Genomic DNA, 461373 nt, shown 5'->3' with positions numbered 1-461373 from the left:
GCCCGTCGCCCGCAGGGCCGAGTCGACCTTGCGGCCGAGGCCGTCGGCGCGCGTCCCGTTGTAGACCTGCACCCGGATCTGCTGCGGGGCGACGTCGACCAGCGGGACCTTCGGCTTCTGCGGGGTCTGCGGTGCGAGCGGCTTGTCCTCGCGGATCATCCGGAACAGCTTCTGCGCCTTCGCGTCGTCCCACGTGACCGTGGAACCGATGTCCTTGGCCGGGCCCATCGCGCCGATGGGTACGGAGGTGAACTCCGAGGACGCCGCCGAGAAGCCCCGCATCGCCCTGCTGAGCGCCAGCATCTCGTCGGGGCCGAAGCCCGCGTCGGCCCGGACGGAGTCGAGCATGGCCGACGTCACCTGGCGGAACTTCATCGGGTTCAGCGTGACGCCGGTGCCGGTGGCCTGCTTGATGAAGGCCGCGACGAAGCGCTGCTGGCGCTGCATCCGGCCCAGGTCGGACGCGCCGTCGACATGGCGCGAGCGCACGTACTGCAGCGCCCGGCCGCCGTCGAGCCGATGGGTGCCGGCGGCGAGATCCAGACCGGTGTACGCGTCCTTCATGGACTGGGCCGTGCAGATCTCCACCCCGCCGACCGCGTCCACGGTCTTCATGAAGCTGGTGAAGTCGACCTCCAGATAGTGGTCGATCTTCACCTTGGTCAGCTGCTCTACGGTGCTGACGGTCAGGCCCGGGCCGCCCTCCGAGTACGCCGCGTTCAGCTTCACCGGGTGGGCCTCGTGGCGCTTGCCCGTGTTCCGGTCGGTGTGCGCGGGGATCTCGACGTAGCTGTCGCGGGGCAGGCTGACCACGCTCGCCCGTTCCCGGTCGCGCGAGATGTGCACCAGCATGATCGTGTCGGTGCAGCGGCAGGGCGCTCCGCCGAGGCGGTACTTCTCCTTCTGCTCGGCGGTGATCTTGTCGCGGCCGTCGGTACCGACGAGGAGCAGATTCATCCCGTGCCCGCCCGCGGGCCGGTTCTTCATGTCGCGGAACGGATCCACCCGGCTGATACCGGTGTCCAGACTGGTCACCACCGCATGCCCGATGGCGCCCGCGCCGAGCACCAGGACCGAGAGGGTCGTCGCCACCCGCAGGCCCCAGCGCGGTCGGGGGACCGGCCGTCCGGTCCGGGGCCTCGGGTTCGGCCGGGGACGGGGGGAGCGGGGCGGTGTGGGCACGGGGGAGGCACCTCCGTGGGTGACGTGGGGGGAATCCTGCACACCGTAGGCCGATACGATCTGCTGCCAGGGGCATGGAACGGCCGCCGCGCCTCCGTGTCCCCCGTTCGCGGTAACGTGGCGCCCGATGAACGCCATGCCCCCTGTCTCCGTGATCATGCCGGTCCTCAATGAGGAGCGGCACCTGCGCAACTCGGTCCGCCACATCCTCGAGCAGGAGTACGGCGGCGAGATGGAAGTGGTGATCGCGCTCGGTCCGTCCACGGACCGTACCGACGAGATCGCCGCCGAACTCGTACGTGAGGACCCCCGCGTCCACACGGTGCCGAACCCCACCGGCCGTACGCCGGCCGCCCTGAACGCCGCCATCAAGGCCTCCAGCCACCCGATCGTGGTGCGCGTCGACGGTCACGGCATGCTGTCGGCGAACTACATCGCCACCGCCGTCCGCCTCCTGGAGGAGACCGGCGCGCAGAACGTCGGCGGCATCATGCACGCCGAGGGCGAGAACGACTGGGAGCACGCGGTCGCCGCCGCGATGACCTCGAAGATCGGTGTCGGCAACGCGGCCTTCCACACCGGCGGTCAGGCCGGTGCCGCCGAGACCGTGTATCTGGGTGTCTTCCGCCGTGAGGCGCTGGAGCAGCAGGGCGGTTACAACGAGGAGTTCATCCGCGCCCAGGACTGGGAGCTGAACTTCCGCATCCGCGAGGCCGGCGGTCTGATCTGGTTCTCGCCGGAGCTGCGGGTGCAGTACCGCCCGCGTCCCTCGGTGCGGGCGCTGGCGAAGCAGTACAAGGACTACGGCCGCTGGCGGCACGTCGTCGCCCGCTACCACCAGGGCTCCATCAACCTGCGCTACCTCGCGCCGCCGGTCGCTCTCTGCGCGATCGCCGCGGGCGTCGTGGTGGGCGCGGTGCTCACCCCCTGGGGCCTGGTGGTCCCCGCCGGCTACCTCGCCGCCATCGCCGCGGGCTCCGTCCCCGCGGGCAAGGGCCTGTCGCTCAAGGCACGGCTCCAGATCCCGGTGGCGCTGGCCACCATGCACATGTCGTGGGGCTTCGGCTTCCTGACGAGCCCGCGCGCGCTGGCGAAGAAGGTCATCGCGAGCCGGCGTCCGGCCGTGCGGAGCGCGTCGGCCTGACGCGTACGAGACGTCTGACGGCGGAGGGCCCCGGGTGCACGCACCCGGGGCCCTCCGCCGTCAGCGGTCCTGCGCCGTCTACCAGGTGAATCCCGGCTGGATCTTCATGCAGGCCTTGGTGTTGCCGTTGAGCGCGCGGGCCGACTCGGGCGTCTTGTTGTCGGCGACCGGCGCCTTCGGGAAGGCCGTGCCCTGACGCCAGTCCGCTCCCACGATCAGCGTGATGCCGGTGACGTCCGTCGACTTCTTCACCGAAGTCAGCGGAATCCCGAGGGACTTGGCGATCGCCTGGGCGTCGCCCTCCAGCTCCGCGTTGGAGTACCGGACGACCGTCTTCGCCTGCGCGTTGGGCGTGGCGTCGGCCACGGCGCGGGTGAAGCCCTTGCCGCTCAGCACCCCGGCGACCTCCGTGGCGCGGCCCTTCTGCGGGATCCGGCCGTCGGCGCCGGTGCCGTTCTGCACGGACACCGAGATCTCGGCCGGTGCGGCCGCCGGGTCCTTGGACACCGCAGGCGCCGCCGGCTTCTTCGGCGGGGTCTTCGCCGCCTTGCCGTCCAGCGGAATGTCCTCGCGGACCATCCGGAACAGCTGCTCGGCGTCGCCCTCCTTGGGCTCGACCTTCCCGGCGTAACCCGGGCGCTGCGAGTAGACGTTCGGCATGGTCGTCATGGTGATCCGGCCGGTGGGCACGCTCTTGAGCTGCCCGCCGAGGTCGTAGAGCTTCTTGACCGAGTCGATGCCGTTGTCGACGGTGAGGGCCCCGATGGCGGCCTCGGCGAGCTTGCGCAGCTTGTTGGGGTCGGTGAGCTTGGTGTTCTCGCGCAGCTCGCGGACCATCGAGTTCATGTACATGTGCTGCGCGTGGGTGCGGGCGAGGTCGGTGCCGTCCTCGAAGCCGTAGCGCGTCCGCAGCCACTGGAGCGCCTGCTCACCCTTGACCGGGTGCGTGCCCGCGGGCAGTTTGAGCCCGGAGCCCTGGCCGGTGCGGTTGCGGGAGTGCACGTTCTGCTGGACGCAGACGGGGACGCCGCCGATGGCGTCGGCCATGGAGACCACGCCCGCGAAGTCGATCATCATGAAGTGGTCGATGGTGATGCCGGTGAGTTCGTACCAGGTCGCCACCGTGCAGCCCGGACCACCGCGTCCCAGCGACTCGTTCGTCGGGGCGAAGCGGGACGCCGGATAGGTCTTCTTGCTGTCCGGGTCCGTGCAATCCGGGATCTTCAGCATGGTGTCGCGCGGCATGCTGATCACCGAGATGTTGGAGCGGTCGGCGGACATGTGCACCAGCATCTGCACATCGGCGAGCGGGGTCGAGCCGAAGGTCTTCTTCGCGCCGCCGAGCTTCTGGTTCGCCGCGTTGTCGCGTGCGTCCGATCCGATGAGCAGGATGTTCAGCGGCGTCTGACCGGCCGCGTTGGCCTTGTGGTCCGGCATGTCGTTGCCGAGGGTCAGATCGTCCTTCTTGAGCTTGCTGTTGAGGTGCTCGTAGTACAGATAGCCGGCACCCGCCGTGGCGAGTATCAGCAGCGAGAGGACGGAGGCGACCCAGCGCAGTATGCGGCGTTTGCCGCGTTTCTGCCGTCGTCGTGCCGCCGGGCCGCGGCGGCCGTGTCCGCCTTTGCCGGCCGTCCCCGCCGCCGGGGCCTCCCGCTCGTCGTCGAGAGCCAGACGTGCACGGCCCTTGGAGCCGTCGCCCTCCGCGTCGTACAGCCCCTCGTCCCACCCCACTTCACGGGCGTGCGGAACGCCCTCGCGCGTCCCCTTTCCCCGCACGCTGTTCTGACCCACCCCTGGTTCCCCCTGTCGTTCAGGCCCGCCGAGCGACCGGGAGTTCCCGTGTCACTTGGCGCACACCTGTTTGTCCGCTTCGACCTTCTGCACACCTTCCGGCGCCTTCGCCGGACCGGTGATGGGCACCCCTGCGCCCTTGTAATCCGCGCCGAGGGTCAGCGTCATCGCCTCGAGTCCCTCGGCGTTCGCCGTTCCCGGCTTCAGCGCCGTCGCGGGCAGACCCATCAGATCCGCGAGCTTGCGGGCCTGGTCCGCCTGGTTCGGCGCGTACGTCAGCGTCGTCTTGGTGAGCTTCTCGGGGGCATTGCCCTCGTTGCTCGACTTCAGGACGCCCTCCTCGTTCTGCAGCCAGGTCAGCGTCGCCAGCGCCGCCCCCTGGGTGTTGCTGCCGTTGTAGACCGCGACCCGCACATCGGCGGCCGCAGCCCTCGGTCCGGTCAGCAGACCCTTCTGCTTGTTCTTGGCGTCCTGCTCCTTCTGCTTCACCTCGGTGAGCGAGGTGTCGTTCTGGATCATCGAGAAGAGGGGCTTGGCCTTCTCCTCACTCAGCAGCACCGTGGCGCCGTCGGTGTTGTCGACGACGGGCACCGTGGCGAAGGTGATGTTCTTCGGATCCACCTTGGACAGTTCCATGCCGAGGTCGCGCAGCCGCGAGATCTTTCCTATGCCCGTGTCGACGGTGAGCGCCTTGGTGGCCGCCTCCGCCAGGTCCCACATCTTCGAGGGGCTCGACAGGGTGTCGCTCGACTTCATCTTGCGGATCAGCGAGCTCAGGAACTGCTGCTGGATCTCGATACGGCTGAGGTCGCCGCCGAAGCCCACCGAGTGCCGCGTACGGACGAACGCCAGGGCGTCCTCCCCGGCGAGGACGTGCTTTCCGGCGGGAAGGTTGAGCTTGGAGTCCTTGTCGTTGATGTCCTTGGCGAGGCACACCTCGACACCACCGACGGCCGTCGTCATGGTCTTGACCGCGTTGAAGTCGGCCATCATGAAGTGGTCGACCGTCACCCCGGTCAGCTCCTTGACCGTGCGCATGGTGCAGCCCGGGTCGCGGCCCGACTGGCCGAGGCTCTCGTTGAACCGGGTCTTCTGCGTACCGGGGATGATCTTCGTCGAGTCCCCGGTCTTGGTCTCGCAGTCCGGGATGTCGGTGATCAGGTCGCGGGGGATGGACACCGCCGTCGCGTTGGTCCGGTCCTTGGAGACGTGGAAGAGGATCGTGGTGTCGGCGTGGCCGACGCTGTCCTTGTCGCCGTAGGACTCGTTGCCCGCGCCGGAGCGCTTGTCGGTGCCGATGACCAGGATGTTGACGGCCTGGTCCTTCTTGAAGCCGCCGCTGCCGGCTCCCGCCACGTCGACCGTGTTCAGGTTGCCGTCGAAGTGGCGGTACACGAGGTATCCGGCGACGGACGTGGCGACGACGAGGAAGGCGACCACGCCGCCCGTCCACATCATCGCCTTCTTCTTGCGGGAGTTGGCCTGCTTGCGCTTGCGCCGGCCCGCGTGGGGCGGGTTCTGGCCCCCCGAGGCGTCGCCGGCGCGGCGGGAGCGCTGCGGGGGCACCTCGCGCCCGGGCGTCTGGGTCCTGCGGCCCTGCGCACTGCGCGGGGGCGGAGTTCGCTGGGCGGAGCCGCTGCCGTCGGTTGCCTTACGGGCGGCACTTCTCGAGGAGGAGCCGCCCGACGGGGCCGACTGCGCTGCGGATTGACCCAGTCGCAGCTCGTAGTTGCCGGTCTGCGGGTTGAGCACCCACTGGTCGGCGGGGTCGATCTCGTCCGCCCGCCCACGGCTTTGCGCATCCACGGTTGCTTGAGTCCTCCGTCGGTGCCACGCGACGCGCCTCCCCCGAAGGGCGCTCGGTCTTTCGATCCAGCAGTGCGCGACACGGGGTCGTAGCACCGGATCGCGTCACACTATCCGCCCAGTTCAACGTGGGGCGACGTCCGTGACAAATTCCACGTCCCTTACAAGTGGGCAATCTGCCTAATAGGCATGGACTCCCCGCCCTGCCTTGGTCATCGCTTTACTCACAGGCGGCGCTGGCCGCGTTCCGTCCGGCGAATGTCGGCGACGGCGACGGGCCCGTGGAACTGTTCGGATCCGGCTCCCCCGGCTGCTTCTGACCGATTCCGCCGGGGACCACGGTGATCGGACTGTCCTGCCGCAGCCGCTTGAAGAGCTCGGCGGCGTCCGGCTGCCTCAGCTCGTCACGGTTCGGATCGGCGGAGTATGCCTGTCGCGGGACCGTGAGGAACTGCACTTTCTCGGTGGGGATGCTGCGGACCGAGCGCGTCAGGTCGTACAGATCCCGCAGCGAGGCCAGGCCGGGGTCCGTGGTCAGCGACTTCGTCGCCGCGTCCAGCACCGGGTAGAGCCGCGCCGGATTCAGCAGCACGCCGTTGCTCTGGACCTTCTTGACCAGCGCGCCGAGGAACTGCTGCTGGCGGTCCATGCGTTCCGTGTCACTGCCGTTGCCGATGGTCTTGCGGGCGCGGACGTAGCCCAGGGCCTGCTCACCGTTGAGGGTCTGCTTGCCGGCGGGCAGCTTCAGATGGGCGTCCGCGTCGTCGATGGGCTCCTTGAGGCAGACCTCGACACCGTCCACGGCGTCGACCATCTCCTTGAAGCCGCTGAAGTCCACCACCATGTGGTGGTCGACGCGGATGCCGGTCATGCGCTCGACGGTACGGATGGTGCAGGCGGCGCCGCCGAACTCGAACGCCCAGTTGAACTGCGCGAACTGCTCCGTCGTACGGGTCCCGTCCGGCTTGCGGCAGCTGGGGATGGACACCATCAGGTCGCGCGGGACGGACATCGCGGTCGCGCTCTGCCGGTCCGCCGCGATGTGCAGCAGGATCGCGGTGTCGGAGCGCTGGGTGCCGCCGTCCTGGCCGTACTTGCCGTTGCCCTTGCCGGAGCGGGTGTCGGAGCCGAGGAGCAGGATGTTCTGCGCGTTGAGCGCGACCGGTGTGGGGCGTTCCTTCTCGTACGTCTCGAGCTCGGCCGCGGCGGAGGTGTCGGTCGTGATGTTGCCGTCGAGCTTCTGGTAGAACCACCAGCCGACCCCGGATGCGGCCACCACGAAGACGGCGGTGCCGAGGGCGACCCAGCGCAGCCAGTGGCGCTTGCGGGCCGGGGTGCCGGGCCCGGCCTCGGGTGCGGCGGGGTCCGCTTCGCCGTCGGCTTCGGCGACGGCGACCTTGGGCTCTACGCCGGCGTCGGTCCCCGCGTGGGTGGTTCGGGCCTTTTGGGCGGATTCGGCGGTGGCGTCGGCGGACTTGTGGGAGGTGGCTTCGGTTTCGTCGTCGCCGGTTTCGGCTTCGGCGGGCCCGTCGGGGGAGTGTTCGTCGGCGGAGCGTTCGTCGGCGGTGGCGTGCGCCGTGTCGTCTGTCGCGTCGTTGTTAGCGTCTTTCGCCGAGTCGCCTGCCGAGTCGTCCGTGCGCTCGTTCCCGGAGCCGTCGGGCGCCCCGGCATCATCTGCCGATTCGCCCTCATTGGCCGCGTGTGTACCGCTCTCGTCCGTGACGTCCTCATGTGTCCCGTCCGCCCGAACCGTCTCGTCCGATGGCGAGTTCTCGCCATCCGCGGACGCGGGCGAAGAGGTGCTGGCCCGGCCCGCACGAGGCGCGGGGGTGTCCGCCGCGGGCGGGTCCGATGCCCGCTCGTCCCCGGCGTGGCCGTCCGGTTCGGCCGGCGTGCCAGCACTGTCCGTCACGTCTGCGTCCATCCTTCATGGCGTCGGCGGCGCGCTGGGTCGCCGATCGCAGGACTAGACGGCTGAACCTCACGCTTGGTTGTGCGTTGAAGCACACGTATCGCCGATCATCCACCGGAGTTGAGGCCGGAGCCCGGGGGCTCGGCCCGTGTGTGCGCCACACGAGTGGCCCTCGGAGGCTTGTCATACCGCGGTGTTGGTGACCCGCTCGCTCTCGATGCGCTTGTCAAGGTTGTCTTGGGACAGTTCCCCGAGATTGCGGCACAACACCACGGAGGCGCCCGCGGCGAGCGGTGCGAACAGCCCGGCGGACAGGCCCTCCCACGTTGCGTAGTCGCGTCCCGTCAGCAGCCGGGACCCGCTCACCAGGCCCAGTTCGGCCGCATCGGTACGCGCCTTCTCCACCAGTTGGACGCCGGTCAGCTCCATTCCGCCGACGGCGAGCGCGGGCGCGGCCGGGTCCACCGGCGCGAACGGCGCGAAGCGGTCGCCCTGCGCCGGCACCTCCACCGCGTAGTCGACGAACCCCGCGGGCGGCTGCGGGAAACGCCCGCCCAGCGGCCGCAGCGCCAGAGCCACCCGCTCTCCGGAGCAGGCGCGCGCCTCCTCCAGCGTGTCCGGACCGCTGACGACGACGTCCGCGTCCGCCGGGTCGCCGCCGACCTCCACCGTCACGCCGACCGACGAACAGGCGAGCAGCCACACCGCGCTCTGCCAGTGCGCGGGCAGCAGCAGCGCGAGCCGGTCGCCGGGCCCGGCGGCAAGATCGCCCTGGAGCAGATTGGCTGTCTTGGCCACCCAATTGGCGAAGGTCGCGACGGACAATTCCACGCGTTCACCGGTGGCGTCGTCGTAGAAAGTGACCAAGGGGCGCGCCGGGTCCGCGGCGAGCGCGGATCGCAGCAGGTCGGCGGGGGTACGGTCGCTGGGGTTCACGCGGCCCAGCGTACGTGCCGGGGTACCCCGGGAGGCCGCCGTACCGGTGACGGGTCCTCCGGTCGGACCGATGCGCCGGCTCTTTTCTCCGGGAAGCGAAGTCGGCGGCTCCGGCACACGATCAGCTGCATGCGTGGATTCCTGGCTTCTTCGATCGGTGTCGCGGCCTCCGCCGCGCTCGTCCTTCCGCTCTCACTGTCCTCAGGCGCCATAGCCGCGCCCCCACGACTCATACAGGCGCCGGACGTACCCGGCTCCACTCAGTCACTGCCCCTGACGGCCGTCGGACCGACGCCGTCCGGCCGTTCGCGCGGACCCGCCGCCGAGCAGCGGCTCCCCGAGCAGGACGTCAGACCCTTCTCCCTCATCGGCGTCGTCTGGGACGACGTGCACGCCGAACTGCACGGCTCGGTCCAGGTGCGCACCCGCGCGGTCGGCACCGGTGCGTGGTCGGCCTGGCAGGACGTCGAGACCCACAACGACGACCACGGCGCCGACCCCGGCACGGCCGAGGGCGAGTCCGGCAAGGTGCGCGGCGCCACGGCCCCCCTGTGGGTGGGTGCTTCGGACGGTGTCGAGGTACGCGTCCGACCCGTGACCGGGGAGCCGGTCGCGCTGCCCGAGGGCATGCGCGTCGAACTCGTCGACCCCGGCGAGGACCCCGCAGCGTCGGACCGGGCGGCCCCGGGCGGCAGCTCGGCGGCCGGCACCGTACTTCCCGCCCTCAGCGCGGAGGAGACAGTGGCTCAGGTGCGGGCCCAGGCGCAGGCCGAGGTGGACGCGGGCACCGGCGCCGCGACCGACGCGGCCGAGGTGGATGCCGCCGGAGCCGCCGCCAAGCCCTTCATCGGCCCGAGGCCGCGCATCATCACCCGCAAGGGATGGGGCGCGAGCGAGTCGCTGCGCGAGAAGACCTTCGTCTACACGAAGACCGTCAAGGCGGCCTTCGTCCACCACAGCGCCACCGGCAACAGCTATACGTGCAAGCAGGCGCCCTCAGTCCTCCGCAGTATCTACCGCTACCACGTCGTGAGCAGCGGCTGGCGCGACTTCGGCTACAACTTCGCCGTCGACAAGTGCGGAAACATCTACGAAGGCCGCGCGGGAGGCGTGACCAGAGCGGTGCTGGGCGCCCACACGCTGGGCTTCAACACGAACAGCATGGGCGTGGCCGTACTCGGCACGTACAGTCGCTCCACCCCGCCGGCCGCCGCGGTGGCCGCGATCGCCCGGCTGACCGCGTGGAAGATCGGGCTGTTCAAGGGCAACCCGAAGGGGAAGGTAACGCTGACGTCCGGGGGCAGCGGCAAGTACAAGAAGGGCAAGAAGGTCAGCTTCAACGTCATCTCCGGGCACCGTGACGGGTTCCTCACCGAATGTCCGGGAGCCCGCCTCTACAGCAAGCTCGGCACCGCCCGGAGCGCCTCGGCCAAGCTGCAGGGACGTGGCTGACGGGGAACGTGCCGCCCACTGCATACACTGGCCGGTCTCGAACGACTGATCACGCCCGGCCCGGACAGGAAGCAGAGACGACACGGTGACAGAAGCGATCCTCCTGGTCGGCGGCAAGGGCACCCGGCTGCGTCCCCTCACCGTCAACACGCCGAAACCGATGGTCCCGGCGGCGGGTGTCCCCTTCCTCACCCACCAGCTGGCGCGGGCGCGGGCGGCAGGTGTCGAGCACATCGTGCTGGCGACCTCCTACCTCGCCGAGGTCTTCGAGCCGTACTTCGGCGACGGGTCCTCGCTCGGCCTCCACCTGGAGTACGTCACCGAGGAGGAACCCCTCGGCACCGGCGGTGCGATCCGCAACGTCGCCGGCCGGCTGCGGTCGGGGCCGGACGAACCGGTCCTCATCTTCAACGGCGACATCCTCACGGGCCTGGACATCGGCGCACTCGTCTCGACGCACCGTTCCTCGGGCGCCGATGTCTCGCTCCATCTGACCCGTGTGGAGGACCCGCGGGCGTTCGGCCTGGTGCCGACGGACCCGAGCGGCCGGGTGACCGCGTTCCTGGAGAAGCCGCAGACGCCGGAGGAGATCGTCACCGACCAGATCAACGCGGGGGCCTATGTCTTCCGGCGTTCGGTCATCGACACGATCCCGTCGGGGCGGCCGGTCTCGGTCGAGCGGGAGACGTTCCCGGATCTGCTGAGCTCCGGTGCGCATCTCCAGGGCATGGTCGACTCCACCTACTGGCTGGACCTCGGCACGCCCCAGGCCTTCGTCCGCGGCTCCACGGACCTGGTCATGGGCCGCGCGCCGTCGCCGGCGGTGCCGGGTCGCTGCGGTGACCGTCTGGTGCTGGAGTCGGCGACGGTTGCCGCGGACGCGAAGCTCACCGGCGGCACCGTGGTCTGCGAGGGAGCGACCGTCCACCCCGGAGCCCGGGTGGACGGCAGTGTGGTCCTGGCGGGCGCCGTGGTGGAGGAGGGCGCTGTGATCTCCGCCTCCCTGATCGGCGAGCGCGCCCGGGTCGGCGCGCGCACCGTCCTGTCCGGCACGGTCGTCGGCGACGGCGCGACGGTGGGCGCGGACAACGAACTGCGCGACGGTGCCCGGGTGTGGTGCGACGCGGTGCTGCCCGCCGGAGCGGTGCGGTTCTCCTCGGACCAGTGACGAGGGCCCGCCACTGCGGCGGGTGAGACCGGCCCGGCATCGGGCTGGGTACGGGCAAGGGCCCGCCGCGTCAGGCGCGGGCCCGTACGCTCATACACCGTGGCAGGACGATTCACCCCGACGACCCCGACGACCCCGACGACCCGCACCACGGTGCGCGGCGGTCATACCGCTGTGCCCGCCGCCGTACCGGCCCAGGTCTCCGCCTCCCGCACCCGTCGCTGGACGCCGCCCTGGCCCCTCGACCTCGGGCTCGTCCTCGGTCCGCTGCGGCGCGGCCCCGGCGACCCCGCGTTCCGTGTCACGCCGGACGGATCGGTGTGGCGTGCGTGCCGGACACCCGCCGGCCCCGGCACACTGCGCGTGGCCCTGCGGGACGGCGCCGCGGAGGCCGAGGCATGGGGCGCCGGCGCGGAGTGGCTGCTGGAAGGCCTGCCCGACCTGCTCGGCGCGCGGGACGACCCGGACCTCTTCGTCCCCCGCCACCGGCTCTTGGCCCACACCCACCGCCGCCGCCCGGGCCTGCGGCTCACCCGCACCGGACTGGTCCTGGAGTCGCTGATCCCCTCGATCCTCGAGCAGAAGGTCACCGTGGAGGAGGCCTACCGTGCCTGGCGGTTGCTCGTACGGAAATACGGCGAGCCCGCGCCGGGTCCCGCGATGCGCCTTTTCGTGACGCCGGAGGCCCGCACCTGGGCGCTCATCCCGTCGTGGGAGTGGCACCGCGCGGGCGTCGACAACAAGCGCGCTTCCACCATCCTGCGCGCGGTCCGGGTGGCCCGCCGGCTGGAGGAGGCAGCGGCCATGGAGCCCGAACAGGCGCGCGCACGGCTGGAGTTGATCCCGGGCGTCGGGCCCTGGACGTCCGCCGAGACCGTGCAGCGCAGCAACGGCGCACCGGACGCGGTCACCACCGGCGATCTGCATCTGCCGCGCATCGTCGGGTACGCGCTCGCGGGCGACCGCGACGCCGACGACGCCGCGATGCTCGAACTCCTCGCCCCCTACGCGGGCCAGCGCCACCGGGCCGCCCGCTTCATCCTGCTGAGCGGCCGTACGCCCCCGCGCCGCACACCGAAGATGCCGCGCACCGACATCGGCAAGCTCTGACCGACGGCCCCGGGGAGCGCCCGTCCCGGGGGAGCGCCTGCTGGGGCCGCTCCCGGCAGGCTTTGCCCGGTAGCGCCGCCCTGCGCGCACTCCCCCGTAGCCCTTCGGGCATGGGAGGTTGCCCCACGCCGCGTTGGCCACAAGCCCTGGTAGCTCCGCTACAAGGACGTCCGGCCGCCTTGCCACGGCACGCACCGGACGACGCTCCTCAACGGGCAAAGACGCCCTAGCGCACCTCGACGAAGGCGGCCGCCTCGCGCGCGGGCCGGTCCTTCGGTGGTGCCGCCGCGTGGCCCACCGCCACCGCGCCCATCGGGTCCCAGTCCGCCGGCAGGTCCAGGACCTTGCGGACGACGTCACGGCAGAACATCGTCGACGACACCCAGGCCGAGCCGAGGCGTTCACCGGCCAGCGCCACCAGGAAGTTCTGCACGCCCGCGCCCGTCGCGACCACGAACATCTCGCGCTCCGCGGCGTCGCGCCGCGGGTCGCCGTAGTGGTGCGAGCCGTCCATGACCAGACACGGCACCACGAGGTACGGCGCCCGGCGCAGCACATCGCCCCGGCGGACCCGCTTCGCGATCGACTCCTCCGACTTGCCGTCCCGCCGCAGGTCCTCGATCCAGGCGTCCTTCATCGCGTCGAGCAATGCGGTGCGCGCGCCGGCCGATTCGAGCAGGACGAAGCGCCACGGTGTCGTGTGGTGCGGCGCCGGCGCGGTAACGGCGGCGGCCACGGCACGGCGCACCGCACCCGGGTCAACCGGCTCGTCGGTGAACTCGCGTACCGTGCGCCGCTGGGCGACCGCTTCCCGTACCGCCTCGGACGTGCCGAGCCGGAACATGTCGTCGGCGGGGGAGCGCACCAGCACGCGGGCGCCGTCGCCCTCACTGTCTCCGTCGCCGACCAGATGGGCGAGTCCGCGCACGACGGCGACCGGCAGCCCCTCCGCCTTCCCCTTCACCAGGTCACCGGCGGAGGCGAGTTCGTCCGCGGTGGCGACGACGGTCGCGCTCAGCGGATTGCCGTGGGCGTCGGTACCGCCGCGCAGATCGTCGAGCACGCGGACACCTGCCGCGCCGATGGCCACATCGGTGAGCCCGTTGCGCCACGGCCGCCCGAAGGTGTCGGTGACGACGACGCCGACGTCCACGCCGAGCGACTCGCGCAGTCCCTCGCGGAGCGCCCGCGCCGAGGCGTCGGGGTCCTCGGGCAGCAGCAGCACCGTGCCGGCAGGGGTGTTGGAGGCATCCACCCCGGCGGCGGCCATCACCAGGCCCTGTCGGTTCTCGACGATGCGCAGCGGGCCGCGCCGGGCCACGACCCGTACCGTCTCCGCGTCGATGGCGGCCTCGCGGTCGGTCGCGGCGAGGATCCGCCCCTCGGCCTTGCTCACGATCTTGGAGGTGACCAGCAGGATGTCGCCGTCCGCGAGATCGGGCGCGGCGGCGGCCACCAGGGCGGCGAGGTCGTCGCCGGGGCGGACCTCCGGCAGCCCGGGCACGGCCCGGACCTCGAACCTCACGCCCGTACCTCCTCGGCCAGGGCCAGCGCCTGCCGCGCCATCTCGGCGGTCGCGTCGGTGTCCGTCATCAGCAGCGGAACGGCACGGCAGCGGATGCCCGCCGCCTCGATCTCGCCGACCGTGCCCGCGTCGACGGTGTCGACGAGCCAGCCGTCCAGCAGACCGGAGCCGTAGTGCGAGGCGACGGCGGCGGCCGTCGCCTCCACGCCCACCGCCGCGAGCACCTTGTCGGCCATCCCGCGCACGGGTGCGTCCCCGATGATGGGGGACAGACCCACCACGGGCACGCCCGCGTCGGCGATGGCCTCGCGGATGCCGGGCACGGCGAGGATGGTGCCGACGCTGACGACCGGGTTCGACGGCGGGAAGAGGATGACGTCCGCTGAGGCGATGGCCTCCAGCACGCCGGGCGCGGGCTTGGCCTGGTCGGCGCCGACGGGCACGACGGCCTCGGCGGGCACGGACGCCCGCAGCTTCACCCAGTACTCCTGGAAGTGGATGACCTTCTTCTCGCCGTCGATCTCGACGGCGACGTGTGTCTCGACGCGGTCGTCCGTCATCGGCAGCAGCCGCACGCCGGGGTTCCAGCGCGCGCACAGCGCTTCGGTGACGGCGCTGAGCGGATAGCCCGCCGCGATCATCTGGGTGCGGACGATGTGGGTCGCGAAGTCGCGGTCGCCGAGGCCGAACCACTCGGGGCCCACGCCGTACGCCGCCAGTTCGCTCTTGACCTGGAACGTCTCGTCCGTACGTCCCCAGCCCTGCTCTTCGTTGATGCCACCGCCGAGGGTGTACATCACGGTGTCGAGGTCGGGGCAGACCTTCAGCCCGAACAGATGGATGTCGTCGCCGGTGTTCCCGATCACCGTGACGTCCGCTTCGGGCGCGGCCTGCAGGAGACCACGGAGGAAACGGGCGCCGCCGATGCCGCCGGCCAGAACCACAATGCGCATGGTCCCAGTCAATCAGGCGCGTACGACGTCCTGGGCCGCCGGGGAGGACTGGCTCGGGTGCATCGGCATTTCGGTCAGACCCGGGTAGTAGACGTGCAGGGAGACGGCCGGCTCGAGCGAGTCGTTGATCACTTCGTGCGCATAGCCGGGCGCGAACACCCGCTGTGCGCCCGCCCCGAGCGAACGGGAGGTGCGCTCGGTGCGCTCGGTCAGTTCGCCCTCCAGGACGGTCAGCACACCGGACGAGGGTCCGTGGTCGTGCATCCCGCTGCCCTGGCCCGGCACCCACGACAGCAGCCACACCTCGTAGCCGGGGCCGGTGCGCAGCAGGTGGTACCAGCGGCTGGCGGCGTCGTACTCGACGAGATGGGCCCACTGCGCGCGGTCGGCGGCGACGGAGCGGGCGAGCCCGACGAAGTCGGCGACGGTGGCCGGGTGCTCACGGGCAGGCTGGAGAAGGTGCTGTACGGCAAGGATGTCGCCGGCGATCTGAAGGTCGCTGTCGCTGTTCATGGTGTGCGGTTTCCTCGGCAGAGAACGGAGCAGTGCTGGGGGATTCGCGAGACACGGGTGACGCGGCATGCGGAAGGAACGGCATGCGGGGAGTCGCTGGAGCGCTAGGGCATCAACAGCTGGAACAGCAACAGCGCGCCTGGACAGCGCTGCGGAACCCACGGAGGGGGGTCACGTAGTGCGCTGAGGTCGCTGGCATGTCACCAAAGGTGCCGGGTCGGCGTCTTTGATGTCAACTCAATGACCGATTTGGCGGCAATCTTTCACCTCATCCGGTTACTGCGCACGGAGAAAGGTTTGTGCACCCAGGGCCTGGGAGACATGGCGCAGCAACCGCGCTCGCAAACGCCGCTGCGGTCCTGTGACCGGACTGTGATCCGGATCGCTTCACCGGCTCGATCGCAACAAGATCGAACCCTGCGGCGTCTTCCCCGGTAAGAGGGGAAGGCGGTGGTTGGAGCAGGCCGCTGGCATGTGTCAGGTTTTTGGTGATTTGAACACTTTCCGCATAGCCTTGGTTCCGCAGAGTGAATACGGGGCCCAATAGCAGATCTCGGCTTGACTGGCCCGGATCCACACACTTGTAATTTCACTCGTGTCGTTCGGCCGACATCGATCAACCGCAACATCACGGGGACGCAAAAGACAGACGAGGGGCGCACATGACCGAGCTGTTCGAACAACTGCTGGTCGAGGACGCGGACGAGGAACTCGGCTGGCAGGAGCGCGCGTTGTGCGCCCAGACCGATCCCGAGTCCTTCTTCCCCGAGAAAGGCGGCTCCACGCGGGAGGCCAAAAAGGTCTGCCTCGCCTGTGAAGTCCGCTCCGAATGCCTTGAGTACGCCCTTGCCAACGACGAGCGATTCGGAATCTGGGGCGGCCTGTCCGAGCGCGAGCGGCGCCGGCTGAAGAAGGCCGCCATCTGAACACCGAGCGAATATCCCGGGTCCGACCAGCCCTCACCCGACGGAACATGCCTCACGGTCCGCCGCCTGCACCCGCATCGCAGCCGGCGGACCGTTCGTGTGTCCGGTGCCGCCCCGGTGTCCGGGTCCGTGCAGGCACTTCGCACCCCTGCGCATTTTCCTACCGTTAGTGTGGGGCCCCGTCCGAGACGCTCCAACGCCCCATCGGGGGCGACCCCCCGGCCGGAGGGCCCGTACCTCAATGTCCGCCACCACAGCCGCGTTCGCCTCAGCACATCCGCCGGAGTTCCCGCGGCACGTCGTCACCGCCGTGCTCGTCTCCCACGACGGCGCGCGCTGGCTCCCCGACGCCCTCGCCGGACTCCTCGGCCAGGAGCGCCCCGTGCAGAACGTCGTCGCCGCCGACACCGGCAGCGCCGACGACTCCGCGCGGCTGCTCACCGAGGCACTCGGCGCCGACCGCGTCCTGCACCTGGCACGCCGCACCGGCTTCGGCACCGCCGTCGACGAGGCCGCCCGCACCGCGGGCGTTCTCACCCCCGACGACCTGCCCTATCTGAAGCGGCCCAGCGGCTGGGACCCGGTCACCAGGACCTGGCGCGACGAGACGTACGACATGCCGGAACTGCCGTACGGCGAACCGGTGCAGTGGCTGTGGCTCCTCCACGACGACGCGGCGCCCGAGCCGGACGCCCTCGCCGAACTGCTGCGCGTCGTCGACTCCGACGAGTACGCGGCCATCGTCGGACCCAAGCTTCGCGGCTGGTACGACCGCAAGCAGCTGCTGGAGACCGGCGTCTCCATCGCCAACAGCGGACGCCGGTGGACCGGACTCGACCGGCGCGAGCAGGACCAGGGCCAGCACGACCAGGTCCGCTCCGTGCTCTCCGTCTCCTCCGCCGGCATGCTCGTCCGCCGCGACGTCTTCGAGGAACTCGGCGGCTTCGACCGCCGGCTGCCCCTCATGCGGGACGACGTCGACCTGTGCTGGCGCGCGCACTCCGCCGGCCATCGCGTCCTCATCGCCCCCGACGCGGTGCTGCGGCATGCCGAGGCCGCCGCCCGCGAACGCCGTACCGTCGACTGCGCGGGCCGCTCCGTCGCGAGCCCCCACCGCGTCGACAAGGCCGGGGCCGTCTACACGCTGCTCACCAACGCCCGTGGCGCGACGCTTCCCTACGTCCTGCTGCGCATCGTCCTCGGCACGCTGCTGCGCACCCTCGCCTATCTCGTCGGCAAGGTGCCCGGCCAGGCCGTCGACGAGGTCATGGGGCTCTTCGGCACCCTGCTGCGGCCCGAGCGCATCATCGCCGGCCGCCGCAGAAGAGCGAACGGCCGAACCGTCGAGGCCGCCGAACTGCGCTCCCTGTTCCCGCCGACCGGTGCCACCGTCCGTGCCACGGTCGAGCAGGTGGCGGGCCACTTCGGCGCCGGCAAGGACTCCGACGCGGGCGGCTCCCGGCACGGCGCCGTCGAGTCCGGCCCCGGCGGCGACGACGCCGACTACCTCGAGATCGAGCAGTTCGCCCGGCTGAAGAAGATCGCGGGCAAGCCCGCGCCGGTGCTGTTCGCCCTTCTGTTGATCGTCTCCGTCGTCGCCTGCCGCGGGCTCTTCGGCGGCGGATCGCTCGCCGGCGGTGCCCTGCTGCCCGCCCCGGCCGACGTCTCCGACCTCTGGTCGCGCTACGCGGACAGCTGGCACCCCCTCGGGACCGGCGGAACCCAGACCGCACCGCCCTATCTGGGCATCCTCGCGGGCCTGTCCACGCTGTTCCTCGGCTCCACCGGATTCGCGCTCACCGTGCTGCTCGTCTGCTCGGTGCCGCTCGCCGGTCTCACCGCGTACTTCGCCTCACGGCCGATCGTCGAGTCCCGGCTGCTGCGCGCATGGGCGGCCATCGCGTACGCCTTCCTGCCCGCGGCCACCGGCGCGCTCGCCACCGGACGGCTCGGCACCGCGGTCCTCGCGATCCTGCTGCCCCTCATGGTCCGTGCGGCCGTCGCGGCGCACGGTCTGCGCGCGGGCGCCGGCTCCGGTGCGCGCGGCAGCTGGCGCGCGACCTGGGCGTACGCCCTGCTGCTCACCGTCACCACGGCGTTCACGCCCGTGGTGTGGCTGATCGCGCTGGTCCTCGGGATCGGCGTCCTCGTTCTGCGCCGCAACGACATCACGGCCTACGCGCTGCGCCTCCTCGCCGCCGTGGGCACCCCGATGCTCGTCCTGGCGCCCTGGTCGCTCACGCTGCTGACCAGCCCCTCGGCCTTCCTCCGCGAAGCCGGACTCGACATCGGCAGCGGCAGCGCGTCGGCGCTCGACCTGCTCGGCCTCAGCCCCGGCGGACCGAAGGCGGGCGGCGGACTCCTGCTGATCGGCATCGTCCTCGCCGCTCTGGCCGCGCTGCTGCGCGATCAGCGGCAGTTCGCGATCCGCACGGCCTGGGCCGCCGCGCTCGTCGGGCTCCTCTTCGCGGCCGTCGCCAACGGCTCCGGCTGGGCCGGACCCGCGACCCTCGTCTACGGCATCGCCCTGCTGTCGGCGGCCGTCCTCGGCGCCGAGGGCGGCCGGACACGCGTCGCCGCCCAGAACTTCGGCTGGCGGCAGCCCGTCGCCGTGCTCATCGCGCTGACCGCGGGCATCGGCCCGGTCGTCGCGGCCGCGGGCTGGATGATCGGCGGCGCCGCCGACCCGCTCACCCGGCGTGACCCGGTCCAGGTGCCCGCGTTCGTCGCCGAGGAGAGCGACACCCGGGACCAGCCGCGCACCCTCGTTCTCGGCGGCACCTCGCCCGCGCAGGTGCCGTACACCCTCGTACGGGGCTCCGGCGGCCGGCTCGGTGACGCCGAACTGGCCGAGTCGGGCGGCAGCGACGCCCGTCTCGACAAGATCGTCGCCAATCTGGTCGCCGGCTCCGGGGCCGACCAGACCAGCCAGCTCAGCGGCTTCGCGATCCGCTACGTCCTCGTCCGCGACGGAGCGCCGCGGCAGACCAGCCGCGTCCTGGACGCCACCCCCGGACTCAGCCGCCTCAGCCAGCTCGACGGCAGCGCGCTGTGGCGCGTGGACCGCCAGGTCGCCCGCGCCACGATCGTCACCGGCAAGGGCGACCCGCTGCCCGTCGCGTCGGACACCGTCGAGGCGCACACCAAGATCCCGTCGGGCGGGGAAGGGCGCGTGCTGCGCATCGCCGACCGGGCCGACGGCGGCTGGCAGGCCACGCTGGACGGCCGCGCCCTGACGAAGACGACCGTCGACGGCTGGGCGCAGGGCTTCGAGCTGCCCGCCGAGGGTGGTCGGCTCGACCTGACGTACGAGGACTCCGCCGCCCACACGGGCTGGATCTGGGCGCAGGCCTTCCTCGCCCTGGTGCTCGTCGTTCTCGCCCTGCCCGGCCGGCGAGTGCAGATCGACGACGACCTGCCCGACGAGACCATCGCCGTACCGGCCCAGCCGGTGGACGGCGAGGGCCGCCGGGCCCGCCGGCTGCGCGCCCAGGCGGAGGCCGAGGCGGAGTCCGAAGGGGAGGAGCCCCCGAACGTCCCGCCCGTCCCGGCCACGGCTCCCGGCACGCCGGAGGACAACGGCCACTACGGCGACCCGTACGCCGAGCCCCCGGCGGACCAGAGCGTCTTCGACCGGCAGCCGTACGCGGCGGTCCCCCAGCAGCAGTACGGCGAGTGGGACGGGCAGCAGACCTACGCGGACCCCGGCTACAGCCCCGCGTACGGCCAGGACCAGTACCCCTACGGCGGCGAGGGCACCTACGGCAACGAGCAGTACCAGCAGCCGTACCAGACCGACCCCTACCAGGCCGATCCGTACCGGAGCGGCGGCTACGGCGAGGGCGGCCAGTACCAGGGCGGCCGGTACGCCGAGGGCCAGTACGTCGAGGGCCAGTACCAGGACGGCCAGTTCACGGACGGGCAGCAGTACCCGGAGGGTCAGTACCCGCAGGGCCAGTATCCGGACGGGCAGTACGACCCCTACCCGTACGAGAACGAGCAGGACCGGCGCCCCGGACCGGACGGCAACCACGGCAACACGACGCGAGGCGAGTCAGAGTGAAGCGCACGACCATCTCCCTGCTCGCCACCGTCACCGCCCTCGCCGCGGTCACCGGATTCGCCTCCCTGAGCGCCCCCGACGGCACCACGGAGCAGGAGACCACGGCCGCGGCCCGGCTCCCGGTGGAGCGCTCCAGCCTGCTCTGCCCCGCGCCGAGCAGCTCCGAGGTGGCCGAGACCGAGTACTCGTCCTTCACGCCGGCAGGGAAGGACGGCGGGGCCAAGAGCGGCTCGGCCGTGCTGAAGCCGTCCAGCGCGGTGCTCGCCGACCCGGAGACCGTGCCCAAGAAGGCGCCCGCGAAGAAGCCGGGGCCCGCCAAACCGCTGCTCACCCTGAAGGAGCCCGGCAAGCCTGTCGGGGCGAAGGTGAGCGGCGGGGACGCGGCGGCGCTCGTCGGTACGGCCACCGGACGCTTCGCGCCCGGCTGGAGCGCCCAGCAGACGACCACGGTCACCGCGGGAGGCGCGCGCGGCCTGCTCGGTGTCGGCTGCACCCCGCCCGACACCGACTTCTGGTTCCCCGGTGCGTCGACCGCCGAGGAGCGCCAGGACTACGTCCACCTGACCAACCCGGACGACACCCCTGCCGTCGCCGACATCGAGCTGTACGGCAAGGACGGAGCGCTCAAGACCACGCTGACCGAGGGCATCCCCGTGCCCGCCGGATCGAGCGTCCCCGTCCTGCTGTCCACGCTGACGTCGCAGCCGTCCCCGGACGTCACGGTCCATGTCACGACCCGCACGGGCCGGGTCGGCGCCGTGGTGCGGGCCGCCGACGAGAAGGCCGGCAGCGACTGGCTGACCGCGTCGGCGGACCCCGCCGGCACCGCGGTGCTGCCCGGGATCCCCGCGGACGCCACCTCCGTGCGGCTGGTGGCCTTCGCCCCCGGTGAGGACGACGCGGACCTGAAGATCCAGCTCGCGGCCCCCGACGGCGCGATCGTGCCGGCGGGCCACGAGACCCTGCATGTGAAGTCCGGGATGACCGCGAGCGTCGACCTGGCCGACGTCACCAAGGGCGAGGCCGGATCGCTGATCCTCAGCCCGTCCCAGAGCGGCCGGGCGACCCCGGTCGTGGCGGCGCTGCGAGTCGTCCGCGGCAAGGGCGACAAGCAGGAGGTCGCCTTCATCCCGGCCACCGCGGCCGTCGGACAGCGGGCGACGGTCTCCGGCAACCCGGCCAAGGGCGCGACGCTCTCGCTGACCGCACCCGGTGCGGCGGGCGAGGTCAAGGTCACCGCGTCGGCGGGCACCGGGGGCGGCAGCCCCGCCGTGAAGACCTACAAGGTCAAAGCGGGGACGACGACGGCGGTCGTGCCGCCGGTGCCGACCGGTCTGAAGGGCACGTACGCACTGACGGTGGAGACGGTCGCGGGCGGCCCGGTGCACGCCTCGCGCATGCTGGCGCTGCCGCAGGACGGTGTCCCGATGTTCACGGTGCAGACGCTGCCGGACGACCGGGGGACGGTGGCGGTGCCGAAGGCCCGGCAGGACCTGTCGGTACTGGACGACTGACGGCGGCGCCTCGACGGCTCAGGGAGGCGCGGGTGCCGGCGACTGACGGAGGTTGACCGCGGTGCGGGGTGCCGGCTCTCAGGAGTCGGGTGAGCGCAGCACCCGCAGATGGCCCCGGCGGGCGACCTCCCGGGGGTCGGCCGTCCGTCGGCCGCCTTGCGCCTCGGCCGCTCTGCCCTGAGGGCGCGCGGCTTCCCGTACGGCGTTGGCGAGCGCTTCGAGATCGTCGCCACTGGGGCGGGACGGGGCGGAGCCATCGGTCAGCCGCACCACCTCCCAGCCGCGCGGGGCGGTCAGCCGCTCGCTGTGTTCCGCACACAGGTCGTAGCAGTGGGGCTCGGCGTAGGTGGCGAGCGGGCCGAGGACCGCAGTCGAATCGGCATAGACGTACGTCAGTGTCGCGACGGCAGGGCGGCCGCACGCGGTGCGCGAACAGCGACGTACAGGGCTCACGACGTTGGACGGTACCGCACTCTTGAGCGGGCTGCGACGACTCTCCACCAGGTCACTCCACCGTGTCGTGGTACGACGCCCGCTGCGGGGGCGTCCCGGGCAACTCGCCTGACCTGCGCGGAAGGAGAAGCGCCCGGACGGCGACCACCCGTGATCCGGTCATGACTTGGCGTAAATGGAGTCAATCACGACGTCGCCGACGATCGCCGGACGGCCCGCAAGCGGGCCGAAGGATCGTCGGAACGCTCACATTGCGACATCGTGCCTCCTCGGCGCGGGCACGCGATCGCCGCCCGCCCCGGAGAGCTACCCTGCGTCAGTGATGGACAGTCCTGTACCGCCCCCACCGATCGAGCCGCGGCCGCGCCGTCGCGACCGCCATGGTCGCGGGATGCGCGGACCCGTCGCCCCGCCCCAGGTGCCGCTCGCGGCGAGCCGGGCCGAATCGTTCCGTGACCTGGTGCAGGACTCGATGGAGCGACTGGAGCGGCGCTGGCCGCAGCTGGCCGAGGTCGACTTTCTGGTGCTGGACGTGCCGGGAGCGCCGGACGAGGCGGTTCCGCTGGGTGCCTCGGCGCCCGCGGACAAGGGACGGCCCGCCCGGATCGTGGTCTACCGGCGCCCGGTGGAGATCCGCACGAAGAACCGCGACGAGCGCGCGCTGCTGGTGCACGAGGTCGTGGTGGAGCAGGTCGCGGAGCTGCTCGGGCTGGCGCCGGAGTCCGTGGACCCGCGGTACGGGCAGGACTGAGCACGCCGCTCGCCGGGAGCGCCGGAGACACCTCTGCGGCTGCCCGCCGACCTGCATCTCTGCCGGGCGCCGGAGGTACCTCCGCGGCTGTCCGCCCGGGGGAACCTGCGCCAGATTCCTTGAAAGCCGAACGAATCCCTGTGCGGACCATTGACCTCCGCTTGTCGGGGACACGACCATTCCTTGGGTCGGTGAGAGATCGCTTTCCGCATCACGGAATCCGGAGGTGGGTCTGTCGTGTTCGTGCAGGACCTGGAACCCGTCGGCAACTCGCTCGCCCTGTCCGCCCTCGTCGCAGCCCTCCCGCTGGTCACCGTCCTGGTGCTCCTCGGTGCCGTGCGCATGAGAGCCCACCTCGCCGGACTGATCGGCCTCGCCGTCGCCGTGCTGGTCGCCTGGGCCGCCTTCACGATGCCGCTGGGCCAGACACTCTCGGCCGGGGCGCAGGGAGTGCTCTTCGGGCTCTTCCCCATCATGTGGATCGTCGTCAACGCCCTGTGGGTGTACCGGATGACGGTCCGCACCCAGCACTTCGACATCCTGCGCCGCTCCTTCGGCCGGCTCTCCGACGATCCGCGCATCCAGGCCTTGGTGATCGCCTTCTGCTTCGGGGCACTGCTCGAAGCGCTCGCCGGATTCGGCGCCCCCGTCGCCATCTGCTCGGTGATGCTCGTCGCGCTCGGCTTCGACCCGGTGAAGGCGGCGGTCGTCTCCCTCGTCGCCAACACCGCTCCCGTGGCCTTCGGCGCCATGGGCACCCCCGTGGTGACGCTCGCCCAGGTCACCGGCCTGCCACTGGACACGGTCGCCGCGGTGGTCGGCCGGCAGACACCGTTGCTCGCCCTCGTCGTGCCGCTGGTGCTGGTCTACCTCGTCGACGGGCGGAGGGGGCTGCGGGAGACCTGGGTGCCCGCCCTCGCCTGCGGAGTCGCCTTTGCCGTGGCCCAGTTCGCGGCGGCCAACTACGTCTCGGCCCAACTCGCGGACATCGCCGCCGCCTTGGCGGGCGCGGCCGCCCTGATCGCCGTACCGGGCGCACGCAGGCCCGCCGAGGAGCCGGTGCGGGCGGCCGTACTGACCGGCGTACGCAGCGAGGAGCTCGACCGCGAGGACCCCCGCCGGGAAGTGGTGCGCGCCTACGCCCCGTACGCGCTCATCGTCGTGATCTTCTCGATCGCCCAGATCCCGCCGGTCAAACGGCTGCTCGCGCAGGCGACGCAGATCTTCGACTGGCCCCTGCTGCAGGTGGCGGACCCGGAGGGGAAGCCGGTCGGAGCCAACGAGTTCACCCTGCCGCTGATCGCCACCGGCGGGACGCTGGTGCTCCTGGCCGGAGCGCTGACCGCCGTCGTCCTCGGCGTACGGGCGGCGGACGCGGCGCGCGAGTGGCTGGCGACCGTGCGCGAGCTGCGGTTCGCGATCCTCACGGTGATCTCCGTCCTGGCCCTCGCGTATGTGATGAACCTGTCCGGGCAGGCCGCCACCATCGGCCAGTTCGTCGCCGCTGCGGGTGCCGGGCTCGCGTTCCTGTCGCCCGTACTGGGCTGGTTCGGCGTCGCCGTCTCGGGCTCGGACACCTCCGCGAACGCGCTCTTCGGCGCACTCCAGGTGTCGGCGGCACGCGAGTCCGGACTGTCGCCGGAACTGCTCGCGGCGGCCAACAGCTCCGGCGGAGTGCTCGGCAAGATGATCTCCCCGCAGAATCTGACGATCGCCTGCGCGGCCGTGGGGCTCGCGGGCAAGGAGGGCGATCTCCTGCGCAAGGTGCTGCCGTGGAGCCTGGGACTGCTCCTGGTCATGTGCCTGATCGTGACCGCGCAGAGCACCGCGGTACTGGGCTGGATGCTGCCTTAGTTTGTGCGGGTAGTTTGATGCGACCGCAGAGACTTTCAGGAGGATGGCCCGTGACCGCTGATCTGTCGCAGATCGTCAAGGCATACGACGTCCGCGGGGTGGTGCCGGACCAGTGGGACGAGGCGCTGGCCGAGCTGTTCGGGGCCGCCTTCGTACAGGTGACGGGCGCGGAAGCGATCGTCGTCGGCCATGACATGCGCCCCACGTCACCCGGGCTGTCGGGCGCCTTCGCCCGCGGCGCGGCGGCCCGCGGCGCCGACGTCACCCTGATCGGGCTCTGCTCGACGGACCAGCTGTACTTCGCGTCCGGGCACTACGACCTGCCCGGGGCCATGTTCACCGCCTCGCACAATCCCGCGCAGTACAACGGCATCAAGATGTGCCGGGCCGGCGCGGCCCCGGTCGGCCAGGACACCGGCCTCGCGGACATCCGCGCGCTGGCCGAGCAGTGGTCGGCGGAGGGCGCCCCGGCCCCGGCGGCCTCGCCCGGCACGGTGACCGAGCGGGACACCCTGACCGACTACGCCGCCCACCTGCTGTCGCTCGTGGACCTCTCCGCGATGCGCCCGCTGAAGGTCGTCGTGGACGCGGGCAACGGGATGGGCGGCCACACCGTCCCCACCGTCTTCGCGTCCCTGCCCCTCACCCTCGTCCCGATGTACTTCGAACTGGACGGCACCTTCCCCAACCACGAGGCGAACCCGCTGGACCCGGCGAACATCGTCGACCTCCAGGAACGCGTCCGGCTCGAAGGCGCCGACCTCGGCATCGCCTTCGACGGGGACGCCGACCGCTGCTTCGTCGTCGACGAGCGCGGCGAGGGCATCTCCCCGTCCGCGATCACGGCACTCGTCGCGGCCCGGGAACTGGCGAAGCACCCCGGCGGCACGGTGATCCACAACCTGATCACGTCCTGGTCGGTCCCCGAGGTCGTCCGCGAGAACGGCGGCAAGCCGGTCCGCACCCGGGTCGGCCACTCCTTCATCAAGCAGGAGATGGCGCACACGGGAGCGATCTTCGGCGGTGAGCACTCGGCGCACTACTACTTCCGGGACTTCTGGAACGCGGACACCGGCATGCTCGCGGCCCTGCACGTCCTGGCCGCGCTCGGCTCCCAGGACGGCCCGCTCTCCGCGCTCGTCGCGCAGTACGACCGCTACCGCGGCTCCGGCGAGATCAACTCCACGGTCGCGGACCAGGCGGGCCGCACCGCGGCGGTGAAGGCGGAATTCACGCAGCGCCCCGGCGTGACGACGGACGAACTGGACGGCCTCACGGTGTCGGCCGACGACTGGTGGTTCAACCTCCGCCCCTCGAACACGGAACCGCTGCTGCGCCTGAATGTGGAGGCACGGGACGAGGCCACGATGGCGAAGGTGCGGGACGAGGTCCTGGGGCTGGTGCGGGAGAGCTGAGGCGGAAGTCCGGGGCGCGGCGTACGCAGGGGTGCGGCGCGCGGTGCCCGGCACGGTCGGGCGGTGCGTGCCGGGTGGGTACGAGACGCGGCGCCCCGCACGGCGGCCGTGAGCCGCCGGCGGCGGCGCCCGTACGCGGCCCGCACCTTCACCCCCAGAACGCGCCGCACCCCGCCCCCCGGCGGTACGCTGACGTGGCCCAATCCGCATGACCGCGACCGCGTGTTCGGCGACCGCCGCACATGGTCCGCCCCCGAAGGGAACCTCACACATGCCGCTCGAAGCCGGTCTCCTGGAGATCCTCGCCTGTCCGGCCTGCCACGCACCGCTCGGCGACAGCACGGCGGAGGAGACCCCCGAGCTGATCTGCACCGGCAAGGATTGCGGCCTGGCCTACCCCGTACGCGACGGCATCCCCGTCCTTCTCGTCGACGAAGCACGCCGCCCCGCCTGACCCATCACCGCACGGCGATCGGAGACCCCATCCCATGCTCGACGAGTCGCTCCTCGACGATCCGGAAGCCCTGGCCCGTGCCGATCGCCGAGGACTGCTCCGTGGCGCCGCCGAGGCCGGGGCGCGGGTCCGCACCGCCGCCCGGCACGCTGCCGAGGCCGGCATCTCCGAGCTGAAGCCCGAGGGCCGGCCCCGTGCCGTCCTCGTGGCAGGACCCGGACATGCCGCCACCGGAGTCGCCGATCTGATCGGCGCACTCGCCGGTGCGTTCGCCCCCGTCACCCGCCTGCATCCCACCGGTGTCGCACCCGCGGCCGGCGCGCTGCGCTGGGCGCTCCCCGGCTGGGCCGGCTCGGTGGACCTGCTGCTCATCGCCACCACCGACGGCAGCGAACCGGGACTCGCGCTCCTCGCGGAACAGGCGTACCGCCGGGGTGCCACCGTCGTCGCCGTCGCCCCGCGCAACTCCCCGCTCGCCGAGGCCGTCGACGGTACGCACGGCATGGTCGTCCCGATGGCCACCGCCCCGCACGAGCTCTACGAGGAGACGCAGGCGGCGAGCCCCGGCGCGCTGTGGGCGCTGTTCACCCCGCTGCTGGCCCTGCTCGACCGGGTCGGACTGCTGGAGGCCCCGGCGGAGATCCTGGAGAAGGTCGCGGAACGTCTGGACCGCACCGCCGAGCGCTGCGGCCCGGCGATCGCCACGTACAGCAATCCGGCCAAGACGCTCGCCGCCGAGCTCGCCGACAGCCTTCCGCTGGTCTGGACGGAAGGCGGGGGAGCGGCGCCGGTGGGCCGTCGGTTCGCCGCCGTACTGGCCGAGCTGGCCGGCTGTCCCGCGCTCGCCGCCGAACTGCCCGAAGCGCTCCCGGCGCACGGCGGGCTCCTCGTCAGCGACTTCGCCGCGGGCGCCGACCCGGACGACTTCTTCCGCGACCGTGTGGACGAGCCGCAGGCGTTGCGCGCCCGGGTCGTCCTGCTGCGCGACCGGCCCGTGGGCGGTCTGACCGCGGCTCCCGCGGCGCGTGAACTGGCGCTCAGCCACGACACCCCCATCAGCGAGCTGGAACCCGAGGAGGGCTCGGAACTCGAATCGATCGCCGAGCTCCTCGCCGTCACCGATTTCGCCGCTGTTTACCTGGCGCTCGCGGCGCTGGGCCACCCTGCGTAGCACGACCGCACGACCGCACGACCGCACGACCGCACGACCGCACGACCGCACGACCGTTTCACCGCACCACCGCACCACCGCACCACCGCAGTACAGCAATGAAGCAGGGAGAAGCCGAAAGATCATGGACCGCCTCGCCAACACCGTGCGCCCCTACGCCTGGGGATCCACGACCGCGATCCCGGAGCTGCTCGGCATCGAACCCACCGGCGAGCCGCAGGCCGAGATGTGGATGGGCGCCCACCCGGGAGCTCCGTCCCGTCTCGCCAGGGAGGCGGGTGAGCGCGCGCTGTCGGACGTGATCGCCGCCGACCCGGCCGGCGAACTCGGCAGCGCGGCCGTCGAGAAGTTCGGCCCGCGTCTCCCCTTCCTCCTCAAGATCCTCGCCGCGGGCGCCCCGCTCTCCCTCCAGGTGCACCCGAACCTCGAACAGGCGAAGGCGGGCTACGCGGCCGAGGAGAGCGCGGGCGTCCCGGTCGACGCCCCGCACCGCAACTACAAGGACGCCAACCACAAGCCCGAACTGATCTGCGCGCTCACGCCGTTCGACGGGCTGTGCGGATTCCGGGACCCGCTGGAGGCCGCGGCACTGCTCGCCGGCCTCGGCGTCGACACGCTCGAGCCGTACGTCGACCTGCTGCACGCCCGCCCGGAGGAGTCCGCGCTCCGCGAGGTCCTGACCGCGGTGCTGACCGCCGACCCCGAGGAGATGACGAAGACGGTCCACGCGGCCGCGCTCTCCGCGGAACGGCTCGGCGGTCCCTACATCCCGTACGCCGCCATCGCCCACCACTACCCGGGCGACCCGGGCGTCATTGCCGCGATGCTGCTCAACCACGTCCAACTGCAGCCCGGTGAGGCCCTGTTCCTCGGCGCCGGGGTTCCGCACGCGTATCTCGACGGACTCGGCGTCGAGATCATGGCCAACTCCGACAACGTCCTGCGCTGCGGACTGACCCCCAAGCACGTGGACGTCCCCGAACTGCTGCGCATCGTCCGCTTCGAGGCGGGCGACCCCGGCGTACTGCGCCCGGAGGCCTCCCCGTCCGGCGAGGAGCTGTACGACACCCCCACCGACGAGTTCCGGCTCTCCCGTTTCGTCCTCGCGCCGGGAGCGGCCGCACGCGACATCACCGCGCCCACCCCGCAGATCCTGCTCTGCACCGCGGGGGGTGTCACCGTCGGCGAACTGGCCCTCGCACCGGGGGAGTCCGTGTTCGTCCCCGCTGGTGACAAGACGGAGATCGCGGGCACCAGGGGCGGTACCGGAACCCTCTTCCGCGCCACTGTGGTGGTCTGACGCCGGCCCGCCTTCCGGTGCTGCAACAATGGCGCACCGCAAAGACCGGGCAAAGACCGAACCGGCGACCGACGTCAGGACGAAGGGACATCCCGCACACATGAGCGCGTCAGGCGGAACCAAGGCGATCGTTGCGGCACTGGCCGCCAACCTCGCAATCGCGGTAGCGAAGTTCGTGGCGTTCCTGTTCAGCGGCTCGTCGTCGATGCTCGCCGAAAGCGTCCACTCGCTCGCCGACTCCGGCAACCAGGGACTGCTGCTCCTCGGCGGCAAGAAGGCCCAGCGCGAGGCGACCCCGCAACACCCCTTCGGCTACGGCCGTGAGCGCTACATCTACGCCTTCCTCGTCTCTATCGTCCTCTTCTCGGTCGGCGGCATGTTCGCGATCTACGAGGGCTACGAGAAGATCAAGCACCCGCACCCGATCGAGGCCTGGTACTGGCCGGTCGGCGTCCTCATCTTCGCGATCATCGCCGAGACGTTCTCCTTCCGTACGGCCATCAAGGAGTCCAACGCGATCCGCGGGGCGCTGTCCTGGACGCAGTTCGTGCGCCGGGCCAAGGCGCCCGAGCTCCCGGTCGTCCTGCTGGAGGACCTGGGCGCGCTGGTCGGTCTGTTCCTGGCGCTCGGCGGCGTGGGTCTCGCCCTGGGCACGGGCAACGGCGTGTGGGACGGCATCGGCACACTCTGCATCGGTGTCCTGCTGATCGTCATCGCGATCGTCCTGGCCGCGGAGACGAAGTCGCTCCTGCTGGGTGAGGCGGCCGGCGTCGAGGACGTCGAGAAGATCAAGGAAGCCCTCGTGGACGGCCAGGTGGTCACGGGCATCATCCACATGCGCACGCTTCACCTCGGTCCCGAGGAGCTTCTGGTCGCGGCGAAGGTCGCGGTGGAGCACGACGGCACGGCCACGGAGATCGCCCACGCGATCAACGCCGCCGAGGACCGCATCCGCGCCGCCGTCCCGATCGCCCGCGTGATCTATCTGGAGCCGGACATCTACGACGCTGCGGCGGCCGAAGCGGGCGTGAACCCGGCGAAGTCCCCGGGCGGCAGCCCGGCCCCGGACGGCGCGCACTGACGCCTCAGGCACGCGAACGGCATCCTGCATACGCAGAGCAGGGCCCCCGGACCACATGGTCCGGGGGCCCTGCCGTTGCTCACCTCATCGCCTGCCGGTCGGTCGGGCCGGGGCAGTCGGCGGGGCGCCCGGAGGCCGCGCGGGGAACTGCCCGGCCGCCCGTGCACGACGTCGCCCCGCTACCCAGCCGGACAGCCCGAGGCCTGCTCCTGTCAGAAGGGCCAGGCCCGAGATCACGACACCCGCGACCAGCAGCATCGGCACGGCGGTGTCGTCCGCGCGGCCCTTCACCGCCGCCACCGGCACCGTGCCGCCGCCTTCGAAGAAGCGTGAGTCGAGGGAATCCATACGGTTGTCCCCGAGCAGGAAGACCTGCCCGTCCGGCACCTTCACGTCGTACGGAGGCGCACCGCCGACCGCGTCCCCGTCCCTGAGATACGGCTCTCGCAGCGGCTTCCCGTTCACGGTGACGCGCTCACCGCTGTCGCAGCAGGCGACGGTGTCCCCGCCGACGCCCATCACCCGCTTCATCGTCTCCTGCCCGACGGGAACCGGAGCGCGGAACAGGACGATGTCGCCACGCCGTACCTCATCGGGCCCCGCCTCCTCGAAGAAGACGAGGTCGCCCTGCGCATGGCCGGGCGTCATCGAATCGCCGCTCGCCGCGCGCACCGAGTACCCCATGAGCGGTACCAGCGTTCCCGTTGTCCCCAGCAGGCCCAGCGCCAGCAGTACTAAAGCGGCCATACACAGACCGCGCCTCGACCGCCTCGCCGTCATGAGGTCCCCCCACGTCGCCACCCCGGCCCGTACAGCCCCGGGCCCCGCGCGATGCTCGCGCGGGGCCCGGGGTGCATGGCCCTGAGTCATGCCTAGGGCCTGCTCCTGCACGCACCTGTGCCGGCAGGCGTACGGCTACTGAACTTCGCGCAACACCGCGAGGACTGCCGCCTCGTCGGGCGCGGCCGACAGCCGCTCGCGGAAGCCGATGTCCATCAGCTTGCGCGAGAGCATCGCGAGGATCCGCAGGTGTTCGTCGCCCGCGGCCGCCTCCGGCACCGTGATCATGAAGATCAACTTGGCCTGCGTACCGTCGAGCGAACCCCACTCCACGCCCTCGGCGGACCGGGCGAACCCGACCACCGGGGCCGTGACCGCATCGGTCTTGGCGTGCGGAATGGCGATCTCCTCGCCGAGCCCGGTGGAGCCCTGGTCCTCACGGGCGAATGCCGCCGCCACCAGCGCCTCCAGGTCGGCGACCTTCCCGGTGGTGGCGAGCATCGCGGCCATCTCGCGGATGGCAGCGTCCTTGGTCCCGGCCTCCAGCCGCACCTTCACGGTCTGCCCGGTGAGATACCCCGACAGCACCTCGTCGCCGGCCGCTGCGGTCTCGGCCAGGAGCTCGGGCTGGGGCTCAGCCGCATTCTCGGCCTGGGTCGCAGCCTCGGGCTCGGCCTGGGGCTCGGTGGCGCCGGAGGCCGCCGGGGGAGCGGCAGGTGCCTTCGTGAGTACGGCCGCGGTGCCGGCGCCCGTCCCGGCGCCGGCGAGCACCGGCTCGGGTACGAGAGGCCCGGTTCCCGTCGCGGACGCGGCTCCGGCTCCCGCGGTCGCGAGTGCGTCCGCACCGCGGTTGCCGCGCTCCTTGATGTCGATCAGCGCATTCGTCGTGATCGCCGTGACGAGGGTGCCGACGGCCACGGCGAGGAAGAACATCGGCACCCCGCCGATCGCCCCGAGCACCGCCACGATCGGTCCGCCGTGCGGGACCGCGTCCTCGACCGAGGCGACACCGGCGATCGCGCCGGCCACCGCACCACCGAGCATGTTCGCCGGGATCACCTGTGCCGGCCGGGCGGCCGCGAACGGAATCGCGCCCTCGGAGATGCCGAACACGCCCATGAACAGCGCCGCCATACCGGTCTCGCGCTCCTGCTGCGAGTAGAGCCTGCGCCGTATCAGCGTGGCGAGCCCCTGACCCAGCGGCATCACCGGGATCGCCGCGGCGCACATGCCCATGACCGTCTGGTTGCCGGTCGCGATGAGCCCGGCGCCGAAGAGGAACGCGGTCTTGTTGACCGGCCCGCCCATGTCGAACGCGATCATGAGCCCCAGCAGCGCACCCAGCAGTACCGCACTGCTTCCGGTCATCCCGCTCAGCCAGTCGGTGAGATGGGTGAACACCCAGGCGATGGGTTCGCCGATGACGTAGATGAAGAACAGACTCAGCGCCGTCGTCGCCACGATCGGGATCACGATGATCGGCATGATCGGCTGCGCGAACTTGGGGACCTTGACCTTCTTGATCCACAGGACCAGATATCCGGCCAGGAACCCGGTGACGATGGCACCGATGAACCCGGCGCCCGCCTCGGAGTCGTAGAACTCCCCGTGCCCGGCGATCCAGCCACCGATCATGCCCGGCACCAGCGCGGGCCTGTCGGCGATCGCGTAGGCGATGTATCCGGACAGGATCGGGATCATCAGCTCGAAGCCGACGACACCGACGGCGAACACATCCGCCCAGAACGTCCCCTTGGGGATCGCGTAGCCCTTGGCCGTCGCGTCACCGCCGAGGGCGAGGGATATCGCGATGAGCAGTCCGCCGACAACCACGAACGGGATCATGTACGAGACGCCGTTCATCAGCGCCTTGTAGACGATGCTGCGCTCCTTGCCGCCCCCGGCCGCCCCGGATGTGCCGACTGCCGGAGCACCGCCACTGCCGCCGTCCGCGGTCTGCACGGGCGCGCTCTGCACCTGCTCGATGAGACTCCCCGGGTGGTGGATTCCCTCGGCCACCCCGACGGCCAGCACCTTCTTGCCCACGAAACGGCTGCGGTCCACATCCTTGTCGGCGGCGATGATGATGCCGTCAGCGTTTCTGACATCGTTGTCAGTCAGGACGTTCTCGGCGCCGATGGAGCCCTGCGTCTCCACCTTGATCTCGACGCCGAGCGCCTCCGCGGCCTGTGCCAGCTTCTCCGCGGCCATGTAGGTGTGCGCGATGCCGGTCGGACAGGCGGTCACCGCGAGAAGCCTGACCTTCCGCTTCTCGCTCTCCGGACTGGTCACGTGTTTCTCCTAACGCTTGTGGCGCAGATCGTGCAGATTCCCGATCCCGCAGCATCGTGCAACACGTTTGCGCCACATCAAAAGCCCTGGTGGCCCGGCACTTAAGGGACAAGAGCCCTGGGATGTGGCCGAATCCCGCCCTGGGGCGCCCCGAGGCGGGCTGGGGTCGACCGCAGGGATCGGTGTAGATTCGTGACCAGACTCAGACGTCGCTGCTGATGGCGGTCGGGCGGTCCTCGCGGACCGACCGAGGGAGAGAGGGCCTCCGACGGACTGCGCTGCGAGTGGCCCGGGCATTCCTGTGTCCGCCGCCGCAGAGCCAGCCGTACCCACCTCGACCCACACCACGAGGAGCAGCTCGCCCATGACGACTGTCGCCACCGGCCAGGACTTCAAGGTCGCCGACCTTTCGCTCGCCGACTTCGGCCGCAAGGAGATCACCCTCGCCGAGCACGAGATGCCCGGCCTGATGTCGATCCGCAAGGAGTACGCCGAGCAGCAGCCGCTCGCCGGCGCCCGCATCACCGGCTCGCTGCACATGACCGTGCAGACCGCCGTCCTCATCGAGACCCTGGTCGCCCTCGGCGCCGAGGTCCGCTGGGCGTCCTGCAACATCTTCTCCACCCAGGACCACGCCGCCGCCGCGATCGCGGTCGGCCCCAACGGCACGCCGGACAGCCCCGCGGGCGTCCCGGTCTTCGCCTGGAAGGGCGAGACGCTGGAGGAGTACTGGTGGTGCACGGAGCAGGCGCTGACCTGGCCCGGCACGCCCACCGGCGGTCCGAACATGATCCTCGACGACGGCGGTGACGCCACGCTCCTGGTCCACAAGGGCGTCGAGTTCGAGAAGGCCGGCGAGGCCCCCGACCCGGCCACTGCGGACAGCGAGGAGTACGCCTACATCCTCCGCCTGCTGAACCGCACCCTCTCCGAGGACCCGCAGAAGTGGACCCGCCTGGCGTCCGAGATCCGTGGCGTCACCGAAGAGACCACCACCGGTGTTCACCGTCTGTACGAGATGCACCGCGACGGCACCCTCCTCTTCCCGGCGATCAACGTCAACGACGCGGTCACCAAGTCCAAGTTCGACAACAAGTACGGCTGCCGCCACTCGCTCGTCGACGGCATCAACCGCGCCACCGACGTCCTGATCGGCGGCAAGGTCGCGGTCATCTGCGGCTACGGCGACGTCGGCAAGGGCTGCGCGGAGTCCCTCCGCGGCCAGGGCGCCCGCGTGATCATCACCGAGATCGACCCCATCTGCGCCCTCCAGGCGGCGATGGACGGCTACCAGGTCACCACGCTCGACGAGGTCGTCGGCACGGCCGACCTGTTCATCACCACCACGGGCAACAAGGACATCATCATGGCCGCCGACATGGCCAAGATGAAGCACCAGGCCATCGTCGGGAACATTGGCCACTTCGACAACGAGATCGACATGGCCGGCCTGGCGCAGATCCCGGGCATCGTCAAGGACGAGGTCAAGCCCCAGGTCCACACCTGGAAGTTCCCCGACGGCAAGGTCATCATCGTGCTGTCGGAGGGCCGTCTGCTGAACCTGGGCAACGCGACGGGCCACCCCTCGTTCGTGATGTCCAACAGCTTCGCCGACCAGACCCTGGCGCAGATCGAGCTCTTCACCAAGCCGCAGGAGTACCCGACCGACGTCTACGTGCTGCCGAAGCACCTCGACGAGAAGGTCGCCCGGCTGCACCTGGACGCTCTCGGTGTGAAGCTCACGACGCTCCGCCCCGAGCAGGCCTCGTACATCGGTGTGCAGGTCGAGGGCCCGTACAAGTCGGACCACTACCGCTACTGATCGTCTGCCGACCCCGGCCGGCTGCCCCCTGGATGGCGCAGGCGGACAGTCGGCCGTCGGTCGGACCTGAGCGACGGGGCCGGCCGACGGCCGTCGGACAGCTTTCCGGCGCGCGGCAGCGTGACAGCCTCCGCCACAGGTGGCCGACGGCGGTCGGACAGCCTCGCGACAGGTGGCCGTCACACCACCCGCCGTCTGTGGCGGTCAGCAGTCAGTGGCCAACAGACAGCACAGCCGGCAGCGGCACCAGGCAGGCCCCCGCACCCCCGTGTCGGGGGCCTGCCCCGTACGCTCCCCGAACGGCTCCGGCTCTCCGGCACGAGCCTCACCGCCCAAGGACACCGACGCCCCCATGCCCCGCGGCCGCTATTCGCTTCACGATCCGCACGATCACACCCCCCTCGGCAACGAACACTTCCAATGCGCCCCCGGCCCGTCCGGCTGGCGCTACGTCTCGCAGATCACCACCCCCTCCGGCGACCACGCCGGCTCCGTCGACCTCGCCCTCGACGAACTCGGCCGTCCCATCCGCCTCGAACTCCACGCATCCAGCTGGCAGGTTCGTGGCGCCGCGCTCGACGGCGTCACCTGGGTACGCACCGACCCCACCGGCACTCATGCCACCGAAGGCAATGTCCGCGCCCACGCCTTCACCGGCACTTCCCCCGCCTTTCTCATCGCGACCGCCCGCCTTCTGCACCTCACCCCCGGCTCCCCGGCGACGCGCGTCCGCCTGGTCGCCTTCACGGATCCAGTCCTCGCCCCCCGCACGGTGGATCAGTCCTGGGCCCTGGTGAAGAGTGAAGCGCATGCCACTGACAACGGCCCTCTGACCGTGGACGAATACCAGGTCAGCGCCCTGGACACGGGGGAACAGCACGCAGTCCACATCGCGGGGGACGTGGTTCTCGCGGCGCCCGGCATCGAACTCGAGGACCTCGAGACACCGCCGTCGGTCCTGCCCTGACGAGCGATCACAGGCAGGGCTCTGGAGGCCCGCCGTGGCCGCCTCGGTAGCTGCTTCCGGCCGGGTTGCCTGCCCCTATGCGGGTGGCGCGAAGCCCGTCGACTGCGGTGCGCCGCCATCGGCGCGGTCACCGGTACCGCGGTTCGGCTCGGGCGGGGTGCGGGGATGGACTTCCTTTGCCGGCCCAAGCGCCACGGGCGTCGCCTGAGAACCGGCAGTGTCACTGGCACCGATGGTCCAGCCTGCACCAGGGCTCACAGCGCTCCCCGTTGCCGCACCCGCACCAGAACCGCCACTGACTCCGGTGGCCGGAGCGACGAAACCGGGTGTCGCCGCCTGCATCTGGCCGGCGCCGGTCATCGGGTCACCTCCAACGCCCCCCGCCCCGAAGGCGCGTCGCGCATCCCGGGCCTGCCGCTCGTTCACCACAGCGGCCAGATAGGCGGCCGGAGGCACACCCTGCGGCGCGGGCGCCCCCGTACGTTCGGCGAGGTCACCTGCCAGCCGGTCCGCCATCGACCAGCTCACCGCCGGGTCCAACTGGCGCATCCGCGTCAGGTACTGCCGTATGGCCAGCCACAGGTGATCGGGCACCGCCGACAGGTCCAACTCCGCGAAGCGGCCCACGAGCCACGGCGGCGGAGGCGGCAGGACATTCCCGCGTGTGGCGGGCACCCGCTCCCGTACGACCAGCGTCCCCGCGAACACATCACCGATGCGCCGGCCCCGCGCCGACACCAGCGACGCGATACACGCGATGACCCCGAACGACATCAGGATCTCGACCACTCCCATCGCCCCGCGTACCAGCGCGTGACGGAACCGGATCGGCCCGCCGTCATCGCGCACGACCCGCAGTCCACAGGCGAGCTTCCCCAGCGAGCGCCCGTGACTCAGGGTCTCCACGGCTATCGGCGCACCCACCAGGACCAATAGGAATGTTGCGATCGACACCGCCATGACGGCTGCCTCGTCCAGCGAGGCCGTCGCCACGGCGAGGCCTATGGAAATGAACAGGTAGGCGGCGCACACGACCACCAGGTCGATCACAATGGCGAGTGCTCGACTCGGCAGTTTCGCCGACTGCAGCCCCAGTACGACCGCGTCCCCCGTCACTAGCGCACTCACCGCTGCCGCCCTCCGCCGTCGACCGTCCCTGCCCCTTGCTTCATCAGTCTGCCAAGCTGATCCGCAGCGCGCCGCAGTAGTACGAACCGTACGCACCCAGTGCCTGGAGCAGCAGCCGACCATGGACCTCGATGTCTTCGTGACCGCCCACCGTGCCGAGTGGGACCGCCTGGACCACCTACTGCGCCGAGGCCGACGACTCACGGGTGCCGAAGCGGACGAACTCGTCGCGCTCTACCAGCGCGCCGCCACGCATCTGTCCCTCATACAGTCGAGCGCCCCCGACCCGGTACTCACCGGCCGCCTCACGCAGCTCGTCGCTCGCGCCCGCTCCACGGTCACCGGAACCCGGCGAGCGACATGGCGCGACGCGGTCCGCTTCGTCACCGCCGGATTCCCGGCGGCCGTCTACCGCTCCCGCCACTGGTGGATACCGACCGCCGTGCTCTCCACCCTCCTCGCCGCGATCATCGGCTGGTGGATCGGCGCCCACCCCGAGGTCCAGTCGGCGATCGCCGCCCCCGAGGAGCTGCGCCGGCTCACACAACCTGGTGGCGAGTACGAGACGTACTACTCCAGCCACCCCGCGGCCTCCTTCGCCGCCCAGGTCTGGACGAACAACGCGCGGGCAGCCGCCATGTGCCTCACCCTCGGCGCCTTCCTGTGCTTCCCGGTGATCTGGATCCTGTTCCTCAACATGCTCAATCTGGGCGTCGGTATCGGCCTGATGTCCTCCGCCGGCCGCCTCGACACGTTCCTGGGCCTCGTCCTGCCGCATGGTCTTCTCGAACTGACCGCTGTCTTCGTCGCCGCGGGCACGGGCCTACGCCTGGGCTGGACGCTCATCGACCCCGGCCCTCTGTCGCGCCGGACGGCGCTCGCCCAGCAAGGGCGCGCCGCGCTCGGAATGGCCATCGGCCTGGCCCTGGTGCTCTTCGTGGCGGGCGTGATCGAAGGCTTCGTCACCCCGTCCGGCCTGCCGACATGGGCCCGCATCACCATCGGCATCGTCGCTGAACTGGCCTTCCTGGCATACGTCTACGTCCTGGGCGGACGAGCGGCCCGGGCAGGCGACACGGGCGACGTCGACGAGGCCGACCGCAGTGCCGAGCTCCCGGCCGCTGCCTGATGTGCGTCCGGCCCGTCTGACCTGCTACTGTCCTCTCCGCCCGCAAAAACCGTTGACACGGCAGATGTGGGGAGGTAGATTTTGAGGGTTGCCTCGGACTGGACAAGGCCGAGAGCAGTTGATAACGTCTCTCTCGCTCTCAACGGAAATTCAAATTTCCGCAGAGCCAATCGACTCCTTATCCGGATCACTCAGGCTGATTAGCTCGGCCGAAATGCTTCTGATAAAGTCGGTGCAGCCGAAAGGCGAAAGGCCACTCCAATCGGCCATCGGATTCACATTCCACCGGAAACGGAACGGAAAAAGAATCTGGTAGGGTTGGAAACGCAAGACCGAAGGGAAGCGCCCGGAGGAAAGCCCGAGAGGGTGAGTACAAAGGAAGCGTCCGTTCCTTGAGAACTCAACAGCGTGCCAAAAGTCAACGCCAGATATGTTGATACCCCGTCCATCTTCGGATGGCGAGGTTCCTTTGAAAGTCCTGCCGGCCCCTTGTGGATCGGTAGGCAATGACACAGCGAGGACGCTGTGGACAGTCGGTCTTATTCCGATCGACTGTTCCGCTCTTGTGGTGTTCATCCCGATTACGGGAAAACATTCATGGAGAGTTTGATCCTGGCTCAGGACGAACGCTGGCGGCGTGCTTAACACATGCAAGTCGAACGATGAAGCCCTTCGGGGTGGATTAGTGGCGAACGGGTGAGTAACACGTGGGCAATCTGCCCTTCACTCTGGGACAAGCCCTGGAAACGGGGTCTAATACCGGATAACACTCCTTCCTGCATGGGGAGGGGTTGAAAGCTCCGGCGGTGAAGGATGAGCCCGCGGCCTATCAGCTTGTTGGTGGGGTGATGGCCTACCAAGGCGACGACGGGTAGCCGGCCTGAGAGGGCGACCGGCCACACTGGGACTGAGACACGGCCCAGACTCCTACGGGAGGCAGCAGTGGGGAATATTGCACAATGGGCGAAAGCCTGATGCAGCGACGCCGCGTGAGGGATGACGGCCTTCGGGTTGTAAACCTCTTTCAGCAGGGAAGAAGCGAAAGTGACGGTACCTGCAGAAGAAGCGCCGGCTAACTACGTGCCAGCAGCCGCGGTAATACGTAGGGCGCAAGCGTTGTCCGGAATTATTGGGCGTAAAGAGCTCGTAGGCGGCTTGTCACGTCGGATGTGAAAGCCCGGGGCTTAACCCCGGGTCTGCATTCGATACGGGCTAGCTAGAGTGTGGTAGGGGAGATCGGAATTCCTGGTGTAGCGGTGAAATGCGCAGATATCAGGAGGAACACCGGTGGCGAAGGCGGATCTCTGGGCCATTACTGACGCTGAGGAGCGAAAGCGTGGGGAGCGAACAGGATTAGATACCCTGGTAGTCCACGCCGTAAACGTTGGGAACTAGGTGTTGGCGACATTCCACGTCGTCGGTGCCGCAGCTAACGCATTAAGTTCCCCGCCTGGGGAGTACGGCCGCAAGGCTAAAACTCAAAGGAATTGACGGGGGCCCGCACAAGCAGCGGAGCATGTGGCTTAATTCGACGCAACGCGAAGAACCTTACCAAGGCTTGACATCGCCCGGAAAGCATCAGAGATGGTGCCCCCCTTGTGGTCGGGTGACAGGTGGTGCATGGCTGTCGTCAGCTCGTGTCGTGAGATGTTGGGTTAAGTCCCGCAACGAGCGCAACCCTTGTTCTGTGTTGCCAGCATGCCCTTCGGGGTGATGGGGACTCACAGGAGACTGCCGGGGTCAACTCGGAGGAAGGTGGGGACGACGTCAAGTCATCATGCCCCTTATGTCTTGGGCTGCACACGTGCTACAATGGCCGGTACAATGAGCTGCGATGCCGCGAGGCGGAGCGAATCTCAAAAAGCCGGTCTCAGTTCGGATTGGGGTCTGCAACTCGACCCCATGAAGTCGGAGTTGCTAGTAATCGCAGATCAGCATTGCTGCGGTGAATACGTTCCCGGGCCTTGTACACACCGCCCGTCACGTCACGAAAGTCGGTAACACCCGAAGCCGGTGGCCCAACCCCTTGTGGGAGGGAGCTGTCGAAGGTGGGACTGGCGATTGGGACGAAGTCGTAACAAGGTAGCCGTACCGGAAGGTGCGGCTGGATCACCTCCTTTCTAAGGAGCACTTCTTACCGGATCTTCGGATCTGGTCAGAGGCCAGTACATCGGCGAATGTCCGGTGCTGGTTGCTCATGGGTGGAACGTTGACTATTCGGCACGGCTCAGATGATGACTGTTAGTACTGCTTCGGCGTGGAACACAGGATTCGACTGGTCGTGCCGGGCGCGCTGTTGGGTATCTGAGGGTGCGGACAGAAAGTTGTCTGAACCTTCGCGATGCCGGCCCCAGTGAACTCGCTGTCTTCAGCGGGGTGGTGGGTGGCTGGTCGTTGCTTGAGAACTGCACAGTGGACGCGAGCATCTGTGGCCAAGTTTTTAAGGGCGCACGGTGGATGCCTTGGCACCAGGAACCGATGAAGGACGTGGGAGGCCACGATAGTCCCCGGGGAGTCGTCAACCAGGCTTTGATCCGGGGGTTTCCGAATGGGGAAACCCGGCAGTCGTCATGGGCTGTCACCCGCTGCTGAACACATAGGCAGTGTGGAGGGAACGAGGGGAAGTGAAACATCTCAGTACCCTCAGGAAGAGAAAACAACCGTGATTCCGGGAGTAGTGGCGAGCGAAACCGGATGAGGCCAAACCGTATGCGTGTGATACCCGGCAGGGGTTGCGCATGCGGGGTTGTGGGATCTCTTTATCATCGTCTGCCGGCGGTGAGACGAGTCAGAAACCGTATGGATAGGCGAAGGACATGCGAAAGGTCCGGCGTAGAGGGTAAGACCCCCGTAGCTGAAATTCATGCGGCTCGTTTAAGAGACACCCAAGTAGCACGGGGCCCGAGAAATCCCGTGTGAATCTGGCGGGACCACCCGTTAAGCCTAAATATTCCCTGGTGACCGATAGCGGATAGTACCGTGAGGGAATGGTGAAAAGTACCGCGGGAGCGGAGTGAAATAGTACCTGAAACCGTGTGCCTACAAGCCGTGGGAGCGTCGCGCAAGGAACTTGTTCCTTGCGTCGTGACTGCGTGCCTTTTGAAGAATGAGCCTGCGAGTTTGCGGTGTGTTGCGAGGTTAACCCGTGTGGGGAAGCCGTAGCGAAAGCGAGTCCGAATAGGGCGACATAGTAGCGCGCTCAAGACCCGAAGCGGAGTGATCTAGCCATGGGCAGGTTGAAGCGGCTGTAAGAGGTCGTGGAGGACCGAACCCACCAGGGTTGAAAACCTGGGGGATGACCTGTGGTTAGGGGTGAAAGGCCAATCAAACTCCGTGATAGCTGGTTCTCCCCGAAATGCATTTAGGTGCAGCGTCGTGTGTTTCTTGCCGGAGGTAGAGCACTGGATAGGCGATGGGCCCTACCGGGTTACTGACCTTAGCCAAACTCCGAATGCCGGTAAGTGAGAGCACGGCAGTGAGACTGTGGGGGATAAGCTCCATGGTCGAGAGGGAAACAGCCCAGAGCATCGACTAAGGCCCCTAAGCGTACGCTAAGTGGGAAAGGATGTGGAGTCGCAGAGACAACCAGGAGGTTGGCTTAGAAGCAGCCACCCTTGAAAGAGTGCGTAATAGCTCACTGGTCAAGTGATTCCGCGCCGACAATGTAGCGGGGCTCAAGCGTACCGCCGAAGTCGTGTCATTCCAGCATATAGGGCCAACGCCTGCTGGGATGGGTAGGGGAGCGTCGTGTGCCGGGTGAAGCCGCGCCGGAAGGCAGTGGTGGACGGTTCACGAGTGAGAATGCAGGCATGAGTAGCGATACACACGTGAGAAACGTGTGCGCCGATTGACTAAGGGTTCCTGGGTCAAGCTGATCTGCCCAGGGTAAGTCGGGACCTAAGGCGAGGCCGACAGGCGTAGTCGATGGACAACCGGTTGATATTCCGGTACCCGCTTTGAAACGCCCAATATCGAGCCCATTAATGCTAAGCCCGTGAAGCCGTTCCGGACCCTTCGGGGAATGGAAAGTGGTGGAGCCGGCGATCCAAGGTGGTAGTAGGTAAGCGATGGGGTGACGCAGGAAGGTAGTCCAGCCCGGGCGGTGGTTGTCCCGGGGTAAGGGTGTAGGCCGTGTGATAGGCAAATCCGTCACACATTGAGGCTGAGACCTGATGCCGAGCCGATTGTGGTGAAGTGGATGATCCTATGCTGTCGAGAAAAGCCTCTAGCGAGTTTCATGGCGGCCCGTACCCTAAACCGACTCAGGTGGTCAGGTAGAGAATACCGAGGCGTTCGGGTGAACTATGGTTAAGGAACTCGGCAAAATGCCCCCGTAACTTCGGGAGAAGGGGGCCATCACTGGTGAGAGGACTTGCTCCTCGAGCTGGGGGTGGCCGCAGAGACCAGCGAGAAGCGACTGTTTACTAAAAACACAGGTCCGTGCGAAGCCGTAAGGCGATGTATACGGACTGACGCCTGCCCGGTGCTGGAACGTTAAGGGGACCGGTTAGTACGCTTTCGGGCGTGCGAAGCTGAGAACTTAAGCGCCAGTAAACGGCGGTGGTAACTATAACCATCCTAAGGTAGCGAAATTCCTTGTCGGGTAAGTTCCGACCTGCACGAATGGCGTAACGACTTCTCGACTGTCTCAACCATAGGCCCGGTGAAATTGCACTACGAGTAAAGATGCTCGTTTCGCGCAGCAGGACGGAAAGACCCCGGGACCTTTACTACAGTTTGATATTGGTGTTCGGTTCGGCTTGTGTAGGATAGGTGGGAGACTGTGAAGCGGCCACGCCAGTGGTTGTGGAGTCATCGTTGAAATACCACTCTGGTCGTGCTGGATGTCTAACCTGGGTCCGTGATCCGGATCAGGGACAGTGTCTGATGGGTAGTTTAACTGGGGCGGTTGCCTCCCAAAAAGTAACGGAGGCGCCCAAAGGTTCCCTCAGCCTGGTTGGCAATCAGGTGTTGAGTGTAAGTGCACAAGGGAGCTTGACTGTGAGACCGACGGGTCGAGCAGGGACGAAAGTCGGGACTAGTGATCCGGCGGTGGCTTGTGGAAGCGCCGTCGCTCAACGGATAAAAGGTACCCCGGGGATAACAGGCTGATCTTCCCCAAGAGTCCATATCGACGGGATGGTTTGGCACCTCGATGTCGGCTCGTCGCATCCTGGGGCTGGAGTCGGTCCCAAGGGTTGGGCTGTTCGCCCATTAAAGCGGTACGCGAGCTGGGTTTAGAACGTCGTGAGACAGTTCGGTCCCTATCCGCTGTGCGCGTAGGAATATTGAGAAGGGCTGTCCCTAGTACGAGAGGACCGGGACGGACGAACCTCTGGTGTGCCAGTTGTCCTGCCAAGGGCATGGCTGGTTGGCTACGTTCGGGAGGGATAACCGCTGAAAGCATCTAAGCGGGAAGCCTGCTTCGAGATGAGTATTCCCACCTCCTTGAGAGGGTAAGGCTCCCAGTAGACGACTGGGTTGATAGGCCGGATATGGAAGCCCAGTAATGGGTGGAGTTGACCGGTACTAATAGGCCGAGGGCTTGTCCTCAGTTGCTCGCGTCCACTGTGTTAGTTCTGAAGTAACGAACTGTCGAACCCCCGTCTGTGTGGGTTCCGGATCGATATCTTCATAGTGTTTCGGTGGTCATTGCGTTAGGGAAACGCCCGGTTACATTCCGAACCCGGAAGCTAAGCCTTTCAGCGCCGATGGTACTGCAGGGGGGACCCTGTGGGAGAGTAGGACGCCGCCGAACAATCATTGTGGGAAGGCCCCGCACCTCTGGTGCGGGGCCTTTCTGCGTTCCGGGCTGAATGGGCGGAAGCCCTTGGGCTCCGCATCTGCCTCTCTACAGCTTGCCGGCCGCTTTCAGGGCCAAATAGGCGTCGGCGAGGGCCGGAGCGAGATTGTCCGGGGTCGCGTCCACGACGATGACGCCATGGCGCTGAAGTTGCTCCGCTGTTCGGCGCCGCTGAGCCTGGGACTGCGTACCCGCCGCGGCGTCGTAGACGGCCTCCACTTCCCCACGGGCCGCGGACATCTCCTGGATATGCGGATCAGCCACCGCGGCCACGAGCACGGTGTGCCGTTGGGTGAGCTGAGGCAGGACCGGGAGCAGGCCCTCTTCGATGGGGGCGGCATCGAGGCCGGTGAACAGCACGATCAGCGATCGTCGCGGAGCGCTCTTGAGAGCCGCCGCACTCAGGCCACGCGCATCGGTCTCGACGAGCTCCGGCTCCAGGGGAGCGAGGGCGTTGACCATGGCGGGCAGGAGTTCGCCCGCGGATCGCCCCTGCACCTGGGCTCGGACACGACGGTCGTATGCCAGGAGATCGACCCGGTCGCCGGCGCGCGAGGCAAGCGCGGTGAGGAGCAGGGCCGCGTCCATTGCCGCGTCGAGACGCGGGACATCTCCCACTCGGCCGGCGGACGTGCGGCCGGTGTCGAGCACAACGAGGATGTGACGGTCGCGTTCCGGGCGCCAGGTGCGCACGGCAACGGTTGTCCGGCGGGCGGTGGCCCGCCAGTCGATGGAGCGGGTGTCGTCGCCGGGCACGTAGTCACGAAGACTGTCGAACTCCGTCCCCTGCCCACGGATCAGGACACTGGTGCGGCCGTCGAGTTCTCGCAGACGGGCCAGGCGGGACGGCAGGTGTTTGCGGCTGGCGAACGGCGGCAGGACGCGGACCGTCCAGGGGACGCTGTGATTGCTCTGGCGGGCGGCGAGACCGAGAGGGCCGTACGACCGGACGGTGACCCGTTCGGCATGACGGTCGCCGCGGCGTGTTGGGCGCAGCGTGGTGGTGATGCGACGGCGTTCACCTGCGGGCACGGCCACCTTGTGCCGGGATGCGGCTTGCTCGGTGCCGGCGACCCAACTGCTGGGAGGCCATGCGTCGCGAAGGTCGGCGCTCAGGCGGCGCGCTGAGGGGTTGGTGATCGTCAACTGGACGTCAGCACGTTCGCCGAGTCGAACTGATGTGTCACCGCTTCGGGTGAATCGGAGCGTTCGCACTGGCGCGGCGAGGGCGTAGTCGCACAAGATTGCCAAAGAGAGAGGCGCATTCACAGCAAGCATCCCCGTCCAGCTGGGCGCGAGGATGCCCACGGGGAGAGAGCCGAGAGCGGCTAGCAGTGCGGTTCGTCCGGTGAGGGCCATGTCGGGGCCTCAGCGGGGGACGGGGACGTGGCTGAGGATCGCGGTGATGACGGAGTCGGCAGTGACCCCCTCCATCTCCGCTTCCGGCCGGAGCTGGATCCGGTGGCGCAGTGTCGGCAGGGCCAGCGCCTTCACGTCGTCGGGGATGACGTAGTCGCGGCCGGTGAGCCACGCCCACGCGCGGGCGGTGGACAACAGGGCCGTAGCGCCTCGGGGGACACACCGAGATTGAGTGAGGGGGACTCGCGGGTGGCACGACAGATATCGACGACATAGCCGGTGATCTCGGCGGACACCGAGGTCTTGGCGACGGCGGCCCGGGCCGCCTCCAGGTCGGCGGGCCCGGCGACGGGGCGTACTCCTGCTGCGTGGAGGTCGCGCGGATTGAAGCCTTCGGCGTGACGGGTCAGCACGCCGATCTCGTCGTCCCGCGAAGGCAGCGGCACGGTCAGCTTCAGCAGGAAGCGGTCGAGTTGGGCTTCAGGCAGGGGATAGGTCCCCTCGTACTCCACGGGGTTCTGCGTAGCCGCCACCAGGAAGGGATCCGGAAGCATGCGGGGCGTGCCGTCCACCGTGACCTGGCGCTCTTCCATCGCCTCGAGGAGCGAGGACTGGGTCTTGGGAGGCGTGCGATTGATCTCGTCGGCGAGCAGAAGGTTGGTGAAGACGGGGCCGGGCTGGAAGGAGAACTCTGCGGTGCGGGCGTCGTAGACGAGCGAGCCGGTGACATCGCTGGGCATGAGGTCGGGGGTGAACTGGACACGCTTGGTGTCGAGTTCGAGTGACGCCGCGAGTGCTCGGACCAGGAGAGTCTTGGCGACTCCGGGTACGCCTTCGAGAAGGACATGGCCGCGGCAGAGCAGGGCCACGACGAGTCCGGTGACAGCGGGATCCTGGCCGACCACGGCCTTGGCGATCTCGGTGCGCAGGGCTTCCAGGGAAGCGCGGGCGCGGTCCGAGCTCTCAGCTGTCTCGGGTGTCGGGGCGCTCATGAGGTGCGTACCTCTCTTTCGAGGGCGTCGAGTTGGTCTGCCAGGTGAACAAGTGCGGTGTCGTCGGCCGGCGCCGGCCCGAACAGCAGGGCGGTGAGATCCCGGTCGCCGGCGGTCAGGCGCGCCGAGACGGCGGGGAGTAGCGCCTCGGGAGAGTGGGCGTCGGCGGCGGAGACGCCGAGAAGCGGCGCGAGCCGGGTGCGGGTGGCGGAGCGCAGTGCCGCGGCGGCGCGGTCACGGGCGTTCACCTTGCGGTAGAGGCGGGCGCGTCCCTGCGTTGATTCGGATGCCCGGATGGCCACCGGCAGCCGTTCGGTGACGAGGGGGCCCAGGCGACGGGCACGCCAGATGGCTGCAAGGGCGGCGGCGAATGTCAGTTGGAGGGTGCCCCAGAGCCAGCCCGAAGGGATCAGATCGAAGAACGTGCTGTCGGTGTCTGCATCGGTGCCGTCCTGAGGGGCGGAGCCGTCGGTGAGCGAGGGGAGGTACCAGACCAGATGAGGGCGGGAACCGAGGAGCTGGAGCGCAAGCGAGGCGTTGCCGCGCTGGTCGAGGCGGTCGTTGTACAGGATGTCGGCGGCACCGAGCAGGACAGTGTCGCCGCCTTCGGAGTCATCGATCCTGACGAGGCTGGGCAGTCCCTCGCTCGGGTAACAGGCGTCGGTCCCAGGCGTCTTGGTGACGTAGCGTTCGCCGCCGAGGTCGGCGTCGCCGGCTCTGCGCGCAGCCGGGAGGGAGCACTGGGGAGCGCGGGCCGCGACAGGGGCGGGGGTGTCGGCGCGCACCCCGGGGGCCAGCGTCTCGACGGATGCGGCACCGGCGGAGACGAGCACGGTGCGTCCGCCGGAGGTTGCTGTCGCCGCCCGCAGGGTTTCCTGTTGGCTGTCCGTCAGCAGGTCGGGCGTCGCCACCAGAAGCGTGGTGTTCATGTCGGTAGCGGCAGTTGCCTCGTCCAAAGTGGTGACCACACGGGTGGAGACACCGCCGTCCTTGAGGATCTCGGCCACGGCGCGGCTGCCCAGACCGTCGGCCGAGCGCGGGTCGAGGCGTCCGTGCTGGTCGCCGGATTGCAGTGCGGCCAGGGTGATGCCCGCCACCAGGAGAATCACCAGGGCCAGCAGCAGACCGCGGGTGCGGGTCCACACCTGGCGGCCGGTGGGGGACATGGACGTGGAGCTGGGGGCAACCCCTGTCATCCGGCTGCTCCTTGGGACGCGCCGGCGAGTTGGGGCTTGGCGCGCTCCAGTTCGAGGTCGAGGTCCCGCAAGCGCAGATACGCCTGCCGGTCGGCACTCCGGCCGCCGTATGTGACGTCGTCGAACTCCCTGGCGGCGGCGCGCAGTCCGGCGGCGTGGTCGGGGAGGGAGCGGCCGCCTTCGGCAGCGGCCTCGTCGGCGGTGCGGCCCGGACGCGGATCGAGGAGGGCGCGTTCTTCCAGCGAGCGGACGATGGCACGCATCCGTTCCTGGACGGCCTGGTTCCAGCGCTCAGCCGCCGCGTGGGTCTCTGCGGCGCTGCGGTGTTCCGCCGCGCTACGGGGGATGTCGTCGAAGAGCGAGTCGGCCGAGGTCGCAGCGCGGTGGGGGGTGCCAAGTCGCCACCAGAGGGCGGCGATCAGGCCGATGACCAGCAGGACGACGACGACAAGGCCGAGCGGGCCGCCGGGGGTGGCGCCGGAGGCGGTGTCGAAGATGCCGCCCACCCACTCCCAGAAGCGGTCGAGGGCGCGCTGGAGCAGGCTCGGGTCGTTCTCGTGGTACATCGGCTTCGACAGCTCGCGCTCCGCCGCCTCCCTGGCCGGTATCCGAGGAGTGTCCACCGGCACGTCGTCGCCGGCGGCCAAGGCCGCCCGCACTGCTGTCACACCCCCCGCGGTGAACACCGCATCAGCCCCTGGTGGGAGTGCCGGGCGGCTCGGAGCCGTAGCGGGAGACGCCTGCGGCCCGGGCGAGTTCGATGTCCAGAGCCTCGCGGCGGATGCGCTGGTCGATGTAGAGGAGCACCGTCACACCCGCGGAGATCGGGTAGGTGATGGAGGACGCGATCACCGAGCCGATACCCGTGATGATCAGGAAGGCCCAGCCGAATTCCGGTGTGGTGCCGGAGAAGAGGTCGCCGAATCCGGTGCCGTCCACGGCGAACGCGATCACGCTGAACGGCACCGCGATGATCATCGACACCAGCAGAGTCAGCAGCAGCGTGAGCGCGATGATGCCGAACGTCCGCCACCAGGCGCCCTGCACCAGCTTGGCGGAGCGGCGCAGGGACTGGATGACGCCCTGGCGCTCCAGCATCAGGGCCGGAGAGGCGAGGGCGAAGCGGACCATCAGCCACAGGATGACCGGTACGGCGACGAGTCCTCCGAGGACGGCGAGCGCGACTCCGGCGCCGCCGCCGATCAGAAGACCGGGTACCAGCGCCACGGCCATGATTCCCACGCTCATCAGCGGCAGCAGCAGGGTGAGACCGAGGAGTTGGGGCAGCCGGGGGCGGGCCTCCTGCCAGGCCTCGGAGAGACTGACCGGGCGGCCCAGTACCGAGCGGCTGATGACCATGGTGAGCAGGGCGGTGGTGAAGAGCGTGCCGACCAGCGCGATGAGGATCGACGGGCCCATGGCCACCAGGCTGGCCTGCAGCGAGTCGACGGACTGGCGCAGCGCCTCCGACGGGTCCGCGTCGGGGTCGACCTCGGGGGGTGTGGGGAGCAGGTAGCGCTCGACGAGAATGTCGCAGATCTGGGAGATCACGGAGACGGTGATCGTGATGCCCAGGACCGTGCGCCAGTGGGCGCGCAGCGTGGAGACCGCGCCGTCGAGAATCTCACCGACTCCCAGCGGGCGGAGCGGGATGACACCCGGCTTGGCCGCGGGGGGCGGACCCCACGCGCCGCGCGGCGGACCGCCGCCCCAGCCGGGGGCGGGCGGCGGTACAGGCGGGGGAGTCTGCGGCGGTCCCGTCGGCGCCGACCACTGTCCGGCGGGCGGCTGCTCCTTGGACCACTTCGAGGCGGGGCCGCTCTCGTCGGCGGGCCCGGCGGGCCGCGGTACGCCGGCGTCGTCCTGCCCGTTGGAGGGAGCGGATCCGGGCGAGGCCCAGCCCGGAGTGTCGTTCACCGTCGTCCACCTCATGCACTGGTTGTGGTGCCGGCTCGGCGAGCCGGAGCGTTCACACGGCCTGTCGGTGTATCGGGTCGGCAGGCTGGCAGCCATCGTGCCACGCGGGGCCCGCTGGTGGGCGGGGCCCTGTATCTCCTTCGCACCTTCATTGTCGGAGTCTCACCGGGCAGACTGGGCAGATGGCTGATCAGTACGCACAAAACCCGGTGGGCGACGAGCCGCCCCCGCTTCCCGCGCTGCGCTGGAGCGAGCCTCCGGAAGGGCCCGTGCTGGTGCTTCTCGACCAGACCCGGCTTCCTGCCGAGGAGGTCGAGCTGGTCTGCACCGACGTGCCCGCCCTCGTGCAGGCCATCCAGACCCTCGCCGTGCGCGGGGCACCCCTGCTGGGTATCGCCGGTGCCTATGGTGTGGCGCTCGCCGCGGCACGCGGTTACGACGTGGAGGAGGCGGCGCCACTGCTCGAAGGCGCGCGGCCCACCGCGGTGAACCTGGCCCACGGGGTGCGGCGTGCGGTGGCCGCATACCGGGCGGCGGCCGACAAGGGGCCCGAGGAGGCCGCTCAGGCGGCTCTGACGGCCGCGAGAGAGCTGCACCGGGAGGATGCCGAGGCCAGTGCCCAGATGGCCGGTCACGGGCTCGCTCTGCTCGATGAGCTGCTGCCGGGCGGCGGGCACCGGATCCTGACCCACTGCAACAGCGGTGCGCTGGTCTCGGGCGGGGAGGGCACGGCGTTCGCCGTGGCGCTTCACGCCCACCGGGCCGGCGAGCTGCGTCGGCTGTGGGTGGACGAGACCCGGCCTCTGCTCCAGGGGGCGCGGCTGACGGCGTACGAAGCCGCTCGTAACGGCATGCCCTACACGCTGCTCACGGACAGTGCCGCGGGCTCCCTGTTCGCCGCGGGGGAGGTGGATGCGGTACTCATAGGCGCCGACCGCATAGCCGCGGACGGCTCGGTGGCCAACAAGGTGGGGAGCTATCCGCTCGCCGTACTGGCGAAGTACCACCATGTGCCGTTCATCGTGGTCGCCCCGACCACGACGGTGGACCTGAGTACGCCGGACGGGGCGTCGATCGAGGTGGAGCAGAGGGCCGGACACGAAGTCACGGAAGTCACCGCCCCGCAGGTTCCTGCGGCCGCGGGAGCAGTGGGCGGCGGGCTTCCCGTCGCGCCGCTGGGGACCCAGGCGTACAACCCGGCCTTCGATGTCACGCCGCCGGATCTGGTGACGGCGATCGTCACCGAACTGGGGGCGTTGTCGCCGGTCACCGGCGGTGGAATCGCGGAGCTGTGTGCCAGGTCACGCCAGGTAACGATTAGCTAATGGGATGATGTCGATTATGAAGGGACGAGTCCTTGTCGTCGATGACGACACCGCACTGGCCGAGATGCTCGGGATTGTGCTGCGTGGTGAAGGTTTCGAGCCGTCGTTCGTAGCGGACGGCGACAAGGCACTTGCCGCTTTCCGTGAGGCAAAACCGGATCTTGTGCTGCTGGACCTCATGCTGCCCGGACGGGACGGCATCGAGGTGTGCCGCCTGATCAGGGCGGAGTCCGGCGTGCCGATCGTGATGCTCACCGCCAAGAGCGACACCGTGGACGTGGTGGTCGGCCTGGAGTCCGGGGCCGACGACTACATCGTGAAACCGTTCAAGCCGAAGGAGCTGGTCGCCCGGATCCGGGCGCGGCTGAGGAGGTCGGAGGAGCCGGCGCCGGAACAGCTGGCGATCGGTGATCTGGTCATCGATGTGGCCGGTCACTCCGTGAAGCGGGAGGGACAGTCCATCGCGCTGACCCCGCTGGAGTTCGACCTGCTCGTCGCGCTGGCCCGTAAGCCGTGGCAGGTGTTCACCCGTGAGGTGCTGCTCGAGCAGGTCTGGGGCTACCGTCACGCCGCCGACACCAGGCTGGTGAACGTGCACGTCCAGAGGCTGCGCTCCAAGGTCGAGAAGGACCCGGAGCGTCCGGAGATCGTGGTGACCGTACGTGGTGTCGGTTACAAGGCCGGACCGAGCTGATATGACCCGAGGCAGTGTTGCTCCGAAGCCCGGGGAGCCGGGAGTCCGTACGGGGCGGGCTGCCGGACCGGGGCATGAGACGTCGCGATTCGGCCGCCTGCTGCGTGGCGGGCGGTCGGGTCGAAACGGCGATCCCGGCCGTCTGATGCTCCGGCTCTTCCTGCGCTGGGTGCGTAGGCCGCTGCTGCCCGCTGTGCGGCTGTGGCGCCGGAACATCCAGCTCAGGGTTGTCGCGATGACGCTGCTGATGTCCCTCGGTGTGGTCGCGCTCCTCGGGTTCGTCGTCATCGGGCAGGTGCGTAACGGCCTGCTCGACGCCAAGGCGAAGGCGGCGCAGAGCCAGGCGGCCGGCGGTTTCGCCGTGGCGCGGGAGCGGGCTGCCAACCTGCGGACCGAGTCCGGTGCGCAGGACGGCGGCGGCACGAGCGGCCGTACGGCGACGAGCTGGCGGTCCGACCTCGTGGAACAGCTGGCCAGTGGTGGCCAGGGCGCGTTCAACGTGGTGGCGCTGAGCGCCGACGCCGCCAACGCGGGCAACCGATTCCCGCGTACCTCGGGCAGCGTGGACCCGTCCAGCATTCCGCAGGAGCTGCGGGACGCCGTGGACCAGGGCACGGGGACGTACGAGACGTACATCCAGATCAAGTACAACGACGATCACGAGCCGGAGCCCGGCCTGGTCGTCGGCACCCGGCTCAACGACATCGAGGAATATCCGTACGAGCTGTACTACGTCTTCCCGCTCGCGCAGGAGGAGCAGTCGCTCAATCTGGTCCGAGGCACGCTGGCCACGGCCGGGCTGTTCGTCGTCGTGCTGCTGGGTGCCATCGCCTGGCTCGTGGTGCGGCAGATCGTCACGCCGGTGCGTATGGCCGCCGGGATCGCCGAGCGGCTCTCCGCCGGCCGTCTCCAGGAGCGGATGAAGGTCACCGGTGAGGACGACATCGCCAGACTCGGTGAAGCCTTCAACAAGATGGCGCAGAGCCTTCAGCTCAAGATCCAGCAGCTGGAGGAGCTCTCCCGGATGCAGCGCCGCTTCGTCTCGGACGTCTCCCACGAACTGCGGACCCCGCTGACGACGGTGCGGATGGCGGCCGACGTCATCCATGAGGCTCGGGTCGACTTCGATCCGGTGACCGCGCGTTCGGCAGAGCTCCTCGGGGACCAGCTCGACCGGTTCGAGTCGCTGCTCTCCGACCTGCTGGAGATCAGCCGCTTCGATGCGGGAGCGGCCGCGCTGGAGGCCGAGCCGATAGACCTCCGCGAAGTCGTACGGCGGGTGATCGGTGGTGCCGAGCCGCTCGCCGAGCGCAAGGGCACCCGGATACGCGTGGTCGGTGACGAGCAGCCCGTCGTGGCCGAGGCCGACGCCCGCCGCGTCGAGCGGGTGCTGCGCAACCTCGTCGTCAACGCCGTCGAGCACGGCGAAGGCCGGGACGTGATCGTGCGCATGGCGGTCGCCGGCGGTGCGGTCGCCGTGGCCGTACGGGACTACGGCGTGGGACTGAAGCCCGGAGAGGCGACCCGGGTGTTCAACCGCTTCTGGCGGGCCGACCCGGCCAGAGCGCGTACCACCGGCGGTACCGGTCTCGGTCTGTCCATTGCCGTCGAGGACGCGCGGCTGCACGGTGGCTGGCTCCAGGCATGGGGCGAGCCGGGCGGCGGTTCGCAGTTCCGTCTGACGCTGCCGCGGACCGCGGACGAGCCGCTGCGCGGTTCGCCGATACCCCTGGAGCCGGAGGACTCGCGGCAGAACCGGGAGCGCGCCCTGGCCGAGGTGGCCGGCCCGCACCTGAACGGGCACCTGCTGGCGTCCGTTCCCGTTCAGTCCGTGTCGGACCGTTCGCCGCTCTCCGTACCGCCGGGTGCTCCGGTACCGCCTCGTACGCCCCCGCAGGGCGTGGACCCGACCGCCCTGCCCGGCAACGGCGCCCGGGTCGTGGCGCGTCCGGGGAACGAACGGCAGGACTCGGCCTTCGCGCAGCCTGCTTCCGACCGGGAGGACACGAATCGTGGGCGCTGATCCGCGTCGTAGGGGACGTCGAGGCGCGCTGCGTATGGTCGCGCTGCTCGGCGCCGGCGGTGTGCTGGCCGGGTGTGCCTCGATGCCCGACACCGGTGACATCCGTCCCGTGAAGGCGTCCCCGGGCGCCGACTCCGAGGTGCAGGTGTACGCGGTGAAGCCCCGCAAGGGAGCGGCGGCCGACGAGATCGTCAACGGCTTCCTCGAGGCGATGACCAGTGACGATGCCAATTTCGCCATCGCCCGGACGTATCTGACGCCCGAGGCGTCGCAGAAGTGGCGGCCCGACGCCAGTACGACGGTGCTGGAGACGGCTCCCACCGCCGGCCGGGCCGCGGTGGGCGGAGTCAGCACGGGGACCAGTTACCAGCTCAAGGGCAAGCAGATCGCCGTGGTCGACTCGCAGCACGCCTTCCAGGCGAGCACGACCGAGGCGGAAGACTACGACTGGACGATGCATCTCTCCCGCCAGGGCGGCATAGAGGGCAAGGGCGAGTGGCGCATCGACAGCCCGCCGCCGGGCCTGCTGCTCGGCGCGTCCGACTTCCAGCGGAACTACGTCTCGATCAACAAGTACTACTTCGCCGCCGCACCGGGTGGAGCAGGGGAAACCGTCGTGTCGGACCCGGTGTTCATCCGGCAGCGGATGGATCCGGTGACACGGATGGATCCCGTGACGCAGTCGGTCAACGCGCTGCTCGACGGGCCCACGGACTGGCTGGACCCGGTGGTGGACTCGCGCTTCCCGCGGGGTACGGCGCTGAAGAGCGGCGTCACGTCCCTCGCGTTCGACGACCGGAACGTGCTGAAGGTGCCTCTCAACGAGAAGGCGTCCAACGTCGGCCGCGAGCAGTGCAAGAAGATGGCTGCGCAGATCTCGCTCACGCTCAGGGAACTGTCGTCCACCCGCGTCGAACAGGTTGAGCTGGAGCGTTCGAACGGCACGCAGCTGTGCGTGCTCGACAGCGTCGAGGCGGACGGTTACGCGCCGGACCGGGCGTCGGGGAAGCCGGTGTATCCGTACTTCGTCGATGCCAAGAACCGGCTGGCGTGGCTGTCGGGCGCCACGAAGGAAGCTGCCACTCCGGCCAACGTGCGCGGGCCGTTCGGTGACGGACAGCTGCCGATCAGTGTTGTCGGGGTGGCGCACGACGAGGACACCGCGGCCGCGGTCTCCAAGGACTTCTCCAGCCTGTACGTCTCGTCGATCGAGACGGATTCCCAGCTGGCGGCTCCCGTGGTGCGCAGCCTCGGCAAGACGCAGGACACCCGGCTGTCGGCACCCAGCTGGGACGGCCGCAAGGACCTGTGGATCGCCGACCGCAACCCGGAGAACCCGGCGTTGCTGCGTCTCGTGGGCGGGAAGGGCACTCCGCAGAAGGTCAACGTTCCCCTTCTGGGCGCCGCACGCATCGAGTCCGTGAAGGTGTCCGCGGACGGCGCGCGCGTCGCGCTGCTTCTGACGGAGCACGGCAAGACCACGCTGAAGATCGGGCGGGTGGAGCGCGGCCCCAAGAGCAATCCGGTGGTGACCGTGGCCGAACTGGAGCCCGCGGCACCGCGGATGGAGACCGTCACGGCCGTCTCATGGGCCGGCCCCAGCCGGCTCGTGGTGGTCGGCAAGGAATCCGGCGGGGTGCAGCAGGTCCGCTACATCCAGACGGACGGCTCGACTTGGGACACGGGCGTGCTGCCCGGCCTCAACGGCGTGCAGTCGGTCGCCGCGGCGGACGGCGAGGACCGCCCGCTCGTGGCGTACTCCGAGGACGACGGCATCGTGCGACTTCCGGCGGGTGCGAACTGGCAGCCGATCGTGGAGAAGGGCAGGGCGCCGGTCTACCCGGGCTAGGGTCTGTCGTTCGCATCAGACGCTAGGAGACCTGCGGCCCTGGGCTCTTGGGGCTCTTGGGCCGCGTCCCGCCGGCAGCCGGGGGCGCCCCGTCGGCGTGGGCCGGTCAACAGGCTGGTTATCCACAGGCCGTTGTCCACAGGGGTGGCCGGACCTTCCGGGTGCGGGCACAGTGGAGGTCATGCGGAGGTGGTGGCAGGAAATCTCCGGCCTGGTGCTGCCGGCCGCATGCGGAGGCTGCGGTGTGCCCCGGACGCCGCTGTGCGAGAAATGCACGCATGAGCTGTACGGCTCCTCTGCGCGCCGTGCGAGGCCCGACCCCGAGCCGGTGGGCCTGCCGGAGGTCCATGCCGCCGCTCCTTACGCCGATGGGGTGCGGGCCGTGCTGATCGCGCACAAGGAGCGTGGCGCTCTGGGGCTGGCCCGGCCCCTCGGCGTCGCGCTGGCCGCGGCGGTGCGGGCCTCGGCGTCCCCGGCCGCCCGGGGAGAGGGGCCACTGCTGCTCGTGCCGGTGCCGTCGGCGCGGCACGCGGTGCGGGCCAGGGGACACGATGCGGCGCGCAGGATCGCGCTGGCCGCCGCCGGGGAGCTGCGGCGCACGGGGACGAGGGCGAGAGCGCTGCCGGTGCTGCGGCAGCGGCGTGAGGTGGCCGACCAGGCGGGCCTGACGGCCCGCGAGAGAGTGGCGAATCTGTCCGGGGCCCTCGTGGCCGTCGGCGGCGCAGGACGGCTTCTGGAGGGCGGCAGAGCGGTTCTGGTGGACGACCTGATGACCACGGGCGCGTCACTGGCGGAGGCGGCGCGGGCGCTCCGTACGGCCATGGAACAGCGATTTACCGGATTCGACGAGCCGGCCGCGGCGGTCGTCGCAGTCCCACCCTCGGCTTTCGAAATAAACCGGAACTGACAGGGAACGCGCAACGTTGCAGGTAGTGAGAGCCGAAATTGCCCTGAACGGAGGTACGCGCTGGTAGCGGGTGCCGAGACCCGCCCGATAGAGCTATGTTCGGTTGTGAGGAATGGGGAAAGCCCGGACCTCACCGAATGCACTGCCGTGCTTCCGGCCAGGGATTCGAGGCTACGACAACCTCAAAATTGGTGGGGTGGAGATCTTGTCTCCGGGGGAGGAGGAGGTGAAAGTCGCCTAGTCCGAGACTCCGGCACACACCGGGGTCTGGTGCAAGAGGGAGACGCTCCGCAGCCGACGCGCAGGCGGGGCAATCCGGAACGGAGTTCTGCGTGGACATCGTCGTCAAGGGCCGCAAGACAGAGGTGCCTGAGCGGTTCCGCAAGCACGTGGCCGAGAAGCTGAAGCTGGACAAGATCCAGAAGCTCGACGGCAAGGTGATCAGCCTGGACGTCGAGGTGTCCAAGGAGCACAACCCGCGGCAGGCCGACCGTTCCGACCGCGTGGAGATCACCCTCCACTCGCGGGGCCCGGTGATCCGGGCAGAAGCAGCGGCCGCCGACCCCTACGCAGCGCTTGACCTGGCAACGGCGAAGCTGGAAGGCAGGCTTCGCAAGCAGCACGACAAGCGCCACAACCGACGTGGCAGCGGCCGGATTTCGGCAGCCGAGGTCGCCGACGTCGTGCCTGGTGTGGCCGAGCTGAACGGCAACGGACAGCTCCGCTCCGTGGAGACGCCGCAGACCGTTCCCACCACCAGGATGGGCTCGCTCGAAGTACAGGGCGAGGGACCGCTGGTGGTCCGCGAGAAGCTCCACACCGCAGCACCGATGACGCTCGACCAGGCCCTCTACGAGATGGAACTGGTCGGACACGACTTCTATCTCTTCGTCGACTCCGAGACGAAGCAGCCCAGTGTCGTCTACCGGCGGCACGCGTACGACTACGGCGTCATCCACCTGGAGAGCGACCCGCTGGCCGGCTCCGAGGCGGGCGGCGCCGGAGGTGCACTCGGCGGCTGACGCGGCCGTCGCACAGAACCGCAGGTCGGTGGTGCCCCCGAGCGCCCAGCGCGCCCTCGGGGGCACCACCGCGCGACCTGGAACGACCGCACTGTCGCCCCGGCATGAAAGCATGGCGTCAGGAAGCCAACCCGTGTGCCATGCACTGAGGTTGGTGAACCACACATGACCTTCAGGCCACTGCCTTCAGGGGGAGGAACGATGGCGGACAGCTTCGGGCCGGTACGCGCCGCGGGCGACGCCGCAGACACGGTCGTCGAGACCGACGCGGACAGGAGCAGCTCCCGCGCGGAGCCGATCCGTGTCCTCGTGGTGGACGACCACGCCCTCTTCCGGCGCGGACTGGAGATCGTCCTCGCCCAGGAGGAGGACATCCAGGTCGTCGGCGAGGCGGGCGACGGTGCGGAAGCGGTGGACAAGGCCGCGGACCTGCTGCCGGACATCGTGCTGATGGATGTGCGGATGCCCAGGCGCGGCGGTATCGAGGCCTGTACCTCCATCAAAGAGGTGGCCCCCAGCGCGAAAATCATCATGCTGACGATCAGCGACGAGGAGGCCGACCTCTACGACGCGATCAAGGCGGGCGCGACCGGCTACCTCCTCAAGGAGATCTCCACCGACGAGGTGGCGACGGCCATCCGCGCGGTGGCTGACGGACAGTCGCAGATCAGCCCGTCCATGGCGTCCAAGCTGCTCACCGAGTTCAAGTCGATGATCCAGCGCACCGACGAACGCCGGCTCGTGCCGGCGCCGCGGCTCACCGAGCGTGAGCTGGAGGTGCTCAAGCTGGTGGCCACGGGCATGAACAACCGTGACATCGCCAAGGAGTTGTTCATCTCGGAGAACACCGTGAAGAACCACGTCCGCAACATCCTGGAGAAGCTTCAACTGCACTCCCGGATGGAGGCCGTGGTCTACGCGATGCGGGAGAAGATCCTCGAGATCAGGTGAGCTCGGCGAGAAGACCGGCCCGCAGCTCGGGGCGGTCGACCCGCTCGATCCGGACCGTGTCGCAGCCCACCCACTCGGCGGCCTCCCGCAGGGCCTGTGCCATGGGCGCCACGGCCTTCGGAGTGTCGAGCGAGACATGCCTGGCCACGAGCGTCGTGCCCTCGCGCGCGGGGTCGACACGCCCCAGCAGCTTCCCGCCGGCGAGCAGCGGCATGGCGAAGTAGCCGTACACCCGCTTGGGCTTCGGGACGTACGCCTCGAGCCGGTGGGTGAAGCCGAAGATGCGTTCCGTCCGTGCGCGCTCCCAGATCAGCGAGTCGAACGGGGACAGCAGGGTCGTGCGATGGCGGCCCCGGGGCACAGCCGCCAGCGCCTCGGGATCGGCCCACGCCGGCTTGGACCAGCCCTCGACCGTCACCGGCACGAGACCGGAGTCCGCGACCACCGCGTCGAACTGCTCGCCCTTGAGGCGGTGGTAGTCGGCGATGTCCGCGCGGGTGCCGATGCCCAGGGACCGGCCGGCGAGCCGGACGAGCCGGCGCAGGCACTCCGCGTCGTCCAGCTCGGTGTGCAGGAGGTCGTCGGGAATGGCCCGTTCGGCCAGGTCGTACACCCGCTTCCAGCTGCGCCGTTCGGTGCACACCACCTCGCCGTACATCAGGGCCCGCTCGACAGCGACCTTGGAGGCGGACCAGTCCCACCACTCGCCGCCGTTCTTCGCACCGCCCAACTCCGTCGCGGTGAGCGGGCCTTCGGCGCGCAGCTGCTTGATCACGGTGTCGTAGGCGCCGTCCGGCAGGTCGTGCGACCAGTGCGGGCGGGCGCGGTAGGCCCGGCGGCGGAACCCGAAGTGAGGCCACTCCTCGACGGGCAGGATGCAGGCCGCGTGCGACCAGTACTCGAAGCTGTGGCCCTCGGTCCAGTACGCGTCCTCGACCGTGCGACGGCCGACCGCGCCGAGACGGGCGTAGGGGATCAGCTCGTGCGAGCGGGCCAGCACCGAGATCGTGTCCAGCTGGACGGCACCCAGGTGCCGCAGCACCCCGCGCACCCCGCCGCGCCGGTCCGGCGCGCCGAGGAACCCCTGGGCCCGCAGCGCGATACGGCGGGCCTCGTCGGCGGACAGATCGGCGGCGGGAGGCGGCAGCGTGGTCATGGTCCGCACGATAGACGGCGGCACTGACATCGGACCCGCAGCCGGTCCCGGCCGGATCCGCCCCCATGCCCGTGCCCGCACCGGCAGCGGAGCGCCGTATCGGCCCGAACCGGATCGCCTCCCGGTTCAGTCCCTCGTCGGCAGATACGGCTGCGGCGTCGGCAGCCCCACATCCGACGGGAGCAGCGAGCCCACCCAGGCGTCCCTGAGGGTGTCCTTGTTCAGGAGCGCCGCGCGCAGCGCCCCCTCGACCACGAAGCCCGCCTTCTCGGCCACCGCGCGCGAGGCGGTGTTGCCGACCTCCGCGCGCCATTCCAGCCGGGTCGCGCCCAGTCTGGTGAACGTCCAGTGCGCCACCGCGCCCACCGTCTCCGCCATGATCCCGCGCCCCCGGAACTCCTTGCCCGTCCAGAAGCCGATCTCCCACGTGCCCGAGAAGGTACGCAGCGTGACCGCGACGGACGCCATCAGCGGGCCGCCGGTGCGCGGCAGTACGGCGAAGGTGCACATCGTTCCGTTGCGCCAGCCTTCCGGGACCATCTGACCGGTGAACTCGGCGGCGTGCTCGCGTTCGTACGGCGAGGGGACCGTGGTCCACCGCTGGATGTCGGGGTCCTGACAGGACTCGAGGACCGCCTCCGTGTCGTCGGGCGTGAAGGTACGCAGCAACAGGCGCTCGGTGGTGAGAGTGATGGGCTCCATGGCCCGGATTCTGGTTCGCCCAGGGGACGGATGCGAGCACTTTTCGTACCTCACCGGCACCTTCGGCGCGTCCCGCGCGTTCTCATTGCGGGTAACAGCAGGCCTGGCTGACTGCGGGCCTCCCGACCCGGCGTGGTCCTCGCTTACGATGGCCGTTGCGGTGGGGCCTACCTGCCGTGCCCGCGCCAGTGTCCCTAACACGACCCAGTGCCAGGCCCGATCGGCAAGGAGACCAGCCTCAGTGTCCGTCTTCAACAAGCTCATGCGTGCAGGCGAAGGCAAGATCCTGCGCAAACTGCACCGCATCGCGGACCAGGTCAACTCCATCGAAGAGGACTTCGTCAACCTCTCCGACGCCGAGTTGCGGGCGCTCACGGACGAGTACAAGGAGCGGTACGCCGACGGCGAGAGCCTCGACGACCTGCTTCCCGAGGCGTTCGCGACCGTTCGTGAGGCCGCCAAGCGCGTCCTCGGCCAGCGCCACTACGACGTCCAGATGATGGGTGGCGCCGCGCTGCACCTCGGCTACGTCGCCGAGATGAAGACCGGTGAGGGCAAGACCCTCGTCGGCACCCTCCCCACTTACCTCAACGCGCTCTCCGGCAAGGGCGTCCACCTGATCACGGTGAACGACTACCTGGCCGAGCGCGACTCCGAGATGATGGGCCGGGTCCACAAGTTCCTGGGCCTGTCCGTCGGCTGCATCCTTGCGAACATGACGCCGGCCCAGCGCCGCGACCAGTACAACTGCGACATTACGTACGGAACGAACAACGAGTTCGGCTTCGACTACCTCCGCGACAACATGGCGTGGTCCAAGGACGAGCTCGTCCAGCGCGGCCACAACTACGCCGTGGTCGACGAGGTCGACTCGATCCTCGTCGACGAGGCCCGTACGCCGCTGATCATCTCCGGCCCCGCCGACCAGGCCACCAAGTGGTACGGCGACTTCGCCAAGCTCGTCACCCGCCTGACCAGGGGCGAGGCGGGCAACCAGCTGAAGGGCATCGAGGAGACCGGCGACTACGAGGTCGACGAGAAGAAGCGGACCGTCGCCATCCATGAGCCGGGTGTCGCGAAGGTCGAGGACTGGCTGGGCATCGACAACCTCTACGAGTCGGTGAACACCCCGCTGGTGGGCTACCTGAACAACGCCATCAAGGCCAAGGAGCTCTTCAAGAAGGACAAGGACTACGTCGTCATCGACGGCGAAGTCATGATCGTCGACGAGCACACCGGCCGTATCCTCGCCGGCCGCCGCTACAACGAGGGCATGCACCAGGCCATCGAGGCGAAGGAAGGGGTGGACATCAAGGACGAGAACCAGACGCTCGCCACGATCACCCTCCAGAACTTCTTCCGTCTCTACGGCAAGCTCGCGGGCATGACCGGTACGGCGATGACCGAGGCCGCCGAGTTCCACCAGATCTACAAGCTGGGCGTCGTGCCGATCCCGACGAACAAGCCCATGGTCCGCATGGACCAGTCCGACCTGATCTACCGCACCGAGGTCGCCAAGTTCGCGGCGGTCGTCGACGACATCGCCGAGAAGCACGAGAAGGGCCAGCCGATCCTGGTCGGCACCACCTCGGTCGAGAAGTCCGAGTACCTCTCGCAGCAGCTGAGCAAGCGTGGCGTCCAGCACGAGGTCCTCAACGCCAAGCAGCACGACCGGGAGGCGACGATCGTCGCCCAGGCCGGCCGCAAGGGCGCGGTCACCGTGGCGACGAACATGGCCGGCCGTGGTACCGACATCAAGCTCGGCGGCAACCCCGACGACCTCGCCGAGGCGGAGCTGCGTCAGCGCGGCCTGGACCCGGTCGAGCACGTCGAGGAGTGGGCGGCGGCGCTGCCCGCCGCGCTGGAGCGTGCCGAGGCGGCCGTCAAGGCCGAGCACGACGAGGTCACCGACCTCGGCGGCCTGTATGTGCTGGGCACCGAGCGGCACGAGTCGCGCCGTATCGACAACCAGCTGCGCGGCCGTTCCGGACGTCAGGGCGACCCGGGCGAGTCCCGCTTCTACCTGTCGCTCGGCGACGACCTGATGCGGCTGTTCAAGGCGCAGATGGTCGAGCGTGTGATGTCGATGGCGAACGTCCCCGACGACGTCCCGATCGAGAACAAGATGGTGACGCGCGCGATCGCGTCCGCGCAGTCGCAGGTCGAGCAGCAGAACTTCGAGACGCGTAAGAACGTCCTGAAGTACGACGAGGTGCTCAACCGCCAGCGTGAGGTCATCTACGGCGAGCGCCGCCGCGTCCTGGAGGGCGAGGACCTGCACGAGCAGGTGCGGCACTTCATGGACGACACCATCGACGCCTACATCCAGGCGGAGACGGTCGAGGGCTTCGCCGAGGAGTGGGACCTGGACCGGCTGTGGGGCGCTTTCAAGCAGCTCTACCCGGTGAAGGCGACCGTGGAGGAGCTGGAGGAGGCGGTCGGCGACCGCGCCGGCATCACCGCCGACTTCATCGCGGAGTCCATCAAGGACGACATCCACGAGCAGTACGACGAGCGCGAGAAGACGCTCGGCTCGGACATCATGCGTGAGCTGGAGCGCCGCGTGGTGCTGTCGGTCCTGGACCGCAAGTGGCGTGAGCACCTCTACGAGATGGACTACCTCCAGGAGGGCATCGGCCTGCGCGCGATGGCCCAGAAGGACCCGCTGGTGGAGTACCAGCGCGAGGGCTTCGACATGTTCACCGCCATGATGGAGGGCATCAAGGAGGAGTCCGTCGGCTACCTGTTCAACCTGGAGGTCCAGGTCGAGCAGCAGGTCGAAGAGGTCCCCGTGCAGGACTCCGCGCGCCCCTCGCTCAGCAAGCAGGACGCGGTACCGGCCGGTGCCTCGCGCCCCGAGATCCGTGCCAAGGGCCTGGATGCCCCGCAGCGGCCCGACCGGCTGCACTTCTCCGCTCCCACGGTGGACGGCGAGGGCGGTGTGATCGAGGGCGACTTCGAGAACGACAGTGACTCCGGGCGCGGTGAGCCGGAGGGCATGACGCGTGCGGAGCGCCGCAAGGCGCAGAAGAGCGCGGGTCGACGCCGCAAGAAGTAGCGCGGGCGGCCCTCGGGCCTCTCAGTGGCGCACGGCCGGGGCCGGACACCTTCGGGGTGTCCGGCCCCGGCCGGTTTCCCGGGCAGTGACCGAGTAGCCCGGGGCCGGCGCGTGGCTAGGGCGACCCGACCCGCTCGCCGCCCAGTTCGATCGCCGAGCAGCGCCAGCGCGCGTCCGCGCCCTGTTCGAGGCGGAAAGCCATCGCGCTCACGCGGTCGCCGGAGCCGATGCGGGCGAACGCCTCGATGACGCCGGGCCCTGGGTGGTACTCGCCGCAGTGGCGGACCACGGGCGTCACACGGTCCGCGGGACGCAGCGGGGCGCCCGGGGCCAGTTGGACGAGCTGTTCGTACGCCTCGCCGATCGTGTGGCCGAGCATCCAGTGCACGGGGCGCCGGCCGCTCAGCACCGCCAGAAGGCGGTCGGCGAACCAGTAGTGCGGCCGGTCCTGGCGCCGGGCACGTGCGAGAGCCGACGCGGCGACGGCGGCGGGCCGGCACTGGTCGTGCCGTCCTGCGGGTCGGGTCCTGTTCATGGCAGATCGCCCCCGATGAGTACGGGCCCGGTTCGTACCGGGCGGTAACTTCGTTGGTGATCTTCTACGGTGCGCAGCGAGACGATCGCAACGCGTGACGAGCCGGATTTCAGGGGTCTGTGGAGTTCACCTATCAGGGTGACGCGGGCCGGCTTCAGCCGCCGACGGGCAAGGATTCGGTGTGTCCCGGTGGACGGTTCGGGAGGCCGCCGGAGGCACCCCGAAGGGGTACCTCGCACGTATCCTGAGGGCGCATTCCGACTACGAAAGCGGCCAGCCATGCGCGTCTACGTCCCCCTGACCCTCTCCGGTCTCGCAGAGGCGCACAAGAGGGGCGAACTGGGCCCCGCCCCGATGACTGCCTACGGCGTCACCCCGGGCCTGCGCGAGTGGTACGTCTCCGACGACATCGAGGAGCTGGAGTACGCCGCCCTCAGCCGTGCCGCGGCCGCCTCGCTCCGACTGGTCGCCGGCGATCCGGGGGTCGCGAGGCGCCGCGTCGTGGTGGCCCTCGACGTACGCGACCAGGACGCGACCGCCGACCCCGACCGCTCGCTGGACTCCGGCTCGGTCGGTGAGGTGCGTATCTCGGTCGCGGTGCCGCTGGCCGAGGCGGCGGCGGTGCACGTCGACGCGGACGACGCGATCGGTGACGTCACCGCGGCGGCGGACGCGCTCGGCGCGGCGGACCAGGGCGACGACGACGCCCAGTTCACCGTGGACGGCGCCGAGGACCACGAGCTGCTCTGGTACGGCGTCCAGGAGATTCCGAACCTGGTGGACTGACCTGCGCGTTCGTGGCCGGGGCTGACCGTTGTCGGACCCGCCTTGTACCGTCGTCGGCATGGGGAAGCACACGACGCACCTGGTCTGGGACTGGAACGGGACGCTGCTGGACGACATCGCGGCGGTCATCGGGGCGACCAATGCCGCGTTCGCGGAGATCGGCCTGGAGGCGATCACGCTCGAGCGCTACCGCGAGCTGTACTGCGTGCCGGTTCCGCGGTTCTACGAGCGGTTGATGGGGCGGCTGCCGACCGCGGAGGAGTGGGAGGTCATGGACGAGATCTTCCACCGCCACTACACCACCCAGCGGATCGGCTGCGCGCTGACCGCGGGCGTCGAGGACCTGCTGAGGGAATGGCGACAGGCGGGCCGGAGCCAGTCGCTGCTGAGCATGTACGGGCACGAGCAGCTGGTCCCGGTCGTGCGGGGCTACGGGATCGAGAACCACTTCATACGGGTGGACGGGCGGACGGGACCGTCCGGCGGCTCGAAGGCGCTGCACATGGAGCGTCATCTGGCGGCACTCGCCGGGTCGGCCGCGCCGGAGCACACGGTGGTCATCGGGGACGCGGTCGACGACGCGGTGGCGGCGGCCCACGTGGGCGCGCGGGCAGTGCTCTACACCGGCGGATCGCACAGCAGGGCGAGCCTGGAAGAGGTCGGCGTGCCGGTGGTGGACACGCTGACGGAGGCGGTGGAGGAAGCGATGCGGTTGGTCGCCTGACGGCGCCACGACGGTGGCGGTCAGGTGCCGGTCGGCGTGGCCCGCCGGCACGGAGGCGGACCCATGCTCAGGCTTGCCGCGTGCGGCCGCGGGTGAGGCGCGCGCCCTGGCTGCGGCCCGGGGCCCGCGGAGGTGCGCCGCGCCCCGCGCCCGCGCCGCCCGGCGTACATCCGCCGGCCCCGCAGTGCGGGGCGCGCCGTGAGGTGCGGGCAGTGGCACGCTGCCCCGGCCACCCGACCAGGGCCTGCGCCCTGGCCACGCATCAGCGAGCCGTACCGGTAGGTGCGGGCAGCCGCACCCTGCCCCGGCCACCCGACCAGGGCGTGCGCCCTCGGACCCCGCACCGCGTCGCCGCGGTCCGGCCCACATCGCCGGTTCCGCAGTGCCCGCAGTCGCACCGCACCCGGCGCCGATCACGGCGCGGGCAGTCGCTCCGGCTCCGGCCCGGTCCGCCCCCGCGGCCGCGCGGCGCGCACCGCCCCCGCGGCCCGCACCGCCCGCGCCCCCATGGCACCCCCGGCTACGACACCGGCGCCTTCGTCCGCAGCACCTTCAGGAACTCCCGCATCCACTCCGGGTGGTCCGGCCAGGCGCGGGAGGAGACCAGGGTGCCGTCGACGACCGCCTCCGTGTCCTGGAAGCTCGCTCCCGCCGCCTGCATGTCCAGTTCCAGCGCGGGGTACGCGGTGACCCGGCGGCCGTCGAGGCTGCCGATCGCCGCCGTCAGCAGCGGGCCGTGGCAGATCTGCGCCACGGGCTTGTCGGCGTCGAAGAACGCCTTCAGAATCTTGCGTAGCTCCGGGTCGTTGCGCAGATACTCGGGCGCGCGGCCGCCCGGGATGACCACCGCCACGTACTGGCCGGGATCCACCTCGGAGAAGGCCAGGTCCGCCGGCCAGGTGTACCCCGGCTTCTCGGTGTAGGTGTCGAAGCCCGGCTCGAAGTCGTGCACGACGAACTGGAGCTTCTTGCGAGCGGGTGCCGCGATGTGGACCTCGTACCCCTCTTCCCGCAGCCGTTGGTACGGGTAGAGGACTTCGAGGGACTCGGCTGCGTCGCCGGTGACGATCAGGACCTTGGCTGTCATGGCTGCTCCCGGTGTCGGGCTGTCGACGGGTGTCCCTGCCGACGGAGCAGGGCCGCCGACGGCGACCGTGTCGTCACTCGCCAACCTGCCCCGCCGAGGGCTGTTTGCCAAGAGGGCCTGTGTCGCTGTCCAGAGTGTCAAACTTCCGGCCCAGGTTTTGTACACATACGGCTCATGACGGGCCAGGGGGGCGGGGCGATAGCCTTGACCCGTGATCAGCGCGATACGCCCTGGGGGCAGCGAAGCCCCCGGACTCCGCCCGGAGCGCCACAGCGCCCGGGCGATCACTGATCCCTTCGATCCGGGCCGATCGCCTCATTTGGCCGATTCCTGCTCGGACATCTCTCATCGCGGCATAACGTCGACTCCGACCGGACACCCCGCGTCATGGCGTTGCGTCGCTTTTCCTACCTACGTCACGCAACGGCGCGCGACAGGAGCCAGAGGACATGCAGACCAAGCTGGACGAAGCCAAAGCCGAGCTGCTCGCACGGGCCGCACGGGTAGCTGAGAACAGCCCGGTCGGGGGGAACCTTCCGACTGGGGCCGAGCAGAAGCGACCGGACCGGGACACTCTGCTCACGTACCTCCAGCGCTACTACCTGCACACTGCACCGGAGGACCTCGCCGACCGCGACCCGGTCGATGTCTTCGGAGCGGCACTTTCCCACTTCCGACTGGCCGAAAACCGCCCGCAGGGCACGGCCAACGTCCGGGTCAGCACCCCGACCGTGGAGGAGAACGGCTGGACGTGCAGCCACTCCGTGGTCGAGGTCGTCACCGACGACATGCCCTTCCTCGTCGACTCGGTCACCAATGAGCTCTCCCGGCAGAACCGCGGCATCCATGTCGTGATCCACCCGCAGGTCATCGTGCGCCGGGACCTCACCGGCAAGCTCATCGAGGTGCTGGCCGAGGAGTCCGCGCACAGCAAGGACCTGCCGCACGACGCGCTCATCGAGTCCTGGATCCACGTCGAGACCGACCGCGAGACCGACCGCGCGGACCTCAAGCAGATCACCGCCGATCTGCTCCGGGTGCTGTCCGACGTGCGCGAGACGGTCGAGGACTGGGAGAAGATGCGCGATGCCGCGCTGCGCATCGCCGACGAACTGCCCTCCGAGCCCACCGCCGACGACCTGCGCGACCAGGAGGTCGACGAGGCCCGCGAGCTGCTCCGCTGGCTCTCCGCCGACCACTTCACCTTCCTCGGCTACCGCGAGTACGAGCTCACCGAGAACGACGCGCTGGCCGCCGTGCCCGGCACCGGCCTCGGCATTCTGCGGTCCGACCCGCAGCACAGCGAGGACGAGGACCACCCGGTCAGCCCGTCGTTCAGCAAGCTGCCCGCCGACGCCCGCGCCAAGGCCCGTGAGCACAAGCTGCTGGTGCTGACGAAGGCCAACAGCCGTGCGACGGTGCACCGGCCGAGCTACCTCGACTACGTCGGCGTCAAGAAGTTCGACACCAAGGGCAACGTCATCGGCGAGCGCCGGTTCCTCGGCCTCTTCTCGTCCGCCGCGTACACCGAGTCCGTGCGCCGGGTCCCCGTCGTGCGCCGCAAGGTCGCCGAGGTCCTCGAAGGCGCCGGCTTCTCGCCGAACAGCCACGACGGCCGCGACCTGCTGCAGATCCTCGAGACCTACCCGCGCGACGAGCTGTTCCAGACGCCCGTCGACCAGCTGCGCTCGATCGTCACCAGCGTGCTCTACCTCCAGGAGCGCCGCCGGCTGCGGCTTTACCTGCGTCAGGACGAGTACGGCCGCTACTACTCGGCCCTGGTCTACCTGCCGCGCGACCGCTACACCACCGCGGTCCGGCTGCGTCTGATCGACATCCTCAAGGAGGAACTCGGCGGCAGCAGCGTCGACTTCACCGCGTGGAACACCGAGTCGATCCTCTCCCGTATCCACTTCGTCATCCGCGTCCCCGCCGGCACCGTGCTGCCGCATCTGACCGACGCCGACACGGAGCGCATCGAGGCCCGGCTCGTCGAGGCCGCGCGTTCGTGGTCCGACGGATTCGGCGAGGCGCTGAACGCCGAGGTCGGCGAGGAGCGCGCGGCCGAGCTGCTGCGCCGCTACGCCAACGCCTTCCCCGAGGGCTACAAGGCCGACCACTCGCCGCGCTCCGCCGTCGCCGACCTGGTGAACCTCGAAGAACTGGCGCGCTCTCCCAAGGACTTCGCCCTCTCCCTGTACGAGCCGGTCGGCGCGGGTCCCGGCGAGCGCCGCTTCAAGATCTACCGCAGCGGCGAGCAGGTCTCGCTCTCCGCGGTCCTGCCGGTGCTCCAGCGGCTCGGCTGCGAGGTCGTCGACGAGCGTCCGTACGAGCTGCGCTGCTCGGACCGTACGAGCGCGTGGATCTACGACTTCGGTCTGCGGATGCCGATGTCCTCCGGCAACGGCGACTACCTCGCCGACGACGCGCGTGAGCGGTTCCAGGACGCCTTCGCCGCGGTGTGGCAGGGCCAGGCCGAGAACGACGGCTTCAACTCGCTGGTGCTGGGCGCCGGGCTGAGCTGGCGGCAGGCCATGGTGCTGCGGGCGTACGCCAAGTACCTGCGCCAGGCCGGTTCGACCTTCAGCCAGGACTACATGGAGGACACCCTCCACACCAACGTCCACACCACCCGGCTGCTGATCTCCCTCTTCGAGGCGCGGATGTCGCCGGGACGCCAGCGCGGCGGCACCGAGCTGACCGACGCGCTCCTGGAGGAGCTCGACGGTGCGCTCGACCAGGTCGCGAGCCTGGACGAGGACCGCATCCTGCGCTCCTTCCTCACGGTCATCAAGGCGACGCTGCGCACCAACTTCTTCCAGGAGGCCGCGGGCGGCACCCAGCACAGCTATGTGTCGATGAAGTTCGACCCGCAGGCCATCCCGGACCTGCCCGCGCCCCGGCCGGCGTACGAGATCTGGGTCTACTCCCCGCGGGTCGAGGGTGTGCACCTGCGCTTCGGCAAGGTCGCCCGCGGTGGTCTGCGCTGGTCCGACCGGCGGGAGGACTTCCGTACGGAGATCCTCGGTCTCGTCAAGGCGCAGATGGTGAAGAACACCGTCATCGTGCCGGTGGGTGCCAAGGGCGGCTTCGTCGCCAAGCAGCTCCCGGATCCGTCCGTGGACCGCGACGCCTGGCTCGCCGAGGGCATCGCCTCCTACAAGATGTTCATCTCGGCGCTGCTCGACATCACCGACAACATGGTCGCGGGCGAGGTCGTCCCGCCGGCCGACGTCGTACGCCACGACGAGGACGACACCTACCTCGTCGTCGCGGCCGACAAGGGCACCGCGTCGTTCTCCGACATCGCCAACGAGGTCGCGGTCGCGTACAACTTCTGGCTCGGTGACGCGTTCGCGTCCGGCGGCTCGGCCGGGTACGACCACAAGGGCATGGGCATCACCGCCCGCGGTGCCTGGGAGTCGGTCAAGCGGCACTTCCGCGAGCTGGGGCACGACACGCAGACCGAGGACTTCACGGTCGTCGGCGTCGGCGACATGTCCGGTGACGTGTTCGGCAACGGCATGCTGCTCAGCGAGCACATCCGGCTGATCGCGGCCTTCGACCACCGGCACATCGTCATCGACCCCGACCCGGACGCCGCCGTCTCCTACGCCGAGCGCCGCCGGCTGTTCGAGCTGCCGCGCTCCTCGTGGGCCGACTACAACAAGGACCTGCTGTCGGCGGGCGGCGGCATCCACCCCCGTACCGCCAAGTCGATCCCGGTCAACGCCCAGATGCGTGCCGCTCTCGGCATCGAGGCGGGCGTCACCAAGATGACGCCGGCCGAGCTGATGAAGGCGATCCTCCAGTCCCCCGTGGACCTGCTGTGGAACGGCGGCATCGGTACGTACGTCAAGGCCTCCACCGAGTCCAACGCGGACGTCGGCGACAAGGCCAACGACGCGATCCGGGTCAACGGCGAGGACCTGCGGGTCAAGGTGGTCGGCGAGGGCGGCAACCTGGGGCTCACCCAGCTCGGCCGTATCGAGTTCGACCGCAAGGGCGGCCCGGAGGGCGAGGGCGGCAAGGTCAACACCGACGCCATCGACAACAGCGCCGGCGTGGACACCTCCGACCACGAGGTGAACATCAAGATCCTGCTCAACGCCCTGGTGGCCGACGGCGACATGACCGTCAAGCAGCGCAACAAGCTGCTCGCCGAGATGACCGACGAGGTCGGCGCCCTGGTGCTGCGCAACAACTACGCGCAGAACACCGCCCTGTCGAACGCGGTCGCCCAGTCGCCGTCGCTGCTCCACGCCCACCAGCGCTTCATGCGGCGCCTGGAGCGGGCCGGTGCGCTGGACAGGCCGCTGGAGTTCCTGCCCACGGACCGGCAGATCCGTGAGCTGCTGAACAGCGGCCGGGGGCTCAGCCAGCCTGAGCTCGCGGTGCTGCTCGCCTACACCAAGATCACGGTGGCGGACGAGCTGATCAAGACGGATCTCCCGGACGACCCGTATCTGCGCGGGCTGCTGCACGCCTACTTCCCCCAGCCGCTGCGCGAGAAGTTCGGCGAGGCGATCGACGGTCACGCGCTGCGCCGCGAGATCATCACGACGGTTCTGGTCAACGACACGGTGAACACCGGTGGTTCGACCTTCCTGCACCGTCTGCGGGAGGAGACCGGCGCGTCGACCGAGGAGGTCGTGCGGGCGCAGACGGCAGCGCGCGAGATCTTCGGGCTGAGCGCGGTGTGGGATGCCGTCGAGGCGCTCGACAACAAGGCCGATGCCGGTGTCCAGACCCGGATCCGGCTCCACTCGCGACGACTGGTCGAGCGGGGTACGCGCTGGCTGCTGGGCAACCGGCCGCAGCCGCTCGAATTGGCCGGCACCATCGACTTCTTCGCCGAGCGCGTCGAGCAGGTCTGGGCCGAGCTTCCGAAGATGCTCCGCGGCGCCGACCTGGAGTGGTACCAGGGAATCCTAGACGAGCTCACCGGCGAGGGTGTGCCCGAGCAGCTCGCGCTGCGGGTCGCCGGGTTCTCCTCCGCCTTCCCGACGCTCGACATCGTCGCGATCGCCGACCGCACGGGCAAGGAGCCGATGGCGGTCGCCGAGGTGTACTACGACCTCGCCGACCGGCTGCGGATCACCCAGCTGATGGACCGGATCATCGAGCTGCCGCGGGCCGACCGCTGGCAGTCCATGGCCCGTGCCTCCATCCGCGAGGACCTGTACGCGGCGCACGCGGCGCTCACGGCGGACGTGCTCAGCGTGGGGAACGGCGCCTCGACCCCCGAGGAGCGGTTCAAGGCGTGGGAGCAGAAGAACGCCGCGATCCTGGGCCGGGCGCGCACCACGCTGGAGGAGATCCAGAGCTCGGACACCTTCGACCTGGCGAACCTGTCGGTCGCGATGCGGACGATGCGCCAGTTGCTGCGTACGCACACCTAGGTCGTGTCCGCAGTCGAGCGCCCGTCACCCTCGTGGTGGCGGGCGCTCCGTCGTGTGCGGGCCCTCGGATCGTGCGGGCCCTCGGATCGTGCGCGCCCTCAGTCGCTGCGGCCCTCAACTGGTGCGGCCCTCAGAGATTGCGGCGGATGCGGCTCAGCCAGCCCGAGGACCGGGGGTCGTCGACCTTCGCTCCCGTGGCCCGTTCCACCTTCGCCACCGCCGTGGCCAGGGGCTTCGGCAGCCATCCGCGGTAGTCCCCGGCGTCCCGCCCGCCGGTGTTCCCGCACAGCCGGGCCACGTCGGCCGCGGCGGGCCGGTCCTCCGGTCGCGCGGCCAGGCAGGCCGCGAGCACCTCGCGCAGTGGCGCGGGGAAGGGGCCGAGGTCCGGCGGTTCGTGCTCGGTGCCCGCGATCCGGGTGGCGACGACGAGGCCGCCGCCCTCGCCGTACGGATGACGGCCCGACGCGGCCTCGGCGGCCACCAGACCGAGCGTGAACACGTCGGACGCGGGTGTGACCTTCTTGCCCAGCGCATGCTCGGGCGACATGTACTTCGGCGTGCCCACCATCCGGCCGATCGTGGTCAGCGTGGCCGTCCCGGCCGCCCGCGCGATGCCGAAGTCCAGCAGCCACGGCCCGTCCGCGGTCAGCAGCAGATTGGCCGGCTTGACGTCGCGGTGGACGACCCCGGCGGTGTGGACGACGTCCAGTGCGCAGGCCGCGCCCGCGGTCAGCCGGAGCACGGACGCGAGCGGCAGCGGTCCGTGTTCGGCGAGCGCCTCGTCCAGGGGCAGCCCGGGTACGTAACGGGTCGCCAGCCAGGGCCGCTCGGCGTCCGCGTCGTGGTCGAGCACGGGGACGACATGACGGCCGTGCACCCGGCGGGCGGCCTCGACCTCGCGGGCGAACCGTTTCCGGAAGTTCTCGCTCTGCGCGTGTTCGCGGCGGATCAGCTTGAGCGCGACCGGCCGGCCCTCGGGGGACCGGGTGAGGAAGACCGTCCCCATCCCGCCCTCGCCGATCCGCGCTTCGAGTACATAGCCGGCGATCTCCGCCGGGTCGTTGTCCCGCAGTGGTTCGAGCCCGTCACGACGCATCCGGCCCCCCAGAACGTGCCTGTGCACCTGCCGATGGCGTCCGGGAGCCTATCGCGAGGCCGTCGCCGTCCACAGACGCCGACACGACAGGAGTGCCGCCGTGAGCAGCAGACCGTTGCGCAGCACCATGAGCACACAGCCGAGCACGGTGCCGCCGAGCACGTCGTTGTAGAGCAGGGGATAGGCGAGCGCGCTCAGCACGGCCGCGGGCACCATCAGCAGCGCGACCGGCCGCTGGGTGGTGAACCGGGAGGTCAGACAGACCGCGGCCAGGCCGAGCAGCCAGATCATGTACTGCGGGCTGATGACGCGGCTGGTGACGGTGAACAGGAGCACGGCCGCGAAGGCCGCGTCGAAGGGGGTCGCGGGATTCCAGCGCCGCGCTTTCATCCGCCACCACACCAGCCAGCCGAAGGCGACGGCGGTCAGCGCCAGTGATGCCGTCGCCACGCTCGACACATACGGGCCGATGAACTCGAACGCCCCGTACTGGTACCGCACCGTCCCCGACCAGTCCGCGTGGCGCGCGAGCTGGAGCGCGGTGCCGCCGAGCGACTCGATCTGCACACCGCGGGCGCCCTGCTGCCGTACGAAGTCCAGGGTGTGGCTGAAGCCGATGGCGAGCGCCGCGAACAGGACGGCCGCGGCGGCTGCCGCGGAGAGCCACGCCGAGCGGGTCGTGCGTCCCCGCGCGGTGCCCAGCACGGCCAGCAGCGGCCAGATCTTGATCATCGCGCCGATTCCGGCGAGCGCGCCGCCGAGGCGCGGGCGGGTGCGGACGGCGAGCAGGGCGAGGACGGCGACGGCGGTGACCGGGACGTCGTACCGGGCCAGCGGGACGTTCAGCAGCAGCGGCAGCGCGCACACCCACAGCCAGGCGCCCCGTACCCCCGCCCGGGCCAGCGCGACGGTGATGACCGCGTCGGACACCAGGACGAGGGCCACGAAGGCCTCGAAGTACGTGAGCCAGGGCAGCGGCCCCGGGGAGAGGAACACGAGCGCGGCGCCGGGCGGGTACTGCCAGGTGACGTCGTCCACGGGGAACGCCCCGTGGGCGAGTTGCTCGTACCAGCGCCGGTAGAGGGTGTGCACCTCGCCGGCCACACCGGTGTCGCCGAGGCGGTCGACGACCAGCAGGGCCAGCATGCCGAAGCGGGTGGCCACCCAGGTGAGGGCCAGCGCGAGGCTGTGCCGCGGGCCCAGCCGGCGTCCGGTACCGGGGCGGTTGTCCGCCAGTACCGGAGCCAGATGATGGGCGGACGGGAGCGGGGCGATCCGATGGGGCGTCATCGGCGGGTACTTTAGCCTGATTTACATAGATTTCCCGCTATTTCTTGCTCTTGGCGAATGCCTCGTACGCCGCGACGACATCCTTCGCCGGCCCGTCCATCCGCAGCGTGCCCGCCTCCAGCCACAGCGCCCGGTCGCAGGTCGAGGTGATGGTCCCGGTGCTGTGGCTGACCAGGAACACCGTGCCCGCCTCCTCGCGCAGCTCGTTGATCCGCTCCTGGCTGCGGCGCTGGAACTTGGCGTCGCCGGTGGCCAGCGCCTCGTCGATCAGCAGCACGTCGTGGCTCTTCGCGGCGGCGATGGAGAACCGCAGCCGGGCGCCCATGCCGGAGGAGTACGTCCGCATGGGCAGCGAGATGAAGTCGCCCTTGTCGTTGATCCCGGAGAAGTCGACGATGTCGTCGTACCGCTCGTGGACCTGTTCGCGGGACATGCCCATCGCGAGCCCGCCCAGGATCACGTTGCGCTCGCCGGTGAGGTCGCCCATCAGCGCGGCGTTCACGCCCAGCAGGGACGGCTGCCCCTGGGTGAACACCCTGCCGTCTGAGGGCGGCAGCAGGCCGGCGATCGCCTTGAGGAGCGTCGACTTCCCGGAGCCGTTGGAGCCGATCAGGCCGACCGCCTCGCCTTTGTAGGCGGCGAAGCTGACGCCCTTGACCGCGTGCACCTCACGGATGCCGGGCGAGGACCTGCGGGAGATGATCCGGCTCATGGCGGTGGTGGCGCTGCCCTTGCCGGTGCGCCCGCCGTTCACCTTGTACTTCACGTGCACATCGTCGACGACGACGGTGGGGATCCGATCGGTCTGCTCAGCCACGGCCGTAGTGCTCCTCAGCGTTCCAGAAGTACAGGAAGCCGCCCACTCCGAAGAGCACGGCCCAGCCGAGGGCGACGGCCCACACGTGCGGCGGCAGCTGGGACGCGGTGAAACTGTCGATGAGCGCGAAGCGCATCAGGTCGATGTAGACGGCGGCGGGGTTGCACTCCAGCGCCAGCAGCACCAGGTGGGGCAGGTGCTGCCCCTTCAGTACCGCCTGGATGCTCCACATCACGCCCGAGACGTACATCCAGGTGCGCAGCAGGAACGGCATCAACTGGGCGATGTCGGGCGTGCGGGCGGCGAGACGGGCCATGACCATCGACAGGCCGGTGTTGAAGACCGCCTGGAGCAGCAGCGCGGGGACCGCCAGCAGCCAGCTGAGCTTCGGGAACTCACCGAAGAACATCAGGATCACGACCAGCGCGCCCATCGAGAACAGCAGTTGCTGGAGCTGTTGCAGCGCGAGCGCGATCGGCAGCGAGGCGCGGGGGAAGTGCAGCGCCCGGACGAGCCCGATGTTTCCGGAGATGGCGCGGGTGCCGGTCATGATCGAGTTGGCCGTGAAGGTCCAGATGAAGACGCCGGTGACGAGGAACGGTACGAAGTCGGCCACATGGCGGCTCGTGCCGAGCAGTATCCCGAAGATGAAGTAGTAGACCGCGGCGTTGAGCAGCGGTGTCATCAGCTGCCACACCTGGCCGAGCTTCGCCTGGCTGTACTGGGCGGTGAGCCGCGCGGTCGCGAACGCCGTGATGAAGTGCCGGCGCGACCACAGCTGACCGATGTACGCCCGGAGTGTCGGCCGCGCGCCGCTCACGGTGAGCCCGTGACGGGCGGCGAGCTCGCTGAGGCCCTCCGCCGGTGGCGCGGGTGTGGAGATCGTCTGGCTGCTCACTCTGGTCGCTTTCGCCGGGGGCAGGACGGGGAAACGGTGCACGCGACGGTACGGCAGCGATGGGACGGGTCCGTTTCGTCGCTACGGTGAGAGTAGGACCGATGTACGTTGCAACGCAACCGTTTCGTCGTCACCGGTATGCTCATGGTCATGACCACGGAGCCGGGAACCCCACGACGTGCCCCCGCGGGAGCCGCAGTGCTCCGGGAGGACGTGACCGAAGCGATCCGCGCCGCCGTCTTCGAGGAGCTCGCCGCGGTCGGCTTCGCCCGTATGTCGATCGAGGGCATCGCGCGACGGGCGGGCGTCGGCAAGACCGCGGTCTACCGGCGGTGGAAGTCGAAGCTGTCGCTCGTCCTCGACCTGGTCTCCGCGCTCGCGACCCAGGGACTGCCGGCGCCGGCGACGGGCTCGCTGTACGGGGATGTGCGCGCCCTGCTGGAAGTGGCCTCGCACGCCCTGCGCCATCCGGTGGCCTCGCAGGTCATCCCCGACCTGCTGGTGGAGGCCGCGCGCCATCCGGAGATCTCGGACGCGATCAAGGCGGCGCTGCTGGACAGCCAGCAGGGGGTCGCGGCGGTGGTCGTGCGCGACGCGGTCGCCCGCGGGGAACTGCCCGCCTCCACCGACCCCGACAAGGCGCTGGACCTGATCGTGGGGCCGCTGTACTGGCGGCTGGTGGTCGTCAGGTCGGGGCTGCCGAAGGGCTACCTGGACGAGCTGGCGCGGGGAGCGGTGGCGGCACTGAAGGCCTGAGGGCCGCCCGGTGGTCCTGCGGGCCGCCGCTTCGTGCGGTCCGGCCGCGTACGTGACCCGGCCCCCTCCCGTACGACCGGGCTCCCTCCGTACGCAGAAGGGCCGGGCAGGTGACTCCCGCCCGGCCCCTGGCTCGTGCAGCGATGTCCTACTTCACCGCGCCCGCCATCACTCCCGTCACGAACTGGCGCTGGAACGCGAAGAAGACCGCCAGCGGGATGATCATCGAGACGAACGCTCCCGGTGCCAGCACATCGATGTTGTTGCCGAACTGCCGGACCTGGCGCTGGAGTGCCACCGTGATCGGCGCGCTCTCCGAGTCCGCGAAGATCAGCGCGACCAGCATGTCGTTCCACACCCACAGGAACTGGAAGATGCCGAGCGAGGCGATCGCCGGACCGCCGAGCGGCATCACGACACGGGTGAACAGCCGGATCTCGCCCGCTCCGTCCAGCCGCGCCGCCTCCAGGAGCTCCCGGGGGATCTCCGCGAAGAAGTTCCGCAGCAGGAAGATCGCGAACGGCAGGCCGAACGCGACGTGGAAGAGGATCACGCCGATCGTCGTCTCGAAGATGCCGATCTCGCCGAACAGCTTCGACACCGGCACCAGCGCGACCTGCACCGGGACCACCAGCAGACCGACGACGGCCATGAACCACCAGTCGCGGCCGGGGAACTCCATCCAGGCGAAGGCGTAGCCGGCGAACGAGCCGATGATCACCACCAGCAGGGTCGCCGGGACCGTGATCATCACGCTGGCGAACAGCGAGTCGGTGATCGCCTCGTTCTGGAGCAGCTGCGAGTAGTTCTCGGTGGTCAGCTGCGCCGGTTCGGTGAACACCTTCCACCAGCCGCTCGCGCTGATGTCGGCGGGCCCGCGCAGCGACGAGATGAGCAGACCGAACGTCGGCATCAGCCAGAACAGGCCGATCAGAATGAGGAACACCCGCATCACGCTGCCGCCGGCGCCCGCCGCGAGCCGCGCCGCGAGGGACTGCTTCGCCTTCACCACACCGTCGGTCGTGGTCATCGGCGGCTCTCCCTTCGCATGCGCCGGATGTTGAACAACATCACCGGGATCACCAGCAACAGCAGCAGCACCGCGATCGCGCTGCCCAGACCGAGATGGGAGTCCGTGCCGAACGAGGAGCGGTACAACTGCAGGGCCAGCACGTTCGCGTCGTCCTGGGCCGAGCCCGGCGCGATGATGAAGACCAGGTCGAAGATCTTCAGCACGTTGATCATCAGCGTGACCAGGACGACCGCGAGCACCGGTGCCAGCAGCGGGACGGTGACCCGGCGGAAGACCTGCCACTCCGTCGCACCGTCGACCCGTGCCGCTTCGAGGAGTTCACGCGGCACGCTCGCGAGACCCGCCGCGATGAGCACCATCGCGAAGCCCGCCCACATCCAGACGTAGCTGCCGATGATGGCCGGGGTCACGAGGGTGGGGCCGAGCCAGTTGACGCCGTTGTACTGCCCAGCGAAGTTCGAGGCGGGCAGCCGCAGTTCGGCCCCCGCGGCGGACTCCGGCAGGCTGAACGTGCCGTCCGGACCGGCCCGCGTCGAGGCCACCACCTTGCCGTCCTTGACCGCCTCCACCGTGAGGCCGTCGAGCCCCAGTTCCTTGGCGTCGACGACGTTCGGCTTGCCGCCGCCGCCCCGGGTGAAGTCCAGCCAGGCCGTGCCGGTGATCTTCCCGTCCTCCGGCTCCGCCGCCTTGGCGGGCTTCGCGCCGTCGGGCATGTTCGCCGGTGCGACACCGACCAGCGGAAGGAGCGCCGGCTGCCCCGCGGTGACCGGGGCCTTCGTCACGAAGGAGCCGCCACCGCCCGGCTTCAGCGGATGCACGGGCAGGGGGCGGGCGTTCGGATAGCCCGCGGACTCGGCGAAGGTGTCGTGCACGCCCACCCATACGGCGTTGGCCACGCCCCGGTCCGGGTCCTGCTCGTACACCAGCCGGAAGATGATGCCCGCGGCGAGCATCGAGATCGCCATCGGCATGAAGACGATCAGCTTGAACGCGGTGCCCCAGCGGACCCGTTCGGTGAGGACCGCGAAGATCAGCCCGAGCACCGTCGAGACGGTCGGGGCGACGACCACCCAGATCGCGTTGTTCTTGACCGCGGTGAGGATGGTGTCGTCGGTGAATATCTCCTGGTAGTTGTCGAGTCCGGCGAAGCCGGTCCCGGCCTGGTCGAAGAAGGACCGGTAGAGCGAGTACCCGATCGGGTAGACCACGAGCGCGCCGAGCAGCACCAGCGCGGGCAGCAGGAACGCCACCGCGACGGTCTTGCGTGTGCCGGTCACACTCTTGCGCCTGTCGGCGGGGGGCGCCGGCTCTGCCGCGCCCCCCGCTTTCGCCACGGTGGTCACCCGTCAGCTCTTGTACGCCTTGGCGGCGTCCGACTCCAGCTTCTGCTGGGCCCCTGCCACGTCCTTCGGGTTCTTGAGGAAGTCCTGGAGCGCCTTCCACTCACCCTTGCCGGGCGTACCGCCGAACGACTGCGGCATCTGGTCCGACATGTCGAAGCGGAAGTCGTCGCCCGCGGCGATCAGAGCCTTGGCGATGTCGCGCTGGACGTCGTTGGGATAGGCCGCGAGGTCCAGCGACTTGTTCGGCGAGATGAACCCGCCCGCGCCGGCCGAGATCTCGGCCGCGTCGGGCGAGGCCAGGAAGGTCAGCAGCGCCTGGGCGCCCTTGCTGTCCTTGAGCGCGACGGCCGCGTCGCCGCCCGTCACCACCGGCGCCTCGGTGCCGACGGCGGGGAACGGGAACACCTTCGCGTCCGTGCCGATCTTCGCCTTCGTCTGCGCGATGTTGACCGAGACGAAGTCGCCCTCGAAGACCATCGCGCCCTTGGGCTGGTCACCGCCGGTGAACGTCTGGGTCACCGAGGCGGGGAACTCCGTCTGGAGCGCGCCGTCGGCACCGCCCGCGATGAGGTTCGGCTTGCCGAAGAGCTCGCCGAGCGTCGTCAGAGCCGTCTTCACCGACGGGTCGGTCCACTTGATCTTGTGCTGGGCGAGCTGGTCGTACTTCTCCGGGCCCGCCTGGGAGAGGTAGATGTTCTCGAACCAGTCGGTGAGCGTCCAGCCGTCGGCGCCGGCGACCGAGACCGGTGTGACGCCCGAGGCCGAGATCGTCTCGGCGACGGCGAGGAAGTCCTTCCAGGTCTTGGGCTCCTGCACGCCCGCGTTCTCGAAGGCGGTGTTGTTGTACCAGATCAGGGACTTGTTGGCGGCCTTGTAGTAGACGCCGTACTGCTCGCCGTTCACCTGGCCGAGCTTCTGCCAGCCGGCGGAGTAGTTCTTCGCCAATTCCGCCTTCGCCTCCGCGGCGACGGGCTTGGCCCACTTGCGCTCCACGGCCTGCTGGATCGCGCCGACCTGCGGGAGCATGGCCACATCGGGAGGACTGCCGCCGGCGATCTTCGTGCCGAGGAAGTTGACGATCGGGTCCTGGGCGGGGACGAAGGTGACCGTGGCGCCGGTCCGCTTCTCGAACTCCTTGAGGACCTTGGTGAAGTTCTCCTGCTCGGGGCCGCTCCAGACGGCGGCGACCTCGATCTTCTCCCCGTTCAGCTTGGGGAGTTGGACCGAGGGCGCGGATTCGCCGGGCTTGCTCTCATCCGGTTTCGCCTTGTCGTCGCCGCCCCCGCAGCCGGCGACGGCAAGGGCGCCGACAGCCGCGAAGATCACTGCGGCCCTGCTCGTACGAAGAGTTGTGCGCATCACTGCCCCGTCTCTCCCGTGCAATGTCCCGTTGACCGACAGGTGTACGCCCGGTCCACGGGTGTCGCAATACCGCACCCTTCGCCTACGAGTCTTTCGTGATGCCCTTGTGACGTGATGTCCTGTCAAAGGGTGCAACCGGCCCGTCGTTCAGGGATGAGCAGGGGAGAGCGGAGGCAGCGGCTCGGCGTCCACCGATCGCGCCGCCCGCTCCAGGGCGCTCGCCAGCAGGGCAAGATCCGTGGGCCCGTTGCCCAGTTCACGCACCGGGCGGCGGGTCGGCGGATCGCCCATGCGCTCCCACTCCAGCGGCACCACGGTGGGGCGCAGCGTGGCCGTACGCGGAATGCGTCCTGTCACCCGGCCGCTCTGGAAGGGCGTCACCCTGCCGTCCGGGTGCCCCAGCCTGCCCCGCCCCGGAGCCGGATCCTCCGGCCCGGCCGATGCGGGCGGCGGGTCGAGCACGGCACGCAGCCGCGCACCCTGCGCCAGGTCGGTGTCGGCCGTGCGGTCGGGGCGTGCGGAGGTGGCCACCAGATGGATGCCGAGCCGCTCGCCGTCGCGGGCCACCGCCTCCAGGGCCCGTACCACCGAACCGGCGGCCGGACGGCCCGGGCTGCCGAGCGCCGGAGCCACCAGGGCGTCGAAGTCGTCGACCAGGACGATCAGCCGGGGCAGTGGTGCGGGCCCCTGTGCGGTGGCCGCGCGGCCACCCGGGCGCAGCCGGAGCGTGCCACTGGAGGGGGAGTCGATGTCGCCGCGCTGTTCGGCGGGGCTCGGCGGGCGCGGGGACACCAGCCGGTCCGCGACCTCGCGCCGGGACTGCCACTCGGCGAAGCCCGTGCTGCCGAGCAGTTCGGCACGGCGCTTCAGCTCCGCGCCCAGCGCCTGGGCGAAGGCCCGCATCCGGACCGGGTCGCTGGCGACCAGATGCTCGGTGACATGCGGCAGTTCCGTACAGGCCGCGAGGCCTTCGCCGCGCTCGCCGCCCGCGCCGTCGACCAGCAGCAGGCCCAGCCGGTCGGGACGGTCCGCCGCGGCGAGTGAGGCCGCGACCGATCGCAGCAGTTCGGTACGACCGCTGCCCGGCGGCCCCTCGATCAGCAGATGCGGGCCCTCTTCGGTGAGATCGACGGCCAGCGGTCCGCGGGGGCTCGCGCCGAGCACCGCGGTGCTCTCGCCCTCCGAGGCCCAGCGCGTCATCAGGGAAGCGGGCGTCGCCCGGGCCAGTCCCAGCTCGTCGAGCAGCCGTGCCGTGCGGGGCAGCGGCGCCGCCCGGCCCGGACGGGTGCCGGTGCCCTCGGCCCGCAGCGGGGCGAGCGCGCGACCGAAGCGCTCCGCCCAGGCGGCCGACACCGCGTCCACCGCACCCACCGTGCCGTGGCCCGCCGGCTGCCCTCCCGCCGTACGCATCAGACGCAGCGCGGTGGCCACATCACCGCTGAGCAGAGCGACGGCGCCGCACTCGCGGAAGGCGAGCGACGCGGCGCACGCCGTCTCATAGGTGGCGGTCACCGGCGACAGCGGGGAGGCGGCGGGCGTCTCGGCCAGACAGATCAGATGGATTCCGGCGGCCCAGCCGGCGCCCGCGAGCCGTGCCGTCGTCTCCCGGAGCGCGGCCGAACCGGGGTCGCCGTCCACGATGACGACGGTGCGCGAGCCGTCGTGCCGCCCGGCCGCCTCGGTGAGGGCCGACCGGTCGGCGCTCGGCCAGCCAGGGCCGAGCGGTCCGTCGTCCAGCCTGCGGGTGAGCTCGGCGGTACGGGCGGTGGCCTGGTCGCGGTCGTACGCCAGCAGCAGCCGGCAGTCCTGGCCGTGGGCGGGCCGCAGATGCGGAAGCCAGCCGAGCCAGGCCCACTCGGCCCGGCGTTCCTGGAGGCTCCGCGCCCGGTCCGTGCTGATGAGCACGATCTCCAGGTCGGAGGGTGAGTGCAGCGCGGCGAGCTGGGCGACGGCCGATCTGGCGAGACCGGCCAGCCGCGCCCGGGGGCCGGCGAGTCCGAGGGAGCCCGCTTCCCGCAGCCCGACCGTCACGGGCACGGACGGGAGATCGGCACGGTCGGTGGTGCCGAGCCGCAGAACGAGGGACTCCGGGTGCTCCGGACCGCGCTCCCAGAGGCGGGAGCCGGGGCCGAGAGCGGTCAGCAGTACAGCGGCGGGGTCGGGCCAGCTGTCGACGACGGGCGCGGCGGCGGGCGGTGCATCGGGCTCCGCGGCCACCTCGGCGGACACCTCTTCCCTGGCTCCGGCGAACCGCCGGGCCCAGGCGCCTATGCCTCGCTTGCGGGAGCCGCGGGCGGGCGCGCCCTGCCGGCTGTGGGCCTCGGGGGTCTCCGAGGTGCCGTCCTGGATCTCGGAGGCCCGGGAGTGCACGGCGTCGCCCGGACCCGGCTCGCCGGGGGCGGCGGTGCGGGAGGGGTCGTACTGGGTCGGGTCGTACTGGGTCGGGTCGTACTGGGCGGGGACGCGGGGCACCGTGCCCCGGGAGCCGGCTGAGGGGCCGGTGTACGTGCCGTGGGCGGGCGTACTGGCGGTCGAACGGTCGGGTGCCTGTCCGGGCGGATACGGCCCACCCGGCAGATGCTCGACACGGCCGGGGCTCTCGGGACCGCCCGGGCCCGGCCGGTTCCCCGTGGCGCTGCCCGCCGCGCGATCGCCGTGCCGCCCACGGTCCGCGGACGACCCGGCATCCGGCACCCGGGCATCCGACATCCGGGCATCCGACTTCGGGTCGTCGTGCACCCCGGCGTCGTACATACGGTGCGCGCCCGCGACAGTCGGCGTGCCGGGGCCGTCCCCACCCGGCAGGCCCGCTCCCTCCGCCCCGTCGATCCGGCGGAGGCGCAGGTGTCCCTCGCCGTCCGGGGCCGTCGACAGCGCCGGTGTGCGGTCGCCGGGGGTGAGGCGGAGCGTCGATTCGCCCAGGCGCAGCAGCGCACCCGCGGGCAGCCGCACCGGGCGGGAACCGACCGCGGTGCCGTCCAGCGTCGTGCCGTTCGTCGAGCCCAGGTCCGCCACGGTGACCCGGCCGTCCTCCGCGACCGTCACCGCGCAGTGCAGCCGCGAGACGTCGGGATCGTCGAGCGGCACGTCCGCCTCCGCCGAGCGGCCGATGCTGATCCGGCCGCCGTGGAGCAGATGCACGCCGCCCGCGTCGGGGCCGGCCACGACCTGGAGCTGCGCCGCCGCGTCCGTGACGGGCGGCTCGTCGCCGCCTGGGACCTGGAGCGAGAGCACGGCACCGTCCACCAGGGGCGGCTCGCCGAGCGTGCGGCGCTGGGCGTCGAGGCGCTCCTGGCCCGCGTAGAGCACGACGGTGCCCGAGACGTCCGGGCCCGCGACGGCTGCCGCGAGGTCGGAGGCCACGGCGGCGAGCGCCGTCCCGGACGGCGCGGTGATCAGCACGTCGCACGAGCGCGCGGCAGGGACACGTCCCGCAGACGCGGGCCCCGCGGCCGCGGACTGCCCGCCGCGCGGCGCGAGAACGGTCAGCCGGATCTGCATGGCCGTCAGCAATCCCTTCTGCGCAGGGTGCCCGGCAGGGGTGCCGCCTGTGATCGCCCCCACCCGGCAGGTCGGCACGGACCACAGGGCTCCCGCCCCCACGGCGCCGTGCTGAGGGCATCCTCGCACCTGCCACTGACAACACGCCCGGGTACTGCTGACAAGTGATCTTGATTGGTCCGCTCCGGACGGAAAAATGCCTGGTTGGGAACGGATCCGGAACCGCCGTGAGGTGTGCGGCACGGCCGTTCGGCAACCATCCGTACGATGCGCACGTCTTTCCCTCGAACACCGCGTGGACGACGGCGGAGCAAGACAACCGGACGGTGCCCCGTTCGGCGGCATTAAAGTGGGTCGGAAACCCGGGCGGAGGGACAGTGGCCCGGGATCATGCAAGGACCACGATCAGCAGGGAGCACATGACGTGCGGCCGGTAGGCAGCAAGTACCTGCTCGAGGAGCCACTCGGGCGCGGGGCCACGGGCACCGTCTGGCGGGCCAGCCAGCGGGAGACCGCGGGCGCCGAGGCGGCCGTGCCCGGCCAGCCGGGCGAGACCGTGGCGATCAAGGTCCTCAAGGAGGAGCTGGCGAACGACGCGGACGTGGTGATGCGCTTCCTGCGCGAGCGCTCCGTCCTGCTCCGCCTGACCCACCCGAACATCGTGCGGACGCGCGACCTGGTCGTCGAGGGCGATCTCCTCGCCCTGGTCATGGACCTGGTCGACGGCCCCGACCTGCACCGCTATCTCCGCGACAACGGCCCGTTCACCCCGGTCGCCGCCGCGCTGCTGACCGCCCAGATCGCGGACGCCCTCGCCGCCAGTCACGCCGACGGCGTCGTCCACCGGGACCTCAAGCCCGCGAACGTCCTGCTCAAGACGGACATCGACGGCCAGATGCACCCGATGCTGACCGACTTCGGCATCGCGCGCCTCGCGGACTCCCCGGGCCTGACCCGTACGCACGAGTTCGTCGGCACGCCCGCCTATGTCGCGCCCGAGTCCGCCGAGGGCCGTCCGCAGACGTCCGCCGTCGACATCTACGGCGCGGGCATCCTGCTCTACGAGCTGGTCACCGGGCGGCCCCCGTTCGCGGGCGGCAGTGCCCTGGAGGTGCTGCACCGCCACCTCAGCGAGGAGCCGCGCCGCCCCACCACCGTTCCCGAGCCGCTGTGGACGGTCATAGAGCGCTGTCTGCGCAAGGAGCCCTCGCAGCGTCCGAGCGCCGAGAACCTCGCCCGCGGGCTGCGCACCGTCGCCGCCGGCATCGGCGTGCACTCCTCCTCCGCGCAGGTCGAGGCGGCTCTCGGTGTCGCCGCCCTGCTCGGTCCCGACCCGGCGCCGGCGCACGTCCCGGGCACCCCCGGCTCGGCCGACCCGACGCAGGTGCTGCCCACCAACGCCGGTTCGTACGACCCGAACGCCGCGACCAGCGTGATGCAGCAGACCGGTCCCGGCCAGGGCCAGGGCCCCGACCCGACCTCGGTGATGCCTCCCGTGCCGCCGGGCAACGACCCGAACCACCCCTGGCAGTCCCAGCTCCAGGCGGCCCGCGACCGCAGCGAGCAGACGCAGGTCCAGTACATCGACCCGAGCCAGGACCCGCTGCGGCGCCGTCCGCAGCGTCAGCAGCAGAGGCCCCAGCAGCCGCAGCAGGGGTATCCGCCGCAACCGCAGCAGGGGTACCCGCAGCAGCCGCAGCGCCCCCAGCCTCAGCCCCAGCAGCCGCGGCAGAGCAGGCGGCAGGCCCGTCAGCAGCCGCCGCCCCAGCAGCAGCAGTACGCGCCGCAGCCCTATGCGCCTCCGCAGCCGCCGCCCCAGCAGCCCACCCCGCGCCAGCCCCGCCAGCGCAGCGCCAATCCGATGCGCATCCCGGGTCTGGGCTGCCTCAAGGGCTGTCTGTTCTCGGTGATCCTGATCGTCGTCGCGGGCTGGCTCGTCTGGGAGCTGACCCCGCTGCAGGGCTGGATCGCGGAGGGCAAGAGCTACTGGAGCGCGATCGGCGACGGCATCTCGAAGGTGTCGGACTGGATCTCCGACCTCGGCGGTTCCGACCCGGGCGCCGGGCCGCCGGATCCCAACACCGGACAGTAGCCACTGCACGACTCAGTAGCTTTGTCAGCTTTGTTGACTTCTTCGGGCAGTTTTCCCCCGTAGAAGTGAAGGTTGGCGGCATCCGGGGCCCACAGGCCCCGGATCCCCGCGTACGTTACTCAGGTGTGCCTCGCGTGTCCCCGCGGTCACGGTGCCCGGCCCGCTTTCCGGCCGGGGGTCCGGGGGTCGCCCCCCGGGCGGACACAGTGGGCAACGCCAGCCGCTGAGGGAGCAGTCTTGGCACGGAATATCGGCAGCCGCTACACGGCCCACCAGATCCTCGGGCGGGGCAGCGCCGGCACGGTGTGGGCGGGCGAGGGGCCCGAGGGTCCCGTCGCCATCAAGCTGTTGCGCGAGGACCTGGCGTCGGACCAGGAGCTCGTCGGGCGCTTCGTGCAGGAGCGCACGGCCCTGCTCGGCCTCGACCACCCCCGGATCGTCGGCGTCCGCGACCTCGTCGTCGACGGGAACGATCTCGCGCTCGTCATGGACCTCGTACGCGGCACCGATCTGCGCACCCGCCTCGACCGGGAGCGCCGGCTCGCCCCCCAGGCCGCGGTCGCGATCATCGCGGACGTCGCCGACGCGCTGGCCGTGGCGCACGCCGCCGGCATCGTGCACCGCGACGTCAAGCCGGAGAACATCCTGCTCGACATGGAGGGCCCGCTCGGACCCGCGGGCTCCCACCCGGCCCTGCTGACCGACTTCGGCGTCGCCAAGCTCATCGACACCCCGCGGCGCACCAAGGCGTCCCGCATCATCGGCACCCCGGACTACCTGGCGCCCGAGATCGTCGAGGGCCTGCCGCCGCGTGCCGCCGTCGACATCTACGCCCTCGCGACGGTGCTCTACGAACTCCTCGCCGGCTTCACCCCCTTCGGCGGCGGCCACCCCGGCGCGGTCCTGCGCCGCCATGTCACCGAGACCGTCGTCCCCCTCCCTGGCATCCCCGACGAGTTGTGGCAGCTCATCAACCAGTGCCTGGCCAAGGCGCCCGCCTCACGGCTGCGCGCCTCCGAGGTCGGCGCCCGGCTACGCGAGCTCCAGCCGATGCTGGCGGGCATGCCGCCCCTGGACGTCGACGAGCCCGACGCCGAACCGCAGGCGGAGCCGTACGAGGACGAGACGCCGGCCGCCCCCGGTGAGGTACGCCGTCGTGGCGCCGTACCGCTCGTGCCCGGCGCGGCGCCCGCGGACTCCAATCGCGACACCCACACCTCGATGCGGGTCCCGGCCCCGGACGAGCTCGCGGGCGGCGCCCGCGGCACGGCGCGCGCCCCCCGTACACCCGGCCAGCGCCGACCGGGATCGGCCCGCCACAAGTCCGACACCGTCCGCAAGCGGCGCATCGTCCTCGGGGTCGCGGGCGTCGTGGTCGCGGCCGCGCTGGGCGTCGGCGGCTGGCTGGCGGCGAGCGGCGGCGACTCGGAGGTGTCCCCGCGGGACTCCCAGCAGTCGGTACCGGCGGAACCGTAGGGCCAAAACCCGCGGAACCGTGGGCCGGAACCCTAGGGGGTCGGGCTCTCGCGCCCAGCCGTTACGCTGGACCCGTGGCAGTCGTCGATGTATCCGAAGAGCTGAAGTCCCTCTCCTCGACCATGGGGTCGATCGAGGCCGTCCTGGACCTCGACAGGATGAGGGCAGATATTGCCGTGCTCGAGGAGCAGGCCGCCGCCCCGTCCCTGTGGGACGACCCGGAGGCGGCGCAGAAGATCACGAGCAAGCTCTCGCACCTCCAGGCCGAGCTCCGCAAGACCGAGGCCCTCCGCGGTCGTATCGACGACCTGGCCGTGCTCTTCGAGCTCGCCGAGGCCGAGGACGACGCGGACACCCTCGCCGAGGCGGAGTCGGAGCTGACCGACGTCCGCAAGGCGCTGGACGAGATGGAGGTCCGCACCCTCCTCTCCGGCGAGTACGACGAGCGCGAGGCGCTGGTCAACATCCGCGCCGAGGCGGGCGGCGTCGATGCGTCCGACTTCGCCGAGCGCCTCCAGCGGATGTATCTGCGCTGGGCCGAGCGCCACGGGTACGGCACGGAGGTCTACGAGACCTCGTACGCGGAAGAGGCCGGCATCAAGTCGACCACCTTCGTCGTCAAGGCGCCGTACGCCTACGGCACGCTCTCCGTCGAGCAGGGCACCCACCGCCTCGTGCGCATCTCGCCGTTCGACAACCAGGGCCGCCGCCAGACGTCCTTCGCGGGCGTCGAGGTGCTGCCGGTGGTCGAGAAGACGGACCACATCGAGATCGACGAGTCCGAACTGCGCGTGGACGTCTACCGGGCGTCCGGCCCCGGCGGCCAGGGCGTCAACACCACGGACTCCGCGGTGCGCCTGACCCACGTCCCGACAGGCATCGTCGTCTCCTGCCAGAACGAGCGCTCGCAGATCCAGAACAAGGCCAGCGCGATGAACGTCCTCCAGGCGAAGCTCCTCGAGCGCCGCCGCCAGGAGGAGCAGGCCAAGATGGACGCGCTCAAGGGCGACGGCGGCAACTCCTGGGGAAACCAGATGCGTTCGTACGTCCTGCACCCGTACCAGATGGTCAAGGACCTGCGTACGGAGTTCGAGGTGGGCAACCCGCAGGCGGTCCTGGACGGCGAGATCGACGGCTTCCTGGAGGCGGGCATCCGCTGGCGCAAGCAGGGCGAGAAGTAGACGCGCACACTGCGTCGTGAAGGTGCCGGGCCCCATGGGGCCCGGCACACCCGGGTTGCTGGAGACACACGTTGCGGGTGATTTCCTGGCGTCTCCGCCGTTCGTGGCTGACTTTCTCCGGCTGAGCTCGAAGGTGCGACGGGGATCAGGCGACCAGCGACGGTGGCGCGATCGTGCGTGCTCGGTCGTACAGGTCTAGCGCCGCCGGATTCTTCAGGTGAGGGCGCAAGAGACCGAACATCGCCTTCACGCGCTCGTCGGCGCGGCCGGACTGCACCTTGGGGTAGTCGTCGAGGGCCTGGTGCCAGGTGGCGCAGGCCGCTTCCAGGTGGCCGAGTTCCATGTGCCGCTCCGCCAGCAGGCCACGACGGTGTACTCGTGTGCGCTGGTACATGCTGGGGCGGAGCCGGTCCGCTTGTTGCATGGCCTCGACGGCTCCGGCCTTCTCTCCGAGTTCGTAACGCACCTGGCTGACGTGGTAGTTGAGCGAAGACGGGTCGTACGAGCCAAACGCCTTGCCGCGTGCCTCGGCACGGTCCATGGCCGCCTCGGCCTCCCGGATGTGGCGCAGCGCGCCAGTACGGTCGCCTGTTTGTGCGGCGGCATGCGCCTGCTGACCGGCGAGGAAGGCCAGCATCCGGGGGCCGGCTTTCGGGGAGGCGGCGGCAGCGGCGTCGGCCAGTTTCATGGATTTTTCTCCGTGGCGGAGATCGACCGCCTGGACGCTCATCCCCCGCAGGGTGGTGCAGTACGTCAGGTGATCCTCGGCCGCCCCCGCCAGCTCCAAGGCCTTGACGTAGTAACGCTGCGCGAGACCGTGCAGTCCTTCGTCCACGGCCATGTAGCCGGTCAGGTAGAGCAGATCCGAGGCGGCGGACAGCATCGCTTTGCGTACGTCCTCGGGTGCGTCGGCACGCAGGTAGGAGGCCACAGTGTTGACCATGAACGAGGCCGCCATGGGGCGTGCGTGACGGCCGCCGAACTCGTCGTCCAGTTCCGAAACACGCTCGGTCATGGCGATGACCATGTCCACTTCGTTCATGCCGATGCGTGTTGTGCGGCCGGACTGGATGGCATCGGCACGCCCGACCACATCAGGCCAGCCGGGAATGGTGACGGCCACGGAGAACATGCCGATCCCCAGGACGCTGCGGCGGGACGGGTCCATATCCAGCCTCCCCAGGTCGATCACCCCTTCCACGGTATCCGCAGCCGCGGAGCAGCGATCGCGTAGAACAGGCAGCCCGGCTTCGGCATGGGTAACAGGGCGGCTGAGGCGGCGGGAGAGGGCTTCGAGGATGCACGTCCGCACCGCACCGCGAGGGACGGTGCCGCCGAGCCAGTGGCTCACCGCCGACTCGTCGTAGCGCAGAGGAGTGCCGGTCTCGGTGCCGATACGGTTCACCGCCCGCGCGAACTGGCGGTGAGTCCAACGGCTTTCGGCGAGCAGGCGCCCAAGAGCTACGTTCGGTTCACGCTTGGCCATCCACTCAACTCCCCGTGCCATTGCGAACTTTCGAAGGCTTTCAAGTCCTGGTGCTAGGGGTTGTTGTTCACTACCGCAAGCGGTGAGCCTGCCGGAACAGCGCTTTGTCGACAAGGTAACCGCCCGCTGCGGGGCGGCAGTTCCCTTTTATGTCACAGTTGCATCGGCGCAGGTCAGGCAACCTCCCGCATACCGGACATCGCACGCGCAACGACCTTGACGCGTCCGCGAAAAGTGGGAATGGTGACGCTCGGCATGCGTATCTCTGGGGCGCGTGTGATGTGGGGGAGACGTCAACGCCCCGCGGCCGCAGCCCCGGACGCTGCTCCATTGACGATTAGCTACTGGGGGTAGCAGCCAGATGACGAAGAAGACGCGGATCCGCGTAGCGCGCATAGCCGCCGGCGCGGTGATCGCCGCCGGCGCGTCGCTGACCGCCGCGGGCGCCGCCTCGGCCGTGGGCGTGGACATCAATGTGGGTCCCCTCGATGCCTCGGTCAACGCCGACGAGACCGGCCTTGACGCCGGACTTGGCATCCAGGGTGGCCGGTCCACCGAAGGCGCCACCGAAGGCACCGAGGGCGCGACCGAGGGCACCATCGCCGGGACCCTGGGTGGCGTCGTCGCGGGCTCTGAGGGCGGGACCACTGACGGTGGTACGACCGATGGCGGGACCACCGATGGTGGCACCACTGACGGTGGTACGACCGATGGCGGGACCACTGACGGTGGCACGACCGATGGTGGCACGACTGATGGTGGCACGACTGACGGTGGGACGACTGACGGCGGGACCACCGACGGTGGCACGACCGACGGTGGCACCACTGACGGTGGGACGACCGACGGCGGCACCACTGACGGTGGCACGACCGATGGCGGGACCACTGACGGTGGCACCACCAACGGCGGCACCGAGGGTCAGACCACCGGTGGCACCGAGGGTCAGACCACCGGCGGCACCGACGGTGGCTCGACGACCGGTGGCACCACCGGCGTGATCGACGGTGACGGCAGCAACACCGACACCGACAACGCCGGCTCCCAGCCGGTCGAGCAGGGCGAGGCCAAGGAGGAGCTGGCGGAGACCGGTGCCGCCGAGACCACCTTCCTGCTCCTCGGCGCTGCCACCATGATCGCCGGTGGTATCGGCTTCCGGATGCTCCCGCGTCTCGTGGGCAGCAACCGCACCGCCGTCTGAGCATTACGGCGCGTAGCGCACAGCACACAGAAAGGAGGGCCCGGGGCGCGCTCAGCACCCCGGGCCCTCCTTTTGCGTACGTCCTACGCGGTCTGGTGCGCGGCCAGCAGCGCCAGCGCCGCGATCAGCACCACCAGCAGCGTCAGCAGCGCCACCGGGCTCAGACCGCCGAACGGTCCCTCCTGCTGGAGTCGCTCGCGGTTCGCCCGGCACACCGGGCAGCGGCCCTCATTCACCGGGGCCGCGCAGTTGGCGCACACCAATCGGTCGTAGGTCATGCGCTCTCCTCCTCCCGCGCGCCGGAGCCGCAGGCGCGGACCGTATGCACAGTTCTCTCCCGACAACGCACAGGGAAACGACACTGTTCCCCTACCACCATGCCAGCTCGGGCGCTTTTCGGCGCGCCCCACCGGTTCCTTCGTCAACCGTGACGTGACAAAGTACGCAACCCAGACTGCTGACTGCGCCCGCAACCCCGCTTCGCGTAGTGTCACGCACACCTACTCCCGGCCGACCGTGGTGCACCCGTGATCCGATTCGACAACGTCTCCAAGAGCTACCCCAAGCAGAACCGCCCCGCCCTGCGTGACGTCTCCCTCGAGATCGAGAAGGGAGAGTTCGTCTTCCTGGTGGGTTCGTCCGGTTCCGGCAAGTCGACCTTTCTGCGGCTGGTCCTCCGCGAGGAGCGCGCAAGCCAGGGGCTCGTGCACGTCCTCGGCAAGGACCTGGCACGGCTGTCCAACTTCAAGGTGCCGCACATGCGGCGCCAGCTGGGCACCGTCTTCCAGGACTTCCGTCTCCTGCCCAACAAGACCGTCGCGGAGAACGTGGCGTTCGCGCAGGAAGTCATCGGCAAGCCCCGCGGCGAGATCCGCAAGGCCGTGCCGCAGGTCCTCGACCTCGTCGGACTCGGCGGGAAGGAGGACCGGATGCCCGGTGAGCTCTCCGGCGGTGAGCAGCAGCGCGTCGCGATCGCGCGGGCGTTCGTCAACCGGCCGATGCTGCTGATCGCGGACGAGCCGACCGGCAACCTCGACCCGCAGACGTCCGTCGGCATCATGAAGCTGCTGGACCGGATCAACAGGACCGGTACGACCGTCGTGATGGCGACCCACGACCAGAACATCGTCGACCAGATGCGCAAGCGTGTGATCGAGCTCGAGAAGGGCCGTCTCGTACGCGACCAGGCACGCGGCGTCTACGGCTACCAGCACTGAGCTAAGGAAAGGCTGAACGCACGCGATGCGCGCCCAGTTCGTACTGTCGGAGATCGGCGTAGGTCTCCGTCGCAATCTCACCATGACCTTCGCCGTCATCGTCTCCGTGGCTCTGTCGCTCGCCCTCTTCGGCGGCGCGCTGCTCATGCGCGAGCAGGTCAGCACCATGAAGGACTTCTGGTACGACAAGGTCAACGTCTCCATCTTCCTGTGCAACAAGAACGACGCGTCCACGTCGCCCAAGTGCGCCAAGGGCGCGGTCACCGCACAGCAGAAGCAGCAGATCGAGACCGATCTCAAGAAGATGGACGTGGTCGACTCCGTCCATCACGAGACGGCCGAGGAGGCGTACAAGCACTACCGCGACCAGTACGGCGACACTCCCATCGCGTCCACCATCACGCCGGACCAGATGCAGGAGTCGTTCCGGGTCAAGCTGGACGACCCGGAGAAGTACAAGGTGGTCGCCACCGCCTTCGCCGGCCGGGACGGCGTCCAGTCCGTCCAGGACCAGCGCAACATCCTGGAGAATCTCTTCTCCCTGATGAACGGCATGAACATAGCGGCACTGTTCGTGATGGCGCTGATGCTGGTGATTGCGCTGATGCTGATCGTCAACACCGTGCGTGTGTCGGCGTTCAGCCGTAGGCGTGAGACCGGGATCATGCGGCTGGTGGGAGCGTCCAGCTTCTACATCCAGATGCCGTTCATCATGGAGGCCGCGTTCGCGGGCCTGTTGGGCGGGCTGGTCGCCTCCCTGATGCTGCTCGTCGGCAGGTACTTCCTGATCGACCACGGTCTGGCGCTGTCCGAGAAGATGCAGCTGGTCAATTTCATCGGCTGGGACGCGGTCGTCACCAAGCTCCCGCTGGTGATAGCGATCGGTCTGCTGATGCCCGCCATGGCCGCTTTCATCGCATTGCGCAAGTACCTCAAGGTGTGACAAGCGCCCCGGGCGCCGTACGGGCAACAACCGTACGGCGCCCTTCGCTTGGCCTAGACTCGTCGCCATGCCGGGCCCTGAGTTCTGTCCTCGGCCCCGCCGCATTCGCCGCGGGGCGGCCCTGACATTGGTCTTTGCGAGTGTTCTCGCCACCGCGGCGGCCACCAACGCCCTGCCGCGCGAGGACGACAACGCCCCCCGCCCGCTGGCCGCCCGCCCCGCCGGTGCCACCGTCGACCGCGACGCTCTGGCCCGTGCCGCCGCCGAGGCCATGGCCGACGGCAAGTCGGGGACGAAGGCGGCCGAGGAGGTTGTCAGCCGCAGCGGCGACCGCTGGGGTGCGGTGTACGACCGCCAGGAGTACGCGGACTTCCAGCAGGCCCTCGACGGCGAGTACACCGGTGTCGGCCTCACGGCCCGCCGGGCCGCCGACGGACGCGTCGAAGTGGCCCGGGTCCAGTCCGGCGGCCCCGCGGGGAAGGCGGGCATCAAGGCCGGCGACCGGCTGCGCACCATCGACGGCATGCGCGTGGCCGACCGTCCCGTCACCGAGGTCGTGGCCCTGCTGCGCGGAAGCGAGCGCACGCGTGTGGCGCTCGGCATGGAGCGCGCAGGCCGCGCGTGGACCGAGACCCTGACGCGTACGACACTCAGCACCGAGACCGTCACCGTCCGTCACCTCCAGGACGGTGCCGTGATGATCCGGGTCTCGTCCTTCACCAAGGGCTCGGGCGCCCGGGTGCGGGACGCGGTGCGGTCCGCCCCCGCGGGCGCGGGTGTCCTGCTCGATCTGCGCGGCAACGCGGGCGGCCTGGTCGCCGAGGCCGTCGCTGCCGCCTCCGCCTTCCTGGACGGCGGGCTCGTCGCCACCTACGACATAAGGGGTGAGCAGCGCTCCCTCTACGCCTCGGCGGGCGGGGACACCGTCAGGCCCGTGGTCGCCCTGGTCGACAGCGGCACGATGAGCGCCGCCGAGCTGGTGACCGGGGCCCTCCAGGACCGCGGCCGCGCCATCGCCGTCGGTTCGCGCACCTTCGGCAAGGGATCGGTGCAGATGCCCAGCCGGCTGCCGGACGGATCGGTCGCCGAGCTGACGGTCGGGCACTACCGCACACCGGCCGGTCACAGCGTCGACGGACGGGGCATCACACCGGACCTGCTGGCCGCCGAAGGCGCCGAGGAACGGGCCCGCACGGTATTGAGTGGCCTCGGGGGTGGGTCGTAGTGCGAAAATGACCGCACTATGGCTAAGGAAAAAGGGCGCAAGCTGATCGCGCAGAACAAGAAGGCGCGGCACGACTACCTCATCCTCGACACCTACGAGTGCGGGCTCGTGCTGATGGGTACCGAGGTGAAGTCGCTGCGTCAGGGGCGGGCCTCGCTGGCGGACGGCTTCGTCCAGATCGACGGACACGAGGCGTGGCTGCACAACGTGCACGTCCCCGAGTACAGCCAGGGCACCTGGACCAACCACTCGGCCCGGCGCCGGCGGAAGCTCCTCATGCACCGCGAGGAGATCGACAAGCTGGAGTCCAAGGCGCAGGAGACGGGTCACACCATCGTGCCCCTGGCGCTGTACTTCAAGGACGGCCGGGCGAAGGTCGAGATCGCTCTGGCGAAGGGCAAGAAGGAGTACGACAAGCGGCAGACGCTGCGGGAGAAGCAGGACCGCCGTGAGACCGACCGCGCGGTCTCCGCGGTCCGCCGCCGTCAGCAGGCCTAGAGGCCGGGTGGCGCGGACCGGGAGACCGGCGGGAGCCACGGGCTCCGGGGCGGCGGGCATGAAGGCCTGACCCGCGGGAATACGGTGGCATGTGGCTGCGTTGGTCACGTACGATGGCGACAGCCCCTCTCGAAGGGGCGCCTTTGAAAAATCAACATGGGGATGATCGGTTTCGACAGCGGATGTCGAAGCAGGAGAAGCGAGCCGAGGAAGCGGCAATGATCTCGTTAACCACGTGTCGCAAACAATAATCGCCAACACCAAGCGCGATACCTCCGAAGCCTTCGCCCTCGCTGCCTGATCTCAGGTAGTAGAACGAACCTTCACTATGGAGCGTCAGCCCGGGGCTGTTCCCGACCCGGTTCCTGACGTCATCTAGGGAACTAAACCTCTGAACCCGGTCACGGGGTGCAGAGGGAAACCAAACAGTGACTGAGCCCGTCGGAGACTTGTCCGCGTGATCTCCGGGGCTGAGAAAATCGCAGCGGACTGCGCTCGGAGAAGTCCTGATTCTGCACCGTTGGACGCGGGTTCGATTCCCGCCATCTCCACTCCCACCTTGTGTGGACCCCCATGTGGGCGAAGGCCCGGCTGCCGGTCACGGCAGCCGGGCCTTTGTCATGCCTGGGGGTGTCCCGCGAGCCGTGCGAGGCGGCGGTGCTCGAGCACCGCGGCGAGTGCGTAGGCGCCGCCGACCCCGAGGGCGAGGACCCCGTAGAGACCGGGGGTGCCGAGGAAGAGCGCCGCGGAGGAGGCCAGGGCCAGCCAGACGCCGAGGCCGTAGTGCAGCACGTTGCGGCGTGCGGCCCCTTCGGCGAGGTAGAGCAGGCCGACGACGAGGCCGGAGCCGGCGGGCCAGAGGACGGTCTGGAGATCCGGCATGTCGACGGCGGACGCCAGGCCGGTGATCGCGAGGAACAGGGCGGTGAAGGCGGCGATCCACGCGGCGCCGAGCAGTTTGCCGGAGAGGACGTCCGGTTCGGGGGCCCCGCGCTGGGCGCGCAGGGCGGCGACGGTGGCCTGGGTGACTCCGGTGACCAGCCCGATGCCGAGGAGCGTGGTGGGCAGCCAGCCGGGCAGGCCGATCAAGGGGTCGTCGCCGTGGGAGACGGCGGCGGCGCCGTGTCCGAGCAGGTAGGCGAGTCCGAAACTGACGTAGGCCGCGCGGTTGTCGACCTCGTGCGCGAGACGGCTCGGGGTGGCATGGGGGACGGCGGTGACGGGACGTGCGGGGGCTGCGATGGACATGGGATCTCCTCCTGGGGGCGTACGGATGGGGGTGGGGGCGGTGGGCGGCTCCGGGATGTCGGCCCGCAGCCGCCCACCGGCGGTCGTCCCCGGCTGTGCCGCGATCGGGGACGGAGCGGGTCAGCGCTCGCTGTTGTCCAGGGCGCTGTCGGGGATCCAGGAGCCGTGGATGCCCGCGGGCACGCGGCGGGGCAGATGGACGGTGGCGACCCGGTCGAGGCCGGAGGCGTCCAGGACCAGCAGCTGTGAGGCGTCCTGCTTGAGGTCGGAGACGACGGTGAGCAGATAGCCGTCGTCCTCGCTGGTGGCGCCGGCCGCGGGGACGAACACCGCTTCGCTGGGCAGCCGGGCGTCGCCGACCTGGTGGATGCGGCGGGCGCCCGTGGTGCGGTCGTACTTGACGACGCCGTAGCCGCCGAAGCCTTCCTGGTCGGGGAAGGACACCGCGTACTGGTAGCGGTTCTCGGCGCCGAGGTAGTCCTCGTTGAGGGTCGGGAACTCCACGGCGAGGTCGTCGATGATCTGCTCGTCGACGGTGCCGGTCGCAATGTCGATCACCCAGCGGCGGGTGTAGGAGCGGGTGTTGGGCTCGGTGCCGCGTTCGGGCGCGCCGACCCACCAGTTCCAGGAGAGCTGGAAGCCCTCGCGGTCCACGGTGGGGCCTTCCAGGACGATGCGGCCCTGGCCGTCCTCGTAGGCGTTGGCGACGTGCAGCATGTTGCCCGGCTCGATGGAGAACCAGCGCACGTGCCGGGCGCCGTCGTCCGTACGCGGCATGATGCCGATGCGGGCGGGCTGCTGGTCGCTCCAGCCGTACGGGATGCCGGAGTGCTCGGCGGGGTCGAAGGTGACGTTGCCCTCGATGAAGACGACATGGCGGCGGGTGATGGCGAAGTCGTGCTTGAGGGAGGCGGTCGCGCCCGGGATCTCGGCGGTGTGGACGATCTCCCCCTTGGCGTCGCAGACGTAGTACACGAGGTGGGGCGGGAACGGCGAGGAGCCGAAGAAGTGGAGCTCCCCCGTCAGCGGGTCCTCCTTGGGATGTGCGGTCATGGCCGTGCGCAGCCGGCCGTTGAAGTCATGGGCGCCGACCGTTTCCAGGTCCGGGGTGAGCTCGAAGGGGACGTTCGCCTCGCACAGGGCGAGCAGCCGTCCGGCGTGCTCGATGACATGGGTCCCGGCGGTGCTCGCGGTGAGGTCCGGGCCGCGCTCGGTCATGTACGGGGCGCCGTCCAGGGCGGGGGTGTGCACCCAGCGGTTGCGGTACCACTCGGCGCGGCCCTCGCGGAGCCGTATGCCGTGGACCATGCCGCTGCCCTTGAACCAGTGGGTGGGGGTGACGCCGGGCTTGGGGTTGTGGCCGTTGCGGATCAGACGGCCGGTCAGCTCGGGGGGCAGGGTGCCCTCGACGGTGAGGCCGGTGGCGGTGATCTCGTCGGCGACGGGGGTGTAGTGGCCGGTCAGATAGGGCTTGCTGGTCATGTTCGCGTCCTCGGATTCGTCGTCGTTGGTCGTGTCGCTGCGTGGTGCGTGGTGCGTGGTGCGTGGTGCTGTGAGGTTCGGGGGAGGAGCTCAGGCCGTCTGCTCGGCGCGGGCCTTGAGGCAGCCGAGCCAGCTCTCCAGGGAGGCCTTCAGGGCCGCGCCGAGTTCGTCGGTCGCGGCGTCGACGGGCTCACCGCTCCAGGACTCCTCGGTGCGGACGACGACCTGATCGCCGGCCTGCTCGAAGGTCCAGGCATGGATGCCGACGATGCCCTGGACGGTTCCGCCCCAGACGATCCGCCGCTCGTGGACGAGCGCGTGGACGGTGGAGGTGATGGTCATCCCGTGGGTGAGCCAGGTGAAGTCGGTGCCGACGGCCACCGGTCCGCTGAGCTGGGCCTGGTCGATGTCGGTGTTCCAGACCGGCCAGTTGTCGATGTCGGTGTGCAGCGCCCAGACGGTGGCGAGCGGGGCGTCGATGGTCGTGGTCAGGCTGACGACGACGGGGGCGGTGGAGTCGATGGTGTGCATGGGTTTCCCTCTTCGGTGGTGGTGGTGAACGAGGTGGATCGGGGTGGGTCGGGCCGGCTCGGGTCGTCGGCCGGGGTGCCGGCTCAAGCGACGGGTGCGTGACCGGCCGTCCGGTCCTGCGGCGCCGTGGAAGCGGCCGCGTCGGGCGGGAGCGCGTCGGGGCCGGTGCGGCCGCGGCGGGTGAGCGGCACCGCCAGGAGTGCGGCGACGGCCAGTACCGCGGCCGAGACCAGGAAGGCGGCCCGGTAACCGGCGCTGAGCGCCTCGAGGTGGGACTGCTGGGTGGAGGCGTGAGCCGTGACGGAGGCGGCCAGGGTCGCCAGGGCGGCGAGACCGATCGCGCCGCCGACCTGGCGGGTGGTGTTCACCAGCCCGCCGGCCAGACCCGCGTCCTGCGGCGGGACACCGTCCACGGCGAGTGCGGTGAGCTGGACGAAGGCGATGCTCAGGCCGAGTCCGACGAGGATGCTCGGACCGAGGACGTCGGCGAGATAGCTCCCGTCGGCGCTGAGCCGGGACAGCCACAGCAGTCCGGCGGCCTCGACGAGCAGGGCCGCGGTGACCGTGGCGGTGCCGCCGATGCGCCGGGAGATACGAGGTGCGACGGCGGCGCCGAGCATATTGGCCACGGCGAGCGGGAGTTGGCCCGCTCCGGTCGCCAAGGGGTCCATCCCGAGGACCTGTTGCTGGTACAGCGGCAGGAAGAAGAACAGGGCGATCCATACCGACCCCAGCAGGGCCATCAGCAGGTTCCCCGCGGCGACGCGGCCGGTGGTGAACAGCCGCGGGGGTATCAGTGCGTTCGGCCGGCGCATCTCGATCACGGCGAAGGCCGTGAGCAGCGTGCCCGCGCCGGCCAGGGCGCCCAGCACGCGGGCGTCCGTCCAGCCGGTGCCGCGTGCGGTGGTCAGTCCCCACACCAGGCAGGTCAGGGCGACGGTGACGGTGGCGGTGCCCAGAAGGTCGAACCGCGCGGACTCCCGTACGGAGGCCGGTGGCACGAGGGCCGCCACCGCGACGAGGACCAGCACCGCCCCGAGCGCGACGGAGTGGAAGATCCAGGGCCAGCCCCACGCCTGGGTGAGCACGCCGCCCAACAGGACGCCGCCCGCTCCTCCCGCGCCGGAGACCGCGCCCCACACGCCCAGCGCCCTGCCGCGGCCGGCACCGGACGGGAACAGCCCCATGGTCAGGGCGAGTGCGGCCGGGGCGATGGCGGCGGCGCCGAGTCCCTGAACGGCCCGGGCGGTGATCAGGACGCCTGCGGAGGTGGCCAGTCCTGCCGCCAGCGAGGCACCCGCGAACAGTGCGAGGCCGGCGATCAGCACCCGGCGGCGGCCGAGGAGGTCGGCCGCCCGGCCCCCGGCCAGGAGCAGCGCCCCGAACGCCAGACCGTAGGCGTTGATCACCCAGGTGGTGCCGTCGGCCGACAGGTCCACACCGGCACGGATCTGCGGCAGCGCCACGTTCACGATGGAGGTGGCGAGCATGACGGTGAACTGCGCCGCGGCGAGCGCCGCGAGCACGGCCCCCGGCCGGCGGGCGTGGAATGCCTGGTCCTTCGTGCGTCCAAGGTTCATGGCGCACAGCCTCATGTCGGGCGGTGTCCACTTTCCATGCCCGGCAGGGGCGTTGACTGTCCAGTCCTGTCCGCACCTGTCCACCGGGGTCCGGGTCCGGCGCGCCCGGCACATCCGGCGGGCTCAGCTCGCGGCGGCTCCCGCTCTCATGTCTGCGGCGGCACCGTGCGCCTGTCGTCCCCGTCGGGGCCGTGCAGCTCCCACTGCCACAGCGCCTCGCAGAGCAGGTCGAGGCCCTGCCGGAGGTGGCGACGGTAGGTGCCGTAAGGGAGGCCGAGACGGCGGGCGGCGGCTTCCTGGGTCGGTGCGCCGGAGAAGTACCCCGCGGTCAGGGCGTCACGGGCGCGCACCCCACGCGGGTCGCGGGCGAGTTCGTCGACCGCCTGGCGCAGCAGGGCGCGCAACTCCTCGACGGGTTCCGCGAGGTCGGCCGTGAGACGGGCGCGCATCAGCGCACAGGCGGAGAAGGCTCCCGCATCCCGCCAGTGCGCCAGAGCTTCGCGTACGGACTGGTCGAACGTGCTGCGCGAGATGCCCGGGGGCCCGGACCGGGCGGGCACCTCGGTGGCCGATATGAAGCGATGGAGCCACGATTCGACGGGCTCCTGGCGCCAGTCGACGCAGAACAGACCGTAGGTGTGCTCGCCGACCAGCGGCCGTGCACCGGTGTCCATGAGGGTGCCCTTGACGCGTACGGCCCAGGCGTCGGCGTCCTGGAAGACGGCGAAGCCGTACGCGCGTCCGCGGGCGCGGGCCGATTCCGCCTGGGCCCGGGAACTGCTCAGGTCGATGACGCGCGAAGGGACCTGGTACCGCTCGGGGTAGACCGAGAAGCGGCTGATGCCGATGTGCTCGCCGGGGCCGACGGGCCCGGCGGCCTCGGTGTGCGCCCAGGCCGCCGCGACGACGGGATCGGCGGCCAGGTCCTGGGGGTCGGGCGGGGCCGGCAGGGCGAGCCGGGCCGTGAAGGCCACGATCCGGCCCGTGCTCACGAGGCGGTAGACGCTGAACGCCTGCGGCTGGCGCTGCGCCCAGTAGCGGACGATGTCCGCCGAGGCGGGACCCTCGGTCTCCTCGGCCATGCCGAGGACGACATCGATGTCACCCGGTTGCAGCGGGCGGTCGTGGACCTCGTCCTCGCGGGACCAGGTGCGCACCCGCGCCAGGGTCTCCATCTCCTTGAAGAGGTAGAAGAGTTCGTCGGTGACGGTCCACACCCGCTCCTCGGGTGCCTCGCGCAGGAGGCGCAGGTACTCGTCCGCCAGTCGCTGGCGCATCGTCACGAAGGCATGGGGTGCCCGCCAGCGCAGGTCGGCGGCCAGCGTCTCGCGTGCGGCGTCGTGCGGGTGGAGCCCCCGGTGCGCGGACTCCATGAAGGGCAGGTCGCGGAGCCAGGAGAAGAGCAGGTGGGCGTCTTCCTCGGGCAGGACCGAGGACAGCAGCTCCTCGGAAGTGGAGTGGGCCTGCGCCGCCACCTCCAGGGCCCGGCGGTGGGCCGCCGTGGGCACCTCGCCGATCAGCCCGGCCAGCAGCGTGCGCAGGACATCGGCGGAGGGTGCCCAGATCTCCTCCTTGCTCCATCCGGCCGACCCCGAGCCCGCGGCGGCCGCGAGGGACAGGGCCAGCGGGTTGCCGCCGGCGAAGCGGAGGACCCGCTCACGCAGCTCGGGCCGCAGCTCCGCCGCCGCCAGCAGACTGCGGGCCTGGTCCTCGGCGAACGGCTTCAGCTCGGTGACGTGCAGGACCCCCGCCCACGCGGGATCGGCGCTCCACTGCGCCTGCGGCGGGAGACGTCCGGCCAGAACGGCCAGGGCGCCGTCCGCGGCGCGCGGGAGGAAGTGCTGCCACAACCAGCTCTCGAGCCACTGGCAGTGCTCGAAGGAGTCGACGATCAGGACCGTGCCGGGGACGTCCAGAAAGGGGGCGGCGGAGCGCTCGAAGTCGGCGGGGTCACGGCTGACGAAGCGTCCGTCGAGTTCGACGGACGACCGGCCTGCCGTACGGGCCCGGTCCGCCAGACGCCGCACCAGCGTCGACTTGCCGATGCCGCCCGGCCCGTACGCGTAGAACACGAGGGGCGCGTGCGGATCGCCGGTCAACGCCTGTGCGAAGCAGTCGAGTTCCTCCTCCCGGCCGATGAACGCGCGCCCTCGCGCGCTGCTCAGTCTTTCCCCGACGGACCCCATGACGGCTCCCCACCTCGTTCTTCGGTCTTCCGGTGTTTCCGTGTTCCGGTGTTCGCATCTTTCCCTCAGGGAGGTACGAAGGCCGTTCCACGCCGCCGTACCTCCCTGGGGTCCTGGCAAAAGCCTTCACCCGTACGTCAGTCGACGCGGCCCAGATTCTCGTCGTCGGGGTGGCCGGTGAGCAGGAGAGTCGTTTCCTCGACGCGTCGGAAGCGCCCGTCGGGGGCCAGCTCGGCGAAGAGGTACACCTCGGTGCGGGAGGTACGGCCGTTCTCCTGGGTGAGGGTGAGGGTGAGGGTGACGGTGTGACGGTCGGCGTAGCGCAGGCCGTCGCGGAACTCGTCCTGGACCTCGATGTGACCGCTGCGGACCAGCGAACGCAGACGCGTCATGTGCTGGGTGAAGGCGGCCAGGTCGCTCCACACGCCGTCGGTGCGCTGACGGTAGTCGGGGGTGAAGTGCCGGTCGATGGCTTCGGCGAGGTCGAGACCCGGGGTGAACAGCAGGTCGTTGATGGCTCTGGTGATGTCGGTCGGTGTCACGGGGTCTCTTCCTGGAGGGGGGTGGCGGTTCGGTGCGGACCGGCTCGGGGAGCCGGGGAAGGCCATCACCGGCCGGCGCGCCGGGCACCGGTCCGGGGGCGGTGTCACGCGGGGCGCGGGGCGCCTTCGTGGACGGGGGAGAAGTCCAGGGACAGCGATGCGGGGCCGCGGGTGTACAGGCCGGTCTCCCGGTAGACGAAGCCGGGGCTGAAGCGGACCCGGTCGAGCAGGGGGAGCAGCATCCCGGCGACGGTCTCGATCTCGGCGCGCGCGAAGGCCGCACCGACGCACTGGTGGAGCCCCGTGCCGAAGGCCAGGTGCTGGGCGGCGGCGGTGAAGGATCGTGCGGTGCCCAGGTCCGGGCGGTGGATGTCGAAGGTGTCCGGCGCGCTGAAGGCGTCGGGGTCGCGGTTGGCCGCACCGATCATGCAGAAGACGGTGGCGCCCGCCGGGACGGTGGTGCCGGCGAACTCGGCGTCCTTCTCCGACGAGCGGGGGATGAGCTGGACCGGCGGGGTGTACCGCAGGGTCTCGGCGATCGCGGCGGGCAGCAGGGCCGGGTCGCTGCGGACCTGGGCCAGCTGCTCGGGGTGGTCGACGAGGTGCTTGACGAGCAGGGCGAGGGTCTTGTCGGCGGGCTCGGTGGAGGCCGCCAGCACATTGATGATCAGCGCGGTGACCTCGCGATTGCTCATGCCGATGCCGTCGAACTCGGCGGTGCACAGCGTCGATATGAGGTCGTCGCCGGGGTGACGGCGCCGCTCTTCGATGATCGGGACGAGGTAGGCCTCCAGCTGCTCGGCACAGTCCAGACAGTGCCGGCGGCGTTCCGGGGTGAGGACGATGCTGGTGATGAACTCGGCGACCCCGCTGTGCCAGTCGGCGACCTGCTGCCAGTCCTTCTTGTCCAGGCCGAGGACGTCGAGCGTCACGTGGACGGCCAGGGGCTTGCCGAAGTCGTTGACGAGATCCACCCGGCCGCGGGGAAGGAAGGGTGCGATGAGCTCGGCGGCGTTGGCGTGGATGGCGCGTACGTGGTCCTGGAGAGCCTGCCCCGTGAAGCCCCGGACGACGATCTTTCGTTTGGCGGTGTGCTCGGCCCCGGTCATCTGGGCGAGGACCGGACCGCGCATCACCGGCTCGGCACGGACCTGCAGCGTCTCGGTACTGAACGCCTGATGGTCGGTCAGCACCCGCTTCACGTCCTGGTGGCGGGAGAGGAAGTAGCTGTCGATCGCCGGCTCGTAGTGCACCGGATGCCGTTCCCTCAGCCCGGCGAAGTACGGGTAGGGGTCGGTGGCGTAATCGTCGGACAGAACGCTGAAGCCGGACTCGGCTCTGAGCATGGCAGGAGTTCTCTCGGGGGGAGGAGACAGGGAGGGGACGGCATCCGCGCGCCGGGTCGTCGACCCCGGCGGCGGGCGCCGGCGTTCCTGGACCGCGAGGGTCCGGCACAAGGGAAGACCGGACGCCATGACGGCTCCCACCCCCGTGGTCGGACCGGGCATCATCGCCCGGAGGTCCCCAACGGTCCTTGGGGCGGGCCGGTCGACGGGGCTCCTGGTCAGCGGGCGCCGTCGGCACCGATTCCGCGGAGCCGTCAGTGGTGTTGACGACGGGGTGAGCCGTTGCGTTGCCTGCGCACCACAGGAAGGGCCACGAGCGCCAGGCTCACGGCGAGCGCGCCGGCGGCGAGGGCGGTCTGCCAGAACGGGCCGCCGGAAGCGAGATTCGCCACCAGATAGCCGGCGAGGATCACGGCGAGTATCGCGTTCTGGATGTCGCCGCGCTGCCACCACCGCGGGCGGGGAGACTCCTCTTCGGACAGCCGCAGCGCGTACAGCTCCACGGGCCCGAACTCCTCCTCGGGCGCGTGGTCGGCGGCGGCGAGGTGGTCGGCGGCTTCCCTGGTGAGCTCCGCGGCGCGCGCACGGGGCACGGCATGGCGCTCTTCGAGCAGCTGGGGCAGCCGGCGGAGCCACTCCTCACGCCCGTCCGTGTTCTGTTTGCCGGTCCGCTGCTGCATGGTTTCTCCTTCAGGTTCTGCGGTGGATGTGTCCTGTGTGGCCCACCCGAGCAGCGCGAGTCCCAGGAGGCACAGCGCTGGGGTGGGCAGATGGCCGACGGTCGCGCGGGAGAGGGTGGTGAAGGCCGTCGCGCCCAGCACCGTCGCGGCGGCCACGAGCACCCGTCCCGCGGTGCGGAGCCGGGATCGCGTGGCGGTGGCCGCGAGATGGCCGCCCGCCAGGGCGGCGACGACGAACGACGAGCCGACCAGCCCGGCAGGGGTCAGGGACAGCGTGAGTCCGGCCGTGACCCACAGACAGGCACCCGCCACCAGAGCGGCCGTGCCGATCGGGACGAGTGCGGTGCGGATCGTCGCAGCAGGCCGGACCCGGTAACGGAGACGCTCCTCGGGCGGGAGGCGCTCGCCGACCACCGTGGCCGCGTACGCCTCCGGCGTGCCGAAGGCGTCCTCGGGGCTCTCGCCGCTGTCCGCGCAGTGCTGTGCGACTTCGTCCAGCACCGTGTCCGCGAGCGTGCTGTCCACCGACTGTGCGGCCAGCGCCAGTCGAAGCCGCGCGTGCCACCGGGTCGTCTCATCCGTCATGGCGGCGCCTGCCTGCTCTGGGCGAGGAGTTGATCCATCGCGTCGGAGAACTGCTTCCAGCTGATGGACTCTTCACGCAGCCGGTCCCGCCCCGCTTCGGTGAGCCGGTAGACCTTGCGCCCCGGCCCGCCCTCACCGGGCTCCCACCGCGCCTCCACCACGCCGTCGGTCTCCAGTCGGCCGAGGACCGGGTACAGAGCGCCGCCGCGGATCGTGCCGAAACCGCGGGCGGCCAACTCCTGCACCAGCGCGTACCCGTGCCGATCGCCGTCGGCCAGCGCGGCGGCGATCGCCAGGGGGAGCACCCCTCGCAGCCAGCCCGACTCCACAGCGGCCATGTGTAGTCAACTCTGCTCTCTACTCCGTGAGTTCGACTAGTTCGTTCTCAGACTAGTGAACCACGGGTGGGTGCCGGAGCGACAGCCGTCCGGAGAAATCGGCCCCTGACGTGGGCGGAAAGCCCCGCCTTCTACGACAGCCGGGCCTTCGCCGCGCCTGCTCCCGCCACGCAGGCCAGCAGCAGCGCCAGCGCGGCCGCACACACCGGGATCGCGTACCCGTACTCCGCGCCCGCGTGCTCGACCGTCCAGCCCGCCGCGGCCGAGCCGGCCGCGATCCCTCCGAGGATCGCCGTGACGGCGAGCGTCATGCCCTCGTTGAGGCTGCCCTGCGGGGTCATCCGCTGGACCAGGGACATTCCCGTCACCATCGTCGGCGCGGTGGCGGCGCCCGCCAGGAGCAGGGCCGCCGCGAGAACGACGGCCGATCCGGTGCGGGCCGCCAGTAGGGGCAGCGTCATCAGGGCGGTCATGGCCGCCAGACAGGCGGCGAGCCGGCCCGGCAGGTTCCCGGCCGCGCGGACCGTTCCGTAGAGCAGGCCCGCGGCGCACGAACCCGCTGCCTGGAGGCCCAGCAGCAGCCCGGCCCGGGGGCCGTCGAGGATGGCGAGGGTGCTGACCTCCAGGGCGCCGAAGACCGTGCCGGTGGCCAGGAAGACCGCGAGCAGGGTGGCCATCCCCGGGGTGCGCAGCGGGGATCGCGCGCCGGGGGTGCGGTCGGAGACGGGCGGCTCGGTGGAGCGCTGGGCCGCGAAGATCAGGACGCCGGTCAGCAGCAGGACCGCGCCGGTCAGGGTGCCCGCCTCGGGAAACAGGGCCGAGCACAGGAGAGCGGCGAGGACCGGGCCGAGCATGAAGCAGAGCTCGTCGGCGGCCTGTTCGAAGGAGTTCGCGGTGTGCAGTGCGGCCGCGTTCTCGGGTGTGGGCTCCCGGTGGATGTGGGCCCACCGGGCGCGGGACATGCCACCGGTGTTGGGGGTGGTGGCGGTGGCGGCGTACGCGGCGAAGAGCGTCCAGTCCGGTGCGTCGAAGCGTATGCACAGCAGGAGGGCGAGGGAGCCGAGCGCGGCGAGGGCGGTCGCGGGTACGGCCACGCGGGCCTGTCCGTGGCGGTCCACGAGCCGGGCCGTCCACGGGGCGACGAGGGCGGTGGCCGCCAGACCGGTCGCGGTGACGGCGCCGGCGAGCGCGTAGGAGCCCCGCGATCCGGCGATCATGATGACGGCGCTGACGCTGAACATCCCCATGGGGAGACGGGCGAGGAGATTTCCGGCGGTGAAGGCGCGGGCACCCGGGGTCGCGAAGAGTCTGGCGTACGGCATGGAACCACCATCGCCGCAGGTCAGAATGGGGTCCAACACCTATGGGGAGCTGATTGACGCACCGGCGTTGTAAATTCGCCCGGTGCCCATGGACATCGAACCACGGCTGCTGCGTGCCTTCGCCGCCGTCGCCGACGAACTGCACTTCACCCGCGCCGCGGCCCGGCTGTACGTCGCCCAGCAGGCGCTGAGCCGTGATGTCCGGCGGCTGGAGCGGGAGTTGGGGGCCGTGCTGTTCGTACGGAGCACCCGGCGGGTGACACTCACGGCCGACGGTGAACGGCTGCTGCCGTACGCGCGGACGGTCCTCGCGGCGCACGACGAGCTGAGGGCCGCGTTCGCCGCCGCCGCCCGGCCGCTGCTGGTCGACCTCAACAGCGAGGGCATGGTGTCCGGCCGCATCCTCGCGCGAGCACGTGAACTCGCCCCCGAATGCGAGCTGATGGCCCGCTTCGAGAGCGGGCTGACCGGTGCCGCCGCGGAGATCGTCGCGGGGCGGCTCGACGTCTCCTTCGGGCGCTTCGCCGGACTCGAAGGCCCGGTCCGGGCGCTGCTGTCCCATCGGATCGTCCGGTACGAACCGCTGGGCGTCGTCCTGCCGCACGATCATCCGCTGGCCGCGCGCGAGCGTGTTCCGCTGGACGCGCTCGCGGGGGAGACCGTCTACGCCGGTGCGGGCAACCCCCGGACACTGGAGTGGACGGATCTCGCACGGCACCTGTTCGCGGGCCGGGGGATCGCGCTCGCGCCGCCCGCGCCGGTGGCGGTGGGCGTCGAGGAGTTCCGCCGGGTGATGGCGAAGACCCGTAATCCGGTCCTCGCGGTGGTGGACTTCCCGGCCGTGGCGGGCACGGTCATGCGCCCGATCGTCGACCCTGTTCCGCTGTCGCCGCTGTCGATGGTGTGGCGCAGGGGAATGCGCCATCCGGGCGTGGATGCCCTGCATGCGGCGGTCGACGAACTGGGCGCGCGGGAGGGCTGGCTGGAAAGGGAGGCTTCGGAATGGTTGCCTGATTGCGACATCGCGCTCATGTGTGACAACAACTGACAGAACCGCCCGTTCGGTACCTCGTGTGGGCTACGTTCGTCCCTCCGGATGCGGTGCAACAGAGGGCGCTCGGGGCGGGTGGGGACCCAGGCCGAGTTCACGACATACGTCCGCGCATCCGTATTGAGCCAGTGGGGGATGTGCGCACAGCTGTGGAAAATTGGCAAGAAGATGCTCTTACCGGGCATACGCATGAGCCGAACGACGTCACCGTCCAACTGGACGGACTGGGCCGGAAACTGGGGGAGCCGGCGTCTGAACCGCCCGCCCAGGAAGGCTCGGACGGCCCGGTGTTCGTGGACGAGAGCGGCCGCAGAAGCAAGAAGTTGCGCCGGGCCGGCTGGGTGCTGGCCGCCGTCTGCGCCTGCTACGCCGTCACCCTCGTGACCGCACTCGTCGGCGGCAGCTCCACCGCACCGTGGCTGCCCGGCATCAGCCAGTTCGCGGAGAGCAAGAAGAAGGAGAAGGTGGAGGTCGAGCCCGCTCCCAGCGAATCGGTCTCCGCGGGCGACGCCCCCGCCTACCGTCCCGGAGCCCCGGCGCCCACCGACTCCACCGGCGCCGTACTGCCGCAGCGGCCCTCGGGCACGGCGTCGAGCGGTGCCCCGAAGGGGGTTCCGGCGGCCCGCGGTGCCAAGGCGTCGGCCCCCGCGGCCGCCAAGCCCTCCTCCGGCGGCGGCGTTCCCGCACCCGGCGGCGGGCCGTCGCCCACCTCCTCCCCGGGCGGCGGCGACCCCGTGCCCGAGCCGGTGGCCAGCCCCGTGGACCCCTCGCCCTCTCCCTCCGCGCCCACGAGCGCGCCCGTCGAACCTCCCGCGCAAGAAGGCGCACGTTAGGGCCTCTCGTTGGGCTTGCCGGGGCTCGTGTGCCCTGGCACGCACTCCCCCGTAGCCCTTCGGGCACGGGTGCCCCCACGCCGCGTTGTCGTCCGTCGCCGACGTCCCCCGTTGCCCTGCGGGCACGGGAGGTGCCCCCACCCGCAGCCTGCGGGCACGGGAGGTGCCCCCACCGCGTCGGCTCCCTCCTCCGCCTTGCGATCGCACGCACCAGAACCTCCCCCTACGCCCTGCGGGCGTGGGGGGACCCCCACTCACCGACCCGGCCTGATCCCAACGAAAGACCCTCGATGACCCGTCACGGCAGAGGGGCCCCGCAGCGGCGGAGGCCCCGGTCCGGCGTTCGCCGGCGACTCCCCATGCGCTATCTGCTCCCCGTGGTCTTCCTGATCGCGCTGGCGGCCATGCTGATGCTGCGCGGCTATGTGCACAGTGAGATCCTCGCCGACCACCGCGTGCGGCCACCGGCCCCGTCCGACCAGGTGCCGCAGAAGATCCTCGACGGCGGGCCGGTCATCGACGTACGCGACAAGGCCGATCCCAAGGCCCTGACCGTGCCCGACCGCAAACTGGTGCTCACCTTCGACGACGGTCCGGACCCGGTCTGGACGCCCCGGGTCCTCGACGCCCTGAAGGCGCACGACGCCCACGCCGTCTTCTTCATCACCGGCACCATGGCGTCCCGGTACCCCGACCTCGTCGCACGGATGGTGCGGGAGGGCCACGAGATCGGGCTGCACACCTTCAACCACCCCGACCTGGCCTTCCAGTCCACCGACCGGATCGACTGGGAGCTCTCCCAGAACCAGCTGGCGCTCGCCGGAGCGGCCGGCATCCGCACCTCCCTGTTCCGGCCGCCGTACTCCTCGTCCTCCGAGGCCCTCGACAACAAGTCCTGGCCGGTCGCCCAGTACATCGGCAGCCACGGCTACATCACCGTCTTCAACAACACCGACTCCGAGGACTGGAAGCGCCCCGGCGCCCAGGCGATCCTCGACCGGGCCACGCCCCCGGGCACCAAGGGCTCGATCGTGCTGATGCACGACTCCGGCGGCGAACGCTCGCAGACCGTCGCCGCGCTCGAACGGCTGCTGCCGCAGATGAAGGCCAGGGGCTACACCTTTGCCAACCTCACCGAGGCACTCGGCGCACCCAGCGCCCACACCCCGGTCACCGGCACCGACCTGTGGAAGGGCAAGGCGTTCGTCGCCGCGGTCGCCGTCTCGGAGAACACCACCGGCGTCCTGGTCGCCGGGCTCGCCGTCATCGGTGTCCTGGTCCTCGCCCGGTTCGGCCTGATGCTCCTTCTCTCGTTCGCGCACGCCCGCAAGGTGCGCCGCCGCACCTTCCGATGGGGCCCGCCGGTCACCGAACCGGTGACGGTGCTGGTTCCCGCGTACAACGAGAAGGAGTGCATCGAGAACACCGTCCGCTCCCTGATGGCGAGCGACCATCCCATCGAGGTCGTCGTCATCGACGACGGGTCCGCGGACGGCACGGCCGATCTCGTCGACGCGATGGGGCTGCCCAACGTCCACGTCGTCCGCCAGGTCAACTCCGGCAAGCCGGAAGCCCTCAACAACGGCATCCGGCACGCCCGGCACGACCTCATCGTGATGATGGACGGCGACACCGTCTTCGAGCCCTCCACCGTCCGCGAACTGGTGCAGCCCTTCGGCGACCAGCGCGTCGGCGCCGTCGCCGGCAACGCCAAGGTCGGCAACCGCGACACCCTCATCGGCGCCTGGCAGCACATCGAGTACGTGATGGGCTTCAACCTCGACCGCCGTATGTACGACCTGCTGCGCTGCATGCCCACCATCCCCGGCGCGGTCGGCGCCTTCCGCCGCGAGGCGCTGGAGCGCGTCGGCGGCATGAGCGAGGACACCCTCGCCGAGGACACCGACATCACCATGGCCATGCACCGCGACGGCTGGCATGTCGTCTACGCGGAGAAGGCCCGCGCCTGGACCGAGGCACCGGAGAGCGTGCAGCAGCTGTGGTCGCAGCGCTACCGGTGGTCGTACGGGACCATGCAGGCGATCTGGAAGCACCGCCGGGCCCTCGTGGAACGCGGCCCGTCCGGCCGCTTCGGGCGGGTCGGACTGCCGCTGGTCTCCCTCTTCATGGTGCTCGCACCGCTGCTGGCCCCGCTGATCGACGTCTTCCTGCTCTACGGACTCGTCTTCGGGCCCACACTGAAGACGATCGTCGCCTGGCTCGGCGTCCTCGCCGTCCAGGTCGTCTGCGCCGCCTACGCGTTCCGGCTGGACGGCGAGAAGATGATCCATCTGATCTCGCTGCCCCTCCAGCAACTGCTCTACCGCCAACTGATGTACGTCGTGCTGCTCCAGTCCTGGATCACGGCCCTGACCGGCGGCCGGCTGCGCTGGCAGAAGCTGCGGCGCACCGGAACGGTCGAGGCGCCCGGCGCCGTACCCGCTCCGCGGCGCAGCGACGAGAACCGGAGGCCGGTCGGATGACCCCCTCCGTCACCGGGACGACGCCCGCGCACGCCGCTGCGCCGACCGAGGCCCCGGCAGCCCGCCGGGACCGCTACTTCGACCTGCTGCGTGCGCTCGCCCTCTTCCGCGTCGTGCTCTACCACCTGGTGGGCTGGGCCTGGCTGCCGCTGCTCTTCCCCTCCATGGGCGTGATGTTCGCGCTCGCGGGCGCGCTGATGGCCCGCTCGCTGGAGCGTCCCGCCCTCCAGGTGATCCGCAGCCGGGTACGCCGTCTGCTGCCGCCGGTGTGGGTCCTCGGCGCGGTGTGCGGCACCCTGATGGTGGTCCACGGCTGGCGGCCAGGGCCGTCCGCGGTGTTCTGGATCCTGCCGCTGAGCGACCCGCCGTTCCTGGCCGCCGAATGGGCCGCGGACATGGCCGAGCCGCTCTGGTACCTCCGCGCCTATCTGTGGTTCGTCCTGCTGTCGCCCCTGCTCCTGCGGCTGCTGCGGCGGCTTCCCTGGCCGGCTCTTCTCGCGCCCGTGGCGCTCTCGGTCCTGCTCAGCGCCGGGCAGCTCCCGCTGCCGGGACGGATCGACTCCGCGGTCACCGACTTCAGCACCTTCGGCGCCTGCTGGATGCTCGGCATGGCGCACCAGGAGGGCCTGCTCGCCCGGCTGCCGCGCTATGTCGTCCCCTCCCTCGCCCCGGTGCTCCTCATGCCGGCCGGCCTGTGGTGGGCCACCCGCCACGGCTTCGGCGAGCCGGGGGTGGAGCTGGACGGCATCCCGACCGCACAAGCTCTCTGGTCGCTCGGCGCGGTCCTGCTGCTGCTCCACTTCAGTCCGTCGTGGCAGGAGTGGCCGCAGCGGCTGCGCCGCCTCGACGGCGTGGTCACCCTGCTCAACTCCCGTGCCGTGACCGTCTACCTCTGGCACAACGTGTGCATCCTCGCCGCCGCGACGCTGTGGGACCGCATGTGGTCGCTCGACGCCCTGAGCGAGGGAGCGCCGTGGCTGCTGGAGAGCTGGGTGCCCGTCCTGCTGCTCGCCTGGGCGCTGATCGCGCTGTGCATCCTGCTGTTCGGCCCCGCCGAGGACCTCGCGGCCAGGCGGCGGCCCCGGCTGTGGCCCAACGGCACCCCGCTGCGCAAGCGCGGCTCACACACGCGCTGACCGCCGGGTGAGAGCAAGGTTGCGCATCGGTCACCTGCTGCCATCGGGGCCGAAACGCGCCGTCCCTAGCGTCGTCTCCACGACCCGACACCCGTGGAGGCGCGTCATGGCAGGCCGGTGGATCGAACAGTGGGACCCGGAGGACGAGACCTTCTGGCGTACGACGGGGGAGAGGACCGCCCGGCGGAATCTCGTCTTCTCCGTGCTCAGCGAGCACATCGGGTTCTCCATCTGGACCCTGTGGTCGGTGATGGTGCTGTTCATGGGACCCGAGTACGGCGTCGACCCGGCCGGGAAGTTCTTCCTGATCGGTACGGCCACCCTGGTGGGCGCCGTGATCCGGGTGCCGTACACCTTCGCGGTCGCCCGGTTCGGCGGCCGGAACTGGACGGTCTTCAGCGCCCTGATGCTGCTGCTGCCGACCGGCGCCGCATACGCAGTGATGGAGCCGGGGACCTCGTACGGCACCTTCCTCCTGGTCGCCGCGCTCACCGGCGTCGGCGGCGGCAACTTCGCCTCCTCGATGACGAACATCAACTCCTTCTTCCCGCTGCGGAAGAAGGGCTGGGCCCTCGGCGTCAACGCCGGCGGCGGCAACATCGGGGTGCCGGTGGTGCAGCTCGTCGGGCTGCTCGTCATCGGGACCGCGGGCGCGGCTCATCCGCGCATCGTGCTCGGCGCCTACATCCCGCTGATCGTCGTCGCCGCCGTCTGCGCGGCCCTGTGGATGGACAACCTCGCGCCGGTGAAGAACGACACGGGCGCCGCCAAAGAAGCCGTCCGGGACGGCCACACCTGGATCATGGCGTTCCTCTACGTCGGCACCTTCGGCTCGTTCATCGGCTACAGCTTCGCCTTCGGCCTCGTGCTCCAGACACAGTTCGGACGCACCCCGCTCCAGGCCGCCTCCCTCACCTTCATCGGACCGCTGCTCGGCTCGCTCATCCGGCCCGTCGGCGGCGCGCTCGCGGACCGCTTCGGCGGGGCGCGCATCACGCTCGGCAACTTCCTCGCGATGGCGGCGGCCACGGGCGTGGTCGTCACCGCCTCCGTGCAGGAGTCCCTGCCGGTGTTCCTCGTCGGCTTCATCGCCCTGTTCGTGCTCACCGGGCTGGGCAACGGCTCGACGTACAAGATGATCCCCGGCATCTTCCAGGCGAAGGCGCTGGCGAAGGGCATGACGGGCGAGGCGGCTGCCGCCTACGGCCGGCGGCTGTCCGGGGCGTCGATGGGTCTCATCGGTGCCGTGGGCGCGCTCGGCGGGCTCGGAATCAACCTCGCCTTCCGCCAGTCGTTCCAGAGCGCCGGTACGGGCACCGCGGCCTTCGTCGGCTTCCTGCTCTTCTACGCGGTGTGCTCGGTCGTGACCTGGGCGGTATACCTTCGCCGGCCCGCGCCCGCGCCGGTGCGCACCGAGGCGCCCGAGGCGGAGCCGCAGCTCGGATACGCGCGGGTCTGAGCCGGACACGTCCGTAACGGCGGGGAAATACCGGCGAACCGAGCCTGTCACGCACCCTTGACAGGCTCGGTCGCCTCATCCGCGCAGGATGGGCGGCAGAGTGGGGACACCGGATGCACGACCAGCAGGAACAGAACGAGCAGCAGCAACAGAGCGAGCAGCAGGAACAGCACGGCCGGCCGCAGGCACCGAGCGGCCGGCAGGAACAGCCCGACCGGCAGCCACTGAGCGACCGGCAGCCACTGAGCGACCGGCAGCCACCGAGCGACCGGCCGCAGCAGACCCAGGAGCCGCGGCGCTCCGTCCACGGGCCGCTCGCCGGCTTCACCATCGGTGTCACGGCCGCCCGCCGTGCCGATGAACTCGGAGCGCTGCTGCACCGCCGGGGAGCCACCGTCCTGCACGCTCCCGCGCTGCGGATCGTCCCGCTCGCCGATGACGCGGAACTCCTCGCGGCCACCAAGGAGTTGATCGACCACGCCCCCGATGTCGCCGTCGCCACCACCGCCATCGGCTTCCGCGGCTGGGTGGAGGCCGCCGACGGCTGGGGGTACGGCGAGGAACTGCTGGCCTGTCTGCGGGGCGTCGAACTGCTGGCCCGCGGCCCGAAGGTGAAGGGCGCGATCCGCGCCGCGGGCCTCACCGAGGAATGGTCACCGGCCTCGGAGTCCATGGCCGAGGTCCTCGACCGGCTCCTCGCCGAAGGAGTCTCCGGCCGCCGGATCGCCCTCCAGCTGCACGGCGAACCGCTGCCCGGATTCGTCGAGTCGCTGCGGGTCGCGGGCGCCGATGTCGTCCTCGTCCCCGTCTACCGGTGGATGCCCCCGGAGGACCTGGCCCCCGTGGACCGGCTGCTGGACGCGGTCGTCGCGCGCTCCCTGGACGCCGTCACCTTCACCAGTGCGCCGGCCGCCGCGTCGCTGCTCTCCCGCGCCGAGACGCGAGGACAGCTCGAACTGCTGCTGCACGCACTGGAACACGATGTGCTGGCCGCCTGCGTGGGACCGGTCACCGCGCTGCCGCTCCAGGCACGCGGCATCCCGACCGTCCAGCCCGAGCGCTTCCGGCTCGGGCCGCTGGTGCAGGTGCTGGGCGCCGAACTGCCGTCGCGTGCCCGTACGTTCCCGGTCGCCGGACGCCGCCTGGAGATCCGCGGCCACGCCGTCCTCGTCGACGACGAACTGCGGCCCGTACCGCCCGCCGGGATGGCCATGCTGCGGGCCCTGTCCCGGCGCCCCGGCTGGGTCGTCTCCCGCGCCGATCTGCTCGGCACCCTGCCCGGCGCGGGCCGGGACGAGCACGCCGTCGAGACCGCCATGGCCCGGCTGCGGACCGCACTCGGCGTGCCCAAGCTGATCCAGACCGTCGTCAAGCGCGGTTACCGGCTCGCGCTGGACCCGGCCGCGGACACCAAGTACGGCGACGTCTGACGCATCAGCGTGCTCGCCCAGCACAGGCACCCCAGGGCGGCGGTGTTCAGCACCCCGCGCACGATGTTCCAGGCGACCCACGGGTCCTCGTACGCGTCCCGCACGGCCGCCGGATCGGCGATCCGCGCCGGATCCCCGGCCGCGACCAGCTCCTCGTTCAGCGGCACGCTCATCAGCACGGTCGACAGGAACGCCGCCGAGTACAGCACCAGCGCCGCGAGCACCCAGGGGCGCAGCGGGGACCGCCACTGCTGCCGGCCGGCGATCGCGGTGAGGACGAGCGCACCCAGGAACACCAGGAAGAAGAGGGGGTTCTGGATCACGTCGTCCACGTTCTGCATCACCTCGATGTACGTGCGGTCGTCACTGCGCGCGAGCGCCGGCATCACCGATATCGCGTAGGCGAACCAGATGCCCGCCACCAGACCGGTGGTCGCCGTCGCCGCCGCGAGGGCCGCCCTGCCGCCGCGGCCTCCTGACCTGTTCTCCGTCGTGTTCTGTGTCATGTGACCAGTTCAGCGCCGACGGCCCGGACTCTCCATGGGCGAGCGTCGCAGGAGCATGTCCGGGCGTCTACGGTACGCAGGATGAGCGATGACCTTCCGCTTCTGCTGCCCGACGGGCCGGACGCCGCCCAGCGCCTCGCGGGACCCGTGGCCCGTGCCCTGGCCCGCAACCGGGCCCATATGCGCCCCTGCGAACCGGACCGCCCCGAGCTGTTCTACACGGCCGAGGGGCAGGCCGTCCGGCTGGCACCCGATCCCACCACCCGGCGCTGGCACTTCCACGCGGGCACCCGGATCGTGGGCGGGCTCACTCTCTCCGGTATCGCTCTCGGCCCGTTCCGCAGTGCGCAGCTCGGCTACTGGATCGACGCCGAGTTCACCGGCCGCGGGCTCGCCACCCGCGCGGTCGAGGAGGTCTGCCGGGCCGCCCGCGAGGACCTGGGCCTGCACCGGGTGGAGGCGGACACCCTGCTCGACAACGCCGCCTCCCAGCGGGTGCTCGCCAAGTGCGGCTTCGAGCGGATCGGCATGGCCCCGAAGTACCTGCACATCAACGGCGCCTGGCGCGACCACCTGCTCTTCCAGCGCATCCTGCACGACGACCCGCCGCCCCTCTGAGGCGGCCCGATCCGAACGACAGACCCCAGGCGTGCGGGCGACACGCACGAGGGATTCATCTCCCGGCATGCAACCCGATCGGTGGGCCGGCGCGTACAAGTGGTGCCGACGTCGCGTCAGCGGCCCGGCCGGCAACGGACGTTGCCGTACGCAACCGGACATGGGAGAAGAACCTGATGGTCGCAGGCATGGTGGGCAGAGGTACGGCGCTGGGCGCGGCCCTGCTGTCCTTCCTCGCAGTCCCCGCACCGACCGCCTTCGCGGCACCGGCGGCCCCCGCCGCAGACAGCGCGGCACCGGCGGCACCGGCAGTTCCGGCGGCCCCCGCCACGACGATGCCGGCACCCGACCTGACCGCCCTGCGCGAGGCCCTGCGCTCGGCCCTGGCGAAGGGCGCCCCGGGCGCGATGGCCCGGATCGACGACCACGGCGCGGTCCGCGGCCTCACCGAGGGCGTCGCGGACAAGGCCACCGGCCGGGCGATGAACACCGACGACCGCTTCCGCATCGGGAGCGTCACCAAGACGTTCACCTCGGTGGTCGTGCTCCAGCTGGTCGACGAGGGCCGTCTGGACCTGGACACGTCGGTGAACACGTATCTGCCCGGGCTGCTGCCGGACGACCGGATCACGGTGCGCCATCTGCTCAGCCACCGCAGCGGGCTGCACGACTACACCGACGAGATGTTCGCCCGGACCGTCCCGGGCTTCGAGGCCGTGCGCAACAAGGTGTTCAGCCACCGGGAGCTGGTGAAGCTCTCGCTGGAGAAGCCGCTGACCGTCGAGCCCGGCACCACCCACGCGTACTCCAACACCAACTTCGTCGTCGCGGGGATGCTGATCGAGAAGGCCACCGGCCGTACGGTGCAGACCGAGTACCGCGACCGGATCATCAAGCCGCTGAAGCTGACGGACACCTTCTACGTCCACCCCGGCACCGCGGTCCCCGGACGTCACGTCAAGGGCTACCTCCGGCCCGACGAGGCGGGCGCACCGCTCGTGGACTCGACCCGGCAGACCGCCTCCTGGGCGCAGAGCGCGGGCGCGATGATCTCCAGCACCCACGACCTGAACACCTTCGTCTCCGCCCTGCTGCGCGGGAAGCTGATGTCCTCGGCCCGGCTGGCGCAGATGCAGGAGTGGGTGCCGGTCAACAGCACCCAGGGCTACGGTCTCGGGCTGCGCCGCCGCGATCTGTCCTGCGGTGTCTCCGTCTACGGACACACGGGCACCGTCCAGGGCTACTACACGTACTCCTTCACGTCGAAAGACGGAAAGCGCACCATCACCTCCCTCGCGAACACCTCCAACACCAGCGATGTGTTGAATGTCATGCCGCTGACGCTGGAGGCCGCCTTCTGCGGCAAGAAGCCCGCCTCCGCGCGCAGCGCGACCCCGGTCGAGCGCCATGAGGACATCGCGCCCTCGCTCGTCCGCGACTGACGTCCCGGGTGCGGCCGGACGGACCAGAACGAGGGGTTCCGGCCGCACGCCCGGACGGGCACTCTGGTGGGGACACCCGGCGGTGACCCCGAGGCGGTGACAGGCGCATGACCGCAGGCGCGAGCGGTACGGCGTCGTACGACTGGCGGTTCGACTCCGGGCGCCTCTGCCTGGACCTGATGGCGACCGCGGAGGCCGAGCCGGGCGAGGGCGAACCGCTGGCCGGAGCCGGGCGGCTCGGCCGCTGGCTGACCGGTGCCGGACTGGTGCCGGCCGGCACGCCGCTCGGTGAGGCGGACGCCCGCCAGGTGGAACGTTTCGTCGAACTGCGCGGCGCGCTCAGTCAGTTGATACGCGCCGAGATCGACGACCGGTACGCGGAATCCGCCCTGGAGCGGGTGAACGCTCTGGCCGCGGCCGATGCGCCGCCCGCCCCCCGAGCCGTCCGGGGCGCCGACGGCACGCTCGTACGGGCCCTCGGCTCGGCACCCGACTGCGCCTCCCTGCTCGCCGCGATCGCACGCGACGCCGTGGAGTTGCTGACCGATCCGGAGGCCAGGGCGGGGCTGCGGCAGTGCCAGGGCGAGAGCTGTCGCCGCGTCTATCTGGACACCTCCCGCGGCCGGCGCCGGCGGTGGTGTTCCAGTGAGGTCTGCGGCAACCGCGAACGGGTCGCCCGGCACCGGCGCCGGGCCTCCGTGGCCCGGGCCTGAGGCCTCCCGTAACACCCCGAACCGGACACCCTGAAAGATCTTGAAACTTTTTCGGCCACCCGTTGAGTGATCCTCCTGCGTACCCCGTAGTGAAGGGGGACAAGCAGCCAGCCGAAACAGGGTCTCGACCGGGAGGTTCAGGTGCGCAAGGATGCCGCCGTGGCCGATGACCGTCCGCAGAGGGCACGCCATCGAAGCGATAAGCCACGCACCGACTCCTCAGCACCTGATGAGGAACTCATGCGCGCGCTCTATCGCGAACATGCGGGTCCTCTGCTCGCCTATGTACTGCGCCTTGTTGCCGGCGATCGCCAGCGTGCCGAGGACGTGGTGCAGGAGACGCTCATCCGTGCCTGGAAGAACGCCGGTCAGCTCAACCGAGCAACCGGCTCTGTCCGACCCTGGCTGGTGACGGTCGCACGCCGCATCGTCATCGACGGTCACCGCAGCCGGCAGGCCCGGCCGCAGGAGGTCGATCCGTCGCCGCTGGAGGTCATGCCTGCGGAGGACGAGATCGACAAGGCGTTGTGGCTGATGACGCTCTCTGATGCACTCGATGATTTGACGCCCGCCCACAGGGAAGTTCTTGTCGAGACGTATTTCAAGGGGCGCACGGTCAATGAGGCTGCCGAGACTCTCGGCATACCCAGTGGGACGGTGCGGTCCCGGGTGTTCTACGCACTCCGTTCCATGAAGCTCGCACTGGAGGAAAGGGGGGTCAGGGCATGACCATGCACGAGCAGGAATCCGTCCACGATGCCGTTGGCGCGTATGTGCTCGGCGTGCTCGACGATGCTGACGCCGCCGCCTTCGAGATGCATCTGGCCGGCTGCCAGATCTGCGCCGCCCACCTCGAGGACTTCTCCGGTATGGAGCCCATGCTGGCGATGCTGGCCGAGGCCCCCGCACCGGGACCGAGCAGCAACGTGGTCAATCTGCCGGGCATGCGGAGCATGCAGCCGCCGGGCTGGATGGACGCCCCGCCGTCGCGGCCCGTTCCCGTCGTACCCGCTCCCCCCAGCCCCAAGGTGCTGAACGGCCTGCTGGACGAGGTCGCCGCCAAGCGGGCGGCCAAGCGCCGGCGCGGGATGTACCTGGTCGCGGCCGCCGCGGCCCTGATCATCGGTGGCCCCGCCGCGGCCGTCGTGGTGACGGCGGACGACACGGGCAGCACCCAGGCCCAGCCGCACTCCACGTCCCCCGCCGAGGACGCCTTCGCCCACATCCAGGACAAGGTCGACCACACGGACGCGACGACCAAGGTCAGCGCCGCGGTCGGCATGGAGAAGAAGGCCTGGGGCACCCACACCGTTCTGGAACTGAAGAACGTCAAAGGGCCGCTCAAGTGCAATCTGATCGCCGTCTCCAAGACCGGCGAGGAGGAGATCGTGACCTCCTGGGCCGTCCCGGAGTGGGGCTACGGCATTCCCGACAGCCCGAACCCGGCCGGCAAGAAGCCGCTGTACGTCCACGGCGGAGCGGCGATGGACAGTAACGACATCGACCACTTCGAGGTCCGTACGTTCGAGGGCAAAAAGCTGGTGGAAGTCGAGGCCTGACAGAAACGCCCCCTTCGCATAGGGTTGACGGCTGCCCAGTGCACGTCAGAAGGGGGCCCTCGGTGGCCGCGCAGGAAGCCGCTGTCGACTCTGTCCGGGACCGGGAAATCGGTGTCGAACAGGAACATCTGGACCAGGTGTACCGCCGCCTCGAGGAGAAGATCCACGAGGCGGAATTCCTGATGCACGACGCCGCGAAACGCGGCCAGGTCGGCACACCGGGTGCTCTCGCCGAACGGGATGCCCAGGTCTTCCGCGCCGGCATCCACCTCAATCGGCTCAACAACGAGTTCGAGGATTTCCTCTTCGGGCGGATCGACCTGCTGCTCGGCAAGGACGGGCAGAAGGGACCCGACGGGGCGTACACCTCGGTGGAACCTGCGGACGACGCGGTGGGAGCCGACAACACCGCCGACATCGCGGAGACCCTGCACATCGGCCGTATCGGCGTCCTCGACTCCGACTACGCGCCCCTGGTCATCGACTGGCGCGCACCGGCCGCCGCGCCCTTCTACCGCTCGACCCCGGTCGACCCCGGCCGCGTGGTGCGCCGCCGGGTCATCCGCTCCAAGGGCCGCAAGGTCCTCGGTGTCGAGGACGACCTGATGAGACCCGAGCTCACCGCGACACTCGGCGGCGACCGGCTCCCGGTGATCGGCGACGGCGCGCTGATGGCGGCGCTCGGCCAGGCCCGCAGCCACACCATGCGGGACATCGTCGCCTCCATCCAGGCCGAGCAGGACCTGGTGATCCGCGCGCCCGCCGCGTCCGTCACCTACGTCGAGGGCGGCCCCGGCACCGGCAAGACCGCCGTGGCGCTGCACCGGGCCGCCTATCTCCTCTACCAGGACCGCCGGCGTTACGCGGGCGGCATCCTGATCGTCTCGCCGACCCCGCTGCTCGTCTCCTACACCGAGGGCGTGCTGCCCTCACTGGGCGAGGAGGGGCAGGTCGCGATCCGCGCGGTCGGCCATCTGGTCGACGGCGCCGAGGCCACGGCGTACGACGAACCGGCCGTGGCGCGCATCAAGGGCTCGTCCCGGATGCTGAAGGTCCTCCGCAAGGCCGCCAGAGGCGCCCTGGAACTCTTCGGACCCACCGCACCGCAGAACGGCAACGGCAGCGGGCACCGCAACGGCCAGCTGGCCTTCGGCGAGGAGCCGCAGGACGCGCCGACGGGCCCGCCCACGCGCCTGCGGGTGGTCGCCTTCAACCGCCGGCTCGAACTCGAGGCCGAGGAACTCGGGCGCATCCGCCACAACGTCCTCGGCGGCACCACACCGGTCAACCTGCTGCGCCCGCGCGCCCGCAGGCTGCTGCTCGACGCCCTGTGGGCGAAGTCCGGGGCCGGCTCCCGGCACACGGATCCCGAGCTCGCCGCGGAGCTGCGGTCCTCCTTCGACGAGGACATCACCGGCGAGGACAGCTTCATCGCCTTCCTGGACGCGTGGTGGCCCGAGCTGACCCCGCGCCGGGTGCTCGTCGCGATGGCGGACGAGCGGCGGCTGGGGCGCTGGGCCCGCCGGGTGCTCAATCCGGGCGAGGTGCGACGGCTGGCGCGCTCGCTGCGCAGGATCGGGCCCGAGGGCCAGGGCCCGCTGTCCGTGCACGATGTGGCGCTGCTCGACGAATTGCAGACGCTGCTCGGCTCCCCGGCGCGCCCGCGCCGCAGGCGCGAACTCGACCCGCTGGACCAGCTCACCGGTCTGGAGGAGCTGATGCCGCAGCGCGAGGAGACGCAGCGCGAGCGCGCCGAGCGTCTCGCGGCGGAGCGCGAGGAGTACGCCCACGTCATCGTCGACGAGGCGCAGGACCTCACGCCCATGCAGTGGCGGATGGTCGGCCGCCGCGGCCGGCACGCGACCTGGACGATCGTCGGCGACCCGGCCCAGTCGTCCTGGTCGGACCCGGACGAGGCGGCCGAAGCGCGCGACGAGGCACTGGGCAGCCGTCCGCGCCGGCGTTTCCAGCTCACGGTCAACTACCGCAACCCGGCGGAGATCGCGGAACTCGCCGCCAAAGTGCTGGCGCTCGCCATGCCCGGCATGGAGTCCCCGTCCGCGGTGCGCTCCACGGGCGTCGAGCCGCGCTTCGCGGTCGTCCGGGGCGACGACCTGGCCGGCACCGTCCGGGAGGAGGCGCAGCGCCTGCTGGACCGCGTCGACGGCACGGTCGGTGTGGTGGCGGCGATGAACCGCCGCGCCGAGGTGGCGCGTTGGCTGGAGGGGCTCGGCGAGCGGGTCGTGGCGCTCGGCTCGCTGGAGGCGAAGGGACTGGAGTACGACGCGACGGTGGTGGTCTCCCCGGCGGAGATCGCGGACGAGTCCCCGGCGGGGCTGCGGGTGCTGTACGTCGCGCTGACCCGTGCGACACAGCAGCTCACCGTGGTGTCGGGGCGCCGTGACGACCCGGACGCGGACGGGGTCCCCGACCTGCTGCGGGATTGATCCGCGGTCAACTCGTCGTAGGGGAATCACCTTCGGGGAGTCTTTGTTAGCCTGGTTCGTGACACCGGCCCGATCCAAGCCCCCGGGCCCAACCTTCGTCGCTCAGAGCGACCACTTGCCGCGAGGCGAGCATGGCGGGTCGGTGTCACTTACACCACATCGGAAGAGGCCCACGTCCCCTCGGGGACGTGGGCCTCTTCTGTTTCCCCCGCATATCTCGTATGGTGGAAAAAGCTTTCCGAAAACTAAACGACCAGTATTACCTGCTACCCGCAGGTAGGTGCGACCATCGGAGGGCGTCGCCGGGCAGTAGCCACGGCCGCATGGCAATGAAGCTAGGGAAAGCAGAGGAACCCGGTCATGGCAACGGCGCCCAGCGTCTCGTACTCGATGACGGTCCGGCTGGAGGTGCCCGCGAGCGGAACCGCGGTCTCCCAGCTGACCACGGCCGTGGAGTCCTCCGGCGGCTCCGTGACCGGCCTGGACGTGACCGCCTCCGGCCACGAGAAGCTGCGGATCGACGTGACGATCGCGGCCAGCTCCACCACGCACGCCGATGAGATCGTCGAGGAGCTGCGCGAGATCGTCGGCGTCGTCGTCGGCAAGGTCTCCGACCGTACGTTCCTGATGCACCTCGGCGGCAAGATCGAGATGCAGTCCAAGCACCCCATCCGCAACCGTGACGATCTCTCGATGATCTACACGCCGGGTGTGGCGCGGGTCTGCATGGCGATCGCCGAGAACCCCGAGGACGCCCGCCGCCTCACCATCAAGCGCAACTCCGTCGCCGTGGTCACCGACGGCTCCGCCGTCCTCGGCCTCGGCAACATCGGGCCCATGGCCGCGCTGCCCGTGATGGAGGGCAAGGCGGCCCTGTTCAAGCGGTTCGCCGGCATCGACGCCTGGCCCCTGTGTCTGGACACCCAGGACACCGACGAGATCGTCGCGATCGTCAAGGCGATCGCCCCGGGCTTCGCCGGTATCAACCTGGAGGACATCTCCGCGCCCCGCTGCTTCGAGATCGAGGCGCGGCTGCGGGAGGCCCTGGACATCCCCGTCTTCCACGACGACCAGCACGGCACCGCCATCGTCGTGCTGGCCGCCCTGACCAACGCGCTGCGTGTGGTCGGCAAGGAGGTCGGTGACGTACGGGTCGTCATGTCCGGTGCCGGCGCCGCGGGTACGGCCATCCTGAAACTGCTGATCGCAGCCGGTGTGAAGCACGCCGTCGTCGCCGACATCCACGGTGTGGTGCACGCGGAGCGCGAGGACCTCGTGGACGCGGCGCCGGGTTCCGCGCTGCGCTGGATCGCCGACAACACCAACCCCGAGGGTGTCCGCGGCACGCTCAAGGAGGCCACCGTCGGTGCGGACGTCTTCATCGGCGTCTCGGCCCCCAACGTGCTCGGCGGCGAGGACGTCGCGGCCATGGCGGACGGCGCCATCGTCTTCGCGCTCGCGAACCCCGACCCCGAGGTCGACCCGGCAATCGCGCGCCAGACGGCGGCGGTTGTCGCCACCGGCCGCTCCGACTTCCCGAACCAGATCAACAACGTGCTGGTGTTCCCGGGCGTCTTCCGCGGTCTGCTGGACGCTCAGTCCCGCACCGTCAACACCGAGATGATGCTCGCGGCCGCAACCGCGCTGGCGGACGTCGTCACCGAGGACGAGCTGAACCCGAACTACATCATCCCCTCCGTCTTCAACGACAAGGTCGCGGGGGCGGTCGCCGGTGCGGTGCGCAACGCCGCGAAGGCTGTGGGCGTGACCACCGGCGCGTCGTGAGTCGCGGGGCCCCGGCCGCCGCTCTAGGGTGGCGGACCATAGCCCGGCGGCTCCAGGGAGTCTCCAGCGAGTGGACGGAACGTCACCACGACGAGGCAGTAGCGCTTTTCGTGTGACTCTGGAGGGTGCCGGATTGGCTTTCCCGCCGTTGGTGGGGGCAGGATGCGTAATCGGGCGCGAGGGTCTGGAACTGCAGACCCGGGTCCGGGGACTGTCCGAGGGCCCTGGCAGCATCGGCTTCGATCTCACGCCTGACAGGCAAGAAGAACACGGGAGTAAGAACATGAACCGCAGTGAGCTGGTGGCCGCGCTGGCCGACCGCGCCGAGGTGACCCGCAAGGACGCCGACGCCGTGCTGGCCGCTCTCGCCGAGACCGTCGGCGAGGTTGTCGCCAAGGGTGACGAGAAGGTCACCATCCCCGGCTTCCTGACCTTCGAGCGCACCCACCGTGCCGCTCGCACCGCTCGTAACCCGCAGACCGGCGACCCGATCCAGATCCCGGCCGGCTACAGCGTGAAGGTCTCCGCGGGCTCGAAGCTCAAGGAAGCCGCGAAGGGCAAGTAACCCCTAGCGACACGAAGGGCGGCCACCCACTCGGGTGGCCGCCCTTCTGTGCGTTTCCGGGCTCTGAGACGTCTGACGCCCTCCGGCGTCAGACGAGCGCCCCGCCGGGCAGCTCGACCTTGGCACCGAGCTCCATGAGCTTCTGCATGAAGTTCTCGTAGCCGCGGTTGATCAGGTCGATGCCGTGGACGCGGGACGTCCCCTGCGCCGCCAGCGCCGCGATCAGGTACGAGAAGCCGCCGCGCAGGTCGGGAATGACCAGATCGGCGCCCTGGAGCTTCGTCGGGCCCGACACGACCGCCGAGTGCAGGAAGTTGCGCTGGCCGAAGCGGCAGTCGGAGCCGCCCAGGCACTCGCGGTACAGCTGGATGTGTGCGCCCATCTGGTTGAGCGCGGAGGTGAAGCCGAGACGGGACTCGTAGACCGTCTCGTGGACGATGGAGAGCCCGGCGGCCTGGGTGAGGGCCACCACGAGGGGCTGCTGCCAGTCGGTCTGGAAACCGGGGTGCACGTCCGTCTCCAGGGCGATGGCGTTGAGCGAGCCGCCCGGGTGCCAGAAGCGGATGCCCTCGTCGTCGATCTCGAACGCGCCACCGACCCTCCGGTAGGTGTTGAGGAACGTCATCATCGAGCGCTGCTGGGCGCCGCGCACGTAGATGTTGCCCTCGGTGGCGAGCGCCGCGGACGCCCAGGAGGCCGCCTCCAGGCGGTCGGGGAGCGCCTTGTGGTTGTAGCCCCCGAGCTGGTCGACACCGGTGATCCGGATCGTCCGGTCGGTGTCCATGGAGATGATGGCGCCCATCTTCTGCAGCACGCAGATGAGGTCCTCGATCTCCGGCTCCACCGCCGCGTTCGACAGCTCGGTGACGCCCTCCGCCAGCACCGCCGTCAGCAGCACCTGCTCGGTGGAGCCGACCGACGGGTACGGCAGACGGATCTTGGTGCCGCGCAGCCGCTGCGGGGCCTCCAGGTACTGCCCGTCCGCCCGCTTCTCGATGGTCGCGCCGAACTGACGCAGCACGTCGAAGTGGAAGTCGATCGGACGGCCGCCGATGTCGCAGCCGCCGAGGCCGGGGATGAAGGCATGGCCGAGGCGGTGCAGCAGCGGGCCGCAGAAGAGGATCGGGATCCGCGAGGACCCCGCGTGGGCATCGATGTCGGCGACGTTGGCGCTCTCGACGTGCGTCGGGTCGAGCACCAGCTCGCCGGGCTCCTCGCCCGGCCGCACCGTCACACCGTGCAGCTGCAGCAGTCCACGGACGACCCGCACATCGCGGATGTCGGGCACGTTGCGCAGCCTGCTCGGCCCGCTGCCGAGCAGAGCGGCGACCATGGCCTTCGGCACCAGGTTCTTGGCGCCGCGGACGCGGATTTCGCCCTCCAGCGGGGTTCCGCCGTGGACAAGCAGTACATCGTCTGTGCCGGTCATGAATCTCGCGTTCCGGAGGGTCCCCCTCAGTGGTACGAGGGGAAGGTCGGACAGGGGGCCAGAGAAAAGGGTAAGGGGCTGTCACCCCTGCCCCGTAAGGGCAAGGACGCTTCAGACGCGTAATGAATTCGGTACAACACGTACGGTTCATGCGGATTCGCGGAGCGTCACCGCCGGGGGCGGGCTCCGGCCGGTGCCGCGGCCCGTCCTGAGCTGCGCCGGTTCTCACACTGTCCTCGCTCGGGCCCCGCGCGGGGCCAAGATGCGGGATCATGTCTCGCATGACCGAGGTGTCCTCGCTCACAGGGCGGCTGCTCGTCGCCACACCCGCCCTCGCCGACCCCAACTTCGACCGGGCGGTGGTCCTGTTGCTCGACCACGACGACGAGGGCTCGCTCGGCGTGGTCCTCAACCGGCCGACCCCCGTCGACGTCGGCGACATCCTGGAGCCCTGGGCCGGGCTGGCCGGCGATCCCGGTGTGGTCTTCCAGGGCGGCCCGGTCTCCCTGGACTCGGCGCTCGGTGTCGCGGTGATCCCGGGCGACGAGGGGCCGCTCGGCTGGCGCCGGGTCTACGGCGCGATCGGTCTGGTCGACCTGGAGACACCGCCGGAGCTGCTCGGCGCGGCGCTCGGCTCGCTGCGCATCTTCGCCGGGTACGCGGGGTGGGGGCCGGGCCAGCTGGAGGACGAGCTCGGCGAGGGCGCCTGGTACGTCGTGGAGTCCGAGCCGGGCGATGTGTCGTCGCCGCAGCCGGAGACGCTGTGGCGGGCGGTACTGCGCAGACAGCGCAACGAACTGGCGATGTTCGCGACGTATCCGGACGACCCCTCGCTGAACTGACCGGCGGGTGACACCGGAGGCCGACAACGGACCGGCACCGACGGCGCCGGTGGCTCGCGGGTGTGAGTACCCTTGGAGCTCATGAGCACTCTTGAGCCCGAGCGCGGGTCTGGGACGGGAACCCTCGTAGAACCGACGCCGCAGGTGTCGAGCGGCGACGGCGACCACGAGCGCTTCGCCCACTACGTCCAGAAGGACAAGATCATGGCGAGTGCCCTCGACGGCACTCCCGTCGTGGCGCTGTGCGGGAAGGTCTGGGTGCCGGGGCGCGACCCCAAGAAGTACCCGGTCTGCCCGATGTGCAAGGAGATCTACGAGTCCATGGGCCCGGGTGGCGACAAGGACAAGGGCGGCAAGGACAAGAAGTAACCCCCGGCCGCGGACCCACCGGGTCCCGGCGGCCGGACCCCGAACCGGTACGGCCCCTGTGGCGCGCACATGTGCGCGCCACAGGGGCCGTTCGCGTTGCACGGAGTGCACCCGGCGGTCACAAGGTGGTTGAGACCTCTTGTCCCCGTGTTTGAGCGGCTCTAGCCTCCTGCGTGTTGTGCAGCACGAAACGTTGGTTGCGTATGTTGCAACGAAGACCCGTAGGGGATCACCCATGAAGCTCAGCGCCCGAATCGCCGCACCCGTCGCGGCACTTGTCCTGGCGGGCCTCACCGCCACCGCCTGTGCCCCGCAGACCTCCGACAGCAGTGCCGACAAGGACGAGAAGAAGGGGACCCTGCGGGTCTGGCTGTTCCAGGAGGTCAACAACAAGCCCAAGGAGAAGGTCGTCGACGAGGCCGTCGCCGCCTTCACCGAGAAGCACAAGGACAGCAAGGTCGAGATCGAGTACATCCCCGTCGAGACCCGCGCCCAGCGGATCAAGGCGGCCTTCAACGACCCGAAGAGCGCCCCGGACCTGATCGAGTACGGCAACACCGATACCGCCGGCTACGTCAAGGACGGCGGACTCGAGGACGTCAGCAAGGAGTTCGAGGACTGGGAGGACGCGAAGTCCGCCGACCCGACGGCCACCCAGTCGGTCACCGTCGACGACAAGATCTACGGCGCGCCCTTCTTCGTCGGCGTACGGGCCCTGTACTACCGCACCGACGTCTTCGGCGAACTGGGCCTGAAGCCCCCGAAGACGCAGGACGAGCTGATCTCCACCGCCAAGAAGATCCGCGCGCAGAAGCCCGACCTGTACGGGATCGCGGTCGGCGGCGCGTACACCTACGGAGCGATGCCCTTCATCTGGGCCAACGGCGGTGAACTGGCGAAGGAGGACGGCGGTACCTACAAGTCCGCCATCAACAGCCCCGCCGCCCAGAAGGGCATCAAGGCCTACACCTCGCTGTTCGGCGACGACAACTGCCCGGCCGCCAAGTGCGCCTCCATGGGCGGCAACGCGACCGTCACCGCCTTCGCGTCCGGCAAGGCGGCCATGGCGATAGGCGGCGACTTCAGCCACCAGGCCGTGGAAGCGGGCTCGGTGAAGGGCAAGTACGCGGTCGTACCGCTGCCGGGGCTCACGTCCGGGAAGACGGCGCCCGCCTTCGCCGGCGGCAACAACATCGGTGTCCTGAAGAGCAGTTCGCACCGCACGCTGGCGGTGGACCTCATGAAGGAGCTCGCGGGCAAGGAGACACAGCGCAAGCTGTTCGCGGCGATGGGCTTCCTGCCGACGTACACCGACGTGCGCTCCGAGGTGGCGAAGAAAGAGCCGTTCGTCGCCCCGTTCGTCGAGACGCTCGCCTCGGGCGCCAAGTTCGTGCCGGCCTCGCCCGGCTGGGGACAGATCGACTCCTCGCTCGTCCTGCCGACGATGTTCCAGGAGATCGTCAGCGGCAAGAAGGACGTGGCCGCGGCGTCGGGTGACGCCGCCAAGAAGATGGACACGGCGTTCTCCGCCGCGGGCTGACCGCCATGACGCACCAAGCGACAGCCGCCGAGCCGGCCGCGGTCCCCGTCAGGACCGCGCCGGCCCCGGCCGGAAGCCGCCGCACGAAACGGCGCGACGGACGCTGGACCCCCTGGGTCTATCTCGCGCCCGCCCTGGTCGTCCTCGCCGGACTGCTCGTCTACCCGATCTACCAGCTCGGCCTGATCTCGTTCCTCGAATACACCCAGGCACAGGTCAGCGGCGGCGAACCGACCACCTTCCAGGGCCTCGGCAACTACCGCACGCTCTTCGCCGACAGCCAGTTCTGGGAGGTCCTGCTCGCCACCGTCGTCTTCGCGGCGGCCTGCGTCGTCGCCACCCTCGCCGTCGGCTGCACGCTCGCCGTGCTGCTGACGCGCATCCGGGCGGTGCCCCGACTCGCGCTGATGATGGCCGCGCTCGGCGCCTGGGCGACGCCCGCCATCACCGGCTCCACCGTCTGGGTCTTCCTCTTCGACCCGGACTTCGGTCCCGTCAACCGCATCCTCGGTCTCGGCGACCACTCCTGGACGTACGGGCGCTACAGCGCGTTCGCCCTCGTGCTCTTCGAAGTGGTCTGGTGCTCGTTCCCGTTCGTCATGGTCACGGTCTACGCTGGCATCCGGTCGATCCCCTCCGAGGTGCTGGAGGCGGCCTCCCTGGACGGTGCGTCGCAGTGGCGTATCTGGCGCTCCGTCATGGCGCCGATGCTGCGGCCCATTCTGGTCGTCGTCACCATTCAGTCGATCATCTGGGACTTCAAGGTCTTCACGCAGATCTACGTGATGACGAACGGCGGAGGAATCGCCGGCCAGAATCTCGTGCTCAATGTGTACGCCTATCAGAAGGCCTTCGCGTCCTCGCAGTACAGCCTGGGCTCCGCGATCGGCATCGTCATGCTGTTGATTCTGCTGGCCGTCACCCTCGTCTATCTGCGCCTTCTGCGACGCCAGGGAGAAGAACTGTGAGCTCGCTCCGTATCCGCCGTCCCTGGCGCCTCGCGGCCGAGGCATCCGCGCTCGTCATCGCGGTGATCGTGGCCTTCCCGCTGTACTGGATGGTGCTCTCGGCGTTCAAGCCGGCGGGCGAGATCCAGTCCACCGACCCGCGTCCCTGGACGCTCTCACCGTCCCTCGACTCCTTCCGCCGTGTCTTCGAACAGCAGGAATTCGGCCGCTATTTCCTCAACAGCCTGTTCGTCGCCGGGGTGGTGGTCATCGCGTCCGCCCTGATCGCCTTCCTCGCGGCGACCGCCGTCACGCGGTTCCGTTTCCGGTTCCGCACGACCCTGCTGATCATGTTTCTCGTGGCGCAGATGGTGCCGATCGAGGCGCTGACGATCCCGCTGTTCTTCCTCATGCGGGACTTCGGCCAGCTCAACACGCTGGGCTCGCTGATCCTTCCGCACATCGCGTTCTCGCTGCCGTTTGCGATCTGGATGCTGCGGGGCTTCGTGAAGGCGGTGCCGGAGGCACTGGAGGAGGCCGCGTACATCGACGGCGCGAGCCGGACACGCTTCCTGTGGCAGATCCTGTTCCCGCTGGTGTTCCCGGGGCTTGTGGCGACGAGCGTCTTCTCGTTCATCTCCACCTGGAACGACTTCCTGTTCGCCAAGTCCTTCATTATCAGCGACACCTCGCAGTCGACGCTGCCGATGGCGCTGCTGGTGTTCTTCAAGCCCGACGAGAACGACTGGGGCGGCATCATGGCCGGCTCCACGGTGATGACCGTGCCCGTCCTGGTCTTCTTCGTCCTCGTGCAACGGCGCCTGGTGTCCGGCCTGGGCGGCGCCGTGAAGGACTGACGCGGCCGCCCGCCTGCCCCACCCCGCTCCCACCCCTGAAAGGCTGCCGTCATGGAAGACGACGCGTCCCTGATCCCCCGGCCCGTGCTCGTCGAGGCCCCCGGGGCCGCACCGGAGGGCTCCGCCCGGCCCGGGAACGGCCGGCTGCCGCTCGGCGTGCACACCCGCCTCGACGCCGAGGCCGGGACCGAGAGCACCGCCCGGTGGCTGCGCGCCGTGCTCGGCGCCGCCACCGGGCTCACCTTCCCCGACGGCGCGGACCCCCACGGCATCGCCCTGCGCATCAGCCCCGACGTGGAGCGGGAACTGGGGCCCGAGGGCTACCGCCTGTGCACCGACGGCTCCGCCACCGGTGCCGCGGTCGTCGTCGAGGGCGGCAGCCCCGCCGGTGTCTTCTGGGGCGCGCAGACCCTGCGTCAACTGCTGGGCCCCGACGCCTTCCGCGCCGCGCCGCTGCCTCCCGCGGGCCGCACCTGGGACCTGCCGCGCATCGCCGTCGCGGACCGTCCCCGGTTCGCCTGGCGCGGCATGATGCTCGACGTCTCACGGCACTTCCTGCCGAAGACCGATGTGCTGCGCCAACTCGACCTGCTCGCCGCGCACAAGCTGAACGTCTTCCACTTCCACCTCACCGACGACCAGGGCTGGCGCATCCGGATCGAGCGCCACCCCCGTCTCACCGACATCGGCTCCTGGCGCACCCGCACCAAATACGGCCACCGGGCCTCCGACCTCTGGGACGAGACCCCGCACGGCGGTTACTACACCCAGGACGACATCCGCGAGATCGTCGCGTACGCCGCCGACCGGCACATCACCGTCGTTCCCGAGATCGACATCCCCGGCCACTCGCAGGCCGCCATCGCCGCGTACCCGGAACTGGGCAACACCGACGTCCCCACCTCTCCCGACGGCAAGCCCCTGGCCGTCTGGGACACCTGGGGCATCAACCCGAACGTCCTCGCCCCCACCGACAGCACCCTGCGCTTCTACGAGGGCGTGCTGGAGGAGGTCCTCGCGCTCTTCCCCTCCACGTTCATCCACATCGGCGGCGACGAGTGCCTCAAGGACCAGTGGAAGGCCTCCCCGGCAGCCCAGGCCCGCATCACGGAGCTGGGCCTCGCCGACGAGGACGAACTCCAGTCCTGGTTCATCCGGCACTTCGACACCTGGCTGGCCGCCCGCGGCCGCCGGCTGATCGGCTGGGACGAGATCCTGGAGGGCGGTCTCGCACCCGGCGCCGCCGTCTCCTCGTGGCGCGGCTACGCGGGCGGCATCGCGGCGGCGGAGGCCGGCCACGACGTCGTGATGTGCCCCGAACAGCAGGTGTATCTGGACCACCGGCAGGACGGCGGCCCCGACGAGCCCATGCCCATCGGCTACGTGCGCACCCTGGAGGACGTCTACCGCTTCGAGCCCGTGCCGCCGGGGCTGTCCCCGGAGGCGGCCGCGCACATCATGGGCACCCAGGCCAACGTCTGGACCGAGGTGATGCAGAACCGGGCCCGCGTCGACTACCAGGTCTTCCCGCGGCTCGCGGCCTTCGCCGAGGTCGCCTGGTCGGCGCTGCCCGCGTCCGCCGACCGGGACTTCGCCGACTTCGAGCGGCGAATGACCGCCCACTACCGCCGCCTTGACGCCCTCGGCGTCGACTACCGGCCGCCCGGCGGCCCGTTGCCGTGGCAGAAGCGCCCTCTGCCCGAAGGAATGACGGGCAGTCTCGGACGCCCGATCGAGGGTGCGCCCCCAAACGTGTGAGCCCGGCGCAAGCCCGGTGCTCGGGGCCGCGCATGCTGTCACGGTGGAAGGGCCGTGAGGAATACCCGCAACGGTCACCGAAGAGTGGCAATCCGCCTGTGATTCCGATGGCGTTCCAAAACGGTCGAACACTGAATGAAGGGTGCATCCGGTACGGATGCACCCTTCGCGGACCCGTTCGTCGGTCGGCTCGGAAGATGTGCCAGAGTTGCCACGTCCGGGCTGTGAGCACGTACGGTACGGCCAGCACGGGCGGGACAGCCGGACACCGGGAAGGGGCAGCTGGGTGACCACGCACGCACCGCAGACATCGCAGTCGGTGACGCTGCCGGCCTCGCTCGACGAGGCCGTGGCGGCGCTGAGCGACATGCCCGCCGCCGTGCCGGTCGCCGGTGGCACCGACCTCATGGCCGCCGTCAACCGTGGCCAGCTGCGTCCCTCCGGACTCGTCGGCCTCGGCCGCATCAGCGAGATCCGCGGCTGGCGCTACCTGGACGGACACGCCCTGCTCGGCGCCGGCCTCACCCACGCCCGCATGGGACGCCCCGACTTCGCCGCCCTCATCCCCGCACTCGCCGCGTCCGCGCGCGCCGCCGGCCCGCCCCAGATCCGCAACGCGGGCACCCTGGGCGGCAACATCGCCACCGCGGCCCCGACCGGCGACACCCTGCCCGTCCTGGCGGCCCTGGAGGCAGACCTCGTCATCGCGGGCCCCGGCGGCAGCCGCCGGGAGATCCCGGTGTCCCACCTGCTGGCGGGCCGCGAGATGCTCGGACCGGCCGAACTCATCGGCTTCGTACGCGTCCCCCTGCTGCACGCCCCCCAGGTCTTCGTGAAGGCCACCGGCCGCACCGGCCCCGGCCGCGCCACCGCGTCCGTCGCCGTCGTCCTCGACCCGGTACGGCGCGGGGTGCGCTGCGCGGTCGGCGCGATCGCGCCGATGCCGCTGCGGCCGCTGGAGGCCGAGCGCTGGATCGCCTCACTGATCGACTGGGACGGCGAGCGCGGACTCGCGGGCGAGGCGCTGGCGGCCTTCGGGGAGTACGTCGCGGCGGCGTGCATTCCCGACCCGGCCCCGGCCGAGCCGGGCCAGGCGCAGCCCGTGCTGCCGCCCGCCGTACTGCATCTGCGGCGCACGGTCGCCGCGCTGGCCCGACGTGCACTGGGGAGGGCGCTGTCGTGAGCAACGAAGAGAATCCGCGGGGGCGGGCGCCGGAGCACGGCGGCTGGGAGCCGACGCCTCAGGGCGAGTACGACGCCGAGGCGACCGGCTTCTTCCAACTGCCCCCCGAGGGCTCGCAGGACGGCGCGCCGCTCGCGGCGCCCGGGCACGGCTACGTACCGCCGATGATCATGCCGCTGACGCCGGTGTCCGACCCGTCGGTGCCGGAGGGCTGGCACGTCCAGCAGCCCACCGGCGAGCCCGAGACCGTGCAGTGGCCCGAGCCCGGCGGGTCCGCCGGCCACGGTGAGCAGTACACGGACCGGTACTCCGCGGACGCGCACGTCACCGGCCAGTGGAGCTTCACCGAGGGCGAGCCCGCACCCGCCTCCGACGTGACCGGCCAGTGGACCATCCCGGTCGCACAGGGCGATCTGCCGGAGGAGTCGGGCGAGTTCGCCGCCTCCCTGCTCCAGTCCCAGTGGGGCACCGCACCGGCGACCCTGCCGGGCGGTGCGTCCGCGCCGTGGGCGAGCGAGGCACCGGCGACGCTGCCCGGCGGCGCGCCCGCGCCCTGGGCCACGGCGCCCGCCGGCGGGAGCACCGCGGACGACGAGCGCACACCGGAGCCCGAAGCCGCGGAGCCGCCGCTGGTGGAGGACACCCCGGTCGAGCACGCCTCGGCCGAGCGGCGCGAGGAGGAGAGCGCGGGGGAGGAGAGCGCGGGGGAGCCGTCGCGGGACGCGTACGCCCCGGAACCCTCTGCTGCCGAGAGCGCTTCCGCAGAGCCCGCCTCGTCCCCTGAGCCCGCAGCCTCATCGGAAGCTCCCCTCTCCTCGACCGGCACCGAGGAGCACCCGCCCACCTCCTACGTCCTGCGCGTCAACGGGGCCGACCGGCCCGTCACCGACGCCTGGATCGGCGAGTCACTGCTCTACGTGCTGCGCGAGCGCCTCGGCCTCGCCGGCGCCAAGGACGGCTGCTCCCAGGGCGAGTGCGGCGCCTGCAACGTCCAGGTCGACGGCCGCCTCGTCGCCTCCTGCCTGGTCCCGGCGGCGACCGCCGCCGGATCCGAGGTCCGTACGGTCGAAGGCCTCGCCGGCGACGGCGAGCCGTCCGACGTGCAGCGCGCCCTCGCGGCGTGCGGCGCCGTCCAGTGCGGCTTCTGCATCCCCGGTATCGCGATGACCGTGCACGACCTGCTGGAGGGCAACCACGCCCCCTCGGAGCTCGAGACCCGCCAGGCCCTCTGCGGCAACCTCTGCCGCTGCTCGGGCTATCGCGGCGTGCTCGACGCCGTGAAGGAGGTCGTCGCCGAGCGCGGAGCGAGTGCGGCGGCCGCCGCCGAGGCGAGTGAGGAAGCGCGCATTCCGCACCAGGCGCCGCCCGGTGCCGGTAGTGTGCAGCCCCACCCGCACGACGGAGGCATGGCGTGACCAGTGACGCGGCCACCACCGCGACGCCCCAGACGGCCGGTGCTCCCCGCCCCGACCAGCCGACCCACGGCCTCGGTGCCTCCCTGCCTCCCGCCGACGCCCGGGCCAAGACCGAGGGCACCTTCCCGTACGCCTCCGACCTCTGGGCCGAGGGCCTGCTGTGGGCGGCCATCCTGCGCTCCCCGCACCCGCACGCCCGGATCGTGTCGATCGACACCTCCGCGGCGCAGGAGATGCCCGGTGTACGCGCCGTGGTGACGCACGAGGACATTCCGGGCGACACCGCCTACGGCAGGCGCATCGCCGACCGCCCCGTCTTCGCCTCCGAGATCGTCCGCCACCACGGCGAGGCGCTCGCGGCCGTGGCCGCCGACCATCCCGACACCGCCCGTCTCGCGGCAGCCGCCATCGCCGTCGAGTACGAGGTGCTCGAACCGGTCACCGACCCCGAGAAGGCCTTCGCCGCCGAGCCCCTGCACCCCGACGGCAATCTGATCCGGCACATCCCGCTGCGCTACGGCGACCCGGACATCGCGGGCGACATCGTCGTCGAGGGCCTGTACCGGATCGGCCGCCAGGACCCCGCGCCCATCGGCGCGGAGGCCGGTCTCGCCGTCCCGCGCCCCGACGGCGGGGTCGAGCTGTACGTCGCCTCCACCGACCCGCACACCGACCGCGACCTGGCCGCCTCGTGCTTCGGCCTCGACGCCGAGCGGGTGAAGGTCGTCGTGACGGGAGTCCCCGGCGCCACCGGCGACCGCGAGGACCCCGGCTTCCAGCTCCCGCTCGGCCTGCTCGCACTGAAGACCGGCTGCCCGGTCAAGCTGACGGCCACCCGCGAGGAGTCCTTCCTCGGCCATGCCCACCGCCACCCGACCCTGCTGCGCTACCGCCACCACGCGGACGCCGAGGGCCGCCTGGTCAAGGTCGAGGCCCAACTGCTGCTGGACGCGGGCGCGTACGCCGACGCCTCCTCCGAATCCCTCGCAGCAGCCGTCGCGTTCGCCTGCGGCCCCTACGTCGTCCCGCACGCCTTCATCGAGGGCTGGGCCGTCCGTACGAACAACCCGCCCTCCGGCCATGTGCGCGGCGAGGGAGCCATGCAGGTGTGCGCGGCCTACGAGGCCCAGATGGACAAGCTGTCCGCGAAACTGGGGCTCGACCCGACCGAGGTCCGGCTGCGCAACGTCCTCGCGACCGGCGACATCCTCCCCACCGGCCAGACGGTCACCTGCCCGGCCCCGGTGGCCGAACTGCTCCAGGCCGTACGGGACTTCCCGCTCCCCTCCCTGCCCAAGGACTCGCCGGAGGACGACTGGCTCCTGCCCGGCGGACCCGAGGGCGCCGGCGAACCGGGCGCCGTCCGCCGGGGCGTCGGCTACGCGCTGGGCATGGTCCACATGCTCGGCGCCGAGGGCACCGACGAGGTCTCCACCGCGACGGTGAAGGTGCATGACGGGGTCGCCACCGTCATCTGCGCGGCCGTCGAGACGGGCCAGGGCTTTTCCACGCTCGCCCGCCAGATCGTCCAGGAGACGCTCGGCGTCGAAGAGGTCCATGTGGCCTCGGTCGACACGGACCAGCCCCCGGCCGGCCCGGCGGCCCACGGCCGCCACACCTGGGTCTCGGGCGGCGCGGTGGAGCGGGCCGCGAAGATGGTCCGCACACAGCTGCTTCAGCCGCTGGCCCACAAGTTCGGCATGTCCACCGAGCTGCTCCAGATCACCGACGGCAAGATCACGTCGTACGACGGTGTGCTGTCCACGACCGTCACGGAAGCGCTGGACGGCAAGGAACTGTGGGCGACCGCCCAGTGCCGCCCGCACCCGACGGAACCTCTCGACGGCTCGGGCCAGGGTGACGCGTTCGTGGGCATGGCGTTCTGCGCGGTGCGCGCGGTGGTCGACGTGGACATCGAGCTCGGCTCGATCCGCGTGGTCGAAATGGCGGTGGCCCAGGACGTGGGCCGCATCCTGAACCCGGCCCAGCTCGCCAGCCGCATCGAGGCGGGCGTCACCCAGGGCGTCGGCACGGCCCTCACCGAAAACCTCCGCACGGCCCGCGGCCTGGTCCGCCACCCGGACCTCACGGGCTACGCCCTGCCGACCTCGCTGGACGCCCCGGACATCCGGATCGTGAAGCTGGTCGAGGAACGGGACGTGGTGGCCCCGTTCGGAGCCAAACCGGCCAGCGCGGTCCCGGTGGTGACCTCCCCGGCAGCGGTCGCGGCGGCGGTTCGGGCGGCGACGGGCAGACCGATCAACAGGCTCCCGATCAGGCCGCAGGCGGCGGTGGCGGTTCCGCAGGGCTAGGTCGTGTCCGCAACCTCTCGTTGAGTTCGACACTCCCTCGGACACGTCCGGGGCGGGCCCCGCCTGAACTCCGCCCCGGCCGCGCCGGACCCGGGATCGTCGCCCCGCGTCCACCGTGCTGGAAACGGCACAGCTGAAAGCGGCATGGCCGATAGCACTTGCAAGTGAGTGAAGCCCTTCACTAGGTTCGACCCGCAGTGTGCCCATACGACGGGACGCGCGGGGGAGGAACCTTCATGGCGTGGGACGAGTGGGAGCAGCTCAACAGCGCGGCGGTCGAGCGGGAGCCGACCGGGATGCAGCTCAATCAGGTGCCCGCGGATCCGGGCGGGTCCGGCACGGGCGGCCTCGTCGTGAACCAGGACGACCTGGGAGCCGTCGGGCACGAGGCGTTCATTCTGCACGGCGAGCTGGGCAAAGGTGCGGACCTCGCCGGGATGGGGGCGGACAAGAGCGGGGCCGGGTCGACGATGCAGGCCTCTTCGGAGCTCTCGCGGAACCACTTCGCCCTGGGCCCGGCCCTCGGAACCGCCCTGAGCATGTGGGACACCTCCCTGAAGACCCTGCTGCAGGCCTGCGCGCACATCTCCAACCACCTCGACTACAGCAAGGGGCAGCACGCGAACGACGACGCCCAGATCGCCGCTTCACTGCGGCATCGGGACGGCAGCGCGGAGTCCTGGTCGAAGATCAACGAGTACTTCAAGTAAACGCGGGGAAACGGGCGGAACAGGGGAACAGCGGTGGGCAGCCTCACTCTCACAGACCTCGTCGAGGTCGATCTCAGCAAGCTGGGCACGGCCGTCGCGGACTGGAAGAAGGCCGCCGACAACCTCAAGAAGCTGGCGGGCAACGCCGACAACGGCATGTACGCCAAGTCGGAGCGTGCGCGCTGGAAAGGTGACAACGCCACGGTGACCCGCGACTTCGTCCGCAAGACGAAGAAGGAGTTCGCCGACGCCCAGGCGCAGGCCCAGACCACGTATCAGCTCCTCGAGGACGCCCACTCCGAACTCGTCGGCATCCAGAAGAAGGTGAAGACGGCCGTCGGCACGGACGCGGCCCATCTCGGCTGCCGGATCGAGGACATCGGCGGCGGGGCCGTCCGCTGGTTCTTCCCACACGTACGGGGCGACACCGACGAGCGGACCCAGGCACAGCGGGACGCGGCCCAGGCCCTGGCCGACCGTGTGGCCGGACTGATCGGACACGCGTCGGAGATCGACGCCTCGGTGGCGCGGGCGCTCGGCAAGTCGCACGGCAACGATCCGAACAACTTCGGGCACACGAACTACGACTCGCTCGACGCGGCCCAGGAGGAGCGCGCCGCCGAACTCGCCCAGAAGAGCCTCAAGCTCTACAAGGAGGGCAAGGAGCTGTCGGAGGAGGAGCTCAAGGAGCTCCGCACGATCCTCAAGTACAACGCCGACGACCAGCCCTTCGCCACCAAGCTCTACCGCGACCTCGGCCCCGAGGGCGCCCTCAGGTTCCAGGCACAGATCTCCCTCGACGGCACCGCCGAGGGCGGCACCCAGCTCCAGCTCGCACGCAGCATCCAGGACAGCATGGGCATCGCGCTCGCCACCGCGCAGCCGAAGCTCGGCGACGAGTACACCCAGGAGCTGATGAAGCTCGGGCGCAGCAACCTCGACCTGGAGATGCTGGGCAACCGCATCGAGCCCAAGGGCTACCAGGTGCTCGGCACCCTCTTGCGCCACGGCACGTACGAGAAGGGCTTTCTCGACAAGGTCGGCAACGACATGATCGCGTACGAGCGGGAGATGGACGGCGGCGCCTGGTCCCGCCCGGACGGCAGCTACGCGGGCATGAAGGGCTTCGGCCTCAACGCCGACGCGACGGGCGGAGGCGGCTGGGACCCGCTCACGGGCCTCCTGGAGGCGTACGGCCGCAACCCCGACGCCTCCACCGCCTTCCTCCAGGCGAACGTCGCGGGCCCCGGCGAGAGCATGACCAACCTCGACTACCTGATGGGCATGGGCTCCGACGGCAAGGGCGAGGGCGCCCGCACCTGGATCCCCGACGCGACGTCCCCGATGACCGCGGGCGAGGACAAGGTCTTCGGCAAGGACGCCCTCGGCCACGCGCTCGAGGCGGCGACGACGGGAATGCCGTTCGACCACGGCCCGGTGTCCCCGCACCCGGAGCACACGCCGGAACGCCTGGCCATCATGGAGAAGGTGGTCAACTCGCTGGCGGGGGACCCCAAGCTGATGGACGACAAGATGGCCGACAGCATGGGGCGCATGGCGGGCGAGTACATGCCGGAGATCAACAACACGCTGCGGCAGAGCGACAGCTTCGGGGACCTGTACGGGCATCCGCAGAAGTTCGACACCATGGCGACCGTCGAGTTCCTGGACGTGCTGGGCCGGAACCCGGAGTCGTATGCCGAGGCGACCCTCGGGGCGGAGAACTATTCGGCGACGTTGATGAGCGATGTCGTCAAACACCCCGACAGGTTCTCCGGCACGCCGGCCGTGAACCTGCAGCACATCGCCTACGGCACAGGAACCGTCGAAGGCATCCTGGGCGGCGCACGGCACGACGAGATCGTCACCGGCGGGCAGCTGAGCGACAAGGACTACAACGAGCAGCTGCAGAAGCGTGCCGACATGTTCAACTCGGTCTTCGGCTCCACGGTCGGTCTGGCCACCGAGCGGGTTCCCGTGGCAGGGGAGATCATCAACGGCGTCACCGAGATGGTGGTGGGCGAGGTGGTCGAGGGAGCCGAGCGGAACACCGCGGCGGAGACGGCGGACGAGGCCGGAAAGGCTTCGTTCGACGCCCGGCAGAACGCCACCGAGCAGGCGCTCAACGGCCTGTCCGTGGCCGGCATGCCGGCTGGTGCCAACGAGACGGACATGCGCACGAACGTCGACAACCAGTCCGAGGTGGGCTACGACCACGGCGTAGACATGCATAGAGACGCAAAAGACTTCTACCAGCGAAACCCTCCGGAGTAGGCGAGCATGTCGGTGTCTGTGAAGTCCGCGCGGGGCAAGATCGTTGCCCTCGCCGCAGTGTTGTTGGTCGCGGCCGTGGGCCTGGGGGTGTGGCTCTGGGTGGGCGACGACAAGGAGGACAGCACGCCGCTGAGCGCGCCGGCGAAGCCGTGTTGGGACGGGACGCCGAGCCCCGAGTCCATGCAGAAGCTGCTCGGGCCGGGCAAGCAGTTGATCCTCCGGAAGTCGCCGTATGGGGTGATCAAGGATCACTCGACGACCCGGTGCAATTACGACGTCCAGGATGCCAACGGTGTGGAGCCCTTGCTCTCGGTGTACCTGAGTTGGCACCGCGAACCGCCCAAGGTGTCCGATCTCCCTGTTCCCGGCGCCGGCCCTGGCGACGAGGTGAAGGAGTTCGACGCTGGGATGCTCGCGTACTACCTGCGGGCCACGAACCGGCTCTACTTCCGGTGCGATGTGAATCAGCCGAAGGACGCTCCGGACAACCTCCGGAACGACAAGTACGTGAGGGTGGACGTCGCAGCGCACCCGATGGACTCCGCTGATCTCACCGCGAAGCAGGCACGTGAAGTGGGCCTCGGCATGGTCCTGGAGGTCGCCCACAAGGTCGCTGGCCAGGCCGGTTGCACCAACGACACCAACCTTCCGAAGACTGCTCCACAGGTCAACGAGCCGAACTGGCCTCGGTTCCATTAGGGGTATGCCGGTGACGAGAATGCCCGTGCGGGGCAAGGTCGTTGCTCTCGCCGGAGTGTTGGCGATCGCGGCTACCGGGCTGGGTGTCTGGCTCTGGGCGGGCGACAAGGGGAATGCCAAGCCGTTGAGCGCGCCGGCGAATCCGTGCTGGGACGGGATGCCGAGCCAGGGGTCGATGCAGAAGCTGCTCGGGCCGGGCAACAAGTTCTTCATCTCGAAGTCGCCGTACAGGGTGATCAAGGATCACTGGCCGAGCCACTGCGCTTACGACGTCGAGAGCGACGACCGCGTGGAGCTCGTGCTCTCGATGCATCTCAGTTGGGACAACGAACCTCCCAAGGCGGACGACTTCGAGGCTGCCGGCGCTCTCAGGGGTGACCAGGCGAAGACGTTCGACGCCGGTGTGCATGCCTACTATCTGGGGCCCACGAACCGGCTCTACTTCCAGTGCGATGTGGATCAGCCGAAGGACGCTCCGGAATACATCCGGAACGACAAGTACGTGGAGGTGAACGTCCTGGCGCACCCGATGGACTCCGCTCATCTCACCGCGAAGCAGGCCCGCGAAGTCGGTCTCGACATGGTCCTGGAGGTCGCCCACAAGGTCGCGGACCAGGCCGGTTGCACCAACGACACCAACCTTCCGAAGACTGCTCCACAGGTCGCCGACGCGAACTGGCCTCGTTTCCACTAGGGGCGCGCTGTTTGCACGTGTCCTGGTGGAGAGTCATGTCGGTGCAGCTGCCCGAGGGCCCCGGCGCTCAGGCGCGGACGGGGAAGGCGGCAAGGGTCCCCGCGTGAGCGACGAAGAGACGGTTGCCGTCGCCGGACATCGTGTACGTACCGGTGCTGTCGGGCGAGTAGTCGTCGAGATACTCACCGTCCCGGGCGCTGTAGGCCTCGACCCCACCGTCGTTGATCGTGGGGGACCATACGGTGCCGGCCTGAACAACCGGCGCCGCCTCGGAAGTCACGTTCGAGAAGGACGTCCACTGCTTGCGCCCGGTGCTCGCCGCGAAACGGTGGAGCAGGCCCTCAGCGGCGTACACCTCGTTGCCGCGCACGGTCGGTGGCCCCCAGCTCTTGGTCTCCGCAGGAACGGACCACACCTTCTTCCCGTCGCCGAGCGAGCGGGCCGTCAGCGTCCCGCCACCGAGGTAGACCCTGTCCTTCACCACGGCCGGGGCGGTGGCCTCCGTGCCCTGGGAAGGGATGTCCCAGACCGTGCGGCCGGTTGCCGTGTCCACGGCGGCCACCTTGCCGTCGGAGGAAAAGAGGACCAGCCGTCCCGCGCCTGCCGCCGCCGCCGGCGGATCGGCCGCCGATGTGCGGACGGGGGTCGTGACCGACCACAGCGTCTTCCTCGTGGCGACGCTGATCGCGCGCAGGCGGCGCTCCCGGGTCATCACGTAGACCGTGCGGGCGTCAGCGGCCAGGACGACTTCGACGGAGCCGGGCAGCGTCCACGCCCGGACACCGGTCGATGCGATGTGGGCGTGCAGCGCGCCCGCCCCGTCCACGCCGACGACGAGCCTGTCGGCGACGGTGACGTAGCCGGCCCAGGACTCCACATCGGGGGCCGCCCATTTCTGTTCGCCGTCCGTGACACGGCGAGCGGCGAGTCCGCCGCCCGCGGCGCCGAAGACCACGACATCGCGAACCGGCAGGGGAGCGCGGGTCTCGAAGTCCGCTCCGCTCAACGGGCCCCACAGCGGTTTCAGTTCCGCGTCCACGGCCCATGGCTCGGCCGCCGCGGGGCGAGCGGCTGCCGGTGGCACGTCGACCGGCTTCTCGGCGTCAGGGCTGTCCTTGCCGTTGTTGAGCCACCATGCGGCGGTTCCGCCGCCGGCCGCGACGACCGTGCCCGCCGTGGCGAGGACGGTGAGCAGCCGACGCCGGGAGGGCCGGGCCGGATCGTCGGACCGCGTCGTCGTCAGCGCGGCCGCGCCGGCTTCGCGGTGTGCGATGTCCGCGGCCAGTGGGCCCTGACGCCAGACCTTCTCGGCCCCGCGTGGCGGCGTGAGGGCTTCCGCGATCTGGGCGGGCAGCGGACGCTCCGCGGGGTTCTTGGCCAGACACGGCAGGAGCAGGGGACGGAGCACGTCGGGCACATGACGCATGTCCGGCTCGCCGTGCACCACCTGGTACTGCACGCCCGCCACGTGAGGGCCGTCGTAGGCGCGTTGTCCGCCCGCCGCGTACACCAGGAGCGCCCCGAGCGAGAAGACGTCGGCCGCGGGGCCCACGCGCTGCCCGAGCACCTGCTCCGGAGCGCCGTAGCCGGGGGTGACGGGGATCTGACCGGTCGTGGTGAGCGTCAGGCCGTGCTCGGGCCGGGCGATGCCGAAGTCGATGACACGCGGGCCGCCGGACGTCAGCACGATGTTGGGCGGCTTGAGGTCGCGGTGGATCAGACCGGCCGCGTGGATGTCCTGCAGGGTCCGCGCGAGGGAGGCGGCGAGAGCGCGGAAGGCGGGCTCGTCCAGCGGACCGTACGCGGTGACGGCGTCGTCGAGTGTGGGGCCGGCGAGGAACTCCGCGGCGATCCAGGGCCGTCCACCCTCCGTTCGGGCCCCGAGGACCCGCGCGACGCCCCTGCTGGTCACGGCCTGCGCGGTCTGAGCCTCCCGCAGGAAGCGCTGTGCCAGGTTTCCGTCGTGCGCGAGCTCGCGCCGCAGCACCTTGACGGCCGCCGCCCGGCCGGCGTTGTCCCGCCCGAAGTAGACCTTGCCCATGCCTCCTTCGCCGAGGATTCCGAGCAGGCGGTAGGGGCCGAGGCGCAGGGGGTCACCGGTGCTGAGGGGAATCATCGGCCTGGTGCTTTCTCACTGGAAGGGCAGGGCGGTGGTGGTGTTCGCTTCCGCGCAGATCAGATGCTTCGCACGTGAGTCCGCCGCGAAGTAGGCGGGTGAACTCCGGTATGTCCATGCGGACTTCCGGGTGCGGAGGTCGACGGCGCGGATCCCGGTGTCGAGCTTGACGTACGCGTACTTCGTTCCGATGACCGGGGGGAACTCCAGGTCCGGAGTCTCGTTCTTGGTCAGGTCCTCGATCTCCGCCCACAGAAGCTTTCCCGTCGCCGCGTCGAGGGCGACGAGACCCCGGTCGCCCTCGACCGCGTACACGACGCCGCCCTTCACCGTGGGGGCGCCGTACGCCCGTTGATCGGGCTCGATCTCGCCCTGGTTGCGGCCGGCGCCGAACTGCCAGACGGATTTGCCGTCCGAGAGGCGCAGGGCGTGGATGAGCCCGCTGGAGACATAGACGTGCTGATCGTCGACGGCGAGTGGGTTCTGGACGACATTGGCGGGGTCCTTGATACGGCGGGGCACGTACGTGCCCCAGAGCCGTTCACCGGTACGAAGGTGGGTGGTGAAGACGTGGATGTCGTGCGGCCCTTCCGGGTCCTCGTTCTCATAGCGGCACAGGACCAGCCGGTCGCCCACGATCGCGGCTCCGATGTCGGACGATCCGTACCCGGGCGTTGCCGCCCGCACGGCGTTCTCCCAGAGCTTCTTCCCGGTACGCAGGTCGACCGCCAGCGCGTACCAGTCCTTCCCCTGCTCGCCGGGCTCGCCGTGCGGTGCCGCGTACTTGCGGGCCACCAAGCAGAGCACGCCTTGCGCCACTGCGAGCGCTTGGGCGTCACTGCTCCCGCCCGCGTAGTCGTCGAGCGTGCCGACGTGGCGGAACGGCGTGCCGGCAGCGGGCGTGAAGGTGTGTACGGCCAGTCGCCGCGATGCGTCGGGGGTGGGCAGGAAGCCGTACATCGTCGTGCCGTCCGAGGTGATCTGGTTCCATCCCTTGATCACTTGCTGGGACGCCCAGAGTTCCTTGCCGGTCTTCACGCTCAGGCCGACGAAGCTCTCGCCCGAGAATGTGGCGATCGCGTTGCCCAGCGGGAGGAAGTGAGCCCGTTCGTTCGCCTTGCCGGTGTCGGCGTTCCAGAGCGGGCGGGGGCCGGCCGCCGGATCCGCATCCTTTCCCGACGGGTCGTCCTCCGTCCCGCCGAGCCACAGCCACGCCCCCGCCCCCGCGGCGGCCACTCCCAGCACCGAACCGCCGGTCATCGTCAGCAGCTTGCGGCGAGAGACGGCTGTGGGCCGGGAAGAGTCGGGCTCCGGCGGCGGGGGCGGCAGGCGGCGCGGGTGGAACTGCCAGACCTCAGAGGCCCGACGGGCGATCTCCGCCAGCACCAGATCGGGCAGATGGTCAGCGAACTGCCCACCCCCGTCATGCAGTTGGGAGATCAGCTGTGATGTCGTGAGCCGCGCCGCAGGGTCCTTCGACAGGCACCGGGCCAGGATGGGGACGAGCGCGTCGGGAACGCCGCCGAGATCGGGATCCGCGTAACGGACGCGATAGAGCAGGTCGGCGGCCTGCCCGACGCCGAAGGGACCATGGCCGGAGGCGGCGAAGACCAGCACACCGGCGAGGGCGAACACATCACCCGCCGGGGTGTGTTCCAGGCCGGTCGCCTGCTCGGGGGACATGAAGGCGGGCGTGCCCGCCGCCGAACCCGTCCGTGTGAGGCGGTCGTCGCCCGCCGCCCGCGCGATACCGAAGTCGATGATCTTGGGCCCGTACCCCGTGACCATCACGTTCGAGGGCTTGAGGTCGCGGTGGACGACGTCGGAGCCGTGCAGCTGCGCAAGTGCGCCGGAGAGGGCGGCGCCCAGGGCGCGGACCGAGGCTTCGGGCAGCGGGCCCGCCAGCGCGACGGCGTCGTCCAGTGGCGGGCCGAGGACGTACTCCGTGGCCAGCCACGGCGTCTCGGCGAGCGGGTCCGCGTCGACGACGGTCGCGCCGTGGTGGCCGCCGATGACGCGCGCCGCGTCCGTCTCCAGCTGGAAGCGCGTGCGTGAGGCGGGGTCCGACGCGATGCCCGCATGCATCGTCTTGAGCGCGACGGTACGGCCGCCCGCTGACCGGGCGAGATAGACGGTCCCCATGCCTCCGCTGCCGAGACGGGCGAGGAGGCGGTAGGGACCGAAACGGTCGAGGTCGTCGTGGGCGAGGGGTTGCAGCATCGGTCAGGCTGCGCCGGCAACGGCGTGGGCACGCCTGCGCGGAGGTGGCGATGTGCGCGGTCGTCCCATGTGTGCATCCCCCTTGACGTGTCCAACGGCACGGAGAGTTTAGCGATCACCTGGAAGACCACCGCAGGCGCACCTTGCGACTGCAAGCACGGGCAACTCGCGACCGGCCCGCCGGGTTGGTCCCGACACCGCCTACCCCGTGGTCGCCGACCCCCGCTACACCTGGGGCATGATCACCGGCACCGTGTGCATCCCGAAAAGGGAGCACGGCTGACCGCGGCGGCCGGATGGACACATCTCGGCTTCCGATTGTGAAAGGTTGCGGAATGAATACTCTCACCGTTCTGGCGGCGGCCGCTTTCGGCTCCAACGTGTATCTCATGACGTTCTCGACGGTGAGATGGCTGAACCAGCTGGCCTCGCGCATCAAGGTCGCGGGCCTGGTGGTGACCGGCATGGTTCTGTGCGCAGTTTTCGGGATCATCGCGTTCGCGAGCCAGAGCGTCACGATCGGATTCATCGTGGGTGCCGGTATTACACCGCCCGTACACCAGTGGATCCTGCAACGACGCAGGCACGTCGCCAGTTCCTGACCCTTCGGTGAACTCGAACCCTGGGGAACCCGATACCTGTTCTGTCCACGGAGGTCGGGTGCGGTGACAGTGATCACCGTCTGGGGATCTTGAACGAGTAAGGGCACCCCTGAGGGGGTGCCCCTGTCGTTCCTCCTGGTCAAACACGTGAGGCCGTGGCGGGAATCGAACCCGCGTAACTCGCTTTGCAGGCGAGTCCCTGAACCACTCGGGCACACGGCCGTGTTTCTCTTCTGAACCGACCGTAGGCGCGGCCCCCTCGCCGCTCAAGAGCGGCGGGCGCCCTGCAATACGACTGCCACACGGCGTTCATGGTCGTACGACCAAGGGACCAGTCCGGACCCGTCCAGCGACAGGGTTCACGCTGCACTTTGCCCCTTACTGTGAGGGGCATGACCGTCCTCGAACCCCGTGACGCCGAGGTCACCCCGCCCCTGCCCGCCGGCGTCGCGCCGTCCGACGACGGTGAGCAGGGCGGGGTCCTCGGCCGGACCCATCGTGCGCTCAGCGTCGGCATCGTCTCCGTCGTCCTGCTGATCGCCTTCGAGGCGACCGCCGTCGGTACCGCGATGCCCGTCGCCGCGCATGAGCTGCACGGCATCGAGCTCTACGCCTTCGCCTTCTCCGCGTACTTCACCACCAGCCTCTTCGCCATGGTGCTCTCCGGGCAGTGGGCCGACCGGGACGGGCCGCTCCGGCCGCTCGCCACCGGGATGGCCGCCTTCGGGGCCGGGCTGCTGTTGTCGGGGACCGCCGGTGCGATGTGGCTGTTCATCGTGGGGCGCGCGGTTCAGGGGCTCGGGGGCGGGCTCGTGATCGTCGCGCTGTACGTCGTCGTCGGGCGCGCCTACTCCGAGCGGCTGCGGCCCGCCATCATGGCCGCCTTCGCCGCGAGCTGGGTGATCCCCTCGGTCGTGGGGCCGCTCGCCTCCGGCACGGTCACCGAACATCTCGGCTGGCGCTGGGTGTTCGTCGGCATTCCCGCGCTGGTCGTCTTCCCGCTGGCGCTCGCGCTGCCCGCGATCCGGCGGATGGCTTCGGGCCCCGCGGATCCTGCCGGGCCGCGGCCCGTCTTCGACGGCCGTCGTATCCGGCTGGCGCTGGGCATCTCCACGGGTGCCGGGCTGCTCCAGTACGCGGGTCAGGACCTGCGCTGGCTCTCGCTCGTACCGGCCGCGGCGGGCGCCGCCCTTCTGGTTCCGGCGGTGCTCGGTCTGCTGCCGCCGGGGACGTACCGCGCGGCGCGCGGGCTGCCCTCCGTCGTCCTGCTGCGGGGCATCGCCGCGGGGTCCTTCATCGCCGCCGAGTCCTTCGTCCCGCTGATGCTGGTGACCCAGCGCGGGCTGTCGCCGACGATGGCCGGCCTCTCGCTCGCGGTGGGCGGCGCGACCTGGGCGCTCGGGTCGTACGTACAGTCCCGGCCGCGGCTCGAACCGCACCGGGAGCGGCTGATGCTGACCGGCATGGCGTTGGTGGCGGCGTCGATCGCCGCGGCGCCGAGCGTGCTGATCCCCGAGGTCCCCGTCTGGATCGTCGGCGTCGCCTGGGCGTTCGGCTGCTTCGGCATGGGCATGGTGATCGCCTCCACGAGCGTGCTGCTGCTGAAGCTGTCGGCACCCGAGGAGGCCGGCGCGAACTCGGCGGCCCTCCAGATCTCGGACGGTCTGTCGAACGTGCTGCTGCTGGCGATCGGCGGTGCGGCGTTCGCGGCACTGGGCGGCGGGTCGGTCGCCGGCCACGGCGTCTCGGCGGCGGGCTCGCACCCGGCGGCGTTCGCGGCGGTGTTCCTCCCCATGGCCGCCGTCGCGCTGGTGGGGGCCTGGGTGGGGACCCGACTCGGGGAACGGTGCGGGCGGTGCGGGGACCGGGGAAGGGCCCTCACGCACGCCCCGGCGACCGCGGCCCGATGGTCACCCGTACGCCCCGGCGACCGCGGCCCGATGGTCACCCGTACGCCCCGGCGACCGCGGCGCGACGACGACCCGCACGGCTCGCACCCGCTGTGAGTCACATCTCAACACCCACGTCACCGGCCCCGTCCCCCTCAGCCCGCACCCGTCACACCGGTAGGGTGGCCCGGTTGTCATATCTGGACGAGCGGCGAACCGGAGATCGTGACTACTACCGCCTCCCACTCCCATCACCTCTCACCCGCCTTTCCCGGGCGTGCTCCGTGGGGTACCGCCAACAAGCTGCGTGCCTGGCAGCAAGGGGCCATGGAGAGATATCTCCAGGAGCAGCCGCGCGACTTCCTCGCGGTCGCCACCCCCGGCGCCGGCAAGACGACCTTCGCGCTCACCCTCGCGTCCTGGCTGCTGCACCACCACGTCGTCCAGCAGGTGACCGTGGTCGCGCCGACCGAGCATCTGAAGAAGCAGTGGGCGGCCGCGGCCGCGCGGATAGGGATCAAGCTCGACCCCGACTACAGCGCCGGACCGCTCAGCAAGGAGTACCACGGCGTCGCCGTGACGTACGCCGGTGTCGGCGTACGCCCGATGCTGCACCGCAACCGCTGCGAACAGCGCAAGACCCTCGTCATCCTCGACGAGATCCACCACGCCGGTGACTCCAAGTCCTGGGGCGAGGCCTGCCTGGAGGCCTTCGACCCGGCGACCCGGCGGCTCGCCCTCACCGGTACGCCCTTCCGCTCCGACACCAACCCGATCCCCTTCGTCACGTACGAGGAAGGCAACGACGGCATCCGGCGGTCCTCCGCCGACTACACGTACGGCTACGGCAACGCCCTCGCCGACGGAGTCGTCAGGCCCGTCATATTCCTCAGCTACAGCGGCAACATGCGCTGGCGTACCAAAGCCGGTGACGAGATCGCGGCTCGGCTCGGCGAGCCGATGACGAAGGACGCCATCTCGCAGGCCTGGCGCACCGCGCTCGACGCACGCGGCGAATGGATGCCGAACGTGCTGCGCGCGGCCGACCAGCGCCTCGGTGAGGTACGGAAGTCCATCCCCGACGCCGGCGGCCTCGTCATCGCCTCCGACCAGGACTCGGCGCGCGCGTACGCCAAGCTCATCCGCGAGATCACCGGGACGAAGGCGACCGTCGTCCTGTCCGACGACACCGGATCCTCCAAGCGCATCGACGACTTCAGCGAGGGCACCGACCGCTGGATGGTCGCGGTCCGCATGGTGTCCGAGGGCGTCGACGTGCCGCGCCTGGCCGTCGGTGTGTACGCCACCACCATCTCGACGCCCCTCTTCTTCGCCCAGGCCGTCGGCCGTTTCGTGCGCTCCCGGCGCCGGGGCGAGACCGCGTCGGTGTTCCTGCCGACGATTCCGATGCTGCTCGGCTTCGCCAACGAGATGGAGGTCGAGCGCGACCACGTCCTCGACAAGCCGAAGAAGGACGGCGAAGAGGATCCGTACGCCGAGTCCGAGCAGGAGATGGACGACGCGAACAAGCAGCAGGACGAGGACACCGGCGATCAGGACATGCTGCCGTTCGAGGCGCTGGAGTCCGACGCCGTCTTCGACCGGGTGATGTACAACGGCGCCGAGTTCGGCATGCAGGCGCATCCGGGGAGCGAGGAGGAGCAGGACTACCTCGGCATCCCGGGCCTGCTCGAACCCGACCAGGTGCAGATGCTGCTCCAGAAGCGGCAGGCACGGCAGATCGCGCACAGCCGCAAGAAGCCGGACGAGGAGGCCGACCTCCTGGAGCTGCCCGCGGAACGGCGGCCGGTCGTCTCGCACAAGGAACTGCTCGAACTGCGCAAGCAGTTGAACACCATGGTCGGCGCCTACGTCCACCAGAGCGGCAAGCCCCACGGGGTCATCCACACCGAGCTGCGGCGGGTGTGCGGCGGACCGCCGAGCGCGGAGGCGACGGCCGGGCAGATCCGCGAACGGATCAAGAAGGTCCAGGAGTGGGCGACGCGCATGCGGTGAGGCCGGTGCCTGTCCGCGCTCCGGTGCCTGTCCGTACTCCGGCACCCGTCCGTGCTCCGGCATCTGTCTGTACTTCGGCAGCTGTCGGTGCTCCGCGGTACCTGTCCGTGCTCCGGCGCCTGTCGGCAGTCCGGCACCTGTCCGTACGCGCTGAACATTCCCTCGGGCCGCCCTTGCCCGACCCCTCGGGACTCCCGTGCCCGCCGTTCCGCTGTGCGGCCGGGTTCTCCTGCGCGCCCGGATTCTGGACGAGGTCTTCCGCTGAGCGGACCATCTCGCTACTGTCCCGGCAACGCATACGCCCCGTGGCAGCGCCGCCGCGGAGCGCAGCCGGCGTGCCATGGCCTGCCGGCGGCCTCTGGGTGCGACGCCGACGGGACCGGTGTCAGTCGTTGCCGTGAGAGGGCCGCCGTCACTTCACTCCGAAGGAGAGGGCGTTGTGACCGCGGAGACCTCCCAGACGCTCGACCGGGGACTACGAGTCCTCAAGCTGCTCGCCGACACCGATCACGGCCTCACCGTCACCGAGCTGTCCAACAAGCTCGGCGTCAACCGCACGGTCGTGTACCGGCTGCTCGCCACGCTCGAACAGCACGCACTCGTCCGCCGCGACCTCGGCGGCCGGGCCCGGGTGGGCCTCGGCGTGCTGCGCCTGGGCCGCCAGGTGCACCCGCTGGTACGGGAGGCGGCGATGCCGGCGCTGCGGTCGCTGGCGGAGGACATAGGGGCCACCGCACATCTCACCCTGGTCGACGGCGCGGAGGCGCTGGCGGTCGCGGTCGTCGAACCGACCTGGACGGACTACCACGTGGCCTACCGGGCGGGGTTCCGGCACCCGCTGGACCGGGGCGCAGCGGGCAAGGCGATCCTGGCGGCCCGCCAGGGGAACGCCAAGGAGGCCGGGTACACGCTCACCCACGGCGAGCTGGAGGCCGGGGCGAGCGGGGCAGCGGCCGCGCTCGTGGGGGTGACGGGGATAGAGGGAAGCGTGGGTGTGGTGATGCTCGCGGACTCGGTCCCGGAGAGAGTGGGGCCGCGGGTGGTCGACGCGGCGAAGGAAGTGGCGGACGCGCTGCGCTGACGCGGGTGCCGGAATGCCGTACGGCGGCCCGGCCCTGGTGCTGACGCGGTGAGGGAAGCGGCGGACCGACGCGGGTGCCGGGACGCCGCATGGCCCGCTCCCGGCGTCGGCAAGGCGAAGGAAGCGGGCGCAAACGGGTGCGCTCACGCCGGCACCGGACCCGTCCGGGCGCCGACGCGGCAAGGGCGTACCCCCTGCGCCGGCGCGCACGGAACCGTCCTGTTCGGGCGCGGCGGTCCGGGTGCGGCCCGGACCGGTGAAGCGCGCCCAGATACATTGGCGCCGTGCTCTCCAGTCTCACGCGTCACCGCGCTGTCCTCGTCTGCGCCCTGCCCGTCGTCGCGCTCCTCGCCGCCGCGGGCTTCGCGCCGCTGCCGTACGCCGTCGCACAGCCCGGCTCCACCGCGAACGTGCTGGGGAGCGACAAGGGCAAGCCGGTCATCACGATCAGCGGGGCGCCCGTCCGCAAGACGTCCGGTGAGCTGCGGATGACGACCATCATCGCGACCGGGCCGTCCGCCGACGTCTTCCTCGGGGACGTGGTCGACAGCTGGTTCCGGACCGACCGGGCCGTCATGCCCCGGGACTCCGTCTATCCCGCGGGCAAGTCGGACCAGGAGGTCGAGCGCCGCAACCTCGACGACATGGTCAAGTCGCAGGCCGCCGCCTCGCAGGCCGCGCTCGACTATCTCGACGAGGACCCGGCGAAGGTGAAGGTCACACTCGAGCTCGCCGACATCGGTGGGCCCAGTGCCGGGCTGCTGTTCTCGCTCGGTGTCGTGGACAAGCTCGACGGCGACGGTGCCGGCGGCGACCTCACCGGCGGGCGCACCATCGCCGGCACGGGCACGATCACCGCGGACGGCAAGGTCGGCGCCGTCGGTGGGGTCTCCCTGAAGACGCAGGCGGCGCGGCGCGACGGCGCGACCGTCTTCCTCGTGCCGAAGGGGGAGTGCTCGGACGCTCAGGCCGAACTGCCCAAGGGGCTGCGGCTGATCCCCGTCACGTCTCTGAAGGGCACCGTGGAATCGCTTCGGGCTCTGAACAAGGGCGCGAAGGTCCCTTCCTGCTGACCTGTTCCGCCGGGCGCGGCCGGTCCTCCGGGGCCTGCCCGTCCAACGGGCCGGGCCGGTCCGCCGTGCCGGGCCGGGATGCCTCGGGAAGCGGCGCGTCCATCTCCCGCCAGGCAGGGAAGAGGGCCGGGGCGAGCGTGGCGAGGAAGTAGAGCGCGCCGAGCGTCAGCATCGCGGCCGGCAGGCCCGACTGCTCGACGACGAATCCCGCCGCCAGTCCGCCGAGCGGTGTCGTCAGCAGCACCCCGGCCGTGCTCACGCCCGCGACCCGGCTGCGCAGTTCGTCCGGCACGCGTTCGTACATGACCGTCGTCAGAATCGGGTTGAGCATGCCCGCCCCGAGTCCGCCGATCGCCATGGTCACGGCCAGCGGCACCGTCCCGTCCACCAGGGCCGCCACCGCGAACCGGGGCAGTCCGCAGAGCAGGAACGCCACGGTGAACAGGGCCCGCCGGGGGAAGCGGTGGCCGATCGCGCCGTACAGCAGCGCGCCGAGCAATGCGCAGCCCGCGAAGACGGCGACGAGCAGCCCGAGATGGCCCGGGCCGCCGAGGTTGTCCTTGGCGTGGACCGGCAGGAGCACCGAACTCCAGCCCTGGTCCAGCCCGTTGGTGAGCATCACCATCAGCATGACGGCCAGCAGCAGCCGGTGGCGGACGAGGAAGGCACAGCCCTCGCGCAGTTCGCGGCGGTAGGCCGTGAGTGAGACGGGGGCGGATGCCTTACGCGGTTCGGCCGCGCCGAGTCCGCGCACCCCCACGGCGATGAGTAGGGCCGATACGCCGAAGGTCGCGGCGTCCAGCAGCAGAACGGCCTCGGCGCCGGTGAGCGCGATCAGTACGCCCGCGAGTGCGGCACCTGCCATGCGTGCGCCGCGGGACACGGCGTCGAAGAGGCTCGCGGCCCGGGACAGCGGGGTCCCCGCCGCTTTCGCGAGGTCGGGTACGAGGACATAGCGCGAGGTCTCGCCCGGTGCGTGGAAGAGGCCGGTGACGGCCATCAGCGCGCAGAGCATCCAGAAGGCCAGCACACCGGCGTAGTGCAGCAGCGGGATCGCGGCGACGGCGAGGGCGCAGATCAGGTCGGAGGCGATGCTCACCCGCCGGCGGCCGATGCGGTCGATGACCGGTCCGCCGGTGAGGGCGGACACGACAACCGGCAGGGTGGCGCAGAAAGCGACCAGACCGGCCTTGGCGGGGCTGCCCGTCGTCTCCAGCGCGAACCACGGGACGCCGACGAGGGTGAGTGAATTGCCGGTGATGGAGACGGCGTTGGCGGCCAGTACGGCGGCGAGCGGCCGGCGTCCCCCGCCGCCCCCATGTCTCGCGTCGCCCTCATGTCCCGCGCCGCCCTCATGTCCCGCGCCGCCCCCGGCTCCCGCGCCTCCCTCGGATCCCGGCGGACGATCTCCCTCCCTCGCGGCGGTCGTCCGCGTGTCCCCCCGCCCCGTCATGCGATACGCGGGGATCGTCGCGGGGCCCCCTGCACAAGCCGCAGGCCCCATTCGACCAGCGTCCAGCCCAGTCGGCTGCGCAGGTCCCCCGATGCCGGACGGAGCGTGAACGACGCGGCCTCGGTGCGCAGTTGGCGTGCACGGTCCTCGTGCAGGAGCCGATGTATCTCGGGATTCATGCCGGATGTCCCCTCAGGCGGTGGTACGCGGGAAGGAGTGCAGGTGCATACGGACCTGAGCGGCGTCCTCGGCCTCCGGGCCGGGCGCCAGATCGCGGTAGCTCTCGATGACCGCGTGCAGCTTCTCGTTGAGCTCTCTCGCCTGCGCGGGCGTGAGACGGAGGGTGAAGTCGCTGAGGTCGGAGCTGCGGCGCCAGTCCTCCGGCCACTCCCGCGAGGTGCCGAGCCAGGTGCCGACCTCCTCGGTGTGGTGGGTGGCGACCTCGTGCATGAAGAGGTCGGCCGCCCCGCGCACCGCGGGATCGGGATCGCTGTAGAGGGACTCGTCGAACATCGTGCCCTCGACCACCGCCCGCCACCATCGCTCGCGGCCCTTGCCGCGTTCGGGGTCGTCCTCGACGAAGCCGTGGGCGGCGAGCTGACGCAGGTGGTAGCTGGTCGCACCGCTCGACTCGCCCAGCCGCTCCGCCAGTTGGGAGGCGGTGGCGGAGCCGTCGTGGCGCAGTGTCTTGAGCAGGCGCATCCGCAGGGGATGGGCGAGACCGCGCAGGGATCGCGGATCGAGATGGCGGATCATGCGGGGCTCGGGCTCGGTCATGGTGCAAAGATAGCTTTGCAACCAGATGCTTGCAAGCACTTCTTTGCAAAGAGTTATTGGTAAGTTTCGGCGGCAGCCCACGAGCCCCAGCCCGGGCAACAGGCCCTACCCCTCCTTGATGAATCCCTCCTCGATCAGCCAGTCCTTCGCCACCTCGTGCGGGTCCTCGCCCGCCACGTCGACCTTGGCGTTCAGCTCCTGGGCGATCGCCGTCGTCAGCCGCGCGCTCAGGGGGTTCAGCAGGCCGGCGATCGCCGGCCACGCCTCGATCGTCGCGGTGTGGATCACGGGAGCGGCGTTGTAGTTGGGGAAGAAGTGCTTGTTGTCCTGGAGCGTGTCGAGGTTCAGCGACGTGATCCGGCCGTCCGTCGTGAACGCCTCGCCCAGCAGGCACGAGTTGGACTTGGAGACCTGGGTGTAGATGATCCCGGCGTCCATCTTCTGGATGTTCGCCGCCGGGATCTTCATCCCGTACGCCTTCTCCATGCCCAGCAGCCCGTCCTCGCGGGCCGCGAACTCGTTCTCCACGCAGACCGTCACCGCCGACGGGTCCTTCTGCGACAGCGCGGCGACGTCCGACAGCGTCCTGAGCCGGTACTTGGCGTTGTTCTTCTTGCTGATCGCCAGCGTGTACGTGTTGTTGAGCCGGGACTGCGGCAGCCAGGTGACACCGTTGCGCCGGTCGGCGTCGCGCACCGCCTGCCACTGCTGCTGCGGATCCACGATGGGCTTCTCGTTGCCGAGATAGGTGATCCAGGCCGTGCCCGTGTACTCGTACATCGCGTCCGCGTCGCCGTTGATGATCGCTTCGCGGGCGCTGATCGAGCCGGGCAGATTGGTGCGGTCCAGCACCTCGGCGCCGGCCGCCTTGAAGATCAGGCCGATCATCTGGCCCAGGATGATGTTCTCGCTGAAGTTCTTCGACGTGACCGTCAGGGACGCGCCCTTGAGCGGTTCGCCCCGGCCGACCGAGCCCGGCACCACGTCGTCGACCAGCGGGGAGCCGCTCTTGAGGCCGCAGCCGGCCAGCACCAGGGCGAGGGCGACAGCGCCGGTCAGCGACGTCCGCACAGACGGTCGCGTCCGCACGGACGGTCGTGTCCTCATGGACGCCCGCGTCTTCGGAGACCTCCGCGGATACCGCATCAGCTCTCCAGTCCGCGCGGCGTCATCGTCAGCTCGACCAGCGAGGCGAGCCAGTCCACCATCAGGGCGAGCGCCACCGTGAGCACCGAACCGATGATGAGGACCGGCATCCGCTGCGTCTGGATTCCGGAGGTGATCAGGTCACCGAGGCCGCCGCCGCCGACGAAGGTGGCCAGCGTCGCCGTGCCGACGTTGAGGACGAGCGCGGTGCGCACCCCGGCCAGGATCAGCGGCACGGCCAGCGGGAGTTCGACCTTGCGCAGGGTCCCGGTTCCGGACATGCCGATACCGCGGGACGCCTCCACGAGCTGGGGGTCGATCGCCCGCAGGCCCGCGATCGTGTTGGAGAGCACCGGAAGGATGGCGTAGATCACCATGCCGACGATCGCGGTCGACGCGCCGATGCCCAGCCAGATCACCAGCAGCGCCAGCAGACCGATCGCCGGGGTGGCCTGTCCGATGTTGGCGAACACGACGAACGGAGGAGCCGCCCTGGTCATGCCCCGCCGGGTGAGCGCGATGCCGAGCGGGATGGCGATGATCAGCACCCAGAAGGTGGAGATCGCGGTCAGCTGGATGTGCTGCCACAGCCGCAGCTGGACGTTGCCGCCGGACAGCGAGTTCTCGGCGATCGCGTCGAGCTGGATGTTGGAGTACCACAGCCAGGTGGCCAGCAGGACCAGAGCGACGACGGACGGCAGGAACACCAGCTTCTGCCAGGTGATACGCCGCGGGGGCGGGGCCGGCGGGGGAGTGGGCTCCTCCTCCTCGTCGCGGAAGGCGTGGCCCCTGACGTCGTGTTCGCCCGGCGGGCGTTCGGGAGCGGTACTCATGCGCCTCCCTCCAACTCCTGTTCCGTGCGGTGATGGCGCAGCTCCTCCAGATTGTGCTGGTGCTCGATGGCCGCCAGCCGGTCGGCCTCCAGCAGCTCCTGCACGGAGTTCATCAACGTCTCCATGTCGACCACGCCGATGAACTCGCCGCGCCGCCCGGTCACCGCCACCCGTCCACCGGAGTCGGTCAGTACGGCCTCCAGCGCGTCGTGCAGGGTCGCGTCCCGGGTCACCGTGTCGTGCACCAACTGCCCCGCACGGGCCAGCGAGCCCTTGGCGCGCATCAGGTCACCGCGCCTCAGCCACTTGTAGGGCCGCCCCCGCCGGTCCAGCATCAGCAGCTCGTTGTGCAGTTCGGTGCGGAGCCTGTTGAAGATGGACTGGAGGGGGTCGTCCACGGTCACGGTCGGGAAGTCCGCGATCTCGACGTCCCGTACGCGGGTCAGATTGAGTCTCTTGAGTGCCGCGCCGGCGCCCACGAATCCGGAGACGAAGTCGTCGGCCGGGTTGGTGAGAATCGCCTCGGGGGTGTCGAACTGGGCGATGTGCGACTGTTCCCGCAGCACGGCGATCCGGTCGCCGAGCTTGATCGCCTCGTCGAAGTCGTGGGTGACGAACACGATCGTCTTGTGCAGCTCGTGCTGGAGCCGGATCAGTTCGTCCTGGAGGTGGTCGCGGGTGATCGGGTCGACCGCTCCGAACGGCTCGTCCATCAGCAGCACCGGGGGGTCGGCGGCGAGCGCCCGCGCGACGCCCACCCGCTGCTGCTGACCGCCGGACAGCTGGCGCGGATACCGGCCGTGGAACTCGCGCGGATCGAGTCCGACCAGATCGAGCATCTCCTCGACCCGGGCTCTCACCTTGGGCTTCGCCCAGCCGAGCATCTTCGGTACGAGCGAGATGTTCTCCGCGACCGTCATGTGCGGGAAGAGGCCGGAGGACTGGATCGCGTAGCCGACCTTGCGCCGCAGTTTCACCGGATCCATGTCGGTGACGTCCTCGTCGCCGATCCTGATGCGGCCCGACGACGGCTCGATCAGCCGGTTGATCATCTTCAGGGTGGTCGACTTCCCGCAGCCGGAAGGGCCCACGAGGATCACCGTCTCGCCCGGCTTGATCTCCATCGAGACGTTGTCGACGGCCGGGTTCGGATTGCCGGGGTAGCGCTTGCTCAGGTTCTCCAGCTGGATGCCCGCGCCGGATGTCTCAGTCACGGATCCCCCTGGAGATGGTCAGGCGCCCGATCAGGACGTACGCCGCGTCGAAGAGCAGCGCGAGGATGACGATGCCGATGGTGCCCGCGAGTACCTGGTTGATGGCGTTGGCGCTGCCCAGCGAGGCGATGCCGCGGAAGATCTCGTTGCCGAGTCCGGGCCCGGAGGCGTACGCGGCGACCGCGGCGATCCCCATCAGCATCTGCGTGGAGACACGGATGCCGGTGAGGATCGGGGGCCAGGCGAGAGGCAGCTCGACACGGAACATGCGCGCGGCCCGGGACATCCCGATGCCCTTCGCGGCGTCCACCAGCGACGGATCCACGCCGCGCAGCCCCACGACGGAGTTGCGCACGATCGGCAGCAGCCCGTACAGGGTCAGGGAGATCACCGCGGGCGCGACCCCGAGGCCCACCAGCGGGATCAGCAGACCGATCAGGGCCAGCGAGGGGACGGTCAGGATGGTGGCCGTGGACAGGATCGCCAGATTTCCCGCCCAGGTGCTGCGGTAGGTGAACGTGCCGATGAGGATGCCGAGCAGGGTGGCGATGACCATGCACTGGAAGACCAGGCTGGCCTGCTGGAAGGCGTCGGTGAGCAGCTGCTGGTGCCGGGTGGCCACATACTCCCAGAAGCTCACGCGCGCTCCACTCAGGCTGGTTCGTCCTCCGCGGCCTGCTCCACCAGCGGGATGATCCGCAGGGGCACAGGGTTCTCCATGACGATCGCCGTGGAGGCCCGCACGATGCCATCAAAACCGACAACCCGGTCGATCACCCGCTGAAGATCGGCGTTGGACCGCGCCACCAGACGGCAGAGCATGTCGCCGTGCCCGGTGGTCGTGTGCAGCTCCAGCACCTCGGGAACACCCGCCAAATGGGCCCTGACATCGGCGCCTTGGCCCTGCTTGATCTCCAGCGTCGCGAAGGCGGTGACGGGGTAGCCGAGGGCCGCGGGGTCGACGTCGGGCCCCAGTCCGCGGATGACTCCATTCGACTGAAGCCGGTCGAGCCGGGCCTGCACGGTGCCGCGGGCCACCCCCAGCCGGCGGGACGCCTCCAGCACGCCGATGCGCGGCTCGCGGGCCAGCAGCACGATGAGCCGGCCGTCCAGATGATCGATCGCCATGGCGCACCCCCGGGATGGGCATCCTGTACAGAAAGCCCCTCCATACTGCTCCCGGGCTGTACAGATTGACCAGGGGAATCACGAACTATTGCGCACCTTGTGGAACGGAGGGAGCCTGCGGTCATGACTGAGACCATCAAGCACCCGACCACCGCGCGCGAGGCCGACCCCTTCCCGGTCAAGGGAATGGACGCGGTCGTCTTCGCCGTCGGCAACGCCAAGCAGGCCGCCCACTTCTACTCGACCGCCTTCGGCATGAAGGTCGTCGCCTATTCCGGGCCGGAGAACGGCAGCCGCGAGACGGCGAGCTATGTGCTGGAGAACGGCGGGGCGCGCTTCGTCCTCACCTCCGTCATCAAGGCCTCCACCGAGTGGGGCACGTTCCTGTCCGGTCATGTCGCCGAGCACGGCGACGGCGTCATCGACCTGGCCATCGAGGTGCCGGACGCCCGGGCCGCGTACGCCTACGCCACCGAGCACGGTGCCCGCGGCATCACCGAGCCCTACGAGCTCAAGGACGAGCACGGCACGGTCGTCCTCGCCGCGATCGCGACGTACGGCAAGACCCGGCACACCCTGGTCGACCGCTCCGGCTACGACGGCCCTTACCTGCCGGGCTACGTGGCCACCGCCCCCATGGTCGAGCCGCCCGCCAAGCGCACCTTCCAGGCGATCGACCACTGCGTCGGCAACGTCGAACTCGGCAGGATGAACGAGTGGGTGGCCTTCTACAACAAGGTCATGGGCTTCACCAACATGAAGGAGTTCGTGGGCGACGACATCGCCACCGAGTACTCCGCGCTCATGTCGAAGGTCGTCGCCGACGGCACCCTGAAGGTGAAGTTCCCGATCAACGAGCCGGCGATCGCGAAGAAGAAGTCGCAGATCGACGAGTACCTCGAGTTCTACGGCGGCGCCGGTGTCCAGCACATCGCGCTCGCCACGAACGACATCGTCTCCACGGTGCGGGCCATGCGGGCGGCCGGAGTCCAGTTCCTCGACACCCCCGACTCGTACTACGACACCCTCGGCGAGTGGGCCGGCGAGACCCGGGTGCCGGTCGAGACCCTGCGCGAGCTGAAGATCCTCGTCGACCGTGACGAGGACGGCTACCTGCTGCAGATCTTCACCAAGCCGGTCCAGGACCGGCCGACCGTCTTCTTCGAAATGATCGAGCGGCACGGCTCGATGGGCTTCGGCAAGGGCAACTTCAAGGCGCTCTTCGAGGCGATCGAGCGCGAGCAGGAGAAGCGCGGCAACCTCTGAGCCGTCCAGGGTCCCGGTAGGGGATAACGGACCACGATCCACGTGCCGGACAGGCCTGCTAAGCAGGCCTGTCCGGCACTTCGTGCCTTCCGGCCGCTTCCGACTGCTTACGATCGCGGCGTGAGCGCACATGTCATGGTCGCCGAGGACGACGAGAAGCAGGCCGAACTGGTCCGCCGCTATCTGGAACGCGAGGGCCACACGGTCACGCTCGTACGCGACGGCCGCGCCGCCGTCGAGGAGATCCGCCACAGAGCGCCCGACCTGCTCGTCCTCGACGTGATGATGCCGAAGACCGACGGCCTGGACGTGCTGCGCATCCTGCGGGCGGAGACGTACGAGCTGCCGGTGCTGATGCTCACCGCCCGCTCCACCGAGGACGATCTGCTGCTCGGTCTCGACCTCGGGGCCGACGACTACATGACCAAGCCCTACAGCCCGCGCGAACTGATGGCCCGGGTCCGTACGCTGCTGCGCCGGACCCGCCCGCCCGCCGCGCGAGAGGCGGCCGAGCCCGTCCTCGCCGTGGGCACCCTCGTCATCGACCCGCACCGCCACGAGGTGAGCGTCGACGGCGCCCGCGTCGAGTGCACCCCCGGGGAGTTCCGCATCCTCGCCGCCATGGCCGCCGAGCCGGGACGCGTCTTCACCCGGCAGCGGCTCCTGGAGGAACTGCACGGCTACGCCCGCTACATCGGCGACCGGACCGTCGACGTGCACATCATGAACCTGCGCAAGAAGATCGAACCCGCCCCGCGGCGGCCCGCCCGCCTCCTGACCGTCTTCGGCGTCGGCTACAAGCTCGCGGACCCGGCGAAGGGCGCCGGCCGTGCGGTTTCGTAGCCGGGAGCGGCAGCCCGGCCGCGGCGGGCGGCGGCTACCGCTGCGCAAGAGTCTGCTGGGCCGTCTGCTCGCCGTCTCCGCGCTGGTGGCCGCCTGTTCGGTGGCGGCGACCGCCTGGCTGGCCGTGCAGACCACCTCCGGTGCCATCCGGCAGGAGCAGGGCCAGAATCTCACCGACGACGCCCGGATCTACCACGCGCTGCTCGGCCGCGCGGCGACGCACCCCCAGTGGGACGGTGTCGAGCCGACCGTGCGGGCGCTGGCCCGGCAGTACGGCCGTCGCATCGCGCTGACCACCCAGAGCCGCGCACCCATCGCCGACTCCGCGACCGAACAGAAGCCGCCCGCGCTGCCGCCCCAGCCCTCCGCCGTCGTCGACCCGCTCTCCGCGGACAGCGCCCTCACCCCGGCGACCGAGCAGAGCGGCGGCGACCCGGCGGACCGAATCGACCCGCGTGCGGTCGGCCCCTTCCGGCTGCCCGCCGCCGAAGGGGCACAGCTGCAGAAGACCGCCGACCGGGTCGTGAGCTGTCTGCGCGAGTACGGGCTGGCCTCGGACATCCTGCGAACTCCCAGCGGCCGCCCCCGTATCCAGGTCGTGGGCAACGACATCGACCGGATCGAGGGCACCCGCTGCCCGCTCGATGTACTGGACGAGCCCACCCGCAGCGAACGCACCGCGCTCGCCACCCTCAACGCACTGGCCGACGCCTGCCTGGAGCGGCAGGGCCGCGCGAGCGTACGGCTCGGCCTGGACCTGTCCTGGAAGCGCGACACCGAGACGCGCCCGGTACCGCGCCAGGCCGCCCCGTCCGGCGTCCTGCCCGCCCCGGCCGAGCCCGTGCCGGCCGAGCCCGCGCCGGTCGTACGCGGCCCGGCGGGCAGCCTGGAGGACCGGGCCATCGCCTCCTGTGTGGGCACCGCCCGACGCGAACAGCTCAGCTCCTACGTCTCCTCGCCCGCGCTGCTGTTCATCGGCGACCCCGACAGCACGACCGTCCCCGGCTTCGACCTCTCCCCGGCGAACACCGCACGCATCGCGGGCGCCGCCGCCCTCGTCCTCGCCCTCACCGTCGGCGCCTCCCTGCTCGCCGCCACCCGCCTCGTGCGGCCGCTGCACGCGCTGACCGGAGCCGCGCAGCGGATGAAGGACGGCGAGACGACGGAGCCGGTGGCGGTCACCGCGGACAACGAGATCGGGCGGCTGGCCGCGGCGTTCAACGACATGTCCGCCCACCGCGCCCGGCTGGAGACCCAGCGCCGGGCCATGGTCAGCGACGTCGCGCACGAACTGCGCACCCCGCTCAGCAACATCCGCGGCTGGCTGGAGGCGGCCGAGGACGGACTCGCCGACCCCGACCCGGCGTTCGTGTCCTCGCTGCTGGAGGAGGCGGTGCAGCTCCAGCACATCATCGACGACCTCCAGGACCTGGCAGAGGCCGACGCGGGCGCCCTGCGCCTGCACCCCGAGCCGGTACGGATCGACGAGCTGCTCGGCCAGGTCGCGGCCGCGCACCAGGCACGGGCGGAGACGGCCGGCGTCACGCTGACGGTCTCGGTGCCGGGCGGCGCACCGGTGCTGACCGCGGACCCGGTGCGGCTGCGGCAGGCCGTCGGCAATCTGGTCTCCAACGCCCTGCGCCACACCGGGCCCGGCGGCACCGTCACCCTGCGCGCCCGGGGCTCGGACGGCGGCGACGAGGTGGCCGTGGAGGTCGCCGACACCGGCAGCGGTATCCCGGCGGACGACCTGCCGTACGTCTTCGACCGCTTCTGGCGCGCGGAGAAGTCGCGCAGCCGGCGCACCGGCGGCAGCGGTCTCGGACTGGCGATCGTGCGCAAGCTGGCGGAAGGGCACGGCGGTTCGGCGGAGGCGGCCAGCACCGAGGGGGAGGGGTCGGTGTTCACGCTCCGGCTCCCGGTGAGCCCGCGCCCTCCGGGGCGGCGGAAGGCCCCCGGCAGCCCTGATACGTCCATCACAGCGATCTGACAGCTTCCTCACAACTTCAGGACAGCCTGACGCCCATGCCCGGACGCCGCGTTGCGACGCCGTCCCGGCATCCCTGGTCCACGCTGGAATGGAGCCACATTCATGTCCCACCGTCTGTCCCTGCGCGCCCTCGCCGTCGCCACCGCCGCGACCGCGGCAGTGATCGTCCCGGCCGGCGGCGCCTTCGCCGACTCGACCCCCGCTCCCGCCAAGCCGGCCGCGGACCGCACCGCGCAGCCGGTGCGCGAAGCGCCCACCCCCGCCCCCGCGGAGAAGGGGCCCGGCCGTCTGCCGCGCGGCGGTGTCGACGCGGGTGACAAGCCCGCCCCGGCGCAGGAGCGGGCCGGCCGTCTGCCGCGCGGTGGTGTGGACGCGGGGGAGCAGCCCGCCGGCAGCGGGAGCGGCAACAGCACCGCTCTCGCCGGATCGGCGGCCGGAGTCGCGCTGCTCGCGGGCGCCGGTGCCGTCGTGATCCGCCGTCGTACGGCCGGCCGTCACCACGGCTGACCCACCCCGCCGCGGGGGCGGCCGCCGGTCGCGGCGGCCGCCCCCGCGGACCTCTGCCGCCTCAGGAGTACCGATGACCCCGCCGCACCGTCCCGGTCAGCATGCCTTCGGGCCAGGGCGGACCGGCGCTTCCCCCGCGCCCGTCCGTCCCCTTCTTGCCGCCCTTGCCCTCACCCTCCTCGCCGCCGTCACCGGCTGCTCCGCGGCGGCCGACGAGGTCCCGGCCGCGGGGACACCGCGCGCCTTTGCCACAGCGCCCTCCGACCCCGCCCGTCAGCAGAAGGCCGACCCCGCCCGGAAGCAGAAAGCCGATCCCGTGGAGGTGAGCATCCCCTCGATCGGCGTGAGCGGCCCGCTGATGCGACTCGGCCTCAACCCGGACGGCACCGTCGAAGTCCCGCCCGCGGCCCGGGGTATGACCGCGGGCTGGTACACCGGTGCGGCCGTCCCGGGCGACCGCGGGGCCGCCGTGATCATCGGCCACAACGACACCCGCCACGGCCGCGCCGTCTTCCACGACCTCCGGAAGATCGCCCGGGGCGCGGACATCGCGGTGCGCAACGCCGCGGGGGCGACCGTCCACTTCACCGTCACCGCCACGGAGACGGTCAGCAAGCAGGCCTTTCCCACCGAACGGGTCTACGGCCGCACAGCGGGCCGCGAGCTGCGGCTGATCACCTGTGACGGGGCGTTCGACGCGCAGGGTCACCCGGTCGACAACCTCATCGTCTACGCCACCCTCCGCTGACCCCGGCTCTGCGCCGGGGCCCGCCGCCCGGGACGGTCAGTTGCCCCCCGGCCGCGCGTTGCCGGGCCCGCCGGACGCCGGCGGCTGGGCGTTCGCGTTCTGCCGCGGCGCAGTGCCGGCGGACCGCCCGGGGGACTGCCGCGAGGGCGGGGCCTGCTGCCCGGCACCGGCGTCGCCCGGGTTCGTCCCCTGGCCCGTACCGCCGGGGTACGTGCCCGAGGAGCCGGTCGCGGAGGATCCCGCACCGGAGGCATCCGTACCGGACGAGCCCGTGCCCGCCCCCGCCCCGTACCCCGTGCCCGCTCCGTCGGCGGACGGGCCCGCGCCGCCCGACCGGGGCCGCTCGGACGGCTCCTGCTTCGGCTTCACCTGGCCGCCGCCCGTGCCCCCGTCGCCCCGCACGGGCTCCGCGTCCGGCTCCTCGCCGGTCACCTTCCTGGGGCCGCCCTCCGGCAGTTCCCCGAGCGCGGTGAGGGCGTCCGCGGCCAGCGGAGCCAGCAGCGGCGAGAAATGCGGATTGATCCGCAGCGCCTCCGCGAGGTGCCGTCGGGCCGGACCCCACAAACCGAGTTCCCGCTCGATCTCCCCCCGGTGGTAGGAGAACTGCGGGCTGCGCAGGCCCTCGTCCGTCGCCCTCCGCGCGTACGGCAGCGCCTCCTTCGCCCGGCCCGCCTTGAACAGGGCCCAGCCCAGCGCGTCCGCGACCTGGATGCTGCGGTGCTTGCGGTTCCACTCGCTCTGGAGCCGGCGCACGGCGGCCTCCGGGTCGCCGTGGTCCGCCTCGTACAGAGCGAGCACCAGTTCCTGGTTCACGCCGTACTCGCCGGCCTTCGTGGCCGAGGTGCGCATCAGCTCGTACTGCGACTGGGCGTCGCCGTTCAGCCCGAGCGACTCGTACAACTCGCCCGCCTCCAGCGCGTACTGCGGCAGCGGAAGCTCCTCCAGCGCCGCCTGGTAGTCGCGGAAGGCCTCGTCGGTACGGCCGAGTGCCGCCAGCGCGCGGGCCCGCGACGCCAGGGCCGGGTGGAGGTCCGGCGCGAGTTTCAGGGCGCGGTCGTAGGCCTCGACGGCTTCCTGCGGCTCACCGCGCTCCCAGGCCAGATCGCCCAGCTGCTGGAGGGCGACCGCCTTCTCCGCGCGGTTCGAGGCGCTGCCCACGGCGTCGTACGCGGTGGCCGCCGCGTCCTCGCGCCAGCCGCGGTTGCGGTAGACCCGCGCGGCCAGGCCCAGCGCCTGCGACCCCGTGTGCAGCGACGTCAGGGTGTCCATCGCCTTGATGACGGCCTTGTAGTCGCCGAGGCCGTTGCAGGCCTCGATCAGTGCCGGGTACGCCGTCCATCGCTTCGGCCGCTGTTTGACCGCGCGCTCGGCCAGGGCGCGGGCGGTGACGAAGTCCTGCCGGGCGTTGGCCAGCGTGGCGAGGCCGACGAGGGCCTCGGTGTTGCCCTCCTCCGCCGGCAGCGCCTCCAGCGACCTGTGCAGGGCGCTCTCGGCCTTCGGGAACGCGCCCCAGTCGGCGAGTCGTGTGCCCCGCTGCACATACGCCGACCCGAGCAGCGCCCACGACTCCCCGTCCCGGGGGTGCGCCTCGAGCCAGCGCTCCCGCTCGGCGATCAGAGAGGTCAGGTCGTCGAGAGCGGCCGGAATGCCCGTCGCCGCGGCGGCCCCCGCCCGGCCGCCGGGGCTGCCGGGTGCCGGGCGGGGGCTCAGCTCGTCGCGGCCGGGAACCAGCACGACCACTCCGGTGACCAGCGTCGCGGCGACCAGGGTGCTGATCGCGGCGGTCTTCAGATGTTCGCTGTTCATGGCGCTCACTGTGCGTCAGCGAGCAGTAAATACGAAGAACACACCCGGCCCTGTGAACCGGAACGCAGACGGGTTCACACCGATGGCCCCTGGTGCGACGCTGGGTCCATGGACGATCTTCTCGAACGGCTGCGTTCCGGCCTGCCCGCCGATGCCCTCATCACCGATCCGGATGTGACGGCGTCGTACGGACACGACATGGCGAGCTTCTGCGAGGCGGGCACGCCCGCGGTCGTGGTCCTCCCGCGGACGGTGGAACAGGTGCAGCACGTCATGCGCACCGCGACCGAACTGCGCGTCCCGGTCGTCCCGCAGGGCGCCCGCACCGGCCTGTCCGGCGCCGCCAATGCCTCGGACGGGTGCATCGTGCTCTCGCTCACGAAAATGGACCGGATTCTGGAGATCAGTCCGGTCGACCGGATCGCCGTCGTGGAGCCCGGGGTCGTCAACGCCGTGCTCTCCCGCGCGGTCAACGAACACGGGCTCTACTACCCGCCTGACCCCTCCAGCTGGGAGATGTGCACGATCGGGGGGAACATCGGCACCGCGTCCGGCGGACTGTGCTGCGTCAAGTACGGCGTGACCGCGGAGTACGTGCTCGGCCTGGACGTCGTTCTCGCCGACGGCCGGCTGCTGACCACGGGCCGCCGCACCGCCAAGGGCGTCGCGGGCTACGACCTCACCAGGCTCTTCGTCGGTTCCGAGGGGAGCCTCGGCATCGTTGTCAAAGCGGTGCTGGCCCTCAGGCCGCAGCCGCCCGCCCAGCTGGTGCTGGCGGCGGAGTTCGACTCGGCGGCGGCCGCCTGCGACGCGGTCTGCGCGATCATGGAGCGGGGCCACACCCCGTCGCTGCTGGAGCTCATGGACCGCACGACACTGCGGGCCGTCAACGCCATGGCGAACATGGGGCTGCCCGAGACGACCGAGGCCCTGCTGCTGGCCGCCTTCGACACCCCGGAGCCGGCCGCCGACCTCGCCGCCGTCGGGGAGCTGTGCAAGGCCGCGGGCGCCACCGAGGTCGTCCCGGCCGATACGGTCGCCGAGTCGGAACTCCTCCTCCAGGCCCGCAGGATGTCGCTCACCGCGCTGGAGACCGTGAAGACGGCGACGATGATCGACGACGTCTGCGTACCGCGCTCGAAGCTCGGCGCGATGCTGGAGGGCACGGCCGGCATCGCGGAGAAGTACGACCTCACCATCGGCGTCTGCGCCCACGCGGGAGACGGCAACACCCACCCCGTCGTCTGTTTCGACCACACCGACGCCGACGAGTCCCGACGGGCCCGCGAGTCGTTCGACGAGATCATGGCGCTCGGCCTCGAACTCGGCGGCACGATCACCGGCGAGCACGGCGTCGGCGTTCTGAAGAAGGAGTGGCTCGCGCGCGAACTCGGGCCGGTGGGAGTGGAGTTGCAGCGCGGCATCAAGGCCACCTTCGACCCGCTCGGCATCCTCAACCCCGGCAAGCTCTTCTGAGACCCGGGTCCTGGGTCCAAGGTCTGCCGGGCCGTCGGACCGATGGCCGATGCCCGGCCGTCCCCGTACTCCTAGCGTGGAGACATCGGCCCGGCGGCCGGGCCGCCGGGCAAGCGCCCAGGAGGAGGCAGCCGTGCCCGCACGCCTCGACCACACCATCGTCCATGCCCGCGACCGCTTCGCCGCCGCCCGCTTTCTCACCGAGCTCATCGACGAACCCGAGCCGAAGGCCTTCGGCCCCTTCGCGAGCGTCCCCCTGAGCGGCGGGGTCACTCTCGACTACTACGACCACCGCGGGAACGCCGAGATCGTCTCCCAGCATCTGGCGTTCCTCGTCTCCGAGGAGGAGTTCGACGCGATCTTCGCGCGGATCACGGAGCGGGAACTGCCGTACTGGGCCGACCCGGCCCACGCCGAGCCGCAGCGGATCAACCACCTGTTCGGTGGCCGCGGGGTGTACATCGACGACCCCGACGGCCACTCCATCGAGTTCATCACCCATACCTACGTCTGATCCCCCTCACGCATGGGCGTCGCCCTCCTGCGACTCGTCCGACGGCCAGGGGCTGCGCAGCCACAGATCGTCGGCCGGGGTGGGCGCCAGCAGCTCGGCGAGACCGTCGTCGATGCCCAGCCGCTCGGACTCGGAGCCCGGCGGAACCACCCGCAGCGTCCGCTCCAGCCAGGCCGACACCACCGTGGCCACCGCCTCCAGCAGCGCGTCGCCGTCCGGTGAGCTGAGCGCCATCAGGACGACGTTTCTGCCGTCGACCTTGGTCGGCCAGACCCGCACATCGCCGTTGCCGCACGGCCGGAACACCCCCTCCACCAGCAGTTCCCGGGCAAAGGTCCACTTGACCGGACTGTCGGAGCCGACGTGGAAAGTGACGTGCACGGCGTACGGATCGTCCGTGCGATAGGTCAGCCGGGCCGGAACGGGGACGCTCCGCTCGGGCGACAGAACGAGTTTCAGCTCCAGTTCGCGTTCCACCACTGAGTGCATGACAGTGCTCTCCCCTTCGGATACGAGGCCCGTGGGCGGGCCCTGCAAGGAGAGAGCGCGGTCCCCGCCGGCTATGACGCGGGTTCGGGGAACAACTTTCTGTGATCGGACGGTGACCGGAAAGTGGTCGTTACGCCGGGACCGGCCCGGGGACACTCAAGGGTCTGATAGATGTGGAGCCTTGTATTGAGGCTCTCGAGGAGATACGGGACCACGGTGATGAGCGCCCCCACCCCGGCCACCGGCGACGGAAGTCCGACGCCCGGCTACTACCCGGATCCGTCCATCCCCGGATACGTCCGGTACTGGAACGGCGCTGCCTGGGTGCCCGGCACGAGCCGGCCCGCTCCGAACGCCGGCGAGGCGATGGACCCCGGGCCCGGCCAGGCAGCCCCCGAAACGGCTCCGGAAGCCCGGGTCGAGGAGACCGGCCCGCACTTCTTCGACGAGGAGCCGTCCGACCAGCCCTCCCGCCCGGAACCCGCGACCGCCTGGGCCGCCGACACCTCCCGGCAGACCGGGTTCGGCGGCGACCGCGACAACCGGGTCTCCTGGGGCGGTCCCCAGGACCCGCGCACCCCGGCCGCCCACGGCGGACCGGCGGCGGGCGCCCCCGCAGACCCGCGGCTTCCGTCCCAGGCCGGCGACCCGACCGGCGGCGCGCTGCCCGGCGTGCGCTCCCTCGGCGGGGACGACGCCGGTGAGCCCCGGACGGACAACACCGCGGCCATCCGTGCCATGCGGTCCCGTCAGGGAGCCGCCGCCGACGCCGGCACCGCCGACCCGTCGGCGTCGCACGGCTCGCAGACCCAGCCTCCGGTCGACCACACCGTGACGATCCGCGCCCTGCGGGCCGCCGCCGCGGCCGCGGGACGGACCGACGAAGGTCTCAGCGTCCGGTCCATGACCCCCGGCGCCTCCGCGCCGTCCCCGCCGCAGGCCCCCGCGCAGCCCCAGACGCCGGAGGTGCCGCAGCAGGGACCCGAGCGGGCCGGCCACGCTCCCATGACCGACGGCCCCGGCGGCGGCTCGGCCTCCTGGGCGCAGCAGGTCCACCGACTCGCCCGCGAGACCGACAACGACCCGCCCGTCACCCCCTGGAAGCCGCCGGTCAACGACCCCTTCCTCGCGGCCGCCCAGGCGCAGGCGTCGGCCCGCCCGGCCTCGCTGGGCAAGCGGTTCGCCGCCCGGCTGATCGACACCGTGCTGCTCGGCGCGGTCGTCGGAGCGGTGGCCGTACCGGTCGGCTCGCAGGCGCTCGCGCACATCAACGACAAGATCGACGCGGCGAAGCAGTCCGGCGAGACGGTGACCGTCTGGCTGATCGACGGCACCACCTCCGTCCATCTCGCGATCATCCTGGGCGCCCTGCTGGTGTTCGGGGTGCTGTACGAGGCGTTGCCGACGGCGAAGTGGGGCCGCACGCTGGGCAAGAAGGTCTGCGGTCTGTCGGTCATGGACATCGAGTCCCACGACCCTCCGTCGTTCGGTGCAGCGCTGCGCCGCTGGCTCGTCTACGGCGTACTCGGCGTGATCGCCATCGGCGTCGTCAACGTCCTGTGGTGTCTGTTCGACCGGCCGTGGCGGCAGTGCTGGCACGACAAGGCGGCGCACACCTTCGTGACCGGCTGACCCGTCCGGACCGGCGCGCGCGGGGGTCCCCCGAACGGCACGCGAGCCGTTGCGGGCACCCGCCCGGCGCGGTGCACTGCCCCCATGAGCAACGACGCGCCGACGCCGGGCCAGCCGCCCGAGGACGACCCTTTCCTCAAGAAGCCGCAGGACCCCACGCCGCCGTCGGCGGGCGGTCCGCAGGAGCCTCCTCCGGGGCCGCCGCCCGGCTCCGGACAGGGGCCGCCGCCGGGTTCGCCGTACGGCGGGCAGGGCGGTGACCCGTACGGAAGCGGCCGCCCCGGCGCGGGCGATCCCTACGGCGGCGGTGGGCCCGGCGGGCCGTACGGCGGCGGACCCGGCGGTCCCTACGGCGGCGGTCCGGGCGGTCCCTACGGCGGGGTCGATCCCCTCGCCGGGATGCCGCCGCTCGCGGAGTTCGGCCGGCGGTTCCTCGCCCGGGTCATCGACGCGCTGATCGTGTTCATCCCGCTGTTCCTGCTGTCGTTGATCTTCGGCGGCTGGGGCGTCGACGCGAACGGCGACTCCTGGGACGACATCGCGGGCGACCTGAACACGGGCAGGCAGTGGCTGTGGTCGCTGATCTCCCTGGTCGCCTACGTCGGCTACGACACCCTCATGGTCAAGAGGAGCGGCCAGACCGTCGGCAAGAAGCTGATGAAGCTGCGGGTCGCGATGCTCAACGACGGGAGCGTGCCGGACACCGGCTCCTCGCTGCTGCGGGCCGTGGTGCTGTGGGTGCCGGCGCTCGTCTGCTGCTTCTGTATCTGGTGGCTGGTCATCATCATCACGATCCTGACCGACAAGCCCTACAAACAGGGCCTGCACGACAAGGCCGGCAAGACCGTGGTGGTGTCAGCGGCGTAGCGAGTGCTCGCCGACCCTGGCCTCGGCGCCGACGCGGGCGCGGGGCCCGGGCACCCGGTTGGTGAGACCGTCGGCGGAAGCCGCGGCATGTTTCACGCGGGCGGTGCGCGCGGCCTGAGCGGCCCTCGCCGCCTGTGCGGCCCGGCCCATCGGCAGGGCCACCGCGACCAGCAGTCCGAGCGCCATGGATGCGACGCCGATGGCGGCGACGCCGACGGGGTGGGCGGTACGCGTCAGCAACAGCAGCGCGAGGGTCGAGAAGACGACGGTGGCCGAACCGTAGGCGAGCTGTGCGGCAGTCGGACGCGGCATGACGGTATCCGTCCTCGGGACGTCGGGGGCTGGCTCTCAACGCGGTCGCACTGACAGGTGACTGTACGGCGATGGATGCCCGGCGGGAACGGGTGGTAAGCGTGACCTAACCCACGGTGCTGGTGCATCGGGGGCGCACGGAGTCATTCGATGCATCAAGTGGCCTGATACGTGCGCCCGTTGGCCGGTCTCAGGCTCGTCCGGATACCGGAACTGTGCTCCTGCATAGTGCAGTTGGCCTGTTCAAGTCAAGGTCTGTCTTTTCTCCGGCAACTCCGGTCGAATGTCGTCACTTGTGACGCGTGTACCGCGCCCGGACGACCCCACATGAGTCCGGCTGCGAACGGTAGCGCGGGGGAGGACAACTTCAAGTGACCATCAAGCGACGGACGATCAGAACGTCCGCGGTGCTCGTGGCTCTGGCGGCCACGGCCGCCTCGGCCTCGGCGTTCACCAGCGCACAGGCCGAGGACCAGGGCTCCACGGCGTCCGCGAGCATCGAGCGCCGTGACCCGGCGCCGCAGAAGGACCATGTCGAGCACGACCTCGACGGACCCTTCAGCAAGCAGCAGGAGCAGCAGCGCGAAGCCGCTCTGGAGCAGGTCATATCCGGCGACGCCACCGTGCAGAAGCGCGGCGGCTCCCAGGTCGTGAAGCTCGGCGACAAGAAGTACGTCGAGCTCGGCCGGGAGAAGACGGACAAGATCTTCACGATCCTGGTGGAGTTCGGCGACAAGGTCGACGACACCACGATGTTCGACCCCGACGGTCCGGACGGACCCGAGGCGCCGGTGAAGAAGTACGGCGGCCAGCCCGGCCCCCTGCACAACAAGATAGCCAAGCCCGACCCCAAGCTGGACAACTCCACGGCCTGGCAGGCGGACTACAACCAGAAGCACTTCCAGGACCTCTACTTCGGCACCGGCAAGGACAAGAAGACCGGTCAGCAGAAGGAGTCCCTGAAGACCTACTACGAGAAGACCTCTTCGGGCCGTTACTCGGTCGAGGGCGGCGTCTCCGACTGGGTCAAGGTCGACTACAACGAGGCCCGCTACGGTTCCAACTACTGCGGCGACTCCAACTGCGCCAACGTCTGGGACACGGTCCGCGACGGCGTCACCGCCTGGGTCGCCGACCAGAAGGCCAAGGGCCGTACCGACGCGCAGATCAAGGCGGACCTGTCCGGCTACGACCAGTGGGACCGGTACGACTTCGACAACGACGGCAACTTCAACGAGGCCGACGGCTACATCGACCACTTCCAGATCGTCCACGCCGGTGAGGACGAGTCCGCCGGCGGCGGCGCCCAGGGCCCCGACGCCCTGTGGGCGCACCGCTGGTACGCGTACGGCACCGACGCGGGCAAGACCGGCCCGGCGAACAACCGGTCCGGCGGCACCCAGGTGGGCAGCACCGGTATCTGGGTCGGCGACTACACCGTGCAGCCCGAGAACGGCGGCCTCGGTGTCTTCGCCCACGAGTACGGTCACGACCTCGGTCTGCCCGACCACTACGACACGTCGGGCAAGGGCGAGAACTCGACCGGCTACTGGACCCTGATGTCGGCGGGCTCCTGGCTCGGCACCGGCAAGGACTCCATCGGCGACCTGCCCGGCGACATGACCGCCTGGGACAAGCTCCAGCTGGGCTGGCTCAACTACACCAAGGGCAAGGCCGCGAAGGCGTCCACCCACAAGCTGGGTGTCTCGGAGTACAACACCAAGCGGCCGCAGGCGCTCGTCGTCGAGCTGCCGAAGAAGGCCGTCACCACCACCGTCGTGAAGCCCGCCGAGGGCTCCAAGCAGTGGTGGAGCGACATGGGTGACGACCTCAAGAACACCCTGACCCGCCCGGTGGACCTGACCGGCAAGTCCAAGGCGTCCCTGGAGCTTTCGGGCTGGTGGGACATCGAGACCGGCTACGACTACCTCTACGCCGAGGTGTCGACGGACGGCGGCGCCAACTGGACGCCGGTGGACGGCACCGCCGACGGCAAGGCCGTTCCGCGCGACGCGGGCGACAAGCCGGCGCTGACCGGAACCTCGGGCGCGTACAAGAAGCTCGTCTACCCGCTCGACGCGTACGCCGGCAAGAAGATCGACGTCCGCTTCCGCTACCAGACGGACGGCGGCGCGGGCGGCAAGGGCTTCGCTGCCGACGCCATCATGGTCAAGGCGGACGGCACGGCGCTGTTCACGGACAACGCCGAGGGCGACGACGCGGGCTGGACCTCGAAGGGCTTCTCCCGCATCGCCGAGTCCTTCACCAAGCAGTACGAGCAGTACTACCTGGCCGAGAACCGCCAGTACGTGTCGTACGACAAGACCCTCAAGGTCGGCCCGTACAACTTCGGCTTCAAGGCTCCGAAGGACGGGTGGGTCGAGCACTACCCGTACCAGAACGGCCTGCTGATCTGGCTGTGGGACACCTCCCAGAAGGACAACAACACCAGCGCCCACCCGGGCCAGGGTCTCGTCCTGCCGATCGACGCGCACGCCAAGCCGCTGAAGTGGGCCAACGGCACGCTGATGCGGAACAAGATCCAGACGTTCGACTCGACGTTCAGCCTGCGGCCGACCGACGCGTTCACGCTGCACAACGCGGACGTCGCCCAGCGGATCAAGGCGCAGAAGGGCACCTCGGTGTTCGACGACCGCAAGGGCGTCTACTGGTACGCCGAGAACCCGACGGCGGGTGTCAAGGTAACTGACACCAACACCAAGATCTCCATCGTGAGTGAGCCCAAGAGCGGTGAGTCGATCACCGTGAAGGTTGGTCCGTCGACCAAGTAAAACGTATAACCGCAGGTCAAACCATGATCGGCCGTCGCCCTCTAGCGGGCGGCGGCCGATCGTGTTTAGGTGCGTCCTACCGGATCCTTATTGACACGCCATCTCACGGGGGAGTGGTTCCGCATGCCTGGCGGAGGTTTCAGCAAGTTGCCCAACGGCAGCGTGGTCGTCGCGCTCAGCCTGCCGAGTCCGCTCGGCGACGGGAGCACGGCCCGCTTCCTGGTCCTCGCGAGGAACCGGGCGAGGGCGCTGACGCGACTGCGGAACCTGGGGCTGCGGGCGGTCTATCTGCGGGGCAACGTCGAGCCGCCCACACCCGACGAGATCACCGCCGTACTGCACCATCCGGACGGCCTGCTCTGGCGCGGCCAGCCGGGGGCGACCCAGGAGCTCTGGCACCCGATACGGGCGCTGCTCCAGGACGCGCGGGTACGGGAGGGGTAGCGGCGGCCCCACGGGTCACCCGGACCCGCCCGGGGCCCGTGTGCGGCTCCGGGGCGGACGAGGCGGGTGAGGGACCGCCGGGGGACCGGCAGGCCGTCAGACGACCGGCTTGCCGGACAGCTCCACGCCCGCGCCCCGCAGCTCCTCCAGCGCCCGCTCCGTCGACTCCTTCGCCACTCCCGCCGTCAGATCCAGCAGCACCTGCGTCGTGAAGCCCTCGCGGGCCGCGTCCAGCGCCGTCGCCCGGACGCAGTGGTCCGTCGCGATGCCGACCACGTCGACCTCCGTCACCTCACGCGCCCGCAGCCACTGCGCCAGCGTCGTGCCGTTCTCGTCCGTGCCCTCGAAGCCGCTGTACGCCGCCGCGTACGCGCCCTTGTCGAAGACGGTGTCGACCGCGCCCGACGCCACCGCCGGAGCGAAGTTCGGGTGGAAGCCCACGCCCTCCGTGCCCGCCACGCAGTGGGGCGGCCAGCTGTGGGAGAAGTCGGGGTGGTCGGAGAAGTGGTCACCGGGCTCGATGTGGTGGTCGCGGGTGGCGACCACGTGCTGATAGCCGGCGGGGGCGGCGGCCTGGCCGATCAGGTCCGTGATGGCGGCGGCGACCTCGGCGCCCCCCGTCACCGCGAGGCTGCCGCCTTCGCAGAAGTCGTTCTGGACGTCCACGACGATCAGGGCGCGGTGCATGGCGGGGATCCTTAGGGGTGCGGGGAAGGGCGGCGGGGGCATGCGAGCGGCGCTATCGAGCCTAGAGACTCGGGCGGCTCAGCGGGAGAGGGCTTCACGCTGCGTTCATACGTACTCCGTCGGCAGGACAGGCTCTCCCTTGGACAGCTGGGTCGCCGACATCGGCAGCCCGGACCGCGCCGCACGGTGCCGGTCCCGTGCCGTGTCGAGCGGCTCGCGGGCCACCACCGTGCCGCCCTTGACCAGCTCGACCAGGAGCTGGTGGTCGGCGAGTTCGGCCGGGACCGGACCGACTCCGATGACCTCGGCCTCCGCCACACCCTCGGCGTCCAGCCGGCGCGCGGCCCACTTGCGCCCGCCCCGCGAGGACTTCGCACCCATCGACTTCTTCGCCACGGGCTGGAGCGGGGCCTGCGGATCGGACGACTGCGCACGGGCGACGATCTTGTAGACCATCGAGCAGGTGGGGTGCCCGCTGCCGGTGACCAGCTGGGTGCCCACCCCGTAGGCATCCACCGGCGCGGCGGCCAGCGAGGCGATCGCGTACTCGTCGAGGTCGGAGGTGACCACGATCCTGGTGTCGCGTGCGCCCAGGTCGTCGAGCTGCTGGCGCACCCGGTGCGCGACCAGCAGCAGGTCGCCGGAGTCGATGCGGACGGCGCCCAGTTCGGGCCCGGCGATCTCCACGGCGGTACGCACGGCCTCGGCCACGTCGTAGGTGTCGACGAGCAGCGTCGTCCCTCGTCCGAGTGAGTCGACCTGGGCCTGGAAGGCGTCGCGCTCGCTGTCGTGGAGCAGGGTGAAGGCGTGCGCGCTGGTGCCCACCGTCGGGATCGCGTAGCGGAACCCGGCGGCCAGGTCGGACGTGGAGTCGAAGCCGCCCACGTACGCGGCGCGCGCCGAAGCCACCGCGGCGAGCTCGTGCGTACGCCGCGCGCCCATCTCGATGAGCCCCCGCCCGCCCGCCGCCGACGACATCCGGGAGGCCGCGGCGGCGATCGCCGAGTCGTGGTTGAGGATCGAGAGGATCACGGTCTCCAGCACGACGCACTCGGCGAAGGAGCCCTCCACCCGCAGGATCGGCGAGCCCGGGAAGTACACCTCGCCCTCGGGGTAGCCCCAGATGTCGCCGGTGAAGCGGTACGAGGCGAGCCATTCGAGCGTCGGCTCGTCGACGATCCGCTGCTCGCGCAGAAAGCCGAGCACACCGGCGTCGAAGCGGAAGTTCTCCACGGCGTCGAGCACCCGTCCGGTGCCGGCGACCACGCCGTAGCGCCGCCCCTCGGGCAGTCTGCGGGTGAAGGCCTCGAAGACCGAGCGGCGCCCCGCCGTACCGGACCGGAGCGCGGCCTGCAGCATCGTGAGCTCGTACTGGTCCGTGAAGAGCGCTGTCGAGGGCACATCCACCGGCAGGCCAAGGTCCGCAGTGTTCACGACGGTCAACCTCACACTTCTTGTCCGGGCTGCCGGTCGGACCGACCGGGTGCCGGGGGTCGCCCCCCGGGTGACGCAGCCATGACGTGAGCGTAGCGCACATCTCGTCAGAGTGACGAGATGTGAGGCCCGTTTGTGCGATGGGCCCCTGCGGGTGGCAGCATGGACCGGGTGAGTGTTGCTCCTACAGAGATCGAACGCCCCGAATCGGCGGAGGAGACCTTCGCCGTTCCCGAGCCGGATGTGCCCTGGGTGACGCTGGTCCACAACGACCCGGTCAATCTGATGAGCTACGTCACCTATGTCTTCCAGGCCTATTTCGGCTACTCCAAGGACAAGGCGCACAAGCTGATGCTCGACGTGCACCACAAGGGACGGGCCGTGGTCTCCAGCGGCAGCCGCGAGGAGATGGAACGCGACGTGCAGGCGATGCACGGATACGGGCTGTGGGCGACGCTCTCCCAGGACCGCAACTGATGGCGGGCCACTTCGAGCCGATCCCCGGCGGCGGCGCGGCCGTCCCGCTCGACGAGGTCGAGATCTCCATCCTGCGCTCCCTCGCCGTCCAGATGCTCGAGCTGATCGGCCCCGGCGACGAACCGGTCGAGGGCGAGGACCCGCTCGCCGCGATGTTCGCCGAAGGGCCGAGCGAACCGCCCGCCGACCCGGCGCTGGCGCGGCTGTTCCCCGACGGCTACACGGGACCTGACGCGGACGAGCAGGACGAGGAACTGCGCGCCGCCTCCGCCGAGTTCAGGCGCTTCACCGAGACCGACCTGCGCTCCCGCAAGCGGGACGACGCACTCTGTGTCGTCCGCTGCCTCGACGCGCTCAGCGCCGGCGGCGAAGGCGGAGCCGTGCTGAAGCTCGGGCCGGACGACTGCGCGCGCTGGCTCGGGGCCCTCAACGACCTGCGTCTGACCATCGGTACGCGTCTCGAGGTCGGCGACGAGGACGAGAACAACGAGCTCTACCGGCTGCCGGACGACGATCCACGCAAGCCGATGGTCATGGCGTACCTCTGGCTCGGGGTGCTCCAGGAGACGCTCGTCGAGACGCTGATGCACTGAGATCCGTGCGCCGGAGCCACGGTTCCGGCGCACGGACCGCGCCCGTCCCGGCCCGCGTATCCGGGGCTGTTTTCCGTCATGCTCCTGCCGGATTCCGTTCGCTCAACGGACACTCAAATCCGGATAACGATCGTGTCACCAAGCCTTCGTGCTTTGCGATTTCGGGGGAGTTTTGTCCCCTTCTTCCTGTGCTGTGCGCCACACTCGCTGCGACCGGTCAACGTTGCAGTCGTGATAAATCTTCCGGACCGCCGGGGGCGCCACCCATGTTCCCGGGGGCGCTGTGGCCGGCTGATCGCCGGTAGCACTCCATCCACATCCGGGGGGATCAGGACCTGATCCGCAGCCTCGCGACGCAGCGGGCGCGGTCAGCATGGAGAAAGGGCGCATCACCATGACCTCGGTGCAGGTCGACAAGAAGCACGGCGGCGAAGGTGCCGCTGACCAGGGCTACCAGCGAGGACTGGGTGCTCGTCAGATCCAGATGATCGCGATCGGCGGAGCCATCGGCACCGGCCTCTTCCTGGGCGCCGGCAAGGCCATTTCCAAGGCCGGACCGAGCCTCATCCTGGCCTACGCGATCGCCGGCCTGGTCATCTTCTTCATCATGCGGGCGCTGGGCGAACTGCTCATGTACCGCCCCGTCTCGGGCTCGTTCGCCGAGTACGCCCGCGAATTCGTCGGCCCCTTCGCGGGCTTCGTGACCGGCTGGACGTACTGGCTCTTCTGGGTCGTCACCGGCATCACCGAAGTCACCGCGGCAGCCACGTACATGACGTACTGGTGGGACATCCCGCAATGGCTCTCCGCACTGGTCTTCACGATCATCCTGTACGGCGCGAACCTGATCTCCGTGAAGCTCTTCGGTGAGCTGGAGTTCTGGTTCTCCATGGTCAAGGTGACGGCCATCATCGGCATGATCCTCATCTGCGCCGGTGTGCTGACGATCGGCTTCTCCGACGCCGGCGACACGGCCTCCATGACGCACCTGTGGTCCGAGGGCGGGTTCTTCCCCAAGGGCATCGGCGGCACGCTGATGACGCTGCAGATCGTGATGTTCGCCTTCCTCGCGGTCGAACTGGTCGGCGTCACCGCCGGCGAGTCCAAGGACCCGGAGAAGACGCTCCCCAAGGCGATCAACACCGTGCCGTGGCGTATCGGCGTCTTCTACGTCGGCGCGCTGATCATGATCCTCTCGGTCGTGCCGTGGACCGCGTTCCAGCCGGGCGTCTCGCCCTTCGTCGCCGCGTTCGAGCGCATGGGCCTCGGCGTCGGTGCCGCGATCGTCAACTTCGTCGTCCTGACCGCGGCCCTGTCCTCCTGCAACTCGGGCATGTACTCCACCGGCCGGATGCTGCGCGACCTCGCGCTCAACGGTCAGGGCCCGGCGTTCTTCACACGGCTGACCAAGAGCGGCATCCCGCTGGCCGGAACCACCTTCTCCGCCGCGCTGATGCTGGTCGGCGTCTGGATCAACTACCAGTGGCCCGGCGATGCGTTCAACTACGTCGTCTCCTTCGCCACCATCTCCGGCATGTGGGCCTGGATCATGATCCTGGTCAGCCAGATCCGCTACCGCGCCAAGGCCGACCGCGGCGAGCTGCCGCAGTCCACCTTCAAGGCGCCCGGCGCCCCCTGGACGAGCTGGTTCGCCCTCGCCTTCATCGGCATGGTCATCGTGATGATGGGCGTCGACAAGGACGCGCGGATCTCGCTGTACTGCGCGCCGCTGTGGGCGCTGATCCTGGGCGTTTCCTACCTGGTGCTGAAGGGACGCAACCCCGAGGGGGCGGCGTTCGTGAAGCGCGACGCGACGAAGGCGGACGCGGAGCGCTAGACGTTCCGCAGGGAACGGCGCCAGGCTCTTCTGCCGGGCCCGCCCCCGTCGCAGGTCCAGCATCCGGGCCGGCTCGTACCACTCCTCGGTACGGCCGGCCCGTCTGCTTATCCTGTCGCTCATGCTGACCATCACCCAGGCTCTGTTCGACCGGATCGTCGAGCACGCACGCGCCGACCATCCCGACGAGGCGTGCGGGGTCGTCGCCGGCCCCGAGGGCAGCGGCCGCCCCGAGCGCTTCATCCCCATGCTGAACGCGGCCCGCTCGCCCACCTTCTACGAGTTCGACTCCACGGACCTGCTGAAGCTCTACCGCGACCTGGACGACCGGGACGAAGAGCCGGTGATCATCTACCACTCGCACACCGCGACCGAGGCCTACCCGTCGCGTACGGACATCAGTTACGCGAACGAGCCCGGCGCCCACTATGTCCTGGTCTCGACCGCCGACACGGAGGCCGCGGGGCCCTTCCAGTTCCGCTCGTTCCGCATCGTGGACGGCGAAGTGACCGAGGAAGACGTCAAGGTCGTCGAGGCCTACTGAGCCCGCGACCGGCGCGGCAGCGGCCGACGGTTTCCTCGCCCGACCATATCGTGAGCCGGATGCGTCCAGGATGCGAGATCCCCCTCCGGGATACGGAGGGGGAATCGATACGATGACCGCATGGTTCCTTCTGACGTGAGCGACAAGACGCCGAGCGCCCTGCTGCTCGTGGCGCGGCTGCACGTCGACCTGTGCCGCCTCGCCAGCGCGATGTGTCCGGCCCGCGCCGCGTCCTGACCGACGGCCCACCGGCCCTACGGCCCGAGCGCACCCAGCACCGAACCCCCTCGCGCGGGGGCAGAGCCGCGCGCCCCCAAGCCTCACTCCCGACAGGAGCCCACGCCATGGCCATCGAGGTCCGCATCCCGACCATCCTCCGCACCTACACCGACGGCGCCAAGGCCGTCGAGGGCAGCGGGGACACCCTCGCCGATCTCTTCGCCGACCTCGAGTCCCGGCACAACGGCATCAGGGAGCGCATCGTCGACGGCGACCAGCTCCGCCGTTTCGTGAACGTGTACCTGAACGACGAGGACGTGCGCTTCCTCGACGGCATCTCCACCAAGCTCGCGGACGGCGACAGCGTCACGATCCTGCCCGCCGTGGCAGGAGGCTCCGCCGCCGCGCAGCAGCGTCCCGCCGAGGTGATGGCCGCGCGCCAGGCGGGCATGCGCTGATGCGTTACGACTCCCCGCTCGCCGCGGTCGGCAACACCCCACTGGTCCGCCTCCCGCGCCTGTCGCCCTCGGACGACGTGCGGATCTGGGCCAAGCTGGAGGACCGCAACCCGACCGGCTCGATCAAGGACCGCCCCGCGCTCCACATGATCGAGCAGGCCGAGAAGGACGGCCGGCTCACCCCGGGATGCACGATCCTGGAGCCGACGTCCGGCAACACGGGCATCTCCCTGGCGATGGCGGCGCGGCTCAAGGGCTACCGCATCGTCTGCGTGATGCCCGAGAACACGAGCGAGGAGCGGCGGCAGCTGCTCGCCATGTGGGGCGCGGAGATCATCTCGTCCCCCGCGGCGGGCGGCTCCAACACGGCGGTCCGTGTGGCGAAGGGGATCGCCGAGGAGAACCCGACCTGGGTGATGCTCTACCAGTACGGCAACCCCGACAACGCGGGCGCCCACTACGCGACGACCGGTCCCGAGATCCTCGCGGACCTGCCGTCCATCACCCACTTCGTCGCCGGCCTCGGCACGACCGGCACGCTGATGGGCGTCGGCCGCTATCTGCGTGAGCAGGTGCCGGGCATCCGCATCGTCGCCGCGGAGCCGCGCTACGACGACCTGGTCTACGGCCTGCGGAACCTCGACGAGGGCTTCGTCCCCGAGCTCTACGACGCGTCCGTCCTGACGACCCGCTTCTCCGTCGGCTCGGCGGACGCGGTCACCCGCACCCGTGAACTCCTCCAGCAGGAAGGCATTTTCGCGGGAGTCTCCACCGGCGCGGCACTGCACGCGGCGATCGGCGTCGGCAAGAAGGCGGTGAAGGCGGGGGAGCAGGCGGACATCGTCTTCGTCGTCGCGGACGGCGGCTGGAAGTACCTGTCGACGGGTGTCTACACGGCGGCCACGACGGAGGAAGCCATCGAGACGCTCCAGGGCCAGCTCTGGGCCTGACGCCGGTACGGACCCTGCGGACACGACCTGGCCCCGGGTCCGCGGGTCATGCCGACAGGTGACGGACCTGGTCCCACACGGTCGGGTCCACGATCCCGACCCTCCGGCGGAACTCCCACACCTCGACCGCCCGCAGCTCGTCGGTCTCCAGGAAGCTCGGGCGGCCCTGCGCGTCACCCACCGTGCCGGGCGGCAGGGAGATCACGCCCGGGCGCTCGTCGTGGTACTTGCTGGTGATCTTCGCGACCTGGGCGGTGCCGCCGCGCACCGACAGCACCAGGCAGGGTCGGTCCTTCGAGCCGGGCCCGTCCTCGTAGGGAACGTCCGCCCACCAGATCTCACCGGGCTGCGGCTTGTGCTTCGTCGCGCGCCGGGGGCCGGTGGGCCGCCCGGGAGGCCGGGTGCGCCCGGCGGGCCGCCGCGGGCTGCGCCCGTACCCGTCGGCCACCGCGGCGACCAGCGCGATCACGACGACGGCGGCGACTGCGAGCCACCAAGACGTATCCATGCCCCGGAAGGCTACCGGCCCCCTGCCCCGAGGTCTCGCACCCGACGGCGCCGACGGGCCCGCACCCTGCCGTCAGCCCAGGCGCCACGCGCCCACCCCACCCCACCCCGGCCACTGCCGCCCGCGCCCCGCTGTCAGCCCAGGCTCTGTGATCACCGGCCGGTACCACTACCACCCACCTGCCCACCTGCCCACCCGGCCACAGGGCATCGCACCCCGCTTTCAGCCCAGGCTCTGTGATCACCGGCCGGTACCGCCAACGGCCCCGCCCCACCCCGGCCACTGGTGCCCGCACCCGCCTTCGGCCCAGGCTCTGTGATCACCGGCCGGTACCACCAGCGGCCCCGCCCCACCCCGGCCACTGCCGCCCGCACCCCCGAACCGGTGACAGCGCAGGTGAGTTCCCCCACAACCCCCCTCTCTGGAGGAGCGACCCGCCCTTTCGCGCCTTACGCTCGACAGACCGCACGACCCGCCCCCCAGCCCTCCTCGTCAACGGAGGTTCAAGCTCCATGAAGCTCACCGTCGTCGGCTGCTCGGGGTCGTTCCCGTCCGCGGAATCGGCCTGCTCGAGCTACCTCGTAGAGGCCGACGGCTTCCGGCTGCTCCTCGACATGGGCAACGGCGCCCTCGGCGAGCTGCAGCGCCACATCGGTCTCTACGACCTCGATGCCATCTTCCTCAGCCATCTGCACGCCGACCACTGCATCGACATGTGCGGATACTTCGTGGCCCGGTACTACCGTCACGAAGGCGGTCGCTGCGAGGCCATCCCCGTCTACGGACCCGAAGGCACCGAGCAGCGCCTGACCACCGCCTACGCCGACACCCCGTCGAAGTCCTCCATGAGCGAGGTCTTCGACTTCCACACGCTCAAGCCGGGCACCTTCGAGCTGGGACCGTTCTCCGTCCGGACCGAACGCGTGGCCCACCCGGTCGAGGCGTACGGCATCCGGCTGGAGCACGAGGGCAAGACGCTGACGTACTCCGGCGACACCGGCGTCTGCGAGCCGCTCCACCAACTCGCCGACGGCGCCGACCTGTTCCTGTGCGAGGCGTCCTTCACGCACGGCAAGGAGGACGTCCCCGACCTCCACCTCAACGGCCGTGAGGCGGGCGCGCACGCGCAGCGGGCGAACGCGGGCCGGCTGGTCCTGACGCACATTCCCCCGTGGACCGACGGCGAGCGGAATCTGGCCGACGCCCGCGCGGTCTTCAGCGGCCCGAGCGAGATCGCGGTGCCCGGGGCCGTCTACCACCTGTAGGAGCCGGCAGGAGGCCGTGTCGTGGACGTTCCGGCGTGCACGACATCTGGCCGACAGGTCGATCCCGGGCCTACGCTCTAAAATCACATATGACCGGACACATCGCCTGATCTGTGAGGAAACATGGCCGATGACGTCGCGGACAGACGCCCGCAGCCCAGCCCGGAAGCTGACCTGAAGCACAACGCGATCGGCTTCGTCGACGCGCTCGTCATCGGAATCAACTCCACCTCCCCGGCCTACTCGCTCGCGGCCGTCATCGGCCCGGTCGTGGCCCTCGTGGGCATCTACGCCCCAGGCGTGATCCTCGCGTCCTTCGTGCCGATGCTGCTGATCGCATCGGCTTTCTTCTATCTCAACAAGGTCGACCAGGACTGCGGCACCACGTTCTCCTGGGTCACCCGTGCCATGGGCCCGTGGGCCGGCTGGATCGGCGGCTGGGCGATCATGATGACCGGCGTGCTGGTCGTCGGATCGCTCGCCGACGTCGCCATCGGCTTCGGACTGCTCGCCGTCGGACTCGACAGCTGGGCGGACAACGCCGTCGTACGCCAAACGCTCACCGTTCTGCTGATCCTCGTGATGACGGCTGTCTGCGTCATCGGCACCGAGGCCTCGGCGCGTGTGCAGAACGTGCTGATCCTCGCCCAGATCGTCTGTCTGCTCGCCTTCGCGGTCGTCGCGATCTACCGCGTCTACGCGGGCACCGCCTCCCTGCCCTCCATCGAGCCGAAACTGTCCTGGCTCGACCCCTTCGGCGCGGGCGGCGCCGCGCTGACCGGCGGGCTGCTGCTGGGCGTCTTCATGTACTGGGGCTGGGAGTCGGCGGTCAACCTCACCGAAGAGGTCGAGGACTCCGCCAGCGCCCCGGGCCGGGCGGGCATCTGGTCGACGATCGTGCTGCTGGTGTCGTACCTGTCCGTCGGCATCGCGGTCGTGGCCTACGCGGGCCCGGCCTTCCTCGCCGAGAACGCCGGCGAGGAGGAGTTCATCTTCGGTCTGCTCGCCGGCGAGGTCATGGGCGGCTGGGACTGGATCGTGCTGCTGGCGGTCTCCACCTCCGCCCTCGCCTCCACGCAGACGACGATCATCCCCTCGTCGCGCACAGCCCTGTCGATGGCCCGCAGGCACGCGCTGCCGTCCGTGTTCGCCCGCATCCACCCGCGTTTCCACACCCCGCACGTGGCCACCTGGGCGGTCGCCTTCGTGGCCATCCTCTGGTACGTCGTCGTCAACCTGATCAGCGAGAACGCACTCTTCGACTCGCTCACGGCGCTGTCGCTGCTCATCGCGTTCTACTACGCGCTGACCGGACTCGCCTGCGCCGTCTACTACCGCCGCCACCTCACCGAGAGCGTCCGCAACTTCTTCCTCATCGGCGTGGGCCCGCTCGTCGGTGCCGCCCTGCTGGCCTGGCTGCTCGTGGAGTCGATCGGTGACATGGCCGACCCGGCGAACTCCTACAGCGGAGTCTCCTGGTTCGGGCTCGGACCGCCGCTCGTCATCGGTATCGGCATCCTGCTCGTCGGCCTGATCATCATGGTCGCGCGCCGCCTGACGTACGCAGAGTTCTGGCGCGAACGGCCCGGCGTGGCGGACCCGGCCGCGGTGCGCGCAGGCAAGGAGTCGTGAGATGTGTGTCGTCCTGGGTTACGACGAGTCGCCGGGCGCGGTCCGCGCGCTGAACGTGGCGATCGAGGTGTCGGCGGCGTTCGGTGAATCCCTCGTCCTGGTCTACGGCGCCGCGGTGCCGGGCCACATGGGGGACGAGTACCGGGCTCATCGGGACGCGCTGCGGGAACTGGGCCGCACGGCCCTCTCGCATGCGGTGGAGGCGGCGGACGAGGCCGGTGTGCCGACCACCGTCGAGATCATCGACTCCAACCCCTCCCAGGCCCTGCTGGAGGCGGCCGCGAAACACGAGGCGCGGGTGATCGTGGTCGGCACGTATGCCGAGAGCCCCATGCGCGGCGCGCTGCTCGGCTCGACGCCGCACAAGCTGCTGCACCTGTCGTCGATCCCGGTGCTGTGCGTACCGGCGCCGGTGACGGGCTGAGGCGAACACGGCGGAGCCCGTGCCCCCTCCTGGAGGGCACGGGCTCCGCCGTTTCGGACGAGTCCAGGCGCGTGGGCTACTTCGCCTCGGCCTTCTGGAGTTCCGCCAGCTCTTCGTCGGACTCACGGCCCGGCGTCGGCAGGTTGAACTTGGTGATCGCGAAGCGGAAGACCACGTAGTAGACCGCCGCGAAGGCGAGGCCCACCAGGGCCAGACCCCACGGGTTGGACGCGATGCCGAGGTTCAGGAAGAAGTCGACCGCACCGGCCGAGAAGCCGAAGCCGTCCTTCATGCCGAGCGCCCAGGTCAGCGCCATGGAGACACCGGTGAGCACCGCGTGCAGGGCGTACAGCACCGGGGCGATGAACATGAAGGTGAACTCGATCGGCTCGGTGACACCGGTGACGAACGAGGTGAGCGCGAGCGAGAACATCATGCCGCCGACGACCTTGCGCCGCTCCGGGCGGGCACAGTGCACGATCGCGAGGCAGGCCGCCGGGAGGGCGAACATCATGATCGGGAAGAAGCCGGTCATGAACTGTCCGGCGCTCGGGTCGCCGGCGAGGAAGCGCGCGATGTCGCCGCTCTTGCCCTCGTACGTACCGGCCTGGAACCACGGGAAGGAGTTGAGCAGGTGGTGCATGCCGATCGGGATCAGCGCACGGTTGGCGATACCGAAGATGCCCGCGCCGACCGCGCCCGAACCGACCAGCCACTCACCGAAGTTGTGCAGACCGGTGCCGAGGACCGGCCAGATGAGACCGAAGAGGATGCCGACGACGAGACCCGCGAAGGCGGACAGGATCGGGACGAGTCGGCGGCCGCCGAAGAAGCCCGCCCAGTCGGGCAGCTTGGTGCGGTAGAAGCGCTGGTAGAGCAGCGCGACAACGATGCCCATGACGACGCCGCCGAGAACCTTGGCGTCCACCGGGGCCTCGGTCATGACTATCTTGCCGTCGACGACCTTCGCGACCTTGTCGAGGTTCGGGTCGGTGAACGTGGCCAGCACGTTCTTGAAGACGAGGTAACCGGCGACGGCGGCGAGGGCCGTGGAGCCGTCCGACTTCTTGGCGAAACCGATCGCGATGCCGACGGCGAAGAGCAGCGGCATGTTGTCGAGCAGGGCGCCACCACCGGCCGACATATAGCCGGCGATCTTGGTGATGAAGGTCGGGAAGGACTCCTTGCCCAGCATGTCGGGCTGGCCGAACCGGACCAGGAGCGCCGCTGCGGGGAGCACCGCGACCGGCAGCATCAGGCTGCGGCCGATGCGCTGCATGACAGCCATCGCGCCGGCGCCCAGTTTCTTCTTGTCCGCCTCGGGGGCGGCGCTAGCCGTGGACATCAACTTCCTCCAGGAGAGCAAGGCGCCGCCGGGCATGGAAAAACGGGGGTGGACGGCGTCTCAAGGGGAACGCGGCGACCGCCGCGTGGTCTACACCACTGAGTGGTGTAGACCTGTTGTAGCACGTGAAGGATAGATAAGGAACCTGCGATTTCTTCTGCCGGGTTCATACCGCCGGAAGTCAGCACAAAGGCCCCCGGACCGGGTGGTCCAGGGGCCTTCTGTGGCGATTCGTACCGGGGGTCCAGTCGCCCCGGCGGAGCCGCTACTTGGTCGTCTCCTGCTCCATCTCCTCCTGGAGCTCCTCCGGCTCACGCCCCGGTGTCGGGATGTTGAAGACCGTGATCACCACCCGGAAGACGACGTAGTAGACCACCGCGAAGCATGCGCCGATCGGCAGGATGAGCCAGGGCTTCGTATCCAGATGCCAGTTGACGATGTAGTCGATCAGACCCGCCGAGAAGCTGAAGCCCGCATGCACCCCGAGCGCCCAGGTGATCGCCATGGACGCACCGGTCAGCAGCGCGTGCAGGCCGTAGAGCAGCGGTGCCGCGAACATGAAGGAGAACTCGATCGGCTCGGTCACGCCCGTGACGAACGAGGTGAGTCCGACCGAGAACATCAGGCCCGCCACCCGCTTGCGGTGCTCCGGCTTGGCGCAGTGGGTCATCGCGAGCGCCGCGGCCGGCAGACCGAACATCATGATCGGGAAGAAGCCCGACATGAACTGCCCCGCCGACGGGTCCTCGGCGAAGAAGCGCGTCAGGTCGCCCTGCACCACCGTGCCGTCCGGCTTGGTGAACTCACCGGCCTGGAACCAGAAGAACGTGTTCAGGAACTGGTGCATGCCGATCGGGATCAGCAGCCGGTTGGCGACACCGAAGATGCCGGCGCCCCAGGCGCCGAGGCCGATCAGCTGTTTCGCGAACACGGTCAGCGCGTCACCGACGGGCTCCCACAGTAGACCGAACAGCACGCCCAGGATGCAGCAGATGAAGGCCATGATGATCGGCACGAGCCGGCGGCCGTTGAAGAAGCCGAGCCAGTCGACGAGCTTCTTGCGGTGGTAGCGCTGCCAGACGACCGCGGTCAGCAGACCGATCAGGATGCCGCCGAGGACGCCGGGGTTCTGCGGTTTGCCGTCCGGGAGCAGTTCGGTGATGGAGCCGTCGATGGGGAACGCCTTCAGCACGCCGAAGTAGACGAGGAACCCGGCGACCGCGGCCAGCGCCGTCGAGCCGTCGGCCTTCTTCGCGAAACCGATGGCCACACCGATGCAGAACAGCAGCGGCAGACCGAAGGCGCCGTCCAGGATGGCGGTGCCGCCGAGGGTGAGGACCTTGGCCGTCTTCACCCAGAAGTCGCCGTGCAGATAGGCGCCGAAGAGATTGCCGAGGCTGACGAGCAGACCGGCCGCGGGCAGGACGGCCACCGGGAGCTGAAGGCTCCGGCCCACCTTCTGGAGGCCCTGGAACAGTCCGTTCCACCAGTTGCGCTGAGGTGCTGCCGCACTCCCGGTGCTCATCGGCGTCCTCCTGGAACATGCTGTATTTGGCAGGTGTTGAAGACTGGTGTAGACCAGTTGCGTACGACCCCGGCGCCCGGTCTCGGGACAGGGCGCCGGTGATCGTCATCTTTCGGTACGTCACGGTTACTCGCCCGTGAAGATGGGCCAACCGTGCGTTACCGTGACAAAACGGACCGATGGCGGGCCGGGGCAGCGCTGGAGCGCCTGTGCGGGCGCTCTTCGAACGCAGGGAGAAGACATGGCCAGCAAGGCTGAGAAGATCGTCGCCGGGCTCGGCGGGATCGAGAACATCGAGGAGATCGAGGGCTGCATCACCCGTCTCCGCACCGAGGTCATCGACCCGGCCAAGGTCGACGAGGTCGCGCTCAAGGCCGCCGGCGCACACGGTGTCGTCAAGATGGGCACCGCGATCCAGGTCGTCATCGGCACCGACGCCGACCCCATCGCCGCCGACATCGAAGACATGATGTGACCCGCTGACCCCGGTCGGCACCGCACGCAGAGGGCCCCGTTCCGCCCGGAACGGGGCCCTCCCGCGCGACCGATAGGCTCAGCGGCATGTCTCGAATCGACGGCCGCACCCCCGAACAGCTCCGCCCGGTCACCATCGAGCGCGGATGGAGCAAGCACGCCGAGGGCTCCGTCCTCGTCTCCTTCGGTGACACCAAGGTCTTCTGCACCGCCTCGGTCACCGAAGGCGTGCCCCGCTGGCGCAAGGGCAGCGGCGAAGGCTGGGTCACCGCCGAGTACTCGATGCTCCCGCGCTCCACCAACACCCGCGGCGACCGCGAATCCGTACGCGGCAAGATCGGCGGCCGCACCCACGAGATCAGCCGGCTCATCGGCCGCTCGCTGCGCGCCGTCATCGACTACAAGGCCCTCGGCGAGAACACCATCGTCCTCGACTGCGACGTCCTCCAGGCCGACGGCGGCACCCGCACCGCGGCGATCACCGGGGCGTACGTCGCCCTCGCCGACGCCGTCACCTGGGCCCAGGGCAAGAAGCTGGTGAAGGCCGGCCGCCAGCCGCTCACCGGCACCGTCGCCGCCGTCAGCGTCGGCATCGTGGACGGCGCCCCGCTCCTCGACCTCTGCTACGAGGAGGACGTGCGCGCCGAGACCGACATGAACGTCGTCTGCACCGGCGACGGCCGCTTCGTCGAGGTGCAGGGCACCGCCGAGGCCGAGCCGTTCGACCGCAAGGAGCTCAACGCCCTGCTCGACCTCGCCACCGGCGGCTGCGCCGACCTCGCCGCGCTCCAGCGCACGGCGCTCGATCGGACTGCTGGGTAAAGCAGAGTAAAGAAGCAACCAAGAACGCCCTCGTGGGCGTCGTTGAAGTCACGGGCGCACGGGCCGAACCGTGCGCCCGGCCGTATCCGGGGAGGGACCGTTCCATGCTTGCGCGCCGCCGCATCGCACTCACACTCGCCACTGCCGCACTGGTCATACCGATCACCGTCGGCTGCAGCGCACTCGACAAGGCTCTCGACTGCGTCGAGACGGCCGACGCCATCGCCACCAGCGTCGACAAGCTCCAGAAAGCCGTCTCCACCGCCGCCGACGATCCCACCCAGGCACGTGAGGCACTCGACGACATCGACCGGGAACTCGACAGCCTCGGCGACAAGACGGACAACGCCGACCTGAGCAAGGCCGTCGACGACCTCAACACCGGGGTCGGCAACGTCCGCAAGGCGATCGAGGGCGGCGACGCCACTCCGGACATCACACCGGTCACGAACGCTGCCGCCGAGATCGGCAAGGTCTGCACGCCCGGATAATCGGGGGCATGACCCGTCTCATCCTCGCCACCCGCAACGCCGGGAAGATCACCGAACTCAGGGCCATCCTCGCCGACGCGGGTCTGCCACATGACCTCGTCGGCGCGGATGCGTACCCCGACATCCCGGACGTCAGGGAAACCGGCGTCACCTTCGCCGAGAACGCCCTGCTCAAGGCCCACGCGCTGGCGCGGGCCACCGGGCTGCCGGCCGTCGCCGACGACTCGGGACTCTGCGTCGACGTCCTCGGCGGCGCCCCCGGCATCTTCTCCGCCCGCTGGGCGGGCACCCACGGCGACGACGCCGCCAACCTCCGCCTGCTGCTGGCCCAGCTCTCCGACATCGCCCCCGCGCACCGGGGCGCCCACTTCGCCTGCGCGGCCGCACTCGCCCTGCCCGACGGCACGGAGCGGGTGGTCGAGGGCCAACTGCGGGGCACGCTGCGCTACACCCCGCAGGGCACGGGCGGCTTCGGCTACGACCCGATCCTCCAGCCGGACGGCGAGAAGCGCACCTGCGCGGAACTGACCCCGGCCGAGAAGAACGCGATCAGCCACCGGGGGAAGGCGTTCCGGGCGCTGGTTCCGGTGGTGCGGGAGCTGCTGGGCTGACCGCCCTGTCGCCGGACCGGACCGGACACAGAAACGGCCTGTGAATCAGCGCGATTCACAGGCCGTTCAGGGTGCGGCGGAAGGGATTCGAACCCTCAAGCCGTTTCACGGGCCACAGATCCTAAGTCTGCTGCGTCAACCAGCTGCGCCACCGCCGCGAGCCGCCTGCCATGGTAACCGGCGAGCAGCTTCACGGGACACCGGGAATCAGGCGCGGACCGGGCGTTTCTTCCCACGGCCGCGGCACCATGTGTCGGTCAGGGCGTGGCAGTTCGGGCAGAGGTAACGGAGGTTCGCGGCACGGTTGTCGAGCCAGTCCCCGCTGATGTGATCGATCTGGAGGGTGACCGGCCGCCCGAGCCACTCGCCCGGGTTGCCGCACGACACACACCGGTAGGGGACGCCGATCTCCTGAAGCGCCCGGTGCAGCCGCTCCCTCGTCACCCGCGCGGAACCGGCCGCACCGACGCGCAGTACATCCGGCGCGACACGGCGAGGCGCCGCCGGACGCCCCGAGGCCCAAGGACGCCGTGCGAAGTGGGACGTGTCGAGCCCGAGCCGGGCGACCGTACGCCGTATCCGCCGGTGGTTCGTGGCGTTCACGGTCAGGCCCAGAAGGCGCATCACCTCGGCATAACCGGTCGCCTTCGGCACAGCCGCCCGCAGCGCCTTCTCCGGGACGACGACGCGCGCATGGCGGAAGTGACCGGTGCCGATGCCCTGTTCCTTGAGCACGCGCCGCAGGGCCGCGCGGGTCCGGCGGTCGTCCAGTACGCCGAGTTCCTGGATCAGGTCGCGGATGCTCCCGCTGCCGTGGGCCGCAGCGGCCAGTTCATCGAACGTGCAGGGCAGGTCCACCGGCCGGCGGCCCACGCCCTTGAAGTGACGGATGTCGATCCCGGAGGCATCGATTCGCCGTCCGATGTGCGTCATCGCGCCGGGGGCAGGAGTCATGCCGAGCTTGCACACCACCTCACGCAGCGTGCCCGACGACGCCACAGCAGCGGCTATGACTTCGTCCGGGTACTTGCGCCAGGGGATGCGCCGGCTGAAGTGGCTGGTGTCCAGGCCCAGTTCCGCGACCTTCTCCTGAAGGACCCGCCGCTGACCGCCGCTCTCCTTGAGCCCCAGGTGCCGCATCAGCGATGCCCAACCGTGTGTCGCGGCGACCGCCTCCGCGAGCAGTTCCCGCGTATACCTCGCTGCCATTGCCCCTCCCCGATCCGGCTGTCCGTTCGCCCCTCGCACTGACCAACGAACCATCCGTCGGGGAGTCACACCCGATCGCGCAAGAGAGACGGACACACAGAGCGGAAGAGAGACGCGCACGCAGAAGGGCCCGCACCGCGTCGTCCGGTGCGGGCCCTTCCCCAGCCACGTCGGCCCCGTCAGCAGGTCAGAATTTCGGCTCCGCCACCTGCGCGTGGACCAGTTCCGCCGCCTCCTCCTTCGTGCCCACCGCCGGAGGCGAGCCGTCCAGTGGCTTCTGGGCCGTCTCCTTCATGCACGCCACCGCGATCACACCCACCAGCGCCGCCGCCATCGCGTAGTACGCCGGCATCAGATTGCTGCCCGTGACACTGATCAGCGCCGTGATCACCAGCGGGGTCGTCCCGCCGAAGAGCGACGCCGACAGGTTGTAGCCGACGGACAGGGAGCCGTAGCGGACCGGTGTGGGGAACAGCGCGGGGAGGGCCGCGGACATCGTGCCGAGCAGGCAGAGCAGCGACAGTCCCAGCATCAGCATGCCCGCGACGATCGCCGGGATGCTGCCCTGGCCGATCAGCAGGAACGCGGGAAGTGAGAGGACGAGGAAGCCGAGCATGCCCGCCATCAGCAGTGGCTTCCGGCCGAAGCGGTCGCTCAGCTTGCCCACCTGGTTGATCATCAGCATCAGCAGGACCATGACGCCCAGCAGGATCAGCAGACCGTGGGTCTCGCTGTAGCCGAGTTCGTCCGACAGATACGTCGGCATGTACGACAGCAGCATGTAGTCCGTGACGTTGTACGCGCCGACCAGGGCGATGCACAGGATCAGCGTCGGCCAGTACACCCGGAAGATCTTGGCAAGGTCGTCCTTCGTCGACGTCTCGATCGTGTCGGCGGCCTCCGACGCGTGCGCGCTCTCGTCCTCCAGCTTCTTGAACGCCGGCGTCTCGTCCAGCTTCAGCCGCAGATACAGACCGACCAGGCCGAGCGGGCCCGCCACCAGGAACGGCAGGCGCCAGCCCCAGGCCTCCATGGTGTCGGAGCCGAGCCACGCCGTCAGAAGGGTCACCAGGCCGGCCGCGCCGACGTAGCCCGCGAGCGTGCCGAACTCCAGGAAGCTGCCGAAGTACCCCCGGCGCTTGTCGGGCGCGTACTCCGCGATGAAGGTGGAGGCGCCGCCGTACTCACCGCCGGTGGAGAAGCCCTGGACCAGGCGGAAGAAGATCAGCAGGACCGGGGCCCAGAAGCCGATCGATGCGTACGAGGGGATCAGGCCGATCGCGAGCGTGCCGATCGCCATGAGGATCATCGTCAGCGCGAGGACCTTCTTGCGGCCGATCCGGTCGCCCATCGGGCCGAAGAACATGCCGCCCAGCGGCCGGACGAGGAAGGCGACGGCGAAGGTCGCGAAGGAGGAGAGCAGCTGCGCGGTGTCGTTCTCGGAGGGGAAGAAGACATGCCCCAGGGTCACTGCCAGATAGCTGTAGATCCCGAAGTCGAACCACTCCATGGCGTTACCGAGCGATGCCGCCTTCGTGGCCCGCTTGACCGCCGCCTCGTCGGTGACGGTGATGTCCGTACGCCTGAGCTTGGGGTTCTTCCGCTTGGCGATGGTGCGGAAAAGTATCCGGTGGCGTCTGACCGCCTGGGGATCGACCGGTGTCTCCGGGCCGGTGGCCGCCATGAACGGGTTCCTCTCCTGGGTGCTGAAGTCCAGAAGAACACCTTCTCGATCGTGGCGCCTGCAAACCGGGGCCGCCTGAAACCGAGGTCCCCTGTGACGGGGACCTCGGTCACACAGCTGCCGACGGGTGCGGGTGGCTCAGATGCCGAGATCCTTGATGATCTTTGCGACATGGCCGGTGGCCTTGACGTTGTAGAGCGCCCGCTCGACCTTGCCCTCCTCGTCGACGACGATCGTCGAGCGGATGACCCCGGTCACGGTCTTGCCGTACAGCTTCTTCTCGCCGAAGGCGCCGTAGGCCTCCAGGGTCTCCTTCGACGGATCGCCCACCAGCGTGACCTTCAGGCTCTCCTTGTCGCGGAACTTCGCGAGCTTCTCCGGCTTGTCCGGCGACACGCCGATGACGTCGTATCCAGCGCCCGTCAGCAGCTCCAGATTGTCGGTGAAGTCGCAGGCCTGCTTGGTGCAGCCGGGGGTGAGCGCCGCCGGGTAGAAGTAGACGATCACTTTCCGGCCCTTGTGCGCCGCCAGCGAGACCTCGTTGCCGTCGGCGTCGGGCAGGGTGAAGTCGGGTGCGGGGTCGCCGGGCTGGAGTCGCTCGCTCATGGTTCTCCTCGGAAGGCGTGCGGATGTACGCCGTCGAGCGTAATGGGGGTGCCGTGGGGTGCGGGGGCCGCCGAGCTGACAGACTGTCGAGGAAGGACTACCGGACACGACGACGGAGGCAGCGCGGTGTCGGACGCGAGGACCCCTGCGCAGATCGAGGCGGACATCGTCCGCCGGCGCGACCAGCTTGCCGAGACGCTGGACGAGATCGGTGTGCGAGTGCACCCGAAGACGGTCATCGGCGACGCGAAGGCGAAGGTTGCCTCCACGGTGGACCGGACTGCGGGCCGCGCCTTCGTGGCGGTGAACCGTACGGTGTTCGACGTGCGGGCCCAGTTCGTCCGCGAGGACGGCGCACCGCGCCTGGAGCGGCTCGTTCCGGTGGCCGTGGTGGTCGTGGGCCTGGTGGGGCTCCTCACCCTGTCCGCGCGCCGGCGCCGCGGGTGACCCTCGGGCGTACGAACCGCCCCCAGGGCAGGTAGGTTCGAGGTGTGAGCGCCAACAGCCATGAGCCCAGTCAGCAGCACGACAAGCTGCCCATCCGGATGCTGCACGACCGCGTACTGGTGCGGACCGACATCCCGGAGGGCGAGCGGCGTTCCAGCGGTGGCATCGTCATCCCGGCGACGGCGGCGGTCGGCCGGCGCCTCGCGTGGGCCGAAGTGGTGACGGTCGGGCAGAACGTACGGACCGTGGAGGCGGGGGACCGGGTGCTGTACGACCCCGAGGACCGTGCCGAGGTCGAGGTGCGGGGTGTGGCGTACGTGCTGATGCGTGAGCGGGATCTGCACGCCGTGGCGGCCGACCGCTTCCAGGGCTCCGAGGACTCCACCGGGCTCTACCTGTAGCTCTGCCGAGCCGCGTGGGTCCGTAGCGACGAGAGGGCCGGTGACCGAGGTCACCGGCCCTTCTGTCTGCCCTTTGCTACCGTGGAGACACCCCGACGAGACGCGCCGTACCGGGCTGGCAAAGACGACGCACCCCGTTGAATTCCGCGTCTCGGAGGTGCCGTCATGGCCTGGGTTCTGCTTGTTGTCGCCGGTCTGCTCGAAGTCGGCTGGTCGATCGGGATGAAGTTCACCGACGGGTTCACCCGGCTGTGGCCGAGCGTGTTCACCGGTCTCGGGATCGTCGCCAGCATGCTGCTGCTCTCGCACGCCGCCCGGACGCTGCCCATCGGCACGGCGTACGGGGTGTGGGTCGGCATCGGCGCGGCGGGTGCCGCCGTGGTCGGCATGATCGTGCTCCATGAACCGGTGACCGCCGCCCGGATCTTCTTCGTCTGTCTGCTGCTGGTCGCGGTGGTCGGCCTGAAGGCGACCTCGGGTCACTGAGGCTTCGGTGGAGGCGACCTCGGGTCACTGAGGGGGGGTGACGGCGACCTCGGCTCATCGAGGTGGACCGGAGGGATGGGACCTCGGCTCATCGAGGTGGACCGCGGCGGTTTCGGTCACTGCGGGCGGACGAGCCGGCTGGGGGTGCTGCCCGCGCCCCCGCCGCCGCCGCCCGGGTCGCCGCCGGCGCCGGTGGGCCGGCTGTCCGAGGCCCCGCCGGTCGTCGCTCCTCCGGTGCCGCCGCCGGTCCCGCCTCCGCCCGTCTGTCCGCCGGGCCGTCCCGCGGTGCCTTCGTCGCCGCCGGTGCCGCCTCGGGTATCGCCGCCGGGGGGCGTCCCCGCGGTCTGACCCCCTGTCTCACCCGCGGTCTGACCCGCGCCCGTCGGTTCGCCGATCCCCGGTCCCGGCGTCGTGCTCGGGCTTCCCCCGGGCGACGGTGTCTGCCCGGGGGACTGCGACGCCGGTGAGGACTCGGACGGGGACTCCGTCTCGGACGGCGGCAGCTCCTCCTGCGCGCCCTCCTCCAGCTCCAGGTCGAACTCCACGATCTCGGAGCCCTCCAGGGCGGTTCCGGTGAACTGGCCCCAGATCTTCGCCGGCGCCCCGCCGCCGTTGATCCGCGGCAGTCCCAGCGCCCCGTACAGCGGTTTCTGTGCGCCGGTCACGGGATCCTGGCCCATCACCGCGACCACGGTGGCCAGTTGCGGGGTGTAGCCCGCGAACCAGGCGGCCTTGTCCTCCTCGGCGGTCCCGGTCTTGCCCGCCGCCGGGCGGCCGGCGGACTGTGCTGCCGTCCCGGTGCCGCCTTCGACCACGCTCTGCAGGATCGAGGTAGTCGTGTCGGCGGCCTCCCGGCTGACGACCTGTCCGGCGCTCTTCTTCGGCAGCCGCACCTGCTGTCCGTCCTTGGTGACCCGCTGGACCAGGGTGTAGGTGCCGTGCCGGCCGTGGTTGGCGAGCGTGGCGTACGCCTTCGTCATGTCGAGCACGCTGGCCGTCGCGGGGCCGAGGGCGATGGACGGCGAGGCCGTGAGGTCCGGGGTGCTCGCCGGGATACCGAGGTCGACCGCGGTCTGCTTGACCCTGGCCGGGCCGACGTCCATGGCCATCTGCGCGTAGACCGCGTTGACCGACTTGTCGGTGGCGGTGCGGACGGTGATGGGGCCGTAGGAGTGGCCGTCCTCGTTCTCGGGGGCGTACGGCTTGCCGCTCCAGCCCTCGACCGTACGCCGGTCGGTGCCGTCGTAGACGGTGTTGGGCGTGATGGGGCGGTCGTCCTGGTTGACCGAGCCGTTCTCGACGGCGGAGGTGAAGACGAACGGCTTGAAGGTGGAGCCGACTTGGTAGTCGCGGCGGGTGGCGTTGTTGACGTACTGGCGGGTGTAGTCGACGCCGCCGTACAGGGCGACGACCTTGCCTGAGGCGGGGTCGATGGACGCGCCGCCGACGCGGACGTTGCGGTCGGCCTTGCGGGTGTCGCTCAGCTTGGACGTCACCTGGTCGTCGACCGCCTCGGTGAGGGCGGTCTGCTTGGCGCGCTCCAGTGTGGTGGTGATCCGGTAGCCGCCGACGGCCAGCGTCTTCTCGTCGATGATGTCGTTGCCGGTGAGGTAGTCCTCGACGGCCTGGACGATGTAGCCGCGCTGCCCGGACAGACCGGTCGCGGGCTTGGCCCGCTCGGGGACGGGGAAGGTGAGCGCGGCGCGGTCGGCCGGGCTCAGCCACCTCTTCTTGACCATGCCGTCGAGCGTGTAGTTCCAGCGGCCGAGCGCGGCGGCCCGGTTCTCGGGGTGGGTGGCGACGTCGTAGGCGCTCGGGGCGTTGAGCAGCGAGGCGAGATAGGCGCCGCGGGCGGTGTCGATCTCCTCGATGTCCCTGTCGTAGTAGGCCTGGGCCGCGGCCTGGATGCCGTACGCGTTGCGCCCGAAGTAGCTGGTGTTGAGGTAGCCCTCGAGGATCTCGCTCTTGCTCTGCTCGCGGCCGAGCTTGATCGCGATGAAGAACTCCTTCCACTTCCGCGAGACCGTCTGCTCCTGGCCCAGGTAGTAGTTCTTGACGTACTGCTGGGTGATCGTGGAGCCGGACTGCCGGCCCTTGCCGGTGACGGTGTTCCAGGCGGCGCGGACCATGGCCTTCGGGTCGACGGCGCGCTCGGAGTAGAAGTCCCGGTCCTCGGCGGCCAGTACGGCCCGCTGGACCGTCAGCGGGACCTGCGCGAGTTTCACGTTCTCGCGGTTGACCTCGCCGTCGCGGGCGATCTGGCTGCCGTCCTCGTAGAGGTAGACATTGGACTGGGAGGTGGCCGCGGCGTTGGCGGGCGGGATGTCGACGAGCAGATAGCCGGCGAGGAAGCCGCCGATCAGCAGCAGGGCGACGAGGAGGATTCCGCCGAGCAGCATCCGCCAGGTGGGGAGGAGCCGGCGGAAGCCCGTCCGCCTGCGATGGTTCTTCTCCGGGAGGGGCGGCGGCCCGACGGCGGTCGCGTCCCTGGGGTTCCAGCCGTGCTGCGGCTCCACACTCATACGGCCATACTGCCCTTTTCGCATGCATATCCCTCGGAACCGACAGAACGCTGCATCTCTCCGGGGGACGGTTTTCGGACCCCGCGCCCGGAAAAGGGCTCGCGGCGGGTCTCGGGGCCCGGCTAGGGTCGGGCGCTTTGGTGTCGCCGCTTTTGTCTGGCGTCACCGGGCGGAGGGGGAGACGTGCGGCTGTATGCGGTCGTTGCCGTCGGTGGGTTCCGGCGCTATGCGACGTACCGGGTGGCGACGGCGGCAGGAGTGTTCACCAACACCGTCTTCGGCTTCATCATGGCGTACACCTATATCGCTCTGTGGGACCAGCGCCCCCACCTCGGCGGATACGACGTCTCGCAGGCGCTGACCTTTGTGTGGCTCGGCCAGGCGCTGCTGATGACCTGCGCCATGATGGGCGGCGGCTTCGAGGACGAGATGATCGAACGCATCCGCACCGGCGACATCGCGATCGACCTCTACCGGCCCGCCGACCTCCAACTGTGGTGGCTCGCGGGCGACCTGGGCCGGGCCGCCTTCCATCTGATGGGCCGCGGCATCGTCCCCATGATCCTCGGCGCGCTCGCCTTCGACCTGGCGCTGCCGGGCTCCCCGCTGACCTGGATCGCCTTCCTCGTCTCGGTGACGCTCGGCGTGGTCGTGAGCTTCGCCCTGCGCTTCCTGGTCGCCCTCTCCGCGTTCTGGCTGATGGACGGCGGCGGTGTGATCCAGATCTGCTGGCTCGCGGGCCTGTTCTTCTCCGGGATGCTGCTGCCGCTCAACCTCTTCCCCGGCACCCTCGGCGACATCGCCCGGGCCCTGCCCTGGTCCTCGCTGCTCCAGGTTCCCGCCGACGTCTTCCTCGGCAAGCACACCGGCTGGGGACTGCTGGGCGCTTACGCCTTCCAGTGCGGCTGGGCCGTGGCGCTGCTCGGCGCCGGGCGCGCCCTCCAGTCCGTCGCGACCCGCAGGGTGGTGGTCCAAGGTGGTTGAGACGCTCACCGCCGGTCTGCGGACCTACCGCATGATCGCCGCGATGTGGATCCGCTCCACGATGACCTACCGCACGTCCTTCCTGCTGACGGCCTTCGGGAACCTCGCGGCCACCGCCTTCGACTTCGTCGCGATCCTGCTGATGTTCTCGCACGTCGACGCGCTGGGCGGCTACTCCCTGGGTGAGATCGCCCTCCTGTACGGGGCGACCGGCACCGCCTTCGGTATCGCCGACCTCGTCATGGGCTCGATGGACCGCCTCGGCCGCCGGGTGCGCGACGGCACACTCGACGTCCTCCTGGTACGCCCCGCGCCGGTGCTCGCCCAGGTCGCGGCCGACCGGTTCGCACTGCGCCGCCTCGGCCGGATCACCCAGGGGCTGCTGGTCCTCGGCTACGGACTGCTGACCGTGGACGTCGACTGGACGCCCCTGCGGGTTCTGATGGTGCCGATGATGCTGCTCAGCGGAGCGGCCATTTTCTCCTCGGTCTTCGTGGCCGGGGGCGCCTTCCAGTTCTGGGCGCAGGACGCGTCCGAGGTGCAGAACTCGTTCACGTACGGCGGCAACACCCTTCTGCAGTATCCGCCGACGCTCTTCGCCCAGGACCTGGTGCGCGGGGTGACCTTTGTGGTGCCCCTCGCCTTCGTCAACTGGCTGCCCGCGCTGTACGTGCTGGGGCGGCCCTATCCGCTCGACCTGCCCCACTGGCTCGCCTTCCTGCCGCCGGTGGTCGCCGCCGTGTGCTGCCGGCTGGCGGGGTTCGCGTGGCGGGTCGGGCTCCGTTCGTACCGGAGCACAGGGAGCTGAACTGTGGAGAGCACGGAGAGCACGGAGAGCACCAAGAGCACGCGGGCCACGGGGAGTACGGGCCGTGCGGCGACGACGAGGACCGCCGAGACCGCCGCCTTCATCGAACTCGACGGCATCGAGAAGGTCTTCGACGTACGCCGCAAGGCCGGCCGGCTGCGCCGCGAGAAGCACCAGGTGCGGGCCGTCGACGGGATCAGCTTCCGGGTGCCGCGCGGCGAGATGGTCGGCTACATCGGGCCCAACGGCGCCGGGAAGTCCACCACCATCAAGATGCTCACCGGCATCCTCACCCCCAGCGCCGGACGGCTGCGGGTCGCCGGTATCGACCCCTCCCGCGAGCGCACCCGGCTCGCCCAGCGGATCGGCGTCGTCTTCGGCCAGCGCACCACCCTGTGGTGGGACCTTCCGCTGAAGGACTCGTACCGGCTCGTGCACCGGATGTACCGCGTACCCGACCGGCGCTTTCGCGACAATCTCGACCGCTGCGTCGAACTCCTCGATCTGGCCGACCTTCTGGACGTGCCCGTACGCCAGCTCTCCCTCGGACAACGTATGCGCGGCGACATCGCGGCCGCTCTGCTGCACGATCCCGAGGTGCTCTACCTCGACGAGCCGACCATCGGACTCGACGTGATCTCCAAGGCGAAGGTCCGTGAGTTCCTGCTCGACCTGAACGCCGAACGCGGCACCACCGTCCTGCTGACCACCCACGATCTGACCGACATCGAGCAGCTGTGCAAGCGCGTGATGGTCATCGACCACGGCCGGCTGATGTACGACGGAGCGCTCGCCGGGCTGCACGAGATCGGCGAGAGCGAGCGGACGCTGGTGGTCGACCTGGAGCGCGAACTGCCGCCGGTGGTGCTGGAATCGGCGCGTACGGTCAAGGTCGAGGGACCCCGCCAGTGGCTCGCGTTCCCCGCGTCCCAGTCGGCCGCGCCCCTGGTGGCCGCGCTCGCCGACAAGTACCCCGTGGTCGATCTGTCGGTCCGCGAGCCGGACATCGAGGCCGTGATCGCCAAAATGTATGCCGAGCGCCCGGGCTTGTAGCCCCACCGCTGGGAGCCGGGCCCCGCGCTGGATATTCTGCCCGCATGAGCGAACTCCCTGAGATGCGCGCCTCCGACGCCGAGCGCGAACGGATTGCCGAACGGCTCCGAGACGCGGTGGCGGAGGGGCGGCTGGACATGGAGGAGTTCGAGGAACGCCTCGACGCCGCCTACAAGGCCCGTACGCACGGTGAGTTGGTGCCCCTGGTCAGCGACCTCCCGCTGACGGGCGCCGCGGCGGCGGCCCCCGTGGTGGCGGCAGGCTCCGGACGGTGGGCCGACCGCATCGGCGGGCCGGGCACCTCCAAGGGTGCGTTCGCGTTCTGGGGCGGTTTCAGCCGCAAGGGCACCTGGACGGTCCCGCGGCTGTTCACCAGCTTCACGATGATGGGTGGCGGCGAACTCGACCTGCGCGAGGCGCGGTTCGAGGACCGGGAGGCCGTGATCCGCTGCTTCGCCATCATGGGCGGGGTCCACATCGTCGTACCGCCCGACCTGAACGTCGAGGTCAACGGCATCGGCTTCATGGGCGGCTTCGGCGAGGAGGGCGACGGCGAGTCGGAGCCCGACCCGACGGCACCGCGCGTACGGATCACCGGCTTCGCGCTGATGGGCGGCGTGGGCGTCGAGCGCAAGCTCCGCAAGGCAGAGAAGCAGCGGCTCAAGGCGGAACGCGCGGCGGAGCGGGAGCGCCTGGAGCAGGGCGGCGAGAGCGGCCGGCTGAAGAAGGGCGACGGGGGCGACCGCAAGGAACTGGGCTGATTTCTGGGGGAGTTCGGCCCCCGGCGGGGCGGGTCTGGCGCGCTGGGACGCGGCCGAGCCGGGTCCTCGTGGAACTGAGTTGCTGAGCCGGGCCCCGCGCCGGGTGCCGGAGGGGGTTTCCGGGTCGGTGGCTTGGAGCCGGGCGCGTCCACCGTGGTGACGCGCCTCCGCCCGCCCGTACGGCCCGGCGTCTCAGAGTCGCGCCGGGTCCACCGCCCTCGCCATGCGCGCGAAGCCCGCGTCACTCGGGTGCAGATGGTCCCCCGAGTCGTACCGGGGCAGCAGTCGGCCCGGTGCGTACGGATCCCGCAGCGCCCGGTCGAAGTCGACGACCGCGTCGAAGATCCGCCCGCTGCGGACGGCGGCGTTGATGTCCTGCCGCGCCTCCTGGACGGCGCGGGTGCAGCGGTGGTGCCCCGCGCAAGGCAGCAGGGTCGCCCCCAGGACGCGCAGATCGCGGGCCTGCGCCCGGCGGGCCAGCTGGGTGAGCCCTGCCGTGACCGAGGCCGCGTCCGGCTCGTAGGAGGCCCGCAGCAGATCGTTGATGCCGATCGCGACGATCACGGTCCGTACGCCCGGCCGCGCGAGCACATCGCGGTCGAAGCGGGCGAGTGCGCTGGGGCCGCGCCCTTCGAGCAGGAGACGGTTGCCGCTGATGCCCTGGTTGACCACGGCGAACTGCTCGGTGCCATGGGCGTTCAGCCGCTCGAAGAGCCGGTCCGGCCAGCGGCGGTTGGTGTCGATGGTGGAGGTCACCCCGTCGGTGATCGAGTCCCCGATGGTGACCACGGCGCCCCGGACGTCCTGGGTCAGCACGTCGACGGCGGTCAGATGCCGCCAGGCGAAGGTCTGCTCGGTGTAGGAGCCCCCGGAGACGTCGTCCGTACGGTCGCCGTCGGCGAGGTACGAGGTCTGCCGGGCCCGCGGGTGGAGAGTGACCGGCCCGTCGGCCGGTGTGTGGATGCTCACCAGCAGATCACCGTCGTACGGGATCCCCAGTGTGACCGGGTCGCTGACGAACTGCCCGCCCGGGGCGATCGTGACGGCCTCCGCCTTGCGGAACGTCACCCGCCGCAGGGTGCCGGGCACGGCCGCGGCGGTCGTGCCCGCGCGCAGCGCGAGGGAGACCCGGGCGATGTGCAGCGGCTCGCGTCCGGCGAGGTTGGAGAGCGTGAGCCGGGCGGCCGACCCGCCGATACTGGTGTGTACGACGTTGCGTACGGACCGGTCGCCGCGGGCGGTGTCCTGGAGGTCGGCCTGCACGGGCGCGGCGGCCCAGGTCCCGACCCAGACGGCGGGTGAGCCCACGGCCGTCCGGACGGCGGTGCGGCCCTGGGCTGCCTCGACTCCGAGGTATATCGCGCTGCAGATGAGGACGATGACGGCGGTGACGCCGGCGAGAGTCGCGTATCCGCGACGCATGTTCATGAACACATCATCCGATATGGCGTGGGAACTCGTGATGCGCCCCAGGAGTACCTGGGGTAGGGACTATGCGTACGGGGTGCGCGCGGACGGGTGGAGCGGATGAACCACACAGAGCGAGATGGACCGGACGATCCGGAGAAGACGCAGGCCACTGCGGCCGCGGGCGGGGAGGACGCCCGCGCGCAGCGGCCGGGGCAGGCTGCCGGGCCGGGGGAGGGGGCGGCGCGGGGCGAAAGGAGCGTACGGCTGGTGCGGGCGGCGCGATCGGGGGCGCACAGGCTTCCCGGGGCGCCGCGACGAGTTCGGAGGGCTCTGCGGACGGGCCGGCGAGTTCGGACGGTGCGGCGGGCTCAGTTGGCTCGGCGGGCGGTGCGGCGGGCTCCGCGGGCTCGGCGGATGGTGCGGCGGGCTCCGCAGGCTCGACGCCGGGCTCTCCGGACGTCGCGCCGGGCTCGAAGGGGTCCGTGGCGGGTTCTTCGAGCGACGACGCCGCGACCTCCGGGCGGGCCTCCGGAGCGACCCCCGGGGCGCGGGTTCCGCCGGGCCGCGGCGCCCGCACCCGGACCCGGACCACGCTCCCCGGATTCGCGTACACCGAGGCCGACGAGGAGAAGCAGCGCGGCGTACGGCGCATGAAGCTCACCGCGCTCGGGCTGCTCGTCTTCGTCGCCATCGTCTTCGCCCTCGCCACCTGGGCGGGCAAGGCCGGCGCCGGCCCATGGACCGGCTATGTCGCGGCCGCTGCGGAGGCCGGCATGGTCGGTGCCCTCGCCGACTGGTTCGCCGTCACCGCGCTGTTCCGCCACCCGCTCGGCATCCCCATCCCGCACACCGCGATCATCCCCAACAAGAAGGACCAGCTCGGCGCCTCGCTCGGCTCCTTCGTCGGCGAGAACTTCCTCTCCGGGGACGTCGTGCGCGCCCGTCTGCGCGCCCTCGGCATCGGCGGCCGCCTCGGTTCCTGGCTCGCCGAGCCCGCCCACGCCGACCGCGTCACCGCCGAACTCTCCACCGCGCTGCGCGGCGCGCTCACCGTCCTCCGGGACTCCGACGTCCAGGCCGTCGTCGCCGAGGCGATCACCCGGCGCGCGGACAACGCCGAGATCGCGCCCGGCGTCGGCAAGACCCTTCAGAAGGTGGTGGCGGACGGCGCTCACCACCGCGCCGTCGACCTCGTCTGCGCCCGTGCGCACGACTGGCTGGTCCTGCACTCGGACTCCGTGATGGATGCCGTCGAGGGCGGCGCCCCCGGCTGGACCCCGCGGTTCGTCGACCGGAAGGTCGGCGAGCGGGTGTACCGGGAGCTGCTGCGGTTCGTGACCGAGATGCGGGACATGCCCGGCCACCCGGCCCGCGGCGCGATCGACCGCTTCCTGACGGACTTCGCCGCCGACCTCCAGTCGGACACGGACACCCGCGCCCGCGTGGAGCGGATGAAGTCGGACCTGCTGGCCCGCTCCGAGGTCCAGGACGTGATCGCGTCCGCGTGGTCCTCCGTACGCGCCATGATCATGTCGGCGGCCGAGGACGACCGCAGCGAGCTGCGGCTGCGGGCCCGCTCCTCGCTGCTGTCCCTGGGGGCGCGCCTCGCCTCCGACGGCCGGCTCCAGGCGAAGCTGGAGGGGTGGATCGAGGACGCCGCGGTGTACGTGGTCACGACGTACCGCGCCGAGATCACCTCGCTGATCTCGGACACCGTCGCGAGCTGGGACGCCGAGCACACCTCGCGCAAGATCGAGGCGCACATCGGACGGGACCTTCAGTTCATCCGGATCAACGGCACGGTCGTCGGTGCGCTCGCCGGGCTGCTGATCTACACCGTGGCACACGCGCTGGGCGGGTGACGGGCCCCTTCCTGACCCGTCACCCGCCCAGACACTCAGGGGAGGTGTGATGGAGTACGGGCGGCGGCGCGGATGTGTTCAACGCCCCCCGGGACGGCTCCGTAACCGGACCGCCGTACGCCCACCGCACCGCCCCTCACCCGGCACGCACGTGCGCGGGGGATCTGTCAGTGGAAGAGCTGCCCGCGGACCGCGCCGTCGGCGAACTCGGCGGTGTGGATGTTGGAGTAGTAGTTGCGCGGATTGGCGCGGACGCGCTGGACGACGTCCGGGTTCTGGCCCGTGATCCTGCCGGAGACGGCGAACACCCCGTCCGGCACGGGCCGGTTGAAGAAGTCGAAGACGACGTCGCCGTTCTTGCCGAACGCGCCCTTGTGGATGTGCCCCTTGGTCGGGCTCTTGAGGTTGATCCAGGCGAGCGAGTAGTCGACGTCCGTGCCCTTGGGGTGGATGAACGTCACCGCGTGCCCGTCCGGGTCGCCGACCTTGGAGGCGTCGTTCTTCGGCACTTCCTGGGCCCCGTTGGACAGCGCCCGCAGTTTGCCGCCCTTGATGATGTCCAGCGGGTTGATGTTCTTGTGCAGCGGCTTGAGCTGCCCCCGTACGGCACCGCCCGGGAACTCCGCGCTGTGCAGGTTCACGTAGAAGCCGGCGGGGTCGTTACGGATGTCGCGCGCCAGCTCGGCGTCCGTGAGGGCCACCTGTCCGGCCGCGGAGTGCACGGAGTCGGGCATCGCCGTACCGAACAGCGGCACCTTGACCTCGCCGTTCTTCCCGACCGCACCCTGGTGGATGTGCCCGAGGCTCGGCACGAAGCCCTTCCACCGGAGGGCGAAGGTGACCCGGTCGCCCTTCACCTTCACCAGCGCGACGGCCTTGCCGTCCGGGTCGTTGACCGCGGGCCCGCCCGCGACGGGCACCTCGTTGGCGCCCGACAGCTCGGCGGCGAAGGTGAGGGCGCGTCCCGTGGACGGCTTGGTGAACGTGCTCGCTGCGCTGCTGCTTCCGCCCTGCTGAGTGCTGTGTCCGTTGCCGTGGCCGCCCCCGTGAGCGACTGCGGGAGTAACACCCGCAACACCGAGCACCATTGCACTTGCCGCCACAGAAATGAATCGCTTGTTCATTGTTCTTGTTCCTCCCGTTGAGGCCGACTGGTCGGGTCGGTCGCATGGAGGTACGCGTCTCCGGCGCGGGTTGTTCAACGCGAAATTTCTCCAATTCAGTTGAACCACCGATCAGTTGCCGTCGTACAACCGGGCAGACCACGGCACACCCAACAACCGGGGGAACAACCATGAGCAGGAACCGCTTCACCATGCCCGCCGCCGTCTCCGCCGCCGCCCTCGCGCTGCTCACGCTCAGCGCGTGCGGCGGCTCGGACGGGGCGTCGGACCCGGAGCCGGGCGCGGCGGCCGGGGGCGCCGCAAAGCCCGCAGCGGGCGCCGTCATCAAGATCGCGGACTCACCGGTCGGCAAGATCCTCGTCGACGAATCGGGCCGTACGCTGTATGGATTCACCAAGGACAAGCCCGGAAGCAGCAGGTGCGACTCCGACTGCATCGCGGTCTGGCCGGCCCTGACCTCCGCCAAGGACGTCACCGCGGGCACCGGCGTACAGCCGGACCTCCTCACGGAGGCGAAGCTCGGCGAGGGGGCCGAGCAGGCGGTGTACGGGGACTGGCCGTTGTACTACTACGTCGGCGACGCGACCGCCGGAGACGTCAACGGGCAGGGCCTGGACGGCGAGTGGTTCGTGGTCGCGGCCGACGGAAAGCTCGTCAAGAAGGCGGTCTGATACGAGAAACTCATCATTCCGTTACAGAATCCGGACCTGATGAATTCCCGAATGCGGGGGAATCCTTCTGGAATTCATTCCACTCCATGAACCGGCGGCCGGGTCGTCCCTCCCGGCCGCCGCAGCCCTGCCCATTCCCGGTGGCCGGAGGCCGACATCCCCCGCCGCTGACGGCCACCGGGAATGCGGCTCGGCCCATGTCTCACTCGCAGGCGACGCCGTCGCCGTCCCGGTCGAGGTGGCGTCCGTAGCCGGGGTCACCGGTACGGATGGGCGCGGCACCCGCGGCCCGCACCTCGGAGCAGTTGGCGTACGAGACGCTGCCGCCTCCACCGCCCGTGGAGCCGCCCTCGGAACTCCCGCCGGACGAACTGCCTCCGCCGGAGTACGGCTCACACCCCACGCCGTCGCCGTCCCGGTCCAGATGGCGTCCGTAGCCCGGGTCACCGACCTCGACGGGCGCGGCACCGGCGGCCTCGGCGGCGGCGCAGTTCGCATACAACGTCGCCGGCGCGGCGGGCTTCTTGGGCGCGGCGGGCTTCGCCGGCGGCGCCGGCGCGTCCACGGTGATCCGCACGACGGCGGTCCCGGACGCGGCCTCGCTCCCGGTCACATCCACTTTGTACGTGAAGGTGTCCTCGCCGTCGTACCCGGCAACTGCCGTGTACACGACGGTGTTGCCGTCGACGGTCGCGGTGCCGTGGGCGGGAGGCGAGTCGACGGTGACGGCGAAGGTCTCGTCGTCGAGCACCATCTGCACATTGCCGCTGGTCCCGCTCCCGAGGGTGACGGTGTCGTTCTGGAGCACCTGAACGACGATCTCCTCGCCGCCGTCGGCACTCTCCTGGTCATCGACGAGCTCGAGCAGAGCCTTGGCGGAGGGCGCCGGCTTGGCAGCCGCGGACGCGCTCGCGACCTCCTCGGCGGCGGGCTTGGCGTCCTGAGCGCTCTCACCCCCACACCCGGCGACCCCCACCACCGCCATCACGACACCAACTGCGGCCATGGCGATGCGCCCCTGCGTACGTATCCGAGTCATGTGCCCCCCAAGGCTGACGGATCCGGACTGAGGGGGCTGAGCATTTCATTCCGGTTAACGGGTGATGGGGCAAGTGGGGATGTTTGTGGCTGAGTTGTGATGAGGGTGTGCGGGGGGTGACGGTGGGTGATGGGGGGCGGGGTCGGGGGGAGTGGGGTGGCGAGTACTCGCAACAGTGGGTGAGGGGCGTCGCGCCAGGGGCAGATCCCGATCATGCGCACTCTCACCAGTAGCCTGATCAACCGCCAGGACGGCCTGGCGACCTCCCGTCAACTGACGGACCTGGGGTGGTCCCGCTCGACCATCGCCCACCGATGCGGCAAGGGCGGCCCGTGGCAACGCGTTCTGCCGCGGGTGATCCTCCTCCAGACGGGAGCCCCGAGCCCACGCCAACGCTTACGTGCGGCACTGCTGTACGCGGGGGAGGGCGCGCTGCTCACGGGGGCGGCCGCATTGACGCTGTACGGCGTCCGAGGCTTGGCTCCGCCCGCCAAGGCGCCCCCGGTGGACGTCCTCGTTCCGGCGGGCCGCAACCCCCGAAGCCGCGCTTACGTCCGCATCCACCGAACCCGGAACGAGGTCCGCCGACTTCCGGTGGAGGGCCTGCCGTGCGCGCATCTGGCCCGCGCGGTCATCGACGCGATCCCGACCCTGGGCGACGGACGCGCGGTGACGGCCCTTCTTGCAGAGGTCGTCCAGCGAGGCCGCTGCACGCTCGATGACCTCATGTCGACCCTCAAGTCGGTGCACCGCGGGAGTGATCCGCGGATCACTCCCACGATCGAGGGCCTGACAGCGGGCATCCGCTCGGTCGCAGAGGCGGACGCCCGCCGCGTGCTTGCGGCAGCAGCCATCGCCTCTCCCGTGTGGAACCACAACCTGTACCTACGCGACGGCACCTTCCTCGCCCGCCCCGACGCGTACTGGCCGGCGGCAGGCCTGGTCCTGGAGATCGACTCCCGCGAATGGCACCTGAGCCCGGACGCCTGGGAACACACGATGACCCGCCGCAACCGCATGACCCAGCACGGCCTGACGGTCCTGTCGGTCTCGCCGTCTCAACTCCGGGACAACCCGGACGAGATCGTGGCGGCGATCCGAGGCGCTTTGGGGAGGGGTGTCTGTTCGGCGGATGTGGTGGCGGCTGGGGGCGGAGGGGGGTGATGGGGGGAGCGAGGGGGTGCGGAGGCTCGTTCGTGCACGGAAAGTCCAATGGGCTTGGACGGTGAAGACGCGATGAGTCAAGTGGGCGTCCTGCCCACGGAAGCCTCTTCGGCCAACTTAAAGACTGTTCGGCATTGGTGCCGTGCCCATAGTCCTGCGTTGATGTCCGGAGATTTTCTACTCAGGGTGCCTCACCTGCCACCGGTCTCGGTGCCTCTGTATGAATTCCACCCCTATGTTGTGGCCTTGTGCTTGCCTGAGTTCTGCAACGAATCTCCCCGTGACGTTGTCGATCACGTCGAATGTGTCAGTGATGTGCAAGGCTCCACGGTCGAAGAGTGCATGGCAATTCGGGCAAAGGCAAAGAACATTGGAGATCAGGTCAGCTCCGTGGTGTGGCTTACCGACGGCCTGGATGTGAGCGGCTTCGCTGTGTGCCTCGCCTGTGGGTGAGACGACAAGTCGCAGACTGCAAATCTGGCAGGTGTTGTTGTGGAGGTGCTTGACCTTCCGTGCGACCTTCGAGTCCCGGACAAGGCGGTTCTGGGCAACGTAGCGGCGTGTGGCCCTCTCTAGCGTGGTCTCTCCGGTAGCTAGAGGATCAACCGGGCAGGGCTGAACGTCGCTGCCGGACGCGACTTTGAGGAGGTGAAATCGGCAGATAAGGAAGTGCTCACGTCCATATGTGAGCCAGTGATCCGTGACTCGGTACAGTCCGCGGTATCGGTAGCCACCCATGGCTCGGCGGCGAGTTTTCCCTCGAACGTCGAGCCCTTCTATGACGCGTACGGGATACCCGAGTCCCTGGGATATGACGAGCGCGGCGTTCCCGTCATCGGTGAGGGACTGGTCGGCAATCATTCTCCCAGTGTCTGGATCGCGGCCGCCCTCGCCCGTGTAGATGATTTCGCTTCCATTGTCTTCGTCGTCTATGTAGCCGCCGGAAAGGATGATCGAATCGGCGCCAGTTGCGAATGTCCCAGATATGCCGCGACCGGGGCGGCGATGTAGATACTTGGCGTAGAGTTCAGCGTGTCCCTTGAACCAGTCTCCTTCGGAGATGCCGTCGGGTGTGCCGAACTTGACCTGCTTCCGCTCGCTCGTCATGGGTGAATGATGCCAAGGCAGTGACGCTGGTGGGTCGTAAATGCGCCGTTTGAAGTGACCGACTGGAAGCTTGGTTCGCTCTCGCTCGAGGGCGCCATGGGGTCTCAGGGTCGAGTTGAAGGCAGGGATGCGCGCGACGTCTGCCGTAGGTAATGAGATGTGAGCCGTGCGCCAACCGGGGCGGGTTGAGGCCTGCAGATGCCGAATCAGCCCAAGGAGAAGTGTGCGATAGACCTGGACAGATCGGTGCCTGAGGGGTAGACCAACACAAAGGTCGCTTGTTGGCGGCGGTAGCTCTTTTGATCGGCGGCATCAGGCCTGAGGCCTGCTGTGCTGATCGGCGTTCCGAGAATCGGAGTAACCACACCGTGCGGATACCTGGCTACCTCGCCCCCGTTGCCATCCTCGGCGTCCTCGGCCTAGTGGGATGCGAAGGCGGTGCGACGGTAGACGACAAGGCTACGTCGGTCCCGCCAGCCGCCACTTCCGAGCCTACGGCCACCCCCGGTCCGGTTATGCCGGTTCTCCATGGCAAGACCTATCAGCAGGCGCGGGAAGGCTTTGCCAGCCAGAACATACCTTCAGCGCGAATCACAACCCTCGCCCTGCACAAGGACGTCACGCTCCCTCAGGACCACAGAGGCTGGCGCATATGCGACGCCAGCCCCAACTACGGTGCAACTCTCACTGCTACCGCCCAGATCACCCTCAAGCTCGCGGAGAAGTTCAGCGACTGCACGACCAGCTTCCACGGTTACCTCCACGAGAAGAACGACCCTGCGCACAGCCCACCCAAGGCCGCTACCTCGCAGCCGAAGCCCGCCTACACCCCGCAGCCTGTTAAGCCACGCACCCCGCACCCCACCAGGGCCGCGACAAAGCCGGCTGGTAGCGCCATGGTTACCTGTCCCGATGGCAAGCAGGGATACGCCTGTACCTCCAACGGGCACCCCGTTGTCGATGGGCAGTTCTGCCCTAAGGCGGACCGTGGGCGCACCCTCAAGGCCACCAACCGCACCATGGTCACCTGCTCATACGATCCCAGCATCAAGCCCTACCGCTGGCAGTAACTCGCTACATAGGCATGGCGGCGCTCTCGTACGGAACGCGAAGTTCAGGCGTGGTGCCCCCGGCAAGCCAGGAGCGACTCCATTGAGGCCCCCTCAGAACTCCAGAGCCCCGTGACACCCCCTGTACGCCCTCCCCGACCCGCACCAGCAGTCCGCCCCCTTCGCCGGCGGCCACGCCACCGCCTTGCCCCTCGCCGCCAGTGTCGTCGCGTACTGCGGGAGCAGGTCCGCGTTCGACGGGGAGGACTGTTCCGAAGCCGCGAAGGCCTCGTAGGACGGGACCGTCGCCGTCACGATGCCCAGGTTGGCCGTGCCCGTGGAGGACAGGTCGCGGAGCGAGGCCTCGATGTCCGTCAGGTGGGCCGTGTGGGTCGGGTACTCGGATTCGAGTTCGGGGTACGCCGTCAGGAGTTCCGACAGTTCGCCTTCCGGCCAGTGGAGCACCGCCACCGGGAAGGGGCGGGACAGGGCCGAGCGGTAGGAGCCCAGTTCCGAGCGGAGGCGGGCGATTTCGGCCTGGAGTTCGGCCGGGTTGTTCGAGCCCAGGGCCCACAGGCGGTTCGGGTCGTGGAGTTCGTCCAGGGAGATCGACGCGTGAGCCGTGTGGACCTTGTCCGCGAGCGCGTCCCAGTTGTCGTGGGCGCGGCCCAGCATGCGGCGCACGCGGTGGCGGCCGGTCAGCAGGGACTGGGTGTCGTAGGGGACGTCGTCGTCGCCGGGGGTGAGGAGCAGCGTGATCGCCGTGGTGAAGCAGTCGTGGGACGCCTCGAGTTCGTCGTGGGACTCCAGCGTCTCGGCGATGATCTCCCACGGTGCCGGGTCCGCGGGGGCCGCCGTGCGGATGCCGGTGATCAGGGCGCGGGCCTCGGCCTCGTGGCCGTACTCCCACAGGTTCGCCGCCTGGAGAGCCTTGACGAGCAGCGGGCGCTCGGGGCCGTCGGCGAGGAGGCGGTCGTAGAGGCTGGAGGCGCTTTCGCGGTCGCCGGCCAGTTCGAGGTGGGCCGCGGCCTGGAGCAGCAGCGACTCGTTGTCCTCGGGGTACTGCGTCGCGGTACGCAGCAGGCGCTCGGCTTCGGCGTTGTGATCGGCAGGCGTGTCGGGGCGCATGGGGGACACGGTACTGCCGTACGGGGGTTCGGCGGGGGGCACGTTCGCGTGATGGCGGACGTGCCGTGTACCACTCTGGTGACTTCGGCGATCAGCGCCTAACCTGCGCCCGTGCGGGAGCGGATACCGGTCGTGGTCCAGGGGCGCGGCTCGCGGAGGCGGGCCCGGTTCGCGGGTGCGCTGTGGGCCGTTGCTGAGATCACCGTCACACTCGGCGTCGTGGTGCTTCTGCTGGTGGTGCACCAGTTGTGGTGGACCAACCGGCAGGCCCGCGAGGGGGCCGAGCGCCGCGTTCACGCCCTGGAACGGGAGTGGGACGCCTCCGTCGGTGAGGCCCCGGAGGCCGAGCCGTCCGACGTTCCGCCCGGTGGCGAGGATCCGCCGGCCGCCGAAGGTGGGGGACGCGACCCCGGACCCCGCGAACGCGAGTCCGCACGCCCGCCCGCGCCCCGCTGGGACCAGGCGTACGCCGTCCTGCGTATCCCGCGCCTCGGTGTCGTGGCCCCCGTCGCCCAGGGGATCAGCAAACAGGGTGTCTTGGACAAGGGGTACATCGGGCACTATCCCGGCACCGCGCACCCCGGAGGCGGCGGCAACTTCGCCGTCGCCGGGCACCGCAACACCCACGGCGAGCCCTTCCGGCACATCGACCGGCTGCGCAGGGGGGACGAGATACGGGTCGAGACGCGGAGCGCGGTGTACGTGTACGCCGTCGACCGGGCCCTCACACGGACGAGCCCCCGGGACACCGGCGTCATCCGGCCCGTTCCCCGCAGTCTCGTCACGCCGTCCGCCGGGTACAGCGTGCCCGGCTACTACCTGACCCTCACCACCTGCACCCCGGAGTACAGCTCCCGGTACCGGTTGATCGTGTGGGGGAAGCTCACGTCGATGCGGCCGCGGTAGGGCACCGGGTCCAGGTCTGTCGTTTGGATCAGGCCGGATCAGTGTGCGTGCCAGGGCACGGGAACCCGGCAGGATCCGAACGACAGGCCTTAGGGTCCTGACGTGCTCAAGCGTCGTCCTCAACTGCTGTGGCTGCTCGTGCCGTACGTCCTGTTCGTCGGTGCGCTGCCGCTCGTCAACCGTGTCCGGCCCGTGCTGCTCGGGTTGCCGTTCCTCTTCGTCTGGCTGCTCGGGGCGACGCTGCTCACTCCGCTCGCCGTCTGGCTCGCCCGGCGGGGGGACCGCAGGTGAACGCCGTCGTCGCCACCTCGATCTTCGGCCTCTTCATGCTCGGCACCGTCGCTCTCGGGCTCCTCGCCGTACGCGGGCGGGGCGGTGGGAGCGGCGGGCTCGCCGAGTGGTCCGTCGGCGGGCGCAGCCTCGGGGCCGTCTTCATCTGGGTGCTGATGGCCGGCGAGGGCTATACGAGTTTCAGCTATCTGGGGGCCGCGGGCTGGGGCTACAACTACGGCTCACCCGTGCTGTATGTGGTGGCGTACATGTCCTGCGGCTACGCCGTCGGTTACGTCGTCGGCCCCATGCTGTGGGCCTACGCCCGCAAGCACGGTCTGGTGGGGATCACCGACATGGTCGCCCACCGCTACGACCGCCCCTGGCTCGGCGCTCTGGTCGCCTTCCTCGCCACCGTCTTCCTGCTCCCCTACATCCAGCTCCAGATCACCGGCATGGGTGTCGTCGTCTCGACCATCTCCTACGGTGCCATCAGCCTCAACTGGGCCTACTTCCTGGCCTTCGCCGTCACCACCGGCTTTGTCGTGGTGAGTGGTCTGCGCGGCAGCGCCTGGGTGTCCGTCCTCAAGGACGTGCTCGTCATCGCGACCCTGGGCTTCCTCGCGATCTATGTGCCCCAGCACTACTTCGGAGGCTACGAGGAGTTCCTCGGGCGGCTCGTCGACGACAAGAGCGAGTGGCTGACGCTGCCCGGGCACGGGGGCGGCGGTTTCGGGGAGCTGTGGTTTGCCACCACGACCCTGCTCAACTCCCTGACCGTCGTGATCTTTCCGACCACCGTCGCCGGCTACCTCGGCGCGCGCAACGCCGACGCCCTGCGCCGCAACGCGATGTGGCTGCCCGCCTACAACGTCCTGCTCTTCGTGCCGATGCTCCTCGGCATGGCGGCCCTCTTCGTCGTGCCGGGACTCGTCGGCGCGGAGTCCAACCTGGCCCTCTTCGAACTCGTCGTGGACTCGCTGCCGGCCTGGGCGGTCGGGATCGTCGGGGTGGCGGCGGCGCTGTCCTCCATCGTGCCGATGGCGGTCTTCATGCTCGTCATCGGCACCATGTGGGGACGCAGCGTCCTCTCCCTGGTGCCCGCGCTGCGCGAGCGGCAGAAGGGCGCGGCACAGATCGTCGTCGTGGCGGCCGGCGCGATCGCCCTGCTGCTGACGTACATCGCCCCCAACACGCTCGTACGGCTGTCCCTCATCTCGTACGAGGGGATGGCGCAGCTCCTGCCCATGCTGCTGCTCGGGCTGGTGTGGCGGCGGCTCACGTTCGCGGGTGCGCTGGCCGGTCTCGCCGTGGGGGTGACGATCGTCTGCGTGCTCGTCTTCACCGGGCACGATCCGGTGTGGGGCATGAACGCGGGCATCGTCGCCCTCGCCGCGAATCTGGCGGTCGCGCTGGCGGTGACGTACGCGCGCCCGGCCGACCGTGATCCACGGCCCGACGGGGAGGTGCTCGCCGAGGATCCCCTCCCTGCCGCCGATCCCTCCCGCGAGGCGCATCCTGTATAACGGCTGGAAGGTGTCCCGAAGGTGTTCGGGCAGCAGAGCGAGGAAGTGAGGTGGGAGCACATGGACGGCCGCCGGCTGTCGCGATGGGTGCACCCCTCCGCGTTCGCGCTGTTCCTGCTCTTCGAGATCCTGATCGCCGACGGCAGCAGCCTCTCCGCCGCCGTCGCGCTCGCCGCGACCGCCACGGCCTCGGCCGGTTCGGCACTGGTCGTCTGCGCCCTCATCAGCGCGCGCTGCGTGCCCGCCGTGCCCGTCACCCGGGTGCGTACCGCTCTGCGTGACCGGCGGCGGCGCACCGCGTTCCTGCCGCAGCGGGATCCGGACGCACGGGGCCGCACCAGGCCCAGGGCTCCCGGGCGTCTCGTCCTGACGACCGCGTAGGGGCGCAACCGCTCGCCGCCGGATCGCTCGCCGCCGGATTGCTCGCCGCCGGGCCACTGGCTTCCGGGCAGCTCGTTTCCGGACTGTTTGCGTGCGACGGATCGCGCGCCGGACCGCTTGCGTGCGAACGGATCGTGTGCGACGGATCGCTCGCGCGCCGGACCGCTCGCGCCGGCCCGGCATTTCCGCAGCCTCCGCACCCCCTCGCGGGTCGTCATGCCGCCATGACCGCATCCCGGCACGACGAGACCCACGGAGGGCTCACCCATGTCCGTATTCGCCAACCTGGTCGAGCAGCTCGCCGACCTGCTCCAGCCGCTCTTCCACGCATCCGCGACAGCCGCCGCGATCGTCCTGTTCACCGCACTCGTACGGCTCGCCGTCCACCCCCTCTCACGTGCCGCCGCCCGCGGGCAGAAGGCCAAGGCCCGGCTCTCGCCGCAGATCGCCGAACTGCGCAAGAAGCACGGCAAGAACCCCGAGCGCCTGCAGAAGGCGATGCTGGAGCTGCACACCAAGGAGAAGGTCTCGCCGCTCTCCGGGTGCCTGCCCAGCCTGTTGCAGCTCCCGGCGTTCTTCCTGATGTACCACCTGTTCTCCAGCAGCCGGATCGGCGGGGAGCCCAACGGTCTCCTCGGCCACACCCTCTTCGACGCCCCCCTCGGCGACCGCTGGGCGGACGCACTCGCGCACGGCGGGGTGTTCGGAGGTGCGGGCCTCGTGTACGTCGTGCTCTTCGCGGTCGTCACGGGCGTCGCGATTTTCAACTTCCGGCGCACGAAGCGTCAGATGGCGGCCTCACCGCTGCCGCAGGGGGACACCCCGGGCATGGGCGCGATGATGAAGATCATGCCGCTGATGTCCTTCGCGACGCTGATCACGGTGGCTGTGGTGCCGCTCGCCGCCGCGCTGTACGTCGTCACCAGCACGGCCTGGACCGCGGTCGAACGCACGGTCCTCTACCGGGACATGCCGACGGCCGGCGCGCTGGCTACCGCCGCGTAACAGTCCAGGTTGTGAACGGGGTCTTGCGGAGTGATCCGATGTCTTGGAGGATCAGCCAATCCTCAGAACCCCTCCGATGGCCGCTACCCATCGTCCGGGCTCGCACCGAACCAGGGGAGACAGACCATGAAGCTGCTGCGTGTCGGCACCTCGGGCGCCGAGCGCCCGGCCCTGCTCGACGGGGACGGGACCCTGCGCGACCTGTCCGGCATCGTCACGGACATCGACGGGGAGCTGCTCGCCGACGCCTCCGCCCTCGCCCGGATCCGGGCCGCGGCACAGGCTGGTGAGCTGCCCGCGCTCGCCGCCGACGGGCTGCGCACCGGCCCGCCGCTCGCCCGGATCGGCAAGGTCGTGTGCATCGGGCTGAACTACCACGACCACGCGGCCGAGACGGGGGCGGAGGCCCCCAAGGAGCCCGTCGTCTTCTTCAAGGCGGCGGACACGGTCGTCGGGCCGAACGACACGGTGCTGGTGCCGCGCCGCAGCCGCAAGACCGACTGGGAGGTCGAGCTCGCGGTCGTCATCGGGCGTACGGCGCGCTATCTGGAGGACGACGAGGACCCGCTGTCGTACGTCGCCGGATACGCGATCTCGCACGACGTGTCCGAGCGCGAGTTCCAGATCGAGCGCGGTGGTACATGGGACAAGGGCAAGAACTGCGAGACGTTCAACCCGCTGGGCCCCTGGCTGGTGACGGCGGACGAGGTACCGGACCCGCAGGCGCTGAGCCTGCGGCTGTGGGTGAACGGCGAGCTGAAGCAGAACGGCTCGACGGCCGACCAGATCTTCCCGGTGGCCGAGGTGGTGCGGTACGTCAGCCAGTTCATGACGCTGTACCCGGGAGACGTGATCAACACGGGTACGCCGGCGGGGGTGGCGATGGGGCAGCCCGAACCGAAGCCGTATCTGCGGGCGGGGGACGTGGTGGAGCTGGAGGTCGAGGGGCTGGGGAGGCAGCGGCAGGACCTCAAGGACGCGTAGCGCGCCTGGCGGCGCGGGGGTTGGGGGTGCGGGGTCGGCCCCCGGGGCCTGTGGTGCTGGGCTTCGGGGTCGGCCCCCGGGCCGCCGGGGTGCCGGGGCTTCGGGTTCCGGCCCCGAGCCGTGGGTGCGGCGAGTTCCGGTCCCGGCCACGGGGTGTGCTGGACGGGGGTCCGGGGTCGGGCCCCCGCCCAGTGGGCAGGTACGGCCTGCGGCCGTGTCCTCAAGCGCCGGACGGGCTGGATTTGGGCCGGCCGGTACGGAGGGTTTCGGCGCGTGGGCAGGTACGGCCTGCGGCCGTGTCCTCAAGCGCCGGACGGGCTGGAAATTGCCGGACGGGCTGGATTTGGCCGGGTCCGTTATGTGCCCGGTGGGGTGGAGGCCAGGAAGCGGGACAGGGCGTCCACCACCATCGCGTGGTCCTCTGCCTGGGGGAGGCCCGAGACCGTGACCGTGCCGATCACTCCCGCGCCCTCGACCGTGATCGGGAACGATCCGCCGTGTGCCGCGTACGTGTCCGGGTCCAGGCGGGACGACTCCTCGAACGTCGTGCCCTTCTCCCGGTGCCGCGTACCGACCAGGAACGAGCTCTCGCCGTAGCGCTCGACGACCCGCCGCTTGCGGTCGATCCAGGCGTCGTTGTCCGCGCTCGAACCCGGCAGTGCGCAGTGGAACAGCTGCTGCGCACCGCGGCGGATGTCGATGGCCACCGGGGCCTCACGCAGGTGCGCCATCTCGACCAGCATGCTGCCGAGCGCCCATGCGTCGGCATGGTTGAACCGGCGCAGGGTCAGACGGCGTTCCTGGTCGACCAGCTCATGGATGGTGGGGGGCGTTGTCATACGGACACCTCCACGGTGACGCCCTCACGGGCGGAGCGGCGCGCGGCCTCCAGGACCTCGAGCGCGGCGGCCGCCTGCTCGGCGGTGACCGGCGGGGGAGTGCCGTTGCGCAGGGCGTCGGCAACGGCCGCATAGTACGCAGGGTAGTCGCCCGGGAGCGTCTCCACCGGGTCGCCGCCGCCCGTCAGCGGTGACTCTCCGGCGCCGAGCCGGCCCCACTGCGACTCGTCCTCCACGCCCCACGGCTTGTGGGTGTCCGGGCGCTTGCCGTCGCGGAGGTCCGCCTCCTGCGGGTCCAGGCCGTACTTCACATATCCGGCGGCCGAGCCGAGGACGCGGAAGCGCGGGCCGAGCTGGGCGGTGGTGGCACTGGCGTAGAGGTGCGAGCGGACGCCGTTCGCGTGGGTGAGCGCGAAGAAGGTGTCGTCGTCGGCCTGGGCGCCGGGGCGGCGCAGGTCGGACTCCGCGTACACCAGGGTGACCGGGCCGAACAGCGTCAGCGCCTGGTCGACGAGGTGGCTGCCGAGGTCGTACAGCAGACCGCCGATCTCCTGCGGGTCGCCCGACTCGCGCCAGCCGCCCTTGAGCTGCGGGCGCCACCGCTCGAAGCGGGACTCGAAGCGCTGGACCTCACCGAGCGAGCCGTCCGCGATCAGCTTGCGGAGGGTGAGGAAGTCGTTGTCCCAGCGGCGGTTCTGGAACACGGAGAGCAGCAGACCGCGGGCCTTCGCGAGGGCGGCGAGTTCACGCGCCTCGGCGGCGGTGCCGGCGATCGGCTTGTCCACGACCACGGAGAGGCCCGCTTCGAGGGCGGCGGTGGCGACGGAGACGTGGGTCTTGTTCGGGGAGGCGATCACGACGAGGTCGAGTTCGCCGGCGTGGGCCCACAGTTCCTCGGGCGTGGCCACGAAGCGTACATCCGGGAACTCGGCGCGGGCCTGCTCCTGCCGCTCCGGGTTCGACGTGACGATCGTGTCGAGGACGAGGCCCTCGGTGGCCGCGATCAGCGGGGCGTGGAAGACGGAGCCCGCCAGGCCGTAGCCGACGAGTCCGACGCGGAGGGGGGTGCCGGTGCCAGTCATGGTCCCACTTAAGCAACGGTGTTGCCAAAGTGCAAGCGAGGGGGAGAATAGTCGGCATGAACACCAACGGGAGCAGGTACGGACGCGGGAGCGGGCAGGGAAACGGACGCGGCCTCGGCAGCGGGGGGCCGGTGGGGCCGAGCTGCCCGAACTGCCCGGCCTGTCCGGACTGCGCAGCGCGAACGCGGCGCGCGTGCTGGAGCTGTTGCGTGTGGCGGGCGAGGCCGGGATCAGCCGGCTCGAACTGGCGGAGGGCACCGGGCTCACCCCTCAGGCGGTCAGCAAGATCACGGCGCGGCTGCGGGCGAGCGGGCTGGTGGCGGAGGCGGGCTACCGCGCCTCCACCGGCGGGAAGCCTCGTACGGTGCTGCGCCTGGTCCCTCCGGCGGCGCACGCCGTGGGGCTGCACCTGGACCGTGACGAGCTGACCGTGGTGCTGCTGGACCTGGCGGGCGTCCTCGTCGGCCGGCGCGTGGTGCCGCTGGATCTGGGGGCCGGCGCGGATGCGGTGGTGGAGGCGGTGGCGGTCGAGGTGGAGTCCCTGCTGACCGCCTCCGAATCGGGCGGGGCTCTGTCCGCCGGGCCGCTCTCCGCCGGGCAGTCGTCCGCCGGGCCTCTCTCCGCCGGGCAGTCGTCCGGGGGGCAACCGGGTTCCGCGCCCGGCCACGAGCCCGCCGCCGGACCGGGCCCCGCTCGCGGCCCCGCCACCGGAACGGGCCCCGGCCTCCGACCCGCCGCCGTACCCGGACCGGCTCCCTGGCTCGCCGTACCCGGACCGGCCCCGCTGACTGCCGAACCCGCTCCCGACACGCACCCCGCCCCCAACCCCGGGACCTCCCACCGCGTCCTCGGTGTCGGCGTCGCCATGCCCGGGCCGCTCGATCACACCTCCGGCGTCCCTCATCGCGTCACCGGGTTCCCGCAGTGGGACGGCTTTCCCCTGCGGGACGCTCTCGCCGAGCGGCTCGGGCTGCCCGTCGCGCTCGACAAGGACACCAACGCCGCCGCTCTCGGTCTCGCCCTCCAGACCAATGCGGCAGCCCTCGGGCTCGCTCTGCAGGGGAGCGGGGACTCGTTCGCGTATCTGCATCTGGGGACCGGGCTCGGGGCGGGTCTCGTGCTCGGTGGCGGGCTCTACCGCGGGGCGCGGACCGGGGCCGGGGAGTTCGGGCATCAGGTCGTGCAGCTCGACGGGCCGTCGTGCGGGTGCGGCCGGCGGGGGTGCATCGAGGCGCTCTGTCTGGCGGCCGTCGCCGACGGGGACCTCGCGGCAGCGGCCCGGATTCTCGGCGTCGGCGCCGCCAACCTCGTGGAGCTGCTGGACATCGACCGCGTCCTGCTCGGAGGCCGGGTCGTCGAGGCCGCGGCAGGCACCTTCGTCCGTGGAGTGGGCGAGCAGGCGTCCGTGCCGGTGGAGCTCGCGAACGGTGGTCCGCACACGGTCGCGCAGGGCGCGGCACAGCTGGTGCTCGCCCCGGTCTTCGGGCGGGCCGAGGCGACCTTCTCGTCCCCGCTCCCGCCGTCCCGTACCGGGCAGAAAATACGCTGATAGGGCGGAGTTCGGCCGTTCGGGGACGTGCCTCCCGGGTCCCCGGGCGCCCGCGTGGCAGGGTCGCGCCCACGTCCCCTGCCCGCACCGGCCGAACAGCAAAGGTCAGCCATGCGACTGCGCAATGTCCTCGCCGCCGGCGCCGCCGCGGCCACCGTCGTCCCCGCCGCCCTCGCGGCCCCGGCGGCCGCCACCGCCGACCCGGCCGCGCGGGCCGCTGTCTCCGAGACCGCCGCCAACCAGGCCACCCCGAGCAACGCCACAGCGAACAACGACACAGCAAGCAAGGCCACAGCGAGCAAGGCCACCCCGAGCAACGCCACAGCGAACAACGACACAGCAAGCAACGTCACAGCGAGCAAGGCCGCCGTCGGCGTCACCGCCGTCCGTGCACCCGGGGACGAGCCCACCTGCGGCGCGGTGGCCGCCAAGAGCTTCCCGATCGACTCCCGTATCCACGGCGGCCCGCCCGTGCACCACCCCGGCGGCGGTTTCGAGCAGTGGTCCGTCGATCTCGCCAACACCACCGCGGAACCCTGCCGCAACATCCACCCGGTGATCGTCTTCGCCGCGCGGGACCGCGGGCTGACCCCGCCCAGGGTCACGCTCGAGTTCTACGACGAGGACGCCTCGCGCTGGCGGCCCGCTTCCCTGGAGACGACCGCCGAGGACGAGGTCGTGGGCGTACTCGACGACGGCGCGTTCGCCGGTTTCGCGGTGCCCGCCCGCGCGACCGTCACCGTCCGGGTCCGGTTCGCGCTGACCGCCGACACCCCGCCGAACCAGGTCACCGTCAACGCCGCCGTCGTCCAGCGGCGCGGTGACGACGGCGACTGGGTCGGAGAGTCGGGCGATTACCGCTTCGCCGTCATGGACGACGACGGTTCCGGCCTCTCGGTCACCCGCGACGAGCTCGCCACCACGGGCACCGGGGCGCTGGCCCGTCTCGGCATGGCTCTGGGCACCATCGTGCTGGGCAGCGCCGTCGTGGTGCTGGCCTCCAGGAAGCTGCGGACGGGCCGCCGCTGATCGTTCATATGCGTCTGCGAGCATCGGGCGGTGGACTACCCGAACGACCAGGCGCCCGGCGCCCCTGTCCGCTCCGGCATTCCGGAGCACGGACGCATCCCCAAGTACTACGCCGTCAAGGCGCGTGTCTCCGCGCTCGTCGACGAGTCGGCCGAGGGCGACCCGCTGCCGACCGAGCGCGATCTCGCCCTGCGGTTCGCGGTGTCGCGCGAGACCGTGCGCCAGGCGCTGCGCGAACTCCTGCTGGAGGGACGGCTGCGCCGACAGGGCCGCGGCACCGTCGTCGCCGGCCCCAAACTGGAGCAGCCGCTCTCGCTCGCGAGCTACACCGAAGGGGTGCGCAGGCAGGGCCGCAGGCCCGGCCGTAACCTCATCGGCCTGGACCGCTTTCCCTGCTCGGCGGCGCTGGCGGCGGAGATCGGCGCGAGCGTCGGCGAGCCGGTGTGGCACATGGAGCGGGTGCTGCTCGCCGACGACGAGCGCGTCGGGCTGGAGAGCACGTACGTCACCGTTGCCCGGGTGCCGCGCCTGGACGCCGACTTCGACCCCGACTCCTCCTTCTACGCCTATCTGCGGGAGCGGCTGTCCATCGCCTTCGGTGACGCGGACGAGCGGATCGAGACGGTGCTGGCGACACCGCGCGAGGCGTTGCTGATCGGTACGCCGCCGGCGCTGCCGATGCTGCTGCTCCACCGTCTGTCGCGCGACCCCGACGGCAGTCCGCTGGAGCGTGTACGGACGCTGTACCGGGGCGACCGCTTCAGCTTCACCACCCATCTCGGCAACGGCGGCTGACCGGCCGCGACACCCGCCCGGCAGCCGGCAGACGGCCCGCATGCGACCCGTACCGGACACGCGTCAATATCACAGAAAGATAACGGGTCTAGTCCAAGCTTGACGGCCCGTTCACCGTCCCGTTGCCGGTCGTCCCCGAACGGGACACCGGCCGCGAGGAGCGTTGCGGCCGTGAGAGTCATCGTCGTAGGAGCCGGCGTGGTGGGAACCATGCACGCCTGGCACGCAGTGGAACGCGGCCACGAGGTCGTACAGATCGAGCGGGAGCAGGAGGCCCGGGGCGCGAGTCTGCGCAACTTCGGACAGATCTGGGTGAGCGGCCGCGCGGGCGGGGTGGAGCTCGAAACCGCCCTGCGCGCCCGCGAGTTGTGGCAGTCCATCGGGCAGCGGGTGCCGGAGCTCGGCTTCCGGGCCATCGGTTCGCTCACCCCCGTGCGCAACGAGCTGGAACTGGCCGTGGCCGAAGCGGCGGTCGCCCGACCCGACGCCGCCGCCCGCGGCTACAAGCTGGTCACCACCGCCGAGGCGCGCGACATCAACCCCGCGCTGCGGGGCCGGTTCATCGCCGCCCTGTGGTGCGAGCGGGACGCGGCGGTGGAGCCGCGGCCCGCCCAACTGGCCCTGAAGAAGGCCCTGCTGGAGTCCGGCCGGTACACCTACCTCGGCGGGCGCGAGGTCCGTGACGTGGTGGGTGAGGCATCCGTCCGCGACGACCACGGCGATGTGCACAGCGGCGACGCCGTCGTGCTGTGCCCAGGGGCCGCGCTCTCCGGCCTCGTCCGCGAACTCGCCCCCGTCCTCCCCGTACGCCGCGTCCGGCTCCAGATGATGCAGACCGACCCGCTGGGCGAGCAGCTGACCACCTCCGTCGCCGACGCCGACAGCTTCCGCTACTACCCCGCCTACGCGAGCGAGGCGCTGGACGCTCTGGGCTCCGGCCAGCCGCAGGCCCCGACGGCCGCCGAGCACAAGATGCAGCTGCTGATGGTGCAGCGCCGCGACGGCGGGCTGACCATCGGCGACACCCACGAGTACGAGCACCCCTTCGCCTTCGACACCCTCGACGACCCCTACGAGCACCTGACCGGCGTGGTCGAGTCCTTCCTCGGCCGGCCGCTGCCGAAGGTCCGCCGCCGGTGGGCCGGGGTGTACGCGCAGTGCACCGACACGGGCCGTGTCGTCCACCGGGAGCAGGTGCGCGACGGCGTGTGGCTGGTGACCGGTCCCGGCGGGCGCGGCATGACCTGCTCGCCGGCGATCGCCGAGAAGACCGCGAACGAACTGGGCTGGTGATTTTGATGACCCGAACGAACCTCGTCGTCCTGGACATGGCCGGTACGACGGTCGCCGACGGCGGACTGGTCGAGCAGGCCTTCGCCGCGGCAGCCGAACGCCTCGGTGAGGCGCCCGAAGCGATGATCGGCCATGTCCGCGCCACCATGGGCGAGTCGAAGATCTCCGTGTTCCGGCACCTCTTCGGCAGCGAGGAGCGCGCACAGCAGGCCGACCGCGCCTTCGAGGAGGCGTACGGAGAGCTGGTGGGCGCCGGACGGATCGCCCCCGTCCCCGGTGCGGCCGAAGCCGTCGAGAAGCTGCGGTCCCAGGGCCGAACCGTGGTGCTGACCACCGGTTTCGCCCGCACGACCCAGGACGCGATCCTCGCCGCCCTCGGGTGGCAGGACCTGGTGGAGCTCACCCTCTGCCCCGCCGACGCGGGCGGACGCGGACGCCCCTACCCGGACATGGTGCTCGCCGCCTTCCTGCGGACGGGGGCGGTGGACGGCGTACGCGACATCGCGGTCGCGGGCGACACGTCGTACGACATGCTCAGCGGAGTGCGGTCCGGGGCGGGCGTCGTCGCGGGTGTGCTCACGGGAGCGCACGACAGGACGCAGCTGCTGGACCACGGTGCCACCCATGTGCTCGCGTCCGTGGCCGAGTTGCCGGATCTGCTCGCCGGGGTGGACGACCGATGAGCAGCGGCATCCGCTTCGAGAACGTCTCGGTCGCCTACGGCGCGGGCAGCGGCAGGAACACGGTTCTGGACTCGTTCGACCTCACCGTCGAACCCGGCGAGGTCATGGCCCTGCTCGGCCCCTCGGGCTCCGGCAAGACCACTGCCCTGCGCGCGGTCGCGGGCTTCGTACAGCCGTCCTCCGGGCGGATCCTCATCGGCGACCGCGATGTCACGGGCCTGCCGCCGCACCGCCGCGGGATCGGGATGGTGGTCCAGCAGTACGCGCTCTTCCCGCACATGAAGGTCGCGGACAACGTGGCCTTCGGGCTCAGGGCCCGGAAGACACCGCGGCGCGAGATCGCCGGGCGGGTCGCCGAGGCGCTGGAGATGACCGGGATGGCGGCGTACGCGCAGCGCCATCCGCGGGAGCTCTCCGGCGGGCAGCAGCAGCGCGTGGCGATCGCCCGGGCGCTCGCGATCCGGCCCGGGGTGCTGCTGCTGGACGAACCGCTGTCCGCGCTGGACGCCCAGCTCAGGTCCGGGATGCTGGCCGAACTGGCACGTCTGCACCGGGAGTTGCCCGACGTCTCGATCCTGTACGTCACCCACGACCAGGTGGAGGCGCTGACGCTGGCGGACCGGATCGCGGTGCTGGACAAGGCGCGGCTCCAGGACTGCGGCACTCCGCAGGACCTCTACCGGCGGCCGACGACCGAATTCACGGCGTCGTTCGTCGGCACCGCGAACCTGCTGCCGGTGACCGTGGGGGACCGCGGGGTCTCCTTCCAGGGCGCCGCACTCGACGTGGCCGTCGGGGAAGCCGCGCCCGGCGCGGGCGCCACCCTGTGTGTACGCCCGCATCTCGTCGGCCTGGGCGAGGGGCCCAACGCCCTGCGCGGACGCGTCGCCGAGGTGCAGTGGCGGGGCGCGACCCACCGGCTGTACGTCGAGGTCGACGGGCACCGGGTCACGGCCGATGTCCGCGAGCTGCGGGCGGTGCCGGTGCTCGGTGAGGACGTGACCGTCCACTTCGCGCCGGAGGATGCGGTGCTGCTGGGAGCGGGGGTCGGCCATGACCGGTCCGGCTGACTCCGTGATGGTGGCGGAGCGCCCGGCCCCGTCGCCGGTGCCCGCCCGTACCGCCCCGGTGCGCCGGGTGCCCGCCGCGGCCCTGTGGAGCCTGCCGCCCGTCGCCGTCCTCGCTCTCGTGTTCCTGTACCCCCTCGCCCTTGTGGTGCAGGAGTCGCTCGAACCGGGCGCCTACGGACGGGTCTTCGGCTCCGACGCCTTCCGCGAAGCGCTCTCCACGACGGTGTGGCTCGCCGTCGGCGCCACCGTCGGCTGTCTCGTCCTCGGGTTCGGCCTCGCGCTGGTCATCGCCTTCGTCCCGTTCCCCGGCGGGAAGGCCGTCGCCAAGTTCATCGACGTCTTCCTCTCCTTCCCGTCCTTCCTGATCACGCTCGCGCTGCTGTTCGTCTACGGCACGGTCGGGATGGCCAACGGGGTGTGGACGGACGTCACCGGGGCCGGCAGCGGACCGTTCCAGTTCCTCACCACGCCGTGGGGCGTACTCCTCGCGGAGATCACGTACTTCACGCCCTTCGTGATGCGTCCGCTGCTCGCCGCGTTCTCGCAGATCGACACCGCGCAGCTGGAGGTCGCCTCCTCGCTCGGGGCGAAGCCGGCCCGCATCGTCCGGCAGGTGATCCTGCCCGAGGCGCTGCCCGCGCTCGGCGCCGGCGGCAGCCTCGTGCTCGTCATGTGCCTGAACGAGTTCGGGATCGTCCTGTTCACCGGGGCCAAGGACGTCACCACGCTGCCGATGCTCGTCTACGGCAAGGCGATTCTCGAGTCCGACTACCCCGCCGCCTGTGTGGTCGCCGTGGTCAACATCGCGATCTCCGTCGGCCTCTACAGCCTCTACCGAATGGTCAGCCGTCGTGTTGGTGCATAGCCGCAAGGGCATGTGGGCCTGCTGGGCCCTCTTCCTTCTTCTGTTCGTGCCGCTGTTCGCGCTGCCGCTGCTCGTCATCGTCATCGCGTCGTTCTCCACGAACTGGTCCGGCGCCTTCCCCTCCGGGCCGACCGCCGCCCACTACACGTCGGCGGTGCGCGGGGAGTCGTTGCAGGCCCTGACCACCAGTCTGGTCACCGCGGTCACCGCGAGCCTGCTCGCGCTGACCGTCGGCAGCTGGGCCGCACTCGCCGCCGCCGGTCTGAAGAAGCGCGGACGCAGGCTGCTCGACGCGCTGTTCGTGCTGCCGGTCGCCGTCCCCTCGGTCGTCGTCGGCCTCGCGGTCCTGGTCGCCTTCTCCCGGCCCCCGATGCTGCTCAACGGCACCCGCTGGATCGTGATCCTCGCCCATACCGTCCTGGTCACCGCCTTCGCCTACCAGTCCGTCGCCGCCGCGGTCACCCGGCTCGACCCCATGTACGAGCAGGCCGCGGCCAGTCTCGGCGCCCGGCCCCTGTACGTCCTGCTCCGGGTGAGACTGCCGCTTCTGCTGCCGTCGCTCAACGCGGCCGCCGGGCTCTGTTTCGCCCTGTCCATGGGCGAGTTGAGCGCCACGATGATGCTCTACCCGCCGGACTGGATGCCGCTCCCGGTGCTGATCTTCACCGCCACCGACCGCGGGTCCCTCTTCACCGGCTCGGCCGTCGCGGTCGTCCTCATGGCGACCACGCTGCTCGTCCTGCTCGCCCTCTCCCGCATCCGTACCAAGGCCTCATTCCGCTAAGGAGCGCACCACGCCATGCTTACGCACACCCTCAAGCCGATCGCCGCCGTCGCCGGCAGCCTCGCCCTCGCCGCCTCCCTCTCCGCCTGCTCAGGCACCTCCGCCGCCGCCGACGAGAAGGTCGTCACCGTCTACAGCGCCGACGGCCTCAAGGGCGAGAACGGCGACGGCTGGTACGACCGCATCTTCAAGGACTTCGAGAAGCAGACCGGGATCAAGGTCAAGTACGTGGAGGGCGGCTCCGGCGAGATGGTGCAGCGCGCGGTCCGCGAGAAGTCCAACACCCAGGCCGATGTCCTCGTCACCCTCCCGCCGTTCATCCAGCAGGCCGGCTCCAAGGGACTGCTCCAGAAGTACGAGCCGCAGGGCGTGGACAAGGTGAACGGCGCGGACAAGTCCGCCGACGGGACCTGGACCTCGGTCGTCAACAACTACTTCGGGTTCATCCACAACACGAAGCAGCTGCCCAAGGCTCCGGGGACCTGGGAGGCGCTGCTGGACGGCAGGTTCAAGAACAAGCTCCAGTACTCCACCCCCGGTGTCGCGGGCGACGGCACCGCGGTCGTCATCAAGGCGATGCACGACTTCGGCGGCAAGGAGCCGGCGATGGAGTACCTGAAGAAGCTCCAGGGCAACAACGTGGGCCCGTCCTCGTCCACCTCCAAGCTGGCGCCCAAGGTCGACAAGGGCGAGATCCTCGTCGCCAACGGCGATGTGCAGATGAACCACGCCCAGTCCGCGTCCATGCCGAACCTCGGCATCTGGTTCCCGGCGAAGAGCGGCAGCCGGCCGACCACCTTCGCGCTGCCGTACGCCGCCGGGCTCGTCCATGACGCCCCGCACACCGCGAACGGCCGCAAGCTGCTCGACTTCATGCTCAGCGAGACGGCGCAGCGCCAGGTCAGCGCGATCGGCGGCGGCTTCCCCGCCCGCTCCGACATCAAGCCCACCGACGACAACGCCATCGCGCTCGCCAAGGTGATGGAAGGCGTGGAGATCTTCGAGCCGGACTGGAAGGACATCGACACGAACCTCCAGTCGTACATCGATGCCTGGAAGTCCGCGACCGGCAGCTGAGAGTTCATCCATGCCCTCTGGTCCGCGCCGATCTGTCGCGGAACGATAACGGGTACGGACCGACGCCCCTGAGGAATCAGGGGCGTCGTTCTGCCCACTCCACCCTCGGAAACCCACCCCTGACGGAGGATCAGATGCCGATCAACGGCATGTCCCGCCGCTCGGTACTCGCCGCAGGAGCCGCGACCGCCGCGGTCGCCGCCACCGGCACCCTCGCAGCACCCGCCGCCTATGCGGCCCCCACGCTGCCGAACGGCACCAGCAAGGACAAGGTGCTCGTCATCGGCATGGACGGTCTGCGCCACGACCGGATCGACGCGGCCAACGCCCCGCACCTGAAGTCCCTGATGGCGAACGGGACGTACGGGCTCTCGCTGCTGTACGCGCCGCCGATGGCGGCCACCTCCTCCGGCCCCGGCTGGTCGACGATCGCCACCGGCGTCTGGCCCGACAAGCACGGCGTCAAGGACAACTCCTTCGCCGGCAAGAACTACGGCACGTACCCCGGGTTCCTGGCACGGCTGGCGCAGGTGCGCCCCGAGCTCTCCACCTACGCTGCCGTCGACTGGAAGGCGCTGGACGACCAGGGCACCGTCACCCCGGGGACCGACGTCAAGCTCGTGCTCGACGGGGACCGCGACGGCTACCCGGGCCACGACGCGACCATCGCGAACGAGACCGAGTCGATCCTGCGGTCCCAGAACCCGGACGTGCTGTTCGTCTACCTCGGCAACACCGACGCCGTCGCGCACAGCTCCGGCACCGGGCAGCGCTACCTCGACGCCATCGCCGTCCAGGACGGCTACCTCGGCCGCTTCCTCACCGCGATCAAGGCCCGCCCGTCCTACGCCACCGAACGCTGGACGGTCATCGTTTCCACCGACCACGGCCACGCCGACGCCGGCGGCCACGGCGGCAGCTCCGTCGAGGAGCGGCGCACCTTCGTCCTCGCGCAGGGACCCGGCATCGCGGCCGGCGCCCGGCCCGCCGACACCCGGCTCGTCGATGTCGCCGCCACCGTCTTCCACCAGCTCGGCATCGTGCCCGACGCGTCCTGGGGCCTGGACGGCAAGCCGGTCCAGCAGCGCTCCACGGACCCCTTCGACACCCTGCTGCCGTCCCTGACCGGCCGCGTGGACGAGACCGGCATCCCGGCGGGCGTCCTCGGCTTCACGCACACCGCGCCGAGCGGCTGGTCCGTCATCAACAGCGCGATGGGCACCGGCGGTATGACCGAGTGGCGCGGCTGGGCCTTCGCCACCGACGAGTTCTGGTCCCGGTCGCAGCGCGACCAGTGGCGCGAGCTCAACGTCCGCTCGCGCGGCGTCTTCGCCGTAGCCGACTCCGACGAGTGGGACGACAAGGCGAACTCGGGACCGTACGACTCGACGCTGGTGACCCCGGCGTACGGGGTGTCCGGGAAGACGACCGTACGGCTGGACTTCACCACCCTCTACCGTCACGAGGCCAGCCAGAGCGCCGAGGTCCTCGCCTCCTTCAACGGCGGCACGCCGACCCGCATCAAGAGCTACACGGCGGACGTGGTGTCGAAGCCGCAGTCGCTGAGCGTGAGCGTTCCCGCGGGGGCCTCCGGCGTCAGCTTCCGCTTCCGCTACACGGGGGCGAACAACTGGTACTGGGTGATCGACGGGGTCAAGGTCACCGCATCCTGATTAGGCTGGTGGCGCCGGGGGGCACAGCGGCGTGCCCCCGGCGCCACCAGCACACTGCGTACGGCAGGAGTCCCGTCACATGGCAGAGCGCAAGCCGATCGAGTCCTGGCTCACCGACATGGACGGTGTCCTGATCCACGAGGGTGTGCCGATCCCCGGCGCGGACGCCTTCATCAAGAAGCTGCGGGAGACCGGGAAGCCGTTCCTGGTCCTGACGAACAACTCCATCTACACGGCGCGCGACCTGCACGCACGGCTCGGCCGTATGGGGCTGGACGTGCCCGTGGAGAACATCTGGACCTCGGCCCTCGCGACCGCCCAGTTCCTGGACGACCAGCGGCCCGGCGGTACGGCCTACGTCATCGGCGAGGCGGGGCTCACCACCGCGCTGCACGACATCGGCTACATCCTCACCGACCAGGAGCCGGACTACGTCGTCCTGGGGGAGACCCGGACGTACAGCTTCGAGGCCCTCACCAAGGCCATCCGGCTGATCAACGCCGGGGCGCGGTTCATCTGCACCAACCCGGACGAGACCGGTCCCTCCGCCGAGGGCCCGCTGCCCGCCACCGGGTCCGTCGCGGCGCTGATCACCAAGGCGACCGGCCGCGATCCGTACTTCGCGGGCAAGCCGAACCCGCTGATGATGCGGACCGGCCTGAACGCCATCGGCGCCCATTCCGAGACCAGCGCGATGATCGGCGACCGGATGGACACGGACGTGCTCGCGGGCCTGGAGGCGGGCATGGAGACGTTCCTGGTCCTCACCGGCGTGACGACGCCGGATCAGATCGACCGCTTTCCGTTCCGGGCCTCCACGGTCGTCGACTCGATCGCGGACCTCGTCGACCGCGTGTGACGCCCGCCCGGCATCACCCTCACCCAGCGTATTTGTGCAGGTCAGGAGTGTAAGGGTCGGGCAAGATCGCTCCAGCGGATGCGAAAACGCGCCAGACGCGTGAATCTTTCGGTGTCAGGAGGTTCACAATGCGTTCAAGTTCGATTGCTCTCCGTGCCGCTGGTGTGGCCGCCGTCCTGGTGCTCGCACCCTTCGCCCCCGAGGCCCGCGCGGACGATGCCGTGGATGTCACGGTGTCCCCGGCCGACGCCGTACCGGGCGACGAGGTGGAGGTCCTGGTCAAGGGCTGCAAGACCACCGCGGGTGCCGCGACGTCGGTGGCCTTCGTCTCCGCCGCCGAGCTCGCCTGGCAGGACGGACAGCGCTCCCGGCTGTTCGTGGAGACGCGGGTGAAGTCCTCCGTGAAAGTCGGCACCTACACGATCGGTGTGACGTGCGACGGCCGCAAGCACCCGGACGTGGGTGTGCTGAAGGTCGTCGAGCGCCGGGCGAAGGCGTCCGCGTCGGCGGAGCCGACCCCGGACGCGCCCGTACGGGCCGGCGGCGGCGGTACGGCGGCCCTGGCCGCCGACCAGGAGCACGTCGAGGTGCGGGACGGCGCGGGCCCGGGCACCGGGCACGCCGTGACCGGTCTGGTCCTCGCGGGTGTGGCGGCCGTCGCGGTGGCCTTCCGTGGCTCGCGGCGGCGCCGGTCGGGTGCTGAGTGACATGGGGACCGGCGAACGGCCGGCGGGTTCCGGCCGCATGCTCACCGGCGTGGCCTGGGCCGTGCTGCTGCTCGGACTGTGGCTCTGGGGTCGTGAGGTCTCCGGCGGCCCCGGCGGGAGCTCAGCCCCCACCACCGGCGATGTCGCGGCCGTGGGGCGCCCCCTCGGTGTGCCGCTGCCTCCCGCCCACGACCCGGTGGAGCCGGCCAGGCCCCATCGCGTGGACATCCCCTCCATAGGGGTCAGCGCCGCCGTCGTGCCCCGCGGCCTGGATGCCACCGGGGCCGTCGATCCGCCGCCCTATTCCATGCCGCAGACTGTCGGCTGGTTCGACGGCGGTGCCCAGCCCGGCGCAGCGGGCCCTTCCCTGCTGGTCGGCCATGTGGACACCGAGACCAAGCCGGCCGTCTTCTACGGTCTGAGCGCCGCGAAACCCGGTGAGAAGGTGCGGGTGACCAGGGAGGACGGGTCGGTCGCGGTCTTCACCATCGACGACGTCCAGGTCTTCGGCCGGGAGCGGTTCGACGCGCAGGAGGTGTACGGCGCGCGTCAGGACGGGCGGGCCGAGCTGCGGCTGATCACCTGCGGCGGCACGTTCGACCCGGCGACGAAGGCGTACACGGCCAATGTGGTCGTCTCGGCCTATCTGACCGGGATGACGACGGGCCCGGCCGCTGCCCGGGCGGTCGACGAGCGCTGACGCGTCCGGACAGAGCGAAGGCCCCTCACCGGTGGTGAGGGGCCTCGCTGTGCGTGCGCCGCCAGGGACTCGAACCCCGGACCCGCTGATTAAGAGTCAGCTGCTCTAACCAACTGAGCTAGCGGCGCCTGCTGACCTGGAGAACTTTACCGGATGACGGCGAGTGCCTCCGACCATTATCTGATCGCTCCCGGCCTGTCGGATGGTCGTTTTTTACCTTTGGTCCGTCAAAATGCGACTAGTCAGGACAGTTGGGGCATGGGCGCACCCCGTGCGTCCGTCCCGAAAGATCTTCACTAGTAGTGCGGAGGGGCCAGGTATGACGGTGCCGGTGTTCGAGGAGTACGAGCCCGCCCCGGACTGCGACTGCCCGGGCTGCGCCCAGCAGCGCCGAGCGCTCGCCGCCGGTGAGCACCCGGCGGCCCACGGATGCCGGAAGGCGCTCGTCCTCGTCACCGCCGCCGGTGTGGTGCTGGGCGGCGGGGGCGCGGGGGCCGCGCACGCGTCGGCGCCCGCGGCCGGCCGGGCCCACCCGGGGATCTCCGGGCTCGATGCGGCGATGATCCCCGCGGACGATCCGGACAGCGAGCAGGGCGGCAGGGGCCCGCTGCACGGCAGGCCGCTCGCCGGCCCGTCCGGCAAGCCGGCGACCACCCCCGAACTCCGGAAGACCACCCGGGCCGAGATCATCAACCGCGCCAAGAAATGGCTCGCCGCCAAGGTCCCGTACAGCATGGAGGCGTACTGGTCCGACGGCTACCGCCAGGACTGCTCGGGCTATGTCTCGATGGCGTGGAACCTCGTCGGCAACGAGTGGACCGGCAGCCTCCACCAGTTCGGCACCCGCATCACCCGCGAGGAGCTCCAGCCCGGCGACATGCTGCTCTTCCACAACCCGGCCAATCCGACCAAGGGCTCGCACGTCACGCTCTTCGGCGGCTGGACCGACTACACGCACACCTCCTACGTCGCGTACGAGCAGACGAAGCCGGGCACGCGCAAGCAGGCCACGCCCCTGGCGTACTGGACCAACTCCGACAAGTACATCCCCTACCGCTACAAGGGGCTGGGCGGGGTCACGACCACGCCGGGCTCCTCGGCGACCGAAGCGTTTCCGGGGGCGGCCGTCTTCGGGCCGGGGAAGAACAACAAGCACGTCACCGACCTCGGCACGATGCTGGTGGCCAGGGGCGGCAAGCGGTTCTACACCGAGGGCCCGGGGCCGCGCTGGGGCGAGGCGGACCGCAGGGCCACCCAGGCGTTCCAGCGGGCCCAGGGCTGGCGGGGCGCGGAGGCGGACGGGCTGCCGGGCGCGCACACCTGGCGGCTGCTCGCCGGCGGACAGGGCAGGAACATCCCGGCCGCGGGGACGGCCGGACCGGGCGGGTCCGTGACCGCGCCCGCCTTCCCGGGCCGCGGCCACTTCCGGCCGGGGCAGTCCAGCGCATACGTCACCCAGCTCGGCAAGCAACTGGTGAAGCGCGGCTTCGGCAAGCACTACACGACCGGCCCCGGTCCGCGCTGGACCGAGGCGGACCGGCGCAATGTCGAGGCGTTCCAGCGCGCCCAGGGCTGGCGCGGTGCCGAGGCCGACGGCTACCCGGGGCCGCGCACCTGGAGCAAGCTCTTCGCCGCGGCGCGCTGAGGACCGACGTGACGGCAGGACCCGGGCCCCGGCGCGCCGAGGACCGGCGTGACAGCAGGACGGATCGACCAGCGGAGGCGGCAGTCATGAACACCACGACCCCGGAGACCGACGGCGGCGCTCCGTTCGACGGGCCTCGGCACACCCCGGTCATCGCCCAGGAGGCCACCACCGAGATCCCGGTGCACCTGCTGTTCCGCGACGACGACTCCGCGCCGATCGCCCTGCGGCCCGCCGTGGTCGGACGCCGGCAGGGCACCGGGGAGCAGCCGAGGATCGGCCGCAGGACATCGGCGCCCCGGCCCGCCTCCGCGCCCCTGCGGCCCCCGCCGCCCGTCGACCCGGAGCTGGCCGAGCGGGCCGGACCGGTGCTGCCGGGCTGGACGGGGCTGGTGGCCGGGGCGTGCGCGCTCGCCGGGATCGGAACGGTGCTGTGGGGTGTCGGGGTGGTGCCGGCGATGGTGACCCGGATGTTCCGGGTGACCGCGCAGCCGTACCACGGTCTCGGTCTCGGCCTGTGGTGCCTGGTCACCCTCGGGGTGCTGCTCGCGCTCTTCGCGCTCGGCGGTCTCGGCCGCGGACAGGTGGGTCACGCCTGGGTGCTGACGCTGTTCGGCGAGTACCGGGGGAGTGTGCGGCGCACGGGGCTGGTGTGGATGAGCCCGCTGCTGCTGCGCCGACGGGTGGACGTACGGCTGCGGCACTGGCGCAGCGAGGCGATGCCGGCGGTCGACGCGGACGGCACCGCGCTGCGCGTCGTCGTCCTGGTGGTGTGGCAGATCAAGGACACCGCGCGGGCGGCGCTCGGTGTGGAGGACCACGAGGAGTACTTGAGTGAGCAGGTGGAGTCGGCGATGGCGCGGGTGCTCTCGCAGCTTCCCGCGGACGCGTTCCACGAGGACGCTCCGACGCTGCGCAACGCGGAGGCCGTGGGGGCCGCGCTGACGCGCATGCTGCTGGCCGAGTGCGCTCCGGTGGGGATCGAGGTCTTCTCGGCCCAGCCGGTGGGGATCGAGTACGCGCCCGAGGTGGCGGCGGCGATGCAGCGCCGGCAGATCGCGGCGATCGACGCCAGACACCGGGACAGCGTCCTCACGTCGGTGGTGGACGCGGTGGACGACACGGTGACCCGGCTGACGTCGCGCGGCCTCGTGGAGCTGGACGACTACGAGCGCAAGGCCCTCGTCAAGGACCTCACCGTTGCCTTCTACACGGGCCGCTCCGGGTCAAGGGAAGGTTAGCTATTGGTCTGGACATGGTGAACTCTGGTCAATACATTGGGTGTTGGTCTAGACCGGAACATGCACTACCGCACAACCGCACGCGTGCAGCACGGCTCGTTGAACTCCCCCACGTTCCCTGGAGCGAAGCATGCGCAAGAGGATTACTGCGGCCGCTGTCGGTCTGCTGGTGACGGGCGCGACCGTACTCGCCACCGGCAGCGCGAGCAGCCACGGCTACACCGAATCACCCATCAGCCGCCAGAAGCTCTGTGCCAACGGCACGGTGCAGAACTGCGGCAACATCCAGTGGGAACCGCAGAGCGTCGAGGGGCCCAAGGGCTTCCCCGGCGCCGGTCCCGCCGACGGAAAGATATGCGCGGGCGGCAACGGCCAGTTCGCGCAGCTCGACGACCCGCGCGGTGGGGCGTGGCCCGCCACGAGGGTCTCGTCGGGTCAGAACTACACGTTCAGCTGGCGCTTCACCGCCCGGCACCGCACCACCGATTTCAAGTACTACATCACCAAGAGCGGCTGGAATCCCAGCCAGCCGCTGACCAGGTCGGCGCTTGAGTCGCAGCCGTTCCTGACCGTTCCCTACGGCGGCAACCAGCCGCCGGAGACCCTGTCGCACAGCGGCAACCTGCCGTCGCGCTCGGGCAAGCACCTGATCCTCGCGGTGTGGACCGTCCACGACACGGCGAATGCCTTCTATGCCTGCTCGGACGTTCAGTTCTGACAGGTTGTCAGTTACCGTGCGGCGCCATGGGAATCACAGGCACGAGCACCGTCGCGGAGCTCGTCCAGCGCCAGTGGGGTGATCACCGGGTGGGGCTGAGGGACCGGAGCCGGGTCCTCAGCCACCATCAGGTGGCCGCCGGCGCAGCCGCACGCGCTGCGCTCCTCGTGGATCTTCTGCCACGCGGAGCGGAGCCGCACCTCGGGGTACTGCTCGACAACACCCCGGAGTTTCCCCTGTGGCTCAGTGCGGCGGCCTTGGCCGGGGCCGCCGTGGCGGGCATCAACCCGACGCGCCGCGGGGCGGAACTCGCCCGCGACATCCTGCACACCGACTGCCGGGTGCTCGTCACCGAACGCACCCACCTTCCCCTCCTCGACGGGCTGAGCCTGCCGGGGATACGGGTGCTGGTGACCGACACCGACGCGTACGGCGATCTCCTCGCCCCGTACGCCGCCGCGAAGCCCGGCGACGCCGTCGTCGGGCCGGTCGGGCCGCGCAGCAGAATGCTGCTCTCCTTCACGTCCGGTTCGACGGGCGCGCCCAAGGCGGCGATCTGCTCGCAAGGCCGGCTGGCGGCCGCCGGCGCTTCGCTGGTGGCGCACTTCGGCGTCCGTGAGGACGACGTCCACTACATCTGCATGCCGATGTTCCACGGCAACGCGGTGATCGCCGACTGGGCTCCCGCGCTGGCCGGCGGCGCGGCGGTGGCGCTGCGCGACCGCTTTTCCGCGTCCGGATTCCTCGCCGACGTACGGGACTTCGGCGCGACCTACTTCACGTATGTGGGGCGGGCCGTGCAGTACATCCTGGCCACGCCCGCCCACGACGACGACCGCTCGCACCGGCTGCGCCTGGGCTTCGGGACCGAAGCGGGACCGGTGGACGCGGCCCGCTTCCAGGCGCGGTTCGGGGTGCGGCTGGTCGAGGGCTACGGCTCCTCCGAGGGCGGGGCCGCGATCCAGCGCACCCCCGGCACCCCGGCAGGCGCCATCGGACGGGCGGCCGCGGGCGAGGACCTGGCCGTGGTCGACCCCGCGACCGGTGACGAGCGGCCGGCCGCTCAGCTCAGCCCGGAGGGACGGCTGCTCAACGGGGGTGAGGCGATAGGGGAGTTGGTGAACCGGGGCCCGAACCCCTTCGAGGGCTACTGGCGCCACCCGGAGGCGGACGCGGCACGGCGCCGAGGCGGCTGGTACTGGACGGGCGACCTGTTCTTCCGCGACGCGCAGGGCTACCTCTACTTCGCCGGCCGCACCGACGACCGGCTGCGGGTGGACAGTGAGAACCTGGCCGCCTCGATGATCGAGAACATCCTGGCGCGCTGGCCGGCCACGACGGGGGCGGCGGTCTACGCGGTCCCCGACCCGGTCTCCGGTGACCAGGTGATGGCGGCGCTCGCCCTGCCCGAGGGCCGGCCCTTCGACCCGGCGGTCTTCGCGGACTTCCTGTCGGCCCAGCCGGACCTGGGAACGAAGATGACTCCCCGTTTCGTACGGGTGCTCCCGAGACTCCCGGTGACGGCGACGAACAAGGTGCACCGGGTCGCACTGCGGCGGGAGGGCTTCCGCTGCGGGGACCCTGTGTGGTGGCTGCCGGAAGGCGAGGATCTGCACCGGCTGCTGACCGCGGAGGACGTGGCGGACCTGGAGCGGAGCTATGAGGAGCAGGGGCGCGGGGATCTGCTGGGCAGGTGAGGTGAGGTGAGGTGAGGTGGGCGGGGTGCCGGGGTCCGGGTGGGGCTGCGCGCGGGCGGGGCGGTCCTGCGGCTGGAGACCACGGCACGCACCCGCGCCACCCCGAACCGCCCCCGCCCGTCGCGGTAGTGCCTGCCCCACCACCGTCGCACCCTCTGGCCCGATGGCTTCGCCCGCACCCCGCGGCCTACCGTTGCCGCATGCCTCCTGCCGAGCAGCTCTTCCAGGCCCTGACCAGGCGTGACTACCTGGTGAGCCGATGGCCGTGGCGCGCTGCCGCGTATCTGGCGAGCAGTGTGCTCACCGGGGTGCCCGCTCTCGTACTGCTCTGCGTCGCCGGGGTGTTGTCCTTCGTGCTCGTCGGGCTGCCGCTGCTCGTGCTCGGCGGGCTGGGGCTCGCCGCCGTCGAGCGGCGGCGGATACGGATCGTCGATCCGGCAGTGGCCGTCAGCCCCCATCGCACGCCGGACGAACCCGGGATCGGAGCCTGGCTGCGGGTGCGGCTCACCGAACAGGCGACCTGGCGCGAGCTCGCCCACGCGCTGCTGCACGCGCTCGTGCTGTGGCCGCTCGACCTCCTCGCCGTGCTCGTCGCCGTCGGGCTGCCCGTCGCCGCCGTGGCCGCGCCTCTCCAGCTCGCCGTCGACGGACACGAGGCGCGGGTCGTCAAGACCGTGCTGGTCACCGGCTATCCGCAGGCCTTCGCCGCGGCGGCGGCAGGGCTCGTTCTCCTGGCCGTCCTCCTCTACCCCCTCGGCGCCTTCGCGGGCGCTCGCGCGGCCCTCACCCGTGCCCTGCTCGCGCCCCGTGAGGGTGAGCTGACGAGCCGTCTGCTGGAGGTGACCCGGTCCCGTGCCCGGCTCGTCGACGCCTTCGAGGCCGAACGCCGGCGCATCGAACGCGATGTGCACGACGGCGCCCAACAGCGGCTCGTCGCCCTGACCATGACGCTGGGGCTCGCCAGGATGGACGCTCCGCCCGGCCCGCTCGCCGACCGGCTGGCCCGCGCGCACGACGAGGCCGGACAGGTCCTCACCGAACTGCGGGAGCTGATCCGCGGGATCCATCCGCCGGTGCTCACCGACTACGGCCTCGGTCCCGCGCTCGCCGACGCGGCCGACCGGTCCGCCGTCCCCGTGGACACCCGTGCCGAACTGCCCCGCCTGGCCAGCTCCGTCGAGACCGCCGCGTACTTCGCCGTCTGTGAAGCGCTCGCCAACGTCGACAAGCACAGTGGCGCCCGCAGCGCCCGGGTCACCGCGGAGCACGGCCACGGGCGGCTCACCGTCGAGGTCCGCGACGACGGACGCGGCGGCGCCCGGCCCGCGGGCGGCAGCGGACTGACCGGCCTCGCCGACCGGATCGCCGTTCTGGATGGCACACTGACGATCACCAGCCCACCGGGCGGCCCGACCCTCCTGCGTGTGGAGATCCCGTGCGAACCGACTCCGGGCGAACCGAGCCTGCGCGAACCGATCCCGTGCGAACCGAGCCTGCGCCGACCGAGCCTCTGCGAACCGACCGACAGCTCCGGGTAGTTCTGGCCGAGGACAGCGTCCTGCTGCGCGAAGGACTGACCGGCCTGCTCGCCCGCTTCGGCCACGAGACCGTCGCCGCGGTGGGCGACGCGGAGGCGCTGCACACCGCCGTCGCCGAGCACACGCCGGACATCGTGGTCACCGACGTCCGGATGCCGCCCGGATTCCAGGACGAAGGACTGCGCGCCGCCGTCGCGCTGCGCGAACGGAACCCCGCGCTGCCCGTGCTGGTGCTCAGCCAGTACGTCCAGCGCACCTACGCGGCGGACCTGCTCGACAGCGGCGACGGCACCGGCATCGGCTATCTCCTCAAGGACCGGGTCGGCCGGATCGAGGAGTTCCTGGACGCGCTCACCCGTGTCGCCGAGGGCGGAACGGTCGTCGACCCCGAGGTCGTACGGCAGTTGCTGCGCCGCCGCCGGGACCCGCTGGCCGCGCTCACACCGCGCGAGCGCGAGGTGCTCGCGCTGGTGGCGGAGGGCAGCTCGAACGCGGCGATCGCCCGCGCGCTGGTCGTCACCGAAGCGGCGGTCGGCAAGCACATCGGCAACATTCTCGCCAAACTCGACCTGCCGCCGGCCGGGGACACCCACCGCCGGGTCCTCGCCGTCCTCGCGTTCTTGAGCTCATGAGCCCCGTACGGCCTCCTGCGCCCCGTCTGTTTCAGGGCGCATTGGCGTAATACCGGAGTGGCCGGCGATGGCCCGGGGAAGGTCCCAGACCTCCGAGACCTGGGAGCCCGCCGTGCCGCCCGTGCCAGCCGATGCGTCCGTACCGCCCATGCACCGCCGTCAGTTCCTCCAGACCGCCGCCGTGCTGGCGGCGGGAGCGGCCGGGACCGCGGGTGCCCTCGACACCGCCGCCGCGGCACCCGTCGCACCGGCGGCCGGCACGGCGACGGCGGCTCCGACGACCGGGCTGCACTTCACGGCCGCCACCAACGGCGCCGCCGCCCCCGCGTCCGGCGGACGCTTCGTCGCCGAGGTGCAGAACATCCTCTGGTCCGTTCCGGCCGACGGTTCCCCGGCGACCGCCCTCACCCGGCCCGACCTGGAGCCGGGCCGTCCCGTCTGCTCCCCGGACGGCCGGCGCGTCGCCATGGCCTGTTACCGGGGAGGCCAGTTCCACATCTGGACCATGGCCGCGGACGGGTCGGGACTGCGGCAGCTCACCGACGGCCCGTGGGACGACCGCGGCCCCGCCTGGTCGCCGGACGGCACCCGTATCGTCTTCTCCTCCGAACGCGGCGGCGACCCGGTCACCGGCAGCCCGTACCGGATCTGGACCGTCGAGGTCCGCACGGGACGGCTCACCCGGCTCACCGGTCTGCCCGGCCAGGACAACCCCGATGTGCCCTGGGAGGACTACGACCCCGTCTGGTCGCCGGACGGCGCCCGCGTCGTCTTCGTCCGCGCCCGCCTCGACTCCGGCGTCCTCAGGGCGCGCACCCTCGCCGCCGTCCCCGCCGCCGGCGGCGAGGTGACGGTCGAACACACCGAGACCGAACCGGGCAACCTGCTCACCCCCGCCATCTCCCCGGCCGGCCGCCGCGCCTGGCTGCGGGCCATCGGCTCCGCCACGCGGTACGAGCGGATGGTCCTCGTGGTGGACGGCCGACCGGCCGCCGTGGACGGCGAGATCGCGGGCGTCCCGCCGCGCTGGCTGGACGACGAACGGCTGCTCCTCACGGTCGGCGGCCGGTTCACCGTCGTACGGCCGCACCGCGACGCCCCCGCCGAGCACATCGGCTTCAGCGCCACCCTCCCCGTCGACCGCCCCGATTACCGGGTCAAGGCGTACGACTTCGAGCCCCGCGGCGCCCGTCCCGTACGCGGCATCCATCTGCCCGCGCTCTCCCCGGACGGCCGTTCCGTCGCCTTCGTCTCGCTCAACGCCCTGTGGATCCAGGGCACTTCGGCAGGCTCCCGGCCCCGCAAGGTGGTGCAGGCCGACCCGACGACCTACCTCCAGGGCCCGGCCTGGGCACCCGACGGCACCTCGCTGGTGTACGTCGACGACCGCGACGGCGGGCTGAACACCGTCCGCCGCCACGACCTCGCGACCGGCGCGGACACCGTGCTGGCGGGCGGCGGCCGGGTCCACCCCGCCCTCTCCCCGGACGGCGGACGCCTCGCCTGCCTCGACGTCGCGGGCAATCTCGTCGTCCGCGACCTGGCCGCCGGCACCGAGAAGACGCTGGCCGCGCCGATGGGCGGCGGCGGGCTGCCCGGCCCTCCCAGCTGGTCGCCCGACGGCCGCCACCTCGCCTACTGCGACCGCAACCGGCTCAACCGCCGCTTCCGCGAGGGCTACAACCTCCTCCGCGTCGTCGACACCACCACCGGCAGCTCGGCCCTCCACGCGCTCGCGCCGCACGTCTCGCTCTCCGACCGCTATGCGAGCGGACCCGCCTGGTCGCCGGACGGCCGCCATCTCGCCTGCGTCAGCGAGTCCGCGCTGTGGCTGCTGCCGGTGCGCGCCGACGGCACACCGGACGGTGCCCCGCGCCGGATCACCGACGAGGCGGCCGACCACCCGAGCTGGTCCGGGGATTCACGCACCCTGCTGTATCTGTCGAACGGGCGGCTGCGGCTGCTGGAGCCGGGCGGCCGTCCCCGTACCGTCCCCGTCCCGCTCTCCTACCGCAGGCCGGCCCCGATCGAGACCGTCGTCCACGCCGGCCGGCTCTGGGACGGGACGGGGTCCGCGCCCCGCGAGGACGTGGACATCCTGATCCGGGACGGCCGTGTCGCGGGCGTCGAGGCACATCGCCCCTCCCGCCGCGCCGCACGCAAGGTCGACGCTTCCCGGCAGACCGTCCTGCCGGGACTGTGGGACACCCACACCCATCCGTGGCAGTACACCTACGGTGCCCGTCAGACCGCCGTGTCCCTCGCCTACGGCATCACCACCACCGTGTCCCTCGCGGGCTTCTCCTACGAACAGGCCAGGCTCCGCGAGGACATCACCGCGGGCCGCCTCGCCGGGCCGAGACTGCTGACCACCGGTGAACTGCTCGACGGCTCCCGGGTCGCGTACAGCATGGGCCGAGCCCACGGCACGCCCGAGGGGCTCCAGCGCTCACTGGCCCGCGGGGCTGCCCTGGACTGGGACTTCGTCAAGACCTATGTTCGCGCACCCGCCTGGCTGATGTCGGAGGCGGCCCGTTTCGGCCACGAGCTGCTGGGGGTACGGTCCGGCTCGCATCTGTGCTCCCAGGGCTTCCAGACGGGGCAGGACCTCACCTCGCACCTGGTGGCGACCGAACGCGCGGAGTACGGCCACGGCGCGACCGCCGAGGGATTCACCCACCAGGACACCGTCGAGAACTACGCGAACGGCTTCCATCTGATCGAGACCCCCTTCACCGCGATCACCGTGCTCTCGGACCATCCGGGCCTGCTGGACGACCCGCGGGTCACCGCGATGATGCCGCCGTGGGACGTGCTCGCCCTGCGGGAGCGGGCTGCCATGCCTGTCACCGATGCCGAACGGCTCTCCCTGCGCCGGGAGTTCGCCACATGCCGCAAGGTGATCGCGGCGGGCGGTCTGGTCGCCCTCGGCACGGACACCCCGCTCACCCCCGTCGGACTGCACCTCCACCTCGGTCTGCGGGCCATGGTCGCCCACGGCTTCACCCCCGCCGAAGCGCTGCTGACGGCGACGGCGAACGCGGCGAAGGTCTTCGGGGCGCAGCGGGACCTCGGCACGGTCGAGGCGGGCCGGCTGGCGGACCTGACGGTGGTGGACGGCGACCCGTTCACGGACTTCGACACCCTGATGAACACCGCCCGCGTCCTCATCGCGGGCCGCAGCCACGAGCGCGACGCGCTGGAGGAGGTCTACGCCCGGCCGGCGGCGGAGCGGGCGGACATCGGCCATCCGCTGTGGGAGGCGGCGAGTGAGGTGATGCACCGCGAGGGCTGCTGCGGCTGACGCCGGGCCTCGGGCGCGGGCGCGGCGCACGAGGGGCAGAAACACCTCTGGGGCTTCTCGGTCGGCCGAGAAGCCCCAGAGGATCAGATGTGCGCCGCCAGGGACTCGAACCCCGGACCCGCTGATTAAGAGTCAGCTGCTCTAACCAACTGAGCTAGCGGCGCCTGCTGACGCGGAAATAATACCCGGTCCCCGGAGGTGCTCCGGACCGCCCGGGAGCGGGGCAGGATCCGGCGGCGGAAGGGCCCGGACGGCGGACCCCGAGTGCTGTCCTCAGATCGCGAGCGACAGCACCACCGGCGCCGCCCTGCGGTTCAGCGTGTCCGCGGCCGAGCGCAGCCGGTGGGCGTGCTCGATCGGCATGGACAGTGCCAGACAGCCGACCGCGGAGCCCGCCGTCAGCGGGACGGCCGCGCAGACCGTGCCCACCGCGTACTCCTGGAGATCCAGGATCGGGACCGTCGGCGGCTGGCTGTCCAGCTTGGAGAACAGCAGCTTCTCGCTGGTGATCGTCCTCGACGTCAGCCGCGTGATCCGGTGGCGGGAGAGATGGTCCCGGCGGCCGTTCTGGTCGAGCTGGGTCAGCAGGCACTTGCCGACGGCGCTCGCGTGCGCCGCCGAGCGGAAGTCCACCCACTCGTTGACCTTGGGGGCGCGCGGACCGTCGGCGTACTGCGTGATCTTGACCTCGCCGTCGATGTACCGGCTGATGTAGACCGCCGCTCCCACCGAGTCGCGCAGCTCGGTCAGCGTCTCCTGGAGCTTGGCCTCCAGCGCCTCCTGGCGCGTGACGCCCGAACCGAGAAGGACCAGGGAGTCGCCTATCACATAGGCGCCGTCCGCGACCTGCTCCACATAACCCTCGCGGCGGAGCATGGCCAGCATGGGAGCCAGATGGCCGGTGGGCAGCCCTGTCTCCCGGGCGATCTGGACGTCGGTGACGCCACCGCCGTGCTTCGAGATCGTCTCCAGGACACGCAGGACGTACTGCACCGAATGGAACGGCGCGGTCGGCTCCGGCTTCAGCGCCACGGTCTCCCCCTAGCAGGTCGTCACCGCAAGCTTCTCTACCACGATAGCGGTCAAGAGCCGCTGGAGGGGCGGCTGTTGGCGAGAATGATGGAGCGCCCCGGGGCTCTGCCCAGGGGCGCATCCGTCTGGCATATGCCCTTGTCAAGATCGTGGTCCGCGGACCACGGAAGGCTCAGAGCACGGCGCTCAGGAAGTCCCGTGTCCGCTCGTTCTCCGGCTCGGTGAAGATCTTGTCCGGGTGGCCGGATTCGATCACCTTGCCCTCGTCGAACATCAGTACGCAGTCCGAGATGTCCCGGGCGAAATTCATCTCGTGGGTCACGCACAGCATCGTGATGTCGGTGGTGTGCGCGATGTCCCGCAGGACGTCGAGGACTCCCGCGACGAGCTCGGGGTCGAGCGCCGAGGTGACCTCGTCGAGCAGCAGCACCTTGGGGCGCATCGCCAGCGCGCGGGCGATGGCGACACGCTGCTGCTGTCCGCCGGACAGCTGGCTGGGGTAGGCGTCGCAGCGGTCGCCGAGCCCGACCAGGTCGAGCAGCCCGCGGGCCCGCTCGTCCGCCTCGTCCTGGGACATGCCCAGCACATGGACCGGGGCCTCGGTGATGTTCCGCAGGACCTTCATGTTGGGGAAGAGGTTGAACTGCTGGAACACCATGCCGATGTTCTTCCGCACTTCGCGCACGTGCTTCTCGCCGGCCGGGACGAGTCCGCCGTTCTTCTCCTCGTGGCACAGATACTGCCCGTCGACCGTGATCGTGCCCTCGTCCGGCCTGGTCAGTGTCATCAGCAGCCGCAGGATCGTGGTCTTGCCGGACCCGGACGGCCCGATCAGCGTCACGTGCTTGCCCGGGTCGACGGTGAAGTCCAGCGAGTCCAGGACGGTGTTGGCGCCGAAGCGCTTGGTGACCCCGTCGAAGCGGATCAGCTCGCCGGTCGCCGGTGCGGTTCCGGTCGGGGCGGTGGTGGCTGCGGTACCGGCCACGGGGGCGTCGGCCGCCGCTTCCTTCGCGGTGTTCGGGGGGTTGCTGTCAGCGGACAAGGCGTCGCTCCAGTGCTCGCATGAGAAGGGATGCCGGATAGGAGATGAGGATGAAGGCGATGCCGACGACCGTGAACGCCTCGACCGTCAGGAAGGTCTCGGACGCGAACTGCCGTGCCTCACCGAGCATGTCCATCACACCGATGACGAAGATCATCGGGGTGTCCTTGAGCATCGCGATGACGTAGTTGCCGAGCGCCGGGGCGACCCGGCGGATCGCCTGCGGCAGGATCACCGCACCCCAGATACGGGTGCGCGGCAGGCTCAGCGCGGTGGCCGCCTCCCACTGACCCTGCGGGACGCCGTCGATACCGGCGCGGTAGACCTCGGCGGTGTACGTCGAGTAGTGCAGACCGAGCCCGACGACGCCGGTGACCATGGCCGAGAGCGTGATGCCCCACTCCGGCAGGACGTAGTAGAGGAAGAACAGCTGCACCAGCAGCGGGGTGTTGCGGACGAACTCGGTGACGGCGGTCACCGGCCAGCGCACCACGGCCAGGCGTGAGCGCTGGGCCAGCGCCCAGACGAGGCCGAGCGCGAAGGCGACCAGCGCGCCCAGCACCAGGGCCTGGAGGGTGACCAGCAGGCCGTCCCAGAAGCGCGGCATGAACTCGTCGACTGCGGACCAGTCCCACTGCATCAGCGCTCACCCCCGGCGCTCGCCGAGACCCGGCTCTGACGGGGAATGGAGAGCTTGCGCGACACCCCGGGTGACCGCGGTGGGGGAGCCTGCCCGACGCCGGCCTTGGCCTGGCGCTCCAGCACGCGCATGCCCCGGGTCAGGACGAAGGCGAGGACGAAGTACATCACCAGGATGATCGTGTAGACGGGCGCGCTCTGGCCTGTGGCGTTGCGCACCAGCGAGGCGCCGAACGCGATGTCCGCCACTCCCATGATCGAGACGAGAGCGGTGCCCTTCAGCAGCTCGATGAGCAGGTTGTTGAAGGGCGGGATCATCTCCGGCCAGGCCTGCGGAAGGATGATCTTCCGCAGCTGCTGGGCCGGGGTGAAGCTGAGGGCGATGCCCGCCTCGCGCTGGGCGGGGGAGACCGCGTTCACGGCGCCCCGCACGACCTCGGAGCCGTAGGCGCCGTAGGTGAGGCCGAGGGAGAGGACGGCCGCCCACAGAGGGACGAGCTGCCAGCCGAAGCCGAGCGGCAGGACGAAGAAGATCCAGAACATCAGGATCAGCGCCGAGGTGCCGCGGAAGATCTCGAAGTAGGCGCCGGCGACGAAGCGCACGATCCACAGCCGGTGCGCGCGTGCGAGGCCGACGACGAAGGCGACGAGCGCGGCCAGTGCCGCGCTGAGGACGGTCAGCTGGACGGTGATCCACACGCCCTTGAGGAGGAGTTCCCACAAACCCGCGGATATTTCGCTCATGGCTTGCACTTCTCCTTGGCGGTGATGGTGGTCATCTGGTCCTTCGTGAAGCCGAAGGGCCGCATGATCTCCAGCAGTTCGCCGCTCCTCTTGAGCTTGTGCAGCTCACGGTTGAAGGCGTCCCGGAGGGTGGTCTCGGGGCTGCGGAACGCGAAGCCGCCGACGTCGATGACCGGCTTGCCCTTGACGTACGGCGTGACCTCGGCCGTCGCCTCGACCTTGCCGCTCCGGGTCTCCTTCACGACATTGCGCACGGTGACGGCGGTGCCCACGAAGACGTCGACCCGGCCCTGTTCCACCGCGAGCAGGCCCGCGAGCTGGTCCGGCAGGGTCGTCAGGTTCTTGACCCCCGCCTCCTTGGCGTAGTCGATCTCCGCGTAGCCGACGCCCGTGGCCATCTTCGCGCCGGCCTCGGCGATGTCCTTGTAGCTGTGCAGGTTCTTCGGGTTGCCCTTGCGCACGATGAACGCGTCGAGCATCTGGTACTCGGGGTCGGCGAAGATGACCTGTTCGCAGCGCTCGGGGTTGATGTACATCCCGGCGGCGACGACGTCGAACTGGAGGGAGTTGAGGCCGGTGATCAGGGAACCGAACTCGGTGGGGAAGGGCTGGACGTTCTCGACGCCCAGCTCCTTGAAGATCCGCTCGGCGATGGCGGGGGCGGAACCCGTCATCTTGCCGTCCTTGCCGATGTAGCTGTACGGCTGCTCGCCCGCGAGCCCGAGCCGCACGGTCTTCTTCGCGCGCAGTTGCTCCAGCAGATGCCCCCCGTCGCCGGCGTCGGCGGTGGCCACCCTGCTGCATGCGCTCGTCGCACCGACGGCGCCCACGGCACCCAGGGCCATGGCCCCGGCGAGCAGTGAACGGCGCCGGATTCCTGGGCCTGTGCTGTGTCTGGATATCCCCTGTGGTGGAGCCATGGGGGCGCGGCTACCCCGTTCGCATTCGGGTATGCGGATGAATTTGCGCCCCGGATCGGCGGGCATGAGTGGAGGAGCACCACACACCCGAGGAGATTGCATGGCTGACCACAGCACCGGCCCGGCCGACCGCTTCATCGAGGTCTCGCTCGACAAGCGCGGAATCAGCTGTACGGCACGGCTCTTGACCGACAAGGCGCCGATCACCTGCGCTGCCGTGTGGGACGCGCTGCCGCTGGGCGGCGACGTCTACCACGCCAAGTACGCGCGCAACGAGATCTACGCCCTGCTGCCCGCGTTCGCGCCGCAGGAGCCGCCGCTGGAGAATCCGACCGTCACTCCCATTCCGGGAGATCTCTGCTACTTCACCTTCTCCGATGTGCAATTGGGGACGAACTCGTACGGCTACGGGGACAAGGCGGCCCATGCCGGCCGCGCCACCGTCGTCGATCTCGCGCTGTTCTACGAACGCAACAACCTGCTGCTCAACGGCGACACCGGATGGGTCCCCGGCATCGTCTGGGGCACCGTGGTCGACGGCCTCGACCGGATGGCCGAGGCCTGTCAGGACCTGTGGCGGGCCGGTGCGCTGGGGGAGACCCTCAGCTTCCGGCGCGCCTGAGGGCTTCTACATCCGTGGGCGGGGCGCCGGGATCGACGCCACGCCCGACTCGTAGAGCGCGTGCGCGGCCCGCAGCACCAGCGCGTCCGCGTGCCGCGCTCCGACCAGTTGGACGCCGATCGGCAGCCCGTCCTCGTCCACGCCGCACGGCACCGTCGCGGCGGGCTGCTGCGTCAGGTTGAACGGATAGGTGAACGGAGTCCAGCCCGTCCAGCGACGGTGCCCCGAGCCGGCCGGGACCTCTGTCCCCGCCTCGAAGGCGGTGATCGGCAGCGTCGGCGTCACCAGCAGGTCGTACGTGCTGTGGAAGCGGCCCATGCGCCGGCCCAGATCCATCCGGGTGTCCACGGCCGCCAGATACTCCAGTGCGCTGTGCTGCGCACCGATCGCGGTGATCTCGCGCAGCCCGGGGTCCAGCGACTGCCGCTGCGGGGACCCCAGCGCCTGGAGCAGCCGGGCCGCACCGCTGAACCACAGGGTGTGGAAGGCCTCCACCGGGTCGGTGACGTCGGGGTCGGCCTCCTCGATGTACGCGCCACGCCCGGCCAGCGCCTGCACCGCCCCGCGTACCGCGGAGGCGATCGCCGGACGGACCGCCACCTGCCCGCCGAAGGACGGTGAGTAGGCGATCCGCAGCCCGTGGACGCCGTCCGCGAGCGCGTCCTGTGTCCTGCCCGCGGGTGCCAGTTGCGACCAGTCCCGCCAGTCCGGGCCGCTGATCACATCGAGCAGCAGTGCCGCGTCCGCCGCGTCGCGGGTCATCGGGCCGACGTGCGCCAGTGTCCCGAACGGGCTGGAGGGATACAGCGGCACCCGGCCGTACGTCGGTTTGAGGCCGAAGATCCCGCAGAAGGAGGCGGGGATACGGACCGAACCGCCGCCGTCCGTGCCCAGCGAGAGGGCGCCCGCGCCCAGCGCCACCGCGGCTCCGCTGCCGCCGCTGGAGCCGCCCGCCGTCCGCGAGGGGTCGTAGGGATTGCCGGTGACACCGTGCCGGGGGGAGTCCGTGACGCCCTTCCAGCCGAACTCGGGCGTGGTGGTCTTACCGAGGAAGACCGCGCCGTGTTCGCGCATCCGGGCCACCGACGGTGCGTCCTCGTCCCAGGCGCCCTCGGCGCGGACGGTGCGCGAGCCGCGCAGTGTCGGCCCGCCGCGCTGGAGCAGCAGGTCCTTCACGGTGACCGGCACGCCGTCGAGCAGCCCCTGCGGCTCCTTCCGTCGCCAGCGTTCGGCCGAGGCCTCGGCCTGGGCGAGCGCCGCCTCGGCGTCGACCCGGACGAAGGCGTTGACCAGCGGTTGCACCGCCTCGATCCTCTCCAGCGCCGCTCGGGTCGCCTCGACGGGCGTGAAGTCCCCTTTCTCGTAGCCGGCCAGCAGTTGGCGTGCGGTGTGGTCAGTCAGCGGATCAGTCATGCATGGGGACGTACCCACGTTTCTTGTCCACCACGTTCGGGAACGGCTTTCCGGCCTCCCAGAGGTCGTACAGATCGACGAACTGCTCGCCGAGCCGGTCGCGCCAGCCCACCGTGTCGCCGCTCATGTGCGGTGACACGATCAGCCCGGGGACGTCCCACAGCGCGCTGTCGGGCTCCAGCGGCTCCGAGGTGAAGACATCGAGGGCGGCGCCCGTGATGACCCGGTCGTTCAGCGCCGCGACGAGATCGTCCTCGACGACCAGCGGGCCGCGACCCACGTTGATGAACCGGGCCGACGGCTGCATCAGGGCGAAGCGCCGCCGGTCGAACATCCCGCGCGTCGCTTCGGTCAGCGGGGCGGCGCACACCACCCAGTCGGCGCGCGCCAGCAGCGGATCGAGGTCCTCGGTGCCGTGGATGGCGCCCCGCGCGGTCCGGCCCACGACCGCCACGGTGATGCCCAGGGCCTCCAGGGTCGCTGCCACCGCCCGGCCGATGGGTCCGGCGCCGACGACCGTGGCCCGGCTGCCGGCGACGCGCAGTCCTTCGCGGTGGCGCCATCGGCGCTGCCGCTGGAGTTCGAGGGTCCCGGGGAGGTCCTTCGCCATGGCGAGCACCAGGCCGGCGACGTACTCCGCGATGGGTTCCTCGAAGACGCCGCGGGCGTTGGTGACCACGGTGTCCGATTCGGCCAGTTCCGGGCAGAGCAGCCGGTCCACACCGGCGCTCGGGGTGTGGACCCAGCGCGGCCGCGGGCCGTCGCCCGGCCAGGCGAGCCGTACCGCGTCGGAGGTGAAGTCCCAGGCCAGCAGTACGTCGGCGTGAGGGAGTTGGGCGGCGAGCGACTGCTCGTCGGCATAGCTGACGCGGACCCGTCCGGTCAGCTTGCCGAGACGGGGCGGGGGGTCCGCCTGCAGGACGAGAAGAGTGGGTTCGGACATCAAGCGGAAGCCGTTTCGTAACGTCTGACATGTACGGATTGACCCACGCTCGCAGCCGAACCTAACGTCGTCAACAACACGTCAAAGGGGGCCGTGCGATGGATGTCTCCTTTCTCGGCGGGCCGCAACCGCAACGCGGTGTCGGCATCGTCGCTCCGTTCGATTTCGCGCTGGATCGCGAGCTGTGGCGTTGGGTCCCCGACGACGTCTCACTGCGGCTGACGCGTACTCCCTACGTCCCTGTGGAGGTCTCCCTCGACCTCGCCCGCCTGGTCAGTGAGCACGAGACCCTGCACAAGGCCGTGCAGGCGCTCGGGGCGTCCGAGCCCGAAGTCATCGCCTACGCCTGCACATCCGGCAGTTTCGTCGGCGGGGTCGCCGGGGAGCGGGCCATGTGCGAGGCGATGACCTCGGCGGGGGACGTCGCCTCGCTGACCACGTCCGGCGCCCTGCTCGAAGCACTCGACGAGCTGGGCGCCCGCCGTATCGCCCTCGTGACCCCCTATACGGAATCGGTCACGCGTTCGCTGGAGGACTACTTGGCGGAAGCCGGGGCAACCGTCACGGGGCGCGCTTTTCTCGGACTGACCCGGCACATCTGGAAGGTGCCGTACCGGTCGGTGGTGGACATGGCGCGGCAGGCGGTGGTGGGCGCGGCCGACGCGCTCTTCATCAGCTGTACGAATCTGCCGACGTACGACGCGATCCCCCAGCTGGAGGCCGAACTGAGGATGCCGGTGCTCTCCGCGAACCAGGTGACGATGTGGGCGGCGCTGCGCCGGATCGGCGTGCACGCGGTCGGGCCCTACCAAGGGCTGCTGCTGCAGCCGGAGGCCCAGCCCGAGATCCCGCTCGCTCCCCAGGCACCACAGCCTCAGGCTCAGCCGGCCCAGCCCGAAGAACAGGAAGGCTGGACATGACCACGGTCGGACTTCTGTACCCCGGGCACTCCGCCGAGGACGACTACCCGCGCTTCGAGGTGCTGCTCGACAGCGACATCAGGCTGCCGGTCGTGCACACCGACATCGGCGAGGACGCCCACCGCGTGGATGCGCTGCTGAACATGGGGTCGCCCGAGCGGCTCGCCGCGGGCGTGGAGGAACTCCGCCTCGCGGGCGCCGAGTCGGTCGTCTGGGCGTGCACGAGCGGAAGCTTCGTGTACGGCTGGGACGGCGCCCACGAGCAGACACGGGCGCTCGCGCTGGCCGCGGGGCTCCCGGCGTCCAGTACGTCGTTCGCCTTCGCCCACGCCGTGCGCGCACTGGGCGCGGAACGGGTGGCGGTCGCGGCGACCTATCCGGAGGATGTCACCGCCCACTTCACGGCGTTCCTCAAGGCCGCGGGGGCCGAGGTCGTCGCGGACCGGGCGAGCGGCATCATCACGGCGGCCGAGGTCGGCACCTGGGGGCGGGACGAGGTGCTGGAGCTGGCGCGCGCGGGAGACCATCCTGACGCCGAGATCGTGCTGCTGCCGGACACGGCCCTGCATACGGCGGCGTATCTGCCCGAGCTGGAGGAGACGCTCGGCAAGCCGGTCCTCACGGCGAACCAGGTGACGGTCTGGGAGGGCCTGCGGCTGGCGGAGCGCCGGGCGTGGGCTCCGAAGCTGGGCACCCTGTTCGCCAAGCGGAACCAGATCCGGATCTGACGGTCGCCCGGACCCGGGCCTGACCCTGAGTGGGCGGGGCCTGGCTCCGATCCGGGCGGCCCCGGCCGGCTCCGATCCAGGCGGTCGGCGAGCCGGGACCTGGACCGCGCGGCCCGGTTCCGCACCCGATCCGGGCCGGGGCTCCGGCCCGGGCCGACGGCCCGGACCGGATTCCGCCGGGGCCGGGGCTCCGCCCCTCGGACCTGGGCCGGAGCCCCGGTCCCGGCCCGCTCCGGAATAAAGCGGAGAGGCCCTCCTGTTCTCCTGTGTTGTACGTTTTTCACGCGCAGGAGGGCTGAACCGGTGGACGACGCGATACAGGGCGACCCGATACGAGGCACGGCGCGGGGCACGGCGCCCGTGCCGCTGTCCGTGCTGGATCTGGTCACGGTCGGCGAAGGCCGCACCGCGAGCGACGCCCTGCGCACCAGTGTGCAGATCGCCCGGCTCGCCGAGAGCCGGGGCTACGGCCGCCACTGGGTGGCCGAGCACCACTCCATGCCCGGTGTCGCCTCCTCCTCGCCCGCCGTGATCCTCGCGCACCTGGCCGCGCACACCGAGCGCATCCGCCTCGGCTCGGGCGGCGTGATGCTCCCCAACCACGCGCCTCTCGTCATCGCCGAGCAGTTCGGCACGCTGGAGGCGCTCGCCCCGGGCCGTGTCGACCTCGGCCTCGGCCGCGCCCCCGGTACGGACGGCGCGACCGCCGCCGCACTGCGGCGCACCGAGCGTCTGGGCGAGGGCGCGGACGACTTCCCGCAGCAACTCGCCGAACTGACGCGGTTCCTGGACGACGACTTCCCCGACGGGCATCCCTACAGCCGTATTCACGCGGTCCCGGGCCCGGTGCAGGGACCCTCCGGCCGTCCGCCCATCTGGCTCCTCGGCTCCTCCGGTTTCAGTGCCCGCCTGGCCGGCGTGCTGGGACTGCCCTTTGCCTTCGCGCACCACTTCTCGGCGCAGAACACCATCCCGGCGCTCGACCTCTACCGCGAGTCCTTCCGGCCCTCGGGGGTGCTGGACGCCCCCTACGCGCTCATCGGCGTGGCGGCTCTCGCCGCCGACGACGAGAAGGAGGCCCGCCGGCAGGTGCTGACCGGGGCGCTCTCGATGCTGCGGCTGCGCACCGGCCGCCCGGGGCTCGTGCCGACGCCCGAGGAGGCCGAGGCGTACCGGTTCAGCCCCATGGAGCAGGAGTTCGTCGACAGCTGGCTGAACAACATCGTCCACGGCACGCCCGACGCGGTGCGTACGGGTCTGGACGACCTCCAGAAGCGCACGGGGGCCGACGAGTTGATGCTCACGGCCAATGCCCACGGCGGTGACGTCCGGCTCCGTTCGTACGAACTGATCGCCGACGCCTACGAATTGCCGACCTCGGTGGTTCCTTCCTGACCAGGGCCGCAGGGCTCGGTTAACGCACCCTTAAACCGCTCGTCACGATGGTGGCGGGCGGTTTTTGCATCCTGTTGCAACAGCCTGACAAGCGGTTTCTCGTCAAAATTGGTCTAGTCCTAATGTGGTCAGGACCATTGACGCGCCGGTGGCCGGATCGCTATCTCTTCTCCCACTCACGTCGGCACAATCCCGGAGGCTGTCCGTGCGCTCCCCCAGACCCTTGCTCGCGGCCCTGACGACCGCGGCGCTCGCCGCAGGCGTCATGGCCGGTTTCGCCGCCACCGGCCCGGCCGGCGCGGCCGGCAACGACGCCCAGCTCGCCGCCGCATCCACGGGCGGGGTGAAGATCGCGTACTACGACCAGTGGAGCGTGTACGGCAACGCCTTCTTCCCCAAGCACCTCCAGGACAGGGGCATCGCGGGGAAGCTCGACATCATCAACTACTCGTTCGGGAACATCCACCCCACGGATCTGACCTGTTTCGAGGCGAACAAGGCGGCGGGCGACGACAACAACCCGAACGCCGGTGACGGTGCGGGCGACGCCTTCGCGGACTACCAGAAGACCTTCGGCGCGGCCGACAGCGTGGACGGCGTCGCCGACACCTGGAACCAGCCGATCGCGGGCGTCTTCAACCAGTTCAAGAAGCTGAAGGCGAAGAACCCCCATCTGAAGATCAACATCTCGCTGGGCGGCTGGACGTACTCCAAGTTCTTCCACGACGCGGCGAAGACGGACGCGAGCCGCAAGAAGCTCGTGGCGTCCTGCATCAAGCAGTACATCCAGGGCGACATCCCGGTCGAGGGCGGCTTCGGCGGAGCCGGGACGGCGGCCGGCATCTTCGACGGCATCGACATCGACTGGGAGTACCCGGGCTCCGCGGGCGGCCATCTCGGCAACCACTACGGCCCCGAGGACAAGACCAACTTCACCCTGCTGCTGGCCGAGTTCCGCAAGCAGCTCAACGAGTACGGCACCGCGCACGGCGGAAGGAAGTACCTGCTGACGGCGGCGATGCCGGCCGGCCAGGACAAGATCAAGTACATCGAGACGGACAAGGTCGGCGCGTACCTCGACTACGCGAACATCATGACCTACGACATGCACGGCGCCTGGGACGCGGACGGACCCGCCTACCACCAGTCGCCGCTGTACTCCCCGGCGTCCGACCCGACCGACCCGATCCCGCCGGGCACCCAGAAGTACTCGATCGACAACGCCGTGGACGCCTGGATCGACGGCAACGCCGCGTACGGCATCGCGGGCGGCTTCCCGGCCGGCAAGCTGACGCTGGGATACGAGTTCTACTACCGCGGCTGGAAGGGTGTTCCGGCCGGGGCCAGGAACGGTCTGGGCGGCAGCGCCACCGGTGCGAGTGCCGCGCGTCCGCTGAGCCAGCAGGCGGGCATCGCGCACTACAAGGAGCTCGGCGGCATCGTCGACAACGCGGCGACGACGTTCTGGGACGACGAGGCGAAGGCGTCGTACTTCTACAAGGACGGCGAGTTCTTCACCGGCCTCGACAAGCGCGCGATCCAGGCCCGCGCCGACTACGCCCACAACCGCGGTCTGGGCGGCGCGATGATGTACTCCCTGCTCGGTCTGGACCCCGGCGCCAAGCTGCTCAACGACATCGTGGCGGCCGTCGGCAGCTCGCCGAGCCCGGACCCGAGCGACCCCACGCCGTCCCCTTCGGACCCGACGCCCTCGCCGAGCGACCCGACCCCGTCCCCGTCCGACCCGGCGCCCGGCTGCACGGCCACGCCGTGGTCCGCCTCCGCGGTCTACAACAACGGCGGCCTCGTCTCCCACAAGGGCCGCACCTGGAAGGCCCAGTGGTGGACGCAGAACGAGGAGCCCGGCACCACCGGTGAGTGGGGCGTCTGGCGCGACCAGGGCGCCTGCTGACCGCAGGTGCTCTTCGCCCCCCACCACGGCGCCGCCCCGGACCCCCGCTCAGGGGTCCGGGGCGGCGCCCGTCGTCGCAGTCCCGTAGCGGTGCCGGTCCTCACCCGGGCAGTGCGCTGACGCCGATCATCGCCCCGATCCGGTCCGGCGCCACGGCCCGTGAGTACAGCCAGCCCTGCCCCGTGTCGCAGCCGATGCTGCGCAGCCGGGAGGCCTGCCCCGAGGTCTCCACGCACTCCGCCGTGACCGTCAGACCGAGCCGGTGCGCGAGCTGGACGAGGGCCTCGACGATCGTCTCGTCCGCCGGGTTCGGGTGCGCCTCGTCCTGGAAGCCCCGCACGAACGACCCGTCCAGCTTCAGCGCCGACACCGGCAGCCGGCTCAGATACGCCAGGTTCGAATAGCCCGTACCGAAGTCGTCGATGGCGATCTGCACCCCCATGTCGCTGAGCGCCTGGAGCGCCTGGAGGGGCCGGCCGGCCGAACCCATGACCGCCGACTCGGTGAGTTCGAGCTGGAGAAGGTGCGGGGCGAGCCCCGTCTCGGCGAGGATCTCCGCCACATCCGCCACCAGATCCGAGTCCCAGACCTGCCGTACGGCGACATTGACGCTCACGAACAGCGGTGGGACGCCGGGGTGCTCCTGCTGCCACCGGCGCGCCTGGCGGCAGGCGGTGCGCAGCACCCACCGCCCGAGCTGGACGATCGAGCCGTCCTCCTCCGCGATCCCGATGAACCGATTCGGCGCAAGTGTTCCGAACTGCGGGTGATTCCAGCGCACCAGCGCCTCGACGCCGCGCGTCATCCCGTCCGCCAGTCCCACCAGCGGCTGGTACTCCAGCGCGAACTCCCCGCGCTCCACCGCCGGCCGCAGCGTCGAGGAGAGGGCCTGCCGTGTCATCCGGTGCGCGTTGCGTTCGGGATCGAAGAGCGTCCAGCGCGCCTTGCCGTCCGCCTTCGCCCAGTAGAGCGTCGTGTCGGCGGCCTGCATCAGCCCCGTCGCGGTCGTGCCGGCGACCGTACGCTCCACCACCCCGATCGACGCGGAGACCGAGAGCCGCTGCCCGTCGAGGTCGAACGGCTGTTGCAGCGCGACCAGTACGGACCGGGCGAGATCGGCGACCTGGTCCGTACCCGTGGAGTCCTCGACCAGGATCGCGAACTCGTCGCCGCCGAGCCGGGCCACCAGATGGCCGCCGCTGCGGGTGTAACCGTCGCCGTCCGCGCACTCGGTGAGCCGCCGGGCGACGGCCGCGAGCAGCCGGTCGCCGACTCGGTGCCCGAGCGTGTCGTTGACCGCCTTGAAGCCGTCGAGGTCGAGATAGCAGAGGCCGACCCGGCCGGTGGACCCCTGGTCGTACGCCGACGATTCGAGCGCCGACGCGAGCCGTTCGAAGAACAGGGTGCGGTTGGGCAGCCGGGTCACCGCGTCGTGCATCTGGAGGTGGCGCAGCCGCGCGTGCAGTTCGCGCCGGTCGCTGATGTCCGCGACGGACAGCAGCACATTGCGGCTGTCGGGCACCGGCGCCACCGTGACCTCTGCCCACAGCGTCCGCCCGTCGGGGTGCTTGAGCCTGCGGGTGCACCGGAAGCGGGAGCGCCGGCCGCGCAGCACCTCGCGGTACGCGTGCCAGGTGCGCCGGTCGGAGGCGAGGTCCACCAGGTCGGCCGCCGTCCGCTCCAGCAGGTCCACGGGCTCGGCGCCGAAGAGGGTCGCGAGTGCCGCGTTGGCCGTCACGACGAGTCCGTCCTGGTCGACGACCGCCATCGCGAGATGTGCGGCGTTGAATGCCGCCCGGTAGTCGCGCAGTTCTGCGGCGGACCGGCCGACCTGGTGACGCTCCGTGATCTTCGGCCGCGCCCTGCCGGGCACCGCGACTCCCGTCGGCCCTGTTCCTTCGGAGGTTCCGCTCACCGCTCACTCCCGCAGTGCAGTTGTGTCGTACAGGGTCGGACTGATGTGGCCGGCAGGGGCCGGTCCTACGTCGGCGAAGGTCGGGGGAAGGGTCCGGGAAAGTGTGCCGATCATAGAGGCTGCCCCCTGGGCCGTTCCAGCTCCGCCGCTCGGGTGCCGCCCGTCCGTGGTCTCCGGCCGATCGTTTCTGCACGGGTCTGCACGGGTGCCGATTCCGCCCTGACCGAATGTGACGTTCCGTGAGCCATCGGAGTGTCGCCGGATCTCGGGTCGGTGTCGGCCCGATGTCAGGTCGGTCACCCGAGTGGGGCACCGGAACAGGACGTACACCAAGAAACCCGCACAAGGTGGGTGAGGTGTCTCCCATTCCGCAGCCGGAGGTCTACGTGGAGGGTCAGCAGTCACCCGCGGGAACACCCGGGGGAGTGGAACGCGGACGGCTGCGCGCCACCGCCGCGGCCCTCACCTCCCTCATGGCCCTCGCCGCCACCTCCCTCGTCGCCGGACCCGCGGTGGCGAAGAATTCGGCGGGCCCCTGCGCGCTGCCCCGCACCTCCGCCCACCACTCCCTGGGCCTCGACACCTGGAACGCCGGCTATCCGCGGCCGGCGTCCCGGCTCGACGCGGTCATGGTCTTCGTCTCGTTCCCGGACTCGGTGCCGAACCACGATCCGGGCGAACTCGCCACCGACCACTTCCCCGCCACCAGCACCTTCTTCGACCGCGCCTCGTACGGCCGGTTCAAGCTCCGCGCCGATCCGCAGCCCGCCTGGGTGGTCATGCCGAAAGCCTCCACCGCCTACGGGATAAGCCGTGACTGGGAGCCCAAGAAGCGCAGCGCCTATATGCGCGACGCGATCGCCGCCGCCGACCCGACCGTGGACTTCTCCCGCTACGACATCGTCTATCTGGTCGCCGATCCGGACGCGCCCGGCGTCGACTCCGACGCCACCAAGGTCGTGAACTTCGAGCACCCGCTCAGCGCCGACGGCGTCGACATCCGGCGTGTCGTCACCGTCTTCGAACGCCATCCGCCGGACCGCAATGTGCTGGCCCACGAGACCGGGCACGTCTTCGACCTCCCCGATCTCTACCACCGGCCGGTGGACGGCAAGGGCGACTGGGACACCTACGTCGGCGACTGGGACGTGATGGGCAGCCAGTTCGGCATGGCGCCCGACCTGTTCGGCTGGCACAAGTGGAAGCTCGGCTGGCTCGACGAGCGGGCCGTCCGGTGCGTCACCAGGGAAGAGCTGATCACCCTGGAGCCGATCGCCGCCGCGCCGGCGCCCGGCGGCGGCCTCGGCACCCGGCTCGCGGTCGTACGGACGGGTCCGGGCACGGCGCTCGCCATCGAGGCGCGCGCCGCCACCGGCAACGACGCGTCGACCTGCACCGAGGGGGTGCTGCTCTACCGCATCCAGTCGGACACGGCGTCGGGGGGCGGTCCCGTCGAGGTCATCGACACCCATCCGAACAGCGAGGCGTGCTGGGACCAGTCGGTGTACCCGGAGCTGGCGGACGCGCCGCTGCGGGTCGGTGAGATGTTCACGATGCCGGGGACGCCGGGGGAGCGGACCCGGGTGGAGGTCGCGGACCGTACGCCCGGGGGCGCCTTCACGGTCAGGATCACCACCGCGTAGAGGGGGCCCCACGGGCATACGAAAAGGCCCCCCGCTCGCGCGAGGGGCCTTTTCCGTCTGTGCGCCGCCAGGGACTCGAACCCCGGACCCGCTGATTAAGAGTCAGCTGCTCTAACCAACTGAGCTAGCGGCGCCTGCTGACGTCGTAGACCTTAGCACCCTGATCGGCGCGAGGAAAAATCGATATGCGGACGCTCGGGGAGGAGGCCGCGCGGGCCGCCCGGACACATGCCCACAGCAGTACCTCGGGTCCCGGGAGCCAGGGGTGACGGGTGTCCGGCGCCACCACCCAGCGGGGGCCGGGGCCGTTCCGTTCGGTCTGGGCCAGCGGCGGGACGGTCACCGCGTCACCGGTGCCGTGGCACAGCAGCGGAGGCACCGAGTCGCCCCACTCCTCCCAGTCCAGCAGGGCGGGCAGCCGGTGCGCGGTGCCCGGGACGGTGAACATCAGCATCCTGCCGCGGTGCATGGCCACCGGGCCGGAGCCGGGCCCTTCCGCCCAGAGCCGGTCGAGCATCTGCCGGCCGAAGAGCGCGGGGACGTTCACCACGTCGAAGGCCGTGCCGCAGGGCAGTACGGCGGGCGCGGTCGGCCGCGTACGCCAGAGGGCGAGCATGGACCGCGGGTACGTCCCGGACGAGGCGAGCCAGGCCGCACCGGAGGCGGTGACCTGCGCGACGTGATCGCGTCGGTCGTCGCGCAGGAGGGCGAAGATGTCGCGCCTGCGCTCGGTCTCGGCGGTACCGGGGTTCAGCAGGGAGTCTTCTCGCAGCCATGCACTCATGGAGCAATGTCTACCGGGAGTGACCGGTCGGCTCCCGACAGTTGGTCGAAACGGGGACAGCGTGACCCGGGGAGGAGTATCGTGCGCCCCGGCATATGCCACCTGTGATGTTTGTCCGGCAGATTCGAAGCGGCGTTCTACTGGGGACTTCCGTCCCGCAGAAGCCCCCGGCCGAACTCGATCATCTTCCTGGCATAGTCCTCGGTCCACTCCGCGCGCTCGGCGATGTCCGCGGGCGTCAGCCGGTCGAACCGGCGCGGGTCGGCGAGCTGCGCGGCCGCGAGTGCCTGGAACTCCACGGCCCGGTCGGTCGCCGCACGGAAGGCGAGCGTCAGCTCGGTCGCACGGGAGAGCAGATCCCTCGGGTCCTCGATCGACTCCAGGTCGAAGAAGTGCTCGGGGTCGGCGGCAGCCTCCGACGGCTCGAAGAGCAGCGGCGCCGGTCGCAGCCGTCGCTCGCTCCGCTGGGGTTCCGCCATGGGGTGTTCCTCCTCGCACGGGTACTGCCGGATGATCCCGACCGCCATCCATTGTCCCGCGCGCCGCAAGAGGGCGACTCGAAGCACCACGGGGGCGCGTGGTCGCGTCCGGGCGCCGGGGATGTCACCGGTGTGGCGCGGCCGGCCGGCGGGTCATGGGGTCCAGGGCACGCGGTGGTCGGCGAGGTGGTCCCAGGTCGTCATCATCGCGTCCCAGCCGTCCGGGCTGTTTCCTTCGGCCGCCTCCGGCGGCGTGCCGGACTCCGTCCGGCGTCTGCTGTTCGTGGGCGCCGGACCGGGGTGTCCATGACCCTCGTGGGTGAACCGGCGGCACCGATCGCCGACGGGTCGCCGGTCACGGCCTCCAGGGCACGCGGTGGTCGGCGAGGTGGTCCCAGGTCGTCATCATCGCGTCCCAGCCGTCCGGGAACTTGACGGTCACCCCCAGCTGTACCGGCTCCGTCGAGGGGTGTTCGTCCAGCAGCTCGGCCACGCCCGCACGGCACACGACGATGCAGGCGTGCCGGTGGCGGGACGCCAGGACGCACAGCCGGCCCGTCTCCAGATGGAACGCCGTCGCGTCCGGCCGTCCCGACAGCGGGTGCAGCACCACCGTGACGTCGAACTCGCGTCCCTGGAGCCGGTTCGCCGTGTCCACGGTGACATCGGCGACGCCCAGTTCCGCCAGCGCCGCCCGCACGGCCGCGGCCTGGTCCCGGTGGGCCGTGCCGACCGCGATGCGCTCGGCCGTCACCGGCGCGGGCTCCGACGCGCCGGTGCTCGCCGCGCCGCCGCGGTCCAGCAGCCTGCGCACCACCCGTGCCACCGCGCGTACGGCCTCCGGGTCGGTGCGGGGCGTGTGCCGCGCGGGCAGCTCCAGCAGGCCCCAGCCCGACTCCGCCGCCTCGTCGATCACCCGGTCGTGGGCCGAACCGTCCGACGCGACCCCGAAGGACAGCCGCCGTTCGCCGGGGCCCGTACCGCTGCGGAACGGTGTGTACGGATAGAACGCGGCCGACACCAGCGGCGCGGCCGACGCCGGCAGCCGCCAGGACACCGGCAGCCGGTGCTGCGGCAGCTCGGGATTGTGCGCGAGCAGGGTCGAGACGGCGCTCGCGGAGGGGTCGTAGGACAGACCCGCCCACTGCTCCGCGCCGACGATGGAGAACGGGTCCAGCTGCCCCGGGTCCCCCACGAACAGCGCGCGGTCGAAGAGGCCGGCGACGGCGAGCAGTGCGTCCGAGCGCATCTGGTACGCCTCGTCCACGATGGCGTGCGGCCAGGGCTCGACGCCCTGGACATGGGCCCACTTCGCGGCCGTCGAGATCACGATGTCCAGGCCCGCGAGGTCGCCCGCCTTCGCCGAGGTGCGGACGTTGTCCAGCTCGTCGAGCGCCTTGTCGTACGGGTCGGGGTCACTGCTGTGCAGCCGGCCCACCGGCAGCTGCGGGTCCTTCGCCGCGAGCCGGACCACCAGATCGTCGACCTGTGCGTTGGTCTGGGCGATCACCATCAGGGGGCGGCCAGCCGCAGCCAGTTCGCGGGCGGCGTTCACCACGAGCGTCGACTTGCCCGCGCCGGGCGGGGAGTCCACGACGACACCGCGGTGCGTCCCGTGCAGCGTGTCGGCGAGGATCGCCTCGGTGGCCCGGGCCGCCTCGGCGGACGGGTCGAAGGGGGCGCTCACAGAATGTCCTCCGAGGTCACGGGGTCGGCGTTCTCGGCGGCCGTGCCCGGCGGGCCGCCATGGGTCCACGGCGTCTCCTCCGGATCCGGCAGCTTCGGCCCGCCGCGCTGATCGTGCTCGAACAGGGTCCAGGCGATGCGGTCGCCCTTGCGCGGCACCGTCCCCTCGGCCGGTTCCTTGGCGCGGCCCATGCGGTCGGTCAGCCGCAGCACCAGCAGCCCGTCCGACGGCGACCCGGCGAACCCGGCGAACTCGGCCGACTGCGGCTTGCCGTCCAGCGACCGGTAGACCTTCACCCGCTCACCCAGATGCGGCCGGTCGTCCGTGCGCACCGTCACCAGCGGGCGCGGGCTCGGGCGCTTCGACTCGGACCAGGCCATCACCACCTCGGTCACCTCGCCCAGGAACGCCTCGCCCGCGAGCCTGCGCCCCGCCATCACCAGCGGGTCGTCCAGGGCCTCCTGCGCGTCCAGCTGCGCCTGGGCCGTCTCCCGCGAGGCGAGCTTCCGGGCCGCGGTCACGGCGTCGTCGCGGCGCGGCTGCGGCGGCTCACCGGCCCGTACCCGGTCGCGGTGCGCGGTGAACGACCAGCGGTCGCGCGTCCAGCGGTCCGCGGCCCGCCGCCCCTCGGGCAGCTCCCGCAGCAGTTCCAGGCTCCGCCAGACCGCGTCCCACGTGGGCCGCAACTGGCTGAGCACCAGACGCCGGATCTCCCGCTCGGCGAGGGCCAGTTCGCCCAGCCGGGTGTCGGCCGCGGCGCCGTCCTCCGCGGCCCCGAGCGCCTGCCGGGCCTTGTCGTAGCGCTCGACGGCCGGCGCCAGGAGCCGGTTGTCGAACGCCGGATCGGTGGCCGGCCCGGCCGGCGGGCACACCAGCTGGCCCCGGTCGTCGCGCACCAACTCGGCCCGCAGCGCCGCCTCGGCGCCCGACTGCCCCTCGGCCGCGTCGATCCAGGCCAGCAGCGCACCCAGATGCTGGTCCTCCAGGGACGACTGGCCGGTCGCCCAGTGCCGGCCCAGCAGATCCGTCGCCGCCAGCAGCAGGGACGAGCCCGGTACGCGGGCCCGCTCGCCGTAGTGGGTGAGCCACCGCCCGAGCAACGGGACCCGGGGCGGGGCGGGGTAGGGCGTGTCGGGGTCCTGCTCGGCGGTACGGCGGAAGCGCATCGACCGGCCCAGCAGCCGTACGAAGTCGATCCCGGCCCGTCCCGGCACGACCAGCTGCGGTGCGTCCGCGCACAGTTCGGCCTCGACCTTGGTGCGCCGGCCGGTCTCCGGGTCGGTCTGGTTCTGCTCGACCAGCTCGATGTCGTCGGCGTACGTGTCCAGATGCGGCAGCACCGCGTCGGCCAGCTCGGCGAGGAAGGCGAACCGCAGCTCCCGGTCGCGCGGCTGGGCCACCACCATCAGCCGCGGTTCCTCCCGGTCCGTCCCCACGAGCGCGCCCAGCGGGGCGCCCGCCTCACCGGCGGTGGTCAGCGGCACGAGAACCAGCGGGTGTTCGGACAGATGCCGGTGCCGCACGGTCGCGAGCGGCTGGGCGCGCCCGGACTCCACGGCCTCCAGCCGGGCCAGCGTGGCGATCAGCGACATCCGGCGGCCTCCAGGGCCTCGGCCCGCAGCGCCGCGGCCCGGCGCAGGGCCGCGACGGCCGGATCGTCCGGATCGCCCGCGGTGCCGCGGGCCGCCGCCAGCACGTCCCCGATCGTCGTGAGACCGCCCAGCTCACCGCGCAGCCCACGGCCCAGGGCGCCGACCACCTCGGCGGTCCGGGCCCGCTCACGGCAGTGGAACGCCAGCTCGCAGGCGGCCAGGCACTCGGGTGCGTACGCCGCGTCCACCGACTCCACGGCGGCCGTGAGCTGCTCCGGCGTGCACTGCGGATCGAAGGTGGTGCCCTCGGGCAGGGCGGCCGCGATGTCCTCGACGCGGGTGAGCCGGGTGAGCTGCCGGCGGGTGACCGACAGCTGCTTGCGCACATCGACGACGGACGCCGTCGGGAGGTTGGAGAAGTCCTTGGGGCAGACGAGCAGGATGTCGTGGGCGACCTGCGCGCCCCCGGTCAGCGCGGCGACCCGCTCCAGCGCCAGCACGTACACCGCGGCCTGGCGGGCGGCCGCGCCCACCTTGGCGGCATCCGCGGAGGCGTCGATCATCGGGAAGGACTTGATCTCGACAACGGTCCACCGACCGTCGGGAGCGACCACCACCGCGTCGGGCTCCAGATAGGCGGGGGAGCCCGCGACCTCCAGCGCCAGCATCGGATGGTCGAGCAGCGACCACGCCGCCTCGGCGGTCGCCTCGCGCAGGGCCAGAGCCGTCCGCGCGGCCCGGCCCTCGGGGCCCGCCGCCGACAGATCGGGCACCCGGACGTCCGCGCCGCTCTCGACACCCATCAGCCGCAGCAGCTCCGCGCCGCCGTCGGACTTCACCTTCGCCTCGAAGGCATTGCCCCGCATGAACGCGAACTGCGACTGCCCGAACGTCGCCGGCGATCCCAGCGCGGTGGCGAGCGCCGCCTTGTCCACCCCGGCGCCGTCCAGCAGGGCGCGTCGCTCACAACCGGGGTTGGCCGCGAGGGCGGCGAGAGCCCGGGCGTCGAGCGGACGTGGCTGGGCGGCGGGACCGCGCAGCTCAGCGAGCCGCTGCCGGAGTGCTGTCGTCGGCGCCTGCGGACGAGGTTCGCTGTCCAGGGAATCGCTCACCCGCGGAAGTCTGGCATCCGGCACCGACAATCGGGGACTTCGGGCCGGAAGGGGCGGGCGCGTAACGGGCCCGCAGGCGGTCGGCGAGCCGCAGCGCGGGCCGGGTCGCCAGCGCGCCGAGACCCATCACCGCGGCGCCGGCGACCGCGTCGAGGAAGTAGTGGTTGGCCGTTCCCATCACCACCAGCGTGGTGAGCAGGGGATAGGCGACACCGAGCGCCTTCATCAGCGGAGTACGTCCGTGCCGCCACAGCATCACACCGCACCAGAGCGCCCAGCCGACGTGCAGACTCGGCATCGCGGCGTACTGGTTGGTCATGCCGCCCATGCCGCGCGGAGCACTCGCCTCGCCGCCCCACCAGCCGTACGAGCTGTACTGGGCCATGGTGTCGACGAAGCCGTGACTCGCGTCCAGCAGCCGCGGCGGGCAGGTCGGCATCAGCGTGAAGCCGACGAGACCGAGGAGGGTGGAGAGCATCAGCCAGGTGCGGGCCGCGCGGTAACGGAGCGGACGGCGGCGGAAGAGCCACACCAGGACAACGGGGGTCACCAGGTAGTGCAGGGACGCGTACATGAAGTCGGCGGGTATGCCGATCGCGGGCGTCTGGCTGAACAGCCGGTTGAGCGGGTGCTCGGCGTTCAGCAGGAGTGCCTTCTCGGCCCGGAGTATCGCGAGGCCGTGGTCCACGGCGGTGGTCACATCACCGCGGGCGAGGAGCCGGCCGGCCGAGTACGCGACGTACACCACGAGCAGCAGCAGCAGTTCGGTCCACCAGCGTGGCCTCGGTCGCGGCGCGGTGTACGGCATCCGAACGTTTCTCCATCGTGAGTTCCGGTGGCCGACGACCACGGTTCAACCGTACGGTGTAAGGGGCGACGCTCTGTCGGCGGGTCCGACCTAGGTGAGGACGCCGAGATCGTCTTGGAGGTTGCCCCGGGTTCAGGTGGGCGATGATGGAAATCCACCGCATGTGAACTTCAGGGAGAGCGCCACATGGCACCGCGCATCCTGCTCGCCCGGCACGGTCAGACCGAATGGTCCCTGCTGGGCAAGCACACCGGCAGGACAGACATCCCGCTGATCGAGGAGGGCCGCCGCGGGGCGAAACTGCTCGGCGAACGGCTCCAGCGTTCCCCGTGGTCCTCTTTGCCGGACGTCGAGGTCCGCACGAGCCCGCTGGCCCGGGCGTCGGAGACATGCACGCTCGCGGGCTTCGGGGTCAGGGCGACGGACTGGGACGCGCTGATGGAGTGGGACTACGGGGCGTACGAAGGCCTGACCCCGCCGGAGATCAGGGCGATCAGCAAGCCGGACTGGTTCATCTGGCGCGACGGTGTCCGGGACGGGGAGACGCTGGCGCAGGTGGGTGCGCGGGCGGACGAGGTCGTGGAATGGGCGCAGTCGGAGGACCGCGACGTCCTGGTCTTCGCCCACGGCCACATCCTGCGCGTCCTGGCGGCGCGCTGGCTGGACCTGGACCCGTCCTTCGGGGCCCGCATCCGCCTCGACCCGGCGTCCCTGTCGATCCTGGGCTGGGCGTACGGCGCGCCGGCACTGGACCATTGGAACGACACGGCGCACCTGGAGTCTTGACGGTCGCGTCCCGCGCGGTGCGGGTGGAGTTTGCGGGGCCGGCGCCCCACACCCCTCACTGCGGCAGCTTCGCGCCGCCCGGGCATCTGTCCGGTGGAGGGAGTTTGTAGGGCTGACGCCCTACGGCCCGCTTGCCTGCGCCGGCTTCGCGCCGCGGGCAAGGTCCTGTGCCGTCCGGGCGGGCCCCCTTCATGTGGGGCTGCGGCCCCACGCCCCACGGCAGCTTCGCGCTGCATGCCCTGGCTCCGAACGGGCTCGGGTTCGCTTCCGGGTGCACAGCAACGGGTCGCGTCCTCGACCGCGCGGGAGGGGGCGTGCAGGGTCGTCCCCGCAGGGGATCGGCGGCAACACCCGGGTGACCAAGACAAGGGACCTGTACGCCGCCGACCCCGAGGAGTCGAGCCCGGAGGGCCCCCGGACCCGCCGCCGGACAAGGGCCCCACGCCCCTCGCGCCGCGGCAGCTTCGCGCTGCATGCCCTGGCTCCGAACGGGCTCGGGTTCGCTTCCGGGTGCGCATCAACGGGTCGCGTCCTCGACCGCGCGGGAGGGGGTGTGCAGGGTCGTCCCCGCAGGGGATCGGCGGCAACACCCGGGTGACCAAGACAAGGGACCTGTACGCCGCCGACCCCGAGGAGTCGAGCCCGGAGGGCCCCCGGACCCGACGCCGGACAAGAACCCGACGCCCCAAGCACCCGCCCCCGCCCCCGCCCCAGGAAACCCGACGCCGCACAAGGGCCCAGCCCCAAGCACCCGCCGCCGCACAAGGTCCCGCGGACCAAGCACCTGACGCCGCACAACAACCCGACGCCCCAAGCACCCCCCGCGCCCCCTACACCCGCACCTCCTCGTACCGCCGCAAGAACGCCCCCACCCCCCTCGCCCCCCGATGCCCCCTCAGCGTCCTCGCCGTCGAGGACAACAGCGCCTGGATGCGCGCCGACTGGACCCCGTCCAGCAGATCCAGCGCCTCCTCCGCCGCCGAGGCCGATTCGTCCGGGGCGCCCCCGTGGGCCAGGTCCGTCGCCAGTTCCGCGTGGTACAGCGCGAGGTTGCGGGTGAAGCGGCGGTCCTGGAGCGTCGCCGCGCGCCGTGCGTGGCGGATCGCGCGCGGCCAGTCGCCCAGCGTCGCCCAGCACTGCGCCTGGAGCGACTCCAGCTCCGGTTCGCCGAAGAACGACATCCACTCCGGGTCCGCCGCCCCCGCCCCCCGGTCGAAGTACGTGTGCGCCCGCGCCAGCGCCTGTTCGCAGCCCGCACGGTCCCCCAGCCCCGCCCAGCCCCCCGCTTCCCGCAGCGCGAGCAGCGCCAGCAGCCGCGGGGACGCCAGGTGCCCGGCCGCGCGCAGGCCGGCCTGCGCGGAGCGGACGGCCTCACGGGGCCTGCCCGTATCCCTCGCCAGGAACGACGTGTTGCAGAACGCGTGCGCCTCCAGCGCCGCGTCCCCGGCCACCCGCGCCGTCGCCAGCGCCTCCGCGTAGTGCGACCGCGCGTCGTCGAAGCGGCCCGAGTCGTGCGCCAGCCACCCCACGGAGATGGCCAGTTCACCGGCGCCGGAGTGGAGCCGGTCCGTGGTCGAGCGCCGGGCGGCGATCCCCGCGTCGAGCAACGCGTAGGCCGCCCGCAGCGGCTGCGCGGCACGCCGGTACAGGCCGTCCGCGCCGTGCCGGTCGTCGAGCAGCCGGATCCGCCGTACCGCCTCCTCGACGGCCTTCACCTCCGGCTCGCCGACCCTGCGGCGGCCCTGCGAGGGCACGGCCATGGAGCTCAGCCCCAGGGACGCGGCCGCCGCCGTGGCGGTGCCGCTTGTCATGAATGCGCGACGCAGCACGTCGCTCTCCTCGTCGCTGTCGGTGTCGGTGCAAGTCGTGGCGGCGAAGCCGAACGCCCTTGTGTCCAGAGCCTGTTCCGGTCGGCACCGGGAACCGCCCCGTACCTGCTCCCGTGGGGTGAACCCCAGGTCCCCCAGAGCGAGACCGGGAAACATATGGAGGAAAACCCGCTCGTACGCGTAGTTGGGGCAGCGGATCTCGCCCGCCTCCACGCGTCCGATGTAGCGGGCGTCGCAGGAGACCTGTTCGCCGATCTCCCGCGCCGCCTTGCGTACGGCCGCGGCGAACTCCCCCGGCGATCGCTGCCCGCGCAACCGCCGGAAGGCGAGGTTGGGAACTGCCCGTGATGCCTGTGACGACGACGCCATGGCCGAGCCCTCTCTTGGTGCAGCCGTGTTCCGGCGGAGCAAGAACGTACCTGCTGTGACGACCCGTACACACAGGGTTTGCCTACAAAAGGGATAACTCACCCGTGATCTGCCATGAAGTGCCACCCTTTGCGGCGGCGTGCCGCCGTAGCCCTTGACGCGTACGGGCGTTGAACTCCATGGAGGCTCGGTACGTGCTTCCACTCGAGCGAGGAGGCGATCCCCTTGTTGGAGGTCGGCATGGAGACCAGCGCCAACGGCGGCGTCCGGGCGCCTGCGACATCTGCGACGACGGCTCGGCACCTGCCCAGCCCGGACTGCAGTGCGCCACCGGGCGGCGACGGCCCGGACGGCGGCTGTGACCTGGTGACGGTCCCGGCGCGCCAGGGGCTGGAAGCGGTCGACATCCTGCGCCGCACCGCCGCCCCGGCCGTCGGGCCGGTGCTCCACGACGGTGAGTGCGACACCCTCGGCTTTCTGGTTCCGTCCGGCACGGCCGACGGCTGGGACATGCCGGGCAGCGCGTGCACGCAGACGGCCGGCCGGGGGCTGCGGATCCCCGCCGAACCGCCGGTGCGCGGCAGTGGCTGGCTGCTGCCGCCGGGCGACGCGGACGAGGTCACGGACCCGGAGGTGCTGCGCGAGGCGCTGGGCGAGGCGGCCCGCCTGATCGAAGCGGCGGACAGCTGCCGGTAGCGGCCCCCGCGGCCGGCCGGCCGTAACCAGCACCGCAACCCAACGCATCACATCGAAAACGGCACCGCACCGCAGGCGCCGCCCTCCCGCCGGGCCCGATAATGGAGGGATGGCGAAGAGCAGGCGGAACAAGGGCGGCGGCGGTGCCGGCAGCCCCGAGCCCGTCGTCGCGCAGGTCGACGGCGGACTCGCGGAGCTGATACCCGACCGCGAGCGCCCGCGTGCCTGGGCGCTGCTCATCGACGGTGCGCCCCAGTCGCACGTCGACCTCGACGATCCGGCGCACCTGTCCTTCGAGTACCAGCGCCGCCTCGGCCATGTCGTCGATCTCGTGGCGCCCCCGGGCCGGCCCCTTCAGGTCGTCCATCTCGGCGGCGGGGCCTTCACGCTCGCCCGCTATGTCGCGGCGACCCGCCCCCGGTCCACCCAGCAGGTGGTGGAGCTCGACGGACCTCTGGTCCAACTGGTGCGCTCACATCTGCCGTTGGACCCGGGCGCCCGTATACGCGTACGGTCCGGCGATGCCCGCGCCGGGCTCGCCAAGGTGCCGGACGGCTGGGCGGATCTCGTCATCGCGGATGTGTTCGGCGGTGCCCGTACCCCCGCGCATCTGACGAGTACGGAGTTCCTCGCCGATGTCCGCCGTGTCCTGCGGCCCGGCGGGTACTACGCCGCGAACCTCGCCGACGGTCCGCCCCTCGCGCATCTGCGCGCCCAAGTCGCCACCGCGGCGGGCCTGTTCCCCGAGCTGGCACTCGCCGCCGACCCCACGGTCTTCCGCGGCCGCCGGTTCGGCAACGCCGTGCTGCTGGCCTCGGACGTCCCGCTGCCCGTCGCCGAGTTCACCCGCCGCGTCGCGAGCGATCCGCATCCCGGCCGGGTCGAGCACGGCAAGGAGCTCGTGGACTTCACGGGGGGCGCGGCCGCGGTCACCGACGCGAGCGCGAAGCCCTCACCGGCACCTCCGCCCGCCGTCTTCCGCTGACCGCGGTGACCGCGGCGCGTGGCGGCGTCTCGCGGGCCGCGCACGGCGGACCCACTCACCACGGCAACCGCCGCACCGCGCTCAGCGCTTGTCGAACTCCACCATCGGCGGATGGCCGTTCCAGGTGCAGAACACCGACGACTCCCGCCCGTCCTTGGTGAACGTCACCCGGATCCATTCCGGTTGCTTCCACACCTGCATCTGCCAGCCCGCGTCGGGCGTTGCCGACGCCAGCTCCGCGTAGGTGTCGCGGATGTCGAACACGACCCGGCCGCCGTCGACCGTGTAGCCCTTCACGCTGCCCGCCGGGGCGGACTGCGGCGGCGGTGAAGCGGACGGGGGCGCTTCGGACTTGGCGGGCTTGCCTGCCGACGGCGTGGTCGACGGGCTCCGCTTCCGCTCCTTCGACGGGCTCGCGCTCGACGGCCGTGCCGGCGGCTCCTGCGTCGACGAGGCCTGCGGTTTCGAGCCCTGTGTGGTCGCGGTGTCCGCACTGATCGGCAGCGCGCGCGGCCGGTCGTACGCGGTCCCGGACATCACCGTGTGGACGCCCCACCACGACAGCGTGACCGCCGCCCCGGTGGACAGCGACCACGCCATGGCATGTACAAGTCCTCTACGCATCGTTGCCCATACTGCACCACGCGCCCCACCCGTGTCCCGGAGAGGACCGAGCCGTTCCGGATCGTGAGCGACCTGCTCCGGATGGCGACCGCGGTACTCCGTATGGCGTACGGTGCCGCCCATGGCAAGTGTGCTCGTGGTCGAGGACGACCAGTTCGTGCGCTCCGCCCTCATCCGGCACTTGACCGAGGCCTCCCACACCGTGCGGAGCGTCGGCACGGCCCTGGAGGCGCTGCGCGAGGTGGCCCATTTCCGCTTCGACGTGGTCATTCTCGACCTCGGTCTGCCGGACCTGGACGGGGCCGAGGCGCTGAAGATGCTGCGGGGCATCACCGACGTACCGGTGATCATCGCGACCGCGCGGGACGACGAGACCGAGATCGTCCGGCTGCTCAACGACGGTGCCGACGACTACCTCATCAAGCCGTTCTCGGTGGAGCACCTGTCCGCGCGGATGGCCGCCGTCCTGCGCCGCTCGCGCGTCGCCGCCGGGGACGTACCGCCCTCGCGCGTCATCCAGGTCGGCGGTCTGTCCATCGACCCGCTGCGCCGCCAGGCAGAGCTGGACGGCGCCGCACTGGACCTGACCCGCCGGGAGTTCGACCTGCTGGCCTTTCTGGCCGGCCGCCCCGGAGTCGTCGTCCCGCGCAAGGAACTCCTCGCCGAGGTCTGGCAGCAGAGCTACGGCGACGACCAGACCATCGACGTCCATCTGAGCTGGCTGCGGCGCAAGCTCGGTGAGACCGCGGCACGGCCCCGCTATCTGCACACGCTGCGGGGAGTCGGAGTGAAGCTGGAACCGCCGAACGGACGTGAGCGATGAGATGGGCACTCGTCAAGGTCTCGCTGGCCGTCACGGCGATGGTCGTGGTGGCCTTCGCCGTACCGCTCGGGCTCGTCATCAAGGAGATGGCCAGCGACCGCGCCTTCTCCAACGCCGAGCGCCAGGCCGCCGCCATCGGCCCCACCCTCTCCATCACCGCCGAGCGTGACCCGCTGGAGCGGGCCGTGATGTCGACCCAGGCCGGAGCGGCGGGCCGGATGGCCGTGCACGTCCCGGCCTCCGGTGAACCCGGCAGCGTGCCCGTCGACATCGGCATACGCCGGGCCGCGACGGCCGACCTCGCCACCACCCAGCGCCTCGGCCGCGCCTCCATCACCGATGTGCGCGGCGGCTCCGCCCTGCTGCAGCCCACCGCCATCGGCACCGGCCAGATCGCGGTCGTCGAGGTGTTCGTGCCCGAGGGCGAGGTCTCCAACGGCGTCGGCACCGCCTGGCTGGTCCTCGGCGGCGTCGGCATCGCCCTGATCATCGGCTCTGTCGCGGTCGCCGACCGCCTCGGCAGCCGCATGGTGACGCCCGCGCAGCGGCTCGCGGGCGCGGCCCACGACCTCGGCGAGGGCAGGCTGGGAGCCAGGGTCCCCGAGGAGGGGCCGACCGAACTGCGGTCGGCCGCGATCGCGTTCAACGCCATGGCCGACCAGGTCGTCCAGCTCCTCGCCAACGAGCGGGAGCTCGCGGCCGACCTCTCGCACCGGCTGCGCACCCCGCTGACCGTGCTGCGTCTCAACGCGGCCTCGCTGGGCGAGGGCCCGGCCGCCGAACAGACCAGGACCGCCGTCGAGCAGCTGGAGCGGGAGGTCGACACGATCATCCGCACCGCGCGCGAGGCCAAGCCGCAGACCGTCGCCAACGGCCCGGGAGCCGGCTGCGACGCCTCCGAAGTCGTCCGCGAACGCATGGACTTCTGGTCGGCGCTGGCGGAGGACGAGGGCCGTAAGGTGCGGGTCGCGGGCGTCGACCGCCCCGTGCGCATCCCGGTCGCCCGTCCCGAACTGGCCGCTGCCCTCGACGCGTTGCTCGGCAACGTCTTCCGTCACACCCCCGAGGGCACGGCCTTCTCCGTCGACGTGCACAACGGCGACGACGCCGTCATCGTCCTCGTCTCCGACGCCGGGGCGGGCATCACCGACCCGGAGGCCGCGATGGCCCGGGGCAACAGCGGGGGCAGGGACGGCTCGACGGGACTCGGCCTCGACATCGTGCGCAGGGTCGCCGAGTCGACGGGCGGGGACGTGCGGATAGGCAGTTCGGTGCTCGGCGGCACGGAGGTACGGCTGTGGCTCGGCCTCGGCCCCCGCCAGGGTGCCCAGGGCGAGCGCCGCAGGGGTCACCGCGGCACCGAACGGCGGCGCAGGCGGGGCCTTTCCCGCTCGCACTCCCGGGTCGGCGGCCCCGACCATTAACCGGCTCCGATGCCTTCCTTAACGGCGTCATAAGAAGGTCGAACCCCGCCCTGAACCGGTCATTTGTCCGTTCCGGTCTCGCTAGCGTGCTGCCACACCCCCACTTCCGTAAGACAGAGGCAGGCACGCAATGGGCAGTAGTACGCACCGGCGCACGGCGAGCGGCAAGACCAAGGCGATCGGCGCGCTCGTCGCCGCCGCGGTGGCCGGCGGCGCCGCGTTCGCCCTGACGGGCACGGCCCAGGCCGCCGCCGTCGGCGCCGCGTACACCAAGACGAGCTCATGGACAGGCGGTTACACCGGCCAGTACGTCGTCACCAACGCCACCGAGAGGGCCCAGTCCGGCTGGACGCTCGAGTTCGACCTCCCGGCCGGGACCACGATCAGTTCCCTGTGGAACGGGGAGCACACGGTCAAGGGGCAGCACGTCACCGTGAAGCCCACGAGCTGGAACAAGGAGCTCGCGCCCGGCGCGTCGGTGACCGTCGGCTTCGTCACCTCCGCGAGCGGTTCGTCGACGGCCGCCGACCCCACGTCCTGTCTCATCAATGAGGCCAAGTGCTCCCTCGACACCGGCGCCACCCCGCAGCCCACCGGCCGGCCCACCGAGCAGCCGAAGCCCACCCCCACGGCCACGCCCACCAAGCCGGCAACCCCCACCCCCACCAAGCCCGCCACGCCCACCCCGACGCCGAGTGAGACCTCCGGCAACGGCACCAAGGCGGCCGCGGGCTACGCCCCGTACATCGACACCTCGCTCTTCCCGTCGTACGACATGCTCGACACGGTCACCCGGACCGGCGTCAAGGAGTTCAACCTCGCCTTCATCACCTCGGGAGGCAGCTGCGCCCCCCTGTGGGGCGGTGTCACCGGGCTCGGCGACAACGCTGTCGCCAACCAGATAGGCGCGCTGCGGGCCAAGGGCGGCGACGTCCGGGTCTCCTTCGGCGGTGCCGCGGGCTCCGAACTGGGCCTGAACTGCTCCTCGGCCGACGAGCTCGCGAAGGCGTACGGCAAGGTCATCGACACCTACAAGCTGACCAAGGTCGACTTCGACATCGAAGGCGCGGCGCTGCCGGACACCGCGGCCAACACCCGCCGCTCGCAGGCGATCGCGCAGCTCCAGAAGGCCCACCCCGGCCTGGACGTCTCCTTCACGCTGCCGGTGATGCCCACCGGACTGACCCAGCCGGGCGTGGACCTGGTCGCCGACGCCAAGAAGAACGGGGTGAAGGTCTCCGCGGTCAACATCATGGCGATGGACTACGGGCCGGCCTTCAGCGACGACATGGGTGACTACGCGATCCAGGCGGCCACCGCCACCCAGGCGCAGATCAAGGGCGTCCTCGGGCTCTCCGACGCCGCTGCCTGGAAGGCCGTCGCCGTCACCCCGATGATCGGTGTCAACGACGTCGTGACCGAGATCTTCACGGTCGAGGACGCGACGCAACTGGTGGAGTTCGCCACGTCCAAGGACATGGGCTGGCTGTCGATGTGGTCCTCGACCCGTGACAAGCAGTGCCCCGGCGGTGAGAAGCCGGCCGCCGACGCGACCTGCAGCTCGATCCTCCAGCAGCCGCTGGCCTTCACGAAGGCGTTCGCCGCCTACAAGTAGCCGCTCCGCCCCCACCCGCGTCCCGGCCGGACTTCCCCCCACCCGGCCGGGACGCGCCCTTTCCCCCGGGGACGGAGGGTCAGTCCCGGCGGCCGAGGACGGCGACGGCCCGGTCGAACGCCGAGTCGCGTCCCAGCGCGAACTCCTCGTCGGTGAAGACCGGTTCGGTCAGATGCGGCGGGATGCCGGTGCCGTCGAAGGTCCGGCCGGTACGGGTCAGGAACTCCTCGTTGGGCAGCAGGACGGTCATACCGTTCGGGAGCGTGCGCGGCAGTACGTCGGAGAACACGCCCTGGGTGTGCTGCCCGATCCGGACCGTCGCGCCCGGGCGGCCCATCAGCGCCTGGGTGAACGTCTCACCGGCGCTGATCGTCGACCCGCCGGTCAGTACCGCGACAGGGCCCGTGTAGCGGGGCGCTCCTGCCGGCTGGACGAACTGCGGCTGCGGACGGGTGAACCTCGCCGGGTCGGCGGGGTCGTTGCGCGCCCGCTTGGCATAGGCGTAGTACGGCCGGTCGGTCAGCCTCCCGGCGAGCTGGAGCCCGAGGGCGTCGGAGCCGCCGCCGTTGATCCGCAGATCGATGACCAGCCCGCGCAGCCGTGCCGTGTGCGCGGGGGTGAGAACGGCGTCGAGCGTCCGGTCCAGTGCCGCGCTGTTGGCGGCGAAGTCGTTCGTCTCGCTGTAGCCGGCGAAGCCCGAGATCCTCAAGTATCCGCGGTTCCCCGGGAGTTCTGCGTAGCCGATCCTGCCGCCGGCGAACATGCGCAGCTTCGCGCCCCCGAGATCGTGCTCCTCGACATGCGAGATGACCTTGGCGTCCAGGTCCTCGCCGGGCATGACCGTGCCCGGACGGACACTGCCCCAGCGGTTGTCACCCTCGGCCAGACCGACATGGGCGTCATGCAGCGGAGTGAGCATCTCGCGGAAGAGGGCGAAGAGTTCGGAGTCCGTCGTCCCCGCGTGGACCCGGGGACGGTAGCGCTCGCGTACGGCGTCCCAGTCGATCCCCTTGGCGGCGAAGAAGGGGTAGTTCTCCTCGAAGCTCTGCCACAGGACGTCGAAGACGGCGACCGGTCCGGTCGGCGGCGCCGTCCGGCAGGCGGCGGGCAGCGCGCCGATGCGCCGCAGTCCGCGGTCGCCGGGCGAGCCGTCGATGTGCAGCCATGCCCGCCCGGGCCGCCCCTGGGGCCGCACGGTGAGCACGTCGCCGCCCGGGCTCAGATACCGCGCGGTGCCGTGCCGGCCACCGGTCCGCGCCGCCGAGGCGCCCTTGATACAGCTGACAGAGGTGACCTGGTACTCCTGGAGCCGGCCGCCGTCCAGGGAGAGGACGGCACCGTACCCGTCGACCTGCCAGATCCCGCTTGCTGCCCCGCCCGCCGATGCCTCGGCCTGCGTGAGCGGCAGAGCCGTAGCCGCCGTGACAGCCAGCAACGCGGCTGCCACCACGGTCCTGCGCCGTGCTCCCGAACCCGTTCCGAACCGCATGTCGTGCCTTCCCCGTGGGCCGTTGATCTCTACGGCCCATCCTCGGCCGGACGGCCCGGCCGGGGACATGGCGCCCGCAGGTCACTCGGGGGTGGGGACAACCCCCGGACGGTGTGCGGATTCCGCCGGACCCTGGGCCGTGTCCGGCAGCGCCCCCGTCCGCGCCACCTCCGCGTACCAGCGCGCGCTCGACTTGGGCGTACGGACCTGGGTCTCGTAGTCGACGTACACCGCCCCGAAGCGCTTGCTGTACCCGTAGGACCACTCGAAGTTGTCCAGCAGGGACCAGAGGAAGTAGCCGCGCACATCGGCTCCGTCGGCGATCGCCCGGTGGACCGCCGCGAGATGGCCGTGCAGATAGGCGATGCGCTCGGGGTCGTGGACCGTGCCGTCGGCGGCCGGCTTGTCGTCGCAGGCGGCCCCGTTCTCGGTGATCATCAGCGGCACGCCCGACGCCTTGTGCGTATAGGTCATCAGCAGGTCGTACAGCCCTGTGGGGTCGATCGACCAGCCCATCTCGGTGCGTTCGCCGGGCGGTTGGTGGAAGGTGACGGCGTCGGCGCCCGGCCAGGGGGAGTGCTCGCTCGCTCCGTGGCCGTCGTTGCGCTCGGCGGTGCCACCGTCGGCGGCCGACACCAGCGCCGGGGCGTAGTAGTTCAGCCCCAGCCAGTCCAGCGGCTGCCGGATCGCCGTCGTGTCGCCGTCGTGGACGAAGGACCAGTCGGTGAGCGGTGCCGTGTCCGCGAAGAGGTCCTCCGGGTAGGAGCCCCGGAGCAGCGGATCGGCGAACACCCGGTTCGCCAGCGCATCGATGCGGCGCGCCGCGTCCAGGTCCCCGGGGCTCTGGCTCAGCGGCCGGACGACGCTCGGATTGAGGCTGATGGAGAGCTGCGCGTCGGCGGGCAGGGAGGCGCGCAGCGCCTGGACGGCGAGGCCGTGGCCCAGGTTGAGATGGTGCGCGGCCCGCAGGGCTGCCACCGGATCGGTGCGGCCGGGGGCGTGCACACCGGAGCCGTAGCCCAAAAAGGCGCTGCACCAGGGCTCGTTGAGGGTGGTCCACAGGTCCACCCGGTCGCCGAGTGCGCCGGCCACGATGCCGGCGTACTCGGCGAACCGGTACGCCGTCTCCCGCTCCGGCCAGCCGCCCGCCGACTCCAGCTCCTGGGGAAGGTCCCAGTGGTAGAGCGTGAGCACCGGACGGATGCCGTGGTCGAGCAGATCGTCGACCAGACCGCGGTAGAAGTCGAGGCCCTGCTGGACGGCGGGGCCGCGGCCGGTGGGCTGCACACGCGGCCAGGACACCGAGAAACGGTAGGCGCCGACACCCAGGTCCGCCATCAGCCGTACGTCCTCGGCGCGGCGGTGGAAGTGGTCGGTGGCGATGTCGCCGGTGTCCCCGTTCTCGGTCCGGCCCGGGGTGTGACTGAAGGTGTCCCAGATCGACGCCGTACGGCCGCCCACACGCACGGCGCCCTCGATCTGGTACGCGGCGGTCGCGGTGCCCCACAGGAATCCGGGCGGAAAGCTGACGGACATGGATGAGCTCCCAACATGGATGTAGGAACGGGAGGACGGCAGAGGGGAGCGGCGGGGCCCGGCCCCGGCTTCAGCCCTTGACGGCGCCCTGCATGATGCCGCCGACGATGTGCCTGCCGAAGACGACGAAGGCGATGAGCAGCGGCAGCGTGCCCAGCAGCGCGCCCGCCATGATCACCGACTGGTCGGGGATGTAGCCGCGGCCGAGCCCGGTGAGCGCGACCTGCACGGTCGGACTGCCGTTCTGGGTCAGCGCGATGATCGGCCAGAAGAAGTCGTTCCAGGCCATCACGAAGGTCAGCATCCCCAGCACCGCCATGGCCGGCCGTGCCGCGGGGAAGACGATGTGCCACACCACGCGCCAGCTGTTCGCACCGTCCACCCGGGCCGCCTCGATCAGCTCGGCGGGCAGCGCCTCGACGAGGTACTGGCGCATGAAGAACACCCCGAAGGCGCTCACCAGCGTGGGCAGGATGACGGACTGCAGCTGGTCGGTCCAGGACAGTTCGGCGATGAGCATGTACAGCGGTACGACGCTGAGCTGCGGCGGCACCATCATCGTGCCGATCACCAGCAGCAGCAGGAGGTTCTTGAACCGGAAGCGCAGTTTGGCGAAGGCGAAGCCGGCGAGGGTGGAGAAGAGCACGGTCCCCGCGGCGACCGAGCCCGCGACGATGGTGGTGTTGAGCAGAGCCGCACCCATGTTGGCGTCGGTCCAGGCGATCTCCAGGTTCTTGAAGAGATTGCCGCCGAACCAGAAGGGCGGGGGAGTCTGCGCGAGACGGGAGTTGTTCCTGGAGGCCGCCACCGCCGTCCACACCAGTGGGAACAGCGAGCCGACGGTGAAGACGATCAGGACGGCGTGGGTGATCCGGCCGCCGTGGAACTGGCGTCCGGCACGCTTGGCGCTCAGTGGTTTCGTCATGGCCGTCCCCCTACGCGCTCTTGCTCAGACGCCGGGCGAGCAGCCAGTTCACCGCGCCGATCACCAACAGGATCAGGAACATCGCCCAGGCGATCGCCGAGGCCCGGCCCAGATGCAGGTTCACCCAGCCCTGCTCGTACAGATACAGGCCGAGGGTCTGGAACTGGTGGTCGGCGCCGCCGGTCGCGCCCGCACCGCCGTTGAACAGAAGCGGCTCGCCGAACAGCTGCGTCGCGCCGATCGTCGAGACCACACAGGTGAACAGGATGGTCGGCCGCAGCGAGGGGACCGTGACATGGAGGAACTGCTGCCGGCGCGAGGCCCCGTCCAGGGCCGCCGACTCGTACAGGTCGTTCGGGATGGCCTGCATCGCGGCCAGATAGATCAGCGCGTTGTACCCGGTCCAGCGCCAGATCACGATGGTGGACACGGCGAGCTGCGAGGTCCACCGGCCGTTCTGCCAGTCGATGTGGTCGAAACCCACCATCCCCAGCGCCCAGTTGATCATTCCGTAGTCGCGCCCGAAGAGCAGCACGAAGACGAGGGTGGCCGCGGCGACCGAGGTCGCGTACGGCGTCAGCACCGCCACCCGGAAGAACATCGAGCCGCGCAGCCGGTAGTTGAGGAGATGCGCGATGCCGAGCGCGATCAGCAGCTGCGGCACCGTGGAGATCAGCCCGATCGTGACGGTGTTCTTGAGCGCGTTCCAGAAGAACTCGTCCTCCAGCAGCCGCGAGAAGTTCCGCAGCCCCACCCACTCCATGTCGGTGGGCGCCGTCAGCTCCACCCGGTGCAGCGACGCCCAGCCGGTGTAGAGGAGCGGGAAGAGCCCGAAGGCCAGGAAGAAGAGGAAGAACGGCGCGACGAAGGCGTACGGGCTCCAGCGCACGTCCTGCCGGTAGCGGCGGCTGCGCCGCGCCCGCCGTCGCTCGTCGTGCCCCGCCTTCTCGGGCGGGCGCAGGGCCGCGCCCTCCTCCCCCAGGGAGGGCGCGGCGGCCGGTGCGTCACTTGCCATACCGGTCACTGATCCAGCGCGTTGTCGATCGCCTTGACGGCCGCGTCCCAGCCCGCTTGCGAGGAACGGCCCTTCTGGTCGACCTGGAGCATTCCGATGTCGGCCAGGTTCTGCGCGATGATCAGGTCCTTCGGCCCCAGGATCTGGACCGGCACACCCTCCGCGGCCTTGGAGAAGATCTGCCCGATGGGCGCGTTGCCGAAGTAGGCGTGCTTGGCGCCCGCGACCTCCGGCAGGGAGTACGCGGCCTGGGCGCTGGGGAAGCTGCCGCGCTTGGCGAACAGCTTCGCCTGCTGCGCCGGTGCGGTCAGCCAGGCCGCGAGCTTGGCGGCCTCCTCGGTGTTCTTGCCGGCCGAGGGGACGGTGAGGAAGGAGCCGCCCCAGTTGCTGGGCTTGGGAGCCGCGGCCACGTCCCACTTGTCCTTGCCCGCGGCTCCCGCCTTGTCCTGGATGTAGCCGAGCATCCAGGCCGGGCAGGACACGGTCGCGAAGGTGCCGTTGGCGTAGCCCTGGTCCCAGGCGGGGGTGAACTGCTGGAGTTTGCCGGTCAGTCCGGCGGAGGCGAACTCCGCCGCGATGTCCCAGGCCTCCTTCACGGCCGGGTTCGTCTTGTAGACGATCTTGCCGTCCTTGTCGTAGAAGCGGTTCTCGTTGCTGCCGGTGATCGCCGCCATCACCCCGGAGGCGGAGTCGACGAAGGACGTGCCCTTGGGTGCCTTGGCCTTGAACTGCTTGCCCGCGGCCAGGTACTTGTTCCAGTCGCCCGCCCACAGCTTGCCGACCGCCTCACGGTCGCTGGGCAGTCCGGCCTTGGCGAAGAGGTCCTTGCGGTAACAGATGCCCTGCGGGCCTATGTCGGTGCCGAGGGCGATCGTCTTGCCGTCCTTGGTCGCCTGCTCCCACTTCCAGGGCAGGAAGGCGTCCTTCTGTACGCCCGCCGCCTTGCCCAGGTCGACCAGCTTGCCGGACTGCGTCGCGGTGATCTCGGCGATGTTGTTGACCTCGACCGCCTGAATGTCGGCCAGTCCGCTGCCGCTGCCGAGGTGGGTGAGCAACTGCGGGTAGTAGTTCTCGTTGCGCTCGATCGAGGTCTGCTTGATGACGATGTTCTTGTTGAGCTTCATGTACTCGTCGTAGAGCCCGGCCTCCTTGAGACCGAAGGCCCCGAAGACCCCGACCGTCAGTGTCGTCCTGCCCTTGCCCCCACCGCCGTCGTCGGACGAGCTGCCGGCGGGATCGTCGCTGTCCTCGGCACAGCCGGCCAACAGACCGGCCCCGAGCGCGGCGACGACCGCGAGGATGACTGCCCTGCGCATTGCGTCCTCCTTGTGCCCTGACGCGCCGACCCGCCGGCCAACCGACCTGCGTAGCAGTCCCGTTGATGCCGAGCGGCCCGGGCGGGGAAGGTGCGGGTTGTGTATGAGTCCGGTACGGTGGGAGCGCTCCCATGCGTGATGTGTTGAAGGGTCGCGGCTCCCTGAGGGGGTGTCAAGACACCCGACCCGTTATGTTTTCGGACCAGGCAGCCCTGGGGAGGCGGACATGGTGTCTCGGATGATCCGTACGCGGAACGGCGGGCGGGGCACCGGCCGGCCCACGCTCGAAGAGGTCGCGGCTCGCGCCGGAGTGGGACGGGGCACGGTCTCCCGGGTGATCAACGGCTCGCCCCGGGTCAGCGAGACCACCCGGGCCGCCGTCGAGGCGGCCGTCGCCGAGCTGGGCTATGTGCCCAACCGCGCGGCCCGCGCCCTGGCCGCCAATCGCACCGACTCCATCGCCCTGGTCGTCCCGGAACCCGAGGCCCGCTTCTTCGCCGAGCCGTACTTCTCCGACATGGTGCGCGGGGTGGGGGCGGCGCTGGCCGAGACCGAGATGCAGCTTCTGCTGACGCTCGCCGCCGGAGACCGCGAGCGCCGCCGTCTCGCGCAGTATCTGGCCGCCCACCGGGTCGACGGCGTCCTGCTGGTCTCCGTGCACGCCGACGACCCGATCCCCGACATGCTGGAGCAGCTCTCCATGCCGGCCGTGATCAGCGGCCGCCGGTCGGCCGACGAGACGCTGGTCGCGGTGGACTCCGACAACTTCGGGGGCGCCCACACCGCCGTGACCCATCTGGCCGGCCGCGGCCGCCGCCGGATCGCGACGATCACCGGGCGTCTGGACGTGTACGGAGCCCAGTGCCGCCAGGCGGGCTACCGCGCGGCGCTGGAGGCGGCCGGTCTGGCGCCGGACCCGGGGCTGACGGCACCGGCCGACTTCACCGAGGAGGGCGGCCGCCGCGCCATGGCGGAGCTGCTGCGGCGCTGCCCCGACCTGGACGCGGTCTTCGCGGCCTCCGACGTGATGGCGGCGGGTGCCCGTCAGGTGCTGCGGGAAGCCGGCCGCCGGGTTCCGGACGACGTGGCGCTGGTGGGCTTCGACGACTCGGCGGTGGCCCGCCACATGGACCCGCCGCTGACCAGCGTGCGCCAGCCGATCGAGGAGATGGGCCGCACGATGGCCGAGCTGCTGCTCCAGGAGATCACCGGCCGGACGGGGCAGTGTCCGCAGGTCGTGCTCCCCACGGAGCTGATCGTGCGCGACTCGTCGTAGGCGCGGTCCGGGGGCCGCCGGGGCCCGGCGGTGGACGCCCGGAAACGATCAAGGCCCCGGTCCGAGGACCGGGGCCTTGATCGACAAGGGTGAGTAACGGGACTCGAACCCGCGACATCCTGGACCACAACCAGGTGCTCTACCATCTGAGCTATACCCACCACGACCGGTCTTTCCGACCGGCCGAGAAAAAGTGTACAGGGTCCGGCAGGGTGCTCGCGCCCGGGTTGTTGCGCCGTGTGAGGGCGCTCACCCGGGGCTCGCCATCCCTTCTACTCCACAGGCAGGACGTACTTCGCGGCGATTGTCTTCGCCGTGTCGGAGTCCGGTCCGGGCTGCGGCACGAAGACCGCCTCCCGGTAGTAGCGCAGCTCCGCGATGGATTCGCGGATGTCGGCCAGTGCCCGGTGGTTGCCGTTCTTCTCCGGACTGTTGAAGTACGCCCTCGGGTACCAGCGGCGCGCCAGCTCCTTGACCGAGGACACATCGACGATCCGGTAGTGCAGGTACTTCTCCACCGTCGGCATGTCGCGCAGCAGGAAGCCGCGGTCCGTGCCGACCGAGTTGCCGCACAGGGGAGCCTTGCCGGGCTCCTTCACATGCCCCCGGACGTACGCCAGGACCTGCTCCTCGGCGTCTGCGAGCGTGGTGCCGCCCGCGAGCTCGTCGAGGAGACCCGAGGCGGTGTGCATCTGGCGCACCACCTCGGGCATCGTCTCCAGCGCAGCGTCCGGCGGGCGGATCACGATGTCCACTCCGTCGCCGAGCACGTTCAGTTCCGAGTCGGTGACCAGTGCGGCCACCTCGATGAGTGCGTCGTCCGTCAACGAGAGCCCGGTCATCTCGCAGTCGATCCACACCATGCGATCGTTCATGCGTCCTACCTTATGGCGCGCTCCGCTGGCCGGGCAGGCTCGGGCGGCCGTGGCCACCCGCGTACGCCTCCGACGGGGGCTTGCCCAGTTCCGGCGGCGCGGGCGAGGTGGCGCTGGGACCGGAGTGCCCCGTCGCCGCTGCCGCACGCCTGGCCTGGGCAGGAACGACCGACTCCACCATCGACGGCGGTGGCGAGGGCTCGCTCTGCGGCCGGCGCACCCGGTAGGCGGCCCGGTACGCGGCCGGGGACGAACCCAGCTGCCGCCGGAAGTGGCCGCGCAGTGCGACGGGGGAGCGGAAGCCGCAGCGGCCCGCCACCTCGTCGACCGAGTAGTCGGACGTCTCCAGCAGCCGCTGCGCCTGGAGCACCCGCTGGGTGATCAGCCACTGCAGCGGCGCACTGCCGGTCAGTGAACGGAATCGCCGGTCGAACGTGCGCCTGCTCATGTACGCCCGGGCCGCCAGTGTCTCCACGTCGAACTGCTCATGGAGATGCTCCAGCGCCCACGAGACGACCTCGGCCAGCGGGTCCGACCCGATTTCCTCAGGTAAAGACCTGTCCAGATAGCGTTCCTGCCCGCCGCTGCGCCGTGGTGGCACCACCAGCCGGCGGGCCAGTGCTCCGGCCGCCTCGGTGCCGTGGTCGGTGCGCACGATGTGGAGGCAGAGATCGATTCCGGCCGCCGTGCCCGCGGAGGTGAGCACATCGCCGTCGTCGACGAAGAGCTCGCGCGGATCCACATGGACGGACGGATACCGTTTCGCCAGCGTCGGCGCGTACATCCAGTGCGTGGTCGCCGGACGGCCGTCGAGCAGACCGGCCGCGGCCAGCACGAACGCACCGGTGCACAGTCCGACGATGCGGGCTCCCTCCTCATGCGCGCGGCGCAGCGCGTCGAGCGCTTCCGGCGGTGGCGGTGAGGTGATCGACCGCCAGGCCGGTACGACGACGGTTCCTGCTCTGCCGATGGCTTCCAAGCCGTACGGCGCGGTCAGTTCGAGCCCGCCGGTGGTCCGCAGCGGGCCTTCCTCGCCTGCGCAGACGAGCAGTCGATAGCGAGGAACTCCGGCGTCCTGACGGTCAATTCCGAACACCGAGAGCGGGATGGAACTCTCAAAGATGGGGCCGCCGCTGAACAGCAGTACCGCGACGACCTCCCGGCGCCGGCGCCCGGAGAGCTTTCGTGCTGCCTCCGGCGCGGCGGAGTCCTGACTCATGACGCTAAGCCCCCCTCGGTGTTCGCGTCTCCCCGTTCTTTTCGGGCCTTTCGCTCCTGCACGTTTCCCCTCGGTTTTGCACGAGTCCCGAGCCTTCGATACTCATGATCGAATCTACTGTGTCCCGTGGCGCCGACGTGACAAGTTCGGCATGCCCCGCTATGTCGACATGGCAACTTGGCGCGAAGCATTCGATCACGAAGCGTTCCACTCGACGGCCGCCCAGGGAAGTGCGCCTCACGCGCATGGCCCGTCCCCGTAGGGTGCAAGCGCCGCGAATGGTCCTTTCTTGCCTGGTGGCAAGGGGGTTGGCAGGCCATTTCCCCAAGGAGGGGCCACTGACGTGAAGTTGGCTGAAATCATACGGGTGTGAGCGTACGAACGGGTCAGTCTTCGGGCGCACAACCTCCGCTGTGACGAGCACCCCGGTGCGCCCCCGCGGTCGGCCGCCCGCGTCGCGAGGGGGCCGGCACCGGGCTCTCGGCGCGGGCCCGGGCCGCGTTGCGCTCGGAGTGCCGCAGAAGGATCCGGCAGGCCGCGGTGACGGCGGCGAGGCCGAGGGCGGCCGCGGCGGCCCCGCCGACGGACGTTCCGTAGACGACGAGAACGACGGGGACGAGGAAGCAGCTGAACGCGGCCCAGCGGACCACGTCGCTCGCCGACTCGGACGAGGGGTGCGGAGCGCGGGCGGACGGGGTGGACGGGCGTGCGGACACGGAAGCTCCCTCGAGGCTGCGGGGTGACCGCGGTGCCAACGAGGAACGAACCATTCCGGTCACTGCGGCACCCGGTGCCCGGGCCGCCGGCCGAGCGGCGGGTCCCACCCCGGATCCGGCCCTCGGAGCCCGGTATCGGGCCCGGTTCCTCCGCCCGGCCGCGCAGGCCCGTCGAGACGGCTGTAGACGCCAAGCGGCATTGCCATACGGGGCGGCCTCGGGCATGCTCCCTGGAACGCCCGATTGGGGCGGCAGGGCCTGGGCAGGAGAGGAGTGTCGCCGTACCCTTGGGGGTATGGGCCAGGGAAGATGATTCCCGGACACAGCTCCGTCGCCATGTCGTTCCCTCCCGATGAGGACCTTCTTCGCCGAGACACCGATGGCCGGTCACGAAATCCCCGAACCCGCGGACCGCAAGCAGGTAGCCGACCCCTCGTCGGATCTGCAAGCGGCGGAACAGTCACGCCATGCCTGCGATCCGGCCTTCCGGCACGGAGTCGTCGTCGGCTTCGACGGATCGACCTCCAGTGAGCGCGCGCTCGCCTATGCGATCGGCATGGCCCGGCGCTCGGGCTCCGGGCTGATCATCGTCCATGTGGCGAACCGGCTGCCGACCACCGTCTGGGCCGGCTGCGAGCCCCCGGTCTTCGTGGACGTCCCCGATCACCGCACCGAGGTCCTCGGTCTGGAACTGGCCTGCGCCGACTACCTCACCGAGGTCCCGTGGATCCTCGTCGAGCGCGGTGGCGACATCTGTCATGAACTGGAGGAGGTCGGCCGGGAGTACTCGGCCGACGCCATCGTCGTCGGTTCCACCCACGGGATCGTCGGCCGCATCTTCGGTTCGGTGGCCGGACGGCTCGCGCGGCGGGCGCAGCGCCCCGTCATCGTCATCCCGTAACGCCCGCCCCGCGCCTTCCTCTTGTCGCTGACGCCAGGTCAATTCGCCCTGCCTGTACGGAAACTACCCGTGCGTAGAGGTGGATTGTGCGCTTGTGAAGGGTATCTCTCGATCGCTGGGTAGCAGCACAACTGCACATGGACACGAAGGGAGCCCGCCGTGGACAACGTCGTTCCCGCGGGAAGCACTGCCACCTCCTCGACCTCGACCTCGACTCTCGGTCATCTCGCCCTCGGACTGACCCTGTTGGCCTTCGGCGTCGGCCACACCGGCGTGATCGACAACGTGACGGCGGCCGACGCCTCGGCCGTCGCGACCTGGGTGGGCGGCGTCGCCCTCTTCATCGCCGGACTGCTGGAATTCCGCGCGGGCAGTGCCGGTACCGGCACGGCGTTCGCCGGGCTCGGCGCCTTCTGGTTCACCTGGGGCACCGGCGTCGGCACCGAGGTGTCGGCGGAGGCGGCGGGCCTGTTCCTGCTGCTGTGGGCGCTGCTGGCGCTGACCCTCACCGTCGCGTCCGCGGGCAGCGGACTCTTCGTCCAGGGTGTCTACGGACTGCTCACGGTCACGCTGCTGCTGCTCGGCATCGCGTCGTTCGCCGAGAACGGAGGGCTCGCCAAGGCGGGCGGCTGGGTCGGCGCGGTGGCGGGCCTCGCGGCCTGGTACGGCGCGACGGCCGCGCTCGCCAAGTGGCCGGCCTTCTCCAGGCGCGCTGCCGGCCGGGGAGTGACGGCCACCGGCTGAGGCCGCGCAGGCCGGCGTCAGGGCAGCGCCGGCTGACGAAAGAGCGGTCCCCCCGCGCAGTGACTGCACGGGGGGACCGCCTGTGTCCGGGGCCGGACGGAGCCGGACGGAGCCGGGTGGGCCGGTCCTGACTACTCGACCGTGACGGACTTCGCCAGGTTGCGCGGCTTGTCGATGTCCCGGCCCATGGCCAACGCCGTGTGGTACGCGAACAGCTGGAGCGGGATACCCATCAGGATCGGGTCCAGCTCGTTCTCGTTCTTCGGCACGATGATCGTGTGGTCGGCCTTCTCCTGCTCGCGGTGCGCCACGGCGAGGATCCTGCCGCTGCGGGCCTTGATCTCCTCCAGGGCCGCGCGGTTCTTCTCCAGCAGCTCGTCGTCCGGGACGATCGCGACCGTCGGCAGCGCGGGCTCGATGAGCGCCAGCGGGCCGTGCTTGAGCTCGGAGGCCGGGTAGGCCTCGGCGTGGATGTAGGAGATCTCCTTGAGCTTCAGCGAGGCCTCGAGCGCCACCGGGTAGCCGCGCACCCGGCCGATGAACATCATCGACTGGGCGCCCGCGTACTCCTCGGCGAGCTTCTTGATCTCCGCCTCGCCCTCCAGGATCTCGCTGATCTGCTCGGGCAGCCTGCGCAGGCCCTCGATGATCCGCTTGCCCTCGGAGACGGACAGGTCACGGATGCGGCCCAGGTGCAGGGCGAGCAGCCCGAAGGCGACCACGGTGTTGGTGAAGCACTTGGTGGAGACGACGCAGACCTCGGGGCCCGCGTGCACGTACACGCCGCCGTCGGCCTCGCGGGCGATCGCGGAGCCCACCACGTTGACCACGCCGAGGACGCGGGCGCCCTTGCGCTTGAGCTCCTGCACGGCCGCCAGCACGTCGTACGTCTCACCGGACTGGGAGACGGCGATGTAGAGGGTGTCGGGGTCCACGACCGGGTTGCGGTAGCGGAACTCGGAGGCCGGCTCGGCGTCCGCGGGGATCCGGGCCAGGCCCTCGATCAGCGAGGCGCCGATCATGCCCGCGTGGTACGAGGTGCCGCAGCCGAGGATCTTCACACGGCGGATGCCGCGGGCCTCGCGGGCGTCCAGGTTCAGGCCGCCGAGGTGCACGGTGGAGAACTTCTCGTCGATGCGGCCCCGCAGGACACGGTCCACCGCGTCGGACTGCTCCGAGATCTCCTTGTGCATGTACGTGTCGTGGCCGCCCATGTCGTACGAGGCGGCCTCCCACTCGACGGTCTCGGGGGTGGCGGTGGTGCGGGTGCCCGAGGTCGTGTAGGTGCGGAAGTCGTCGGCCTTGAGCGTGGCCATCTCGCCGTCGTCGAGGGTGACGATCTGGCGGGTGTGGGAGATCAGCGCGGCGACGTCCGAGGCGACGAACATCTCCTTCTCGCCGATGCCGAGGACGACCGGGGAGCCGTTGCGGGCGACCACGATGCGGTCGTTGAAGTCGGCGTGCATGACGGCGATGCCGTACGTGCCCTCGACGACCTTGAGCGCCTCGCGGACCTTCTCCTCCAGCGTCTCGGCCTGGGAGCGGGCGATCAGGTGGGTGAGCACCTCGGTGTCGGTCTCGGAGGCGAAGACGACGCCGTCCGCCTCCAGCTTCGCGCGCAGCTCGGCGGCGTTGTCGACGATGCCGTTGTGGACGACCGCGACCTTGTTCTCGGGGTCCAGGTGCGGGTGCGAGTTGATGTCGCTGGGGGCGCCGTGGGTCGCCCAGCGGGTGTGGGCGATGCCGGTGGTGCCGGCGAAGCGCTTGGGGACGCGGGCCTCCAGATCGCGGACCCGGCCCTTGGCCTTGACCATCTTCAGACCGGTCGCCTTGGGGCTCGTGATCACGATGCCCGCGGAGTCGTAACCCCGGTACTCCAGTCGCTGCAGGCCTTCCAGCAGCAGCGGTGCCACATCACGCTTGCCGATGTATCCGACAATTCCGCACATAGACTTCTTGCCCCTCCATAGATCCGTGTGCCCGGCGGTCAGCCATAGACGATCCGGCGCAGCTGGCGGAGCGAGAGCTCCGGCGGCGCCACGGCGCGGTGCGGCAGCTCGGTCGCGATCCGCTCGAAGATCTCCGTGTTCGCCATGCCACCCGACTGCAGCTCACGGTGGCGGCGGCGGACGAACTCCTCCGTCTTCTCGTCGAAGTACGCCAGCACGTCGAGGATCACCCGGGCCGCCTCACCGCGCTGGAGCGCGGTGCTGCGCACCAGGTGGTCGATGAGGTCGTCGTGGGACAGACGGCCGGGCTGGCGAGGTTCGAGCACCCGTAGATATTGGGGGGTCGCTCCCCGTTATTGCAAGAATCCTGCCCGATTCCGGGCAGAGGCGAGTTACAAACGCTTCAGAACGGCCTGTTTGGCGGTCGTGAACTCGTCATCCGTCAGTATTCCGGCCTGATGCAGATCGGCCAGCTCGCGCAGTCGCCTCAGCAGCGCGTCATGATCGTCACCGCCGGGAGCGGGGACGGCCCCCACGAGTGCCGGACGGGTGGGGACGGGGACGGGGACGTAGGGGTGCGGCAGCCGGGCCACCACGGCCGCGGCGACCAGGGCCATCAGCGGATCCTTGCGAAAGCCCCACAGCTCGACGGCGTGCGGGTCGTACTTCGGCGGGGCCTTGGTCGGCGCCTTCGCCACGGAGAAACGGAGGTAGCCGTTCTCCAGGCCGGCGGACGGCAGCCACTCCACCGACTCGACGTCGTCCAGCGGGATGGTCCGGGTGCCGCCGGAGGACTTCGACTCCTCCGTCTTCCAGTTCCAGGCGAGGCGGACCGCCTCGCCGTCGAAAGTGGCGGTGCCGTCGCCCGCGCCGACGGTGATCGGCAGCCCGGGGCCGGCCAGCAGATAGCGCTGCACCGGTCCGGTGGCGACCTGGTCCAGCAGCAGTGCGTTGCGCACCTCGTCCACGAAGTACTCGGCGACGCCGCCGCGGTCGCTCTCCACGGTCAGCCGGTAGGGGTCGGAGCCGTCGTCCAGCTTGCCGCCGGTGATCTGGAGCAGCGGGTCCGCCCCGTCCCGCAGCCGCAGCCGCAGCCGGCCGGACTTCTTGCCCGGTTCGAAGGAGATCCCGGCGAGCGCCTCGAGCGGTACGGCGATCTCTCCGAGGGTCTTGCGCAGCAGGCTCACACTCTTGTCGGAGCCGGGCACGATCCGCACCGTGTCCCCGTCGAAGGTCCAGGTGCCGTCCTTCTGGATGATTTCCGCCATGCTCATATGCGGATTGTTCCATCCGGCCGGGGCTGTGCGGGGTGGAGTCACCGCCTCGACGGGTAGTAAGTGGTCTACACCTCGGTGCAGTTGAGGTGCGGCACCACAGTTGAGACGCCCGGAGAAGGGATCCAGCCCGTGAGACTGCCCGGAACGCTACCCCGTCTGTTCGGTGCACTGCTCCTCGTCGGCGCGGCCGGCCTCGGCTGCATCGGCGCCCGTCCCGCACCGGCCCCCGCCGGCCATGCGCCCGACGCCCGTCCGCTCGGCCAGATCGTCCCCGCGCCCGCGTCGGTGCGGTCCGCGGGGTCGCCGTACACGCTCACCCCCCTCACCCGCATCCGTGTCGACGGCTCCCGTGACGCGCGCCGGATCGGGGACTACCTCGCCGGGCTGCTGCGGCCGTCCACCGGCTACGCCCTGCCCGTCACCCGCGACGACCTCCCCGGCGGCATCCGGCTGCGGCTGCGGGCCTCGGAGCGGTCGCTCGGCGAGGAGGGCTACCGGCTGGAGTCCGCGCGCGGCGGGATCACCCTGACCGCCCGCAAGCCCGCGGGACTCTTCCACGCCGTCCAGACGCTGCGTCAGCTCCTGCCGGCCGCCGTGGAGAAGGACACCCGGCAGCGCGGCCCCTGGCAGGTCGCCGGCGGCACCGTCACCGACACCCCGCGGTTCGCCTACCGGGGCGCGATGCTCGACGTCGCCCGGCACTTCTTCACCGTCGACCAGGTCAAGCTCTACATCGACCGGATGGCGCTCTACAAGATCAACAAGCTGCATCTGCACCTCTCGGACGACCAGGGCTGGCGCATCGCCGTCGACTCCTGGCCCCGCCTCGCCACCTACGGCGGATCCACCCAGGTCGGCGGCGGGCCGGGCGGGTACTACACGAAGGCGCAGTACCGCGAGATCGTCGCGTACGCCGCCTCCCGTCACCTGGAGGTCGTCCCCGAGATCGACATGCCCGGGCACACGAACTCCGCACTCGCCTCGTACGCCGAGCTCAACTGCAACGGAGTCGCGCCCCCGCTCTACACCGGCACGGCCGTCGGCTTCAGCTCGCTGTGCGCGCCGAAGGCGGTGACGTACGACTTCGTGGACGACGTGGTGCGCGAGCTGGCCGCGCTCACCCCCGGCCGCTACCTCCACATCGGCGGCGACGAGGCGCACTCCACGAGCCACGCGGACTATGTGACGTTCATGGACAAGGCCCAGGCGGTGGTGGGGAAGTACGGCAAGACCGTGGTCGGCTGGCACCAGCTGACCGGGGCGAAGCCGGTCGCCGGGGCCGTCGCGCAGTACTGGGGCTACGACGCGACGGGAGCCGCCGAGCGCAAGCAGGTCGCGGACGCGGCGAAGAACGGCACCCGGCTGATCCTGTCGCCCGCGGACCGGGTCTACCTCGACATGAAGTACACCAAGGACACGCCGCTGGGCCTCGCCTGGGCGGGACTCGTGGAGGTCCGGCGCTCCTACGACTGGGACCCGGCGACGTACCTGGACGGAGTGCCGCAACAGGCGCTGCTCGGCGTCGAGGCGCCGCTGTGGACGGAGACGCTGTCCACCAGCGACCAACTCGAGTACATGGCGTTCCCGCGGCTGCCCGGCGTCGCCGAACTCGGCTGGTCACCGGCGTCCACGCACGACTGGGAGACGTACAAGGTGCGCCTCGCGGCGCAGGGGCCGAGGTTCACCGCTCTCGGGATCGACTACTACCGCTCGCCGCAGGTGCCTTGGCCGGCCGGCTAGGACCGCACGGAACACCCGGCCGGGAGCGGCCGAGGACAAAGGATGGGCGCCCGCGAGGGACCTCCCCCAGCCTTCGGCCGGGGGACCCCCACGCGGGCGCCCACCCGGTTCAGTGGGAGAACCGCGCGATCGGGTTCTCCAGGGTGCCGATCAGCTGGAGCGCCCCCGCCGGGTCGGCCAGGTCGACCATCTCCTTGTTGTTCCGCAGCTGGAGGCGGTTGAGGCAGGAGAGCGCGAACGCGTCCGTGAACATGTCGTACTCGCGGAACTTGTCCGCGAGGTGCGGCACCGACTCCTGGTAGGCGCGCACGCAGTCCGCGACCGCCCGCCAGAACGTCTCCTCGTCCAGCCGCCCCTCCGACACCAGCGCAGGTGCCAGGAAGCGCAGGAAGCAGTCGAAGACGTCCGTGAAGATGGAGAGCAGCTTCATGTCGTCCGGGACGTCCGCGCGGATGCGCTCGACCGCCGGCGGCAGCACCGCGTCCGGGTCCATCACCGCGATCTCCTCGGCGATGTCCTTGAAGACCGCACGCTGGACGGTGCCGTTCTCGTCGAGGACGAGGATGACGTTCTCGCCGTGCGGCATGTAGACCAGGTCGTAGGCGTAGAAGCTGTGCAGCACGGGTGTGAGGTACGCGTGCAGATAGCCGCGCAGCCACTCCGCCGGCGCCAGGCCCGACTCGTCCATCAGCGCGCCCGCGAAGCTCGCGCCGTCGCGGTCGACATGGAGCAGGGAGGCCATGGTGGCCACCCGCTCGCCGTCCCGCAGCATCGGCACCGGGCTCTCGCGCCACAGGGCGGCGAGCATCTTGCGGTACGGGGAGTACCGGTTCGTCGCCCGCTCGTACTGGCGGTGGTGGTACCCGATCGCCGCCCGCTCCCTGATGATCGAGAAGCGTGCCGCCTTGAGGACGTCGTCGCTGTCGACGAGGTGGGCGAGCCAGTCGTTGATCGCCGGGGTCGCCTCCATGTACGCCGCCGAAAGGCCGCGCATGAAGCCCATGTTGAGCACGGAGAGCGAGGTCTTCACATAGTGCTTGGCCGGCGAGGTCACGTTGAAGAACGTGCGGATCGACTGCTGGGCCAGATACGCGTCGTCGCCGTTGCCGAGGCACACCAGCCGCTGCTGGGCGATCTCGGCGGCGAAGGTGACGGAGAGCTTGTTCCACCACTGCCACGGGTGCACGGGCAGCAGGAGGTAGTCGGCCATGTCGAGGCCGAGGGAGTCCAGCCGCGCGGCGAAGCGGGCGAGCTGGGCCTCACCGAGCTCGTCGCGCACCAGGGTCTCGTAGTCGAGCCCGGCGCCGGCCGTGAAGGTGGCGTGGTCGCGGCGGGCCGCCAGCCAGACCAGCTGGACCTCGCTCGCGGTCTCCGGGGCGTACGAGAGGTACTCGTGCACACCGAAGCCGAGCCGGCCGTTGTTGGCCACGAAGCAGGGGTGGCCCTCGGTCATGCCCGTCTCGATCGCCTGGAACCCGGCGCCCGCCAGTTCGGCGGAGGTCATCGGCTTCTTGGCGAGCTTGTACGCCGTCCCGGAGAGCGTGGAGGAGATCTCCTCCAGGTACACCGGGAGGATCTCGTCGCTGAGCCCCAGCGAGGTGCGCAGCTCGATGAAGAACTCCAGCGCGTCCAGCGGCTGTTCGGCCCCGTCACGGTGCCGGGTGATCGAGTCGGCGCGGACCTGCCAGTGGTCGAGGGCGAACCGGCCCGCGGCGAAGCGGTACTCGGTCGCGGAGTCGTCGCTCAGGACCCGGTAGCGGCTCTCGCCCGCGCCCTCGGCCCCGCCGTCGAGCGCCTCGGGCGTCAGCAGCCGCTCGTGCGAGAACTCCGCGAGCGCCTTGCGGACGAGCTGCCGGTTCGCCTCTTCCCACAGTTCGGGCGTCAGATGTGCCACGGCGTCGGACAGGGTCATACCGTCACTCCTCGTGCAGCCATGAACTGGTCGCGCGTGCAGAAACTCAGCAGCGCGTCCTTCTCCGGCTTCTTGATCTCTCGTACGGGTACGAAACCGACGGCTTCGTTGAGCGCGTGCACGGCCGTGTTGCGCACGTCCGGTTCGACGACCACGCGCCGGGTCGCCGGGTCCGCGAACAGCGTCTCCATCACCGCGGTGATCACGGAGCGGGTGAAGCCGTGCACCGGGGTGTCGGTCGGCGCGACCAGGAAGTGCATGCCGACATCGCCCGGCTCGGCCTCGTACAGGCCCTGGAGCTCCACGTACCGGGGGTCGTAGCGCTCCATCAGGAACACGGGCTCGCCGTCGCTGAGCCCGATGAAGGCGTCGTGGTGCTCATGGGCGGCTATCGCCATGTACTCGCGCTCGACGTCCTGGAGTCTGGCGTCCTGCATCATCCAGTAGGCGGCCTTGGGGTGGGTCACCCAGCCGTGCACCAGTTCGGCGTCGGCGAAAGGATCGAGCGGGCGGACGGTGAACGTCATACGGAGAACTCCTGGAACGCGATGGACTTTTCGACGGGGTAGTACTCGGACCCGAGCATCTCGCCGATGATGTAGGCGTTGCGGTACGCGCCCATGCCCAGGTCGGGCGAGGTGATCGAGTGCGTGTGCACAGCCGCGTTCTGGAGGAAGATCTCGCGGCCGGTGGTGTCGACCGAGTAGTTGCGGGCCACGTCGAAGCGGCCCTGCCCGTCCCTGCGGATGCGGTCGGAGACCGGGCCGAGGAACGCGGGCTGGACGTACTGGTAGCCGGTGGCCAGGACCAGGCCCTCGGTGTGCAGGTCGTAGTCCTTGCCCTGCTCCTCCTGGCGCAGCCCCAGGGTGTAGACACCGTTCTCGTAGGAGGCCCGGTGCAGGGCCGAGTTGGTCAGCAGTCGCGTCGGGACCGGGCCCGCCAGGTTCTTCTGGTAGAGCAGGTCGAAGATCGCGTCGATCAGCTCTCCGTCGATGCCCTTGAACAGCCCCTTCTGCTGGGACTCCAGGCGGTAGCGGGTGGCCTCGGGCAGCGCGTGGAAGTAGTCGATGTACTCCGGGGAGGTCATCTCCAGCGTCAGCTTGGTGTACTCCAGCGGGAAGAACCGCGGGGAGCGCGTGACCCAGTTGAGCCGGTAGCCGTGCACGTCGATCTCGGAGAGCAGGTCGTAGTAGATCTCCGCGGCGCTCTGGCCGCTGCCGACCAGCGTGATCGACTCCTTGCGCTGGAGCGCTTCCTTGTGGTCCAGGTAGCGCGAGTTGTGCAGCAGGTCGCCGTCCAGGCCCTGGCAGGGCTCGGGGATGTACGGCGGGGTGCCGGTGCCCAGCACGATGCGGCGGGTGTACAGCCGCTCGCCGGCGTCGGTGTGGACGACGTACAGCCCGTCCTCGTGCTCCACCCGGGTCACGGTGGTGCTGAAGCGGATGCTGCTCAGCCGGCCGGCGGCCCAGCGGCAGTAGTCGTTGTACTCGGTGCGCAGCGGATAGAAGTTCTCGCGGATGTAGAACGAGTACAGCCGTCCCCTGTCCTTCAGGTAGTTCAGGAAGGAGTAGGGGGAGGTCGGGTCCGCGAGGGTCACCAGGTCCGACATGAACGGCGTCTGGAGGTGGGCGCCTTCGAGGAACATGCCCGAGTGCCACTCGAAGTCCGGCTTGGACTCCAGGAACAGGCCGTTCAACTCGTCGATCGGCTCGGTCAGGCAGGCGAGGCCGAGATTGAAGGGCCCGAGCCCGATGCCGATGAAGTCGTGGGGCTCACGGGGCTCATGAGACACGGACAAGGTTTTCTCCCAGGTACTGCTCGGCGTGGCCGGCGATCAGGTCGAGTACGGCGACGATGTCGTCGGCCGTCGTCTCGGGGTTGAGCAGGGTGAACTTGAGGTACTGGCGGCCGTTGACCTTGGTGCCCGCGACCACGGCCTCGCCGGAGGCGAACAGCGCCTTGCGGGCGTAGAGGTTGGCGCGGTCGATCTCGGTCGGGCTGGTGACGGCCTCGGGGATGTAGCGGTAGACCAGGGTCGAGAGCTGCGGCTGGACGACGACGTCGTAGCGCGGGTCGGCGGCGAGGATCTCCCAGCCGGTCGCGGCGAGGTCGCAGACCTCATCGAAGAGCGAGCCCACTCCGTCGGCACCCATCACGCGCAGGGTCATCCACAGCTTGAGCGCGTCGAAGCGGCGCGTGGTCTGGAGGGACTTGTCGACCTGGTTCGGGATCCTCTCCTCGACGGTGCGCCGGGGGTTGAGGTAGTCCGCGTGGTACGTGGCGTGGCTGAGCGTGGCCGCGTCCCGGACCAGCACCGCGGACGAACTCACGGGCTGGAAGAAGGACTTGTGGTAGTCGACGGTGACGGAGTCGGCGCGCTCGATGCCGTCCAGAAGGTGGCGCCGGGTGGGGGAGGCCAGCAGGCCGCAGCCGTACGCCGCGTCCACATGCATCCAGGTGCTGTACTGCTGGGCCAGCTCGGCGATTTCGGGCAGCGGGTCGATGGAGCCGAAGTCGGTGGTGCCGGCGGTGGCGACGATGGCCATGGGGACGAGTCCCTCGCGGGCGCAGCGCTCCAGTTCGGCGGCGAGGAAGAACGTCTGCATGCGCTTGTCGCGGTCGACGGGGACCGAGACGACGGCCTCGGGGCCGAGCCCGAGGAGCGTCGCGGACTTCTGCACGCTGAAGTGGCTGCACTCGGAGGAGAAGATGCGCAGCCGATCGAGGTCCGTGGTCTTGGCCTCCTGGCGGGCGAGCAGCAGTGCCTGGAGGTTGGACTGGGTGCCACCGCTGGTGAAGACGCCGTCGGCGGCCTCACCGAGGCCTATGCGCTGGGCGGTCCAGTCGATGAGGCGACGCTCGATCAGGGTGCCGCCCGCGCTCTGGTCCCAGGTGTCCAGCGAGGAGTTGACGGCAGAGAGCACGGCCTCGCCGAGGACGGCCGGGATGACGACCGGGCAGTTGAGGTGTCCGAGGTAGCGGGGGTGGTGGAAGTACACCGCGTCCCGCAGGTAGACCTGCTCGAGCTCGTCCAGGGCGGCGGAGGTGTCGCCGAGCGGCTGGTCGAGGTCGACGGCCGAGATCACCGGGGCGAGTTCGTCGGGTGTGACTCCGCTGAACGGTTGCCGGGTTCTTGCCAGTCGGTTCGCAACCCGGTCGACTCCTTCGGTGACCGAGAGCCGGTAGCTCTCGGCTGTCGCGTCGTTGAGCAGGTGCGAGCGCATGCAATGTCCTTCTGGATGCGGGGACTTGGTCACCCCTCGGAACAGACGAGGGGGGCGAGTGGGCGACGTCGAAGTAAGGTTAGCCTAACCTAACTTCAGACGCCAACCGACCCGCCCCCCTCAGGGGCCCCGTCAGTAAGGGCGTTGCTCACGCCTCGTCGGCTGCCTCGGCGGGCTCCTCGCGCAGCCCGTCCTCGCTCACGCCGCGACGCCAGTAGCCGATGAACGTCACCCGGCGGCGGTCCATCCCGCGCTCACCGACCAGATGGCGGCGCAGCGCCTTGACGCTGCCCGACTCCCCGGCGATCCATGCATACCCGGCGCCGTCGGGGAGTTCGGCCGCGCGGACCGCCTCCACGGCCCTCGGCGCGTTCTCCTCCCGCACCAGCCAGGTGATCTCGGCGTCCGCCGCCGTGGCGAGGTCCAGACGGTCGCCCGCGTGCGGGACCTCCAGCCAGACGTGCGCCCGGGTGCCGGCCGGCAGCCATTCGAGGATCGCCGCCGCTGCCGGCAGCGCCGTCTCGTCGCCCCAGATGAGCACCCAGTCGGTGTCCTTCGGCGGACGGCAGCGCACCGAGGTGTTGTCGGCGACCGCCGGGCCGAGCACCGTCACCTTCTGTCCGGGCGCGGCCTGTTCGGCCCACCGGCAGGCCGGGCCGCCGTCCTCGTGGACGGCGAAGTCGATGTCGACCTCGGAGCTGCCGTCGTCCGCCCGGCGCTGCTCGCGCACCGTGTACGAGCGCATCACCGCGCGGACGTCCTCCGGCAGGGCGCGCCAGGCCGCGAAGACCGCGCTGTAGTCGCCGGCCTCGACCGGTACGACCGGGGCGTCCTGTCCCGGGTGCGGAAGGAAGAGGGACAGCGACTGGTCGCGGCCCCCGGCGGCAAAGTCCCTGAGTTCCTCACCGCCGAAGGTGACACGGACCAGGGACGGGCCGAGCCGCCTCGTTCCGGTCACCTCCATCGGGAAGAAGCGGAACGGGGCGGTCTCGGCCGTCGTCGTCATGGTCAGGCGACCTTCTTCGCGGTCTCGATGGCCTTGGCGAGGTCTTCCAGGATCGGCGCGCACTTGTCGTAGGAGTAGATCGGCTCCGTGACGCGCGGGATCACCTGGTTCGCCTTGACGGCGGGCAGCTTGGCCCAGGTCGGCTTCGCGGCGAGCGCGGCCGGCTGGAGGGCGGAGGAGCGGTTGTCCAGCATGATGATGTCGGCGCCGTACTTGTCGGCGTTCTCCCAGCTGAGCTCCTCGAAGAAGCCCTGGGCGTTCGCCTTGGGCTCGATGAACGTCACGCCCAGCTCCTGGAAGTACAGGGTGTCCGCGCTCGTCTTCGGGACCGAGATGTAGAACAGCTCGGCGCTGCCGGAGCCGATCAGGACCTTGATGCCGGGCTTCGACTTGGCGGCGGCACGCAGCCGGGCCGCGGCCTTCTCGAAGCGGGTCTTGGCGGCGGCGGCCTTCGGGCCGGTGGTGTCACCGCCGAGGGACTTCGCGAGCTCCGCGTGCCGCTCCAGCGCCTTCTGCATGGTGGTCTCGGCCGCCCACAGCAGCACGCTGGGGGCCACCTTCATGATCTTGTCCTTGGACTGCGGCGGCACGTACCACGGGTCGTCCTTGGCCCACATGTTGGTGATGAGCACCTCGGGCGCGAGGGCCGCGTACTGCTCGATGTTGAACTCGCCGTAGACGTTGCCGATGACCTTGACCTTGTTCACATCGAGGTCGCCGGCCTGGACGTCGGCCTTGCCGTCCTTGGTCTTCGTCGGGCCGAACACACCCTTGACCTCGACGCCGTAGTCGTGCAGCGCGGCCGCGGTGCCGGTGAAGGCGACGATGTTCTTCGGAACGGCCTTCAGCTCCACCTTGGTGCCGCGGTCGTCCGTGAAGGTCCAGGGACCGGACTTCTCGGCGGCCTTGCCCGACGCGTCCGACGAGTCGTCGCCGCCACAGGCGACGAGCGCGGCGCCGAGCCCGATGGCGCCACCCGCGGCGAGGACTCCACGACGGGAGAGGTGAGAAGCTCGGGCGTTGGGCATGATGGTGTCGCTTTCGTATGTGCCGATCCGGCCATGGTCAGTTCGAGGGTAGGTTAGCCTAACCTCACAAGCTGTCCAGGGGCGGGGTCCGGCCGACGACGGCGAACGGCCCTGCGCACGGCGGGCCAACCCCTCGGCCCGGGCATGGGACGGCCTCCCCACCCCGGGAGAAACGGGGGAGGAGGCCGGTGGCCGTGCGTCAGCCCGTCAGGCCCAACTCCCGTGCGATCAGCATCCGCTGGACCTCGCTCGTACCCTCGCCGATCTCCAGGATCTTCGAGTCACGCCACATCCTGGCCACCGGGTACTCGTTCATGAAGCCGTAGCCGCCGTGGATCTGCGTCGCCTCGCGGGCGTTGTCCACCGCGACCGTCGAGGAGTACAGCTTCGCCAGCGCCGCCTCCTTCTTGAACGGCTCGCCCAGCACCAGCCGGGAGGCCGCGTCGCGCCAGCCGACGCGGGCCATGTGCGCCCGCATCTCCATGTCGGCGATCTTGAACTGGATGGCCTGGTTGGCGCCGATCGGGCGGCCGAAGGCGTGCCGCTCCTTCGCGTACTTCACCGACTCGTCCACACAGCCCTGGGCAAGGCCCGTGGCCAGCGCGGAAATGGCGATGCGGCCCTCGTCGAGGATGCGCAGGAACTGCGCGTAGCCGCGGCCCTCCTCGCCCAGCAGGTTCGCCAGCGGCACCCGGACATTGTCGAAGGACAGCTCGCGGGTGTCCGAGGCGTTCCAGCCGACTTCGAGTAGGCCGGGGCGACCGTGAAGCCGGGCGTGCCGGACGGGACGATGATCGAGGAGATCTGCGGCTTGCCCTCCGGGCTGCGGCCGGTGACCGCGGTGACGGTGACCAGGCCCGTGATGTCCGTACCGGAGTTGGTGATGAAGCACTTGGAGCCGTTGATCACCCACTCGTCGCCCTCGCGGACGGCCGTCGTGCGGGTGCCGCCCGCGTCCGAGCCGGCGCCGGGCTCGGTCAGACCGAACGCGCCGAGCATCTCGCCCGCGCACAGACGCGGCAGCCACTCCTGCTTCTGCTCCTCGGTGCCGAAGCGGTAGACGGGCATCGCGCCGAGCGACACCCCCGCCTCCAGGGTGATCGCGACGGAGGAGTCGACGCGGGCCAGCTCCTCCAGGGCGATACCGAGGGCGAGATAGTCGCCGCCCATGCCGCCGTACTCCTCGGGGAAGGGCAGCCCGAACAGGCCCATACGGCCCATCTCGCGGACGATCTCGTACGGGAACTCGTGGCGCTCGTAGAAGTCGCCGATCTTGGGCGCGACCACGTCGTGCGCGAACTGCTCGACGGTACGGCGGAGTTCCTCGTGCTCGGCGGTGAGCCGGTGGTCCAGGGACATGGGTGTCACTCCTTGTGGGAGAGGGCGCGAACGGTGCGGGACGGACTGGGACGGCCCAGCCGTTCGGCCATCCACACGCTCGTGGCGGTGAGCAGGCCGAGGTCGACCCCGGTTTCGATGCCGAGGCCGTGAAGCATCCACACGAGGTCTTCGGTGGCGAGGTTTCCGGTGGCGCTCTTCGCGTAGGGGCAGCCGCCGAGGCCGCCCGCGGACGCGTCGACGGTGGTCACGCCGTGCTGGAGCGCGGCAAGGGTGTTGGCCAGCGCCTGGCCGTAGGTGTCGTGGAAGTGCACGCCGATCGCCGAGGTGGGCACACCCTCCTCGTTGAGCTGGGCGAGCAGGGCCTGCACATGGCCCGGGGTGGCGACGCCGATGGTGTCGCCGAGGGACAGCTCGTCGCAGCCCAGGTCCATCAGCGCCTTCGCCACCCGCACGACCTGGTGGACGGGGACCGGCCCCTCCCAGGGGTCGCCGAAGCACATGGAGAGATAGCCGCGGACATGGACCTTGTCGTCCTTGGCGCGGGCGACGACCGGCTCGAACATGGCGAGCGACTCGTCGACCGTGCGGTTGAGGTTCCTGCGCGCGAAGGTCTCCGTGGCCGAGCCGAACACGGCGATACGGCGCGCGCCGAGGGCGACGGCGCGGTCGAGACCGCGTTCGTTCGGGACGAGGACGGGCAGCGCGACGCCCTTGATGTCCTCCAGCTGCGGGAACAGCTGCTCCGCGTCGGCGAGTTGGGGCACCCACTTCGGGTGGACGAAGCTCGTCGCCTCGATCGTGGTGAGGCCGGCGGCGGCGAGGCGGTGGACGAACTCCGCCTTCACCTCGGTCGGTACGACCGTCTTCTCGTTCTGCAGCCCGTCGCGGGCGCCCACTTCGTGGATGCGCACCCGTGGCGGCAGGTCCTGCGCGGGGACCTCCATGGGCAGTCCGTCAGTCATGGACGGCCTCCTCTCCGGCCTGCTCGGCATCCTCGTGCGGGGCGACCACGGCCAGCAGCTGGTCCATGGCCACGGTGGTCCCGGGGGTGACGTCCAGTTCGGTGACGATGCCGGCGTGCGGGGCGGAGATGACGTGCTCCATCTTCATGGCCTCGACCACGAGCAGGCTCTGCCCCGCGGCGACCTCGTCCCCGACGGCCACCTTCACCACCGTGACCGTCCCCGGCATGGGGGCGGCGAGGGTGTCGGCGCCGGCGTGCGCGGCGCCGCTGAGGGAGGCCGCGACGGGGTCGTGGTCCTGGACGTGCCAGGAGTCGCCGTCCCGCCCCAGCCAGACGCCGTCCGGCGATGCGGCGAAGCTGAAGGTGTGGGTGACACCGTCCAGTTCCACCGTGACGCGGTCCGGCGTACGGGACACGATCCGCGCGGACCGGCCGGCCGGCTCGTCGGCCGTGGCGATCTCCGTGCCCGTGCCGGCTCCGCGTGTGCGGATCCGGACCGGGTCGTGGCCCGGGAGGCGGAAGTGGTGGACGGTCCAGGCGGGTACGCCGCCCAGACGCCAGCCGTCGGGGACGCCGAACGGGTCCACCCAGCCCGCCGCGGTGGGCGCCGGGCCGGGGGCCGCCGACAGCAGCGCCGCCGCCGCGCAGACCTCGTCCGGCACGCCCTCGGGAAGCAGCGTGGCGAGATCGCGCTCCACCAGACCGGTGTCCAGGTCCCCGGAGACCACCGAGGGGTGGGCCAGCAGACGACGCAGGAAACCGGTGTTGGTGGGGACACCCAGGATGACCGTGTCCGCGAGGGCACGGCGCAGTCGTGCGAGGGCCTCCGCCCGGTCGCGGCCGTGCACGATCACCTTCGACAGCATCGGGTCGTACGTGCTGCCCACGTCCGTCCCGGCGGTCAGACCGGAGTCGGTGCGTACGCCGTCGCCGTGCGGTTCGTCCAGCGCCACCACGGTGCCGCCGGACGGCAGGAAGCCGCGCGAGGGGTCCTCGGCGCAGATCCGCGCCTCGATGGCGTGCCCGGTGAGGGTGATGTCCTTCTGCTCGTACGGCAGTTGCTCGCCGGCCGCGACCCGCAGCTGCCACTCCACCAGGTCCAGCCCGGTGATGAGCTCGGTGACCGGGTGCTCGACCTGGAGACGGGTGTTCATCTCCATGAAGTAGTACGAGGACGGGTCGCTGCCCGGGACGATGAATTCGACCGTACCCGCGCCCCGGTAGCCGCACGAGCGGGCCGCCTGGACGGCCGCCTCGCCCATGGCCGTACGGGTCTCCTCGTCCAGCAGGACGCTCGGCGCCTCCTCGATGATCTTCTGGTGGCGCCGTTGCAGGGAGCACTCCCGCTCGCCCAGGTGGATCACCCGGCCGTGGCCGTCCGCGAGGACCTGGATCTCGATGTGGCGGGGGCGGTCGATCCACCGCTCCACCAGGAGCGTGTCGTCGCCGAAGGAGGAGCGGGCCTCCCGCCTGGCCGCGGCGATCTCCTCGGCCAGCTGCGCCTCGTCGCGCACCAGACGCATACCCTTGCCGCCGCCGCCCGCGGAGGGCTTCAGCAGGACGGGCATGCCGATCTCGCGGGCTGCTTCGGCCAGTTGATCATCCGTCAGACCGGACCCCGACGAGCCGGGTACGACGGGGACACCCGCCGTCCGAACCGTCTCCTTGGCCCGGATCTTGTCGCCCATCAGGGAGATGGCGGAGGCCGGCGGACCGATGAAGACGAGGCCCGCGTCCTCGCACGCCTGCGCGAAGCCCGCGTTCTCGGCGAGGAAGCCGTACCCCGGGTGGACCGCCTGGGCGCCGGTGCGCGCGGCGGCCTCCAGAAGGCGCTCCACGGACAGATAGCTCTCGGCTGCTGCCGCCGGGCCGATACGGACCGCCGTGTCCGCCTCCCGCACATGGCGGGCGTCCGCGTCCGCGTCGCTGAAGACGGCGACGGAGCGCACGCCCATGGCGCGCAGGGTGCGGATGACCCGGACCGCGATCTCGCCCCGGTTGGCCACAAGGACTGTGTCGAACATCGTGTGGGGTCCCCTCACATCCGGAAGACGCCGAAGCCGGGCTGGGTGCCGTCGTTGCGGTCCAGCGGGGCGTTGGCACAGGCGGTCAGGGCGAGTCCGAGCACCTGACGGGTCTCGAGCGGGTCGATCACGCCGTCGTCCCACAGCCGGGCCGTCGCGTAGTAGGCGTTGCCCTGCTGGTCGTACTGGGCGCGGATCGGGTTCTTGAACGCTTCCTCGTCCTCGGCCGGCCACTGATCACCCCGGCCCTCCAACTGGTCGCGCTTGACGGTCGCGAGGACCGACGCGGCCTGCTCGCCGCCCATGACCGAGATCTTGGCGTTGGGCCACATCCACAGGAAGCGGGGGGAGTAGGCGCGGCCGCACATCGAGTAGTTGCCCGCTCCGTACGAACCGCCGACGACGACCGTCAGCTTCGGCACCCGGGTGCAGGCGACGGCCATCACCATCTTGGCGCCGTGCTTGGCGATGCCGCCCGCCTCGTACTCGCGGCCGACCATGAAGCCGGAAATGTTCTGGAGGAACAGCAGCGGGATGCCGCGCTGGTCGCACAGCTCGATGAAGTGCGCGCCCTTCTGGGCGGACTCGGAGAAGAGGATGCCGTTGTTGGCGACGATGCCGACCGGGTGGCCGTGGATCCGGGCGAAGCCGGTGACCAGTGTCTGCCCGAACTCGGCCTTGAACTCCTGGAACCGGGAGCCGTCCACGAGCCGGGCGATGATCTCGCGCGCGTCATAGGGCGTACGGGAGTCGACCGGCACCGCGCCGTACAGCCCGGCCGGGTCGGTCTTCGGCTCCTCGGCCGGCTCGACCGACCAGGGCAGCGGGCCGCGCTCGGGGAGGGTGGCCACGATGTTCCGCACGATCCGCAGCGCGTGCGCGTCGTCCTCGGCGAGATGGTCGGTGACTCCGGAGACGCGGGAGTGGACCTCGCCGCCGCCGAGCTCCTCGGCCGTGACGACCTCACCGGTCGCGGCCTTCACCAGCGGCGGGCCACCGAGGAAGATCGTGCCCTGGTTGCGGACGATCACGGCCTCGTCGCTCATCGCCGGGACGTACGCGCCGCCGGCGGTGCAGGAGCCGAGGACGGCCGCGATCTGGGGGATGCCGGCGCCGGACAGCCGGGCCTGGTTGTAGAAGATCCGCCCGAAGTGCTCGCGGTCGGGGAAGACCTCGTCCTGCATGGGCAGGAAGGCGCCCCCGGAGTCCACGAGGTAGACGCACGGCAGACGGTTCTCCAGCGCCACTTCCTGGGCGCGGAGGTGCTTCTTGACCGTCATCGGATAGTAGGTGCCGCCCTTGACGGTGGCGTCGTTGGCGACGATCACCACCTCGCGGCCGCTGACCCGGCCGATACCGGCGATGACGCCGGCGGCCGGTGCCTGGCCGTCGTACATCCCGTCGGCGGCGAGCGGAGCGATCTCCAGGAAGGGCGAGCCCGGGTCGAGGAGGGTGTCCACGCGGTCGCGCGGCAACAGCTTGCCGCGGGCGGTGTGCCGGGCGCGGGCCTTCTCCCCGCCGCCGAGGCGGGCCGCGGCCAGCTTGGCGCGCAGGGCGTCGGCGAGCTCCTGATGTGCGACCTCATTGGCCTGCCAGGCCGGTGATGCGGGGTCTGCCGTGCTGGTCAGCACGGGTGCCTGCTGCATCGTGTCGAGCCCCCTTGCCCGTACGACTTTCGGTTAATGAGCGTTAACGCGTTTCCCTCAGGTTAACGAGCGCTAACTGTGTTGTCTAGAATCGGCTCCATGAGCACCAGGACGGATGCGCCGACCCGCCGCGAGCAGATCCTCAAAGAGGCCGCTCGCCTCTTCGCCGAGCGCGGGTTCCACGGCGTGGGGGTCGACGAGATAGGGGCGGCGGTCGGCATCAGCGGTCCCGGCCTGTATCGCCACTTCCCGGGCAAGGACGCGATGCTCGCCGAGCTCCTGGTGGGCATCAGCGAGCGGCTGCTGAGCGGGGGGCGGCTGCGGGTCGAGGAGTCGCCGGCGGACCCCGAGGTGCTGCTGGCCGCGCTGATCGACGGCCACATCGACTTCGCCCTGGACGACCGCCCGCTGATCACCCTCCACGACCGCGAACTGGACCGGCTGCGCGACACCGACCGCAAGCTGGTGCGGCAGTTGCAGCGGCAGTACGTGGAGCTGTGGGTGACGGCGGTGCGCGAACTGCACCCGGAGGTGGCCGAGTCGGAGGCGCGGGCCGCGGTCCACGCGGTGTTCGGCCTGCTCAACTCGACACCGCACCTCGGCTCGTACGGCAGCGGTCTGCCCGGCCGGGCGGCGACCGAGACCCTGCTGAGGCGCCTCGCGCACGGAGCCTTCGCCTCGCTCACGGCCTGACGCGGGGCGGCCCCGGCCGTCCGGGGTGCGGGACGGCCCGCGCGGCGGCGATGGCTGACGGCACAATGGGAGGTATGCCGATACCCAGCCGTGCCGCCCTTGTCGACCACCTCGTCCGCACCCGTATCGCCGGAGACGTCGCCACACCGCGCGACAACAACCTCTCCCACTACCGCAAGCTCGCCAACGGCGACCGTCACTACTGGCTGGGTCTGGAGCTCGGCGACCGCTGGACGGACGAGCAGGACGTGCTGGCCGTCATGGCCGAGCGGTGCGGTGTCAACGACGATCCGCAGCACCGGATCGGGCAGGACACCATCGACCCGGAGCTGACCGTCGACGCCCTGGAGCGGATGGCCGGTCGGCTGCGCAAGGCCGTCGCCGGGCAGGAGCGCGTCCTGTTCGCGACCGGGCACCCGGGCGGGCTGCTCGATGTGCACCGGAGAACCGCGGACGCCCTGCGGGCGGCCGGCTGCGAGATCGTCCGGATTCCGGGCGGGCTCACCGCGGACGAGGGCATGGTCTTCCAGTTCGCCGATGTCGCCATGCTGGAGCGCGGGGCCACCCTGTGGCACACCCACTCCCCGGCGCCCATGGCCGCCATTCTCGACGGCCTGGAGCGCGAGGGCAGCCCGCAGCCCGATCTCGTGGTCGCCGACCACGGCTGGGCCGGCTGCGCGGGCCAGCGGGGGCTCGACTCCGTCGGGTACGCGGACTGCAACGACCCCGCGCTGTTCATCGCGGAGGCCGAGGGCACCCTCCAGGTGACCGTCCCGCTGGACGACCACGTCACGGACCCGCGGTTCTACGACCCGATGACCGAGTACCTGCTGGACGCGGCGGGGCTGGCGGGCCGGTAGGCACTGCGCCGCCGCCCTGGCCGGCCCACCTCACCCGCGCTTCACGCACAGCGCCGTCTCGCCGAGGGAATGGGTCCGCCAGCGGGCCGGATCGCCCAGATGGCGGCCCACCGCCGGCGACGGTCCGAGGATCAGATTGCCCGCGAGCAGCGTGCCGCCGGGCCGCAGCAGCCGGTGCAGCTCCCCGACGATCTCCGCGGTCGGCGTGAACCCGTCGAAGAAGGCCAGGTCGTAGCCGTCGGAGGGGAGACCGGGCAGCAGGCTCTCCGCCGTGCCGTGCAGGACGTCGACGCGGTCGGCGCATCCGCGGCCGGCGATCTCGGCCCGGGCGAGGCGGACGTGTTCCGCGTCGCCCTCGATGGTCTCCACCCGCGCGTGCGGCGCCGCGTGCGCCATGGCCAGGGCGGTGTACCCGAGCGCGGTGCCCACCTCCACGATCCGGCGGGCGCCGACCGCCGCCGCGACCGTCGCCGGCAGCGATCCCTCGCCGTACGCGTACGCGCCGCAGCGGTGCGCGCGCCGGTGCCGCCGGGTCGCCTCCTGGACGTCGGCGAACTCGTCGGCCACGTCCAGCGGGTGCCGTACGGCGGCGATCACCGCGACGGCCACGCCGCGCATCCGGTTCGTCCGTGTCGTCATCGTCCGCTCCTGTCGGTCGGGGCCCGGGGAGCTCCGCCCCGGTGCCGCCCGTCCGCGTACCGTGGCACTTGAAGCTCACTTCAAGTCAACCGTGAGAGGGCGGTGCGCAGGCCGATGGACGGGCAGCGGGGCGGGGGCGGGACCGAAGAGGGCGGACTTCTCGACATCGCCGAGGTGGCGCGATCCACGGGCGTGGCGCCGTCCGCCCTGCGCTACTACGAGCGGCTCGGCCTGGTCGAGCCGGCCGGGCGCCACGGCCTGCGCCGGACGTACCGGCCCGAGGTCCTCGACCGGGTGGCGCTGATCGTGGGCGCCCGGGCCACCGGCTTCTCGCTGGCCGAGCTCTCCGACCTGCTGGCCGCGCCGCCGGGGGAGCTCCGGGCGCGCCTCGCGGGGAAGGTCGACGAGATCGACCGGCGCATCGAGGAGATGCGCACGGCGCGGGCGCGCATCGGCCACGCCCTGACCTGCCGACACCCCACGCTGCTGGACTGCCCGACCTTCCGGGCCGGTCTGCGGGAGCTGCTGCCCGAGGTCAGCGGGGAACCCGCACCACGCCTTCCTGGATGACCGAGATGGCCAGCTGCCCGTCCTGGGTGTAGATCCGGGCCTGGCCGAGACCGCGCCCGCCGGACGCCGACGGGGACTCCTGGTCGTACAGCAGCCATTCGTCCGCGCGGAACGGCCGGTGGAACCACATCGCGTGATCCAGCGAGGCGCCCACCACGTCGCCGACCGCCCAGCCGCCGCGGCCGTGGGCCAGCAGCACCGAGTCGAGCAGCGTCATGTCGGAGACGTACGTCGCGAGGCAGACGTGCAGCAGGGGGTCGTCGGCCAGCTTGCCGTTGGCGCGGAACCACACCTGGGAACGGGGCTTCCTCGGCTTGCCCACGCTGCCGTACGGCGGCGCGTCGACATAGCGCAGATCGACCGCGGCCCGTGCCTCCAGCATCCGCTCGACGATGCCGGGGTCGACGAAGTGCTCCGCGTACGCGGGCATGATCTCGGCCGCCGTCGGAAGCGTCTCGGGCGCGGGCGCGTCCGGCATCTCCGACTGGTGGTCGAGGCCCTCCTCGTACGTCTGGAAGGAGGCCGACAGATGGAAGATCGGCTGGCCGTGCTGGACGGCCACGACCCGGCGCGTGGTGAAGGAGCGGCCGTCCCGGATGCGGTCGACCGTGTAGACGATCGGTGCGCCGGGATCGCCCATCCGCAGGAAGTACGCGTGCAGGGAGTGCGCGGTGCGGTCGTCGGGGACGGTGCGGCCCGCGGCGACGAGCGCCTGGGCCGCGACCTGTCCGCCGAAGACCCGGGGGACGACCGCGGAACGGGACCGGCCCCGGAAGATGTCCTGCTCGATCTGCTCCAGGTCGAGCAGATCGAGCAGGTCGTCGAGTGCTGTGCTCATGAAAGGAAGGTAACTGCCCTTACAGACCCATGGACTTCGCGATGATCGACTTCATGACCTCGCTGGTGCCGCCGTAGATGCGGTTGACGCGGTTGTCGGCGTACAGGCGCGCGATCGGGTACTCGTTCATGTAGCCGTAGCCGCCGTGCAGCTGGAGGCAGCGGTCGATGACGCGGTGCGCGACCTCGGTGCAGAACAGCTTCGCGGACGCGGCCTCGGCGGGGGAGAGCTCGCCCGCGTCGAGGGCCTCCAGGGCGCGGTCGGCGACCGCCTCGGCGGCGTCCACCTCGGCCTGGCAGGCGGCCAGCTCGAACTTGGTGTTCTGGAAGGAGGCGACCGTCTTGCCGAAGACCGTGCGGTCCTGCACGTACTGCTGGGCGAACCGGACGGCGGCCTTGGCCTGCGCGTACGCACCGAAGGCGATGCCCCAGCGCTCGGACGGCAGGTTCTGGCCGAGGTAGTAGAAGCCCTTGTTCTCCTCGCCGAGGAGGTCCTCGGCCGGCACCTTGACGTCGACGAAGGCCAGCTCGGCGGTGTCGGAGACCTTCAGGCCGAGCTTGTCGAGCTTGCGGCCCACCGAGTAGCCCGCGGACTTGGCGTCCACCGCGAACAGGGAGATGCCGAAGCGGCGGTCGTCCTCGCGGGGCGCGGACGTACGGGCGCAGACGATCACGCGGTCGGCGTGCACGCCGCCGGTGATGAAGGTCTTGGCGCCGTTGAGGACGTAGTGGCTGCCGTCCTCGGAGAGCTTGGCGGTGGTCTTCATGCCCGCGACGTCGGAGCCGGTGCCCGGCTCGGTCATCGCCAGCGCCCACATCTCCTCGCCGGTGGCGAACTTCGGCAGGAAGCGCTTCTTCTGCTCATCGGAGGCGAGCATTTTGATGTACGGAAGGCCGAGCAGCACGTGCACACCGGAGCCGCCGAACGAGACGCCCGCGCGGGCGGTCTCCTCGTACATCACGGCCTCGTACTTGTGCGACTCGATGCCGGCGCCGCCGTGCTCCTCGTCGACGCGGATGCCGAAGACGCCCAGCTCGCCGAGCTTGTGGTAGAAGTCGCGCGGTGCCTGACCTGCGGCGAACCACTCGTCGTAGACGGGCACGACCTCGGCCTCGATGAAGGCCCGGATGGTCTCCCGGAACGCCTCGTGGTCCTCGTTGAAAACGGTGCGGCGCACGGGACGCCCTCCTTCGTCGATGTCTAAGCGCTTGCTCAGGCCAAGTTACCGGGCGGTTGTCAAGCCTGTCCAGGGCGGTCCCGCGGTGGTCGCGCACATCACACGGCGCGTGGTCCGACGCGCCTCAGAGCCAGCGCAGCGCGAACCACAGCTCCATGCGCACATCCGCGTCGTCCAGGTCCTCGTCCAGCAGCGCCGCGCAGCGGCCGATGCGCTGGCGCACCGTGTTGCGGTGGACCTCCATCGCGGCGGCCGTACGGTCCCAGCTCCCGTGCAGGGAGAGCCAGCTGCGCAGGGTCTCCACCAGGGCGGGGGAATCCGCCAGCGGAGCAAGACGCAGCCGGGCATGGGTCGCCGCCTCCTCGGGCGAGAGCAGCGCGGCGAGCGAGGTGCCGCGATGCCGCACCAGCTCGCTGCGGGTGGCCATGGCCCGGTGCAGCGCCCGCGCCGCGCGGGTGTCGGCGGCGCCGAGATCCTGCGGGGCCACGGCGTCGCTGACACCGAGGACCCAGCCCGGCTGGGCGGTGGCCTCGCGGTCGGCCGGCAGCAGGATCCTTACCGTGCCGTCGCCCGCCGGGTCCACGAGCGCGCTGCCGAGAGCGGCGCCCAGGGCGGACGCGTCGAACGGCGTGCCGCGCCCGCCGCGCGCGTGCACCACGGTCCACCGCTCGGCCCCGAGCAAGGGTGCGGCCTCCGCGGGGCCGGCCCCCAGCAGCAGCCGTACGAGGGCCGCGCTGCGGCCCGTCGCGTCGACGCCCTGGTGGGGAGCGGTGAGCAGGGACAGCAGCACGACCGCGACCCCGGCGACGGTGTGGTCTCCCGGTTCCCGCCCGGGGGCGCAGAGCCCGAGGACGAGCCCCTGACTCCCCCCGAGGGCGTACGCGGCGAGATGGATGCCGTCGACGGTGTCGCTGGCGGAGCTCGGCGCGGGCCGTGAACTGCCCTCCACCGCCTCCGCTACGGGCGGGCTGCCCGGGCCCACCACCCCCGCGAGCCGAGCCAGAGCGCGGCGGGCCTCCGGGGACGGCGCGCGCCCGGCGGCCGACAGCTCCGTACCGTCCGCCGCCAGCAGCACCGCCTGGCCACCCACCCGGGACGCGAGCTGGGTGAGGACCGCGGGTACCGGGTCCGGGCGCGCGGCCGCCGCCGCCAGGCCCTGCTGCGCCTGCGTCACCCTCCGCAGCTCGCGGTGGCGCGCCTCCGCCATCAGCCGCCACACCGCCCGGGCCACGGCGGTGAAGGTGGTCGGCGGCGGTACCTCCAGCAGCGGAAGGCCGTGCCGGTCGCACGCCTCGACCAGCTCGGCGGGCACCGTGTCGTACACGGGCGTGACACCGAAACCGAGTGCCGCCGCCCCCGCCGCGACGATGCGCGAGACATAGCGGTCGGGATCCTCCAGCAGCACGCCCGCGCTCAGCAGCAGCTCTCCGCCGAGCAGATACGGGTACGGATCCGCCATCTCGGAGGTGTGCACCATGTGGATGACCGCACCGGGCTCCCGCGGTCCGGCGATCTGGCGCAGGCCGAGATCCTCACGCGCCAGCAGTGCGGTCAGCGGGATCGGTGGGGTGGGAGGTGCCGCTGCGGTCTCCGACATGGACAGTCCATCCATAGACGAGGTCGACAATGGATGAAACGTACACTTCAGCGTTTCTTTCCGGCCACCTAGCGTCAGCTGTCGACAAGACCTGAGGACCCGGGGGACGAGACGGAGGGAAAGCCGATGGCTGTCGACTACGCAGTGATCGTCGTCTATCTGGCCGGCATGCTCGGCATGGGCTGGTGGGGCATGCGCCGCGCCAAGTCCAAGAGTGAGTTCCTGGTCGCGGGCCGCCGCCTCGGCCCCACGATGTACTCGGGCACCATGGCCGCCATCGTCCTCGGCGGCGCCTCCACCATCGGCGGCGTCGGCCTCGGCTACAAGTACGGCCTCTCCGGCGCCTGGATGGTCTTCACCATCGGCCTCGGCCTGCTCGCGCTCTCCGTGTTCTTCTCCGCGCGGATCGCGCGGCTGAAGGTCTACACCGTCTCCGAGATGCTCGACCTGCGCTACGGCGGCCGGGCCGGCCTCATCTCCGGTGTCGTGATGTGGGCGTACACCCTGATGCTGGCGGTCACCTCGACCATCGCCTACGCCACGATCTTCGACGTCCTCTTCGACATCAACCGCACCGCGTCGATCATCCTCGGCGGCGCGATCGTCGTCGCCTACTCCACGCTCGGCGGCATGTGGTCGATCACCCTCACCGACATGGTGCAGTTCGTCGTGAAGACGATCGGTGTGCTCCTGCTCCTGCTGCCCATCGCGGTGGTCAAGGCCGGCGGCTTCAGCGAGATGAAGGCCCAGCTGCCCACCGAGTACTTCGACCCGCTGGGGATCGGCGGCGAGACGATCTTCACCTACGTCCTGATCTACACCTTCGGCATGCTGATCGGCCAGGACATCTGGCAGCGGGTGTTCACCGCGCGCAGCGACAAGGTCGCCCGCTACGGCGGCACCGTCGCCGGTACGTACTGCCTCGTCTACGCCCTCGCCGGCGCCGTGATCGGCACCGCGGCCAAGGTCCTCTACCCGAAGCTGCCCAACGCCGACGACGCGTTCGCGACCATCGTCAAGGACGAACTGCCCATGGGTGTGCGCGGTCTGGTGCTCGCCGCCGCCCTCGCCGCCGTCATGTCGACGTCGTCCGGCGCGCTCATCGCCTGCGCCACCGTCGCCAACAACGACATCTGGTCGCGGCTGCGCGGGCTCACCTCGCGCGGCGCCAAGGAACACGGCGACGCCGACGAGGTCAAGGACAACCGGCTGTTCATCCTGGTCATGGGCATCGCGGTGATCTGTATCGCCATCGCCCTGAACAACGTCGTCGAGGCCCTCACCGTCGCCTACAACCTGCTCGTCGGCGGGCTGCTGGTGCCGATCCTCGGCGGGCTGCTGTGGAAGCGCGGCACGGTCGCCGGCGCGCTGGCCGCGGTGATCGTCGGCGGTCTCGCGGTCATCGGTCTGATGGCGACGTACGGCATCCTCGCCAATGAGCCGATCTATTACGGGCTGCTCGCCTCGCTCGCGGTCTACATCGTCGGGAGCCTCGTGACCCCGCCGACCGACGAGGCGACGCTCGCGAACTGGCGCGAGCGGCTGGCAGGCCGCGGCGGCGAGGAAGAGACGCCGGCCGAGGCCGCTCCGGTCCCCAGCTAAAGTCGTAACCGCAACGAAGCGTAGGAAAGAAGGCATTTCACATGAGCAGCAACGAGCAGCCGCGCGGCCCGATCGACTCGTCCCGCATCCCGCGGTACGCCGGACCCGCCACGTTCGCCCGGCTGCCACGGCTCGACGAGGTCGGCACCACCGACGTCGCCGTCGTCGGTGTGCCCTTCGACGCCGGGGTCTCCTACCGTCCCGGCGCACGCTTCGGCGGCAACGCCATCCGTGAGGCGTCGAGGCTCCTGCGCCCCTACAACCCGGCGCAGGACGCCTCGCCCTTCGCGCTCGCCCAGGTCGCCGACGCCGGCGACATCGCGGCGAACCCGTTCAACATCAACGAGGCCGTCGAGACCATCGAGGCCGCCGCCGACGACCTGCTCGGCACCGGCGCCCGGATGATGACCCTCGGCGGCGACCACACCATCGCGCTGCCGCTGCTGCGCGCCGTCTCCAAGAAGCACGGCCCGGTCGCGCTGCTGCACTTCGACGCGCACCTCGACACCTGGGACACCTACTTCGGCGCCGAGTACACGCACGGCACGCCGTTCCGCCGCGCCGTCGAGGAGGGCATCCTCGACACCGAGGCGCTCTCCCACGTCGGCATCCGCGGACCGCTCTACGGCAAGCAGGACCTCACCGACGACGAGAAGCTCGGCTTCGGCATCGTCACCTCCGCCGACGTCTACCGCCGGGGCGCCGACGAGGTCGCCGACCAGCTGCGCGCACGCATCGGCGACCGCCCGCTGTACATCTCCATCGACATCGACTGCCTCGACCCGGCGCACGCCCCCGGCACCGGCACCCCCGAGGCCGGCGGCATGACCTCCCGCGAGCTGCTGGAGATCCTGCGCGGCCTGTCCTCCTGCAACCTCGTCTCCGCCGACGTCGTCGAGGTCGCCCCCGCGTACGACCACGCCGAGATCACTTCCGTCGCCGCCTCCCACACGGCGTACGAGCTGACCACGATCATGTCCCGGCAGATCGCGGCCGCGCGCGAGACGGGCGGGGCGAAGTGACGCACGACCACGACATCGTCCTGCGGCCCACCCCGCAGCAGACGCAGGCCGCGCTCAACCCGCCGGCCGGGCGCAACGGCGGTGACCTCGTCGTCGAGACGCTCCAGGGCCTCGGCGCCACCACCGTCTTCGGGCTGCCCGGCCAGCACGCGCTCGGCATGTTCGACGCCCTGCGCCGCTCGTCGCTCTCCTACGTCGGGCTGCGCGTGGAGAACAACGCCGGCTTCGCCGCCGACGCCTACGGCCGGATCACCGGAGAGGTGGCCCCGCTGCTGCTGTCCACCGGACCCGGTGCGCTGATGTCGCTGGCCGCGCTCCAGGAGGCGGCCGCCGCCTCCGCGCCGGTACTCGCCGTCGGCAGCCAGGTGCCGAGCGCCGGACTCGGCGGCGGACGCCACGGCTATCTGCACGAACTGCGTGACCAGCAGGCCTCGTTCCGCGACGTGGTGAAGTCCGTCCACACGGCCCGCACCCAGTCCCAGATCCCCTCGGCGATCGCCGCCGCCTGGGAGTCGGCGCTCACCGCGCCGCACGGTCCGGTCTGGGTCGAGATCCCGCAGGACGTCCTGCTCGCGCAGACGGAACTGCCGGTCGTCACCGCCATGGACGCCACCCCCGACGAGGTCGTGCCCCGGCCCGAACTGACCGCCGTGGCGGCCCATCTGCTGGCGAACGCCCGGCGTCCGGCGATCATCGCGGGCGGCGGGGCCGTGCGCTCCGACGCCTGCGGCAAACTGCTCGCGCTCGCCGAGCGGATCGACGCACCGGTCGTCACGACCTTCGGCGGCAAGGGCGCCTTCCCCTGGGAGCACCCGCTCTCGCTCCAGTCGTGGCTGGAGGACCGGCACACCACCGACTTCCTGGAGGACGCCGACGTCCTGCTGGTCGTCGGTTCCGGACTCGGCGAACTGTCCTCGAACTACCACACGTTCGCCCCGCGCGGCCGGGTGATCCAGATCGAGGCGGACGCCGGCAAGCTCGGCTCCAACCACGACTGCCTCGGCATCCACGCGGATGCGCGGCTCGCGCTGTCGGCCCTGCTGGAGACGGTGGAGCCCCGTCAGGACGAGACGGCGCCCGAGCGGGTGCGCACGGTCCTCGCGGCCGTACGCGAACGCATCGACGCCCAGGAACTCACCCTGGAACAGCGCCTGCTGGCCTCCGTCAGGGAAGCCCTGCCGGACACCTCGCCCAGCTTCTGGGACATGACGATCCTCGCGTACTGGGCCTGGTCGGCGTTCGACGCCCGCCACCCGAACACGATGCACTCGGCCCAGGGCGCCGGCGGCCTCGGCTACGGCTTCCCCGCCGCCCTCGGCGCGGCGGCCGCCGACCCGACCCGGCCGGTCCTCGCGGTCTCCGGCGACGGCGGGGCGATGTACTCGATCGCCGAACTGGCCACCGCCCGGCAGTACGGACTCCCCGTCACCTGGCTGATCGTGGACGACGGCGGCTACGGCATCCTGCGCGAGTACATGAACGACGCCTTCGGCGAGGCGACGGCCACCGAGCTCGCCCGTCCGGACTTCGTGGCTCTCGCCGAGTCCTTCGGTGTGCCGGCCGTCCGCACGACCCCCGAGTCGCTGGCGGAGGACCTCGCCAAGTCCTTCACGGAGCCCGGCCCGTCGGTGGTCGTCCTCCCGGCGGTCCTGAGGATGTTCGCGCCGACCCACCTCTGAGGGCCGGTCTGTGACGGCCGGCCGTCCGGACCGGCCCCCACCGAACCCCTGCGCCCCGCCGCTTACTCCCCCGAGAGCGGCGGGGCGCAGGTCTGTGTCCAGCCGCTCAGGCGGGCGTCACGAACCCCGACTCGTACGCCGCGATGACCGCCTGGGTACGGTCGCGCGCCCCCAACTTCCCCAGCACGGCGCTGACATGGGTCTTGACCGTCTCCGTGCCGACGAGCAGCTGCGCGGCGATCTCCGCGTTCGTCAGACCGCGCGCCATCAGCCGCAGCACCGCCGCCTCCCGCTCGGTCAGGGCGGCGCGCTCCATCGCCGCGCGGGCGGTGCCGCTGCCGTACTCCGCGGCCAGCGAGCGCACCGCGGCCGGGAAGAGCAGCGACTCGCCCTCCGCGACGAGCCGGACCGCGTGCACGATCTCGGTGGGGCGGGCCCGCTTGAGCAGAAAGCCCGCGGCGCCGGCACGCAGGGCCTCGTAGACGTACTCGTCGTTCTCGAAGGTCGTGATGACCAGGATCTTCGGCGGGTCGGCGACCGTCCGCAGCACGGCCCGCGTCGCCTCGATGCCGTCGAGCAGAGGCATCCGGACGTCCATCGCCACCACATCGGGGCGCAGTCGGCGCACCAGCGGTATCACCGCCGCGCCGTCGGCCGCCTCGCCCGCCACCTCGATGTCCGGCTGCGCCTCCAGGACGGCCCGCAGTCCCGCCCGGACCAGGGGTTCGTCGTCGACGAGGAGTACGGAGATCGGCACCCGGTCAGCGTAGGCCGTCCAGCGGCAGGCCGACCCGCACCCTCCACCGGCCCTCGTGCGGACCGGCCGTGGCGTGGCCGCCGAGCAGCGCGGCGCGCTCCCGTATGCCCCGCAGCCCGCTGCCGCGGCCGCCCGCAGCGGCCGGTTCCGGCAAGGAGTTGCACACCTCCAGCTCCAGCCGGCCGGCGGCGACGTCGATCCGGACCCGCGTGGGCACCGGGCCCGCATGCCGCAGGACGTTGGTCAGCGCCTCCTGCACGATGCGGTACCCCTCGCGGGAGACCGGCCCGGAGACGAGCGTCAGCGGACCGCTCACCTCTGCCACCACCTCGGCGCCCGATGCGCGAGCCGACTCCAGCAGCCGGTCCGCGTCGGCCAGCGTCGGGCGGCTGCCCACCGGCTGCCCGGACTCGCGCAGCACCAGCAGGACCCGCTCCAGGTCCTCCAGCGCCGCCCGCCCGGTCTCCTCGATGGCACCGAGCGCGCGGTCCGTGAACTCCGCGTTCCCCGCCGCCCTGGCCGCGCCCGCCTGCACCACCGCCACCGTCAGCGCGTGCCCGATCGAGTCGTGCAGCTCGCCCGCGATGCGGTTGCGCTCCAGCAACTGCTCGGTCCGCTCCTCCAGGGCCGCCAGCCGCTCCGCCGCGGAGGGGCCGAGCAGCCGCCGGGCGATCGCCGTGATCAGTTCCCCGGCGCCCACCACGAAGGCCGCCAGTGCGGCGAGCGGCAGCGGCACCAGCAGCGCGTACCACCAGTGGCCGCCGGGAAGTTGGAGCATCAGGACCCGTGCCGGGCCGGGTCCGGCCGCCGCCGAGACCAGGTCCACGGCCGCCCCCAGCAGCTGCACCGTGACCAGACCGCAGAGCAGTCCCAGCCCGAGCCGGACCTCCAGCCACAGCGCGGTGCGCCCCCGGTCGGCCCAGGTGGCCGAGGAGGCGGCGGCGATGCCCGAGGACGCGTCCTTGTAGCCGTGCGGCGACAACAGCAGCCGCGCCTGGAGCCCTTCGGCGAGCCGTACCGCCGGAACGAGCCCCAGCAGCCCCAGCAGCACGACCGGGATGTACAGCCGGTGTTCGTCGACGAACAGGTACATGCCGAAGAAGACGGTGCCGATGAACAGATGCAGCCAGCGGGTGTAAGTGACCGGGCGGGCCAGCGGACGCAGGAGGCCGAGGAGCATCCCGCCATCGTGCCAGCGGCCCGGCCGGGGCGGCTCCCCCGTGCGGGGGAGCCCTTCCCCACTGGCGGGGGAGGCCCCGGCCCGGGGACGGCGGCCACGCTGGTCCCATGACCAGCATCGACGTCACCAACCTCACCAAGCGGTACGGGGCGACCCGGGCCGTGGACGGGCTCACGTTCGCCGTGCACCCCGGCCGGGTCACCGGCTTCCTCGGGCCGAACGGCGCCGGGAAGTCGAGCACCATGCGGCTGATCCTGGGCCTGGACCGCCCCACGTCCGGCACCGCCACCATCGGCGGACGGGCCTACGCCGCGATCGACGAACCGCTGCGCCACGTCGGCGCGCTGCTCGACGCCGGGGCAGCCCAGGCCTCCCGTACCGCCCGCGACCATCTGCGCATCCTCGCCGCGGCCGGGCGGATCGGACCCCGGCGCATCGACGAGGTGCTGGAGCAGTCCGGGATCGCCTCCGCCGCGAACCGCCGGATCAGGACGTTCTCGCTCGGCATGCGCCAGCGTCTCGGCATCGCCGCGGCCCTGCTCGGCGACCCGGCGGTCCTGATGCTGGACGAGCCGTCCAACGGCCTCGACCCCGAGGGCATCATCTGGATCCGCGAACTGATGCGACAACTGGCCGCGGAGGGCCGGGCCGTGCTCGTCTCCAGCCATCTGATGGGCGAGACGGCCTCGTTCGCCGACCACCTCGTGGTCCTCGGCCGGGGACGGCTGCTCGCCGACACCGGCATGCGGGACTTCATCGACACCTGGACCACCCCACGGGTACGGCTGCGCACCACCGACGACGAACGGCTGCGGAACGTGCTCACGGGCAAGGGCTTCACCCCCGTCGCCGGCGAGGACGGCACCTGGACGGTCGAGGGCGCACGGGTGACGGACATCGGCCCACTGGCCGCGCACGCAGGCATCCCGATCCTCGAACTCGCAGGAGAGGAAGCCACGTTGGAACAGGCCTATCTCGCCCTGACCGCGGACCGGACCGAGTTCGCCGCCACCCGCCCGGCCGCCCAGGAGGTACGACCGTGAACCTGAAGCCCTTCCTGCACGCCGAGTGGCTGAAGATCCGCTCGCTGCGGTCCCTGTGCGCCACGCTCGCCGCCGTCTTCGTGGCCACCGTCGCCTTCTCGGTCCTGGCGTGCGCCACCCTCGACCCGCAGGAGTCCGCGCGGCCCGACTTCGACCCGCTGCGTACGTCCTTCTTCGGGCTCGACTTCGGCCAGATCGCGGCCATCTGCTTCGGAGCCCTGGCCGTCGCGGGGGAGTACCGCAGCGGCGCGATCCGTGTCTCCCTGACCGCGGTGCCACGCAGAGGTCTGTTCTGGGTGTCGAAACTCGCGGTCGTCGGAGCGCTGTCGCTCGGGGTCGGCCTCCTCACCAGCCTGACGTGCTTCCTCGCCGGGCAGCCCTTCCTCGGCGACAGGGGCCTCACCCTCACGGACCCCGGCGCCCTGCGCGGAGTGATCGGCTGCGGGATCTTCCTGTGCCTCATCACCCTGTTCTCGGCGGGACTCGCGGCCGTGCTCCGCAGCGCGCCGGCGGTGATGGGCCTCCTCATCCCCTTCCTGCTGATGCTGTCCTTCGTCATCGGCGACCTCTCCGAGGACGGGGGCGCGGTGGAGTTCCTCCCCGACCGCGCGGGCCGGCAGATCCTGCTCCAGGACGCGACGGGGACGCTGGGCCCGTGGAGCGGTCTCGGCGTGCTGGCGCTGTGGGCGGGCGCGGCGCTGTGGGCGGGCGGCCGGTCCCTTGCCCGGCGGGACGCCTGAGAGGGACGGCGGGCCGGTCTCCCGTCCGGCGGGATGCGGGAGCGGGAGACGGCGCCCGGGCTCAGTGGACGATGGTGTAGCTCTGCCACGGGCGGGCGCCGGGCGCGATGATGTCCGACACGGTGGTGGGCAGATAGATGGTGTCCTCGCCCGTGCAGTCCTGGGTCGGGTAGAGCACGAGGTCCACCAGCGTGTTGTTGGTGACCGAGACGGCCCCCGGCGCGTCGAGCCGGTGACAGCCCGTCACCAGGGGGTTCGACACGGTCACATGCCGCTCGTCGGCGGTCTCGTAGGCGACGGTGCCCGCGGCGTTGCGGCCGAGGCCGGAACAGCCCGCGACGGCGACAACCAGGAACGCCGCCCCGGCGGCACCGGCGAGACGCCGGGAGTGGGTCACGGACATGGATGATCCTCGTCTGTGCGGGAAGTTCCTGCCGAGCCCACCCTGCCGCGTCCCCGCGATCCCGGCATCAGGTGAGGGTCTGGTCGGGGGACGGGCAGGGTGGGAGGGGGCGGCGACGGGCACCCACCGGATGGCGGTGGCAGGGCGGATACCCGGCCGCGCAGGACTCGGGGCCCGGCCGGCGGCGGGAGGCCCCCGCAGGACTGGGGGCCCGGCCGGCAGTCCCGTGCCGGCGCCGACCCCAGCGGCCCGCAGCGGCCCGCCCGCGCCCGGATCGGCGGCAGCCGTTCACCCGCAGTCCCCCCGGCCTCGATCCCCGCCCCCTACGCCCCGGCCCCCGCGACCGCCGGTTCCGCGGGCTGGGACCGGCCCGCCGGGCGGCGTTCGAAGGGACCCAGCTGGGCGACCACCTGGGCGTGGAACCGGTCCACCACGTCGTCGACGCTGCGGATGAATCCCGTTTCGGCACTGCCTCGCGTGACCCCCATGCCCTTGAACAGCGACAGCCGGAAGCCCGTCGCCCGGGTGCCGTCCTTCGGCAGCATGTCGGCCGGCTCCGGGCGCAGGCGCTCCAGCGTGCCGCGCGGCCCGTGGCCCCCCTCGACCAGGGTCTCCACATGCAGGTCCGCCGGTGCCTCGGCCAGCATGCGCAGCAGCCGTTTGGCCGAGGTGAGCGGATAGCTGCCCTCGGGCGCCATGACTTCCATGGAGGTCCGCAGCTTGCCGGTCCGCAGGTCGGCCACGATCGTGAGAACACCGGGTGTGCTGTCGATGCGCAGTTCGGCGGTCAGCCGGCCGTCCTCGCACAGCCCGTCGGCGAGCGCGGCGCGGCGCGTCTGCGGATCGACGCCCCGCTTCGCGCGCTGCACCGGCAGGACCTTCTGGCCGAGCTCGCCCCCGAGGCGCAGACAGACCTGGCGGATGAGCTGCTCCCAGCTCTCCACCACCTCGACGGCGCGCCGGTCGCCCTGGCAGAGGGTCTCCGTGTCGATGCCGTTGCGCACGGGCACCCAGGCGGGACCCATGTTCTGGAAGCCGTGGCAGCCGGAGTTCTCGTGCTGGAGGTAGGACAGCAGCTCCTGGAGGAGCCAGGCGTGTGCGGCGTTGCCGACACCTTCGTGCCGGATCAGCATCTGCGCCTGGTGCGCCACTTCGGCCCACGACAGATGCCAGAGGGCGACCTTGTGCTTGCGCCGTCCGTCGGTCTTGGCCGCCACCGGGGGACAGCCTTCGAGGGCGACGTCGTTGGACAGCGTGATCACGGCCTCGTAGCCCCGCCGTGCGGCGATGTCCATGTAGTCCTGGACCTGCTCGGGCCGCAGCGGGTTCCCGTTGGTCTTCGTCTCGACCAGACCCGTCCACAGCTTCCCCGCGCGCTCTACGCGGATCACCCCGTCGGGGCGCCTGGGAGTCTCCCCGTACGGCAGCGTGACCTCGGTGAACGTCTGCATGCGGCCGGCAGGCGCGCCGAAAGGCGCCGTCAGCCGCCGCCCGAACTCCGGCACTTCGGCCATCACCGAGAGCAGGACGGACGTCGCCCGCAGCTCGCGCTCCTTGTCGCTCTTGAGCGTCGGCGCGGGGAACAGCCGTGCCGGCCTCCACGCCTCGTTCTCCGCGAGGGACTTCTTCGCCACCCTGGGCAGCGTGACCTTCTTCTTGGCGGTCCGGGGACCACGGGTGCGCCTGGGCGTCGTCCCCGCGCCGGGCTCTTGCCCGCGTGTGTCCTGCGAGGGGAGCGTCACGCGCGGCTCGGCGGCCGCCGAGGGCGGTACCTGCGACGGCTGCTGCTCCACCACGGCCTGCACGGCCTCGGGGTCGCCCTCGGCGGCGTCCTCGTCGGCGCTGTCGTCGACGATGTCGATGCCGAAGTCCGTCGCGAGACCGGCCAGTCCGGACTCGTACCCCTGGCCGATCGCCCGGAACTTCCACTCCTCGCCCCGCCGGTACAGCTCGCCGAAGAGGAAGGCGCTCTCCACACCGGCGTCGTCGATGGAGAAACCGAGCAGCGTCTCGCCGCCGCGGTCGGCCACGGTCACCCGCAGGTCGTCCAGCTCACCGAAGCAGGCCCCGCCGTACTGGCTGGCCGCCACCACGATGCGCTCCACGTCCGGCGGCACCGCCGTCAGATCGAGGCTGATCCGGTCCTCGCTGCCGCCGTCGGTGGGCGCCTTGCCCAGCAACTGCACACTGCCGTCGGGTGCGGCGGGGTGGTTGTAGAAGAAGAAGTCCGTGTCGCCGCGTACCTTCCCGTCGCCGTTGAGCAGCATCACCGAGACGTCCGCGTCCCCGTCTCCGGTCGCGCTGCTCCAGCGCAGGCTCACGATCACCGATCCGGTGTCGTCACTCAGGTCCGCCAGGCCCACGTTCGAGCCCTTGGCCATCTCGCGCATGCTGTCCCCCCAGGACGTGCAGCTGTTTTCACGCAGGCGGAGCCGCCGGACGACGTCGATCTGTGACGTACGTCGCACTCCCTGCTACGTGATGAACCGTAGCGCCGAGGAGGGGTGTATGAGGAGGTGATGTGAAGACCGGAGTTCACCCGCAGTCCCCCCGGCCTCGATCCCCGCCCCCTACCGTGTCCCCCATGCGTCTGCGCCCCCTCCTCGCCTCCGTCACCGCCGCCGTGGCCGTCGCCGGTTGTCTTGCGGCCGCCGCGCCCGCCCTTGGCCGATCTGCCGACCGGCACTGTTCGCCGCGGGTCGGTATCGACAGCTACTCCGACGCCCTCGACAAGACCCGCTTCCAGGACTCCTTCGTCGGCAACTTCTCCGCCCTCGCCGTCGACCGTGACGGGCAGATCGCCGCGCTCTCCGACCGGTCCGAGCTGTTCCGGCTGCGGGGGGCGGGGCTGCGGCCGAGCGGGGTCGTGCGTCTCGCGGACGAGAGCGGCGCCGCGCTGGACTCCGAAGGGCTCGTCGTCGAGCGCGATGGCAGCCGGCTGGTCGCTTCCGAAGCCGAGCCCTCCGTACGCCGGTACAGCCCGGACGGGAAGATCCTCGGCCGGCTGCCCGTGCCGGACGCCCTGCGGGTCGCACCGGCCGGGCGTGGCACCCGGAACGCCACCTTCGAAGGGCTGACCCTGCACAGCGGCGGCCGGCGGCTCGTCGCCGCGATGGAGGGGGCGATCAGTGGCGACGCCGCCGGGATCGTCCGGCTCCAGAGCTGGCACCGGGACACCTCGCGGCACGACTTCCGGCTCGCCGCCCAGTACGGCTACCGCACCGACACCGCTCTCGGCGTCAGCGAGATCACGGCCACCGGCGACGGCCGGCTCCTCGTGCTGGAGCGGGGCTTCACCGCGGGCGTCGGCAACACCGTCCGGCTGTACCTCGCGGACACCGCCCGGGCCCGCGACGTGGGCGGCATCGAGAACCTCACCGGGCAGCCGGGCGTCCGCCTCGTGGCCAAGACGCTCCTCGCCGACCTCGCCGACTGCCCCTCCCTCGGAGCCCCCGCCAAACAGCCCCAGCCCAACCCGCTGCTCGACAACATCGAGGCCCTGGCCGTCACCGGGCACACCCGCGACGGGCGGCTGCGGCTGCTGCTGGCGAGCGACGACAACGAGAACGCCGCCCAGATCACCCGCTTCTACCGGCTGACCGTGCGGCTGCCCCGCAACTGACCTGCTCACCGTGCGATAACGGCGTACAACTTTTCGGCCCATCGTGAGTCAAGTGGTGCGGGGGCGCCGGGGAGGCGCCCCGCACAGGCATTCAGGGGACGGGGAAGCTTCATGACTCACCACCGAATATCCGGCCGTGCATCCGGCCGTCCGTCGCGTCGCGCGAGAGGCGCGGCCGGGGTCGTCGCCGTCGCGACACTCGTGCCGCTCGCCGCCGCCACGGCGCCCGCCGCGGCCGCGCCGCCGCAGGTCGCGTGCACCTCCCAGCAGGCCGGTCTCGCCGCCAAGCTGACCGCCGACATCACCGCCGCCCTCAAGGGCCGGAGGTCGACGACGGCCGTGCTGCTCAACGACCGCGTCACCAAGACCAGTTGCACCCTGCGGCCGGACCAGCAGTACGACTCGGCCAGTGTCGTCAAGGTGACCGTGCTCGCCGCCCTCCTCCAGGAGGTGCAGATCCAGAAGCGCGGCTTCACGAAGCGCGAGTTCACCCTCGCCGGCGACATGATCACCAAGTCGGACAACGCGGCCACCAGCGCCCTGTGGAAGCAGCTCGGTCTCACCAAGATCAAGCGCTTCCTCACCGCGGCCGGCATGACGAAGACCGTGCCGGGCGCCGACGGCTACTGGGGCCTCACCCAGATCAACGCCCGCGACGAGCAGAAGCTGCTCGGCATGCTGACCGCGAAGAACACCGTGATCAGCGACCCCAACCGGACCTACGCCCTCAAGCTGATGCAGAACGTCGTCGCCTCTCAGCGCTGGGGCACCCCCGCCGGGGCGCCCGCCACCGCCACCGTCCAGGTGAAGAACGGCTGGCTCGAGCGGGCCACGCACGGCTGGCGCGTGCACAGCATCGGCGCCTTCACGGGCCCCGGCCACAACTACCAGATCACCGTGCTCACCCACGACAACGCGACGATGAACGACGGGGTGAACACCATCCAGGCCGTCGCCCGCGCGATCCACAAGGACCTCAACCCGACAGCGCCCGCGCGCAGCGCGTTCGTACCGCCGGCCGTGCCGCACGAGGCCGTCCCGGCCACGCCGGAGCGCGCGGCCAAGGAAGCTATTCCGGCCCCCCGCTGACCGGCGGTTGCCGTATCCGTTCGTTGCAGCGGGATGAAATCCGCTGCTCGGCGCGTTGGTGCCTTCCGGTGGATCAATTTCAACGGGAGGCACGACGTGGCGGCGAATGAGGGGTGGGCCCGGCGCCTGGCCGGTTACGCCTGGCGGTACCGGCGCAATGTGCTGCTCGCGCTCGGTTCGTCCCTGGGCGGCATGGCCGTCATGGCGCTCGTCCCCCTGATCACCAAGATCGTCATCGACGACGTGATCGGGGACCACTCCCGCTCCCTCGCCGTCTGGACCGGCGTACTCATCGCCGCGGCCGTCGTCGTCTACGTCCTCACCTACATCCGCCGCTTCTACGGCGGACGCCTCGCCCTCGATGTCCAGCACGACCTGCGGACGGAGATGTACGCGACGATCACCCGGCTCGACGGGCGGCGTCAGGACGAGCTCTCCACCGGCCAGGTCGTCGGCCGGGCGACCAGCGACCTCCAGCTCATCCAGGGCCTGCTCTTCATGCTCCCGATGACCATCGGGAACATCCTGCTCTTCCTGATCTCCCTCGTGATCATGGCGTGGCTGTCGCTGCCCCTCACCCTGGTCGCCGTCGCCGTCGCCCCGGCCATCTGGTTCATCGCCAAGCGCAGCCGTGTCCGGCTCCACCCCGCCACCTGGTACGCACAGAGCCAGGCCGCCTCCGTCGCGGGCGTCGTGGACGGGGCGGTCTCCGGCGTACGCGTGGTCAAGGGCTTCGGCCAGGAGGACCAGGAGACCGGCAAGCTGCGCGAGGCCAGCCGCAAGCTGTTCGCCGGCCGGCTGCGCACCATCAGGCTGAACGCCCGCTACACCCCCGCGCTCCAGGCCGTCCCCGCCCTCGGGCAGGTCGCCATGCTGGCCCTCGGCGGCTGGCTGGCCACCCGCGGCCAGATCACGCTGGGCACCTTCGTCGCCTTCTCCGCCTATCTCGCCCAGCTCGTCGGCCCGGTCCGGATGCTCGCCGTGGTGCTGACCGTCGGCCAGCAGGCGCGCGCCGGTGTCGACCGCGTACTGGAGCTGATCGACACCGAGCCCACGCTGACCGAGGGCACCAAGGTGCTCCCGGCGGACGCCCCCGCCACCGTCGAGTTCGACGACGTGACCTTCGGCTACGACCGGGAGCGCCCGGTCCTCGACGGTTTCTCGCTGGAGATCCGTCCCGGGGAGACCGTCGCCGTCGTCGGGTCGTCCGGCAGCGGCAAGTCGACCGTGTCGCTGCTGCTGCCCCGCTTCTACGACGTGACGCACGGCGCGGTCCTCGTCGGCGGTCACGACGTCCGCGAGCTGACGTACGACTCGCTGCGGGCCGCGATCGGCATGGTGCCGGAGGACAGCTTCCTGTTCTCGGACACGGTCCGCGCCAACATCGCGTACGGAAAGCCCGGCGCGACGCAGGAGGAGATCGAGACCGCCGCCCGCGCCGCCCAGGCCGACGGCTTCATCGGCGAGCTGCCCCACGGCTACGACACCACCGTGGGCGAGCACGGTCTGACCCTCTCCGGCGGCCAGCGCCAGCGTGTCGCGCTCGCCCGGGCGATCCTCACCGACCCCCGGCTGCTGCTGCTCGACGACGCCACCTCCGCCGTGGACGCCCGCGTCGAGCACGAGATCCACGAGGCGCTGCGTTCCGTCATGACCGGACGCACTACCCTGCTGATAGCCCACCGCCGCTCCACCCTCCAGCTCGCCGACCGCATCGCGGTCCTGGACGGCGGACGGCTCGCGGACATCGGCACCCACGAGGAACTGACCAGGCGCTCGGCCCTGTACCGCCGGCTGCTGACCGACCCGGACGAGCTCGGCGGCGTATCGCCGGGGCACGCTCCCGCGCTGGCGGCCGATCCCGGCAGCGACAGCACCGTACGGGACGAGCTGGACGCGGAGTTCGACGCGGAGCGCGGCATCACACCCCGGCTGTGGGTGCGCGAGGAAGCCGTACAGGAGTCCGCCGCGCCGGGAGCCACCCCCGAGCTGCTCGCCCAGGTGGAGGCGCTGCCGCCGGCCGACGACACACCCGACGTCGACGAGGCACGCGCCGTCCGCGTCGAGCACACCGAGGGCGAGGGCCAGGGCCTGCGGCTGCTGCTGCGCGGCTTCGGGCTCCCGCTGCTCGTGAGCCTGCTGCTGGTGGCCGTCGACGCCGGCATGGGCCTGCTGCTTCCGGTCCTGATCCGGCACGGCATCGACCAGGGTGTGGAGCAGGTCGCACTGGGCGCGGTGTGGGCGGCCTCCGGCCTCGCGCTGGTGAGCGTGATCGTGCAGTGGACCGCGCAGATCGGCGAGACCCGGATGACGGGCCGCACCGGCGAGCGGGTCCTCTACTCCGTACGTCTGAAGATCTTCGCCCAGCTCCAGCGGCTGGGGCTCGACTACTACGAGCGCGAACTGACCGGCCGGATCATGACCCGGATGACGACGGACGTGGACGCCCTGTCGACGTTCCTCCAGACCGGTCTGGTCACCGCGTTCGTCTCGGTGGTCACCTTCTTCGGCATCATGGTCGCCCTGCTCGTCATCGACCTCCAGCTCGCGCTCGTCGTCTTCGCGACCCTGCCGGTGCTGATCGTCGGCACCTTCTTCTTCCGCCGCAAGAGCGTGCAGGCCTACGAGCTGGCGCGCGAGCGGATCAGCGTCGTCAACGCCGACCTCCAGGAGTCCGTGTCCGGGCTGCGGATCGTGCAGGCGTTCCGCCGTGAGCGCTCCGGCAACGACCGCTTCGTGGCCCGCAGCGAGCACTACCGCGAGGCCCGCGTCCGCGGCCAGTGGCTGATCTCGGTGTACTTCCCCTTCGTCCAGCTGCTGTCCTCGGTGGCCGCCGCGGCCGTACTGATCGTCGGCGGGCACCGGGTCGACGCGGGCACGCTGAGCACCGGCGCCCTGGTCGCCTACCTCCTCTACATCGACCTCTTCTTCGCCCCCGTCCAGCAGCTGTCGCAGGTCTTCGACGGCTACCAGCAGGCCTCGGTGTCGCTCCGGCGCATCCAGGAACTGCTGGACGAACCGACGTCGACGGCGAGCGCGAAGAAGCCCGTGGACGTCGCGTCGCTGCGCGGCGAGATCGCCTTCGAGGGCGTCGACTTCCGTTACGGCGACGAGGAGGAGGCCCTCGCGGGCATCGATCTGCGCATCCCGGCGGGCCAGACGGTCGCCTTCGTCGGCGAGACCGGCGCGGGCAAGTCCACGCTGGTCAAGCTGGTCGCGCGGTTCTACGACCCGACGAGTGGACGGGTGACCGCCGACGGACAGGATCTGCGCGAGCTCGACCTCACCGCCTACCGGCACCGGCTCGGCGTCGTGCCCCAGGAGGCGTACCTCTTCGAGGGCACGGTCCGCGACGCCGTCGCCTACGGACGCCCCGGTGCGAGTGACGCCGAGGTGGAGGCCGCCGCCCGCGCGGTCGGCGCGCACGACATGATCGCCACCCTGGACGGCGGCTATCTGCACGAGGTCTCCGAGCGCGGCCGCAATCTCTCCGCGGGCCAGCGCCAGCTGATCGCCCTGGCCAGGGCCGAGCTGGTCGACCCCGATGTGCTGCTTCTCGACGAGGCGACGGCCGCGCTGGACCTGGCCACCGAGGCCCAGGTCAACCAGGCCACCGACCGGCTGACCGGCCGCCGCACCACCCTGGTCGTCGCACACCGGCTGACGACCGCCGCGCGCGCCGACCGCGTCGTGGTGATGGACGGCGGCAGGGTGGTCGAGGACGGAACCCACGACGAGCTCCTGGCTCTGGAGGGCCGTTACACCATGCTGTGGCGGACCTTCATAGGAGAGGACGAACCGGCCGCGGTGTGACCATGTCGTGGGGTCGGCAACCGTTCCGCCCCCTGCTGCGTCGTACGCATGTACGGGGATGTGACGAGGGGGCGCAAAGGTGTTCGGTGGGACGGAGACGAAAAGGCCGGTGAGGAGACTGCTGGCGCAGTTCCTCGCGGTGCTGATGGCCGTGGGGGCGCTGTCCCTCGCCGGGCCCGGTACGCAGAGCGCGGAGGCCGTCGCCTCGGGCTGCTCGGGACGGGCGCAGAAGACCGTGCGGTTCCCGGGCGGCGAACTGCGCGTCTACAAGAACCGGAACTACGCCTGCGCGATGACGGTCGCGAGCAACCCCGGAGCCCGGCGGGCGATGTCCGTCTCGCTCCAGGCCCGCGGCGGCCGCGCCGCCGTCGACCGCGGCACCTTCACCCGCCAGGCGGGACCCGTCACCGTGCACGCGCTCAACCGCTGCGTCCGGGCCACCGGCGCCATCGCCGGGGTCTCCCGCTCCACCGGCTGGATCCTGTGCTGACCGGCCGTCGCCCCGTATCCCCGTCCGCCCCCTGACCTGCCGTCGGTTACCCGGCAGTCAACTGGGGGTGGCCAGCCGGGCATTGCCCCCGCTAGGTTCACCGCGTCACAGGTGAACCAAGGGGAGGGTGAATGAGCAAGGCGCTCAGATGGCTGCTGTCGCTCGTGGTGCTCATAGGCACGATGAGCGCGGCCGGCACGACGGCGGGTGCGGCTACCGCCGCGGAGCCTGTGCCCGGCACGGACATCAAGGACCGGATCCTCGCGATTCCGGGCATGAGTCTCATCGAGGAGAAGCCGTACACCGGGTACCGGTTCTTCGTCCTCAACTACACACAGCCGGTCGACCACCGGCACCCGGGCAAGGGGACCTTCAAGCAGCGGATCACCCTGCTGCACAAGGACACCAACCGGCCCACGGTCATGTTCACCTCCGGCTACAACGTGAACACCACACCGCGCCGCAGTGAGCCGACGGCCATCATCGACGGCAACCAGGTCTCCGTGGAGTACCGCTTCTTCACGCCGTCCCGTCCCGAACCGGCCGACTGGTCGAAGCTGGACATCTGGCAGGCCGCCAGCGACCAGCACCGCCTCTTCACCGCGCTGAAGAAGGTGTACGCCAAGAAGTGGCTCACCACCGGCGGCTCCAAGGGCGGCATGACGGCGACGTACTACGAGCGCTTCTACCCGCGCGACATGGACGGCGTCGTCGCCTACGTGGCCCCCAACGACGTGCGGAACGACGAGGACTCGGCCTACGACCGCTTCCTCGCGGGCGTCGGCACCGCCGAATGCCGCACCAAGCTCAACAACGTGCAGCGTGAGGCGCTGATCCGCCGCGAGCAGCTGGCGGCGATCTACACCCAGTACGCCGCCGACAACGGCTACACCTTCACGACGGTCGGCTCGCAGGACAAGGCCTTCGAGGCCGTCGTCCTCGACTACACCTGGGCGTTCTGGCAGTACAGCCTGCTGGCGGACTGCGCCGCGATCCCGGTCGCCAAGACCGCGACGGACCAGCAGATCTGGGACAGCATCGACGCGATCTCCGGGTTCTCGTTCTACACGGACCAGGGCCTCGCGCCGTACACGCCGTACTACTACCAGGCCGGCACCGAGCTGGGCTCGCCCGACATCAAGCAGCCGCACCTCAAGGGCCTGAGCCGGTACGGCTACCAGCCGCCGCGGAACTTCGTGCCGCGCGACATCCCGATGCGCTTCAAGCCGTTCGTCATGGACGACGTCGACCACTGGGTGCGCAACAACGCCCAGCGGATGATGTTCGTCTACGGTCAGAACGACCCGTGGGGCGCCGAGAAGTTCCGGGTGGGCAAGGGTGCCCGTGACAGCTATGTCTACGTCGCTCCGGGCGCCAACCACGGTGCCGGCGTGGGCGCTCTGGTCGCCGACCAGAAGGCCGCTGCCACCGCCTCCATCCTGAAGTGGGCGGGCGTGGCCCCGGCCACCGTCCAGCAGGACGAGGCCAAGGCGAAGCGCCTGACGCCGTACGACGCGAAGCTCGACAAGCGTGACATCGAGCGGGAGCCGTCTCTGCGGCCGTGACGCCGCCGCGTGGGCTGTGCCCGCCGTGTCACTCACACACGGCGGGCGCAGCCCACCGCCATGTCCCCGCCCAGATGCACGTACAGGGCCGTCGACTTCGGGCACTGCGCCTTCTCGGCGCGAGCGGATGCGACCGTGAACTCGGGCCGGTGGTCGCCCGATCCGTCGCAGGCCGTCTCCTTCACCTGTCCCTCGGCCGCGGTGTAGACGCAGTCGCCCACCAGGGTGTGCGGACCGCCGCCCCCGCCCGGGTCGCCCGGGTGCGGCGGCAGGAGATTGCGCATACAGGCGTAGCCCTGCCCCACATCGCCGTCGCCGTCCTCGTCGGCCGACGAGTGTCCCTCGGAGATGTGCAGGACGAAGTCGGTGGGCGCGGGGCAGGCCGGCCCGGTCGAGGACCGGCCGCCGTACCGCGCGAGGACCCGGGCCGCCGCCCGCTCACTGGCGCACGGCACCTCGCCGAAGTCCCGGGCGCGCGAGGCACAGTCGCCCCGCCCCAGGAAGACCGCTCCGTAGCCCGGTGAGGGGGACGCGGCGGCCGAACCGGACGGTGTCCCTGCCGCGGCCGGCCCGCCCGCTGTCTGCAGACAGCCGGCCGTCAGGGCGACCAGCACGAGTACCAGGGCGCTCACCGCGCCCGCGGACCGCCGAATTCCTGCCATACGGACCCCCCGGGCATCCGGCCGTACGGCCGGTGCGTCCAGGGTGGCCCGCCGAAGCGGGCCACGCCAGCCGCGCGGAAGGCCGCAGGACGATTGTCGGTGGTGCGCCGGTGGCAGTGGCCGGAAGAGATACGTCAGTCGTACGACAAACCGTGCCCCACGGGGTACAGCACCTGGCCCGTGTCGTCCGCCCGCGGCACGGGTACGGGCAGCCGGCCCTCGGGGTCGGCGCGGCCGGCGACGACCCGCGCCGCCGCCCGTAGTTCGACATCGGTCCAGCAGTACGTGGCGAGCGCCGCCGGCACACCGCCGAGGTGGGCGATGTCGTACGGGTTGCGGATGGCCAGTGCGACCACCGGCACGCCGGTCGCCACCAGCCGGGTCACCAGCGTGCGCTGGGTACTGGTGGCGGTGACGTTGTAGGTGGCGACGACGATCGCGTCCTTGCCGCTCGCCGCCGCCACTGCCTCGTCGATCTTCGCCGCGGCCGGCGCCGTACCGGTGGACAGGGCGGTGGCGGTGAAGCCCAGTTCGGTGAAGGCCTTCGCCAGCACCGCGGTCGGTGGCCCGGTCGTCCCGGTCGGGGAGGCCGGATCCGCGCCGACGACGAGCAGCCGGGGCTCGCGGCGGCGGCTGAGCGGCAGCAGCCCGCGCTCGTTGACGAGCAGGGTCGTCGTGCCGTCGGCGATCCGGTCCGCGGCGGCCAGATGGGCGCGCGTGCCGACCTTGCGCTCCACGCGCCCCTCCGAGACGAACGGCCGGCGCAGCAGCCCCAGACGCTCCTTGAGACGGAGGATCCGCAGGATCGATTCATCGAGGCGTTCGACGGTCAGCTCGCCGCTCGTGACGGCCTTCAGTACCGCGTTCCAGGCGACGGCCAGGTCCGGCGGGTTGAGCAACTGGTCCACGCCCGCCTTCAGCGCGAGCACCGGCACCCGGTGGTCCCCGTACTTGTCGCGCACGCCCTGCATGTTGAGCGCGTCGGTCACCACCACCCCGTCGTAGCCGAGTTCCTCGCGCAGGATGCCGGTGAGGATGGGACGGGAGAGGGTGGCGGGGTCGTTGCTCGGGTCCAGGGCGGGGAACTGGATGTGCGCCGTCATGATCGAGTCGATCCCGGCGTCGATGGCCGCGCGGAACGGCGGGGCGTCGATCTCCTCCCACTCCTGGCGGGTGTGGGTGATGACCGGGATACCGGTGTGGCTGTCGACGGTCGTGTCACCGTGGCCGGGGAAGTGCTTCGCCGTCGCGGCCACGCCGGCGCCGCGGTAGCCGCGGACCTGGGCGGCGACCATCCGGGCGACGGCGTCGGGGTCGGAGCCGAAGGAGCGAACCCCGATGACGGGGTTGGCGGGGTTCACGTTGACGTCCGCGACGGGCGCGTAGTTCTGGAGGATTCCCATGGCGGCCAGTTCGGCCCCGGCGATCTCCGCCGCGCTGCGGGCGTCCGACCGCGAGCCGCCGGCTCCCAGGGCCATCGCTCCGGGCAGCAGGGTGGCGGGCCTGCCCACCCGGGCGACGATGCCGTGCTCCTGGTCCGTGGAGATCAGCAGTGGCAGGGGAGTGGGCTGCTCCAATCCCGCGCGCTGGATGCCGTTGGACAGCCCGGCGATCTGGCGGGGATCGCGGGTGTTGTGCGCCCAGGCGAAGTAGATGATGCCGCCGACGTGGTACTTGGCGATCAGCTCGGCGGCCGTGCGAACGCCCATCTCCTTGAGGTTCAGGTCGATGTCGGCCTGGTCGGGCGCGGTCGCGGAGTGCCCGTACACCCGCATGACGAAGAGCTGGCCGACCTTCTCCTCGATGCTCATCCGGGAGATCAGCCGTTTCAGCCGGTCTCGGTGGTCATGGGACACGGCTCCGGCGGCGTACGCGGGGACCGTGGCGGCACTCGCCGCCACGGCGGTGGCGGCGGTCGCGCTGAGAAGAGTGCGTCTGGAGAGGCTCCGGTCGTGCATGGGTGCTCCTTCCGGCCTTGCTCGACAAGGGAGTTGAAGGAAACTTCCAAAGCACACGGATAGCCCGAAAATTACTGCCAGGTCAAGGGTGCGGCAAGGAAAAGGGCGCGCGCCGCGCGAAAGGTCACCGGTACGGAGGCCGCCACCGGCGCTTCGGGAGGGGCGCACCGGTGGCGGCGGGGCCGCCGGCCGCAGACGGCGGGAGGGGGAGGGACCGACGCTCGCGGGTGGTGCAGCGAGGGCCGACACCGCACTGCGGGTCGCATCCAGCGGAGCGGCGGGTTAGACGGAAATGCGGGAGGGCGGGTTGCCTCGCCGGCCGGAACTGGTGCAGGTGGGGGAGATGAGGTTCCTGTGGCTCCGGACCCTCGATCCGCCGCCCCCGAGAGGCCGGGACCGCGCCGCTCTTGCCCCCACGGCCATCCGGGCCTAGCGTTGACTCAGTCAAGGAAAAAGCTGGGAGCCCTCTCATGCCGATCCAGGAGATCCGCGCGTTCAACCGCTTCTACACCAACCTCATCGGCGCGCTCGACTACAGCAAGCACCTCTACACGCCGTACACCCTCACCGAGTCCCGCGTCCTCTACGAGCTCGCCCACAGCCCCCGGACCGACGCCGCCGACCTGCGCGCCGAGCTGTCCCTCGACGCCGGGTACCTGAGCCGGCTCCTCGCCAAGTTCGAGCGGGACGGCCTCGTGGCGCGCGCGCCGTCCGAGAGGGACCCGCGGCGGCAGCGCATCACCCTCACCGCCCAGGGCCGCGAAGCCGCCGCCCTGCTCGACGAGCGCTCGCGCGAGGCCGTGGGGACGCTGCTCGGCGGGGTCACCGCTCAGGACCGGACCCGGCTGGTCGCGTCGATGCGGACCGTGCGCGAGATCCTCGCGCCCGGCCGGCCCGCCCACCGCGAGGGCCCGGCGCTGCGCGACCCGCGACCCGGCGACCTCGGCTGGATCGTCCAGCGGCACGGCGCCCTGTACGCGGGGGAGTACGGGTGGAACGCCGACTTCGAGGGCCTCGTCGCCCGTATCGTCGCCGACTTCGCCCAGGACCACGATCCCCATCTGGAACGGGTGTGGATCGCCGAGCTGGACGGACGTCCGGTGGGCTCGGTGATGTGCGTACGGGACGACGCCCCCGCCGCCGCGCGGCTGCGGCTGCTCCTGGTGGAACCCGAGGCGCGCGGGCACGGGCTCGGCGACACACTCGTGCGCTCGGTGGTGGATTTCGCCCGCGAAGTGGGGTACCGGGAACTGGTGCTGTGGACCAACGACGTACTGACCGGAGCCCGCCGGATCTACCAGCGGGCCGGGTTCACCCTCGTCGCCGAGAAACCGCACCGCTCGTACGGAGTGGATCTGGTCGGCCAGGACTGGCGGCTGCCCCTGCAGGAAGGAACGGTCAAGTGAAGTTCGCCTTCTCGACGCTCGGAGTGCCGGGCATGCCCATCCGGGACGTGGTCCAGCTGGCCGCCGACACCGGGTACCAGGGGGTGGAGCTGCGGGCCGACCCCGAGGAGCCGGTGCACGCGGGGATCGGGGCTGCCGAACGGGCCGCTGTCGCCGACGAGTTCTCCCGGGCCGGTGTCGAGATCCTCGCGGTCTGCGGGTACACCGGCCTCGCGGCACCCGGCGAGGACGCGGCCGTGATCCAGGAGGTCGAGGACCTGCTGCGGCTCGCCAAGGACGTCGGCGCGCCGCATGTGCGCGTCTTCCCCGGCGGGGAGGGCCAGGACCCGGCGAAGGCGGAGGCCGTCGCCGCCCGCCGGCTCGGGGCGGCCGCCGAGACCGCGGCCGGGCTCGGCGTACGGATTCTGGTCGAGACCCACGACTCCCACCGGACCGGCGCCGGAGTCTCCCGCATCCTCGGACCGGTCGGCCACCTGTACGCGGGCGCGATCTGGGACGTGGTGCACCCCTGGCTGGAGGGCGAGGAACCGGCGGTCGCCCATGCCGCGCTCTCCCCGTTCCTCGGCTACGTCCAGGTCAAGGACGTGGCCTCGGCCGACGACCTCGCGCCGCTGCCGCTCGGCACCGGTGTGCTGCCGCTCGCCGAGTGCCTGGCCCAGCTCACCGACGAGACGTGGCTGAGCTGGGAGTACGAGAAGCGCTGGCATCCGGAGGCAGCGGACCTGCCGGCACTGCTGGCGCCGGGACGGATGCATCTGGAGCAGCTGCTCGCGACAGCGAGGTGAGCGCGACACCACCGACGAGGAGCACCGCGGCGCCCCAGCGCAGCGGGCTCACCGACTCGTCCAGGAGCAGCGCGGCGGACGTCATGCCGAAGACGGGCACGAGCAGCGAGAAGGGTGCGACGGCGGAGGCGGGGTAGCGGCGCAGCAGGAACCCCCAGGCCCCGAAGCCGAAGACCGTCGCGCCCCAGGCCACGTAGACGATGGTCCCGGCGCCGCTCCAGTCGAGGGACCGCAGGGCGTGCAGATCCGCCGAGGGCCCCTCGAAGAGCAACGAGAGCGCGAGGAGCGGCAGTACGGGGACCACGGACACCCAGACCATGAAGTTCAGGGCGTCCGGCGGGGACGCCTTGCGGGTCAGCACATTGGACACACCCCAGCAGGCGGCGGCCGCGACGACGAGGGCAAAGCCGAGCAGCGGCCCCGACGTCCCTTCGTCGACGGCGGCGAGAGCGATGCCGCCCAGCGCCACGGCCATGCCCAGGACCCGGGCCCTGCCCGGCCGTTCGGCGAGCACGACCGCGGCGAGGACGGCCGTGAACACCGCCTGGATCTGGAGCACGAGCGACGACAGCCCGGCCGGCATGCCCCGGTCCATGCCGATGAACAGCAGCCCGAACTTCGCTACCCCAAGGGCCAGTCCGACGCCGATCAGCCACTTCCAGGCGACCTTGGGGCGGCCCACGAAGAAGACGGCGGGCAGCGCGGCCACCAGGAAGCGCAGCGCGGAGAACAGCAGCGGCGGGAAGTGCCCGAGGCCGAGTTCGATGACGACGAAGTTGACTCCCCAGACCGCGGCGACGGTCACGGCGAGTGCCATGTGTACGGGACGCATGGATCGAGGATCACGGGCCCGGACCATGTAGCACCAGCGCGGGTTTCTTCATGGTGGAATTGAGCGTTGCTTACGAATGGGGGTGGGTCGTGCTCGATCTGGGACGCCTGCGGGCGCTGCACGCGGTCGCGGTGCACGGTTCGGTGGCCGCCGCGGCGACCGCGCTCGGGTACACCCCGTCCGCGGTGTCGCAGCAGATCACCAAGCTGGAGCGGGAGACGCGGACGACGCTGCTGGAGCGGCGGGGACGGGGCGTGGCGCTCACCGACGAGGCGAAGCACCTCGCCGGGACGGCCGAGGAACTGCTGGCGATCGTGGAACGCGCGGAGACCACCCTGGAGGAACGCCGGGGGCAGCCGACGGGTCGCCTCACGATCGCCGCGTTCCCGTCCGCCGCACGCGGACTGATGCCGGGTGTCCTCGCCGAACTGGCCCGGCTGCACCCCACCCTCGACGCGCGCCTCACCGAGGTCGACCCGCATCTGTCCGTCGACCTCGTGGCCCGCGGGATGACCGACCTCGCGGTCGCCCACGACTGGGACATCGCCCCACTGCCCGCGCCGGACGGCGTCGAACAGGCACACCTGGGCGACGACCTGTGCGATCTGCTGGTGCCGGAGGGGCACCCGCTGGCGTCCCTGGTCTCGGTACGGCGCGAGGACCTGGCCGGTCAGCGCTGGATCTGCCAGCCGCCGGGCACGGTCTGCCACGACTGGCTGATACGGACGCTCCGGGCGACGGGAAGCGAGCCGGACCTCGTCCACCAGGCGGAGGAGAACCACACCCAACTCGCGCTGGTGGCAGCGGGGCTGGGGATCGCGGTGATGCCGCGACTGGGGCGGGGAGCGCTGCCGGAGGGGGTACGGGAGGTGCCACTGACGCCGGTGCCGAGGCGGAGGCTGTACGCGCTGTGGCGGGAGGGGGCGGCGAGACGCCCGTCGATCGCGGCGACGGTGGCGGCGCTGCGGTCGGCGGTTGCCTGAGGTGCTTGTTGTGCGGGGTTCTTGTGCTGCGGGTGCTTGTGGTGCGGGTCTTTGTGGTGCGGCTGCGCTTGGTCTGGTGGGTGGGTGCGGGGGCCGGGTTCTCCGGAGGGGGGTGTCCGGACTGCTTTCTCACCGCGCTTCGCGCGAGTTGCTGAAGCTTTGACGTCCGGACACCCCCCTCCTGCGCCCCCGTCCCCCTCCCGCCTGTCAGCGATCCCCCGACCGTTCGGGACGAGGCCCAGTGGACCGGTCACGATGGCGGCGGATACGGGTCCGGCGGGAGCGAGGGCTCGGGTTCAGGGACGGGGACGTGCAGGGGTCGTGTCCGGGACGTCAAAGCGCCCGCAACTCGCGCGAAGCGCGGTGAGGACCGCAGTCCCGGACATGACCCCGGAACGGCACCGGGACAGCAACCGAACCAGGGGCTGAGCCACAACCACCCGCGGCCGCGCCACAAGGGCCCGGGCCGAACAACCGGCTGAGCCACAAGCACCCGAGCCACAAGGGTCCGCACCGAACAAGCGGCCCAGCCACAAGGGCCCGCACCGAACAAAGGGCTGGAGCACAAGCACCCGAGGCCGAGCCACAAGGGCCCGGGCCGAACAAGGGCTCGAGCCACAAGAACACGCGCTCAGCCACACGCGGTTGAGCCGCAAGGGTCAAGACTTCGGTCGCCCCGTCGACTCCCTCGCCATCAGCTCCGCTCCGATCGTCGCGATACCCCCCGGCGGCGCCGCCTCCCGCCCCATCGCCAGCCGCCCCGCCCGCGCCCCCGCCTCGTACAGCGGCAGTCGTACCGTCGTCAGCGCCGGCACCGCGTCCACCGAGAACGGCAGGTCGTCGAAGCCGGCGACCGAGATGTCCTCGGGGATGCGCAGGCCCTGGTCGCGCAGGGCCGCGCACGCGCCCAGCGCCACGGTGTCGTTCGCGGCGACGATCGCCGTCAGGGCCGGGTCGCGCCGCAGGAGTTCGAGGGTCGCGTCGTAGCCGGACTGGCGCGCGTACGGGCCGTGCACGGTGAGCCGGTCCTGGTCCTCGGTTATGCCCGCCGCGGCCAGCGCCGCGCGGTGGCCCTCGAGCCGGTGACGGGTGGTGGTGCGTTCCGTCGGCCCGGCGACGTATCCGATGCGGCGGTGGCCGAGGGACAGCAGGTGTTCCGTCAGCCGCCGCCCGCCGCCGCGGTTGTCGAAGGCGAGCGCGGCCACGATCGACTCGCTGCCCGGCAGGGGCGGCCGCCCGCACAGCACGACCCGGGTCCCCGCGTCCGCGAGTTTCGCCAGCTTCGAGGACATGGCCGCGATGTGCGCGGGGTCCTCCAGTGCGCCGCCGGTGAGGACGACGGCCGCCGCCCGCTGCCGCTGGAGCAGGGTGAGGTAGGTGAGCTCGCGGTCCGGTGAGCCGTTGGTGTTGCAGACGACGGCGAGTTTCTCGCCGCCCGCTCGCCCGGTGCCTTCCTGTCCGCCGATCTCCGTCTGCGCGGCGCCGGCCATGATCCCGAAGAAGGGGTCGGCGATGTCGTTGACGAGGATGCCGACGAGGTCGGAGGTGGCGGCGGCGAGTGAGCTGGCGGGCCCGTTCAGGACGTAGTCGAGTTCGTCGACGGCGCGGAGGACCCGCTCCCGCGTCGACGCCGCGACGGGGTAGTTGCCGTTGAGCACACGCGACACGGTGGCCGGGGACACCCGAGCGCGCGCCGCGACGTCCGACAGGGTGACTGTCATCGCTTTCCTCCGCGGGAGATGGAACAGAGCCCTTGTCCGGGTCACTGTCGGCAGGCTAGCGTCATACCGCGTAGAAAGCGCTTGCTACTGCGGTATCGAGGCAACAAGGCCATAAAGAGGGAACCGTCCGGGGATCGAGGGACATGGAGGCATCTTCGTGACACGCAGGACAGTGCGGATCGCCATGAACGGCGTGACCGGACGGATGGGATACCGCCAGCATCTGGTGCGTTCCCTGCTCGCCATCCGCGAACAGGGCGGTCTCGATCTGGGGGAGGGCGAGACGCTGTGGCCGGAGCCCGTTCTCGTCGGGCGACGTGAGCACGCGCTGCGCGACATCGCCGAACAGCACGGACTGGAGCACTGGACGACCGACCTGGGCGCCGTGCTGGCCGACGACAGCGTGGACATCTACTTCGACGCGCAGGTCACCTCCGCCCGCGTCCCCGCCATCAAGCAGGCCATCGCGGCGGGCAAGCACATCTACACCGAGAAGCCGACCGCCACCGACCTCGCCGGCGCCCTGGAGCTGGCCCGTCTGGCCGACACCGCCGGCATCCGGCACGGCGTCGTCCAGGACAAGATCTTCCTGCCGGGTCTGCTGAAGCTGAAGCGCCTCGTGGAGGGCGGCTTCTTCGGCGAGATCCTGTCCGTACGGGGAGAGTTCGGCTACTGGGTCTTCGAGGGCGACTGGCAGGAGGCCCAGCGCCCTTCGTGGAACTACCGCTCCGAGGACGGCGGCGGCATCGCCGTCGACATGTTCCCGCACTGGGAGTACGTGCTGCACGGTCTCTTCGGCCGGGTCACCAGCGTGAGCGCGCAGGTCTCCACGCACATCCCGCAGCGCTGGGACGAGCGCGGCAAGCCGTACGAGGCGACCGCGGACGACGCGGCGTACGCGATCTTCCAGCTGGAGGGCGGGGCCGTCGCCCAGATCAACTCCTCCTGGGCGGTGCGGGTCATGCGCGACGAGCTCGTGGAGTTCCAGGTCGACGGCACCCATGGCTCGGCGGTCGCGGGGCTGCGCCGGTGCCGCGTCCAGCACCGCTCCGCCACCCCGAAGCCGGTGTGGAACCCCGATCTGCCGGCCACCGAACCCTTCCGCGACCAGTGGCAGGAGATCCCGGACAACACGGAGTTCGAGAACGGGTTCAAGGCGCAGTGGGAACTCTTCCTGCGCCATGTGGCGCTCGGCGAGCCCTACCACTGGGATCTGCTCGCCGGGGCGCGCGGAGTGCAGCTCGCCGAGCTCGCTCTCAGGTCGTCGGCCGAGGGCCGTCGCTTCGAGGTCCCGGAGCTGACCCTGTGACGATCCGGCTCCCGGGCGCCGACGGCCGGTTGCGCGCCTACACCCCGCGGACCGAACCCGCGGACTTCTCCGTCACGGCGGGAGCGGGTGGAGCCCCGCCCGCATCCCGTACGGTCTTCTCCGCGGCGCACGTCGTCGCCGACCCGTACGCCGACACCGGCCCGGATTCACCCGCCGCCGTCGACTGGGACGCCACCCTCGCCTTCCGCCGCCATCTGTGGTCGCACGGCCTGGGCGTCGCCGAGGCCATGGACACCGCCCAGCGCGGGATGGGCCTGGACTGGGCGGGCGCGGCGGAGCTGATCCGGCGCTCGGCCGCCGAGGCACGGGCGGTGGGCGGCCGGATCGCCTGCGGCGCGGGGACCGACCAGCTGACCGGACCGGCGGACCTCGCGGCGGTGCGGGCGGCGTACGAGGAACAGCTCGCCCTCGTCGAGTCCACCGGCGCGGGCGCGATCCTGATGGCGTCCCGTGCGCTGTCCGCGGCGGCGACCTCGGCGGACGACTACCTCACCGTGTACGGACACCTGCTGCGCCAGGCCTCCGAGCCGGTGATCCTGCACTGGCTCGGGCCGATGTTCGACCCGGCGCTGGAGGGCTACTGGGGAAGCGCCGACCTCGACACCGCCACGGAGACCTTCCTGGACGTCGTCGCGGCCCACCCCGACAAGGTGGACGGCATCAAGGTGTCGCTGCTGGACGCGCGCCGGGAGGTGGAGCTGCGCCGACGTCTGCCGCAGGGTGTGCGCTGCTACACGGGCGACGACTTCCACTACCCGGAGCTGATCGCCGGGGACGAACGCGGCTTCAGCCATGCGCTGCTCGGCATCTTCGACCCGCTGGGACCGCTGGCGGCGGAGGCGGTACGCGTGCTGGACACCGGGGACACGGAGGGCTTCCGCAAGCTCATCGACCCGACGGTCGACCTCTCCCGGCATCTCTTCGAGGCGCCCACGCGCTTCTACAAGACCGGTGTGGTGTTCCTGGCATGGCTCGCCGGGCACCAGTCGCACTTCACGATGGTCGGCGGCCTCCAGTCGGCGCGCTCGCTGCCCCATCTCGCGCGGGCCTATGAACTGGCCGACGGACTCGGTCTGTTCCCCGACCCGGTCCTGGCCGAGCGTCGCATGCAGTCCCTGCTCGATGTGTACGGAGTCAGCGCATGACCGGTCCGAGCCGCTTCAGCATCAACCAGAAGACCGTGAAGCAGCTGTCCCTGCCCGAACTGACCAAGGCCTGCCTGCGGCTGGGCGTTCCCGGGGTCGGCCTGTGGCGCGAGCCCGTCCGGGCGTACGGCGTCGCGGCGACGGCCGCGCTCGTCCGCGACGCCGGTCTCGCGGTCACCAGCCTGTGCCGCGGCGGCTTCTTCACCGCGATCGACCCCGCCGAGCGGGCACGTGCGCTCGACGACAACCGCGCGGCGATCGACGAGGCCGCGGCCCTGGGCACGGACACCCTGGTCCTCGTCTCCGGCGGACTGCCGCCGGGCAGCAGCGACTTGGCCGGAGCCCGTGAGCGGATCGCGGACGCGCTGTCGGTCCTCGCGCCGTACGCGGGGGAGCGTGGCGTACGGCTGGCGATCGAACCGCTGCACCCGATGTACGCGGCGGACCGCTGTGTCGTCTCCACCCTGACCCAGGCCCTCGCGCTCGCCGGACGGTTCCCGTCGTCGCAGGTGGGCGTGGTGGTGGACACGTACCACATCTGGTGGGACGACACGGCCCCGGACGCGGTCGCGAGGGCGGGCGCCGAAGGCCGCATCCACGCCTTCCAACTGGCCGACTGGACAACACCGTTGCCCGCCGGTGTGCTCAACGGCCGGGGGCAGATCGGCGACGGGTCGATCGACATGCGCGCATGGCGCAGCCGGGTGGACGCGGCGGGCTACAGCGGCCCGATCGAGGTCGAGCTGTTCAACGAGGAGTTGTGGGCGCGCGACGGTGAGGAGGTGCTGGCGGAGACTGCGCGCCGCTTCACCGAGCACGTGCTCTGACCGCCACCCGGAAGCCCGCCGAGAAACTTCGGCTGCCATGACATAGATGCCAGGGCCGGACGCCGTCTGACAGATGTAGGCGTATCCGGATCGCGTTCGATCACCTGGAGGAAGCATGAGCAGAAGGCGGCTTGCCATCGCGGGAGCGGTGGCGCTGGTTCTGGCGGCGGGCGGCGGGACGGCCATCGCGGTCGACCGGGCGGCATCCCCCGCGGCCCCGGCGACGGCGCAGAACGGGCCGTCGCCGGCCGCCGCTGCGGCGCAGCCCCGGGCGAAGTCCCCGTCCGCGACCGGGCCGCGCGTCGTACGTCCGTACCAGCCCGTCGACATCGGCCGCGGCGCGAAGATGGGGCTCCTGCCCGAGGGCCGGCAGAACTACGTGGTCAGCTACGACGACTTCGCGGCCGATGTCGAGGAGGCCAGGAAGTACCCCGGCAGCAGCATCCGCCCAGGCAGCCTCAGCGGCGGCATCGGCACCGAGGGCGACGACATCCTCTTCACCGGCGCCTACCGTACGGACACGGTGCCCGCGCGCACGACCGTGCGCATCGGCAAGGGCCCGGAGACCGAGGCCGCGATGCTGCGGCTGCCGGGCAGGCCCGGCTGGGGCACGTACTACCTCGACCGGCCCGGCGCCGGACCGTGGCGGGAGCCCGTCACGGTCACCGCGTACGACGGAGCCGGCGCGGTACTGGCGACCCTGACCTTCGGCCCCAAGTAGGACCGGTGCCGCGCCGCCGGGCCCGTACAGGGGTCGGGCGCGCCGGCGCGGCCCCCCCGACGGCGAACAGCGGCCCCGACAGAGGACCCTGATTGAAGACGAGCGCGGAGGCGGACTTCCGGGCATTCGTGGTCAGCCGCTGGCCACGGATGCTCCGGACGGCCCGGCTCCTGACCGGACATCACCACGACGCGGAGGACCTGGTGCAGGCAGCCCTGGCCAAGGCGTATGTGAAGTGGGAGCGCATCCAGCGCACCGACGACCCCGACGCCTACGTCTGGCGCATCATGATCAACGCCAATGTCGACCGGCTCCGGCGTACGCGGGCACGGGAGTGGCTCACCACCCGCTTCCCGGAGACCGCGGCCCCGGACCGCACCGAGGGCGTCGCCGAACGGAGCGCGCTCGTCCAGGCGCTCGACCGGCTGCCGCCCCGGCAGCGTGCCGTGATCGTGCTGCGGTACCTGGAGGACCGCACCGAGTCGGAGGTGGCCCGGCTGCTCGGCACCCGCATCGGCACGGTCCGCAGCCACTGCGCGCGGGCGCTGCGCCGCCTGCGCGGCGAGCCGGGCGTGGCCCGTGAGCCCGCGGGGGCGTCCGCGAACGGCAGGGCGGCCCGTGGGACACCGAAGGAGCCGCGTCCGTGAACGACGACCTGCGCATCGGCGACGCCCTGCGACGCGAGGCGGACGCCCACCCCGTGGGGCCCGCCCCGGTCGACGAGGTCCTGCGCCGGGGCCGCACCGCCCGCAGTCGGCGACGGGCGGCCGTGGCGGGTGCGGCGACGGTCACGGCGGCACTCGCCGTTCTGGCGTACGCGGGGGTGGAGGGCACCCATGTGTCCCCCTCCCCGGCACCGCCGGCCACCGCCCCGACCCCGTCCGCATCCACCGGCCGGCCGGGCGTCCGGACCCTCCAGCCGTACGAGGTGGCCGGTATCGGCCACGGCGTGCAGATGGTGCTGCTGCCCGAGGGCGAACAGAACTACGTCGTTCAGGACGGCGACATCCAGCAGGCGATCGCGACGGCACGGCAGTTGCCGGGCAACAACATCCGGCCCGACAGCGTGAGCGGTGGACTGTCGAGCGGCGAGGGCCTCGTCCACGGCGCCTTCCGCACCGACAGCCCGCCCGCCCGCATCGTGATCCGGGTGGCCGACAAGGAGTACGAGGCGGGCGTCCTGAGCCTGCGCGGAGAGCCCGACTGGGGTACGTACTACGCCTTTCCGGGCGCCGAGGTGATGCAGAGGGGCTACGCGGTGACGGTCTACGCGGCCGACGGCAGCGTCCTGGTCCAGGACCGGTTCAACGCCAAATGAGCCGGGCGGGCGTGCGGGAGAGGCCCGCGGATGCGCCGCCGACTGGATCCGGGAGTTCCGGAAAAATTACCGGCCGCAGTCGTACAACCCTTTACCAGTCACGTCGGTCATACCTGTCATCAAGGCTCCCGGGGGGGATCTGGGGGGATCCGGGGAGTCCTTGAGGGAGGGGAAATGGAGGGGCCCGGCCGTACGGCCGGGCCCCCTCGATGTTCCCCAAGCCGTACCGCCGCCGCGCGGACGGGAGTTGTCCACAGGCCGCCCGCGTTGTCCGACCCCGGCGGTAGCGTCGGATCATGTCCAATCCAGCAGTGGTCGAAGGGGTCCTCGAGCGGATCACCTACGCCAACGAGGAGAACGGGTACACGGTCGCCCGCGTCGACACCGGACGCGGCGCCGATCTCCTCACGGTCGTCGGCTCGCTGCTCGGCGCGCAGCCGGGCGAGTCCCTGCGCATGGAGGGCCGCTGGGGCTCCCACCCGCAGTACGGCAAGCAGTTCACCGTGGAGAACTACACCACCGTCCTCCCGGCCACCGTCCAGGGCATACGCCGCTATCTCGGCTCCGGTCTGATCAAGGGCATCGGCCCGCGGATCGCCGAGCGCATCGTCGACCACTTCGGCATCGAGACCCTCGACATCATCGAGCGGGAGCCGAAGAAGCTCATCGAGGTCCCCGGACTCGGCCCGAAGCGGACCACGTTGATCGGCGCAGCCTGGGAGGAACAGAAGGCCATCAAGGAGGTCATGATCTTCCTCCAGGGTGTCGGCGTCTCCACCTCCATCGCCGTGCGCATCTACAAGAAGTACGGGGACGCCTCGATCTCCGTCGTGAAGAACCAGCCCTACCGCCTCGCGGCCGACGTGTGGGGCATCGGCTTCCTCACCGCCGACAAGATCGCCCAGGCCGTCGGCATCCCCCACGACAGTCCGGAGCGGGTCAAGGCCGGCCTCCAGTACGCCCTGTCGCAGTCGACCGACCAGGGCCACTGCTTCCTGCCCGAGGAGCAGTTGATCGCGGACGCCGTGAAGCTCCTCCAGGTGGACACGGGCCTGGTCATCGAGTGCCTCGCCGAGCTCGCGGCCGACGAGGAGGGGGTCGTGCGGGAGAGCGTGCCGGGGCCGGACGGGGGCGAGGCGGTCACCGCCGTCTATCTGGTGCCCTTCCACCGTGCCGAGATCTCCCTGGCCGCCCAGGTGAACCGGCTGCTGCGGACCGACGAGGACCGGATGCCGGGCTTCCGGGACGTCGTGTGGGACAAGGCGCTCGCCTGGCTCGCCGAGCGCACGGGCGCCGCACTGGCACCCGAGCAGGAGGCCGCGGTGCGACTCGCGCTCACCAGCAAGGTCGCCGTGCTCACGGGTGGCCCCGGCTGTGGAAAGTCCTTCACCGTGCGGTCGGTGGTGGAGCTGGCCCGCGCCAAGAAGGCGAAGGTGGTGCTGGCCGCCCCCACCGGCCGCGCGGCCAAGCGGCTCTCGGAGCTGACCGGGGCCGACGCGTCCACCGTCCACCGGCTTCTGGAGCTCAGACCGGGCGGCGACGCGGCATACGACCGTGACCGCCCGCTCGACGCCGATCTGGTCGTCGTGGACGAGGCGTCCATGCTCGATCTGCTGCTGGCCAACAAGCTGGTCAAGGCCGTTGCACCGGGCGCGCACCTGCTGCTCGTCGGGGACGTCGACCAGCTGCCGAGCGTGGGTGCGGGCGAGGTGCTGCGGGATCTGCTCGCGGACGGCGGACCGGTGCCCCATGTCCGCCTCACGCGGATCTTCCGGCAGGCCCAGCAGTCAGGTGTGGTGACCAACGCCCACCGCATCAACTCCGGTGTTCCGCCGATCACTTCGGGTCTCTCCGACTTCTTCCTCTTCGTCGAGGACGAGACGGAGGACGCGGGAAGGGTCACCGTGGACGTGGCAGCCCGTCGGATTCCGGCCAGATTCGGTCTCGATCCGCGGCGGGATGTGCAGGTTCTGGCACCCATGCACCGAGGCCCGGCGGGTGCGGGCACCCTCAACGGCCTGCTCCAACAGGCCATTACGCCCGCGCGACCGGATCTCCCCGAGAAGCGTTTCGGTGGACGGGTCTTCCGGGTCGGCGACAAGGTCACCCAGATTCGCAACAATTACGAGAAGGGAAAGAACGGCGTCTTCAACGGCACGGTCGGCGTGGTCACCTCGCTCCAGCCGGATGATCAGCGGCTGACGGTGCTGACGGACGAGGACGAGGAGGTTGTGTACGACTTCGACGAGCTGGACGAGCTGGCCCACGCGTATGCCGTGACCATTCACCGTTCCCAGGGCAGCGAATACCCGGCGGTGGTGATCCCGGTCACCACCGGAGCATGGATGATGCTTCAGCGGAACCTCCTCTACACGGCGGTCACCCGGGCCAAGAAGCTCGTCGTGCTCGTCGGCTCCCGCAAGGCGATAGGACAGGCAGTGCGCACCGTTTCCGCAGGCAGACGCTTCACCGCGCTCGACCACCGGCTGACCGGCGGCTGAGCCGTCCGGTCATCGGCCGGCCGGGGGAGCCCTCCGGCCCTGCGGGGTGGGAAATGCCACCCCGGCTTCCGGAACCAGGGCGAACGGGGCAAGATGAGCAGGTTGGCGGCACTGAGTGCCGCCGATAGGCCCATTGGTCGACCCCGAGTGCACTCTCCTGAGCCAAATGGGGGATGGTAGAGACAGTCAGGGCACCTCGAAGAAGAGGCACTACGTCGGTGAGGGATGACGTGAGCGACAACGCTAATAGCGCAGTAGTACTGCGGTACGCGGACGGTGAATACACCTACCCGGTGGTCGACAGCACCGTCGGTGACAAGGGCTTCGACATCGGGAAGCTCCGAGCCCAGACCGGTCTGGTGACCCTGGACAGCGGCTACGGCAACACCGCCGCCTATAAATCCGCGATCACCTATCTCGACGGTGAGCAGGGGATTCTGCGGTACCGCGGTTACCCCATCGAGCAGCTGGCCGAGCGCTCCACCTTCCTCGAGGTGGCGTACCTGCTGATCAACGGTGAACTGCCGACGGTCGACGAGCTGTCCGCCTTCAAGGGCGAGATCACCCAGCACACGCTGCTGCACGAGGACGTCAAGCGGTTCTTCGACGGCTTCCCGCGTGACGCCCACCCGATGGCGATGCTGTCCTCCGTGGTCAGCGCGCTGTCGACGTTCTACCAGGACAGTCACAACCCGTTCGACGAGAAGCAGCGCCACCTCTCGACGATCCGGCTGCTCGCCAAGCTTCCGACGATCGCGGCGTACGCCTACAAGAAGTCGATCGGCCACCCCTTCGTCTACCCGCGCAACGACCTCGGGTACGTGGAGAACTTCCTGCGGATGACCTTCTCGGTCCCCGCCCAGGAGTACGACCTGGACCCGGTCGTGGTCTCGGCGCTCGACAAGCTGCTGATCCTGCACGCGGACCACGAGCAGAACTGTTCGACGTCCACCGTGCGTCTGGTCGGCTCCTCGCAGGCGAACATGTTCGCCTCGATCTCCGCCGGCATCAGCGCCCTGTGGGGCCCGCTGCACGGCGGCGCCAACCAGTCGGTGCTGGAGATGCTCGAGGGCATCAAGGCCAACGGCGGCGACGTGGACTCCTTCATCCGCAAGGTGAAGAACAAGGAGGACGGCGTCCGTCTGATGGGCTTCGGCCACCGCGTCTACAAGAGCTTCGACCCCCGGGCGAAGATCATCAAGGCGGCGGCGCACGACGTCCTCTCGGCCCTCGGCAAGTCCGACGAGCTGCTGGACATCGCGCTGAAGCTCGAGGAGCACGCGCTCTCCGACGACTACTTCGTCTCGCGCAACCTCTACCCGAACGTGGACTTCTACACCGGTCTCATCTACCGGGCCATGGGCTTCCCGACCGAGATGTTCACCGTGCTCTTCGCGATCGGCCGGCTGCCCGGCTGGATCGCCCAGTGGCACGAGATGATCAAGGAGCCGGGTTCCCGCATCGGCCGCCCGCGCCAGATCTACACCGGCGAGGTCCTGCGTGACTTCGTCCCGGTCGAGGCTCGCTGAAGCGACCGTCCCGACCAGGGGACCGGTCACTCCTGAAAAGGTGATCCGGCCGGCCCCACCGAGGCTCCGTACGTAACGGAAAGCGCCCCGCTGCCGATCCCCCCACGGGTCGGCGGGCGGGGCGCTTCCCATATCCCCGGAGCGGATTCCCCCACGGGATCCGGCCGGGCGTCTCTGCCGGGTGAGCAGAAGTTCCTCGCGGTCTGCCGGGGTACGTACGCACGGGAGGGCCGCTCAAAGCTCCCCGGGCACGTGCCCCGGCCAACGCTTGCCTGAGACGTCCCCCAAGACATCCCATGAACGTCCCCCAAGACGTTCTCGGCATCGACCATTCAGACTCGCGAGGAGCCTCAATGGTTACCCCTAAATATCTGTGATCTAGGTCTCTTTGTGAAGGTCTTGTGACCCACATGTAGTCACCGGAAAGAGCGTAGACGCAGGCTGTTGGTCACCACAAATACGGACGAAAAGGCCATGGCCAGTCCGGCGATCATGGGGTTGAGCAGGCCAAACGCCGCGAGAGGCACTGCGGCCAGGTTGTAGCCGAAGGCCCAGAAAAGATTGCCAATGATTGTGGCAAGAGTCCGACGGGCGAGACGGATGGCGTCGGCAGCGGCCCTCAGGTCACCCCGTACGAGGGTGAGGTCACCGGCCTCGATGGCGGCGTCCGTCCCGGTGCCCATGGCCAGCCCGAGGTCCGCGGTGGCGAGGGCGGCCGCGTCGTTCACCCCGTCGCCGACCATGGCCACCCGGCGGCCCTGCGCCTGGAGGCGCCGGATCACCTCCACCTTCTCCTCCGGCATGACCTCGGCGTGCACCTCGTCGATGCCGACCGCGGCCGCGACCGCCTCGGCGACCGCCCGGCTGTCGCCCGTCAGCAGCACCGGCGTGAGGCCGAGGTCCCGCAGGCGGGCGACCGCCTCGGCGCTCGTGTCCCGGACCGTGTCGGCGACCGTGAGAGCGCCGAGCACTTTGCCGTCCCGGGCCGCGAACACCGCCGTACGGGCGTCCGTGGCGACGGAGCGCAGTGCGGGCGGCACTTCGACGCCCGCGTTCTCCAGCAGGCGTGCACGGCCCACCAGGACGTCGAGGCCGTCGACCGTGCCGCGTACGCCGAGGCCGGGAAGGTTCTCGAAGGACGACGGGACGGGCAGCGTGCCCACCCGCTCCGTGGCGCCCGCCGCGATCGCCCGGGCGACGGGATGCTCGGAGGCGTGCTCCAGGGCCCCCGCGAGGCGCAGCAACTCGCTCTCGGCCCCCTCGTCACCCGGCTCCACGGTGTGGACGCCCTGGAGGCTCATCCGGCCCGTGGTCAGCGTGCCGGTCTTGTCGAGGACGACGGTGTCGACGGTGCGGGTGGCCTCCAGGACCTCGGGACCCTTGATGAGGATGCCGAGCTGGGCGCCCCGCCCGGTGCCGACCATGAGCGCGGTCGGCGTGGCCAGCCCGAGCGCACAGGGGCAGGCGATGATCAGCACGGCGACGGCCGCGGTGAACGCGGCGGTCGGGCCCGCTCCGCTGCCCAGCCAGAACCCGAGGGTGAGCAGCGCGAGGACGATGACGACGGGAACGAAGACGGCCGAGATCCGGTCGGCCAGACGCTGCACGTCCGCTTTGCCGCTCTGGGCGTCCTCCACGAGCTTGGCCATACGGGCCAGCCGGGTGTCCGCGCCGACCCGGGTGGCCTCGACGACAAGGCGGCCCCCGACGTTCACACAGCCGCCGGTGACCGGGTCGCCGGCCGCCACGTCCGCCGGTACCGACTCGCCGGTCAGCAGGGAGGCGTCGACGGCGGACGTGCCCTCCACGACCGTGCCGTCGGTGGCGATCTTCTCGCCCGGGCGGACGACGAATCGGTCACCGGCCGCCAGCCGGCCGATCGGTATCCGCGTCTCCGTGCCGTCCCGCAGCAGGGCCACGTCCTTGGCGCCCAGCTCCATCAGGGCACGCAGTGCCGAGCCGGCCTTTCGCTTGGAGCGGGCCTCCAGATAGCGGCCGAGCAGGAGGAAAGTCACCACACCGGCGGTGACTTCGAGATAGATCGTGGACGCGCCGTCGGTGCGCGAGGCGGTCAGGTCGAATCCGTGCCGCATGCCCGGCATCCCGGCGTGACCGAGGAACAGGGCCCACAGCGACCAGCCGAAGGCGGCCAGCGTGCCGAGGGAGACCAGGGTGTCCATGCTGGCGGCGCCGTGCCGCAGATTGGTCCAGGTGGCCCGGTGGAAGGGCAGCGCGCCCCAGACGGCGACCGGGGCGGCCAGCGTCAGGGAGAGCCACTGCCAGTTGTCGAACTGAAGGGCCGGGACCATCGCCATCAGGACCACCGGCACGGACAGTACGGCGGAGACGACGAGGCGCTGCCGGAGCGCGGCCGACTGCGGGTCGCTCCCGCCGCTGTCGGGACTGACGCTGTCCGGGCTGCCGGTGCCGGCGCTGCCGGTGTCGGGCGAGCTCTCGGGTTCCGGTGCCGGGGGCGGCGGTTCCTCGGCCGTGTACCCGGTCTTCACGACGGTGGCGATGAGGTCGCTCACCTTCAGGTCCGGCGGACAGGAGATCCGGGCCTTCTCCGTCGCGTAGTTGACCGTGGCCTCGACCCCCTCCATGCGGTTGAGCTTCTTCTCCACGCGAGCAGCGCAGGAGGCACAGGTCATCCCGCCGATGGTGAGTTCGACCTGGGTCGTGTGCACGGACGTTTCCACGGTGGGGACTCCAGACAACGGCGCCGGGCCGTGCCCCGACCAGTGGGCGACTGGTCGGGACCGGCCCGGCGGAAGACTGATCGAGCGGCCTGCGTGTCAGGCGAGGCCGACGAGCTCGTACCCGGCCTCGTCGACGGCGTCGCGCACGGCGGCCTCGTCCAGGGGTGCCTCGGAGACGACGGTCACCTGGCCGGTCGCGGCGACGGCCTTGACGGAGGTGACGCCCGGGAGTCCGGAGATCTCGCCGGAGACGGCACCTTCGCAGTGGCCGCAGGTCATGCCGGTGACCTGGTAGACCGTGGTGACGCCGCCGATCTGCACATCGGCCGCACCGCTGCCGCAGGCGCCGCCGCCGCAGCAGCCGGATGCGGGGGCGGTCGGGGAAGTCTCGGTCTCCGCGGTCATGTGGTTCTCCTCGGGGTGCTTGAGAGGCGTACTCAAGGTGTACCAGAGGCCTCCGGGGCTGCGGAGGCGGTGGCACCTTCACCATACTATACCCCTAGGGGGTACTGAGGGATGCGGTGACATGCGCCTCCCGCGCCCCTCTGTGGCCCGCATCCGCCGGCGCTGACGCGGACGAACGAAGTCCCGCACCCGGGCGGGGTGCGGGACGGGGGTGGGGCTCGATACGGGGGAACGGGGCGTTCGGCCGGCGCGCGGTCAGTCGGTTCTGCGGCTCCTGTTTCCGGGGCGGTTGGCCACCCAGACGCGGATCGTGTCCGCGTACCAGTAGGGCTTGCCGGTCTCCACATGGTCGGGTGGCGGGGGAAGACCGTGCTTGCGATAGGAGCGGACCGTGTCCGGCTGCACCTTGATGTGCGCGGCGATCTCCTTGTAGGACCAGAGTCTTCTGTCCGTCATCTGTGGGGCACCTCCCTGCGTGCGCGACAGCGGCGGCCGGGGGGCCGTCGGGGGAGCTGCCGCGCGGGCGCTGGTGATCACTGAGCCTGTGCCCGATGAACGACGGCGACTGGAGGGAAGAGTGGGGCTGTTGAGCGCCTGTGACGGAAAACCCGCGTAATGGAGACATGCGTGATCACCGTGCGACAACGGTGACAGAAGCGACGCCTGTGCCTCAGGCGCCGCAAGAGCGCAGGAATCGGCGCGTCCGCCGGGCGATCGGGAAGGGCTTGTCCGGCGGGCACGGGTACATGTCCTGCTCGACGATGGCGAAGAGCTCCACGTCCAGGGCCTGCGCCGCGGTCAGTACGGGCTCCAGCGCGGGGACGCCGGACGGCGGCTCGCACATCACGCCCCGGCCGACCGCGGGGCCGAACGGGACCTCGTGCGCGACGACTTCGGCGAGGATGTCCGGATCCACCTGCTTCAGATGGAGATAGCCGATCCGCTCACCGTAGGTCTCGATCAGCTTGACGCTGTCACCGCCGCAGTAGGCGTAGTGCCCGGTGTCCAGACAGAGCGAGACAAGGGCGGGGTCGGTCGCGTCGAGGAAGCGGCCGACGTTCTCCTCGCTGTCGACATGGGTGTCCGCATGCGGATGGACGACGATCTTCAATCCGTAGCGCTCGCGCACCTCATGGCCCAGCCGTTCGGTCTGAGTGGTCAGATCGCGCCATTGCTCCGGCGTGAGCGTGCGGTCCTCCAGTACCTCGCCGGTCTTGTCGTCGCGCCAGAACGAGGGGATGACGACCAGGTGTTCGGCGCCCATGGCCCGGGTGAGCGCGGCGATGTCGGAGACGTGTGCCCAGGTCTTCTCCCAGACCGAAGGCCCGTGGTGCAGTCCGGTGAAGACCGTGCCGGCCGAGACCTTCAGCCCCCGGCGGGCGGTCTCCTCGGCGAGACGGACGGGGTCGCTGGGCAGATAGCCGTACGGTCCGAGCTCGATCCACTCGTAACCGGCGTCGGCCACCTCGTCGAGGAAGCGCTGCCAGGGGACCTGCTGGGGATCGTCGGGGAACCACACCCCCAGGAGTCGGGGGCCGATCCGACCCGGATGCGGTTCAGGGAGGGTACGGAGGAGGTCATGCGGCCGAGCTTTCCGGCCGTCGCGGAAGGGTGTCAAGCCTTCGTCCGAATGTCAGGACAAAATGTTGACAGGGCTCAGGAAGGAGCATTAGACCTGGGGACAGCCGGCGTCGAAGTGAAGGGACGCGCATGCCTCAGCCGTACGACGTGATCACGATGGGACGGATCGGGGTGGACCTCTATCCGCTGCGGACCGGGGTCCCGCTGGCGCAGGTCGACACGTTCGGGAAGTTCCTCGGCGGCTCGGCCACCAACGTCGCCGTCGGCGCGGCGCGGCTCGGCCGGAGGACGGCGGTGATCACCCGCACCGGCCAGGACGCGTTCGGGGACTATCTGCACCAGGCCCTCGGCGAGTTCGGTGTCGACGACCGCTGGGTGACGCCGGTGGCCGCCTACCCGACGCCGGTGACCTTCTGTGAGATCTTCCCGCCGGACGACTTCCCCCTCTACTTCTACCGGCAGCCCAAGGCGCCCGACCTGGAGATCCACGCGAGTGAACTCGACCTGGCGGCGATCCGCGAGGCGCGCGTGTTCTGGATGACGGGCACCGGCCTGTGCGCGGAACCCAGCCGGGGCGCCACACTCGCCGCGCTCGCCCACCGCGACCGGTCCGGCATCACGGTCTTCGACCTGGACTGGCGGCCGATGTTCTGGACGGACCCGGACGAGGCCCGGCCGTACTACCGCGAGGCCCTGACACACGCCACCGTCGCCGTCGGCAATCTCGACGAGTGCGAGATCGCGACCGGTGAGCGCGAGCCGGACGCGGCCGCCCGCGCCCTGCTCGCCGCCGGCGTGGAGCTCGCCGTCGTCAAACAGGGACCCAAGGGGGTCCTCGCCCTGCACCGCGACGGCACCCGCGCCGAGGTCCCGCCCGTCCCGGTGGAGGTGGTCAACGGCCTGGGCGCCGGCGACGCCTTCGGCGGGGCGCTGTGCCACGGGCTGCTCTCCGACCGGCCGTTGGAGCAGATCATGCGATACGCGAACGCGGCCGGGGCGATCGTCGCGGCCCGGCTCGCCTGCTCCAGCGCGATGCCGTACGCCTCCGAGGTCGACCAGGTCCTGGCAGGAGGCTCCGTGCCGGCCTCACCGACGCCACCGCCGACCGGGCCCGAGGCCCCGCCGGGCACGCTCGCTCCGCCGCCCTCCGACACCGCGCCCCGGACGCCTCCACCACCCCCGCCGGCCCCCCACTCGCCCGGAGCCGCTTCGTGAGCCGTGTCGACATCGCCGAGCTCGTCGGGATCCGCACCCGGCATCCGGAGGCCGTCGCCGAGGCCGCCGCGCGCCGGCGCAGACGGCCCCGGCTCATCGGCGACAGCGGACGGCTGATGATCATCGCCGCCGACCACCCGGCCCGCGGCGCCCTCGCCGTCGGGGACAGCCGTCTCGCCATGGCCAACCGCCTCGAACTGCTGGAACGGCTCTGCCTCGCCCTCTCCCGGCCCGGTGTCGACGGTGTCCTCGCCACCGCCGACATACTCGACGACCTCCTGCTGCTCGGCGCGCTCGACGACAAGGTGGTCATCGGGTCCATGAACCGCGGGGGACTCGCCGGCGCCTCCTTCGAACTCGACGACCGCTTCACCGGCTACCGCGCCCAGGACCTGGACCGGCTCGGCTTCGACGCGGGCAAGCTGCTGCTGCGCATCGACTACCAGGACCCGGCGTCCCTCGACACGCTGCACGCCACCGCGCGCACCGTGGACGAGATGGCCGAGCGTCAGCTTCCCGTCTTCGTCGAGCCGTTCATATGTCACCGGACCGACGGACAGCTCCGCAACGATCTCAGCGCCGACGCGGTCACCCGCTCGATCGCCATCGCCTCGGGACTCGCCGGCACCTCCGCGTACACCTGGCTGAAGGTCCCCGTCACCGACAACCCGGACGACATGGCGTCGGTGATGGAAACCTCCACGCTTCCGGCGGTCCTCCTCGGAGGGGAGATCGGCGACGATCAGCACGGCGCCTACGAGAAATGGCGTGGTGCGCTGCAACTGCCCACCGTGCAGGGTCTGGTGGTGGGACGCTCGCTGCTCTACCCGGTCGACGGGGACGTCGCCGGAGCGGTCGATACGGCCGTAGGACTGCTGTAGGGGGTACGGAGAGGTCATGAGCGCCGACAAGTTGCAGGAGCTTCACGTACCGGCGGGCAGCGCGGCCAGTGGGCCGTACGCCCTCCGCGTCGACCCCGAGCAGGCCGGCTGGGGGTACTCCGGTCTGCGTGTGCTGGAACTGGAGCCGGGCGGCTCGCACACGCTCGCCACCGGGGACAGCGAGTGGATCGTGCTGCCGCTCAGCGGTGGCTGCACGGTGCACACGCAAGGCGAGTTCTTCGAACTGCAGGGCAGAGAGAGCGTCTTCGGCGGAGTGAGTGACTTCGCCTATGTGCCGCGCGATGCCCATGCCCAGATCGCCTCCGGTGCGGGAGGCCGCTTCGCCCTGGCAGGAGCGAAGTGCGAGCGACGACTCCCCGCTCGCTACGGCCCCGCGCCGGAGGTACCGGTCGAACTGCGCGGCTCCGGCACATGCTCACGGCAGGTCAACAACTTCGCCGCCGCCGACACGTTCGGGTGCGACAAGCTGATCGCCGTCGAGGTGCTCACGCCCGGCGGGAACTGGTCCTCCTACCCGCCGCACAAGCACGACGAGCACCGGCCCGGAGCCGAGTCCGAGCTGGAGGAGATCTACTACTTCGAGATCGAGCAGGGCGGCGTCGGCTACCACCGCGTCTCGCCGTCCCGGCCCGGCGGCGCCGACGTCCTCGCCGAGGTCCGCACCGGGGACGCCGTCCTCATCCCGGACGGCTGGCACGGCCCGTCCATCGCCGCGCCCGGGCGGCACATGTACTACCTCAATGTGATGGCGGGGCCGGGCGCGGACCGCGCATGGCTGATCCGCGACCACCCCGACCACAGCTGGATCCGCGACACCTGGCCCACGCAGCCGGTCGACGCCCGGCTGCCGCTGTACGGAACGGGGACCCGAGCGGGCACCGGACCCGGAACTGGAGTAGAGGCGGAAACCGGGACCGGCGCCGGAAACGGACCCGCAGCAGGAACGGGGACCGGCGCCGGAGCAGCAGGAACGGGGACCGGCCCCGGAACCCGACCCGAGGCCGAGGGAGGCCACCGATGAGCACCCGCCGCCTCACCGTCGCCCAGGCGCTGGTCGCCTTCCTGTCCCGCCAGTACACCGAGCGGGACGGCCGCCGGACGCGTCTGATCAACGCGACCTGGGGCATCTTCGGCCACGGCAACGTGGCCGGCCTGGGACAGGCGCTCCTGGAGTCCGGCCCGGAGATGCCCTACATCCAGGGCCGCAACGAACAGGCCATGGTGCACGCCGCCGTGGGCTACGCCCGCCAGTCCCGGCGGCTGTCCGCGCAGGCCGTCACGACCTCCATCGGCCCCGGCGCCACCAACCTCGTCACCGGCGCGGCGCTCGCCACCATCAACCGGCTGCCGGTCCTCCTGCTGCCCGGCGACGTCTTCGCGACCCGTCCGGCCGACCCGGTCCTGCAACAGCTCGAAGTCCCCTACGCCGGCGATGTGTCGGTCAACGACGCACTGCGCCCCGTCTCCCGCTTCTTCGACCGCGTCATGCGGCCCGAGGCGCTGATCCCCGCAGCGCTCCAGGCCATGCGCGTCCTCGCCGACCCGGCCGAGACGGGCGCGGTGACGCTGGCCCTGCCCCAGGACGTGCAGGCCGAGGCGTACGACTGGCCGGAGGACTTCTTCGCCGAGCGCGTCTGGCAGGTGAGCCGCCCGCGCCCCGACCTCACGGCGCTCGACGCCGCCCGCCGTGCTCTGGCCTCGGCCCGCCGGCCGCTGCTGGTCGTCGGCGGCGGTGTCCGCCACAGCGAGGCGGAGGGCGCGCTGCGTGCCTTCGCCGACGCGACCCGCATCCCGGTCGCCTCCACTCAGGCCGGCAAGGGCTCGCTGCCGTACGACCACCCCGCCGACGTCGGCGGCATCGGTCACACCGGTACGGCCACGGCGGACGAACTCGCCTGCACCGCCGACCTGGTGATCGGCGTCGGCACCCGGTGGTCGGACTTCACGACCGCCTCGTCGACCCTGTTCCAGAACCCGTCCGTCCGCTTCCTGAACATCAACATCACCTCGTTCGACGCCCACAAGATGGCGGGCCTGTCCCTGGTCGCCGACGCGCGGGCCGCGCTGGAGGAGCTCACCGGCGCGCTGGGCCCCGGCTTCCGCGTCGAGCCCGCGTACGAGACGGAGTACGCGGACGACAAGGAGCGCTGGGAGTACCGCGTCGACGCCTCCTACGAGGGCGACGACGACACCCGCCCCACCCAGCCCCAGGTGCTCGGCGTGCTCGACGCGCTGGTCACCGAGGACGACATCGTGATCAACGCGGCCGGTTCGCTCCCCGGCGACCTGCACAAACTGTGGCGCGCCCGGTCGGCCGACCAGTACCACGTCGAGTACGGCTACTCCTGCATGGGATACGAGATCCCCGCGGCGATCGGCGTCGGCATGGCCGCGCCCGGGCGCCCCGTCTGGGCGCTGGTCGGCGACGGTACGTATCTGATGAATCCCACCGAAATCGTCACGGCGGTCCAGGAGAACATCCCGATCAAGGTGATCATCCTGCAGAACCACGGATACGCCTCCATCGGCGGTCTCTCCGAGTCGGTCGGCTCCGAACGGTTCGGCACGGCCTACCGCCATCGAGCGCCGGACGGCACGTACACCGGCGCTCCTCTGCCGGTCGACCTGGCCGCCAACGCCGCCGCGCTCGGGCTGCGCGTCATCCGCGCCAAGACCGTGCGTGACCTGCGTGAAGCGCTGGCGGAGGCCCGCGCGGCCGACGTCCCCACAGGTGTCTACATCGAGACCGAAACGGCAGACACTGTGTCGGGCGCGCCTCCGGCGCAGGCGTGGTGGGATGTTCCGGTGGCCGCGACCGCGACCCGCCCGTCGGCGGTCAAGGCCCGGGAGGAGTACGACCGGCAAGTCGCAGCCCGACGCCGCCATCTGTGAAGGAGCTCGAAATGAAGACCGTCAACCACTGGATCGGTGGCAAGACCGTCGAGGGCGCGTCCGGCAACTGGGGACCGGTCACCGACCCGGCGACCGGCGCCGTCACCACCCAGGTGGCACTGGCCTCGGCCGAGGAGGTCGGCGCGGCCGTGTCGGCGGCGAAGGAGGCGTTCGCGACCTGGGGCACGGCCTCGCTGTCGCAGCGCACCGCGATCCTGTTCCGCTACCGCGCGCTCCTGGACGCCCACCGCGACGACATCGCCGCACTGATCACCGCCGAGCACGGCAAGGTCCACTCCGACGCGCTGGGCGAGGTCGCCCGCGGTCTGGAGATCGTGGAACTCGCCTGCGGCATCACCACACAGCTCAAGGGCGAACTGTCCACCCAGGTCTCCAACCGGGTCGACGTCGCCGCGATCCGCCAGCCGCTCGGCGTCGTCGCGGGCATCACGCCGTTCAACTTCCCGGCGATGGTGCCGATGTGGATGTTCCCGCTGGCGATCGCCTGCGGAAACACCTTCGTGCTCAAGCCGAGCGAGAAGGACCCCTCGGCGGCCATGCTGCTGGCCGAGCTCGCCGCGGAGGCCGGCCTGCCCGACGGCGTGCTCAATGTCGTCCACGGCGACAAGGTCGCGGTCGACGCGCTGCTGGAGCACCCGGACGTCAGCGCGGTCTCGTTCGTCGGCTCGACCCCCATCGCCCGCTACATCCACACCACGGCCTCCGCCAACGGCAAGCGCGTCCAGGCGCTCGGCGGCGCGAAGAACCACATGCTGGTCCTGCCGGACGCCGACCTGGACGCGGCGGCGGACGCCGCCGTCTCGGCCGCGTACGGCTCGGCGGGCGAGCGCTGCATGGCGATCTCCGCGGTCGTCGCGGTCAGCTCCGTCGCGGACGAGCTGGTGGACAAGATCCGCGAGCGCGCCGAGAAGATCAAGATCGGCCCGGGCAACGACCCGACGTCCGAGATGGGCCCGCTGATCACCAAGGCCCACCGCGACAAGGTGGCGTCCTATGTCGAGGGCGCGGCCGCCCAGGGCGCCGAGGTCGTCCTCGACGGCACGGGCTACTCCGTCGACGGCTTCGAGGACGGCCACTGGATCGGCCTGTCGCTGCTCGACAAGGTCTCCACGGACTCCGACGCCTACCGCGACGAGATCTTCGGCCCGGTGCTGTGCGTGCTGCGCGCGGAGACGTACGAGGACGGCGTGGACCTCATCAACGCCTCCCCCTACGGCAACGGCACCGCCATCTTCACCCGCGACGGCGGAGCGGCCCGCCGCTTCCAGCTGGAGATCCAGGCGGGCATGGTCGGCGTGAACGTCCCGATCCCGGTCCCCGTCGGCTACCACTCCTTCGGGGGCTGGAAGGACTCGCTCTTCGGCGACCACCACATCTACGGCAACGACGGCGTGCACTTCTACACCCGCGGCAAGGTGGTCACGACCCGCTGGCCGGACCCGTCGGAGGCGCCGGTGGGCGTGGACCTGGGCTTCCCGCGCAACCACTGAGTTCGCTCTCGTCCGGGTGTCTCTCCGGCCCCCGGCCTGCTTCCCGGCCCGTACGGAATCTCTTCCGTGCGGGCCGGAGCCGTGAGCGGTGTGCGGGCGTTGCCGTGACGGGGGGCGCGGGCGTTGCTGTGGCGGGTGAGCCGGCGGAGCGGTGACCGTCGCGCGGACGGAGCCGTAAATCAGTGGTCCGCCGTCGGGGGCCGGCCGCACTCTGATGGGCATGCACGAGCCTGCGCGCCGCATCCGAGCGCTCCACACCGCCTCGACGATCACCGTCTACCAGGCGTACTCACCCGTCATCGGCGTCCCCGCGGCGCGGGAGGGGCGCTTCCCTGCGTCCTGGAAGCGCGACCGCATGACGTGGATCAAGCCGTCGTTCCTGTGGATGATGTACCGCTGCGGCTGGGGGCTGAAGGAAGGACAGGAGGTCGTCCTCGCTGTCGAGATCGCCCGCGACGGTTTCGACTGGGCCCTGGAGAACTCCTGCCTCTCGCACTACGACAGGGATGTGCACCCCGACCAGGTGTCCTGGAAGCGGGAGTTGAAGAGCTCACCGGCCAGGGTGCAGTGGGATCCCGAACGCGATCTGCATCTGCGGCCGCTGCCGTACCGCTCGCTCCAGCTGGGACTCGCGGGGGAGGCGTCGCGCCGTTACGCGGACGAGTGGACCGTCTCCGTCACCGACGTCACTCCGCTCGCCCACCGGATCCACGCCCTGGTCCGCCAGGGCGACCTGGACACCGCCCGCGGCCTGCTGCCCGACGAGCGTCCCTATCCGGATCAGGGTGACGCGGCATGAGAAACCCCCGGGACGCGACGGCACCGGCCGCGTCCCGGGGGCTTCATCTGCTCGGCGTCCGTGAACGGACTAGAACAGCGAGTACAGCAGCTTGTTCGGCGAACCGGTCCTCGGGTCCTGGACCTTGTTGTTCGTGGCGTTGTTCACCAGGGCGTCCCGCACCTGCGCCGGGGTCGCGGTGGTGTGGGTCGCCAGATAGAGCGCCGCGACGCCCGCCGTGTGCGGCGTGGCCATCGACGTGCCCGAGATGGTGTTGGTGGCGGTGTCGTTCGTCCGCCACGCCGACGTGATGTCCACACCGGGCGCGAACAGGTCCAGGCACGTTCCGAAGTTGGAGAACGACGCCCGGCGGTCCGTGTTGTCCGTCGCACCGACCGTGATCGCCTCGGGGACGCGGGCGGGGGAGGAGTTGCACGCGTTCTGCGGGATGCCGAGGAAGTTGCCGTTGCCCGCGGCCACGGCGAAGCTCACGCCGGAGGCGATGGACTTCTTGACCGCGTTGTCCAGCGAGGTGTTCGTCCCGCCGCCCAGGCTCATGTTGGCCACCGCCGGCTTCTTGGCGTTGGCGGTCACCCAGTCGACGCCCGCGATGACACCGGCGGTGGTGCCGGAGCCGTTGCAGTCCAGGACGCGTACGGCGATGAGCTTGACGCCCTTGGCGACGCCGTACGTCTTGCCGCCGACCGTGCCGGCGACATGAGTGCCATGTCCCTGACAGTCCTGACCGTTCTGGCCACCGCCCACCGTGTCCGTGCCGACGCTCGCACGGCCGCCGAACTCACTGTGGGACGTGCGGATTCCGGTGTCGATGATGTACGCGTTCACATTCGAGGCCGGTGTGTTGTGGGTGTACGACTTCGACAGCGGCAGGTCCCGCTGGTCGATGCGGTCGAGGCCCCAGGTCGGGTTCGTCTGGGTGTCGTTGAGGCGAACCGTTTCGTTCTGCTCGACGTACTTCACCCGCGGGTCGGCGGCGAGCTTCGCCGCCTTCGCGTCGGACATCGTCGTGGAGAAGCCCGCGAGAACGTTGCGGTAGGTGTGCTTGGGCGTGACGCCGAAGTCCGCGGCACGTGTCGAACCGTCCTTCAGGACGACGATCCAGCTGTTGGCGACGGCAGTTGAGGAAGGAGCGAGACGGAGGTCGCCGATCGTCGCGCTCTGCGCGGTGGGGGAAGCGGCGAACTGGAGACCTGCCGCAAGTGCGACTGCGGGTATCAGCGCACCGAAGCGGCGGGTGGGGGTTCTCATCTCGTGCACCTGACCTTTCGTTGACCGGGAGACGGGCAAGTACGGGTGTGCATGGTGCCAGGGGATGCGGACGCGCTGACCAGCGTCTCGTGACGTGACGTACGACACAAGGGAGCGTCACCATGGTTCGCATGACGGACGCACACATTGTGAACACCCATCAGGCAGAGGCATGGAACGGCTATGAGGGGCGGCACTGGGCGGACCACCCGTCCCGCTACGACAGCCTCAACGACCCCGCCAACACTCCGCTTCTCGAAGCGGCCCGGGTCGCCGCCTCCGACTCCGTCCTCGACATAGGCTGCGGCAACGGCCACCTCACCCGCATCGCCGCAGGCCAGGCCGCACATGCCCTCGGGGTCGACCTCTCCGGACCCATGCTGGAAACCGCCCGTGGCAAAGCCGCCCAAGAGGGCATCGACAACGTCTCCTTCGTCCGCGCCGACGCCCAGGTGCACCCCTTCCAAAACGCCTCATTCGACGTCGCTCTCAGCCGCTTCGGCGTCATGTTCTTCGCCGATCCCGTCGCCGCTTTCGCCAACGTCGGACGTGCTCTGCGCCCCGGCGGGCGGCTCGCCTTCGTCTGTCCGCAGGCATTCCGGCGCGTGGGCCAGTACAAGATCTTCACAGCGATCGCGACCCAGGTGACCCTGCCCGACCTGTCCCATGACGACCGAACCGGGCCCACCTCCTTCGCCGACCCCACCCGCACCACCGGCATCCTGCGCGACGCCGGCTACGAGAACGCGACCGCGACGGAACTCGAGGTCCCCCAGCTGTGGGGCAAGGACGCCGAGGATGCCACCGGCTTCCTCTTCGACTGGGGCCCGATGCGCCACTGGCTGCGCGACGCCGATCCCGACGCGGTGACCCGAGCCCGCGCGGCCGCCACCGAGGCCTTCCGCGCTTACGAGAACAAGGGCGACGGTGAGGGCGGGAGCAAGGGAGAGGGCGGGAACGAGGGAGGGGGCGAGGGCGACGGCTGGAGGGAGGGTGAGGGCTGGAGCGAGAGCAAGGGTGGGAGCGAGAACGGTGTCGTGCTCACCGCGCGTCTCTGGCTGGTGACCGCCACCTGGCCCGGCTGAGCAGAGCAGGCCGCAGGGGGAGGGGAGGAGGGTCGGGTGCCGGTGCCGGTGCCGGTGCTGGTGCCGGGCGACGGCCAGGCCCTTACACGCAGCGGTCCGCGCATACCGCGGCTGCTGTACGCGGACCGCCCCACCTACTACTCGGGGATGCCGACCACTTCCCCCTGGCGGCAGCCGAGAGCCCACAGGCATTCCGCTTAGGGTTTCAAGCATGCAGATCCGACTTCCCCGGCCGCGCGGCCGATGGCTCGCAGGCGGCGCTGCCCTGGCCGTCCTCGCCGGCGCGGGCACCTGGACCGCGGTCGCCGACGACAGCGCCCCGACCGTGCACCGGCAGGACAAGGTGCAGGCCATGCCCGGGGCGAAGATCGACACCTCCTACTTCAGCACCGGCGGCAGCGAACGCCGTCCGGCCGTTCTCCTCGGACACGGCTTCGGCGGCAGCAAGGACGACGTCCGCTCGCAGGCGGAGAAACTCGCCCGCGACGGCTACGCCGTGATGACCTGGTCCGCCCGGGGATTCGGCGAATCCACCGGACAGATCGGCCTCAACGACCCCGACCACGAGGTCAAGGACGTCTCCCGGCTGATCGACAACCTCGCCGCCCGCCCCGAGGTGCAGCTGGACGCCGACGGCGACCCGCGCGTCGGAGTCGCCGGCGCCTCCTACGGTGGCGCCATCTCGCTTCTCGCCGCCGGATACGACAAGCGCGTCGACGCCATCGCACCGGCGATCTCCTACTGGAACCTCTCCGACGCCCTCTTCCCGAACGGCGTCTTCAAGAAGCTCTGGGCAGGCATCTTCTTCTCCACCGGCTCGGCAGGCGGCAACCCCGCCGGTCCCTCCAGCGACGCACCGGCCGACACCCCTGGCGGAGACGCTCCGGCAGGGGCCGGAGACGACCCCGCGGGGTCGGGCGGCAACAGCGCCCCCGGATCCCCGGCAGGGCCCGCAAACCCCGGCGCCTGCGGGCGCTTCCAGCCCGCCCTCTGCGCCATGTACGAGCGCGTCGCCGTCGCCGGCAAACCCGACGCCGCGGCCGAACAGCTCCTTGAAGGCCGCAGCCCCTCCGCCGTCGGCGACCGCATCAAGGTGCCCACCCTGATCATCCAGGGCCAGTCCGACTCGCTCTTCCCGCTCGCGCACGCCGACGCCATGGCTCAGCAGATCAAGGCCAACGGCGCGCCCGTCTCCGTCGACTGGATCGCCGGCGGACACGACGGCGGCGACCGCGAGACCGCCCGCATCGAAAGCCGCATCAGCTCCTGGTTCGACCGCTACCTCGGCCAGGACAAGAACGCCGCCACCGGACCCGCCTTCCGCGTCAGCCGCACCGGAGGTGTCGACTCCACCGACGGCCAGGCTCTGCTGCGCGGCGCGACCGGCAACCGCTACCCGGGCCTGGAGAGCGGCGCCCGGCCGATCCCGCTCAGCGGCCGCGAGCAGACGTTCTCCAACCCGGCCGGCGGCACCCCGCCCGCCATCTCCGCCGTCCCCGGTATCAGCGGCGGCATCAACCAGCTCTCCTCCCTCGGAGTCGGACTCTCCCTCGACTTCCCCGGTCAGTTCGCACGCTTCGAATCGCGCCCCCTCAAGCAGTCCTTGCGGATCACCGGCTCCCCGACCGTCCGCGTCAACGTCACCTCCTCCAACGGCGACGCGGTGCTGTTCGGGAAGGTCTACGACGTCGGCCCCGACGGCCGCCAACAGGTCCTGCCCTCCCAACTCGTCGCCCCCGTCCGCATCGAGGGCACCCAGCAGGCCAAGAACGTCTCCTTGACCCTGCCCGCCGTGGACCACGAGGTCGACGCCGGACACCGGCTGCGTCTCGTGCTCTCGGCCACCGACCTCGCATACGCCTCGCCGCCGAACCCCGCGACCTACACCGTCGCTCTCGCCGACGGCGCGGCGCTGTCGGTGCCCACTGCGCCGGTCGTGAAGACCCAGGCCTCGGGGTTGCCCTGGTGGACCTGGGGCCTCCCGGCCGCCGGTGCGCTCGTGGCAGCCGCGCTGCTGTTCACCGCCCGCCGCCGCGTTGCCGCCCCGGCGCCGGACCCCGAACTCGCCGCCGTCCCGCTGGAGATCACCGCACTCACCAAGCGGTACTCCAAGTCCTCCGACCGCTACGCCGTGCAGGACCTGTCCTTCCGCGTCGAGAAGGGGCAGGTGCTCGGCCTCCTCGGACCGAACGGCGCGGGCAAGACCACCACCCTGCGCATGCTCATGGGGCTCATCCGTCCCGACGCGGGCGAAATCCGCGTCTTCGGCCAGGCCATCCGCCCGGGCGCGCCCGTCCTCTCCCGGGTTGGCGCCTTCGTCGAAGGCGCGGGCTTCCTTCCGCATCTGTCCGGCCGCGACAACCTGGAGCTCTACTGGCGGGCCACCGGCCGCCCCGCCGAGGACGCGCACATCGAGGACGCCCTCAAGATCGCGGGACTCGGTGACGCCCTCGCCCGTGCGGTTCGCACCTACTCGCAAGGCATGCGACAGCGTCTCGCCATCGCCCAGGCCATGCTCGGTCTGCCGGATCTGCTGATCCTCGACGAGCCGACCAACGGGCTCGACCCGCCGCAGATCCGCGAAATGCGGGACGTGATGATCCGGTACGCCGCCGGAGGCCGCACGGTCATCGTCTCCAGTCACCTCCTTTCCGAGGTCGAGCAGACCTGCACCCATCTGGTGGTCATGGACCGCGGCCGGCTGGTGCAGGCAGGACCGGTCGCGGAGATCACGGGCGAGGGCGACACCCTGCTGGTCACCACCAGCACGGAAGTGCCCGATCCGGTGATCGAGAAGATCGGTGCCCTGGCAGGGATCGGCTCCGCCGTCCGCGTGGACGAAGGGCTGCTCGTCCGACTGGACGGAGCGAGCGCCATGTCGATGATCAGTGAACTCGTCCGGCTGGACGTGCCGTTGACCGGCGTGGGCCCGCACCGCCGCCTGGAGGATGCCTTCCTCACCCTGATCGGAGGTTCCGCATGAGCACGCTGGTCGACTCGGCCCCCGGATACCGGGCGCGGCACACCCTGCCGCTGCGCGTCGAGGCTGTGCGGCAGCTGAAGCGCAGGCGGACCATGGTGATGGCCGCGGTACTGGGGGCACTGCCCCTCGTGCTGATCATCGCCTTCGCCATCGGCGGCACCCCGGACGGCGATGAGGGCGGTCGGATCACCCTCATCGACACGGCCACCGCCTCAGCCGCCAACTTTGCTGCCACCTCCCTCTTCGTCTCGGCAGGCTTTCTGTTGGTGGTCCCGGTCGCGCTCTTCCACGGGGACACCGTGGCGTCGGAGGCGAGCTGGTCGTCCCTGCGCTACCTGCTGGCCGCTCCCGTGCCGCGCTCCCGACTGCTGTGGTCGAAACTGGCGGTGGCGCTCGGCTTCAGCGCGGCAGCGATGGTGCTGCTGCCGCTCGTCGCCCTGATCGCGGGCACGATCGCCTACGGCTGGGGTCCACTGGAACTGCCCACGGGCGGATCCCTTGCCACGGGCGACACTCTGCCGCGGCTGGCTCTCGTCGTCGCCTTCATCTTTGTCTCCCAACTGGTCACGGCAGGGCTTGCGTTCTGGCTGTCCACCAAGACCGACGCCCCTCTGGGCGCGGTCGGCGGAGCGGTCGGTCTGACGATCGTCGGCAATGTGCTGGACGCGGTCACCGCGCTCGGCTCGTGGCGCGATGTGCTGCCGGCGCACTGGCAGTTCGCCTGGATCGACGCTCTCCAGCCGCAACTGGAGTGGGGCGGCATGGTCAAGGGGGCAGCGGTATCGGTGACCTATGCGCTGGTGCTGTTCGCGCTCGCCTTCCGGAACTTCTCCCGGAAGGACATCGTGTCGTAGGCGAGGCGAGGCGAGGCGAGGCGGGGCGAGGCGAGGCGGGGCGAGGCGAGGCGAGGCGGGGCGAGGCGAGGCGAGGCGGGGCGACGCGTGAGCACGGGTGACCACACGTCGCCTTGGCCAGGCCTAGACCCAGCCACGACGGGCCGCTTCCACTCCCGCCCGGAAGCGGCTCGTCGTGCCGAGGGCGGTCATCAGCTCACCCACGCGCCGGCTGTATGTGCGCCCGGACATTCCCAGCCGATGCGCGGCCGCCTCGTCCGTGAGTCCCGCCAGCAAGGCCTTGAGCACCGGCCGCAGATGGGCCGGCGCTTCGTCGGGCGCCGGATGATGTGTCAGTTCCTCGCTGGTGTCCCACCAGGCGCGATGTGTGCGCACCAAGGTCTGGACGACAACGGGATCGCGAATCAGCAGCACGCCGTTGTCGTGCAGTTCCAGATCGAGAGGAACGGCGGCGACCGCGCGGTCGGCGACGATTATCTTGAACGGAATGGTGTCGGTCACCCGGGAGTCACCGGGAAACCGTGCACCATCGCGGATGTGCACCAGACTGTGGCGGGGCGCGATCCGCCGGACCGTGGCGGTCCGCTCGCCGCTCGCGCGGACGCCCGCGCAGGCCAATTCCAGGAAGGGCTCCGCGATTCCGCGGCCGAGTGCCCCGGCCGGGTCGTCGAAGCTGAGGAGCTCGCGACGTGCCGAGCGGACCAGGCCGGTCAAGGCCGCTCTGACGTTCGCCACTCCCGTGACCGGCTGTCCTGGCGTCTCCCGCAGGACAGACCTCGTCATCTCCTGGCCGAGCACGGAGCCCGGAACCACTGCCACCGACATGGCACACCATCCCCCTGCCGTTCCCGCCGCCCCACGGTCCGTCCCCCCGGATCCGCGTAGGCAACTCCATGTACGCACAGCGCTGCTCATGGTGACAAGGGCCTGGTCAGAGACTGGCGAGTCCTTGCCATGCCCTTCTGTTCGGCGCCTGGCGTGGGCAGGCTGGAGGCACGAACCGAGGGAAAGGAACGGGGACCATGAGCGAACGACAGCGTGCGCCGGCACCTCAGCCGCCCCACGGACCGGATTAACTCCTTCCGCCCGTTGCAGCATTGAGATTCATCCGCAACTCCTTCGTCTGCTCTTTTGGGCCGTCTCGGACGTCACATTCACAAGTGCTGACGATCAGGGGGTCCGGATGAAGCTCTGCGCAAGGACGTACAGGGGACTACTCGCTGCGGTGCTGGCCGGAGGGATGCTGCTGACCGCCGGCTGCAGTGCCGGTGGCCAGAGCGACCGAAGCTCCTCCTACGACGGTTCCAAACAGCGGGGGAACGACGGTGCCGAGCCGGCACCCGCTCCCATCGCTCCGGACGGCGGAGGAGGTGCGCCTGCGACGGGCGTGGACGGCGGCACAGAAGGGGAGCGGCAGGACAACGGTGCGTACGACAAGTCCCTGCCGCCGGCCGACTACCTTTCGACGTTCGCGCTCGACGTGGACACCGCCTCGTACGGCTACGCCCGTCGCACGCTGAAGGACGGACAGCAGCCCCTCGCGGAGAACATCCGGCCGGAAGAGTTCATCAACAGCTTCCGACAGGACTATCCGCGGCCCAAAGGGGACGGCTTCTCGGTGACCGTCGACGGAGCTCGTCCTCGTGGCTCGGAGGGCGAGGTCCGAGGGGAGGTCGGTGGCGAGGTGGAAGGCGGCGACGACTGGTCGCTGGTGCGTGTCGGGCTCTCCACCCGCCCGTCCGACCGCAAGGGCGAACGCCCGCCCGCCGCCCTCACCTTCGTCATCGACATCTCCGGATCCATGGCGGAACCCGGCCGGCTCGATCTCGTCCAGGAGTCGCTGGGAATCCTCACCGACCAGCTGCGCGACGACGACTCCATCGCCGTCGTCACCTTCAGCGACGAGGCCGAGACCCGACTGCCCATGACCCGCCTCGACGGCAACCGCTCCCGGATCCACAAGGTGATCGACGGCCTGGAGCCGACCGACTCCACCAACGTCGAGGCGGGCGTGCGGACCGGCTACGAGGAGGCTGTCGAGGGCCGTCGGCGCGGAGCCACCAACCGTGTCGTCCTGCTCTCCGACGCCCTGGCCAACACCGGCGAGACCGACGCCGAAGCGATCCTCGACCGGATCGACGAGGCCCGACGGGAACACGGCATCACGCTGTTCGGCGTCGGGGTCGGCAGTGAGTACGGGGACGACCTCATGGAGCGGCTCGCGGACAAGGGGGACGGCCACACCACCTATGTCTCCACCAGCGAGCAGGCCCGGAAGGTGTTCGTGGACCAGCTGCCCAGCCACGTCGAACTGCGGGCGCGCGACGCCAAGGCGCAGGTGGCCTTCGACCCCGAGACGGTGAAGCAGTTCCGGCTCATCGGTTACGAGAACCGGGCTGTTGCGGATGAGGACTTCCGCAACGACCGGGTGGACGGCGGCGAGGTCGGCCCGGGCCACACGGTCACGGCCCTCTACGCGGTGCGGCTGCGTGAGGGTGCGAGCGGCCACGTCGCCACGGCGACGGTCCGCTGGCTCGACCCCAAGACGCGGGCACCGCACGAGCAGACCGGCTCGGTCGAGACGAACGCGGTCGACGGTGCGTTGTGGGGCGGGGCCTCCAGTAGGTTCCAGGTCACCGCGGTCGCTGCGTACTTCGCCGAGTCCCTGCGCGGCGGTTCGATGCCGGGCGCACCCGGCCTGGGTGAACTGGCAAAGCGAGCAAGGAAGCTGGCGGACACCACGGAGGATGGCGCGGTGCGTCAGCTCGCCGAGTCGATCACCCAGGCGCAGCGAATCAAGGACTGAGGTCCCGAAGGGCGGACGGCACGACGGACAGAAGGAGCGGGGGACGGACGGTCGGAAGGAAGTGACGGGCCGGGGAAGGGCGGTAGGGAGGCGAGGCGTGGCCGAGCGGCACGACGGGACTGCTGCGCCGCCTGCCGTGCCGGGCCATGATGTCCGCCATGGCCACCCTTCTCCTTGCGCTCGCGATCATCTTCAACGGTTTGTACGCGGGCTTCATGCTGACGTTCCAGACGGCGATCATGCCGTCGCTCGCCAAGCTGACCGATGATCAATTCCTGCCCGTCATGCGCCGCATCAACGAAGTCGTGCCGCGCCCGCTGTTCCTGCTGACGTTCGCCGGGATCATCGTTTTCCCGGCTCTCGCCCTCGCGATCTCCGTGGACGACCGCACCGACACCCAGCAGTGGCTGCTCGTCGCCGGTCTGGCCTGTGCGGTGATCAACCACCTGATCACCATCATCGGCAACATCCCACTGAACAACGCGCTCGCCGCGTCCGAGAAGGCCACACCCACGGCTCCGGCCGCCGAGGTCCGTGCGGCCTTCGAACCGCGCTGGAACCAGCTGCACATCATCCGCACGCTGTTCACCATCGCCGCGTTCGCGCTGATGGTCAGCGCCGCGCTGTAGTGACGGTGAACAGCCCCACCGCCTCCCGTCGGCTGGCGACCCCGGTACAGCCGGCCGCGGCTGCCCACTCCTCCGCCAGTTCGACGGACGGCACTTCATCACCCACAGCGTGCCGTCCCGATTGGGCAGCACGTTGGCGATGAACGCCAGCTGAGGATGGCGGGTCTGCGTCGTGTAGACCAGGACACCACCGGGAGCGAGCAGTCCGCGCAGCCGCTGGACGGACGCGGCGATCACGGCGTCGTCCAGCAGTAGTTCGTAGAGCCCGGACACGACGATCACATCCGGGGCGGGGTCGCAGGGGAGGGGATCGAGCGCGTTGCCGTGGACGTACGAGATGCCCTCCAGACCTCGCTCCCGCGCCCGTTCCTCGCCCTGGGCCAGACCGGCGCGATCGAGGTCGCGGCACTCCACCCGCAGCGATCCGTCCGGCCCGTCCCCGTGCTCCTCGACCAGATCCTGGAGACAGCGGCCGGGTCCGGACGCCACATCCAGAACGAAGACATCGCCGCCGCGCTCCGCGATCTCCTTGCGCAGCACGTCCTTGAGCAGCTCACGCCGCGCCCGGATGGCCCGCCAGCCCACGGCGTTCAGATACACGCGGTCGATGATCCGACCGACTCCCAGGGCACCGTGCGCCGTGTCGACGTATACGTAGTCGAGCATCTGCCCGCTGTCGAAGCCGTGCCGGTATCCGATCCTCACGCCCTCACTGAGCCGCCCGACGCTCCCCAGCAGCAGTCGCATGGCTGCCCATTGCGCGTCTTTCAGCCGGTTCGTCATGACGCTCAGCATCGGGGTCCGGGCGAGCAGGTGATATCCGCGCCCCTACTCGATGTGGCTCTGAGTACGCCGAGGCGCATGCCCGTACGGTGACGCCGATTGAGTACACCGCTGGAGCCGGCACCTGGCGTGCTTCAGTATGCCGACGCGTACCCGTCGCCGACACGTTCCGGTGGTCCGTCGACGTGTGTCCGCCACCGACGTATCCACCGGATGTCGGCTTCAGGACACCGGGATGTCGGAAGCGAAGGGCAGGTTCCGGAAAGCCACTCCCGCCCCTATCGCGCTCGCGAAGCGTGACGCGCCCGACGAAGAAGGACGGCCGAGAGCGTGGCCATGCCCGAGACCCTCATCCCGCCAGAGACCCCGACCCCGACCCCGACCCCGTTCGAGCCCCCGGCCGCGTCCTCGTCCGCGACGCCCGTTGAGGTCGAACCCGACCGTCAGGCCGCGCCCGACCCTCGGAGCGGAGCAGGATCCACCGCCGCCGACACCCCTGCCCCGGACGGGACGGAGCGTCTTGCCCCGGACGTTACGCAGGTGCTTGTGCCGGCGCCGCCAACGCGGCATGGCCGACCGCTCGAACGCCTCCGGCGGCTCCCCGTGCGGCAGATCATCTGCCTCGTTCCGTTCGCCCTCGTTGCCGCCTGGGCCGTCAGCAACTGGTCTCTGGTTGCCTCCGGAGTCAGCCGGCTCGGCGGCGCCCATATCGGCTGGCTGGTCATGGGCGGCGTCGTCACCGGGCTGTGCTGGGTGGCGGCCTCGTGCGTCCGGCAGGGAACCATCGTCGAGCGGCTGCCCACCGGCAAGCTTCTGGCCTCCCAGTTCGCGGCCGGCGCCGCGAACCATCTCCTCCCCGCGGGGCTCGGCGCGCACGTCGTCACTCTGCGTTTTCTGCGCGGCTGCGGCATTCCGCTGGACCGTTCGACGGCCGCCCTCGCCCTCTACTCGCTGGTCGAGGCGATCGCCAGGGTCGGGCTGCTGGTGACGCTCGTGCTGGCGTTCCCGGGCGCGCTGCGGCTGGACGAACTCGTGCCGCCGGGGCGGGCCGTCTTCACCGTGGTCCTCGTCGCGGTCGTCCTGATCGCGGCGGTGACCGTCGTGCTGCTCGTGGCCCGGCGGCTGCGTCGGATCGTCTTCGACTTCCTGCGCACCGCCCTCACCGACGTGCGGGCGCTCCACAAGAAGCCCTCGCGGACGCTGGCCCTGTGGGGCGGCGCGGTGGCCTTCCCCCTGCTCCAGGCCGGTGTTCTGGTCTGCGTCGCGCTCGCCCTCGGGGTCTCCGTCCCCTGGTACCACATCGTCGTGGCCTACCTGGCGGCGAGCATCGCGGCCGGCATGATCCCCGCGCCGGGAGGCATCGGCTCCGTCGAACCCGCGCTGGCCGTCGCGCTGGTCATGGTCGGAGCTCCGCTGGTGGTGGCGACCGCGACGGTTCTCGGATTCCGCCTTCTCACCGTGTGGCTGCCGCTCCTGCCAGGGGTGGCGGTACTGGCGGCGCTGGTCCGGTGGCGGATTCTGTAGGGCGCACGAACCACATCAATCACATGAATCGCATCAACCGCATGAACTGCACGACCCGCACGAACCGCATGAACCTCGCCTTGCCCTTGATCGCACTCACCGACCAGACTCGCCGCGACAGCACGGCGGATGGCGGATGGCCGATGGCCGACGACAACCGCGGACCGCGGACCGGCGACCCTACGAGGTGGGCACACGGTGACGACAGGCAGGCGAGGCGTTCTCGGAGTGGTCGGTTCGGCGACGGACGGCGTCGAATCGCTGCGTACGGGCCTGGTGGAGCCGGCCCTGGCCCTGGGCTGGCAGGTTGCCGTCACGCTGACCCCGACAGCCGCCCGCTGGCTCCGGGCGGGCGGCGAACTGCCGCTCCTGGAAGCCGCGACAGGCCTTCCCGTACGCGACACGCCTCGGTTGCCCGACGAGCGCCGGCCGCACCCCACAGCCGACTGCTACGTCGTCGCCCCGGCGAGCGCGAACTACGTCGCGAAGCTCGCCACCGGCATCGCCGACAACCAGGCCCTCACCCAGGTCGGTGAGGCGATCGGGACGCGCGGCGTCCCGGTGATCGTGTTCCCCCGCATCAACGCCGCTCACGCCCGGCACCCGGCGTGGACGCGCCACATCGAGACCCTGCGCTCGGGAGACGTACGACTGATCCAGGGCCCCGACGTCTGGCCGCTGCACGAGCCTCGGCAGGAGCCGGAAGGGCTCATGGTGCCGTGGCAGGCGATCCTTGCAGCGGTCGAGGAGGGGACGGCGTCCGGCCGACGCCCGCTGTGAGGCGTCCCCCCCCGGGCCTCCCTGCCTCCTCGCCTCCCGCCTCCGGTCACGGGGCCTGTCACGTACCCAGCCGCCAGACCGGTCACGGCACCAGAGGACGGACCTCCTCGGCCACGAACCGTACGAAGCCTTCGGGGTCCGGTTCGTCGGGCGTGGGCTGGAGGACCACCGTGTCGGCACCGGCGGCCGCCAACCGCTCGACGAACTGGGCGATCGTGCCCGCGTCTCCGGCCACACCGAGTTCCGTCGAGCCCCCGTTCCCGTCCGCGAGTTCGGCCTTCAGACGTTCGGCGGCGCCGGGCCCCGTCGCGGTGTGCAGATAGACGACGATCTTGTGCGGTCCGGTGCGCCCCGCGGCCTCGCGGCCCTCGTCGATGAGCCGACGGGCGTTGCGAACGGCGTCGGGCGACATGCTGGCGTCGAGGATCGTTCCGTCGGCTGCCTCACCGGTCAGCCGCAGTGAGCGCGGCCCGACCGCCCCTGCAAGTACGGGGAGTGCGGCGGCCGGTGGCCAGTCGAGCGCAACGCCGTCGAGCTTCACATAGCGACCGTCGGTCGTGACCCGCTCGCCCCGCAAGAGCGCCCGCAGCGCTTCGAGATACTCGCGCAACAGCGTGACCGGCGACTCGGCTCGCGCACCGACCTGCCCCATCCAGTCCTGTACGCCGTGTCCTACGCCCAGGACGACGCGCTCGGGGAACAGCCGGTCGAGGGTGGCGGCTTCCATGGCCGTCAGCGCGACGTTCCGCAACGGCACCGGCAGCAGTCCGACCCCGACCCGCAACCGCTCGGTCCAGGCGAGCGCGGCGGATGCGGTGGCGATCCCGCTCTCCAGGAAGCAGTCCTCCCAGAGCCACAGCTCCTCGAGCCCCGCCTCGTCCGCCGCACGCGCGATACCGCGCAGCCGCTCGGGAGGTAGCTGGGGACGGAAAACAGCACCGAGAGCAGTCATGAGGCTCTTCCTACCCGTCTGCAGCACGTGCAACGACAACAATGTGGGGGGCCCGGCCCGCGGTGCATCGGCGGGAGCAGGTCATCGGCCGGGAGCCTCGGGAGGTGCTCCGGCACGGCTCCGCGCGCTCGGCGGCCCCACCGCCGTGTTTCACCCCACCCCGGATGCGGACAAGACTCCCCAGTAGGCCGACAGGGCCTGCTTCGTGTCCGCCAGTGCGAAGCGCGCGCCGAGCTGCCCGTCCGGGCGGACGATGAAGCCCGTTGGGCCGTCGGGACGGTAGAGGCGGGCGAACTCCCCAGCGGCGTCGCGGTACTGCGGGACCGTCAGTGGAGTGTCGGCAGGTTCGGCCTCGCGGTCGAGGACGGCGATCGTCTCCCATCCGCTCCGGGCACCCGGGCCGCCGGAGGCGTCGGTCCTCCGCGTCACCCCGGCGGCCTCGGCCGCCTCCGCCAGGTCTGCGGTGTCGGACGCGTACAGGATCAGCACATGCTCCGTCCGGCCGCGCAGGATGTCGAGAAGGCGCAGCGGGTAGACGGCGATCCGGCCGGTCAAGCCCGCACAGTCCGGGGCCCGGTCGCCGGGCTGAGGCGCGTCGATGGGTCCGTACGGGGGGCCGGCGAGCGGGCCGTCCCGGTAGCCGACGAGCAGTTGGGCTTCGCGGAGCATCAGCATCCGCGGGTCGTCGGGGTCGGTCTCCATTCCTTGGGTGGCGTGGCGGACCGTCCGGCCGACGACTTCCTCGCCGATGGGGCGGCGTTCGGCGTCGTAGGTGGTGAGCAGTTCGGGCCGGGCCTCCCCGCTGACGACCAGGGCGATCTTCCAGGCCAGGTTGCAGGCGTCCTGGATGCCGGTGTTCATGCCCTGGGCGCCGGTGGGCGGGTGGATGTGGGCGGCATCGCCCGCGACGAACACCCGGCCCTCGCCGTAGCGGTCGACGATCCGGTGACTGATGCGGAAGACGGAGGACCAGCGCATGTCGGAGACGGCGGCCGGCTTGGGGGAGAGGCGGTCGACGACGGCCTGGATGTGGGACAGCTCCGGGGCGCGCCCGCCCTCCATGCCGTGCGCGACGCCGTCGCCCGCTGATGCTGCGTCCGTGCCCTGGGTGGAGAGTTCGGGCGGTACCAGCATCGACATGCGGTAGCGACCGGCGCCGGGCAGCGGGATACAGACCAGCAGGTCGTCGGTGGTGCCGTCGTCGGCGCGGTGCATGGACCGTATGCCGTATCCCTGCGGGAAGTCCCAGTCGGCCACGACGTCGGCCAGCATGTATTCCTCGGCGAAGGCTCCGCCCTCGAAGCTGAGCCCCAGTCCCTTGCGGACGGTGCTGTGCGCGCCGTCGCACCCGATCAGGTAGCGGGCCCGTACTTCCTCGGCAGCACCGGAGGCGGTGGTCAGCTGCGCGGTGACCCCGTCCCCGTCCTGGGCGAACGACAGCAGCTCGGTGCCGCGTTCGATGGAGGTGCCCAGGCCGGCGACGTACTCCTCCAGAAGGCGTTCCGTCTCGTACTGCGGCAGTGCGGCGAATCCGTAAGGCACTTCGGGCGGCAGCACGAGGTCGATCCGCGCCTGCTCCTCGCCGTTGCCGTAGATCAGCTGACCACGCATCGGAGTGGCGGCCTCCAGCATGGCGCGGGCCAGGCCCATCCGGTCCCAGATCTCCAGGGTGCGCGGCTGGATGCCGACCGCCTTTGCGTAGGGGAGACGGGCCGGCAACCGGTCGACGAGACGGCAGTGCAGCCCGCTGCGGCGGAGTTCGGCGGCGGCGCTCAACCCGACCGGGCCTGCGCCGACGATCAGTACGTCGGTGTCGTGAGTGTGCGCCACGGGCGTCTCCCAGTGCCTGGCCCCGAGCCTGTCCCGAATTCCATGGTCACCCGGCCGGGCTTGAGCGGCGATCCGGGCGGTACGGGCTTACGGAGAGCTGGGATCGGTGGCGGTACGGGCGCACCGCGCTACAGGGGCCGCGCCTACCGAGAGAGGTGCTCCTGCGGGCCGGCATCCACCGAGAGAGGCGATCCGGAGGGCGCCCACGCCCACCGCGATCCGCGTCCCCCGCGCGGCCCCGGTCCGACGCCACGGGGGCTGGGCGGACAGCTGCCGGTCGCTGCGCCCCGGCACGGACCGGCCCTTCCTGTGCGGCCAGTTGGACCACCCGCACTGCGCCGTGGAGCGGATTCGGCGCCCGTGACCGCAGCATCTCCCCGCACTGCCGGCCGTGCGCGCAAAAGGGCCCCTGACCAGCAAAAAGGCCCTCCCAAAGGGAGGGCCTGCGAGCGCGCCCCCGGCAGGACTCGAACCTGCGGCCAAGCGCTTAGAAGGCGCCTGCTCTATCCACTGAGCTACGGGGGCCGAATGGTGGCCGCGGCTACCGGAGCCCGGGGATCCGTGACCTTGCCGGGGACAAGGATAGGGCTCCGATCGCCTTGTCCCGGTTGCTTCACCTGCGTGGCACGATGTGGAGGTTCAGTGAAGCGAACCGATAATCGCAGGCAGGTGCGATTCCTGCATCGCTTTTTCCGCCTCTCGTCGCTGGTGTTGTGCACTCGTTATGCCTGCGCCCCACTCGTCCCGTGTGTCCCATGTGTCCGACCGGCGCGCAGACATGCTCATACGCTTCAAAAAGCCACCAAAATTAGGCATTCTTCGCATGTGGTGACCTTGGATGCACGGCCTCAGCTGATCGACGCACTTACCGCCCTCCGCGACCGTGTCGCCGCCGTGCGTCTTCCCCTTCCTCTGCCCGGTGCACCGCGTGCCCGGCAGACGCGAACGGAATTGCTCGCGCAGCTCGACGACTATTTGGTGCCCCGCCTGAAGGACCCCGAAGCACCGCTCCTCGCGGTCGTCGGGGGTTCCACCGGATCCGGTAAGTCCACCCTCGTCAACTCCCTTGTGGGGCGGCGCGTGAGCGAGGCCGGGGTACTCCGGCCCACCACCCGTACACCCGTACTCGTCTGCCACCCCGACGACCACCACTGGTTCGCCGAGATGCGGGTGCTGCCCCAGCTCACCCGCGTATGGCTGCCCCACCAGGACGAGACCGACGAGGAGGAGGCCGGGAGCGGCCGGGACGCGGGCGAGGCGAATGCGCTGCGGATCGAGAAGGCCTCGACCCTGCCCCGCGGACTCGCCCTCCTCGACGCGCCCGACATCGACTCGCTCGTCGTGGAGAACCGGCTGCTCGCCGCCCAGTTGATCTGCGCCGCCGACGTGTGGGTGATGGTCACGACCGCCTCCCGGTACGCGGACGCCGTGCCCTGGCATCTGCTGCGGACCGCCAAGGAGTACGACGCCACGCTGATCACCGTGCTCGACCGGGTGCCGCACCAGGTGATCGCGGACGTGTCGCGGCAGTACGCGGCCCTGCTGACCAAGGCCGGGCTCGGCGACGTGCCCCGGTTCACCATCCCCGAGCTGCCCGAGTCGGCCGGTGGTGGCAGCGGTCTGCTGCCCACCACCGCGGTGGCTCCGCTGTTCGCCTGGCTCGCCCACCGGGTGCAGGACCCGGCCGCCCGGCAGCAGGCGCTCGGCCGCACGGCGACGGGGGTGATCGATTCGCTCAAGGCGCGCATGCCGGAGCTGGCCGCGGCCGTCGCCGGGCAGTACGCGACCGTCGTACGGCTTACCGGCGTGGTCGAGGAGGCCTACGAGAAGGAGCGCGAGCGGGTGGCGCGGCAGGTGCGGGCCGGCGCGGTGCTCGCCGGTGACGCGCGCACGCGCTGGCGGGGCTTCCCCCGGGACAGCACGGCCGGTGAGCTGCTGGATTCCCTGGTCGGAAGCCTGTGCGCGCTGGTGCAGTGTGCCGTCGCCGCGGCCGACGAGCACGTCCAGGAGGCGTGGCGGCGTGAGCCGGGCGCCGCGGCCGTCGTGTTCCGGGGGCGGATGGACCTGGAGGCGGCGGAGCGGATCGGGATGGCGGTGCGCCGCTGGCGGCGGGAGCTGGAGGAGCTCGCCGAGGAGGAGGTGCGGAGCATGGAACTGAGCACCACGCCCGACTCCGAGACCCTGGCCGCACTGGTCGCGGCCGTCCTGCTCGGCGGCCGGCGGGCTCGCGGCGCCGGGGAGCAGCTCGCCGAGCGGATCGGCGCGCAGGGCGCGCTGCGGCTGCGCGACAAGGGCGGCGAGCTGATGAATACCTACCTCGACGGCGTACTCAACAGCGAACGCGACCGCCGCCTCGCACCCCTCGACGCGCTCGAAGTGACGCCCGAACCGCAGGCCGAACTGATCGCCGCGCTGTCCCTACTGCAGAAGGTGAGGTGATGGCGTTGACCGCCATCACGGGCGACGAGAACGAGACCGATGACCGTGCGCAGGAGACCGATGAACGTGCGCACGAGCACGATGACCGTGTGCACGGTCCCGCCGAGCCCCTGGACGGAGCCGACGGACAGCAGCCGGCCGAAGGGAGCTGGGACGACGGCCTGATCGCCCGGCGGGCCAAGGGGGCGGAGGAGCCGGAGCTGTTCGGGGAGGACCCCGGCGAGGAGCATGTGGAGATCGGCGGGGCGTACGGCGGCCCGTTGAGGGCCCGTCTGGACGCCCTGCGCGAGCTGGTCGGCCTGTCCCGCACCCGTCTGGAGGGCAGCACCCTCGCGGAGGCCGGGCGCGTCCTCGACGAAGCCTCGGCCCGGCAGCGGCTGTCCGCGCGTCACACCGTCGTGGCGATCGCCGGCGCCACCGGCAGCGGAAAATCGACGCTCTTCAACGCCCTGGCGCAGGTGCCTCTGTCCGAGACCGGGCTGCGCAGGCCCACCACCGCGGCGCCGATCGCGTGCAGCTGGTCGGAAGGTGCCGCGGGGCTGCTCGACCGGCTCGCCATCCCGCCGCGGCTGCGGCGCAGGCCGCTCGCGGGCGGCGACGAGGAGCTGTCCGGTCTGGTGCTGGTCGATCTGCCCGACCACGACTCGGCGGTGATCAAACACCGTGAGCAGGTGGACCGGGTGCTGGCCCTCGTGGACGCGGTGATCTGGGTCGTCGACCCGGAGAAATACGCGGACGCCGCACTGCACGAGAGGTATCTGCGGCCGCTCGCGGGCCATGCGGAGATCACGTTCGTCGTGCTCAACCAGGTGGACCGGCTGCCGGGCGAAGCGGCCGACCAGGTGCTCGACGATCTGCGACGGCTCCTCGACGAGGACGGCATGGCCCTCGGCGAACACGGTGAGCCGGGCGCGACGGTCCTGCCGCTGTCGGCGCTCACCGGACAGGGCGTCGACGAACTGCGGGACATGCTCGGGACGTTCGTGCAGGAGCGCAGCGCCGCGGCCCGCCGGCTCTCCGCCGACGTCGACGCGGCGGCCGGGAAGCTGCGTTCGGTGTACGTCGCCGCCGGGCGCACCGGTCTGAACGAGCGGGCCCGCGAGGACTTCGCGGCACGCCTCGCGGAGGCGGTGGGAGCGAAGGCGGCGGGTGAGGCGGCGGAGCGCGAGTGGCGCAGACACGCGGGCCGGGCGTGCGGTACGCCCTGGCTGCGGCTGTGGCGCTGGTACGAGCGTTCGCGTACGCCGGGGGGCGGCGCGCCACAGGCCACGACACCGGTGGAGGAGGAGCTCACGGCGCGTCAGCGGGTCGAGCAGGCGGTGCGTACGGTCGCCGACGAGGCGGCCGCCGGGCTGCCGGTGCCCTGGGCGCAGGCGGTGCGTGAGGCGGCTGTCCGCGGGGCGGACGGGCTGCCGGAGGCGCTGGACGAACTGGCGGCGCGTGAGGCGGTGACGACGAGCAAGAAGCCCCTGCGGCCGGCGTGGTGGCCCGCCGCGGTACTGGCGCAGGCGTCGATGACGCTCCTTCAGGTCTATGGCGGGTTGTGGCTGGTGGGCCAGATCATCGGCATCTTCGAGCCCGGCCTGATCGTTCCCGCGCTGCTGATGGTGGCGGGGATCGTGGGCGGGCCGCTGGTGGAGTGGGCGTGCACGGCGGCGGTGCGGGGGCCGGCGCGGCGGTACGGGCAGGACGCGCAGCGCCGGCTGCATGAGGCGGCGGCCGGGTGCGGGCGGGCGAAGGTGCTGGATCCGATCGCCGGCGAGCTGATGCGGTACCGGGAGGTGCGGGAGCAGTACTCCGCGGTGTCCGGCAGGGCGGGGATGGCCGGACACGCGGGCGGCTCGCGGCCGGGCACGGGGCTCGGGGGCGGGCGCGGCTCCGGGGTGACGGGGTTTTCCACAGCGGGGCGCTAGTCCACAGGGCGCAGCGGGATTCTCCGGGCCGGTTCAGCATGGAAACCGGTCGGCAAAGGCCGACCGTGAACCGGACGGGGAGGTGGTCGCCGTGAACGACACGACGGTGACGGTGGTGGGCAATGTCGCCACGAATGTGGACTACCGGGAAACGGCCTCGGGCGGTGTGGCGCGATTTCGTATCGCGGTCACACCGCGGCGCTGGGACCGGCAGAGCGCGAGTTGGACGGACGGATACACCAGCTTCTACACGGTTATCGCCTGGCGCACTCTCGCCATAAATCTGGCCGGTTCCGTTTCTGTCGGTGACCCGCTTCTCGTCCATGGCCGGTTGCGGGTCCGCGAGGAGGATCGGGACGGTTACCGGACGGCCGATCCCGGCGGTTCGCGGAACGGGCAACGCGAGGGGCAGCGCAGGACATTCGTGGACATCGAGGCGGTGGCCGTCGGCCATGACCTGACGCGGGGGACGTCGGCATTCCGGCGTGTGGTGAAAGCGGCACCGAAAGTGACGGAGCCGGTGCGGGTGAGGCCGGTGCAGCACGAGGCTCATCCGGTGGGCGTGCCGCGGCCGGAGCCGTCGGGCCCACCGCGGGCGGAGGTGGCGGAGGGGTTGCAGCCGCAGGTCGCAGCGGCTCTGTCCTGACGGTGGGGACCCGGGCCTCGGTCATGCGTGCGGATGCTCTGACCGCCAGTACCCGCGTCCTGACCGGGAGTTGTGGAGATTTGTCGATTCGGGAACGAAGGGTGGTGAGGGTTGGGCAGTCGGCGATAACGATTGCGAGTCGGAATGGTTGTCTGACGGTATGACGGGGACCTGCGGTGCGCGGCCTCCCTAGGATTTCCCAGTACTCACGGGGCACTTGAGCATGCTGGCGAGGCACTCCCCCCACGTGTCACACGCGAATTAGGCCTCGCCCGGAGGGGAATTCTGTGTTCGGCACGTTCTCTGCGTCGGTCGCCCGCGGGCGGGGCGCAGTCCGCCGTCTCACCGCCGCGGTCGTGATGTCGGGGCTCATCACCGCAGGATCCATGACAGGCGCGGGTACCGCCGTCGCAGACGACGATGTGCAGCACCAGGGCGGCGCCGTCGCCACTCTCGACGGACTGAAGACATTCGACACCGCCGTACTCCGGGCGAACGGCGAGAGCCATGAAATACCCGCCGGTGTCTTCGAGATGACCGTGGACGGCGGCGGCCGCCTCAAGACCTATTGCATCGACATACACAACCCGACTCAGGACCAGGCGAAGTACCTGGAGACCCCCTGGAGCCAGACCTCGCTGGCGACCAACAGGAACGCGGGCAAGATCCGCTGGATCCTTCAGCACTCCTACCCGCAGGTGGACGACCTGGCGGCGCTGGCCGCGTCGGCCGGTACCGGTCCGCTCAGCCAGAAGACCGCCGCCGCCGGCACGCAGGTGGCCATCTGGCGCTACTCCGACAACGCCGACGTCGACGCCCTCGACCCGGCAGCGGAGAAACTCGCCGACTGGCTCCAGGCCAAGGCGCGCGATGTCGCCGAGCCGAAGGCCTCGCTCAGCCTCGAACCGAGCGCCGTCTCCGGCAAGGCAGGCGGCCGTCTCGGGCCCGTCACCGTGCGCACGGACGCGGCCCAGGTCACCCTGACTCCGCCGGTGGACGCCGCGGCCAGCGGCATCAGGATCACGGACGCGGCCGGAAAGCCGGTCACGTCCGCCGTGAACGGCGCGAAGGTCTTCTTCGACGTGCCGGCGGGCGCCGTGGACGGCTCGGCGACGCTCAGCGCGCAGGCGACGACCTCGGTGCCGGTGGGCCGGGCGTTCGCCGGCGCGACCAGGAGCCAGACGCAGATCCTCGCCGGGTCCAGCGAGTCCACGGTCACGGCGAACGCGGCGGCGACCTGGGCCACGGCGGGGGCGATCCCGGCGCTCTCGGCCAAGAAGAACTGCGCACAGGGCGGCGTCGACATCACGGCGGCCAACAAGGGTGACGCCCCGTTCACCTTCGAGCTGGCCGGCTTCAGCCACACGATCGCGGCAGGGGAGTCGCGGACGGTCACCATCCCGGTCGCCGAGGACCAGGCGTACGACTTCACCATCACCGGGCCGGGCGGCTTCAGCAAGAACTTCAGGGGCGTCCTGGACTGCAAGATCAAGGGAGCCTCGACGCCGGAGACCCAGACCCTGGGCTCCCAGCCCAGCCCGGCCGCCGCGGGCGGCGTCTCGGCCGGACTGGAGGGCGACCTCGCCGCGACCGGCGGATCGAGTGCCACTCCGATGATCGCGGGCATCGCGGTCGTGCTCGTGGTGATCGGCGGCGGCGCGATCTTCTTCCTCCGCAAGAAGAAGGTCCCCACCGAGGAGTGACAACGCTCCGGGGCCGGGGGTGCAGGTCCGGCACCCCTGAGCCCTGCGTCACCGGGACGTCGGGGCGCCGGGGCGCTGGGAGATTTGCCCTCCCGTATCCCCAGGGATCCCACCCGGAGTGGACAGGCGTGTGCGCACGGTGAGGCAGGTGGTGCCAGGGGGTCGTGTGCTGCCCCGCGTGGTGGGCGTCCCGGAGGCAGGCGGGAGAGGGGGTCGGCAGGTGCCGTCACCTACCCGTTTTCGCCCAGGGGTGGCGGTACGGCAAGATGGGGTGTATCTCTGCCCACCCACTTCTTGCCGGACGGTTTCTCTTGGCTGAGTACATCTACACGATGCGCAAGACGCGCAAGGCGCACGGCGACAAGGTCATCCTCGATGACGTGACGCTGAGCTTCCTGCCCGGTGCGAAGATCGGTGTGGTCGGCCCCAACGGCGCCGGTAAGTCCACCGTGCTGAAGATCATGGCCGGTCTGGAGCAGCCGTCCAACGGCGACGCGTTCCTCTCGCCCGGGTACACCGTCGGCATGCTCCTCCAGGAGCCCCCGCTCGACGAGTCCAAGACCGTGCTGGAGAACGTCCAGGACGGCGCCGCCGAGACCATGGGCAAGCTGAAGCGCTTCAACGAGGTCGCCGAGCTGATGGCGACCGACTACTCCGAAGCGCTGATGGAGGAGATGGGCAAGCTCCAGGAAGACCTGGACCACGCCAACGCCTGGGACCTCGACGCCCAGCTGGAGCAGGCCATGGACGCGCTGGGCTGCCCGCCCGGTGACTGGCCCGTCACCAACCTCTCCGGTGGTGAGAAGCGTCGCGTGGCCCTGTGCAAGCTGCTGCTCGAGGCTCCGGACCTGCTCCTCCTCGACGAGCCCACCAACCACCTGGACGCCGAGTCCGTGCAGTGGCTGGAGCAGCACCTCGCCAAGTACCCCGGCACCGTCGTCGCCGTGACCCACGACCGGTACTTCCTGGACAACGTCGCGGGCTGGATCCTGGAGCTCGACCGCGGCCGCGCGATCGGCTACGAGGGCAACTACTCGACGTACCTCGAGACCAAGCAGACCCGTCTGAAGGTCGAGGGCCAGAAGGACGCCAAGCGCGCCAAGCGGCTCAAGGAAGAGCTCGAGTGGGTCCGCTCCAACGCGAAGGGGCGGCAGGCCAAGTCCAAGGCCCGCCTGGCGCGTTACGAGGAGATGGCGGCCGAGGCCGACAAGATGCGGAAGCTGGACTTCGAGGAGATCCAGATCCCACCGGGCCCGCGTCTGGGCAGCGTCGTGGTCGAGGTCGCGAACCTCTCCAAGGGCTTCGGCGACAAGCTCCTCATCGACGACCTGAGCTTCACGCTGCCGCGCAACGGCATCGTCGGCGTCATCGGTCCGAACGGTGCGGGCAAGACCACGCTGTTCAAGATGATCCAGGGCCTGGAGACCCCCGACGCCGGCGAGATCAAGGTCGGCGAGACCGTCAAGATCTCCTACGTCGACCAGACCCGCGGCAACATCGACCCGAAGAAGACCCTGTGGGCGGTGGTCTCCGACGAGCTCGACTACATCAACGTCGGCCACGTCGAGATGCCGTCCCGCGCCTATGTCTCCGCCTTCGGGTTCAAGGGCCCGGACCAGCAGAAGCCGGCGGGTGTCCTCTCCGGCGGTGAGCGCAACCGGCTGAACCTCGCGCTCACCCTCAAGCAGGGCGGCAACCTCCTGCTCCTCGACGAGCCCACCAACGACCTCGACGTCGAGACGCTCTCCTCGCTGGAGAACGCCCTGCTCGAGTTCCCCGGTGCGGCTGTGGTCGTCTCCCACGACCGGTGGTTCCTGGACCGGGTCGCGACGCACATCCTCGCCTACGAGGGTGAGTCCAAGTGGTTCTGGTTCGAGGGCAACTTCGAGTCGTACGAGAAGAACAAGGTCGAGCGCCTCGGCGCGGACGCGGCCCGGCCGCACCGTGCCACCTACAAGAAGCTCACCCGGGGCTGAGGTTCACGATGGCCCGGCACATCTACAGCTGCCCCCTCCGCTGGTCGGACATGGACGCCTTCGGGCACGTCAACAACGTCGTCTTCCTCCGGTATCTGGAAGAGGCGCGTATCGACTTCATGTTCCGGCTGGCGCCGGGGGACGGCTCGCCGTCGTTCTCCGGCGGTTCGGTCGTGGCACGGCACGAGATCGACTACGTACGGCCGCTCGTCCATCGGCACGAGCCGGTGGTCGTCGAGTCGTGGGTGACGAAGATCAGCGCTGCTTCGCTCACCATCGCGTACGAGGTCAAGGACGCCGAGGGCGCCTCGCAGGTGTATGTGCGGGCCTCGACCATCGTGGTGCCGTACAACCTGGAGGCCGAGCGGCCGCGGCGGATCACCGCGGAGGAGAAGTCCTACCTCCAGAAGTATCTGGACGGTGCCGACGACAACGCGGCGGACGGCGCCGACGAGGATGCTCTCGCGGCATGACGGTACCCGTGCAGAGTCTGCACCTGGCCGATGCGAGGGAGGCGGAGGATCTCTCCGCCTTCCTCGCCCGGCTGATCCACTACGACCGTGCCGCGGCCGTCAGGCTCCAGGCCGGCGGCGCCGACGGACCGCTGTCCAGCCTCGCGGTCTTCGGCCGCCCGCCGTCCTTCGAGGTGCTGGCGGTCCGCGCTGCCCGCCTCGGTGAGCCCGTCGAGCTGGATGTCACCGTCTCCGCCGGTGAGTTGCTGGAAAGTCTCAGCAGCGAGAGGTTCACCGTGCCCGCGCCCGTCACCGGGCCCCCGTGGACCGGTGTGCTGCCGCCGCGCGGCGGCTGGCGCGAGCTGCCCGGCCTGCCGCCGGTGGCCGAGATGCGTGCCGCGGTCACCGCCGCGATCGCCGAGTTCCGCGCCCGCGACGAGCAACTGCCCGCCCAGCACCGCACCCGCACCGAGCGGGACAGGATCGGCCGGGACATCTGGTCGCGGACCGTCGCCGACACCCCGCTGCCCCTGCGCGCGGTGCATGCGGCCCATTCGCTCGGATTTCTGCGCCCGTCCGTCCCGGTGGCGCTGCTGTCCACGGGGGCGTGGCTCAGACTGCGTACCCCCTTCGGGTCGATCGCCGTACGGACGAACGGTCTCGGCGGCCTGAGCGTCATCCCCACGAGAACCGGTTAACGTTCACGCAAGTGGGCAGGGGCGCCGCATGATGCATCGTGTAGCGCGATGCGCAACGCGCACAGCAGCACGGGGGTTCGACGGATGACCGAGAAGGCCAGCGCCGTACAGTCGGTGGACCGTGCCGTGAGCGTGCTCGAGAGCCTTGCCCGGCACGGTGAAGCGGGTGTCACGGAGATCGCCGACGAGCTGGGTGTGCACAAATCCACCGCCTTCCGGCTGCTCGGGGCGCTGGAGAACCGAGGGCTGGTCACACAGTCCAAGGAGCGCGGCAAGTACTGCCTGGGCGCCGGCATGCTCCGGCTCGCGGGAGCGGCGGCCGTACGGCTCGACATCTCGCAGGAGGGCACACCGCTGTGCCGTGAACTCGCCGACGAGGTGGGCGAGACCGTCAACATCGCGATCCTCGACGACGACGCGGCCGTCAATGTCGCCCAGGCCCGGGGTGCGGCCTCCGTGACGACGTACAACTGGCTCGGCCGCCGTACTCCGCTGCATGCCACTTCCAGCGGGAAGGTGCTGCTCGCGCATGCCCCGACGGCGGTACGGGAGCGACTGTTCGCCGCCGGTCTGGAGCGGTACACCGAGCGCACGGTCACCTCGCCCGCCGATCTCGACAGCCAGCTGGCCGAGGCGGCCGAGCAGGGGTTCGCCATCGCCGCCGAGGAGTTGGAGATCGGCCTGAACGCGGTGGCGGCGCCTGTCCACACCCACGACGGAACCGTCATCGGTGCGATCAGTGCGTCCGGGCCTGCCTACCGGCTCGGCGAGGCGCTGTTGCCGAAGCTGGCCAAGCGCACGATGGCGGTCGCGGAGGAGCTTTCCCGCCGGATGGGATACGGCGGCTGAGTTCCGGCGGCTGCATTCCGGCCACCGCCGGCCCGTCTCGCCGGCCCCACCCGCCTCACGGCTCCCAGCGCCCCGGCCCCGCATGCCCCACGGGCCCGGCCACCCTGGCTTGCATCGTCTGTGCTGGCCACCCCACAGGCACCACCACTCCCGCCCGTCCCACGGCATTCCGTGCCGCCCCACCCTCTTGCGGCGCTTCTCCCTGCTGACCGAGCCGACCACGACGCCCCGTCGCGCCCCGGGCACCACCCGTCACACCGGCCATGGGGCGCCGCGGCCTGTGTTACATCGGTGTTCCCTGCCCGTGGGCCCTTGACGGTGGCCCCCACGCGTTCCCACTATGTCTCTCATCGCGCAACCCGTCGTGCACAGCGCAACAGCTGGGGGTTGAGGCATGCCCATTCCATCCGTCGTCATCATCGGGGCCGGCATCGTCGGATGCTCGCTCGCCGACGAGCTCACCGCCCGTGGCTGGAGCGATGTGACCGTCCTCGAGCAGGGCCCGCTCCCCGCTCCCGGCGGTTCCACCTCGCACGCACCCGGGCTGGTCTTCCAGACCAATCCGTCCCGGACCATGACCCGTTTCGCCGCCCGCACCGTCGAGAAGTTCTCCGCGCTCGGCGCCTTCGACGCGGTCGGCGGCCTCGAAGTGGCCACCACCCGGGCCCGGTTGGCCGACCTGCACCGCAAGGCCGGTCTCGCCGCCTCCTGGGGCGTACGGGCCGAGGTGCTCACCCCGCGCCGTTGCAAGGAGCTGTGGCCGCTGCTGGACGAGGAGTTCGTGCTCGGCGGCCTGCACACCCCGGACGACGGCCTGGCCCGTGCCGTGGACGCCGGGCGCCTTCAGATGGAGCGGGCGGCGGCCCGCGGCGCGCGCTTCCTCGACCGGCACACCGTCACCGGCATCGAGCGCGACGGCGGCCGGGTGTCCGCCGTCGTCACCGACCGCGGCTCCTTCCCCGCCGAACACGTCGTCTCCGCAGCCGGCTTCTGGGGTCCGGTCATCGGGGCCATGGCGGGCGTGGAGGTGCCGTTGCTGCCGCTCGCCCACCAGTACGCGAGGACCGCGCCCCTGCCCGGGATCCCGCGCGAGGACCTGCCGATCCTTCGGCACCAGGACCGCGATCTGTACGTCCGGCAGCACGGTGACCGGATCGGCATCGGCTCCTACGCGCACCGCGTCATGCCGGTGGACCCGTTCACCGTCCCCGCGTACGACGACGCGCCGGTCATGCCGTCCTGGCTCGACTTCACCGCCGACGACTTCGCCCCCAGCTGGGACGACGCCGCGCGCCTGCTGCCCGCCCTCGCGGACAGCGCCGTCGAGGAGGGCTTCAACGGCGTCTTCTCCTTCACCCCGGACGGCATGCCCGTCCTCGGCGAATCCCGCGCACTGCGCGGCTTCTGGCTCGCCGAGGCCGTCTGGGTCACCCACTCCGCCGGTGTCGCCCAGGCGCTCGCCGAGTGGATGACCGACGGTCGGCCCGCGCTCGACGTCCACGAGTGCGACATCGCCCGCTTCGAGGAGGTCCAGCGCTCACCCGCCTACATCGCGGAGCGGAGCGCGCAGAACTTCGTCGAGGTGTACGACGTCATCCACCCCCTCCAGCCCATGGAGCAGCCGCGTCCGCTGCGGACCAGCCCCTTCCACGCCCGTCAGCAGGAGCTCGGTGCCTTCTTCCTGGAGGGCGGCGGCTGGGAGCGGCCGCACTGGTACGAGGCCAACGCACCGCTCGCCGAGGAGATACGGCTTCCCGTGCGGGACCCGTGGGCGGCCCGCTACTGGTCGCCTGTCGCGGCGGCCGAGGCGCGTGCCACCCGCGAGAGGGTCGCGCTCTACGACATGACTCCGCTGCGCAGGCTGGAGGTCAGCGGCCCCGGATCGCTCGCGTTCCTCCAGCGGATGACCACCAACCAGTTGGCGAAGCCGGTCGGTTCGGTCACCTACACCCTGCTGCTGGACGCGACCGGCGGCATCCGCTCCGATCTGACCGTGGCCCGTCTCGCCGACGAGCGTTTCCAGGTCGGCGCCAACTCGCCGGCCGACCTGGACTGGCTGCTGCGGCAGGCTCCCGCCGCCGTACAGATCCGCGACACCACCTCCGGCACCTGCTGCGTCGGGGTCTGGGGGCCGCTCGCCCGCGACCTCGTACAGCCGCTCACCCGCGACGACTTCTCGCACCGCGCCTTCGGCTACTTCAAGGCCCGGCAGACCTTCATCGGCCATGTTCCGGTCACCGCGATGCGGCTGAGCTATGTCGGGGAGCTGGGCTGGGAGCTCTACACGTCCGCCGACCTGGGGCTCAGGCTCTGGGACACCCTGTGGGCCGCGGGGCAGGACCTCGGCGTCGTCGCCGCCGGCCGCAGCGCCTTCAACTCCCTGCGGCTGGAGAAGGGGTACCGCGCCTGGGGCCAGGACATGACCGACGAGGACACCCCGTACGAGGCGGGTCTCGGCTTCGCGGTCCGCCCCGACAAGGGGGACTTCACCGGCCGCGACGCACTCTCCCCGGAGCGGATCCGCCGCAGGCTCACCTGCCTCACGCTCGACGACCCGGCAGCCGTCGTCCTCGGCAGGGAACCCGTGTACACCGACGGGACGCCCGGCGCCCCGGCCGGCTACGTCACCAGCGCCGGCTACGGCTACACCGTCGGCCGCTGCATCGCGTACGCCTGGCTGCCGCCTCTCGAACCCGGCACCGCGGTCCATGTGGAGTACTTCGGTGAGAAAGTCGCCGCCACAGTCGCCGAAGAGCCCCTGTTCGATCCCAAGATGACCCGCATCCGCCGGTAGAAGGGACACGCATGGCACCCGCGTACGACGTGATCGTCCTCGGCCTCGGAGGGATGGGCAGTGCGGCCGCCGCCCATCTCGCCGCCCGGGGGGTCCGTGTACTGGGACTGGAGAAGTTCGGTCCGGTGCACAGCCGGGGGTCCAGCCACGGCGGATCCCGCGTCACCCGTCAGTCCTACTTCGAGGACCCGGCCTACGTCCCGCTGCTGCTGCGCGCCTACGAGCTGTACGAGCAACTGGAGCGGGACACGGGCCGCGACGTGGCGACGCTGTGCGGCGGTGTGATGGTCGGCCGGCCCGAGTCGCGAACCGTCGCCGGATCGCTGCGCTCCGCCCAGCAGTGGGACCTGCCGCACGAGATGCTGGACGCGAAGGAACTGCACCGCCGTTTCCCGACGCTGACCCCCGCCGACGACGAGGTCGCCCTGTACGAGGCGCGCGCCGGACTGCTGCGGCCCGAGAACACCGTCGCCGCCCACCTCCAGCTGGCCACCCGCGACGGCGCCGAGCTGCGGTTCGAGGAGCCGGTCACCCGCTGGGAGCCCTACCGCGACGGAGTGCGCGTCCACACCGCCGAGGACACCTACACCGCGGGCCATCTCGTCATCTGCCCCGGAGCCTGGGCACCGCGGCTGCTCACCGATCTGCGGGTGCCGTTCAGCATCGAGCGGCAGATCATGTACTGGTTCCGGCCGGACGGCGGCACCGGCCCCTATCTGCCCGAACGCCATCCCGTCTATATCTGGGAGGACACCGCCGGGGTCCAGGTCTACGGCTTCCCGGCCATCGACGGACCCGACGGCGGGGCGAAGGTCGCCTTCTTCCGCAAAGGCACCCCGTGCACCCCCGAGACCATCGACCGCACCGTCCACGACCACGAAGTGCGGGCGATGGCAGACCAGTTGGCGCCCCGGCTGCCCACGCTGCCCGGCACCTTCCTCAAAGCCGTCACCTGCATGTACTCCACCACGCCCGACGAGCACTTCGTCATCGCCCGGCATCCGTCCCACGCGGACGCCGTCACCGTCGCCTGCGGATTCTCCGGGCACGGCTTCAAGTTCGTGCCCGTGGTCGGCGAGATCCTGGCCGACCTGGCGCTGGACGGCACCACGCACCACCCCATCGAGCTCTTCGACCCCGGCCGCATCGCGACCGCGCCCGCCTGATGGAGACGACCTGATGACCATGACGCCGGCCACGCCGCTCTCGCAGACCGCGCACCCGCAGACCGCGGCACCGCAGCCGCCGAGCCTGCTCGCCACCTTGCCCGGACACCACTACACCAGCCCCGACATCTTCGCCCGGGAGCAGGAGAAGATCTTCGAATCGCTCTGGTTCTGCGCGGTGCGCTCCGCGGACCTCGCACGCCCCGGCGCCTTCCGCACGGTCCAGGTCGGCCGCGAGAACGTGCTGGTCACCCGCAACAGGGCAGGCGAACTAAGGGCGTTCCTCAACGTCTGCCGGCACCGCGGGGCACGCCTGTGCACCGAGGAGTCCGGCGAAGTGCGGCGTACGCTGCGCTGCCCGTACCACGCATGGAGCTACGACCTCGACGGCGCGCTCGTCGCCGCCCCCAACCTCGTGAAGATGCCCGATGTGGACCGCAGCGCGTACGGGCTGCGCCCGGTGGCCCTGCGCGAATGGCTCGGCTACGCCTGGGTCTGTCTGGCCGACGAGCCACCGTCGTTCGAGGACAGCGTGGTCGGCGCGGCGGTCGAACGCCTCGGTGAGGTCGCCGCCATCGAGCGCTACCGCACGGGGGAGCTCGCCCTCGGCAAGCGCGTCAGCTACGACGTGAAGGCCAACTGGAAGCTGATCGTCGAGAACTTCATGGAGTGCTACCACTGCGCCACCATCCACCCCGAACTGACCCATGTTCTGCCGGAGTTCGCCCGCGGCTACGCGGCCCAGTACTACGTCGGCCACGGCGCGGCCTTCTCCGAGGGTGCCCAGGGCTTCACCGTCGACGGCAGCGAGGGCTTCGGCCGGCTGCCGGGCCTCGCCGAGGAACAGGACCGCCGCTACTACGCCGTCACCGTGAAGCCGCAGGTCTTCGTCAATCTGGTGCCCGACCATGTGATCGTGCACCGGATGTTCCCGATGAGCCATGACCGTACGGTCGTCGAGTGCGACTGGCTCTACACGCCCGAGGTGCTCGCCTCCGGCGCGGACATCTCCCGTTCGGCGGAGCTGTTCCACCGGGTCAATGTGCAGGACTTCGCCGCCTGCGAGCGCACCCAGCCGGCGATGGACTCACGTGCCTACCGCACGGGCGGGGTGCTGGTGCCCAGCGAGCACCACATCGGCGACTTCCACAGCTGGGTGACGGACAGGCTCGGCGGCTAGGTCGTGTCCGGCGGTCCCTACTCGGCGGTGTTCACCATGGAGGCGGCGGCATAGACGAGGTAGTCCCACAGCTGCCGCTCGTGCTCCGGGGCGAGCCCCAGCCCGTCGACGGCCGCGCGCATGTGCTTCAGCCAGGCGTCGTGCGCGGCCCGGTCGACCGCGAACGGTGCGTGCCGCATCCGCAGCCGCGGGTGACCGCGGTTGTCGCTGTAGGTGCGCGGTCCGCCCCAGTACTGGATCAGGAAGAGCGTGAGCCGTTCCTCGGCCGGACCCAGATCCTCCTCCGGGTACATCGGCCGCAGCAGCGGGTCGTCGGCCACGCCCTGGTAGAAGAGGTGGACGAGGCGCCGGAAGGTCTCCTCGCCGCCGACCTGCTCGTAGAAGGTCTGCTCCTGAAGCGTGCCGCGCGGAATCTCATTCACGCCTCCATGGTCTCAGACACCCCGACCGAGGACCCAGGGCCTAGGACTTCCTCCCCGGCGACTCGACCGGTTTCCGGTCACGCCCGGGGCCTCCGCCCCCGCCGGGCGCTCGCCTAGGTGGCCGCGGCGCAGGAGAGTGGACGTATGGGAACGCACCTGGAGCCCGATGCCGGGCCCGCCGCCGAGGCGCGCGATGCGCTGGTGCGGGCGATCGTGCACGAGGGCGGGCTGGGCGATCCCGCCTGGCGGGCGGCGTTCGAGGAGGTCCCGCGGCATGTGTTCGTGCCGTACTACTTCATCGGCCGGGGCGGCACCTATGAGCGGATGTGGTGCCTGGACCCCGACCGGGCCCGCCGTGAGCGGTGGCTGCGCGGGGCGTACTACGACATGCCGCTGGCCACGCGTGTACGGGACGGAGAACTGATCTCCTCCAGCAGTCAGCCCTCCCTCATGGCGCGCATGCTCGACGAGCTGCGGGTCGAGGACGGCAACACCGTCCTGGAGATCGGCGCCGGCACCGGCTACAACGCGGCGCTGCTCTCCCACCGGCTCGGGGAGGACCGGGTGACCACCGTCGACGTGGAGCCGGAGATCACCGAATCCGCGTGCAGGCACCTGGCCGCCGCCGGTTACCACCCCACCGTCGTCACCGGCGACGGGGCCCGCGGCTGTCCCGAGCGCGCGCCTTTCGACCGCATCATCGCGACCTGCACCCTGCCGTCCGTGCCCTTCGACTGGCTGCCGCAGTGCCGGCCGGGCGCGCGGATCCTCGCCCCGCTCTCCACGGGCCTGATCGCGCTACGGGTGAGCGACGACGGCCCCACCCGCAGCGCGGAAGGTCATTTCCTGCGGACGTCCGCCTACTTCGTCCCCCTGCGCGGCAGCGACGCCGCGGCGGAGGGGCACATCGGGGGCCTGCCCCGCCGCGTGATCGAGAACGATCTGTTCCGGTTCCTGCTCACGCTGACCGCGGGCAGCCTCGACCCGCACGAGGCCCTGTCGCTGTGGGAACGCGAGCGGCGCCCGCAGCGCGAGCGCTTCGGGGTCACGGTGAGCGGAGACCATCAGTGGGCCTGGCTGGACGACCCGGAAGGGCCGTACGCCTGGCCGCTGGGGCCGGCGCGGCAGACCGCGCCGCCCGCCTAGCGCCTCTTCAGCCGCGCCGGATGGTGATCGTGGTCCAGGCTCCGACGTGGACGCGGTCGCCGTCGTTCAGCGGGACCGGCACATAGGGCTGGATCGGGTCCTCGGCGCCGTTCAGCGTGGTGCCGTTGGTGGAGTTCTGGTCGACGACCGCCCACGAGCCGTCGGGCTGCTGCACGAGCACGGCGTGCTGGTGCGAGACGCCCGGGTCCTCCGGCGGCACCGAGAGATCGATGTCCGGGGCCTCGCCGGTGGAGTGCCGGCGGCGGCCGATGGTGACCTGGTTGCCCGACAGCGGCAGCTGCTGCTCGGGGGAGTACGCGGGCAGATTGAGACCGGTGGCGTCCGGGCCGCTGCGCTGCATCATCGCCATGAAGTACTCGCGGTCGGGTGCGACGACGATCGTCCAACCGGCGGGCGTCCCGTACTGCGGGGGCTGCTGCGCGGGACCGGGCTGAGTGCCCTGGGGACCACCCTGCTGCGGATACAGGGGCTGCGCCGGCTGCTGGGGCACGGACTGCTGCTGGAACTGCTGCGGCGGTGCCTGCGGAGTCTGCGTCCCGGCAGCCTGGGGGGCCTGGGGCTGCGCGGGCGGGGGCAGCATCCAGTCGTCACCCGCGTCGCCGTGCTGAGGCTGCGGCGGCGCCGGGGGAGCGGACTGCTGCTGGTACGACGGAGGCGGCGGTCCCTGCTGCCCGGCTCCGGGCCCCGGCATGCCGGGGGCCTGCCCGCCCGGCCCCTGCTGCTGGAACGGCGGCGGGGGCGGCGGTCCGGGCTGCTGGAACGACGGCGGGGGCGGCGGCGGAGGCCCGGGCTGCTGGAAGCCCTGGGGCGGCTGGTGCTGCCCCGGCGGCTCGTTCATCAGCGGCTCGGCGGCCCGGTTCATCTGCGACGGCCGGGAGCTCTGGTAGTCGTACGGGTCGTGCTGACCGGGACCCGGCCCGCCGCGGCCCTGCGGCGGCGCGGGCGGGGACGGCTGATTGGTGAAGCCGGCCGGCAGATTCAGCCCGGGGGCTGCGGGGCCGGCGCGAGCGGTGTGTACGACGTCGCCGTGTGCGTCAGGAAGTTGTACCGGCACTCCTCGCAGAACGGGGCCATGGCCTCGCGCGGGGTGCGGCACTGCGGGCAGAGCTCGGCCTGGGCCGTGGCGTTCGGATCGCCCGGCCCCGGGTAGCCGTAGGAGGGCGGCGGGGGAGGCGGCACGGCGCCTGCGGGGGCGCCGGGGCCGGCCATGCGGTGGCCACAGACCTCGCACCAGTCGTCGGAACCCGACTGGTGTCCGTTCGGGCAGGTCGGCATGTCGGCCCTTCCCCCTCTCCGTCCGGCCCGCGGGCCGTGTCGTTTTCGGTGCTGTCGCCGACTACTTCTTCACACGCACCGTCTTGGTGGAGCGTGTTTCGAGGGTCATTTCGTCGGCTTCCGCGACCTTCGCCTTCAGTCGCACAGTACCTGTCGCCGCATCGACCACGTCCACCACCTTCGCAAGCAGTTTCGCGGTGTCCGCGTTCCCGGACGCCGACGCGAGCTGCACCGCACGTCCCAGCTTGGCCGTGGCACCGTCGAAATCGCCCGACTTGCGGGCATCCAGACCCTGTTGGATGACCTGTGCCAGTTCCGCCTGGCCCGTGTAGTGCGCCACCTGCGGGTTGATCGAGGTCGATGCCGCCATGTCGTCCGTCCACACCGCCCGGACCAGTCCCTGGGACAGCACCTGAGGAGCGCCGCCGTCCGTCGACGGAATGATGAGCGAGGCGCGGGCGGCGAGCATCTCCTGGCCGATGCCGGCCTGCGGCACCTGTACACACACGTGGTAGTCGCGGGACTCGTCACCCCACGAGCCGGTCGGATAGTCGCCCGCCCGCGGACCCGCCTCGGTGCGCCGGGCGGTCAGGTCCTCGACGGTGGGCGCCACCTGCTTGACGAACCGGATCTCCACACCGACGGGGGTCCACAGCCGCAGGGCGACGTCCGCGACCTCCTTGCCCATCGCGTTCTCCATCATGCTGGTGAAGTCCGCTGCCAGATGGGCCGGGTCGGCGACGATGTCGGCGGTGCCGAGCAGCGCGGAGGCGATACCGGTGACCTCCTTCACCTCCCAGTCGGTGCCGACGCCGCGGGCGTCGCAGGTGAAGCGGCCCGCCACGGAGTCCAGAGCGGCCCGCAGATCCTCGGGCGTCTCGTGCTCGTTGCGGCCGTCGGTCAGCAGGATGCCGTGCCGTATTCCGCTCTCCGAGGTGGACAGCAACCGGTCCGCCAGCCGCAGCCAGGTGCCGATCGCGGTGCCGCCGCCCGCGGCCAGCCGCCGCAGGGCGTCCTTGGCCTGGGCGCGGGTCTGCGGATCGGCCACCGCGAGCCGTCCGTTGCCCGGGTAGACCTCCTTCGCCAGATGCGTACCGGCGATCACCGAGAACTCCACGCCGTCGCGCAGGGTGTCGATCGCGGCGGCCGTGGCGTCACGGGCGTTGCGCATCTTGGTCGGCGGGTAGTCCATCGAGCCGGAGCAGTCGACCATGATCGCGACGGCGGCACCCGGCGCCTGCGCGGGTATCGCGGACGGCGTCGTCGAAGCACCGGTCAGCGGAGCCCCGCCGCTGGTGCCGCCACCGGTGGAGGTGACGGTCACGATGGCGTTCACCTCCCGGCCGCCCTCGGGCAGGTACTCGTTCTGGTACACCTCGACGGAGAACTGCGGCACTTGGGACTTGGAGAAAACGGCCATCTGATCGGCTCCTTGAGGGCTCCACTCGGGAGAGCTGGTCATGTGACGTACGGGACAAGTGGCGTACGGGACAAGTGACGTACGGGACAAGTGACGTACAGGTCACGTGACGTGCTGGTCGAGCGACGTAGCGGTGTCGTTGAGGCGTGGTGGTCTCGAAAAGCGTGCTGGTGTCGAAAGGTGTGGGGGCCGGCGAGGGTGACTCGCCGGACAAATCGGTTTTCAGGCCGTGTTGTAGGCCGATCCTGCCCCTTGCGGCGCGACGGTGAACGGCAGGACCGCCACTGTTACGTTGTCGTGGCCGCCGCCGTCGAGGGCGTGCCCGACCAGAACCTGCGCGCTGTGCAGCGGCCGGTCCGCGGCGTCGGCCGGGACGGCGCGGGCCATCTCGTCGGCGCCCTCGGCGTAGTTCCACAGGCCGTCCGTACAGACCACGACCACACCGGAACGGTCCGGCTTGAACGCGGCGGTGTGCGGCTCCAGTTCGTACGCGTCGGCGCCGAGCCAGCCCGTGATGGCATGGGCTCGCTCGTCCGCGTACGCCTGCTCCTCGTTCATCAGGCCGGCCGCGACCATCTGGGCCGCCCACGAGTCGTCCTCTGTGAGCCGCGCGGCCGGGCCGGTGCGGTCGTCGGGCACCCAGTAGGCGCGGCTGTCGCCGACCCAGCCGACGACCAGCAGACCGGCGGCGGAGATCGCGCCGACGATCGTGCAGGCGGGGGCGTTCTGGTGGCGGTGCGGGTCGTGCTCCATCGCCTCGCCCTGAGCGTTCTGGGCGGCAAGGGAGTTGACCGCCTCGGACGCGGCGACGATGGCCTCGTGCATCGCCTGCTGCGGGTTCGTACCGCGCGGCAGGCTCTCCAGCAGCAGATCGTTGGCGGCGCTCGAGGCGGCCAGGGACGCCTCGTCGGGGCGCGTCGCCGAGGACACGCCGTCGCAGACGATCGCGACGACGGCCGGCGAACCGTCCGGCAGCGCGGTCGACGACACCGCGAACGCGTCTTCGTTGCGGTGGTGGCGCAGCCCGCGGTCGCTGACCGCGGCGACGGAGCCGAGCTCCTCCTCCATGTGGTCACGCTCGCGAGGCTGGGCGTGACCGCAGTTCTCGCAGTAGCCGTCGTCGTCGACACGGCCGGCCCGGCAGGCCACACAGAGCTTGGTGCCGGCCGCGGGCGTGACGGGAGCTGCCGCTCGTGGGTCGGGGGCGGCGGACTCGCGTGGGGCGGCCGCGGGTGCGGGAAGCTCGAAGTCCCCGGAGGAGGGACCGGATGCGGCGGACGCACCGGGAGGGCCCGCAGCGGCGGCGCGGGCCGCCGGTGGTCCGTCGTACCGGACCGCCGAGGCGGGCAGTTGACCCGATCCGCCCGACGCGGGCAGCTCGCCGCCGCCCGAGTCCGTGCCCGGCAGATCGCCGGGCAGGTGGACGGGGGCGGGTGTGCCCGCGGTGTCCGTGCCGGTGGCCGTCGGCCAGTCGACCGGGGAGCCGATCGCGAGCGTCGGGCGGTCGGAGCCGGGCATCACCGGTTCCGCGGACAGGTCGTACCCGCACGCGCCGCAGAAACGGTCACCCGCCTCCAGCGGCTCGGCGCAGCTGGGGCAGGACGACCCCGCGGCAGGCTCGTGCATCTGCGACGACATCAATCACACCCACGTCCGGGGGCGGAAGCGGTTGGCGCGCTCCACCAGGTCCATCCGCTCCTCGCCGCGCTGGGCGAGCCGGGCGAGCACCCGGTAGGAGCGTTCCAGCCCGAAGCGCAGGCCGCGCTCGTCCAGTTCGCTGCCGAGCAGTGCGGCCGGTACTCCACCGGGCCGCGGTGCGCTCGACGCGTCCGGTACGGACGGCGGGACTCCGGGACTACCGGAGAGTACCCAGTCGAGCGCCGTGCCGAGTACTTCCGTGGACAACTGCTCCCGGCGCACGGGGTCCAGACCGAACTCCTTCAGGGCGTCCACCTGCGCGGCAGCCGCGGACAGATCGCCGATGAGAGGTTCGTGCGCGGCGCGTCGCCGCAGTCTCGCCCGTACGGCGGCGACCCGGGCGGCCGTGTAATGGATCGATGCCTCCGGCACCGACTCCAGGGTCCGCACGGCGCCGGGCCTGTCACCTGCGGCGAGCTGGACGCGGGCGAGCCCGAACGCGGAGCTCACATAGCTCGGGTCGGTCGTCCACACGAGGCGGTAGTACTCCGCGGCGTTGTCCAGTTGACCGAGAACCTCCGCGCACACCCCGAGCGCCAGCTTCGGGGCTGGCTCGCCCGGGAACGCGTCGTAGATGGCGTCGAAGGAGAGCGCCGCGACCTCACGGTCCCCGGTCACCAGGGAGGTGAGTCCGCGGTACCAGACGACGCGCCAGTCGTCGGGGTGCGCGCTCTCCAGGTTCTCCAGCGCCTTGGTCGCCGGCTCCAGCTCGCCCATCTCCAGCCGGGCGCGCAGCTCGCGCAGCCGCGTCTCGGGGGAGGGTGCCGGTGCGGACTGGAGCGCGGCGATCAGCTCGGCGGGCGCGGAGGCCATCAGGCCCGCGAGGAAGCCCGCGTTGGGGTCGTTCGGGTCGACCCGCGGTACGGGCAGCGCCAGGGCTGTCGCACGGGCGTCGAGCGCGGCCAGATGCGGTGCGAGCGCGAGAGGCGCGGGCGACTGCAGGGCGGGAGCACCCGGCACGGCCTGAGCACCCGGCATGGGCGGGACACCGGGCACACCGGCCGTACCCGACACACCCGGCACACCGGCTGCCCCCGGGACACCGGGCACACCGGCCGTACCCGACACACCAGGCGCACCCGGCGCACCGGGCAGAGGCGGCGCGGCAGGAGCACCGAGGGCCGCGGGGGCAGCCTGGTGCGGAATCCTGGCCTCCACCGGCGTCGCCCTGCGGGAGCGCCGGGAAGGGGGCCGCCGGGCGCCGAGTGTCGACACGTCGTCCGTCATCTCGGCGAACAACCCGGTGTCCGTGACCCGCAGTTCGGGACCGAACAGCGTGGAGAGCGAGGGCCGGGGACGGCCCGTCTGCAGTGCGACGACCTCCCGGAGCACGCCCGTCAGCTGCTCCGCCATCTCCTGCGCCGAGGAGAACCGGCGCGCGGGATCCGGGTCCGTCGCCCGCACGAGCAGCCGGTAGAACGACTCGTACGTCTGGAAGACCTGGATGTTGTCCGGGTCCGGCAGGGAGTCCACGAAGACGTTCGTATAGCCCTGGAAGTCGAACGTCAGGACCGCGAGGGTACGCGCGACGGTGTAGAGGTCGGACGCCACCGACGGGCCGACCTCGGCGACCTCGGGGGCCTGGTAGCCGACGGTGCCGTAGATCGCGGACTCGTCGTCGTCCATCCGCCGGACCGCGCCCATGTCGATGAGCTTGAGCTGGTCCTGCTGCTGGATGGCGTTGTCGACCTTGAAGTCGCAGTAGAGCAGATTGCGGCTGTGCAGATGGCCGAGAGCCTCCAGCGCCTCGATGCCGTACGCGCACGCCTGCTCCACCGGCAGCGGATCCCGCTTGCCCGCGGGGCCGCGCCGCTCGTTCGCGATCTCCTTGAGGGACTTGCCGCCCACGTACTCCATGACGATGTACCCGTCGAGGGAGCCGGTGCGCTGGTCGAGGTGTTCCACGAAGTTGTAGATGCGGACGATGTTGGAGTGTTCGATCTCGGCGAGGAAGCGGCGCTCGGAGATCGCGGCGGCCATGGCGTCCTGGTCGCCGGTGTCCAGCAGGCCCTTGAGCACCACCCAGCGGTCGGAGACGGCACGGTCCACCGCGAGGTAGACCCAGCCCAGACCGCCGTGCGCGAGACAGCCGGCCACCTCGTACTGGCCGTGCACGATGTCGCCCTCGGCGAGCTTGGGCACGAAGGAGTACGGGTGGCCGCACTTGGTGCAGAACCCTTCCGTACGCCCCGGGCGTTCACCGCGCGCACGCCCCACCGGCGCGCCGCACTCGGAGCGGGAGCAGTACCGCTTGCGCTCGGGGACCTCGGGGTTCTCCATCACCGCGGAGCGCGGGTCGGGACGCGGCACCTCGGGGACGGAGACCAGGCCCGCGCCCAGGCGGTTGCGCCCCGACTGGCCGGTGGCGGTGCCCGAACTGCGCACCGAGACCGAGCGCGTGGAGGTGCTCGACCCGGTCAGCGACCGCGACAGCCGGCCCGAGACCGAGCGGCGCGAGGTCGACGAGCGCGAGGATGCCCGGGAGGAGCGCGAACTGCTCCGGCCGGAACTGCTGCCGCGTGCCCCGCCGCCCGTGATGCCCGTGGGCGGGGAGGAGACCATGCCGTTCGGCGAGACGACGGGTGCGAGACCGCAGGTGTCGCAGTACAGCTCGCCGTCGCCCATGTCCTCGTAGCTGCCCTCACACCCGGGCCGCTGACAGCTCTTGTTCTCGCTCACGCGTCCCCCCTGCGGTCGGTGGGCCCGGACGGTCCGGGATCCCGGTTGGCCAGGGCTTCCGCCGCGGCCTGCTGGTAACGCAGCACCGCCTGCCCGGCGACGCGCAGATCGCACGGCGCGCTCCACAGCATCCGGCGGGCCGCGTCGTACCGCTCGATGAGCAGCCTGTCCTCCGCGAGCCCGTGCCGGGCCACCTTCGCCTTGTACGCGTCCAGCCGGCCGCGCAGCTCCGCACGGACCGCGAGCGGTGCCGTGACGGCGGTCAACGACTCACGGGCGCGCAGCAGTTCGTCCTCCGCCTCGCGCTCCAGCGACTCCAGCAGCGGCGACAGGCGGTTCCACTGGGAGTGCCTGCGGTACTCGGCCGCGGTCGACAGCCGCTCCTGGAGCGCGGTCGGCGGGCCGCTGACGGCGGGCACCTCGGTCGCGGCGATCTTCGCGAGCACCTCGCCGCGGGCCGAGCGCGCCTCGGCCAGTGTGCGGTCGGCGCGCGACAGGACGTCCCGCAGCCGGATCAGCCGCTCCTCGGAGTCCTGCCGGACCCGCAGCACGGCCTCGATCTCCCGGCGGATGTCCTCCAGGGCCCGGGCGGAGCGGTCGTAGCGATCGGTGTCGGGGCGGCCGCCGCCCGGGGCGGAACTCCCGGGCGCCGGGCGCCAGAAGGCCAGCGGGTCGGAGATCACCTGGGCGCGCAGCGTGGACAGCTCGTGCGTGATGGACTCCAGCTCGTCGCCGGCCGGGTGCTCACCCGGCCGCACGCCCACCGAGTGGGCGAGGGAGCGGGTGCGCTGGAGCTCGGCGGAGAGCAGATCTATCCGGGCGGGCAGCGCCGACCACACGGAGTCCGCCGTCACCACCATGTTCAGCGAGCTCGCGTACAGCTCGTTCATCCGGGCGACCAGCTCTTCGAGCGTGAACTGCTCGGACAGCTTGGCCGGTCCGGTGAGGGTCGGGGCGGTGTGGGTGGCCGGGCTCGCCACGGTGACACTGGGGCCGCGCAGCCGGTCGGTGAGCTCCACGAGGTCGTCGCGGCTGGGCCAGCGCCGGCGGGCCCGCGCCTCCCGGGTCTCCTCCAGCGCGGCGGCGTACGCGTCGAAGTAGCCCCACAGCAGGGTGATCGCCTGCTCGGTGGAGGCCCAGCGGTCCTTGGTGACGCCGGTGAGTTCGGCGCCTTCGAGGAGCCTGCGCCCGGCGTGGTCCTGAAGGGCGAGCAGGGAGGTCTCGATCGCCTCGTGCTCCGCTCCGAGGCGCGCCAGGGCGCGGTCGACCTCGTCCCGGTCCATCGCCGGCCCAGGGGGTCTACCCGCGGAGCTGGGGAACGGTCCCGCGACGCCCATCGATCACCTCTCTGCTCTTCCTTGAGGACTGTTCTCCCTGAAGGACTTGTTCTTCCTCGGACTCGTTGCCGCGGAGCGTCCCGCCCCGGTCAGCCGCGGTACTTGGGAGCGGGCGGCCCGGCTATCCCGGGCAGGTCGGCCGCCAGCCACTTGTTGTAGGCGTCGGTCCAGGGGCCCCTGCGGTAGGTGTCCAGGACGCGGTTCACCCGGCGGACCACATCGTCCTTGCCGAGCTTGGTGGCGACGCCGTAGTACTCGGTGGTGAAGGGCTTGCCGCCCTTGAGCTCGACCGCCGGGTCCTGCGCGGCCTGGCCCGCCGCCAGGGCGTTGTCCGTGACGACCGCGTCGACCAGGCCCTCCTGGAGCCGTACGAGGCAGTCGAGCTGGTTGGGCACGGTGAGCACGTCCTCGTCGGTGGGCTGCTCGTCGTGGGGGTCCTTGAAGACCGCGCCGAAGGAGTTCTTCTCGAGCGCCTCGTAGGCCGTCGAGCCCTCCGCGGAGCAGACCCGCTTGCCCTTCAGCGACTCGTCGAAGCCGGTGATGGCCGACCCCTTGGAGGCGAGGACCTGCTGGCCGGCCTGGAAGTAGGCGGTGGAGAACGCGACCTGCTTGATCCGGGCGCAGTTGATCGTCATCGTGCGGACGACGATGTCCACCGTGCCGTTGTTCAGCGCGGGTATGCGCTGGTTGGTGGGTATGGCGCGGAAGATGACGGCGTCGCGGCTGCCGAGGATGTCCTCGGCGATGGCGTGGGCGAGGTCGATGTCGAAGCCTTCGAGGGCCCCGCTCGCCGGATTGCGGTATCCCCAGCGGTAGCTGTTCTGGTCGACGCCGACGACCAGCTTGCCCCGCTCCCTGATCGCCGCGATGTTCGGCCCGTCCGCGGCGGAGGGGCGCAGGGACGCCTCCGGTGTCGTGCAGGTGTCCGCCTTCACGGGAGTCGCGGTGCCGGTCCCCTGGCCCGACAGCTGGGCATCGCCGCTGTGGGACAGCGGGAGCAGGGTGACGGCGGCGGTCACCGCGCATGCGGCGGCCATTCCCGCGACACCGCCCCAGCCGCGGAACCTGAGCTTGGTCCTGTCGGCCCTTGTGTCCGTCATCACGCCTCCTCTCACCGGTATTCCGAAAGCCTGCGGTTGATGCCGAGAATGGCGCCCGCCGCTCCCAGCACCGCCAGCACCGCCGCACCGATCGGCAGTCCGCCCAGCGCGCCCCGCCCGTCCTCGGCGGCCCGGGTGAACTCACTCTGCTCGTGCGCGAGGGCCGTCGCCAGAGCGTCGTCGACCAGGTCGAAGCACTCGCCGGTGGACGACTTCGGACCGATGACCTTGTCCACCGCGCCCTCGTAGTCGCCGGACCGGTCGGTCGAACTGGCGCTGACGTGGCGCTTCTTCCACTCGTCCATGCTGTTGGAGGCCACCGTGACCGGGTCGCGGCCCTGCTTGTCGTCCGCGAGCTTCCGCGCCGCTTCCAGCCCGGCGCCGAGCTCCTTCATCCCGGAGCTGAACTCCGTCTCGTACTTGTCGTCCTTGCCGTCGTCGGTGAGCACGGCGCCGCGGGCGACCAGCACGAGATTCTCGTTGGCGCGGGCCTTCAGGGAGTCGATCCGCGCGTCGTTCAGCACCTTGAGGGACTTCTGGCCGTGCTCTCTCGCGTCGTTGAGCTCCGCGCGTGCCACCGTGTGCCCGACGGCGAGCCAGAGCAGGACGACGGTGGAGGCGGCGGTCGCGGCGACCAGACCGCGGTTGAACACCCGGTTCGTCCGCCGGTAGTTGCGCCGCTGGGCCCAGACGAGACCGCCCAGCGCCGCGACGCCGAGCACGAGGGAGAGGACCGGCCAGTAGCGGGCGTCGGCGTCGTCCTGGTCGAGCCGGGCCGTCTCCGCGTCGTACAGCTTCTGCGCGGCGGGCAGCAGCACCTTGGTCATCTGTTCGTTGGCGAACCGCAGATAGGCGCCGCCGAGCGGCAGGCCCTGGCGGTTGTAGGTGCGGGCCGTCTCGATCCGGCCGGTGTAGACCGGCAGTTGTTCGTTCAGCGTGGCTATCTGCCGGCCCGACTCACTGGCACTGTCCGTGTTCGTGGCGGCCTTGATGAGCAGCTTGGAGGCGAGGGCGATGTCCTTCTCGTACCGCTCGCGGACCCCGGGGGGTTCCTTGTCGGCGCCGGCGAGGAAGCCGCTGGAGGCCGCGGTGTCCGCGTCGGCCAGCGAGCGGTAGACGGACGCCGCGTCGGCGCTCAGCGGCTGGCTGCGGCTCACGACGTCGTCGGCCGCGGCGGCCCGGTCCGAGATCTCGAAGGCCGTCACCGCTCCGAACACGACCACCAGCGCGGCCAGTACGGCCCCGATGATCTGGAGCCGTCCGGGCTCGGTCGTCGCCGCCGTGCGCAGCCGGTCCTTGGCCTCGTCCAGAGCGCCGCGCTGCGCCGGGGGCCGGCCCGGTGGCTGCGCGGGCGCGGACGCCGGAGCCGACTGGGGCGCGGTGCGCACATTCGGCGGGTATGTCACGTGACCTCCCCCTCGGTCGCTGACGTCGGCCCGCCCCCCGGCGGGTTGAGGGGATGTCCCCCTGGCCAGCAGTATGGCCGCAGTGACTGACAATCACAGCAGGATTGACTGGATCTTGTTCCTTCGCAGCCGTACGGTGTCCGACTTCTCCTCATGAATACGCCGCACGACCTTGATCGGTTCCCACCGACGGGGCCTGCCGGTCTCCGGGAACACGACGTCGCCCGTCCTTCCGGGCAGGTGCCGGAGGACGGGCGACGGACCCGCCATCGGACGGGCGGCGCACCCGGTGACAGGAGGGGCGGCGACCCTGTGACAGGAGGGGCGACGGACCTGTGACGGGACGGGCGCGCACCCCGTGACGGGAGAGGCGGGCGTGGTCAGCCGGGAAGCGACCCCCGGTCAGTCGCGGCCGTAGTGCGCGCGCAGCCGGGCGTGGGCCTCGGGCGGCGCACCCGTGTGGTCGAGACCCAGCAGCGCCGCCCCCAGCACCGGCGGCGCGGTCACCCAGTCGACCACCGCCTTGGGCGCCTTCGCCGCCAGCAACAGGCCGATGTGCTCGTCCAGTTGCGGGTGCCGGGCCGCGAGGACACTGCCGCCCAGCAGCACCGGCGCCTCCTCGTCGAGCAGATCCAGCCGGGCCAGCGCCACGGTCGACATGGCGACGACCTCCTCCGCCAGCCGGTGCACCAGCGAGCGGGCGACCGGGTCGCCCCCGGCGCCGGTCGCGAACAGCACCGGCGTCAGCTCGTGTTTGCGCACGGAGGCGATGCGCCCGAGGTGCAGCGCCTCGATCAGCGCGTACATGGACCCGAGACCGAAGTGGGCGGGCAGCGTGGTGGCGAGGGCCGTCGGCTCGCCGCGGCCGTCCTCCGCCCGCGCCGCGTACCAGAGCGCCTCCTCCGCGAGTCCCCCTCCGCCGCCCCAGTCGCCGGAGATCTTGCCGATCGCCGGGAAACGGGCGGTCCGGCCGTCGGGCAGCATGCCCACGCAGTTGATGCCCGCGCCGCACACCACGGCCACGCCACGCGGTTCGTCCACGCCCGCCCGCAGGATCGCGAAGGTGTCGTTGCGCACCTCGGTCGTACCGCCCCACCCGCGGGCGTGCAGGGCGTCGGTCAACTCCCGTTCCTCCACGGGAAGATCGGCGTTGGCGAGACACGCCGACACATGGTCGACCGGTCCGGCCGGCGCCCCGCCCGCGCCGGCGGCAGCCAGCACCTCGCCGACCGTCGCGGCGAGTGCGTCGAGCGCTGCCCCGATGCCGACCTTCGGCGGCTGGAAGCCCTGCCCCCGGGCGGACGCGAGCACCGAGCCGTCGGCGCCGACGAGCGCGACGTCGGTCTTGCTGTTGCCCGCGTCGATGGCGAGGACTGAAGCGGTCACGCCCACGCCAAGTGCTCCCGGTTGTGAGCGATCAGCTTGTCGGTGAGCGCCTCGGCGTACTCGAACTGGCCGATCAGCGGGTGTGACAGCAACGCCTTGAAGACCCGGTCGCGGCCCCCGCGCAGGGCGGCCTCCAGCGCCAGGTCCTCGTAGGCCGTCACATGGGAGATCAGCCCGGCGAACAGCGGGTCGACCTCGGGCACCGCGAGCGGGGTCGCGCCCTGGGTGCCGACCGCCGCCTGCACCTCGATCACGGCGTCGTCGGGCAGGAAGGGCAGCGTGCCCCTGTTGAGGGTGTTGACCACCTGGTACGGACTTCCGGTTCCGCCCAGGAGGGAGGCCGCGAGATCCACGGCCGCCTCCGAGTAGAACGCCCCGCCGCGCTTGGCGAGCAGCTCCGGCTTGGTGTCCAGCGAGGGGTCGCCGTACATCCGCAGCAGCTGCTTCTCCATCTCCGCGACCTCGGCGGCCCGGGACGGCTTGGTGCCGAGCTCCCGGACGACCTCGTCGTGCGCGTAGAAGTAGCGCAGGTAGTAGGAGGGGACGACTCCGAGCCGGTCGAGGACCTCGCGCGGCAGCCGCAGATCGTCGGCGAGTTCGTCGCCGTGCTCCGCCAGCACCTTGGGCAGCAGGTCCGCTCCCTCGGGACCGCCGATGTGCACACCGGTCTCCCACGTCAGGTGGTTGAGGCCCACATGACGCAGATGGACATCGGCGGGGGCGACGTCGAGGAACTTCGCGAATCTGCGCTGGAAGCCGATGGCGACGTTGCACAGCCCGACGGCCTTGTGACCGGCCTGGAGCAGCGCCCTGGTCACGATGCCCACCGGGTTGGTGAAGTCGATGATCCAGGCGTCCGGGTTCGTCCGCCGTACCCGCTCCGCGATGTCGAGGACGACCGGGACCGTGCGCAGCGCCTTGGCGAGACCGCCGGCGCCGGTCGTCTCCTGGCCGACGCAGCCGCACTCCAGCGGCCATGTCTCGTCCTGGTTGCGGGCCGCCTGGCCGCCGACGCGCAGTTGCAGCAGGACGGCGTCGGCGTCCGCCACCCCGGCGTCCACGTCCGAGGTGGTGACGATCTTCCCGTCGTGGCCCTGCTTGGCGAAGATCCGCCGTGCCAGTCCGCCGACCAGCTCCAGACGCTCCTCGGAGGGGTCGATGAGGACCAGTTCACCGATCGGGAGGGTGTCCCGCAGCCGGGCGAAGCCGTCGATCAGCTCGGGGGTGTAGGTGGATCCGCCACCCACCACTGCGATCTTCGCCGGCCGGGTGTTCGGGGGCTCTCCCCCGATGGAACGCAGCATCTGTCTCTAGCCCTTCACTCCGGTCAGTGTGACGCCCTCGACGAACGCCTTTTGGGCGAAGAAGAAGACGACGATCACAGGGGCCATGACCAGCACGGTCGCGGCCATGGTCAGGTTCCAGTCCGTCTGGTGCGCGCCCTTGAAGGACTCCAGGCCGTAACTGAGGGTCCACGCGGCGGGGTTCTCCGAGGCGTAGATCTGCGGCCCGAAGTAGTCGTTCCAGCAGTAGAAGAAGTGGAACAGCGCCGATGCCGCGATGCCCGGCTTCGCCATCGGCACCACGACCTTCAGCAGGGTCCGCAGTTCCCCGCAGCCGTCGATCCTGGCCGCCTCGGTGTACTCCCGCGGAATCGTCAGCAGGAACTGGCGCAGCAGGAAGATGGTGAACGCGTTGCCGAAGGCGAAGGGGATGATCAGCGGCCACAGGGTGCCGGCCAGGTCCATCTGCCGCGCCCAGAACAGATACATCGGCACGATGACCACCTGCGGCGGCAGCATCATCGCCGCGATGACCAGCATCATCATCAGATTCCGGCCGCGGAAGCGGAACTTGGCGAGCGCGTACGCCACCGGCAGGCTGCTGCCGACCGCGAGGACGGTGCCGAGCCCGGCGTACAGCAGCGTGTTGCGCCACCAGGTCAGAAAGCCCGGGGTGTTCCAGACGTCGGCGAAGTTGCCCCACTCCCAGGTGTTCGGCCACAGATCGCGGGTGAGCGCCTGGTCGTCGCTCATCACGGCGGTCAGGAACACGAACACGAAGGGCAGCAGGAAGAACAGCGACGCGGCGATCGCGAGGGAGTGGACGCCGATCCACTCCAGGGCGGCCCGTCGCCGGGCCGTCCGACGCGCCTCGGTGGCGGCCTTCCCCGGCGCGGTGACCTGGGGACTTTCCAAGGGTGCGAGTGTCGTACGAGTCATCAGTCCTCCGCCGACATGAAGCCACTGCGGCGGCGCATCAGGAACGCCGTGAACACCATGGCGAGTGCGAACAGGACCAGGGCCACGACACACGCGGCGCCGGTGTCGAAGCGCTGGAACCCGAGGTTGTAGACGACCTGCGGAACGGTCAGCGTGCTCTTCTCCGGATAGCCGGGTTCGAACTGCTGGCCCGATCCGCCGATCACCCCGCTCGCGACCTTCGCCGCCACCAGGGGCTCGGTGTAGTACTGCATGGTCGCGATCACTCCGGTGACCACGGCGAAGAGCACGATCGGCGAGATGCTCGGCAGGGTGACGAAGCGGAACCGCTGCCAGGCGCCGGCACCGTCCAGTTCGGCCGCCTCGTACTGCTCCTTCGGCACGTCGAGGAGCGAGGCCATGAAGATGACCATCAGGTCGCCGATGCCCCACAGCGCGAGGATCGTGAGCGAAGGCTTCGACCAGGCCGCGTCGTTGAACCACTGCGGGGGGCTCAGGCCCACCTTCTCCAGGATGGTGTTGGTCGGGCCGGTGCCGGGGTTGAGCAGGAAGACGAACGCCATGGTCGCGGCGACCGGCGGCGCCAGGTAGGGGAGATAGAACAGGGTGCGGAAGACCCCCGCGCCCGTCTTGATCTTGGTGATCAGCAGTCCGATGCCGAGCCCGAAGAGCACCCGCAGCGACACCATCACCAGGACCAGCCACAGCGTGTTGCGCAGCGCCGGCCAGAAGAACGGGTTGTCCTGGAAGACGTACGCCCAGTTCTTGAAGCCGACCCAGGTGGGTGCCGTGAACCCGTCGTACTTCATGAACGAGAAGTAGACCGTCGAGACGAGCGGGTAGAGGAAGAAGACGCAGAGGCCGATCAGCCAGGGGGAGAGGAAGCCGAGGGTGCGAAGCGCCGAGCGGCGGCGCTTCGCCCTCAGTCCCAGCGGGACAGTGCTCATCTCAGCCGGCCTGCTCGTTGTCCTTGTCGACCTGCGCGTCGTTCTTCTTCAGCAGCGCGTCCAGGTCCTTCTGCTTGCCCTGCTCGTAGGAGACGCCGAAGTCCTGGAGCGTCAGCAGGAACGCACCGCCGTTGACCGACGAGGGCGCGTGGGAGGACTTCGGGTGCTGGGCGATGTCGACGAACGTGCGGTACAGCGGGTCGTTGTTCAGCTTCGGCGACTTGAGCGCCGCGACGGTGGAGGGCACGTTGTGGATGGCGTTGGCGAAGGAGACCACCGCGTCCGTGTCGGTGGAGAGGTACTTCACCAGCTCCCAGGCGGCGTTCTTCTTGGCGCTGTTGTTGGCGATGCCGAGGATGGTGCCCGACAGGTAGCCCTTGCCGTAGTCGGCGACCTGGGCGTCCGGGACCGGGAAGGGGGCCGCGCCGATCTCGAAGCCGAGCTTGGCGTCGGTGGCCATCTTGCCGCGCCACTCACCGTCCAGCTGCATGGCGACCTGGCCGGTGTGGAAGGGGTGCTTGGGGCCCCACTCGTCGCCGACGGCGGTACGGAACTTGTTGATCTTCGCGTAGCCGCCCAGGTCGTCGAGCAGCTTCTTCTGCCAGGTGAACATCGCCTTCACGGCCGGGTCGTTCGCCGTGTTGGACTTGCCGTTCTGGTCCAGGTAGGTGATGCCGAACTGGGAGCCGTAGTGCTCCACCGTGGTCTCGTACGCCTGGTAACTCGGGTTGAAGCCGAGCCGCTCGATGGTGCCGCCCTTGGTCTTGGTGAGCTTCTTCGCCACCGCGGAGAACTCGGAGAGCGTCTTCGGCGGGGCCGTGATCCCGGCCTCCTTGAACGCGTCCTTGTTGTAGTAGAGGCCGTACGCGTCGCCGAGCAGCGGCACCGTGCAGCGCTTGCCGTCGTGCTCGGTGTACTTGGCCATCTGCGGCAGGAAGGTCGCGGCGGGGTCGATCTTCGCCTTGTCCAGGAAGGGCTTCAGGTCCGCGAGGGCATTGGAGGTGCAGAAGCGCCCGACGTTGTCGGTGGTGAAGGACGACACGACGTCCGGGCCCTGCGAACCGCCGCCGCGCAGCGCCTGGTTGATCTTGTCGTCGGTGATGCCCTTGACGATCTTGACCTTGATGTTGGGGTGCGCGGTCTCGAAGGTCTTGATGTTGGCCTCGATGGCCTTGACCTCGCTGGGGGCGCTCCAGCCGTGCCAGAAGGTGAGCGTGGTCTTCGCTTTCGGATCGTCGCTCGCGCCCGCGTCGGCCGACCCCGTACAGGCGGTGGTGAGCAGGGCTATCGAGGCGGTCGCGGCCAGCGCGACGGCCGAGGTGCGGCGGCTTCTGGGCATGGCGGTGTCTCCCTGGGAGCGGGGTCTGGGTGCTGGAGCGTTGCGTGGTGTCTCTGGATTCAGCGCGAGGTGTCGAAGACTTCGTCGCGGGTGGTGGCGAGGGCGCTCTCCAACGCCCCGCGCAGGACCGGGTGTTCACGTACGGAACCGAGGACGAGTCGGGGGCGGGAAGCGGCGAGTTCGGCGAGTTCCGCCTGGACGCGGGCTCGCAGCGGCTCCCCGCCGGCGGTGATCACGGCGCCGGACAGGACGACGAGTTCGGGGTCGAGGACGGCGACCATGGAGGCGAGACCGGTGGCGAGCCCGGTCGCATACGCGTCCAGCAGCAGCCGGTACGGGCCGGAGTCGGCCTCGGCCGCCCGGGCCACCAGCGCGGTCGCCACCTCCGTGTAGTGGCCGTGGCCGACACCCTCGACGCCGAGGTCGCGGGCCAGCCGCGGCAGTGCCTGGGCACCGGCCAGCTCCTGGAAGCCGCCGCTGTTGGCCTTGGTCACCTGGCGCACCAGCGGGGTGCCGGGGACCGGGAGGAAGCCGACCTCGCCGGCGCCGCCGGTGAAGCCGCGGTGCAGCCGGCCGCCGATGACGAGGGAGGCGCCGAGGCCCTCCTCGTTCCACAGCAGCACGAAGTTCTCATGGCCGTGGGCCACGCCCAGACGCTGCTCGGCGACGGCGACGAGGTTGACGTCGTTCTCGTACTCGACGGGCATCGGCAGCACCGCCGCCAGCTCGTCGAGCAGGGTCGGCGAGTGCCAGCCGGGCAGGTGCGAGGCGTACCGCAGCCGTCCGGTGGACGGGTCGAAGGCGCCGGGGGTGGCGATGACGATGCGGTGGATGTCGGCGCGGGTCAGCCCGGCGGCTTTCACGGCTCCGTCGAGCGCCTCGGTGACCTGCTTGACGACGCTGTCGGCGCGCCGGCCGGGGGTCGGCAGTTCGAACTCGCCGACGGTGGTCCCGGTGATGTCGGCGACCGCGGCGCGGATCCGCAGCGGGGTGACATCGAGTCCGGCGGCGAAGGCGGCCCCCGCATGGACCGCGTACAGCTGGGCGTTGGGGCCGGGCCGTCCCTCCGTGGTGCCGGTGGCGACCACCAGGCCGGCGGATTCCAGCCGTGCCAGCAACTGCGAGGCGGTGGGCTTGGAGAGGCCCGTCAGCTTCCCTATCTTGGTGCGCGAGAGGGGACCGTGCTCCAGCAGCAGGTCGAGCGCGGCCCGGTCGTTCATGGCGCGCAGTACGCGCGGTGTACCGGGTGTGGTTCCGGCCACGACGGATGCACCTGCCCTTCGGCTGCGATGTTCTCAGCGCACTGTTAGGAAAGTTTCCTATTCAGTGAGAGGAAAGTAAGCCGCATGTCGGGCGGGCGTCAATGGCCGACGCCCGCGAGGCAACCAAAGCGTTACCTGGACGGCGCCGGACGGGGGCATGCGAACGGGCCCCCGCCGTTCGGCAGGGGCCCGTTCGCCGGGGTCATCGCCCGTCGGTGAGGACCTGGGCGACAGGCGCCCAGTAGCCGGCGAGACCGCCGGCGGTGATCCGGACCATCGGCCGGCCGTTCACGACCGCCCGGCGGTCGAACGGGGCGTTGGACGGCTTGGTGAACTTCACCGTCTTCATCGTGCCGGTGGTCCCGTTGGTACCGAACTTGACGCAGGTGACCTCGACGTTCGCGGGGAAGGTCGCGGTGCGCAGCGGACGGTAGGTGGTCGAGACGTACTCGCCGCGCAGGAACACCTTCGGGTAGGCCTCGCCGACCCACCAGCCCGCGTAGGCACCGGCGTTGATGCGGTAGTAGATGCCGCGGCCCTGGATGCGGCGGCGGATGTTCACCGGCGCCTGGGTGGCCTTGGCGAAGGTCACCTTCTTGGTGGCGAGCTGCTTGTCGGCCTTCGACGCGGACCAGCCGAAGCTCTTGTCGGCGCCGAGGGTGTCCAGCTGGTAGAGGGTGTGCGTGCCCGCCGCGAAGGCGGCGACGGCCCCGGCCTTGAGGATGTACGCCGGGAAGTCGTCGATGAGCTGGTCGTGCTGGTGCGCGATGCTCGGGCTGCCGGTCTGCCAGTGGAGCTGGCGGAGCAGGTTGATGTGGTGCTGGTGGTACGTGGGCGACGGTATGCGGTGCGTGTTGCAGTAGTACGAGTACCAGCGGGTGTTGCGCAGCCGCGGGAAGTGGGCGCGCATGGTGGTCAGCGACCCGTCGTACAGCTTCTCCGCCAGCGGGTTGCCGGTCGCCTGGAAGTAGTCCCAGAGGCCGAACATCGCGAAGATCATGCCGTTGTAGGTGTAGTCCGAGACGCCCGGGGCGTCCATCGGATACTCCTGTATCCAGAGGTAGCCGTTCTTGTCCTTGTTGACGGCCCACGGCTTGCCGTCGTCGGCGCGCAGCAGCGAGGCGAACGCGCCGTCGGCGGCCGCCTTGTAGAGCGTCCGCTCCTGCTCGGTGACCCCGTCGAGCTGGGCGAGCTGGGTGAAGAGGCTGATCGCCTCACCCTGCGCCATGCCGGAGTACCAGGGGGCGCGGTAGGTGATGCCGCTGTGGGCCGCGTGCGCGAAGTTGAAGGGGTACGGGAAGTACCAGGCGCCACGGGCCTCGACGCGCTTCTCGATCAGCCGGCCGGCCTGCGCCTTGGCGCGCTTGAGGAAGAGGGCCTTGCGGGCGGGGTCCCGCTCGACGCGGTAGCTGGTGATGCAGCCGAGGCCGAACTGGATCTGGGTGACGGGCTGGTCGTAGCCGGCGGCGGTCTTGCTCGGCCGGTACTGGATGACTCCCTTGGAGTCGAGGTAGGTGTGCTCGTTGTTCGGAGAAACGTTTGCCCACGTCGTGGGACGGTCACGCCAGGGCCTGAGGGCCTCGGGCAGATCGGTCACGCAGCGGAAACCGTCGGCCTTGAACTCGAACGGCAGGACCGTGGGGACGTTGTCCCGTGCGGTCCGCGGCTCCACGGGCTTGTCGGCGTACGGGATCGACGTCCGGGCGCCCGGCCGCGAGATGGTGCCCTCGGCCAGCTGATCGGGCAGCGGCGGCAGCGGCGGCTCGGTGCTGCCCGGCGTCGCGGGCAGGCTCAGCGCCAGCGAGCGCGGCATCCCCTGGAGCGGATCCGTCGGGGAGGGCTCGAAGACCCCGGTGGCCATCGCGGTGAAGGTCCCGCCCCCGGCGACGGCGGCACCGGCGACGGTGCCGCCGGCAACACGGATGAAGCGTCGGCGACCTATGTCCGCGCGTCTCTTTCCGGCCATGACTGTTGGACCCCCCACAGATATGACGCATGGACCCCCCACGGGTAACACGCGTAAGCAAGTGCGGGCATCCTACGGGGTGCGTGTAGTAGGTGTGACGAATGGGGCCGCTGTGTGACCGTCACGTGAAGGGGTGTCCGGCCCGGCAGGGAGGGGAGCGCGGCGGCCTGAGCGTGAGCGGTCCGTGTACGAACGCCCGTAGTGGCGAGCGGCCGGGGAGCGCACAACGGGCACCCCGGCCGATAGGGCCCGGATGCCCGTTCGCGTGGTGCCTCGCCGTCAGGTGCGGCAGGTCCGTCGTCGTGACCTGCACCGACCCGTCCGCCTACTTCGAGATGTTCGCCGGAGGCGCGATCGGGGACGCCGCGAGCGACTGCGGCGACGTCGGGCTCGCCAGGGCCGAGGGGGCGGCCATCGAGGCCGACGGGTCCGGGACGGACTCCTCGGCGGTCTGCGGGAGGCCGCCGACGATACGGATGCCCGCCGCGTCGAACGCGTGCTTGATCCGCCAGCGCAGCTCGCGCTCCACCCCGAGCGCCTTGCCCGGCATCGTCTTCGCCGAGACCCGGACGGTCATCGATTCCAGCAGCACCTCGGTCAGGCCCAGCACCTGCACCGGGCCCCACAGCTGCTCGTTCCACGGTTCGGCCTTCGCCAGGTCGTCCGCGACCTCGCCGATCACCGCGTTCACGTGGTCCAGCTTCTCCGTCGGGCGGACCGTCACGTCGACCACCGAGGTCGCCCAGCCCTGGCTGAGGTTGCCGATCCGCTTGATCTCGCCGTTGCGGACGTACCAGATCTCGCCGTCGTCACCGCGGAGCTTGGTCACCCGCAGTCCCACCTCTATGACCTCGCCGGAGGCGACGCCCGCGTCGATCGAGTCCCCGACGCCGTACTGGTCCTCCATGATCATGAAGACACCGGAGAGGAAGTCGGTCACGAGATTGCGCGCGCCGAAGCCGATCGCGACACCCGCGACACCCGCCGAGGCCAGCAGCGGCGCCAGATCGATCTTGAAGGCGCCGAGGATCATCAGACCCGCTGTGCCGAGAATCACGAAGGACGAGACCGACCGGAGCACCGAACCGATGGCCTCCGAGCGCTGCCGGCGGCGCTCGGCGTTGACCAGGAGACCGCCCAGGGCGGTGCCTTCCACGGCCTGCGCCGACCGGTTCATCCGCGCTATCAGCCTCGTCAGCGCGCGGCGCAGGAGCATCCGCAGCACCAGTGCGACGACGATGATCAGGGCGATGCGCAGGCCCGTGTTCAGCCAGGTGGACCAGTTCTGCTCCACCCAGCCTGCGGCGTCTCCGGCCTGCTTGGCGGCCTCGTCGAGCGAGACCGGCTCGGTCGACGGATCGGCTGCCCAGGGGACAGATGACAAGAACGCGGTCACGAGGGAAGCCTCCAGGCATTGCGGACGACGGCCCAACCACACTAACGGGGCATGGCGTGTGCTCCGTTGCCATGTTCGAGGGAGAGACAAGGCTCACCTGGGGATGAAACCCGGGGAGAAAGGCGTCGTATCCCATGTGGTCGAAAACACCTCGAGCCCGTTACCACTACGTGGTGGCGCTCGGAGCAGGCATGAGGAGAGACTGAAGAGCAGATCGTCCCGGCGCGAGCCACGCGCCGCCGGCGTACAAGGAGGCATCCACCGTGCCGCACGTCCTGGTCCTCAACGCGTCGTACGAGCCGCTCGGCGTCGTACCGCTCCGCCGCGCGCTCATCCTCGTCCTGGAGAACAAGGCTCTCTGCCTCGAGGAGTCCGGCGCCTTCATGCACAGTGCCACCCGTGTCATCGCCGCACCCAGCGTCGTCCGGCTGAAGCGGTTCGTCCGGGTCCCCTACCGGGGGCCTGTTCCTCTCACCCGCAAAGCACTGTTCGCCCGTGACGGCGGGCGCTGCATGTACTGCGGTGGCGTCGCAACCAGCGTCGACCATGTCATTCCGCGCAGCCGGGGCGGACAGCACGTCTGGGACAACGTGGTGGCGGCCTGCCGCCGCTGCAACCACGTCAAGGCCGACCGGCACCTGCGGGAACTGGGGTGGCGCCTGCGCCATCAACCCGCGCCGCCGAGCGGACTCGCCTGGCGGATCATCGGGACCGGACATAGGGACCCGCGCTGGCTGCCATACCTGCAGCCGTACGGCGCGGACGACGCGATGGCCCGGATCGACGGCATCCCTGCCTGAGGACCAGGCCTTTTTTGTGCCCTGGTCCGCCCCCGAGGGGCGGACCAGGCGGGTGCAGGCGGTCCGCCCCGCGGGGCACGGAAGCGTGTGACGGCGGTCGGTGCCGCGCGGCCGCCCGTCCCTCGCGCCCTCCGCGCGCCCCCTCACCGCGGCGGCCGGGCTGAGGCTGGTCCGCGGAAGCTATTCCGCGACCGCGTAGGCCTCCACCGACCACAGTGAGTAGCCGTACTGCGTGGCCCGCGCCTCGCCCTGGACCCGGACGAAGCGGGTGTCGCGCGCGTCCATGCGGACCGACTCGCGTCCGCCGCTGCCGTCCTGGACCGTCGCCGCGGTGCGCCAGGTGCGGCCGTCCGCCGAGACCTGGATGCGGTACTTCTTCGCGTACGCGTCCTGCCAGTGCAGCACCACCCGGCCGACGCGGGCCGGGCGGGCCAGCTCCAGCTGCCACCAGGCGCCGTCCTCCGCGGGGGAGGACCAGCGGGTCTTGGTATCGCCGTCGACCGCGGCCGGGGCCGGGAAGTCCGGCGTCTCGTCGCCCGACGAGGACGCGGCGGCGCCGCTCTCCCGCGCCAGGTCCGGACCCCCGGTGCGCGGATAGGCGCGCACCGTCAGCGTGCGCTCCTGGCCGGCGAAGGAGAGCGGCACCCGGTACTCGCCGGCCGGCGTCCCCGCCGGGACGGAGACCTCGACCGGCACGGTCGTGCGCAGCCCGCGCGGGACCGTCGTCTCCTTCGGCACCGTCACCTTGATCCCGGCCGGGGCCTTGGCCGTGAGCGTTCCGCGCACCTCGCCGGGCCGCTGCGGGGTCAGCCGGACCCCGGCCCGCTGCGGGCCGCCGCCGATCTCCGCGTCGGTCTCGTCGCGCACCAGGTCCAGCCCGGCGGGCGGCTCGTCGGCGAACCACGGCACCAGGGACCGTACGGCCACGGGCTCGGCACCGTCCGCGACGGCGCGCACCGCGTCCGCCCGCAGGCCCTTCGCGTCGGCCTGGGTCCAGCCGCTCGGCGAGAGGGCGGCGAGCGGGCGCCAGCCCTCGCCGGGGACGTGTGCCTCCAGCCGGCCGGGCGCGGTGCCCGGTGCGGTCATCGCGGTGACCGCGCCCACCGGACGGGCACGGCCGAGGCGGACGGTGTCCTCGCCGGCGGTGCCGGCGACGCGGTCCGCGCCCGTCCAGGACGCCGACTCCTTCACGGCCCGGTCCACGAAGGGCTTCAGCACCCCCTTGCCGACCGTGACCTGGCCGGCCGCCAGCTGCTTGCGCAGCGGCTCCAGGTCCAGCGAGGCGCGCCAGGCGGTGGCGCCGTCGCCGCGGGACTGCGCCTGGAGCATGTCGACGGAGAGCTCACCGGCCCGTCCGTAGCGCGCCAACTGCTCCAGCCACGGGCGCACTTCGTCGTCCAGCAGCCCGTCGGCGGGGCGCTTCAGCCGCTCGGGCGCCTCCCGCATCACGGTGAAGGCCGCGCGCAGCGCGGCGGCCGCCCGGTCCCGGGCGGCGGCGTCCGTGCCGGTGCGCGTGCGCCAGAAGTCGTTCAGGAGCGGCTGGAGGTAGCCGGACTCGGTGGGGCTGAGGATGGACGAGGCGTGATTGCCCGCCAGGGCGGTGAGGGCCTCACGGGTCTTCGCGTCGCCGCCCGCGAGGTCGTTTATCGCGGCCCGCCAGGACTCCTGCGGCCGGTACCCCTTCGGGTTCCAGGCGTAGTCCGCGGCGGTGAACAGCGGGATGCGGGAGGCGGACGCCTGCTCCATCGCGTTGGCCAGCAGGGCGACGGAGCCGGTCGCCACCGCGGGCTCCCGGCCGGTGTAGGGCCCGAGGAAGATCCGGTCCTGCGCGTAGTCGTTGACCGGGTAGTTGTCCATGGTGACGAGCGGGTGCTTGAACGCCTCGCGCGCGCCGGTCAGTTCCTGCCCCGTGATGGTGCGCGGCACGACGCCGACACCCGTCCACGCCACCTGGACGCGGCTGTCGAGCTTCTCGGCCAGCGCCCGCCGGTAGTCGGTGGCGCCGTCCTGGTAGAACTCCGTCGGCATCAGCGACAGCGGTGCGGCGTCCGGGTGCCGCTCCGCCAGATGCCGGGCCACCGCGCCGGCCACCCGGGCCTGCGCGCGCGCCGCCGCCTCCGGGCCCGAGCCGAAGGCGTCCGCGTCCGCGCCGCAGTGCCATTCGCTGTAGCTGACGTCCTGGAACTGGAGCTGGAACGCCCGCACACCCAGCGCCCACATGGCGTCGATCTTGCGGTTCAGCGCCTTGATGTCGCCGTCCTCGGCCATGCACATCTCCTGCGCGGGCGCGACGGCCCAGGCGAGGGTGATGTGGTTGCGCCGCGCCCGCTCGGCCAGTTCGCGGAACTCGGCGCGCTGGGCCGCCGGGTAGGGGTCGCGCCAGCGCGCCTGCCGGAACAGGTCGTCGCCCGGGGCGTAGAGGTACCGGTTCTGCTTGGTGCGGCCCATGAAGTCGATCTGGGCGAGGCGCCGGCGGTGGCTCCACGGCTGCCCGTAGAAGCCCTCCGTCATCCCGCGCACCGCCGTGCCCGGCCAGTCGCGTACGAGGACTCCCGCGACGGCCCTGCCCGCCGCCGCACCGCCCCGGCGCTCGGTGATCAGCTGCCGCAGCGTCTGGACGCCGTGGAACAGACCGTCCTCGCCGATGCCGTCGAGCGCGACCGTGTCACGGCCCTGGACGGTGCCGACGGCGATCCGGTAGCCGCCCGCGGGCAGGTCGGTGCGTTCGGGCGAGCGCAGGGCGCGCAGGGCGTCCTGGGCGCCCGTCCCGCCGACGCGCACGACCGGGCCGCGGCCCGGTGCCGTGGTGTAGAGGGTGCGTACGCCCGCGTCGCGCAGCAGTTGCTGCGCCAGCTCCACGGCGTGGGGATCCGCGCCTTCGCCGGCGAGGACCGTCGCCTCGTCGCCGAGCGGTATCGCGGGCCCGGCGGCCGCCATCCGCTGCGGACGCGGCCACACGGCGGGCAGCGCCGACTCGCCCTCGGGGTCCTTGGCCGTACGGGCGGGGGTGCCGGGGTCGCCCGGCGCGGCGACCGCGCCCTGCGCACCCCCGAGAAGACCTCCGATGACGGCGACGGCGACAGCCGTGGCCGTACGCCTGCTGCGCGCGAGCCGCACGCCGGTCTCCCCTCGTCCCCTTGCCGTACCGGTCGGTTCGAGCCCACCACCACCGCACGGAGGGTGTCAATGCACGTGGCCGTTGTACACCTTTTGCCGGGCGGTATGGGCGGTGTGATCCAACTGGGGCCGCCGGAACGGGATGTGACAGGAAACACGAGGAGGGCCTCGACACGTCTGCCGTCGCGCCCGCTGGGTAGGGCTCGTGTGACCCGTTACCGTCAGTTTGGAGTGACCGTCGTGGCCGCATCCGCTCATCTGCTGCTTTCCGCCCTGTCCAAACAGGTCCCGGGCCCCGGCCCGCTGACCAGTGAACCCCCGCTTCCCGACGTAGCCCCCCTGACCAGCGAACCCCCGCTCGCCGACATCACGCCCCTCACCAGCGAGCCGACCGCCGCCCGGACCGCCGGCGGCACGGAGTCCCCAGGAGTCTGAATGGGCCTTGCCCGGCTCGCCGCGCTGCACGGAGTCGCCACCGACCACACGCCCTCGGAGGGTGTGACCGTCCCCGTTCCCGAGGCCACGGTCGTCGCCGTCCTCGCCGCGCTCGGCGTCGACGCGTCCGACGACACGGCCGTCCGGGACGCGCTGGACCATGCCGAATCCGTCGCAGCGAGCCGGCTGCTGCCCCCGACCGTGGTCCTGTGGCGCGAGGACACCGCGCCCTTCTCCCTGCCGCGCGCGCTCGCCGAGCTGCCCGCGGGCACGGCGCTGCGCATCGACATCGAGGACGCCGCGGACGACGAGCCGGCCGTCGAGTGGCCGGCCGGGCGCGCGGAGGACAAAGCAGGGCCCCCCGAGGCCGGTGACGCGTCTGCCGAGCACGGTCCCGCATCCGCCGGTCAGGCCGAGGTCACCGCGGGGCAGGCCGAGGCCGTCGCTCCGTCCTGGGCGGAACTGCCTTGCGGTGTCCACCAGTTGCGGGCCGAGGCGCCCGACGGCCGCACCGCCCGCAGCGCGCTCGTCGTCGCACCCGCCGGGGTACCGCAGCCCGACGGCCGTTCCCACGGCTTCCTGGTCCAGCTCTACTCCCTGCTCTCCGACCGTTCCTGGGGGATGGGCGACCTCGGGGACCTGGCCGAGCTCGCGACCTGGTCCGGCCGCGCGCTCGGCGCCGGCTTCGTGCAGGTCAACCCGTTGCACGCGGCCGTGCCCGGAGCGCCCACGGACCCCTCGCCGTACCGGCCCTCGTCCCGCCGTTTCCCCGACCCCGTCCATCTGCGCATCGAGAACATCCCCGAGTACGGATACGTGGACGAGCGCGCCCGCGAACGGCTGGGCGAGCTGCGCGAGAAGGCCGCCGGACTGCGCGCGGCCGTGCTCCAGAAGGGGGCGTTGATCGACCGGGACGCGGTGTGGGAGCTGAAGCGCGAAGCCCTGGACCTGGTCCAGCGCGTGCCGCTCGGGCCCGGCCGCCGCGCCGCCTACTGGGACTTCCTGTCCGCCCAGGGCCGGGCGCTGGAGGACCACGCCACCTGGTGCGCCCTCGCCGAGGTGCACGGCGCGGACTGGCACGCCTGGCCCGAGGAGCTCAAGGACCCCCGCTCGGCGGAGACCGCCCGTGCCCGGTACGAGCTGATGGACCGGGTCGACTTCCACTGCCGGCTCGCCTGGCTCACCGACCAGCAGCTGGCCGCGGCGGGACAGGCGGCACGCGAGGCGGGTATGGGCGTCGGCATCGTCCACGACCTGGCCGTCGGCGTGCATCCGGGCGGCGCGGACGCCTGGGCCCAGCGGGACGCCTTCGCCGCCGGGATGTCGGTCGGCGCGCCGCCGGACGCCTTCAACGCACGCGGCCAGGACTGGGGGCTGCCCCCGTGGCGGCCCGACGTGCTCGCCGCCTCCGGATACGCCCCGTACCGCGGTCTGCTGCGCGGCCTCCTGAAGAACGCCGGTGCCCTGCGCATCGACCACGTCATGGGCCTGTTCCGGCTCTGGTGGGTCCCCGAGGGCAGTCCGCCCACCGAGGGCACCTACGTCCGCTACGACGCCGAGGCGATGCTGGCCGTGCTCGTGCTGGAGGCCCACCGCGCCGGGGCCGTGGTCATCGGGGAGGACCTCGGCACCGTCGAGCCGGGCGTCCGGGAGGCCCTCACCCGCCGCGGTGTGCTGGGTACCTCCGTGCTCTGGTTCGAACGGGACTGGGCGCGCACCGGCCGCCCGCTGCCGCCCGAACAGTGGCGCGAGGGCTGCGTGGCCACCGCCACGACCCACGATCTGCCCTCCACCGCGGCCCGGCTGACCGGTGAGCACGTGGAGCTGCGCCACCGGCTCGGTCTGCTCACCCGTCCCCTGGAGCAGGAGCGTACGGAGGAGCTGGCGGACGTCGGCGAATGGCTCGCGCTGCTCAGCGGCCTCGGTCTGCTGCCCGAAGGCACGAGCGACGAGGAGGGGCAGATCCGCGCGGTCTACCGCTTCCTGCTGCGGACACCCGCCCGGATGGTCGGGGTCTGGCTGCCCGACGCCGTGGGGGACCGGCGTCCGCAGAATCTGCCCGGCACCTGGGACCAGTACCCGAACTGGCGGCTGCCGGTCGCGGACGCCGAGGGCCACCCGGTGACGCTGGAGGAGCTGGCCGCCTCACCCCGGCTGCATGCGCTGATGGAGGTCTTCGGTCCCCGTACGGCACCCCCGGACGCGCGCCCGCGTTAGGCGTTCGCTACTTTTGGCACCGTGGACAAGAAGAACGCTTTGCGCGCCGGCGCCGTCGCGGCCGGTACGACGCTGATGATGCTGCTCCTGTCGTCGCCCGCGGTCGCCTCGATGCGTGACGACGGCGACGACCCGGGCCCGGGCCTGAGTGTCGCCGAGACGCTGGGGCTGTTCGTCGCCGCGCCGGTGGGCATCTTCCTGCTGATCGTGGGCCTGGTGATGGTGCTCGACAAGTCCAAGAAGCAGACCTGACCGGCAGGTAGCTGCACCGACATTCTCCGGGGCGCCCCCGGGGTGCGCACGCACCCCTGGGGCGCCCTTGTCGTGCCCTGACGCGTCTCAGCACCCTCGCATCGTTCAGTTTCCCTTCAAGGAATGATCGAAAGTTTTCGATGGACCTAAGCATTCCCTCGCTGCGACGGTGGATCACGTAACCCCAGTCGACCCCTTCGGGGGAGAGGTGCGTGACAGCCGATGACAGTCCTCGACCATGACCACGTCCGCAGCAGCGAGGCGACAACGGCGGCGGAGAGGGTGCGGCGGGCCTCCGGGCCCGGGCTCCTGCTCGCCGCCGTCGCGACGGTCGTCTGGTCGGGGAGCTTCGTCACCTCGCGGGCCCTCCACGACACGGTTCCCCCGGTGCAGGCCGCCTTCTGGCGCTGGGTGGTGGCGATCGTCGCCGTGGCGCCGTTCGCGGCACGCGAGACCTGGCGGCAACGGGCCCTGATCCGCCGCCACTTCGGCCGGATCACCCTCGCCGCACTCCTCGGCGTCACGGTCTACAACACGCTCGTCAACCAGGCCGGAGTGACCACGACCGCGGGGAACATGGGCATGATCATGGCCGCGTCGCCCGTGGTGATGGCGGTGTACGAACGCCTCGGCGGCCGGCGGCTCGGACCCCGCCGGGTGACCGGGATGACGGTCGCCCTGCTGGGCGTTCTGCTGCTCGTCGGCGACGGGTCCCCGATTCCGTCGTTCGGCGCCGGTGATCTGTGGATGTTCGCAGCCGCGCTCAGCTTCGCCTCGTACAGCGTCCTGCTGCGACGGCGGCCCGCCGAGATCGGCGGCCTGGCCTTTCTGTTCGCGACGTTCGTCCTCGGCGCGCTGATGCTGGCCCCGGCGTACGGCGTCAGCCTCGCCGTCCAGGGCGGCTTCACGGTGACGGCGGGCACCGCAGGGCCGCTGGTGTACGTCGGGGTCTTCTCCTCCGCGATCGCCTTCTTCGCATGGAACAAGGCCATCGCCCTCATCGGCGCGGCCCGCGCCGGAATCGTCTACTACCTCCAGCCCGTGTGCGTGGCGGCTCTTTCCTTCGCCCTGCTCGACGAGCCGACGGGGCCGCTGCAACTCCTGTGCATGGCCCTGATCCTCGGCGGCGTGGCGCTGGGGTCGAGCAAGGGCCGGTGATGGTGCGGGAAAGGGCCTTGCGCTGACCACTACGGACGGAGCACTATGAGTGTCGTGGTCAGGAGTTCTGGCCCGCCCATCGTTCCCCGACGAACAGGACCCGGTTTGCGCAAGCTCGTGTACTACATCGCCTCCTCCGTCGACGGCTTCATCGCCGACCCCGCCGGCGACGGCAACATCTATCCGATCAGTGAGGAGTTCACCCGGTACGCGACAACGGAGTACCCCGAGACCCTCCCCACGCACATACGCCGGCTGCTCGGCATCGAGCACGCGGAGAACGTCCGCTTCGACACCCTGCTGATGGGCCGCGGCACCTACCAGCCCGCGCTGGACATGGGCGTGACCAGCCCCTACGCCCATATGCGGCAGTACGTCGTCTCCCGCAGCCTGACGGCGTCGCCCGACCCGGCGGTGGAGTTGGTCCCCGCGGACCCGGTCGCCGCGGTCCGCGACCTCAAGGCGGAGGACGGCCTGGACATCTACCTCTGCGGCGGCGGAGACCTCGCGGGGCAGTTGCGCGAGGAGATCGACGAACTGCATGTGAAGACCTACCCCGTGCTCCTCGGCGCCGGTATCCCCATGTTCTCGGCGGGCTTCGCCGTGAGCGACCTCGCGGTGACGAGCAGCCGGGTCTTCGACAACGGGATGATCTTCACCACGTACGCGATGAAACGGTAGTGCGGGGCAGGGCCGCGCCCCGGATACGGTGCGGACATGACCGAGTGGGACATCAGGAAGCTCCGGATCCTCCGCACGCTGGGCGAGCGGGGGACCGTGACGGCCACCGCCGAGGCGCTGCTGATGACCCCCTCGGCCGTCTCGCAGCAGCTCGCCAACCTCGCCCGGCAGCTGGGCGTTCCGCTGCTGGAGGCGCACGGCCGCCGCGTCCGGCTCACCGACGCCGCTCATCTCGTCCTGCGGCACGCGGAGGCCGTCTTCGCCCAACTGGAACGGGCGGAAGCCGAGTTGACCGGCTATCTGCACGGCGAGGTGGGGGAGGTGCGCCTTGCCGCCTTCTCGACGGCCGTGCCCGCACTGGTCGTTCCGGCGGTCCAGCGGCTGCGCAGCGACCACCCGGCACTGGAGGTACGCGTCCGCGAGGCGGAAGCCGCGGAGGCCTACGACCTGCTGCTCGCCGGTGAGGTGGACGTGGCCCTGTCGCTGGCCGCGCATGCGCCGACCGCGCGCGACCCGAAGTTCAGCCGCGTCCCACTGCTCGCCGACCCCCTGGACGTCGCCCTGCCCGCCGGTCACCCGCTGGCCACGGCGCCGGCCCTGCGGCTGGCGGATCTGTCCGGCGAGCCCTGGATCTTCGGCGGCAGCGGGCCGTGGTCCGAGATCACGCTCGCGGCGTGCGAGGCCGCGGGCTTCGTCCCCGAACAGGCGCACTCGGCCGCGGGCTGGACGGCGATCCTCGCGATGGTCGAGGCGGGGATGGGCGTCGCGCTGGTCCCCAGGATGGCGACGGCGGAGCGGGACGCGCGGCCGGGCGTGGTGTTGCGGGCGCCGACCGCCGACCAGCCGCGGCGGCACGTCGTGGCGGCGGTGCGCAGGGGAGCGGAGGAGGGGCGGGGCGCCGGGAGGGTGCTCGAGGCGCTGACGAGCGTGGCCGCGGGACGGCCGGACTGACGCCGGTCCGACGGCATGCCCTGCGGACACTCCCTAGAGCTCGGCCGTGAACGGCCTCTCACGCCGGGCGTCCCGCAGCACCGAGCCCCACCACAGCAGCCGGTCCAGCATCACCTTCGCCGCCCCCGCCGGGCCCTCGGGCTCCTTGAGCGTGCCGTCCTGGTCGAACAGCAGGTAGTAGCGCGGGAAGGACACGACGTCCCGCAGCGTGTGCGCGTGCAGTTCCCCGAAGACCTGGCGCAGTTGTTCCATCGCCAGAATGCCGCCGCTGCCCCCGCTGTAGCCCACGAAGCCGACCGGCTTGGCCTGCCATTGGGTGTAGTGCCAGTCGACGGCCGCCTTCAGGGACGCCGGGAAACTGCGGTTGTACTCGGGCGTCACCACGACGACCGCGTCCGCCGCCCCGAGTCGCCGCGTCAGGTCCGCCATCCCTTCCGGGCGGGCCATGTGAGGCTCCAGCGCGGGAGGCGCGGGCGGCAGTTCCAGCGGCAGCGGCGTATCCGCCAGGTCGATCACATCGACGGCGAACGCGCCGTGCTGCTCGGCCTGTTCGGCGAACCAGCGCGCCACCACCGGGCCGAACCTCCCCTCCCGGACACTGCCGATGATCACCGCGAGCTGAAGAGTCGCATCGGACATGAGGTGCTCCTTGTCGAACGGGCCGGCCGGTCGGGCCGGGATGTCCCACCAACCTGCGCTCCGGCGCCCGTGCCAGGAAGACCGGGCCGATGCTGGTAGTGGCAGGGCCACGATCCGGCCGGCCACGGCTGTTACGTTCGAAAGGTGAGTGACAACGAGCTCGGCCTGTTCCTGCGGACGCGCCGCGAAGCCGTCACACCCGCCGAGGTGGGCCTGCCGGCCGGCTCCCGCCGCCGTACGCCCGGTCTGCGCCGCTCCGAGGTGGCCACGCTCGCGGGCGTGAGTGTCGAGTACGTGACCCGGCTGGAGCAGGGGCGCGACCGCAGGCCGTCACCGCAGGTGCTGTCCGCGCTCGCCGATGCGCTGCGGCTCACCCCGGCCGAACGCATGCATCTGCACCGGCTGATCAAGGCGGCGGACGGCGGGTTCACCTGCCGTGGGGACGCGGGACCGAGCAGAACGGTCCGCCCTACCGTCCGCGCCCTGCTGGAGCGGCTGGAGCCCGCGCCTGCCGTGCTGCTGAACCGGCTGAGCGACCAGCTCGCCTGGACGGACGGGTACGCCCGTCTCGCCGGACCCGTCGGACTGCTGGACGGCACTCCGCCCAATCTGGCGCGCTTCGTGTTCACCGACGAGCGGGCACGGACGCTCTACCCCGGCTGGGACCGTGTCGCGGACGAACTGGTCGCCACGCTCAAGGAGGGCCCGTTCCGCGCCGACCCCCATATCGCCCTCCTCGCCGACGAGTTGGCGCTCACTGCGGGCACCGGCTTCTCGGGGCGTGTGGAGAGTCTCCCGGGTCTGCCGAGGTCGACGGGCGTGACCCGGTGGGCCCACCCCGAGGCGGGCGAACTGCGCCTCGCCCACGAGATGCTGGAGCTGCCGGCCGACGACGACCAGCGCCTGCTGATCCATCTCCCGGCCGACGAGGCCACGGCCACTGCCCTGGACCGCCTCACCGGGCGCCGGCCGGGCGGCCTGCGCGCGGTCTGAGGCGACGACCCGCCCCCGGAGAACGCGAAGGCGCCCGGACCCTGCGGTCCGGGCGCCCGAAGCGCGGCCGTCGCTGGAAAGTCACCGCGGCGGTCCGGTGCGTACGGACCGCCGCGGCCGGTCAACGGCCTGAGCTGACTGTCCTGCTACGCGGAGGCGGAGGCCGCGTCGGCCGCCTGCGCCCTCAGCGCCCGCTCCACACCGGCGCGCGACTCCGAGATCAGCCGCCGGAGCGCCGCGTTCGGCTCCGCGGAGTCCAGCCAGGCGTCGGTGGTGTCCAGTGTGTCCTGGGAGACCTGGAGGGACGGGTAGAGACCGACCGCGATCTGCTGGGCCATCTCGTGGCTGCGGGACTCCCACACGCCCTTGACCGAGGAGAAGAACTTCTCCGCGTACGGGGCGAGCAGTTCGCGCTGGTCGCTCTGGACGAAGCCCGCGATCACCGACTCCTGCATGGAGTTGGGCAGCTTGTCGCTCTCCACGACGGACGCCCACGCCTCGGCCTTGGCCTCCGGCGTCGGCCGGGCGGAACGCGCGGTCGTCGCATGGCGCTCGCCGGCGGCCGTCTTGTCCCGCTCGTACTCCGCCGCGATCTCGTCCTCCTCCAGCAGCCCCACCGAGGCCAGGCGCTCCACGAACGCCCAGCGCAGCTCGGTGTCCACGGCCAGGCCCTCGACCGACTCGGTGCCGTCCAGCAGCGCCTGGAGCAGATCGAGCTGCTGCGGGGTCCGAGCCGTCGCGGCGAACGCCCGTGCCCAGGCCAGCTGGTGGTCGCTGCCCGCCTCGGCGGCCCGCAGGTGCGCGAGGGTGGCGTCGGTCCACTGGGTCAGGCCCGCCTCGCGCCACTCGGGCGCGCCGTACAGGTCGATCGCCAGCTTCACCTGGCGGTGCAGCGACTGGACCACACCGATGTCCGACTCCTTGCCGATACCCGACAGGACCAGCGACAGATAGGCGCGGGCCGGCAGTTCGCCGTCGCGGGTCATGTCCCAGGCGGAGGCCCAGGACAGCGCGCGCGGGAGCGACTCGGTGAAGTCGCCGAGGTGCTCGGTGACGACCTTCAGCGACTCCTCGTCGAGCCGGACCTTCGCGTACGTCAGGTCGTCGTCGTTGAGCAGGATCACCGCGGGGCGGCGGGTGTTCTGTGGGAAGGGCACATCGGTGAGCTCGCCGTCGACGTCCAGCTCGATCCGGCTCGTGCGCACCAGCTTGCCGGCGGCGTCGAGGTCGTAGCAGCCGATCGCGATCCGGTGCGGGCGCAGGATGGGCTCGCCCTTGGCGCCGGCGGGCAGCGCGGGGGCCTCCTGGCGTACGGAGAAGGAGGTGACGTGGCCCTCGTCCGACAGCTCGATCTCCGGGCGCAGGATGTTGATGCCGGCCGTCTGGAGCCACTTCTGCGACCAGGTCCGGAGATCCCGGCCGGAGGTCTCCTCCAGCGCGCCGAGCAGGTCGGTCAGCCGGGTGTTGCCGAAGGCGTGCGCCTTGAAGTACGCCTGCACACCGCGGAAGAACTCGTCCTCGCCGACGTACGCGACGAGCTGCTTGAGCACCGAGGCGCCCTTGGCGTACGTGATGCCGTCGAAGTTGACCAGGACGTCGTCCAGGTCACCGATCTCGGCCATGATCGGGTGCGTGGACGGCAGTTGGTCCTGCCGGTACGCCCACGTCTTCATCGAGTTCGCGAACGTGGTCCACGAGTGCGGCCAGCGGGAGCCGGGCGCGGCGGCCTGGCAGGCGATGGAGGTGTAGGTGGCGAACGACTCGTTCAGCCACAGGTCGTTCCACCACTCCATGGTGACGAGGTCGCCGAACCACATGTGGGCGAGCTCGTGCAGGATGGTCTCGGCCCGTACCTCGTACGCCGCGTCCGTCACCTTGGAGCGGAAGACGTACTGGTCGCGGATGGTCACCGCGCCCGCGTTCTCCATCGCGCCCGCGTTGAACTCGGGGACGAAGAGCTGGTCGTACTTGGCGAAGGGGTACGCGTAGTCGAACTTCTCCTGGAACCAGTCGAAGCCCTGCCGGGTGACCTCGAAGATCGCGTCCGCGTCCAGGAACTCGGCCAGCGAGGGCCGGCAGTAGATGCCCAGCGGGACGGACTGGCCGTCCTTCTCGTACGAGCTGTGGACCGCGTGGTACGGACCGACGATGAGCGCCGTGATGTACGTGGAGATCCGGGGCGTCGGCTCGAAGCGCCAGACGTTGTCCTCCGGTTCCGGCGTCGGCGAGTTGGAGATCACGGTCCAGCCCTCGGGGGCGGTCACCGTGAACCGGAACGTCGCCTTGAGGTCCGGCTGCTCGAAGCCGGCGAACACCCGGCGGGCGTCCGGTACCTCGAACTGCGTGTAGAGATACGCCTGCTGGTCCACCGGATCGACGAAACGGTGCAGGCCCTCACCGGTGTTGGTGTACGAGCAGTCGGCGACCACCCGCAGCTCGTTGCGCCCGGCGTGCAGATGCTTCAGCGCGATGCGCGAGTCGCGGAACACGGCGGCGACGTCCAGCGCCTTGCCGTTCAGCACGACCTCGTGGACCGCCGGGGCGACCAGATCGATGAAGCTCTCCGCGCCGTCCTCGGCGGAGTCGAAGCGCACGGTGGTCACGGACCGGTAGGTCCCGCCCTCCTGCGCACCGCTCAGATCGAGATCGATCTCGTACGAGTCCACGGTCAGCAGGCGCGCCCGCTGCTGCGCCTCTTCGCGGGTCAGATTCGTGCCAGGCACGCGGTCATCTCCTCGGTTCGTGACAGTTCCACCCATCTTTTCACGGTGCCCCGGTCCACCGCCTGTGAGTAAGGGCGCCGTGCACCCGCGCCAGTACGCTGCGGGGGACCGGGGACCTGAGGGGGAGCGATATGGGTGTCGACGTGCTCGTCGCGGGGGCAGGGATCGGAGGGCTCACCACCGCCCTCGCCCTGCACCGGGCAGGGATACGGGTCCGGCTGGTCGAGGCGGCGGCGGAGCTCCGGCCGATCGGCGTCGGCATCAATCTGCTGCCGCACGCCGTCGAGGAACTCACCGCCCTCGGCCTCGGCGACGCCCTCGCCCGGGTCGCCGTGCCCACCGCCGAGATGGCGCACTTCGACCGGTACGGCAACCGCATCTGGTCCGAGCCCCGCGGCCTCGCACAGGGCCATCTCCGGCCGCAGTACTCGCTCCACCGCGGCGAGCTCCAGGCCCTGCTGCACGAGGCTGTCCGGGACCGGCTCGGAGTGGACGCCGTGCGCACCGGCACGGCTCTCGACGGCTTCGAGGAGAACGCGGACGGGCTGCGCGTCCTCCTGCGGTCGACGGTGACCGGCGCCCGCACCACCGAGCGGGCGGAGGCACTGATCGGAGCCGACGGGCTGCACTCCCGGGTGCGCGCCCTGCTGCACCCCGGCGAGCAGCGGCTCCCGCTCTGGAACGGCGTCCGGATGTGGCGCGGCACGGTACGCGCCGAGCCGTTCCTCGGCGGCCGCACGATGGCCATCGTGGGCAGCAACGCCACGGCCAAGCTGGTCGTCTACCCCATCTCGCGCCGCGCCGAGGAGCGCGGGGAGGCACTGCTCAACTGGGTGTGCGAGGTCCGGGTCGCCGAGGGCGGCCCGGTCGAAGGCGCCGCGTGGAACCGCACCGGACGGCTCGCCGATGTCCTCGCGCACTACGCGGACTGGAAGCTGGAGCGGCTCGGGCTCGATGTGCCGGCCATGCTGGCCGGGACCGAGGAGATCCTGGAGTACCCGATGGCCGACCGCGATCCGCTGGAGGGCTGGGGCCGCGGCCGGGTGACGCTGCTCGGGGACGCGGCCCACCCGATGTACCCGATCGGCTCGAACGGCGGCTCGCAGGCGGTGCTCGACGCACGGGCGCTGGCCCGCGCCCTGAGGTCCGCCGCGTCCGTGCCCTCCGCGCTGCGGGCGTACGAGAGCGAGCGCGCCCCGCTGACCGGTGCCCTGGTGCGCGCGATGCGCGAGATGCCCGCCGACCGGCTGCTCCAGGCAGTGGCCGAGCGCGCCCCGGACGGCTTCGAGCGCGTGGAGGACGTGCTCACCGCGGAGGAACTGGCCTCCATCGACGCGGCCTATCGCAGAACGTCGGGCCCCGGCGACGCGGGCGCGGGCCCGTCGCGCGGGCCCCACTGACACAGGCGAACGTGACGTCCGAATCCCGCCGGAAACCGGGCCCGTACAGCGCCACGCTGAAGCCATGACACAGACACCCCTGACACCCGCACCCGCGGCGGCAGCACCCGCACGGTGGACCGTCCGAGCCGTCGAACTGGCCGCCCTGCGGCAGCTCCGCGCCGCCGACGACGCGGGCCACGCCTGCGAGCCCTTCAGCGATCCGGAGGGCGGCGCACCGCTGCGCTGCTGCCTCCGCCCCAGCAGGGTGGGCGAGTCCATCGCCCTCGTCTCGTACGCCCCGCTTCGCCGCTGGGCCGCCGAGAGCTGGGCGCGGCCCGGCGCGTACGACGAGCAGGGACCCGTCTTCATCCACGCCGAGGAGTGCGAGGGGCCCGCGCCCCGGGACGGCTACCCCTTCGCCCGGCCGGGTGCGCTGCGCACACTGCGCCGCTACGACGCCGACGGCCGGATAGCAGGAGGCCGCCTCCTGGAGATCCCGGAGGCGGCCACCGAAGCCTTCGACGCGGCGATCGCGGAAGCCTTCGCCGACCCGGCCGTCGCGCTGGTGCACGTACGTGCCGTCGAGTACGGCTGCTTCCACTTCGAGGTGCGGCGGCCCCGGGCCGCCTGAGGCGATGAGGGCCTCGTCGACAGGCCCTAGCCGCGCAGCTCGTCCGCCACCAGCTCCGCGATCTGCACGGCGTTCAGTGCCGCGCCCTTGCGGAGGTTGTCGTTGGACAGGAACAGCGCCAGGCCGTTGTCGACGGTCTCGTCGACCCGGATGCGGCCCACGTACGAGGCGTCCTTGCCGGCCGCCTGGAGCGGCGTCGGGATCTCCGAGAGCTCCACGCCCGCGGCGTGCTCGAGCAGCTCGTAGGCGCGCTCGACACTCACGGGCCGCTCGAAGCGGGCGTTGACCTGCACCGAGTGGCCGGAGAAGACGGGCACGCGCACACAGGTGCCGGAGACCTTGAGCTCGGGGATCTCCAGGATCTTGCGCGACTCGTGGCGGAGCTTCTGCTCCTCGTCGGTCTCGAAGGAGCCGTCGTCGACCAGGTTGCCCGCGAGCGGCAGGACATTGAAGGCGATGGGCCGCTTGTAGACGCCCGGCTCGGGGAAGTCGACGGCCTCGCCGTCGTGGGTGAGCTCGGCGGCGCGCTCGACCGTCTGCTTCACCTGGCCGTCCAGCTCGGCGACACCGGCGACGCCGGAACCGGAGACGGCCTGGTAGGTGGTGGCCACCAGGGAGGTGAGGCTGCCCTCGACGTGCAGCGGCTTGAGGACCGGCATCGCGGCCATCGTCGTGCAGTTCGGGTTGGCGATGATGCCCTTCGGGCGGTCCTTGATCGCGTGCGGGTTGACCTCGGAGACGACCAGCGGCACCTCGGGGTGGCGACGCCAGGCCGAGGAGTTGTCGATCACGACGGCACCCTGGGACGCGACCTTCTCGGCGAGCGCCTTGGAGGTCGCGCCGCCGGCGGAGAAGAGCACGATGTCCAGACCGGAGTAGTCGGCGGCGGCCGCGTCCTCGACGGTGATGTCGCGGCCTTCCCACGTGATCGTGGAACCGGCCGAACGGGCCGAGGCGAACAGCCGCAGCTCGTCGACCGGGAACTTCCGCTCGGCGAGGATCTTGCGCATGACTGTGCCGACCTGACCGGTGGCTCCGACGATTCCGACCCTCACGGACGTCTCCTTCGTACCTTTTCGTGCATCTTCGCTGGCCTGGGTGGTGCTCCATGATGCGTATGCCACCGGGCGCCTTGTCCAATCCATTGTCCGAAGGGCGGAATGTGTGACACAGGACATGGTGGAGGGCAGGACAGGCGACGGGCGGGGACAGGCGACGGGCGGGACATGGCGAAGGGCGGGCGCCCGTTGCCGGACGCCCGCCCCTGTTCGCTTCATCCGGTGGTTACGGCGTGACCTTCTCGATCACGACGCTGCCGGCGCCCGCGGCGGTGCCGCGCGCGTTCTCCAGGCGCACCTCGCCGAAGAACTGACGTCCCTCGGGAGCCGCACCGGCCACCACGACCTCGGCCGTGACCTGCGCCGAGGCGCCGTTGGCCAGCTTGACCGGGGTGGAGGGGACCTTGACCTCGCCGAGCGACGGCGCGAAGAACACATCGCGGTAGTCGTACTCGGTGGTGCCGGCCGGGACGGCGTAGCCGTCGACCACGACGGTGTACGTGCCCGCGGCGGGCTTCAGCAGGCTGACGGCCTCCTCGGAGTCCGCGTCGGCGGCCTGGCCGACGAGCACGCCGTCGAGGAAGACCGACAGGTCCAGGTCGGCGTTGGTGTCCGAGACGCCGCCGATGGCGACGTCCAGACGCTCGACGCCCTCTCCGACGGTGACCGTGGACTCCTGCGACTCACCCTGGCCGATGGACGGCCGGGCGACCTTGGCGGAGCCCAGCGAGCCGCCGGCGAGCTTGCCGTCGATCGGCGCGAAGTCGTTCGTGACCTTCCACTCGACGGGGGCCGGCGTGCCGACCTTCGCCTCGGGGAGCGTCTGCACGGCCGGGTCGAAGGTGGCGCCCAGCACCGTGACGTCCAGCTTGTACGGGTTGTCCAGCAGCGGGGACGTACGGCGCGACTCGACCTCGATCTCCCAGACACCGGGCGTGGGCTCGGGGTACGAGCGCAGGTCCGGGCGGCAGGTGTTGGCCGGGTTCGGGTAGTTCGGGTAGCAGTTGATCGTCGAGCTGTCGTCGACCGGCACACCGTAGGGGTGGATGCCGATGAACCGGGTCTGGCTCTTGTCGGCCAGCCCGCCGAGCGCGACCTCGAGGGTCTTCGCGCCCTCCGGCACCGTGACGAAGTACGACGTGTGGCTGTTGCGCTGCACCGAGCCGGCGGCCGAGAAGCTGTACGCGGGCTTCGCGAGCGGCTTGGAGACGACCACGGTCGAGAGGATCTGCTTGTCGATGCCCTCGGTGCGCGGGTCGTCCGCCTCCAGGATGGCGCTGTGCACGCCGGCCGTCTTGGGACGGGCCTGGACGGTGACGGTGACCGGCTGGTTCAGCGGCAGCCGGACCAGGTCGCCGCCGAGCAGACGGAAGGTCCCGTCGTTGTACTTCCAGTTCAGCGTGTGCGCGAGCGCACCCTTGGGACCGGTGGTGCGGGTGACCGTGACGTCGTACGTCTTGGCCTTGCCCGCCTGCAGGCCGCCTTCGCGGTCGTAGAGGCCGGTGCCGAAGCCCGGGGTCTTCAGCGCGAAGTCGATCGCGGTGTCGACCGGGGCCTTGACGCTGTACTCGTGGGCGGTGGCGCCGTTCTTGATGGCGTCCCACGCGTCGACGACGTTGATCAGGCCGGAGCCCTGCTCGTGCGCCTGCACACCGGCGATCTTCTTCGCGGTGCTGGTGAGAGCGGTGCGCAGCTTCGCGGGGGTCAGGTCGATACCGCGCTGCTTGGCCATCGAGAGCAGCAGCGCACTCGCGCCGGCGGCCTGCGGCGAGGACATCGAGGTGCCCTGGAGCATGGAGTAGCCGGCCGGGAGCTGGTAGCCCGCCTCCGCGACCGGGCCGCCGGGCAGCCAGGTCTGGGTGGTGTTGATCGACGCGCCGGGCGCGGTGATCGTGGGCGTGAAGCCGCCGTCCTCGCGCGGACCGCGGGAGGAGAAGGGCAGCATGGCGTACTTCTTGGTCACGCCGGAGCCGTAGTTGGCGGCCCAGGTCTCCTTGGAGATGGCCGCGCCGACCGAGATGACCTTGTCGGCGACCGCGGGGTCGCCGAGGGTGTTGGTGCCCGGGCCCTCGTTGCCGGCCGAGATGACCAGCTGGACACCGTAGGTGTCGATCAGGCGGTTGTAGAGCTCGGCGCGGGCGTTGTTGCCGTCGTTCAGCGGCGGCAGGCCGCCGATGGACATGTTGACGATGTCCACGCCGCGGTCGATGACCAGGTCGGCCATGCCCTCGGTGAGCGCGATGTTGGTGCAGCCGCCGCTCCAGGTGCAGGCGCGCGAGGAGACCAGCTTGGCGCCGGGCGCCGCGCCGTTCATCTTGCCGCCGAAGAGGCTGTTGGCCGCGGTGATGCCGGCGACGTGCGTGCCGTGCTCGGACTCGATGACGCCGATGTTGACGTAGTCGGCGGTGGCGCCCGCGGCGTTGTATACGACGTCCTTGCGCACCTCGATGACGAACGGGATGCGCTCGACGACTTCGGTGGCCGGGTTGTCCTTGCCGAAGTAGCCGATTTGGAAGCCGTTCTTGTAGGCCTTCATCACGGTGTCGTTGGCGAAGTTCGCGTCGTTGTTGAGGTCGACGCGCACGGTGCGGGTGCCCGGGTCGTACAGCAGCGCCCACACATCGGTGGTGTCGCCGTCGCGGTTGAGGTCACCGGCCATGTCGCCGCCGCGGGTGGCGGCCTCGGCGAACAGGTTGAACTTGTACGCGCCCGCCGGAGCGGTGTACGTACGGCCGTTGACGGCGAACGTCGGGCCGGCCACGTCGACGCGCATCTGGCGCCAGGTGGCATCGCCGTCGAAGACCGGGTCGGTCGCGGTGACCCAGTCGACGATCTTGCGCTCGCCGGTGGTGGTCTTCTGGAGCGACGGGTGACCGAGGTCGACACCGGAGTCCAGGATGCCGATGGTCACGCCGCGGCCGTCGGCCTTGGGGTTCTGCTTGACGAAGTCGACCGCGCCCGTCTCGAAGGAGGGGTTGTACGGGTTCTTCGCCGGGGTGCTCTTCCCGGGGGCCGGGTACGCGGCGGCCTGCCGCGACGCGGTGCGCGCGGCCTTGGTGGTGTCCGCGGCCGGCGTCGGGTCGTCGAGCTTCACCTCGTGCTCGAGGTCGATCCCGTGCACGCTGGACAGCTTGGCGGCGGCCTTCAGCGCGCTCTTCGCGGTGGCCGTCGGGAGGGTGGCCCGTACGTAGCCGAGCTTGTCGTACGTCCTGCCGAGGACCGCGCCCTTGACGTCGTCGAGCTGGCCGGCGACCTGCTCGGTGGCCCCGGGGGCGGTGGCGACCATGACGGTGACGCTCTTGTCGCCCTTGGCCTCGGCCTGGGCGAGCAGTTCGGCGTCCGCCGACCCGAGCTTGTCGGAGGACTTCGCCGCCTTGACGCCCGCGGTGGTACCCGGGTCGTCGGCGGGAGTGGCGGAGAACGCCGGTACGGCGCCTGCGGCCACGAGTGCGGTCACCATCGACGCGGCGGCCGCAATGCGGGCGACGCGTCTGTGACCTGGTACGGAGCGCCCGGATATGGAGCTCTGGGATTCGAGGGTCATCAGCATCCCTGGTCGGTGAAAGAGAAGGTCCGGAATTCGGTGCCGGATGACCGCTCAGCCTTTCGTAAGTGACAGGGGTTTGTGGAGAGTTGGCGGAGGCGTGATGTGGCCATGGCATACATCCGCCACTGCGGACAATGCGCCACCGTGGACAAACAGGGAGTTACCGAACGAGATTCAACTCTCGCGGCAGGCGCGGCGCCACGACATCTTCACGAGCGGCGCACCGGGGCCGCCGGGCACCGGTGAAGGGTGCCGAGGGGCGAGGCGTCGCGGGACGGCGCTCTCGTATTCTCTGCGCATGAGTGAACAGTCCGGGTCCCGGCCCGGGGGAGGCGGGGGCTGACATGCCGCCCCGCCGGATCCGGACCGCGACCACCCTGGCGCTGGTGGCCATGGCCGCCGGTGCCCTGGTGACTCCGGCCGTCGCCGGCAGCGCCGCCGACCGCCACTTCCCCACCCGCCAGGCCATCGAGGCCGCCGTGCGCGACGGCGCCCCCGGTGTCGTCGCCGAGGCGCGCGACCGCAACGGCCGGTGGAGCGGCACCGCGGGCGCCGGTGATCTGCGCAGCGGACGCGAACGCTCGCCGCGGGACCGCTACCGCGTCGGGTCCATCACCAAGACCTTCGTCGCCACCGTCCTGCTCCAGCTGGAGGCCGAGGGCCGGCTGAGCCTCGACGACACCGTGGAGCGATGGCTGCCCGGCACGGTCCACGGGAACGGCCACGACGGGAGCCGCATCACCCTGCGGCAGCTGCTCAACCACACGAGCGGGATATCCAGTTACACCAGGGACGGGACCTTCGTGGAGCAGGTGCTCCGCGACGGCTTCTTCGAGCACCGTTACGACACCTGGACCCCCCGGCAGCTGGTGGACCTCGCCCTGCGCCACCCGCCCGACTTCGCCCCCGGTACGGACTGGAAGTACTCCAACACCAACTACGTCCTCGCCGGGATGACCGTCGAGAAGGTGACCGGGCACTCGTACGCCGAGGAGATCGAGCGCCGCATCCTGCGCCCGCTCCGTCTGAGTGCCACCTCCGTCCCCGGCACCGACCCGCGGCCGCCGCGTCCCGGCAGCCGGGCGTACTCCAGGCTCTCCGACGATCCGGCGGCGAGTGTCCACGACGTGAGCGCCGTCAATCCGTCGATGGCCGGGGCGGCCGGCGAGATGATCTCCGACTCGGCCGATCTCCAGCGCTTCTACCGGACGCTGCTGAAGGGCGGTCTCCTGCCGCCGCGGCAGCTGAAGGAGATGACCACGACGGTCGCCATGGACCCGCGCAGGCCCGGCCGACGGTACGGGCTGGGGCTGATGCGGCTGGAGCTGAGCTGCGGCACCGCCGTCTGGGGTCACCGGGGCGATGTCCACGGCTCCTCGTCCCAGGCGCTGACCACCCGGGACGCGCTCCACTCCCTCGCCGTGAACGTCAACGGCGACTGGTCCGGGGGTGATCTCGCGGTCGCCGAGGCCGAGTTCTGCGGCTGAGCGCCGTCAGCGGGGCAGCACCACGAGGTACGCCGCGGGGTCGCGGTCCGCGGCCGCCATCAGGGCGGTGCGCACCACGGTCGCCTGCTGCTCCAGCGACTCCCGCAGCTTCTTCGGCGTGATGTGGACGACGGTGATGCCGAGCCGCTCCAAGTGCTCCCGCTTGCGGGCGTATTCGGACCACAGCGCGTCCTCGTCGTGGCGCGGGGCACGGGTGTCCAGCTCGACGGCGACGGACTGCTCGGGCCAGTAGGCGTCCACACCACCCAGATGCGGACCGCCGGGCAGCCGCAGATCCACGTTCCAGACCGGGTCGGGCAAAGCGTGCAGCCGCACCATCTCGTACAGCCGGTCCTCGGCGAGCGAGCGCCCCTCGGCGAGCAGTGAGTCGACCGCGTCGACCACATGGGTGCGCGAGAGCAACCGTGCGCGGTTCAACTCGGTGACGACGGCGCCCGGTTCGCAGTGGCCGCCGCGCACCGCCTCGGTGAGCACTCGCCGTACCGCGTCGGCGTCGGTGAGCTCCGCGACCGCGTCGGCGAGCGCGCGGGGCACGGGTGCCACCGGAAGGCCGGTGATCTCCTCCGGTCTCGGCAGGGAGTGCGCGCGGACGATCCGGGCGCAGCCGGTCGACCGCAACCGCCGGGTGCGCGGGACGAGGATGTCGATGCGGTCGAGCGAGAGCAGCGCGGGCGCGGACGAGAACCCGTGCAGCGCGAGGGCCGCGAGCCCGGTGACCATGGCCTCGCCGAACCGGGGGGTGTCCGGGCGGTCGCCCTGGGCGGGGATGACCGGCCGCCCCGCGTAGAGCAGCGCGCCGTGCAGCCGCTCCTCGCTGGTGGCCGCCCCGGGGTGCAGCAGATACACCCCGGGCAGCAGCGGCTGCCAGGGCCCGCCGGGCCGGCACTGCTCGGTGATCCGGGCGGGGGAGACACCGTGGGCCCGCAGCTGCGCGGTGGAGAGCACGCGGCTGTGCACGTCGGACAGGTGGCTGAGGGGGAGGGGGGAGAGCGGGGTGTTGTTCATGCTGCCGGGATGCCCGCGCCCGACCCCCTCGCTAACCGCTGTTACACGCTCGTCGACAATTCAGGACAACGCCGTCCTAAAGTACGGACGTTCGACAGCCGAGTACGGTTCCCCCAAACGGGGGTACGCCCGTGGCCCGGCAGGTCACAGCGCCGCCGCCGCATCGCACTCCTGAGCGCGGAGCGCGCGTGCGAGATCGTCCCGGGACTCCAGGACGAGCCGCCGCAGCGCGGGCGGTGCGTCCTCGTGCGCGGACAGCCAGGCGTCCGTCGCGGCCAGTGTCGAGGCGTTGTCCTGGAGCGAGGGGTAGAGCCCCCGCACGACGTCCATGCCGATCTGGATGGAGCGCTCCTCCCACACCCGTGCGATGGCCGCGAAGTAGGCGGGCGCGAACGGCGCCAGCAGCTCGCGCTGGTTCGGCTGCACCATGCCCGAGATCGTGGCCTCCACCAGGGCGTTGGAGAGCGCGTCCGACTCGACCACCTGCGCCCACGCCTGGTCCTTGACGGCGGGCGAGGGGCGGGCCGCGAGGCAGCGCACCTGGTGACGCCTGCCCGACGCGGTGTCGTCGCGGGCCAGTTCCGCCGCGATCTCCGCCTCGTCCGCGACCCCGTGCGAGGCCAGCGGCAGCAGGAAGGCCCAGCGCAGCTCCTGGTCCACATCGAGGCCGTCGATCTTCGCCGTGCCCGCCAACAGCCCCTGGAGCAGCTGGAGATCGGCCGCCGAGGCGGCCGTCGTCGCGAAGAACCGCGCCCAGGTCAGCTGGTGCTGGCTGCCGGGCTCGGCGACCCGCAGTTCACGCAGCGCGCCCTCGGCGAGCAGCCGGCCGCCCTCCTCGCGCCACTCGGGCGCGGCGTAGTGCACCAGCGCCGAGCGGGCCCAGGCGTGCAGCATCTGGAGCACGCCGATGTCCGACTCCCGGCCCGCGCACCGGAGCACCAGGTCCACGAAGTCGCGCGTGGGCATCAGCGCGTCCCGGGTGAGGTTCCACAGCGCCGACCAGCACAGCGCCCGTGCCAGCGGGTCGGTGAGGTCGCCGAGGTGGGCGCGCAGTGTCGTCAGCGAACTCTCGTCGAAGCGGATCTTGCAGTAGGTCAGGTCCTCGTCGTTCACCAGGACGAGCTCCGGCCGCTCCTCACCGACCAGTTCGTCGACGGCCGTCGAGGCGCCGGTGACGTCGATCTCGGCGCGTGCGTAGCGCACCAGGTCGCCGTCCTCGCGCCGGTAGAGGCCCACCGCCACGCGGTGGGGCCGCAGTTGGTCACCGTCCTGGAGGACGGCGAGCTCGGTGATCCGGCCGGCCGCGTCGCAGGTCACCAGTGGTGTCAGGGAGTTGACCCCGGCGGTCTCCAGCCAGGAGCGCGACCACGCGGCCATGTCGCGCCCGGACGTCTCCTCCAGCACGGAGAGCAGATCGCCGAGCCGGGTGTTGCCGTACGCGTGCCGCTTGAAGTACCGGCGGGCGCCCTCCAGGAAGGCGTCCTGCCCGACGTACGCCACCAGTTGCTTGAGGACGGACGCGCCCTTGGCGTAGGTGATCCCGTCGAAGTTGAGCTTGGCGGCCTCCAGGTCGCGGATGTCGGCCGTGACCGGGTGCGTGGAGGGCAGCTGGTCGGCGCGGTACGCCCAGGACTTGCGGTTGTTGGCGAAGGTGATCCAGCCGTTGGTGAAGCGGGTCGCGCCGACCATGGAGAAGGTGCCCATGAAGTCCGCGAAGGACTCCTTCAGCCACAGGTCGTCCCACCACACCATGGTCACCAGGTCGCCGAACCACATGTGCGCCATCTCGTGCAGGATGACGTTGGCCCGGCGCTCGTAGGAGGCCTGCGTCACCTGGCCGCGGAAGACGAACTCTTCGCGGAAGGTCACACAGCCGGGGTTCTCCATCGCGCCGATGTTGTACTCGGGCACGAAGGCCTGGTCGTACTTGCCGAAGGGGTACGGGTAGTCGAACCGGTCGTGGAAGAAGTCCAGGCCCTGCTTGGTGACCAGGAAGATGTCACCGGCGTCGAAGTGCCGGGCGAGCCCCTTGCGGCACATGGCGCCGAGCGGGATCTCCAGGGTCGTTCCGTCGTCCAGGGTGCGGGTGTAGAGGTCGGTGACGTAGTGGTACGGGCCCGCCACCACAGCGGTGATGTACGTCGAGATCGGCTTGGTCTCGGCGAACCGCCACACGCCGTCGGCCGCCCGCTCGCCGGCGCCGTTGCTCCAGACGGTCCACGCGTCGGGCGCGGTCACCTCGAAGCGGAACGGTGCCTTGAGGTCCGGCTGCTCGAAGCAGGCGAACACCCGGCGCGCGTCCGCGGGCTCGTACTGGGTGTAGAGGTAGACCTCGCCGTCCTCCGGGTCGACGAACCGGTGCATCCCCTCACCCGTGCGGCTGTACGCGCACTGGGCGTCCACCACCAGCACGTTCTCGGCGGCGAGGGAGCCCAGCGCGATACGGGAACCGTCGAAGACGGCTGCCGGGTCCAGCTTCTCGCCGTTCAGCGTCACCTCGGTGACGGACGGGGCGATCAGATCGACGAAGGCCGAGGCGCCGGGCTGTGCGCAGCGGAACCGGATGGTCGTCACCGAACGGAAGGTGCGTGGCCCCGAGCCCTCCGGGAGCTCCCCGACCGCGGACCGCAGGTCGAGGAACACCTCGTACCCGTCGACGGACGTCAGCTCGGCCCGGCGACGGGCCTCGTCGCGGGACAGATTCTCACCGGGCACGGGCACTCCTTCGTGACTCGTTCGACAGCACCGATCCTCCCATGTGCACCTGGCGGCCGGTATCCGGGAATCGACCGGTGACGGGCGGCGTTGTGCGATCCAGGCGCACGCCGCGTTCCCGATGAGGAGAGACATGTCCGAGAACGGCAAGACACCCGTGGACTTCTGGTTCGACCCGCTGTGCCCGTGGGCCTGGATGACCTCCCGCTGGGTCCTGGAGGTGGAGAAGGTCCGGGACATCGAGGTCCGCTGGCATGTGATGAGCCTCGCCGTGCTGAACGAGCACAGGCTGGACGAGCTCCCCGAGGAATACCGCGAGGGCATGAAGCAGGCCTGGGGCCCGGTCCGGGTGGCCATCGCGGCCCAGCAGAAGCACGGCGACGAGGTCCTCGGCCGGCTCTACACCGCGCTCGGCACCCGCTTCCACAACCTGGGCGAGGGGCCGACGCCCGAGGCGGTCGCCGGCGCTCTGAAGGACGTGGGCCTCCCGGCCGAGCTGGCGGACTACGCCGACTCCACCGAGTACGACACCGAGCTGCGGGCCTCCCACCAGGAGGGCATCGACAAGGTCGGCCAGGACGTCGGCACCCCGGTCATCGCGGTCCCCGGCGCCGACGGCAACCAGATCGCCTTCTTCGGTCCCGTCGTCACCCCTGCTCCCCAGGGTGAGGAGGCGGCGAAGCTCTGGGACGGCACGCTGCTGGTGGCTTCGGTCCCCGGTTTCTACGAGATCAAGCGCACCCGTACCCAGGGGCCGGACTTCTCCAACCTCTGAGACCCGGACTTCACCGGCCTCCGAATCGTCCGTCCGGGGGCCGTCCCGCCCCCCGGACGGGACGGCCCCCGGGACCGGAAGGCACCCCGGACCGGAAGGACCCCCGCGAGTCATGTCCTCGCGGGGGTCCTTCGTCATTCCGTCCGCACGCGAAGGTTGAGAAGACGATCACGAGCAGGACGTCCGGTGCGCCCGTCTCCGGGGCCGTTCAGGGGTTCACGGGGCGATGAGCGGGGTGCGCTCCCTGGCCCCGGCGTAGCGCTTCGCCACGTCCTGCCAGTTGACGACCGCCCACATGGCGTCGATGAAGTCGACCTTCTGGTTCTTGTACTGGAGATAGAAGGCGTGCTCCCAGGCGTCGAAGACCAGGATCGGCACGGAGCCCTGACCGACGTTGCCCTGGTGGTCGTAGACCTGCTCGACGATCAGCCGCCTGCTGACCGGCTCGTAGGCGAGCACGCCCCAGCCGGAGCCCTGGGTGGTCGCGGCGGCCTTGGTGAGCTGGGCCTTGAACTTGGCGAAGGAGCCGAACGACTCGGCGATCGCGTCCGCGAGGTCGCCGACGCCGTCCTTCTCCAGCGGCTCGCCGCCGCCGTCGCCGGTCATGTTGTGCCAGTAGATGCTGTGCAGGATGTGGCCGGACAGGTGGAACGCGAGGTTCTTCTCCAGCCCGTTGATCGACCCCCACGCCTCCTTGTCGCGCGCCTCCTCCAGCTGCTCCAGCGTGTCGTTGGCGCCCTTGACGTAGGCGGCGTGGTGCTTGTCGTGATGGAGCTCGACGATCAGGGGATTGATGACCGGTTCGAGCGCCGCGTAGTCGTACGGAAGTTCAGGAAGCGTGTAAATGGCCATGACCGGTCCCTCCGACTGCTTATTGCACATCTTATGCAAGTGCACGCTAGCAGCAAGAGGGACCGGAGATGATCAGGCGTAAGTCCTGGGACCCACCGCCCGGCTCTCTTCCGGGACCGTCACTGCGCCCCGTTGTCCGCCGCGTCCCGGGCGATCACCGCGAGATCGGGGAAATCGGTGACGACCGCGTCCACGCCCGATCCGTAGTGCAGGGCGTACTCGGCGAACGCGTCACCGAAGCCGTTCGGGTCGGTGCCCCGGCGCAGCGCCTGCGGCAGGAACTGGTTCTCCGCCCGGAAGGTGTAGGCACCCACCCGCAGACCCGCCGCGTGCGCGTCCGCCAGCAGCGGCGAGGGCGCGACGAGGGACGACTTGTCCGGCCCGATCCAGTCCGCGTACTCCGCGATGCTCCGCAGCCCCTGCGGCGTCATCATCCGCGCGTACGTCGTGTCGTGCCCGAAGGGGCCGCCGGTGGTCCCGAGGGCCTGCCACAGCGGCAGACGCAGCCGGGCCTCGGCGATGTGCAGCAGGCTCGACGGCTCGAAGGACTGGACGACGCACTCGCGCGCGCCGAGCCTGTTGCGGCGGATCACCCGCACGAGTTCCCGCTCCAGCGGCAGCCCGATCGAGCGGAAATAGGTGGGGTGCTTGGTCTCCGGGAACACGGCGACGGTGCGGCCGTGGCTCCGGGACAGCCGGCGGGCGAGGTCGACGACCTCCTGGAACGTCATGATCCGCTGGGTGCCGTCGAAGACGGTGTTGCGGTTGCGGACCAGGGGCAGCCGCTCGACGGCCCACAGGGTCTTCAGCTCGGCGAGCGTGAAGTCCTCGGTGAACCAGCCGGTCACCGCCCGCCCGTCGACGGTCTTCGTGGGGCGAACTCCGCGCGCCTCGCGACATCGGTCGTCTGCGAGATCTCGTTCTCATGGCGGACGACCAGCACATGATCCTTGGTGGGCACCAGATCCGGCTCGATCCAGTCGGCGCCCGCCTGTACGGCGAAGGTGTACGACGCGGCGGTGTGCTCGGGCCGCCAGCCCGCCGCGCCGCGGTGACCGATCACCAACGGCCGTCCGGGGCCCGGCCGCTGACGGGCCGCCACGGCGGGGGACGCAACGGCGGACGCGGCGGTCGCCGCGCCTGCCGCGAGAAGGATCGAACGGCGTTTCGGCATTGCGGACATACGGGTCTCCCTCTGGGGCACGCGGTCGTGGTGGGTGGCGCGGAGCACCACGCTCGCCACGCCGGGTGGCGGCCGGGGGGACGTGAGGTGTCCAGGTCATGTCCGCGCGGCGCGGGCACGGGCCCGTGAGCCGGCCAGCCGTTCCAGATGCTCCTCGTAGGCCTGTGCGTAGAACTCCGAGCGCTCCGGGTCCGGTTCGACGACCGCGGTCGGTGCGGTCCAGGCGGCGGTGTCCAGCTCCACACCGTGCCGTTCCGCCGACGCCAGCACGGCGCCGCGCGCCCCGACCTCGCCCTCGACGATCCGCAGCGGCCTGCCCAGCACCTCCGCGAACAGCCGCATCCAGGCCGGGGAGCGGGTGCCGCCGCCGCAGATCGCGAGGGACCCGGACAGTCCCGCCGCGTCCAGACAGTGCCGGGCCGCGAACCCGATGCCCTCGCAGGTGGCCCGCACCAGATCCGCCGTGGTCGACTCCAGCGACACCCCGGTCAGTTCGGCGCGCAGTCGCGGCTCCACGAAGGGTGCGCGCTCACCGGACGGCGCGAAGTACGGCAGCACCCGCACCCCGTGCGAGCCCGGCGGGGTGGCGTCGAGCAGCGCGTCGACCTCGGTGTGCTGCACGCCGGTCGTCCTCAGCACCCAGTCCAGGGCGGCCGTGCCGACCATCGCCGGCATCGCGCGCAGCCACTGCCCCGTCCGGTCGGTGGAGATGTACAGCCCGGCCGGCTCACCGGTGAGATCGAGCTCGCGGGTGGCGACGAGCGAGGCCAGACAGGTGCCGACGATCAGCAGACCGTCGCCCGGAGCGGTGACGCCCGCCCCGAGCGCGCAGGCGGCCAGATCGTAGGGACCGCTCGCGATCCGGGTCCCCGAGGCGAGCTCACCGGTTGCTGCGGGATCGCTGACCGCCGGCAGCAGCCCCCGGCGGTGGGCGATCCCCAGCGCTTGCAGCACCTCGTCGTCGTAGGTGCGGGTGCGGGGGTCGAGAAACGGCATGGACGCGTCCGAGACATCCGTCGCCCGGGTGCCCGTCAGCCGCTGGAAGACCATGTCCTTGCAGGTGAGGGCCGCCGCTGCCGCGTCCAGCGACGCGGGCTCGTGCCGGTCCAGCCAGGCGAGCACCGGGCCGGGGGAACCGGGGAACATCGCGCCGCCGTTGCGCCGGAACACCGACGCGAGCACCCCCGACTCCTGCCAGGCGTCGACCAGGGCGTGCGCGCGGCCGTCCATCCAGGAGATCGCCGGGCGCACCGGCCGGCCGGAGTCGTCGACCAGCCAGACGCCGTCGCCCTGCCCGGTGAGGCCGATCAGCTCGACCGGCCCCGGCACCGCGGCCGTCACCGCCGCCAGGACGTCCACGACCGCGCCGTACACCTCGTCCATGTCCTGCTCGACGCGGCCGTCTTTGATGTCGAGACCGACCGGCCGGGACTCGACCGCGAGCGTGCGGCCCCCGGCGTCGAAGGCCGCCGCCTTCACGGCCGATGTGCCGACATCGATCCCGACATACGCCGTCGTGTCTGTCGTGGCTGCCGTGGCTGTCATCGCAGAAGTCCTCTCAGGTGAGGCAGTGCGCGAGCGGTTCTCCCCGGACGTAACGGGCCACCTCCGCCGCCGCGATGGCCGCTGCCTTGCGGGCGACGGCACGGCTCGCACCGCCCAGATGCGGGGTGAGCACCAGGTTCGGGGTGTCGAACAGCCGTGAGCCGGGCGGCGGCGGCTCCTGTTCGTAGGTGTCGAGCGCGGCGGCGGCCAGCTGCCCGTCGTCCAGCGCGTCGCACAGCGCTCCGGTCTCCAGCAGCCCGCCCCGCGCCGCGTTGACCAGCACCGATCCGCGGGGCATCAGGGCCAGTTCACGGGCGCCGATGAGCCCCTGGGTCTCGGGAGTGAGGCGGGCGTGCAGCGTGACGACCCGGGAGCGGGAGAGCAGCGCGTCCAGGGTCGGCGCGCGCATGCCGTGCACATCGCCGCGCACATAGGGGTCGTACACCTCCACCTCGGCGCCGAACGCGCACAGCACCCGCGCGACCCGGCTGCCCACCGCGCCGTAGCCGACCAGACCGACCGGGGTGTCCTCCAGCTCCAGGCCGCTGCGCTCGTACGTGTAGTACGTGCCGTCCCAGCCGGCCTTGCCGGTCAGCGCGTTGTGCGCCTCGGGGATCGATCGCAGGGCCGCGAGCATCAGCCCCACGGTGAACTCGGCCGTGGCGGCGGCGTTGCGGCCCGGCGCGAAGCAGACCTTGACGCCCCGCGCCTTGGCCGCCTCGGTGTTGACATTGACCGGGCCGCCGCGGCAGACGGCGATCATCCGCAGGGACGGAGACGCGGCGAGCACCCGCTCGGTGAAGGGAGCCATCTGTGTCACGCACACCTCCACCCCGTCGAGCGCCTCGATCAGCGCGTCCTCGACATCGCTCGCCTCGTCGACCTCGGCGACCCTGCCGAAGGGTTCGAGCGGCCAGGGCAGGGTCAGCTCGGTCAGTTCGGGAGGGGAGCCGGCGAGATCGTGGCGCACGGCCTCGGCGATCAGGGAGTTGAGGACGAAGTGGTCGCCGGCAGCCAGGACTTTCATGCAGTGCCTCCGCGGGGGTCGTACGCGGCCTGTGCCGGGGCGCCTTCCACAGCCCTGAGCGCAGACCTGACAAGGGACCTTGTGCTCGTGCACCGACCGCACGGCCGCCACGCACACGGCCGGGGGAAGGAGGAACGCAGCGGATCGTAGCCGCCGCCGGACCCCATGCGGTGGACGGCGCGCGGTCGACGCCGGACGACGCACGGACGTCGCAGCCTCCGCCGACCGGTCAACCGAGCGTGGGACGGCGGCTCGGGAGCGTCAATCCCTCCGGCACGCCCTTCTGCCGGTGCACAGTGAGAGGCCCACGAAAGGAGCCGCCATGTGGATGGGCATCGATCTCGGCACCCAGAGCGTCCGCGCGGTCGTCGCCACCGACGACGGCGCCGTCCTCGGCAGCGGCTCGGCGCCCCTGACCGGCCGCCGCGACGGCGTACGTCACGAACAGAGCCCGGACGACTGGTGGAGCGCCGTGTGCGCGGCTGCCCGCGAGGCCCTGCGCGACGGCCACCGCCCCCGCGCCCTCGCCATCTGCTCCACCTCGGGGACGGTCCTGCTCGCCGACCGGAACGGCCGCCCCCTCACTACCGCCCTGATGTACGACGACGGGCGGGCGCCGGGACGCGGCCCCGGGAGAGCGCTCTGGCTGCTGCGCGAGTACGGCGCCGGGCGCGAGGCACGCGTCCTGCACCAGGCCGATCTGATCGTGGCCCGGCTCGCGGGCCGGCTGCTGCCCACGGACTCCAGCCACGCCCTGAAGACCGGGTACGACGCCGAGCGCGGGGCCTTCGAAGAACCGGGCCTGCCGGAGGGCGTGTTGCCGGACGTGGTGCGCCCCGGCACCCGGCTCGGCGAGGTGTCCCGCGAGGCCGCCGAAGAGACCGGCATCCCGGCCGGTACGACGGTCGTGGCCGGCATGACCGACGGATGCGCCGCCCAGATCGCCTCCGGCTCGCTCACCGTCGGCTCCTGGAACTCGGTCCTCGGCACCACCCTCGTCCTCAAAGGGGTCACGGCCGAGCCGCTGCGCGATCCCGCCGGCGTCGTCTACAGCCATCTGTCCGCGGACGGGACCTGGCTGCCCGGCGGGGCGTCGGGAGTCGGCGGCGGGGCGCTGCGCGCGGCCTTCCCGGACGCCGACCCGGCCGCTCTCGACGCGCGCGCCGAGGACTTCGAGCCGGCGGGCGCGGTCGCCTATCCGCTCGGCTCCCCGGGCGAACGGTTCCCCTTCACCGCCCCCGAGGCCACCGCCTTCCTCCTGGGCAGACCCGCCTCCGACGCCGACCACTGGGCGGCCCTGCTCCAGGGCGTGGCTCTGACCGAACGCCTCTGCCTCGACTACCTGGATCTGCTGGGCGCGCCCGTCGACGGCCCGCTGACCTTCACCGGCGGCGCCGTCCGCAGCGATTATTGGACCCGGCTGCGGGCCGAGGTCCTCCAACGGCCGGTGCGCGTCCCGCAGTACAGCGAACCGGCCCTGGGCATGGCCGTACTCGCCGCGTACGGAGCCGGGTCCGCGGACACGGTCGCCGACGCGGCGGAACGCATGGTCCGGCTGCGGCATGTGGTGCGGCCGCGTGGCGGCGAGCGGTTCACCGAGCCGTATCTGACGATGGTGGGTGAACTGGAGCGGCGCGGCTGGCTGCCCGGCCCGTTGGCCGCACACGCCCGAGCGCGCACGGAGCACCCGGGAAGCACCGGAAGCACCGGAAACGCCGCAAGGTCAGAGAGCACAGGAAGCACGGAGAGGCCGACATGAGTACGACCCTGCTGATCGCCCGGCACGGCCGGACGGTGTGGCACGCCGAGAACCGCTACGCGGGGGTGAGCGACGTCGCCCTCACCGACGAAGGCCGCAGGCAGGCGGAGCAGTTGGGGCAGTGGGTGGCGCGCCATCCGGTCGACGCGGTGTGGACCTCGACGGTCTCCCGCGCGATCGAGACGGCCGAACCCGCCTGCCGGGCGCTGGGGCTGACGGCACAGCGCGAACACGCCCTGCGGGAGTGCGACTTCGGTGTGGTCGAGGGCCGCACGCTCGCGGAGTTCGCTGCGCAGAACCCCTCCGCCGCGGCGGCGTTCACCAGGGACCCCGCGGCTCATCCGTTCCCCGAGGCGGAGGACCCGCGGGCGGCGGCGGCCAGGGGCGCAAGCGCGCTGTGCCGGATCGCGCGGGAGCACGAGGGACAGCGCGTGCTGGTGGTGGCCCACAACACCTTGCTGCGGCTGGTGCTGTGCGAGCTGCTGGGCATCGAACTGTCCGCGTACCGGCGGGTGTTCCCCTCACTGCGCAACGCGGCACTCAGCGAACTGCGGCTGTCCGGCAGCACGGCCGCGCTGCTGTCCCTGAACGTGCCGGTGGACACCGGCCTGTCCGGCGGCTGAGAACGCGCCGAGGCCCGCCCCGGTCGGGGGCGGGCCTCGGCGCGTGGATCAGTGGGACGTGATCAGGCCTGCAAACGGCGTGCGCGCACCTGCCGCGCATACCCGACCGCCGCCAGGGCCAGCGTCAGCCCGCCCGTGTAGAGGAGCTGCGTCCGCGTCTCGGCCTCGCGTGCCATCAGGACGAACACCGCGGCCATGCCGGCCAGAGCCACCCAGGTCAGCGCCGGGTAGAGCCACATCTTCACCACCAGCCGCGAGGGGTCCTCGCGTTCCGTCCGGCGGCGCAGCAGCAGCTGGGAGACCGCGATGAAGATCCAGACCACCAGGATGATCGCGCCGATCATGTTGAGCAGCCACATGAAGACGTCGTTCGGCCGCCAGTAGCTCAGCAGCACGCATCCGAAGCCGAAGACCGAGGAGACCAGCACCGCCGTGCGCGGCACCCCGCCGGACGTCCGGCCGAGCGCCTTCGGGCCCTGGCCGCGCCCCACCAGCGAGCAGGCCATGCGGGAGGCGCCGTAGATGTTGGCGTTCATCGCGGAGAGCAGCGCGACGAGCACCACCACGTTCATGATCTGGCCGGCACCCGGGATGCCCAGGTGGTCGAGGGTCGCGACGTACGGGCCCTTCTCGACGACCTTCGGGTCGTCCCACGGCACCAGGGTCACGATGACGGCCATGGAGCCGATGTAGAAGACGGCGATACGCCACATCGCGGTGCGGACCGCCTTCGCGACGCCCTGGACCGGGTGCTCGGACTCGGCCGCGGCAATGGTGACCGTCTCCAGGCCGCCGTACGCGAAGACGGAGGCGAGCAGACCGACGACCAGCCCGTCGGTGCCGTTGGGCAGGAAGCCGCCGTCACCCGTCAGATTGGCGGTTCCCGGTGCGTCCGTGCCCGGCAGGACACCGGTGATCGCGAGGACGCCGATGCCGAGGAACAGGGCGATCGCGCCGACCTTGAGCGCGGCGAACCAGAACTCGAACTCACCGAAGTTCTTCACCGCCGCCAGGTTCGTGCCGCAGAACACCAGCATGAACAGCGCGACCCACGCCCACTCGGGGGTTCCGGGCATCCAGCCCGTCATGATCTTCGCGGCACCGATGCCCTCCAGACCGACGGCGACGCAGAGCAGGAACCAGAAGGACCAGCCGGCGGTGAAGCCCGCCCAGGGGCCGATGGCCCGCTCGGCGTGCACCGAGAACGAGCCGGACGCCGGGTTCGCCGCGGACATCTCGCCGAGCATGCGCATCACGAGCATGACGAGCAGACCCGAGAGCGCGTAGGCGATGACGATGGACGGGCCGGCGGCGGCGATGCCCGCACCGGAACCGACGAAGAGACCGGCGCCGATGACGCCGCCGAGGGCGATCATCGAGAGGTGGCGTTGCTTGAGTCCGTGCGAGAGCGCGACGTCGTCCTGACGGTCGGCGGGCGCGGGCGCGGAAGTCCGAGACATGGGCGTGCCCTGATCAGTAGCTGAGACGGGGGAGCGCAGCACAGTCTGGGCAAGCACCCGCTGACGGGGAACACATGTCCGCTATACGGGCACCATGCTCACACAAGGTGAACACTCACCCACGACGTGCCCGTAGTTCCCGCACCCCGGCGACGATCAGCACCGCCGCCGTGGCCCCACTGGACCAGAGCACCTGAGGGCGGGCGGTGTCGTCCGTGAGCATCAGCACCAGCACACCGGCCATCGCGGCCAGGGTGGCCCAGGTGAGCCAGGGGAACGCCCACATCCGCAGCGTCAGTGTGCCGGGCGCCTCGCGTTCGATCCGGCGGCGCAGCCGCAGTTGCGACACGGCGATCAGCGCCCACACGAACAGCAGTACCGCACCGACCGAGTTGAGCAGATAGAGGAAGACGGAGTCGGGCCACTTCAGATTGAGCAGCACGGAGACGAAGCCGAACGCGACCGAGGCGAGGACGGCCCGCCGGGGCACACCTCCGCCGGAGATCCTCAGCAGTCCGCGCGGAGCCTCGCCGCGCTCGGCGAGCGAGAAGACCATCCGGGAGGCCCCGTACAGATTGGCGTTGAGCGCCGACAGCAGCGCCACGAACACCACGATGTTCATGATCTGCCCGGCCTGCGGAATGCCGATCGAGTCCAGCACGGTGACATACGGACTCAGCCCCGCCTGCTGCGCGGTCCACGGCAGCAGGGTCACGATCACCAGCATCGAGCCCACATAGAAGAAGAGGATGCGGACGACAGCGCTGCGTACGGCGCGGCCCACGGCACGGGCCGGGTCGTCGGTCTCCGCCGCGGCGATGGTCACGACCTCCAGACCGCCGAAGGCGAAGACGACGGCGAGGACGCCGGAGATCACCCCGCCCCAGCCGTTCGGCAGAAAACCTCCGTCGCCGGTGAGATGGGTCAGGCCCACCGGGTCGGTGTCCGGCAGCAGACCGAAGACGGCGAGCGTGCCGAGGATCAGGAAGAGCACGATCGCGCCGACCTTGAGCGCGGCGAACCAGAACTCGAATTCGCCGAAGTTCCGTACGGCGGTGAGGTTGGCGAGGGTGAAGAGCACCATGAAGACCAGGACCCAGCCCCACTGCGGCAGCGCGGGTGCCCAGTCGTGGGCGATCGTGGCCGCCGCCGTCGCCTCCACGGCGAGGACGACCACCAGCAGGAACCAGTAGAGCCAGCCTACGGTGAACCCGGCCCAGCGGCCGATCGCCTTCTCGGCGTGCACCGAGAACGAGCCGGACGCCGGCATGGCCGAGGACATCTCACCGAGCATCCGCATCACCAGCATCGCGATGGTGCCGGCGATCAGATACGACAGGACGATGCCCGGACCCGCGACCGCGATCCCCGCGCCCGAACCCACGAACAGCCCGGCGCCGATCACCCCGCCGAGGCCCAGCATGGTCAGATGACGCTGCTTGAGCCCGTGTGCGAGCGGCTCGTCGGTCGTCAGGGCCTCGTGCATGGTGCGCGTACTCTCCGATGGATTGGTGGGACCCTACAGTCTCCCCGGGGCGGGCCCTCGACCGCAAAACGGACCCCTCACCCTCCGACCTCCGTGACGAGCATCACGCCAAGTGGCGCATGACTCACGTCCTTTGTGCGGTTCCCACCACGGTGACGCGTCGCCCTTTGTCGACGGCTGACGGTGATCGGGAGATCCACTCTGGGCTACGGTCAGCCTGTTCCTGCCTGCCCTCACCCTCCGCGGAGTTCCGATGAGCACTGCTTCCGTCACCTCCCGTCCGGGAGCGGTCCTCGCGGACCTGCTGCCCGCCTCCCGGGCGCGTGACATCGCCCTCGTCGTCGGCGGCGCCGCGCTCACCGGCATAGCGGCCCAGATCTCGGTGCCGGTCCCCGGCTCCCCGGTCCCCGTCTCCGGCCAGACCTTCGCCGCCCTGCTCGTCGGCACCGCGCTCGGCGCCCGACGCGGCTTCCTCTCCCTCGCGCTGTACGCGGTGGTCGGCATGGCCGGCATGCCGTGGTTCGCGGAGGGCGCTTCCGGCTATGCGATGCCGTCGTTCGGCTACATCCTCGGCATGCTGCTCGCGGCCACGGTCGTCGGCGGCCTCGCGCGCCGCGGCGCCGACCGGTCCGTCCTGCGCACCGCGGGCACCATGGCCGTCGGCTCCGTGATCATCTACGCCGTGGGCGTCCCCTACCTCGCCCTGGCGACCGGCATGAGCCTGTCCCAGGCCGTCGCGGCGGGCCTGACGCCCTTCCTGATCGGCGACGCGCTCAAGGCCGCCCTGGCCATGGGTGCCCTGCCCACCGCCTGGAAGCTCATCGGCCGCCGGAGCTGAGGCGGTAGCTCCGACGCAAAGGGGCTCGCCCGGGTCGCAACTCCTCGACCCGGGCGAGCCCTTTGCGTGTCCACGGGGACTGCCCGTCGGCACCGCGGCACGTCCGGAGCAGGCCCCGCGAACGGGAGGTGCGGAGGGCCCGCGGCCACCGACGACCGCGGGCCCACCCGGCTATCCGTCGCCGCGCGCCCAGCGGCTCCGGCTGGTCCACCAGATACCGGTGCCTCCGAGTGCGAACAGCGCGAGGGCGCTCAGCCCGAGCGGCAGGGTGCTGCCGGGCGGGCCGGTACGCGGCAGGCCGCCCCCGGTTGCCGGCGGGCTGTCCGGGCCGAGCGGCACATTGTCGGTGCCCAGCAGCAGTGGGGTGTCCGGTGCGTTGGGAGTCGGCTTCGAGGCGCCGAAGGGGACCGGCCCCTGCTGCCAGAGCAGCTTCTTGCCGGTGCCCTCGGTGACCGGAAGGCAGATCTTGCCGGTCTTCTGGAGATCGAACGTGGCCGCGACCCGGTAGGAACGGTCCTTGCCGGCCGCGAGGTTGTCGATGGTGCAGGAGAACCCGCTGTTGGAGCCCGGCGGCAGCTTGCCCTCGGCGATCCGCACGCACCCCTCGACATCGGTGACCTTCATGCCGTCGAAACCGACGACGGAGAGGGTGATCGGTCCGCTGTCCTTGGTCCCCCCGTTCTTGACCTTGGCGCTGACCGTGGTCTGCTCGCTCTTGTTGTCGACGGTGATCTGCCGGGGCAGTTCGGTCGTGATCTTCACATCCGCCGGTGCCGAAGGCCCGGGCGTGCCGCCCTGGCTGCTTCCGGGCACCGGATCGTCGGCCGCGTACGCGCTGAACGGCAGAATCAATACTGCCGCCACCGCGGTCGCGAATACGGGTCCCGAGCGTTTTCCTTGCATTTCCCAGCCCCCTTGCCGCACATCGGACAGTGCGTAGAAAGAGGGTTCCACAAGATTGCGTCGAACTATGCTGTCATGGGTGCAAGTTCATGCTTCTGTCCTGGTCACAGCCGTTGCTGACGGGGAGGAAGGTCATGCCGGGTATTCCTGGGCTATTGGTGGCGGAGCGCTATCGGCTGGACGAAAGCATTGGGCAGGGGGGAATGGGGCGGGTGTGGCGAGCCGCCGATGTGATTCTGGACCGGCCGGTCGCGGTCAAAGAAATGCGCATGAACGAAACGGATGTGGAGGACACCCGGATCCGCCGTGAACGGACGATGCGGGAGGCCAGGGCCACGGCACGCATCGACCATCCGAACGTGGTCCGCGTCTACGACGTGGTCGAGGAGAGCGACCGCCTCTGGATCGTCATGGAGCTCGTCGACTCCCGCTCCCTGGAGCAACTCCTCGTCGAGCAGGGGCCGGTGACACCGCGCGAGGCGGCCCGTATCGGCCTCGGGCTGGCGGCTGCGCTCCATGAGGTCCATGCGAGGGGGGTGCTGCACCGGGACATCAAGCCCGGGAACGTCCTGCTGGGCAGAGCGGGCCGGATCGTGCTCACGGACTTCGGCATCGCGGCGATCCAGGACGCGAAGGCGCTGACGGTGGTGGGCATGCTGGTCGGCTCGCCCGACTACATGGCTCCCGAGCGCGTCGGCGGCCGCCCGCAGGGGCCCGCGTCGGATCTGTGGTCACTGGGGGCGACGCTGTGCGCGGCGCTGGCGGGTCATTCGCCGTTCGCCCGCCCCACAACTCTGGCGACACTGCACGCTGTTCTCTACGAGGAGCCCGAACTCCCGGACGGTGCCGGGCCCCTGGCCGGGGTCCTGGCCTCGCTCCTGGTCAAGGAGCCGGACGAGCGTCCGACGCTGGACGAACTGGAACCCGTGCTGGCGCGGGTCGCCTCGTCGTACGTCCCGACACGGGCCGTCACGGTCGTCGTGCCGGCACCGGAGGGGGGCGGGGCGGAGGGAGAGCCGGGGGAGGGCGCCCAGGAGGAGCCCGAGCCGGTGCCGGGGGAGAGGGAGGGGGAACCGCGCCAGGGGCCCGAGCCCGAGGAGGAACCCGTACCCGAACCGGCTCCGGAACCCGAACCGGCCGACGCACGCCCCGAGCCCGAGCCCGAGCCCGAGCCTGGGCCGGATCCCGAACCGGCCGACGCACGCCCCGAGCCCGATCCGGAGGAGCCCGAGCCTGGGCCGGATCCCGAACCGGCCGACGCACGCCCCGAGCCCGATCCGGAGGAGCCCGAGCCCACACCGGAGTCGACTCCCGACCCGGCGCCCCCGGAGGGGGACGTCATATCCGCGCCCACCCGCCGGCTCACACCCTCACCCCGTCGCGCCGCGCCCCCGCCCGTACCCACCACGAGCCCCGCCCCCGCCCCGGGCCCGGAACCCACCACGCGCCCCGAAGCAGCCGCCGGCCCCGTACCCACCGCGACGTCCACCACGACCCCCGCGACCGACGAGCGCGCCGCGTCCCTCCCCCTGGTCTCGCAGACCGGCGCGCCCACGGGCCCCGCCGGTCCGGACACCCCTCAGCTCCCGAGCCGTTCCCGCGCCCGCACCCGTGCCGTCGTTCTCGCGGCCGCCCTCGCCACCGTCGCGGCCGCGACGACCGCCGCCGTACTCCTCACGTCCGGTGACGACCCCGACGAGCCCGGCGCCGGGGCGCAGTCACCCGGCGCCACGAGCGCGCCGGCCACCACCGCGCCGCCCACCACCGCACCCGCCACCCCACCCCCCGGCACCCGCAGCGAGGCCGGATTCGCGTGGGCGCCGCCGCACGGCTGGACACGCACCGCGAAGAGCCCGTCGAACATCCACTACCACTCGCCCGACGGACAACAAGAAATCGCCGCCTCGTACGCACTTGCACGAGGCGGCGATCTCCTGACCCAGTGGGAGCAGTTCGAGCGCGACAGTCACGACGCTCCCGGCTACCGCAAGATCCGCCTGGAGCGCACCACGTTCCGTGGTGACCCGGCGATCGTCTGGGAGTACTTCTTCACCCAGGACGGCTCCGACTGGCGTGCCCGCCAGCTCGGTTTCACCGCCGGAGGCAAGTCGTACCAGCTCAACGTCTGGTACGACGTCGCCTCACAGCGGGCCGCCCTGGCTGCCTACGACCGGGTGACGGAGTCCTTCTCACCGCTCTGATGGGGGATGGCGGCGTCCTCGGGCCCGGCGGACCGGCCGCCGCGTCCGAACCACTCACGCCCGACGGCGATGGCGATGACCACGGCCGCCACCAGCAGCGACAGCAGCACCTGCTCCCGCCCGGCGTCATCGAACAGCATGTAGATCAGCACGAACGAGATCATGCCGATGGTCGCCCAGGTCAGGCCCGGGAAGAGCCACATCTTCACGACGAGCTTCTCGGGCGACTCCCGCTCGATGATGCCGCGCATGCGCAGCTGAGTCACAGCGATCACGAGCCAGACGAACAGGGCGACCGCACCGGAGGAGTTGAGCAGGAACGCGAAGACGGTGTCGGGCCACTGGTAGTTGAAGAAGACCGCGACGAATCCGAAGACCACCGAGGACAGGATGGCCACCTTCGGCACACCACGGGAGTTCGTCTTCGCGAAGCTCTTCGGGGCGTCCCCGCGCCGGCCCAGCGAGAAGGCCATGCGCGACGCGGTGTAGAGACCCGAGTTGAGGCAGGAGAGCACCGCGGTCAGCACGATGACGTTCATGATCTGGCCCGCGTGCGGGATACCGATCGAGTTCAGCGCGGCGACGTACGAACCGTCCTTGACGATCGACTTGTCGTTCCACGGCAGCAGCGTCAGCACGACGAAGATCGAGCCCAGGTAGAAGACACCGATCCGCCAGATCACGCTGTTCGTCGCCTTGGTGACGGCCCTCTGCGGGTCCTCGGACTCGCCCGCGGCCAGCGTGACGATCTCGCTGCCCATGAAGGAGAAGACCACCATCAGCACACCGGTGAGGATCGCTCCGTATCCCTCGGGGAAGAATCCGCCGGCGTCGGTGAGATGCGCGAATCCCGCGCCCGGGTTGTCGGAGCCGGGCAGCACGCCGAAGACGGCCAGCAGGCCGATGATCACGAAGGCGCCGATCGCGACGACCTTGATGCCCGCGAACCAGAACTCGAACTCGCCGTACGAGGCCACCGAGGCGAGGTTGGTCGCGGTGAGCACGACCATCACGATCAGTGCCCACGCCCACTGCGGTACGGCCGGTATCCAGCTCTCCAGGATCACGGCACCGGCGGTCGCCTCGACCGCCAGCACCACGACCCAGAAGAACCAGTACAGCCAGCCGATCGAGAAGCCGGCCCAGCGGCCGAGCGCCCGGTCCGCGTAGGCGGAGAACGACCCGGAGGTCGGGTTGGCGGCGGCCATCTCGCCCAGCATCCGCATCACGAAGACGACCATCGTGCCGACGAGCGCGTACGACAGAAGGATGGCCGGACCCGCCGCGGCGATGCCGGAACCGGAGCCTACGAACAGCCCGGCGCCGATCACGCCGCCGATGGCGATCATGGACAGATGCCGGTTCTTGAGACCGGCCTGGAGACCGGACGAGGACTGCGGGTTCCCGGGTTCTTCGGGGCTCCCGCCTTCCTTCGTGAGGGTCTGCTGCGAGGTCATGGACGATTCCTTAGGTTTGAGAGCACTCGGGTCACGAGCCCCCGCATTCAAACCCGCGTCGTCGGATCGCGGAAGACCTGTCTCCGGATCGTTAGGTCGAGGTGATAAGCGGAAGCTGACGGCCCCAGTGGGTCCTGACCCCGCTGACGGCTACCCGGTCCCTCGCGTGCCACACTCGGAACATGCGCGTGTACCTCGGTTCCGACCATGCCGGCTTCGAACTCAAGAACCACCTCGTCGAGTGGCTCACCGCTCACGGCCACGAGGCCGTCGACTGCGGTCCCCACATCTACGACGCCCAGGACGACTACCCGCCGTTCTGCCTGCGCGCCGCGGAGAAGACGGCCGCGGACCCCGGCAGCCTCGGCATCGTGATCGGCGGCTCCGGCAACGGCGAGCAGATCGCCGCGAACAAGGTCAAGGGTGTCCGTGCGGCCCTCGCCTGGAGCGAGCAGACCGCCGCGCTCGGCCGTGAGCACAACGACGCCAACGTCATCTCCATCGGTGGCCGGATGCACACGACGGAGGAGTCGACGAAGTTCGTCGAGATCTTCCTCACCACCCCGTACTCGGGTGAGGAGCGTCACACCCGCCGCATCGAGATGCTCAGCGCGTACGAGGCGACCGGCGAACTGCCCCCGATCCCCGCGCACCACCCGGAGCGGTGACAGGGGGCGCACCCCCGCACCACGCGATCCAGCCCCCGACCGCCGGGCAGGCCGCTTCCGGCCTGCCCGCCCACAGGAGAGATCCGCCGTGCCCGAAGGGCATACGATTCACCGCCTTGCGGCGGATCACCGCGAGCGCTTCCTGGACCGGCCCGTCCGCGTCAGCAGCCCGCAGGGCAAGTTCTCCGACGCCGCGGCGCTGCTCGACGGCCAGGTCATGGACCGTGCCGAGGCACACGGGAAGCATCTCTTCCTCGGCTTCGGCGCGAGCGGCTGGATCCACATCCACCTCGGTCTCTTCGGCCGGGTGGACTTCGGCGAGACGCCCGCACCACCGCCCACCGACACCGTCCGGCTGCGCCTCGCGGACGCCGACGCCCACGTCGACCTGCGCGGCCCCACGACGTGCTCGCTGATCACGGACGGTGAGAAGGCGGCGATACACGACCGCCTGGGCCCCGACCCGCTGCGGGACGGCGACGACCCGGAGAAGGCCTGGGCCCGGATCTCCCGCTCCCGCACCACGATCGCCGCCCTGCTGATGGACCAGAAGATCATCGCGGGTGTCGGCAACGTCTACCGCGCCGAGGTCCTCTTCCGGCTCGGCATCGACCCCTACCGCGCGGGCAGGGACATCACCCGCGCCGAGTGGGACGCCCTCTGGGCCGACCTCGTGGAGCTGATGCACGAGGGCGTACGCAACAACCGCATCGACACGGTCCGCCCCGAGCACACTCCGGAGGCCATGGGCCGCCCGCCGCGCGTCGACGACCACGGCGGCGAGGTCTATGTCTACCGTCGGGCTCTGCAGCCCTGCCATGTCTGCGGCGGCGAGATCCGCACCGCCGGTCTCGCCGCACGCAATCTTTTCTGGTGCCCGGCCTGCCAGGCACGGTGACCCCGAGCTGCCGCGCGCGGCGGCCCTGACCGGCCGGGCGGCGGGTCAGAACCCGTGTGGCAGCCAGGGCGCCACGTCGCTGCCGAACGCCGAGGACGCCTCCGCCAGCGCCCCCTGCCGCAGTTCGCGTACCCGGCCCGCGCCGGCCAGTGCGGTCAGCGAGATCCCGCCCAGATAGGCGGAGCCCAACTCCCGTACGGACAGGGCCAGATCGGTACCTTCCTCCGTCCGCTTGCAGGACGCGCCCTTGGCGTCGCCCGTCAGCCGCCAGCGTCCGGCGTTCCACGGGCAGAAGGTGTCCTCGACGTCCAGGACGACATCGACCGGCGTCCGGTAGGTCCGCGCCTCCAGAGCCGCGCCCAGGTCGACGAGCCGTACGAACAGCGAGTCCCGCAGCCGTACGTTGCACCGGCGGATGTCGGAGACGAGATGCTGCCAGGGGTCGTCCACCGGGCGGTTGATCACCTGCACCGTCGACGTCAGGTCGATGCCGAAGAGGAATTGCCACAGGGCCGCGTACGCCTGTGGGTCCAGGGCGTCGAGATGCTGGAGCAGGATCGTGCCGTCGGGCCCCGCCGCAGTCCACGACGCCTTGTTGTGGAACAGCGCGTAGCCCACGACCTCGCCCGAGCGTTCGGCCAGCACGCACTGAAGCGGCGACGCGCCCTCCCGGTCGGCCGGCGGGTCGAGGACCGGCAGTCGCTCCCAGCCGGGCCGGCGGGCCGGGATCCCCGGCCGGGCGGTGGCCTGTTGGGCGTAGACGGCCTCGCACTCGGCCCGCGCGTCCGCGGGCTTCACCCGTCGCAGCCGGATCTTCTCGGTGCCCTCCGGCACCGAGAGCCGTACCCGTACGGTGTCGATCTCCGCCTTGAGCTGCCAGGTCGCGACCCCGTACCCGAACCGTCCGTAAATGCCCGGTTCCGACGCCGTGAGCACGGCCAGGGGCTCGCCCAGGCCGCGCACGTCGTCGAGTTGGCGGCGCATCATCGCCGTGAGGATTCCCCGCCGGCGGTGGGTCGCCGCGACGCTCACCATCGTCACGCCGGCGGCCGGCACCAGGGTCCCGCCCGGCACCGAGAGACGGAAGGTGAACGCTCCGGCGGTCCCGACGCAGTCTGCGTCGTCCCAGGCGCCGATCGACCGCTCGTGCTCGGTCAGCGACTGCCACAGTTCGCGTTCCTCGGGGGCCTCACCGGCACCCCCGAAGGCCAGTTCCAACTCCCCGTACCACGCGTCCCATTCGGCCGGGCGCAGGACCCGCAGCTCTGTCGTCATATGCCATGCCTACCAGGGCCGGAGCGGCACGGCGACCCGATTTCGAACGCATTGTCACCGGGGTCCCCCTGCACGGATGGCGAACGGGTGGATAGGGTCCACGACAATGGCCCACGGCAATGCAGCAGACTCGCTCAGGGCCCGGATGCGCAAGGCAGTGCACCGGGCGCGTATAGCGCTGCGCAAGTCGGGCGTCGACTACTTTCGGGGCGACGGTTCCGACTGGATCGCCCTCGCCGGACTGATGCTGGCCGTGCCCGCGTTCACCTGGGGCACGATCGCGATGCCCGTGTGGGTCTCGCCGGCCGCCCTGGTGCTGCCGATCGTGGCCGGTGCGCTGCTGCTGCGGCCCGCGAGCCTGCTGGGGCTGTACGCCGCCTGCGCCGCGGGACTCATCGTCGAGTCGGTCGTCCTCGGTCCGTACACCGAGGGCGCGGCCCGGGTCACTCCTGGCATCGTGCTGGTGGTCGCCGCCTGCGGGTTCTTCGGGCTGCTGATCGCGCAGTTCCGGGCGCGCGTGGGTGTGCCCTGGCGGCGCGGCGGCACCATGCTCTTCGACCTGCGTGAACGCATCCGGGTGCAGAGCGCCCTGCCGCGGCTGCCGAAGGGCTGGCACCGCGAGATGGCGCTGCGCCCGGCGGGCGGCCAGTCCTTCTCCGGCGACTTCGTCGTCGCCGCCCGGACGAACGGCGGGCGGACCCTGGAGGTCGTCCTCACCGATGTCTCGGGCAAGGGGATGGACGCGGCCTCACGCGCGCTGCTGCTGTCCGGCGCCTTCGGCGGACTGCTCGGCTCGCTGCCGCCGCACGGCTTCCTGCCCGCCGCGAACGGCTATCTGCTGCGGCAGGACTGGGAAGAGGGCTTCGCGACCTCGATCCATCTCGTCCTGGACCTGGACTCCGGCGACTACGAACTGCTGTCGGCCGGGCATCTGCCGGCCATGCAACTGCACGCGGGCAGCGGCCGCTGGGAGGAGAAGGGCGCGGAAGGTCCGCTCCTCGGCATCTACGACGGGGCGCAGTTCGACCCGGTGAAGGGCTCCCTGCGCCCCGGCGATGTGCTGATGCTCTACACCGACGGCCTGGTGGAGGCGTCGGGCAAGGACATCAGCGAGGGCATCGACCGCCTCACGGGCGAGGCCGACCGCTATGTGTCCTCCGGGTTCGAGGGCGCGGCCTGGCATCTGATCGAGGCGGTCGCCAAGGACGTCAACGACGACCGGGCACTGCTTCTGCTGTGCCGGCAGGCGTGACGACGGCGGTATCGCCGCCCCTGCTTCCGGTCCCGATTCCGTCGTCGGTTCCGA

General features: G+C 70.9%; 371 protein-coding genes, 7 tRNA genes, 3 rRNA genes, 1 other RNA gene, 7 pseudogenes and 1 riboswitch (2 of these 390 cut by a window edge). Of the genes and pseudogenes, 219 read left to right on the top strand and 170 right to left on the bottom strand.

The features are described 5' to 3' along the window. A protein-coding gene (locus ACQPWZ_RS14385; RefSeq protein WP_433573816.1) for an LCP family protein crosses the window boundary here: on the bottom strand, window positions 1–1098 show its 5' portion. The gene continues 267 nt to the left of window position 1, outside the view; only the first 1098 of its 1365 coding nucleotides appear in the window; the start codon lies at window positions 1096–1098; its stop codon lies beyond the left edge, outside the window. A 211-nt stretch (window positions 1099–1309) separates the two neighbouring features. On the opposite strand from ACQPWZ_RS14385, the gene ACQPWZ_RS14380 reads away from it, so the two are divergent. Beyond that, window positions 1310–2326: a glycosyltransferase family 2 protein gene (locus ACQPWZ_RS14380; RefSeq protein ID WP_433571523.1), complete on the top strand. Its 1017-nt coding sequence runs from the start codon at window positions 1310–1312 to the stop codon at window positions 2324–2326. A 78-nt stretch (window positions 2327–2404) separates the two neighbouring features. On the opposite strand, the gene ACQPWZ_RS14375 is transcribed toward ACQPWZ_RS14380, so the two are convergent. The 4 genes from ACQPWZ_RS14375 to ACQPWZ_RS14360 all read right to left on the bottom strand — a co-directional run bounded on the left by ACQPWZ_RS14375 (window position 2405) and on the right by ACQPWZ_RS14360 (window position 8771). Beyond that, window positions 2405–4117, bottom strand: coding sequence for an LCP family protein (locus ACQPWZ_RS14375; protein WP_433571522.1), 1713 nt, complete (start codon window positions 4115–4117; stop codon window positions 2405–2407). 51 nt (window positions 4118–4168) lie between these two features. After that, window positions 4169–5923 (bottom strand): LCP family protein, encoded by a 1755-nt coding sequence (locus ACQPWZ_RS14370; RefSeq protein WP_433571521.1) that lies wholly within the window; start codon window positions 5921–5923, stop codon window positions 4169–4171. 220 nt (window positions 5924–6143) lie between these two features. Next, entirely contained in the window at window positions 6144–7847 is a 1704-nt protein-coding gene (locus ACQPWZ_RS14365) for an LCP family protein (protein ID WP_433571520.1), read from the bottom strand. 171 nt (window positions 7848–8018) lie between these two features. Beyond that, window positions 8019–8771: a TIGR03089 family protein gene (locus ACQPWZ_RS14360; RefSeq protein ID WP_340473432.1), complete on the bottom strand. Its 753-nt coding sequence runs from the start codon at window positions 8769–8771 to the stop codon at window positions 8019–8021. Between the two features lie 129 nt (window positions 8772–8900). On the opposite strand from ACQPWZ_RS14360, the gene ACQPWZ_RS14355 reads away from it, so the two are divergent. The 3 genes from ACQPWZ_RS14355 to ACQPWZ_RS14345 all read left to right on the top strand — a co-directional run bounded on the left by ACQPWZ_RS14355 (window position 8901) and on the right by ACQPWZ_RS14345 (window position 12501). Next, a complete protein-coding gene (locus ACQPWZ_RS14355) occupies window positions 8901–10223 on the top strand; it encodes a peptidoglycan recognition protein family protein (protein ID WP_433571519.1) in 1323 nt (440 codons plus the stop codon). Window positions 10224–10308: 85 nt separating this feature from the next. After that, complete coding sequence (locus tag ACQPWZ_RS14350) at window positions 10309–11391, top strand: sugar phosphate nucleotidyltransferase (protein ID WP_433571518.1); 1083 nt, start codon at window positions 10309–10311, stop codon at window positions 11389–11391. A gap of 99 nt (window positions 11392–11490) precedes the next feature. Next, window positions 11491–12501 (top strand): DNA-3-methyladenine glycosylase family protein, encoded by a 1011-nt coding sequence (locus ACQPWZ_RS14345; protein ID WP_433571517.1) that lies wholly within the window; start codon window positions 11491–11493, stop codon window positions 12499–12501. A gap of 226 nt (window positions 12502–12727) precedes the next feature. Here ACQPWZ_RS14345 and ACQPWZ_RS14340 read toward each other — a convergent pair whose 3' ends face one another. From ACQPWZ_RS14340 to ACQPWZ_RS14330, 3 genes are read right to left on the bottom strand one after another with little or no spacing between them, the layout of a single operon-like run. Further along, entirely contained in the window at window positions 12728–14026 is a 1299-nt protein-coding gene (locus tag ACQPWZ_RS14340; protein WP_433571516.1) for a coenzyme F420-0:L-glutamate ligase, read from the bottom strand. Beyond that, window positions 14023–14979, bottom strand: coding sequence for a 2-phospho-L-lactate transferase (gene cofD / locus ACQPWZ_RS14335; RefSeq protein WP_356706209.1), 957 nt, complete (start codon window positions 14977–14979; stop codon window positions 14023–14025). Before cofD ends, ACQPWZ_RS14340 begins: the two co-directional genes overlap by 4 nt. Before the next feature lie 12 nt (window positions 14980–14991). Next, window positions 14992–15492 (bottom strand): cysteine dioxygenase, encoded by a 501-nt coding sequence (locus tag ACQPWZ_RS14330; RefSeq protein ID WP_356706208.1) that lies wholly within the window; start codon window positions 15490–15492, stop codon window positions 14992–14994. A gap of 662 nt (window positions 15493–16154) precedes the next feature. On the opposite strand from ACQPWZ_RS14330, the gene ACQPWZ_RS14325 reads away from it, so the two are divergent. From ACQPWZ_RS14325 to ACQPWZ_RS14315, 3 genes are all read left to right on the top strand, one after another. Then, the gene (locus ACQPWZ_RS14325) at window positions 16155–16418 is read left to right on the top strand and encodes a WhiB family transcriptional regulator (RefSeq protein ID WP_114659539.1); all 264 of its coding nucleotides are present in this window, start codon (window positions 16155–16157) and stop codon (window positions 16416–16418) included. 241 nt (window positions 16419–16659) lie between these two features. Beyond that, window positions 16660–20481, top strand: a complete 3822-nt coding sequence (locus ACQPWZ_RS14320) for a glycosyltransferase (RefSeq protein WP_433571515.1) — start codon at window positions 16660–16662, stop codon at window positions 20479–20481. Continuing rightward, on the top strand, window positions 20478–21995 hold the full coding sequence (locus tag ACQPWZ_RS14315; protein ID WP_433571514.1) for a DUF5719 family protein: 1518 nt from the start codon (window positions 20478–20480) through the stop codon (window positions 21993–21995). The genes ACQPWZ_RS14320 and ACQPWZ_RS14315 overlap by 4 nt, the downstream gene beginning before the upstream one ends. Before the next feature lie 78 nt (window positions 21996–22073). On the opposite strand, the gene ACQPWZ_RS14310 is transcribed toward ACQPWZ_RS14315, so the two are convergent. Beyond that, window positions 22074–22496 carry a DUF3499 domain-containing protein gene (locus tag ACQPWZ_RS14310; protein ID WP_405570150.1) on the bottom strand — a complete coding sequence of 141 codons (423 nt, stop codon included), beginning with the start codon at window positions 22494–22496 and terminating at the stop codon, window positions 22074–22076. A gap of 274 nt (window positions 22497–22770) precedes the next feature. On the opposite strand from ACQPWZ_RS14310, the gene ACQPWZ_RS14305 reads away from it, so the two are divergent. The 7 genes from ACQPWZ_RS14305 to ACQPWZ_RS14275 all read left to right on the top strand — a co-directional run bounded on the left by ACQPWZ_RS14305 (window position 22771) and on the right by ACQPWZ_RS14275 (window position 30474). Next, window positions 22771–23199, top strand: a complete 429-nt coding sequence (locus ACQPWZ_RS14305; RefSeq protein ID WP_313945987.1) for a metallopeptidase family protein — start codon at window positions 22771–22773, stop codon at window positions 23197–23199. 237 nt (window positions 23200–23436) lie between these two features. Beyond that, entirely contained in the window at window positions 23437–25053 is a 1617-nt protein-coding gene (locus ACQPWZ_RS14300; RefSeq protein ID WP_433571513.1) for an L-lactate permease, read from the top strand. Between the two features lie 50 nt (window positions 25054–25103). Beyond that, window positions 25104–26468, top strand: a complete 1365-nt coding sequence (locus ACQPWZ_RS14295; RefSeq protein ID WP_383238607.1) for a phosphomannomutase/phosphoglucomutase — start codon at window positions 25104–25106, stop codon at window positions 26466–26468. A gap of 271 nt (window positions 26469–26739) precedes the next feature. Continuing rightward, window positions 26740–26922 carry a Trm112 family protein gene (locus ACQPWZ_RS14290; protein ID WP_340473417.1) on the top strand — a complete coding sequence of 61 codons (183 nt, stop codon included), beginning with the start codon at window positions 26740–26742 and terminating at the stop codon, window positions 26920–26922. A gap of 34 nt (window positions 26923–26956) precedes the next feature. Continuing rightward, the gene (locus tag ACQPWZ_RS14285) at window positions 26957–28093 is read left to right on the top strand and encodes an SIS domain-containing protein (RefSeq protein ID WP_340473416.1); all 1137 of its coding nucleotides are present in this window, start codon (window positions 26957–26959) and stop codon (window positions 28091–28093) included. Window positions 28094–28217: 124 nt separating this feature from the next. Then, entirely contained in the window at window positions 28218–29393 is a 1176-nt protein-coding gene (gene manA, locus ACQPWZ_RS14280) for a mannose-6-phosphate isomerase, class I (protein WP_340473414.1), read from the top strand. 100 nt (window positions 29394–29493) lie between these two features. Then, complete coding sequence (locus ACQPWZ_RS14275; RefSeq protein ID WP_340473413.1) at window positions 29494–30474, top strand: cation diffusion facilitator family transporter; 981 nt, start codon at window positions 29494–29496, stop codon at window positions 30472–30474. Between the two features lie 84 nt (window positions 30475–30558). Here the strand turns inward: ACQPWZ_RS14275 and lepB are convergent, their stop codons facing one another. Together lepB and ACQPWZ_RS14265 are read right to left on the bottom strand one after the other, a co-directional pair. Next, a complete protein-coding gene (lepB, locus tag ACQPWZ_RS14270) occupies window positions 30559–31221 on the bottom strand; it encodes a signal peptidase I (RefSeq protein WP_433571512.1) in 663 nt (220 codons plus the stop codon). 168 nt (window positions 31222–31389) lie between these two features. Next, window positions 31390–33546, bottom strand: coding sequence for a fructose-specific PTS transporter subunit EIIC (locus ACQPWZ_RS14265; protein WP_433571511.1), 2157 nt, complete (start codon window positions 33544–33546; stop codon window positions 31390–31392). A 364-nt stretch (window positions 33547–33910) separates the two neighbouring features. Here ACQPWZ_RS14265 and ahcY point away from each other — a divergent pair, with 364 nt between their 5' ends. Both ahcY and ACQPWZ_RS14255 read left to right on the top strand, forming a co-directional pair. Then, complete coding sequence (gene ahcY / locus ACQPWZ_RS14260) at window positions 33911–35368, top strand: adenosylhomocysteinase (protein WP_433571510.1); 1458 nt, start codon at window positions 33911–33913, stop codon at window positions 35366–35368. A gap of 352 nt (window positions 35369–35720) precedes the next feature. Then, window positions 35721–36335 carry a hypothetical protein gene (locus ACQPWZ_RS14255; RefSeq protein WP_383242980.1) on the top strand — a complete coding sequence of 205 codons (615 nt, stop codon included), beginning with the start codon at window positions 35721–35723 and terminating at the stop codon, window positions 36333–36335. A 75-nt stretch (window positions 36336–36410) separates the two neighbouring features. Here the strand turns inward: ACQPWZ_RS14255 and ACQPWZ_RS14250 are convergent, their stop codons facing one another. After that, window positions 36411–37463, bottom strand: coding sequence for an RDD family protein (locus tag ACQPWZ_RS14250; protein WP_433571509.1), 1053 nt, complete (start codon window positions 37461–37463; stop codon window positions 36411–36413). Between the two features lie 121 nt (window positions 37464–37584). Between ACQPWZ_RS14250 and ACQPWZ_RS14245 the strand changes: the two genes are divergently transcribed. From ACQPWZ_RS14245 to rrf, 4 genes are all read left to right on the top strand, one after another. Next, on the top strand, window positions 37585–38592 hold the full coding sequence (locus tag ACQPWZ_RS14245) for a stage II sporulation protein M (RefSeq protein WP_433571508.1): 1008 nt from the start codon (window positions 37585–37587) through the stop codon (window positions 38590–38592). 594 nt (window positions 38593–39186) lie between these two features. Further along, a 16S ribosomal RNA gene (locus tag ACQPWZ_RS14240) occupies window positions 39187–40712 on the top strand. A 310-nt stretch (window positions 40713–41022) separates the two neighbouring features. Beyond that, window positions 41023–44145: ribosomal RNA gene (locus ACQPWZ_RS14235) — 23S ribosomal RNA — on the top strand. 88 nt (window positions 44146–44233) lie between these two features. Continuing rightward, a 5S ribosomal RNA gene (gene rrf, locus ACQPWZ_RS14230) occupies window positions 44234–44350 on the top strand. The 16S, 23S and 5S rRNA genes sit together here, the layout of an rRNA operon. 93 nt (window positions 44351–44443) lie before the next feature. Here the strand turns inward: rrf and ACQPWZ_RS14225 are convergent. From ACQPWZ_RS14225 to ACQPWZ_RS14205, 5 genes and pseudogenes are all read right to left on the bottom strand, one after another. Further along, a complete protein-coding gene (locus tag ACQPWZ_RS14225; RefSeq protein WP_433571507.1) occupies window positions 44444–45754 on the bottom strand; it encodes a DUF58 domain-containing protein in 1311 nt (436 codons plus the stop codon). Between the two features lie 9 nt (window positions 45755–45763). Further along, window positions 45764–46746: pseudogene (locus ACQPWZ_RS14220) on the bottom strand (AAA family ATPase). Then, window positions 46743–47942, bottom strand: a complete 1200-nt coding sequence (locus ACQPWZ_RS14215) for a DUF4350 domain-containing protein (protein ID WP_433571506.1) — start codon at window positions 47940–47942, stop codon at window positions 46743–46745. Before ACQPWZ_RS14215 ends, ACQPWZ_RS14220 begins: the two are co-directional and overlap by 4 nt. Further along, on the bottom strand, window positions 47939–48628 hold the full coding sequence (locus tag ACQPWZ_RS14210) for a DUF4129 domain-containing protein (protein WP_433571505.1): 690 nt from the start codon (window positions 48626–48628) through the stop codon (window positions 47939–47941). Before ACQPWZ_RS14210 ends, ACQPWZ_RS14215 begins: the two co-directional genes overlap by 4 nt. A 4-nt stretch (window positions 48629–48632) precedes the next feature. After that, window positions 48633–49859 (bottom strand): DUF7544 domain-containing protein, encoded by a 1227-nt coding sequence (locus ACQPWZ_RS14205; protein ID WP_433571504.1) that lies wholly within the window; start codon window positions 49857–49859, stop codon window positions 48633–48635. Window positions 49860–50041: 182 nt separating this feature from the next. Between ACQPWZ_RS14205 and mtnA the strand changes: the two genes are divergently transcribed. The 7 genes from mtnA to ACQPWZ_RS14170 all read left to right on the top strand — a co-directional run bounded on the left by mtnA (window position 50042) and on the right by ACQPWZ_RS14170 (window position 58630). Continuing rightward, a complete protein-coding gene (gene mtnA, locus ACQPWZ_RS14200) occupies window positions 50042–51184 on the top strand; it encodes an S-methyl-5-thioribose-1-phosphate isomerase (protein ID WP_433571503.1) in 1143 nt (380 codons plus the stop codon). 4 nt (window positions 51185–51188) lie between these two features. Next, the gene (gene mtrA / locus ACQPWZ_RS14195; RefSeq protein WP_187438793.1) at window positions 51189–51878 is read left to right on the top strand and encodes a two-component system response regulator MtrA; all 690 of its coding nucleotides are present in this window, start codon (window positions 51189–51191) and stop codon (window positions 51876–51878) included. A gap of 1 nt (window position 51879) precedes the next feature. After that, window positions 51880–53901, top strand: coding sequence for an MtrAB system histidine kinase MtrB (mtrB, locus tag ACQPWZ_RS14190; RefSeq protein WP_340473400.1), 2022 nt, complete (start codon window positions 51880–51882; stop codon window positions 53899–53901). Window positions 53902–53935: 34 nt separating this feature from the next. Then, window positions 53936–55750: an LpqB family beta-propeller domain-containing protein gene (locus ACQPWZ_RS14185; RefSeq protein WP_433571502.1), complete on the top strand. Its 1815-nt coding sequence runs from the start codon at window positions 53936–53938 to the stop codon at window positions 55748–55750. A 181-nt stretch (window positions 55751–55931) separates the two neighbouring features. Next, window positions 55932–56657 carry a ComF family protein gene (locus ACQPWZ_RS14180; RefSeq protein ID WP_433571501.1) on the top strand — a complete coding sequence of 242 codons (726 nt, stop codon included), beginning with the start codon at window positions 55932–55934 and terminating at the stop codon, window positions 56655–56657. 332 nt (window positions 56658–56989) lie between these two features. After that, a complete protein-coding gene (gene hpf, locus ACQPWZ_RS14175; RefSeq protein ID WP_313946008.1) occupies window positions 56990–57679 on the top strand; it encodes a ribosome hibernation-promoting factor, HPF/YfiA family in 690 nt (229 codons plus the stop codon). A 201-nt stretch (window positions 57680–57880) separates the two neighbouring features. Further along, window positions 57881–58630 (top strand): response regulator transcription factor, encoded by a 750-nt coding sequence (locus ACQPWZ_RS14170; protein ID WP_340473397.1) that lies wholly within the window; start codon window positions 57881–57883, stop codon window positions 58628–58630. Here the strand turns inward: ACQPWZ_RS14170 and ACQPWZ_RS14165 are convergent. Both ACQPWZ_RS14165 and ACQPWZ_RS14160 read right to left on the bottom strand, forming a co-directional pair. Next, entirely contained in the window at window positions 58623–59786 is a 1164-nt protein-coding gene (locus tag ACQPWZ_RS14165) for a winged helix-turn-helix domain-containing protein (RefSeq protein WP_433571500.1), read from the bottom strand. The genes ACQPWZ_RS14170 and ACQPWZ_RS14165 overlap by 8 nt on opposite strands. 126 nt (window positions 59787–59912) lie before the next feature. Next, window positions 59913–60488: a GNAT family N-acetyltransferase gene (locus ACQPWZ_RS14160; protein ID WP_340473395.1), complete on the bottom strand. Its 576-nt coding sequence runs from the start codon at window positions 60486–60488 to the stop codon at window positions 59913–59915. Between the two features lie 241 nt (window positions 60489–60729). Between ACQPWZ_RS14160 and secA the strand changes: the two genes are divergently transcribed. Beyond that, the gene (secA, locus tag ACQPWZ_RS14155; protein ID WP_340473394.1) at window positions 60730–63546 is read left to right on the top strand and encodes a preprotein translocase subunit SecA; all 2817 of its coding nucleotides are present in this window, start codon (window positions 60730–60732) and stop codon (window positions 63544–63546) included. Window positions 63547–63661: 115 nt separating this feature from the next. On the opposite strand, the gene ACQPWZ_RS14150 is transcribed toward secA, so the two are convergent. Next, the gene (locus ACQPWZ_RS14150; RefSeq protein WP_405570113.1) at window positions 63662–64081 is read right to left on the bottom strand and encodes an Rv3235 family protein; all 420 of its coding nucleotides are present in this window, start codon (window positions 64079–64081) and stop codon (window positions 63662–63664) included. 279 nt (window positions 64082–64360) lie between these two features. Here ACQPWZ_RS14150 and ACQPWZ_RS14145 point away from each other — a divergent pair, with 279 nt between their 5' ends. Beyond that, window positions 64361–64867, top strand: a complete 507-nt coding sequence (locus ACQPWZ_RS14145; protein ID WP_340473390.1) for a DUF6912 family protein — start codon at window positions 64361–64363, stop codon at window positions 64865–64867. A 58-nt stretch (window positions 64868–64925) separates the two neighbouring features. Further along, entirely contained in the window at window positions 64926–65591 is a 666-nt protein-coding gene (locus tag ACQPWZ_RS14140) for an HAD family hydrolase (protein ID WP_340473388.1), read from the top strand. A 520-nt stretch (window positions 65592–66111) separates the two neighbouring features. Here the strand turns inward: ACQPWZ_RS14140 and ACQPWZ_RS14135 are convergent. Further along, complete coding sequence (locus ACQPWZ_RS14135; protein ID WP_340473386.1) at window positions 66112–66678, bottom strand: DJ-1/PfpI family protein; 567 nt, start codon at window positions 66676–66678, stop codon at window positions 66112–66114. Between the two features lie 449 nt (window positions 66679–67127). Here ACQPWZ_RS14135 and ACQPWZ_RS14130 point away from each other — a divergent pair, with 449 nt between their 5' ends. Next, a complete protein-coding gene (locus ACQPWZ_RS14130; RefSeq protein WP_340473385.1) occupies window positions 67128–72080 on the top strand; it encodes an NAD-glutamate dehydrogenase in 4953 nt (1650 codons plus the stop codon). A gap of 130 nt (window positions 72081–72210) precedes the next feature. Here the strand turns inward: ACQPWZ_RS14130 and ACQPWZ_RS14125 are convergent, their stop codons facing one another. From ACQPWZ_RS14125 to ACQPWZ_RS14110, 4 genes are read right to left on the bottom strand one after another with little or no spacing between them, the layout of a single operon-like run. Beyond that, the gene (locus ACQPWZ_RS14125) at window positions 72211–73176 is read right to left on the bottom strand and encodes a serine/threonine-protein kinase (protein ID WP_433571499.1); all 966 of its coding nucleotides are present in this window, start codon (window positions 73174–73176) and stop codon (window positions 72211–72213) included. 48 nt (window positions 73177–73224) lie between these two features. Then, window positions 73225–74466, bottom strand: coding sequence for a glycosyltransferase 87 family protein (locus tag ACQPWZ_RS14120; RefSeq protein WP_433571498.1), 1242 nt, complete (start codon window positions 74464–74466; stop codon window positions 73225–73227). Between the two features lie 37 nt (window positions 74467–74503). After that, entirely contained in the window at window positions 74504–75283 is a 780-nt protein-coding gene (locus ACQPWZ_RS14115; RefSeq protein ID WP_340473381.1) for an ABC transporter ATP-binding protein, read from the bottom strand. Then, on the bottom strand, window positions 75276–76181 hold the full coding sequence (locus ACQPWZ_RS14110; RefSeq protein ID WP_356705284.1) for an ABC transporter permease: 906 nt from the start codon (window positions 76179–76181) through the stop codon (window positions 75276–75278). Before ACQPWZ_RS14110 ends, ACQPWZ_RS14115 begins: the two co-directional genes overlap by 8 nt. A gap of 138 nt (window positions 76182–76319) precedes the next feature. On the opposite strand from ACQPWZ_RS14110, the gene ACQPWZ_RS14105 reads away from it, so the two are divergent. Further along, window positions 76320–76937: a TetR/AcrR family transcriptional regulator gene (locus ACQPWZ_RS14105; RefSeq protein ID WP_356705293.1), complete on the top strand. Its 618-nt coding sequence runs from the start codon at window positions 76320–76322 to the stop codon at window positions 76935–76937. A gap of 148 nt (window positions 76938–77085) precedes the next feature. Here ACQPWZ_RS14105 and ACQPWZ_RS14100 read toward each other — a convergent pair whose 3' ends face one another. The 4 genes from ACQPWZ_RS14100 to ACQPWZ_RS14085 all read right to left on the bottom strand — a co-directional run bounded on the left by ACQPWZ_RS14100 (window position 77086) and on the right by ACQPWZ_RS14085 (window position 84176). Beyond that, window positions 77086–77967 (bottom strand): carbohydrate ABC transporter permease, encoded by an 882-nt coding sequence (locus ACQPWZ_RS14100; RefSeq protein WP_313946022.1) that lies wholly within the window; start codon window positions 77965–77967, stop codon window positions 77086–77088. Next, window positions 77964–79247 (bottom strand): carbohydrate ABC transporter permease, encoded by a 1284-nt coding sequence (locus ACQPWZ_RS14095; protein ID WP_433571497.1) that lies wholly within the window; start codon window positions 79245–79247, stop codon window positions 77964–77966. The genes ACQPWZ_RS14100 and ACQPWZ_RS14095 overlap by 4 nt, the downstream gene beginning before the upstream one ends. A 69-nt stretch (window positions 79248–79316) precedes the next feature. Beyond that, a complete protein-coding gene (locus ACQPWZ_RS14090) occupies window positions 79317–80672 on the bottom strand; it encodes an ABC transporter substrate-binding protein (protein WP_340473377.1) in 1356 nt (451 codons plus the stop codon). Between the two features lie 150 nt (window positions 80673–80822). After that, window positions 80823–84176 carry an FtsK/SpoIIIE domain-containing protein gene (locus ACQPWZ_RS14085; RefSeq protein ID WP_433571496.1) on the bottom strand — a complete coding sequence of 1118 codons (3354 nt, stop codon included), beginning with the start codon at window positions 84174–84176 and terminating at the stop codon, window positions 80823–80825. Window positions 84177–84600: 424 nt separating this feature from the next. Between ACQPWZ_RS14085 and ACQPWZ_RS14080 the strand changes: the two genes are divergently transcribed. The 3 genes from ACQPWZ_RS14080 to prfB all read left to right on the top strand — a co-directional run bounded on the left by ACQPWZ_RS14080 (window position 84601) and on the right by prfB (window position 88925). Continuing rightward, complete coding sequence (locus ACQPWZ_RS14080; RefSeq protein ID WP_433571495.1) at window positions 84601–86268, top strand: serine/threonine-protein kinase; 1668 nt, start codon at window positions 84601–84603, stop codon at window positions 86266–86268. A gap of 237 nt (window positions 86269–86505) precedes the next feature. Beyond that, a complete protein-coding gene (locus tag ACQPWZ_RS14075; protein ID WP_433571494.1) occupies window positions 86506–87744 on the top strand; it encodes a serine/threonine-protein kinase in 1239 nt (412 codons plus the stop codon). Between the two features lie 74 nt (window positions 87745–87818). Beyond that, window positions 87819–88925 carry a peptide chain release factor 2 gene (gene prfB, locus ACQPWZ_RS14070; RefSeq protein WP_313946028.1) on the top strand — a complete coding sequence of 369 codons (1107 nt, stop codon included), beginning with the start codon at window positions 87819–87821 and terminating at the stop codon, window positions 88923–88925. Between the two features lie 145 nt (window positions 88926–89070). Here the strand turns inward: prfB and ACQPWZ_RS14065 are convergent, their stop codons facing one another. Continuing rightward, complete coding sequence (locus ACQPWZ_RS14065) at window positions 89071–90411, bottom strand: tetratricopeptide repeat protein (RefSeq protein WP_433571493.1); 1341 nt, start codon at window positions 90409–90411, stop codon at window positions 89071–89073. 361 nt (window positions 90412–90772) lie between these two features. On the opposite strand from ACQPWZ_RS14065, the gene ACQPWZ_RS14060 reads away from it, so the two are divergent. Continuing rightward, on the top strand, window positions 90773–91612 hold the full coding sequence (locus tag ACQPWZ_RS14060) for a hypothetical protein (RefSeq protein WP_405570095.1): 840 nt from the start codon (window positions 90773–90775) through the stop codon (window positions 91610–91612). A gap of 83 nt (window positions 91613–91695) precedes the next feature. Here ACQPWZ_RS14060 and ACQPWZ_RS14055 read toward each other — a convergent pair whose 3' ends face one another. Then, window positions 91696–91890 carry a hypothetical protein gene (locus ACQPWZ_RS14055; RefSeq protein WP_313946033.1) on the bottom strand — a complete coding sequence of 65 codons (195 nt, stop codon included), beginning with the start codon at window positions 91888–91890 and terminating at the stop codon, window positions 91696–91698. A 249-nt stretch (window positions 91891–92139) separates the two neighbouring features. Between ACQPWZ_RS14055 and ftsE the strand changes: the two genes are divergently transcribed. From ftsE to ssrA, 5 genes are all read left to right on the top strand, one after another. Continuing rightward, complete coding sequence (gene ftsE / locus ACQPWZ_RS14050; protein WP_313946034.1) at window positions 92140–92829, top strand: cell division ATP-binding protein FtsE; 690 nt, start codon at window positions 92140–92142, stop codon at window positions 92827–92829. A gap of 25 nt (window positions 92830–92854) precedes the next feature. Next, the gene (gene ftsX / locus ACQPWZ_RS14045; RefSeq protein WP_352207324.1) at window positions 92855–93772 is read left to right on the top strand and encodes a permease-like cell division protein FtsX; all 918 of its coding nucleotides are present in this window, start codon (window positions 92855–92857) and stop codon (window positions 93770–93772) included. Window positions 93773–93839: 67 nt separating this feature from the next. Next, the gene (locus ACQPWZ_RS14040) at window positions 93840–94997 is read left to right on the top strand and encodes a S41 family peptidase (RefSeq protein ID WP_433571492.1); all 1158 of its coding nucleotides are present in this window, start codon (window positions 93840–93842) and stop codon (window positions 94995–94997) included. Window positions 94998–95015: 18 nt separating this feature from the next. Next, window positions 95016–95495, top strand: coding sequence for an SsrA-binding protein SmpB (gene smpB, locus ACQPWZ_RS14035; protein ID WP_340473367.1), 480 nt, complete (start codon window positions 95016–95018; stop codon window positions 95493–95495). Between the two features lie 158 nt (window positions 95496–95653). Next, window positions 95654–96049, top strand: a transfer-messenger RNA (tmRNA) gene (gene ssrA / locus ACQPWZ_RS14030). A gap of 64 nt (window positions 96050–96113) precedes the next feature. Here ssrA and ACQPWZ_RS14025 read toward each other — a convergent pair. From ACQPWZ_RS14025 to ACQPWZ_RS13980, 10 genes are all read right to left on the bottom strand, one after another. Further along, the gene (locus ACQPWZ_RS14025; protein WP_433571491.1) at window positions 96114–96743 is read right to left on the bottom strand and encodes an ABC transporter permease; all 630 of its coding nucleotides are present in this window, start codon (window positions 96741–96743) and stop codon (window positions 96114–96116) included. A 120-nt stretch (window positions 96744–96863) separates the two neighbouring features. Continuing rightward, complete coding sequence (locus tag ACQPWZ_RS14020) at window positions 96864–98225, bottom strand: carotenoid oxygenase family protein (protein WP_433571490.1); 1362 nt, start codon at window positions 98223–98225, stop codon at window positions 96864–96866. A gap of 90 nt (window positions 98226–98315) precedes the next feature. Further along, window positions 98316–98756 carry an SRPBCC family protein gene (locus tag ACQPWZ_RS14015; protein ID WP_433571489.1) on the bottom strand — a complete coding sequence of 147 codons (441 nt, stop codon included), beginning with the start codon at window positions 98754–98756 and terminating at the stop codon, window positions 98316–98318. An 83-nt stretch (window positions 98757–98839) separates the two neighbouring features. Further along, on the bottom strand, window positions 98840–100336 hold the full coding sequence (locus ACQPWZ_RS14010) for an MFS transporter (RefSeq protein WP_433571488.1): 1497 nt from the start codon (window positions 100334–100336) through the stop codon (window positions 98840–98842). Between the two features lie 146 nt (window positions 100337–100482). Further along, window positions 100483–102522, bottom strand: a complete 2040-nt coding sequence (locus tag ACQPWZ_RS14005; RefSeq protein ID WP_433571487.1) for an ATP-binding protein — start codon at window positions 102520–102522, stop codon at window positions 100483–100485. 137 nt (window positions 102523–102659) lie between these two features. Then, window positions 102660–103064, bottom strand: a complete 405-nt coding sequence (locus tag ACQPWZ_RS14000; RefSeq protein WP_433571486.1) for a nuclear transport factor 2 family protein — start codon at window positions 103062–103064, stop codon at window positions 102660–102662. A 104-nt stretch (window positions 103065–103168) separates the two neighbouring features. Beyond that, window positions 103169–104410, bottom strand: a complete 1242-nt coding sequence (locus ACQPWZ_RS13995) for a cytochrome P450, cyclodipeptide synthase-associated (RefSeq protein WP_433571485.1) — start codon at window positions 104408–104410, stop codon at window positions 103169–103171. Between the two features lie 254 nt (window positions 104411–104664). Further along, window positions 104665–105675: a hypothetical protein gene (locus ACQPWZ_RS13990; protein WP_433571484.1), complete on the bottom strand. Its 1011-nt coding sequence runs from the start codon at window positions 105673–105675 to the stop codon at window positions 104665–104667. Continuing rightward, window positions 105672–106013, bottom strand: a complete 342-nt coding sequence (locus ACQPWZ_RS13985; protein ID WP_433571483.1) for a PadR family transcriptional regulator — start codon at window positions 106011–106013, stop codon at window positions 105672–105674. Before ACQPWZ_RS13985 ends, ACQPWZ_RS13990 begins: the two co-directional genes overlap by 4 nt. 131 nt (window positions 106014–106144) lie before the next feature. After that, window positions 106145–107335 carry an MFS transporter gene (locus ACQPWZ_RS13980; RefSeq protein ID WP_433571482.1) on the bottom strand — a complete coding sequence of 397 codons (1191 nt, stop codon included), beginning with the start codon at window positions 107333–107335 and terminating at the stop codon, window positions 106145–106147. Between the two features lie 88 nt (window positions 107336–107423). Here ACQPWZ_RS13980 and ACQPWZ_RS13975 point away from each other — a divergent pair, with 88 nt between their 5' ends. The 6 genes from ACQPWZ_RS13975 (at window position 107424) to ACQPWZ_RS13950 (ending at window position 115727) form a co-directional block, all read left to right on the top strand. Then, a complete protein-coding gene (locus ACQPWZ_RS13975; protein WP_405575872.1) occupies window positions 107424–108383 on the top strand; it encodes a LysR family transcriptional regulator in 960 nt (319 codons plus the stop codon). Window positions 108384–108673: 290 nt separating this feature from the next. Next, entirely contained in the window at window positions 108674–109219 is a 546-nt protein-coding gene (locus tag ACQPWZ_RS13970; RefSeq protein WP_433571481.1) for a hypothetical protein, read from the top strand. Window positions 109220–109578: 359 nt separating this feature from the next. Next, window positions 109579–111702: a bifunctional polysaccharide deacetylase/glycosyltransferase family 2 protein gene (locus tag ACQPWZ_RS13965; RefSeq protein ID WP_433571480.1), complete on the top strand. Its 2124-nt coding sequence runs from the start codon at window positions 109579–109581 to the stop codon at window positions 111700–111702. Next, window positions 111699–112838, top strand: a complete 1140-nt coding sequence (locus ACQPWZ_RS13960; protein WP_405570059.1) for an acyltransferase family protein — start codon at window positions 111699–111701, stop codon at window positions 112836–112838. The genes ACQPWZ_RS13965 and ACQPWZ_RS13960 overlap by 4 nt, the downstream gene beginning before the upstream one ends. A gap of 106 nt (window positions 112839–112944) precedes the next feature. Next, a complete protein-coding gene (locus ACQPWZ_RS13955; RefSeq protein ID WP_405570057.1) occupies window positions 112945–114297 on the top strand; it encodes a nitrate/nitrite transporter in 1353 nt (450 codons plus the stop codon). Between the two features lie 113 nt (window positions 114298–114410). After that, window positions 114411–115727, top strand: coding sequence for a uroporphyrinogen-III synthase (locus ACQPWZ_RS13950; RefSeq protein WP_433571479.1), 1317 nt, complete (start codon window positions 114411–114413; stop codon window positions 115725–115727). Here the strand turns inward: ACQPWZ_RS13950 and ACQPWZ_RS13945 are convergent. Further along, window positions 115676–116233, bottom strand: coding sequence for a DUF1772 domain-containing protein (locus tag ACQPWZ_RS13945; RefSeq protein ID WP_433571478.1), 558 nt, complete (start codon window positions 116231–116233; stop codon window positions 115676–115678). The genes ACQPWZ_RS13950 and ACQPWZ_RS13945 overlap by 52 nt on opposite strands. Before the next feature lie 81 nt (window positions 116234–116314). Between ACQPWZ_RS13945 and ACQPWZ_RS13940 the strand changes: the two genes are divergently transcribed. From ACQPWZ_RS13940 to ACQPWZ_RS13905, 8 genes are all read left to right on the top strand, one after another. After that, the gene (locus ACQPWZ_RS13940; protein WP_356705260.1) at window positions 116315–116851 is read left to right on the top strand and encodes a GNAT family N-acetyltransferase; all 537 of its coding nucleotides are present in this window, start codon (window positions 116315–116317) and stop codon (window positions 116849–116851) included. A 176-nt stretch (window positions 116852–117027) separates the two neighbouring features. Then, window positions 117028–118293 carry a serine hydrolase domain-containing protein gene (locus ACQPWZ_RS13935; RefSeq protein ID WP_405570051.1) on the top strand — a complete coding sequence of 422 codons (1266 nt, stop codon included), beginning with the start codon at window positions 117028–117030 and terminating at the stop codon, window positions 118291–118293. A 107-nt stretch (window positions 118294–118400) separates the two neighbouring features. Continuing rightward, entirely contained in the window at window positions 118401–119006 is a 606-nt protein-coding gene (locus ACQPWZ_RS13930) for a CGNR zinc finger domain-containing protein (protein WP_356705258.1), read from the top strand. Between the two features lie 141 nt (window positions 119007–119147). Continuing rightward, window positions 119148–119735: a sigma-70 family RNA polymerase sigma factor gene (locus ACQPWZ_RS13925; protein WP_313946057.1), complete on the top strand. Its 588-nt coding sequence runs from the start codon at window positions 119148–119150 to the stop codon at window positions 119733–119735. After that, window positions 119732–120565 (top strand): anti-sigma factor family protein, encoded by an 834-nt coding sequence (locus tag ACQPWZ_RS13920; protein WP_383238361.1) that lies wholly within the window; start codon window positions 119732–119734, stop codon window positions 120563–120565. Before ACQPWZ_RS13925 ends, ACQPWZ_RS13920 begins: the two co-directional genes overlap by 4 nt. Window positions 120566–120627: 62 nt before the next feature. After that, window positions 120628–123012 (top strand): HelD family protein, encoded by a 2385-nt coding sequence (locus tag ACQPWZ_RS13915; protein WP_433571477.1) that lies wholly within the window; start codon window positions 120628–120630, stop codon window positions 123010–123012. A gap of 360 nt (window positions 123013–123372) precedes the next feature. Then, a complete protein-coding gene (locus ACQPWZ_RS13910; RefSeq protein WP_340473342.1) occupies window positions 123373–124797 on the top strand; it encodes an NAD-dependent malic enzyme in 1425 nt (474 codons plus the stop codon). Between the two features lie 283 nt (window positions 124798–125080). Then, the gene (locus ACQPWZ_RS13905) at window positions 125081–125362 is read left to right on the top strand and encodes an HU family DNA-binding protein (protein ID WP_004571953.1); all 282 of its coding nucleotides are present in this window, start codon (window positions 125081–125083) and stop codon (window positions 125360–125362) included. An 88-nt stretch (window positions 125363–125450) separates the two neighbouring features. Here the strand turns inward: ACQPWZ_RS13905 and murA are convergent, their stop codons facing one another. Next, complete coding sequence (gene murA, locus ACQPWZ_RS13900) at window positions 125451–126791, bottom strand: UDP-N-acetylglucosamine 1-carboxyvinyltransferase (RefSeq protein ID WP_340473338.1); 1341 nt, start codon at window positions 126789–126791, stop codon at window positions 125451–125453. A 281-nt stretch (window positions 126792–127072) separates the two neighbouring features. On the opposite strand from murA, the gene ACQPWZ_RS13895 reads away from it, so the two are divergent. The 13 genes from ACQPWZ_RS13895 to ACQPWZ_RS13835 all read left to right on the top strand — a co-directional run bounded on the left by ACQPWZ_RS13895 (window position 127073) and on the right by ACQPWZ_RS13835 (window position 142391). Next, window positions 127073–127633, top strand: coding sequence for a YqgE/AlgH family protein (locus ACQPWZ_RS13895; protein ID WP_313946062.1), 561 nt, complete (start codon window positions 127073–127075; stop codon window positions 127631–127633). 81 nt (window positions 127634–127714) lie between these two features. After that, the gene (locus ACQPWZ_RS13890) at window positions 127715–128002 is read left to right on the top strand and encodes a DUF3039 domain-containing protein (protein ID WP_340473337.1); all 288 of its coding nucleotides are present in this window, start codon (window positions 127715–127717) and stop codon (window positions 128000–128002) included. Window positions 128003–128237: 235 nt separating this feature from the next. After that, window positions 128238–129542: an extracellular solute-binding protein gene (locus tag ACQPWZ_RS13885; RefSeq protein WP_383246388.1), complete on the top strand. Its 1305-nt coding sequence runs from the start codon at window positions 128238–128240 to the stop codon at window positions 129540–129542. Window positions 129543–129547: 5 nt separating this feature from the next. Beyond that, a complete protein-coding gene (locus ACQPWZ_RS13880; protein WP_340473335.1) occupies window positions 129548–130510 on the top strand; it encodes a carbohydrate ABC transporter permease in 963 nt (320 codons plus the stop codon). Next, window positions 130507–131346, top strand: a complete 840-nt coding sequence (locus ACQPWZ_RS13875; protein WP_313946066.1) for a carbohydrate ABC transporter permease — start codon at window positions 130507–130509, stop codon at window positions 131344–131346. Before ACQPWZ_RS13880 ends, ACQPWZ_RS13875 begins: the two co-directional genes overlap by 4 nt. Window positions 131347–131397: 51 nt before the next feature. Then, window positions 131398–133104 (top strand): beta-N-acetylhexosaminidase, encoded by a 1707-nt coding sequence (locus ACQPWZ_RS13870; RefSeq protein WP_433571476.1) that lies wholly within the window; start codon window positions 131398–131400, stop codon window positions 133102–133104. A gap of 286 nt (window positions 133105–133390) precedes the next feature. After that, entirely contained in the window at window positions 133391–134287 is an 897-nt protein-coding gene (locus tag ACQPWZ_RS13865) for an FAD binding domain-containing protein (RefSeq protein ID WP_340473333.1), read from the top strand. Further along, complete coding sequence (locus tag ACQPWZ_RS13860) at window positions 134284–135702, top strand: (2Fe-2S)-binding protein (RefSeq protein ID WP_433571475.1); 1419 nt, start codon at window positions 134284–134286, stop codon at window positions 135700–135702. The genes ACQPWZ_RS13865 and ACQPWZ_RS13860 overlap by 4 nt, the downstream gene beginning before the upstream one ends. Continuing rightward, window positions 135699–138014 (top strand): xanthine dehydrogenase family protein molybdopterin-binding subunit, encoded by a 2316-nt coding sequence (locus ACQPWZ_RS13855; RefSeq protein ID WP_340473331.1) that lies wholly within the window; start codon window positions 135699–135701, stop codon window positions 138012–138014. Before ACQPWZ_RS13860 ends, ACQPWZ_RS13855 begins: the two co-directional genes overlap by 4 nt. Window positions 138015–138250: 236 nt before the next feature. Beyond that, the gene (locus tag ACQPWZ_RS13850; RefSeq protein WP_340473330.1) at window positions 138251–138724 is read left to right on the top strand and encodes a hypothetical protein; all 474 of its coding nucleotides are present in this window, start codon (window positions 138251–138253) and stop codon (window positions 138722–138724) included. Window positions 138725–138757: 33 nt separating this feature from the next. Beyond that, window positions 138758–140998 (top strand): hypothetical protein, encoded by a 2241-nt coding sequence (locus tag ACQPWZ_RS13845; protein WP_433571474.1) that lies wholly within the window; start codon window positions 138758–138760, stop codon window positions 140996–140998. Window positions 140999–141004: 6 nt separating this feature from the next. Then, entirely contained in the window at window positions 141005–141697 is a 693-nt protein-coding gene (locus ACQPWZ_RS13840) for a hypothetical protein (RefSeq protein ID WP_433571473.1), read from the top strand. Between the two features lie 4 nt (window positions 141698–141701). Beyond that, a complete protein-coding gene (locus ACQPWZ_RS13835) occupies window positions 141702–142391 on the top strand; it encodes a hypothetical protein (protein ID WP_433571472.1) in 690 nt (229 codons plus the stop codon). Between the two features lie 67 nt (window positions 142392–142458). On the opposite strand, the gene ACQPWZ_RS13830 is transcribed toward ACQPWZ_RS13835, so the two are convergent. Both ACQPWZ_RS13830 and ACQPWZ_RS13825 read right to left on the bottom strand, forming a co-directional pair. Next, window positions 142459–144507 (bottom strand): serine/threonine-protein kinase, encoded by a 2049-nt coding sequence (locus ACQPWZ_RS13830; RefSeq protein WP_433571471.1) that lies wholly within the window; start codon window positions 144505–144507, stop codon window positions 142459–142461. 15 nt (window positions 144508–144522) lie between these two features. Next, window positions 144523–146727 carry a protein kinase domain-containing protein gene (locus ACQPWZ_RS13825; protein WP_433571470.1) on the bottom strand — a complete coding sequence of 735 codons (2205 nt, stop codon included), beginning with the start codon at window positions 146725–146727 and terminating at the stop codon, window positions 144523–144525. Window positions 146728–147062: 335 nt separating this feature from the next. On the opposite strand from ACQPWZ_RS13825, the gene ACQPWZ_RS13820 reads away from it, so the two are divergent. Continuing rightward, window positions 147063–147329 carry a hypothetical protein gene (locus ACQPWZ_RS13820; RefSeq protein WP_433571469.1) on the top strand — a complete coding sequence of 89 codons (267 nt, stop codon included), beginning with the start codon at window positions 147063–147065 and terminating at the stop codon, window positions 147327–147329. 150 nt (window positions 147330–147479) lie between these two features. Here the strand turns inward: ACQPWZ_RS13820 and ACQPWZ_RS13815 are convergent. Further along, a tRNA-Cys gene (locus ACQPWZ_RS13815) sits at window positions 147480–147551 on the bottom strand. Between the two features lie 170 nt (window positions 147552–147721). Here ACQPWZ_RS13815 and ACQPWZ_RS13810 point away from each other — a divergent pair. From ACQPWZ_RS13810 to ACQPWZ_RS13795, 4 genes are all read left to right on the top strand, one after another. Beyond that, window positions 147722–149335 carry an MFS transporter gene (locus ACQPWZ_RS13810; RefSeq protein WP_433571468.1) on the top strand — a complete coding sequence of 538 codons (1614 nt, stop codon included), beginning with the start codon at window positions 147722–147724 and terminating at the stop codon, window positions 149333–149335. Window positions 149336–149440: 105 nt separating this feature from the next. Then, window positions 149441–151234: a DEAD/DEAH box helicase gene (locus ACQPWZ_RS13805; RefSeq protein WP_340477865.1), complete on the top strand. Its 1794-nt coding sequence runs from the start codon at window positions 149441–149443 to the stop codon at window positions 151232–151234. Between the two features lie 439 nt (window positions 151235–151673). Next, window positions 151674–152315, top strand: a complete 642-nt coding sequence (locus tag ACQPWZ_RS13800; protein WP_327683786.1) for an IclR family transcriptional regulator — start codon at window positions 151674–151676, stop codon at window positions 152313–152315. A gap of 284 nt (window positions 152316–152599) precedes the next feature. Then, on the top strand, window positions 152600–153388 hold the full coding sequence (locus ACQPWZ_RS13795; protein ID WP_433571467.1) for a S16 family serine protease: 789 nt from the start codon (window positions 152600–152602) through the stop codon (window positions 153386–153388). Here the strand turns inward: ACQPWZ_RS13795 and ACQPWZ_RS13790 are convergent. From ACQPWZ_RS13790 to ACQPWZ_RS13755, 8 genes are all read right to left on the bottom strand, one after another. Beyond that, the gene (locus ACQPWZ_RS13790) at window positions 153318–154841 is read right to left on the bottom strand and encodes an MFS transporter (RefSeq protein ID WP_433571466.1); all 1524 of its coding nucleotides are present in this window, start codon (window positions 154839–154841) and stop codon (window positions 153318–153320) included. The two genes, ACQPWZ_RS13795 and ACQPWZ_RS13790, sit on opposite strands and share 71 nt — an antisense overlap. Next, window positions 154838–155020 carry a hypothetical protein gene (locus tag ACQPWZ_RS13785; protein WP_433571465.1) on the bottom strand — a complete coding sequence of 61 codons (183 nt, stop codon included), beginning with the start codon at window positions 155018–155020 and terminating at the stop codon, window positions 154838–154840. Before ACQPWZ_RS13785 ends, ACQPWZ_RS13790 begins: the two co-directional genes overlap by 4 nt. A gap of 13 nt (window positions 155021–155033) precedes the next feature. Then, entirely contained in the window at window positions 155034–155618 is a 585-nt protein-coding gene (locus ACQPWZ_RS13780) for an ArsR/SmtB family transcription factor (protein ID WP_356705239.1), read from the bottom strand. Between the two features lie 105 nt (window positions 155619–155723). Further along, window positions 155724–156725: a glycine betaine ABC transporter substrate-binding protein gene (locus ACQPWZ_RS13775; RefSeq protein WP_405570010.1), complete on the bottom strand. Its 1002-nt coding sequence runs from the start codon at window positions 156723–156725 to the stop codon at window positions 155724–155726. Window positions 156726–156763: 38 nt separating this feature from the next. After that, complete coding sequence (locus ACQPWZ_RS13770; RefSeq protein ID WP_340473315.1) at window positions 156764–157597, bottom strand: ABC transporter permease; 834 nt, start codon at window positions 157595–157597, stop codon at window positions 156764–156766. Continuing rightward, entirely contained in the window at window positions 157594–158811 is a 1218-nt protein-coding gene (locus ACQPWZ_RS13765) for a betaine/proline/choline family ABC transporter ATP-binding protein (RefSeq protein WP_433571464.1), read from the bottom strand. Before ACQPWZ_RS13765 ends, ACQPWZ_RS13770 begins: the two co-directional genes overlap by 4 nt. Further along, on the bottom strand, window positions 158804–159451 hold the full coding sequence (locus ACQPWZ_RS13760) for an ABC transporter permease (protein WP_340473314.1): 648 nt from the start codon (window positions 159449–159451) through the stop codon (window positions 158804–158806). The genes ACQPWZ_RS13765 and ACQPWZ_RS13760 overlap by 8 nt, the downstream gene beginning before the upstream one ends. A gap of 11 nt (window positions 159452–159462) precedes the next feature. After that, window positions 159463–159939 carry an Lrp/AsnC family transcriptional regulator gene (locus tag ACQPWZ_RS13755; RefSeq protein WP_313946087.1) on the bottom strand — a complete coding sequence of 159 codons (477 nt, stop codon included), beginning with the start codon at window positions 159937–159939 and terminating at the stop codon, window positions 159463–159465. Between the two features lie 123 nt (window positions 159940–160062). On the opposite strand from ACQPWZ_RS13755, the gene hppD reads away from it, so the two are divergent. From hppD to ACQPWZ_RS13730, 5 genes are all read left to right on the top strand, one after another. Then, window positions 160063–161205, top strand: a complete 1143-nt coding sequence (hppD, locus tag ACQPWZ_RS13750) for a 4-hydroxyphenylpyruvate dioxygenase (protein ID WP_340473313.1) — start codon at window positions 160063–160065, stop codon at window positions 161203–161205. Window positions 161206–161340: 135 nt separating this feature from the next. Further along, window positions 161341–162048 carry a response regulator transcription factor gene (locus tag ACQPWZ_RS13745; RefSeq protein WP_340477863.1) on the top strand — a complete coding sequence of 236 codons (708 nt, stop codon included), beginning with the start codon at window positions 161341–161343 and terminating at the stop codon, window positions 162046–162048. Beyond that, entirely contained in the window at window positions 162035–164038 is a 2004-nt protein-coding gene (locus ACQPWZ_RS13740; protein WP_433571463.1) for an ATP-binding protein, read from the top strand. Before ACQPWZ_RS13745 ends, ACQPWZ_RS13740 begins: the two co-directional genes overlap by 14 nt. 102 nt (window positions 164039–164140) lie before the next feature. Then, the gene (locus ACQPWZ_RS13735; RefSeq protein ID WP_433571462.1) at window positions 164141–164545 is read left to right on the top strand and encodes a hypothetical protein; all 405 of its coding nucleotides are present in this window, start codon (window positions 164141–164143) and stop codon (window positions 164543–164545) included. A gap of 73 nt (window positions 164546–164618) precedes the next feature. After that, window positions 164619–165293 (top strand): class F sortase, encoded by a 675-nt coding sequence (locus ACQPWZ_RS13730; RefSeq protein ID WP_433571461.1) that lies wholly within the window; start codon window positions 164619–164621, stop codon window positions 165291–165293. Between the two features lie 36 nt (window positions 165294–165329). On the opposite strand, the gene ACQPWZ_RS13725 is transcribed toward ACQPWZ_RS13730, so the two are convergent. Further along, the gene (locus ACQPWZ_RS13725; protein ID WP_433571460.1) at window positions 165330–167099 is read right to left on the bottom strand and encodes a tetratricopeptide repeat protein; all 1770 of its coding nucleotides are present in this window, start codon (window positions 167097–167099) and stop codon (window positions 165330–165332) included. Between the two features lie 108 nt (window positions 167100–167207). Between ACQPWZ_RS13725 and ACQPWZ_RS13720 the strand changes: the two genes are divergently transcribed. Together ACQPWZ_RS13720 and ACQPWZ_RS13715 are read left to right on the top strand one after the other, a co-directional pair. Next, window positions 167208–168575, top strand: a complete 1368-nt coding sequence (locus ACQPWZ_RS13720) for an FAD-binding oxidoreductase (RefSeq protein WP_356705232.1) — start codon at window positions 167208–167210, stop codon at window positions 168573–168575. Window positions 168576–168708: 133 nt separating this feature from the next. Next, the gene (locus tag ACQPWZ_RS13715; RefSeq protein WP_433571459.1) at window positions 168709–169089 is read left to right on the top strand and encodes a VOC family protein; all 381 of its coding nucleotides are present in this window, start codon (window positions 168709–168711) and stop codon (window positions 169087–169089) included. A 6-nt stretch (window positions 169090–169095) separates the two neighbouring features. Here ACQPWZ_RS13715 and ACQPWZ_RS13710 read toward each other — a convergent pair whose 3' ends face one another. Continuing rightward, window positions 169096–169578 carry an SsgA family sporulation/cell division regulator gene (locus ACQPWZ_RS13710; RefSeq protein WP_340473306.1) on the bottom strand — a complete coding sequence of 161 codons (483 nt, stop codon included), beginning with the start codon at window positions 169576–169578 and terminating at the stop codon, window positions 169096–169098. A gap of 219 nt (window positions 169579–169797) precedes the next feature. Between ACQPWZ_RS13710 and ACQPWZ_RS13705 the strand changes: the two genes are divergently transcribed. Both ACQPWZ_RS13705 and ACQPWZ_RS13700 read left to right on the top strand, forming a co-directional pair. After that, entirely contained in the window at window positions 169798–171210 is a 1413-nt protein-coding gene (locus ACQPWZ_RS13705) for an RDD family protein (RefSeq protein ID WP_340473305.1), read from the top strand. A gap of 84 nt (window positions 171211–171294) precedes the next feature. Beyond that, the gene (locus tag ACQPWZ_RS13700) at window positions 171295–172077 is read left to right on the top strand and encodes an RDD family protein (RefSeq protein ID WP_340473304.1); all 783 of its coding nucleotides are present in this window, start codon (window positions 171295–171297) and stop codon (window positions 172075–172077) included. Here ACQPWZ_RS13700 and ACQPWZ_RS13695 read toward each other — a convergent pair. Further along, window positions 172066–172389, bottom strand: coding sequence for a hypothetical protein (locus ACQPWZ_RS13695; protein WP_313946098.1), 324 nt, complete (start codon window positions 172387–172389; stop codon window positions 172066–172068). The two genes, ACQPWZ_RS13700 and ACQPWZ_RS13695, sit on opposite strands and share 12 nt — an antisense overlap. A 371-nt stretch (window positions 172390–172760) precedes the next feature. On the opposite strand from ACQPWZ_RS13695, the gene ACQPWZ_RS13690 reads away from it, so the two are divergent. Together ACQPWZ_RS13690 and ACQPWZ_RS13685 are read left to right on the top strand one after the other, a co-directional pair. Continuing rightward, window positions 172761–175181 (top strand): immune inhibitor A domain-containing protein, encoded by a 2421-nt coding sequence (locus ACQPWZ_RS13690; protein WP_433571458.1) that lies wholly within the window; start codon window positions 172761–172763, stop codon window positions 175179–175181. Window positions 175182–175304: 123 nt separating this feature from the next. Beyond that, on the top strand, window positions 175305–175625 hold the full coding sequence (locus tag ACQPWZ_RS13685; RefSeq protein WP_313946100.1) for a hypothetical protein: 321 nt from the start codon (window positions 175305–175307) through the stop codon (window positions 175623–175625). Between the two features lie 96 nt (window positions 175626–175721). On the opposite strand, the gene ACQPWZ_RS13680 is transcribed toward ACQPWZ_RS13685, so the two are convergent. Continuing rightward, complete coding sequence (locus tag ACQPWZ_RS13680; RefSeq protein ID WP_356705228.1) at window positions 175722–176312, bottom strand: nicotinamidase; 591 nt, start codon at window positions 176310–176312, stop codon at window positions 175722–175724. 105 nt (window positions 176313–176417) lie between these two features. Then, complete coding sequence (locus ACQPWZ_RS13675; RefSeq protein WP_433571457.1) at window positions 176418–177746, bottom strand: nicotinate phosphoribosyltransferase; 1329 nt, start codon at window positions 177744–177746, stop codon at window positions 176418–176420. A gap of 162 nt (window positions 177747–177908) precedes the next feature. On the opposite strand from ACQPWZ_RS13675, the gene clpS reads away from it, so the two are divergent. The 7 genes from clpS to ACQPWZ_RS13640 all read left to right on the top strand — a co-directional run bounded on the left by clpS (window position 177909) and on the right by ACQPWZ_RS13640 (window position 182824). Further along, window positions 177909–178223, top strand: coding sequence for an ATP-dependent Clp protease adapter ClpS (gene clpS / locus ACQPWZ_RS13670; protein ID WP_313946103.1), 315 nt, complete (start codon window positions 177909–177911; stop codon window positions 178221–178223). Further along, a complete protein-coding gene (locus tag ACQPWZ_RS13665) occupies window positions 178223–178816 on the top strand; it encodes a DUF2017 domain-containing protein (RefSeq protein WP_340473301.1) in 594 nt (197 codons plus the stop codon). The genes clpS and ACQPWZ_RS13665 overlap by 1 nt, the downstream gene beginning before the upstream one ends. Window positions 178817–179210: 394 nt before the next feature. After that, on the top strand, window positions 179211–180653 hold the full coding sequence (locus ACQPWZ_RS13660; RefSeq protein ID WP_405569988.1) for an amino acid permease: 1443 nt from the start codon (window positions 179211–179213) through the stop codon (window positions 180651–180653). A gap of 121 nt (window positions 180654–180774) precedes the next feature. Beyond that, window positions 180775–181197, top strand: a complete 423-nt coding sequence (locus ACQPWZ_RS13655) for a M67 family metallopeptidase (RefSeq protein ID WP_340473299.1) — start codon at window positions 180775–180777, stop codon at window positions 181195–181197. A gap of 120 nt (window positions 181198–181317) precedes the next feature. Then, complete coding sequence (locus ACQPWZ_RS13650) at window positions 181318–181434, top strand: putative leader peptide (protein ID WP_356705224.1); 117 nt, start codon at window positions 181318–181320, stop codon at window positions 181432–181434. A 107-nt stretch (window positions 181435–181541) separates the two neighbouring features. Continuing rightward, window positions 181542–181874 (top strand): MoaD/ThiS family protein, encoded by a 333-nt coding sequence (locus ACQPWZ_RS13645; protein ID WP_313946108.1) that lies wholly within the window; start codon window positions 181542–181544, stop codon window positions 181872–181874. Continuing rightward, on the top strand, window positions 181874–182824 hold the full coding sequence (locus ACQPWZ_RS13640; protein ID WP_313946109.1) for a PLP-dependent cysteine synthase family protein: 951 nt from the start codon (window positions 181874–181876) through the stop codon (window positions 182822–182824). The genes ACQPWZ_RS13645 and ACQPWZ_RS13640 overlap by 1 nt, the downstream gene beginning before the upstream one ends. Before the next feature lie 46 nt (window positions 182825–182870). Here the strand turns inward: ACQPWZ_RS13640 and ACQPWZ_RS13635 are convergent, their stop codons facing one another. Continuing rightward, window positions 182871–183332, bottom strand: a complete 462-nt coding sequence (locus ACQPWZ_RS13635; RefSeq protein WP_405569983.1) for a type II toxin-antitoxin system PemK/MazF family toxin — start codon at window positions 183330–183332, stop codon at window positions 182871–182873. A gap of 512 nt (window positions 183333–183844) precedes the next feature. On the opposite strand from ACQPWZ_RS13635, the gene ACQPWZ_RS13630 reads away from it, so the two are divergent. The 3 genes from ACQPWZ_RS13630 (at window position 183845) to ACQPWZ_RS13620 (ending at window position 186653) form a co-directional block, all read left to right on the top strand. After that, window positions 183845–184597, top strand: coding sequence for an MBL fold metallo-hydrolase (locus ACQPWZ_RS13630; RefSeq protein WP_340473296.1), 753 nt, complete (start codon window positions 183845–183847; stop codon window positions 184595–184597). A gap of 123 nt (window positions 184598–184720) precedes the next feature. Further along, window positions 184721–186229 carry an APC family permease gene (locus ACQPWZ_RS13625; RefSeq protein ID WP_356705221.1) on the top strand — a complete coding sequence of 503 codons (1509 nt, stop codon included), beginning with the start codon at window positions 184721–184723 and terminating at the stop codon, window positions 186227–186229. A 1-nt stretch (window position 186230) separates the two neighbouring features. Beyond that, window positions 186231–186653 (top strand): universal stress protein, encoded by a 423-nt coding sequence (locus ACQPWZ_RS13620; RefSeq protein ID WP_340473294.1) that lies wholly within the window; start codon window positions 186231–186233, stop codon window positions 186651–186653. A 76-nt stretch (window positions 186654–186729) separates the two neighbouring features. Here ACQPWZ_RS13620 and ACQPWZ_RS13615 read toward each other — a convergent pair whose 3' ends face one another. Then, window positions 186730–187998, bottom strand: coding sequence for a PTS transporter subunit EIIC (locus tag ACQPWZ_RS13615; RefSeq protein WP_340473293.1), 1269 nt, complete (start codon window positions 187996–187998; stop codon window positions 186730–186732). Window positions 187999–188263: 265 nt separating this feature from the next. Further along, window positions 188264–189523: a PTS transporter subunit EIIC gene (locus ACQPWZ_RS13610; protein WP_356705220.1), complete on the bottom strand. Its 1260-nt coding sequence runs from the start codon at window positions 189521–189523 to the stop codon at window positions 188264–188266. Between the two features lie 142 nt (window positions 189524–189665). On the opposite strand from ACQPWZ_RS13610, the gene ACQPWZ_RS13605 reads away from it, so the two are divergent. From ACQPWZ_RS13605 to rdgB, 4 genes are all read left to right on the top strand, one after another. After that, complete coding sequence (locus tag ACQPWZ_RS13605) at window positions 189666–189998, top strand: PTS glucose/sucrose transporter subunit IIB (RefSeq protein WP_340477862.1); 333 nt, start codon at window positions 189666–189668, stop codon at window positions 189996–189998. Between the two features lie 86 nt (window positions 189999–190084). Next, entirely contained in the window at window positions 190085–190819 is a 735-nt protein-coding gene (gene rph, locus ACQPWZ_RS13600; RefSeq protein WP_340473291.1) for a ribonuclease PH, read from the top strand. 104 nt (window positions 190820–190923) lie between these two features. Then, entirely contained in the window at window positions 190924–191310 is a 387-nt protein-coding gene (locus ACQPWZ_RS13595) for a hypothetical protein (protein WP_340473290.1), read from the top strand. Between the two features lie 8 nt (window positions 191311–191318). Next, the gene (rdgB, locus tag ACQPWZ_RS13590) at window positions 191319–191921 is read left to right on the top strand and encodes an RdgB/HAM1 family non-canonical purine NTP pyrophosphatase (RefSeq protein ID WP_340473289.1); all 603 of its coding nucleotides are present in this window, start codon (window positions 191319–191321) and stop codon (window positions 191919–191921) included. Between the two features lie 72 nt (window positions 191922–191993). Here the strand turns inward: rdgB and ACQPWZ_RS13585 are convergent. The 4 genes from ACQPWZ_RS13585 to bcp form a co-directional block, all read right to left on the bottom strand. After that, window positions 191994–192079 (bottom strand) — tRNA-Leu (locus ACQPWZ_RS13585). A gap of 49 nt (window positions 192080–192128) precedes the next feature. Next, window positions 192129–193130 carry an HNH endonuclease signature motif containing protein gene (locus tag ACQPWZ_RS13580; protein ID WP_433571456.1) on the bottom strand — a complete coding sequence of 334 codons (1002 nt, stop codon included), beginning with the start codon at window positions 193128–193130 and terminating at the stop codon, window positions 192129–192131. A 187-nt stretch (window positions 193131–193317) separates the two neighbouring features. Then, complete coding sequence (gene proP / locus ACQPWZ_RS13575; protein ID WP_433571455.1) at window positions 193318–194814, bottom strand: glycine betaine/L-proline transporter ProP; 1497 nt, start codon at window positions 194812–194814, stop codon at window positions 193318–193320. Between the two features lie 138 nt (window positions 194815–194952). Beyond that, window positions 194953–195420, bottom strand: a complete 468-nt coding sequence (gene bcp, locus ACQPWZ_RS13570; protein WP_313946122.1) for a thioredoxin-dependent thiol peroxidase — start codon at window positions 195418–195420, stop codon at window positions 194953–194955. Window positions 195421–195546: 126 nt separating this feature from the next. On the opposite strand from bcp, the gene ACQPWZ_RS13565 reads away from it, so the two are divergent. From ACQPWZ_RS13565 to ACQPWZ_RS13555, 3 genes are all read left to right on the top strand, one after another. Next, window positions 195547–195867 (top strand): DUF3618 domain-containing protein, encoded by a 321-nt coding sequence (locus tag ACQPWZ_RS13565; protein WP_313946123.1) that lies wholly within the window; start codon window positions 195547–195549, stop codon window positions 195865–195867. Between the two features lie 44 nt (window positions 195868–195911). Beyond that, window positions 195912–196268, top strand: coding sequence for a GroES family chaperonin (locus ACQPWZ_RS13560; protein ID WP_433571454.1), 357 nt, complete (start codon window positions 195912–195914; stop codon window positions 196266–196268). 70 nt (window positions 196269–196338) lie between these two features. Next, window positions 196339–196402, top strand: a riboswitch (guanidine-III (ykkC-III) riboswitch). Window positions 196403–196433: 31 nt separating this feature from the next. After that, window positions 196434–196754, top strand: coding sequence for a DMT family transporter (locus tag ACQPWZ_RS13555; protein WP_313946125.1), 321 nt, complete (start codon window positions 196434–196436; stop codon window positions 196752–196754). A 116-nt stretch (window positions 196755–196870) separates the two neighbouring features. On the opposite strand, the gene ACQPWZ_RS13550 is transcribed toward ACQPWZ_RS13555, so the two are convergent. Beyond that, window positions 196871–199276, bottom strand: a complete 2406-nt coding sequence (locus ACQPWZ_RS13550; RefSeq protein ID WP_433571453.1) for a transglycosylase domain-containing protein — start codon at window positions 199274–199276, stop codon at window positions 196871–196873. Window positions 199277–199459: 183 nt separating this feature from the next. Here ACQPWZ_RS13550 and ACQPWZ_RS13545 point away from each other — a divergent pair, with 183 nt between their 5' ends. The 4 genes from ACQPWZ_RS13545 (at window position 199460) to ACQPWZ_RS13530 (ending at window position 202882) form a co-directional block, all read left to right on the top strand. Next, on the top strand, window positions 199460–200260 hold the full coding sequence (locus ACQPWZ_RS13545; protein WP_433571452.1) for an ABC transporter permease: 801 nt from the start codon (window positions 199460–199462) through the stop codon (window positions 200258–200260). Beyond that, entirely contained in the window at window positions 200253–201068 is an 816-nt protein-coding gene (locus ACQPWZ_RS13540; RefSeq protein ID WP_405569972.1) for an ABC transporter permease, read from the top strand. Before ACQPWZ_RS13545 ends, ACQPWZ_RS13540 begins: the two co-directional genes overlap by 8 nt. A 102-nt stretch (window positions 201069–201170) precedes the next feature. Next, entirely contained in the window at window positions 201171–202121 is a 951-nt protein-coding gene (locus ACQPWZ_RS13535) for an ABC transporter ATP-binding protein (protein WP_356705291.1), read from the top strand. 62 nt (window positions 202122–202183) lie between these two features. Next, window positions 202184–202882 carry a DUF1707 SHOCT-like domain-containing protein gene (locus tag ACQPWZ_RS13530; RefSeq protein ID WP_433573815.1) on the top strand — a complete coding sequence of 233 codons (699 nt, stop codon included), beginning with the start codon at window positions 202184–202186 and terminating at the stop codon, window positions 202880–202882. Window positions 202883–203074: 192 nt separating this feature from the next. On the opposite strand, the gene ACQPWZ_RS13525 is transcribed toward ACQPWZ_RS13530, so the two are convergent. Then, on the bottom strand, window positions 203075–204310 hold the full coding sequence (locus ACQPWZ_RS13525) for a GDSL-type esterase/lipase family protein (RefSeq protein WP_433571451.1): 1236 nt from the start codon (window positions 204308–204310) through the stop codon (window positions 203075–203077). Window positions 204311–204774: 464 nt separating this feature from the next. Between ACQPWZ_RS13525 and ACQPWZ_RS13520 the strand changes: the two genes are divergently transcribed. Further along, window positions 204775–206154, top strand: coding sequence for a DUF445 domain-containing protein (locus ACQPWZ_RS13520; protein WP_433571450.1), 1380 nt, complete (start codon window positions 204775–204777; stop codon window positions 206152–206154). 167 nt (window positions 206155–206321) lie between these two features. Here the strand turns inward: ACQPWZ_RS13520 and ACQPWZ_RS13515 are convergent, their stop codons facing one another. After that, entirely contained in the window at window positions 206322–207278 is a 957-nt protein-coding gene (locus ACQPWZ_RS13515; RefSeq protein WP_433571449.1) for a CHRD domain-containing protein, read from the bottom strand. Window positions 207279–207448: 170 nt separating this feature from the next. Here ACQPWZ_RS13515 and ACQPWZ_RS13510 point away from each other — a divergent pair, with 170 nt between their 5' ends. Continuing rightward, window positions 207449–207949 carry a COG4315 family predicted lipoprotein gene (locus tag ACQPWZ_RS13510; protein ID WP_433571448.1) on the top strand — a complete coding sequence of 167 codons (501 nt, stop codon included), beginning with the start codon at window positions 207449–207451 and terminating at the stop codon, window positions 207947–207949. 202 nt (window positions 207950–208151) lie between these two features. Here the strand turns inward: ACQPWZ_RS13510 and ACQPWZ_RS13505 are convergent, their stop codons facing one another. Then, entirely contained in the window at window positions 208152–208955 is an 804-nt protein-coding gene (locus ACQPWZ_RS13505; protein WP_433571447.1) for an excalibur calcium-binding domain-containing protein, read from the bottom strand. A gap of 246 nt (window positions 208956–209201) precedes the next feature. Here ACQPWZ_RS13505 and ACQPWZ_RS13500 point away from each other — a divergent pair, with 246 nt between their 5' ends. Beyond that, entirely contained in the window at window positions 209202–210152 is a 951-nt protein-coding gene (locus ACQPWZ_RS13500) for a hypothetical protein (protein ID WP_433571446.1), read from the top strand. 177 nt (window positions 210153–210329) lie between these two features. On the opposite strand, the gene ACQPWZ_RS13495 is transcribed toward ACQPWZ_RS13500, so the two are convergent. After that, a complete protein-coding gene (locus tag ACQPWZ_RS13495) occupies window positions 210330–211259 on the bottom strand; it encodes a YDG/SRA domain-containing protein (protein ID WP_433571445.1) in 930 nt (309 codons plus the stop codon). 515 nt (window positions 211260–211774) lie between these two features. Here ACQPWZ_RS13495 and ACQPWZ_RS13490 point away from each other — a divergent pair. Beyond that, window positions 211775–212329, top strand: coding sequence for a hypothetical protein (locus tag ACQPWZ_RS13490; RefSeq protein ID WP_433571444.1), 555 nt, complete (start codon window positions 211775–211777; stop codon window positions 212327–212329). A gap of 93 nt (window positions 212330–212422) precedes the next feature. Here ACQPWZ_RS13490 and ACQPWZ_RS13485 read toward each other — a convergent pair whose 3' ends face one another. Then, the gene (locus ACQPWZ_RS13485; protein WP_433571443.1) at window positions 212423–213436 is read right to left on the bottom strand and encodes a hypothetical protein; all 1014 of its coding nucleotides are present in this window, start codon (window positions 213434–213436) and stop codon (window positions 212423–212425) included. 111 nt (window positions 213437–213547) lie between these two features. On the opposite strand from ACQPWZ_RS13485, the gene ACQPWZ_RS13480 reads away from it, so the two are divergent. The 6 genes from ACQPWZ_RS13480 to ACQPWZ_RS13455 all read left to right on the top strand — a co-directional run bounded on the left by ACQPWZ_RS13480 (window position 213548) and on the right by ACQPWZ_RS13455 (window position 218508). Next, window positions 213548–214342, top strand: a complete 795-nt coding sequence (locus ACQPWZ_RS13480; protein WP_433571442.1) for a class E sortase — start codon at window positions 213548–213550, stop codon at window positions 214340–214342. 132 nt (window positions 214343–214474) lie between these two features. Continuing rightward, window positions 214475–214633: a DUF3311 domain-containing protein gene (locus ACQPWZ_RS13475; protein WP_340477857.1), complete on the top strand. Its 159-nt coding sequence runs from the start codon at window positions 214475–214477 to the stop codon at window positions 214631–214633. After that, window positions 214630–216138, top strand: a complete 1509-nt coding sequence (locus tag ACQPWZ_RS13470) for a sodium:solute symporter family protein (RefSeq protein WP_433571441.1) — start codon at window positions 214630–214632, stop codon at window positions 216136–216138. Before ACQPWZ_RS13475 ends, ACQPWZ_RS13470 begins: the two co-directional genes overlap by 4 nt. Window positions 216139–216198: 60 nt before the next feature. Beyond that, window positions 216199–216519: a DUF6412 domain-containing protein gene (locus ACQPWZ_RS13465; RefSeq protein ID WP_313948995.1), complete on the top strand. Its 321-nt coding sequence runs from the start codon at window positions 216199–216201 to the stop codon at window positions 216517–216519. 267 nt (window positions 216520–216786) lie between these two features. Then, window positions 216787–217524, top strand: coding sequence for a YidC/Oxa1 family membrane protein insertase (locus ACQPWZ_RS13460; RefSeq protein WP_340473270.1), 738 nt, complete (start codon window positions 216787–216789; stop codon window positions 217522–217524). 126 nt (window positions 217525–217650) lie between these two features. Next, window positions 217651–218508, top strand: coding sequence for a fumarylacetoacetate hydrolase family protein (locus tag ACQPWZ_RS13455; protein WP_340473269.1), 858 nt, complete (start codon window positions 217651–217653; stop codon window positions 218506–218508). A 356-nt stretch (window positions 218509–218864) separates the two neighbouring features. On the opposite strand, the gene ACQPWZ_RS13450 is transcribed toward ACQPWZ_RS13455, so the two are convergent. After that, a complete protein-coding gene (locus ACQPWZ_RS13450; protein ID WP_313946141.1) occupies window positions 218865–219347 on the bottom strand; it encodes a heme-degrading domain-containing protein in 483 nt (160 codons plus the stop codon). Beyond that, the gene (locus tag ACQPWZ_RS13445; protein ID WP_433571440.1) at window positions 219344–220429 is read right to left on the bottom strand and encodes a Gfo/Idh/MocA family oxidoreductase; all 1086 of its coding nucleotides are present in this window, start codon (window positions 220427–220429) and stop codon (window positions 219344–219346) included. The genes ACQPWZ_RS13450 and ACQPWZ_RS13445 overlap by 4 nt, the downstream gene beginning before the upstream one ends. A gap of 193 nt (window positions 220430–220622) precedes the next feature. Between ACQPWZ_RS13445 and ACQPWZ_RS13440 the strand changes: the two genes are divergently transcribed. The 13 genes from ACQPWZ_RS13440 (at window position 220623) to ACQPWZ_RS13380 (ending at window position 233513) form a co-directional block, all read left to right on the top strand. Beyond that, window positions 220623–221978: an ROK family protein gene (locus tag ACQPWZ_RS13440; RefSeq protein WP_433571439.1), complete on the top strand. Its 1356-nt coding sequence runs from the start codon at window positions 220623–220625 to the stop codon at window positions 221976–221978. A 111-nt stretch (window positions 221979–222089) separates the two neighbouring features. Beyond that, on the top strand, window positions 222090–223007 hold the full coding sequence (locus tag ACQPWZ_RS13435; protein WP_433571438.1) for a hypothetical protein: 918 nt from the start codon (window positions 222090–222092) through the stop codon (window positions 223005–223007). Window positions 223008–223037: 30 nt separating this feature from the next. Further along, a complete protein-coding gene (locus tag ACQPWZ_RS13430; RefSeq protein ID WP_313946144.1) occupies window positions 223038–223802 on the top strand; it encodes a GntR family transcriptional regulator in 765 nt (254 codons plus the stop codon). A 171-nt stretch (window positions 223803–223973) separates the two neighbouring features. Further along, window positions 223974–225095 carry a TIGR03364 family FAD-dependent oxidoreductase gene (locus ACQPWZ_RS13425; protein WP_433571437.1) on the top strand — a complete coding sequence of 374 codons (1122 nt, stop codon included), beginning with the start codon at window positions 223974–223976 and terminating at the stop codon, window positions 225093–225095. 5 nt (window positions 225096–225100) lie between these two features. Continuing rightward, window positions 225101–225778, top strand: coding sequence for a phosphonatase-like hydrolase (locus ACQPWZ_RS13420; protein ID WP_433571436.1), 678 nt, complete (start codon window positions 225101–225103; stop codon window positions 225776–225778). Further along, window positions 225775–226848, top strand: coding sequence for an ABC transporter ATP-binding protein (locus tag ACQPWZ_RS13415; protein WP_433571435.1), 1074 nt, complete (start codon window positions 225775–225777; stop codon window positions 226846–226848). The genes ACQPWZ_RS13420 and ACQPWZ_RS13415 overlap by 4 nt, the downstream gene beginning before the upstream one ends. Then, window positions 226832–227713 carry a 2-aminoethylphosphonate ABC transporter permease subunit gene (locus ACQPWZ_RS13410; RefSeq protein ID WP_433571434.1) on the top strand — a complete coding sequence of 294 codons (882 nt, stop codon included), beginning with the start codon at window positions 226832–226834 and terminating at the stop codon, window positions 227711–227713. Before ACQPWZ_RS13415 ends, ACQPWZ_RS13410 begins: the two co-directional genes overlap by 17 nt. Then, a complete protein-coding gene (locus tag ACQPWZ_RS13405) occupies window positions 227700–228497 on the top strand; it encodes an ABC transporter permease (RefSeq protein ID WP_433571433.1) in 798 nt (265 codons plus the stop codon). The genes ACQPWZ_RS13410 and ACQPWZ_RS13405 overlap by 14 nt, the downstream gene beginning before the upstream one ends. Window positions 228498–228512: 15 nt before the next feature. Then, on the top strand, window positions 228513–229574 hold the full coding sequence (locus ACQPWZ_RS13400) for a 2-aminoethylphosphonate ABC transporter substrate-binding protein (RefSeq protein WP_433571432.1): 1062 nt from the start codon (window positions 228513–228515) through the stop codon (window positions 229572–229574). Window positions 229575–229708: 134 nt separating this feature from the next. Continuing rightward, on the top strand, window positions 229709–231247 hold the full coding sequence (locus ACQPWZ_RS13395; RefSeq protein WP_433571431.1) for an alkaline phosphatase family protein: 1539 nt from the start codon (window positions 229709–229711) through the stop codon (window positions 231245–231247). Between the two features lie 79 nt (window positions 231248–231326). Then, on the top strand, window positions 231327–232106 hold the full coding sequence (locus tag ACQPWZ_RS13390) for an HAD-IIA family hydrolase (protein ID WP_340473259.1): 780 nt from the start codon (window positions 231327–231329) through the stop codon (window positions 232104–232106). 128 nt (window positions 232107–232234) lie between these two features. Further along, window positions 232235–232813 (top strand): hypothetical protein, encoded by a 579-nt coding sequence (locus ACQPWZ_RS13385; protein ID WP_433571430.1) that lies wholly within the window; start codon window positions 232235–232237, stop codon window positions 232811–232813. 1 nt (window position 232814) lies between these two features. Then, the gene (locus ACQPWZ_RS13380) at window positions 232815–233513 is read left to right on the top strand and encodes a class F sortase (RefSeq protein ID WP_433571429.1); all 699 of its coding nucleotides are present in this window, start codon (window positions 232815–232817) and stop codon (window positions 233511–233513) included. A 54-nt stretch (window positions 233514–233567) separates the two neighbouring features. On the opposite strand, the gene ACQPWZ_RS13375 is transcribed toward ACQPWZ_RS13380, so the two are convergent. After that, window positions 233568–233641 (bottom strand) — tRNA-Lys (locus tag ACQPWZ_RS13375). A 191-nt stretch (window positions 233642–233832) separates the two neighbouring features. On the opposite strand from ACQPWZ_RS13375, the gene ACQPWZ_RS13370 reads away from it, so the two are divergent. The 7 genes from ACQPWZ_RS13370 to ACQPWZ_RS13340 all read left to right on the top strand — a co-directional run bounded on the left by ACQPWZ_RS13370 (window position 233833) and on the right by ACQPWZ_RS13340 (window position 244288). Continuing rightward, the gene (locus tag ACQPWZ_RS13370) at window positions 233833–235158 is read left to right on the top strand and encodes a peptidoglycan-binding protein (protein WP_433571428.1); all 1326 of its coding nucleotides are present in this window, start codon (window positions 233833–233835) and stop codon (window positions 235156–235158) included. Between the two features lie 86 nt (window positions 235159–235244). Beyond that, window positions 235245–236399, top strand: coding sequence for an SPFH domain-containing protein (locus ACQPWZ_RS13365; protein WP_433571427.1), 1155 nt, complete (start codon window positions 235245–235247; stop codon window positions 236397–236399). Window positions 236400–236529: 130 nt separating this feature from the next. Then, entirely contained in the window at window positions 236530–237117 is a 588-nt protein-coding gene (locus ACQPWZ_RS13360) for a lytic polysaccharide monooxygenase auxiliary activity family 9 protein (protein WP_313946156.1), read from the top strand. A gap of 32 nt (window positions 237118–237149) precedes the next feature. Further along, entirely contained in the window at window positions 237150–238814 is a 1665-nt protein-coding gene (locus ACQPWZ_RS13355; protein ID WP_433573814.1) for an AMP-binding protein, read from the top strand. 200 nt (window positions 238815–239014) lie between these two features. Next, window positions 239015–240352 carry a sensor histidine kinase gene (locus tag ACQPWZ_RS13350; RefSeq protein ID WP_433571426.1) on the top strand — a complete coding sequence of 446 codons (1338 nt, stop codon included), beginning with the start codon at window positions 239015–239017 and terminating at the stop codon, window positions 240350–240352. Continuing rightward, window positions 240325–240984, top strand: coding sequence for a response regulator (locus ACQPWZ_RS13345; RefSeq protein ID WP_433573813.1), 660 nt, complete (start codon window positions 240325–240327; stop codon window positions 240982–240984). The genes ACQPWZ_RS13350 and ACQPWZ_RS13345 overlap by 28 nt, the downstream gene beginning before the upstream one ends. A 148-nt stretch (window positions 240985–241132) precedes the next feature. Next, a complete protein-coding gene (locus tag ACQPWZ_RS13340; RefSeq protein ID WP_433573812.1) occupies window positions 241133–244288 on the top strand; it encodes an amidohydrolase family protein in 3156 nt (1051 codons plus the stop codon). 90 nt (window positions 244289–244378) lie between these two features. On the opposite strand, the gene ACQPWZ_RS13335 is transcribed toward ACQPWZ_RS13340, so the two are convergent. The 6 genes from ACQPWZ_RS13335 to ehuB form a co-directional block, all read right to left on the bottom strand. Continuing rightward, window positions 244379–244452, bottom strand: a tRNA-Lys gene (locus tag ACQPWZ_RS13335). 109 nt (window positions 244453–244561) lie between these two features. Continuing rightward, complete coding sequence (locus ACQPWZ_RS13330; RefSeq protein WP_313946159.1) at window positions 244562–245320, bottom strand: IclR family transcriptional regulator; 759 nt, start codon at window positions 245318–245320, stop codon at window positions 244562–244564. A gap of 172 nt (window positions 245321–245492) precedes the next feature. Further along, a complete protein-coding gene (gene ehuA, locus ACQPWZ_RS13325) occupies window positions 245493–246305 on the bottom strand; it encodes an ectoine/hydroxyectoine ABC transporter ATP-binding protein EhuA (protein ID WP_340477851.1) in 813 nt (270 codons plus the stop codon). Between the two features lie 46 nt (window positions 246306–246351). Then, complete coding sequence (gene ehuD / locus ACQPWZ_RS13320) at window positions 246352–247002, bottom strand: ectoine/hydroxyectoine ABC transporter permease subunit EhuD (protein ID WP_433571425.1); 651 nt, start codon at window positions 247000–247002, stop codon at window positions 246352–246354. Next, window positions 247002–247745 (bottom strand): ectoine/hydroxyectoine ABC transporter permease subunit EhuC, encoded by a 744-nt coding sequence (gene ehuC, locus ACQPWZ_RS13315; protein WP_340473253.1) that lies wholly within the window; start codon window positions 247743–247745, stop codon window positions 247002–247004. The genes ehuD and ehuC overlap by 1 nt, the downstream gene beginning before the upstream one ends. Beyond that, a complete protein-coding gene (gene ehuB / locus ACQPWZ_RS13310; RefSeq protein ID WP_383242029.1) occupies window positions 247742–248665 on the bottom strand; it encodes an ectoine/hydroxyectoine ABC transporter substrate-binding protein EhuB in 924 nt (307 codons plus the stop codon). Before ehuB ends, ehuC begins: the two co-directional genes overlap by 4 nt. Window positions 248666–248765: 100 nt before the next feature. Between ehuB and ACQPWZ_RS13305 the strand changes: the two genes are divergently transcribed. Further along, on the top strand, window positions 248766–249287 hold the full coding sequence (locus ACQPWZ_RS13305; RefSeq protein WP_383242026.1) for a DUF3830 family protein: 522 nt from the start codon (window positions 248766–248768) through the stop codon (window positions 249285–249287). Window positions 249288–249293: 6 nt separating this feature from the next. Here the strand turns inward: ACQPWZ_RS13305 and ACQPWZ_RS13300 are convergent, their stop codons facing one another. Next, window positions 249294–250700, bottom strand: a complete 1407-nt coding sequence (locus ACQPWZ_RS13300; protein ID WP_433571424.1) for an amidase — start codon at window positions 250698–250700, stop codon at window positions 249294–249296. Further along, window positions 250693–251643: a D-2-hydroxyacid dehydrogenase gene (locus ACQPWZ_RS13295; RefSeq protein WP_383242020.1), complete on the bottom strand. Its 951-nt coding sequence runs from the start codon at window positions 251641–251643 to the stop codon at window positions 250693–250695. Before ACQPWZ_RS13295 ends, ACQPWZ_RS13300 begins: the two co-directional genes overlap by 8 nt. 98 nt (window positions 251644–251741) lie before the next feature. Between ACQPWZ_RS13295 and ACQPWZ_RS13290 the strand changes: the two genes are divergently transcribed. The 4 genes from ACQPWZ_RS13290 (at window position 251742) to ACQPWZ_RS13275 (ending at window position 256598) form a co-directional block, all read left to right on the top strand. Further along, the gene (locus ACQPWZ_RS13290) at window positions 251742–252563 is read left to right on the top strand and encodes a maleate cis-trans isomerase family protein (RefSeq protein WP_340473250.1); all 822 of its coding nucleotides are present in this window, start codon (window positions 251742–251744) and stop codon (window positions 252561–252563) included. Continuing rightward, window positions 252560–253291: a maleate cis-trans isomerase family protein gene (locus ACQPWZ_RS13285; protein WP_340473249.1), complete on the top strand. Its 732-nt coding sequence runs from the start codon at window positions 252560–252562 to the stop codon at window positions 253289–253291. The genes ACQPWZ_RS13290 and ACQPWZ_RS13285 overlap by 4 nt, the downstream gene beginning before the upstream one ends. A 303-nt stretch (window positions 253292–253594) precedes the next feature. After that, the gene (locus tag ACQPWZ_RS13280) at window positions 253595–254686 is read left to right on the top strand and encodes an LLM class flavin-dependent oxidoreductase (protein WP_340473248.1); all 1092 of its coding nucleotides are present in this window, start codon (window positions 253595–253597) and stop codon (window positions 254684–254686) included. Window positions 254687–254891: 205 nt separating this feature from the next. Beyond that, window positions 254892–256598 (top strand): glycosyl hydrolase family 18 protein, encoded by a 1707-nt coding sequence (locus ACQPWZ_RS13275; protein WP_433571423.1) that lies wholly within the window; start codon window positions 254892–254894, stop codon window positions 256596–256598. Window positions 256599–256698: 100 nt separating this feature from the next. Here the strand turns inward: ACQPWZ_RS13275 and ACQPWZ_RS13270 are convergent, their stop codons facing one another. Then, complete coding sequence (locus ACQPWZ_RS13270) at window positions 256699–258513, bottom strand: putative bifunctional diguanylate cyclase/phosphodiesterase (protein ID WP_356702017.1); 1815 nt, start codon at window positions 258511–258513, stop codon at window positions 256699–256701. Between the two features lie 356 nt (window positions 258514–258869). Between ACQPWZ_RS13270 and ACQPWZ_RS13265 the strand changes: the two genes are divergently transcribed. After that, window positions 258870–260156 (top strand): M6 family metalloprotease domain-containing protein, encoded by a 1287-nt coding sequence (locus ACQPWZ_RS13265; protein ID WP_340473245.1) that lies wholly within the window; start codon window positions 258870–258872, stop codon window positions 260154–260156. 60 nt (window positions 260157–260216) lie between these two features. On the opposite strand, the gene ACQPWZ_RS13260 is transcribed toward ACQPWZ_RS13265, so the two are convergent. From ACQPWZ_RS13260 to ACQPWZ_RS13230, 7 genes are all read right to left on the bottom strand, one after another. Then, a tRNA-Lys gene (locus ACQPWZ_RS13260) sits at window positions 260217–260290 on the bottom strand. Continuing rightward, window positions 260281–260940, bottom strand: coding sequence for a bifunctional DNA primase/polymerase (locus ACQPWZ_RS13255; RefSeq protein ID WP_340473244.1), 660 nt, complete (start codon window positions 260938–260940; stop codon window positions 260281–260283). The genes ACQPWZ_RS13260 and ACQPWZ_RS13255 overlap by 10 nt, the downstream gene beginning before the upstream one ends. A gap of 137 nt (window positions 260941–261077) precedes the next feature. After that, on the bottom strand, window positions 261078–261419 hold the full coding sequence (locus ACQPWZ_RS13250) for a hypothetical protein (protein ID WP_340473243.1): 342 nt from the start codon (window positions 261417–261419) through the stop codon (window positions 261078–261080). Between the two features lie 355 nt (window positions 261420–261774). Then, entirely contained in the window at window positions 261775–263106 is a 1332-nt protein-coding gene (locus tag ACQPWZ_RS13245) for an AAA domain-containing protein (RefSeq protein WP_356702014.1), read from the bottom strand. Next, window positions 263103–264698, bottom strand: coding sequence for a hypothetical protein (locus ACQPWZ_RS13240; protein ID WP_433571422.1), 1596 nt, complete (start codon window positions 264696–264698; stop codon window positions 263103–263105). Before ACQPWZ_RS13240 ends, ACQPWZ_RS13245 begins: the two co-directional genes overlap by 4 nt. Next, window positions 264689–265810, bottom strand: a complete 1122-nt coding sequence (locus ACQPWZ_RS13235) for a hypothetical protein (RefSeq protein WP_383240390.1) — start codon at window positions 265808–265810, stop codon at window positions 264689–264691. The genes ACQPWZ_RS13240 and ACQPWZ_RS13235 overlap by 10 nt, the downstream gene beginning before the upstream one ends. Then, window positions 265740–266618 (bottom strand): phosphatase PAP2 family protein, encoded by an 879-nt coding sequence (locus ACQPWZ_RS13230; protein WP_340473239.1) that lies wholly within the window; start codon window positions 266616–266618, stop codon window positions 265740–265742. Before ACQPWZ_RS13230 ends, ACQPWZ_RS13235 begins: the two co-directional genes overlap by 71 nt. A 186-nt stretch (window positions 266619–266804) precedes the next feature. Here ACQPWZ_RS13230 and ACQPWZ_RS13225 point away from each other — a divergent pair, with 186 nt between their 5' ends. After that, complete coding sequence (locus tag ACQPWZ_RS13225; protein ID WP_340473238.1) at window positions 266805–267404, top strand: histidine phosphatase family protein; 600 nt, start codon at window positions 266805–266807, stop codon at window positions 267402–267404. A gap of 830 nt (window positions 267405–268234) precedes the next feature. Here the strand turns inward: ACQPWZ_RS13225 and ACQPWZ_RS13220 are convergent. Next, entirely contained in the window at window positions 268235–269602 is a 1368-nt protein-coding gene (locus ACQPWZ_RS13220) for a tetratricopeptide repeat protein (RefSeq protein WP_433571421.1), read from the bottom strand. Between the two features lie 240 nt (window positions 269603–269842). Between ACQPWZ_RS13220 and ACQPWZ_RS13215 the strand changes: the two genes are divergently transcribed. Both ACQPWZ_RS13215 and ACQPWZ_RS13210 read left to right on the top strand, forming a co-directional pair. Further along, entirely contained in the window at window positions 269843–270298 is a 456-nt protein-coding gene (locus ACQPWZ_RS13215) for a hypothetical protein (protein ID WP_433571420.1), read from the top strand. Between the two features lie 109 nt (window positions 270299–270407). After that, entirely contained in the window at window positions 270408–271283 is an 876-nt protein-coding gene (locus ACQPWZ_RS13210) for a spermidine synthase (protein WP_340473235.1), read from the top strand. Between the two features lie 81 nt (window positions 271284–271364). On the opposite strand, the gene ACQPWZ_RS13205 is transcribed toward ACQPWZ_RS13210, so the two are convergent. After that, complete coding sequence (locus tag ACQPWZ_RS13205) at window positions 271365–271907, bottom strand: hypothetical protein (RefSeq protein WP_433571419.1); 543 nt, start codon at window positions 271905–271907, stop codon at window positions 271365–271367. A gap of 121 nt (window positions 271908–272028) precedes the next feature. On the opposite strand from ACQPWZ_RS13205, the gene ACQPWZ_RS13200 reads away from it, so the two are divergent. The 3 genes from ACQPWZ_RS13200 (at window position 272029) to ACQPWZ_RS13190 (ending at window position 275769) form a co-directional block, all read left to right on the top strand. Next, window positions 272029–272730: a response regulator transcription factor gene (locus tag ACQPWZ_RS13200; RefSeq protein ID WP_340473233.1), complete on the top strand. Its 702-nt coding sequence runs from the start codon at window positions 272029–272031 to the stop codon at window positions 272728–272730. Beyond that, window positions 272727–274154, top strand: coding sequence for a HAMP domain-containing sensor histidine kinase (locus ACQPWZ_RS13195; RefSeq protein WP_340473232.1), 1428 nt, complete (start codon window positions 272727–272729; stop codon window positions 274152–274154). Before ACQPWZ_RS13200 ends, ACQPWZ_RS13195 begins: the two co-directional genes overlap by 4 nt. A 130-nt stretch (window positions 274155–274284) precedes the next feature. Further along, on the top strand, window positions 274285–275769 hold the full coding sequence (locus tag ACQPWZ_RS13190; protein WP_433571418.1) for a glycoside hydrolase family 18 protein: 1485 nt from the start codon (window positions 274285–274287) through the stop codon (window positions 275767–275769). Between the two features lie 79 nt (window positions 275770–275848). Here ACQPWZ_RS13190 and ACQPWZ_RS13185 read toward each other — a convergent pair whose 3' ends face one another. From ACQPWZ_RS13185 to ACQPWZ_RS13165, 5 genes are all read right to left on the bottom strand, one after another. Then, on the bottom strand, window positions 275849–277258 hold the full coding sequence (locus ACQPWZ_RS13185; protein WP_433571417.1) for a S41 family peptidase: 1410 nt from the start codon (window positions 277256–277258) through the stop codon (window positions 275849–275851). An 81-nt stretch (window positions 277259–277339) separates the two neighbouring features. Then, window positions 277340–278794 (bottom strand): GH1 family beta-glucosidase, encoded by a 1455-nt coding sequence (locus tag ACQPWZ_RS13180; RefSeq protein ID WP_433571416.1) that lies wholly within the window; start codon window positions 278792–278794, stop codon window positions 277340–277342. Between the two features lie 70 nt (window positions 278795–278864). Then, a complete protein-coding gene (locus ACQPWZ_RS13175) occupies window positions 278865–279719 on the bottom strand; it encodes a carbohydrate ABC transporter permease (protein WP_433571415.1) in 855 nt (284 codons plus the stop codon). Between the two features lie 10 nt (window positions 279720–279729). After that, the gene (locus ACQPWZ_RS13170) at window positions 279730–280734 is read right to left on the bottom strand and encodes a carbohydrate ABC transporter permease (RefSeq protein ID WP_340473228.1); all 1005 of its coding nucleotides are present in this window, start codon (window positions 280732–280734) and stop codon (window positions 279730–279732) included. 5 nt (window positions 280735–280739) lie between these two features. Then, window positions 280740–282050, bottom strand: a complete 1311-nt coding sequence (locus ACQPWZ_RS13165) for an ABC transporter substrate-binding protein (RefSeq protein WP_313946189.1) — start codon at window positions 282048–282050, stop codon at window positions 280740–280742. Between the two features lie 238 nt (window positions 282051–282288). Between ACQPWZ_RS13165 and ACQPWZ_RS13160 the strand changes: the two genes are divergently transcribed. Further along, entirely contained in the window at window positions 282289–283326 is a 1038-nt protein-coding gene (locus tag ACQPWZ_RS13160; RefSeq protein ID WP_433571414.1) for a LacI family DNA-binding transcriptional regulator, read from the top strand. A gap of 88 nt (window positions 283327–283414) precedes the next feature. On the opposite strand, the gene ACQPWZ_RS13155 is transcribed toward ACQPWZ_RS13160, so the two are convergent. The 4 genes from ACQPWZ_RS13155 to ACQPWZ_RS13140 all read right to left on the bottom strand — a co-directional run bounded on the left by ACQPWZ_RS13155 (window position 283415) and on the right by ACQPWZ_RS13140 (window position 286136). Further along, window positions 283415–283487 (bottom strand) — tRNA-His (locus tag ACQPWZ_RS13155). A 111-nt stretch (window positions 283488–283598) separates the two neighbouring features. Further along, window positions 283599–284201, bottom strand: a complete 603-nt coding sequence (orn, locus tag ACQPWZ_RS13150) for an oligoribonuclease (RefSeq protein ID WP_340473226.1) — start codon at window positions 284199–284201, stop codon at window positions 283599–283601. 10 nt (window positions 284202–284211) lie between these two features. Next, window positions 284212–285420: a GlxA family transcriptional regulator gene (locus ACQPWZ_RS13145; RefSeq protein ID WP_313946192.1), complete on the bottom strand. Its 1209-nt coding sequence runs from the start codon at window positions 285418–285420 to the stop codon at window positions 284212–284214. 386 nt (window positions 285421–285806) lie between these two features. Continuing rightward, window positions 285807–286136: a hypothetical protein gene (locus ACQPWZ_RS13140; RefSeq protein WP_433571413.1), complete on the bottom strand. Its 330-nt coding sequence runs from the start codon at window positions 286134–286136 to the stop codon at window positions 285807–285809. Between the two features lie 379 nt (window positions 286137–286515). Here ACQPWZ_RS13140 and ACQPWZ_RS13135 point away from each other — a divergent pair, with 379 nt between their 5' ends. Both ACQPWZ_RS13135 and ACQPWZ_RS13130 read left to right on the top strand, forming a co-directional pair. After that, entirely contained in the window at window positions 286516–287037 is a 522-nt protein-coding gene (locus ACQPWZ_RS13135) for a universal stress protein (protein ID WP_313949001.1), read from the top strand. 159 nt (window positions 287038–287196) lie between these two features. After that, complete coding sequence (locus ACQPWZ_RS13130) at window positions 287197–287781, top strand: acetate uptake transporter (protein ID WP_433571412.1); 585 nt, start codon at window positions 287197–287199, stop codon at window positions 287779–287781. A 131-nt stretch (window positions 287782–287912) separates the two neighbouring features. On the opposite strand, the gene glmS is transcribed toward ACQPWZ_RS13130, so the two are convergent. The 3 genes from glmS to ACQPWZ_RS13115 form a co-directional block, all read right to left on the bottom strand. Further along, window positions 287913–289730 carry a glutamine--fructose-6-phosphate transaminase (isomerizing) gene (gene glmS, locus ACQPWZ_RS13125; protein ID WP_327683994.1) on the bottom strand — a complete coding sequence of 606 codons (1818 nt, stop codon included), beginning with the start codon at window positions 289728–289730 and terminating at the stop codon, window positions 287913–287915. 38 nt (window positions 289731–289768) lie between these two features. Beyond that, on the bottom strand, window positions 289769–290056 hold the full coding sequence (locus tag ACQPWZ_RS13120; protein WP_433571411.1) for a hypothetical protein: 288 nt from the start codon (window positions 290054–290056) through the stop codon (window positions 289769–289771). Between the two features lie 66 nt (window positions 290057–290122). Further along, a complete protein-coding gene (locus tag ACQPWZ_RS13115) occupies window positions 290123–290998 on the bottom strand; it encodes a DUF4429 domain-containing protein (protein WP_433573811.1) in 876 nt (291 codons plus the stop codon). A 138-nt stretch (window positions 290999–291136) separates the two neighbouring features. Here ACQPWZ_RS13115 and ACQPWZ_RS13110 point away from each other — a divergent pair, with 138 nt between their 5' ends. Further along, window positions 291137–292747 carry a beta-N-acetylhexosaminidase gene (locus tag ACQPWZ_RS13110; RefSeq protein WP_433571410.1) on the top strand — a complete coding sequence of 537 codons (1611 nt, stop codon included), beginning with the start codon at window positions 291137–291139 and terminating at the stop codon, window positions 292745–292747. 109 nt (window positions 292748–292856) lie between these two features. On the opposite strand, the gene ACQPWZ_RS13105 is transcribed toward ACQPWZ_RS13110, so the two are convergent. From ACQPWZ_RS13105 to ACQPWZ_RS13060, 10 genes and pseudogenes are all read right to left on the bottom strand, one after another. Further along, window positions 292857–294659 (bottom strand): IucA/IucC family protein, encoded by a 1803-nt coding sequence (locus ACQPWZ_RS13105; protein WP_356701987.1) that lies wholly within the window; start codon window positions 294657–294659, stop codon window positions 292857–292859. Then, a complete protein-coding gene (locus ACQPWZ_RS13100; protein ID WP_356701984.1) occupies window positions 294656–295186 on the bottom strand; it encodes a GNAT family N-acetyltransferase in 531 nt (176 codons plus the stop codon). The genes ACQPWZ_RS13105 and ACQPWZ_RS13100 overlap by 4 nt, the downstream gene beginning before the upstream one ends. Beyond that, entirely contained in the window at window positions 295183–296457 is a 1275-nt protein-coding gene (locus ACQPWZ_RS13095; RefSeq protein ID WP_433571409.1) for a lysine N(6)-hydroxylase/L-ornithine N(5)-oxygenase family protein, read from the bottom strand. Before ACQPWZ_RS13095 ends, ACQPWZ_RS13100 begins: the two co-directional genes overlap by 4 nt. Beyond that, window positions 296441–297883, bottom strand: a complete 1443-nt coding sequence (locus tag ACQPWZ_RS13090; protein ID WP_433571408.1) for a pyridoxal phosphate-dependent decarboxylase family protein — start codon at window positions 297881–297883, stop codon at window positions 296441–296443. The genes ACQPWZ_RS13095 and ACQPWZ_RS13090 overlap by 17 nt, the downstream gene beginning before the upstream one ends. Window positions 297884–298031: 148 nt before the next feature. Beyond that, complete coding sequence (locus ACQPWZ_RS13085) at window positions 298032–298889, bottom strand: siderophore-interacting protein (RefSeq protein WP_433571407.1); 858 nt, start codon at window positions 298887–298889, stop codon at window positions 298032–298034. A 2-nt stretch (window positions 298890–298891) separates the two neighbouring features. Then, complete coding sequence (locus ACQPWZ_RS13080) at window positions 298892–299917, bottom strand: ABC transporter substrate-binding protein (protein ID WP_433571406.1); 1026 nt, start codon at window positions 299915–299917, stop codon at window positions 298892–298894. Window positions 299918–300116: 199 nt separating this feature from the next. Continuing rightward, window positions 300117–301276 (bottom strand): annotated as a pseudogene (locus tag ACQPWZ_RS13075) (acyl-CoA dehydrogenase family protein). 5 nt (window positions 301277–301281) lie between these two features. Further along, entirely contained in the window at window positions 301282–302220 is a 939-nt protein-coding gene (locus ACQPWZ_RS13070) for a hydroxymethylglutaryl-CoA lyase (protein ID WP_405569849.1), read from the bottom strand. Continuing rightward, window positions 302213–304246 (bottom strand): acetyl-CoA carboxylase biotin carboxylase subunit, encoded by a 2034-nt coding sequence (locus tag ACQPWZ_RS13065; protein WP_433571405.1) that lies wholly within the window; start codon window positions 304244–304246, stop codon window positions 302213–302215. The genes ACQPWZ_RS13070 and ACQPWZ_RS13065 overlap by 8 nt, the downstream gene beginning before the upstream one ends. A 14-nt stretch (window positions 304247–304260) precedes the next feature. Next, window positions 304261–305892, bottom strand: coding sequence for a carboxyl transferase domain-containing protein (locus tag ACQPWZ_RS13060; RefSeq protein ID WP_356701969.1), 1632 nt, complete (start codon window positions 305890–305892; stop codon window positions 304261–304263). A gap of 99 nt (window positions 305893–305991) precedes the next feature. Here ACQPWZ_RS13060 and ACQPWZ_RS13055 point away from each other — a divergent pair, with 99 nt between their 5' ends. Both ACQPWZ_RS13055 and ACQPWZ_RS13050 read left to right on the top strand, forming a co-directional pair. After that, on the top strand, window positions 305992–306585 hold the full coding sequence (locus ACQPWZ_RS13055; protein ID WP_327684015.1) for an SACE_7040 family transcriptional regulator: 594 nt from the start codon (window positions 305992–305994) through the stop codon (window positions 306583–306585). Window positions 306586–306659: 74 nt separating this feature from the next. Further along, the gene (locus tag ACQPWZ_RS13050) at window positions 306660–307445 is read left to right on the top strand and encodes a phosphatase (protein ID WP_340473213.1); all 786 of its coding nucleotides are present in this window, start codon (window positions 306660–306662) and stop codon (window positions 307443–307445) included. Window positions 307446–307475: 30 nt separating this feature from the next. On the opposite strand, the gene ACQPWZ_RS13045 is transcribed toward ACQPWZ_RS13050, so the two are convergent. After that, window positions 307476–308084 carry an O-methyltransferase gene (locus ACQPWZ_RS13045; protein WP_433571404.1) on the bottom strand — a complete coding sequence of 203 codons (609 nt, stop codon included), beginning with the start codon at window positions 308082–308084 and terminating at the stop codon, window positions 307476–307478. A gap of 114 nt (window positions 308085–308198) precedes the next feature. On the opposite strand from ACQPWZ_RS13045, the gene ACQPWZ_RS13040 reads away from it, so the two are divergent. Continuing rightward, entirely contained in the window at window positions 308199–308654 is a 456-nt protein-coding gene (locus tag ACQPWZ_RS13040; RefSeq protein ID WP_340473211.1) for a MerR family transcriptional regulator, read from the top strand. Here the strand turns inward: ACQPWZ_RS13040 and tesB are convergent. The 3 genes from tesB to ACQPWZ_RS13025 form a co-directional block, all read right to left on the bottom strand. Continuing rightward, complete coding sequence (tesB, locus tag ACQPWZ_RS13035) at window positions 308620–309492, bottom strand: acyl-CoA thioesterase II (RefSeq protein WP_340473210.1); 873 nt, start codon at window positions 309490–309492, stop codon at window positions 308620–308622. The two genes, ACQPWZ_RS13040 and tesB, sit on opposite strands and share 35 nt — an antisense overlap. Window positions 309493–309511: 19 nt before the next feature. After that, window positions 309512–310669 carry an acyl-CoA dehydrogenase family protein gene (locus ACQPWZ_RS13030; RefSeq protein WP_340473209.1) on the bottom strand — a complete coding sequence of 386 codons (1158 nt, stop codon included), beginning with the start codon at window positions 310667–310669 and terminating at the stop codon, window positions 309512–309514. Between the two features lie 124 nt (window positions 310670–310793). Next, window positions 310794–312266 (bottom strand): PucR family transcriptional regulator ligand-binding domain-containing protein, encoded by a 1473-nt coding sequence (locus ACQPWZ_RS13025; protein ID WP_433571403.1) that lies wholly within the window; start codon window positions 312264–312266, stop codon window positions 310794–310796. A 126-nt stretch (window positions 312267–312392) separates the two neighbouring features. Here ACQPWZ_RS13025 and ACQPWZ_RS13020 point away from each other — a divergent pair, with 126 nt between their 5' ends. Genes ACQPWZ_RS13020 through ACQPWZ_RS13010 form a run of 3 tightly spaced genes read left to right on the top strand, consistent with a single transcriptional unit; the run spans window position 312393 to window position 316569 of the window. Then, a complete protein-coding gene (locus tag ACQPWZ_RS13020) occupies window positions 312393–313868 on the top strand; it encodes a sodium:solute symporter (RefSeq protein WP_356701957.1) in 1476 nt (491 codons plus the stop codon). 41 nt (window positions 313869–313909) lie between these two features. Further along, a complete protein-coding gene (gene speB, locus ACQPWZ_RS13015) occupies window positions 313910–314890 on the top strand; it encodes an agmatinase (protein WP_313946212.1) in 981 nt (326 codons plus the stop codon). After that, window positions 314887–316569 carry a thiamine pyrophosphate-binding protein gene (locus ACQPWZ_RS13010; protein ID WP_433571402.1) on the top strand — a complete coding sequence of 561 codons (1683 nt, stop codon included), beginning with the start codon at window positions 314887–314889 and terminating at the stop codon, window positions 316567–316569. Before speB ends, ACQPWZ_RS13010 begins: the two co-directional genes overlap by 4 nt. Window positions 316570–316675: 106 nt before the next feature. Here the strand turns inward: ACQPWZ_RS13010 and ACQPWZ_RS13005 are convergent, their stop codons facing one another. Beyond that, entirely contained in the window at window positions 316676–317326 is a 651-nt protein-coding gene (locus tag ACQPWZ_RS13005; RefSeq protein ID WP_340473205.1) for a response regulator transcription factor, read from the bottom strand. 4 nt (window positions 317327–317330) lie between these two features. After that, window positions 317331–318506 (bottom strand): sensor histidine kinase, encoded by a 1176-nt coding sequence (locus tag ACQPWZ_RS13000; RefSeq protein WP_433571401.1) that lies wholly within the window; start codon window positions 318504–318506, stop codon window positions 317331–317333. Between the two features lie 107 nt (window positions 318507–318613). Between ACQPWZ_RS13000 and ACQPWZ_RS12995 the strand changes: the two genes are divergently transcribed. Both ACQPWZ_RS12995 and ACQPWZ_RS12990 read left to right on the top strand, forming a co-directional pair. Next, a complete protein-coding gene (locus tag ACQPWZ_RS12995; RefSeq protein ID WP_433571400.1) occupies window positions 318614–319549 on the top strand; it encodes an ABC transporter ATP-binding protein in 936 nt (311 codons plus the stop codon). After that, window positions 319546–320289: an ABC transporter permease gene (locus tag ACQPWZ_RS12990; protein WP_433571399.1), complete on the top strand. Its 744-nt coding sequence runs from the start codon at window positions 319546–319548 to the stop codon at window positions 320287–320289. Before ACQPWZ_RS12995 ends, ACQPWZ_RS12990 begins: the two co-directional genes overlap by 4 nt. A gap of 61 nt (window positions 320290–320350) precedes the next feature. On the opposite strand, the gene ACQPWZ_RS12985 is transcribed toward ACQPWZ_RS12990, so the two are convergent. Together ACQPWZ_RS12985 and ACQPWZ_RS12980 are read right to left on the bottom strand one after the other, a co-directional pair. Further along, the gene (locus tag ACQPWZ_RS12985) at window positions 320351–320692 is read right to left on the bottom strand and encodes a hypothetical protein (protein ID WP_356701946.1); all 342 of its coding nucleotides are present in this window, start codon (window positions 320690–320692) and stop codon (window positions 320351–320353) included. A gap of 323 nt (window positions 320693–321015) precedes the next feature. After that, window positions 321016–323082: a TerD family protein gene (locus tag ACQPWZ_RS12980; RefSeq protein WP_433571398.1), complete on the bottom strand. Its 2067-nt coding sequence runs from the start codon at window positions 323080–323082 to the stop codon at window positions 321016–321018. Window positions 323083–323276: 194 nt separating this feature from the next. Here ACQPWZ_RS12980 and ACQPWZ_RS12975 point away from each other — a divergent pair, with 194 nt between their 5' ends. From ACQPWZ_RS12975 to ACQPWZ_RS12955, 5 genes are all read left to right on the top strand, one after another. After that, on the top strand, window positions 323277–324314 hold the full coding sequence (locus tag ACQPWZ_RS12975; RefSeq protein WP_433571397.1) for an esterase-like activity of phytase family protein: 1038 nt from the start codon (window positions 323277–323279) through the stop codon (window positions 324312–324314). A 111-nt stretch (window positions 324315–324425) separates the two neighbouring features. Then, window positions 324426–325403 (top strand): serine hydrolase, encoded by a 978-nt coding sequence (locus tag ACQPWZ_RS12970; protein WP_433571396.1) that lies wholly within the window; start codon window positions 324426–324428, stop codon window positions 325401–325403. A 96-nt stretch (window positions 325404–325499) separates the two neighbouring features. Beyond that, a complete protein-coding gene (locus ACQPWZ_RS12965) occupies window positions 325500–329216 on the top strand; it encodes an ABC transporter ATP-binding protein (RefSeq protein ID WP_433571395.1) in 3717 nt (1238 codons plus the stop codon). 109 nt (window positions 329217–329325) lie between these two features. Next, window positions 329326–329706, top strand: a complete 381-nt coding sequence (locus ACQPWZ_RS12960) for a hypothetical protein (protein WP_413777772.1) — start codon at window positions 329326–329328, stop codon at window positions 329704–329706. A gap of 131 nt (window positions 329707–329837) precedes the next feature. After that, window positions 329838–331271, top strand: coding sequence for a S28 family serine protease (locus ACQPWZ_RS12955; protein ID WP_433571394.1), 1434 nt, complete (start codon window positions 329838–329840; stop codon window positions 331269–331271). Between the two features lie 32 nt (window positions 331272–331303). On the opposite strand, the gene ACQPWZ_RS12950 is transcribed toward ACQPWZ_RS12955, so the two are convergent. Further along, the gene (locus ACQPWZ_RS12950; protein WP_356701934.1) at window positions 331304–331933 is read right to left on the bottom strand and encodes a hypothetical protein; all 630 of its coding nucleotides are present in this window, start codon (window positions 331931–331933) and stop codon (window positions 331304–331306) included. Window positions 331934–332067: 134 nt separating this feature from the next. Further along, window positions 332068–333891 carry a glycoside hydrolase family 3 protein gene (locus ACQPWZ_RS12945; RefSeq protein WP_433571393.1) on the bottom strand — a complete coding sequence of 608 codons (1824 nt, stop codon included), beginning with the start codon at window positions 333889–333891 and terminating at the stop codon, window positions 332068–332070. Window positions 333892–334361: 470 nt separating this feature from the next. On the opposite strand from ACQPWZ_RS12945, the gene ACQPWZ_RS12940 reads away from it, so the two are divergent. Continuing rightward, window positions 334362–335297, top strand: a complete 936-nt coding sequence (locus tag ACQPWZ_RS12940) for a bifunctional helix-turn-helix transcriptional regulator/GNAT family N-acetyltransferase (protein WP_433571392.1) — start codon at window positions 334362–334364, stop codon at window positions 335295–335297. After that, window positions 335294–336067, top strand: a pseudogene (locus ACQPWZ_RS12935) (sugar phosphate isomerase/epimerase family protein); the annotation flags it as partial. The gene ACQPWZ_RS12940 and the pseudogene ACQPWZ_RS12935, both read left to right, overlap by 4 nt. Here the strand turns inward: ACQPWZ_RS12935 and ACQPWZ_RS12930 are convergent. After that, window positions 335958–336914, bottom strand: coding sequence for an EamA family transporter (locus tag ACQPWZ_RS12930; RefSeq protein WP_433571391.1), 957 nt, complete (start codon window positions 336912–336914; stop codon window positions 335958–335960). The pseudogene ACQPWZ_RS12935 and the gene ACQPWZ_RS12930 sit on opposite strands and share 110 nt — an antisense overlap. A gap of 89 nt (window positions 336915–337003) precedes the next feature. Here ACQPWZ_RS12930 and ACQPWZ_RS12925 point away from each other — a divergent pair, with 89 nt between their 5' ends. Further along, a complete protein-coding gene (locus ACQPWZ_RS12925) occupies window positions 337004–337897 on the top strand; it encodes a LysR family transcriptional regulator (RefSeq protein WP_340473191.1) in 894 nt (297 codons plus the stop codon). A 659-nt stretch (window positions 337898–338556) separates the two neighbouring features. Here ACQPWZ_RS12925 and ACQPWZ_RS12920 read toward each other — a convergent pair. Further along, on the bottom strand, window positions 338557–339618 hold the full coding sequence (locus ACQPWZ_RS12920) for a LacI family DNA-binding transcriptional regulator (RefSeq protein WP_340473190.1): 1062 nt from the start codon (window positions 339616–339618) through the stop codon (window positions 338557–338559). Between the two features lie 157 nt (window positions 339619–339775). Between ACQPWZ_RS12920 and ACQPWZ_RS12915 the strand changes: the two genes are divergently transcribed. The 8 genes from ACQPWZ_RS12915 (at window position 339776) to ACQPWZ_RS12880 (ending at window position 348989) form a co-directional block, all read left to right on the top strand. After that, on the top strand, window positions 339776–340927 hold the full coding sequence (locus ACQPWZ_RS12915; protein ID WP_433571390.1) for a Gfo/Idh/MocA family protein: 1152 nt from the start codon (window positions 339776–339778) through the stop codon (window positions 340925–340927). Further along, window positions 340924–342093 (top strand): dihydrodipicolinate synthase family protein, encoded by a 1170-nt coding sequence (locus ACQPWZ_RS12910; protein ID WP_433571389.1) that lies wholly within the window; start codon window positions 340924–340926, stop codon window positions 342091–342093. Before ACQPWZ_RS12915 ends, ACQPWZ_RS12910 begins: the two co-directional genes overlap by 4 nt. After that, window positions 342090–342920: a sugar phosphate isomerase/epimerase family protein gene (locus tag ACQPWZ_RS12905; RefSeq protein ID WP_433571388.1), complete on the top strand. Its 831-nt coding sequence runs from the start codon at window positions 342090–342092 to the stop codon at window positions 342918–342920. The genes ACQPWZ_RS12910 and ACQPWZ_RS12905 overlap by 4 nt, the downstream gene beginning before the upstream one ends. Window positions 342921–343035: 115 nt before the next feature. Next, window positions 343036–343641: a hypothetical protein gene (locus ACQPWZ_RS12900; RefSeq protein WP_433571387.1), complete on the top strand. Its 606-nt coding sequence runs from the start codon at window positions 343036–343038 to the stop codon at window positions 343639–343641. Between the two features lie 92 nt (window positions 343642–343733). Beyond that, a complete protein-coding gene (locus ACQPWZ_RS12895; protein WP_356701919.1) occupies window positions 343734–344288 on the top strand; it encodes a SigE family RNA polymerase sigma factor in 555 nt (184 codons plus the stop codon). Next, a complete protein-coding gene (locus tag ACQPWZ_RS12890) occupies window positions 344285–344959 on the top strand; it encodes a hypothetical protein (protein ID WP_433571386.1) in 675 nt (224 codons plus the stop codon). The genes ACQPWZ_RS12895 and ACQPWZ_RS12890 overlap by 4 nt, the downstream gene beginning before the upstream one ends. Before the next feature lie 296 nt (window positions 344960–345255). Further along, a complete protein-coding gene (gene recD2, locus ACQPWZ_RS12885) occupies window positions 345256–347460 on the top strand; it encodes an SF1B family DNA helicase RecD2 (protein ID WP_356701915.1) in 2205 nt (734 codons plus the stop codon). A 218-nt stretch (window positions 347461–347678) separates the two neighbouring features. Then, window positions 347679–348989, top strand: a complete 1311-nt coding sequence (locus ACQPWZ_RS12880; protein ID WP_383245874.1) for a citrate synthase — start codon at window positions 347679–347681, stop codon at window positions 348987–348989. A gap of 416 nt (window positions 348990–349405) precedes the next feature. On the opposite strand, the gene ACQPWZ_RS12875 is transcribed toward ACQPWZ_RS12880, so the two are convergent. The 4 genes and pseudogenes from ACQPWZ_RS12875 to ACQPWZ_RS12860 form a co-directional block, all read right to left on the bottom strand. Further along, the gene (locus tag ACQPWZ_RS12875; RefSeq protein ID WP_433573810.1) at window positions 349406–351640 is read right to left on the bottom strand and encodes a heavy metal translocating P-type ATPase; all 2235 of its coding nucleotides are present in this window, start codon (window positions 351638–351640) and stop codon (window positions 349406–349408) included. 144 nt (window positions 351641–351784) lie between these two features. Next, the gene (locus ACQPWZ_RS12870) at window positions 351785–352093 is read right to left on the bottom strand and encodes a heavy-metal-associated domain-containing protein (protein ID WP_313946239.1); all 309 of its coding nucleotides are present in this window, start codon (window positions 352091–352093) and stop codon (window positions 351785–351787) included. 255 nt (window positions 352094–352348) lie between these two features. After that, window positions 352349–352549, bottom strand: coding sequence for a helix-turn-helix transcriptional regulator (locus ACQPWZ_RS12865; RefSeq protein ID WP_433571385.1), 201 nt, complete (start codon window positions 352547–352549; stop codon window positions 352349–352351). 214 nt (window positions 352550–352763) lie between these two features. Further along, window positions 352764–353674 (bottom strand): annotated as a pseudogene (locus ACQPWZ_RS12860) (sugar phosphate isomerase/epimerase family protein). A gap of 129 nt (window positions 353675–353803) precedes the next feature. On the opposite strand from ACQPWZ_RS12860, the gene iolC reads away from it, so the two are divergent. The 6 genes from iolC (at window position 353804) to ACQPWZ_RS12830 (ending at window position 360993) form a co-directional block, all read left to right on the top strand. Further along, entirely contained in the window at window positions 353804–354889 is a 1086-nt protein-coding gene (gene iolC / locus ACQPWZ_RS12855; protein WP_433571384.1) for a 5-dehydro-2-deoxygluconokinase, read from the top strand. Continuing rightward, window positions 354886–355770 carry a Cgl0159 family (beta/alpha)8-fold protein gene (locus ACQPWZ_RS12850; protein WP_340473177.1) on the top strand — a complete coding sequence of 295 codons (885 nt, stop codon included), beginning with the start codon at window positions 354886–354888 and terminating at the stop codon, window positions 355768–355770. Before iolC ends, ACQPWZ_RS12850 begins: the two co-directional genes overlap by 4 nt. A 16-nt stretch (window positions 355771–355786) precedes the next feature. Further along, window positions 355787–356812, top strand: a complete 1026-nt coding sequence (gene iolB, locus ACQPWZ_RS12845) for a 5-deoxy-glucuronate isomerase (protein ID WP_405569797.1) — start codon at window positions 355787–355789, stop codon at window positions 356810–356812. Continuing rightward, on the top strand, window positions 356809–358683 hold the full coding sequence (gene iolD / locus ACQPWZ_RS12840) for a 3D-(3,5/4)-trihydroxycyclohexane-1,2-dione acylhydrolase (decyclizing) (protein ID WP_433571383.1): 1875 nt from the start codon (window positions 356809–356811) through the stop codon (window positions 358681–358683). The genes iolB and iolD overlap by 4 nt, the downstream gene beginning before the upstream one ends. A gap of 11 nt (window positions 358684–358694) precedes the next feature. Continuing rightward, a complete protein-coding gene (gene mmsA, locus ACQPWZ_RS12835) occupies window positions 358695–360194 on the top strand; it encodes a CoA-acylating methylmalonate-semialdehyde dehydrogenase (protein WP_340473174.1) in 1500 nt (499 codons plus the stop codon). A gap of 220 nt (window positions 360195–360414) precedes the next feature. After that, the gene (locus tag ACQPWZ_RS12830; protein WP_433571382.1) at window positions 360415–360993 is read left to right on the top strand and encodes a DUF4291 domain-containing protein; all 579 of its coding nucleotides are present in this window, start codon (window positions 360415–360417) and stop codon (window positions 360991–360993) included. Between the two features lie 69 nt (window positions 360994–361062). Here ACQPWZ_RS12830 and ACQPWZ_RS12825 read toward each other — a convergent pair whose 3' ends face one another. Further along, a complete protein-coding gene (locus ACQPWZ_RS12825; RefSeq protein WP_340473172.1) occupies window positions 361063–362250 on the bottom strand; it encodes a S8 family peptidase in 1188 nt (395 codons plus the stop codon). Between the two features lie 122 nt (window positions 362251–362372). Here ACQPWZ_RS12825 and ACQPWZ_RS12820 point away from each other — a divergent pair, with 122 nt between their 5' ends. The 3 genes from ACQPWZ_RS12820 (at window position 362373) to ACQPWZ_RS12810 (ending at window position 367163) form a co-directional block, all read left to right on the top strand. Next, window positions 362373–363326: a class I SAM-dependent methyltransferase gene (locus ACQPWZ_RS12820; RefSeq protein WP_433571381.1), complete on the top strand. Its 954-nt coding sequence runs from the start codon at window positions 362373–362375 to the stop codon at window positions 363324–363326. A 211-nt stretch (window positions 363327–363537) separates the two neighbouring features. Beyond that, the gene (locus ACQPWZ_RS12815) at window positions 363538–366309 is read left to right on the top strand and encodes an alpha/beta fold hydrolase (protein WP_433571380.1); all 2772 of its coding nucleotides are present in this window, start codon (window positions 363538–363540) and stop codon (window positions 366307–366309) included. Next, window positions 366306–367163 carry an ABC transporter permease gene (locus tag ACQPWZ_RS12810; protein ID WP_383232638.1) on the top strand — a complete coding sequence of 286 codons (858 nt, stop codon included), beginning with the start codon at window positions 366306–366308 and terminating at the stop codon, window positions 367161–367163. Before ACQPWZ_RS12815 ends, ACQPWZ_RS12810 begins: the two co-directional genes overlap by 4 nt. A gap of 123 nt (window positions 367164–367286) precedes the next feature. On the opposite strand, the gene ACQPWZ_RS12805 is transcribed toward ACQPWZ_RS12810, so the two are convergent. Then, a complete protein-coding gene (locus ACQPWZ_RS12805) occupies window positions 367287–367988 on the bottom strand; it encodes a DNA-binding response regulator (RefSeq protein WP_433571379.1) in 702 nt (233 codons plus the stop codon). 358 nt (window positions 367989–368346) lie between these two features. Between ACQPWZ_RS12805 and ACQPWZ_RS12800 the strand changes: the two genes are divergently transcribed. Together ACQPWZ_RS12800 and ACQPWZ_RS12795 are read left to right on the top strand one after the other, a co-directional pair. After that, a complete protein-coding gene (locus tag ACQPWZ_RS12800) occupies window positions 368347–369969 on the top strand; it encodes a YfbK domain-containing protein (protein WP_433571378.1) in 1623 nt (540 codons plus the stop codon). 158 nt (window positions 369970–370127) lie between these two features. Beyond that, the gene (locus ACQPWZ_RS12795) at window positions 370128–370598 is read left to right on the top strand and encodes a DUF1772 domain-containing protein (protein WP_433571377.1); all 471 of its coding nucleotides are present in this window, start codon (window positions 370128–370130) and stop codon (window positions 370596–370598) included. Window positions 370599–370745: 147 nt separating this feature from the next. Here the strand turns inward: ACQPWZ_RS12795 and ACQPWZ_RS12790 are convergent. After that, window positions 370746–371345, bottom strand: a pseudogene (locus ACQPWZ_RS12790) (class I SAM-dependent methyltransferase family protein); the annotation flags it as partial. A 639-nt stretch (window positions 371346–371984) separates the two neighbouring features. On the opposite strand from ACQPWZ_RS12790, the gene ACQPWZ_RS12785 reads away from it, so the two are divergent. Both ACQPWZ_RS12785 and ACQPWZ_RS12780 read left to right on the top strand, forming a co-directional pair. Further along, window positions 371985–372905, top strand: a complete 921-nt coding sequence (locus tag ACQPWZ_RS12785; RefSeq protein ID WP_433571376.1) for a lysylphosphatidylglycerol synthase transmembrane domain-containing protein — start codon at window positions 371985–371987, stop codon at window positions 372903–372905. A 198-nt stretch (window positions 372906–373103) separates the two neighbouring features. Next, window positions 373104–373685, top strand: a complete 582-nt coding sequence (locus tag ACQPWZ_RS12780) for a flavoprotein (RefSeq protein WP_433571375.1) — start codon at window positions 373104–373106, stop codon at window positions 373683–373685. A gap of 82 nt (window positions 373686–373767) precedes the next feature. Here ACQPWZ_RS12780 and ACQPWZ_RS12775 read toward each other — a convergent pair whose 3' ends face one another. The 3 genes from ACQPWZ_RS12775 to ACQPWZ_RS12765 all read right to left on the bottom strand — a co-directional run bounded on the left by ACQPWZ_RS12775 (window position 373768) and on the right by ACQPWZ_RS12765 (window position 376992). Next, window positions 373768–374637, bottom strand: coding sequence for an LLM class flavin-dependent oxidoreductase (locus tag ACQPWZ_RS12775; RefSeq protein ID WP_356701876.1), 870 nt, complete (start codon window positions 374635–374637; stop codon window positions 373768–373770). Window positions 374638–374787: 150 nt separating this feature from the next. Then, window positions 374788–376467, bottom strand: a complete 1680-nt coding sequence (locus tag ACQPWZ_RS12770) for an FAD-dependent monooxygenase (protein WP_433571374.1) — start codon at window positions 376465–376467, stop codon at window positions 374788–374790. 452 nt (window positions 376468–376919) lie between these two features. After that, window positions 376920–376992: transfer RNA gene (locus ACQPWZ_RS12765), tRNA-Arg, on the bottom strand. 309 nt (window positions 376993–377301) lie between these two features. Between ACQPWZ_RS12765 and ACQPWZ_RS12760 the strand changes: the two genes are divergently transcribed. From ACQPWZ_RS12760 to ACQPWZ_RS12710, 11 genes are all read left to right on the top strand, one after another. Continuing rightward, window positions 377302–378906: a dynamin family protein gene (locus ACQPWZ_RS12760; RefSeq protein ID WP_433571373.1), complete on the top strand. Its 1605-nt coding sequence runs from the start codon at window positions 377302–377304 to the stop codon at window positions 378904–378906. Continuing rightward, entirely contained in the window at window positions 378906–380819 is a 1914-nt protein-coding gene (locus tag ACQPWZ_RS12755; protein WP_433571372.1) for a GTP-binding protein, read from the top strand. Before ACQPWZ_RS12760 ends, ACQPWZ_RS12755 begins: the two co-directional genes overlap by 1 nt. Before the next feature lie 91 nt (window positions 380820–380910). Then, the gene (locus tag ACQPWZ_RS12750) at window positions 380911–381465 is read left to right on the top strand and encodes a single-stranded DNA-binding protein (RefSeq protein WP_340473159.1); all 555 of its coding nucleotides are present in this window, start codon (window positions 380911–380913) and stop codon (window positions 381463–381465) included. A 386-nt stretch (window positions 381466–381851) separates the two neighbouring features. Then, window positions 381852–383168, top strand: coding sequence for an LAETG motif-containing sortase-dependent surface protein (locus tag ACQPWZ_RS12745; protein WP_433571371.1), 1317 nt, complete (start codon window positions 381852–381854; stop codon window positions 383166–383168). 311 nt (window positions 383169–383479) lie between these two features. After that, on the top strand, window positions 383480–385144 hold the full coding sequence (ettA, locus tag ACQPWZ_RS12740; RefSeq protein WP_313946262.1) for an energy-dependent translational throttle protein EttA: 1665 nt from the start codon (window positions 383480–383482) through the stop codon (window positions 385142–385144). A gap of 8 nt (window positions 385145–385152) precedes the next feature. Next, window positions 385153–385617, top strand: coding sequence for an acyl-CoA thioesterase (locus tag ACQPWZ_RS12735; RefSeq protein ID WP_340473158.1), 465 nt, complete (start codon window positions 385153–385155; stop codon window positions 385615–385617). Next, window positions 385614–386294 carry a hypothetical protein gene (locus ACQPWZ_RS12730; RefSeq protein ID WP_340473157.1) on the top strand — a complete coding sequence of 227 codons (681 nt, stop codon included), beginning with the start codon at window positions 385614–385616 and terminating at the stop codon, window positions 386292–386294. The genes ACQPWZ_RS12735 and ACQPWZ_RS12730 overlap by 4 nt, the downstream gene beginning before the upstream one ends. Window positions 386295–386378: 84 nt before the next feature. Beyond that, window positions 386379–387143 carry an IclR family transcriptional regulator gene (locus ACQPWZ_RS12725; RefSeq protein WP_405569770.1) on the top strand — a complete coding sequence of 255 codons (765 nt, stop codon included), beginning with the start codon at window positions 386379–386381 and terminating at the stop codon, window positions 387141–387143. Window positions 387144–387537: 394 nt separating this feature from the next. Continuing rightward, on the top strand, window positions 387538–389937 hold the full coding sequence (locus tag ACQPWZ_RS12720; protein WP_433571370.1) for a GcvT family protein: 2400 nt from the start codon (window positions 387538–387540) through the stop codon (window positions 389935–389937). An 11-nt stretch (window positions 389938–389948) separates the two neighbouring features. Further along, a complete protein-coding gene (solA, locus tag ACQPWZ_RS12715; protein ID WP_340473154.1) occupies window positions 389949–391103 on the top strand; it encodes an N-methyl-L-tryptophan oxidase in 1155 nt (384 codons plus the stop codon). 13 nt (window positions 391104–391116) lie between these two features. Continuing rightward, on the top strand, window positions 391117–392283 hold the full coding sequence (locus ACQPWZ_RS12710) for an aromatic ring-hydroxylating oxygenase subunit alpha (protein ID WP_433571369.1): 1167 nt from the start codon (window positions 391117–391119) through the stop codon (window positions 392281–392283). Window positions 392284–392300: 17 nt separating this feature from the next. On the opposite strand, the gene ACQPWZ_RS12705 is transcribed toward ACQPWZ_RS12710, so the two are convergent. After that, window positions 392301–392705 carry a globin gene (locus ACQPWZ_RS12705; protein WP_340473153.1) on the bottom strand — a complete coding sequence of 135 codons (405 nt, stop codon included), beginning with the start codon at window positions 392703–392705 and terminating at the stop codon, window positions 392301–392303. Window positions 392706–392849: 144 nt separating this feature from the next. Between ACQPWZ_RS12705 and ACQPWZ_RS12700 the strand changes: the two genes are divergently transcribed. Beyond that, window positions 392850–393851 carry a methyltransferase domain-containing protein gene (locus tag ACQPWZ_RS12700; protein ID WP_313946270.1) on the top strand — a complete coding sequence of 334 codons (1002 nt, stop codon included), beginning with the start codon at window positions 392850–392852 and terminating at the stop codon, window positions 393849–393851. 7 nt (window positions 393852–393858) lie between these two features. On the opposite strand, the pseudogene ACQPWZ_RS12695 reads toward ACQPWZ_RS12700, so the two are convergent. The 15 genes and pseudogenes from ACQPWZ_RS12695 to ACQPWZ_RS12625 form a co-directional block, all read right to left on the bottom strand. Next, window positions 393859–395147 (bottom strand): annotated as a pseudogene (locus tag ACQPWZ_RS12695) (FHA domain-containing protein). Window positions 395148–395208: 61 nt separating this feature from the next. After that, window positions 395209–396567 carry a vWA domain-containing protein gene (locus ACQPWZ_RS12690; RefSeq protein ID WP_383232691.1) on the bottom strand — a complete coding sequence of 453 codons (1359 nt, stop codon included), beginning with the start codon at window positions 396565–396567 and terminating at the stop codon, window positions 395209–395211. Window positions 396568–396789: 222 nt separating this feature from the next. After that, window positions 396790–398205: a PP2C family serine/threonine-protein phosphatase gene (locus ACQPWZ_RS12685; RefSeq protein WP_433571368.1), complete on the bottom strand. Its 1416-nt coding sequence runs from the start codon at window positions 398203–398205 to the stop codon at window positions 396790–396792. 3 nt (window positions 398206–398208) lie between these two features. Next, a complete protein-coding gene (locus ACQPWZ_RS12680; protein ID WP_433573809.1) occupies window positions 398209–400890 on the bottom strand; it encodes a tetratricopeptide repeat protein in 2682 nt (893 codons plus the stop codon). Between the two features lie 50 nt (window positions 400891–400940). Next, on the bottom strand, window positions 400941–402281 hold the full coding sequence (locus ACQPWZ_RS12675; protein WP_433571367.1) for a hypothetical protein: 1341 nt from the start codon (window positions 402279–402281) through the stop codon (window positions 400941–400943). 89 nt (window positions 402282–402370) lie between these two features. Then, window positions 402371–403381 carry a glutamate ABC transporter substrate-binding protein gene (locus ACQPWZ_RS12670; protein ID WP_340473148.1) on the bottom strand — a complete coding sequence of 337 codons (1011 nt, stop codon included), beginning with the start codon at window positions 403379–403381 and terminating at the stop codon, window positions 402371–402373. Between the two features lie 11 nt (window positions 403382–403392). After that, the gene (locus tag ACQPWZ_RS12665; protein ID WP_383232700.1) at window positions 403393–404787 is read right to left on the bottom strand and encodes a hypothetical protein; all 1395 of its coding nucleotides are present in this window, start codon (window positions 404785–404787) and stop codon (window positions 403393–403395) included. A gap of 402 nt (window positions 404788–405189) precedes the next feature. Further along, complete coding sequence (locus tag ACQPWZ_RS12660; RefSeq protein WP_433571366.1) at window positions 405190–406179, bottom strand: N-acetylglucosamine kinase; 990 nt, start codon at window positions 406177–406179, stop codon at window positions 405190–405192. Then, entirely contained in the window at window positions 406170–407477 is a 1308-nt protein-coding gene (locus ACQPWZ_RS12655; protein ID WP_383243280.1) for a 6-phospho-beta-glucosidase, read from the bottom strand. Before ACQPWZ_RS12655 ends, ACQPWZ_RS12660 begins: the two co-directional genes overlap by 10 nt. A gap of 6 nt (window positions 407478–407483) precedes the next feature. Next, the gene (locus ACQPWZ_RS12650; protein ID WP_340473145.1) at window positions 407484–408395 is read right to left on the bottom strand and encodes a carbohydrate ABC transporter permease; all 912 of its coding nucleotides are present in this window, start codon (window positions 408393–408395) and stop codon (window positions 407484–407486) included. Continuing rightward, window positions 408395–409342 carry a carbohydrate ABC transporter permease gene (locus ACQPWZ_RS12645; protein WP_340473144.1) on the bottom strand — a complete coding sequence of 316 codons (948 nt, stop codon included), beginning with the start codon at window positions 409340–409342 and terminating at the stop codon, window positions 408395–408397. The genes ACQPWZ_RS12650 and ACQPWZ_RS12645 overlap by 1 nt, the downstream gene beginning before the upstream one ends. A 1-nt stretch (window position 409343) precedes the next feature. Further along, window positions 409344–410681, bottom strand: a complete 1338-nt coding sequence (locus ACQPWZ_RS12640) for an ABC transporter substrate-binding protein (protein ID WP_433571365.1) — start codon at window positions 410679–410681, stop codon at window positions 409344–409346. A 59-nt stretch (window positions 410682–410740) separates the two neighbouring features. Next, window positions 410741–411943, bottom strand: a complete 1203-nt coding sequence (locus ACQPWZ_RS12635) for an ROK family transcriptional regulator (protein WP_433571364.1) — start codon at window positions 411941–411943, stop codon at window positions 410741–410743. Between the two features lie 202 nt (window positions 411944–412145). Further along, on the bottom strand, window positions 412146–413909 hold the full coding sequence (locus ACQPWZ_RS12630) for a D-glucuronyl C5-epimerase family protein (protein WP_433571363.1): 1764 nt from the start codon (window positions 413907–413909) through the stop codon (window positions 412146–412148). A gap of 325 nt (window positions 413910–414234) precedes the next feature. Further along, window positions 414235–415305 carry a mechanosensitive ion channel family protein gene (locus tag ACQPWZ_RS12625; RefSeq protein ID WP_340473140.1) on the bottom strand — a complete coding sequence of 357 codons (1071 nt, stop codon included), beginning with the start codon at window positions 415303–415305 and terminating at the stop codon, window positions 414235–414237. A gap of 263 nt (window positions 415306–415568) precedes the next feature. Here ACQPWZ_RS12625 and ACQPWZ_RS12620 point away from each other — a divergent pair, with 263 nt between their 5' ends. Then, a complete protein-coding gene (locus ACQPWZ_RS12620) occupies window positions 415569–416105 on the top strand; it encodes an HNH endonuclease (RefSeq protein ID WP_340473139.1) in 537 nt (178 codons plus the stop codon). 180 nt (window positions 416106–416285) lie between these two features. Here ACQPWZ_RS12620 and ACQPWZ_RS12615 read toward each other — a convergent pair whose 3' ends face one another. Next, complete coding sequence (locus tag ACQPWZ_RS12615; RefSeq protein ID WP_433571362.1) at window positions 416286–419222, bottom strand: beta-N-acetylglucosaminidase domain-containing protein; 2937 nt, start codon at window positions 419220–419222, stop codon at window positions 416286–416288. A gap of 240 nt (window positions 419223–419462) precedes the next feature. Between ACQPWZ_RS12615 and ACQPWZ_RS12610 the strand changes: the two genes are divergently transcribed. The 6 genes from ACQPWZ_RS12610 to ACQPWZ_RS12585 all read left to right on the top strand — a co-directional run bounded on the left by ACQPWZ_RS12610 (window position 419463) and on the right by ACQPWZ_RS12585 (window position 424916). Then, on the top strand, window positions 419463–419657 hold the full coding sequence (locus ACQPWZ_RS12610; protein WP_313946286.1) for a hypothetical protein: 195 nt from the start codon (window positions 419463–419465) through the stop codon (window positions 419655–419657). Further along, window positions 419658–421874: a 4-alpha-glucanotransferase gene (gene malQ / locus ACQPWZ_RS12605; protein WP_433571361.1), complete on the top strand. Its 2217-nt coding sequence runs from the start codon at window positions 419658–419660 to the stop codon at window positions 421872–421874. Window positions 421875–421895: 21 nt separating this feature from the next. After that, a complete protein-coding gene (locus ACQPWZ_RS12600) occupies window positions 421896–422126 on the top strand; it encodes a hypothetical protein (RefSeq protein ID WP_340473136.1) in 231 nt (76 codons plus the stop codon). Between the two features lie 222 nt (window positions 422127–422348). Further along, window positions 422349–423284, top strand: a complete 936-nt coding sequence (locus ACQPWZ_RS12595) for a DMT family transporter (protein WP_433571360.1) — start codon at window positions 422349–422351, stop codon at window positions 423282–423284. A 105-nt stretch (window positions 423285–423389) separates the two neighbouring features. After that, window positions 423390–423965, top strand: coding sequence for a dihydrofolate reductase family protein (locus tag ACQPWZ_RS12590; RefSeq protein WP_405569729.1), 576 nt, complete (start codon window positions 423390–423392; stop codon window positions 423963–423965). A gap of 36 nt (window positions 423966–424001) precedes the next feature. Continuing rightward, window positions 424002–424916: a LysR family transcriptional regulator gene (locus tag ACQPWZ_RS12585; protein WP_433571359.1), complete on the top strand. Its 915-nt coding sequence runs from the start codon at window positions 424002–424004 to the stop codon at window positions 424914–424916. Between the two features lie 33 nt (window positions 424917–424949). On the opposite strand, the gene ACQPWZ_RS12580 is transcribed toward ACQPWZ_RS12585, so the two are convergent. Then, window positions 424950–425555, bottom strand: a complete 606-nt coding sequence (locus ACQPWZ_RS12580; protein ID WP_433571358.1) for an NADPH-dependent FMN reductase — start codon at window positions 425553–425555, stop codon at window positions 424950–424952. A 144-nt stretch (window positions 425556–425699) separates the two neighbouring features. Here ACQPWZ_RS12580 and ACQPWZ_RS12575 point away from each other — a divergent pair, with 144 nt between their 5' ends. Beyond that, on the top strand, window positions 425700–426548 hold the full coding sequence (locus ACQPWZ_RS12575) for a helix-turn-helix domain-containing protein (RefSeq protein WP_433571357.1): 849 nt from the start codon (window positions 425700–425702) through the stop codon (window positions 426546–426548). A 146-nt stretch (window positions 426549–426694) separates the two neighbouring features. Here the strand turns inward: ACQPWZ_RS12575 and pepN (ACQPWZ_RS12570) are convergent, their stop codons facing one another. Then, window positions 426695–429271, bottom strand: coding sequence for an aminopeptidase N (pepN, locus tag ACQPWZ_RS12570; RefSeq protein WP_356701827.1), 2577 nt, complete (start codon window positions 429269–429271; stop codon window positions 426695–426697). A gap of 131 nt (window positions 429272–429402) precedes the next feature. On the opposite strand from pepN (ACQPWZ_RS12570), the gene ACQPWZ_RS12565 reads away from it, so the two are divergent. Together ACQPWZ_RS12565 and ACQPWZ_RS12560 are read left to right on the top strand one after the other, a co-directional pair. Further along, window positions 429403–430671, top strand: a complete 1269-nt coding sequence (locus ACQPWZ_RS12565) for a flavin-dependent oxidoreductase (RefSeq protein ID WP_433571356.1) — start codon at window positions 429403–429405, stop codon at window positions 430669–430671. Between the two features lie 64 nt (window positions 430672–430735). Continuing rightward, complete coding sequence (locus ACQPWZ_RS12560) at window positions 430736–431284, top strand: DUF1203 domain-containing protein (protein WP_433571355.1); 549 nt, start codon at window positions 430736–430738, stop codon at window positions 431282–431284. Window positions 431285–431310: 26 nt separating this feature from the next. On the opposite strand, the gene ACQPWZ_RS12555 is transcribed toward ACQPWZ_RS12560, so the two are convergent. Together ACQPWZ_RS12555 and ACQPWZ_RS12550 are read right to left on the bottom strand one after the other, a co-directional pair. Beyond that, a complete protein-coding gene (locus tag ACQPWZ_RS12555; RefSeq protein ID WP_327684171.1) occupies window positions 431311–432339 on the bottom strand; it encodes an aspartate-semialdehyde dehydrogenase in 1029 nt (342 codons plus the stop codon). Between the two features lie 229 nt (window positions 432340–432568). Then, window positions 432569–435892: a S8 family serine peptidase gene (locus ACQPWZ_RS12550; protein WP_433571354.1), complete on the bottom strand. Its 3324-nt coding sequence runs from the start codon at window positions 435890–435892 to the stop codon at window positions 432569–432571. A gap of 341 nt (window positions 435893–436233) precedes the next feature. Between ACQPWZ_RS12550 and ACQPWZ_RS12545 the strand changes: the two genes are divergently transcribed. Beyond that, the gene (locus ACQPWZ_RS12545) at window positions 436234–437376 is read left to right on the top strand and encodes a serine hydrolase domain-containing protein (RefSeq protein ID WP_433571353.1); all 1143 of its coding nucleotides are present in this window, start codon (window positions 436234–436236) and stop codon (window positions 437374–437376) included. Between the two features lie 6 nt (window positions 437377–437382). On the opposite strand, the gene ACQPWZ_RS12540 is transcribed toward ACQPWZ_RS12545, so the two are convergent. Beyond that, on the bottom strand, window positions 437383–438402 hold the full coding sequence (locus ACQPWZ_RS12540; protein ID WP_433571352.1) for a hypothetical protein: 1020 nt from the start codon (window positions 438400–438402) through the stop codon (window positions 437383–437385). A gap of 144 nt (window positions 438403–438546) precedes the next feature. After that, window positions 438547–441123, bottom strand: coding sequence for an aminopeptidase N (gene pepN / locus ACQPWZ_RS12535; protein WP_433571351.1), 2577 nt, complete (start codon window positions 441121–441123; stop codon window positions 438547–438549). A gap of 127 nt (window positions 441124–441250) precedes the next feature. Between pepN (ACQPWZ_RS12535) and ACQPWZ_RS12530 the strand changes: the two genes are divergently transcribed. Continuing rightward, window positions 441251–441892: a DsbA family oxidoreductase gene (locus ACQPWZ_RS12530; RefSeq protein ID WP_340473123.1), complete on the top strand. Its 642-nt coding sequence runs from the start codon at window positions 441251–441253 to the stop codon at window positions 441890–441892. Between the two features lie 216 nt (window positions 441893–442108). Here ACQPWZ_RS12530 and ACQPWZ_RS12525 read toward each other — a convergent pair whose 3' ends face one another. The 4 genes and pseudogenes from ACQPWZ_RS12525 to ACQPWZ_RS12510 all read right to left on the bottom strand — a co-directional run bounded on the left by ACQPWZ_RS12525 (window position 442109) and on the right by ACQPWZ_RS12510 (window position 446499). Further along, window positions 442109–442744 carry a superoxide dismutase gene (locus tag ACQPWZ_RS12525; protein WP_433571350.1) on the bottom strand — a complete coding sequence of 212 codons (636 nt, stop codon included), beginning with the start codon at window positions 442742–442744 and terminating at the stop codon, window positions 442109–442111. Window positions 442745–442863: 119 nt separating this feature from the next. Beyond that, window positions 442864–443927, bottom strand: a pseudogene (locus ACQPWZ_RS12520) (glycerophosphodiester phosphodiesterase family protein). Between the two features lie 96 nt (window positions 443928–444023). Then, window positions 444024–445472, bottom strand: coding sequence for an FGGY family carbohydrate kinase (locus tag ACQPWZ_RS12515; RefSeq protein WP_433571349.1), 1449 nt, complete (start codon window positions 445470–445472; stop codon window positions 444024–444026). A 13-nt stretch (window positions 445473–445485) separates the two neighbouring features. Beyond that, a complete protein-coding gene (locus tag ACQPWZ_RS12510) occupies window positions 445486–446499 on the bottom strand; it encodes a 2-hydroxyacid dehydrogenase (protein ID WP_340473118.1) in 1014 nt (337 codons plus the stop codon). A 322-nt stretch (window positions 446500–446821) separates the two neighbouring features. Here ACQPWZ_RS12510 and ACQPWZ_RS12505 point away from each other — a divergent pair, with 322 nt between their 5' ends. Further along, window positions 446822–448258, top strand: coding sequence for an FGGY-family carbohydrate kinase (locus ACQPWZ_RS12505; protein WP_433571348.1), 1437 nt, complete (start codon window positions 446822–446824; stop codon window positions 448256–448258). Further along, window positions 448255–448881: a histidine phosphatase family protein gene (locus ACQPWZ_RS12500; protein ID WP_340473116.1), complete on the top strand. Its 627-nt coding sequence runs from the start codon at window positions 448255–448257 to the stop codon at window positions 448879–448881. The genes ACQPWZ_RS12505 and ACQPWZ_RS12500 overlap by 4 nt, the downstream gene beginning before the upstream one ends. 62 nt (window positions 448882–448943) lie before the next feature. Here the strand turns inward: ACQPWZ_RS12500 and ACQPWZ_RS12495 are convergent, their stop codons facing one another. Continuing rightward, a complete protein-coding gene (locus ACQPWZ_RS12495) occupies window positions 448944–450341 on the bottom strand; it encodes an amino acid permease (protein ID WP_433571347.1) in 1398 nt (465 codons plus the stop codon). A gap of 115 nt (window positions 450342–450456) precedes the next feature. Then, window positions 450457–451827, bottom strand: coding sequence for an amino acid permease (locus ACQPWZ_RS12490; protein ID WP_433571346.1), 1371 nt, complete (start codon window positions 451825–451827; stop codon window positions 450457–450459). A 253-nt stretch (window positions 451828–452080) separates the two neighbouring features. Here ACQPWZ_RS12490 and ACQPWZ_RS12485 point away from each other — a divergent pair, with 253 nt between their 5' ends. Continuing rightward, entirely contained in the window at window positions 452081–452665 is a 585-nt protein-coding gene (locus ACQPWZ_RS12485; RefSeq protein WP_340473113.1) for a biotin transporter BioY, read from the top strand. Between the two features lie 171 nt (window positions 452666–452836). On the opposite strand, the gene ACQPWZ_RS12480 is transcribed toward ACQPWZ_RS12485, so the two are convergent. After that, window positions 452837–453568 carry a hypothetical protein gene (locus ACQPWZ_RS12480; protein ID WP_433571345.1) on the bottom strand — a complete coding sequence of 244 codons (732 nt, stop codon included), beginning with the start codon at window positions 453566–453568 and terminating at the stop codon, window positions 452837–452839. A gap of 89 nt (window positions 453569–453657) precedes the next feature. On the opposite strand from ACQPWZ_RS12480, the gene ACQPWZ_RS12475 reads away from it, so the two are divergent. Further along, window positions 453658–455769, top strand: coding sequence for a protein kinase domain-containing protein (locus tag ACQPWZ_RS12475; RefSeq protein ID WP_433571344.1), 2112 nt, complete (start codon window positions 453658–453660; stop codon window positions 455767–455769). Here ACQPWZ_RS12475 and ACQPWZ_RS12470 read toward each other — a convergent pair. Continuing rightward, window positions 455733–457226: an amino acid permease gene (locus ACQPWZ_RS12470; RefSeq protein WP_433571343.1), complete on the bottom strand. Its 1494-nt coding sequence runs from the start codon at window positions 457224–457226 to the stop codon at window positions 455733–455735. The two genes, ACQPWZ_RS12475 and ACQPWZ_RS12470, sit on opposite strands and share 37 nt — an antisense overlap. A gap of 182 nt (window positions 457227–457408) precedes the next feature. Between ACQPWZ_RS12470 and ACQPWZ_RS12465 the strand changes: the two genes are divergently transcribed. Beyond that, on the top strand, window positions 457409–457894 hold the full coding sequence (locus ACQPWZ_RS12465) for a ribose-5-phosphate isomerase (RefSeq protein WP_356701797.1): 486 nt from the start codon (window positions 457409–457411) through the stop codon (window positions 457892–457894). Window positions 457895–457982: 88 nt separating this feature from the next. After that, on the top strand, window positions 457983–458792 hold the full coding sequence (locus ACQPWZ_RS12460) for an Fpg/Nei family DNA glycosylase (protein ID WP_433571342.1): 810 nt from the start codon (window positions 457983–457985) through the stop codon (window positions 458790–458792). Window positions 458793–458837: 45 nt separating this feature from the next. Here the strand turns inward: ACQPWZ_RS12460 and ACQPWZ_RS12455 are convergent, their stop codons facing one another. After that, window positions 458838–460067 carry a GNAT family N-acetyltransferase gene (locus ACQPWZ_RS12455; RefSeq protein ID WP_433571341.1) on the bottom strand — a complete coding sequence of 410 codons (1230 nt, stop codon included), beginning with the start codon at window positions 460065–460067 and terminating at the stop codon, window positions 458838–458840. A gap of 106 nt (window positions 460068–460173) precedes the next feature. Here ACQPWZ_RS12455 and ACQPWZ_RS12450 point away from each other — a divergent pair, with 106 nt between their 5' ends. Next, window positions 460174–461319 carry a PP2C family protein-serine/threonine phosphatase gene (locus ACQPWZ_RS12450; protein ID WP_340473106.1) on the top strand — a complete coding sequence of 382 codons (1146 nt, stop codon included), beginning with the start codon at window positions 460174–460176 and terminating at the stop codon, window positions 461317–461319. On the opposite strand, the gene ACQPWZ_RS12445 is transcribed toward ACQPWZ_RS12450, so the two are convergent. Next, window positions 461276–461373, bottom strand: partial view of a cation:proton antiporter gene (locus ACQPWZ_RS12445; protein WP_433573808.1) — the 3' end only. The gene runs 1159 nt beyond the window's last position; 98 of the gene's 1257 nt are visible here — the last part of the coding sequence; the start codon falls outside the window, past its right edge — the gene reads right to left on this strand; the stop codon is at window positions 461276–461278. The genes ACQPWZ_RS12450 and ACQPWZ_RS12445 overlap by 44 nt on opposite strands.

This window comes from Streptomyces sp. CA-251247 (assembly GCF_050952975.1).
Lineage (GTDB): Bacteria > Actinomycetota > Actinomycetes > Streptomycetales > Streptomycetaceae > Streptomyces > Streptomyces achmelvichensis.
Note: the sequence above shows the minus strand (reverse complement) of the source record. Positions and strands in the feature narration are given on the sequence as shown.

What these genes read in the sequence shown, in the direction of transcription:
- ACQPWZ_RS13945 (WP_433571478.1), bottom strand. Translation starts at nt 116,233, where the DNA reads ATGACACAGAACACGACGGAGAACAGGTCAGGAGGCCGCGGCGGCAGG.
- smpB (WP_340473367.1), top strand. Translation starts at nt 95,016, where the DNA reads ATGGCTAAGGAAAAAGGGCGCAAGCTGATCGCGCAGAACAAGAAGGCG.
- ACQPWZ_RS13435 (WP_433571438.1), top strand. Translation starts at nt 222,090, where the DNA reads ATGCGACTGCGCAATGTCCTCGCCGCCGGCGCCGCCGCGGCCACCGTC.
- ACQPWZ_RS14125 (WP_433571499.1), bottom strand. Translation starts at nt 73,176, where the DNA reads ATGCGTCGTGACGGGCTCGAACCACTGCGGGACAACGACCCGGCGGAG.
- ACQPWZ_RS13755 (WP_313946087.1), bottom strand. Translation starts at nt 159,939, where the DNA reads ATGGCGATCGATCATCTGGACGGCCGGCTCATCGTGCTGCTGGCCCGC.
- ACQPWZ_RS13225 (WP_340473238.1), top strand. Translation starts at nt 266,805, where the DNA reads ATGGCACCGCGCATCCTGCTCGCCCGGCACGGTCAGACCGAATGGTCC.
- ACQPWZ_RS12670 (WP_340473148.1), bottom strand. Translation starts at nt 403,381, where the DNA reads ATGACGGACACAAGGGCCGACAGGACCAAGCTCAGGTTCCGCGGCTGG.
- ACQPWZ_RS13400 (WP_433571432.1), top strand. Translation starts at nt 228,513, where the DNA reads ATGCTTACGCACACCCTCAAGCCGATCGCCGCCGTCGCCGGCAGCCTC.
- ACQPWZ_RS13065 (WP_433571405.1), bottom strand. Translation starts at nt 304,246, where the DNA reads ATGTTCGACACAGTCCTTGTGGCCAACCGGGGCGAGATCGCGGTCCGG.
- ACQPWZ_RS13370 (WP_433571428.1), top strand. Translation starts at nt 233,833, where the DNA reads ATGACGGTGCCGGTGTTCGAGGAGTACGAGCCCGCCCCGGACTGCGAC.
- ACQPWZ_RS13050 (WP_340473213.1), top strand. Translation starts at nt 306,660, where the DNA reads ATGCCGATACCCAGCCGTGCCGCCCTTGTCGACCACCTCGTCCGCACC.
- ACQPWZ_RS13220 (WP_433571421.1), bottom strand. Translation starts at nt 269,602, where the DNA reads ATGGCGTCGTCGTCACAGGCATCACGGGCAGTTCCCAACCTCGCCTTC.
- ACQPWZ_RS13625 (WP_356705221.1), top strand. Translation starts at nt 184,721, where the DNA reads ATGGCCGATGACGTCGCGGACAGACGCCCGCAGCCCAGCCCGGAAGCT.
- ACQPWZ_RS13630 (WP_340473296.1), top strand. Translation starts at nt 183,845, where the DNA reads ATGAAGCTCACCGTCGTCGGCTGCTCGGGGTCGTTCCCGTCCGCGGAA.
- ACQPWZ_RS14225 (WP_433571507.1), bottom strand. Translation starts at nt 45,754, where the DNA reads ATGGCCCTCACCGGACGAACCGCACTGCTAGCCGCTCTCGGCTCTCTC.
- ACQPWZ_RS13195 (WP_340473232.1), top strand. Translation starts at nt 272,727, where the DNA reads ATGAGATGGGCACTCGTCAAGGTCTCGCTGGCCGTCACGGCGATGGTC.
- ACQPWZ_RS12930 (WP_433571391.1), bottom strand. Translation starts at nt 336,914, where the DNA reads ATGCGTCCCGTACACATGGCACTCGCCGTGACCGTCGCCGCGGTCTGG.
- ACQPWZ_RS13360 (WP_313946156.1), top strand. Translation starts at nt 236,530, where the DNA reads ATGCGCAAGAGGATTACTGCGGCCGCTGTCGGTCTGCTGGTGACGGGC.
- ACQPWZ_RS13380 (WP_433571429.1), top strand. Translation starts at nt 232,815, where the DNA reads ATGGGGACCGGCGAACGGCCGGCGGGTTCCGGCCGCATGCTCACCGGC.
- ACQPWZ_RS13135 (WP_313949001.1), top strand. Translation starts at nt 286,516, where the DNA reads ATGGCCGGTCACGAAATCCCCGAACCCGCGGACCGCAAGCAGGTAGCC.
- ACQPWZ_RS13990 (WP_433571484.1), bottom strand. Translation starts at nt 105,675, where the DNA reads ATGACGGATGAGACGACCCGGTGGCACGCGCGGCTTCGACTGGCGCTG.
- ACQPWZ_RS12500 (WP_340473116.1), top strand. Translation starts at nt 448,255, where the DNA reads ATGAGTACGACCCTGCTGATCGCCCGGCACGGCCGGACGGTGTGGCAC.
- ACQPWZ_RS12550 (WP_433571354.1), bottom strand. Translation starts at nt 435,892, where the DNA reads ATGCTGATGACCCTCGAATCCCAGAGCTCCATATCCGGGCGCTCCGTA.
- ACQPWZ_RS13580 (WP_433571456.1), bottom strand. Translation starts at nt 193,130, where the DNA reads ATGGCAGCGAGGTATACGCGGGAACTGCTCGCGGAGGCGGTCGCCGCG.
- ACQPWZ_RS13615 (WP_340473293.1), bottom strand. Translation starts at nt 187,998, where the DNA reads ATGTCCACGGCTAGCGCCGCCCCCGAGGCGGACAAGAAGAAACTGGGC.
- ACQPWZ_RS12830 (WP_433571382.1), top strand. Translation starts at nt 360,415, where the DNA reads ATGCACGAGCCTGCGCGCCGCATCCGAGCGCTCCACACCGCCTCGACG.
- ACQPWZ_RS13465 (WP_313948995.1), top strand. Translation starts at nt 216,199, where the DNA reads ATGGACGGCCGCCGGCTGTCGCGATGGGTGCACCCCTCCGCGTTCGCG.
- ACQPWZ_RS12645 (WP_340473144.1), bottom strand. Translation starts at nt 409,342, where the DNA reads ATGAGCACTGTCCCGCTGGGACTGAGGGCGAAGCGCCGCCGCTCGGCG.
- ACQPWZ_RS13895 (WP_313946062.1), top strand. Translation starts at nt 127,073, where the DNA reads ATGACCGAGGTGTCCTCGCTCACAGGGCGGCTGCTCGTCGCCACACCC.
- lepB (WP_433571512.1), bottom strand. Translation starts at nt 31,221, where the DNA reads ATGGCCGCTTTAGTACTGCTGGCGCTGGGCCTGCTGGGGACAACGGGA.
- clpS (WP_313946103.1), top strand. Translation starts at nt 177,909, where the DNA reads ATGGACCGGGTGAGTGTTGCTCCTACAGAGATCGAACGCCCCGAATCG.
- ACQPWZ_RS13290 (WP_340473250.1), top strand. Translation starts at nt 251,742, where the DNA reads ATGGATGTCTCCTTTCTCGGCGGGCCGCAACCGCAACGCGGTGTCGGC.
- ACQPWZ_RS12560 (WP_433571355.1), top strand. Translation starts at nt 430,736, where the DNA reads ATGACACAGACACCCCTGACACCCGCACCCGCGGCGGCAGCACCCGCA.
- ACQPWZ_RS14170 (WP_340473397.1), top strand. Translation starts at nt 57,881, where the DNA reads ATGGCGGACAGCTTCGGGCCGGTACGCGCCGCGGGCGACGCCGCAGAC.
- ehuD (WP_433571425.1), bottom strand. Translation starts at nt 247,002, where the DNA reads ATGCAGTGGGACTGGTCCGCAGTCGACGAGTTCATGCCGCGCTTCTGG.
- ACQPWZ_RS12545 (WP_433571353.1), top strand. Translation starts at nt 436,234, where the DNA reads ATGCCGCCCCGCCGGATCCGGACCGCGACCACCCTGGCGCTGGTGGCC.
- ACQPWZ_RS12795 (WP_433571377.1), top strand. Translation starts at nt 370,128, where the DNA reads ATGGCCACCCTTCTCCTTGCGCTCGCGATCATCTTCAACGGTTTGTAC.
- proP (WP_433571455.1), bottom strand. Translation starts at nt 194,814, where the DNA reads ATGGCGGCCACCGGCCCGGAGACACCGGTCGATCCCCAGGCGGTCAGA.
- ACQPWZ_RS13930 (WP_356705258.1), top strand. Translation starts at nt 118,401, where the DNA reads ATGACCGCAGGCGCGAGCGGTACGGCGTCGTACGACTGGCGGTTCGAC.
- ACQPWZ_RS13450 (WP_313946141.1), bottom strand. Translation starts at nt 219,347, where the DNA reads ATGACAACGCCCCCCACCATCCATGAGCTGGTCGACCAGGAACGCCGT.
- ACQPWZ_RS13025 (WP_433571403.1), bottom strand. Translation starts at nt 312,266, where the DNA reads ATGTCGGAGACCGCAGCGGCACCTCCCACCCCACCGATCCCGCTGACC.
- ACQPWZ_RS13610 (WP_356705220.1), bottom strand. Translation starts at nt 189,523, where the DNA reads ATGAGCACCGGGAGTGCGGCAGCACCTCAGCGCAACTGGTGGAACGGA.
- ACQPWZ_RS13285 (WP_340473249.1), top strand. Translation starts at nt 252,560, where the DNA reads ATGACCACGGTCGGACTTCTGTACCCCGGGCACTCCGCCGAGGACGAC.
- ACQPWZ_RS13605 (WP_340477862.1), top strand. Translation starts at nt 189,666, where the DNA reads ATGGGCCAACCGTGCGTTACCGTGACAAAACGGACCGATGGCGGGCCG.
- ACQPWZ_RS12630 (WP_433571363.1), bottom strand. Translation starts at nt 413,909, where the DNA reads ATGGCCGGAAAGAGACGCGCGGACATAGGTCGCCGACGCTTCATCCGT.
- ACQPWZ_RS14055 (WP_313946033.1), bottom strand. Translation starts at nt 91,890, where the DNA reads ATGACCTACGACCGATTGGTGTGCGCCAACTGCGCGGCCCCGGTGAAT.
- ACQPWZ_RS13660 (WP_405569988.1), top strand. Translation starts at nt 179,211, where the DNA reads ATGACCTCGGTGCAGGTCGACAAGAAGCACGGCGGCGAAGGTGCCGCT.
- ACQPWZ_RS12505 (WP_433571348.1), top strand. Translation starts at nt 446,822, where the DNA reads ATGTGGATGGGCATCGATCTCGGCACCCAGAGCGTCCGCGCGGTCGTC.
- ACQPWZ_RS13685 (WP_313946100.1), top strand. Translation starts at nt 175,305, where the DNA reads ATGCCTGGCGGAGGTTTCAGCAAGTTGCCCAACGGCAGCGTGGTCGTC.
- ACQPWZ_RS12490 (WP_433571346.1), bottom strand. Translation starts at nt 451,827, where the DNA reads ATGCACGAGGCCCTGACGACCGACGAGCCGCTCGCACACGGGCTCAAG.
- ACQPWZ_RS13665 (WP_340473301.1), top strand. Translation starts at nt 178,223, where the DNA reads ATGGCGGGCCACTTCGAGCCGATCCCCGGCGGCGGCGCGGCCGTCCCG.
- ahcY (WP_433571510.1), top strand. Translation starts at nt 33,911, where the DNA reads ATGACGACTGTCGCCACCGGCCAGGACTTCAAGGTCGCCGACCTTTCG.
- ACQPWZ_RS12730 (WP_340473157.1), top strand. Translation starts at nt 385,614, where the DNA reads ATGACGGTACCCGTGCAGAGTCTGCACCTGGCCGATGCGAGGGAGGCG.
- hppD (WP_340473313.1), top strand. Translation starts at nt 160,063, where the DNA reads ATGACTGAGACCATCAAGCACCCGACCACCGCGCGCGAGGCCGACCCC.
- ACQPWZ_RS12585 (WP_433571359.1), top strand. Translation starts at nt 424,002, where the DNA reads ATGACCGAGTGGGACATCAGGAAGCTCCGGATCCTCCGCACGCTGGGC.
- ACQPWZ_RS12580 (WP_433571358.1), bottom strand. Translation starts at nt 425,555, where the DNA reads ATGTCCGATGCGACTCTTCAGCTCGCGGTGATCATCGGCAGTGTCCGG.
- ACQPWZ_RS12675 (WP_433571367.1), bottom strand. Translation starts at nt 402,281, where the DNA reads ATGGGCGTCGCGGGACCGTTCCCCAGCTCCGCGGGTAGACCCCCTGGG.
- ACQPWZ_RS13115 (WP_433573811.1), bottom strand. Translation starts at nt 290,998, where the DNA reads ATGGCGGAAATCATCCAGAAGGACGGCACCTGGACCTTCGACGGGGAC.
- ACQPWZ_RS12945 (WP_433571393.1), bottom strand. Translation starts at nt 333,891, where the DNA reads ATGCACGACCGGAGCCTCTCCAGACGCACTCTTCTCAGCGCGACCGCC.
- recD2 (WP_356701915.1), top strand. Translation starts at nt 345,256, where the DNA reads ATGTCCAATCCAGCAGTGGTCGAAGGGGTCCTCGAGCGGATCACCTAC.
- ACQPWZ_RS13905 (WP_004571953.1), top strand. Translation starts at nt 125,081, where the DNA reads ATGAACCGCAGTGAGCTGGTGGCCGCGCTGGCCGACCGCGCCGAGGTG.
- ACQPWZ_RS13700 (WP_340473304.1), top strand. Translation starts at nt 171,295, where the DNA reads ATGAGCAACGACGCGCCGACGCCGGGCCAGCCGCCCGAGGACGACCCT.
- ACQPWZ_RS12995 (WP_433571400.1), top strand. Translation starts at nt 318,614, where the DNA reads ATGACCAGCATCGACGTCACCAACCTCACCAAGCGGTACGGGGCGACC.
- ACQPWZ_RS14120 (WP_433571498.1), bottom strand. Translation starts at nt 74,466, where the DNA reads ATGACGCCCCATCGGATCGCCCCGCTCCCGTCCGCCCATCATCTGGCT.
- ACQPWZ_RS12655 (WP_383243280.1), bottom strand. Translation starts at nt 407,477, where the DNA reads ATGCTGCGTTCCATCGGGGGAGAGCCCCCGAACACCCGGCCGGCGAAG.
- ACQPWZ_RS12905 (WP_433571388.1), top strand. Translation starts at nt 342,090, where the DNA reads ATGACCGGTCCGAGCCGCTTCAGCATCAACCAGAAGACCGTGAAGCAG.
- ACQPWZ_RS12870 (WP_313946239.1), bottom strand. Translation starts at nt 352,093, where the DNA reads ATGACCGCGGAGACCGAGACTTCCCCGACCGCCCCCGCATCCGGCTGC.
- ACQPWZ_RS13735 (WP_433571462.1), top strand. Translation starts at nt 164,141, where the DNA reads ATGTCCCACCGTCTGTCCCTGCGCGCCCTCGCCGTCGCCACCGCCGCG.
- ACQPWZ_RS12955 (WP_433571394.1), top strand. Translation starts at nt 329,838, where the DNA reads ATGAGCAAGGCGCTCAGATGGCTGCTGTCGCTCGTGGTGCTCATAGGC.
- ACQPWZ_RS12540 (WP_433571352.1), bottom strand. Translation starts at nt 438,402, where the DNA reads ATGAACAACACCCCGCTCTCCCCCCTCCCCCTCAGCCACCTGTCCGAC.
- ACQPWZ_RS12815 (WP_433571380.1), top strand. Translation starts at nt 363,538, where the DNA reads ATGCAGATCCGACTTCCCCGGCCGCGCGGCCGATGGCTCGCAGGCGGC.
- ACQPWZ_RS13820 (WP_433571469.1), top strand. Translation starts at nt 147,063, where the DNA reads ATGAATACTCTCACCGTTCTGGCGGCGGCCGCTTTCGGCTCCAACGTG.
- ACQPWZ_RS12800 (WP_433571378.1), top strand. Translation starts at nt 368,347, where the DNA reads ATGAAGCTCTGCGCAAGGACGTACAGGGGACTACTCGCTGCGGTGCTG.
- ACQPWZ_RS14255 (WP_383242980.1), top strand. Translation starts at nt 35,721, where the DNA reads ATGCCCCGCGGCCGCTATTCGCTTCACGATCCGCACGATCACACCCCC.
- ACQPWZ_RS14215 (WP_433571506.1), bottom strand. Translation starts at nt 47,942, where the DNA reads ATGACAGGGGTTGCCCCCAGCTCCACGTCCATGTCCCCCACCGGCCGC.
- iolD (WP_433571383.1), top strand. Translation starts at nt 356,809, where the DNA reads ATGAGCACCCGCCGCCTCACCGTCGCCCAGGCGCTGGTCGCCTTCCTG.
- ACQPWZ_RS14150 (WP_405570113.1), bottom strand. Translation starts at nt 64,081, where the DNA reads ATGAACAGGACCCGACCCGCAGGACGGCACGACCAGTGCCGGCCCGCC.
- ACQPWZ_RS13180 (WP_433571416.1), bottom strand. Translation starts at nt 278,794, where the DNA reads ATGTCCGTCAGCTTTCCGCCCGGATTCCTGTGGGGCACCGCGACCGCC.
- ACQPWZ_RS12725 (WP_405569770.1), top strand. Translation starts at nt 386,379, where the DNA reads ATGACCGAGAAGGCCAGCGCCGTACAGTCGGTGGACCGTGCCGTGAGC.
- ACQPWZ_RS13710 (WP_340473306.1), bottom strand. Translation starts at nt 169,578, where the DNA reads ATGCACTCAGTGGTGGAACGCGAACTGGAGCTGAAACTCGTTCTGTCG.
- ACQPWZ_RS13145 (WP_313946192.1), bottom strand. Translation starts at nt 285,420, where the DNA reads ATGAGTCAGGACTCCGCCGCGCCGGAGGCAGCACGAAAGCTCTCCGGG.
- ACQPWZ_RS12470 (WP_433571343.1), bottom strand. Translation starts at nt 457,226, where the DNA reads ATGACCTCGCAGCAGACCCTCACGAAGGAAGGCGGGAGCCCCGAAGAA.
- speB (WP_313946212.1), top strand. Translation starts at nt 313,910, where the DNA reads ATGAGCAGCAACGAGCAGCCGCGCGGCCCGATCGACTCGTCCCGCATC.
- ACQPWZ_RS12875 (WP_433573810.1), bottom strand. Translation starts at nt 351,640, where the DNA reads ATGACCTGTGCCTCCTGCGCTGCTCGCGTGGAGAAGAAGCTCAACCGC.
- ACQPWZ_RS13185 (WP_433571417.1), bottom strand. Translation starts at nt 277,258, where the DNA reads ATGCGGTTCGGAACGGGTTCGGGAGCACGGCGCAGGACCGTGGTGGCA.
- ACQPWZ_RS13995 (WP_433571485.1), bottom strand. Translation starts at nt 104,410, where the DNA reads ATGCTCAGAGCCGAGTCCGGCTTCAGCGTTCTGTCCGACGATTACGCC.
- ACQPWZ_RS13940 (WP_356705260.1), top strand. Translation starts at nt 116,315, where the DNA reads ATGAGCGATGACCTTCCGCTTCTGCTGCCCGACGGGCCGGACGCCGCC.
- ACQPWZ_RS13950 (WP_433571479.1), top strand. Translation starts at nt 114,411, where the DNA reads ATGCACGACCAGCAGGAACAGAACGAGCAGCAGCAACAGAGCGAGCAG.
- ACQPWZ_RS13595 (WP_340473290.1), top strand. Translation starts at nt 190,924, where the DNA reads ATGCTTGCGCGCCGCCGCATCGCACTCACACTCGCCACTGCCGCACTG.
- ACQPWZ_RS12595 (WP_433571360.1), top strand. Translation starts at nt 422,349, where the DNA reads ATGACAGTCCTCGACCATGACCACGTCCGCAGCAGCGAGGCGACAACG.
- ACQPWZ_RS13205 (WP_433571419.1), bottom strand. Translation starts at nt 271,907, where the DNA reads ATGCGTAGAGGACTTGTACATGCCATGGCGTGGTCGCTGTCCACCGGG.
- ACQPWZ_RS12720 (WP_433571370.1), top strand. Translation starts at nt 387,538, where the DNA reads ATGCCCATTCCATCCGTCGTCATCATCGGGGCCGGCATCGTCGGATGC.
- ACQPWZ_RS13495 (WP_433571445.1), bottom strand. Translation starts at nt 211,259, where the DNA reads ATGACGAGCGAGCGGAAGCAGGTCAAGTTCGGCACACCCGACGGCATC.
- ACQPWZ_RS13165 (WP_313946189.1), bottom strand. Translation starts at nt 282,050, where the DNA reads ATGCGCAGGGCAGTCATCCTCGCGGTCGTCGCCGCGCTCGGGGCCGGT.
- mmsA (WP_340473174.1), top strand. Translation starts at nt 358,695, where the DNA reads ATGAAGACCGTCAACCACTGGATCGGTGGCAAGACCGTCGAGGGCGCG.
- ACQPWZ_RS12985 (WP_356701946.1), bottom strand. Translation starts at nt 320,692, where the DNA reads ATGTCCGTGACCCACTCCCGGCGTCTCGCCGGTGCCGCCGGGGCGGCG.
- ACQPWZ_RS12565 (WP_433571356.1), top strand. Translation starts at nt 429,403, where the DNA reads ATGGGTGTCGACGTGCTCGTCGCGGGGGCAGGGATCGGAGGGCTCACC.
- ACQPWZ_RS13770 (WP_340473315.1), bottom strand. Translation starts at nt 157,597, where the DNA reads ATGAGTACCGCTCCCGAACGCCCGCCGGGCGAACACGACGTCAGGGGC.
- ACQPWZ_RS13775 (WP_405570010.1), bottom strand. Translation starts at nt 156,725, where the DNA reads ATGAGGACACGACCGTCCGTGCGGACGCGACCGTCTGTGCGGACGTCG.
- ACQPWZ_RS13090 (WP_433571408.1), bottom strand. Translation starts at nt 297,883, where the DNA reads ATGCGCTCGCACCTGCTCAACGACGCGACAGCCGAGAGCTACCGGCTC.
- iolB (WP_405569797.1), top strand. Translation starts at nt 355,787, where the DNA reads ATGAGCGCCGACAAGTTGCAGGAGCTTCACGTACCGGCGGGCAGCGCG.
- ACQPWZ_RS13655 (WP_340473299.1), top strand. Translation starts at nt 180,775, where the DNA reads ATGCTGACCATCACCCAGGCTCTGTTCGACCGGATCGTCGAGCACGCA.
- ACQPWZ_RS13350 (WP_433571426.1), top strand. Translation starts at nt 239,015, where the DNA reads ATGCCTCCTGCCGAGCAGCTCTTCCAGGCCCTGACCAGGCGTGACTAC.
- ACQPWZ_RS13985 (WP_433571483.1), bottom strand. Translation starts at nt 106,013, where the DNA reads ATGGCCGCTGTGGAGTCGGGCTGGCTGCGAGGGGTGCTCCCCCTGGCG.
- ACQPWZ_RS12480 (WP_433571345.1), bottom strand. Translation starts at nt 453,568, where the DNA reads ATGCAAGGAAAACGCTCGGGACCCGTATTCGCGACCGCGGTGGCGGCA.
- ACQPWZ_RS13965 (WP_433571480.1), top strand. Translation starts at nt 109,579, where the DNA reads ATGCGCTATCTGCTCCCCGTGGTCTTCCTGATCGCGCTGGCGGCCATG.
- glmS (WP_327683994.1), bottom strand. Translation starts at nt 289,730, where the DNA reads ATGTGCGGAATTGTCGGATACATCGGCAAGCGTGATGTGGCACCGCTG.
- ACQPWZ_RS13500 (WP_433571446.1), top strand. Translation starts at nt 209,202, where the DNA reads ATGCGCACTCTCACCAGTAGCCTGATCAACCGCCAGGACGGCCTGGCG.
- ACQPWZ_RS12515 (WP_433571349.1), bottom strand. Translation starts at nt 445,472, where the DNA reads ATGACAGCCACGGCAGCCACGACAGACACGACGGCGTATGTCGGGATC.
- ACQPWZ_RS14065 (WP_433571493.1), bottom strand. Translation starts at nt 90,411, where the DNA reads ATGGCCAAGCGTGAACCGAACGTAGCTCTTGGGCGCCTGCTCGCCGAA.
- ACQPWZ_RS13390 (WP_340473259.1), top strand. Translation starts at nt 231,327, where the DNA reads ATGGCAGAGCGCAAGCCGATCGAGTCCTGGCTCACCGACATGGACGGT.
- bcp (WP_313946122.1), bottom strand. Translation starts at nt 195,420, where the DNA reads ATGAGCGAGCGACTCCAGCCCGGCGACCCCGCACCCGACTTCACCCTG.
- ACQPWZ_RS13980 (WP_433571482.1), bottom strand. Translation starts at nt 107,335, where the DNA reads ATGCCGTACGCCAGACTCTTCGCGACCCCGGGTGCCCGCGCCTTCACC.
- ACQPWZ_RS13890 (WP_340473337.1), top strand. Translation starts at nt 127,715, where the DNA reads ATGAGCACTCTTGAGCCCGAGCGCGGGTCTGGGACGGGAACCCTCGTA.
- ACQPWZ_RS12810 (WP_383232638.1), top strand. Translation starts at nt 366,306, where the DNA reads ATGAGCACGCTGGTCGACTCGGCCCCCGGATACCGGGCGCGGCACACC.
- ACQPWZ_RS13510 (WP_433571448.1), top strand. Translation starts at nt 207,449, where the DNA reads ATGAGCAGGAACCGCTTCACCATGCCCGCCGCCGTCTCCGCCGCCGCC.
- ACQPWZ_RS13240 (WP_433571422.1), bottom strand. Translation starts at nt 264,698, where the DNA reads ATGTCGCTGATCGCCACGCTGGCCCGGCTGGAGGCCGTGGAGTCCGGG.
- ACQPWZ_RS12685 (WP_433571368.1), bottom strand. Translation starts at nt 398,205, where the DNA reads ATGTCGTCGCAGATGCACGAGCCTGCCGCGGGGTCGTCCTGCCCCAGC.
- ACQPWZ_RS14290 (WP_340473417.1), top strand. Translation starts at nt 26,740, where the DNA reads ATGCCGCTCGAAGCCGGTCTCCTGGAGATCCTCGCCTGTCCGGCCTGC.
- rph (WP_340473291.1), top strand. Translation starts at nt 190,085, where the DNA reads ATGTCTCGAATCGACGGCCGCACCCCCGAACAGCTCCGCCCGGTCACC.
- ACQPWZ_RS12530 (WP_340473123.1), top strand. Translation starts at nt 441,251, where the DNA reads ATGTCCGAGAACGGCAAGACACCCGTGGACTTCTGGTTCGACCCGCTG.
- ACQPWZ_RS13020 (WP_356701957.1), top strand. Translation starts at nt 312,393, where the DNA reads ATGGCTGTCGACTACGCAGTGATCGTCGTCTATCTGGCCGGCATGCTC.
- ACQPWZ_RS14380 (WP_433571523.1), top strand. Translation starts at nt 1,310, where the DNA reads ATGAACGCCATGCCCCCTGTCTCCGTGATCATGCCGGTCCTCAATGAG.
- ACQPWZ_RS14180 (WP_433571501.1), top strand. Translation starts at nt 55,932, where the DNA reads ATGCGGAGGTGGTGGCAGGAAATCTCCGGCCTGGTGCTGCCGGCCGCA.
- ACQPWZ_RS13530 (WP_433573815.1), top strand. Translation starts at nt 202,184, where the DNA reads ATGCGCGCCTCCGACGCCGAGCGCGAACGGATTGCCGAACGGCTCCGA.
- ACQPWZ_RS13785 (WP_433571465.1), bottom strand. Translation starts at nt 155,020, where the DNA reads ATGAATCCCGAGATACATCGGCTCCTGCACGAGGACCGTGCACGCCAA.
- ACQPWZ_RS13550 (WP_433571453.1), bottom strand. Translation starts at nt 199,276, where the DNA reads ATGAGTGTGGAGCCGCAGCACGGCTGGAACCCCAGGGACGCGACCGCC.
- iolC (WP_433571384.1), top strand. Translation starts at nt 353,804, where the DNA reads ATGCCTCAGCCGTACGACGTGATCACGATGGGACGGATCGGGGTGGAC.
- ACQPWZ_RS12680 (WP_433573809.1), bottom strand. Translation starts at nt 400,890, where the DNA reads ATGGGCGACGGCGAGCTGTACTGCGACACCTGCGGTCTCGCACCCGTC.
- ACQPWZ_RS13960 (WP_405570059.1), top strand. Translation starts at nt 111,699, where the DNA reads ATGACCCCCTCCGTCACCGGGACGACGCCCGCGCACGCCGCTGCGCCG.
- ACQPWZ_RS12450 (WP_340473106.1), top strand. Translation starts at nt 460,174, where the DNA reads ATGGCCCACGGCAATGCAGCAGACTCGCTCAGGGCCCGGATGCGCAAG.
- mtrB (WP_340473400.1), top strand. Translation starts at nt 51,880, where the DNA reads ATGACCCGAGGCAGTGTTGCTCCGAAGCCCGGGGAGCCGGGAGTCCGT.
- ACQPWZ_RS13885 (WP_383246388.1), top strand. Translation starts at nt 128,238, where the DNA reads ATGAAGCTCAGCGCCCGAATCGCCGCACCCGTCGCGGCACTTGTCCTG.
- ACQPWZ_RS14355 (WP_433571519.1), top strand. Translation starts at nt 8,901, where the DNA reads ATGCGTGGATTCCTGGCTTCTTCGATCGGTGTCGCGGCCTCCGCCGCG.
- ACQPWZ_RS14025 (WP_433571491.1), bottom strand. Translation starts at nt 96,743, where the DNA reads ATGTCCATCGCAGCCCCCGCACGTCCCGTCACCGCCGTCCCCCATGCC.
- ACQPWZ_RS14285 (WP_340473416.1), top strand. Translation starts at nt 26,957, where the DNA reads ATGCTCGACGAGTCGCTCCTCGACGATCCGGAAGCCCTGGCCCGTGCC.
- ACQPWZ_RS13840 (WP_433571473.1), top strand. Translation starts at nt 141,005, where the DNA reads ATGTCGGTGTCTGTGAAGTCCGCGCGGGGCAAGATCGTTGCCCTCGCC.
- malQ (WP_433571361.1), top strand. Translation starts at nt 419,658, where the DNA reads ATGGGCCTTGCCCGGCTCGCCGCGCTGCACGGAGTCGCCACCGACCAC.
- ACQPWZ_RS13490 (WP_433571444.1), top strand. Translation starts at nt 211,775, where the DNA reads ATGCCGGTTCTCCATGGCAAGACCTATCAGCAGGCGCGGGAAGGCTTT.
- ACQPWZ_RS13415 (WP_433571435.1), top strand. Translation starts at nt 225,775, where the DNA reads ATGAGCAGCGGCATCCGCTTCGAGAACGTCTCGGTCGCCTACGGCGCG.
- ACQPWZ_RS12970 (WP_433571396.1), top strand. Translation starts at nt 324,426, where the DNA reads ATGACTCACCACCGAATATCCGGCCGTGCATCCGGCCGTCCGTCGCGT.
- ACQPWZ_RS12485 (WP_340473113.1), top strand. Translation starts at nt 452,081, where the DNA reads ATGAGCACTGCTTCCGTCACCTCCCGTCCGGGAGCGGTCCTCGCGGAC.
- orn (WP_340473226.1), bottom strand. Translation starts at nt 284,201, where the DNA reads ATGAACGATCGCATGGTGTGGATCGACTGCGAGATGACCGGGCTCTCG.
- ACQPWZ_RS13705 (WP_340473305.1), top strand. Translation starts at nt 169,798, where the DNA reads ATGAGCGCCCCCACCCCGGCCACCGGCGACGGAAGTCCGACGCCCGGC.
- ACQPWZ_RS14140 (WP_340473388.1), top strand. Translation starts at nt 64,926, where the DNA reads ATGGGGAAGCACACGACGCACCTGGTCTGGGACTGGAACGGGACGCTG.
- ACQPWZ_RS13420 (WP_433571436.1), top strand. Translation starts at nt 225,101, where the DNA reads ATGACCCGAACGAACCTCGTCGTCCTGGACATGGCCGGTACGACGGTC.
- solA (WP_340473154.1), top strand. Translation starts at nt 389,949, where the DNA reads ATGGCACCCGCGTACGACGTGATCGTCCTCGGCCTCGGAGGGATGGGC.
- ACQPWZ_RS13210 (WP_340473235.1), top strand. Translation starts at nt 270,408, where the DNA reads ATGGCGAAGAGCAGGCGGAACAAGGGCGGCGGCGGTGCCGGCAGCCCC.
- ACQPWZ_RS14085 (WP_433571496.1), bottom strand. Translation starts at nt 84,176, where the DNA reads ATGCAGATCCGGCTGACCGTTCTCGCGCCGCGCGGCGGGCAGTCCGCG.
- ACQPWZ_RS13410 (WP_433571434.1), top strand. Translation starts at nt 226,832, where the DNA reads ATGACCGGTCCGGCTGACTCCGTGATGGTGGCGGAGCGCCCGGCCCCG.
- ACQPWZ_RS13635 (WP_405569983.1), bottom strand. Translation starts at nt 183,332, where the DNA reads ATGGATACGTCTTGGTGGCTCGCAGTCGCCGCCGTCGTCGTGATCGCG.
- ACQPWZ_RS14020 (WP_433571490.1), bottom strand. Translation starts at nt 98,225, where the DNA reads ATGACCAGCAAGCCCTATCTGACCGGCCACTACACCCCCGTCGCCGAC.
- ACQPWZ_RS12475 (WP_433571344.1), top strand. Translation starts at nt 453,658, where the DNA reads ATGCTTCTGTCCTGGTCACAGCCGTTGCTGACGGGGAGGAAGGTCATG.
- ACQPWZ_RS13060 (WP_356701969.1), bottom strand. Translation starts at nt 305,892, where the DNA reads ATGCAGCAGGCACCCGTGCTGACCAGCACGGCAGACCCCGCATCACCG.
- ACQPWZ_RS13730 (WP_433571461.1), top strand. Translation starts at nt 164,619, where the DNA reads ATGACCCCGCCGCACCGTCCCGGTCAGCATGCCTTCGGGCCAGGGCGG.
- ACQPWZ_RS14135 (WP_340473386.1), bottom strand. Translation starts at nt 66,678, where the DNA reads ATGACAGCCAAGGTCCTGATCGTCACCGGCGACGCAGCCGAGTCCCTC.
- ACQPWZ_RS13780 (WP_356705239.1), bottom strand. Translation starts at nt 155,618, where the DNA reads ATGACCGAGCCCGAGCCCCGCATGATCCGCCATCTCGATCCGCGATCC.
- ACQPWZ_RS13230 (WP_340473239.1), bottom strand. Translation starts at nt 266,618, where the DNA reads ATGCCGTACACCGCGCCGCGACCGAGGCCACGCTGGTGGACCGAACTG.
- ACQPWZ_RS12510 (WP_340473118.1), bottom strand. Translation starts at nt 446,499, where the DNA reads ATGAAAGTCCTGGCTGCCGGCGACCACTTCGTCCTCAACTCCCTGATC.
- ACQPWZ_RS13055 (WP_327684015.1), top strand. Translation starts at nt 305,992, where the DNA reads ATGAGCACCAGGACGGATGCGCCGACCCGCCGCGAGCAGATCCTCAAA.
- ACQPWZ_RS13830 (WP_433571471.1), bottom strand. Translation starts at nt 144,507, where the DNA reads ATGATTCCCCTCAGCACCGGTGACCCCCTGCGCCTCGGCCCCTACCGC.
- ACQPWZ_RS14040 (WP_433571492.1), top strand. Translation starts at nt 93,840, where the DNA reads ATGCCGGGCCCTGAGTTCTGTCCTCGGCCCCGCCGCATTCGCCGCGGG.
- ACQPWZ_RS14330 (WP_356706208.1), bottom strand. Translation starts at nt 15,492, where the DNA reads ATGAACAGCGACAGCGACCTTCAGATCGCCGGCGACATCCTTGCCGTA.
- ACQPWZ_RS13725 (WP_433571460.1), bottom strand. Translation starts at nt 167,099, where the DNA reads ATGAACAGCGAACATCTGAAGACCGCCGCGATCAGCACCCTGGTCGCC.
- ACQPWZ_RS13340 (WP_433573812.1), top strand. Translation starts at nt 241,133, where the DNA reads ATGCACCGCCGTCAGTTCCTCCAGACCGCCGCCGTGCTGGCGGCGGGA.
- ACQPWZ_RS12940 (WP_433571392.1), top strand. Translation starts at nt 334,362, where the DNA reads ATGCCGATCCAGGAGATCCGCGCGTTCAACCGCTTCTACACCAACCTC.
- rdgB (WP_340473289.1), top strand. Translation starts at nt 191,319, where the DNA reads ATGACCCGTCTCATCCTCGCCACCCGCAACGCCGGGAAGATCACCGAA.
- ACQPWZ_RS12745 (WP_433571371.1), top strand. Translation starts at nt 381,852, where the DNA reads ATGACAGGCGCGGGTACCGCCGTCGCAGACGACGATGTGCAGCACCAG.
- ACQPWZ_RS12900 (WP_433571387.1), top strand. Translation starts at nt 343,036, where the DNA reads ATGAGCAGAAGGCGGCTTGCCATCGCGGGAGCGGTGGCGCTGGTTCTG.
- ACQPWZ_RS12465 (WP_356701797.1), top strand. Translation starts at nt 457,409, where the DNA reads ATGCGCGTGTACCTCGGTTCCGACCATGCCGGCTTCGAACTCAAGAAC.
- ACQPWZ_RS13170 (WP_340473228.1), bottom strand. Translation starts at nt 280,734, where the DNA reads ATGGCAAGTGACGCACCGGCCGCCGCGCCCTCCCTGGGGGAGGAGGGC.
- ACQPWZ_RS14325 (WP_114659539.1), top strand. Translation starts at nt 16,155, where the DNA reads ATGACCGAGCTGTTCGAACAACTGCTGGTCGAGGACGCGGACGAGGAA.
- ACQPWZ_RS13445 (WP_433571440.1), bottom strand. Translation starts at nt 220,429, where the DNA reads ATGACTGGCACCGGCACCCCCCTCCGCGTCGGACTCGTCGGCTACGGC.
- ACQPWZ_RS13955 (WP_405570057.1), top strand. Translation starts at nt 112,945, where the DNA reads ATGGCAGGCCGGTGGATCGAACAGTGGGACCCGGAGGACGAGACCTTC.
- ACQPWZ_RS12820 (WP_433571381.1), top strand. Translation starts at nt 362,373, where the DNA reads ATGACGGACGCACACATTGTGAACACCCATCAGGCAGAGGCATGGAAC.
- ACQPWZ_RS13190 (WP_433571418.1), top strand. Translation starts at nt 274,285, where the DNA reads ATGGGCAGTAGTACGCACCGGCGCACGGCGAGCGGCAAGACCAAGGCG.
- ACQPWZ_RS13300 (WP_433571424.1), bottom strand. Translation starts at nt 250,700, where the DNA reads ATGACTGATCCGCTGACTGACCACACCGCACGCCAACTGCTGGCCGGC.
- ACQPWZ_RS13080 (WP_433571406.1), bottom strand. Translation starts at nt 299,917, where the DNA reads ATGCCCAACGCCCGAGCTTCTCACCTCTCCCGTCGTGGAGTCCTCGCC.
- ACQPWZ_RS13455 (WP_340473269.1), top strand. Translation starts at nt 217,651, where the DNA reads ATGAAGCTGCTGCGTGTCGGCACCTCGGGCGCCGAGCGCCCGGCCCTG.
- ACQPWZ_RS14305 (WP_313945987.1), top strand. Translation starts at nt 22,771, where the DNA reads ATGGACAGTCCTGTACCGCCCCCACCGATCGAGCCGCGGCCGCGCCGT.
- ACQPWZ_RS14165 (WP_433571500.1), bottom strand. Translation starts at nt 59,786, where the DNA reads ATGACCACGCTGCCGCCTCCCGCCGCCGATCTGTCCGCCGACGAGGCC.
- ACQPWZ_RS13045 (WP_433571404.1), bottom strand. Translation starts at nt 308,084, where the DNA reads ATGACGACACGGACGAACCGGATGCGCGGCGTGGCCGTCGCGGTGATC.
- ACQPWZ_RS13200 (WP_340473233.1), top strand. Translation starts at nt 272,029, where the DNA reads ATGGCAAGTGTGCTCGTGGTCGAGGACGACCAGTTCGTGCGCTCCGCC.
- ACQPWZ_RS13485 (WP_433571443.1), bottom strand. Translation starts at nt 213,436, where the DNA reads ATGCGCCCCGACACGCCTGCCGATCACAACGCCGAAGCCGAGCGCCTG.
- ACQPWZ_RS13525 (WP_433571451.1), bottom strand. Translation starts at nt 204,310, where the DNA reads ATGAACATGCGTCGCGGATACGCGACTCTCGCCGGCGTCACCGCCGTC.
- ACQPWZ_RS13460 (WP_340473270.1), top strand. Translation starts at nt 216,787, where the DNA reads ATGTCCGTATTCGCCAACCTGGTCGAGCAGCTCGCCGACCTGCTCCAG.
- ACQPWZ_RS13305 (WP_383242026.1), top strand. Translation starts at nt 248,766, where the DNA reads ATGGCTGACCACAGCACCGGCCCGGCCGACCGCTTCATCGAGGTCTCG.
- ACQPWZ_RS12650 (WP_340473145.1), bottom strand. Translation starts at nt 408,395, where the DNA reads ATGACTCGTACGACACTCGCACCCTTGGAAAGTCCCCAGGTCACCGCG.
- ACQPWZ_RS13515 (WP_433571449.1), bottom strand. Translation starts at nt 207,278, where the DNA reads ATGAACAAGCGATTCATTTCTGTGGCGGCAAGTGCAATGGTGCTCGGT.
- ACQPWZ_RS13975 (WP_405575872.1), top strand. Translation starts at nt 107,424, where the DNA reads ATGGACATCGAACCACGGCTGCTGCGTGCCTTCGCCGCCGTCGCCGAC.
- ACQPWZ_RS13085 (WP_433571407.1), bottom strand. Translation starts at nt 298,889, where the DNA reads ATGACGACGACGGCCGAGACCGCCCCGTTCCGCTTCTTCCCGATGGAG.
- ACQPWZ_RS13100 (WP_356701984.1), bottom strand. Translation starts at nt 295,186, where the DNA reads ATGACGTTCACCGTCCGCCCGCTCGATCCTTTCGCCGACGCCGAACTG.
- ACQPWZ_RS12980 (WP_433571398.1), bottom strand. Translation starts at nt 323,082, where the DNA reads ATGCGCGAGATGGCCAAGGGCTCGAACGTGGGCCTGGCGGACCTGAGT.
- ACQPWZ_RS13720 (WP_356705232.1), top strand. Translation starts at nt 167,208, where the DNA reads ATGGACGATCTTCTCGAACGGCTGCGTTCCGGCCTGCCCGCCGATGCC.
- ACQPWZ_RS13835 (WP_433571472.1), top strand. Translation starts at nt 141,702, where the DNA reads ATGCCGGTGACGAGAATGCCCGTGCGGGGCAAGGTCGTTGCTCTCGCC.
- ACQPWZ_RS14145 (WP_340473390.1), top strand. Translation starts at nt 64,361, where the DNA reads ATGCGCGTCTACGTCCCCCTGACCCTCTCCGGTCTCGCAGAGGCGCAC.
- murA (WP_340473338.1), bottom strand. Translation starts at nt 126,791, where the DNA reads ATGACCGGCACAGACGATGTACTGCTTGTCCACGGCGGAACCCCGCTG.
- ACQPWZ_RS13620 (WP_340473294.1), top strand. Translation starts at nt 186,231, where the DNA reads ATGTGTGTCGTCCTGGGTTACGACGAGTCGCCGGGCGCGGTCCGCGCG.
- ACQPWZ_RS12950 (WP_356701934.1), bottom strand. Translation starts at nt 331,933, where the DNA reads ATGGCAGGAATTCGGCGGTCCGCGGGCGCGGTGAGCGCCCTGGTACTC.
- ACQPWZ_RS12525 (WP_433571350.1), bottom strand. Translation starts at nt 442,744, where the DNA reads ATGGCCATTTACACGCTTCCTGAACTTCCGTACGACTACGCGGCGCTC.
- ACQPWZ_RS13870 (WP_433571476.1), top strand. Translation starts at nt 131,398, where the DNA reads ATGGAAGACGACGCGTCCCTGATCCCCCGGCCCGTGCTCGTCGAGGCC.
- ACQPWZ_RS13810 (WP_433571468.1), top strand. Translation starts at nt 147,722, where the DNA reads ATGACCGTCCTCGAACCCCGTGACGCCGAGGTCACCCCGCCCCTGCCC.
- ACQPWZ_RS13505 (WP_433571447.1), bottom strand. Translation starts at nt 208,955, where the DNA reads ATGGCCGCAGTTGGTGTCGTGATGGCGGTGGTGGGGGTCGCCGGGTGT.
- ACQPWZ_RS13000 (WP_433571401.1), bottom strand. Translation starts at nt 318,506, where the DNA reads ATGCTCCTCGGCCTCCTGCGTCCGCTGGCCCGCCCGGTCACTTACACC.
- ACQPWZ_RS13745 (WP_340477863.1), top strand. Translation starts at nt 161,341, where the DNA reads ATGGTCGCCGAGGACGACGAGAAGCAGGCCGAACTGGTCCGCCGCTAT.
- ACQPWZ_RS14105 (WP_356705293.1), top strand. Translation starts at nt 76,320, where the DNA reads ATGCTCATGGTCATGACCACGGAGCCGGGAACCCCACGACGTGCCCCC.
- ACQPWZ_RS14160 (WP_340473395.1), bottom strand. Translation starts at nt 60,488, where the DNA reads ATGGAGCCCATCACTCTCACCACCGAGCGCCTGTTGCTGCGTACCTTC.
- ACQPWZ_RS14130 (WP_340473385.1), top strand. Translation starts at nt 67,128, where the DNA reads ATGCAGACCAAGCTGGACGAAGCCAAAGCCGAGCTGCTCGCACGGGCC.
- ACQPWZ_RS13920 (WP_383238361.1), top strand. Translation starts at nt 119,732, where the DNA reads ATGACCATGCACGAGCAGGAATCCGTCCACGATGCCGTTGGCGCGTAT.
- ACQPWZ_RS14185 (WP_433571502.1), top strand. Translation starts at nt 53,936, where the DNA reads ATGGTCGCGCTGCTCGGCGCCGGCGGTGTGCTGGCCGGGTGTGCCTCG.
- ACQPWZ_RS13175 (WP_433571415.1), bottom strand. Translation starts at nt 279,719, where the DNA reads ATGACGAAACCACTGAGCGCCAAGCGTGCCGGACGCCAGTTCCACGGC.
- mtnA (WP_433571503.1), top strand. Translation starts at nt 50,042, where the DNA reads ATGGCTGATCAGTACGCACAAAACCCGGTGGGCGACGAGCCGCCCCCG.
- ACQPWZ_RS12690 (WP_383232691.1), bottom strand. Translation starts at nt 396,567, where the DNA reads ATGGCCGTTTTCTCCAAGTCCCAAGTGCCGCAGTTCTCCGTCGAGGTG.
- ACQPWZ_RS13365 (WP_433571427.1), top strand. Translation starts at nt 235,245, where the DNA reads ATGAACACCACGACCCCGGAGACCGACGGCGGCGCTCCGTTCGACGGG.
- ACQPWZ_RS14005 (WP_433571487.1), bottom strand. Translation starts at nt 102,522, where the DNA reads ATGGGGTCCGTCGGGGAAAGACTGAGCAGCGCGCGAGGGCGCGCGTTC.
- mtrA (WP_187438793.1), top strand. Translation starts at nt 51,189, where the DNA reads ATGATGTCGATTATGAAGGGACGAGTCCTTGTCGTCGATGACGACACC.
- ACQPWZ_RS13645 (WP_313946108.1), top strand. Translation starts at nt 181,542, where the DNA reads ATGGCCATCGAGGTCCGCATCCCGACCATCCTCCGCACCTACACCGAC.
- ACQPWZ_RS12775 (WP_356701876.1), bottom strand. Translation starts at nt 374,637, where the DNA reads ATGACTGCTCTCGGTGCTGTTTTCCGTCCCCAGCTACCTCCCGAGCGG.
- ACQPWZ_RS14320 (WP_433571515.1), top strand. Translation starts at nt 16,660, where the DNA reads ATGTCCGCCACCACAGCCGCGTTCGCCTCAGCACATCCGCCGGAGTTC.
- ACQPWZ_RS12755 (WP_433571372.1), top strand. Translation starts at nt 378,906, where the DNA reads ATGGCGTTGACCGCCATCACGGGCGACGAGAACGAGACCGATGACCGT.
- ACQPWZ_RS13070 (WP_405569849.1), bottom strand. Translation starts at nt 302,220, where the DNA reads ATGACTGACGGACTGCCCATGGAGGTCCCCGCGCAGGACCTGCCGCCA.
- ACQPWZ_RS13910 (WP_340473342.1), top strand. Translation starts at nt 123,373, where the DNA reads ATGGCAACGGCGCCCAGCGTCTCGTACTCGATGACGGTCCGGCTGGAG.
- ACQPWZ_RS13105 (WP_356701987.1), bottom strand. Translation starts at nt 294,659, where the DNA reads ATGACCCTGTCCGACGCCGTGGCACATCTGACGCCCGAACTGTGGGAA.
- ACQPWZ_RS13255 (WP_340473244.1), bottom strand. Translation starts at nt 260,940, where the DNA reads ATGAGTGCATGGCTGCGAGAAGACTCCCTGCTGAACCCCGGTACCGCC.
- ACQPWZ_RS12735 (WP_340473158.1), top strand. Translation starts at nt 385,153, where the DNA reads ATGGCCCGGCACATCTACAGCTGCCCCCTCCGCTGGTCGGACATGGAC.
- ACQPWZ_RS13790 (WP_433571466.1), bottom strand. Translation starts at nt 154,841, where the DNA reads ATGACGGGGCGGGGGGACACGCGGACGACCGCCGCGAGGGAGGGAGAT.
- ACQPWZ_RS13215 (WP_433571420.1), top strand. Translation starts at nt 269,843, where the DNA reads ATGGAGACCAGCGCCAACGGCGGCGTCCGGGCGCCTGCGACATCTGCG.
- ACQPWZ_RS13040 (WP_340473211.1), top strand. Translation starts at nt 308,199, where the DNA reads ATGGACGGGCAGCGGGGCGGGGGCGGGACCGAAGAGGGCGGACTTCTC.
- ACQPWZ_RS14090 (WP_340473377.1), bottom strand. Translation starts at nt 80,672, where the DNA reads ATGCGCACAACTCTTCGTACGAGCAGGGCCGCAGTGATCTTCGCGGCT.
- ACQPWZ_RS14275 (WP_340473413.1), top strand. Translation starts at nt 29,494, where the DNA reads ATGAGCGCGTCAGGCGGAACCAAGGCGATCGTTGCGGCACTGGCCGCC.
- ACQPWZ_RS12710 (WP_433571369.1), top strand. Translation starts at nt 391,117, where the DNA reads ATGACCATGACGCCGGCCACGCCGCTCTCGCAGACCGCGCACCCGCAG.
- ACQPWZ_RS12640 (WP_433571365.1), bottom strand. Translation starts at nt 410,681, where the DNA reads ATGCCCAGAAGCCGCCGCACCTCGGCCGTCGCGCTGGCCGCGACCGCC.
- ACQPWZ_RS13650 (WP_356705224.1), top strand. Translation starts at nt 181,318, where the DNA reads ATGGTTCCTTCTGACGTGAGCGACAAGACGCCGAGCGCCCTGCTGCTC.
- ACQPWZ_RS14245 (WP_433571508.1), top strand. Translation starts at nt 37,585, where the DNA reads ATGGACCTCGATGTCTTCGTGACCGCCCACCGTGCCGAGTGGGACCGC.
- ACQPWZ_RS14365 (WP_433571520.1), bottom strand. Translation starts at nt 7,847, where the DNA reads ATGGACGCAGACGTGACGGACAGTGCTGGCACGCCGGCCGAACCGGAC.
- ACQPWZ_RS13555 (WP_313946125.1), top strand. Translation starts at nt 196,434, where the DNA reads ATGGCCTGGGTTCTGCTTGTTGTCGCCGGTCTGCTCGAAGTCGGCTGG.
- ACQPWZ_RS13880 (WP_340473335.1), top strand. Translation starts at nt 129,548, where the DNA reads ATGACGCACCAAGCGACAGCCGCCGAGCCGGCCGCGGTCCCCGTCAGG.
- tesB (WP_340473210.1), bottom strand. Translation starts at nt 309,492, where the DNA reads ATGAGCACAGCACTCGACGACCTGCTCGATCTGCTCGACCTGGAGCAG.
- ACQPWZ_RS13250 (WP_340473243.1), bottom strand. Translation starts at nt 261,419, where the DNA reads ATGGCGGAACCCCAGCGGAGCGAGCGACGGCTGCGACCGGCGCCGCTG.
- ACQPWZ_RS14015 (WP_433571489.1), bottom strand. Translation starts at nt 98,756, where the DNA reads ATGCACACCATCGACTCCACCGCCCCCGTCGTCGTCAGCCTGACCACG.
- ACQPWZ_RS12865 (WP_433571385.1), bottom strand. Translation starts at nt 352,549, where the DNA reads ATGACGGACAGAAGACTCTGGTCCTACAAGGAGATCGCCGCGCACATC.
- ACQPWZ_RS12495 (WP_433571347.1), bottom strand. Translation starts at nt 450,341, where the DNA reads ATGTCTCGGACTTCCGCGCCCGCGCCCGCCGACCGTCAGGACGACGTC.
- ftsX (WP_352207324.1), top strand. Translation starts at nt 92,855, where the DNA reads ATGCGCGCCCAGTTCGTACTGTCGGAGATCGGCGTAGGTCTCCGTCGC.
- ACQPWZ_RS12700 (WP_313946270.1), top strand. Translation starts at nt 392,850, where the DNA reads ATGGGAACGCACCTGGAGCCCGATGCCGGGCCCGCCGCCGAGGCGCGC.
- ehuC (WP_340473253.1), bottom strand. Translation starts at nt 247,745, where the DNA reads ATGAGCGAAATATCCGCGGGTTTGTGGGAACTCCTCCTCAAGGGCGTG.
- ACQPWZ_RS12975 (WP_433571397.1), top strand. Translation starts at nt 323,277, where the DNA reads ATGCGTCTGCGCCCCCTCCTCGCCTCCGTCACCGCCGCCGTGGCCGTC.
- ACQPWZ_RS13825 (WP_433571470.1), bottom strand. Translation starts at nt 146,727, where the DNA reads ATGCTGCAACCCCTCGCCCACGACGACCTCGACCGTTTCGGTCCCTAC.
- manA (WP_340473414.1), top strand. Translation starts at nt 28,218, where the DNA reads ATGGACCGCCTCGCCAACACCGTGCGCCCCTACGCCTGGGGATCCACG.
- ACQPWZ_RS12455 (WP_433571341.1), bottom strand. Translation starts at nt 460,067, where the DNA reads ATGACGACAGAGCTGCGGGTCCTGCGCCCGGCCGAATGGGACGCGTGG.
- ACQPWZ_RS14060 (WP_405570095.1), top strand. Translation starts at nt 90,773, where the DNA reads ATGACGAAGAAGACGCGGATCCGCGTAGCGCGCATAGCCGCCGGCGCG.
- ACQPWZ_RS13640 (WP_313946109.1), top strand. Translation starts at nt 181,874, where the DNA reads ATGCGTTACGACTCCCCGCTCGCCGCGGTCGGCAACACCCCACTGGTC.
- ACQPWZ_RS13295 (WP_383242020.1), bottom strand. Translation starts at nt 251,643, where the DNA reads ATGTCCGAACCCACTCTTCTCGTCCTGCAGGCGGACCCCCCGCCCCGT.
- ACQPWZ_RS13385 (WP_433571430.1), top strand. Translation starts at nt 232,235, where the DNA reads ATGCGTTCAAGTTCGATTGCTCTCCGTGCCGCTGGTGTGGCCGCCGTC.
- ACQPWZ_RS14010 (WP_433571488.1), bottom strand. Translation starts at nt 100,336, where the DNA reads ATGAACCTTGGACGCACGAAGGACCAGGCATTCCACGCCCGCCGGCCG.
- ACQPWZ_RS12805 (WP_433571379.1), bottom strand. Translation starts at nt 367,988, where the DNA reads ATGTCGGTGGCAGTGGTTCCGGGCTCCGTGCTCGGCCAGGAGATGACG.
- ACQPWZ_RS13395 (WP_433571431.1), top strand. Translation starts at nt 229,709, where the DNA reads ATGCCGATCAACGGCATGTCCCGCCGCTCGGTACTCGCCGCAGGAGCC.
- cofD (WP_356706209.1), bottom strand. Translation starts at nt 14,979, where the DNA reads ATGCGCATTGTGGTTCTGGCCGGCGGCATCGGCGGCGCCCGTTTCCTC.
- ACQPWZ_RS13850 (WP_340473330.1), top strand. Translation starts at nt 138,251, where the DNA reads ATGGCGTGGGACGAGTGGGAGCAGCTCAACAGCGCGGCGGTCGAGCGG.
- ACQPWZ_RS13680 (WP_356705228.1), bottom strand. Translation starts at nt 176,312, where the DNA reads ATGCACCGCGCCCTGATCGTCGTGGACGTCCAGAACGACTTCTGCGAA.
- ACQPWZ_RS13160 (WP_433571414.1), top strand. Translation starts at nt 282,289, where the DNA reads ATGATCCGTACGCGGAACGGCGGGCGGGGCACCGGCCGGCCCACGCTC.
- ehuB (WP_383242029.1), bottom strand. Translation starts at nt 248,665, where the DNA reads ATGGCTCCACCACAGGGGATATCCAGACACAGCACAGGCCCAGGAATC.
- ACQPWZ_RS14100 (WP_313946022.1), bottom strand. Translation starts at nt 77,967, where the DNA reads ATGACCACGACCGACGGTGTGGTGAAGGCGAAGCAGTCCCTCGCGGCG.
- ACQPWZ_RS13935 (WP_405570051.1), top strand. Translation starts at nt 117,028, where the DNA reads ATGGTCGCAGGCATGGTGGGCAGAGGTACGGCGCTGGGCGCGGCCCTG.
- ACQPWZ_RS13695 (WP_313946098.1), bottom strand. Translation starts at nt 172,389, where the DNA reads ATGCCGCGTCCGACTGCCGCACAGCTCGCCTACGGTTCGGCCACCGTC.
- ACQPWZ_RS12920 (WP_340473190.1), bottom strand. Translation starts at nt 339,618, where the DNA reads ATGACAGTCACCCTGTCGGACGTCGCGGCGCGCGCTCGGGTGTCCCCG.